Annotated in this window: 325 protein-coding genes, 1 tRNA gene and 1 riboswitch; of the genes, 180 read left to right on the top strand and 146 right to left on the bottom strand. The window is 40.0% G+C overall.

Going from position 1 to position 392,781, the window contains the following annotated elements:
* Window positions 1-251: 251 nt before the first annotated feature.
* The 5 genes from NXS00_RS16350 to NXS00_RS16330 all read left to right on the top strand — a co-directional run bounded on the left by NXS00_RS16350 (window position 252) and on the right by NXS00_RS16330 (window position 2,853).
* Window positions 252-326 (top strand) — tRNA-Val (locus NXS00_RS16350).
* Window positions 327-516: 190 nt separating this feature from the next.
* On the top strand, window positions 517-1,101 hold the full coding sequence (locus tag NXS00_RS16345; RefSeq protein WP_258100317.1) for a FecR family protein: 585 nt from the start codon (window positions 517-519) through the stop codon (window positions 1,099-1,101).
* Between the two features lie 69 nt (window positions 1,102-1,170).
* Window positions 1,171-1,899, top strand: a complete 729-nt coding sequence (locus tag NXS00_RS16340; RefSeq protein WP_258100316.1) for a hypothetical protein — start codon at window positions 1,171-1,173, stop codon at window positions 1,897-1,899.
* A 14-nt stretch (window positions 1,900-1,913) separates the two neighbouring features.
* Window positions 1,914-2,327, top strand: coding sequence for a hypothetical protein (locus NXS00_RS16335; protein ID WP_258100315.1), 414 nt, complete (start codon window positions 1,914-1,916; stop codon window positions 2,325-2,327).
* Window positions 2,328-2,430: 103 nt separating this feature from the next.
* The gene (locus tag NXS00_RS16330; RefSeq protein ID WP_258100314.1) at window positions 2,431-2,853 is read left to right on the top strand and encodes a DoxX family protein; all 423 of its coding nucleotides are present in this window, start codon (window positions 2,431-2,433) and stop codon (window positions 2,851-2,853) included.
* Between the two features lie 348 nt (window positions 2,854-3,201).
* On the opposite strand, the gene NXS00_RS16325 is transcribed toward NXS00_RS16330, so the two are convergent.
* Window positions 3,202-3,663, bottom strand: coding sequence for a MaoC family dehydratase (locus NXS00_RS16325; protein WP_258100313.1), 462 nt, complete (start codon window positions 3,661-3,663; stop codon window positions 3,202-3,204).
* Window positions 3,664-3,852: 189 nt separating this feature from the next.
* Between NXS00_RS16325 and NXS00_RS16320 the strand changes: the two genes are divergently transcribed.
* Genes NXS00_RS16320 through NXS00_RS16310 form a run of 3 tightly spaced genes read left to right on the top strand, consistent with a single transcriptional unit; the run spans window position 3,853 to window position 7,962 of the window.
* Complete coding sequence (locus tag NXS00_RS16320) at window positions 3,853-4,686, top strand: universal stress protein (RefSeq protein WP_258100312.1); 834 nt, start codon at window positions 3,853-3,855, stop codon at window positions 4,684-4,686.
* A 6-nt stretch (window positions 4,687-4,692) separates the two neighbouring features.
* Complete coding sequence (locus NXS00_RS16315; protein WP_258100311.1) at window positions 4,693-5,541, top strand: GNAT family N-acetyltransferase; 849 nt, start codon at window positions 4,693-4,695, stop codon at window positions 5,539-5,541.
* A gap of 3 nt (window positions 5,542-5,544) precedes the next feature.
* Window positions 5,545-7,962, top strand: coding sequence for a bifunctional UDP-N-acetylmuramoyl-tripeptide:D-alanyl-D-alanine ligase/alanine racemase (locus tag NXS00_RS16310; RefSeq protein ID WP_258100310.1), 2,418 nt, complete (start codon window positions 5,545-5,547; stop codon window positions 7,960-7,962).
* A 52-nt stretch (window positions 7,963-8,014) separates the two neighbouring features.
* Here the strand turns inward: NXS00_RS16310 and NXS00_RS16305 are convergent, their stop codons facing one another.
* Window positions 8,015-8,869, bottom strand: coding sequence for a hypothetical protein (locus NXS00_RS16305; RefSeq protein ID WP_258100309.1), 855 nt, complete (start codon window positions 8,867-8,869; stop codon window positions 8,015-8,017).
* A 128-nt stretch (window positions 8,870-8,997) separates the two neighbouring features.
* Here NXS00_RS16305 and NXS00_RS16300 point away from each other — a divergent pair, with 128 nt between their 5' ends.
* Window positions 8,998-10,881, top strand: coding sequence for a tetratricopeptide repeat-containing sensor histidine kinase (locus NXS00_RS16300; RefSeq protein ID WP_258100308.1), 1,884 nt, complete (start codon window positions 8,998-9,000; stop codon window positions 10,879-10,881).
* Complete coding sequence (locus NXS00_RS16295) at window positions 10,878-11,570, top strand: LytR/AlgR family response regulator transcription factor (RefSeq protein ID WP_258100307.1); 693 nt, start codon at window positions 10,878-10,880, stop codon at window positions 11,568-11,570. Before NXS00_RS16300 ends, NXS00_RS16295 begins: the two co-directional genes overlap by 4 nt.
* Window positions 11,571-11,576: 6 nt before the next feature.
* Here NXS00_RS16295 and NXS00_RS16290 read toward each other — a convergent pair whose 3' ends face one another.
* Together NXS00_RS16290 and NXS00_RS16285 are read right to left on the bottom strand one after the other, a co-directional pair.
* Complete coding sequence (locus NXS00_RS16290) at window positions 11,577-12,350, bottom strand: hypothetical protein (protein ID WP_258100306.1); 774 nt, start codon at window positions 12,348-12,350, stop codon at window positions 11,577-11,579.
* Between the two features lie 104 nt (window positions 12,351-12,454).
* Entirely contained in the window at window positions 12,455-14,221 is a 1,767-nt protein-coding gene (locus tag NXS00_RS16285) for a hypothetical protein (RefSeq protein ID WP_258100305.1), read from the bottom strand.
* Window positions 14,222-14,350: 129 nt separating this feature from the next.
* Between NXS00_RS16285 and NXS00_RS16280 the strand changes: the two genes are divergently transcribed.
* From NXS00_RS16280 to NXS00_RS16265, 4 genes are all read left to right on the top strand, one after another.
* The gene (locus NXS00_RS16280) at window positions 14,351-16,216 is read left to right on the top strand and encodes a tetratricopeptide repeat-containing sensor histidine kinase (RefSeq protein WP_258100304.1); all 1,866 of its coding nucleotides are present in this window, start codon (window positions 14,351-14,353) and stop codon (window positions 16,214-16,216) included.
* Window positions 16,213-16,851 (top strand): response regulator, encoded by a 639-nt coding sequence (locus NXS00_RS16275; RefSeq protein ID WP_258100303.1) that lies wholly within the window; start codon window positions 16,213-16,215, stop codon window positions 16,849-16,851. The genes NXS00_RS16280 and NXS00_RS16275 overlap by 4 nt, the downstream gene beginning before the upstream one ends.
* Window positions 16,852-16,881: 30 nt before the next feature.
* Window positions 16,882-17,286, top strand: coding sequence for a hypothetical protein (locus NXS00_RS16270; protein WP_258100302.1), 405 nt, complete (start codon window positions 16,882-16,884; stop codon window positions 17,284-17,286).
* Window positions 17,287-17,407: 121 nt separating this feature from the next.
* On the top strand, window positions 17,408-18,655 hold the full coding sequence (locus NXS00_RS16265; protein WP_258100301.1) for a DEAD/DEAH box helicase: 1,248 nt from the start codon (window positions 17,408-17,410) through the stop codon (window positions 18,653-18,655).
* 12 nt (window positions 18,656-18,667) lie between these two features.
* Here the strand turns inward: NXS00_RS16265 and NXS00_RS16260 are convergent, their stop codons facing one another.
* Window positions 18,668-19,222 (bottom strand): hypothetical protein, encoded by a 555-nt coding sequence (locus NXS00_RS16260; protein WP_258100300.1) that lies wholly within the window; start codon window positions 19,220-19,222, stop codon window positions 18,668-18,670.
* 25 nt (window positions 19,223-19,247) lie between these two features.
* Complete coding sequence (locus NXS00_RS16255; RefSeq protein WP_258100299.1) at window positions 19,248-19,400, bottom strand: hypothetical protein; 153 nt, start codon at window positions 19,398-19,400, stop codon at window positions 19,248-19,250.
* A 121-nt stretch (window positions 19,401-19,521) separates the two neighbouring features.
* On the opposite strand from NXS00_RS16255, the gene corA (NXS00_RS16250) reads away from it, so the two are divergent.
* The 3 genes from corA (NXS00_RS16250) to purE all read left to right on the top strand — a co-directional run bounded on the left by corA (NXS00_RS16250) (window position 19,522) and on the right by purE (window position 22,275).
* Window positions 19,522-20,496, top strand: a complete 975-nt coding sequence (gene corA / locus NXS00_RS16250; protein WP_258100298.1) for a magnesium/cobalt transporter CorA — start codon at window positions 19,522-19,524, stop codon at window positions 20,494-20,496.
* A 115-nt stretch (window positions 20,497-20,611) separates the two neighbouring features.
* Window positions 20,612-21,751, top strand: a complete 1,140-nt coding sequence (locus NXS00_RS16245) for a 5-(carboxyamino)imidazole ribonucleotide synthase (RefSeq protein WP_258100297.1) — start codon at window positions 20,612-20,614, stop codon at window positions 21,749-21,751.
* On the top strand, window positions 21,748-22,275 hold the full coding sequence (purE, locus tag NXS00_RS16240) for a 5-(carboxyamino)imidazole ribonucleotide mutase (RefSeq protein WP_258100296.1): 528 nt from the start codon (window positions 21,748-21,750) through the stop codon (window positions 22,273-22,275). Before NXS00_RS16245 ends, purE begins: the two co-directional genes overlap by 4 nt.
* 74 nt (window positions 22,276-22,349) lie before the next feature.
* Here the strand turns inward: purE and NXS00_RS16235 are convergent, their stop codons facing one another.
* Window positions 22,350-23,360: a TerC/Alx family metal homeostasis membrane protein gene (locus tag NXS00_RS16235; RefSeq protein WP_258100295.1), complete on the bottom strand. Its 1,011-nt coding sequence runs from the start codon at window positions 23,358-23,360 to the stop codon at window positions 22,350-22,352.
* A 181-nt stretch (window positions 23,361-23,541) separates the two neighbouring features.
* Here NXS00_RS16235 and NXS00_RS16230 point away from each other — a divergent pair, with 181 nt between their 5' ends.
* The 3 genes from NXS00_RS16230 (at window position 23,542) to NXS00_RS16220 (ending at window position 26,889) form a co-directional block, all read left to right on the top strand.
* Window positions 23,542-23,763, top strand: a complete 222-nt coding sequence (locus NXS00_RS16230) for a hypothetical protein (RefSeq protein WP_258100294.1) — start codon at window positions 23,542-23,544, stop codon at window positions 23,761-23,763.
* The gene (gene corA, locus NXS00_RS16225; RefSeq protein ID WP_258100293.1) at window positions 23,760-24,887 is read left to right on the top strand and encodes a magnesium/cobalt transporter CorA; all 1,128 of its coding nucleotides are present in this window, start codon (window positions 23,760-23,762) and stop codon (window positions 24,885-24,887) included. The genes NXS00_RS16230 and corA (NXS00_RS16225) overlap by 4 nt, the downstream gene beginning before the upstream one ends.
* 136 nt (window positions 24,888-25,023) lie before the next feature.
* Window positions 25,024-26,889: an ATP-binding protein gene (locus tag NXS00_RS16220; RefSeq protein WP_258100292.1), complete on the top strand. Its 1,866-nt coding sequence runs from the start codon at window positions 25,024-25,026 to the stop codon at window positions 26,887-26,889.
* Here NXS00_RS16220 and NXS00_RS16215 read toward each other — a convergent pair whose 3' ends face one another.
* The 3 genes from NXS00_RS16215 to gpmI are packed head-to-tail and all read right to left on the bottom strand — an operon-like array spanning window position 26,890 to window position 30,736.
* Window positions 26,890-28,665 carry an ABC transporter ATP-binding protein gene (locus tag NXS00_RS16215; RefSeq protein ID WP_258100291.1) on the bottom strand — a complete coding sequence of 592 codons (1,776 nt, stop codon included), beginning with the start codon at window positions 28,663-28,665 and terminating at the stop codon, window positions 26,890-26,892.
* Entirely contained in the window at window positions 28,662-29,213 is a 552-nt protein-coding gene (locus NXS00_RS16210) for a hypothetical protein (RefSeq protein WP_258100290.1), read from the bottom strand. Before NXS00_RS16210 ends, NXS00_RS16215 begins: the two co-directional genes overlap by 4 nt.
* Before the next feature lie 2 nt (window positions 29,214-29,215).
* Window positions 29,216-30,736: a 2,3-bisphosphoglycerate-independent phosphoglycerate mutase gene (gene gpmI / locus NXS00_RS16205; RefSeq protein WP_258100289.1), complete on the bottom strand. Its 1,521-nt coding sequence runs from the start codon at window positions 30,734-30,736 to the stop codon at window positions 29,216-29,218.
* A gap of 163 nt (window positions 30,737-30,899) precedes the next feature.
* On the opposite strand from gpmI, the gene NXS00_RS16200 reads away from it, so the two are divergent.
* The 9 genes from NXS00_RS16200 (at window position 30,900) to NXS00_RS16160 (ending at window position 36,386) form a co-directional block, all read left to right on the top strand.
* Window positions 30,900-31,286 carry a DUF4783 domain-containing protein gene (locus NXS00_RS16200; RefSeq protein WP_258100288.1) on the top strand — a complete coding sequence of 129 codons (387 nt, stop codon included), beginning with the start codon at window positions 30,900-30,902 and terminating at the stop codon, window positions 31,284-31,286.
* A gap of 51 nt (window positions 31,287-31,337) precedes the next feature.
* Window positions 31,338-32,198, top strand: coding sequence for a carboxylating nicotinate-nucleotide diphosphorylase (nadC, locus tag NXS00_RS16195; protein ID WP_258100287.1), 861 nt, complete (start codon window positions 31,338-31,340; stop codon window positions 32,196-32,198).
* A gap of 1 nt (window position 32,199) precedes the next feature.
* Complete coding sequence (locus tag NXS00_RS16190) at window positions 32,200-32,676, top strand: YcxB family protein (protein ID WP_258100286.1); 477 nt, start codon at window positions 32,200-32,202, stop codon at window positions 32,674-32,676.
* Window positions 32,673-33,152: a regulatory protein RecX gene (locus tag NXS00_RS16185; protein ID WP_258100285.1), complete on the top strand. Its 480-nt coding sequence runs from the start codon at window positions 32,673-32,675 to the stop codon at window positions 33,150-33,152. Before NXS00_RS16190 ends, NXS00_RS16185 begins: the two co-directional genes overlap by 4 nt.
* 58 nt (window positions 33,153-33,210) lie before the next feature.
* Window positions 33,211-33,642 carry a YHS domain-containing (seleno)protein gene (locus NXS00_RS16180; protein WP_258100284.1) on the top strand — a complete coding sequence of 144 codons (432 nt, stop codon included), beginning with the start codon at window positions 33,211-33,213 and terminating at the stop codon, window positions 33,640-33,642.
* Window positions 33,643-33,660: 18 nt separating this feature from the next.
* Window positions 33,661-34,170 carry a DinB family protein gene (locus NXS00_RS16175; RefSeq protein WP_258100283.1) on the top strand — a complete coding sequence of 170 codons (510 nt, stop codon included), beginning with the start codon at window positions 33,661-33,663 and terminating at the stop codon, window positions 34,168-34,170.
* On the top strand, window positions 34,170-35,204 hold the full coding sequence (locus tag NXS00_RS16170) for an ATP-grasp domain-containing protein (protein WP_258100282.1): 1,035 nt from the start codon (window positions 34,170-34,172) through the stop codon (window positions 35,202-35,204). The genes NXS00_RS16175 and NXS00_RS16170 overlap by 1 nt, the downstream gene beginning before the upstream one ends.
* The gene (locus NXS00_RS16165; protein WP_258100281.1) at window positions 35,205-35,825 is read left to right on the top strand and encodes a LysE family translocator; all 621 of its coding nucleotides are present in this window, start codon (window positions 35,205-35,207) and stop codon (window positions 35,823-35,825) included. It begins immediately after the preceding gene.
* A 288-nt stretch (window positions 35,826-36,113) separates the two neighbouring features.
* Window positions 36,114-36,386, top strand: coding sequence for a hypothetical protein (locus tag NXS00_RS16160; RefSeq protein ID WP_258100280.1), 273 nt, complete (start codon window positions 36,114-36,116; stop codon window positions 36,384-36,386).
* 481 nt (window positions 36,387-36,867) lie between these two features.
* On the opposite strand, the gene NXS00_RS16155 is transcribed toward NXS00_RS16160, so the two are convergent.
* Window positions 36,868-38,085: a lipoprotein N-acyltransferase Lnb domain-containing protein gene (locus NXS00_RS16155; RefSeq protein WP_258100279.1), complete on the bottom strand. Its 1,218-nt coding sequence runs from the start codon at window positions 38,083-38,085 to the stop codon at window positions 36,868-36,870.
* 30 nt (window positions 38,086-38,115) lie between these two features.
* On the opposite strand from NXS00_RS16155, the gene NXS00_RS16150 reads away from it, so the two are divergent.
* Window positions 38,116-39,138, top strand: a complete 1,023-nt coding sequence (locus NXS00_RS16150; RefSeq protein ID WP_258100278.1) for a radical SAM/SPASM domain-containing protein — start codon at window positions 38,116-38,118, stop codon at window positions 39,136-39,138.
* On the opposite strand, the gene NXS00_RS16145 is transcribed toward NXS00_RS16150, so the two are convergent.
* The 10 genes from NXS00_RS16145 to NXS00_RS16100 all read right to left on the bottom strand — a co-directional run bounded on the left by NXS00_RS16145 (window position 39,135) and on the right by NXS00_RS16100 (window position 48,736).
* Window positions 39,135-39,926 carry an inositol monophosphatase family protein gene (locus NXS00_RS16145; RefSeq protein WP_258100277.1) on the bottom strand — a complete coding sequence of 264 codons (792 nt, stop codon included), beginning with the start codon at window positions 39,924-39,926 and terminating at the stop codon, window positions 39,135-39,137. The two genes, NXS00_RS16150 and NXS00_RS16145, sit on opposite strands and share 4 nt — an antisense overlap.
* On the bottom strand, window positions 39,919-40,599 hold the full coding sequence (gene rsmI / locus NXS00_RS16140) for a 16S rRNA (cytidine(1402)-2'-O)-methyltransferase (RefSeq protein ID WP_258100276.1): 681 nt from the start codon (window positions 40,597-40,599) through the stop codon (window positions 39,919-39,921). Before rsmI ends, NXS00_RS16145 begins: the two co-directional genes overlap by 8 nt.
* Window positions 40,599-40,832: a 4a-hydroxytetrahydrobiopterin dehydratase gene (locus tag NXS00_RS16135; RefSeq protein WP_258100275.1), complete on the bottom strand. Its 234-nt coding sequence runs from the start codon at window positions 40,830-40,832 to the stop codon at window positions 40,599-40,601. The genes rsmI and NXS00_RS16135 overlap by 1 nt, the downstream gene beginning before the upstream one ends.
* 12 nt (window positions 40,833-40,844) lie before the next feature.
* Entirely contained in the window at window positions 40,845-41,105 is a 261-nt protein-coding gene (locus NXS00_RS16130; protein ID WP_258100274.1) for a DUF493 family protein, read from the bottom strand.
* Between the two features lie 68 nt (window positions 41,106-41,173).
* Entirely contained in the window at window positions 41,174-43,327 is a 2,154-nt protein-coding gene (locus NXS00_RS16125; RefSeq protein WP_258100273.1) for a peptidylprolyl isomerase, read from the bottom strand.
* 81 nt (window positions 43,328-43,408) lie between these two features.
* Entirely contained in the window at window positions 43,409-44,683 is a 1,275-nt protein-coding gene (locus NXS00_RS16120; RefSeq protein WP_258100272.1) for a hemolysin family protein, read from the bottom strand.
* 182 nt (window positions 44,684-44,865) lie between these two features.
* Window positions 44,866-45,414 (bottom strand): LPS export ABC transporter periplasmic protein LptC, encoded by a 549-nt coding sequence (gene lptC / locus NXS00_RS16115; RefSeq protein WP_258100322.1) that lies wholly within the window; start codon window positions 45,412-45,414, stop codon window positions 44,866-44,868.
* A gap of 28 nt (window positions 45,415-45,442) precedes the next feature.
* Window positions 45,443-46,747 carry a tetratricopeptide repeat protein gene (locus NXS00_RS16110; RefSeq protein WP_258100271.1) on the bottom strand — a complete coding sequence of 435 codons (1,305 nt, stop codon included), beginning with the start codon at window positions 46,745-46,747 and terminating at the stop codon, window positions 45,443-45,445.
* A gap of 10 nt (window positions 46,748-46,757) precedes the next feature.
* Window positions 46,758-48,020 carry a BamG family beta-barrel-assembly machinery protein gene (gene bamG / locus NXS00_RS16105; protein WP_258100270.1) on the bottom strand — a complete coding sequence of 421 codons (1,263 nt, stop codon included), beginning with the start codon at window positions 48,018-48,020 and terminating at the stop codon, window positions 46,758-46,760.
* Window positions 48,017-48,736, bottom strand: a complete 720-nt coding sequence (locus NXS00_RS16100) for a type III pantothenate kinase (protein ID WP_258100269.1) — start codon at window positions 48,734-48,736, stop codon at window positions 48,017-48,019. The genes bamG and NXS00_RS16100 overlap by 4 nt, the downstream gene beginning before the upstream one ends.
* 44 nt (window positions 48,737-48,780) lie before the next feature.
* On the opposite strand from NXS00_RS16100, the gene NXS00_RS16095 reads away from it, so the two are divergent.
* The 3 genes from NXS00_RS16095 (at window position 48,781) to NXS00_RS16085 (ending at window position 52,713) form a co-directional block, all read left to right on the top strand.
* Window positions 48,781-49,842 carry an anhydro-N-acetylmuramic acid kinase gene (locus NXS00_RS16095; protein ID WP_258100268.1) on the top strand — a complete coding sequence of 354 codons (1,062 nt, stop codon included), beginning with the start codon at window positions 48,781-48,783 and terminating at the stop codon, window positions 49,840-49,842.
* A 65-nt stretch (window positions 49,843-49,907) separates the two neighbouring features.
* Window positions 49,908-51,140: a Glu/Leu/Phe/Val dehydrogenase dimerization domain-containing protein gene (locus NXS00_RS16090; RefSeq protein WP_258100267.1), complete on the top strand. Its 1,233-nt coding sequence runs from the start codon at window positions 49,908-49,910 to the stop codon at window positions 51,138-51,140.
* A gap of 64 nt (window positions 51,141-51,204) precedes the next feature.
* A complete protein-coding gene (locus NXS00_RS16085; protein WP_258100266.1) occupies window positions 51,205-52,713 on the top strand; it encodes a sodium:proton antiporter in 1,509 nt (502 codons plus the stop codon).
* Between the two features lie 44 nt (window positions 52,714-52,757).
* Here the strand turns inward: NXS00_RS16085 and NXS00_RS16080 are convergent, their stop codons facing one another.
* The 4 genes from NXS00_RS16080 to pdhA form a co-directional block, all read right to left on the bottom strand.
* Window positions 52,758-54,068: an aspartate kinase gene (locus NXS00_RS16080; protein ID WP_258100265.1), complete on the bottom strand. Its 1,311-nt coding sequence runs from the start codon at window positions 54,066-54,068 to the stop codon at window positions 52,758-52,760.
* 51 nt (window positions 54,069-54,119) lie between these two features.
* Window positions 54,120-54,599, bottom strand: a complete 480-nt coding sequence (gene ribH / locus NXS00_RS16075; RefSeq protein WP_258100264.1) for a 6,7-dimethyl-8-ribityllumazine synthase — start codon at window positions 54,597-54,599, stop codon at window positions 54,120-54,122.
* 67 nt (window positions 54,600-54,666) lie between these two features.
* Window positions 54,667-55,368, bottom strand: coding sequence for a tetratricopeptide repeat protein (locus NXS00_RS16070; protein ID WP_258100263.1), 702 nt, complete (start codon window positions 55,366-55,368; stop codon window positions 54,667-54,669).
* Window positions 55,369-55,412: 44 nt separating this feature from the next.
* Window positions 55,413-56,426, bottom strand: a complete 1,014-nt coding sequence (gene pdhA, locus NXS00_RS16065; RefSeq protein WP_258100262.1) for a pyruvate dehydrogenase (acetyl-transferring) E1 component subunit alpha — start codon at window positions 56,424-56,426, stop codon at window positions 55,413-55,415.
* Window positions 56,427-56,520: 94 nt separating this feature from the next.
* On the opposite strand from pdhA, the gene recF reads away from it, so the two are divergent.
* Window positions 56,521-57,618: a DNA replication/repair protein RecF gene (gene recF, locus NXS00_RS16060; protein ID WP_258100261.1), complete on the top strand. Its 1,098-nt coding sequence runs from the start codon at window positions 56,521-56,523 to the stop codon at window positions 57,616-57,618.
* A complete protein-coding gene (locus tag NXS00_RS16055; protein WP_258100260.1) occupies window positions 57,615-57,899 on the top strand; it encodes a DciA family protein in 285 nt (94 codons plus the stop codon). The genes recF and NXS00_RS16055 overlap by 4 nt, the downstream gene beginning before the upstream one ends.
* A 17-nt stretch (window positions 57,900-57,916) precedes the next feature.
* Here the strand turns inward: NXS00_RS16055 and NXS00_RS16050 are convergent, their stop codons facing one another.
* The 4 genes from NXS00_RS16050 to NXS00_RS16035 form a co-directional block, all read right to left on the bottom strand.
* On the bottom strand, window positions 57,917-58,399 hold the full coding sequence (locus tag NXS00_RS16050; protein ID WP_258100259.1) for a hypothetical protein: 483 nt from the start codon (window positions 58,397-58,399) through the stop codon (window positions 57,917-57,919).
* A 32-nt stretch (window positions 58,400-58,431) separates the two neighbouring features.
* Window positions 58,432-59,223: a hypothetical protein gene (locus tag NXS00_RS16045; protein WP_258100258.1), complete on the bottom strand. Its 792-nt coding sequence runs from the start codon at window positions 59,221-59,223 to the stop codon at window positions 58,432-58,434.
* Window positions 59,224-59,334: 111 nt separating this feature from the next.
* The gene (locus tag NXS00_RS16040; protein ID WP_258100257.1) at window positions 59,335-60,123 is read right to left on the bottom strand and encodes a DUF6048 family protein; all 789 of its coding nucleotides are present in this window, start codon (window positions 60,121-60,123) and stop codon (window positions 59,335-59,337) included.
* On the bottom strand, window positions 60,123-60,599 hold the full coding sequence (locus NXS00_RS16035) for a hypothetical protein (protein WP_258100256.1): 477 nt from the start codon (window positions 60,597-60,599) through the stop codon (window positions 60,123-60,125). Before NXS00_RS16035 ends, NXS00_RS16040 begins: the two co-directional genes overlap by 1 nt.
* Window positions 60,600-60,699: 100 nt before the next feature.
* On the opposite strand from NXS00_RS16035, the gene rimO reads away from it, so the two are divergent.
* The 5 genes from rimO (at window position 60,700) to NXS00_RS16010 (ending at window position 65,841) form a co-directional block, all read left to right on the top strand.
* Window positions 60,700-62,013 carry a 30S ribosomal protein S12 methylthiotransferase RimO gene (rimO, locus tag NXS00_RS16030; RefSeq protein WP_258100255.1) on the top strand — a complete coding sequence of 438 codons (1,314 nt, stop codon included), beginning with the start codon at window positions 60,700-60,702 and terminating at the stop codon, window positions 62,011-62,013.
* A gap of 32 nt (window positions 62,014-62,045) precedes the next feature.
* Window positions 62,046-63,605, top strand: coding sequence for a bacillithiol biosynthesis cysteine-adding enzyme BshC (bshC, locus tag NXS00_RS16025; protein WP_258100254.1), 1,560 nt, complete (start codon window positions 62,046-62,048; stop codon window positions 63,603-63,605).
* On the top strand, window positions 63,605-64,183 hold the full coding sequence (locus NXS00_RS16020) for a 5-formyltetrahydrofolate cyclo-ligase (RefSeq protein WP_258100253.1): 579 nt from the start codon (window positions 63,605-63,607) through the stop codon (window positions 64,181-64,183). The genes bshC and NXS00_RS16020 overlap by 1 nt, the downstream gene beginning before the upstream one ends.
* 238 nt (window positions 64,184-64,421) lie before the next feature.
* Window positions 64,422-64,799, top strand: a complete 378-nt coding sequence (locus NXS00_RS16015; protein WP_258100252.1) for an endonuclease domain-containing protein — start codon at window positions 64,422-64,424, stop codon at window positions 64,797-64,799.
* A 55-nt stretch (window positions 64,800-64,854) separates the two neighbouring features.
* On the top strand, window positions 64,855-65,841 hold the full coding sequence (locus NXS00_RS16010) for a YpdA family putative bacillithiol disulfide reductase (RefSeq protein WP_258100251.1): 987 nt from the start codon (window positions 64,855-64,857) through the stop codon (window positions 65,839-65,841).
* On the opposite strand, the gene NXS00_RS16005 is transcribed toward NXS00_RS16010, so the two are convergent.
* Window positions 65,838-66,035, bottom strand: coding sequence for a hypothetical protein (locus tag NXS00_RS16005; RefSeq protein WP_258100250.1), 198 nt, complete (start codon window positions 66,033-66,035; stop codon window positions 65,838-65,840). The two genes, NXS00_RS16010 and NXS00_RS16005, sit on opposite strands and share 4 nt — an antisense overlap.
* Window positions 66,036-66,264: 229 nt before the next feature.
* Here NXS00_RS16005 and NXS00_RS16000 point away from each other — a divergent pair, with 229 nt between their 5' ends.
* From NXS00_RS16000 to NXS00_RS15990, 3 genes are read left to right on the top strand one after another with little or no spacing between them, the layout of a single operon-like run.
* A complete protein-coding gene (locus NXS00_RS16000; RefSeq protein WP_258100249.1) occupies window positions 66,265-66,603 on the top strand; it encodes a PadR family transcriptional regulator in 339 nt (112 codons plus the stop codon).
* Complete coding sequence (locus NXS00_RS15995) at window positions 66,603-69,203, top strand: ABC transporter permease (protein ID WP_258100248.1); 2,601 nt, start codon at window positions 66,603-66,605, stop codon at window positions 69,201-69,203. The genes NXS00_RS16000 and NXS00_RS15995 overlap by 1 nt, the downstream gene beginning before the upstream one ends.
* 60 nt (window positions 69,204-69,263) lie before the next feature.
* The gene (locus NXS00_RS15990) at window positions 69,264-70,142 is read left to right on the top strand and encodes a pirin family protein (protein ID WP_258100247.1); all 879 of its coding nucleotides are present in this window, start codon (window positions 69,264-69,266) and stop codon (window positions 70,140-70,142) included.
* On the opposite strand, the gene NXS00_RS15985 is transcribed toward NXS00_RS15990, so the two are convergent.
* Window positions 70,137-71,105 carry an endonuclease/exonuclease/phosphatase family protein gene (locus NXS00_RS15985; protein ID WP_258100246.1) on the bottom strand — a complete coding sequence of 323 codons (969 nt, stop codon included), beginning with the start codon at window positions 71,103-71,105 and terminating at the stop codon, window positions 70,137-70,139. The genes NXS00_RS15990 and NXS00_RS15985 overlap by 6 nt on opposite strands.
* Window positions 71,106-71,396: 291 nt before the next feature.
* Between NXS00_RS15985 and NXS00_RS15980 the strand changes: the two genes are divergently transcribed.
* From NXS00_RS15980 to NXS00_RS15965, 4 genes are read left to right on the top strand one after another with little or no spacing between them, the layout of a single operon-like run.
* The gene (locus NXS00_RS15980; RefSeq protein ID WP_258100245.1) at window positions 71,397-73,769 is read left to right on the top strand and encodes a TonB-dependent receptor; all 2,373 of its coding nucleotides are present in this window, start codon (window positions 71,397-71,399) and stop codon (window positions 73,767-73,769) included.
* A gap of 6 nt (window positions 73,770-73,775) precedes the next feature.
* The gene (locus NXS00_RS15975) at window positions 73,776-74,891 is read left to right on the top strand and encodes a DUF4249 domain-containing protein (RefSeq protein ID WP_258100244.1); all 1,116 of its coding nucleotides are present in this window, start codon (window positions 73,776-73,778) and stop codon (window positions 74,889-74,891) included.
* Window positions 74,892-74,902: 11 nt separating this feature from the next.
* On the top strand, window positions 74,903-76,102 hold the full coding sequence (locus NXS00_RS15970; RefSeq protein ID WP_258100243.1) for an MFS transporter: 1,200 nt from the start codon (window positions 74,903-74,905) through the stop codon (window positions 76,100-76,102).
* Window positions 76,103-76,161: 59 nt separating this feature from the next.
* On the top strand, window positions 76,162-76,881 hold the full coding sequence (locus NXS00_RS15965) for a hypothetical protein (RefSeq protein WP_258100242.1): 720 nt from the start codon (window positions 76,162-76,164) through the stop codon (window positions 76,879-76,881).
* Here NXS00_RS15965 and pdxR read toward each other — a convergent pair.
* Window positions 76,875-78,317 carry a MocR-like pyridoxine biosynthesis transcription factor PdxR gene (gene pdxR / locus NXS00_RS15960; RefSeq protein ID WP_258100241.1) on the bottom strand — a complete coding sequence of 481 codons (1,443 nt, stop codon included), beginning with the start codon at window positions 78,315-78,317 and terminating at the stop codon, window positions 76,875-76,877. The two genes, NXS00_RS15965 and pdxR, sit on opposite strands and share 7 nt — an antisense overlap.
* 80 nt (window positions 78,318-78,397) lie before the next feature.
* Between pdxR and NXS00_RS15955 the strand changes: the two genes are divergently transcribed.
* Together NXS00_RS15955 and NXS00_RS15950 are read left to right on the top strand one after the other, a co-directional pair.
* Window positions 78,398-79,033, top strand: coding sequence for a pyridoxamine 5'-phosphate oxidase family protein (locus NXS00_RS15955; protein ID WP_258100240.1), 636 nt, complete (start codon window positions 78,398-78,400; stop codon window positions 79,031-79,033).
* A gap of 54 nt (window positions 79,034-79,087) precedes the next feature.
* Window positions 79,088-79,624, top strand: a complete 537-nt coding sequence (locus NXS00_RS15950) for a Uma2 family endonuclease (protein ID WP_258100239.1) — start codon at window positions 79,088-79,090, stop codon at window positions 79,622-79,624.
* A gap of 76 nt (window positions 79,625-79,700) precedes the next feature.
* Here NXS00_RS15950 and mnmC2 read toward each other — a convergent pair whose 3' ends face one another.
* The 7 genes from mnmC2 to NXS00_RS15915 form a co-directional block, all read right to left on the bottom strand.
* Window positions 79,701-80,375, bottom strand: a complete 675-nt coding sequence (gene mnmC2 / locus NXS00_RS15945; RefSeq protein WP_258100238.1) for a tRNA (5-methylaminomethyl-2-thiouridine)(34)-methyltransferase MnmC2 — start codon at window positions 80,373-80,375, stop codon at window positions 79,701-79,703.
* 78 nt (window positions 80,376-80,453) lie between these two features.
* A complete protein-coding gene (locus NXS00_RS15940) occupies window positions 80,454-83,597 on the bottom strand; it encodes an efflux RND transporter permease subunit (protein WP_258100237.1) in 3,144 nt (1,047 codons plus the stop codon).
* Window positions 83,598-83,635: 38 nt separating this feature from the next.
* The gene (locus tag NXS00_RS15935) at window positions 83,636-84,736 is read right to left on the bottom strand and encodes an efflux RND transporter periplasmic adaptor subunit (RefSeq protein ID WP_258100236.1); all 1,101 of its coding nucleotides are present in this window, start codon (window positions 84,734-84,736) and stop codon (window positions 83,636-83,638) included.
* A 24-nt stretch (window positions 84,737-84,760) separates the two neighbouring features.
* Complete coding sequence (locus NXS00_RS15930) at window positions 84,761-86,089, bottom strand: TolC family protein (RefSeq protein ID WP_258100235.1); 1,329 nt, start codon at window positions 86,087-86,089, stop codon at window positions 84,761-84,763.
* A gap of 28 nt (window positions 86,090-86,117) precedes the next feature.
* Complete coding sequence (locus NXS00_RS15925; protein WP_258100234.1) at window positions 86,118-86,750, bottom strand: TetR/AcrR family transcriptional regulator; 633 nt, start codon at window positions 86,748-86,750, stop codon at window positions 86,118-86,120.
* Window positions 86,751-86,888: 138 nt separating this feature from the next.
* Window positions 86,889-87,374, bottom strand: a complete 486-nt coding sequence (gene ispF, locus NXS00_RS15920; RefSeq protein ID WP_258100233.1) for a 2-C-methyl-D-erythritol 2,4-cyclodiphosphate synthase — start codon at window positions 87,372-87,374, stop codon at window positions 86,889-86,891.
* The gene (locus NXS00_RS15915; protein WP_258100232.1) at window positions 87,358-88,602 is read right to left on the bottom strand and encodes a M16 family metallopeptidase; all 1,245 of its coding nucleotides are present in this window, start codon (window positions 88,600-88,602) and stop codon (window positions 87,358-87,360) included. The genes ispF and NXS00_RS15915 overlap by 17 nt, the downstream gene beginning before the upstream one ends.
* A 178-nt stretch (window positions 88,603-88,780) precedes the next feature.
* Here NXS00_RS15915 and NXS00_RS15910 point away from each other — a divergent pair, with 178 nt between their 5' ends.
* The 5 genes from NXS00_RS15910 (at window position 88,781) to lipA (ending at window position 94,319) form a co-directional block, all read left to right on the top strand.
* Window positions 88,781-90,754, top strand: a complete 1,974-nt coding sequence (locus tag NXS00_RS15910; RefSeq protein ID WP_258100231.1) for an alpha-ketoacid dehydrogenase subunit alpha/beta — start codon at window positions 88,781-88,783, stop codon at window positions 90,752-90,754.
* Between the two features lie 71 nt (window positions 90,755-90,825).
* Window positions 90,826-92,289: a hypothetical protein gene (locus tag NXS00_RS15905; RefSeq protein WP_258100230.1), complete on the top strand. Its 1,464-nt coding sequence runs from the start codon at window positions 90,826-90,828 to the stop codon at window positions 92,287-92,289.
* Window position 92,290: 1 nt separating this feature from the next.
* Window positions 92,291-92,641 carry a bacillithiol system redox-active protein YtxJ gene (gene ytxJ / locus NXS00_RS15900; RefSeq protein ID WP_258100229.1) on the top strand — a complete coding sequence of 117 codons (351 nt, stop codon included), beginning with the start codon at window positions 92,291-92,293 and terminating at the stop codon, window positions 92,639-92,641.
* A 33-nt stretch (window positions 92,642-92,674) separates the two neighbouring features.
* Window positions 92,675-93,373 carry a hypothetical protein gene (locus NXS00_RS15895; protein WP_258100228.1) on the top strand — a complete coding sequence of 233 codons (699 nt, stop codon included), beginning with the start codon at window positions 92,675-92,677 and terminating at the stop codon, window positions 93,371-93,373.
* Between the two features lie 58 nt (window positions 93,374-93,431).
* A complete protein-coding gene (gene lipA, locus NXS00_RS15890) occupies window positions 93,432-94,319 on the top strand; it encodes a lipoyl synthase (RefSeq protein ID WP_258100227.1) in 888 nt (295 codons plus the stop codon).
* A 16-nt stretch (window positions 94,320-94,335) separates the two neighbouring features.
* Here lipA and NXS00_RS15885 read toward each other — a convergent pair whose 3' ends face one another.
* The 3 genes from NXS00_RS15885 to NXS00_RS15875 form a co-directional block, all read right to left on the bottom strand.
* On the bottom strand, window positions 94,336-94,722 hold the full coding sequence (locus NXS00_RS15885; protein WP_258100226.1) for a SpoIIAA family protein: 387 nt from the start codon (window positions 94,720-94,722) through the stop codon (window positions 94,336-94,338).
* A 102-nt stretch (window positions 94,723-94,824) separates the two neighbouring features.
* Complete coding sequence (locus NXS00_RS15880; protein ID WP_258100225.1) at window positions 94,825-95,214, bottom strand: hypothetical protein; 390 nt, start codon at window positions 95,212-95,214, stop codon at window positions 94,825-94,827.
* A 91-nt stretch (window positions 95,215-95,305) separates the two neighbouring features.
* Window positions 95,306-95,689 (bottom strand): SpoIIAA family protein, encoded by a 384-nt coding sequence (locus NXS00_RS15875; protein ID WP_258100224.1) that lies wholly within the window; start codon window positions 95,687-95,689, stop codon window positions 95,306-95,308.
* A gap of 208 nt (window positions 95,690-95,897) precedes the next feature.
* Here NXS00_RS15875 and NXS00_RS15870 point away from each other — a divergent pair, with 208 nt between their 5' ends.
* Both NXS00_RS15870 and NXS00_RS15865 read left to right on the top strand, forming a co-directional pair.
* A complete protein-coding gene (locus NXS00_RS15870; RefSeq protein WP_258100223.1) occupies window positions 95,898-98,327 on the top strand; it encodes an ABC transporter permease in 2,430 nt (809 codons plus the stop codon).
* Window positions 98,328-98,423: 96 nt separating this feature from the next.
* The gene (locus NXS00_RS15865) at window positions 98,424-98,825 is read left to right on the top strand and encodes a group III truncated hemoglobin (RefSeq protein ID WP_258100222.1); all 402 of its coding nucleotides are present in this window, start codon (window positions 98,424-98,426) and stop codon (window positions 98,823-98,825) included.
* Here the strand turns inward: NXS00_RS15865 and NXS00_RS15860 are convergent.
* From NXS00_RS15860 to NXS00_RS15845, 4 genes are read right to left on the bottom strand one after another with little or no spacing between them, the layout of a single operon-like run.
* On the bottom strand, window positions 98,814-99,686 hold the full coding sequence (locus NXS00_RS15860; protein ID WP_258100221.1) for a bestrophin family protein: 873 nt from the start codon (window positions 99,684-99,686) through the stop codon (window positions 98,814-98,816). The two genes, NXS00_RS15865 and NXS00_RS15860, sit on opposite strands and share 12 nt — an antisense overlap.
* Window positions 99,687-99,711: 25 nt before the next feature.
* Window positions 99,712-100,827 carry a glycoside hydrolase family 3 protein gene (locus NXS00_RS15855; RefSeq protein WP_258100220.1) on the bottom strand — a complete coding sequence of 372 codons (1,116 nt, stop codon included), beginning with the start codon at window positions 100,825-100,827 and terminating at the stop codon, window positions 99,712-99,714.
* On the bottom strand, window positions 100,824-101,909 hold the full coding sequence (locus NXS00_RS15850) for an alanine racemase (protein ID WP_258100219.1): 1,086 nt from the start codon (window positions 101,907-101,909) through the stop codon (window positions 100,824-100,826). Before NXS00_RS15850 ends, NXS00_RS15855 begins: the two co-directional genes overlap by 4 nt.
* Window positions 101,875-103,302 carry a neutral/alkaline non-lysosomal ceramidase N-terminal domain-containing protein gene (locus NXS00_RS15845; RefSeq protein ID WP_258100218.1) on the bottom strand — a complete coding sequence of 476 codons (1,428 nt, stop codon included), beginning with the start codon at window positions 103,300-103,302 and terminating at the stop codon, window positions 101,875-101,877. The genes NXS00_RS15850 and NXS00_RS15845 overlap by 35 nt, the downstream gene beginning before the upstream one ends.
* Window positions 103,303-103,320: 18 nt before the next feature.
* Between NXS00_RS15845 and NXS00_RS15840 the strand changes: the two genes are divergently transcribed.
* Window positions 103,321-103,986: a DUF6962 family protein gene (locus tag NXS00_RS15840; RefSeq protein ID WP_258100217.1), complete on the top strand. Its 666-nt coding sequence runs from the start codon at window positions 103,321-103,323 to the stop codon at window positions 103,984-103,986.
* 33 nt (window positions 103,987-104,019) lie between these two features.
* Window positions 104,020-104,685 carry a thioredoxin family protein gene (locus NXS00_RS15835; RefSeq protein ID WP_258100216.1) on the top strand — a complete coding sequence of 222 codons (666 nt, stop codon included), beginning with the start codon at window positions 104,020-104,022 and terminating at the stop codon, window positions 104,683-104,685.
* 19 nt (window positions 104,686-104,704) lie between these two features.
* Here NXS00_RS15835 and NXS00_RS15830 read toward each other — a convergent pair whose 3' ends face one another.
* Window positions 104,705-105,034, bottom strand: a complete 330-nt coding sequence (locus NXS00_RS15830) for a YciI family protein (RefSeq protein ID WP_258100215.1) — start codon at window positions 105,032-105,034, stop codon at window positions 104,705-104,707.
* Window positions 105,035-105,235: 201 nt separating this feature from the next.
* On the opposite strand from NXS00_RS15830, the gene NXS00_RS15825 reads away from it, so the two are divergent.
* Window positions 105,236-106,156, top strand: a complete 921-nt coding sequence (locus tag NXS00_RS15825) for a mechanosensitive ion channel family protein (protein ID WP_258100214.1) — start codon at window positions 105,236-105,238, stop codon at window positions 106,154-106,156.
* An 89-nt stretch (window positions 106,157-106,245) separates the two neighbouring features.
* The gene (locus NXS00_RS15820; protein WP_258100213.1) at window positions 106,246-106,443 is read left to right on the top strand and encodes a hypothetical protein; all 198 of its coding nucleotides are present in this window, start codon (window positions 106,246-106,248) and stop codon (window positions 106,441-106,443) included.
* 4 nt (window positions 106,444-106,447) lie between these two features.
* Here NXS00_RS15820 and NXS00_RS15815 read toward each other — a convergent pair whose 3' ends face one another.
* The 4 genes from NXS00_RS15815 to NXS00_RS15800 form a co-directional block, all read right to left on the bottom strand.
* Window positions 106,448-107,986, bottom strand: a complete 1,539-nt coding sequence (locus NXS00_RS15815) for a YifB family Mg chelatase-like AAA ATPase (protein ID WP_258100212.1) — start codon at window positions 107,984-107,986, stop codon at window positions 106,448-106,450.
* A 291-nt stretch (window positions 107,987-108,277) separates the two neighbouring features.
* The gene (locus tag NXS00_RS15810) at window positions 108,278-108,673 is read right to left on the bottom strand and encodes a hypothetical protein (protein WP_258100211.1); all 396 of its coding nucleotides are present in this window, start codon (window positions 108,671-108,673) and stop codon (window positions 108,278-108,280) included.
* A 71-nt stretch (window positions 108,674-108,744) separates the two neighbouring features.
* Window positions 108,745-110,541 carry an ABC transporter ATP-binding protein gene (locus tag NXS00_RS15805; RefSeq protein ID WP_258100210.1) on the bottom strand — a complete coding sequence of 599 codons (1,797 nt, stop codon included), beginning with the start codon at window positions 110,539-110,541 and terminating at the stop codon, window positions 108,745-108,747.
* A complete protein-coding gene (locus NXS00_RS15800) occupies window positions 110,541-112,199 on the bottom strand; it encodes a capsule assembly Wzi family protein (RefSeq protein WP_258100209.1) in 1,659 nt (552 codons plus the stop codon). Before NXS00_RS15800 ends, NXS00_RS15805 begins: the two co-directional genes overlap by 1 nt.
* Window positions 112,200-112,288: 89 nt before the next feature.
* Between NXS00_RS15800 and NXS00_RS15795 the strand changes: the two genes are divergently transcribed.
* The 13 genes from NXS00_RS15795 to NXS00_RS15735 all read left to right on the top strand — a co-directional run bounded on the left by NXS00_RS15795 (window position 112,289) and on the right by NXS00_RS15735 (window position 123,833).
* Window positions 112,289-112,537 carry a type B 50S ribosomal protein L31 gene (locus NXS00_RS15795; RefSeq protein WP_258100208.1) on the top strand — a complete coding sequence of 83 codons (249 nt, stop codon included), beginning with the start codon at window positions 112,289-112,291 and terminating at the stop codon, window positions 112,535-112,537.
* 99 nt (window positions 112,538-112,636) lie between these two features.
* Entirely contained in the window at window positions 112,637-113,833 is a 1,197-nt protein-coding gene (locus NXS00_RS15790; protein ID WP_258100207.1) for a GlmU family protein, read from the top strand.
* A gap of 2 nt (window positions 113,834-113,835) precedes the next feature.
* Window positions 113,836-114,960: a DNA polymerase III subunit gene (locus NXS00_RS15785; protein WP_258100206.1), complete on the top strand. Its 1,125-nt coding sequence runs from the start codon at window positions 113,836-113,838 to the stop codon at window positions 114,958-114,960.
* Window positions 114,957-115,391 (top strand): ATP-dependent zinc protease family protein, encoded by a 435-nt coding sequence (locus NXS00_RS15780; protein ID WP_258100205.1) that lies wholly within the window; start codon window positions 114,957-114,959, stop codon window positions 115,389-115,391. Before NXS00_RS15785 ends, NXS00_RS15780 begins: the two co-directional genes overlap by 4 nt.
* 72 nt (window positions 115,392-115,463) lie before the next feature.
* Complete coding sequence (gene rimK, locus NXS00_RS15775; protein WP_258100204.1) at window positions 115,464-116,366, top strand: 30S ribosomal protein S6--L-glutamate ligase; 903 nt, start codon at window positions 115,464-115,466, stop codon at window positions 116,364-116,366.
* On the top strand, window positions 116,366-117,280 hold the full coding sequence (hemC, locus tag NXS00_RS15770) for a hydroxymethylbilane synthase (protein WP_258100203.1): 915 nt from the start codon (window positions 116,366-116,368) through the stop codon (window positions 117,278-117,280). The genes rimK and hemC overlap by 1 nt, the downstream gene beginning before the upstream one ends.
* A gap of 58 nt (window positions 117,281-117,338) precedes the next feature.
* The gene (locus NXS00_RS15765; RefSeq protein ID WP_258100202.1) at window positions 117,339-118,181 is read left to right on the top strand and encodes a peptidylprolyl isomerase; all 843 of its coding nucleotides are present in this window, start codon (window positions 117,339-117,341) and stop codon (window positions 118,179-118,181) included.
* 10 nt (window positions 118,182-118,191) lie between these two features.
* Entirely contained in the window at window positions 118,192-119,085 is an 894-nt protein-coding gene (locus tag NXS00_RS15760; protein ID WP_258100201.1) for an SDR family oxidoreductase, read from the top strand.
* Between the two features lie 78 nt (window positions 119,086-119,163).
* A complete protein-coding gene (locus NXS00_RS15755; protein WP_258100200.1) occupies window positions 119,164-119,610 on the top strand; it encodes a DUF6265 family protein in 447 nt (148 codons plus the stop codon).
* Window positions 119,611-119,702: 92 nt separating this feature from the next.
* Window positions 119,703-120,653 (top strand): aldo/keto reductase, encoded by a 951-nt coding sequence (locus tag NXS00_RS15750; protein ID WP_258100199.1) that lies wholly within the window; start codon window positions 119,703-119,705, stop codon window positions 120,651-120,653.
* A 15-nt stretch (window positions 120,654-120,668) separates the two neighbouring features.
* Entirely contained in the window at window positions 120,669-121,226 is a 558-nt protein-coding gene (locus tag NXS00_RS15745; RefSeq protein WP_258100198.1) for an RNA polymerase sigma-70 factor, read from the top strand.
* A gap of 19 nt (window positions 121,227-121,245) precedes the next feature.
* The gene (locus NXS00_RS15740) at window positions 121,246-122,226 is read left to right on the top strand and encodes a FecR family protein (RefSeq protein ID WP_258100197.1); all 981 of its coding nucleotides are present in this window, start codon (window positions 121,246-121,248) and stop codon (window positions 122,224-122,226) included.
* Complete coding sequence (locus tag NXS00_RS15735) at window positions 122,214-123,833, top strand: hypothetical protein (protein ID WP_258100196.1); 1,620 nt, start codon at window positions 122,214-122,216, stop codon at window positions 123,831-123,833. The genes NXS00_RS15740 and NXS00_RS15735 overlap by 13 nt, the downstream gene beginning before the upstream one ends.
* Before the next feature lie 4 nt (window positions 123,834-123,837).
* On the opposite strand, the gene NXS00_RS15730 is transcribed toward NXS00_RS15735, so the two are convergent.
* Together NXS00_RS15730 and NXS00_RS15725 are read right to left on the bottom strand one after the other, a co-directional pair.
* Window positions 123,838-124,251 (bottom strand): hypothetical protein, encoded by a 414-nt coding sequence (locus NXS00_RS15730; RefSeq protein WP_258100195.1) that lies wholly within the window; start codon window positions 124,249-124,251, stop codon window positions 123,838-123,840.
* A complete protein-coding gene (locus NXS00_RS15725) occupies window positions 124,244-124,633 on the bottom strand; it encodes a hypothetical protein (RefSeq protein WP_258100194.1) in 390 nt (129 codons plus the stop codon). The genes NXS00_RS15730 and NXS00_RS15725 overlap by 8 nt, the downstream gene beginning before the upstream one ends.
* A 122-nt stretch (window positions 124,634-124,755) precedes the next feature.
* Here NXS00_RS15725 and NXS00_RS15720 point away from each other — a divergent pair, with 122 nt between their 5' ends.
* Window positions 124,756-127,089, top strand: coding sequence for a TonB-dependent receptor (locus NXS00_RS15720; RefSeq protein WP_258100193.1), 2,334 nt, complete (start codon window positions 124,756-124,758; stop codon window positions 127,087-127,089).
* A 97-nt stretch (window positions 127,090-127,186) separates the two neighbouring features.
* On the opposite strand, the gene NXS00_RS15715 is transcribed toward NXS00_RS15720, so the two are convergent.
* Window positions 127,187-127,729: a RidA family protein gene (locus tag NXS00_RS15715; protein WP_258100192.1), complete on the bottom strand. Its 543-nt coding sequence runs from the start codon at window positions 127,727-127,729 to the stop codon at window positions 127,187-127,189.
* A 143-nt stretch (window positions 127,730-127,872) separates the two neighbouring features.
* Entirely contained in the window at window positions 127,873-130,524 is a 2,652-nt protein-coding gene (locus NXS00_RS15710; RefSeq protein ID WP_258100191.1) for an AsmA family protein, read from the bottom strand.
* A gap of 332 nt (window positions 130,525-130,856) precedes the next feature.
* On the opposite strand from NXS00_RS15710, the gene NXS00_RS15705 reads away from it, so the two are divergent.
* The 3 genes from NXS00_RS15705 (at window position 130,857) to NXS00_RS15695 (ending at window position 134,486) form a co-directional block, all read left to right on the top strand.
* Entirely contained in the window at window positions 130,857-132,491 is a 1,635-nt protein-coding gene (locus NXS00_RS15705; RefSeq protein WP_258100190.1) for a P-loop ATPase, Sll1717 family, read from the top strand.
* A gap of 110 nt (window positions 132,492-132,601) precedes the next feature.
* A complete protein-coding gene (locus NXS00_RS15700) occupies window positions 132,602-133,357 on the top strand; it encodes a site-2 protease family protein (protein WP_258100189.1) in 756 nt (251 codons plus the stop codon).
* A gap of 37 nt (window positions 133,358-133,394) precedes the next feature.
* A complete protein-coding gene (locus NXS00_RS15695) occupies window positions 133,395-134,486 on the top strand; it encodes an ARMT1-like domain-containing protein (protein ID WP_258100188.1) in 1,092 nt (363 codons plus the stop codon).
* A gap of 9 nt (window positions 134,487-134,495) precedes the next feature.
* On the opposite strand, the gene NXS00_RS15690 is transcribed toward NXS00_RS15695, so the two are convergent.
* Entirely contained in the window at window positions 134,496-135,191 is a 696-nt protein-coding gene (locus NXS00_RS15690; protein ID WP_258100187.1) for a phosphatase PAP2 family protein, read from the bottom strand.
* A 123-nt stretch (window positions 135,192-135,314) separates the two neighbouring features.
* Between NXS00_RS15690 and NXS00_RS15685 the strand changes: the two genes are divergently transcribed.
* Window positions 135,315-135,503: a hypothetical protein gene (locus NXS00_RS15685; protein ID WP_258100186.1), complete on the top strand. Its 189-nt coding sequence runs from the start codon at window positions 135,315-135,317 to the stop codon at window positions 135,501-135,503.
* A 29-nt stretch (window positions 135,504-135,532) separates the two neighbouring features.
* Window positions 135,533-136,006 (top strand): flotillin-like FloA family protein, encoded by a 474-nt coding sequence (locus NXS00_RS15680; RefSeq protein ID WP_258100185.1) that lies wholly within the window; start codon window positions 135,533-135,535, stop codon window positions 136,004-136,006.
* A 2-nt stretch (window positions 136,007-136,008) separates the two neighbouring features.
* Here NXS00_RS15680 and NXS00_RS15675 read toward each other — a convergent pair whose 3' ends face one another.
* Window positions 136,009-136,722, bottom strand: a complete 714-nt coding sequence (locus NXS00_RS15675; RefSeq protein WP_258100184.1) for a DUF3667 domain-containing protein — start codon at window positions 136,720-136,722, stop codon at window positions 136,009-136,011.
* A 93-nt stretch (window positions 136,723-136,815) separates the two neighbouring features.
* Complete coding sequence (locus NXS00_RS15670; RefSeq protein ID WP_258100183.1) at window positions 136,816-137,196, bottom strand: hypothetical protein; 381 nt, start codon at window positions 137,194-137,196, stop codon at window positions 136,816-136,818.
* A gap of 268 nt (window positions 137,197-137,464) precedes the next feature.
* Here NXS00_RS15670 and NXS00_RS15665 point away from each other — a divergent pair, with 268 nt between their 5' ends.
* From NXS00_RS15665 to NXS00_RS15655, 3 genes are read left to right on the top strand one after another with little or no spacing between them, the layout of a single operon-like run.
* Window positions 137,465-137,968, top strand: coding sequence for a GFO_1088 family ECF-type sigma factor (locus NXS00_RS15665; protein WP_258100182.1), 504 nt, complete (start codon window positions 137,465-137,467; stop codon window positions 137,966-137,968).
* Window positions 137,961-138,365 (top strand): hypothetical protein, encoded by a 405-nt coding sequence (locus tag NXS00_RS15660; protein WP_258100181.1) that lies wholly within the window; start codon window positions 137,961-137,963, stop codon window positions 138,363-138,365. The genes NXS00_RS15665 and NXS00_RS15660 overlap by 8 nt, the downstream gene beginning before the upstream one ends.
* Window positions 138,366-138,398: 33 nt before the next feature.
* Window positions 138,399-138,935, top strand: a complete 537-nt coding sequence (locus NXS00_RS15655; protein WP_258100180.1) for a hypothetical protein — start codon at window positions 138,399-138,401, stop codon at window positions 138,933-138,935.
* 76 nt (window positions 138,936-139,011) lie between these two features.
* Here NXS00_RS15655 and NXS00_RS15650 read toward each other — a convergent pair whose 3' ends face one another.
* Window positions 139,012-140,124, bottom strand: a complete 1,113-nt coding sequence (locus NXS00_RS15650; protein ID WP_258100179.1) for an alkene reductase — start codon at window positions 140,122-140,124, stop codon at window positions 139,012-139,014.
* Window positions 140,125-140,264: 140 nt separating this feature from the next.
* Window positions 140,265-140,358: riboswitch (TPP riboswitch) on the top strand.
* Between the two features lie 55 nt (window positions 140,359-140,413).
* On the opposite strand from NXS00_RS15650, the gene NXS00_RS15645 reads away from it, so the two are divergent.
* Genes NXS00_RS15645 through NXS00_RS15630 form a run of 4 tightly spaced genes read left to right on the top strand, consistent with a single transcriptional unit; the run spans window position 140,414 to window position 143,107 of the window.
* Window positions 140,414-141,139, top strand: coding sequence for a class I SAM-dependent methyltransferase (locus NXS00_RS15645; RefSeq protein ID WP_258100178.1), 726 nt, complete (start codon window positions 140,414-140,416; stop codon window positions 141,137-141,139).
* On the top strand, window positions 141,139-142,194 hold the full coding sequence (locus NXS00_RS15640; protein ID WP_258100177.1) for an AIR synthase family protein: 1,056 nt from the start codon (window positions 141,139-141,141) through the stop codon (window positions 142,192-142,194). The genes NXS00_RS15645 and NXS00_RS15640 overlap by 1 nt, the downstream gene beginning before the upstream one ends.
* The gene (locus NXS00_RS15635; RefSeq protein WP_258100176.1) at window positions 142,191-142,826 is read left to right on the top strand and encodes a thiamine phosphate synthase; all 636 of its coding nucleotides are present in this window, start codon (window positions 142,191-142,193) and stop codon (window positions 142,824-142,826) included. The genes NXS00_RS15640 and NXS00_RS15635 overlap by 4 nt, the downstream gene beginning before the upstream one ends.
* Window positions 142,823-143,107, top strand: coding sequence for a Trm112 family protein (locus NXS00_RS15630; protein ID WP_258100175.1), 285 nt, complete (start codon window positions 142,823-142,825; stop codon window positions 143,105-143,107). Before NXS00_RS15635 ends, NXS00_RS15630 begins: the two co-directional genes overlap by 4 nt.
* A gap of 4 nt (window positions 143,108-143,111) precedes the next feature.
* Here NXS00_RS15630 and NXS00_RS15625 read toward each other — a convergent pair whose 3' ends face one another.
* The gene (locus NXS00_RS15625; RefSeq protein WP_258100174.1) at window positions 143,112-144,272 is read right to left on the bottom strand and encodes a class I SAM-dependent rRNA methyltransferase; all 1,161 of its coding nucleotides are present in this window, start codon (window positions 144,270-144,272) and stop codon (window positions 143,112-143,114) included.
* Window positions 144,273-144,341: 69 nt separating this feature from the next.
* Here NXS00_RS15625 and NXS00_RS15620 point away from each other — a divergent pair, with 69 nt between their 5' ends.
* Window positions 144,342-144,728 (top strand): endonuclease domain-containing protein, encoded by a 387-nt coding sequence (locus NXS00_RS15620; protein ID WP_258100173.1) that lies wholly within the window; start codon window positions 144,342-144,344, stop codon window positions 144,726-144,728.
* 30 nt (window positions 144,729-144,758) lie between these two features.
* Window positions 144,759-146,291 (top strand): cryptochrome/photolyase family protein, encoded by a 1,533-nt coding sequence (locus NXS00_RS15615; RefSeq protein ID WP_258100172.1) that lies wholly within the window; start codon window positions 144,759-144,761, stop codon window positions 146,289-146,291.
* Window position 146,292: 1 nt separating this feature from the next.
* Here the strand turns inward: NXS00_RS15615 and NXS00_RS15610 are convergent, their stop codons facing one another.
* Window positions 146,293-146,667, bottom strand: coding sequence for a hypothetical protein (locus NXS00_RS15610; RefSeq protein ID WP_258100171.1), 375 nt, complete (start codon window positions 146,665-146,667; stop codon window positions 146,293-146,295).
* Window positions 146,668-146,687: 20 nt separating this feature from the next.
* Window positions 146,688-148,097: an aldehyde dehydrogenase family protein gene (locus NXS00_RS15605; protein WP_258100170.1), complete on the bottom strand. Its 1,410-nt coding sequence runs from the start codon at window positions 148,095-148,097 to the stop codon at window positions 146,688-146,690.
* Window positions 148,098-148,182: 85 nt separating this feature from the next.
* Between NXS00_RS15605 and NXS00_RS15600 the strand changes: the two genes are divergently transcribed.
* Window positions 148,183-148,950, top strand: coding sequence for a hypothetical protein (locus tag NXS00_RS15600; protein ID WP_258100169.1), 768 nt, complete (start codon window positions 148,183-148,185; stop codon window positions 148,948-148,950).
* On the opposite strand, the gene NXS00_RS15595 is transcribed toward NXS00_RS15600, so the two are convergent.
* From NXS00_RS15595 to tpiA, 8 genes are all read right to left on the bottom strand, one after another.
* Complete coding sequence (locus NXS00_RS15595) at window positions 148,951-151,008, bottom strand: OmpA family protein (protein ID WP_258100168.1); 2,058 nt, start codon at window positions 151,006-151,008, stop codon at window positions 148,951-148,953. It abuts the gene before it with no gap.
* A 6-nt stretch (window positions 151,009-151,014) separates the two neighbouring features.
* Entirely contained in the window at window positions 151,015-151,707 is a 693-nt protein-coding gene (locus NXS00_RS15590) for an OmpA family protein (protein WP_258100167.1), read from the bottom strand.
* A gap of 72 nt (window positions 151,708-151,779) precedes the next feature.
* Window positions 151,780-153,081: a peptidoglycan DD-metalloendopeptidase family protein gene (locus NXS00_RS15585; protein WP_258100166.1), complete on the bottom strand. Its 1,302-nt coding sequence runs from the start codon at window positions 153,079-153,081 to the stop codon at window positions 151,780-151,782.
* 13 nt (window positions 153,082-153,094) lie between these two features.
* Window positions 153,095-155,077, bottom strand: a complete 1,983-nt coding sequence (locus tag NXS00_RS15580) for a protein-disulfide reductase DsbD family protein (RefSeq protein WP_258100165.1) — start codon at window positions 155,075-155,077, stop codon at window positions 153,095-153,097.
* 37 nt (window positions 155,078-155,114) lie between these two features.
* Window positions 155,115-156,479 (bottom strand): dipeptidase, encoded by a 1,365-nt coding sequence (locus NXS00_RS15575; RefSeq protein ID WP_258100164.1) that lies wholly within the window; start codon window positions 156,477-156,479, stop codon window positions 155,115-155,117.
* 33 nt (window positions 156,480-156,512) lie between these two features.
* On the bottom strand, window positions 156,513-161,393 hold the full coding sequence (locus tag NXS00_RS15570; RefSeq protein WP_258100163.1) for a hypothetical protein: 4,881 nt from the start codon (window positions 161,391-161,393) through the stop codon (window positions 156,513-156,515).
* Window positions 161,394-161,421: 28 nt separating this feature from the next.
* Window positions 161,422-162,240: a 50S ribosomal protein L11 methyltransferase gene (gene prmA / locus NXS00_RS15565; RefSeq protein ID WP_258100162.1), complete on the bottom strand. Its 819-nt coding sequence runs from the start codon at window positions 162,238-162,240 to the stop codon at window positions 161,422-161,424.
* A complete protein-coding gene (tpiA, locus tag NXS00_RS15560) occupies window positions 162,240-163,001 on the bottom strand; it encodes a triose-phosphate isomerase (RefSeq protein ID WP_258100161.1) in 762 nt (253 codons plus the stop codon). Before tpiA ends, prmA begins: the two co-directional genes overlap by 1 nt.
* A gap of 269 nt (window positions 163,002-163,270) precedes the next feature.
* On the opposite strand from tpiA, the gene NXS00_RS15555 reads away from it, so the two are divergent.
* Window positions 163,271-164,395 carry an aminotransferase class V-fold PLP-dependent enzyme gene (locus NXS00_RS15555; protein WP_258100160.1) on the top strand — a complete coding sequence of 375 codons (1,125 nt, stop codon included), beginning with the start codon at window positions 163,271-163,273 and terminating at the stop codon, window positions 164,393-164,395.
* Here NXS00_RS15555 and uvrA read toward each other — a convergent pair.
* Together uvrA and NXS00_RS15545 are read right to left on the bottom strand one after the other, a co-directional pair.
* A complete protein-coding gene (gene uvrA / locus NXS00_RS15550; RefSeq protein ID WP_258100159.1) occupies window positions 164,392-167,193 on the bottom strand; it encodes an excinuclease ABC subunit UvrA in 2,802 nt (933 codons plus the stop codon). The genes NXS00_RS15555 and uvrA overlap by 4 nt on opposite strands.
* A gap of 298 nt (window positions 167,194-167,491) precedes the next feature.
* Window positions 167,492-169,936 (bottom strand): alpha-L-arabinofuranosidase family protein, encoded by a 2,445-nt coding sequence (locus NXS00_RS15545; protein WP_258100158.1) that lies wholly within the window; start codon window positions 169,934-169,936, stop codon window positions 167,492-167,494.
* 388 nt (window positions 169,937-170,324) lie between these two features.
* On the opposite strand from NXS00_RS15545, the gene NXS00_RS15540 reads away from it, so the two are divergent.
* The 5 genes from NXS00_RS15540 to NXS00_RS15520 all read left to right on the top strand — a co-directional run bounded on the left by NXS00_RS15540 (window position 170,325) and on the right by NXS00_RS15520 (window position 172,867).
* Window positions 170,325-170,924 carry an RNA polymerase sigma factor gene (locus NXS00_RS15540; RefSeq protein ID WP_258100157.1) on the top strand — a complete coding sequence of 200 codons (600 nt, stop codon included), beginning with the start codon at window positions 170,325-170,327 and terminating at the stop codon, window positions 170,922-170,924.
* Complete coding sequence (locus NXS00_RS15535) at window positions 170,899-171,132, top strand: anti-sigma factor family protein (protein ID WP_258100156.1); 234 nt, start codon at window positions 170,899-170,901, stop codon at window positions 171,130-171,132. The genes NXS00_RS15540 and NXS00_RS15535 overlap by 26 nt, the downstream gene beginning before the upstream one ends.
* Window positions 171,133-171,260: 128 nt before the next feature.
* Window positions 171,261-171,908 (top strand): endonuclease III, encoded by a 648-nt coding sequence (gene nth / locus NXS00_RS15530; RefSeq protein ID WP_258100321.1) that lies wholly within the window; start codon window positions 171,261-171,263, stop codon window positions 171,906-171,908.
* On the top strand, window positions 171,857-172,357 hold the full coding sequence (locus tag NXS00_RS15525) for an endonuclease domain-containing protein (RefSeq protein WP_258100154.1): 501 nt from the start codon (window positions 171,857-171,859) through the stop codon (window positions 172,355-172,357). The genes nth and NXS00_RS15525 overlap by 52 nt, the downstream gene beginning before the upstream one ends.
* 102 nt (window positions 172,358-172,459) lie before the next feature.
* Window positions 172,460-172,867, top strand: a complete 408-nt coding sequence (locus NXS00_RS15520; RefSeq protein WP_258100153.1) for a cupin domain-containing protein — start codon at window positions 172,460-172,462, stop codon at window positions 172,865-172,867.
* 52 nt (window positions 172,868-172,919) lie between these two features.
* Here NXS00_RS15520 and NXS00_RS15515 read toward each other — a convergent pair whose 3' ends face one another.
* Together NXS00_RS15515 and NXS00_RS15510 are read right to left on the bottom strand one after the other, a co-directional pair.
* Complete coding sequence (locus NXS00_RS15515; protein ID WP_258100152.1) at window positions 172,920-173,495, bottom strand: DUF2911 domain-containing protein; 576 nt, start codon at window positions 173,493-173,495, stop codon at window positions 172,920-172,922.
* A gap of 90 nt (window positions 173,496-173,585) precedes the next feature.
* Window positions 173,586-174,389, bottom strand: a complete 804-nt coding sequence (locus NXS00_RS15510; RefSeq protein ID WP_258100151.1) for a DUF4197 domain-containing protein — start codon at window positions 174,387-174,389, stop codon at window positions 173,586-173,588.
* A gap of 198 nt (window positions 174,390-174,587) precedes the next feature.
* On the opposite strand from NXS00_RS15510, the gene NXS00_RS15505 reads away from it, so the two are divergent.
* Window positions 174,588-175,079, top strand: coding sequence for a hypothetical protein (locus tag NXS00_RS15505; protein WP_258100150.1), 492 nt, complete (start codon window positions 174,588-174,590; stop codon window positions 175,077-175,079).
* Here NXS00_RS15505 and NXS00_RS15500 read toward each other — a convergent pair.
* Window positions 175,076-176,638: a hypothetical protein gene (locus NXS00_RS15500; RefSeq protein ID WP_258100148.1), complete on the bottom strand. Its 1,563-nt coding sequence runs from the start codon at window positions 176,636-176,638 to the stop codon at window positions 175,076-175,078. The two genes, NXS00_RS15505 and NXS00_RS15500, sit on opposite strands and share 4 nt — an antisense overlap.
* Before the next feature lie 99 nt (window positions 176,639-176,737).
* On the opposite strand from NXS00_RS15500, the gene NXS00_RS15495 reads away from it, so the two are divergent.
* Window positions 176,738-177,943: a glycosyltransferase family 4 protein gene (locus NXS00_RS15495; RefSeq protein ID WP_258100147.1), complete on the top strand. Its 1,206-nt coding sequence runs from the start codon at window positions 176,738-176,740 to the stop codon at window positions 177,941-177,943.
* Here the strand turns inward: NXS00_RS15495 and gldB are convergent.
* Window positions 177,909-178,895 carry a gliding motility lipoprotein GldB gene (gldB, locus tag NXS00_RS15490; RefSeq protein WP_258100146.1) on the bottom strand — a complete coding sequence of 329 codons (987 nt, stop codon included), beginning with the start codon at window positions 178,893-178,895 and terminating at the stop codon, window positions 177,909-177,911. The genes NXS00_RS15495 and gldB overlap by 35 nt on opposite strands.
* Before the next feature lie 124 nt (window positions 178,896-179,019).
* Between gldB and NXS00_RS15485 the strand changes: the two genes are divergently transcribed.
* Window positions 179,020-179,679, top strand: a complete 660-nt coding sequence (locus tag NXS00_RS15485) for an outer membrane beta-barrel protein (protein ID WP_258100145.1) — start codon at window positions 179,020-179,022, stop codon at window positions 179,677-179,679.
* 71 nt (window positions 179,680-179,750) lie between these two features.
* Here NXS00_RS15485 and NXS00_RS15480 read toward each other — a convergent pair whose 3' ends face one another.
* From NXS00_RS15480 to NXS00_RS15470, 3 genes are all read right to left on the bottom strand, one after another.
* Window positions 179,751-181,298: an Rne/Rng family ribonuclease gene (locus NXS00_RS15480; protein WP_258100143.1), complete on the bottom strand. Its 1,548-nt coding sequence runs from the start codon at window positions 181,296-181,298 to the stop codon at window positions 179,751-179,753.
* Between the two features lie 139 nt (window positions 181,299-181,437).
* Window positions 181,438-182,229 carry a tetratricopeptide repeat protein gene (locus NXS00_RS15475; protein WP_258100142.1) on the bottom strand — a complete coding sequence of 264 codons (792 nt, stop codon included), beginning with the start codon at window positions 182,227-182,229 and terminating at the stop codon, window positions 181,438-181,440.
* A gap of 8 nt (window positions 182,230-182,237) precedes the next feature.
* Window positions 182,238-182,543, bottom strand: a complete 306-nt coding sequence (locus NXS00_RS15470) for an HU family DNA-binding protein (RefSeq protein WP_258100320.1) — start codon at window positions 182,541-182,543, stop codon at window positions 182,238-182,240.
* A 74-nt stretch (window positions 182,544-182,617) separates the two neighbouring features.
* Here NXS00_RS15470 and mutY point away from each other — a divergent pair, with 74 nt between their 5' ends.
* Genes mutY through recG form a run of 5 tightly spaced genes read left to right on the top strand, consistent with a single transcriptional unit; the run spans window position 182,618 to window position 188,274 of the window.
* Entirely contained in the window at window positions 182,618-183,694 is a 1,077-nt protein-coding gene (mutY, locus tag NXS00_RS15465) for an A/G-specific adenine glycosylase (RefSeq protein ID WP_308709296.1), read from the top strand.
* 14 nt (window positions 183,695-183,708) lie between these two features.
* Window positions 183,709-184,176 (top strand): single-stranded DNA-binding protein, encoded by a 468-nt coding sequence (ssb, locus tag NXS00_RS15460; RefSeq protein ID WP_258100141.1) that lies wholly within the window; start codon window positions 183,709-183,711, stop codon window positions 184,174-184,176.
* Window positions 184,177-184,198: 22 nt separating this feature from the next.
* Window positions 184,199-185,560: a gliding motility-associated protein GldE gene (gene gldE, locus NXS00_RS15455; RefSeq protein WP_258100140.1), complete on the top strand. Its 1,362-nt coding sequence runs from the start codon at window positions 184,199-184,201 to the stop codon at window positions 185,558-185,560.
* On the top strand, window positions 185,560-186,132 hold the full coding sequence (gene gldD, locus NXS00_RS15450) for a gliding motility lipoprotein GldD (RefSeq protein ID WP_258100139.1): 573 nt from the start codon (window positions 185,560-185,562) through the stop codon (window positions 186,130-186,132). Before gldE ends, gldD begins: the two co-directional genes overlap by 1 nt.
* A 48-nt stretch (window positions 186,133-186,180) precedes the next feature.
* Window positions 186,181-188,274: an ATP-dependent DNA helicase RecG gene (recG, locus tag NXS00_RS15445; protein WP_258100138.1), complete on the top strand. Its 2,094-nt coding sequence runs from the start codon at window positions 186,181-186,183 to the stop codon at window positions 188,272-188,274.
* Between the two features lie 80 nt (window positions 188,275-188,354).
* Here recG and NXS00_RS15440 read toward each other — a convergent pair whose 3' ends face one another.
* Window positions 188,355-189,188 (bottom strand): hypothetical protein, encoded by an 834-nt coding sequence (locus NXS00_RS15440; protein ID WP_258100137.1) that lies wholly within the window; start codon window positions 189,186-189,188, stop codon window positions 188,355-188,357.
* 39 nt (window positions 189,189-189,227) lie between these two features.
* On the opposite strand from NXS00_RS15440, the gene NXS00_RS15435 reads away from it, so the two are divergent.
* Entirely contained in the window at window positions 189,228-189,662 is a 435-nt protein-coding gene (locus tag NXS00_RS15435) for a hypothetical protein (protein WP_258100136.1), read from the top strand.
* A 28-nt stretch (window positions 189,663-189,690) separates the two neighbouring features.
* Here the strand turns inward: NXS00_RS15435 and NXS00_RS15430 are convergent, their stop codons facing one another.
* Window positions 189,691-190,077 (bottom strand): Hsp20/alpha crystallin family protein, encoded by a 387-nt coding sequence (locus NXS00_RS15430; protein ID WP_258100135.1) that lies wholly within the window; start codon window positions 190,075-190,077, stop codon window positions 189,691-189,693.
* 212 nt (window positions 190,078-190,289) lie between these two features.
* On the opposite strand from NXS00_RS15430, the gene NXS00_RS15425 reads away from it, so the two are divergent.
* Complete coding sequence (locus tag NXS00_RS15425; protein WP_258100134.1) at window positions 190,290-190,943, top strand: LiaF transmembrane domain-containing protein; 654 nt, start codon at window positions 190,290-190,292, stop codon at window positions 190,941-190,943.
* 75 nt (window positions 190,944-191,018) lie between these two features.
* On the opposite strand, the gene NXS00_RS15420 is transcribed toward NXS00_RS15425, so the two are convergent.
* Together NXS00_RS15420 and NXS00_RS15415 are read right to left on the bottom strand one after the other, a co-directional pair.
* Window positions 191,019-191,300, bottom strand: a complete 282-nt coding sequence (locus tag NXS00_RS15420) for a DUF427 domain-containing protein (RefSeq protein ID WP_258100133.1) — start codon at window positions 191,298-191,300, stop codon at window positions 191,019-191,021.
* A gap of 80 nt (window positions 191,301-191,380) precedes the next feature.
* Window positions 191,381-192,082 carry a hypothetical protein gene (locus NXS00_RS15415; RefSeq protein WP_258100132.1) on the bottom strand — a complete coding sequence of 234 codons (702 nt, stop codon included), beginning with the start codon at window positions 192,080-192,082 and terminating at the stop codon, window positions 191,381-191,383.
* A 113-nt stretch (window positions 192,083-192,195) separates the two neighbouring features.
* Between NXS00_RS15415 and NXS00_RS15410 the strand changes: the two genes are divergently transcribed.
* Window positions 192,196-193,203, top strand: a complete 1,008-nt coding sequence (locus tag NXS00_RS15410; RefSeq protein WP_258100131.1) for a potassium channel family protein — start codon at window positions 192,196-192,198, stop codon at window positions 193,201-193,203.
* Here the strand turns inward: NXS00_RS15410 and NXS00_RS15405 are convergent.
* The 3 genes from NXS00_RS15405 to NXS00_RS15395 all read right to left on the bottom strand — a co-directional run bounded on the left by NXS00_RS15405 (window position 193,200) and on the right by NXS00_RS15395 (window position 196,895).
* Window positions 193,200-194,024, bottom strand: coding sequence for a hypothetical protein (locus NXS00_RS15405; protein WP_258100130.1), 825 nt, complete (start codon window positions 194,022-194,024; stop codon window positions 193,200-193,202). The genes NXS00_RS15410 and NXS00_RS15405 overlap by 4 nt on opposite strands.
* A 63-nt stretch (window positions 194,025-194,087) precedes the next feature.
* A complete protein-coding gene (locus tag NXS00_RS15400) occupies window positions 194,088-196,301 on the bottom strand; it encodes a M1 family metallopeptidase (protein ID WP_258100129.1) in 2,214 nt (737 codons plus the stop codon).
* A 15-nt stretch (window positions 196,302-196,316) separates the two neighbouring features.
* Window positions 196,317-196,895: a HupE/UreJ family protein gene (locus NXS00_RS15395; RefSeq protein WP_258100127.1), complete on the bottom strand. Its 579-nt coding sequence runs from the start codon at window positions 196,893-196,895 to the stop codon at window positions 196,317-196,319.
* 531 nt (window positions 196,896-197,426) lie between these two features.
* On the opposite strand from NXS00_RS15395, the gene NXS00_RS15390 reads away from it, so the two are divergent.
* Window positions 197,427-197,888, top strand: coding sequence for a DUF6702 family protein (locus NXS00_RS15390; protein ID WP_258100126.1), 462 nt, complete (start codon window positions 197,427-197,429; stop codon window positions 197,886-197,888).
* Window positions 197,889-197,911: 23 nt separating this feature from the next.
* Window positions 197,912-198,643, top strand: coding sequence for a hypothetical protein (locus NXS00_RS15385; protein WP_258100124.1), 732 nt, complete (start codon window positions 197,912-197,914; stop codon window positions 198,641-198,643).
* Between the two features lie 80 nt (window positions 198,644-198,723).
* Here the strand turns inward: NXS00_RS15385 and NXS00_RS15380 are convergent, their stop codons facing one another.
* From NXS00_RS15380 to NXS00_RS15350, 7 genes are all read right to left on the bottom strand, one after another.
* Window positions 198,724-199,155, bottom strand: a complete 432-nt coding sequence (locus tag NXS00_RS15380) for a DUF1493 family protein (RefSeq protein WP_258100123.1) — start codon at window positions 199,153-199,155, stop codon at window positions 198,724-198,726.
* 457 nt (window positions 199,156-199,612) lie between these two features.
* The gene (ybiA, locus tag NXS00_RS15375) at window positions 199,613-200,188 is read right to left on the bottom strand and encodes a riboflavin biosynthesis intermediates N-glycosidase (RefSeq protein ID WP_258100122.1); all 576 of its coding nucleotides are present in this window, start codon (window positions 200,186-200,188) and stop codon (window positions 199,613-199,615) included.
* Between the two features lie 7 nt (window positions 200,189-200,195).
* Window positions 200,196-201,623: a S41 family peptidase gene (locus tag NXS00_RS15370; RefSeq protein WP_258100121.1), complete on the bottom strand. Its 1,428-nt coding sequence runs from the start codon at window positions 201,621-201,623 to the stop codon at window positions 200,196-200,198.
* Window positions 201,624-202,071: 448 nt separating this feature from the next.
* On the bottom strand, window positions 202,072-202,476 hold the full coding sequence (locus tag NXS00_RS15365) for a DUF4304 domain-containing protein (protein ID WP_258100119.1): 405 nt from the start codon (window positions 202,474-202,476) through the stop codon (window positions 202,072-202,074).
* A 197-nt stretch (window positions 202,477-202,673) separates the two neighbouring features.
* On the bottom strand, window positions 202,674-203,087 hold the full coding sequence (locus NXS00_RS15360; RefSeq protein ID WP_258100118.1) for a hypothetical protein: 414 nt from the start codon (window positions 203,085-203,087) through the stop codon (window positions 202,674-202,676).
* Between the two features lie 141 nt (window positions 203,088-203,228).
* The gene (locus NXS00_RS15355; RefSeq protein ID WP_258100117.1) at window positions 203,229-204,224 is read right to left on the bottom strand and encodes a hypothetical protein; all 996 of its coding nucleotides are present in this window, start codon (window positions 204,222-204,224) and stop codon (window positions 203,229-203,231) included.
* A 158-nt stretch (window positions 204,225-204,382) separates the two neighbouring features.
* A complete protein-coding gene (locus NXS00_RS15350) occupies window positions 204,383-204,934 on the bottom strand; it encodes a 2'-5' RNA ligase family protein (RefSeq protein WP_258100116.1) in 552 nt (183 codons plus the stop codon).
* A 204-nt stretch (window positions 204,935-205,138) separates the two neighbouring features.
* Here NXS00_RS15350 and NXS00_RS15345 point away from each other — a divergent pair, with 204 nt between their 5' ends.
* Window positions 205,139-207,577, top strand: coding sequence for a zinc-dependent metalloprotease (locus NXS00_RS15345; protein ID WP_258100115.1), 2,439 nt, complete (start codon window positions 205,139-205,141; stop codon window positions 207,575-207,577).
* Window positions 207,578-207,818: 241 nt separating this feature from the next.
* Window positions 207,819-210,773, top strand: coding sequence for a WD40/YVTN/BNR-like repeat-containing protein (locus NXS00_RS15340; protein ID WP_258100114.1), 2,955 nt, complete (start codon window positions 207,819-207,821; stop codon window positions 210,771-210,773).
* Between the two features lie 65 nt (window positions 210,774-210,838).
* On the opposite strand, the gene NXS00_RS15335 is transcribed toward NXS00_RS15340, so the two are convergent.
* Window positions 210,839-211,660 (bottom strand): hypothetical protein, encoded by an 822-nt coding sequence (locus NXS00_RS15335; RefSeq protein WP_258100113.1) that lies wholly within the window; start codon window positions 211,658-211,660, stop codon window positions 210,839-210,841.
* A gap of 166 nt (window positions 211,661-211,826) precedes the next feature.
* Here NXS00_RS15335 and NXS00_RS15330 point away from each other — a divergent pair, with 166 nt between their 5' ends.
* Window positions 211,827-214,469, top strand: coding sequence for a DEAD/DEAH box helicase family protein (locus NXS00_RS15330; protein WP_258100112.1), 2,643 nt, complete (start codon window positions 211,827-211,829; stop codon window positions 214,467-214,469).
* On the opposite strand, the gene NXS00_RS15325 is transcribed toward NXS00_RS15330, so the two are convergent.
* Entirely contained in the window at window positions 214,470-215,447 is a 978-nt protein-coding gene (locus NXS00_RS15325; protein WP_258100111.1) for a DNA topoisomerase IB, read from the bottom strand.
* On the bottom strand, window positions 215,447-215,659 hold the full coding sequence (locus NXS00_RS15320) for a hypervirulence associated TUDOR domain-containing protein (protein ID WP_258100110.1): 213 nt from the start codon (window positions 215,657-215,659) through the stop codon (window positions 215,447-215,449). The genes NXS00_RS15325 and NXS00_RS15320 overlap by 1 nt, the downstream gene beginning before the upstream one ends.
* Before the next feature lie 183 nt (window positions 215,660-215,842).
* On the opposite strand from NXS00_RS15320, the gene NXS00_RS15315 reads away from it, so the two are divergent.
* From NXS00_RS15315 to NXS00_RS15300, 4 genes are all read left to right on the top strand, one after another.
* Window positions 215,843-217,039, top strand: a complete 1,197-nt coding sequence (locus tag NXS00_RS15315) for a sensor histidine kinase (protein WP_258100109.1) — start codon at window positions 215,843-215,845, stop codon at window positions 217,037-217,039.
* Window positions 217,040-217,048: 9 nt separating this feature from the next.
* Window positions 217,049-218,875 carry a histidine kinase gene (locus tag NXS00_RS15310; RefSeq protein ID WP_258100108.1) on the top strand — a complete coding sequence of 609 codons (1,827 nt, stop codon included), beginning with the start codon at window positions 217,049-217,051 and terminating at the stop codon, window positions 218,873-218,875.
* Between the two features lie 17 nt (window positions 218,876-218,892).
* Window positions 218,893-219,636: a LytR/AlgR family response regulator transcription factor gene (locus NXS00_RS15305; RefSeq protein WP_258100107.1), complete on the top strand. Its 744-nt coding sequence runs from the start codon at window positions 218,893-218,895 to the stop codon at window positions 219,634-219,636.
* 162 nt (window positions 219,637-219,798) lie between these two features.
* Window positions 219,799-224,583 carry an MBG domain-containing protein gene (locus NXS00_RS15300; protein ID WP_258100106.1) on the top strand — a complete coding sequence of 1,595 codons (4,785 nt, stop codon included), beginning with the start codon at window positions 219,799-219,801 and terminating at the stop codon, window positions 224,581-224,583.
* Window positions 224,584-224,654: 71 nt separating this feature from the next.
* Here NXS00_RS15300 and NXS00_RS15295 read toward each other — a convergent pair whose 3' ends face one another.
* Window positions 224,655-225,266 (bottom strand): HAD family hydrolase, encoded by a 612-nt coding sequence (locus tag NXS00_RS15295; protein ID WP_258100105.1) that lies wholly within the window; start codon window positions 225,264-225,266, stop codon window positions 224,655-224,657.
* A complete protein-coding gene (locus NXS00_RS15290; RefSeq protein WP_258100104.1) occupies window positions 225,263-226,807 on the bottom strand; it encodes a DUF4301 family protein in 1,545 nt (514 codons plus the stop codon). Before NXS00_RS15290 ends, NXS00_RS15295 begins: the two co-directional genes overlap by 4 nt.
* Window positions 226,808-227,005: 198 nt before the next feature.
* Here NXS00_RS15290 and NXS00_RS15285 point away from each other — a divergent pair, with 198 nt between their 5' ends.
* Window positions 227,006-227,464 carry a tellurite resistance TerB family protein gene (locus tag NXS00_RS15285; protein ID WP_258100103.1) on the top strand — a complete coding sequence of 153 codons (459 nt, stop codon included), beginning with the start codon at window positions 227,006-227,008 and terminating at the stop codon, window positions 227,462-227,464.
* A 59-nt stretch (window positions 227,465-227,523) separates the two neighbouring features.
* Here NXS00_RS15285 and NXS00_RS15280 read toward each other — a convergent pair whose 3' ends face one another.
* Window positions 227,524-228,288: a S1/P1 nuclease gene (locus tag NXS00_RS15280; protein WP_258100101.1), complete on the bottom strand. Its 765-nt coding sequence runs from the start codon at window positions 228,286-228,288 to the stop codon at window positions 227,524-227,526.
* Between the two features lie 360 nt (window positions 228,289-228,648).
* Between NXS00_RS15280 and mfd the strand changes: the two genes are divergently transcribed.
* A complete protein-coding gene (gene mfd, locus NXS00_RS15275) occupies window positions 228,649-232,008 on the top strand; it encodes a transcription-repair coupling factor (protein WP_373418669.1) in 3,360 nt (1,119 codons plus the stop codon).
* Between the two features lie 145 nt (window positions 232,009-232,153).
* The gene (gldJ, locus tag NXS00_RS15270; protein ID WP_258100100.1) at window positions 232,154-233,479 is read left to right on the top strand and encodes a gliding motility lipoprotein GldJ; all 1,326 of its coding nucleotides are present in this window, start codon (window positions 232,154-232,156) and stop codon (window positions 233,477-233,479) included.
* A 63-nt stretch (window positions 233,480-233,542) separates the two neighbouring features.
* Here gldJ and NXS00_RS15265 read toward each other — a convergent pair whose 3' ends face one another.
* Window positions 233,543-234,244, bottom strand: a complete 702-nt coding sequence (locus NXS00_RS15265; protein ID WP_258100099.1) for a ComF family protein — start codon at window positions 234,242-234,244, stop codon at window positions 233,543-233,545.
* A 28-nt stretch (window positions 234,245-234,272) separates the two neighbouring features.
* On the opposite strand from NXS00_RS15265, the gene NXS00_RS15260 reads away from it, so the two are divergent.
* From NXS00_RS15260 to NXS00_RS15225, 8 genes are all read left to right on the top strand, one after another.
* Complete coding sequence (locus NXS00_RS15260; protein ID WP_258100098.1) at window positions 234,273-234,632, top strand: hypothetical protein; 360 nt, start codon at window positions 234,273-234,275, stop codon at window positions 234,630-234,632.
* Window positions 234,633-234,665: 33 nt separating this feature from the next.
* Complete coding sequence (locus NXS00_RS15255) at window positions 234,666-238,058, top strand: DUF4175 family protein (protein WP_258100097.1); 3,393 nt, start codon at window positions 234,666-234,668, stop codon at window positions 238,056-238,058.
* Entirely contained in the window at window positions 238,058-238,459 is a 402-nt protein-coding gene (locus NXS00_RS15250; RefSeq protein ID WP_258100096.1) for an ATP-binding protein, read from the top strand. Before NXS00_RS15255 ends, NXS00_RS15250 begins: the two co-directional genes overlap by 1 nt.
* Complete coding sequence (gene ybeY / locus NXS00_RS15245; protein ID WP_258100095.1) at window positions 238,460-238,885, top strand: rRNA maturation RNase YbeY; 426 nt, start codon at window positions 238,460-238,462, stop codon at window positions 238,883-238,885. It abuts the gene before it with no gap.
* Window positions 238,886-238,958: 73 nt separating this feature from the next.
* Window positions 238,959-240,824 carry a tRNA uridine-5-carboxymethylaminomethyl(34) synthesis enzyme MnmG gene (gene mnmG, locus NXS00_RS15240; protein WP_258100094.1) on the top strand — a complete coding sequence of 622 codons (1,866 nt, stop codon included), beginning with the start codon at window positions 238,959-238,961 and terminating at the stop codon, window positions 240,822-240,824.
* Between the two features lies 1 nt (window position 240,825).
* A complete protein-coding gene (locus NXS00_RS15235) occupies window positions 240,826-241,701 on the top strand; it encodes a class I SAM-dependent methyltransferase (protein WP_258100093.1) in 876 nt (291 codons plus the stop codon).
* On the top strand, window positions 241,698-243,404 hold the full coding sequence (locus tag NXS00_RS15230; RefSeq protein ID WP_258100092.1) for an Ig-like domain-containing protein: 1,707 nt from the start codon (window positions 241,698-241,700) through the stop codon (window positions 243,402-243,404). Before NXS00_RS15235 ends, NXS00_RS15230 begins: the two co-directional genes overlap by 4 nt.
* 398 nt (window positions 243,405-243,802) lie before the next feature.
* The gene (locus NXS00_RS15225; protein WP_258100091.1) at window positions 243,803-245,617 is read left to right on the top strand and encodes a tetratricopeptide repeat protein; all 1,815 of its coding nucleotides are present in this window, start codon (window positions 243,803-243,805) and stop codon (window positions 245,615-245,617) included.
* Window positions 245,618-245,672: 55 nt separating this feature from the next.
* On the opposite strand, the gene NXS00_RS15220 is transcribed toward NXS00_RS15225, so the two are convergent.
* Together NXS00_RS15220 and NXS00_RS15215 are read right to left on the bottom strand one after the other, a co-directional pair.
* Window positions 245,673-246,035: a hypothetical protein gene (locus NXS00_RS15220; protein ID WP_258100090.1), complete on the bottom strand. Its 363-nt coding sequence runs from the start codon at window positions 246,033-246,035 to the stop codon at window positions 245,673-245,675.
* 113 nt (window positions 246,036-246,148) lie between these two features.
* Window positions 246,149-246,568: a hypothetical protein gene (locus NXS00_RS15215; RefSeq protein WP_258100089.1), complete on the bottom strand. Its 420-nt coding sequence runs from the start codon at window positions 246,566-246,568 to the stop codon at window positions 246,149-246,151.
* Between the two features lie 180 nt (window positions 246,569-246,748).
* Here NXS00_RS15215 and NXS00_RS15210 point away from each other — a divergent pair, with 180 nt between their 5' ends.
* Window positions 246,749-247,549, top strand: a complete 801-nt coding sequence (locus NXS00_RS15210; RefSeq protein ID WP_258100088.1) for a DUF481 domain-containing protein — start codon at window positions 246,749-246,751, stop codon at window positions 247,547-247,549.
* On the opposite strand, the gene NXS00_RS15205 is transcribed toward NXS00_RS15210, so the two are convergent.
* The 3 genes from NXS00_RS15205 to NXS00_RS15195 form a co-directional block, all read right to left on the bottom strand.
* Entirely contained in the window at window positions 247,533-248,132 is a 600-nt protein-coding gene (locus NXS00_RS15205) for a YdeI/OmpD-associated family protein (RefSeq protein WP_258100087.1), read from the bottom strand. The two genes, NXS00_RS15210 and NXS00_RS15205, sit on opposite strands and share 17 nt — an antisense overlap.
* 63 nt (window positions 248,133-248,195) lie before the next feature.
* The gene (locus NXS00_RS15200; protein ID WP_258100086.1) at window positions 248,196-248,783 is read right to left on the bottom strand and encodes a DUF5025 domain-containing protein; all 588 of its coding nucleotides are present in this window, start codon (window positions 248,781-248,783) and stop codon (window positions 248,196-248,198) included.
* Window positions 248,784-248,843: 60 nt separating this feature from the next.
* Window positions 248,844-249,419 carry a hypothetical protein gene (locus tag NXS00_RS15195; RefSeq protein ID WP_258100085.1) on the bottom strand — a complete coding sequence of 192 codons (576 nt, stop codon included), beginning with the start codon at window positions 249,417-249,419 and terminating at the stop codon, window positions 248,844-248,846.
* Window positions 249,420-249,588: 169 nt separating this feature from the next.
* Between NXS00_RS15195 and NXS00_RS15190 the strand changes: the two genes are divergently transcribed.
* Genes NXS00_RS15190 through NXS00_RS15175 form a run of 4 tightly spaced genes read left to right on the top strand, consistent with a single transcriptional unit; the run spans window position 249,589 to window position 254,052 of the window.
* A complete protein-coding gene (locus tag NXS00_RS15190) occupies window positions 249,589-250,062 on the top strand; it encodes a MarR family winged helix-turn-helix transcriptional regulator (protein WP_258100084.1) in 474 nt (157 codons plus the stop codon).
* Entirely contained in the window at window positions 250,046-252,448 is a 2,403-nt protein-coding gene (locus NXS00_RS15185) for a 3-hydroxyacyl-CoA dehydrogenase/enoyl-CoA hydratase family protein (protein ID WP_258100083.1), read from the top strand. Before NXS00_RS15190 ends, NXS00_RS15185 begins: the two co-directional genes overlap by 17 nt.
* A 41-nt stretch (window positions 252,449-252,489) precedes the next feature.
* A complete protein-coding gene (locus tag NXS00_RS15180) occupies window positions 252,490-252,852 on the top strand; it encodes a four helix bundle protein (protein ID WP_258100082.1) in 363 nt (120 codons plus the stop codon).
* 27 nt (window positions 252,853-252,879) lie between these two features.
* A complete protein-coding gene (locus NXS00_RS15175; RefSeq protein WP_258100081.1) occupies window positions 252,880-254,052 on the top strand; it encodes a thiolase family protein in 1,173 nt (390 codons plus the stop codon).
* A 34-nt stretch (window positions 254,053-254,086) separates the two neighbouring features.
* Here the strand turns inward: NXS00_RS15175 and NXS00_RS15170 are convergent, their stop codons facing one another.
* The gene (locus tag NXS00_RS15170) at window positions 254,087-254,470 is read right to left on the bottom strand and encodes a tellurite resistance TerB family protein (protein ID WP_258100080.1); all 384 of its coding nucleotides are present in this window, start codon (window positions 254,468-254,470) and stop codon (window positions 254,087-254,089) included.
* 491 nt (window positions 254,471-254,961) lie between these two features.
* Window positions 254,962-255,621: a response regulator transcription factor gene (locus NXS00_RS15165; RefSeq protein ID WP_258100078.1), complete on the bottom strand. Its 660-nt coding sequence runs from the start codon at window positions 255,619-255,621 to the stop codon at window positions 254,962-254,964.
* A gap of 82 nt (window positions 255,622-255,703) precedes the next feature.
* On the opposite strand from NXS00_RS15165, the gene NXS00_RS15160 reads away from it, so the two are divergent.
* Together NXS00_RS15160 and NXS00_RS15155 are read left to right on the top strand one after the other, a co-directional pair.
* Entirely contained in the window at window positions 255,704-256,210 is a 507-nt protein-coding gene (locus NXS00_RS15160) for a hypothetical protein (RefSeq protein WP_258100077.1), read from the top strand.
* Between the two features lie 155 nt (window positions 256,211-256,365).
* Complete coding sequence (locus NXS00_RS15155; RefSeq protein ID WP_258100076.1) at window positions 256,366-258,267, top strand: CASTOR/POLLUX-related putative ion channel; 1,902 nt, start codon at window positions 256,366-256,368, stop codon at window positions 258,265-258,267.
* 8 nt (window positions 258,268-258,275) lie between these two features.
* Here NXS00_RS15155 and NXS00_RS15150 read toward each other — a convergent pair whose 3' ends face one another.
* Complete coding sequence (locus NXS00_RS15150) at window positions 258,276-258,449, bottom strand: hypothetical protein (RefSeq protein WP_258100075.1); 174 nt, start codon at window positions 258,447-258,449, stop codon at window positions 258,276-258,278.
* 187 nt (window positions 258,450-258,636) lie between these two features.
* On the opposite strand from NXS00_RS15150, the gene gdhA reads away from it, so the two are divergent.
* Window positions 258,637-259,989, top strand: a complete 1,353-nt coding sequence (gene gdhA, locus NXS00_RS15145; RefSeq protein WP_258100074.1) for an NADP-specific glutamate dehydrogenase — start codon at window positions 258,637-258,639, stop codon at window positions 259,987-259,989.
* A gap of 175 nt (window positions 259,990-260,164) precedes the next feature.
* On the opposite strand, the gene NXS00_RS15140 is transcribed toward gdhA, so the two are convergent.
* Complete coding sequence (locus NXS00_RS15140; RefSeq protein ID WP_258100073.1) at window positions 260,165-260,860, bottom strand: metallophosphoesterase; 696 nt, start codon at window positions 260,858-260,860, stop codon at window positions 260,165-260,167.
* A 4-nt stretch (window positions 260,861-260,864) separates the two neighbouring features.
* Window positions 260,865-260,999 (bottom strand): hypothetical protein, encoded by a 135-nt coding sequence (locus tag NXS00_RS15135; protein WP_258100072.1) that lies wholly within the window; start codon window positions 260,997-260,999, stop codon window positions 260,865-260,867.
* 76 nt (window positions 261,000-261,075) lie between these two features.
* Between NXS00_RS15135 and NXS00_RS15130 the strand changes: the two genes are divergently transcribed.
* Window positions 261,076-261,399, top strand: coding sequence for a Rieske (2Fe-2S) protein (locus NXS00_RS15130; protein WP_258100071.1), 324 nt, complete (start codon window positions 261,076-261,078; stop codon window positions 261,397-261,399).
* On the opposite strand, the gene NXS00_RS15125 is transcribed toward NXS00_RS15130, so the two are convergent.
* On the bottom strand, window positions 261,396-262,592 hold the full coding sequence (locus NXS00_RS15125; protein WP_258100070.1) for a sodium:calcium antiporter: 1,197 nt from the start codon (window positions 262,590-262,592) through the stop codon (window positions 261,396-261,398). The two genes, NXS00_RS15130 and NXS00_RS15125, sit on opposite strands and share 4 nt — an antisense overlap.
* 222 nt (window positions 262,593-262,814) lie before the next feature.
* On the opposite strand from NXS00_RS15125, the gene NXS00_RS15120 reads away from it, so the two are divergent.
* From NXS00_RS15120 to NXS00_RS15105, 4 genes are all read left to right on the top strand, one after another.
* A complete protein-coding gene (locus NXS00_RS15120; RefSeq protein ID WP_258100069.1) occupies window positions 262,815-263,576 on the top strand; it encodes an SDR family NAD(P)-dependent oxidoreductase in 762 nt (253 codons plus the stop codon).
* Window positions 263,577-263,620: 44 nt separating this feature from the next.
* Window positions 263,621-264,034: a TerB family tellurite resistance protein gene (locus tag NXS00_RS15115; protein WP_258100068.1), complete on the top strand. Its 414-nt coding sequence runs from the start codon at window positions 263,621-263,623 to the stop codon at window positions 264,032-264,034.
* A gap of 66 nt (window positions 264,035-264,100) precedes the next feature.
* Window positions 264,101-264,499 carry a tellurite resistance TerB family protein gene (locus NXS00_RS15110; RefSeq protein ID WP_258100067.1) on the top strand — a complete coding sequence of 133 codons (399 nt, stop codon included), beginning with the start codon at window positions 264,101-264,103 and terminating at the stop codon, window positions 264,497-264,499.
* Window positions 264,500-264,539: 40 nt separating this feature from the next.
* The gene (locus tag NXS00_RS15105) at window positions 264,540-265,391 is read left to right on the top strand and encodes a hypothetical protein (protein ID WP_258100066.1); all 852 of its coding nucleotides are present in this window, start codon (window positions 264,540-264,542) and stop codon (window positions 265,389-265,391) included.
* Here the strand turns inward: NXS00_RS15105 and NXS00_RS15100 are convergent.
* Window positions 265,368-266,183, bottom strand: coding sequence for an arylamine N-acetyltransferase family protein (locus NXS00_RS15100; RefSeq protein ID WP_258100065.1), 816 nt, complete (start codon window positions 266,181-266,183; stop codon window positions 265,368-265,370). The two genes, NXS00_RS15105 and NXS00_RS15100, sit on opposite strands and share 24 nt — an antisense overlap.
* Window positions 266,184-266,187: 4 nt before the next feature.
* Entirely contained in the window at window positions 266,188-267,303 is a 1,116-nt protein-coding gene (locus NXS00_RS15095; protein WP_258100064.1) for a hypothetical protein, read from the bottom strand.
* A gap of 54 nt (window positions 267,304-267,357) precedes the next feature.
* Here NXS00_RS15095 and NXS00_RS15090 point away from each other — a divergent pair, with 54 nt between their 5' ends.
* The 3 genes from NXS00_RS15090 to NXS00_RS15080 are packed head-to-tail and all read left to right on the top strand — an operon-like array spanning window position 267,358 to window position 268,399.
* Window positions 267,358-267,933: a DNA-3-methyladenine glycosylase I gene (locus tag NXS00_RS15090; protein ID WP_258100063.1), complete on the top strand. Its 576-nt coding sequence runs from the start codon at window positions 267,358-267,360 to the stop codon at window positions 267,931-267,933.
* Between the two features lie 37 nt (window positions 267,934-267,970).
* Entirely contained in the window at window positions 267,971-268,186 is a 216-nt protein-coding gene (locus NXS00_RS15085; RefSeq protein ID WP_258100062.1) for a Kazal-type serine protease inhibitor domain-containing protein, read from the top strand.
* A 3-nt stretch (window positions 268,187-268,189) separates the two neighbouring features.
* The gene (locus NXS00_RS15080; RefSeq protein ID WP_258100061.1) at window positions 268,190-268,399 is read left to right on the top strand and encodes a Kazal-type serine protease inhibitor family protein; all 210 of its coding nucleotides are present in this window, start codon (window positions 268,190-268,192) and stop codon (window positions 268,397-268,399) included.
* Here the strand turns inward: NXS00_RS15080 and NXS00_RS15075 are convergent, their stop codons facing one another.
* From NXS00_RS15075 to NXS00_RS15060, 4 genes are all read right to left on the bottom strand, one after another.
* Window positions 268,400-269,392, bottom strand: coding sequence for a transglutaminase domain-containing protein (locus NXS00_RS15075; RefSeq protein WP_258100060.1), 993 nt, complete (start codon window positions 269,390-269,392; stop codon window positions 268,400-268,402). It lies immediately after the preceding gene.
* Entirely contained in the window at window positions 269,389-270,111 is a 723-nt protein-coding gene (locus NXS00_RS15070; protein ID WP_258100059.1) for a carboxypeptidase-like regulatory domain-containing protein, read from the bottom strand. Before NXS00_RS15070 ends, NXS00_RS15075 begins: the two co-directional genes overlap by 4 nt.
* Before the next feature lie 72 nt (window positions 270,112-270,183).
* Window positions 270,184-271,707: a M61 family metallopeptidase gene (locus NXS00_RS15065; RefSeq protein ID WP_258100058.1), complete on the bottom strand. Its 1,524-nt coding sequence runs from the start codon at window positions 271,705-271,707 to the stop codon at window positions 270,184-270,186.
* Window positions 271,708-271,814: 107 nt separating this feature from the next.
* Window positions 271,815-272,471: a Tll0287-like domain-containing protein gene (locus tag NXS00_RS15060; RefSeq protein WP_258100057.1), complete on the bottom strand. Its 657-nt coding sequence runs from the start codon at window positions 272,469-272,471 to the stop codon at window positions 271,815-271,817.
* Between the two features lie 50 nt (window positions 272,472-272,521).
* On the opposite strand from NXS00_RS15060, the gene prfA reads away from it, so the two are divergent.
* The 4 genes from prfA to NXS00_RS15040 are packed head-to-tail and all read left to right on the top strand — an operon-like array spanning window position 272,522 to window position 276,792.
* Window positions 272,522-273,595, top strand: coding sequence for a peptide chain release factor 1 (gene prfA / locus NXS00_RS15055; protein WP_258100056.1), 1,074 nt, complete (start codon window positions 272,522-272,524; stop codon window positions 273,593-273,595).
* A gap of 27 nt (window positions 273,596-273,622) precedes the next feature.
* Window positions 273,623-275,002 carry a right-handed parallel beta-helix repeat-containing protein gene (locus NXS00_RS15050; protein WP_258100055.1) on the top strand — a complete coding sequence of 460 codons (1,380 nt, stop codon included), beginning with the start codon at window positions 273,623-273,625 and terminating at the stop codon, window positions 275,000-275,002.
* Entirely contained in the window at window positions 274,999-275,421 is a 423-nt protein-coding gene (locus NXS00_RS15045; protein WP_258100054.1) for a secondary thiamine-phosphate synthase enzyme YjbQ, read from the top strand. The genes NXS00_RS15050 and NXS00_RS15045 overlap by 4 nt, the downstream gene beginning before the upstream one ends.
* Window positions 275,422-275,472: 51 nt before the next feature.
* Window positions 275,473-276,792: a DASH family cryptochrome gene (locus tag NXS00_RS15040; RefSeq protein WP_258100053.1), complete on the top strand. Its 1,320-nt coding sequence runs from the start codon at window positions 275,473-275,475 to the stop codon at window positions 276,790-276,792.
* Here the strand turns inward: NXS00_RS15040 and NXS00_RS15035 are convergent, their stop codons facing one another.
* A complete protein-coding gene (locus NXS00_RS15035; protein WP_258100052.1) occupies window positions 276,793-278,589 on the bottom strand; it encodes a hypothetical protein in 1,797 nt (598 codons plus the stop codon). It abuts the gene before it with no gap.
* 195 nt (window positions 278,590-278,784) lie between these two features.
* Here NXS00_RS15035 and NXS00_RS15030 point away from each other — a divergent pair, with 195 nt between their 5' ends.
* The 4 genes from NXS00_RS15030 to NXS00_RS15015 are packed head-to-tail and all read left to right on the top strand — an operon-like array spanning window position 278,785 to window position 283,167.
* Entirely contained in the window at window positions 278,785-280,326 is a 1,542-nt protein-coding gene (locus NXS00_RS15030; protein ID WP_258100051.1) for a hypothetical protein, read from the top strand.
* Between the two features lie 41 nt (window positions 280,327-280,367).
* Entirely contained in the window at window positions 280,368-281,393 is a 1,026-nt protein-coding gene (locus NXS00_RS15025) for a sensor histidine kinase (protein WP_258100050.1), read from the top strand.
* Window positions 281,390-282,409 (top strand): histidine kinase, encoded by a 1,020-nt coding sequence (locus NXS00_RS15020; protein ID WP_258100049.1) that lies wholly within the window; start codon window positions 281,390-281,392, stop codon window positions 282,407-282,409. Before NXS00_RS15025 ends, NXS00_RS15020 begins: the two co-directional genes overlap by 4 nt.
* Window positions 282,409-283,167: a LytR/AlgR family response regulator transcription factor gene (locus NXS00_RS15015; RefSeq protein ID WP_258100047.1), complete on the top strand. Its 759-nt coding sequence runs from the start codon at window positions 282,409-282,411 to the stop codon at window positions 283,165-283,167. Before NXS00_RS15020 ends, NXS00_RS15015 begins: the two co-directional genes overlap by 1 nt.
* Here the strand turns inward: NXS00_RS15015 and NXS00_RS15010 are convergent.
* The 3 genes from NXS00_RS15010 to NXS00_RS15000 form a co-directional block, all read right to left on the bottom strand.
* A complete protein-coding gene (locus NXS00_RS15010; RefSeq protein ID WP_258100046.1) occupies window positions 283,161-284,141 on the bottom strand; it encodes a glycoside hydrolase family 5 protein in 981 nt (326 codons plus the stop codon). The genes NXS00_RS15015 and NXS00_RS15010 overlap by 7 nt on opposite strands.
* A 67-nt stretch (window positions 284,142-284,208) precedes the next feature.
* A complete protein-coding gene (locus NXS00_RS15005; protein ID WP_258100045.1) occupies window positions 284,209-285,102 on the bottom strand; it encodes a YitT family protein in 894 nt (297 codons plus the stop codon).
* Between the two features lie 73 nt (window positions 285,103-285,175).
* Window positions 285,176-286,855, bottom strand: coding sequence for an ATP-binding protein (locus NXS00_RS15000; protein ID WP_258100044.1), 1,680 nt, complete (start codon window positions 286,853-286,855; stop codon window positions 285,176-285,178).
* 256 nt (window positions 286,856-287,111) lie between these two features.
* Between NXS00_RS15000 and NXS00_RS14995 the strand changes: the two genes are divergently transcribed.
* On the top strand, window positions 287,112-288,065 hold the full coding sequence (locus NXS00_RS14995; protein WP_258100043.1) for an ion channel: 954 nt from the start codon (window positions 287,112-287,114) through the stop codon (window positions 288,063-288,065).
* On the opposite strand, the gene NXS00_RS14990 is transcribed toward NXS00_RS14995, so the two are convergent.
* Complete coding sequence (locus NXS00_RS14990; protein WP_258100042.1) at window positions 288,062-288,376, bottom strand: hypothetical protein; 315 nt, start codon at window positions 288,374-288,376, stop codon at window positions 288,062-288,064. The two genes, NXS00_RS14995 and NXS00_RS14990, sit on opposite strands and share 4 nt — an antisense overlap.
* Window positions 288,377-288,381: 5 nt before the next feature.
* On the opposite strand from NXS00_RS14990, the gene NXS00_RS14985 reads away from it, so the two are divergent.
* From NXS00_RS14985 to NXS00_RS26950, 6 genes are all read left to right on the top strand, one after another.
* Entirely contained in the window at window positions 288,382-289,167 is a 786-nt protein-coding gene (locus NXS00_RS14985; RefSeq protein WP_258100041.1) for a DUF3667 domain-containing protein, read from the top strand.
* 51 nt (window positions 289,168-289,218) lie between these two features.
* A complete protein-coding gene (locus tag NXS00_RS14980) occupies window positions 289,219-289,725 on the top strand; it encodes a hypothetical protein (RefSeq protein WP_258100040.1) in 507 nt (168 codons plus the stop codon).
* A complete protein-coding gene (locus NXS00_RS14975; protein WP_258100039.1) occupies window positions 289,722-290,507 on the top strand; it encodes a YARHG domain-containing protein in 786 nt (261 codons plus the stop codon). The genes NXS00_RS14980 and NXS00_RS14975 overlap by 4 nt, the downstream gene beginning before the upstream one ends.
* 106 nt (window positions 290,508-290,613) lie before the next feature.
* Window positions 290,614-291,540, top strand: a complete 927-nt coding sequence (locus tag NXS00_RS14970) for a DUF6624 domain-containing protein (protein ID WP_258100038.1) — start codon at window positions 290,614-290,616, stop codon at window positions 291,538-291,540.
* Window positions 291,541-291,622: 82 nt separating this feature from the next.
* Window positions 291,623-291,835, top strand: coding sequence for a hypothetical protein (locus NXS00_RS14965; protein WP_258100037.1), 213 nt, complete (start codon window positions 291,623-291,625; stop codon window positions 291,833-291,835).
* Window positions 291,822-292,046: a DUF3828 domain-containing protein gene (locus NXS00_RS26950; RefSeq protein ID WP_373418668.1), complete on the top strand. Its 225-nt coding sequence runs from the start codon at window positions 291,822-291,824 to the stop codon at window positions 292,044-292,046. The genes NXS00_RS14965 and NXS00_RS26950 overlap by 14 nt, the downstream gene beginning before the upstream one ends.
* 112 nt (window positions 292,047-292,158) lie before the next feature.
* Here the strand turns inward: NXS00_RS26950 and NXS00_RS14960 are convergent, their stop codons facing one another.
* The 3 genes from NXS00_RS14960 to NXS00_RS14950 form a co-directional block, all read right to left on the bottom strand.
* The gene (locus NXS00_RS14960) at window positions 292,159-292,776 is read right to left on the bottom strand and encodes a hypothetical protein (RefSeq protein WP_258100036.1); all 618 of its coding nucleotides are present in this window, start codon (window positions 292,774-292,776) and stop codon (window positions 292,159-292,161) included.
* Window positions 292,777-292,960: 184 nt separating this feature from the next.
* Window positions 292,961-293,707: a hypothetical protein gene (locus tag NXS00_RS14955; protein WP_258100035.1), complete on the bottom strand. Its 747-nt coding sequence runs from the start codon at window positions 293,705-293,707 to the stop codon at window positions 292,961-292,963.
* 194 nt (window positions 293,708-293,901) lie between these two features.
* Entirely contained in the window at window positions 293,902-294,642 is a 741-nt protein-coding gene (locus tag NXS00_RS14950) for an imm11 family protein (RefSeq protein ID WP_258100034.1), read from the bottom strand.
* Between the two features lie 321 nt (window positions 294,643-294,963).
* Between NXS00_RS14950 and NXS00_RS14945 the strand changes: the two genes are divergently transcribed.
* The 4 genes from NXS00_RS14945 to NXS00_RS14930 all read left to right on the top strand — a co-directional run bounded on the left by NXS00_RS14945 (window position 294,964) and on the right by NXS00_RS14930 (window position 298,055).
* On the top strand, window positions 294,964-295,512 hold the full coding sequence (locus NXS00_RS14945; RefSeq protein ID WP_258100033.1) for an RNA polymerase sigma factor: 549 nt from the start codon (window positions 294,964-294,966) through the stop codon (window positions 295,510-295,512).
* A 7-nt stretch (window positions 295,513-295,519) separates the two neighbouring features.
* Window positions 295,520-296,266: a HEAT repeat domain-containing protein gene (locus NXS00_RS14940; protein ID WP_258100032.1), complete on the top strand. Its 747-nt coding sequence runs from the start codon at window positions 295,520-295,522 to the stop codon at window positions 296,264-296,266.
* Window positions 296,267-296,492: 226 nt separating this feature from the next.
* Complete coding sequence (locus NXS00_RS14935) at window positions 296,493-297,326, top strand: DUF4097 family beta strand repeat-containing protein (RefSeq protein ID WP_258100031.1); 834 nt, start codon at window positions 296,493-296,495, stop codon at window positions 297,324-297,326.
* An 84-nt stretch (window positions 297,327-297,410) separates the two neighbouring features.
* A complete protein-coding gene (locus tag NXS00_RS14930; RefSeq protein ID WP_258100030.1) occupies window positions 297,411-298,055 on the top strand; it encodes a DUF4097 family beta strand repeat-containing protein in 645 nt (214 codons plus the stop codon).
* Between the two features lie 54 nt (window positions 298,056-298,109).
* Here the strand turns inward: NXS00_RS14930 and NXS00_RS14925 are convergent, their stop codons facing one another.
* Entirely contained in the window at window positions 298,110-299,156 is a 1,047-nt protein-coding gene (locus NXS00_RS14925) for an SMP-30/gluconolactonase/LRE family protein (protein ID WP_258100029.1), read from the bottom strand.
* Window positions 299,157-299,158: 2 nt separating this feature from the next.
* On the bottom strand, window positions 299,159-302,035 hold the full coding sequence (locus tag NXS00_RS14920; RefSeq protein WP_258100028.1) for a M16 family metallopeptidase: 2,877 nt from the start codon (window positions 302,033-302,035) through the stop codon (window positions 299,159-299,161).
* Window positions 302,036-302,056: 21 nt separating this feature from the next.
* Between NXS00_RS14920 and NXS00_RS14915 the strand changes: the two genes are divergently transcribed.
* Window positions 302,057-302,644, top strand: a complete 588-nt coding sequence (locus NXS00_RS14915; protein WP_258100027.1) for a DinB family protein — start codon at window positions 302,057-302,059, stop codon at window positions 302,642-302,644.
* A gap of 98 nt (window positions 302,645-302,742) precedes the next feature.
* On the opposite strand, the gene NXS00_RS14910 is transcribed toward NXS00_RS14915, so the two are convergent.
* A complete protein-coding gene (locus NXS00_RS14910) occupies window positions 302,743-303,354 on the bottom strand; it encodes a hypothetical protein (RefSeq protein ID WP_258100026.1) in 612 nt (203 codons plus the stop codon).
* A 249-nt stretch (window positions 303,355-303,603) separates the two neighbouring features.
* A complete protein-coding gene (locus NXS00_RS14905; protein ID WP_258100025.1) occupies window positions 303,604-303,963 on the bottom strand; it encodes a DUF6249 domain-containing protein in 360 nt (119 codons plus the stop codon).
* Window positions 303,964-304,080: 117 nt separating this feature from the next.
* Between NXS00_RS14905 and NXS00_RS14900 the strand changes: the two genes are divergently transcribed.
* From NXS00_RS14900 to NXS00_RS14890, 3 genes are all read left to right on the top strand, one after another.
* Window positions 304,081-304,638 carry an RNA polymerase sigma factor gene (locus NXS00_RS14900; RefSeq protein WP_258100024.1) on the top strand — a complete coding sequence of 186 codons (558 nt, stop codon included), beginning with the start codon at window positions 304,081-304,083 and terminating at the stop codon, window positions 304,636-304,638.
* Window positions 304,635-305,069, top strand: coding sequence for a hypothetical protein (locus tag NXS00_RS14895; RefSeq protein ID WP_258100023.1), 435 nt, complete (start codon window positions 304,635-304,637; stop codon window positions 305,067-305,069). Before NXS00_RS14900 ends, NXS00_RS14895 begins: the two co-directional genes overlap by 4 nt.
* 93 nt (window positions 305,070-305,162) lie before the next feature.
* Window positions 305,163-306,050 carry a thioredoxin family protein gene (locus tag NXS00_RS14890; RefSeq protein WP_258100022.1) on the top strand — a complete coding sequence of 296 codons (888 nt, stop codon included), beginning with the start codon at window positions 305,163-305,165 and terminating at the stop codon, window positions 306,048-306,050.
* Between the two features lie 23 nt (window positions 306,051-306,073).
* Here the strand turns inward: NXS00_RS14890 and NXS00_RS14885 are convergent, their stop codons facing one another.
* From NXS00_RS14885 to NXS00_RS14875, 3 genes are all read right to left on the bottom strand, one after another.
* Window positions 306,074-306,751, bottom strand: a complete 678-nt coding sequence (locus tag NXS00_RS14885) for a TlpA family protein disulfide reductase (RefSeq protein ID WP_258100021.1) — start codon at window positions 306,749-306,751, stop codon at window positions 306,074-306,076.
* 81 nt (window positions 306,752-306,832) lie between these two features.
* On the bottom strand, window positions 306,833-308,908 hold the full coding sequence (locus NXS00_RS14880; RefSeq protein ID WP_258100020.1) for a glycoside hydrolase family 97 protein: 2,076 nt from the start codon (window positions 308,906-308,908) through the stop codon (window positions 306,833-306,835).
* A gap of 175 nt (window positions 308,909-309,083) precedes the next feature.
* On the bottom strand, window positions 309,084-309,911 hold the full coding sequence (locus NXS00_RS14875; protein ID WP_258100019.1) for a universal stress protein: 828 nt from the start codon (window positions 309,909-309,911) through the stop codon (window positions 309,084-309,086).
* 210 nt (window positions 309,912-310,121) lie between these two features.
* Between NXS00_RS14875 and NXS00_RS14870 the strand changes: the two genes are divergently transcribed.
* A complete protein-coding gene (locus tag NXS00_RS14870) occupies window positions 310,122-310,757 on the top strand; it encodes a response regulator (protein ID WP_258100018.1) in 636 nt (211 codons plus the stop codon).
* On the opposite strand, the gene NXS00_RS14865 is transcribed toward NXS00_RS14870, so the two are convergent.
* Window positions 310,754-312,940: a DUF2339 domain-containing protein gene (locus NXS00_RS14865; RefSeq protein ID WP_258100017.1), complete on the bottom strand. Its 2,187-nt coding sequence runs from the start codon at window positions 312,938-312,940 to the stop codon at window positions 310,754-310,756. The genes NXS00_RS14870 and NXS00_RS14865 overlap by 4 nt on opposite strands.
* Window positions 312,941-313,022: 82 nt before the next feature.
* A complete protein-coding gene (locus NXS00_RS14860) occupies window positions 313,023-313,907 on the bottom strand; it encodes an MBL fold metallo-hydrolase (protein WP_258100016.1) in 885 nt (294 codons plus the stop codon).
* Window positions 313,908-314,047: 140 nt separating this feature from the next.
* Between NXS00_RS14860 and NXS00_RS14855 the strand changes: the two genes are divergently transcribed.
* Together NXS00_RS14855 and lgt are read left to right on the top strand one after the other, a co-directional pair.
* On the top strand, window positions 314,048-314,530 hold the full coding sequence (locus NXS00_RS14855; protein ID WP_258100015.1) for a PaaI family thioesterase: 483 nt from the start codon (window positions 314,048-314,050) through the stop codon (window positions 314,528-314,530).
* A 177-nt stretch (window positions 314,531-314,707) separates the two neighbouring features.
* Entirely contained in the window at window positions 314,708-315,484 is a 777-nt protein-coding gene (gene lgt, locus NXS00_RS14850) for a prolipoprotein diacylglyceryl transferase (RefSeq protein ID WP_258100014.1), read from the top strand.
* On the opposite strand, the gene NXS00_RS14845 is transcribed toward lgt, so the two are convergent.
* From NXS00_RS14845 to polA, 6 genes are all read right to left on the bottom strand, one after another.
* Window positions 315,481-316,359 (bottom strand): diacylglycerol/lipid kinase family protein, encoded by an 879-nt coding sequence (locus NXS00_RS14845; RefSeq protein ID WP_258100013.1) that lies wholly within the window; start codon window positions 316,357-316,359, stop codon window positions 315,481-315,483. The genes lgt and NXS00_RS14845 overlap by 4 nt on opposite strands.
* 102 nt (window positions 316,360-316,461) lie before the next feature.
* A complete protein-coding gene (locus tag NXS00_RS14840; RefSeq protein WP_258100012.1) occupies window positions 316,462-318,615 on the bottom strand; it encodes a S9 family peptidase in 2,154 nt (717 codons plus the stop codon).
* A 132-nt stretch (window positions 318,616-318,747) separates the two neighbouring features.
* Entirely contained in the window at window positions 318,748-319,695 is a 948-nt protein-coding gene (locus tag NXS00_RS14835) for a threonine ammonia-lyase (RefSeq protein WP_258100011.1), read from the bottom strand.
* 353 nt (window positions 319,696-320,048) lie between these two features.
* Window positions 320,049-320,579, bottom strand: a complete 531-nt coding sequence (locus tag NXS00_RS14830) for an REP-associated tyrosine transposase (RefSeq protein WP_258100010.1) — start codon at window positions 320,577-320,579, stop codon at window positions 320,049-320,051.
* A gap of 201 nt (window positions 320,580-320,780) precedes the next feature.
* Complete coding sequence (locus NXS00_RS14825) at window positions 320,781-323,333, bottom strand: M1 family metallopeptidase (RefSeq protein ID WP_258100009.1); 2,553 nt, start codon at window positions 323,331-323,333, stop codon at window positions 320,781-320,783.
* Between the two features lie 15 nt (window positions 323,334-323,348).
* Window positions 323,349-326,117, bottom strand: coding sequence for a DNA polymerase I (gene polA, locus NXS00_RS14820; protein ID WP_258100008.1), 2,769 nt, complete (start codon window positions 326,115-326,117; stop codon window positions 323,349-323,351).
* Window positions 326,118-326,303: 186 nt separating this feature from the next.
* Between polA and NXS00_RS14815 the strand changes: the two genes are divergently transcribed.
* Window positions 326,304-326,657: a hypothetical protein gene (locus NXS00_RS14815; RefSeq protein WP_258100007.1), complete on the top strand. Its 354-nt coding sequence runs from the start codon at window positions 326,304-326,306 to the stop codon at window positions 326,655-326,657.
* Window positions 326,658-326,722: 65 nt separating this feature from the next.
* On the opposite strand, the gene NXS00_RS14810 is transcribed toward NXS00_RS14815, so the two are convergent.
* The 4 genes from NXS00_RS14810 to NXS00_RS14795 all read right to left on the bottom strand — a co-directional run bounded on the left by NXS00_RS14810 (window position 326,723) and on the right by NXS00_RS14795 (window position 333,586).
* The gene (locus NXS00_RS14810) at window positions 326,723-327,598 is read right to left on the bottom strand and encodes a dienelactone hydrolase family protein (RefSeq protein WP_258100006.1); all 876 of its coding nucleotides are present in this window, start codon (window positions 327,596-327,598) and stop codon (window positions 326,723-326,725) included.
* A 52-nt stretch (window positions 327,599-327,650) separates the two neighbouring features.
* On the bottom strand, window positions 327,651-328,952 hold the full coding sequence (locus tag NXS00_RS14805; protein WP_258100005.1) for a sensor histidine kinase: 1,302 nt from the start codon (window positions 328,950-328,952) through the stop codon (window positions 327,651-327,653).
* Between the two features lie 201 nt (window positions 328,953-329,153).
* Entirely contained in the window at window positions 329,154-330,368 is a 1,215-nt protein-coding gene (locus NXS00_RS14800) for a M43 family zinc metalloprotease (protein WP_258100004.1), read from the bottom strand.
* Between the two features lie 41 nt (window positions 330,369-330,409).
* Window positions 330,410-333,586: a CHAT domain-containing protein gene (locus tag NXS00_RS14795; protein ID WP_258100003.1), complete on the bottom strand. Its 3,177-nt coding sequence runs from the start codon at window positions 333,584-333,586 to the stop codon at window positions 330,410-330,412.
* A 292-nt stretch (window positions 333,587-333,878) separates the two neighbouring features.
* Between NXS00_RS14795 and NXS00_RS14790 the strand changes: the two genes are divergently transcribed.
* From NXS00_RS14790 to NXS00_RS14745, 10 genes are all read left to right on the top strand, one after another.
* Window positions 333,879-347,753 (top strand): LamG-like jellyroll fold domain-containing protein, encoded by a 13,875-nt coding sequence (locus NXS00_RS14790; protein WP_258100002.1) that lies wholly within the window; start codon window positions 333,879-333,881, stop codon window positions 347,751-347,753.
* A 185-nt stretch (window positions 347,754-347,938) separates the two neighbouring features.
* Window positions 347,939-350,575: a beta strand repeat-containing protein gene (locus tag NXS00_RS14785; protein WP_258100001.1), complete on the top strand. Its 2,637-nt coding sequence runs from the start codon at window positions 347,939-347,941 to the stop codon at window positions 350,573-350,575.
* Between the two features lie 8 nt (window positions 350,576-350,583).
* Entirely contained in the window at window positions 350,584-353,625 is a 3,042-nt protein-coding gene (locus NXS00_RS14780) for a T9SS type A sorting domain-containing protein (protein ID WP_258100000.1), read from the top strand.
* Between the two features lie 166 nt (window positions 353,626-353,791).
* Window positions 353,792-371,146, top strand: coding sequence for a LamG-like jellyroll fold domain-containing protein (locus NXS00_RS14775; RefSeq protein WP_258099999.1), 17,355 nt, complete (start codon window positions 353,792-353,794; stop codon window positions 371,144-371,146).
* 100 nt (window positions 371,147-371,246) lie between these two features.
* Window positions 371,247-373,121 carry a histidine kinase dimerization/phosphoacceptor domain -containing protein gene (locus tag NXS00_RS14770; protein WP_258099998.1) on the top strand — a complete coding sequence of 625 codons (1,875 nt, stop codon included), beginning with the start codon at window positions 371,247-371,249 and terminating at the stop codon, window positions 373,119-373,121.
* The gene (locus NXS00_RS14765) at window positions 373,122-373,814 is read left to right on the top strand and encodes a LytR/AlgR family response regulator transcription factor (RefSeq protein WP_258099997.1); all 693 of its coding nucleotides are present in this window, start codon (window positions 373,122-373,124) and stop codon (window positions 373,812-373,814) included. It begins immediately after the preceding gene.
* A 253-nt stretch (window positions 373,815-374,067) separates the two neighbouring features.
* On the top strand, window positions 374,068-375,702 hold the full coding sequence (locus NXS00_RS14760; RefSeq protein ID WP_258099996.1) for a phage tail-like protein: 1,635 nt from the start codon (window positions 374,068-374,070) through the stop codon (window positions 375,700-375,702).
* An 8-nt stretch (window positions 375,703-375,710) separates the two neighbouring features.
* On the top strand, window positions 375,711-378,761 hold the full coding sequence (locus tag NXS00_RS14755; protein ID WP_258099995.1) for a T9SS type A sorting domain-containing protein: 3,051 nt from the start codon (window positions 375,711-375,713) through the stop codon (window positions 378,759-378,761).
* Between the two features lie 65 nt (window positions 378,762-378,826).
* A complete protein-coding gene (locus tag NXS00_RS14750) occupies window positions 378,827-380,473 on the top strand; it encodes a 7TM diverse intracellular signaling domain-containing protein (protein WP_258099994.1) in 1,647 nt (548 codons plus the stop codon).
* Window positions 380,474-380,653: 180 nt separating this feature from the next.
* Window positions 380,654-386,923, top strand: coding sequence for an Ig-like domain-containing protein (locus tag NXS00_RS14745; RefSeq protein WP_258099993.1), 6,270 nt, complete (start codon window positions 380,654-380,656; stop codon window positions 386,921-386,923).
* 46 nt (window positions 386,924-386,969) lie between these two features.
* Here the strand turns inward: NXS00_RS14745 and NXS00_RS14740 are convergent, their stop codons facing one another.
* Window positions 386,970-388,478 carry a RagB/SusD family nutrient uptake outer membrane protein gene (locus NXS00_RS14740; protein WP_258099992.1) on the bottom strand — a complete coding sequence of 503 codons (1,509 nt, stop codon included), beginning with the start codon at window positions 388,476-388,478 and terminating at the stop codon, window positions 386,970-386,972.
* Window positions 388,478-391,495 carry a SusC/RagA family TonB-linked outer membrane protein gene (locus tag NXS00_RS14735; protein WP_258099991.1) on the bottom strand — a complete coding sequence of 1,006 codons (3,018 nt, stop codon included), beginning with the start codon at window positions 391,493-391,495 and terminating at the stop codon, window positions 388,478-388,480. Before NXS00_RS14735 ends, NXS00_RS14740 begins: the two co-directional genes overlap by 1 nt.
* 226 nt (window positions 391,496-391,721) lie before the next feature.
* Between NXS00_RS14735 and NXS00_RS14730 the strand changes: the two genes are divergently transcribed.
* A partial coding sequence (locus tag NXS00_RS14730) for a hypothetical protein (RefSeq protein ID WP_258099990.1) occupies window positions 391,722-392,781 on the top strand: 1,060 nt, incomplete at its 3' end.

Below are 392,781 nucleotides of genomic sequence, written 5' to 3'. Positions count from 1 at the left end.
CCAAGCCTGTATACTTCAATCAGGATTAAAGTAATCTCTGTAAAGTGCAAATAGGACTTTGTAGTATCATTGTAAACTACATCTAGTATTAAGTAATAATCTGTCAACTTATTTTAGGATGGGTCCGAAGTAGTTCTTTAACACTAAAAATTGGACCAGGTCGTCTGGCTGGTAATAGCCGGACGACTTCCCTTAATTCTATTTTTTATTGTGCAGACTTCTTCTATTTTTGTCCTCCAATCATCATGAATGGAGTGTTAGCTCAGTTGGTTTAGAGCACTGTCTTGACAGGGCAGGGGTCGTTGGTTCGAATCCAATACACTCCACATTTTTGAGTGACTTTATCGTTAAATCATAAACAATGAAGTCACTGGCCTAAACGGCCCTATTCGAATCCAGTATATCCCACTTCCAAAACTCATCTTAGGATTTAAAAAATCATTACCCTATGTTTCCAAGGAGGCAATCCACTCCAATCGAATTCAGTATATTCGAAAACCATTTTAGACTATACCCATGATTAGAATATCTACATTAACAGTGAGTCTTCTTTTTGTAGCTTTAATTTTCTCATCTTGTTCAAGCTCCGAGAATGTAAAGACCAATGATAGTTTTCAAGCAGTGAAACTCCCTGATAATTCCATTGCTCTACTGAACCAAAATAGTTCAATTGAATACAACAAGGATTTCAAAAGTCGTATAGTTAAGCAAACTGGAGAGGTATTTTATATGGTGGAAGAAGGTATTTCGCCGTTCATAGTCGAAACAAACAAAGATCAAGTATTGGTTGTCGGAACGGAGTTCAATGTAAAAGCCGACAATGAAGAATTAGAGGTAGAAGTAGAATCCGGCACTGTAAAATTAACAGCTGATAAAGTAGAAAAAGATATCCGACGAGGTGAAAGGGCTGTAGTTAGTGAGGCAGAGAAAGGCATTCAAGTTGCCAAAGCAGAATTTGACTACAAGGGCTGGACTAAGAATCTAAATAGCGATTTGGAAAAGCTCGGCCGAGAAATCAACAGAGGGGCCAAGCAACTTGAAAAAGAAACCAAGAGACTCGGCAAAGACATCAACAAAGAGCTAAAGAAACTGGGGAACTGATCTGAAAGAAGCTATTGTCTCTTGCCATTCATAAGCGATTCCGTTATTTTGGAGGAAATAATGATTGCTATGAAATTATTTTCTCCTGCTTTTTTAATTGCGTTAACTATCTTTTGCTCATGTCGCCATGAACCCAAACCCACCTTAGTTTATCCCGCTGACTCTACCTCGCAAGTGCAGGAACAAGTGTTGATAAAAGACACAACATTAATTCTTACCGGCGAGCTTCCTATTTATTTCGATAGCACTGATCATTTACTTTTCCCTATCGGTTCAATTAAATTATCTCAGAGAAGCAGCAAAATTTATTTCGGATCTGGAAGTTCAGGAAACAGTTCTTTTTCAATTGGATATTTAAGCGGAAACACATTTTCTGGGGATTTGGATAATGTAATGATTCAACACTTAGACTCCTCAATCTTTAGGCCTCTTTTTGAAAATGAAATCAAAATCAGAAGTCTTCAGTTTCTTAAATCAATTAGTAAGCTTACTAAACAAAACTGGATTGTGCTTTCTATCACTGATAGAGACACTAACAATGATGGCAAATTGGATGATGAAGATATTGAAAGCCTCTATGCATCATTTATAGATGGCAAGAACATGGTAAAACTCACTCCAGAACTTCATGAACTATTGGATTGGAAAATTTTAGAGGTGAACAAAAGATTGTATTTCAGAACTATTGAGGATTCGGATCGAAATGGAAATTTTGATAAGCAAGACATTATTCATCATTTCTATTATCAGCTCGACAAATTGGATCAAGAGGTAAAAGAGTATTTTCCACTACAATAGAATTCAATCTCCCCATGACCTTCACTCGCCATAATCAACTAATTAAACTCACTCCCGCACTTATCGCTAGCTTGTTTGACATGACCGTCACAGCAATTGGACAATCTCCAGAATACTGGTCAGGCAACTTACAACAAGCAAATGAAGCGAATCCAGTTGGTGGATTTTTTATGTCCAATCACATCTCGGGACTGTTTGCGGCCTCTGGTGTTGAGATTCTATTGATCATTGTCTTAGGACTTTATTTACCTGAGAAAATCACCAAATATCTCCTTCTGTTTGTTCTTATAGCCCACACTTGTGCTGCAGGTAGTTGGCTTCATGGCTTCTGGCCAGTGATGGGACTAGCGCTTTTTAATTCAATAATCTATATTCTTGCTCAGGACCTGGCAAAGAAAAGAGCGTCAAGTATGTCAGTTAAAACCTGAATAATCCATTCATCAAAATCATGCTTCAAATGCTCCTTTGGAAATGGATATCGCTTTTGGTCTGACTAATTTTACGTCAGCAACCAAAATCAAATAGTAAGCTATGTTAAGAGACTTTCTTTCTCCGTATATCAAATCGGATAAGATCAATTGGGCATCATTAGTCCTACGTGTAGGTTTAGGCGTATTAATGATTCCTCACGGTTATGGCAAATACACTCGTTTTGATAATCTGAGTGATAAGTTCATGGATTTCATCGGACTGGGTAGTACTGTATCCCTGAGCCTGGCCATTTTCGCAGAACTAATCTGTTCAGCGTTGTTGATCCTGGGTTTAGGCACAAGAGCCATTTTAATTCCTTTGATCATCACCATGATTACAGCAGCTTTCATAGCGCATGCAGGCGACCCACTGGGTGACAAAGAACATTCCCTGATGTACTTGATCGGATATGTATCCATCTTCATCATGGGAGCAGGTAAGTACTCCCTTGATGCAATGGTCTTTAAGCAGAGAGCTTTTTAATTAACGTCACTGAATTTCAAATTGAACAAAGGACGAGCCTTATTCATTTTAGGACAATAAGGGTCAAAATCAGATTAGAAATAAAAACTGTTTGAGTCGAGATAGAACTCAAATCCTATAAAGAATTAAACAAGACGAGTTTTTTTATTTCCTGATTTTGATCTTTAGTGGACGTTAAGAAATGAATTCAGCTCTAGATTTTTGCCTACTTTTCATCGATGGAAAAGTAGGTTCACAATTTCAAAATGTTTGAAGAATAAGATAAGTCTCTGTGCTTCTAAATCTAGTATCTAGATAAAATCAGAAGACACATAAAAACAAACTTTCTTATCTAATAATCTTAACGAATTAAGAATCGAAGTGATAAAGCAAAATCATGGTAGCTGTGAAGGCGGGTTTTTTCTCGCCTACCACTTCCATTCTCGCACCAATTTCTGCTTTACAGATTCCACGAAGGTTCGTTACGTTTTCCAGATGAGCTGAAAGCAATAGCTTACTTCCCACTGGTACCGGCTGACCAAATTTCAGATTGTTCATGCCGTAGTTCACCATCATCTTTAGATTTTTTGCTACCAAGATCTGCTCCCACATGTTAGGAACGAGCGATAAAGTAAGGTAACCATGAGCGATTGGCTGACCGAAAGGCCCCGCTTTTGCTCTTTCAATATCGACGTGAATCCACTGGTGATCTAATGTTGCATCAGCAAACTTATTGATCTGTTCTTGTGTGATTTCTAGTGGTTCAGAAGTACCCAAATCTTTTCCTACATAGGTGGAAAACTCTTCGAAACTACTTATCTCAATTGGCATGACAATTAATTTTTTTCTGATTTAGGGGGTGAAGATAATGTGTTTCTACAGAATAAGAAACTCAAAAATCAGGAACGATATTTCCTACCGCTATGGCGAATGAAAAAAGTCATGTGGATGAACGACCTATTTCGTTGGGAAATTCATAGGAGGAGGTTACTTTTAATTTATAACAAGAAAGCCTGAGAAATGAATATTAAAAATATACTGGTTCCTATAGATTTTTCCGCATGTTCTAAAAATGCGCTGAAAGTAGCGATACAGGTGGCCAAGCCGCTGAATGCAAAAATACACATGGTCAATGCAGTCCATGTGCACCATCCTCATCCAGATTTTGTTGGTGGCAGTTTGATTGACTCCATCATGATGGATTATGAAACACAAGTAAAGCAAAGCTTTGCTGAGCTGGAATCTGAAGTGATCGAACTGAAAGACGTACCTCATGAAGCTGACCGCTTTGTGTCTTATCTGACAGATGCTATTTACTCAGAGTCCGAGCAAAAAGACATTGACTTGATCATCATGGGTACGAGAGCGGAGCATGACTCAATCGAGCACCTGATAGGTACCAGAGCAACCGACATCATAGAGACTTCTAAGGTACCAGTGATTGTCATCCCGGAAAACATTCATGAGTTTGCTCCAAAAAAGATTGGGTTTGCCTCTGATCTTTCTGAAATCAAAAACACTAAACGATTGGACTTGATCGGGGTGTTTGCCAAGATGTTTGATGCGAAAGTATATGTCTTCTCTATTGTGGATGACCCAGACAAGTTGACTGCACAAGACCAGAAATTATTAAAGGAAATTTCAGAGCGTTTCAAAGATTACAATTGTTCAGCACGTACCGTCCAGGGCAACTCTACCACCAAGGGGATTGTTGAATTTACAAAGACTCATGAATTAGACTTGCTAGCGATGATTCCGAGAGAGTATTCTTTTTTTGCTAAACTCTTTAGAAAATCAGTGACGAAAAATATCGCTATTGATATAGATATTCCGCTACTCAGCTTCCATGAGTAATCATTCATGAGCGTTCATTTTACTGAGTACCGCACCGAATACTTCGAGGAACTCCTTGATGCTTTTCTGGATGCCTTCTCGAAGTATTTCGTTTCATTTCGTCCAGGCAAAGAGCAGTTTCATAGGCGTATTTACTCCAAGTTCAATATTTCAACAGAACTGAGTGGAGTGGCCATGTCTGGAAATAAGATTGAATCATTCATTCTACATACAATCAATACCTACCAGAAAAAGAAGACGATTTATAATGGTGGGACTGGCACCCGGATCAATAGACAGGGTGAAAAAATGGCTAATCGACTCTATGAATACCTATTTCCGAAACTAAAGGCAACTGGCGCCGAGCGTGTGTTATTGGAAGTAGTAGACAAAAACATGCGAGCCCAGAAGCTTTACGAAAACCTGGGATTCAAATTCACCAGAGTACTGAAATGCTACAAACTCACAGATCAAATTAAAGTATCAAATAACACTAATTTAACTATTGAACCTGGTGAATGGAACGACTCATTGATTAACAACTTGAGTTTTGAACCATGTTTTATGGACAGCACCAATCAACTACACTACAACCTGAAACACGAAAAAGTATTGATCGCCAGAATGGACAATCAACCTGTAGGACATTTGGTTTTTCAACCAGATTTAGGCCGTATTTCACAATTAGCAGTGCACTCCGATCATCGCAAAAAAGGGATAGGGAAGCAATTGGTATCAGCGTGTCATCAATATACTCATTCAGCAGAATTGACCATTCTCAATATTCCAGAATCTGAATTAGAAACCACAGATGCTTTAGAAAAAATGGGGTTCATGAATGAAATTGATCAATTTGAACTCGAATTGATAATTTAGCCTATGCTAATCAGCGAAATAGCGTCAATACTTCAAGCAACATTTCTGGCTCAATCTGAAGATCTGGCAATCAATACTATTGTCTATGACTCCAGAAAAGCCACAGGATCGGCCAATGAACTATTCATTGCATTGCCAGGGAGCAATCATGATGGACATGAATATATTTCCGCATTGATTCAACGTGGATGCAAGAATTTCCTGGTCGCTAAAAAGATTCAACATTCATCTTCGGATATCAATATCCTTCAGGTAAAAGATGTGATGGCAAGTTTTCAGCTACTTGCTCAAACTCATAGATCCAAGTTTCAAATCCCCGTGGTGGGTATTACTGGCAGCAACGGAAAGACCATTGTGAAGGAATGGCTCTCTACGCTATTGAGTCATCAATTCGAAGTAGCAAAAAGTCCCAAAAGCTTCAATTCTCAGCTTGGAGTACCCCTATCCCTTTGGCCACTGAATGAATCCCATGAAATCGGTGTGTTTGAAGCAGGGGTTTCTAAAAAAGGCGAGATGCAAAGGCTGGCCAACATGATTCAGCCTTCTATTGGAATATTTACCAACATTGGTGAAGCACACTCTGAAGGATTTGAAAGCCTGGAGGAAAAGCTGGAAGAGAAAGCACTGCTGTTTGACAACTGCCAGCAAGTGATTTGTCGCTATGGGCATTCGATCATTAGATCCTATTTAGTCAAACACAGTCCTAAATTGATTACCTGGGGCATTGACGAACCAAAAGCTCATATCAACTTTCATAAAACGGACATTCACCACTACCACACCAAGGTGAATAATGTCCCGCACAACTTTCATATACCCTGGAGCAATGACCTGGATCTTGAAAATTTATTTCATGTGATCTCTGCTGCCCTTTTACTGGGTGAAAAAGAAGAATATATTCAAAAAGGTATTGACGAGCTGAAACCTGTACCCATGCGCCTGGAGTTGAAGCGTGGACAAAATAACTGCTACATTCTCGACGATACCTACAACAATGATTTGTTGGGACTTCAAGTGGCATTGGATTATCTCAAGCAACAGCCACATAAGTCAAAAACGACTGTCATCCTTTCTGATATTCTACAGTCTGGTAAGACAGCTCAGGAACTCTATCAGGCAGTCAACCTGCTCATGAAAAACCATGGAGTAAGTCAGCTGGTCGGAATCGGCCAGGAAATCTCAAACCATCAGAATCAGTTTGACTTACCTTTTCAAGGATTTAACAGTGTTAATGACTTTCTAAAGGCTGCACCTTTATTTGCTGATGAAACCATCCTGGTTAAGGGTGCGAGGAAATATGGCTTGGAAAAAATAGTCGGTTATCTGGAGGAGAAAAGCCATGGTACAGTGATGGAGGTCAATTTTGAAGCCATCACTTACAACCTCAACCTTTACCGCTCCAAACTGAATCCATCTACCAAACTTATGGTGATGGTCAAGGCTTTTGCTTATGGAGTTGGTGTAGAAGAAATCGCTCATTTACTACAATATCACCAGGTGGATTATCTGGGAGTGGCTTATCTGGACGAAGCCATTAACCTTCGCCGGAAAGGCATTGATGTTCCTATCATGATCATGAATGTCAATCCTGATAGCCTGGGCATTTTGGAACCGTTCAATCTGGAACCTGAGATTTACAGCATAGGCATGCTCAATAAATTGCTGGAAGAAACAGATACACCTCCTCCTATTCACTTGAAAATCGAGAGTGGTATGAACCGCCTCGGATTCACTGATGATCAATTGGAAGAATTAATTGGAATACTAAAGCAAAATACGCAAGTGAGAGTAGCTGGTATCTTTACGCACTTCTCCAGCGCTGATAGTTCTTCAGAAGATGAATACACTGATCAACAGGCCAAAGCGTTTAATCAGGCTTATGATTTACTCTCTGAAGCATTAGGATATCAACCGATTAAACATGCAGTGAATTCAGCAGGCATTGTCCGTAAGCCAGAGTATCAGTTTGACATGGTAAGATTGGGCATAGGCTTGTATGGATTCGATAGCTCGAATGAGCTTCCAGGTTTGAAAACCATCAGTACTTTGAAAACTAAAATCTCTCAAATCAAACGTGTCAAAGCTGGAGAGTCCATCGGGTATTCCAGAAAAGGGAAACCAACAACGGATTCAGAAATAGCAACCATCGCAATAGGTTATGCCGACGGCTATACCCGTCTTTTTGGCAATGGGAAAGCCTATGTATTGGTAAATGGTCAGCAAGCACCTACTATTGGGAACATTTGCATGGACATGACCATGATCGATGTGACCGGAGTGATGGCCAAAGAAGGAGATGAAGTAATCATCTTTGGTGAAAAACCAAACATCACAGAACTAGCACACTGGAGCGGTACTATTCCCTACGAGATCCTGACGAATGTGAGCCAGCGGGTGAAGCGTGTGTTTGTGAGTGAATGAAAAAGGCCAGCATCTCTGCTGACCTCAATCCCGACCAAGGTCTTAATGTTAGCTATCTATTTCTAACTTGCTCAGCTACATCACAGCTTACCTTTTTCTCCACATTCATACTGTTGAAAAAAGTAATGGAATACCTATCTCCTGATGTTGAACCTCTACCGTAGCAACTGTTGTATTTACAAATACCATCTTTCGTAAGCATGTAATATGCCTCAAACTTGAATTCCGTATTAGATCCGGCCTTGTAAGCAAAGTATCTTAGATTAACAGTAGTTACATCATTTGCAGGCCATTTGGTCTCCATATAAGATTCAATAGCATCTGCTAATCCTGGGTTGTTTATGGCATTAGAAGCATTTCCCGTTTTGTAAAATTCAAGGATTTCTTCATTGTCTTTAGCCATATAACCAGCCCGCAATGAAAGAGGAATGTTAATTGTTGCCTCTGAAAGTGTAATATCATTTCCATTTAGATCTGCATCAGTTGATAGCCAAACTTTGATTTCAAAATCACGATCTGGCCAATCTTTTTCCGCTAATCGTCTCATTACATCATTTACTCGATCTCCATCAATTGTTTGAGTTACTATATCTCCAGCTTTTGCTACTTTTTTCCAGTTCTTGTAGCCTTCCTTCGATCCGCTGGAATAATATACTTCATCAAGATAAAATTCTTCTTCACCTCCTCCTACATACAAGGAGTAATTAACAGCTCCAGTAATGTTTAATGGGGCAGCAAATGCCTTGTTGGCTTCAGCTTCATTGATGGGAAACTCAACAGTGTACTCTTTAGTGCCAGGTACAATCTGGTTGGTCTCCTGTCCATCTGCATAAACAGTTGCAGTACTTTGGGCAATTGATTGATTGGCACAAACTAATGCCAACATTAAATAGGTGATTCTTTTCATGGTCTTACGATTTTATATGACCAATCTAAGATCAAGTTTGACTAGCCTCAGAATCTTTTGAGTAAACGACACATTCTTTGAGCCAACAACACTTCTCCTGTTTTCAAAGATCCTTTTATCTTAACGGTGTGAAGTTCCATTACACATGCCTATTTATTCTCCATTTTATACCCATAATTTCCTATGGGCAATCAGCAAGCGAAATAGATTCGCTCAATTCTCAATCTTCCAATTTACTTTTTATTCAAACAGACTCTGCGCAGAGATTGGCTCAAAAAGCACTTGAATTAGCGAAAACCATTGATGATACCCTGAGAATGGCTAATGCTAATCATAATTTAGGCCTTACCTTCCATGTCCAGGGGATGTTTGAAGAGGCATCCAGTCACTATCAAAGAGCAATAGAACTAAGGCGAGGTACAAAAGATGAAGATAAAATTGCCGGCTTGATGAATAATTTGGCTTCTATTCAGGTAGCTCTCGGAGATTACACAAGGGCACTTGCCCTGTATCAGGAGTCTTTGTCTCTTAAACTAGCAGCCGGAGACAAAGCAGGTGCGGCAAACACACTCAATAACATTGGTATCATTCACTATGAAAACCAGAATTTTGAAGAGGCTCTTTCCTATTATCAGCAAGGTTTGGCTTTAAGACAAGAATTAAATATCACTGAGCGTATTGCCGCATCTCTTGGCAATATAGGATTGGCATACTATGACATGGGATTGTATGAGGAAGCGTTGGATTATTACATGAAAGGCTATCTACTAGTCAAAGAATCGGACGAAGTATGTAGCATGGTCTATCTGGCCAATGGATTGGGATTTGCCTATTATGGGTTGGATAGCCTGAACAAGTCCAAGTATTACAGTCAGCTGGCATATGATGCCGCCAAAGAGTGTAATGACCCTACGGTAATTGCAACCGCGGTGAATAATCTCGGTAAAATCAACTTCAAACAGGGCAGAAAAACGCTTGCAGAAAAACAATATCTTGAAGCTTATAATGTGGCACAAACCAATCAGCTGTATTCAGAACTAAAAGAGCTGTGCTTTTCACTTTACGAATACTATAAACAGTCTTCAGAACCAGATAAAGCCCTACACTACTATGAAAAGTTTGTAAATGTTCGAGATAGTCTAGAAAGCAAAGAGGTAACCAAAAAAATCACCACCCTTGAACTAAACTATGAATTTGAAAAGAAAAAAGACTCCTTAAGCTTCGCACAGCAACGTGAGCTCATGGTGTATTCCGCAGAATCCAATAGACAGAAAGTCATCAAGAACTACACACTTATCATCCTGGCGATGACCCTCATCATCATAATCATTCTGTTTATCAACTATTCCAATAAGCAAAAATCCAACAAAGAACTCTCTTCCAAAAACAACATCATATCTTCCGCATTGCGGGAGAAAGAGCTGCTGATTAGAGAAATTCATCACCGGGTAAAAAATAACCTGCAAGTCATCTCCAGCATGTTGAATATTCAACATAAAACAGTTCAGGATACCTCTACCAAAATAGCGCTTCAAGAAACCCAAAACAGGGTTTTGGCTATGTCTATGGTTCATAATAGTTTGTACAATGGTGAACAGATCAATTTGATTGAGAGTGACCAATACGTTCATGAACTCTTGGACATTTTGGAAGATGCCATAGTGGATGACCGAATAGAAATCATCAGAAAAATTGACTCATTTACCATAAAGTCTGACTTAGCTATTAATCTAGGGCTACTGATCAACGAGATTTTCACCAATGCTGTAAAACATGCCTTTACAAGCGAAATTTCAAACCCACAGATTTGCATTACTTTAAATAAACAAAGCAATTATTTCGTGTTGGATATTGCTGATAATGGCATTGGATCATCTAACCAATCAAATACTTCCAAAATCTCGTTTGGAACCAACCTGATTGAATCTGTGGTACAGACCATACGTGCAGAGATGATCCAGTCAGCAGAAGGAGGCACTACCATACGAATTACAGTACCATTGGACGCATGAAAAAGATCCTAATAGTAGAAGATGAACCAATGATTGCTCAAGACCTGATGCTAACTGTGAAAGAGGCAGGATACTCTGTGGTGGGCCCATGTGACCGAGCAGAGCGGGCACTGGAACTGTATCAGTCCGAAAAACCTAGCCTGGCTTTATTAGACATTAACATTCATGGATCAAAAGATGGGATTGAATTGGCTGAGTTAATTTCAGGGCAAATTCCGTTCATTTTTATCACATCCTACTACGATGAAGCTACCCTCAAGCGTGTAGAAAAAGTCAATGCTCAGGCTTATATCTTAAAACCCTTTCGAGATGAGGAGGTACTGATGAACATTCGGCTGGCCTTTGCCAAACAACAAACTCAACCAGCTAATCCTAATCAGGTTAACCTGCTTATTAGATCTGGCGCCAATTCTGTAGCCATATGCCCAAGTGACGTAGTTTATGCCCGAGGAGAAGACAACTACACCAGAGTCGTTCTCCGCAACAAGGAACAGCATGTGATCAGTCAAACTTTAAAGGCTTTTCAAGAAAAATTAGATGACCAGTTTTGCAGAGTGCATAAATCCTATGTCATCAACTCCGCATTGATAGAAGGGATTAGTTCCAGAAAAGTGTTGGTTCAGGGTAATGAAATTCCACTTGGCCGGAGCTACAAAGCGGCATTCATGGATAGCTTGAATTTGAGCTAATTTTCATCACTTAAAGTGCCAACCCAGATCAAATAAAAACCCGAAAATATAGTAAGCAGGTCCTTTGGGATACACACACAATTCGGCATACCAATTCCAATTCTGGCCTGTAGACAGCACCCCCAATTTAGCTCCATACTCCAATGAATCGTTCATATATTCTTCTACATTAGACACTGGAGCAATCATAACATCTGAATAAACTTGCCAATTAAAATTGGACTCATAATAATATCCCTGATCTTGATTGATCCTAACCTTCGCATGCTTAATCATGCGAAAAGCAACACCACCAGAAAACCCAGTGGTACTAAGTCCTTTTGATGAAATCAAATGAAAGAGACCGGCTCTTGCCAGCAAATCTGCTTTCTTTTGACCATCTACATAAAAATAGGATTCACTGATAGAAGATGAAGAATAACTGTAGTCCGTGATCACTTTCACACGATCATCCTTTCTTCGTCCGGGAATGATTGGAAACATACCGCCTACATCTAAAACACCTGTATTACCCATATCAGACTTACCTACTCCAATAAGCTCCCATCGCATGTTACCTCTAAGGGTAATAGGCAAAACAGGCAGTCTATATTGTGCCACAGCTCCAACGTCGATAGCAGCCCCAGTTCCACCTCCCAAATGAATTGCAAAATCAGGCATAATATACCCTCGGTATTTGTCTACATTGGCTTCTTCCACTCGGTAAGTGATATTTTGTGCATTGATACAAAAAGAAAGAGCCAAAAAAGCAGTCATTAAGATTGGTTGAATTAATTTCATCGTACGATCATTAAGGTTGGTGAAAAACACCCCCATGAATCATGAGGGTGCGGCTCCAAAGAAGTTCTCAAAGCCACATCGGAGCAACTGTGGCTTTGATATGCTTATTTTATTTTAGCTGTGGTCATTTGATATTTTTTACCATCATAACCATGCAAAAATGCAGTACCATCTTCAGCCAGATACATGCCTTCAGCACCAACTAGAATCTCATCATCAATGACCAAAGGCTCTACCATAGCTTCTGTCTTCTTGTTGATCATAATCAGTTTAGCGAAGGCAAAAACTTCATCTATGGTCACCTTGGTGGTCACATAAGTAGTGATATACCCATTGCCGGTAGCGGTCGTTGATTTGACTGAGCTCCCAGGTGTCATTCCATCATTCATTTTTCTATAGAGAATGTAGTACCAATCTCCATTTTCTTTGACAGTGACAGGGTAGTCTATAAATCCTTCACTATTTCGGGATGACTTGGTTTTGCTCCAGCCTCTGACACCAAGAGGAATATTCACTGCTTGCTTAGGTATCCAATGTTCACTAGCAACCAGCTGCTTTAAATCGCCAGAATCGCTATCTAGTCTGATCACGAAGTTGCCAACCTCTTTTATACTGCCCAGGAATAGTATTTCATCTTGAGAGGCTATTATTTCATCAATTACAGGAACCTCCCTTTTCTTAATCAAATACTTAACCTTTTCTCCATCAGGTGAGTCATAGTCATTTAGATCATCCGCCATAAACTTCTTACTGAATGCTATGCTGCCGTTTGCTATTTTGTACAGATTCAGTGATTCGAACTGCGTACCCTTACCGAAGCTCACTGCTGAAACGTAATAAAAGTCACCTACCTTTTTAATGTCAAACTTTGGAGCAACCGTGTTGCTAAGTGACGTACCGATTGGAGGAAAATTAAAATCTTCTAAGTCAAATTCTAGTTTAGATTTTAGGTGGCCCTTGTTATCAAACTCCAGCATCACGACTCCTCTATATTCTGAGTCATTGAATCGAACACGATTGTTTTCAATAGTACCTTTAGTATCTTTTCTTAGTAAAACCACAACTCCATCACTGGTCTTAAGAGATGTAAGGGCATGCATGGTATAATCAAACTCAATGAAGTTCTGCTCCTCCCATTGCATAGACCCAGTATTATAGGTTCCGACCAAATAGCGAGTATTCAGCCAGTCTGGACTTGCATCCATTCCAATTTTAACTCTTCCACTCATAAGGCCACCAAGAACCACCTTCTCTCCTTTTGGCACAAAACCGAAGGAGGCAAATGAAGAAAGTCCCATAAAGCCTTGATCCAGCACTTTAGAGCTATATTTTTCTACTATCGGTCCCTCAGCTAATACAAAGTCCAACATGAGACTCTGATTTTCTTCGCCCATTAATAAAGTCTTTTTGGATTCCTTATCGAACTTATATCCAACAAAGCCAAAAGCGTCGGAAATGGCTTCAAAATGACCATCAAATGCTACCGCATTCCAACCTAGATCCACTCTTTTAATCCAGACCATTTCTTGATTGAAATTTTCGAATTCCTCTTCTTCGGATATCGTTTCATCAATTTCCAGATCGAGTTTCGCTAAGGTGTTGAGGTTGAATAAATCCGTTTCCGGTCCGGATATTTTTCCTGACAAGCTTGTCTTGACCAGGTCATAGCTTCGAGGACTTTTTTTAGTTTCCCGATAGGTATAAATGGTCTGCAGGTTTTCTTTATTGGCATCCCAGTAGGAACCGCCATATTGGCCAAACTTGCGGGCTTTCTTACTAATGGGTAACGCTTCTGTGTTAACATCCAGCTTCTGAGCTGAAGCATACGTGAAAGATGCAATTAGCATCACTAAAATGAATACTTTTTTCATGGCTTTGAGATTTAAATTTTGATATCCCAAAGCTCTTTTCTTATTTTCAGGCTTTCTCTCGTGGTTTCTTCGCAGATGCCTCGTGGTTTTTTGGTATTTTGAACCATATTAACTCTTCACTGCCCGCAAATGATTCGTATTGCCATTCTAGTTCTTCTAATTACTAGTATCAGATATACTAGCTTATGTCAGAGCAAACTAGACTCAACCTTTCAGCAAGTAGTAAAACTCAAAAACTCGGATGTAGATTCTGCTGAGAGTATTTTAAAAACAATAATACCGACCAATAGAAAGGACTCACTTGCCTACAATCGGATTTATGCCTCCATTTTAGATGATAAGGGAGACCTTAATCAAGCTAAAATCATCTTGTCGAAAAACCTTCAGAAGTGTACACCATCAGACACTCTAGAATTAGCTGAGAGCACCAATAACCTGGGATTGATTTATAACCAACTAGGCACGAATGATTCGGCCGCCTATTATCTTCATGAGTCATTATTCTATAGAAAATTACTGGGTGACTCACTAGAAATAGCGTCTTCTCTTGGGAATATAGGCTTGATGTTTAGTAATAACAATGACTTTGAAAAAGCAGAAGAGTACCTTCAGAAAGGGTTAGCAATCAAACTAAAAATAGATGCTCCTAAAGAAAGTCTCGCTCTTTCCTTTCTCAATTTAGGTCTTGCAATCGGAAATCAAAATAGAAACATAGAGGAAACAAACCTTTACAGGAAAGCCCTAAAACTGTTTCTGGAAATCAATGATCTCAAAGGTGCAAGTATGGTTTACAACAATATGGCTTGGAATTATCAACACGTCTTCAATATTCCCGATTCAGCTATAATTCTTTATCGCCAGGCTATCGAGTTAAGAAAAAACTTAAAAAACATTCTAGGCACAGCCCAAAGCACCACCAACTTGGCTGAGCTCTATATACAGCTAGGTAAAAAGGAAGAAGCTATTGCCCTTCTAAAAGAGTCTGAAAAGCTGGCTTTAGAATCCGGTTCAAAAAGGGAATTATATCTTGTAGAGCTAAATTACTCTCGGTTTATGGAGAGTATCGGAGACCATCAGGAAGCATTATCCAAACACCAATTAGCAACCTCCTATAAGGATTCTATGATCAACATGGAAACCCAATCAAAAATTTACAATCTGCAAACCAAATACGAAACAGCAGAAAAAGAGCAAGAAATAGCCAATCAGCAACTAGAACTAACTGAAAAGGAATCTGAAATTCAAGCCAAACGCATTCAAATTGGTGGACTGATTGGAGGTTTGGTAATTCTAATCTTATTTGGATTTATATTCTATAACCAGTACCAAGCCAAACAAAACCAGAAACTTCAATTAGCTATTCTTAATGAAAAAGAACGCGGCTTTGAAAGTGTGATTCAGGCGACAGAAGAAGAAAGAAAGCGAATCAGCAAAGACCTGCACGATGGTATTGGTCAGCAACTGAGTGCATTGAAAATGGCTCTAACAAATATTGCCAGCAATACTTCTGATGAAGACCAACAAGAGGATCTGGAAATGATCATTGATCAATTTTCAAAATCCGCAGAAGAGGTACGGCAAGTCTCGCACCAAATGATGCCACGAACTCTGATGGATTATGGGTTAGTTAATGCGATTGAAGACCTGTTACAAAACAGCTTCAAGTTCTCAGATATCAAGTATGATTTTGAACATCGACTGATTAATGAACGATTTGATGAACGCATAGAGATCAGTCTTTACCGGGTCTTACAGGAACTTATCAACAACATCATCAAGCATTCACAAGCATCTGAAATTTCAGTGCAACTCATCCAGAATAAGGGCAAACTTTTACTTTTTGTGGAGGACAATGGGAAAGGAATGAACAATGACGCTTCTAACGGACATGGTTTACTAAATATCAAAAGTCGATTGGACATGGTAAAAGGCACCGTCAATTATGAACCGAGTCCATCAAGTGGAACATCTGCAACCATCAGCATCCCGGTATGAAAAAACAAATCATCATAGTAGACGATCACGAACTTGTAGCCAAAGGGGTAAGTAAGTTCTTTGATAATCATGAGATATTTGAAGTTGCCAGCATTATCAATGACCCGAAAGAAGCCTTACAGAAGTTACCCATTCTAAAGCCAGAAATTGTCTTAATGGATTTGGACATGCCAGGAATGAGTGGTTTAGAGCTTATTGGACGATTGAAAAAAGAGATGACAGTTACTTCTTTCGTTATTCTTTCGATGCACCTGGATAAGAATACTGTTTCGAAAGCTCTGGAAATTGGAGCAGCGGGCTATGTGTCCAAAAATTCCAAAGAAGGTGAATTTGTTGTCTGCGTAGAAACGGTGGCCAAAGGACAGAATTACTATTCTCAGGAAGCATTGACCGCATTAAGTCAAAACAGTACCTCTCTATCGAAAACGTCTTTTTCCAAAATCTCCAGTTTGACTCCACGCGAAATAGAAGTGCTTAAATTGGTGGCAGATGGACTCTCTAACAAAGAAATCGCTGAAGAACTACACATTGCGGTGCGCACAGTGGAGACACATCGCAAGACCATCATGGAGAAACTAGAAGTAAACAAAGTAGCAGGGTTAGTGAAAATAGCTGTACAAGAAGGCCTGGTATAGTTTTTGTTACAAACAACGCAAACTAAGCCTATGAAAAAGCCACTACTACTCTTACTCTTCGTCTTATGTTCATTTGCGGGTTTCAGCCAGCTGGGTATCTCCTATCATCAGTCTCAACTAAGCTTCTTTGGAGTTAATTACCAGGCAGGAGAACGATTCCTGACGGAGTTTAGGGTAAACACTAATACACTTATAGAAGACCTTTCTCCCGAGCTAGTGCTTCATTACCAATTCATCAAAAAAGAAAGCCATGAAGTCTACGCAGGTATCGGTGGACGATTCCAAATTGATGAAGGCATGGTTGTCCCTTTGGGATTCAACCTATATCCATTTGACAAAAAACAATTCGGCTTTCATACAGAAGTTGCTGCTATAATTGGAGAAAACAATGTCTTTAGAGGCAGCTGGGGGATTCGATACATTTTCAAAAAATAAAGGAAGACGACAATTGCGAAATAGGATTTCACTATGCTGATGTGTTACACAACATAATCAGCTACCTTTGCAGTAAATAGAAATGACATTTGATCTGAATTGTCATCTCAAATCGATTAATATGTCATTTAAAGAACTTGGATTAAAAGAATCCATCCTTACAGCCATTCGCAAAAAAGGCTACGAAAAACCATCCATCATTCAAGAAAAAGCAATCCCCCAGATTTTAGCTGGAAGAGATTTGCTTGCTTCTTCACAAACAGGCAGTGGCAAGACTGCAGGCTTTACTCTACCGATACTTCAATTGTTATCCAATAATCAGGCAAGTAAAAAAAGAGGCATTCGTGCATTAATACTGACTCCTACAAGAGAATTAGCAGCACAAGTGAGCAGTAATGTGGAAACTTATGGAGCCAACCTTCATCTAAAATCCACAGTGATTTTTGGGGGAGTCAATCAAAACCCACAAGTCAGAGCTATCCGAAATGGTGTAGATCTGCTAGTGGCTACACCTGGACGACTACTAGACCTGCACAATCAACGACTATTGTCTTTGGCCAACGTAGAGATCCTGGTTCTGGATGAGGCGGATCGAATGCTGGATATGGGCTTTGTAAGAGACATCAGAAAAATAATGAGCTTGCTTCCTGCGAAAAGGCAGACGTTATTGTTCTCAGCAACATTTTCTGACGAGATCAAAAAACTAACGAAGGAGTTCTTACGAAATCCAGTATCTGTAGAGGCTACACCAGAAAACTCTACTGTTGATAAAATCAATCAAACGGCTTACAGAGTAGATAAAAAACATAAATCGGATGCCATCATCGATCTGATTGCTGGTGGTAAATGGCAGCAAGTACTGGTGTTTACCAGAACCAAACATGCAGCCAATCGCCTCACTGAAAAGATGAACAAATGTGACGTGTCAGCTCTGGCTATTCATGGCAATAAAACACAGTCTGCACGTGTCAAAGCATTGTCCGGTCTGCACAATAAAACGATTCGCGTACTCGTAGCAACAGATATCGCAGCTCGAGGACTGGATATTCCCTTACTTCCACATGTAATCAATTACGAACTACCTAACGTAGCAGAGGATTATGTGCATAGAATTGGGCGTACGGGAAGAGCTGGAGCCAAAGGTGAAGCCATTTCACTAGTGAGTGTGGATGAAATAGATTATTTGAAAAACATCGAAAAACTCATTGGACAAGAACTTCCATTGCAAGTGATTGAAGGTTACGAACCTTCAGACAAGCCAGGAGATGTCAGTAAACCTGCTGCTCAGAAAAAATCGAATTTCAACAGAAGAAGAAATAACAAGAATCGAAATTTTAAGCGTAAGCCTAAAAAAAACAATTCGAAGTAATACTTCCTTGGATTAATGATTCTCCATATAGTCTTTATTAAACTCTTCACTGAGGACTTTGATCGTTCGCTCATAATTCATGATATCACTGAGTAATAAAGCCAACCTTCGTTTGTCATTAGGAGAGCTACTGTAAAGATCTCCATATAGTCCTGTGGTTACCTGATTTAGAGCCAGGTCAAAATTTTCAATGGCTTCATTGATCTTGGCAAGCTTCATTAACAAATCCACCTCAATAACCGTTTGATTGCCTTTTAAGAGAAAATCGGCTCCATTGTTAATGATATCTGGAGTGGACAGGCCATTTACTTTTCGGATCACGTCTACAATGGTGATATTGGTACTATCCGTGTAATAAGTCAGAGTATCGAGTGTACGATATTGCTTTTGAAGGAGACTGTCAATCTGAGCAATGTTGGCCTTGTTCTCCTCTACGATCGTTTGGATTACCTGATCAGTAAACTTTTTCTGTTTCCAGCTTTGCTGAGTATTGCTGATAAACAGTGCCAGTAAAACTCCTGCTGTTACTGGCAGTAGGTCATAGCCAAACTTTTTGTATCCACTCATTCCTTAAAAATAGTGGATTCTTTATTTAACCACCACAACCAAGATTCTTCCGAAAAGCGTCACGTGGGATTTCTGGTTTTTCTTCTTGTTGATTCTTTTCCTTTTCTGCTTCCTGCTCTACTTTTTTCTTCATTTCTTCAAAGCGTTTCTTGGCAGCTTGTTCTTTTTCTTTATCCATATTGAATAAACTGATTTAAGCCAATTCAAGTTTTGATTAACTTTCAAAAACCAATATTGCATATACTACCTTATGTAGGGTTTACATTTGCCTGCTCGTTATGTATAGGTAAATAAATACCATGTTCACACTCACTCAATATAGCTCGACAGATTATCTGGTTGCTGAAGAACTAACTCCTTCAGAAGCTTTCAAACTGGTTGATAAGTCCAAGATCAACTGGCTCGATATTGAAGACACTGAAAAAGTATCTATCGATGAAATTTCTGATCTATTTGATATCCATCACCTGATTGTGGAAGACATCATGAATATTGAGCAGCTACCAAAATTTGAGCGATTTGATGATCATATGTTCTTCACCACGAAAATGCTAAGCTTCAATGAAGACGAAGACCTGATTGTCAAAGAGCACTTGAGTATTCTAATTGTTGAAAACCTTGTGATCACCTTTCAGGAAGGACTACCTGGAGATGCTTTTGACGATCTAAGAAATCGTATCAAGGTGGGAAAAGGAATGGTAAGGAAATATGGTGATGATTACCTGTTCTACAGAATCCTAGAAGCAGTTGTTAATCACTATCATAAAATCATGGAAAAGCTCCGTGGTAAAATTGATTACCTGGAAGCTAAAGCTTTGGAGAACACCTCCATTGACATGATGCAGCAAGTGATTGACATTCAAAAGGATGTCAACCTGCTTCGTAAGTACACTATACCTATGCGTGAAGCATTGGGAAAGATGCGAGTAGAAGCGAATGAGTTTATCGAGCAGACTTCTGTAAACTATTTCCAGGATGTACAAGATAAATTGGACTACCTGGCTGCTTCTTTCGACACTTCACGTGAAATGCTACGTGATTTGATGGACTTGCACCATTCCAATCAAAACAATGAAATGAACCGGGTGATGAAAACCTTGACGGTTGTATCGGCTATTTTCATTCCATTGACGTTCTTAGCCGGTCTGTATGGTATGAATTTCCGGTACATGCCCGAGTTAAATTCCGAATGGGGATATCCTGTAGTAGTCACCGTAATGCTAATGATGGCTGGCGTAATGGCCGTGTACATGCGTGTGAAGAAATGGTTCTAATAACCCACAATAAGGAATGAGCTTTTAGAGGCGCTGATTCGGGCATTTCTTCACATCTTTGCCATGAATTTAGGAGACCGTGTCATCCCTGACATGTAAGATTACTGGTTTAGCTATGAATAAAGATATTACCGACCTTAAAATAGGCGTATTAGGAGGAGGACAGCTTGGACGCATGATGTTGCAATCTTCAACAGATTTCAATTTGGACATTCACATGATCGATCCAGATCCAAATGCTCCATGTAGCAAAATGGCTAATTCCTTTACACAAGGTGCCTTGACGGATTATGACACCATAATGGCTTTTGGTGCAGATAAAGATGTATTAACGATCGAAATAGAAGCAGTTAATACCGACGCACTAAAAGAACTGGAAAAACAAGGCAAGAAGGTTTTCCCGCAGCCAGCTATCGTAGAAATGATACAGGATAAGCGCAAGCAGAAGACTTTTTATAAAGCCAATAGAATCCCAACTGCAGATTTCATCTTGACAGAAAATGCAGAGGAAGTAAAAAGCAATGCTTCTTTTCTACCAGCAGTTAATAAACTGGGAAAAGGTGGGTATGATGGACAAGGTGTACAAATCATCAAAACGGAAGCAGACCTTGAGAAAGCCTTTGATGCTCCATCATTGTTAGAGAAGTTGGTTGATTTTAAAAAGGAGCTAAGCGTTATTGTGGCAAGAAATGAAGCCGGTGAAGTGAAGTGTTTCCCATTAGTGGAAATGGCATTTCACCCTACTGCAAACCTTGTCGAGTTCCTATTTGCTCCAGCAGAAGTTGCCAAAGAAGTAGAAGAAAAAGCCTATGCTCTGGCTGAGGATGTCATTAGCAAATTAGACATGGTAGGTCTGTTGGCTGTAGAAATGTTCTTGACTCAGGATGATCAGATTTTGGTTAATGAGATAGCACCACGTACGCATAACTCTGGTCACCAAACCATAGAGGCGAATATCACTTCTCAGTTTGAGCAGCACTTGAGAGCTATCTTAAATCTTCCTCTTGGCTCAACAGAATTAATCAAACCAGCAGCCATGGTCAATGTACTTGGTGAAGACGGATACACTGGTAATGCTAAATATGAAGGTTTGAATGAATTACTTTCCATTCCTGGAGTACATCTTCATTTGTATGGAAAGAAACTAACTAAACCATTCCGTAAAATGGGACATATCACCATTACGGATGAAAGCACAGAAACATTAAAGACCAAAGCACTGAAGGTCAAAGAAATATTAAAAGTAAAAGCATGAGTAAGCCACAAGTAGGAATCATTATGGGAAGCCAGTCAGATCTTCCTGTCATGTCTGAAGCCGCAGAAATCCTGGAAGAACTAGGTGTTGAAATCGAAGTAACTGTAGTATCTGCACACAGAACTCCTGAGCGCATGGTAGAATATGCCAATGAAGCTGCAGATAGAGGACTGAAAGTAATTATCGCTGGTGCAGGTGGTGCCGCTCACCTTCCGGGAATGGTAGCATCCATGACGACACTTCCTGTTATTGGTGTTCCCGTAAAGTCTAGAAATTCGATTGATGGATGGGACTCTGTACTATCCATTCTTCAAATGCCTGGTGGTATCCCTGTGGCTACAGTAGCTCTGGACGGAGCAAAGAACGCAGGTATTCTTGCAGCTGAAATCATTGGAGCATTTGACAAGAAAATCTCTGCCAACTTGAAGGGATATAAAGAATCTCTGAAAGAAAAGGTTCTCGAATCAGCTAAATCGCTGGAAGAGAATGGCTGGAAAGCTAAGAAAATAGGGTTTACCAAATAAGATCAAAGCCCATAGAAATACAAAAGCCTGAAAGAATCAGGCTTTTTTTATGTCTTATATATAATGTTCGATTATTAAGCTTCTGCCTCTGCTTCCACCATTTCTGGTTTCTTAGGGAAGATTAGAGAGAAGATGATTGATCCTGCTAATACCAGCATAATCACAGCGAAGGATAAGAAGATTGGAATGTGAATGTGATCCGTTCCAAATAAATATCCTAAACCCTTTTGAATGATTTCCATTTCCAACATCATCTTCGCACCAATGAAGATCAATACGATCGATAATCCTTTCTGAAGTAAGTAGAACTTATCAAGAACGTTCGCCAACAAGAAGAACATTGCTCTAAGACCCATTACTGCAAAAATGTTGGATGTATAAATCACAAACTCATTTTGAGAGATCGCAAATGCCGCAGGGATTGAATCAACCGCAAAGATCAAGTCAGTAGATTCGATCAGGATGATGACAAGGAACAAAGAAGTAAATAACCTTTTACCATTCTCCTTTATCCAAAACTTGCCGTCAGCTGGCTTATCTGTGAAAGGAAATATCTTCTTCGCCCACTTAAGGATAGGATTCTTTTCTGGCTCCAAGTCTGGCTCATCTTCTTCACCAAAGATTTTAATTCCTGAATAAATAAGGAATGCACCAAAGATGTAAAGGATCCAGTGGAACTGAGCAATCAAGAACGCACCAACAAAAATGAAGATGGCCCTAAATACAATAGCTCCTAAAATCCCCCAGAAGAGTATATTGTGGTAGTAATCTTCTTTGACATTGAAATACCTCAAGATCAATAAGATCACAAATATGTTGTCAATAGAAAGTGCTTTTTCCGTTACGTAAGCAGAGAAAAACTCAATAGATGCTTGTGGGCCTTCTCCATAAAAATAGATCAAGAAACCATATACAACTGATACAGCTACCCAGAAAAGAGTTTGTAAAAGTGCCTCTCGCTGAGAGACTTTGTGATGCGCCTTATGGAACACGCCCAAATCAACGAGGAGAAAGGCGATAATCACCACTCCAAAGACTCCAAAGAGAAGTCCTTCATTTTCACCAGAGAACAAGGTCAACAACATACGTAACGAATAATTTTAGGGCGTCCCAAAGCTGGCATTTTTTGGAAGCACAAAGTAAGTAAATATATATGAATAAGAAAACTAGGGGGTAAAATCAGTTGATTTCTATCTAACAAAGCGCCGAAATGGACGTTTTTTAATTAACTTTTATCGAAATCTCTAGTTTATTGTACTGACCATTATGATTTGGGACATCATTCTTTGTGGTATTCTCTACACGATTCTCATTGTGTTTGTATTCATTCGCACCAATAAAAACAGGCGAAACAACGATACAGATAGTGATGATGAAGGAGGGTTACCAGTATCTTTGCCACCCGATATTGACTTGCCACCAGGCATATGTCTACCAGATGATGCTCCAAGAAAAACTATTCCAGAAACAGAAGAGGTCCTTGCATGATAAACAGCACATTAAACGAACTCAAGAAGCTTAATAAGCTCAACCCAATTAAATATGTACCCGTTTCCGTAAGCCGTAAGAGACCCAAGACTGGTCTGGCCCCAGGAAGTTTGATTTATACAGGTCAGGTTTACACCGATGAAATCAAAATTCAGGTGATTGACTACACGGATGATCACATTGAAGAAATAGAAATAACTGAAGTAGCTGAACTTGAACGGTTCAACAATCCAGATACTGTCACCTGGATCAATATTCAGGGATTGCATGATGTAGAAGTAATTTCTTCTATTGGCAAGCTGATGGGCCTTCACCCATTAACTATGGAAGATATCCTGGATACAAATCAGAGACCGAAGGTTGAAGAGTTTGAAGACCACCTGTATATCTCTATGAAAATGATCAACCATCTGGAAGATCATAACAAAATAGATATTGAGCAGGTGAGTATAATCGCTCACAACAACTTCGTCATCTGCTTTCAGGAGAAACCAGGGGATGTTTTTAATGATATTAGGACACGTTTAAGAAATGGGAAAGGTAGAGCTCGTAAAAGAGGTGCTGACTATCTATCCTACATGTTAATAGATGTCATCATTGATTTCTATTATGAAACGTTAGATCAGGTTTGGAACAAAATCGAGCGATTGGATGACCTGGTGGTAAGACGTCCAGACAGAATTGAGCTCAATGACATCCAGGTAATCCGAAGAGATTTAATTCAGCTAAGAAGATACATGTACCCAGTTAGAGATGTGGTGCATTCGATTTCCAATTCACAAGGACAGTTCTTCTCTGATCAAACATTAATGTTCGTTCGTGACTCGTACGATCATGCTGTACAGGTAGTAGAAAATCTAGATACCTATCGAGAAATCCTTAATAGTGTCATGGATCTTTACTTATCACAGCTGAGCAATAAAATGAATGAAGTCATGAAAGTCTTGACAGTGATGTCGTCTATTTTCATTCCGCTTACATTCATTGCTGGTATTTATGGAATGAACTTCGAGCACATGCCAGAACTAGGTTGGGCCATTAGTTATCCAGTAGGATTCTGGAGCCTGATTGGTGTGGTAGCAGTGATCATGGTGATCTTCATGAAGAGCAGAAAGTGGCTCTAAATCCAACTATTCACTAGATTCTCAATGAGTTAAGGTTGAAAACTAGTTAGATAATGCACATCTTGCATGTAGTACAAGGTAGTTGTGTACAAATCGACCAGTTTTCAACCACAAATAGATCAGCACATTGAATTTCTTGAAACTTTTATGCTTTCTGACTCTTCAGGTAAGCATTCAAATCACTCCGATTGGGTCAAGTCTACCGGACAAAATTGATTCTCTTCAGATGTATTCTGACTTGACCAATCAACAGCGAATGGACAGTGCGCTAGTTCTTTTAAGGTCAACTTCAAAAGATGATGTGGTCAGCAGAAGAAAACTCTTCAACATTATTGCATTAGGATATTATCGTACTACAGAGTTTGATTCCTCTATACTCTACTTTCAAAAAGCTATCGCTTTAGACTCTTCTCGCTTTGACAATGATCTCTTTATCAGTGAAAGAGGCCTGGCCAAGACCTATAATCAGATTGGAAACTTAGAGACTTCCTGGAAACACATAGAAAAAGCCTTGTTTATTGCTCAGGAACTTGATTCTGCAGATAATCAAGCTTCTGCCTACATCAATATGGGCAACATCCTCCTCGACAATTCATCCGAAGATCAGGTGCCACAGGCTATACAATATTATGAGCAGGCGCTCAATCTCACCACTAAACCTTTGACAAAGGCGAGTGTCTACACTAGTTTGGCAAACTGTCACTTTGCCCTGGACAGTATTGACTTGGCATTGTCACTTTATGAAAAAAGCAGAGATCAGTACATCGCTTTGGACAAGCCAGATTATGCCATTATTCCCATGTTTAACATCGCGTTGATCCACTACGATCAGGCCGATTACAACAAAGCCCTTGGGAGTTGTCGTGAGTTAGAAAAACTGAATAATGGTAGCTGGAATCGTATTGACTCATTGGAACTGTACAACCTAACAGCTATTACTCTTCGTCAATTGCAACGCTATCCGGAAGCCATTAACTATCATTTAAAAAGCCTGAAGATCGTTGACCACCTTCAATACATCGATACCGAAAATGTCTACCTGGACATTGCAGAGACTTACACCAAAGTGAATAATTACGAAAAGGCTTATACCTATTTGAAGCTCTACAAAGAACTGCATGACAGCTTAAACAATGTGTCTCAACGTCAGATAGTTTCTGAGCTAGCTACCAAATACGAAACTCAGGAGAAGCAGTCCAAAATAGAGCAGCTTGAAATAGAGCAGGAAAACCTAAAACTAAAAGCGGATCAGGAAGAGCTCATTCGATATGCCATCATTTTTGGGTCACTTCTGTTGCTAATCTCTGCTTCCATTATCATTTATGTGATTCGTCAAAAACTATTCGCAGAACGTGCCGAGCAAATGATTCGCGAACAAGAACAGGCCAAGACACAAGAGCTTTTGATGATCAAAACTCAAATAGAAGCTCAGGAAAAAGAAAAGCAACGAATAGCACAGCATTTACACGATGGAGTAGCGGGCACTTTAGCGGGTATTAAACACACATTGAGCGCCCAATCTGGAAAGGATTCTGCTGTGCTTTCACAAATAGACACCGCATACCACGAGATCCGAACATTATCTCACCATTTGGCCAATCCTCAAGTGTTTGGTGATAACCTCATCTATATGATTCAGAAATATCTGGATGAGATTCAATCATTGCACTCAATAGAAGTAGATTTTCAATCTCCTTCTTTGGATCAAGTAAATGCGATCAACAACATCCTGGTAGAATTTCACAGGATCATACAGGAGTCCGTCACCAACATCCTTAAACATGCTGAAGCCACTTTTATTGAAGTGATTCTTACCATTAGAGAAGATGAAATCAACCTGATGATCGAAGATGATGGCAAAGGTTTTGATCCAGAAAAAACCAGCTACGGACTAGGAATCAGTAGTATAGAGTCAAGAGTACGTGTTTTGAATGGAAACATGCACATTGACTCGAGACCAGGTAGAGGTACAGCAATTGACATCACTGTACCCAATGTCTAATTAATCCTGAAGCTGAAGCTCGATGAAGTTCTTGTAAGAACCTTGATTCTTGGCCAGAAGCTCTTCATGAGTACCAGACTCAACAATCTCTCCTTTATCCAAAACATAGATACAGTCCACCGAGCGGATCGTTGCTAGTCTGTGAGCAATGATAATCGTGGTACGGCCTTCCATCAACTGATTCAATGCCTGCTGTACCAGGTGCTCAGACTCAGCATCGAGTGAGCTGGTTGCTTCATCCAAAATCAAAATATCCGGATCTTTCAATACCGCTCTGGCAATCGCGATACGCTGACGTTGACCTCCACTCAATTTAATTCCACGCTCTCCAACGGTTGTATCGAACTGATCAGGGAATTTCTGAATGAAGTCCAAAGCATTCGCTTTTTTAGCTGCCTCTACCACTTCTTCATGAGTAGCATCTGGTTTACCGTATTTGATATTTTCTTCGATAGACCCACCAAACAGAATCACTTCCTGTGGAACAATACCGATATGAGATCTTAAAGATTGCACATCCAACTGAGAGATGTCCTGACCACCAATGGTGATGGCTCCTCCATCTACTGGATAGAATTTCATCAACAGCTGAACAATGGTAGACTTACCTGCTCCACTATGTCCAACCAGGGCGATTTTCTGCCCTTTAGGAATGGTAAGATCAATGTTATTGAGAACCTGTACTTCCGGACGAGTTGGATAACTAAACTGAATACCCGAGAAACTAATATCTCCTTCCAGGCCAGCCGTTTTAGCAGCTTTTGATTCTTCCCACTCTGGTAGTTCTTCTTGAATTTCCAATATACGCTCTGCGGCTCCTACTGCTTTGGCTACTTGTCCAAACAAATCACCAAGCCCCGCGATGGATGCCCCAATGAATGTGGTGTACAATATGAATTGGATCAAATCCCCTACGGTCATTTCTCCAGACTGAACCAACTTAGCTCCATACCAAAGGATGGCTACAATCCCACCGAAAATCATGAAGATAATGAAGGAAATGAATGCGCCTCTCCAGTTAGCTACTTTCAAAGCTGTCTTCACCACTGATCTCATTTTGGTGCCATAACGCAGCATTTCAAATGCCTCAGAAGTATAAGACTTCACCGCATGAATGCTTTGCATGGTTTCCTCTACAATGACATTTGCATCTGCTAATTCTTCCTGAGTCTGCTTAGACAGCTTACGGATAAATTTCCCGAAGAAGAATGCTGATACAATGATCACTGGGAATGTCGCTAGCATAAATACACTCAACGACGGTGTTAGGAAGAAAATCAAACCAATACCCGTAATCAGAATAATGAATTGGCGAATTAGCTCAGCTAAAGTTGTTGAGAAGGTGCTCTGCAGTGTAGAAACATCATTGGAGATTCTACTGATTAGATCTCCTGTTCTGTGTTTATCAAAAAAGGTGATTGGTAAAGCAATCATTCGCTCATACAGCTCAATACGAATATTGGCCATTGCATTTTCTGTCACTTTCGCGAACAACACCACTCTGAAGAACGAAACAACACTTTGGAAAAACAGCACTCCTAATAAAATCAGGGCTGCAGTACCAATATTATCGGCAAACCAGTTGCCATTACCTGAAGCAAGGTCTACCAGCTTTCCCGACACATACGGGAATACCATAAAAATGGAACTGGAGACTACTAATAGGATCAGACCAACAATAAAGGGCACTTTATAAGGCCACATGTATTGAAAGATGCCCATCAGGTTTTTGAACCCGTCTTTGCTTATTTTTTTCCGCTGCTCTTTACCGCTCATTGCACTCTAATTGACCCGGAGATTACATAATCTTCTTTGTCCTGAAGGATCATCTTCTGTTCTCCATCTATTTGATAGAAACTCAAAAGTCCATCTTTAAACTCAAGGGTCAGTTTTCTCTCGTTGGAATAAATATATTTTGATTCTTGTAGCAGTGATTCTACTCGAACCAGCTCTCCCTCCTTATAAAAGAGGTCAAACTTCTTTACAGCTACATCCTCATCAGACGATTGATAGCTGGTAATATTTTCTTTTTGTTGCTGATCAAACAAACCCACGTAAAATGGTCTGTTCAAATTGAAATCTCTAATAATCGAAAACTCCTTTTCCCAAACCGCAGTATCAGGCTCCAATGTCTGGCTTTCTTCTTCACCATTCATCTGAACAACCTTTACCACTTTAGCTCCACGATCAGTCAATGTGTATTTCTGCTCATCCAGAAGTGAGTCCAGATCAAAATACACATGGATCTCCCGTACAGATCGTTTGTTTTCTTTACAGGCACTGCCGAATACCAGCAGTGCCATGATTATAAGAGTATATTTCATATTTAGAATAACTCATTACCGGTCATTTCTTCCGGCTTAGGTACTCCCATTAGTTTCAAAATAGTTGGAGCAAGATCTCCTAGCTTACCAGACTTCCACTCTCCTTTGTATTCATCATCTACTAGAATACATGGAACAAGGTTTGTTGTGTGAGCTGTGTTTGGAGAACCATCAGGATTCACCATGATGTCAGAGTTACCATGATCTGCAATGATGATACTGCTGTATCCATGAGCCAAAGCAGTTTCTACCACAGCTTTTGCACAACCATCTACGGTTTCACAAGCTTTCACAGCTGCTTCGAATACTCCAGTGTGACCTACCATGTCTGGGTTAGCAAAGTTGAGACATACGAAATCAACTTCTTCTTTCTCTAACTCAGGAATGATTTTGTCTTTGATATCATTGGCACTCATCTCTGGCTGTAAATCGTAAGTAGCCACTTTAGGAGATGGACACATTAGACGAGTTTCGCCTTCAAATTCAGTCTCTCTTCCACCAGAGAAGAAGAACGTAACGTGTGGATATTTTTCTGTTTCAGCGATACGGATTTGCTTCTTGCCATTGTTCGCCAATACTTCACCCAAAGTCATTTTCAAGTTGTCCTTATCGAACACCACTTTCACATCTTTGAAGGTATCATCGTAGTTGGTCATAGTCAGGTAGTACAGATCCAATTTCTTCATATCGTGATCTGGAAAATCCTCTTGTGTCAACACTTGAGTGATTTCTCTACCTCTATCCGTTCGGAAGTTGAAGCACATTACCACATCGCCTTCTTCGATCTTCGCTACCGGCTCGCCACCTTTTGTATGGATGATTGGCTTGATGAACTCATCCGTTACGTTTTCATCATATGATGATTGTACCGCCGCAACAAGATCTTCTGTTTCTACTTCACCTGTAGCATTGACCATCGCATCATAAGCAAGCTTCACTCGCTCCCAACGCTTATCGCGATCCATTGCATAGTATCTACCTGTGATAGATGCAATCTGACCTGTAGTTTCTGCCATGTGGTCTTCTACTTCTTTGATGAAGCCTTTACCACTTTTCGGATCACAATCTCTACCATCTGTGAATGCATGAACAAATACATTGTCCACCTCATTAGCCTTAGCTGCAGATAATAATCCTTTTAAATGCTTTACGTGTGAGTGAACACCACCATCAGACACCAATCCGATGAAGTGAACATTCTTATTGTTCTTTTTTGCGTAATCGAATGCAGAAACCAACTCTTGCTCTTTTGCCAATGAACCATCAGCAGCAGCATTGTTGATTTTTACCAGATCCTGATAGACTACTCTACCAGCACCAATGTTCATGTGACCAACTTCGGAGTTACCCATCTGACCTTCTGGCAGACCTACTGCCAATCCTGATGCTTCAAGGGTGCTATTTGGGTATTTTCCATAAAGACTGTCTACGAATGGAGTGTTGGCTTTATCAATTGCAGAAACGTTCTTGTCTGTAGCAATTCCCCATCCATCCAATATGATGAGTATGACTTTCTTATTCATGTCTATTGTAGTTTAAAACCTGTTCAACGAGTAAAATGTGATGATTAGGGTTTTATGCTGTTTCTTGCGGCAAATATAGCATCCTCTAGTAAGGGAATTATAAGAAAATCTGGTTTATCAATAGAGGAAACTATTTTGGCATAATTTTCGATAACTTTATAGCATGATCAAAGTATCGCTCATTTCGATTACACTACTTTTTAATATCTGGAACAGTCAGCAGGATGCTGTATTGGTGAATATCAGTACTGCTATGAAAGCTGGTAGTTCTAAAGAGTTAATCAAATACTGCAATTCCAATCTGGAAATCAAAATGGACGGCCAAACTTCCAATTACAGCATTGCGCAAGCGGAAGTAGTATTGAAAGACTTTTTCCTTAAAAACCCACCGAAAGGATTTTCCTACATTCATCAAGGAACGTCACCTGAGGGCATGAAATACACCATTGGGTCCTACACCATCGATGGTGGTAAATACCGTGTGGTTATGCTGATCAAAAAGGTAAAAGAGGATTTCAAAATCGATACGATCAACTTCACTAAAGAATAGTACGGTGTATATAGGCCCAGAAATGGGATTCTTTTCTAATTTTGCGGTCTTATGACCAAACCGTATCTCACCGAGCAGAATATTCGCTACTTTATCAAGACAGCATTAGCTGAAGATATAGGCGATGGCGATCATAGTTCGCTTGGCAGCATTCCTGCTGATCAGGTAAGTGAGGCACGACTCATCATCAAAGATCAAGGCATCATCGCAGGTCTTACACTTGCAGAGCGCATCTTCCACTATGTTGATAAAAACATCCAGATTGAGTTTTACAAGAAGGATGGTGATTTTGTCAATAATGGGGATATCGGGTTTATCGTAAAAGGTAATGCACAAGCTATATTAAGTTCTGAGCGATTAGTACTGAACTGCTTACAGCGTATGAGTGCAATTGCTACTTACACCAACAGCATCACCAGACTGATCAAAGGATCGAAAGCAAGACTACTAGACACGAGAAAGACCACTCCAAATTTCAGACTACCTGAAAAATGGGCTGTGGCAATTGGTGGTGGAGTGAATCACCGTTTCGGATTGTATGATATGGTCATGCTGAAGGACAACCACGTGGACTATGCTGGAGGTATTGAAAATGCCATTCTATCCACAGTGGAGTATCTCAAAAAGAATAATCTCGATCTGAAGATTGAAGTGGAGGTTCGCAACCTTAGAGAACTGCAGCAAGTAATAGATACGGGTCATGTACACCGTGTGCTGTTAGACAACATGTTGCCATCCGATTTGAGAGAATCCGTAAAAATGGTGGCTGGTCGAATGCAGACAGAAGCTAGCGGCGGCATTACAGAATTGAATATTGGGGAGATTGCGGAGACTGGAGTGGATTTCATTTCTGTTGGAGCCTTAACCCATTCCTATAAAAGTTTAGACATTAGCTTAAAAGCAATTAGATAAGATGATTGTAAGAACTAAAAAGTATCAACTACCTACGAATACGTATATCAAAACCGCTCTTGGCGCTGTACTAAAGCAACAATGGTGGGTTGGATTAATCTACCTGGCGATTTGTGCAGGGTATTTTATCATTCCGAACTGGTGGTGGATCATTGGTGCAACCATAGCACTTGTATTGTACATTTTGTTTTGGGTAATCCAGTTTGCAGGTGTGACTCAGTTGGAGCAAGGTAAGTTCATGTTCCAGAAAATGTCCTACGAAATCAGTAGTCAGCAAATCTTGTTGAAACTGAATGCCAAGCAAGGCATGCCAATGAAATGGGATCAAATCAAGCGAGCTACCAAAGGCAAAGATCACTTTGTGCTATATGCAAGTAAGGCTCAGCTTTTGTACTTCCCATTCAAAATCTTCAACAACGAGAACGAAATTCGTTTCATCGAGACTGTCCTTAAAAGAAAAGGCTTTATCAAAGAATGAGCAATGAGCGGTTGTTAAAACAGGCTAAGGCCAAAGCAGCCAAATATTGCGCAGGAAGAGAACGAGCTCCTTATCAGGTCATGCAAAAATTGCTTGGTTGGGAGCTTGATGAAGATGACGCTCAGTCGATATTGGCTGAGCTGATACAGGAAAACTATGTCAATGAAGCTCGATTTGTTCACGCATATTGTCATGACAAGTTTGAATTCAACAAATGGGGCAAAAACCGCATCAAACAAGAGCTGAATCAACTCAGAATTGCTGGAGAATCCATTAATGAAGGGTTAAACAGTATCGACCCACAGCGATACGAAGACATTTTACAGTCCCTTGCCAGTCAAAAGTTCCGCTCATTAAGTAACGAGTCTGACAATTGGAAAAGAAAGCAGAAAACCACTGCGTACTTAATCCGTAAAGGTTTTGAGATGAACCTGAGCATTGAAATTGTTAACGATTTGTCAGATCGTGAACATTAATTCAAATAGCTTTAGGTGAATATTTTTTAAATTAAGCAGTTAATCAACACTTATAGCTATGCTCAAATTAATCTGGATATTGGCGGTGATGTTCGTGCAAGACTCGAACTGGAATGTGAACAAGAAAGGTGTAGTCGCTGATGGCTATGATGTAGTGAGCTATTTTTCAGGCGAACCAAAAGAAGGAAATGAGCTATTTGCTTCCACATACGATGGAGCAACGTTCTACTTCCACAGCATGGCCAATAAGAAGACGTTTGATGAGAATCCATCCAAATACACTCCTGAATTTGGTGGATGGTGTGCCTACGCCATTGCTGACACAGGGGAGAAAGTAGAGGTTAACCCTGAAACATATACCATTACTGATGGAAAGCTCTACTTGTTTTACAATCGATTTGGCACTAACACGCTGAAATATTGGCAAAAGGATGAAGCCAACTTCATCAAAAAATCTCAAATAACATGGCAAACTAAGTATCAGCACTAAGTCAGATACCTCTGAATTATGTCAATCAACCAATCTGCAATCAACTTATTAAATCAGCTGCATAGTGTAGTTGATCAGTTTACAAGGGAAAGTTTTTCCAAACCCATCGATACACTGAGCAACAGCAGCATCGGTCAGCATGTACGCCATACACTGGAGTTTTTTATCTGCTTGATGGATTCTGCAACTGATCAGGTCATCAACTATGATAACCGCAAGCATGATCCATACCTGGAGAAAGACCCGCAATTAGCCAAAGACATTATCGAGTCTGCGCAAAACTTTCTGGATGAAACACGCGAAGACTATCCTTTGACCATGGTAGCCAATTACGAAATCGATTCAGATCAGGAGTCCTCCATACCTTCTAGCTACTTACGTGAACTAGCTTATAATATTGAGCACACCATTCACCATATGGCGCTGATCAAAGTGGGCATTAAGACGGATTTTCCAGAGGTCGTTCTTCCAGAACATTTCGGAGTTGCCAGCTCAACAGTTCGCTTTCAAAAATCACAAAATGCCTGATGCTCTCGGGCGTTGGTAAATTTTGGCACAAAGTAACCCACTGGGAGTACTGGCCATTTGGTGTTTTATATTTTCCAGTCTATTTCTATTATACCTGGCTGGTGATCAGATGTAGATCGTTTTTCTTTTTTACGGCGGCTAACCCAACAATCGACTTTGGAGGAATGCTGGGTGAAAGCAAATCAGAAATTTTTAAGTTGATCCCTGAACGGTTCATTCCAAGGTATCAGCTCATTGAAAAAGGTGACACTAAATCCGCATTAGGTTTTGCTCAAGAACTAGGTTTCCCCCTTGTTTGCAAGCCAGATATTGGCGAGCGTGGTAATTTGGTAGAAGTGATCAAGACTAAATCAGACCTTGAGAATTACATCAGCAAGTGCCCGGTTAACTTTTTGATGCAGGAGTTTGCTAATTACCCTATCGAGCTGGGGGTTTTCTTCATAAAACTACCTGGTGAGTCAACAGGAAAAGTGACTTCCATCGTTCAAAAGGACTTTCTGCACGTGATTGGTGATGGACGGCACTCTGTAAATCAACTGCTAGAAAAAAGTCCTCGGGCCATGCTGCAATTGGATTTTGATCATCCACGATTTGCTGAGGTAATGAGTAGGATTCCGGCTAAAAGTGAAAAGGTCGTGGTAGAATCCATTGGCAATCACTGCCGTGGAACCACCTTCTTAAATATGACGCCAAAAGCAACAGAAAAACTTCATCAGGCATTCAGCGAGTTGGCCAATCAAATAGATGGATTTCATTTTGGACGTTTTGACCTTCGTTGCAACAGTTTTGAAGAGCTGGAAGAGTTGAAAAACTTTAAGATATTGGAATTGAATGGCACAGGAGCAGAACCAGGCCACATTTACCAACCAGGATTTCCACTTTGGAAAGGATATCAGGCCATTCTGTGGCACCTCAGTCAGCTAGCAAAAGTTAGCAGGGCCAATCACAAAAGTGGTGTGAAGTACTGGACATTGAAACAAGGATTGGCTAAAATGCGTGCGATTAAAGCATACAACAAAATTGCCCAAAACTAAATGGCTCTTCAGGTATTCATCGTTGCTTTCGTGGTAAGCTACCTCGGATCGATCCCTCCAGGAACGATCAATATCACCACCATGCAGCTGTCTGTACAAGGGCTAAAGCGACCTGCCTTTTTCTTTGCTCTGGCAGCCTCACTTACCGAGTTTGTCTATGCAGGAGTCACTGTGAAATTTCAGATCTTCCTAAGTGAACGCCCTGGCTTCACAGAAAACTTCACTTTGATCACGGCCATCGCCATGATCGTGCTGGGTGTCATCAACTTATTTGCTAAAACCGATACCGAGAAACTCATCAATAGAACCGCGGAAATCAAAGGCCGAAACGGCTTCAAAAAAGGCGTATTACTCGGGATCTTAAATCCGTTGACGATTCCTTTTTGGCTTACAGTGACTGCCTATTTGCAAGCCAACAAATGGATATCTCTGAAGGAATACCATTTTTGGATCTATCTGACAGGATTAACTATTGGCACCTTTTTGCTCTTACTAACTGTCAACCGATTAGGAAGAAAATTCACCAATATCGCCAGCAATCAATTCCTTGTTCACAAAGTACCCGGAATTGCCTTTCTAGGATTGGGGCTGTACAATATGTATCAGTGGTTTAGTTCTTAGGAGTCATTTCAATTTCTGCTAATCATCCTTTACATTTGAGTATGGATTTTTTATCAGATGTTTTATCCAATATTACTTCGGAAGTGGTAATGGAGCTCCCTGAAATCTTCCTCTTTTTATGGGTGATATATAAAAATTCATAAAAGTTAAATTATCCTTACTTAAGGTAAATTTTTCTTACCCTTCTTGCCTAGGACTTCACTTCCGCGAATATCACTGTAGGAAACAAAATGGTTTATTAAAATAACTCTTTCATTATTGATCTAGAATACGTTTCTTGAGTATTAAATGAAAAAAGAATCAAAAAAAGATTCAACTACAAAAAGCGTTGAGAAGCTGTTAATAATTGCTTTAGTAATAGCTATTATAAGTCCATGGGTTTTAACCCGAGAGGCAATTTTTAAAGTTCTAGATTTATCCGGAAAAGGAGAAATTGGAGATGTTATAGGAGGCCTCACAGCTCCTGTAATAAATATCGTTGCTGCTTATTTGGTCTATTTAGCATTCAAAGAACAAAAGAAAGCCAACGACACACAACTAGAAGCAATAGATCAAGAGTGAAATGATCGAAAGAAAGATAATATCAAAAAGGATCAAGAATTTGCATATAACTCCTTAATTAATGAATTAAACTGGACACACGAACAATTGTATTCCCTTTTCAATTATAACGGAATTACTGGTTCTGCAGGATTAAGAGACTTCTTTGTTCATATCGATAATCATTTCACAGCGGATTCGGTGGTAAGGGAGAAATGGCTAATGCAACTCATTCATTTTGACTCTCAGTTTTTATCTCTAAATAGATACTTTATTAACCTGACTTCAGCGATTGATGAAAATCTGAGTACTACTCATAAAAAGATTATCGGATATAAACTTGAAAAAATTATTGAATCAATAAAACAATACGAAGCATTAATAACTAGCTTCCATTCATTAACCCACCAAGTGGATACATCATCAGAAAAATTTGAATTCGATTTAGACAATTACATAGTTCCTGAAAGTGTCCAAACTCTGGCTTCGAATCTTACACGTTCTAGTTCTTAGGCAGCGCATCAGCCTTCGCTCTTTTTTCCTGCTGCTTTTTCAAGTCAAAGTAGATGTAATATCCTCTCAGTACCATCGTCAGCACCAATGGAATCATCGCTTGATTGAGCGGTTGAGGGAAAGCAGTCCAAAGCATTAGCAACAACAAGAACCACGTGCTGATTATCAGGAAGAAGGCACCTAAAAATTTCTGCAGCTTCTCCACTCCTAGCATGTAGGCAAATGGAATAAAGACCGGAATAGCCCAAAGCACATTCATGTTTTCTTTAGACAAGTGCTCCGTTCCCGCCCAAAGGAAAACCAACCACCAACCGATAATTCCAGGCAGTGTAAACACCAATGGGTCTACCCACTTGGTACGCTTCATGCGCTTAAAATCTCTGTTGGTGAAGAACCCTACTACAAAGAAGAAGATCACAAAAAAATTAAACGGAGTGAACACTCCATTGCTCATTTCTTCTGATTCAGGTTTATACGCTTCGATGGTTTCAGCTATTAATGGAACAGTGACTGAATCTCTTTGGAAAGTAGCATTTTCAAATCCACGAGCTACATAGTCCGGCAAAAACATGTACTCTTCTGCAGAAGCCACTTTATCTATTTGCATACCAAGCCCAATGTCGATGATCCACTCACCCCAAGGCTGGTAATGCAAATAATCATGCATTAAATCACGAATCGTTTTATCCTCTGCTACATAGGTCGTATCAAACTGAATCCTTCCGGGAAAATTATCCGTAATGACATCTCTGATTTTCGTAGCACAGTTATCATAGACGTAATTGTAATAGTAATCTCTATTTTCCGGCTTGTAGTTCTCTGCCAGGTAATCAATTAGTTGCTGTTTCTCTGCCAGTGTTAGGTTAAGCTTCTGCTCAATGATGTAGCGATTGTCTTCTTTGTACGCTTCGAAAAACCCTTTGTAGCGAGACATCCCAAGTTTGTAGAGCATTTTACCTCGCGCAAAATTCCAGTAGAAATTCTCCTGATCGAAATCAAAGACCCCGTAGTTGTATACCCAATCAACTCCTTTGATAGGATCTTTTAGGTGAATGGCGCTATGACCAAAAGCAGAATACAGTTCGCCTTGATAAGGCCCTAAAGTCATGATATAGATCTCCGCTTCTTTGGATAAAGTGACTCCTTGCGAAAACGAAGGAACACTTATGAATAGAATTATAGAAAAAAGCAGTGCTTGGAACTTCATATTCGGGTAATGGTTTATAAGTTTAACCTTATGTATATCAATCTGAGTGATAGCTACCGATTGGCCTCAAAGCTAACCCTTAAACGCCTAAATAACGCATGGCAGGTATACAGCTCGTTCCAAAAATCCAGAAAAACGAAAAATCCCGAGATCAAAGGATTGCCCATTAGCATCTCGATAGAACCCACAACGGCGTGTAATCTTCGATGCCCGGAATGTCCTAGCGGTTTACGTTCTTTCACTCGACCTACAGGTAATCTCGATCCGGATCATTTCTATAACCTCATCGATGAAATTGGCGACACACTCTCCTACTTGATTTTCTATTTTCAGGGAGAACCGTATTTGCACAAGCATTTGCATGAAATGATCAAATATGCGTCTGATAGAGGTATCTATACAGCTACTTCTACTAATGCTCATTTCCTAAACGAGGAAACGGCTTATAAAACCATCGAATCCGGTTTGGATCGATTGATCATCTCCATAGATGGCGCCACGCAGGAGACTTATGAGTCTTATCGAAAAGAAGGCAAGCTGGACAAAGTACTGGAAGGAACCAAAAATATGGTTACTGCTAAAAAAGCACTCGGTAAGAAGCATCCACACATCCTGTGGCAGTTTCTGGTGGTGAGACCTAACGAACACGAGATTCCTCAGATCAAAGAAATGGCCAAACAGTATGGTGTGGACCAGTTAGGGTTTAAAACTGCTCAAATCTATGACTATGAGTTTGGCAATGACTTGATCCCTACCATTGAAAAATACGCACGCTACCGTCAGCTTGACAATGGCCAATACGGCATTAAGAATGCGATGGAAAACGAATGCTGGCGTATGTGGCATTCTTGTGTAATTACCTGGGATGGCAGAGTAGTTCCATGCTGTTTTGACAAAAACGCGCAGCATGTTTTTGGCAATACCACAAAGGAGTCTTTTAAAGATATCTGGACATCAGGTGCCTATACCTCCTTTAGAAACACCTTATTGCACTCTAGAGAAGACATTGAGATGTGCAAAAACTGCACGGAAGGAACTAAGGTTTGGGCTTAATACCAATGCTTCTTGATCACCTCAAGCAATTTTGGATGAACCGGACCAGCAGCAACCATTTCTCGTCCAAATAAGAAATCTGAGCCACCTTTAAAGTCGGAGATAAATCCACCTGCTTCTTTTACCAGGATTACTCCAGCAGCTACGTCCCATGGATTGAGGTTGTATTCGAAAAATGCTTCGTATCTACCACATGCTACATAAGCCATATCAGTAGCCGCACTCCCTACTCTTCTAAGTCCGTGTGCATCTTTCATGAGCTCATTCAGGATAGCCAGGTAGTCATCAAGTTTTTCAAAATTATAGATTGGGAATCCAGTAGCAAACAAACTCTCATCTATGGAAGCAGCATCGGTCACATGAATTGGTGCACCATTCATAAAAGCACCGCCATCTTTCCACGCATAGAAGGTTTCACTTCGAGTAACTTCATGAATTACCCCAGCCACCACATCATCTCCATGCATCAATCCGATGCTTATGGCATAAGCAGGCAAACCATGTACAAAGTTGGTGGTTCCATCCAATGGGTCAATCACCCAAGTGTAAGCTTTCTTATCTTGAGAGATCGTGTTTTCCTCTGTAATGAAACCCGCTTCCGGCAAAATTTCCGTTAGACCCGCTACCAATTTCCTTTCTGTTTCCTTATCAACATAAGAAACCAGGTCGCTCTTTCCTTTGAGCTCTACTTTATCTTTGGAGAAATTAGCCGCTTCTTCAGCGATGAACTGAGCAGTAGTTTTCGCAAGTTCTGCGGTAGCTAATGTGATATCTTGGAGGTTAGTCATTTCGTCCTTCTAAGATAACTACAAACTCGCCTTTTACAGTGTGATTTTTAAAATGATCTATCACTTCTGGTAATGGTCCTGTTACAGTTTCTTCGAATTTCTTAGTCAGCTCTCGGGAAACTGAAACACTTCGTTCTGGCCCAATGAACTCTACAAATTGCTCCAAAGTCTTCATCAGACGATGTGGAGATTCGTAAAAAACAATTGTTCTGGTCTCCTCGGATAATATTTTCAGACGAGTTTGCCTTCCTTTTTTGTGTGGCAGGAATCCTTCAAATACAAATTTGTCTGATGGCAATCCTGATTTGACCAAAGCCGGAACAAAGGCGGTCGCTCCCGGAAGGCACTCCACTTTTATATCGGCTTCAGCCGCTGCACGTGCAAGCATAAAGCCTGGATCGGAAATACCTGGAGTACCAGCATCGGTAATCAACGCCAGCCTTTCGCCGCTCTGGAGACGCTCTATGATGCCTTCAGTACGTTTGTGCTCATTGAATGCGTGAAAGCTCTCTGTGGGCGTATTAATGCCGTAATGTTTTAACAAGACACCTGAGGTACGTGTGTCCTCAGCCAGTATTTTATCAACAGATTTTAATACTTCTACCGCACGGTAAGTAATGTCCGCCAAATTGCCAATAGGAGTTGGCACCAGGTAAAGCCTTGTTTCTTCCATTACTTAACTAAATCATCAATAGCAGCTGCCAGTTTGTGATCCTTTTCGGTAACCACATCACCAGCATCATGTGTATTCAATTCAAAAGACACGGTATTGTAGACATTGCTCCAGTTTGGATGGTGGTTCATTTTCTCAGCGATAATAGCCACCTGACTCATAAAGCCAAACGCCTCTACAAAGTCTTTAAACTCAAATGTCTTCTTTAATCGGTTATCTTCTTCTTTCCACATAGTGTTTTCGGTTTATAAAGCGATACAGCCTTCTATCTTGTTGGCTTCTATATAAACATCCAATACCGCCTGACTTGTTTCCATTTCGGCCTCTGCAGTCACACTTACGTATTTTTTGTTGGAACTATCTCGGTATTTGATATCTCCTAAAGGAAGTACCTCAACAATTTCATCACGCTTTTCATGAGGAACAATGAATTTGAACTTATAAGTGCCTGGAAACTCATGCTGATCTTCCAGCTTTTGTCGAAATGATTCTATATCCCAACTCATAATCTCAAGGTAAAAAAAAGCCAGTGAAAATCACTGGCTTTAGGTTTTGTATATTTCTTATCTTCTTATCAGAAGAATTTGTATCTCTTATCCTCAATGTCAGCAAACTCTTTTACTGCATTGTCAAGTGCTTGTGGCACAAACAATGGAGAGAAGCTTAATGGGAAGTTAGCGATTACCGTTTGTCTTGACTTACGCTCATTCGCAACAGTAGTTTTGTACGAGTCGTAGTTCTCCTGGTCAGAAGCTAATGTTTTAGAAGTGGCAGAAAGTACCAATACACCGTTTGTGATTTCAAAAGCTGCAGTTTTTTCACCTTCTTCTAAAGAGAATGCTACACCTACTGCCTCAGGAGCGAAACCTACATTCGGAAATGAGTTACTGTTCAATGTAAGATCTGCAGAACCAGTTCTAGCTTCAGTACCGTAAGCTTCTTTCATCGCATCAAAATCACCAGCACTTAGACCAGCAATTTTATCCTTGATGAATTTCGCCTTCTTCTCATTCAATACTTTGCTTTCGATTTCATTTCTAACCTGGCTCAACTTAGCAGTACCTTCCATTTGACGACCTGTCATCACAGCCACTACATATGTGTTGTCCAATTCAAATACGTCAGAAACTTTGTCTACTTCAGCATCATTGTACAACCAAAGTGTGATTGCTCTTGCATCAGTGATTACTCCAACTCTAGAATCATTTTTAGCAATGTTGCTTGCGTTTCTTACTTGAAGACCTGCTTCTTCTGCTTTAGCAATGAATGACTCAGTATCATCACTATTAGAAGCTAAAAGATCAGCTTGTCTGTAAGTTTCGTTCAAAGTAGCATCGCTTTCGAAAAGTTCTTTTTCGATTACAGCAACTTTATATGCTGTGTATGTTTTAGGCTCATCAATTCTGATGATATGGAAACCAAATGAAGTCTCAACTGGCTCAGCCAACAATCCTGTTCCTTTGTGAGCAAATACTGCATCTTTGAAAGACTGAACGAAGCTTCCTTCTTCACCAAACCAACCAAGGTCTCCACCATTGTTTGCGTTTGACTGGTCAGCACTGTTCTCAGCAGCAAGTTCTGCGAAATCAGCACCTCTCTTCAATTGCCTCAAGATATCGTTCGCTTTAGCTCTAGCCTCATCCTTTGCAGAAGCAGATGTTCCATCAGACTCAATCAAGATATGACGTGCTTTCACGAATGCTTCGTCACCTTCTGTGATGTCAGACAATTTTTGAACCGTATATACTCCGTTGGTCAAAACTGGTGCTGAAACAGTACCTACTTCAGCACCAACCAAACCAACTGGGATCAACCCTGGATCGTTGATAGTTCTGAAGTAATTAGTACCATCTGAATTTCTCATTGCATAGATGGAGTCATTATCAGCTGTAGCGAAACCTTCAGCCAAAGCTCTGATCTCATCTCTTACAAACGCACTATCATCAGCAGATGGCTCAATGTTGAATGAAACATAGCTAATGCTTCTTGACTCTTCTCTTTGATATTGCTCGCTATGGCTAGACAAGTAAGACTCCATCTCAGAATCTGAGATATTGAACATGCTGTCTTTAACACTGAAGAAAGGAACATAGAAGTAATCAACAGACATGTTACTGTTTTGAGCAACATATTTCGCTTTTGCTTCTTCTTTTGTTACAAAATCAGAGTTCTCCATCAAGCTGGCATATTTGCTTACTAGTCTGTTTTGAAGAAGACTTTGCTCAAAAGAAACCCAAGACGCTCTTTGTGCAGCAGCCTGAGGGTTGCTCAATGAGCTTAAAAATTGTGTAACGTTCGCTTTGCTAAACTCTCCTGTATTAGGGTCAGTAAAGAATTGCTTGATTTGAGGGTGAATGTTATTTCCCTGAACCATGTCCAGCTGCTCGTCTTCAGTTACTTGAATTCCAAGTTCTGAAAATTGAGGGTAATATGCGTTTTCAAGGATTAATGCGTTCCATGCTTGATCTCTAATTTGTTTTTGCTCGTTTGCCAATGGCTCTCTACCATTGTTTACTGCGAAAACATAAGAAAGCTCCTGAACCTTAGCCTGGAACTGCTCATATGAGATATCAGTGCCAGCTATTTCAGCTACATTTCTGTCATTACTACCAAAAAGCGTAGAGTTGGATTGGAAAAGATCCGTCAGAATGAATGCAAACATCGAGAATGCTACAAAAGCAACAACGATCTTGCCCATTCTCTTCCGTAAAGTGTTAATCAGCGCCATAATTTATTATGCGTAGTTTTTTTGAAGACGGCAAAAATAACCACATGTGCACTAATTAAAAAATGATTCTAAACCTTTGATTTACAACGCTTCTTCTCTGTCCAAAATGGTCAATTTAACCTTGTCAATGCGGTTTTCTTCCATTGTGAAGATGGTAAAATGGAATGGCGGGATCAAAATTGCCTCGTTTACAGTCGGAATATCTTCATGAAATGCCAAAATAAGACCACCTAAAGTGTCATATTCACCGACAGGAAGCTCCCAATCGTACTTGTCATTGAGATAATCTACTTCATGACGCGCGCTTAGTATGAAGTTGCTTTCGTCAATTTGCTCCTCTTCCAGGTATTCATCATCATGCTCATCTCTGATTTCACCAAATATCTCTTCGATGACATCCTCCATAGTGACAATCCCGGAAGTACCTCCATATTCATCAACGACCAAGGCAATGCTCTTACGCTCGGTGATAAATTGGATTAAGAGTTCGTTGGCCAACATCGTTTCTGGAACGATCAAAATTGGTGTAAGAATATCCTTGATCTTCTCTGGCTTCTTGAATAGTTCCAACGAATGGCAATAGCCAATCACTTCGTCAATTGATTCCTTGTACACCAGAATTTTAGAATGGCCACTCTCGATAAACTCTTCCTTTAGTTCAGCGATATCATCATTCACATCCACCGCAATAATTTCCGTACGCGGGATCATGCACTCACGAACTCGAATGGTCTTGAATTCAATGGCATTATTAAAAATCTTCGCATCAATCTCAGGCTCTTCCTCCTGCTCGATGTTGAGAATGTTTTTCTTGATATAATTATTCAGGTCTGTGAGTCCATAAACGGGCTTATCCTCCGAATAAGCAAAGCGAAGACCCTTAACAATCATAAACCTGGAAACTCCGGTAATTACCCATACCGCTGGATACAGTAAGTAATAAATAGCTGCCATTGGTAATGCAAAAACCGTCAACATGGTATCGGGATTGAGCATGAACAAGCTCTTCGGTAGAAACTCCGCCGTAATTAATACGATGATTGTTGACAATAATGACTGTAAAACAAGCACAGCAATATCCGAAGTAAAATAACCATATAACCATGGCTCAAGTAGTTTAGCCATGAGGATACCGTAAAGCACGATGCTCATATTGTTACCAACCAGCATCGTTGCCAGAAAATGGGATTTCTTGGTGACGAATTCAGAAAGGATTTTACCCGTAAAGGTTCCTTTCTTACTCATTACCTCAATATGCAGTTTATCTGCAGAGATAAAGGCTATCTCAATTCCCGAGAAGAAGGCTGAAAAAAGTAGGCAAACAAATATGCCCATGTAGAGCGAGGGATCTTCCATTGCTTAATAAAAATACTATTTCTTTTGCTCTCGTTGTGACTTTCGATACCAAAATACAAAAAGTAATATAACCGATATCATTAATGGGCTATAAGCCTGGCCGATTCCTACCGCCATCACCTCATAAATACCGATTACTAAAAAAGCCGCAGTTAGCGAAAATAGAATATAGTCTAAGAGTTTCATAGGTCATCAAGGAACATGGTCCCTTGAGGTTTGTGTATTTTGTAATTGGAAAAATCCTGATCTGCAGTAAGGCCTTCTCCGGTGTGAATATTATCACCTTCCTGGATGGTAACAAATCGCTCAGTGAAAAACTCTTCTTTGGAGGGATCCCAAAATAGTTCCTCAGTATTCAATTCATCTCCAGTATCGGAATTGGTCACTACCACGTTGCCTTCGGCTTTGTAAAGATCATCCTGAGAAGTGTAGTAGACGTAATCAGCTTTGAATGTGGAGAGAATGGTTCCGTCTTTATCCAAATACTCCAAATAGAGACCTTTTGTCCACTCACGGTCTCCGGTTTCAAAGTTGTTTTGCTTAGGCGCTTTTAAGATAACGCGCACTCTAGCTGAGTCGCTCATCTTGGTGAAGATGCTATCCATGGATATGGTAGGACCTTCATAAACTTCCTGGTTCAGGATGTCTTTTTTGTCTTCACATGATATACCCATACAGGCTAGTAAGCACACTATAGCCCAAACAAAAAAACGGTCATGAACGAACGTCATGACCGTTTGAAAATATGTTTTAACCTTATTAATTAGCAGGTCTTCTTTCAAGTTTTACAGTTTCGTTGATCCAACATCCTACAGTCAGGCTTTCTCCTTCTTTCATGTTTTCATTGAAGATTTCTTCAATAGAAGGGAACTGAGCTTTCGCAGATGCCATTCTTTGAGAATCACCAGCTTTCTGATACATCTCATAAGCAGCAAGGAATACACCTCTATCTTTCACACGGCTCACTCCTTCTTTACAGTCATCATAACTGTTCATGTAAAGGTCACCGATGAAGACATACGCTTCTTTGTTAGATGGATCAAATGCCAAAGCTCTTCTTGCACTTGATCTCGCACCAGACTTAGTTGATCCAGCCTGAGTTCTAGCTAAGCTCAAGTAAACTTCTGATTTCTTAGAATTGTCATCTGTCAATTCAACGGCCTTTTCGAAATATTCTTGTGCTCTTGCTTTATCTCCTTCAGCAGCTGCCTTCTGAGCAATGAATTTTGCGATACCATAGTCAGGAGAAGTTTCGTTCACCACCATAGCAGCTTCCATTGCCAACGGATCATCCGTACACTTTTGCTGAATCATCAATGCGAAAATGGTTTTTGCCAATTTCACATCTTTCGTTTCATGGAATTTTGGTCCCAATTTCTGAACTACGAATTCACAATCCACTTTCACAGTAGCCGTCAACATTTTATCAACGATATCCATGTATCTGTCAATCTTGTCAGCGTTACCACCGTTTGCTTTTATTTTTTCGAAGGTATCAGAAATTTGAGTGTATTTTTCAAATACTTCCTCATCAGACACATCACCACCAGTCAACTTATATCTTCTGATTACATCCATATAGGCTGTAAGGTTCGCAGTATAAAAGTCTACGCCATTCACCTCAAACGCTCTATTGAATAGCGCATAAAGCTCAGGGTACTTAGACTGGGTACCTTTATAGTATTTATAAGCAGTGTTAGCTTTTCTATTAAGTACATCCGCTTCGTCATCGAAATATTTGATTCTCAAATCATACATTTCAAGTGCCTTCTCCTGGTACTCCAAAGTTTTAGCCTTGTCTTCTGTAGATTCTGCCAATCCTTCGTAGATTTTTGCTCCATTGATATAGATAGAAGCATTCAAATCAGGAGTGTTTTTTAACAACCACGAATGTGGTCCTATCGCTGCGTTCCAGTTTTCCGCTTTTACAAAGTCTGCATAAAGTGCGTTCTTCTCTTTTGCTTTGTCCACTGAATCTCCCCAATTCCATCCTGGTTGTGCAACCGCTGCTGCTGCTGAGATCACGAACACAAGACTGAAAATGTGCTTAGTAATTGAATTCATAAGCTTTTGTTTAATCGTATCTTCTTTTAATAAACCACCTATCGTTTATCGTGGCACCTATAACCACTTGGAAATACCTCTCCTGTATTAAGTTGTTATCGGTTGTCCCTCTAAAACCATATTTGAAAGCAGCATCCAAACTGGAATAACCACTCACAGGAAAGGAAACTCCAAAATTAATACCAAAATCATTAATTTCTGTATTATTCTCTAGATAAGGTAGCTGACGCATGCTTAATCCCATTCTGTACGATGTTCTTTTCAGGTAGCTATTAATGCTAGAATAATCGGGGATAAACTCTATTCCTGTGCCAATAGAAACGGTATTTCTAGTGGCAGAAACTTCATTTGATTCGGTATCTTCCCAGTTGTGATATGAGAAATCGAACCCTGCTCTAAATTTATTTAATAATTCATAAGACACTCCGAATTCAAAGTATTGAGGAAGGTCAAATTCAATAGGAACTCCGATTGCAATGGTGTCTTTATCAAGGACAGTTCGAGAAGCAGAAATTCGATCAACAATTGTTTTTTGAGTGCCTGTTATCTTTTTAGATAGGCCATGAACAGCTCCGACTGTAATAATATTTTTCGTATCTATACGATACTGATAGGAAACTCCCAGATTTAATATGATATCAGAGTAACGAGCATCTTCATTGTATGACACTGCATAATTAGACACAGTTTCAGTGGAACTAACGAAAACACTTGACTCCTTATGCAAGGTTCCAAAGACATAAGATGCCTTGGCTCCTATTGTAAGCCGATCAAACAAACGAACTCCATTGGCCCACTGAACCTGTGTTAAACCACCCTCGCCTTTATAATCGATAGTTTTCAAAATGCTGTCTTGCAAATCAATGTAAGCCCTGCTCTGCGTATTATAATTCATTGTGGTAAGTGGAAGCACAGCAAAAGCAGTAGTCCATCTATCATTTACCACAGGAAAACTTACGGCCAATGCTCTTAAACTTCCTGATTGCGCTTTAGAATTGTCCAAATCTGCGGTATAGGTTCTAAAATCTGCTTGAAGACCTACCTGAAATGAACTAAACTTATTGTAAGTGAGTAAAGCAGGGTTTTGCAGGTTAATATGCCATGGAGTAGGCGTACCTGTTCCCACTTGCCCCATGGAAAAGTTATGGGGAAGACCTTGGAATAAGAACTCTCCTAATTGATGATTGGAATAAGGAGAGTTAATTGACTGAGCCGCCAATACACCTGATAAACACAGAGTAAGTCCCAGTAAGCCAAGTTTTATGATCTTCATTGATTCTTTATCAAAATTCTATTTAAGCCTGTCAGCACCAAATCAAAGTCCGCAAAGATGTGTGCTTTTAATTTGGATTCAAAGTGGATCGTATCTCCACCGGTCATCATAACGACCAAATCCTCATATTCTTTCAGAAAATGATCTATAAAGCCGTTCACTTCATGAATAGTTGCTGATAATGAGCCTGCTAACAAACACTCACGGGTAGACTTTCCCAAATTTTTTAACATTATTTCAGAGAATTCAGAACTTATATCAGGCAAAGCATCCGTATAGTGAGACATTGCCTTCATGCGCATCTTTAAACCAGGGGCAATTACGCCTCCTTGAAAGACACCATTTTTATCTATAACATCATAGGTAATACATGTCCCTGCATCTATGATCAAAATATTTTTATCTGGAAATGAAGTAAAAGCTCCAACTGCAGAAGCTAATCGATCTACTCCAAGCGTTTCAGGAGTATCATAATTAACCTCTATCGGAAGAGGCGTCCTATTATTTAGGAGGTGATACTTTTCATCATAAAATATCTTCTTGATCTGTTCGTCATAGTGTTTAACTGATCCAAAAATCCAGTGATGGGCGGATTTTGCATAAAATGAATGTAGGGCTTCGAGGTTTTCATGAATAGCCGTACTGATCAAATGTTCTCCTTCAAAAAGAGCAGATTTGATTCTGGTGTTTCCAATATCTACAGCTACATTCGGCATAATAATTTTTTGGTTCAGCTAGTCTATACAAAAATAAGAATCGTGTGAGTGAATACAATGTAATTGGTGTAATGTCAGGATCATCACTGGATGGTCTGGACGTTTGTGTGTCTGAATTCCGGCTATCTGGTCAGCGCTGGACTTACACTATTACTCACTGCGAGACAGTTACCATTCCAGAAGAAATCATCTCCCAATTACGTGGCGCTGATCAATTATCAGCTGCTGATCTCCAAGAGTTAGATAATTCATACGGTGAATGGATTGGGTACCAGCTAGTAGAAATTATAAAAACCAAAGAACTAAATGTCCAACTAATAGGGGTACACGGGCATACGGTTTTACATGATCCGCTTGTAAAGAAAATTTCACTGCAAATTGGAAATGGAGCGATCATTCACCAAATAACCGGAATTGAAGTAGTTGATAATTTTCGGATGAAGGACATTTCACTAGGTGGGCAAGGAGCCCCTTTAGTACCAGCAGGTGAGCATTATCTTTTCTCCGATCACAAAGCTTTTCTCAACTTGGGTGGGATATGTAATCTCTCCATACATGACAACCAAAAGATTCTGGCGTGGGATATTGCTCCTTGTAATCAAGTCTTGAACCATTTCGCCAAGCAACTTGGTCATTCCTATGACGATGGTGGCCAGTTATCACTGAAAGGACATAGAGATAACAATTGGCTGACATATTTAGGCTCTCTGGACTACTTCCATAAAACCCCTCCAAAATCTCTTGCCAATCAATGGACATCAGTTGTATTAAAGGGAGCTCCACAAAACCCCTCTGATGGATTGGCGTCGTATGTCTACTTTCTATCTAAAGAGATTTCGAAATCCATTAGGTCAGGTATTGAGGTAGAATCAGTCATGCTAACAGGTGGGGGAGCTTACAATCAAGTGCTAGTTGATCAATTGAACCAAGAGCTGAATGGGACGGTTAACTTGCATATTCCTTCTACTGACATTATAGAATATAAAGAAGCCTTGATTTTTGGTTTTTTGTCCTTATTACGAAAACTTAACATAGCTAATGTATTTGCATCAGCTACTGGTGCTCAGCAAGATAGTGTGTCTGGAGATCTTCATTCAGTTGTCTGAAGTGTTTCAAGATCAATATTTCATTAAATTTGCCGCCAATTTCATGTATAAACATTAATCCCTGAATGAAAGAATTACTGAAAAAATTTGAAGACAAAACCCCCGAAATTGTTTTCGAATGGTCTGATTCAGAAACCGAAGCTGAAGGCTGGGCTGTGATCAACTCGCTCAGAAATGGCGCAGCTGGTGGTGGTACGAGAATGCGAAAAGGCCTTGACAGACGAGAAGTAGAATCGCTTGCCAAGACGATGGAAATCAAATTCACGGTATCTGGCCCTCAAATAGGAGGTGCTAAGTCAGGGATCAATTTCGACCCGAAAGATCCAAGGAAAAAAGATGTTCTTAAAAGATGGTACCAGGCAGTGTACCCACTTCTAAAAGCATACTACGGTACTGGTGGAGATTTGAATGTGGACGAAATCCATGAAGTTATTCCTATTACAGAAAGTTTTGGTCTATGGCATCCACAGGAGGGTGTGGTGAATGGACACTATCATCCACCCAAGCCTCAGAAAATACATATGATAGGGCGCCTTCGTCAAGGTGTTTCCAAAATACTGGAAGATCAAAACTACGTGCCGACTTCAGATACAAAGTACACCGTTTCAGATATGATTACCGGGTATGGAGTGGCTGAATCAGTCAGACATTATTACAATATATGGGGTGGTGACATCACTCAAAAAAGAGCCATCATTCAGGGTTGGGGAAATGTGGGAGCAACAGCTGCCCTATATCTGGCCAAGTACGGGGTGAAGATAGTTGGCATAATTGACAGAGATGGAGGCATAATTGATGCCAACGGACTCGATCTGGATGGAGTGAAGAAATTATTCTTTGAAAGAAATGGTAATCAATTGGTGGCAGATAACACCATTCCATTTGATGAATGCAATCAAAAAGTTTGGTCTACTGGTGCGGAGATTTTCATACCTGCTGCCGCATCCCGTTTAGTATCCAAGGAACAGGCTGAACAACTGATTGCAAATAATTTGGAAGTTGTGGCCTGTGGCGCAAATGTACCTTTCAAAGACAAAGAAATTTTCTACGGACCAATAGCTGAATACGTAGATGATAATGTAGCCTTAATCACAGATTTCATTTCTAATTGTGGAATGGCACGTACATTTGCCTATTTGATGGATCCGAAAAACGATCGAAAAGTTACTGATGATGAAATTTTCAGTGACACTTCGCAAACGATTGAAAATGCAATGCAAAAAGTTTATGATGAAAACCCATCAAAAACTGGACTCGCAGAAGCCGCTTTTAGGATTGCATTATCCCAACTAATTTAAATAAGGCCTTGTTTTTCAGCCTGCAAATGATAATTTTAGTGAAATAGATGACCCATAAGCCTTGATGAATAGAGTTATTTTTACATTCCTTTTTGCCTTTTCTTTAATTGGTAACACTACAGGGTTTGAGGCTTTTGCGTCCGATCATGAAGATGATGGTGTAGAGCAAGTTTCAGAGCATCAAGTCGAAGAATCCCATGCAGATCAGTCAGAAGAACATGGCGCTGAAGAAGCTCACCATAGTCCTGCACCTTGGAGTGTGATACCTTTTGTGGTTCTGTTACTTATGATTGCCACAGGCCCACTTTTCTATGAGCATTTTTGGCATAAAAACTATCCAAAAGTGGCCATCGCTCTGGCAGTACTTGTAGTAAGTTATTACCTGTTTGTATTGCACAATTCGCACGGTCCTGTTCATGCTTTCTTTGAGTATTTCCAGTTCATTGCCTTATTAACTGGATTGTTCGTGGCCTCTGGAGGTATCATGATTATTGTTGACAAAAAAGCTGCTCCAGGCATTAACGTGGGCTTATTGGCACTTGGTGCAGTAATTGCCAACATCATCGGAACCACTGGTGCATCGATGCTACTCATCAGACCATTCATCCGTTTAAATAAAAACCGAATTAAGTCTTACCACATCATCTTTTTCATTTTTGTGGTGAGTAATATAGGTGGCTCTTTAACACCAATTGGCGACCCTCCTTTGTTCCTTGGTTTCTTGAAGGGAATTCCATTCTTCTGGACACTTACCAATAATCTACTTCCATGGCTTTTCGCTATATCCATCCTGCTGGTAGTCTTCTACTTTATGGATAAAGGAAACAAGGCGGACTATTCTTTTGGAGAAGACACTGCTACTCCGTCAGGTAAAATTGGGCTTCGAGGAACCAGAAATTTCGTCTGGTTAGGCATTGTGGTGGCAGCGGTTTTCCTGGACCCGAATGTATTTCCATGGGTTCCAGGCATCTATTATGATGGTCAAAAGTTTAGTTTTCTAAGAGAATTAATCATGTTGGGAGCTGCGTACTCATCATATAGATTTGCAGACAAGCAGGCTCTCAACGGAAACGACTTTAGTTTCGAGCCAATTCGAGAAGTCGCCTTTATCTTCATAGGAATTTTTGGGACAATGATGCCTGCATTGGAACTCGTAGGCAACTTTGCAAAATCCCCTGAAGGAGCTGAACTCATTACGCACAACACCCTATATTGGGGAACAGGAATGTTGTCAGGCTTCCTTGATAACGCACCAACTTATGTGAACTTCCTTACGGCAGGGATGGCAGCTGATGGTGCCAGTATTAATAGTGTAAGTGATGTTATAGGCTATGCAGGAGGCAAGTTTGTGGATTCAGTCATTGAACTCAAAGCGATTTCAGTTGCAGCCGTATTCTTTGGAGCAATGACATACATTGGTAATGGTCCTAACTTCATGGTTAAGTCGATTGCTGAGCAAGTAGGTATTAAGATGCCGTCATTCTTTGGCTACATCATCCGCTTCAGTATTCCATTCCTGGTTCCATTGTTGATCCTGGTATGGTTCGTATTCTTCTATCTGGAAATATTATAAAGAGTTATATAAAAAGAGCCGCAAGTTGCGGCTCTTTCTTTATATTAAAACAATGCTTTGTGAAGCTTGATGAGTGAATCCTTCATGTAATCATGTGGCACCAACAACGAAATGTTGTTTCTACTACCACCATAGGAGATCATTCTTATCGGAATTTCCTCCATCGCTTCGAAAATTGCCGTTCCAACTCCTTTTCTAGAAGCAATGTGATCACCTACAATACAGATAATCGCTTGTTCTCTGTCTACTTCAACAGTCGCGTATTTACCAATCTCTTCAATGATCTCTTTTAGATGATCAGAATTATCAATAGTCAATGAAACAGCAATCTCTGAGGTAGTAATCATATCAATAGGTGTACGATACTTCTCAAATACTTCAAAGACTCTTTTCAAGAAACCGTAAGCCATTACCATTCGGTTGGATTTGATCTTGATAGCTGTAATATGATCTTTAGCAGCTAGTGCCTTTACTTTTTCAGGCTCGGTCTCATTCGAAATCAATGTACCGTGTGCCTCTGGATCCATAGTGTTCTTGATCCTTACTGGCACTTCATTCATCTGTGCAGGTACGATACAGCTTGGATGCAATACTTTCGCTCCAAAATAGGCTAACTCACTCGCTTCTTCAAAACTCAAGTGAGCCAATGGACGTGTATTGTCTACCAAACGTGGATCGTTGTTGTGCATACCGTCAATATCTGTCCAGATCTGCACTTCTTCTACTTTTAATACCGCACCTACAATGGTTGCTGTATAATCACTTCCTCCTCTTCTTAGATTGTCAGTTCCTCCAGCAGCATTTCTAGCAATATAGCCTTGAGTGACAATGACATTTTCATCTAGCGAAGACAAAAGGTTCTCAAGTTTTACTTTGGTGGTTTTAAGATCTGGCTCAGCATATTCATCCAAAGCCATGAAATCCAAAGCAGGAAGTAAAACCGCCGATTTACCTATAGAGCTTAAGTACTCCGTAAATAAATGTGTGGAAATCAACTCTCCCTGGGCCACAAACATTTTAGCCACTTGCTCGGTGAAACGTTCCTCAATCAGGTTGTTGATGTCAGAAAATTTCTGATCTATGAATTCAATGTTGCTTTTGACGTAAGCCTCGTCTTTATAAAGGTTCTTTACAAACTCGTGGTACTTGCTGTGCAGTTCTTCAGCTACTTTCTTCGCCTCATCCTTCTGCTCATTTTCACAGTAGTCTGACATGCTTACCAATGTGTTGGTCGTACCAGAGACAGCACTTAACACCACTATTTTCTTACCCTGCACTCCTGCGATAATGTCTGCAACCTGCATCATTCGCTCCGGTGAACCTACTGACGTTCCACCAAACTTTAAAACCTTCATTTTCTAGATTTGTGATTAATTATTAACAATTGAGGGTTATGTTGTTGGTTGTTATTTTACGTTGAGCATCTTCACCGCTGTTGCTGCAGCTTCGTCACCCTTATTGCCGTGTTTTCCACCAGCTCTATCCATGGCCTGCTTTTGGTTATTGGTTGTCAACACACCAAAGATTACTGGCTTGTCGTATTTCAATCCGACGTTGGTAATGCCATCCGCACATGCCTGGCAGATAAAATCAAAATGTCTGGTTTCGCCCTGAATCACACATCCCAAAGTGATCACCGCATCAATGTCCTCTCTCTTAGCCATCCACTGAGCACCAAGGCTCAGCTCGAAGCTACCAGGTACATTCATTCTCTCGATGTTTTCTCTAGAAGCGCCTAGTTCCAATAACGTTGTAACTGCTCCAGAGTAGAGTGCTTCGGTTACTTCTTCGTTCCACTCGGAAACGACGATACCAAATTTGAATCCAGACATGTCCTTGATGCCGGATGTCTTGTTGTCACTTAAGCTTTTTAATGATGTTGCCATAAAAACAAAAAAAGGGGTGATCCTTGCTGGCCCACCCCTTTAGATTTTTTTCAGAAAATTCTAAATATTATTCGGCAGCCAGTCCTTGCAGTCTGGCCTTGTGTTTCTTCGCTTCTTGTACCAAAGATGAATTTGGATACTCGTCTACAATCTGTGCATATGCATCAGCCGCAGCTGAGAACTTACCGTTTGCCTCTTGAGCAACCGCTAACTTCTGAAGATAGATTGGAGTATATTCTTTATTTGGCTTGTGGCTTGCAGCTTTGTCATAAGCAGACACAGCAGCAGAGTAATCACCTAGTTCCATGTTTGCATCACCTACCAAAGCATACGCTCTAGCTTGCACTACATAGTCAGAACTGCTGAATGACTCCAGGTAACTAATTGCGCTTTCAGCATTTCCCATTTTTAGGAACGCAGTACCCGCATAGAAGTTAGCTATGTTGCCAGCATCTGTACCACCGTAGTTATCGATGATATCAAGGAAACCATAGTTGATACCGTCACCGTTCAATGCTTTTCCAAGGCTATCAGCCTCGAAATAATGCACAGCCTGGAACATTTCCTTCTGAGCCTCAGCATTTTGACCAGTGATATAGTACTTGTAACCAAGGAAAGCCAAAATCGCGATAGCAATTACGCCTCCTATTCCGAAAACCAAATTCTTGTTCTTCGAACTATTGAAAAACTCTTCAGCTTTACCAGCAAGCACTTCCGGATCTTCGAGTATCTCGATCCCCTCTTCCTTCTTGGTTTTTGTATTAGCCATTTGTCAAATAAAAATTTTAAGGACGCAAAGATATACTTTTTGCATTAATCCGTCACGTAAGGATAATTTTCTTCTGCGTAAACGTCTGTGTACGCGTCAGATGCAGGTGGCCAGTCTGATTTTTCAGCAAAATCAACACATTCCATCACATCCTCCTTCAATTTCTTATCCAAAGCTTTCAGGTCTTCTTCTGTAGACCACTTCTTTTTAAGGATCACATCTTTTACCTGCTCGATAGGATCTTTTTTCTTGTATTCTTCAAGCTCCTCTTTGGTTCTGTATTTAGCAGGGTCAGACATTGAGTGTCCTTTGTATCGGTAAGTTCTGAACTCCAACAAAGTAGGGCCGTCACCTTTTCTTGCTCTTTCTGCAGCCTCAGCTACCGCATGGTGAACTGCTTCTACAGACATTGCATCTACTGCTGATGAAGGCATGTCATACGCCTCACCTAGTACATACAGGTCTGTAACGTTAGAAGTTCTTTTTACAGAGGTACCCATCGCATAACCATTGTTTTCTATACAGAAAATCACTGGAAGCTTCATGGTCATCGCAAGGTTCAATGCTTCGTGGAAAGCCCCCTGACGAACTGCACCATCACCCATGTAACACATACATAGGTTATCTGTACCACTATATTTTTCAGCAAAACCAATACCTGTACCCAAAGGAATCTGTCCTCCTACGATACCATGTCCACCAAAGAAACCATTCTCTTTGTCAAACATGTGCATAGAACCACCTTTACCTTTAGAGATACCGGTTACTTTACCATAAAGCTCTGCCATAATTGCTTTTGGATCAGATCCTAGTGCAATTGGGTGAGCATGGTCTCTATATGCTGTAATGTATTTATCTCCTTTTTTCAATGCCGATACTGCACCAGAGACACAAGCCTCTTGTCCAATATATAAATGGCAGAATCCACGGATCTTTTGCTGTCCATAAAGTTGACCAGCTTTTTCCTCAAATCTCCTCATGAACAACATGGACTCGTACCATTCCATGTACTGCTCTTTGCTGAATTCTTCTTTTTTTGTCTTTGATTTGGCTGCCATGTGCAAATAAGCTTACTGTCTAATGTTAGTTTTGCGCTTTCAGTGTCCTTCAAGCCTTGCGAAATTAACCGAAAAAGGCCTTGCTGCAAAATCTATGAAGCTCTTAAGTCTTAAACTCACACATTTTAAAAATTATCTGGCGCTGAGCGTCGAGTTTTCGGCTGGAATTAATTGTATCGTTGGGAAAAATGGAATGGGCAAAACCAACCTCCTGGACGCCCTACACTACATTTCGATGACTCGCAGCGCGCTGAACACGGTAGATCAGCAAAACATTACCCACGAGCAACCTTTTTTTGCCATCAACAGCAAATTGGAAATTATTGACAAGGAACACGCCGTGAATTGCTACCTGGAGCAGGGTAAAAAAAAGATTGTGAAGGTAGATGGTAAGGAACTAGAAAAACTAAGTGACCATATTGGTATGGTGCCTTCTGTTTTGATCACACCAGACGATACCGAAATCATCAAGGAAGGAAGTGAAGTTCGAAGAAAGTTTTTTGACAGTGTGATTTCACAGCATGACAGAAGCTATCTGGAAGATTTGATGGCCATGCAGCGCCTACTCAAGCAGCGCAACAGCTTCTTGAAACAAAATGCAGGAAGAAGAAGTCTCAACAAGCAATTGCTGGCGGTCTATGACGAATCTTTATTGCCTCTTTTTAAATCCGTTGCTGTTAAACGGGCTGAGTTCATCAAACAATTTATTCCATACTTCCAGAAAAACTATGAATTGATTTTTGATGGTGCCGAGAGTCCGATAATATCCTACAGATCCAATGTGGTCAAAGACGATTTTGAGCATCTTTTTAAAGAAGCTCTTGAAAAAGATATTATTCTGGAACGTACCACCATGGGTGCTCAGAAAGACGATTATGTTTTTAAACTCAATGATCGTCCAATCAAAAAATTTGGTTCGCAAGGTCAGCAAAAATCTTTCATCCTCGCTTTGAAACTAGCGGAGTATGATTACTTGAAATCACTCAAAGGATTTAATCCACTTTTACTGCTGGATGATATTTTTGACAAATTGGATGACCAACGAATCGAAAGCCTTGTAAATTTGCTAACTGATAAGGAGCGCTTCTCACAGATTTTCATCACAGATGCAAGAATCGAGCGTTCCAAAGCCTTTTTTGAGGGCAAAGAGCAGGTAAGCTTTTTTGAAATAGAAAACGGAGAATTGATATGAGCGAGCAGTCTAATTCATTTACCAACGCATTCAGGAAATTTTTAGTCAACGAAAAATTGGATACCAAGTATCGTGAAAAGCTCTTAGCTGAATCATGGGGAGATCTAGTAGGTACTCCAATCGCTTCAAGAACCTCTTCTGTCTATGTAGCCAACAAAATTCTTTTTGTGAAATTGACTTCAGCACCACTGAAACAAGAGCTAACCAACAACAAAGAGAAAGTGAAGGGCTTACTCCAAAAGGACTTTGGAGATCTATTTAATGATATCAGGTTTATTTAACCTCATAGATTCAATAATCAATTAATAATGACCCGTTCGTGATTAGAAAGAATAAACTGTCCTTGATCACTATTAAGCTGAAACTCAAATCGATGCCATTCAATATTCATCAATAAATTGATATTATTTTGATTAGCCTCAACTAAATGGAGCACTTTTTCTTGCTCGTGAGGCAGCAATGTTTGGATCAATGCATCAAAATTTGACTTATTAGAATTCAAGCTCAGTAAGACATTGATTTTTAGTTGTAACGTCTCCTCTAAAACATCGATTGGTTCAATTTCAAATATCCTCGAGAAGCCATTTATGAAGTGTAAATCGTCTGGCTTACCTGAGTCCTTCAAAAATTTTACTTTGAAACCCGATATTGACCTTGGCGGCATGAAATTTAGTCCATCATATTTATAGCTGATTAATAATTCTTTCTTTGGACTTGACTTCAAATCATTTTCAACCAAGTACTCCAATGCCTGAAAATAAATTGATTTATTGGTTGCCATAAATTCCTACTATTAAAATATTATCGTATTTCTTAATCTACTTCACGACCAACCTTACCCAATGAATTAAATTCATGACACAGTTGGTAAAGGAAATAGTTAAGTTCCCGCAGTTGAATTGGATTTAGTGGAGTTGAGAAATTCACTGTCTTATCTTCCAATTCAACCTCATAATATTTTATACTTCTACTGTTGATTTGAAGGGCATTGAAAGGATTATATTCCACTTGAAAATCATAACGATGTAAACCCGTTAATCTTAATAAGTATTTTAATTTTAGCAATGAGGCACTATCTAGTTGACCAGACAAATAATTTCGGTCGGATGATTCTTCTTTTAAGTTCCATCGCTCATCTGCTTTAATGACTCGAATTTCACCTTCATTATTTATTTCCACATTGCACAAAGTGCATGGTTTGTAATGTCCTCGACAAGAATCTCTATAAATAAGCTGTTTCAAGCTGAATGGACTTTCAAAAGAATAATCCCTGTAAAAAACCACCGATTTCTCGTTAAAGGCAACTTTTGATTGACTTGAGATTGGCATTAAAGACATAAAACCAGGTTTTTGCTCTTCAATCACGAAGCCATAATGTTGATTTTCTTTCCAAAATTCCAATGTGTCATTGCTTAAATTCACTTTCATCGCAGTGATATGACCATTGATGTCAATCAAACTCTCATTTAGTGAGGTGAAAGCAGTATCGTATATGATCATCAAATCATCTGCACTATTAAACCAAGCACCATAATATTGTTGAATTTGAGCTTTTAGTACACTCGAAAAACCTAAGAGGAATATGAGGATGGAAATTTTTTTCACGCTTAACTAATCTAGACAGAAGATAATTAAGCAGTATCAGCTATCCTCGACATTTACAGAGATTTATTCCAAAACTCGAAGGTTCTCTCTTATAATTTTATTTCGGCAGGTTTATTTAACAGCTGGCAAACCCGGAATTAGCTGTTGCTTTTCACGCCATCTAATGGCCCAGCCAACGTAGTAATTGAAGCGTACCGCAGTATTATCTTCATAAAGGCCAAACCCTGCCACGTCATAAGGAGCAAATTCTCCGACTCCTTTGACTTGTCTTAGGACTTTGTAACGAACCGTATAACCCATGTACAAATCTTTCCAAACTTTGGCGGTAAGTCCAAGTGTAAACTCCATCCAGTTGGCTTTTAAATCAGGATTTTCAGCAGTTACTAATCTTTCCTGATTGCCATCTCCCCAGGCATCACCAGTTCTGGTATATCGTAGCTGATCACTGTAATTAGCATGCGCATATCTTAGTCCAAAGACAATGCCGTGACCTTCTTTATTTTGTCTTAGAAAGTTTACCTCCGGACCGAAGCTGAAATAAGTCCCGTCGCTACTATAATCGAAGATCTCGCCTCGATTGGTAGATTCTTGCCCATATTCGGCAGTGAAAAAGAATTGATCAAAATCGATACTGGCTTGAAAACCTTGTCCTGTTCGCTCTGCACCAAAGACCGTAGAAAACGCAGGCACCATATCATAATTGATCTTGACCATAGAAGGCGCCCAATCACGAGGAATCTTTTTGCGATTTTTACGCATTTCAGACACAGACATCTGTTTTCCTCCAGAAGATCTCGCAGCTCCAGTTGCCTGATTGACTCGATTTTGCAAGCCCTGGCCAATTGACAATTGGGTTAAACCAAGTGAGAAGAACGCGATTATGACTAGTTTTCTGATCATTAGAAATACACCTCCACGTTAGTTCCCACTGCAATATCAACATTCCTATTTACCAGCACCACAGAATCAAAATCTGGACTATATACAGAATCTAGCTTGAAACTATATACCGGTTCACATTCATCATAATAAATTCTGAGATGTGGCTCGTACAGCATAGTTAATTCATATTGGATGGAATCGGTATCGAATAGGTATTTCACTTCATGTGTTTCACCATTTAGCAAAAGCGGCATGTACGTAGTGGTATCGTATGCTACAGTGTCGTCATCTAGTGTGCTAAATAAATAATATTCACTAGACTCCTCTTGTACTAAAGAAAAAGCCACTGTTTTCTCATACTGCTCCACAGAATCAGCTTCATAAAAGTACACCCAGGCATACTCCGTGCTGGATTCCAGCTCACAATCCTTGATTTCCTGGCAGCTGGCAATCGCCAACCAAACCCCTATAACTATGAATAGTCCTTTTCTCATACTTTCAGAATGGCCGTAAAGTTATAATAACCAATAACTATTGAACTTATTATAGGCCTCATTTTGTATTAGCTTTGCAGATTATTGAAAAGCATACGGCGTGAAGACTAAAAAGATCAAGAAGGATAAGGTAAACATTGTGACTCTGGGCTGCTCCAAAAACCTGGTAGACTCGGAAGTAATGTTAACTCAACTGAGGGGAAACGATATCGATGTGACGCACGAGTCTGTAAAAGATGACTCCAATATCATCATTATCAATACGTGCGGATTTATCGACAATGCAAAGCAAGAATCTATCGATACCATCCTGCGATATGTAGATGCGAAAGAAGAAGGCTTGGTTGATAAGGTATACGTAACCGGATGTCTTTCTCAGCGATACAGAGAAGATCTGCAAAACGAGATACCACAGGTTGATTCCTGGTTTGGAACGATGGAGCTTCCGCTTTTGCTCAAAAAATTTAAAGCAGATTATAAGCACGAGTTGTTAGGTGAGCGTATCACCACTACTGATCAACATTACGCTTATTTGAAAATATCAGAAGGTTGTGACAGACCATGTAGCTTCTGTGCAATACCACTAATGCGAGGTAAACACGTCTCGAAACCAATGGAACAGATCGTGCAGGAAGCTCAGTCATTGGTTAAAAATGGCACCAAAGAAATTCTTTTGATCGCACAGGACTCCACTTATTACGGGTTGGACCTGTACAAAAAGAGAAATCTGGCTGAATTGATGGATCGTCTGGCTGATGTAGATGGACTGGATTGGATCAGACTACACTACGCATTCCCAACAGGATTCCCAGAAGACGTGTTGGACGTGATGGCTAACCGAAGTAATATCTGCAACTATCTGGATATTCCGCTACAGCATGGTAGCACTGAAATGCTCAAAATCATGCGTAGAGGAACTACAAGAGAAAAAACCGAACGTTTATTAAATACCATTCGCGATAGAGTGCCGGATATTGCTATCCGCACGACATTAATCACAGGTCACCCTGGTGAAACGGAAAAAGAATTTGAGGATATGCTAGATTTCGTCGAGAAATCACGATTCGAGCGACTCGGAGTTTTTCCTTATTCACACGAGGACAATACCCATGCATTCAGTATGGAGGATAATGTCCCGGAAGAAATTAAACTTCAGAGGGCTGAACGCGTTATGGAAGTACAGGAAAGTATTTCTGAAGAGATCAACAACCAAAAAGTAGGCAAAACATTCAAAGTCTTAATCGACCGAAAAGAGGCTGGACAATTTATTGGACGAACTGAACACGACTCACCAGAGGTGGATAATGAGGTATTAATTGATGCCAACGAACATTATCTACGTCTAGGAGATTTCGCTAATATTAAAATCACCAGCGCAAGCCCGTTTGATCTTTACGGAGTACCAGTAAAATAAAAACTGAAAATCGCACAACGGATTTATAGCCGATGAAACTAGAAACGGTACCCTTTGACGAAACGGAGTGTTTTGCTCCAATCTTTTTAGATTATATCAACAAAAAAGAGTCTTTGACTCCTTTTTACAATGCATTCCCGGATCTGGAAAATTTCCAGCAACTTATCAGCAAACGAACGCTGAGTGAAGACCATCGTGCGATATTGGTTCATGTGCTAAATAGGCAATATGGTCCGCTAGATAAGCATGAGGCGGTGGATTTCAATATCCATAGCCTGGGAAATGACAAGACTTTTACCGTTACTACAGGTCATCAACTAAATATTTTCACTGGTCCTCTTTATTTCATTTACAAGATTGTGACAGTGATCAATGCCTGCAAAGCACTGAAAGCAAAGTATCCGGAATATCACTTCGTACCAGTTTACTGGATGGCAAGTGAAGATCACGATTTGGATGAAATCAGCTATTTCAATCTTTTTGGTAAGAAATACGAGTGGAAGACAGATCAAAAAGGCCCTGTTGGTCGGATGAAACCGCATTCGCTAAACAGCGTAATTGACCAGCTTCCAGAATCAGTTCCATTGTTTGAGCAAGCATATTTGGATCACGATACATTGGCAGATGCCGTGAGATACTATGTCAATGAGCTCTTCGGGGATCAGGGACTAGTTGTAGTAGATGCGGACAACCCTAAACTGAAGCGATTATTTGCTCCGGTTATTGAGAAAGAAGTTTTTGAAAATCACTCCAATCGATTAGTAGAAGCGAAATCTCAGGAGCTAGATGCTGCTGGGTATAAAAACCAGGCATTTTCCAGAGAAATCAACTTCTTCTATATGCAAAACGGTCTTCGTGAGCGGATAGTGAAAGAAGGAGAGTTATTCAAAGTGCTCAACACTGAAAAGGTTTTCTCTGCTGCAGAAATGGAAGCAGAGATTAAGACACATCCGGAGAATTTTAGTCCAAATGTGATCATGCGCCCACTATATCAGGAGACCATTCTTCCTAACCTGGCTTACTGTGGTGGACCTGCAGAAATCGCTTACTGGCTACAGCTGAAGGGTGTATTTGATCATTACGAAACGTTCTTCCCTGCTTTGATGCCACGCGTATTCAATATGGTAGTGAACAAAGCTGTTCAGAAGAAAATAGATAAGCTCAACCTCACTAAAAAAGATCTATTTAAAAGTGCAAATAAGCTCAAAGAAGACTATCTGGATCAGCATGGACAAGGTGATTTTGACTTGAAAGAAGAACGTGCAGAGCTAGGAAAGTTATTTGAGCAAATCAAGACCAAGGCAGAGACGATTGATGGATCTTTGACTGGTTTCATTGGTGCTGAAGGGGCAAAAGGGTTTAAAATTCTAGACTCCATTTCTAAACGCCTTAAGAAAGCTGAAGAGCAGAATAACGAAACCGCACTTTCACAAATTGACAATATCAAAGACAAGCTATTTCCTAATGGAAGCTTGCAGGAGCGACATGATAATTTCTTAAATTTCCAATTGAACCACGAAGGCTTTATTCCTGAGTTGTTAGATAAATTTAACGCGTTTGATTATCGCTTTCATATACTGCATGATGCTTAATGTCTGATGCTAAAGCCAAGGTAAGAAAAGGGGTATTGTTTAATCGTAGACTTCTAGATTCAGAAGTTTTTGAGTCTAGAAATGCTGCATTAACCAATCGCTTGTTTGATTTCTTGGAACAGCAATCTGTAACCAGCGTACATGTTTTCTTACCCATTGCTAAGAATAATGAACCCAATACCTGGCCTGTTATTGAGCTGTTAGTAGAAGCGGGAGTGACAGTTGTGGTCTCCGCTACTGATTTTGAGAGGAAAATCATGACGCACTACACCTATAATGAGTCGCTTATTTTCGAAAACGATCGTTTTGGCATTCCTACTCCTGTCAATGGTGAGCAAGCCGATATGTCCACTATTGATGCTGTGATTATTCCACTATTAGCTGCGGATAAAAAAGGGAACCGAATAGGCTATGGCAAAGGTTATTATGATCGATTGCTAACAGAAATGCAGTCAAACTTGTTGAAAGTAGGAGTAAACTTGGGGCCAACCTTTGATCATTTTACTTTTGCTGAGCCCCACGATATTAGCCTGGATTATTTAGTTACCCCATTTGAGGTGGTAGAGTGTGATAGATAAACCTGAGTATGGTTCTGATTTTTTGAAAAATCATATTTGAATTAATGTTGAACAATTTAGAACCTCCCCAACCCCTCCTTTAAAAGGATGGGCTTATGGATTGTTGTTGAAAATTAGGTGTGTCATCTGGAACGATGATTTTTTAAATAAGAGTACCATAAAAGAATTGATAACATACTGAATTAAAGCACTTCTGACCCCTCCTTGAGTAGAAGGGGCTACGGGGTGGTAGAGATAAATGGATCATCAACAGCTAAATAATAAACCTGAACTTAAAGAGATTAGAAAGTCTTTAAGGAATAATGCCACTGAAGAAGAGGTGATTCTATGGCAATATCTGAAGGGTAAGCAGCTAGAAGGTCGTAAATTCAGACGTCAACACAGTTTTGGTGAGTATATACTCGACTTTTATTGCCCTACGGAATCTCTTGCGATTGAGCTAGATGGGTATCACCACTTTACTGAAGAAGGTAAACAATTGGATCAAGAACGAGATTTATTCTTGAAAGAACATGGCATTAACGTTCTAAGATTTAGCAACAATCAGGTTGTTAAGGATATTCAGAATGTTCTTCAGAAGATTAAGTCAAATTTCAAAAGCGATAATGATATGTAATCCAATCTCTCGATTGTGAGAGGATACAAATGGAAAACTGAAAGAAATAATACACATGAAAGAAAATACAGATATATTGATCATTGGGGCTGGTCCTATTGGGCTGGCATGTGGAATAGAAGCTTCTAAAGCTGGCTTGAGTCATGTGATCATTGATAAAGGCTGTCTGGTAAATTCTTTATACAACTACCCGAAGAACATGACCTTCTTTAGTACTTCTGATAAATTGGAAGTGGGTGGAGTTCCTTTCATATCACATAATCCAAAGCCAACTCGCTCTGAGGCTTTAGAATATTTCCGAAGGGTAGCCTCCTCATGGAACCTCAATACCAGGCTGTATGAATCAGTTAATGAAGTTAACAAGTTGGGAGACTTGTATGAAATAAACACAACAAAAGGATCGTATCAAGCCAAAGCCATTGTCATCGCTACTGGATTTTATGATTTGCCGTATCTGCTAAATGTTCCTGGTGAAGATTTACCGAAAGTAAAACACTATTATGATGAGCCACATCCATACTATGACATGGATGTACTGGTGGTGGGTGCTGCGAACTCATCAGTTGATGTTGCACTCGAAACCTGGAGAAAAGGTGCCAAATCCGTGACTATGGTCATTCGCGAAGAAGAAATTAATCCCCGAGTGAAGTATTGGGTGCGTCCAGATATTGAAAACCGAATCAAGGAAGGATCCATCAAAGCTTATTTCAAATCAAATATCACAGAGATTCATGAACGGTCAGTGGATATTATGACTCCAGAAGGTCCAAAATCCATCCCTAATGATTTTGTGCTGGCTATGACTGGGTATCAGCCAGACTTTTCTTTCCTCAAAAGTGTTGGAGTAACTATTGGTTCTGATGATTTCATGACTCCTTTTTACAATGCAGAAACCATGGAAACTAATGTCGAGAATATTTATCTCGCTGGAGTAATCTGTGGTGGCCTCAAAACCAATATCTGGTTTATAGAAAACTCCCGTGTACATGCCGAAATGATCGTGGAGGATCTAAAGAAAAAATGGGCAGAGCTCGAAGCTTAAGCTACAGCCAGTTTACTGGAGATTTCCGTAGACGCACGATTTAGATTTTTGAGAATCTTTTCTGCACATTTTACTTCAGAATGATCAAATTCATAAACAACTGTAATTTCACTGCTTGCCTCTTTAATGGTCTTTTCAGTAAAATCTCCCATTTCGTACATTCCAATGTTGCTATTGTGCCATAAGTAAATCATGTCGTATATCGTTTAGGTGTTATTGACTATTCAACGGTAGTTACGACAAATACCCTACCAAACGGATTTCAAAAATTTTAAAAGTAGGTATTCTCATCATTAAAATAGGTAAATGACTGATTCACAGCCCATAAGAAAACACATTATGCATTCATTAACTTAATTACTTATACAAAAATAGAACTAATGCATTATATTCACGTTTGTATAACAAATATAATCGTTGAATATGAGCAAAGGAGAGCATTTAGGAGAGTTAGAAGAGCTGATATTACTCACTGTTGGTTCACTAAATAATGAAGCCTACGGGGTATCTATTATGGATGAAATAAAAAAATTATCCGGTAGAGATCTCAATGTAAGTGCCGTACATGCGGTCTTAAAGCGACTAGAAACCAAAGGCTATCTCAATAGCTGGATGGGTGGTGCTACTCAAGAACGAGGCGGCAGACGCAAGCGATATTTTTCTTTAACCGCATCGGGAAAAAGTGTACTCGACTACTCGATGAGTTACAGAATGAAGCTTTATAATAACATTCCGGACATTTCATTCAAATTCTCCTTCTGATGATTAATCCTCCGCAATGGGCTCAGCGATTTTTAAAGTGGTATTGTAATCCTCAACTACTGGAAGAAATAGAGGGTGACATCTACGAACTATTCGACAGGCGAATTGATGAAAAAGGACCATCATTCGCCAGGAAGCGGTTCGCTTGGGATGTGATCCGATTCTGTAGGTGGTCCAATATCAAAAGGTCAAAAACGTACAATCAAAGATCAAACTCAATAATTATGATTAGCAATTACCTACAAGTCGGGTTTCGGAACATAACCCGAAACTGGCTAACCTCCAGTATCAACATACTCGGACTCGCACTAGCATTAGGCTGTCTCATTACGCTATTCATCTTCATAGACATGCAGCAAAACATGGACCGCTACCACAGCAATGCTGCTAACATTTACCAGATTGTCAATAAGGTTCGAAACGATGATGGTAACCTAAGCACCTGGGGAGATTCTCCAATCGAATTAGGGCCTACAATCCTCGCAAACCATCCTCAGGCCGTAGACATCTTTCGCATCGAACATCAAACTGCCAATGTCAAATATGAAGACAAAGTGTTCCAGGAAAACCTAAACTTTGTTGATCCAGGATATCTTGACAATCTTGATTATGGCTTTTTAAGCGGAGATCATAAGACTCTAGAGAATAGGGATCATGTAGTGATCTCCTATTATATGGCGGAAAAATACTTTGCCGATGAAGATCCTATAGGCAAGCAGATCACCATGAAGTTTTACAACTCAAAGGTGAAAACCTTTACGATAGGAGCTGTATTAGACAAGTATCGATACAATACCAGCATTCGGTTAGACTTTATGATCCCCATGGCCAATTTCGAGGAAATAGGTATGGCCAAAAAGCTTGACTGGGCTTACCTTACCGACGCAACGTTTGTGGTATTGCAGGATGGCACGGATCCCAACGAGTTCAAATCAGAACTCTTACAATACATAGAAGTCCAAAACTCTTTTGACCCAGAATGGATTATAGAAGATTTTGAATTGATATCGCTCAATGAGCTCTCACAGCGAAACTTTGAAATCAACAGTCCGGTGGCTGGTAGCTCCCACCCTTCTGGTAGAATTGCTCTTGGTGTCATTGCCGTTTTGTTGACTCTTTTAGCATGTTTCAACTACATGAACATTTCTGTTGCCTCATCTACCAAACGTCTCAAAGAAATTGCCTTGAGAAAAGTAATGGGAAGTAACCGAAGCGGAATTGCGATACAGTTTCTATTCGAAAACCTCCTGCAAGTGATTATCGCCATCCTTTTGGGCTGTATCATTTCTTATTTTCTTTTTATGCCAGGGTTTAATAGCGTCCTTCCTTTCACAATTCCATTCAAGTTTGCTTCCATCTATACAATGATTGCTTTCTTTTTAGGCATCTTCCTTTTTGTGGGAATTATTTCTAGCCTTTACCCATCGTTGTACGTTTCCAAATTTCAACCGGTCAGCATATTTAAAGGAAAGACACGCTTTGGGAGCAAAAACCTGTTCAGCAAAATACTTCTGGGCTTCCAGCTGACCGTGGCGTTTATCACAGTGGTCTCAGGTTTCTTGTTTGCTTACAATGCCATGCATCTCAAAAATACTGCGTGGGGCTATAATGCGGAAGATATTTTAAGCGTAAGGGTAAATGATCAATCACAATTCTCTGCTTTAAGAGAATTTGCCGATCACCATCCTGATGTAGCACAAATGATCGGAGCCAGTGACAATTTCACTCAAGATTATGGAGCATACTCCGTCAAATATCTTGAAAATGACATACGCTCTATAGTTCTTGGAGCTGCTCCTGAATATGCTCAATTAATGCAATTAAAACTCATAGAAGGACGGTTTGCTAATCGTGATTTGGAAGATGAGTCCAATATGGAGGTAATCATCAACGAACAAATGGTATCCAAACTCAATCTTTCTGATCCACTTGGAAAGCGTATTTCCATCGATAGCGACATATACACGATTGTTGGAGTTGTAGAAGACTTCCAGTATCATCTTTGGATCGCTTATGAGCCATTATTGCCAGCTATGATCTGTGTTAATCCTAAAGAGGAATATCATTATGCCATTTTTAAATCCACTCCAGGAACTATTAATCGATTAGATGCCTCTGTAAAGGAATATTGGTCAAATATAGCACCAAATGATCCGTATGATCGAGTGATTCAAATGGATGCCTATGATGAATACCTAAGAGAAATGGATAGCAATATTATGATCATCGGCTTTATTTCTTTGATCGCTGTGGTGCTCGCGAGTTTAGGTCTCTTTGGACTACTCTCATTTAATATCCAAAGCAGACTCAAAGAATTCAGCGTGAGAAAAATCCTTGGTGCTGAGCTGTTGCAAATCATTACAGTAGCTTCCCGACAATATTTTTGGATAGTGATTATTGCTTTCTTTCTTGGTGCCCCTCTAGGTTATTTCTTAATTAACCAAATGATAGTAAGCATCTATCCAGACCCTGCTCCTGCCAGTGCTACTCCTTTTATTGTAGCCATTTTAATCATGGTGCTCACGCTATCATTAAGCATTATCGGGCAATTGCTAAAAGCTGGAAAAGTGAATCCAGTAGAAAATCTACGTCATGAATAATCACGGGAACATTGCTTTGACTGATTGGGTTATTTAACTTAATCAGTCAAAGTATTCCTTATGTCCAATTCAGATTTAATCATTGAAGAAAGAAGCCGAGATATTGGCGACTTTATGGTAGGCCGTCTCATTCCATTCCGCAAAAAGCGTATGGTGGGACCATTCATATTCATTGATCACATGGGGCCAAGCAAAATTGGACCTGGGAGCTATCTGGATGTTGATGTTCATCCACACATTGGTCTGTCCACATTGACGTTTTTACTGGATGGAGAAATCGTACATCAGGATAGTCTGGGCACCAATAAGAAGATTGTTCCCGGCTCGGTTAACTGGATGGTAGCAGGAAAAGGGGTTACGCATACAGAACGAACCCCAGAAAGCATGCGAGATGGTCAAACTTATGGACTGCATGGCTATCAAATCTGGGTAGCACTTCCTAAGGAGCTGGAGTTTATGGAGCCAGAGTTTCACCATCTGGATAAATCGGAACTTCCTTCCTGGACAGATGGAACCGCAGAATTTGTGCTAGTTGCTGGTAAAGGGTTTGGCAAAGAATCTCCTCTTCCTGTTCATTCGGAGCTCTTCATGGTAGAGATCAAAACAACTGAAGACTACACGTTGGAAATCAATAGCCAACTGGAAGGAGAAATCGGTATTTGTATAGTAGAAGGATCCATCCAAGCATGTGAGCATTCACTGGATGCGGGCAATATGTTGGTTTCTAAAACGGATAATGCTTGTAACCTGACCATGAAAGCTGGAACTCACATTTTCTTGTTTGGAGGAAAACCATTTCCTGAGGAACGATACATTTCCTGGAACTGGGTAGCTACCGAAAAAGAAACATTGGCTCAGGCTAAACAGGACTGGATCGATAAAAAATACCCGAAAGTCCCAGGAGATGATAGCTATGTGCCATTTCCTGGAAAATCATGATTCTACAGCCAAATCCACATAAATAGGCAGGTGATCAGAACCAGAATTTCGCAAGCATCGCATTCGGTTGAGTTTAAAATGGCTGGAACAAAAGACATGATCCAATGGCCATCTCAAGAGTGGGTAATTCGCATGGAATGTACTATACATGCCTCTACCTCTTCTTGGATCGAATAAGCCAGATTGCTCTACAAAATTTTCGGTGGTATAACTCCAGGCTACATCATTAAGGTCACCTGCCACCACTACAGGGCAATCCAATTCTCGCACTTCTTCAGCTACTTTTGCCAGCTCTTTATCTCTGGCTGTAGAGCGTGGATTCTCATTGGGAACTGGAGGTTCCGGGTGTACCGCGTAAAAAGTAATATCACAGCACTCGTGCTCCAAGACGCATCTTATTGACGGTATTCCATCCTTTATCAAATACCTTAAGTCATAAGACTTGATTGGTAGTTTTGTGAACAACAACATGCCATAAGTATTATCAATTGGGCAAAGTATTTGATTTGGAAACTTCTCGTCCAGCGCTTCCTTCAATCGATCTTTCCACCAATCGTCAGTCTCCACAAACACCATCACATCTGAATCAAATCGAGTCACCTCGCCAATCAACTTGTGGTGTTTACGATTGTATTGATAAACATTGCTGACAACAAATCGGATATTAGGTTTTTCAGGGTCTTTATTGCCTTTCAGGTGTCGTGGAGCAAATGGCGTAAAAGGAAATATCTGATAGCTCAAATAGACGAAGATGCCCATTTGCCCAGCAAACACTCTTGTCATCCAAACATCATTGGTATAAAACAAGTAAACGATTGTCGCTACCATCAATATACCTGTGATCCACCACTTCTGATATCGTGGAAACTCAAAAATTCTAAACACCCAATAATCATTTCTAATCAATGGTAGAATGATAGCAATCAGCAATAGGCCGGAAAAAATGTATAAAACGGTATCCAATAGAGTTGATGTTAAAAAATATACCAACTACCTAACTAGAAAACCTCGTAGGTTGTTTGAAACAAGCCATTTTTATCCAAATGACGAGAATAAAAGAAAAAACTTCTGACGATTGTGGGGGTATTGGCCGATTTAGTTTCCCTACACATGGTGCTATGCGAAGAATGTTGGTGAATTTGGATTATTATTTCAATGGAAAAGAAATGATAACACGAATTTTATCTCAAATTATAAAACCTCTTTGCATTCAGCCCGTTTTTTACGGAGATCAATCAAAAACCTCAAACTAAATTGAAAAAAATTCATCTCGCCGGCCTGTTCATTGGGTTTATCACATTTTTTGCCCAGGCACAGGAAAAAATCACGCTAAGTGGATACGTCAAGGACGCAGAAAATGGTGAAACGCTAATTGGAGCCACAGTGCTCATCAAAGAACTCAACAGTGGTAATATCACCAACGTGTATGGGTTCTATTCCATAACAGTACCTCCAGGTCAATATACCGTGGACTTTCGTTATGTGGGGTATGAAACCATCACCAAGTCTATCAATTTAACTTCTAACCAACGTGTAGATGTGGAGTTGGGAGCAGGTAGTCAACAACTACAAGAAGTAGTGGTAAGCGCAAAAGCTGAAGATGCCAATGTTTCTGAAGTAGCCATGAGCACACAGGAAATGGACATCAAGACGATTGAAAAAATACCTGCTTTCCTGGGAGAAGTTGATGTAATCAAGAGTATTCAATTGCTACCCGGCGTTTCCTCAGTTGGTGAAGGAGCTTCAGGATTCAATGTCCGCGGGGGAAGCGTTGGTCAAAACTTAATTCTTTTGGACGAGGCCCCGGTTTATAATTCTTCTCACTTATTGGGATTCTTTTCGGTATTCAATCCTGATGCAGTGAAGGACGTCAAGTTGTATAAAGGAGGCATTCCAGCGCAATATGGAGGTCGAATATCATCAGTACTTGATGTACGAATGAAGGAAGGAAATAGCAAACGCTATGCTGTATCTGGTGGTGTCGGCACCATTTTTAGCCGACTTGCAGTAGAGGGACCACTGGTAAAAGACAAGGCATCATTCATCATTGCCGGAAGAAGATCTTATGCCGACCTTTTGTTCAAACCATTTGTTGAAGAGCTTCGAGACGGTGCTCAGCTTTACTTCTATGATCTAACGCTTAAAACCAACTACACCTTCAATGAAAAGAACAGATTATTCTTGTCAGGATATTTGGGTAGAGACGTCTTTCTTTTTGATGGAACACAAGGGTTCACCTGGGGAAACAAAACAGCAACTCTCCGTTGGAACCATCTTTTCAATGATCAGCTATTTTCCAATGTGACCTTATTGGTGAGTGACTATGATTACACACTTAAGTTTGGAGAGGATGAAGAAGACCTGTTTGAGTGGAATTCCAATATCATCTCTTACCAGTTTAAACCAGAGTTCAGTTACTTTCTTAATACCAACAGTGAGTTGAAGTTTGGTGCTGATGCGATACTTTATCGATTTGTTCCAGCAGATGCAAGAGGAGTTAGTGTTGGAGAGGAGATAGATATTAGCCTTCAGGAACAACGTGCTTTAGAAGCTTCTACCTACTTAGGTCTGGAGCAAAAAATGGGCAACTTAACAATTCAGCCAGGTCTGCGTCTTTCCAACTTCAATTACCTTGGCGGACCAGATATTTACACCTATGGTGACACCATTCCTGGTCGCAAAAAACCTGTTGAATCAATAGAATCATCAAGCCGTGGAGAAATCATTGAAAGCTACTACAATCTAGAACCACGACTTGGCTTAAAATACCAGCTTAGCCCAGTGTCTTCTGTAAAAGCGAGCTACAACAGAATGTCACAGTATCTACATCTCATTTCCAATACTACAGCTTCTAATCCACTGGATCTTTGGACGTCAACAACAAACAATATCCAGCCACAAATTGGCCATCAGATTGCTTTTGGTTATTTCCGCAACTTCAAAAATAATGCTTATGAAGCATCGATTGAGGTTTATGGGAAACACAATAAAAACCAAATTGACTACATCGATGGAGCCCAGTTGTTCTTCAATCCTGAATTGGAAGGGGAGCTGTTATCTGGTAATGGAAGGGCTTATGGCGTAGAACTTTATGTGAAAAAGAACAAAGGGAAGTTTACTGGTTGGGTAAGTTACACCTTAGGTCGTTCAGAACTCAAAATAGACGGTATCGGAGATGATGACTGGTATCCTACACGATTCGATCAATTGCATAATCTGACATTCGCTGCATTCTACGACCTCAATGAGCAATGGACACTTTCCAGTAATCTAAGTGCAATTAGTGGAACACCGTTTACTTCACCTAATGGTAGATATGAGATCCAAGGTTACGTAGCGCCAACGGTTGACACGAGAAACGCAGGACGTGTACCAGTTACTCACCGTTTGGACTTGTCTGCTACCTGGACATTCAAAAAAATAAAACCAAATGGCAAAGAGCGAAAGGGTGAACCATCATTGGTATTTACCGCATACAATTCTTACATGCGCAAAAACCCATTCACGATTTATTTCAGGCAACAGCAAGAGCGACCAGAAAACGATGAGCCAATTACTACAGAAGCGGTTCAGGTCTCCATATTTGCCACCCTTATCCCAGGTATCTCTTACAACTTTAAGTTTTAATCAGCCATGAAATTCAAGTACTTAATTCTAATAATCGTTATAGCTGGCTTAGCATCTTGTGAGAGAATAGTAGATGTAAAAGTCAACGAAGTGGACGCCTACTTAGTGGTAGACGCCTGGTTAAGTCGTACACCAGAAGATCAGGTGATCAGACTGACTACTACCCAGCCGTATTTTGACAATTCCTTCACTCCTGGCGTATCTGGAGCTGAAGTTCGATTAACAGATAATTCAGGCAACGAATTTATCTTCCAGGATCAAGGTGATGGAAACTATGCATACGCTTCAACTGATACTTTCGGTGTAGTGGGTGAAACGTATAATTTGGAAATCCTTTGGGAAGGGAATACTTATTCATCATCCACTATGCTACCGCGAAAAGTTTTGATAGACAGTTTGGTGTACAATACTCTGGATGAAGATGAGCCTGAGGAAGATTACTATGCAGAGTTTTTCGGAAGAGATCCTGACGGAATAGGTGATGCCTATTGGCTAAAAGCCTATAAAAACGGGAAGTATCTGAATAAACCTAGTGAGATCTATACGTTCGATGATGAGTCTTTCTCAAATGATTCTGGAGAAGGTATACCATTCATTTTCCCGATTAGAATATTACCAAACTCTTCTGAACAAGACATCAATAGAAAATACTTGCCATTGTATCGATTTGAAGAGCGATTTAACCTAGATGGAAATGAAATAGCTGATTTTTATGGATCCAAAGCAGTTATCGAGGGCGATCAATTAAGAATTGTGTTTGACGATAGTAAGGGTATGGATCCGCTTGCTGGTGGAATAGAATATATTCCGCTGGATGGAGCACCTTATTACGTTCGTTATTCTGAAATCAATGGGGAAGCCGTGGAAGTAATTAAAAAACCTGATTCACTGTATTTAGAATTGCATTCTATATCAACAGATGCATACTTTTTCTTAAGCAGGTTGCAGCAAGAAACCGATAGACCGTCGGGATTTGGAGCACTGTTCTCCACACCTCCATCAGATCTACCAACCAATATTGTTTGTTCAGATCCTGATGTTCCAGTTGTAGGCTTTTTTAACATTTCAAGTGTTAGTACATTCGGGCAAACACTCACTCCAGAGGTTGCAAGAATTGACTAGAAAATAATGATATGAAGTCCGTCATTCGGCTGTATAAAAATGCGTTTGGCGGACTTTCACCTGCTGCCTGGATGCTCGCTTTGGTTATTTTCATTAACCGAAGCGGCACTATGGTTATTCCTTTTCTTAGTGTTTATCTCACCTCATCGCTCGGATTTACTTTAGTAGAGACTGGCTGGGTAATGGGAGCTTTTGGTCTGGGAGCTATTGTTGGTTCTTTTCTCGGAGGTACGCTTACGGACAAGATTGGCAACTTCAAGATTCAGACTTTTAGCTTAATCGGCGGAGGAATCATGTTCTTTGCCTTATCTCAAGTTAAGGACTTTTATCCCCTCACCATTTTCATTTTCTGTGTAAGTGTGATTACAGAAATGATGCGTCCAGCAAACCAGATTTCGGTGGCATCTTATGCCAAACCTGAGAACGTAACCAGAGCTTTCAGTCTCAATAGAATGGCCATTAACTTGGGGTTCTCTTTTGGGCCTGCACTTGGCGGGTTGCTGGCAGCTATCTCTTACGACTCCTTGTTCATTGCCGATGGTGTGACCTGTATCAGTGCTGGATTGGTGTTTTTCTTTTATTTCCGAAAAAAGCAGCCCAATAAAAACACACCAAAACCGGTAGAAGAAGAAACTCCGGACAAAAGCGTTTGGAAAGACTATTCCTTTTTGGGTTTCATAGTCCTCGTCATGTGCTTTGCCATGATGTTTTTCCAATTATTTACTACCTGGCCGATTTATCATCGCGAGCATTTTATGCTCTCCGAACAAGAAATTGGGCTTTTACTAGGCCTCAATGGATTCATTGTCTTCTTCGTTGAGATGATTCTGGTTTATAAGATTGGAGACAAAATTCCGATTCATAAACTCATTGTTTTTGGAACCCTCCTCAATGGTCTGGCTTTTATCTGTCTCTACACAATCGATGCAAAAATAGGACTTTACATTGCCTGTGTGATCATCAGTTTTGCAGAGATTTTTGCGATGCCTTTCATGGTGACTCACACGGTCAACAGGAGCGGCAAGAAAAACAAAGGAGCTTACATGGGCCTTTATTCTGTAGGTTTCGCCAGTGCGTTTATGTTTGCTCCATTGGTCGGAACAAATCTCATTTCAAGTTTTGGATTTCACCAAACCTGGTTATTTACTGGATTCTTTGGCGTTTTTGTGGCTCTTGGGTTCTATCTGTTACTGAAAAATTCTAAGCGATAAGTCAAGAGTGGCGCAGTTATTGTGCCTGAATAGGCATGAAGCCTTCTATTTACACCTTGATGATAGCAGTCTTAACAAGCTGCACCGCCCAGTATGTGCCACTAGACTATGACACCAGTCTCAACAACAATCAAACTTTTATAGAGGTAGATGGAGTTGCCTACACTATGGAGTTTGTCTCATCAAATGATGATCTGGTGACCTTTTGGCTTCATATTGATAACCAAAGTGAGGACACGGTTTATCTTGGTGATAAGGCTACAATGGCTTACAGCAGTCCAGACTTTGAAGCGGAAAACACCAATATAGTAGCAGAAGGAGCTCTTGGGCCAGATGACGTAGAGTTCTTCTACAGAGAGAAAGTACGCAATGCCAACACCATGGCTGTAGCGGCAGTCATTTTCGGTGCGGCCTTAATAGTCGCGGATGCTGCAGCAGATAATCGTGATTCGAAAAAAGAATACTGGTCAAAAAAAGATGAAAGACGCTATCAAAGCAGAAATGCATTAACTGATTTCGGCGTATTTACTGCGGACATGCTAGTTTCCTCCGCAGGAGAACAGAAATACACTGCGAAAGAAGAGCTTCGATACTTACCAGGTGAGTTATTCCGTAAGAAATCTATTTCCCCTGGCTTCTCGCATGATGGTAAACTAGTCTTTAAGAACAATGTCTTATACAAATATTATCGAGTCAAGCTTCTTGCCAATGACTACACCTTAAACTTCGATTTTCGAAAGGCAAAAAGTGAAGAGAAACAAGTCCTACGAGGTTATTGATGGATAAGATCTTTTAAAATACCGACACTAATTTCCAATTCTTCTTCTGTGCTGGAGGCATATCCCAACCTGGTCGCGTTGATTGACTTTCCTTGTATTTGTTCACCACTGGTAATAAATAGATTCCGCTTTAACGCTCGTTCATAAAGCTTCTTCAGATCAATGTCATGATTGAACTGCGTCCATACGGACATCCCTCCTTTCGGAACATCAAACTTCATGTAATTAGTTAGTTCATCTTGAAGTAAGTGGGTAAACACATCTCTTCGCTCCTGATAGATACGTCTGCTTTTTTTCAAGTGTCTCTGAATAATTCCCAGCTTCAATAACTCAGCAATTGCCAATTCTAATATGGCATCTCCTTGTCGATCAATCATTCGTCTTATTCTGGACAAATAATCTATTTGATTGGCATTGGCTACCAAATAGCCTACTCGAAACACCGGTGAAATGGCTTTGGTAAAAGAGCCTGCATACAGGACAAAATCCCCATGATCAGCAGATGCCAATGGCATTACCGGATGTGCTGAATAAAAGAAATCATAGTCATAATCATCTTCGAATACATAAAACTGATGTGTTCTAGCCAGCTGTATCAACTTCAACCGTCGTGAAGCGGGCATGATGACTGTTGTCGGGTACTGATGATGCGGAGTAGTATAGACCATTTTGATGTCATGTTCGGAGCAGAGCTGCTCCAGGTGATCAATATCTAAACCCTCCTCATCCACTTTTACTTTGATCAGCTCCATGCCGTGATAAAGAAAATTTGCATTCGCTGACTCCCAGTTCAGCTCACCTACCGCCACTTTATCTCCAGGTTTTAAAAACCCATTGATACACAGATACATTGCTTGAGTTACTCCACGTGTGATGATAATTTGATCAGCTGTTACCTGAATGCCTCTTGTTTCATTTAAATAGGTACTTAGCTCCTGGCGCAGCAATAATTGGCCTTTGGTATCTCCATAAGTAAAGCGAGGGTAGAGATTGCCAGTAGTAACGCAAGACTTATACGCACGCATCAGCTCAGCAGTTGGTGCGAGTCTTGGATCAGGCAAACCATCATCCAAATGATATTTCTGGGTTGTTAAGTGAAGGTTTCTTTGAAGTACTTGTGGAATGGGCATCTCAGGTGCCCGAGGCAATTCCATGGATTCCTGGGTAAAGGACTGAGGAACGCTGGAAAGATTCTCTGCAACATACGTTCCTTTTCCAGGCTGTGTTTCCAGCCATCCTTCGATCACCAATTGATCAATCGCTGCAACTACTGTTTGCCGATGAATGCCTAATTCATCAGCTAAAGATCTTGACCCTGGCAGCTTGTATCCTGATTGAATAATCTGTCGCTGTATCAACTCTGTAATCTGGCTTGTCAGTTGCCTGTACAAGGGAACATCGCTTTTCGCATTCAATGCTAACAACTCTATCAACATACTGGACTAATCAATATTACAATACCGGACCAACTAATTAGTCCGTCAAGCTAGTACATTTGAATCAAATACAAAAAATCATGTCCAGACAAACTAAACGTAATACGCCAAGCCGAATGGCAAATCAGCGTGCTAAGTATGATGACGATACAATCTTCTCCATTCTGGATGAGGCCTTATTTTGTACCATTAGTTATGCTGAAAACAATGTGCCGGTCAGTATTCCACAGTCTTTTGTGCGAATAGGCAATCATGTGTATTTGCATGGATCGGTAGGATCACATTTCATGAGAACCATTACCGATGGACGCACAGTCTGCATCAGTGTGATGCTAGCTGACGAACTGGTCATCGCAAAAACAGCTTTTCATCATTCTGTGAATTATCGATCGGTAGTGATTTACGCGAAAGGAGAAGTGATTGAAGACGATGAATTGAAATATGAAGCCTTCAAGGAACTCACTGAAAAGATGGTACCGAATAGCTGGGATTATCTGAAGCCTATGAATAAGAAAGAAATGGCAAAAACCACTGGCATTCGATTTAGCCTGGAAGAAGCAGGAGCCAAAGTTCGTCAGGGCCCACCAAGCCATGAAGAAGATGAGATGGATTTACCGATATGGACGGGTTTAATTCCTATAAAGCCAGTGAGACACGCGCCTATTCCAGATGAACATGGAGTTAAGGTTGAGCTTCCAATTCACCTTAAGTTTTGAGTTCTTCGAAACAAATTCATTTATAAATGTGTATTTTTATATAAAACAAGAGCCATGCAAAAAGCTATTGATCATCCACCAAGAACAATCATGGAAGTTTTCCAGGGTTTACCTGAGGGTACACTAGCTGAGTTGATTGATAATCAAATTTATATGTCCCCCTCTCCGATATTCAAGCATCAAAAAATATTGCAAATACTTTTCAGAAAGTTGAGTAATGTGATTATCGACCAAAATAATGGAGAAGTATTAATGGCGCCATTTGATGTTTATTTGGATGAAACCAGCAATGCTGTTCAACCAGATATCGTTGTTGTGTTGGAAAAAAACTTATCGATTATTAATGAAAATGGTCATATCCATGGTGTTCCTGATTTGTTAGTTGAGGTGCTTTCACCTGGCAACAAAGACCATGACCTGATCAGAAAAAAAGATCTATACGAAAGATTTGGAGTAAAGGAATACTGGATTGCAGATCCGGATACGAATTTGGTTCTCGGTTATCAGCTAGTGAACAAATCATATGAAAAGATTCATGAAGAAATTGGCACATTTCAATCTCCTCTTCTTGATTTGTCTTTTTCATTTTAGATCTACAACCATAGACTAAACCAAAGTCAATGCGCCATAACTATTGAAGAGCAGTTGCAATAAATCTATTGTCTATTTACTTAAGTCCCCTCACCATTTCCTTTTTGCCCATGGCGCCTTTTAGGGTTTCTACTTCATAGCCAGCAGCAGCAAGGTTTCGCTTAAACTGTCCCTGAGCACAGTAGGTGGTGAGTCCTCCTCCTGGCTTGGTGAGATTAAAGCACTTTTGAATGTTATCCAAGCTCCAGACCTCCGCTTGTTTGCTTGGCGCAAAGGCATCGAAGAAGATTACATCAAATTCCTTTTTCAAATCAAAAGACTCGAGTGTCGTTTCATGTTTGCAAATGGTGAAGTATTCCGAAATATCCACTTCCTTGCCCCAATCACTATCATGCAAATGCAGCAACAAAGCATTGCCTTCTATGGTATCTCCATAGTTAAACTGACTGTACAGATCCTGAGGAACAGGAATTGGCTCGACTGTATGGAAACAAACAGGAATTCTATTTTTATTGGCAAATAAAGCCGCCAGGTAAGCATTTAATCCAGTCCCAAAACCAACCTCAAATACATCAATCTGCTCAATATCTGGTTGGTTAAGCTTCCAATCAAGTCCCATCTCGATAAAGACATATTTCGATTCCCCAAGTGCGCCATGGAATGAATGGTAGGTTTCATTCATGTCCTCACGCATTAAACTATGGGAGCCATCCTGGGTAGTTATGAGCTTGAGTTTCGGTTGCTTTTCCATCCTCACAAAGTTACATGAAGATAAATAAGGGAAGGAAATAAAAAAGGGCCCGTAAAAGGCCCTTCTTGATATTTAAAATTACGCTTCTGACGTCTCCACTTTTGGTTTATTTCTTGTCGCTATATTAGTGATGAGCACATAGAGTACCGGCACCACGAAGATGGCTAATGAACTAGCTGCCAACATACCACCAGCTACTGTCCAGCCTATGGTCTTTCTAGCTTCTGCACCTGCTCCAACAGAGAATGCCAACGGCAATACTCCCATGATGAAGGCAAGTGACGTCATGATAATTGGTCTAAGTCTCAAGCGAACCGCTTCAAGAGTTGCAGCAACGATTTCCATACCGCTATCCACACGTTCCTTGGCAAACTCCACAATCAAAATCGCATTCTTTGCTGAAAGCCCAATCAACGTGATCAATCCAATCTGCGCATAAATGTTATTGGTCAAATTTGGTAAGAACATCAAGGTAAGAATGGACCCAAATGCTCCAACCGGTACCGCAAACAATACAGAGAATGGTACTGACCAGCTCTCATAAAGAGCCACCAAAAACAGGAATACAAACACGATAGATACTGCAAAGATCATCACGGTACTGCTTCCGGCTTTGATTTCTTCCGCACTCATACCACTAAACTCATAGTCATATCCATTTGGCAGAACTTCAGCAGCCACTTCTCTGAGTGCTTCAATCGCCTGACCACTACTGTAACCTGGAGCAGCAGCACCAAGAATTTCAGCTGATCTATAAATGTTGTAGTGAGAGATAACCGCAGGAGTTTCGATCAAACGCGTGGTGATCAAAGCACTCAATGGCACCATTTCACCCATGCTATTTCTAACTCTATATTTACCAATGTCCTTGATATCACTTCTATAGGTCGTGTCCGCTTGAGTTACCACTCGGAAGTTTCTACCATAAATGTTGAAATCATTGACATAGCTACTAGCAAGCAATGTGGACATGGCACTGTATGCCTCCGCAACATTTACACCTAGTTTCTTCGCTTTCTCTTTATCCAAATCCACCTGGTAACTTGGTGTTTTGGTGGAGAAGAATGAATAAGCCATCGCAATTTCTGGACGTTGGTTTGCGGCAGCAAGAAACTGATACATGGTTCCTTCGAAAGCCTTGATGTCATCAGCACTTGTTGTTTGAAGTAACTCAAAAGTGAAACCAGATGACCTACCCAAACCTGGAATGGCCGGTGGAGCTACCACCAAAATCCTGGCTTCTTTGATATCAGCTGTTATTTGCTGAATCTGAGCCATGATTTGTGGTACACTCTCTGTTTCCAAATCCCGATCATTCCAATGCTTCAAATTCACGAAAAGTGTACCCGCATTAGACTTGTTGGAGAAGGTAAGAATGTTCAACCCAGCTAAACCTCCGACTACATTAACGGCAGGAATTGCCATGATTCGCTTCTGAAGTTCCAACTGCAATTCGATGTTTCTCTTCGTAGAGGTACCTTCCGGCATTTCGTAGGCCACATACATTCGCTTTTCATCCTCTGTTGGTACGAAACCCGTTGGTTTGGTTTGGAACATGTATACCAATCCTACTACCAAAACCACCATCATTACCAACACATATGGAGTCTTGCGTATCCAGGCATTCACTCCTTTGGTATAGGAATTAGAAACTTTATCAAACCACTTGTTGAATGCACCGAAGAATCGATCCAGGAAGTTTTTCTTACCAGAACCAGATGGCTTCAACAACATCATGCTCAAGGCAGGAGTCAAAGAAAGTGCAACGAATGCCGAGATAACTACAGAAATAGCAATGGTAATCGCAAACTGCTGATACAATCTGCCCACAATACCAGGAACAAATCCTACCGGTACGAATACCGCCGCAAGAATCAATGCAATCGCAATTACAGGGCCTGAAATTTCTTTCATTGCCTTTTTGGTTGCCTCCTTAGCCGACATCTTGTACGAATCGATGTTGTGCTGAATCGCCTCCACCACTACAATGGCATCATCCACCACAATACCAATGGCCAAAACGAAAGCAAACAATGTCAAGGTATTGATGGTAAATCCGAATGGAACGAAAAATATGAAAGTACCAATCAATGATACAGGGATCGCCAATACTGGAATCAAGGTTGCTCTCCAGTTCTGAAGGAACAAGAACACCACCAGAATCACCAATATCAAAGCTTCTACCAATGTATGAATCACCTCATCAATTGAAACTTCAACTACGGAAGTGGTTTCCAAAGGCACCAAATAATCCACGTCTTTCGGGAAACTAGCCTTTAACTGCTCCAATGCTTTTTCTACTCCCTGACTCGTTTCCAATGCATTGGCACTTGGCTCCAGGTAAAGCAACATAAAAGCAGATTCGTGCCCCATTACATATGGGTGATTTCCATAGTTGAACTTAGCCAACTCTACTCGAGCTAGGTCCTTCAGGTAAACCAGGTTACCAGTTTGTGGATTGCTTCGAACAATGATGTTCTCAAAGTCTTCCACAGAATTGATTCGGCTATTGCTAATGACATTGTATTCAAATACCTGATTATTTGGCTGTGGAGTACCACCAACTGTACCCGCTGACATTTGTAAGTTTTGCTCAGCCAACGCTGCATTTACTTCTGCAGGTGTCATTTTAAGAGCAGCTAACTTATCAGGGTTGAGCCATATCCTCATACCAAAATCATCACCAACAGAAGTAATGTCCCCTACTCCCTTTACACGGAGTAAGGCATCCTTCATGTAGATATTGGCATAGTTGCCCAGAAATGTCGCATCATGCGTACCATTTGGTGAGTAAAGCGCCAACGCCATGAAAATACTTGGATTACGCTTTCTTACTGTCAAACCAAGCCTTTTTACAATCTCAGGAAGAGATGGCTCAGCCACACTTACCCGGTTTTGTACGTCAAGCGTCGCAATATCAATATCAGTGCCCACATCAAAGGTCACCGTAACACTACTGGCTCCACTAGCGGTACTGTTACTAGACATGTAAGTCATGCCAGGAGTACCGTTAACCTGTGTTTCAATAGCTGTAGTGGTGGTTTGCTCAACTGTCTGAGCATCTGCACCTATATAATTTCCGGTAATCGCCACTGTAGGTGGAGTAATATCAGGGTATTGTGAGATCGGCAAAGTTGACATTGCAATCAACCCAACCAACACAATAACTACCGATATTACGATTGCCGTTTTAGGTCTTTTAATAAAAACGTCTGCAATCATTTATTTCTTGATTAAGAGTGTTTTAGTCTGTTCTTAAATTATTGGATAGTAATCTTTGCTCCTTCTCTTAGCTTCTGTACCCCTTCTACTACCACTGTTTGACCAGCTGATACGCCTGATTCAATGATCACATCTGTACCAATTTGTCTTCCTCTGATGACTTTTTGCTGTGATACTGTGTTATCGTCTTTTACCACATAAACAAAAAACTCACCTAGTTGCTCTGTTAAAGCTTTGAATGGAACTGTCAATGCACCGGAAATTTCATTGCTCACCTGAAGTGAGACTGACATTCCTGGACGCAAGGCTCCATCCGCATTGGAGAATTCTACTCGCGCTTTTATAGTGCCTGTTTGCTGATCAACAGCTCGGTCTATTAAGATTAATTTGCCAGTATAAGGATACTTCTCGCTTCCTATGGCTAGATGAAAAGCCGATTCTGCTTGCTTGTCTTTGTTTTTCAGCATCGACGTAAAAGCCATAATTTCACTTTGATCTAGTACAAACTCAACAGCCATTGGATCATCAGATGAAATCGTATTTAACAATGTCTGTCCTGGTGTCACAGCAGCTCCCAATCGAACCTGAGAAATACCAATGGTTCCATCAAATGGAGCTACAATTGTTGAATAGCGAACATTTGTTTGTGAACTACTTACTGCGGCCTTTGCAGCATCTACTTGCTTTACTGCTGCTTCATATGTCGCTTCTGCATAATCTACCTGTTGCTTGGCAATCGCATCCTTTTCATCCAATTGGCGATAGCGCTCTACGTCTTTTTTAGCTTTCTCAAGGTTTGCTTGCTGTACGCTTAAATTGGCCAAAGCCTGTTGATACGCCGCCTGTGTTTGTTGCTGGTCAATAGAGTAAAGTTTCTGACCTTTCTTTACCTCACCACCTTCTGTAAAATGAATACCTGTGATGTAACCACTCACCTGTGATCTAAGCTCCACTTCTTGCAACGCTTTTACTACAGCAGGATATTCATTGAAAAATTGCTTTGTTTGAGGTTGTACTTTTACAGCCGTAACCGCTATCGGTCCCGGAGCTGGACGACCACCTTGACCTGCACTGCCACAAGATGCCAAAATCACTGCTCCTATGATGATTAAGATATATTGTAATCGTTTAGATAACATTTGTTTCTGATTTTCTAATTAATGTTAGTTGATGGTTCCTAGTGCTCTCTCCACATCTATTTTACTTGCAAGTACCTGGTACAATGCATTGAAATAATTGATGCGGGTGGTTCTAAGATCTGTTTCCGCAATCGTCACATCCAGATAGGTTTTCACACCAGATTTATATTGCAGATTGATCAAGTCATAAACTTCTTGAGCTAGTTCTACATTCTCCTTTTGTGCTTGATAGTTGAAGAGATTGCTTTTGTAAACGGCAAGTGTTCGCTCGTATTCAGTATTCAATCGCTTGGTCAAGTCTTCCATTTGAACATCTAGCTGGGTTCTGGTCCATTTCTGCTCCTGAACCTTTGCAACACGCTTTCCGCCCTGAAATATTGGAAGACCCACTGACACTCCTACATAGGAATATGGATATCGAGTACTGTATAACTCACTCAATTGATCATTCTGATAATTGAAAGTGTAAGTACCAAACAGATTGACTGTAGGAACAAAAGCCCATTGACTATATTTCACATTGGCATCCTGGAGATGCTGTTGCGTCTTCAAGATTTTGTAATCAATGTGATTATCAGGACTTACTCCGGAAGCTGTATCCAATACTATGCGCTGCTCCATTTCACTTACTTCATAGACTAAAGGAAGATCCTGCTCCAATGGATAACCCATTAGCGTTTTCAGGTTTTTCTTTTTGTACTCCAGAAGTTCCTCATTGGATTTCAGCGCAGTTTTAGCGTTACTTAAAGCAATAGTTGCTCGTTGAAAATCGGTTTTATCCGACACTCCGCTTTCGTATCTGCTACGAGCATCCTTTAAACTTCTTTCCAGCCGTACTACTGATTCCTGACTTACCTCAATCTGCTGTTGGGTAGCCAGTACATCATAGTATGCCTTCGTTACATCAACTACAGTCGCGATTTTGGTCTTGGTAGTACTTTGCTCAGCCTGCATACGAACTGTTGAAGCAGTATTACTTGCTAGCAGCACGTCTCGGTTGAACAAATTCTGAGTAGCATTCAACTGGGCTGACGATGTATTGTCCACGCCAAATCGAATGACCTGACCACCGATTACACTGCTCTGTAGCTCAATGAATCGCTGATAATTGTATGTAAAATTGATCTGTGGATACCAATCCGCCAGTCTTCCTTTGATCGTCTTTTCAACGATCGTCTGGTTAACTTCAGCTTGTCTAAGAGCTGGTTGGTTTTCCAAAGCATAGGCAACTACCTTCTCCAAAGTAGCCTCCTGTATCGGATCTGTTTTGATCTGTGCACCACCGTAAAGTGGTATCACTGCCGTCCAAACACACCAAAAGGCGGTTTGGAGCCAGGTTGACTTCAAATTCATAAATTGTTGGTTGAAAGAATTTTCCTAGTTAGTTCACGGATGTAAAGACAGATTGGGGAGGTTCTTCTCCAAACACCGTGATGAAAATGGTTCGTTTTCGTTCTCTTAAGAAATCGTAATAGGCTTCATCTGTCATACCATGAATGGTTTTTAGAATCGGCTTTGCGAGCAATGGATAGTTGCACAATGAAACCAAATTGACCATGAAATCTTCAGCGGGGATGGGTGCAAGCTTCCCATTTTTTATTTCCGCTTCTAATTGGTCCCTAATTAAATCAACTGTCTTCGCCTTATGTTTCGAGCAAAACAGTTTTTCCTTATCCGGATGTCTGTTGATCTCGCTAATCACAAAGTTGGTAAAATAGGGATAGGTCAATCCAAGGTTAACTACAACGTCTATGTAGTTAGCAATTTTCTCTCGAAAAGGCTTATTTCCAGAAAGAGATTCAGTCACCTTCATCTTCTTTTCATTAAGCGCCTCTTCCAAAAGGATTTCCATCATTTGCTCGCGAGACCTGAAATAATAGTGAATGAGGGCACGGTTTACACCTGCCTCATCTGCGATCTCCTGGGTAGTAGCGTTTAAATAACCCTTTTGAAAGATTAAGACTTTCGCCTTTTCCTTGATCAATTCCTCGGTTTGTGCTGATGCACTGCTCATTTACAATTTTGTTTAACAATTTTGTTAACGCCACAAAGTAAGTTGGAGTTCCATTGATTTCTGATTTTTTTCAATCAACCAGAAATTATGAATACTGAATGGTTAAAAGTGCCTGGTAAATGGTAATCTGCAGCTCGCCTATTTCTTATAAATCAAAGCTACTGCATGAGCTGCTACTCCCTCTTCTTTACCTACAAAACCTAATTTCTCTGTTGTTGTAGCTTTAACAGAAACATCCTCAACAGGAAGATCCATTGTAGCCGCGAGCGTTTTTTTCATGTCCTCAATATGCGGACTGAGCTTAGGCAGTTGCAGACAAACAGTTGCATCGATATTGACAATGCCATATCCTTCTTCATCAAGTAATGCTACCACTCTTTTGAGTAAAATTTTACTGTCTATGCCTTTGTACTGAGGATCTTTATCTGAGAAATGAAATCCAATATCTCTCATATTGGCAGCACCGAGCAATGCATCACAGATCACATGGATCAATACATCCGCATCACTATGACCAAAAGCACCGTGTGTATGTGGTACTTTGATACCACCAATCCAAAAATCAACACCTTCTGCCAATGCATGGACATCATATCCATAGCCAACTCTAATGTTCGGTTTCATCTGCTAGATAATATAAAGTAGTACTGTTTTCTTCTTTTAATATGTTTTTGGCCGACTCCAGGATATCATCCGCGGTAACAGATTTGATTAGATCCAGCTCTGTATTAATCAAATCAATATCTCCAAGGAATGATGCATAAGCCAATCCCATAGCTCTATTCAGTAGATCAACCTCTGCGAATACAGTTGTTGACTCTGCCTGATTTTTTATTTTCTCAACTTCTTTCTCATCAACACCTTCAAAAATCGAGCTGAGAACCGCTTTAACCGCGGTATCTCCTTCTTCAATGGAAACACCAGGAAGTAGTTTCCCAGAAATGACAAAAAGCCCTGGATCCAAACTACCCGTTACATAGGCTGAGAGACTGGAAAACATTGGTTTTTTCTTCACCAATTCCTGATGCAAAATGGATGACTTTCCTCGGCCCAAAAGATCGCTTAGCAAATCTGCAGAGTGATAGGGTTTTCCTATACGGCCGGGCATGTGATACACTTTGTACAACGCATCTGCAGGTACATTCGCTCTAATTTCTAGATGCTTGGCCGCTGTTTGCACAGGCTCTTGCTCCACTTCTTCTACTGGCTGATCTTTCCCAGGAATCGGACCAAACCATTTATTGGTCAATTCGAGCGCCTTTTCTTCAGTGATATCTCCAGCAATAACCAATATCGCATTGCCTGGGTGATAATGTGCATTAAAGAAGCTTCTTACATCTTCCATGGTCGCATCCTCGATATGACTGATTTCTTTACCAATAGTAGGCCAACGATATGGATGCTTTTCGAATGCTAGTGGACGAAGCTTCAACCAAATATCTCCATAAGGTTGATTCAAATAACGCTGCTTAAACTCCTCAATAACGACCTTGCGCTGTACTTCCAATACCTCCGGATCGAAAGACAAGCTCAACATTCTATCTGATTCCAGCCAAAATGCTGTTTCTACATTCGCAGAAGGAATCGTGATATAATAATTGGTTATATCGGTGTTGGTAAAAGCATTGTTGTCTCCACCAACTGCTTGAAGTGGCTCATCAAAGTTTGGAACGTTCTTAGAACCACCAAACATCAAATGCTCAAACAAATGAGCAAATCCCGTTTTGTGAGGTAACTCGTTGCGAGAACCTACCTTATACAACACGTTCAAGCAAACAATAGGAGAATCATGGTCTTCATGCACAATCAGCTGAAGCCCATTTGGAAGTTTATGTTCTTTGTAATCAACCATGAAGGGCCAAAAGTAACCAATGTCTCGGCAATGTGAATTGATCAGACACTATTGCACCCTATTTTGTTTTTATGAGCATGAAAAATCTCTGGTGAGATTAGAGAATCCTTATACCTTTGGGCAAATTTTTTTAACCCCAGATCCAAAAAATCTTACACCCCTAAGACATCAATTAGATATGGACTTTGTTCGTAAAAATAGAACCGATAAACAACTACTAGACATCTACACTGAGCTGGTTACTCCTCGTTTGATCGAAGAAAAAATGTTGATTCTTCTTCGTCAGGGAAAAATCAGTAAATGGTTTTCAGGAATTGGTCAGGAAGCAATCTCTGTTGGAGCTGCATTGGCTCTCACTAACGATGAATACATCCTACCAATGCACCGAAACCTGGGGGTGTTCACTTCTAGAGGAGTAGAATTCACTCAGTTATTCGAACAGTTTCAAGGTAAGATTAATGGATTCACGAAAGGAAGAGATCGCTCGTTCCATTTTGGATCCAAAGCACACAACATCGTAGGGATGATTTCTCACCTGGGTCCACAACTCGGAATTGCGGATGGTATCGCTCTATCACGATTACTCAGAAAAGAACCTAAAGCAACTATCGTATTTAGTGGAGATGGTGGTACTAGTGAAGGAGATTTCCACGAAGCAGTGAACGTGGCTTCTGTGTGGAACCTACCCGTGATTTTCATTATTGAAAACAATGGCTATGGACTATCCACTCCAAGTCATGAGCAGTTCAATTTTGAGTCGTTTACGGTAAAAGGTCCTGCATATGGTATTGAAGCTATCAGCGTAGAAGGAAACAATATACTGGAAGTGCTGAATGAATTGGAACCTTTGGTTGCAGACATTCGCGAGAATCCAAGACCAGTGATTTTTGAAGCTCGAACTTTCCGTATGAGAGGCCATGAAGAAGCTTCTGGCACGAAGTACGTTCCCAATGAACTCATGGAATATTGGGGGCAAAAAGACCCAATAGTAAATTATGAAAAGTGGTTGCTTGATGAGGGCGTTGCCAAAGAATCAGAGCTAACCAAGATCAAGGATAAGATCAAAAAAGAAATAAGTGCATCAGTCAAGAAAGCATTTGATCAACCAGATGTAGTAGCAGATACCGCTACAGAGGTTGAAGACTTATTTGCTCCATTTGAGCAAGAAGTGATAGCTCCAAACGGTAATTCAACAAACAAGCGTTTTGTAGATGCTATTTCCGATGGTCTAAAACAAAGCCTTGAAAAGTACCCTGAATTAGTTGTGATGGGTCAGGATGTAGCTGATTATGGTGGAGTATTCAAAATCACTGAAGGTTTTGTAGAGCAATTTGGCAAAGAGCGAATCCGAAATACTCCATTATGCGAATCCGCGATAGTTGGGACAGGTTTGGGTTTATCAATTCGTGGTATGAAATCCGTAGTAGAAATGCAATTTGCAGACTTTGTTACGTGTGGTTTCAACCAAATTGTCAATAACCTGGCGAAAATCCACTATCGATGGGGTCAAAATGCAGATGTGGTAGTGCGAATGCCTACAGGTGCTGGAGTTGGTGCTGGACCATTCCATAGTCAGTCGAACGAAGCCTGGTTTTTCCATACACCAGGATTGAAAATTGTCTATCCGTCCAATCCGGTGGATGCCAAAGGATTGCTCAACGCTGCCATTGAAGATCCGAATCCTTATATGTACTTTGAGCACAAGGCTCTTTATCGTTCATTGAGTGCAGAGGTACCTGATAGCTATTACACCACTGAAGTAGGAAAAGCAGCATTAGCCTCAGAAGGGTCAGAACTGTCCATCATCACTTATGGGATGGGTGTTCATTGGGCATTAGATGCTATTCAGGAACACGAAATATCTGCAGATGTTCTGGACTTACGAACCTTACTTCCCTGGGACAAACTGGCTGTACAGCAAACTGTCAAGAAAACAGGTCGCGTAATAGTGCTTCATGAAGATTGTATGACTGGAGGAATTGGTGCTGAGATTGCCGCGTGGATCAGTGAGCACTGTTTTGAATACCTGGATGCACCGGTCATGCGAGAAGCAAGTTTGGACACTCCCGTGCCATTTGCTAAGGCTCTGGAAGAGAATTTCTTACCAAAACAACGAATTAAAGATAAAATTGACCTACTGATGCGCTATTAATGGTGATATACCGTTAATTGATTGGGATTCCGAAGTAAATTTGAAATCTTTGGTATGAATGTAAGTTTGTGTTGAAAAGATTTCTTGTCATATCTTCTTTTTTCCTGATTCTTCTAGCGTATTCTGGAACGGAAGCTTATGGTCAGTTGATTACTGATTCTGATAAGCGACTAAAAACCCAGAAGACTAAGCAGAAAGGTGGAGGATTTTCACTTTTCAAAAAGAAAAAGGGAAGATCAAGTAGTGCTGGACCACTCCAGCAAGGTGGACGAGGTGGGTCTCCTCGATATTCCTCTGGATCACCTTTTGCTTCCTTTAACAAGCGAAAAAGTCAAAGCAGACAACCTTCTGCATCTGAAAACAGAGGAATCTTCAAAAAGCAACGATACACCACTCCGAGATACTCCAGTTCGGGATTAGCAGGCATGATGTCTGGCAAACGTAAACCCGTTCGCTACGGTGCATCAAGACCACCGTTTACTAAAAAGGATAAAAATGTCACTCCTAGATATTCTGGCGGCAGTCCCTTCAAGCAATCTTTCTTTGCCAAAATATTTAATCCAACAGCATCTCCTAGATACTCCGCTGGATCACCGTTTACACGAAAGCAGAAATCTGTTACTCCAAGGTATTCGGCACGTTCACCATTTGAGAAGAACTTCTTCCAGTTGGTTTTCAGCAGCAAGTCTGGTCCACGATACAGTGCAGCTATGCCATTTAGTAAAAAACAAAAAACTGTCACACCGAGATATTCTGCTGGATCGCCTTACAGTAAATCATTCCTGGAAAAATTGTTTAACCCAACGCCTGCGGTGAAATATTCTGCAGGATCACCATTCACTAAAAAACAACAGACAGTCACTCCTAGATATTCCGCTGGATCGCCGTTCACTAAAAAGCAAATGTCGATTACTCCGAGATATTCTCAGGGTAGTCCATATCAACGAGGAACTTTGGAACAACTATTCAATCCTAAGGGTGTAACTCCGCGTTACTCTGGAGGAATGCCTTTCACAAAAAAGGATAAAAGTGTCACTCCTCGATACTCTGCTGGATCTCCTTTTGCTAATGTTAATTGGAGATGGATCAAACCGAGATATTCTACCAACAAGCATAAGTTTGATGGAGACCCACGGGTACAATATCAAATGCGTCCTTTTAACGAAGGCGCTGCAAAGTATAAGGGTGAAGGCAAAGACAAGAATAAATTTGGTGCACTGGTCGCCAATTTATGGACGACTAGCAAACAAGCCAAGTATGATGGAGATGTAGTACCAATGTACGCACCAATGGGGGATTACAAATCCAGTACATTCTCTGGCAACTTCAAGCGTAAATGGATGAATGAAAAAGACATGCATCCAAGCTTCCATCACAACAAAGTCAACAACGATAGTGAAATGATTCGCAAAGGGTTTAGAAAGTGGAATGTGTTCTGGACTCGAATGAACAGGAACAAAGTGCAGCCAGATGCTGTTACTGATAAAATTTCGAAACCGAAATTCGACCGTAAAGAAGCCGAAATCTGGAACTGATATGAATTGGAAGGAATTAACTGACGTTTCCCAACTAGCAGAAATTAAAGAGTTATCTAAAAAACAACCCGTACTCATTTTCAAACATAGTACCCGGTGTTCCATTAGCGCAGCATCATTGAACCGTATGGAAAGAAAATGGGATGATAGTAAAGCGCAGAACCTGGAAGCTTATTATTTAGATCTCATTGCAAATCGTGATATTTCTAATGCTATAGAACAACAGTTTGGTATTTATCACCAAAGTCCTCAGGTCTTGTTGATTCAAAATGGCAAATGTGTATATGACAACTCGCATTTTGGCATCTCTTTTGACGAAGTAATTGAAAATATAAAACCGGTAGCAGTCTAGGAACAACTGCTCCTTAAGTGTTAACTTGATACTATGAAAAAAATCTCTGTGATCGTTTTACTCCTCCTGTTTTGCGGTACACTGGCGTACAGTCAGCAAAATGAGGACGATTATAATACAGAGATCGTATGGGGATTAACCAAAAATACGAATAGTGGCCTCATTGGTGGTGGAGTTTTCAAATTGGCCAGGCGTCAAAAAAACAATGTCTTTTCGACTATAGGCATTGAAATACTGAATGTAAAACATCCCTATGAAGTAAGGTATCCATCTGCATCTGGGACTTATTTCACCTATGGAAAGCAAAATTTTCTTTATTCCTTACGTGGCAACTACGGTCGTGAAAAACTATTCTTCAGAAAAGCACCTCAGCAAGGAGTACAGATAAGTGGAATAATCGCAGCAGGACCTAGTATCGGGATAGTGGCACCATACTATGTGCTCACTGGACAAGGTTATGAACAGTATGACCCAAACAGACACCCAAGAAGTACTATTCAGGGCTCTGGAAAGCTTTTTCAGGGATTAGGTGATTCACAGATTAAGTTTGGGCTAAATGCAAAAGCTGGCTTATCATTCGAGTTTGGCACGTTCAAAAACAACATGGCTGGAGTAGAAATAGGTGTCTCGTTGGAAGCATTCCCTCAAAAAATCATCATTGTGCCTACTCAGGATAACAAAGCATTATTTTCCGCATTCTATTTTACCATGTATTGGGGAACAAGGAAGTAAATCTCCTTGTTTGGAACTTTAACTTAGCAAAGCTTTCTTTGCACAACATTTTAGAGACATGATAGAATTACCAACTATATCGCAGGACAAGGCGCAAAAAATTAAAAAACCAAACTGGCTAAGGGTAAAACTTCCAGTTGGTAAAGAATATGCGCAAGTACGCAAGATTGTAGATGAGAATAAGCTCCATACAATCTGTGAAAGTGGTAATTGCCCGAATATGGGTGAATGTTGGGGAGCAGGAACTGCTACATTCATGATTCTAGGAAATGTATGTACTCGTAGCTGTACCTTCTGTGCTGTGGCCACAGGTAGACCACCAGAGTATGATGAGCAAGAGCCTCAACGTGTAGCGGAAGCAATTGCTACCATGAAGGTTAAGCACGCGGTACTTACTTCTGTAAACCGAGATGAGTTAAAAGATCGCGGAGCAGAAATCTGGTACCAAACAGTGGTGAAAGTAAAAGAGTTGAGCCCTTCTACAACGATCGAAACGTTGATTCCTGATGTGAAAAGCAACTGGGATGCCCTTTACAGAATGATTGAAGGTGGACAAGAAGTTGTTTCACACAATATGGAAACGGTAGAGCGCCTGTACAGAAGAGTACGTCCTCAAGCTAAATATGCTCGAAGCCTTGAACAAACCAGGTTGACCAAAGAAGCCGGAATGCGTACCAAGTCTGGTATCATGTTAGGGCTAGGTGAAACTCAGGATGAAGTGCATAAAGCAATGGACGATTTAGCTGCAAACGGCCTTGACATCCTAACTCTTGGCCAATATCTGCAACCAACTAAACGCCACATAGAAGTTGCTGAATTTATTCATCCAGATCAATTTGATGCATACCGAGAAGAGGGATTAAAAAGAGGTCTTAAATATGTGGAATCAGGACCCCTCGTAAGATCATCTTATCATGCAGAACGTCACGTAAACGTGCCAATTTAAGGTTACAAAAAGAGTGTTAAACAAATGCAGAATATTTCGACCAGACGTCATGATATGAGTCGAATACTTCTGATTTGAACCCAAACAGTTTCAGCATTAAGCGAGCTGAACCTCGTATCATTACAGAATCAGAGATAACAATCACTCGATCTATTTGATTATGGAGTAAATGCAGATGTTTTAGCCATTGCCTTCTGGCGGACATTTCGAAACCTGTCATTTCCATGCAATCCCAAATCATGATGAATTTGGAGTCTTGCTGTTTATCAAAAACTACCTTCCAAATGGTGGTGGATTGTTGACTAGCGGCTTCAGTGAATTTCCCTTTAAACTTGATGTAAAGACAAGGCAGGTCAAATCGATCGTCAAATCGAATCTCGACGTTCTCTGATCTTAGTAACATGTGTAGATCGGTTGTATGGCTGTATTCAATTGAAATGACTCAAATATAAGAGAAATACCTAGGTATTTTTCTTATAAACCTAACAACTAATCCAACAGAATGTTATGATGCCATTAATTGTGCTCGAATAACACTTAACTGATTCTCAGACTTATGAATAATCACTGGACTACTTACCGATCTGAGTAGTAGCCTTAAATACAATCGATGCAATAAGCTATCGCTGATAATCACCACAGCTTTAACCCTTCTCGAAGTACTCGCAATCGTATTGGCCAGTAATTGACGTGAAGAAGACTCATGTCCTACCATCTTTGTTAAGTCCAAAACCAAAAGATGTTTTTCATGATTTTCGGAAGCTTTATCCTTCCAGGCTTTTGCAGCTATTCCACAAGAATAGGTACTTAGATAACCCTTGATTTTAAAAAAGATCGATGAGGTTCCGTAGTAATGATCTGACCTTACATCAATATTTTCGGAGGTAATATTCATTCAATATATGTGACGGTAAAGCTTAAAAGAACAAAGAAATTACATTCAATGCAAAGTTATATACCAAAATATAGGTGAATTACCTATATAATCAGGTATAAACTCCTGCTAATTCGTTGCTTATTGCCGAGATAGAGCTATAGACTTCTGATTTGAAATGGAATAGTTTCAGAATCAAACGCGCAGCTCCTCTGATGACAATGTTGTCAGCAACGACAATGACCTTTTCTATTTGATCTGACAAGCCTTTCATCCACTTGACCCACTCTCGTTGGGCTTCTATATCGAACCCACTCATCTGACTACAATCCCAAATGATTGAAATTTTTCCTCCATTCAATCTGTCGAATTCGTTTTGCCAAATGTTAACAGCTTCTGTACAAGTTGCTAAATCAAACTTTCCTTTGAAATCAAATCGCAAAGTCTGCTCCCCGCTCAGCATGTAACGATAAATACTAATATTCTTGTTGTTCATAAGCATGGCACAAAATTGTAATGAAGAGACATTTTGGTGGGCTCAAACTCGATGACTCATGTTATATGCTCGTTAACTTATGATCATATGCGGACAGTTCATGTTCATTGAAGTACACTCAAAAGCACCAAAACTGTACTGATTAACCACAATTCATGTTGGCACACCTATTGAGTACTACATTCATAAGTTTAGATAATTTCATTCCATGCTAAGAAACTACTTCATCACAGCACTAAGAAACCTGAAGAGAAATAAGGTTTATACCTTCCTAAATATATTCGGTTTAGCTCTGGGAATAGGGTGTGCCCTTGTCGTATACAAAGTGATTTCCTATGAATTCAGTTATGACACGCAACATGAAAACTATGATAACATCTATCGTGTGGTTACTCATAACATCTATCCTGATGAAGTAGACAAAGGAATGGGAACGCCTCACCCGGTTGGTCCGGCAATGCGGGAAGATTTTGCCAACATGAAAGTGGTGGCGAGAACCAACTACATGTACGAAAATCAATTGAATGTAAAGGATGGCACTGGCACCATTCATAAATTCATGATTGATGAGGGAATTGCCTTTACAGAACACAGTTTCTTTGACATCTTCACCACAAAATGGATTGCTGGAAATCCTGAGACAGCCCTTCTAGAACCACAAACGGTGGTGATCGCTGCTTCACAGGCTCAAAAACTCTTCAACCTGCCAGAAGGAATGGAGCAGGAAGCGCTTGGGCGATTAATCAACTACAACAACATAAAAGACTTCAAGATCATCGGGATAATCGAAGATCCGATTGAACCTACTTCACTACCATTTACCTATCTTTTTGACTACCAAAGCCAGAATGGCGGTGTTGACCCATATTTCCGAGAAGGAACCGAATGGCATAGCACAAGCTCCAATACCAATACCTATTTTATTCCAGAAGGTAATTTTGATGAAGTAGCATTTAACCAGGCAATGATTGCCTTTGTGGATAAACATTACAAAGAAGGTGAATCAGAAGACCGTCGATTTGTTGCTCAAAAGTTTAGTGAAATCCATTTCGATCAAGAGTATGGCTCTTATACTGGAGCTACTTCATTACAATTCATGTATGCACTAGGCCTGATCGGAATTTTTCTGGTACTTACTGCCTGTATTAACTTTATCAATTTAGCCACTGCTCAGGCATCTAACCGTGCCAAAGAAATCGGAATTCGAAAAGCTATCGGAAGTATGACTTCTCAGTTGCTAGTTCAGTTCCTTTCAGAAATCGCGCTTATCACCTTCTTTGCGTTGATTATTTCATTAGCCATCGCGGAGTTAATGTTCAATGTGCTATCTGATATCATTGGCTATCAGTTATCCATAGATCTTCTGGGAAGTCCAGAGACAGCCATTTTCCTTCTTGTACTGTTCCTCATCGTGAGTTTGTTCTCAGGATTCTATCCTGCCGTGCTACTTTCAAGAATGAACACCGTACTAGCACTGAAAAAGAAAATAACGGCTACTTCACATTCGGGTGGGTTATCACTTCGAAAAGGATTGGTGATTGTTCAGTTCGCCATTTCTCAGTTCCTGATCATTGGTACTTTGATCGTTTCTTCTCAAACGGACTTTTTCATGAACAAAGATTTGGGATTTGAAACTGAGGCCATTTTGAGTTCCTATTTACCGGAGCGTGATGTGTTGAAAATGGAACGTTTTCGACAAGCAATGTTGACTTCACCGGCTATCGAGGGAGTAACATTTGCCCTGAGTGAGCCAACTGGAAACTCGGATTCACACAGTAATTTCAACTATGCACCACTCAAATCAGAAAAGAACTATCATGCTAACTTCAAACCAGTAGATCCATTCTACACAGATTTCTTTGACATTAAAATTTTGGCAGGAAGAACCATCAAAGAAGGCGATTCGACCAATATTGTCATCAATGAGAAAATTGCTCGGTTGATGGGTTTTGATGGCAGATACGATGAAGTAATTGGTGAGACGCTAATGACCGGCTGGGGTGGTGGAAAAACCATCGTTGGTGTGATGGAAGATTTCCATACATACTCATTGGAAGAAGAATTGGACTTTGTTTTATTGATTCATTACCCGAAAATATTCTACAACGTTTCGTTCAAAACGCCTTCTTTAGCGAGTGTTCAGGAAGCTAAAAAGCACTTCGAAGCTACCTGGAATGACGTTTATCCAGAGTATGTATTGGACTATGATTTCTATGACAAGACACTGGCTGAACTCTACGAAGATGTACAGAATATCACGGCTTTGATGAAAGTGTTCTCGATCATTTCCATTCTAATTGGCTGTCTTGGACTCTATGGCTTGGTCTCTTTCATTGCCATGAATCGCACCAAAGAGATTGGTGTGAGAAAAGTGCTAGGTGCTAGTGCGATGAACATTTTGGGGATCTTCTCTAAAGAAGTCATTCTACTGATGATTGTCTCATTCGTGGTAACAGCGCCATTAGCCTTCTATTTCCTGAACCTGTGGCTTGATAATTTCTCCTTCAGAATCGCGATAGGGCCATGGTTCTTCATTATTGGCTTGCTATCAACGCTGTTTGTAGCACTGGTCACTATCAGTCACAAAACCATCTCAGCTGCTTTGGTTAACCCGGCACAAACATTGAAAGATGACTAATAGTGATAAAGATCACTTGAATTACTGATGCTTGCAGGATAGTAGGTTCCGTTGCGAAACTATCTTCGCAACCCTCTATAAATAGAGAACCTACCAATGAAGGCAAGAATAGAATCAGAATTTGAGATTGAAATGCTCATCGACACCTTTTACGAGAAGGTATTAGAGCATGAAGAACTATCCTATTTCTTCTCTGAAGCAGTGATGAATTGGGAGTTTCACAAGCAGATGTTTATTAAGTATTGGTCTAAGCAGATCTTATTCACAGACAGCTATGAAGGCAGTCCTTTGCATAGACACATAGAGGTTGATCATCGATTTGGACGAAGTTTTACCAAATACCATTTTGAGGAATGGGCCCGACTGTGGGTGGAAACCATCGACATTTTATTTGAAGGAGATAAAGCAGAACTAGCCAAGGAGTCTGGTGTCAACATGGCGAAAAACATCCATCTAAAGATGTACGTCAACAGGAAGCCAGAACCTTTATATGGCTAAAATCTCCGATACGTTTCTTTTGATTTTGAGGGCTAGATCATTCAAAGGAAGGTCATTGATGTCATTCCCAAATGGATCTTCGATCTCCTCGGCAATCAACTCGACACTCACCAGGAAATAGAAAGCAAGCATCACTACTGGCACTGTCCAGTAGTGAAGTTCCCACATGAAACTCACCGGAAGTGTCAGTGAATAAATAAAAAGGAACTTCTTGATGAACATGCTATACGAGTAAGGAATAGGGGTAGACTTGATTCGCTCACATGCACCGATGATATCGGTAAAGCCTTTGATTTCTTTATCTAGTATGAATAGCTGCTGGTCATTGATCAGTCCTTCGGCATGACACATCATCACACGTTCATACAAAAGCTTGTTGATCATGTTTGGACGATGCTTACTAGTGATGACACGCTGCTTGGTTGCCTCATCAATCAGGTCCATTTCGCCAACCAGTATACTATCGCGCAGGTGTTCTTTCATAGAGAACGCCTCATTTGGGATCATTCTTCTAAAAAACTCGCGATGTTCGTTCTCCTCTTTTGGCAAAAAGGAATGAATCTTAATTGCCAACTGACGACTATCGTTCACCAGTTGCCCCCAAAGCTTACGGCCTTCCCACCATCTATCATACGCAGTGTTAGTCCTCAAAACCAGGAATAAACCTAAGATGACCCCAAGAATAGAGTGAAAAGCAATTGTTCCTGAAAAGTGATAATCGAATACAGTCAGTACAACGAAGCACATCCCCAAAGAAAATAACCCTACAAACAATAGTAGTGGAAATAATAACTTGATCACGTACCGGCTATACACATCAAAAATGAGTGAAAACCAGGTTTTAGGGTTGTACTGAATCATAGGTTAGGTCGGCAACTTGTACTTTCTACTTCAAAAGACCCATGTCTTTTTTCAAAGATAGGATTCGGTTATAAGATTGAATGATACGATCTCTACTAATATCTCCATTTTCAATGAGTTTTTTGATAATCGAATGAATTTGTTCTGCAGTAACTAACTCATAGTCTGGAACATTATTCGCGAAAAGCAAAATATCAACACCTGCAAGAACAGCCATTTTGATCGATTCTTCCAATGGGTACTGAGCACTGATGGCTTTCATTTGCATGTCATCAGAAACTACCACACCATCATAGCCCATAAAGTCTCTCAATACATCAGAAATCACTTTATCAGACAAGGTCGCTGGAAGTTTACTTTCATCCAACACCTCATTAACAATGTGAGCGGTCATGATTGCATGAACTTTACCAGAATCGAGTAAAGCTCTATAGGGCATCAACTCTTCAAATCTCCAGGTAGAAGAAACATCCGTTAATCCAAGATGCGAATCATTTTTAGAACTTCCATGGCCTGGGAAATGCTTCAAAACGGTAGCCACTCCGAACAAATCATGACCTTCTATCCATGCTTGTGCATGTTTAGCCACAATGAGTGGATCTTCAGAATAAGAACGTCCAATCTTACCAATCACAGGATTGTTGGGATTGACATTGACATCCACTGAAGGTGCAAAATTCATGTTCACACCAAGCTGGTAAAGGATACCCGCTGTTTGTTTCGCATAAAATGAGGTACTGTCTACATTATCGATTTTACCGAGATATTGAGCGGTCACTGTTTTTGGGAAACCGTATTTCGTTTTCAAACGATTCACTCTGCCTCCTTCTTCATCAATACTCACAAACAAAGGTGTCTCCGATTGTGATTGAGTGAAATCCAAAATCTTCTTAAGATTTGCTTCCGTGTTTTTATTAGCGAGGTTTTTCTCGAATAGAATCACTCCTCCCACTTTACCAGATCTAATGTCCTTGTAAACAGGGGCCTGTTGATCCATAGTATTGAAATCTCCCAACCCAACCATGATCATTTGACCAATCATTAGATCCAGAGAATCCTTTGGTGTTTTACTTTTTGAATCTTGCGCCTGAGCGGAAAAAAATAAAATCGCAACCGATGCTACGAATAACAGCTTTCTCATACGTCTGCTTTATTAAACTTGTTAAGCCTTTGACCCGCCAAAGATACATAGTAACCCTGAAGGTCAGCCGTCAGGCAACTGTGTACAGGCAAAATCCCTACCAAATCACCAATTTTTAAAGATTTAATCAACTCATCGGATGCTTTGATGATCCCATGTTCCTGCGAAAGACGATCTACATGAGCAATTGGTTCACTATCCCATCCTGTTTCCGATAGCTGAACTACGGTCCCAAAACTGCGATTCCCATCAGGTGCTATGAAGTCTTTCGAGAAATGAACAGCGCCTCCGAAAACTACCACTTCATTGCGATCAGCATGAATAGCCACGACAGGACATGCCATGCACACCGCGATTTCTTCCAGAGAGCAACTATTGAAATACTGCTGCATGATATCGTAAAAGACAAAATTTCCTGGACGCAGTTCGTTTACCCCAGCAAAGTCATCCAGTAAAGAACAAGATGGCGTATCTCCGTATGAAATGATCAAATCCTCTTTTCCAACTATCGATTTTACTTCATCAAATGCCTTTATGGATTCTGAAAACACTTTCTCGGCCTTCTCTTTTGTCATAGGCTGATAGGTATGACCTGCATGTGCGAGTAAACCGACCAATTTATGCTCCGAGTTCAGGGATTGAGCTATATGACCAATTTCATCTGTCAACTCAGGCAAAATACCTGTGCGGTGGGTACCTACATCTACTTTAATGAAATAATTAATCGGAGCCTTCACATGTTGATTGAGATGCACTAATGCCTCTTTAGAAACAATCGTGACATTCAAAGTGATTTGTTTGGCCAACTGCTCCACCTCCTCCGCTTCCAGAGGATTGTAAGGAAAAGCAATGGTAATATCATCCCAACCGGCTTTGGCAAAATACTTAGCCATGTCAACAGAAGATACAGTCGCTTTGGTAACCCCCTCCTCTCTGAGCCAGGCCGCAATATCCGCTGAGTGATGTGTTTTGAAATGTGGACGAAGTTCTGCTCCATTGCTTTTTGCTTTCTCAAGCATCATCCGCACATTCTTACGTACTTTTTGCTCATCTACGAGCAGGGTTGGTTTCGTTATTTTCATGAATAATTTGAATCAATCTTGAGATTACTTCTGACAAATAGGATCCGGCATCAGGGCCATACCAGCTCATTGTTCGTGCTTCATATTTTGATAAATCATACCACTCATCCTTGATGACATATCCGGCATATCCACCATTGAATGAAGTAATGAATAGTTGATAACCCAACGCCCTGGCCTGTTCATACAAAGGAACGGCCAGCTCTCCTGAAAAATCACAAGGCAATCCAATGAAAATGGCTTGTCCTAGTACCGCAACGCTGATATCATTGGAGTATTCCCCAAAAGACATATTAAAAATGTAAGGTCTCAAGGCAAGAGAATTGGTCAATTTGACTTGCGGATCACGCATGGGTAAGTTCAGGCGAAAAGAAGTTAACTGCTGAATCGGCAATTGATCAAGTCCAATCAATGACAACAACTGCACTTGTTCATTCAAGCCGCTTGCCACTTCTTCAATTTTTTCCTTAGGAGAATCGCCGTTAGTGTTCACCGCCATGCTTCCAACTGCACCTGCAGCATAAGCACCAAAATCAAATGGTTCATTTAACATCCGGACCAACTCTCCTGGGTAATCACTTGCCAGAAGATGGTTGTCAGCTCCAAAGCATGTAGCGTGTGCACTAAATACAGCAATGTGCCCTACCAGCGTGTCACTTTGTAATCTTGCTACTTTGAGCCATGGATCGGTAATACCCTTTTCTTTAACCAGCCGGTTTCTCACCAGATTGTCCACTGATAGTTCACCAAACTGAACAGCTCCTGGCTTCAAATTGGCAGTCGCCTTATTGATTGCTTCTAAAGTTTTATCACTCAAAATTACCACTTGTTGTGGGTCATATGCACCGGCAAACAAATCCCCAACCACTCCCGGAGCCCAGGCTCCCTGACCAGAATGGGTATGAGTTGCAGTAAAATATATTTCATGTCGCTGCCAGCCACTCGGCAATGATTCGAAAACGGCATTACGCAACTCCGGATGAATGACCAATAAATCCGAAAAGATCATGGCCAGTTTTCTAGCATCAAGTTGATAGACTACCGCTCGGATGAATGAGCTATCGAGAACACCTTCCATGGTTTTAGGGTCTCTAGCTCCATATCCCGCAAGAGGCAAATTAGTCGATGGAGTGATATTAACTTCTGACCAACCCACCTGGAGAGTTACAGTATCAATTGGAACGGAAAAATGACTGTTCAAGGAGTCCAACCGCTGATCCATCTCCTGATAAAATGCTTGTTCCTCATATGGAGATCTGTCTACCAACTTCACCACACTGATCACTAGAACGAGTAAAATCAGAAAGAGTCCAAGGAGTATTTTCGATAAATAGCGAAGCATTTTGAGCAAGTTAGCAAATATCTTTAGTCTGACTTCTTTAGTTTCGCTCATTCAAAAAATCTCGGCATTTTGGAAAAAGTAGCATTCGAATTGTTTGGCTTACAGTTGTTAGAGCCACTAAGTACCTTGATGAATTGGGTCCTTGCCACACAAGCATTCATTTTTTATAAAAGATTAGAAAGTGCGCAGACTACTTTTCAGAAATATTGGAGATGGTTTTTCCTTGGCTATACTTTCGCATTCATTTTCGGAGGTCTGAGTCATCTCTTATTCAACTATACTGGCCAGTATTTCAAGATTACTAACTGGTCCATTGCTATTATATCAGTGGTGATCGCTGAGCTGGCTATGATACTCGACATTACTGACTCTAAGAAAAAACAGATGCTCCTTACGGTAATTCGTGCAAAGGTATTTGCCACATTTACTATGCTCGTATTTGATTTTTCATTTAAATGGGTAATGGTTCATACAGCGGGATTCTTTGTGCTCGCAGGAGTTTTATCCTACAATCGACAAAAAAGTGGTCAGTCGAATTACCGTTATTTCCTTTACGGAATTGCCTGCCTTTTCGCAATTGGTGCAGCTAAAATCGGCCAGGTAGATATTCATCCGGCATGGTTTAATAGAGATGATGTGGCACACTTTATCATGCTGGCCATGTACTGGATGTTCTACAAAGGAGTAAACCAATACGAGGAACCTGCTCTGGAAAGTGTTCCAGCCGACAATTAATCACTGAATTCCCCTTTTCGGAAACTATTCAACATGCATTTCGATTTACTGATCAGAAGCTATTACGAAATGGAAAAATCAGCATTGAAGAATATCATCAACACAGCCATTGATCACTCAATGAGCTATGAAGAATATGTAAACCTTGTTCAAACTCTGACTGACACAGGTGATTCTTCTGGCCCAAATAAATCAGAAAGCTACGTCAACTATACCAAGTTGGGTAATCAGCGAATGAAACGATTGGCCAAAACCATCAATCTTCCTGAGAACCATGAGGCCAAGATGCAGAGCATCGACTATTCGCAAACGTGGTTAATTATTACAGAAAGCTGGTGTGGTGATGCAGCGCAAATCATTCCATTGTTGCAAAAAATGGCTGACGCAAATGACCAAATTGATACTCGGTTTGTCTTAAGAGATGAAAACCTTGAGTTGATGGATCAGTTCCTGACTCGTGGTGGCAGATCTATTCCAAAACTGATCATGCTCGATAATAAATTTGATGTGCTTGGGTCATGGGGACCAAGACCACAAGAGGCACAAATGCTGTACGACGCCTGGAAGCAAGAAGAAAACCCAAGACCTTACAGTGATTTTTCTGTTGAATTGCAGAAATGGTACTTGCAAGACAAAGGAGAATCAACTTTTTCTGAAGTACTGGACATCTTAGAAAATACAGTAGCTCAACCTCAATAAGTCGAGCTACTGATACATTTTACATGGCAATTGCCTCATGTACTTCGATTTCACAGGCACCACTTGCCAGGTGTGGGTGACCATTTAGTAGTTCGATGGCATGATCGTAACTATTCGCTTGAATTAGCGAATACCCTGAAACTTCTTTTTGGCTCTCAACTGGTGTGCCTTTTGGTGTCAGTTTCTTTCCTCCCATTAGCGGATTTCCAAAATCCAATAGATGATCGCCCATTGCTTCTTTCCAGGCAAACCATGGCATCATAGCGGCCATTTTCTCCTCCTCTGAAGGAAAATTCATGCCTTTTACTTCTGCTTTCGGTGCGTGATAGATGACTAAATACTTGTTCATTTCATTAGTGTTTTATGATTATCATTTTCCTAATGACGAACGAGGTTCGGGAGAATGGACACAAGTATTAAAAATTTCACAATCAATAAAGTTTGAACAGGTCCAAAAATATTGATCAGGAAACTTGATCAAACAAAAGACGGTATCAGTAAATTTAATGATTAGGAAGTGTGATTGATCATCGACCTAAAACCACGCACAATGGAAGTAATAGAATGGATTGAAAAAACCTGGAGAATCTCCGAAACCAGTCAACTCAAAATTCTTTATTCGTTAATCACGTTTCTCATCTTGTGGACGCTCCGCAAGCTGCTGGTAAAATTGGTCAACAACAAAATTGAGAACGTACGAGAGCAGTACCACTGGCGCAATGGTGTCAACAATGCCTATTACATTTTTCTAATCATCATTATCGGGTCCATTTGGGTAGACAAAATGGGCTCTTTGGCTACTTTTTTCGGATTGGTAACAGCTGGTTTGGCCATTGCCTTGCAAGACCCTATCGTGAATGTAGCAGGTTGGTTGTTTATCCTCATTCGCAAACCTTTTGAGGTAGGAGATCGGATTCAAATCGGAGACCATGCTGGTGATGTTATTGACATCCGCTTTTTTCAATTTACTCTAAATGAAATCAACAATTGGGTTGATGCCGACCAGAGCACAGGACGAATCATTCACGTTCCCAATGGACAAATTTTTAAACTGCCACAAGCCAACTATAATCAGGGTTTTTCTCATATATGGAATGAAATAGGGATTTTGATCACTTTTGAAAGCAACTGGCAGAAGGCAAAGGACATCCTGAGTGCGATTGTAAAAAAGCATACCGAGCATTTAACCAAAGAAGCCCAGGAAAGACTGATAGAAGCCTCCAAAAAGTACATGATATTTTATGGCACTTTAACACCCATCGTTTATACCGCGGTAAAGGATAGCGGAGTGATGCTCACCATGCGTTACCTGGTAGATCCAAGAAAGAGACGGCTAACCGAACACAACATCTGGGAAGAAGTGCTCGAACGATTTGCAGAAAGCAATGACATAGATTTTGCCTACCCTACTCAGCGCATCTATCTCAATCCACAAGAAGGGAAACCAGGAACGAAGCCTAAGAATTTGTAAACACCTTGTTTCTAATTCCCATGCAATCGACTGACAATATTAAATAAGTAAGATTGACTAATTTTAAAACGTTTCTCTAGTCAAAATTTATGTCCAGGAAAATAGAATGGAATCCTGACCATACAAGTAGCGATGATCAACAAAATGTTTTTATTGATGATTATCTGACCTGGTCTGGACAGAAGAAATGGAACTACCTTATGGAAATCATTTCGCAAGGATTAAAGACATCTCCATCACTTAAGGGCAAAAGGAGAATTGAATGGAACCCAGATAATCTCCATTAATTAACTACCCCGCCCAGCCCTCTCTATCCAAACTGCGGTATTGAATGGCTTCTGCCAGATGTTCAATGCGGATATCATCACTTCCAGCCAGATCAGCAATGGTTCTGGACACTTTCAAGATCCGGTCATATGCCCTAGCTGAAAGCCCTAATCTTTCCATGGCTGTTTTCAGCAATGCTTTCCCAGCTTCATTTATCTTACAAAGCTCCTTTGTGGCTTGAGAACCCATCATGGCGTTGTTAAAGATCTCGGGTGTTTCTTTAAATCGTTCTTTCTGTATTTCACGTGCTTTGATCACCCGATCTCTGATTTCCAGACTAGATTCCGCTTTTCTATTGGCAGTCATCTCATCAAAAGACACAGGAGTTACTTCCACATGCAGATCTATTCGATCTAGAAGCGGCCCACTTACTTTATTCAAATATCTCTGTACGACACCAGGCCCGCAAACACATTCTTTCTCCGGGTGATTGTAGTATCCACAAGGGCAAGGGTTCATACTAGCCACCAACATGAAGTTGGCCGGATAATCAATGCTCACTTTTGCTCTGGAAATCGTTACTCGTCGTTCCTCTAGCGGTTGACGCATCACTTCCAGCACCGTGCGCTTAAATTCTGGCAGTTCATCCAAAAACAAGACACCATTGTTGGCAAGAGAAATTTCTCCTGGCTGTGGAATGCCTCCTCCTCCAACCAGAGCAACGTCCGAAATAGTGTGGTGTGGGCTCCTATAGGGCCTTTGTGCTATCAGTTTTCCATTTTGACCTAGCTTTCCGGCCACGGAGTGAATTTTAGTGGTTTCTAATGCCTCATGGAGACTTAGCGGTGGTAAGATGGAGCTTAATCTTTTCGCCAACATCGTTTTACCAGCTCCGGGAGGGCCAATCATGATCACGTTATGACCACCAGCGGCAGCAATTTCCATGGCTCGCTTGATATTTTCCTGACCTTGTACATCCGCAAAGTCAGATTCAAATTGATCGATATCGTGGAAGAAGTTATCACGTGTATCAAAGGTTACTTTCTCTAATGGGTTGGTACCATCCAGATGCTCAATGGCCTCTTTAATGTTTTCCACTCCGTAGATTTCCAAATTATCTACGATCGCCGCTTCTATGGCGTTCTCCTTAGGAAGAATGAAGCCTTTAAATCCTTGCTTTCGTGCCTCAATGGCTATTGGCAAAGCCCCTTTTATGGGACGAAGAATTCCATCAAGCGACAACTCACCCATAATTATGTACTTATCCAGCTCCGGAAAATCTGCTTGCTCGGATGCGTGTAGAATGCTTAAGGCAATTGGAAGGTCGTATGCAGACCCTTCCTTTTTGATATCTGCAGGCGCAAGATTGATGACCACCTTTTGTCGTGGCATACGGTACTCGTAAAACTTGAGGGCAGACTCCACACGCTGCTCACTTTCTTTAACAGCCGAGTCTGGTAGACCAACCATAAAGAACTTCGTTCCTTGTCCAACATTTACCTCAATGGTGATGGTGTAGGCGTTGACACCATAAACCGCACTTCCAAAACTCTTTGCCAGCATGGTTTCTAAATTACCATTTTCTCAAATAACTGTGCAAATAAAATGTGCAGGTTCCTGCAGGAATACTCGATTCCAGCAAGATTATCTGGTAGAATGTCTCCACTTGGCGGCTGACCGCAGCAGGAAGATTATGTTACATACGATTAATACAGAGAAGAAAAACGACATATTTCGTTACTTTTTATAAGATAAAAGTGATCAAAAAATGTCATTCAATTGTTGACGAATCGTTGACTGGAATAAAAAGTAAGATATTTAGTTAACCGTAAAAGATGAGCTCAAATTTGACAATTACTTGTCATCCTCGTCATCATCATCTCCAAGATCGAATTGAGGCAACTGAGGTCTTTCATCATCCTCTTCTTCGTCATCGTCCTCCTCATCATCTTCTCCTTGAGACTTGTCGTAGAGTTTGGCCTTATATTTTAATACTTCTTCTTCGGCCTTTTTTACTCGACGTTTCAGAGAAATAATTTGGAAGTTTTCTGCTGCCAGCTCCACAATCATCAACACGCTCAATATGATGAAAGCGCTCATCGTATATACTGGAAGCTTGCGGAGCGCAAAAGTCATATCTATCTTCTCTTTATAGCTTTCCATATTACTCATTATGTCCACACTATAGTAGAGAACTAAAAATGCTGCAATCAAATAGATTGGGTAGAAGAATAGCTTGAACTTTCTCATCTTTTATTTTGAATCTTGGCGAAAAGTTAGGTAAAACTCCCCGAGGCAACCAATCTTATCGACTGAATGCGTCAAAAAGCCTGCAACTGGGTCAGTTCGGCATATAAACCGTTCTTGCGAACCAGCTCTTCATGATTTCCAGACTCCTCGATTTGCCCATGGTTAATAACTAAAATACGGTCAGCATGTTGGATCGATCTGTGGCGATGTGCAATTATCAATGTGGTCCTATCTTTCATCAATTGAGCCAATGCTTTCTGTACCATGTGTTCAGATTGAGCATCCAACGCCGATGTAGCTTCATCGAGAATTAATAATTCTGGATTTCTCAACATCGCTCTGGCAATAGCAATCCGCTGCTTTTGACCACCAGACAGTCTGGCTCCATTTGATCCGACAGCAGTTTCTAAACCAGCTGGCAGTTGATTCACAAACTCTGCCACGTAGGATTGATCAATTACTTCCTGCAACTTCTCCTCACTCACACCCTCCATTCCAAACAAAATGTTGTTACGAATGGAGTCGTCGAACATGACCGATTCCTGAGATACAAACGCGATGTGTGACCTCCATAGATGTTGATCTAATTCATTTAATGCAACCCCATCTAACAGAATTGCACCTGATTTAGGTTGATAGAAACCACAAAGCAGATCTGCTATGGTTGATTTTCCCGATCCAGAAGTCCCAACCAAAGCGATCACTTCTCCATGATTTATCTGAAAACTCATTTGATCCAATACCAAATGGTCTCCAAAGGAGAAACTACACTCATTAAACTGGATGCTTTGTTGATAAACAGGAGTCAAATGACCCACTGGTGTTTCTTGTTGCTGATCCAACAGTTCGAAGATTCTACTTGCAGAGGCGAGGCCTTTATTGATCTGTGAACTGGCTACGGAAATGGCTTTGGCTGGATTAAGCAGTTGAGAAAAGATTACCAGAAATCCGATAAACGTGGCAGCATCCATGGATTGATCAATCAAAACCATCTTTCCTCCAAGGATCAGTGTAATCACTAAAACGATTACACCTACAACTTCACTGATCGGAGATGATAAATTCGACTTGGAGGCAATTTGATAGGTTTCTCTCGCGTAGGCTTTCAGGTTTTTTTCAAATCGACCCTTTACCCAGTCCTGCGCATTCATGGCTTTGATGGCGCGAATACCTGTAAAGGCCTCCTCCAGTAATCCACCCAACTTACCAACAGATTCCTGAGATCTACGAGACCATTTTCTGATTTTCCTGGCCACAATGGACACTCCAAAGCCTGCGGCTGGAATAAGTACAAGGGTGTATAAAGTTAACTCTGCGGATATCACGAAAAGAGCCACTAAATACCCAATCAATAAAAAGGGCTCTTTGATAAGCGCTTTCATCGCACTGACAATTGACTGTTCTACATCCTGTACGTCTACTGTGAGTCTGGAAACAAAATCACCTTTGTGCTGCTCATGGAAATAATCAATATCAAATCGAAGAACTTGCTCGAAAGCTTCCTGACGTAAGTTTTTAATGGTTCGGACACGGACTTTCGCCAAAATCAACTGAGACGCGTAGCGAAAGACATTGGCCATCAGTACGGAAACAGCTACCAATACACAGATGAAATAGAGTGCGGCAACTTTTCCTTCCTCGCTTATATAAGTATGGAGTTGCTGATAAAATTGATTTTTAATAGAAGCAATTATTCCCTCCTGCTGTGCAGGCTCTTGAACCTGATCAAACAATACTTGCAGTAAAGGAATAAGAGCAGACAGGTTAATAACACTGAAAATAGTCGCCCCGAGTATCAAAACGAGATACAGCGGTAGAATTTTATCAACCGGTCGGGCATACTTTGCTATGCGCCAAAGTAAGTTCATTAAAACAAGTAGCTTCTAACTGGGAAATTCCAATAAACTCCAAAGGTCAACATCTGCGTAGCTTTTGATAATCCGGTAACTGAAGATTCATCTCGATAAATCATGGTCCCGTTCAGAATCAAATTATGATACAGCATGTACTGCGCATTGAGCTGAACCATCGTCAAATCAATCGTTTCTCCCTGGAACATGTCATTGCCATAGTCTCCAGGACGATTATCTGGTAAATATGGTTCCATGATATCACGTCCATAACTCAAGCCATTGATGTCATTGCCGTATTTGGCCAACAACAAGTCTGCTTTCAACTTCAGTCTAGGAATAGGTTGATAACTCACGCTGGAAAGAATTTCTCTAAAGTTTGCGCCAAGAGGATGCGCCAGCGCCATATTGTAATGACTGTAATTGGTGTAATAACTTTCATGCGCATACAAATACGGTCTCACACGGTTGAGCTCTAATTGTAAGTCCAGGTTTTTTAAGCCAAACGCATCAAAATATTTACCACCTAGTTGGAAACCCTGCTTATTACCCCACCAGCCAGTATTGTCCAGCAACTCCCCAACAACTAACTCATCAATTGCGAGCTGACCATAAAGAGAAACTCGTTTCCATAGATTCCATTTGAAATCCAGGCCGACAATCGTGTTACCTCCACTTCCATCTTGCTGCTCAATGGCTTTGAAAAATATGAGCGGATTGAGCATTCCTAGATTGGTATTGTTTGTACTATCCCCTTGAATAAAGGACTCAAACAATCCAATAGTTAGGTTATTTGAAACCTGTACGGACAAATGGTGATTGGCCATATACTTTTTAGGAAATGCTCCTGTTCCTAAAAGACCAAAATCTCCACCATAAGTTTGAGCGATGAGTTGCGCAAAAATATTGGTGTATTGAATCTTCCAAACTTTGGTGTTCAATCGCAGGTAAGGGTAATTATTACCTATATCAGAAAGTATCAATGAGCGTTTGCCGTCACCTATAAAATGTTTCCCATAGCCCAATTGCACTCCGATGTGTTTGGTTGCATTGATGTCTACATAGCCTTGAGCACGCAAAAAGTCGACGCCTGTTCCTCCGTACTGTTTCCAAAACCCTTCATATGGCACGGCAAGAGTAGAGTCGGTCATATCCTTTATATAATCTGCGTATCTTGCCTGGTTTTCTGATATGAGTGTATAAAAACTGACTCTATTGTCAACAGTTCCTCTCAACTCCAGGCCTCGATAGTTCTGATATAAGGTTTCATCGAGCCTTCCTTCAGTGTCTTTTCCAGCCTCAATGAGCCAAACAGGGTTTACATGAAGGTCAATTTCATCATTTGAATAAGCGAAAAAATCAGACTCATATTTATAAAGAGCATTAAATAATCCCTTTTGTGCTGCAGGTACAGAATCCTGATGTTCTCTTGTTTCCAGAACAATAAACTGGAGATCCGCTTGATCAGACTTGCTCAATTTCCAATCAACTCCGTTGGATATTTCCGAAAAATAGGCCCTACTAACTGGCTTTACGGTAGAAAAAACGTTGTTTTCTCCTTTTACATCCCATTCATCCAGAACTGGATATGCCCAGCTATTTAGCGGAATATCAGTCGATTGTGCTGCTAACTTACTGATCGTCAGAGCGAGTATTATTATTAAAGTAAATCTCACGAAGTAAAAATATTAAAAAAGGTGCTTTTGATTATCACATAATTTACTCTATCTTTGTATTCCTTTTTAAGAAAAGCATCGAGGAAATTATGAAAAAGGACATTCATCCGGAATACAAAGACGTTATATTTTTCGACACTACAGGCGACTTTAAATTCAAGACTCGCTCAACAATGTCTAGTGACGAAACTATCAAGTGGGAAGATGGTAACGAATATCCATTGATCAAGATAGAGGTTAGCTCTGCTTCTCACCCATTCTACACTGGTAAGAATATCTTCTTGGATACTGCTGGTAGAGTGGAGAAATTCAACAAGAAGTACAAAAAGAACAAGTAATTGTTTTCAAATACATGAGTTTACAAGTCTTCAGGCATTGCTTGAAGACTTTTTTTGTTTGTACTTACTAGTCCAGTCGAAAGCGATTAATTTTACCCTATGAACATCCTTTTTGCTGAATCTTCAGACGCCCATTTACAACTCCTACCTCTCACCTACACGCGTCCTGTCGCCAATTTGCGTGTTGGAATCCTTACGATAGATGAGAAATGGGCTAAGCATTTAGCGATCAAATCCTTCGGATACGCTACTCAGGGGTATCTCCAAGGAAAGTTTCCATTTACAGAAGCTAATCAAGAGACCTTGTGGATTGTAGATGGAATCCTACCCAACCCACAGCTAATTGACAAGATTCATAAACTGTCATCAGGTGATGCGATCACCAAAGAGAACAAAATACTCGTTGCCAAAGGATCCAAAAACCCATTAGAAAGCCCGGAAGCATATTCGTCAACTGAGTTTTCTGAAGAAATTTCCGAAATCTCATTCACCTGGGACCTATTCCGATTAAATGGTCAGGAAATTCGAAACGACTATAAGTTAATCACCACCGGACGAAAATCTGCTGCGATTGAAGATCCGCACACTATAGTTTACGGTGCTGAAAATATCTTTTTAGAAGAAGGAGTCTCCATCAAAGCTGCAGTATTGAATGCCGAAAATGGCCCTATATACATTGGTAAAGATTGTGAGATTCAGGAAGGTGCATTGATCAGAGGACCGTTTGCGATGGGCGAACACTCTATTGTGGCCATGGGTACCAAACTGCGAGGAGATACATCTACCGGCCCGTACTGTAAAGTAGGTGGTGAAATATCCAACAGTATTTTCTGGGGCTATAGCAACAAAGGTCATGATGGATTCCTTGGCAACTCCGTGTTAGGAGAATGGTGTAACCTTGGTGCAGCTACCAACAATTCTAACCTGAAGAACAATTACGACCCTGTAAGAATGTGGGACTTCAAGTCTGGGAGTTTTGCGCACACTGGATTACAATTCTGTGGGTTAATTATGGGAGATCACAGCAAAACAGCCATAGGCACCATTTTCAATACTGGAACAACTGTGGGCGTAGCTTCGAATATCTATGGCAATGGCTTTCCAAGAACCATCATACCATCATTTGCGTGGGGAGGTTCAGAAGGATTTGCAACACACCATCCGCGAAAGGCCTTTATCACGGCGGATATTGTGATGAAAAGAAGAAATTTAGACCTCAGCCAGGAAGATAAAGACATCCTAAATCATATCTTTGAAGCTTCTTCCCAATACAGAGTCTGGGAAAATAAAGATTAAGTATGCAGTTTGCCGAAATTCCGGGATTAGATGATTTAAAAAAGTCTCTTGTAGCTTCTTACAAGAACAACCACATTGCTCACGCACAGCTTTTCAATAGTGCTTTGGGCGGCGGTGGATTGCCCGTAGCTATTTCTTTTGCTACCTATCTGCTTTGTGAAAACAAACAAGATCAGGACTCCTGCGGAGAATGTGCCAATTGTCAAAAAATGGCCAAGCTGATTCATCCAGATGTGCACTTCATCTATCCGAAACCATCAGCTAGCAAGAGCTCAGACTATGACAAGCTGCAAACAGAAACGCTAAAAAAATGGCGAACATTTGCTGCAGAAAAGCCTTACAGTGACATCAATGACTGGGTCGCTTACAATGGCTATGAAAACAAGAATGTATTAATCTCCAGAGAAGATAGCCGTAACATTATCCGCACGGTGAGTATGAAGTCTTTCGAAGGGGATTTTAAAATATTGATTATCTGGTATCCAGAGTTCATGCACCCGGCAGCTGCCAATGGTATTCTGAAAGTACTGGAAGAACCACCAACACAAACTATCTATTTGCTGGTGAGTTATGCTTATGATAATCTACTGGCTACTATCAAATCCAGAACGCAAATATTCAACGTGACTCCATTCAAGGAGGAAGTAATTAAAGATTACCTTGTTGAAAATAAAGGTATCGATCAAACCACAGCGGAGAAAGTAGCACGATTGTCCAACGGCAGTATGGGTAAAGCCATCTACGAATTGGAGCATGCCGATAAAATGGCTTACGAAGCATTTCGAAACTGGATGCAGATGTGCCTGAAAGGCGATTATTCTGGTTTGCTCAATGTGACAGAAGATTTCGTGAGAAGTTCCAAGCCACAGCAACGAAACCAGTTGGAGTTTTCTATTGCCTTAATTAGAGATGCCATCCTTAGTAAGGCAGACAACAATGAATTGGTCAACAGAGAAGGAGCTGAAGGTGAATTCATTCAAAAATTTGGTGGATTTGCCAGTTTGCCTGCCCTGGAAAAAATCTACATGAGCATTAGTGAATGCCTGGGCCATTTGGCGAGAAATGCCAGTCCTAGAATCACATTTATGAACCTTTCACTGCAATGCAGTAAATTTCTTCGGTCATGAAAACCAAGAAAACAATTGGCAGAACAGATAAAGTAGACCTTCCCGACCTGGGCATTTTAGAAACCAATGCCAAAATAGATACCGGAGCTTATACTTCATCCATCCATTGTAAAAAGATAATGGTTACTGATGGAGTGCTAAGTTTTCAGTTGCCTACGAAAGTTGATGGCAAGTCGTTGGTGAAGAAATTTCAAACTCGTGAGTATTACCAAAAGTCTATCAAGAGTTCGAATGGCGAAGCCCAAAAGCGGTACATTATCAAAACGCATATTGTCTTATTCGGCAAGTCATACCTTGCGGAGTTTTCACTTTCAGATCGATCACAAATGAAAAATCCCATTTTACTGGGTAGAAAATTGTTGAAAGATCGGTTTCTGGTTGATGTATCCAAGAAAAACCTGTCACACGATTTGAAAAAGACATCATCATAAGTTCACTTAGTAACAACCAGTGGACAAGCGTATTTTACATATATTGAACATCCCCAAACGAAAATATAAGAAATGAAATTAGCCATACTGTCTCGTAGATCAGATTTGTATTCCACAAGACGACTTGTAGAAGCGGCCCAGTTCCGTGGACACGAGGTGTATGTAATAGATCATCTTCAGTGTGATATTATGATTGAGCAAAATGCCTTAACCATGTATTACAAAGGAGAAAAACTCGAAGGATTTGACGCGGTGATTCCTCGTATTGGTGCTTCCGTTACCTTTTATGGAACTGCTGTATTGCGCCAATTTGAGATGATGGACGTATTCAGCGCCAACCGCTCTATCGCCATCACCAGGTCCCGAGACAAACTAAGAAGCATGCAGATGCTTGCTGCCGCTGGATTAGGCTTGCCAAAAACAGCATTTACCAACTACTCCAAGGAGGAAAAGCAGATTGTCCAAAACATGGGTGGTGCACCTTTGATTATCAAATTACTTGAAGGAACCCAAGGACTAGGAGTTGTATTGGCTGAAACCATCAAAGCTGCTAAATCAGTAATAGAAGCCTTCCATGGTCTGAAAGCCAGAATCCTTGTTCAGGAATTCATCAAAGAAGCCAAAGCTTCCGACATTCGTGCCTTTGTAGTAAACGGAGAAGTAGTTGGTGCCATGAAACGAACTGGAAAAGAAGGAGAATTTAGATCTAACCTTCACAGAGGTGGCACTGCAGAGCTGATCAAATTGAAAAGATCAGAAAAAGCTGCTGCCGTAAAGGCTGCAGAAACAATGGGACTTAGTGTCGCTGGTGTTGACATGCTGCAATCTGACAGAGGGCCGTTGATTTTGGAAGTAAACAGCTCACCAGGACTTGAAGGCATCGAAAAAGCAACCGAAAGTGACATTGCTGGCAAGATCATCGAATATGTGGAGCTGAATTATCAAAAAAGAAGAGGGGCTAAGAGAAACGCATAGTGGATAAGATTAGAATAGGAACTCGCCAGAGCAAATTGGCTCTATGGCAAGCAGAATATGTAGCTGAAAAGCTGCAAAATGCTGGATACGAAACAGAATTGGTTTTGAAGGAAACCAAAGGTGACAAAGTACTGGATGTATCGATTGCCAAGATTGGAAGTAAGGGCGTTTTCACTGAAGAACTGGAAGAGCAATTAGCCTCTGGAGCTGTAGATATTGCGGTCCACAGTGCCAAAGACATGCAATCAAGACTTCCTGAAGGTTTTGAAATCATTGCATTCACTGAGCGTGAAAAAATCAATGACGTGATTGTCTCAGATCAATCAATTGATATGAATGATCCCAACCTTGTTTTGGGAACCTCTTCTACTCGCCGCGTGGCACTGTTCAAGCATTTCTATCCAAACATCAAAACCGTAGATGTTCGAGGCAACTTACAAACCAGAATTGCAAAAATGCGGGATGGTTTGTGTCACGGATTGGTTTTGGCATATGCAGGCGTTCATCGTATGGGGTATGATGAGATGATCAAGCATGAGCTTACTACGGAAGAATTTATACCTGCAGTTGGTCAAGGAAGCGTGGCGATCGAATCTCATGTGAACATCAGTCAAGAAAAAAGAGATGCCATTCGCCAGGTAATCAATGATCCAGAGACGGAAAAGCGATTGTTAGCAGAGCGTGCGTATTTAGCTGAATTAGAAGGCGGATGTAGCATCCCGGTTTTCGCATTAGCAACAAATACAGGCAATCAGGTTAGCATCGAAGGTGGAATTGTGAGTTTGGACGGTTCTACTCGAATTGTGAAAACATTATCTGACGCGGACCCTGTAAAATTAGGAAAGCAGTTGGCAAAAGAAATATTGGAAGCTGGTGGAGATAAGGTACTGGCAGATATTCGAAAAGAGCTTTAACTGAGCGTTTTTTTAATATTTTGATCTTGTATATTTGAGCCCAAATTAAAGCGAACCAATGAAGAGATTATTTCTTTTAGCGATAGTTTTCACAGTAGTTTTATCAGCCTGTGACAAAAACAAAGATTATTTAGTGATCATCCACACAGAGTTTGGCGATATGAAAGCCATCTTGTATGATGAGACACCATTACACAAAAAGAACTTCATCGCTCTGGCGAAAGAAGGCAAATACGATAGTACACAGTGGCACCGAATCATCAAGGACTTTATGGTACAAGGTGGTGACATTTATGCCAAGGATGATACTCGCGAACCAGAAGGAGCAAGAATTCCTGCTGAAATCAACGAAAAATTCCAACATACTAAAGGTGCTTTGGCAGCGGCTCGTCAGGGAGATCAGGTTAACCCTGAGAAAATGTCTTCTAGCTCACAATTCTATATTGTTGACGGAAGAGTATTCTCAGAAGCAGAATTGACCACTGACCAAATGAAGTTGAATCAGTCAATTAGCATGATGTTGCAAAATCCTGAATACGATAGCTTGAAGCAACTATTCATGGATCTACAGCAACAAGGCAACTATGCCGGCATGAACGAGCTAGCGCTTGAGTGCAAAGGCTACGTAGAGCAAGAATTGAGTGTCAACCTTAACAAAGAAGTGGATCCTAGAATGGTAGAAACTTATACCAAAATCGCGGGAGCACCACATTTGGATAAAGAATACACCGTTTTCGGAAGAGTGGTTGAAGGTTTAGACATTATTGATAAATTAGCAGATGTCAAAGTTGGTCCTGGTGATCGTCCAGTAAAACCTACTTACATGTCAGTGGAACTAGAAATGGTTCCGAAAAAAGAAATCACTAAAAATTACGGATACGAGTATCCAGCAGAAGATTAATACTACGTAAATGAAGATACTTGTAACTGGCGCCAACGGACTTTTAGGTCAAAAACTAGTTGCAATTCTTCGTGACGAAAAAGGAATAGAACTTATAGCCACTGCCAGGGGAGTCAATCGCAACCCTGAGGGTGGCTATACTTATTTATCGGCCGATCTTAGAAATATGGACGGGATCAAGGTTTTCATAGAAATCTGCGATCCAGATGTAATCATACACTGTGCGGCTATGACTCAAGTGGATGAATGCGAGCAAAATCAGGAATTGTGTTGGGAAAACAATGTTGACACTACTCAAAACCTGATCGAAATTGCCAAGTCATGCAATGCGCACTTTGTGTACGTTTCTACTGACTTTGTTTTTGATGGAAAAGAAGGTCCCTACACTGAGCGCGATATGCCTAAGCCAATCAGTGTTTATGGCGAATCTAAACTGGCCGCTGAAAAATTATTGCACCAAAGTGGCATCAGCTACGCAATCGTAAGAACTGTACTCGTTTATGGTACCTCATTGAACGCTAGTAGATCTAATCTGGTCCTTTGGGTGAAAAAATCCCTGGAGGCAGGAGAGCCAATCAAAGTGGTGAACGATCAGTGGCGTACTCCAACCCTCGCTGAGGATTTGGCCAAAGGCTGCTATTTGGTTGCAAAAGGAAAACATGAGGGTATCTTCCATATTTCAGGAGAAGGGATGATGACTCCTTACGAGATGGCACTTAAAGTGGCAGAATCCTATGGGCTAAATGCTTCCTTGATCACTGAAGTAGACGCAAGCACTTTCTCTCAACCAGGCAAACGACCACCAAAAACAGGATTTGTGATTGAGAAGGCTAAAGAAAAACTAGGCTTCCAACCAACTTCCTTTGAAGAAGGTCTAAAAATCGTAGCACAACAGCTTCAATAAGCTCAGAAAATAGTTTATTTTCATTGTCCACTTTCCAGACTTCCACACGTCATGAGAGTGTACTAAACACTTTTTACGATGAAAAAACTATTACTACCTCTCCTCCTGCTAGTATCATTTGCTACTACCGCACAAGAACATGACTTCAGCTGGATCACAGGTCGATGGACTGGACCAGGATTTGGTGGCACTTTTGAAGAAATATGGTCAGAACCAGATAGTAATGGCGATATGATTGGAATGTTTCGCTATTTCGACGCAACGGGCAAGGTGCAATTTTATGAATTCTGGATACTCAATGAAACAGGTCTAAAACTCCGTCATTTCAGTGGTGATTTTACAGCCTGGGAAGATAAAGAGGAGTTTGTCGACTTTAGCATGATTGAGTCTACGGCAAATAAATTTACACTTAAAGGCCTCACTTATGAGCTAGTTAATGACGATGAGTTGGAAATTCACCTGGATATGAAGGATGAAGGCACGGTGACTACCGAAATATTCCACTTAAAACGCGTGAAAGACTAGCTAATCGATTTTTCAAGCAATCCCGTAGATGAATACTATCATCTGATAAATTCTTGATTAAATTTGGTTAAACGCAACTAGACAAGAATAATTTGAAATTTCTGAAATTCAGCAACGGAGATGAAATGCCAATGATCGGTTTGGGAACATCAGGGATCCCAGCAAGTAAGGCATATTATGTTGTTAGAGAAGCCATCAAAATCGGTTATCGACATATTGATTGTTCTCCTATTTATAAAAATGAAGCTGAAGTGGGTCAAGCAATCAATGACGCCATCGACGATGGTGATGTAACCCGTGAAGAGCTTTGGATAACCTCCAAACTATGGAACTCTGATCATCGCTACAACGATGTGGAACCAGCATGTGAAAGGTCATTGGCAAACATGGGTCTCGACTACTTTGACTTATATTTAATTCATTGGCCAGTAGCTGTTGAGCGCGGAATTGATTGGGCTCAGAATGAGGAAGAATACCTCGCAGAAGAAGAGGCTCCCATTGAAGATACCTGGACAGGGATGGAGGATTGCATGGCAGCAGAATTGACTAAACATATTGGTGTTAGCAATTTCAATATCAGCAAACTTCAATTGCTGCTGGAAGAATGCATGGATCCTCCAGAAGTCAATCAGTGTGAGTGGCATCCTTATTTGCCTCAGCAGACACTATACGATTTCTGTAAGCTCAATAAAATCAAAATGATTGGCTATGCACCTCTTGGTTCGCCTGGCCGATCGGAAGATTACCGAAAAGCAAACGATCCTGAACTGCTCACAGAGCCTGCTATTTCAGCTATTGCGATGAAGCACGGAATAACTGATGCCCAGGCTTGTCTGGCTTATGGTTTGACAAGAAAGATGGCTGTTATCCCTAGATCGACCAAATCAGACCGTTTAAAAGAGAATTTTGAGGCTGCAGATTTAAAACTAGACCGTGAAGATCTCAGAAGTTTGATAATATTGCCAAAATTCCGTTATTTCAAAGGAGAAGAACATACTTCGCATGGATCTCCTTACAAACTGACAGATATCTGGGAGTATTAACATTTTTTCAATCCGGTGACCACAAGCCTAATCCGCTCAATACCTTCTGACGAAAAAGAGTTTGAAGCATTTTTCAACTTACACTATCCGGTGATGGTTGGCTTTGCTATGAACTATCTGAAAGATAAAGATCAGGCAGAGGAGTTGGTTCAGGATGTTTTCACCAATGTGTGGATTAAGGCAGAAACGATTACCATCTCCACTTCCGCCAAATCCTACTTATTCACAGCGACACGTAATGCTTGCCTCAATTTCTTGAAGCATCAGAAAATTGAAATGGCTTATGCCAATCAATACGAAAGTCCATTGTCCCAAACAGCAAATGAGCTGGAATATGATGAACTGGTTGGTAGACTGGAAAAAGCGTTGGATAAAATTCCGGAAAAATGCCGTGAGATATTTGAGTTGAATCGGTTTGAGGGAAAGCGCTACAAAGAAATAGCGGAAGAGCTGAACCTGTCCCTGAAGACTGTAGAAAACCAGATGGGAAAAGCCCTTAAAATTCTAAGAAATGAGCTGGGAGATTACCTTCCATTGATTTTATGGTTGTGGCTGTATGGGGGTAAATTTTGAATTAGTTGTCAGATAATAAATGGAGTCAAACAACACATATAAACCATCTTCAGAAGCTTTTTCACGATACTTCGCCGGAGAGAGTACACAGGATGAATTGACTCAAATCAATAATTGGGCAAATGAAAGTGCTGAAAATCAGGAAGAACTTGAGTTGCTTCGAGCGATCTGGCAAGATGTAGGTTCCGTTCGAATAGAACCTGCTGAAGTAGATACCAACAAAGCATTTGCCAACGTCTTAGCCAAGAAAAAAGCACACGAGCAAACAGTACCAAGTAGATCGTTCTGGAATGCATGGAAAGTTGCTGCCGTTGTACTATTGGCAGTAAGTGCAGTTCTGATGATGATTCAGGAAGATAATGATGTCCAGCTGGTAGCCGAATCCATCACCAAAGTTTCATTATCTGACAGTACTAAAGTGACGGTCAATGAAGGAAGTACATTGGTCTATCAAAAGAACTTCAATACTGCTGCTAGAAAAGTAAGCTTATCTGGAGAAGCATTTTTTGATGTAGCGAGAAATGAAGAAAAACCCTTCGTAGTACAAGTTGGTGAGGTTACAGTCACCGTATTAGGAACCAGCTTTAACATCAAGGAATCGGAAAAATCTGTGAATGTAGCAGTCTCCACTGGCCGTGTAGAAGTGAAATCTGCTTTTGGCACCGAGATATTATCAGCAGGTGAGCAGGTAACGGTCAATCTTGATGAAAAGGAACTGACCACTGCCAACAACTCCACTTCTGGCACTGAGCAATATTGGTTCTCTAAAAAATTGATTTTCGCCGGATCGGATATGTCCAATGTTCTGGAAGACCTGGAGTCTACCTATCAGGTAAGGATCAATGTAAAGAATGAAGCTATTCTTAATTGCAAACTTCAAGCGACTTTTGAAGATCAATCAATTGATGAAATCTTAGAAATTATCAGCCTTTCACAAGGATTAACCGTAGAACAAACCAATGAAGGTTATATACTTTCAGGAGAGGGATGCGACGACTAATTATCATTTTTTTCTGTCTTAGTTCTATTGGTCTTCATGCCCAGGTCAGTTTGGAGCTGGAGAATGTACCTGTTGCTGAAGCAATCCATCAGTTCTCGGAAGCATCAGGTTATCGTTTTGCCTATAATCCGGATATTCTACAACCAGAAAAACTAACTGCATCTATACAAGATCAACCTCTTGAAAAAGCTGTAAATCAAGTCTTTGCTTCCAACTACGATTACAAAATCCGTGGAAGCTACGTCATATTGCTACCTAAAAAAGCAACAGCCAAACCAGCTCCATCAAAGGACTTTATCACCATAAAAGGTGAAATACTGGAAGAAGGGACCAACATGAAACTAGAAGATGTTTCGGTTTATGAAATCCACACCTTGAAACCGGTATTAACCAATGCTTCTGGAGATTACTCCATAGATGTTTCGCTCCCTGATGACATTGCCTTTATTGCTATCAGTAAAGCCAACTACGCAGACACCATCATACAGGTAAAACGAAATGCGAACTGGACAATCAAATTGAAGAAGAAAGCGTCTGAAGCCGAGAGCATGGTTAAGGAAAAAGTCTTTAATGTCTTTAACGGATCCGCTGTGCAGACTCACACCAAAAACGTGAACCTTACAGAACGCAAGTGGATGCACTTTGCATTGACCCCAGGAGCAAGTACCAATGGCTTTCTTTCGGGTAAGTTTACCAACAAGTTTTCCATCAATCTGATTGCGGGTTACAGCCATGCACTTGAGGGAGTAGAAATAGGTGGTTTCTTGAATATGGAACGCTCGTATGTAGAAGGTGTGCAAATGTCCGGTGCGTTAAATATTAACGGTGACTACACAGATGGAGTACAAATGGCTGGTTTGTCCAATGTGACTATCGGATGGGTGAAAGGATTACAAATGGGCGGATTTTCCAATCATAGTGGAGATTTGATTGGTTGGCAACTGGCTGGAGCCATTAACTCTTCCATCAATGCTAAAGGAAACCAACTAGCAGGAGCCATCAATTGGAACTCTGGGACTCTTGAAGGTGTACAAGCTAGTGGCTTACTGAATTACACGAAGAAGCTGAAAGGCGTACAAATTGGTGTACTGAATATTGCTGATTCTGTAGAATTAGGAGCAATGATTGGTGTCGTTAATTTATCTAGAAACGGAATTCATCATTTTGAAGTGAGTGCCAATGATGTGACTCCATACAATCTCAGTTTCAGATCAGGTGTTTACGGATTTTATACGATCCTTCAAGCAGGTATCAATCCGCACTCTGGCAACCTATGGGATTATGGAATGGGCCTTGGGTCTAGTCATAAAATTAAATCCAAAGGAAGCTGGGATATAGAAGCAACTTCTCACACGCTTCAATCAATCGACCACTTCATTGATGGACTGAATCAAGACATCCGATTAAAAGTTCGTTTTGGATATCAATTTGCCAATCATTTGCATGTTATTGGAGGACCTGTGGTCCACTATTACCTATTCAATCCTAGCGCGACAGAAGACGTAGGCTTTGCGGATCGATTTGGTACACATGCTTTCCATACTGCTACATCAGGAGGAGTGCTGACCAAAGCATGGCTAGGCTATGAGTTGACGGTGAGGTTCTGATTTGCTAAAACTCAGCCTCTCCAAAATTGCTAAACTTTTCAACCCAGAGTAAATATTCACCGAATAGTGATCCAGATAAAAGATCTAACTCCGTCACTTTTTGTCCCTCAATTCTTAAATCTATTTTCTCTGTACCATCACACTCATCCAATGCTTCTTGAAATTCACGCAAAGTAGAAAATGCTGCGTTATCGACAATCACTTTAATTAGCCGATCAAGTTGTTCTAATTGTGTCACATTCAGTGATTGAACTAATGAATCAAGATCGTTTGCCCGTTGAACAAGATCTGGATGAAGAAATTTATTTGCTTTTCCGTTAAGAGCATTTTTTTTGATGCTCTCATACATCTCTAAAGGCTCCTCTCTCATCCCTTTAATAAGAAATTTTCCAAATCTGTCTTCTAAATTTCTATCCATCAATTTGAGATTTTATTAGTCCGATTACTCCTCTTAGCGTCATAAAACCTCCTACTGCAATTGGCACTATATTGAAAATAAAAATGACTCCTGAACTCGTTGTTATGCGATAAAGAACAACTCCAAAAATGAAGATGGCTATACCAATAATCAAGCTCATTATTGATCCAGTTAAGTGGTTAGTACGTTCCTTTTTGTCTTTTATTTCTATTTGCTTTTTGTCAAGAGTATCTAAACTCCTAATAACAAACCTGCGGTATTCAGGATCAATATTGTGCTGCTCGAACATCGCTGAGAGTTCACGAAAACTGGATCCATTAATTTTCAATTTTGCACAATAGGTCAAAAGCTCCTCTTTTGACATCTCACTTACACTTTGCATAGTTAATATTTATGGTATCAAAGCTTGAAAATAGCGGAAAACTGAATAAAAAATAAAATCAAGTGGGGGTAAATCCCGAGTTGGTTTTCCTAAAGGCGAAAACGTCTTAAAAACTAACTCTAATGAAACGACTAACCATTTTTTTACTGAACACATTATTGGTTTCAATGGCCTTTGCACAAACTCAGGTAATCCGAGGAACCATTCTAGACACGGACTCGAAAAGTCCATTGATTGGAGCTACCATTCAGGTCATCAATCATGATCCTTTGATTGGCTCCTCCACCGATTTGGAAGGAAGCTTCCGACTCGCAGATGTTCCATATGGTCGTGTGGACCTTCTGGTGCAGTCTGTAGGCTATGAGCAAAAAGTCATTCCGAACGTACTTGTAACAGCTGCTAAAGAGGTCATTCTCTCTGTAGAAATGTCCGAATCCATTGAAAAACTACAAGAAGTAGTAGTTACTGCCCAGAAAGACAAGTCTGAAGTGATTAACGAAATGGCTTTAGTAAGTGCCAGAACATTTTCGGTTGAAGAAACCCAGCGATATGCCGGCTCCTTCAATGACCCAGCTCGATTGGTCGCATCCTTTGCTGGTGTGAACAGCAACGCCGAAGGCAACAACGACATTGTAGTGCGAGGAAACTCACCAAAAGGCATTCTTTGGAGATTGGAAGGAGTTGAAATTCCAAACCCAAATCACTTTGCCAACGAAGGATCCACTGGTGGACCTATCAATGCGCTGAACAGTAACATGCTTGCCAACTCCGACTTTATGACGGGTGCTTTTGCTCCGGAGTATGGAAACGCTCTGTCTGGAGTATTTGATATGAAGTACAAAAAAGGAAACAACCAAACCAGGGAATATACCGCATCAGCAAGTACGCTGGGGATAGATTTCACAGCGGAAGGCCCTTTCAAAAAAGGATACAACGGATCCTACATTGTCAATTATCGCTATAGTTCCTTGCAGCTAATTTCAGATTTGGGAATCATAGATTTTGGTGGAATTCCAAAATATCAGGATGCTGCCCTCAATATCAATTTGCCTCTGAACAAAGACAATCATCTGAATATTTTTGGTCTAGGTGGCATAAGTAGTATTTCTGGTGAGGAAGATCATGAAAATGGCGATCCGGCTTATCGTGGAGTATTTGGTAGTAAGCTTGGTGTCATTGGAGCTTCACATGTTCGATTCTTCAATGAAAAAGCTTTCCTAAAAACCACACTTTCCTACAGTGGGACTCAATTGGAATCCATTGATGAATATGTGAATGACAATGATGAATTCTATGAAGAAGAAAACATCGCTATTTCTAAAAATACTATTCGCTTACAGTCAACTTACAACTACAAGTTCAATGCGCAGCATAAAATGGAAACTGGTGTGATCTTATCCAGACTCGGATATGATGCTCAAGGTAAAATCTTCAATTATGATACGGATCAATTGGAAGAGGTGCTGAAAGATAAAGGTAGCACAGAGACGGTTCAGGGATTTGTATCCTGGAAATACCGCATGAATGACAATTGGACATTAACCTCCGGCTTGCATTCCTTGTATTTCAACCTAAACGAATCCATCTCCATAGAGCCAAGAGCAGCCATCAGATGGAAGGCTACTCCGAGAAGTTCCTTCAACGCTGGAGTTGGTATTCATAGCAAACTCAGCACGGTCTCTACTTATCTGGCGAGAATTCCACAAGACAATGGAACCATTTGGCAACCCAACAAAAATCTGAAACCAGCAAAAGCAGCTCATTTTATATTGGGATATGATTATCAATTAAGTCCACAATCACACATCAAGGTGGAAGCATACTATCAGCATTTGTACCAACTGTTAGTAGAAAATGACCCGAATAGTAGCTTTGCCTTACTCAACGAGTCTGATGCCTATGGAGCTATGCCTTTAGTGAATGATGGAAAAGGAAAAAACTATGGCTTGGAACTGACCTATGAGCGGTTTTTCCACAATGGTTTATACTACATGAGTACTGTTTCACTTTATGAATCACTTTACACGGCTAAAGATGGTATCGAGCGATCAACGGCATTCAATGGCAACTACATTGTCAATTTCATTGGTGGTAAAGAATTTGCTATTGGCCAACCTGACAAGAATCGCGTGATGTTTGTGAATGCTAAATTAGCGCTACTCGGTGGCGGCCGCTATACTCCGATTGATTTGGTCGCTAGCCAGGAAGCAGGAACCGAGATATATGATGAAACTAACATGCTGGGAAGACAAGGTGAAGATGTGTTTTTCCTGAATCTGTCAGTTGGTATTCGAAGAAACAAAGGTAATACTACTAGAGAATTGAAGTTGGATGCCAATAACGTCACTGGTAATCAGGCATTGGTCAGAGAATATTACTTACAACCAACTGAAGAAATCGAGAAGAGCTACCAGCTCCCAATGATTCCGAACATTGTGTATACGTTTAAGTTCTAAGATCACCAACTCTCCCCAAAGCTTATACAGAACAAAATATTTTAATCACTTACTCCCCCTCTCTTAATAAGAGAGGGGCTGGGGGTGAGTTCTATTCCTATTTCGGTGCAACTTCCACTACCATCTCTATCTCAACAGCAATGTCACGAGGAAGTGAAGCCATCCCAACGGCAGCACGGGCGTGCTTACCTCTATCGCCGAAAACTTCGACCATCAGATCAGAATAGCCATTGATTACTTCTGGATGACTAGTAAAGTCAGCTGTGGCATTGACCATCCCGGTTACTTTTACGATTCTTACCACATTGTTCAAGTCGCCAATCTCAGCTTTGAGTGCTGCTAATTGAGCAATTCCTGAAAGACGCGCTGCTTCATAGCCTTGTTCTATTGATAGGCTATCTCCTACTTTCCCAGTGACGTTGCCGCCTTCTGGAAGTCTAGGACCTTTTCCAGCCATAAACACTAGGTTTCCAGTTCTGACAGCATTGACATAATTAGCCAAAGGAGCCCCTGGCACTTGCAATTCAATTCCGAGCTCAGTCAAACGCTGCTCTACATCATAATCATACAAAGGCGCTTGATCTGTTTTAGGAGATGCACACGCTATCAGAAACAAAAGGAGTATGGATAGATATTTCATTCTATTATTCGATCCGTCATTCCCCCGAATTCGGAGAGACTAAAGATATATTGGACAAGTCTTTCGAATCATCGAGGCATCTAATTGTCAATATTCAACCAACCAGCCCCTCCATATGAAGGAGGGGTAAGGTTAGTTATTAATTATTTTCCACCGCCTTTTTTCTTGAAGACACTCTTAAGTTTGTCTTTAGCTTCATCTTTCAGCTCTTCTTTGGCTTCTTCCTTAGCCTCTTCTACTTTTTCCTTCACTTCCGCTTTTGCAGAATCTACTTTTTGAGTCACCACGGCCGTTGCTGAGTCCTTAGCAGCTTCAACCTTTTTCGTAACCTCTTCTTTCTTTTCGTTGATTTTAGCTTTTGCTTGTTGCTCCAGAGCAGCCTTTACGCCTCCTCCTTCTCCACCTGGAGATGCACTCAACAATTTCACTTTAGGCTCATCATACGTACCTGCTATGCCCAGGTTAAGCGTAATATCTTTACCAACTACATTACTCATTCCAGCAAAAGAAGAAATTGCACTATTCAACGCTTCACCAACCTGACCTGAAGGTACATCCATGGCCATGGCATAATCCAAAGTTCCATCCACTCCAGTACTTCCTCCCACAGTGGCTTTTTTACCAGCCAGTTTGATATCAAATGGCTCTACCCAAATTCTACCATCTCTGATCTCAGTTTGTAGTAACACATCTTTCAAAGTCACCTCGCCATCATCTTGATTCAGCTTACTTACGTTAGAGATTGCAGTAAGTAACTTCACATCTTGAAGTGCCGCATTCGCTATGGCAACCAGACCAGCTCCCTGCATGTCTTCATAGACAGGCATCATACCTTCTCCAATAGAACCGCCAAGTTTGAAATCTGTAGAGAATTTACCAGTCATTTTCTCAGCAACTGGTACCAACTCCTGAATGGTAGTAAAAGACTTGAATGCAGAAGCTATCGACATTCCTTTGATACTGAAGTCAAAATCATAAAGTGGTTTTGCCAACGAAAGTGCCGATTCATATGCTCCGTTCATTTCAAACTGACCATCTAGCAAGTTGAATCCAACTTTTTCCATAGTAATGGCACCATCACGAATAATCAATTTACCATTGAAATTTTTCAACTCCAGATCGTCATAAATGATTGTTTCGATATTAGAAGCTAATACAAAGTCAATATTTTCTGGAATACGAATGATCTCCAATGCCGAAGTATCTTCAGGAGTTTCCTCCTCTGTTTCTTCAGTCATCCATTCGTTTACATCTACCAATGACGAACTGAAATTCAAGTTTCCATACAACATGGCACTGTCATTTAGCGCATACGCCAGGTAGTTGGAAATTTTTCCATCCATGTAAAGATCTGTTCTACCAGCATTTCCTTTGAAGTTAGCCAGGGTGATATCCTTAGGATCTAAAGTCATTTTGGTATTTGATATTCCAAAACCCTGCGGTAAATCAACTCCCTGATAATACAAGTCTGTAATCTCCATGCTACCTGTAGTTGGCAACTCCATATATCGTTCAGCTTCCAGGTCAGACATGCGACCTTTGGTTTCTAACTGCGCATTGATGTGTCCTCTAAGTGTCGTTTCCTCTAGTTTAACAATTTGGGTAATTTTCTCTAGATCAAGATTCCCGTTCATACGGAAATCCCAGTAGTAATCTTCTAAATCTTTAAAATCTAAATAAGCTGTTACTTCTTCTCCATCCAACAGCATGTGGAATTTGTCCATTAAAAAGGAAGTTTCTGTCAAGTCAGCAGAAGGCATATTGAAAGTAGCCTTCACATCTATCTGCTCCATTGGAATTGGGTAATCAGCATAAACGATATTTCCGCCATCAATTGAGAAGTTAGCCAACACAGCAGGCAATTCCGTTTCTGTTACTGATCCTCTCACATAGCCATCAAATCCAACAGTTCCTGAAGCGGTAACACCATCCAAATATTCCTGGTACGTGCCCGGTATTAATGATAGAATACTGATCAGGTTAATTTCTTTACCAGCATAAGTGATATCCATGTCGATATCCTCACCTGGCATACTCACATAGCCATCAAAGCCAAAACCGAAATTGCTCAAGCTTACTTGGTTCTCCTTGAATGTGAATTTCATATTGGCCAAATCCATGGCCATAGTAATGTCAGCATTTAAAGACTTTTTGTAGATATAGTCTACTCCGTCGTAGCTAAAAGTCATCGCATCAACGGTAGTTTTTGTTACCATATCAAATACATCCTGAGAAAAGTCTCCAGAACCGGAATGGTTAAGTCCTCCAATTGCAGCCAGCATCGGTGTAGCAGCATCCATGTAAATCACATTTGCATCTACAATTTCCCAACCTTGTATTTTGATAGAAAGTGGAGCACTTTCTCCTGTTTCTTCCTCTTCTGTTTCTTCAGATGGTTTCGCAATATCATAATTGGCAGTACCATCCTCTAGGACAATGACATTGATCGATGGTTCGATCAAGGATACATCCACAATTTCAATTTGCTCTCCGTTGATTACCGACATGATGTCAAGTGTTAAACTAAACTCTGTCACGTCCACCAAGGTATCCGCCTCAAATGGCTCAACCCCTACAATTCCAAAGTCACCAACGGTAACAGAAATGTCTGGAAAACTCTTGAATAATGACACGCTGAATGCGTCTGTATCATAGTATACTTTGGCATTAAGTGCTTTGTCCAGCTCTTTATCTATAGCTGCCTGGATATCGTCTTTAAAAATAATTGGCACCAGAACGGCTGCCAATAAGATCAACCCAATGAGTGATGCGAGAATGATGAGTACTTTTTTCATGGCTTTGTGGTATGTATCGTTGTACGAATTGTATGCTAAAAAATGATTCTACTCTACGAAGTTAATTAACGGATGGAGTACTATTAGAACTGTAATAAAATTTAACATTAGCACTCCACAGCTAACTTCTTACAAATTAATCATTAAACTACTGGATCGCGAGACTGTTTGGGAGAAATAGTGAAATTGACCCCACTGATAAGTATTGTGAAATTCTACTTTTTTCTCTTAATTCCGCCGTTTTGTCTGATTTTGAAAGAGGTTCATCCATTAAGTGTAAGGTTAATTGTTTGATATTGTTATATTAGAACTACCACTTTACCGCCCAATTAATGAGTAAGAAATATCGGATAAGAAAAAACTTAAATATCGGATCACCTGACGCAGAAACTGATGAAATTCTGTTTGATGTTTATGTTGAGCATGAAGTTCTAGAGGAAATAATAGACACAAAATCACAGAAATCTATCCTTCTAGGTCGAACTGGATCAGGTAAAAGTGCAGTTATAAGATACATAGAAGAAAAATGTAGTAATGTTACCAGAATTGAGCCAGGGTCTTTGTCATTAAGATATCTAAGTAACTCTACAGTATTAAGATATTTTAGAGATCTTGATGTCAACCTAAGCTTATTTTTCAAGGTGCTTTGGAAACATGTTTTTGTAGTTGAACTTCTGAAACTTTACTTTCCTGATGATTACAATAAAGAGAAAAAATCTATTTGGATTCAGAATATTAGAGAAGCCATATTAAAAATTGGAAAATCCGATCCCAGAAAAGAAAAAGCTTTAAAATACCTGGATAATTGGACCGACAAGTTTTGGTTAGATGCGGAGTATCAAATTAAAGAACTAGAAAAGTCTCTTGTTGATGGTATTAGTTCCAAAACAGGATTATCAATAAATGAGCTGGGAGTTAGTTTAAATTCTTCATCGCAAACAAGTAGTACTTCCAGAACAGAAATCAAGCATAAAGCCGAATCAGTAATACATGAGGTTCAATCCAAAGAACTTATTGAGATCTTTAATATTATGAAGTCCGATCTCTTCACTGATCATCAAAAGAAGTTTTATATAGTAATAGATGACTTAGATAAAGAGTGGATAGAAACTGAATTCAAATACAACCTTATTGATGCAATGGTTGAGGTAATTAAGGAAATTCGGCAATTCAAAGGAGTAAAAATTATTGTCTCCTTAAGAGAAAACCTGAATGATTTATTGAAACTTGGAAGTATGCATGAAGGAGGCCAACGAGAAAAACTCAGACCTTTATATGCTGATATGACCTGGGAAGAAAAAGAACTAAAAATACTGGTTGACAATAGATTGATAAATATCACTAACCATGAATTGAATGTTGCAGAAGCCTTCTATGATGTTCGAAGAACTGGTGAAACTGGATTCAAATATGTTCTTGATCGAACATATATGAGGCCCCGAGACATTATAAGTTTTGTAAACTATGCTTTTCAAAAAGCAAACAGCAAAACATCATTCACTAAAGATGTTATTTATAAAGCTGAAGTTCCATATTCAACAGATCGTTTTCATGCCTTGGAGGACGAGTGGAGAGAAAATTATGGTGAAATTGGCCTTGTAACCTCGTTCTTAAATGGAATCAATAATGGATTTAGGTTAAAATCATTACATGAGGATCAATTTGAAGAACTTTATCTAGAAGTTGATACTTCAAAACATTTTAAGGGAGGCTTGGAAGCAGCAATTAATGATTGGAAAAGTGATAAAATCAAATTTATAGTATTTGCAAAACGGTTGATTTATATACTGTACCATATTGGAATAATTGGTGTTAAAAAAGGGCCAACTTTTTCTACTGCGTTCTTTTATGATGAATTAGAAATTACTCGAATGGATATTTCCAATAACAATAAATTTTATGTGCACCCTTCATTGTATTCGCACTTTAAAGTAAATACTATGGAACAATTGCCAGAAGATATTTAGGTTACATATTTAATCATTTCTTTCTGTGGGTTTTCATGAAGAAAATGAGTCTAAATCATGTCAACGCTCAACTCATGGTAATTTAATAGATTTGTGAATGCCTTAAATCAATGAATCCAACTTTCTCTACCATAGTAGCTTACCTGTTCATTTACCTGGTGTATTTGCTGGGAAAGCTAGTGCTATGTCTTAGGTATGGAATTTATGACCGACATATCTTTCTTGGAATGGGAGAAAAACCTGCATTTACTTTTTCTCTGAGTTTGGTGACGATTTCGGTTGGTTTGTTCATTCCGCTGCCCTACTTCGCACGATTTTATAGCTATCAGCCAGATGGATCCAAAGAACGCATGAAAATGGCATGGGAATATGCTGATAGGCCTATTCTTCACCGGTTGTTGATCAACTTTGGAGGAGCCTTTTCCATGATGATTATGGCTATCTTCATTTTCTTATTTATTGGCTTTGTTCAAGAGGAAAGTGTACTACGAGCAATCAGATATGGATTTCTGGAACCATTTCGTTTGATTTGGATCAACATCAAAGCGCTCTACATTTTGATTTTTGGAGGAATAGCCGATGCTGATACGCTTTCTGGTCCAGTTCGCATGGCACAGCTCTTTGGTGAGTGGTCCTATTTGAGGTTTCTCCGAATCACGGGAGTGATACTAGGGGGTTTTGTTTTTTACGAGTTTTTGCCGTTCCCTAAAACAGCCATGACGAGAACGATTCCACTAATTACAGAAGCTTTTTTCAACAAACCTTTTAGCTACAAACTCTACAACCGCATCGATCAGATATTTTGGGGATTGATCATTGTGCTATTCACCTGGACCATAATCAAAGACATCAGTCAGCTCATGTAAGGTTAGATTCTTCTTTTCCACAGTTATCTTCGCCACTATGAAGTTGTCAGATTATCCTTACATTGACCCCACTAAAGGCACATTTGCAGGATTTACGCTCGAAACACGATTTCCCAAAATCCTGAAGGATGTTTTGGACACCCCAGAGTTAAACCCGGCAAGTAAAACACAACTTACTTCACTTCTAAACAATCTGGATAATCAGAGAATAGAACCAATTGAGTTAACTTCTGAAGAATCCGTCTTTTGGCAACCATTTTTTGAGGAGTATTCCGGTAAACGATTTGAAGAAGTCCCTTTCTTCTTCCTAGAAATCTACTTTTATCGACTGATCAACCAGATCATTGCAAGCAACCAAGACTTTATCGACCCATTTGGGCACATCAAACGACAAGATCTGAAGAAGAACACTGCCTTCTTCAAGCGACTGGCTAGTGATCGATTCGAGCTTTCTGTTGATCAATATATTCATCTAGCAGTTGAAGGAAATCAAGCAGACCTTAGCCAACTAGCAGGTAGCACGAAAGGCAACCCTCTCACCTATCTTATTGACGATAGTAATCAATTGATCCACCATATCCCGGAAACTGGTATTCACCTGATAGCTGACAATTCTGGTGTAGAGCTGTTTACAGATTTATTGCTGATTACCAAGTTATCAGAGACTTGTAAGCAGGTAACATTGCACTTAAAACACATGCCATTATTAGTTTCGGATGCGACTCCCAATGATTTGGAGATTCTTCTTAAACACCTTGAAGTAATTGGCCTTCTGGATTTTGTCTCTGAAATCAAACAGCTTCTAGATTCCAGCAAGTTGCAAGTGACAAGCCATCCATTCTGGAATTCTCCCACTTTTTATAACAAATTACCCTTTATTGAGGGGGAGACCAATTTATTATTAACTAAAGGGGATGCTAATTACCGAAGGTTTTTCCATGACAAAGCATTTCCTCCTCATTTGTCATTTGAACTTGAGACCATTGGTTTCGATAAGGTTTTCACCTTACGAACCTTGAAATCTGACATTCAAACAGGCCTTAAGAAAGAGCAAGTAGTAGATCTTCATAAACATGATCCGGAATGGATGCACAATGGAAAGTATGCCGTTATTCAGCAATTGAAATAATCACTGAATTTAATCCAGAACCATCTGGCCTTCCTTTTTCCTGGTCAGACGAATAATCAAATAGATTAACAGTGAAGTAGATAGCCATCCAACACCAGCCACTATGCCTGCTAGTACATCACTAGCGAAATGAGCTCCTAGATAAATACGACTCCAGCATATTAGAACAATCAAGACTATGAAGAAAGCAGTACTTGAAATTTGAAAAAGCCGACTATTGCTGACAGTCCATATATAGAAGATGACAAAGCCATAAAAAACAACGGACAGCATCGAGTGGCCAGATGGAAAACTAGACAGACTGGCTTCTACAAGCGTATCTAATGTAGGCCGCTCTCGCCCAAAACCTTCTTTCAGGAAATACATCACCACACTTGCGCCTGTAATAATCGCTACAGATATCAACGGACTCTTTAAGTGGTTTCGCTGTTGGTAAATGATAATGGACAGAATAATGAATATGCCTAAAAATGCGTACCAGTTACCAAAATTGGTTACGATGTGCATTACAGTGGTGAACGTATCATTTCGCATGGCCAAGGCCAATGAAGCAGCCTCTTGATCCAGTTGATCAAATTCATTGGCCAACATATCTCTGCTGATGTCTACAAATTGAAAAACCATAAAAACACTCAACCAACCAAGTAAAAAAATAACAGTGAGTGTAATCCAGTGCTTTCGCAAGTAGTCCAAGGTGAATTGCATATCAGTCTAACGCTTGTTACTGAGTATGGTTTGGCTATTAATAGCTCATTAGTCAACCAATTGACAACAAATAGTGAATTTGTGACTGAATTTTATATTTTTGATATACAACCGAATGTCATTATGAAGCAACTAATTATTCTCTCACTTGTCCTCACCAGTATTAGCTTATCAGCACAGGACAAAGATCAAGACGCAACAGACAAAGCACATATACTAATAGATGTGACTCCAGAATTTCCAAAAAGTCAAGAAGCTCTTCAGGTAAGTGAGAGCTTAGCAGTGAAGTACAGCTTATCAATTGACCATTAGATTTTATTCGGGACTTTCCGCAAACCAGCATGCATCTAATTCCCTACCTCTTTATAGCATTCATTGTAATTGCTTTCCTCTATTTTGTACCCTTGAATATATGGGTCACGGCGACATTTAGTGGTGTAAAAGTAAGCCTGATGGAGCTGATCTTTTTAAGAATTCGTAGAAGCCCGGTTGACGAGATCGTCAATGCATTAATTATCTGTCATAAATCGAGCATTCCGATAGAATTACAGCACCTAGAAGTACATGCCATCGCCGGTGGTAATGTGGAATCAGTAGTGAAAACCTGCATCAAAGCAAAACAAAAAGGAGTTCATGCCAATTTCCGAGAAATATGCGCCTGGGATCTGGCGGGTTGGAACATGGATGACATGTTAAGAAACAAAGCCAATTCTGAGGAAAGTCAAAATCTAAAAATTGACATTTTAAATAAGGTAGATAGCCTATCTGAACGGGAGTTAGTAGAACTCCAATCTTTTATGAGTCAGTTTAGATGAAGTTAGGTCAAAAAGACCATTGCCACCGCTATACCAACCCCTAATATATAAACGATATTAGCAAGTACGTATCCTATTAAATTCTTCAGAATAAATCCAAAAGATCGTTTTTCAAACCAGCTAATCAACATCCAGAAATAGTATGCTACTGCTACCAACAGCAGAATAAGAATCATCCATTCTTGTGAGGTAAGAGCTGTGATGATTACAAAAACCAATGAGATGATATTGAGAGCGCTGATATGAAAAGATTGCATAACCATATGCTCAGCGTAGTTGTATCCAGCCTTACGATTAAACAAATAAGAAAACAGTGCATAAATTGGAATGGCGGTCCAAAGGATGAGATTATACCAGTCCATAATCCAGTCTTCATAGGCTTTCATATCTACTTGGGAAGAACCATCCACGCTGTTATAACCCTCACCAAAAGCCAATAAGAAATCTTCAGGAGCTATGGTATACATAGCCAAAACACTAGCAGCGGTGGTTAAAATCAACAACCTGAAATTGTTGAAAACACGATATCTTCCTTCATAAAAGTAATACCTGAGTAAATATCCTGGTCTGGAAAAAAGAAGCTTAATTGTAAAAATCAAGCCACGCTCAATGTTGAAACCACTTATCACATCTGAAAAAACACCTGCCAGAGTAATGCGTTTGATAACACGTTCTTCTGTTATCTTGATGGGAAATTTTTTGGTTGATTCAGGCATGGAATAAAGATAAAAGATTACACCTAAACCGGTAGAGATAAAAATAAAATGCCGCTAAAATTAGGCGTTTTGACTGCATTTATTAATCTATTATTATCGTCTTTTCATTGCGAAAGCGGAGATCACTGCCAGGATAATTGAACCAAATAATACGCTGGAACCTGAAGTGCTTCCCCAGAACCAACCAATAGTTACTCTGTCCCAGATTACTCCCCAAATTGCCTCAAGCAATGGGAAACTAAAGCCCATAAACAGCAGAATTAAATCTGCAATCAATGCAGGCAATGACATGGCCAGACCTAGTAACAACATGAGTGCGACTAGCAAGATCTTGAATACGGCCGTTATCGTACCTACCAATGAAATGTAGGTAAAGCTTTCGACTGATATTTTACCGGTTACAAATCCAATGATGATGAACAGGACCGAAGCCAAAAATGTAAATTGAAGGTACCTCTTTAAGTTGAGTGCCATAGTGTGAGTTGTTTTTGATTAATACAATAAGACCGGAACAATCAGTGCTTGTCAGCAATCTGTTTATCATTAGAAAACAGTTGCTTAAGCATCGTTTTGCCCAACAAGATGGTGTACAGTATTAGAAAGGGTAGGCTGGCGAGTGCTCTGAATTTTTTCATAATTGTTCAGTTTAGTTACTCGCTCTTGGTGGTAGTTAAACTAGTTTTAGCAGAAATTGTTTCGACTCGCTGTTATGCCGAAGCGCCATTGTCGTTATTGATAGTACATGAACAGTACAACGTTTAGAGAGACCATTCTTCCATTGAGTCAGAAGATATATCCTGTAGCAGCCCGGATGTTGGGCAACCGAGATGATGCCAGTGACGCAGTGCAAGAAGTGATGCTGAAACTATGGAAACAACGTAAAAAACTTTCCAAACATCCAAATATCACTGGTTTCGTTGTGTTGACTGCTCGTAATCATTGTTTGGACTTATTGAAGAAACGTCAAATCAAATTGGTACCAGATGCTATTGACATCAATACTTCCAGCAACCTGAGCTCTCATTCAGAAATTGAATGGAAGGAGCTGAATGGAATTATTGGAGAACTCATTCAAGAACTTCCGGAACAACAAGGTGAAGTTTTGGCCATGAGAGACCTTGACGGATTGGAGTTTGCAGAAATAGCAGCAGCAACCGGATTGAAAATAGAACATATACGAGTATTACTTTCAAGAGCACGCAAACATCTAAGTACACAACTCAAAAAGATCTACAGCTATGAATAAAGATGAGATCATGAAGAAATACCTGAATGGAGAAACTTCCCTTCAGGAAGAAAAAGAGCTTTTTGAAAACTCTGGAAAAGAGTCCGACCCATGGGTGGAGTTTGTAAGTAGAAATAATCAAACGCCACCAGAAGGACTAGAAGATATCATTTGGAACAAAATCCAATCTGAAAAAAAGCAAAAACAGCATTTCCTTTATGGATTAACTGCAGCGGCAGCATCTGTTGTGCTGGTTTTGGGATTCATCTTTTACCCCATTGGAAATGATACAGAAATGACGTTGAGTCAAAAAGAACAAATGCTTCAGGAAGCACTATCTATGTTTCCTGCAGAAGAAAACGATAAAGAAATTCTCTACAGCGATGAGCTGATTGAAATATACGTAGCTACAAACTAAATCCAATTGTTAAATCAAAACCTTTAGAATACAATGAAATCAAAATATATCATATTAGGACTTACTGCCTGGTGTCTGACTGCTGGAAGTGTGATGGCACAGGACAAAAAAGTCAAAAAAGATGTCAAAATAAGTTTAAAAGATGGGGCGGAGCCAGATGTTTACATTGACGGTATCAAATACGATCACCAAATCATTTCACTACTAGATCCTGCAAAAATCAAGTCAATGAATGTGCTGAAAAGTGACAAAGCGCTGGAAGAATACAATGCACCGAATGGAGTGATTTTGATTACTTCTACAAATTCTGATGAAGAAGTAAAACCTTTGGATACGGAATTTAAGATTAGAAAAACTAGCGACGCGGATCCTAATGCATCGACTACCATCAAAATAAGAGGTGGAGAAGGAGATCCAATGGTTATCATTGATGGAAAAGTGGCTTCCAAAGAAGAGTTGAGCAAACTGTCTCCTGAGAGTATTGAAAAAATTAATGTGATCAAAGATGAGAAGGCAAAAAAAGAATACAATTCTGAAACAGGAGTGATCATCATCACTACCAAGAAGTAATCATTTAATTGATACAAAGTAAAAGGCCACCAGACGATTTCGTCTGGTGGCCTTAATTTTATTGTGCAAACTAATTTTAAGCTTTTACAGCCGTTTTAGCCTCATAGTCTGTATACCCTTTATGCCCAGGAGTGTAGAAGGTATCCTGATCCCAGTCGGTTAACTCCACACCCTGCTCAAATCGCTCTACCAAATCAGGATTGGAAATGTATGGCTTACCAAAAGCAACTAGGTCCGCATCACCATCCTCAATCACTTGGTTTCCTTTTTCCTGATCAAAATTCGAATTGATCATCAAAGTTCCTTTGTATATCGGTCGATATCTTTTCGCTATTTGCGTTTCAGCATACGGAATTTCTGAAACATCTGTAAAGGGCTCCGACAGGTGCAAATACGCCAGATCATAGTCATTCAACTTCTCAATGATGTAATCAAACGTTGGGATGGTGTCTTCATCCATGGTCATTCCAAAAATGCCATGCAGTGACGGATTCAAGCGTAATCCCACTTTTTGAATGGGAATTTGTTGCTTTACTGCGTCCAATACTTCAAACAAGAAACGCGCTCTGTTTTCTTTACTCCCTCCATACTCATCTGTTCTATGGTTGGAAGTAGCGTTGAAAAACTGATGGAATAAATACCCATTAGAGGAGTGAATCTCCACACCATCAAACCCCGCTTCAATCGCGTTTTTCGCAGCATTTGCAAAATCCTTTATAGTCTGCTCGATATCTTCTTTCGTCATCTCTTTCGGAGCGACGGTATCTTTAAATCCTTCAGGAGTATATGATTTGGAGTTTGGATTAATCGCACTCGCTGAGTGTGGCAAGTCACCATTGTGAAAATCTGGATGGGACATTCTACCTACATGCCACAGCTGAAGGAAAATAGTTCCTCCGGCAGCATGCACTTTCTCGGTTACTTCCTTCCACCCAGCTACTTGAGCCGCAGAATGTATGCCTGGTGTATTGATATACCCTACAGCTTTTTCTGAAACCTGAGATCCTTCGGTAATGATCAATCCTGCACTCGCTCGTTGTTCATAATAAGTTCCTTGAAGGTCCCCTGTTGCTGCTTTTTCAGCATTATTCGCTCTGCTTCTTGTCATTGGAGCCATCACTACCCGATTTCTAAGTTTCAGGTTTTTGGACTCGTATGGCTGCAATAGTGGTTGTTTATCTGTACTCATTTGTATTTTCATTTTCTATGTAGGTACTTATAATGAAGTATATCACCAAATGGTTCTGACAAATCAGCATTTTTTTGACTTATTATCGACTCTTCCATTTTCTTCTTCCATGCTTTCTTTCTTACATTTGTCCCGATCAATATTTTACAAGGGGGTGCTCCAAATTGAGAGCTGAGATTATACCCGTAACCTGATCTGGATAATGCCAGCGTAGGAATTGTAATCATCATCCAATGATTTAATCTTCTATTTTCAGGGCATTACTCAGGTTGTCAAAAAAGAATGACCTATGAGTAATATCACAACTAAACAAAAATTTGACGTTGCGACCGGTGAGCTCCGCAATTGGCAAGGTAGAAAAGAGTGGTTCTTTAACCGAGACGATACAGACCACTATGAAGACTACTACGAAGGGCCATACAAAAGACAAGAAGTATGGCAAAAAAAGACGCTAGAGCAACTCATCAAGAAAGACACCAGAGTCAAAACATTACTTGAATTTGGCTGTGGAACTACCCGGTTTACCAGGTGGTGGCATGAAATCGGCATTGAAGCTACTGGCGGAGACATATCACCGTTTATGCTTGCTCAAGGAGTTCATCTCTTTGATGGTGACCTGGTTTTAGCAGATTCTCATCACATGCCTTTCAAAGATCACAGCTTTGATGCTCTGGCATTCGTGACCACCTTCGAATACTACAAAGATCCTGTGGCTGTCATTAGAGAAGCGGTGCGAGTGGGGAAATATGGAATCATTATGGGCATGATGAATCGCAATACGCCCAAACTAATCCGTAGAAGAGTGCAACAGGCATTTAGTAGAAACAATTACTACGTCACAGCCAATTTCTATACGCCTAAAACTCTCAAAGAACTAGTCTCCAAAGCTCTTCCAGACAGAGACTATACGATTAGATGGAATGCTACAGGCCTGCCTAAGTGGTTTCCAACACAGCAATGGCAAGTACCTTATGGAGACTTCTTTGGATTTCATATCCAACTAAATGATGTATAATGGGTGCTTTCGAAACGAATAGTGGAAAAGTAGGCGAGCAACACTTTAAAGACCTTTTGTGGAATTCTCTCGGTCACAATAGACCAGACGTGACTCAAGGTCCTCAATTTGGAGTAGATACAGCCGTGCTCGATTTAGGAGGTGGGCAAGGTCTGGCCATATCCAGCGACCCGCTTTCGCTGATACCTTCTCTCGGTATGGAAGTGTCTGCTTGGCTGTCCATACACTTGTTAATCAACGATATGGCCACTACGGGCTTCAGCCCGCAGTATGCACAGTTTGTGCTGAACTTGCCAAGTACGCTTTCCAAAGACGACTTTAAGTCTTATTGGAATCACATTCATTTATTGTGTGATCAACATGAAATTGCGATCACCGGAGGCCACACAGGACAAATACCCGGTCAAGAATCTACGATTTCCGGAGGTGGCACCATGTTCTTACATGCGCCTCTAGATCAAATTCTCACGAGCAAAATGGCAAAAGCAGGAGACATCATCATCATGACTAAAAGCGCTGCATTGTCATCAACCTCTTTGCTGGCTATGGCATTTCCAGAAACAGTCGCAAACAATTGTGGAGTAGAAATTCAGCAATCCGCTTCAGAAAACTTTTGGAAATTGTCTTCACTTAAAGAGGCTTTAATTGCCAAAGAAACGCTAATAGCAGGCAAAGAACTGCACGCTATGCATGATGTCACAGAAGGTGGCATCGTCGGAGCTGTATACGAAATGAGTAAGGCTTCAGGGTGCGGTTTTCGAATTAATAAAGAAAGCATTGTAGTAACTCCTGAATGTCAATCCATCGCTCAACTATTCGAAATTGACCCGTTACAATCAATAGGTGCTGGCTCAATGCTGATGGCCGTAGATTCATCTGCAGGGGAGAAACTCATACATGCACTTACAAGCAATGGCATTTCTGCACAAGTCATTGGGGAATTGACAAAAGATGAAAGCTGCCATCAAATCGACGATAGCAATAGCTATCAATACTCTGGTGAGGATCCCTATTGGGCTGCTTTTTTCAATGCGATAAAAAAAGGATGGAAATGAAGCTATCAGGTATTTATTTAGTCATCGATCCATCTAGTGAAGATGCTATACTGGAAAGACTATCTCAGGCACTATCTGGCGGAGTTAGCATTGTCCAAATTTGGAATCATTGGCCTAAAGGTTTTAGCTCGAGACAAAAGCGAACTACAATTGATCAAATTAAAGAGGTCGCATTCAGCTATAAAGTCCCTGTGTTGATGCACGAAGATTGGCAACTGGCCCAGGAATGTGGACTAAGCGGAGTGCACTTTGATGAAGTACCCAAAAACTGGGAACAGGTAAAAAGCAATCTTCACAATAAGGTTATTGGGTTAACAGTAGGTAACGATTTGCAAAAAATCAAATGGGCAGATCAGCAACAGATTTCCTATCTAAGTTTTTGTGCCATGTTTCCGTCACCTTCCGTTACTAGTTGTGAGATTGTATCTCCAGCGGTTGTACTACAAACCAGAACCATCACAGATCTACCATTATTCCTTTCTGGCGGTATCAGGCCAGACAACTTGGATCAACTTAAAAACCTGGACTTTCAAGGAATCGCGGTTATCTCTGGCATCATGAGTGCTGATAATCCTACAGAAGCTGCTAAGACCTATTGCGCAAAACTAAAAACACTAAAACCATCGATATGAGAAAAGCATTATTAGAAAAAATGTGTTGCCCTTTTGACAAGGGAGATTTGGAAGTGACTATACTCACAGAAGAAAATGATGAAATCATCGAAGGGCTGATGACCTGCCCTAGTTGCCAAAGATATTATCCCATCATTTACAGCATTCCAATCATGACGCCTGACGAGTACAGACAGAAAAGTCTTGAAGCTCCGGTATTGGAAAAATGGGGCTTATCAATAGATCCTCATAACCCGGACCGGTTTATGCTTGAAAACGCTAAGACTTTATTGGAAGAGTAAATGTTTACCAAACCTCCAAAATCAACCCTTTCAGGTACTCTCCTTCAGGATGGAAAATACTGACAGGATGATCTCCTGGTTGTGATAAACGCTCCAAGACCTTGACGGTTCGCCCAGCTTGAATGGCCGCCGCAACGATCGCATTGTAAAACAAGGTCTTGTCTACAACTTGCGAGCAACTAAAGGTGAAAAGTATCCCACCAGGTTTGATCTGGCGAAGTGCCATAGCATTCAATCGTGTGTAGCCCTTTAGTGCGTTGTGTCTGGCACTCATGTGCTTGGCAAAAGCCGGCGGATCCAATACGATTACATCAAAATCCTGCTCGTTTTGCTGCATGTAATCAAACGTATCCATGGCAATGCACTCATGTGTTTCTGGATCATAGCCATTGATTTTCAGGTTCTCTTTTGTCTGCTCAATAGCTGATTTGGACACATCGATAGACACCACTTTCTCCGCTCCTGCATTCAAGGCGCACAGACTAAAACCACCGTTGTAACAGAATGTATTAAGCACTTTTTTGCCCTTACTATATTCACCGAGTCGTTTTCGGTTTTCTCGCTGATCCACAAAAAAGCCCGTTTTCTGACCATATAGTAGATCCAACTGGAAAGTTACTCCCCATTCTTTGGCTAGATAGATCTCTTTGGATTCACCGAAAAGTACTTCGGCAGAATCGTCCTTTACATGACTGGGGTGTTTCAAAATGCAGGTTTTCAAAGATTCATCCAGCACTTCTTTCAGTGCCGAGCAAATATCCTTCGCTTGCAAATACATACCTTGACTGTGTGGCTGGATCACTGCTGTGTCACCATAAACATCGATGATCAGTCCTGTTAACTGATCTCCTTCGCCATGAACCAATCGATAAATGTCCGTTGACTCATTGGGCAAACTCAACCGTGAACGTGTTTCCCTTGCATCAGAAATGGCATCCACCCAAAACTGGTGATCTATTGCGCGATCTTCAAATGAGATGATTCGAACCGCAATGGAAGCATTTTGAAAATGGCCAATTCCAAGGAACCGACCTTTCTTATTGGTTACTCGAACCAACTCTCCATCCGCAATATTTTCCTGTAAGTTCAATGCCCCACTAAACACCCATGGGTGTCTGCGCTCCAATGATCTTTCCTTTCCTGGTTTGAGTGCAATAGTTTTCACGGTGCAATTTTAAGTATTTACTCACTGACCTGAAATAGCTTTCGAGATAAGTTAACTTGCAGAAAAAACGTGAAACGCATCATCATACCCTACAACCCCGAGCTGGTAGAAATTGCCAGAAAACGAAGAAACAAGAGCAGCAAAACAGAAATTAAGCTGTGGTATTTTCTGAAAGACAAGCGGATGAAAGGCTATGAGTTTCATCGTCAGAAACCTTTGTTAAACTACATCGCGGACTTTTTCTGCCATGAATTGCTCCTGGTGATTGAGCTGGAAGGAAACAGTCATTTTCCTAATAAAGACATTTCGCAAGAGAAGGATTTCGAAAACATCGGCTTAACTGTACTTCGGTTTTCAAGAGAAGCAATTTTCAAAGAAACCAACAAGGTTCTTGAGATCATTGAAAACACAATTCTGGAAATAGAAAACAAGAACAACCCAAAGAAGAAGAAATAACCAAAGCCTTCCACAAGAGTTATGGCTTCAATGAAAACGCTTCGCCTAATTCTTGGAGACCAACTCAATCATCAGCATAGCTGGTTTGAAAAGACCAATTCTGACATTACCTATGTGCTGATGGAGGTTCGTCAGGAAACTGACTATGTTCCTCATCACATTCAAAAAGTAGCCGGGTTCTTTGCTTCCATGCGAGCTTTCGCGAATGAGATGCAAGAAAAAGGCCATGAAGTGATCTACTGGAAACTGGATGACCCCAAAAACAAACAGTCCATTCCTGAGAACATTGATTCACTTATTGAAAAAGGTAATTATAAGAAGTTCGAATACCAACTTCCTGACGAATATCGCCTGGATGAACAATTAAGTGAGTACTGCCAAACCCTCAAAATTGAATGGCAGGCAGTAGACTCTGAGCATTTCTATACAAGCCGTGAGGAATTGGCTTCTTTTTTTGAAAGAAAGAAAACTTACCTGATGGAGTCCTTCTATCGGCATATGCGCAAAAAGCATAATGTGATGATGGATGGAAAAGACCCTGTCACAGGCCAATGGAATTATGATAAAGACAACCGAAAGAAACTTCCAGAGTCTGTGAAAATTCCTTATAGAAACAGCAGAACAAATGACGTTTCCGGCATAGTAGAAATGATCGAATCAGCTGGAGTTAAAACTATTGGCTCAATTGATGCTCAAAATTACAGATGGCCAATTACACGTCGCGAGGCATTTGCTGATCTTGATATCTTCTGTAAGCGCTTTTTGAAAAACTTTGGTAACTATCAAGATGCCATGACCACTCGTACAGCATTCAGCTTTCATTCACTGGTGTCATTTGCCATGAATGTGAAGTTGATTTCACCTCAGGAAGTGGTCAATACGGTCGTTAACTATTGGCATGAACACTCTGATGAAGTTGACATCTCTTCTGTAGAGGGATTTGTGCGTCAAATCATCGGCTGGAGAGAGTACATGCGCGGTATCTACTGGGCTAAAATGCCTGAGTACGCAACACTCAATCATTTGAATCACTCTCGCAAACTCCCTTCCTGGTTTTGGAATGGTGAAACCAAGATGAATTGCCTGCATCACACCATTAAGCAATCACTGGATCATGCGTATGCACACCACATTCAACGATTAATGATTACTGGGAACTTCGCCTTGCTTGCAGGAATAGATCCTGGCGAGGTAGACGAATGGTATCTAGGAATATACATTGATGCCATTGAATGGGTAGAGATTACCAATACCCGGGGCATGAGTCAATTTGCAGATGGAGGCATCGTAGGAACGAAACCGTATGTTTCGTCGGCTAACTACATTGACAAAATGAGTGATTACTGCAAAGCGTGTCACTATAGTAAAAGCAAAAAAACCGGTGATAAAGCCTGTCCTTTCAATTCACTTTATTGGAATTTTTACGACCAACATCGAGACACTTTTGATAAGAACCCGCGCATTGGCATGATGTATCGTACCTGGGACAAAATGGATAGAGATAAAAAAGCAGAGCTACTTCAGCAAGCAGATTACTATCTCAAGAACATTGATAAACTTTAGGTTACTTTTCCAGTGTAAGGAAAATGTCCTCCATTAACTGCAAGTGAATCAGGTTATCCGTGGTATCCATAATGGTGTATACCATACCTGGAGTATCTTCATCATTGTAAGTAATCAATGAGTCATTACTGATTTTCCATTTCAAGGTATGATCCAATGTGTCCTTGCTGAATACACAGCCATCAAACCCATATGCTTGGATATTCACCTCATCTCCATCAAAAATGAACTTACCGTTCATGGTAAAATCAGAGACATCTTTTACACCTGCGAATGAAGCCGGACTTGTTTCCCAAACTGCTCCATACTCTTCCTTAGAAGAAGTACAACTTGCGAATGCGACAAGAACAATAACTGGTAGTAGTAAATTTTTCATAGCAATGCTAAAATAATGCACTATAAGTACTTTAGCATGAACTGGATAAGCTTCTTTTTAAGCTTAGAATATGGCGGCCTGACTGTACTGGCCACAGTTAAACCAATTTGTTGGGAAAGGACCGACTTCTCATGACTAAACGCAAGAAAGCCAGCATGTCCGTGAGCTTTGCCAATACCGCTATTATTCACACCTCCGGCTGGTAAATGCGGATGTCCAAAATGAAGTACGCTATCGTTATAAACCAAAGCTCCTGAACTAGTCTCCTGCAGAACCTTCCTTTTGTTTTTTCTATTTTTGGAATACAGATACAAAGCAAGAGGTTTAGGCCTTGCATTGATATAATCAATGACCTCATCAAGATTCTGATAGGTCATTATTGGAAACACAGGTCCGAATATTTCCTCCTTCATCACTCGCATATCATCAGTTACATTATCTATTACAACTGGCTGTATGTCTAATTCTTCTGGTGAATTATTTCCACTAATGATGACATTGGCTCCTTTGTTCAAAGCATCTTGCAGTGTTTCTTCAATTCTGTGATAATGCTTGACATTGATGATAGAAGTATAACTTTTCTTATCCCCATACATCTTCAAAGTGGCATCTTTGTAGGCATTTATGAAATCCTCTTTCTTGCTTTCATGAATGAAAAGGTAATCAGGCGCTACACAGGTCTGACCAGCATTTGTCCACTTAGCCCAACTTAGCTTGGCAGCGGCATCTCTAATATTAGCTGTTTCATCAATGATAGTTGGAGATTTTCCACCTAATTCAAGAGTTACAGAAGTCAAATGCTTGGCAGCGGCTGTCATCACTATTTTTCCTACCTGGGGACTACCCGTAAAGAAGATATGATCAAATGGCAGTTCAAGCAAACTTGCTGAGACTTCCGCTTCACCTTCAATAACCTGTATTTCATTATGATCAAAAAGGTCATGAGCCATCTTTAAGATCACTTTATTGGTAGCAGGAGTAAACTCCGAAGGCTTAAGAATGACCGTATTGCCAGCGGCTATTGCTGAAATCATTGGGCCGAGTGCTAACAGTAACGGATAATTCCATGGAGAGATGATCAATGCAGTGCCTTTAGGTTCATAATGCACAAAAGCACGCGTACCAAAAAATGTCATACTCGATCTGATAGGCTGTGGAGTAGTCCACTCATCCAAATGCGAGATAGCATGACGAGCTTCGGCTATTAGAGGATACAATTCCGTAACATTAACTTCATCTTCCGGCTTCTTCAAATCAAGGTATTCCGATTGATGTAACTCGTGCTGATGATCCAGCAACCAATCCTTCAAACCGATCAATTTGCCCTTTCTTTCAGTAATTGTTCCCTTTTTCAACATCATAGCCGTCTTTTGATGTGATTGAAACAAAGAAGAAAACTCGTTTTTCGTCGAAACCTGGGGTGCTTCCATAAAGTGTTAATGTTATAAATTAGTTAACATGTTAACAATTTGTTAACTTTAGCGTAATATTAGAAACCTTCTCTCGGATTTTAGTATGAAAAAGATTCTTTACATATGGCTTACTTCCTTTGCTCTGAGTGCATCTGCTCAGTCTGAGCTAAGCCCATATCTTTTTCACTCTTCCTTCGAACAAACATCTTTTTCAAGTGCCAATCCTATTCAAATCATGCTGGCAGCTAATCCAAATGTAGATTCAATTAAATATAGTCAGTATATGGCTGATTTTCAGATTCACCTGGCGAAGCTGAAAAAAAAGACCGGTGAAAGAACAACAGTTCAAACCCTGGAAAAGGTTTTTTACTTCAACCACAGAAGGAAATTAAGCTGGTATAATAACGATGTTATTCTATCAGATCTATTCGAATCTGGAAAATACGATTGCCTTACAGGTACTGCTTTTTACGCGGCCACTTTGGAAGAACTAGGAATACCATATCAAATCTATGAGTTCAATTATCACGTCTTCCTGGTAGCATCCTGTGATGATGGTCAGGTAATGATTGAGCCAACAGATCCTTTAGAAGGATTTGTAACAGATAGAGAGGAAATAAAGGCAAGAATTCACAAATACAGTCAAGATGAAGCCATGACGCCAGGAATGCAGACGGTCTCTAACATTATTAGTTTAAATGATCTCGCCGGACTGCAGTATTACAATATGAGCGTGGATTCTTATAACCACAGAAAGTATGCAGATGCTTTTAATTACATCCAAAAAGCAAATTTCCTTTACCCTAGTACAAGGATAAAGGAAATTCAAAGGGTTTTTAAAAATCAGGTTAGGTTGGTGTCCAGTAACTAATTACTCAACTACCTTAAACTCTACACGTCTGTTTTTCGCACGATTTTCTTTAGTATCATTCGGAGCTACTGGCTTTTCTTCACCGTATCCCACCGAAACTAATCGATCTTTTTCTATACCATTCTCACGGAAGAAGTTGTAAACCGCTTTCGCTCTACGATCAGACAATGATTTGTTATACGCTTCTTCACCAGTCGCATCTGTGTGACCGCTTATTTCTATTTTCTTGATATCTCCATCATTCAGATATTTCAATAATCTGTTCAACTCTGGATATGAAGCAGTTTTCAATTCTGACTTATCGAAATCAAAGAAGATGTTGTTCAATGTAATCGTTACACCCGTCTCGATTTTAGCAAGATTCAAATCCAGCTCTCTAGTCTCGTTCTCTTCTATATCATTAAGGTCAAAGTTTTCTTCAGTGGATAAAAAGCCCTCTTTCTTAGCTAAAACGCCATATCTAGCTCCACCACGAACTGAAAACTTATATTCCCCATCTTTTCCAGAAGTAACACTTCCCATTTCAACACCATCAGGCAATCTTTCTAATATTACCGGAACTCCACCCATCGGCTCACCAGTTTTATCGTCAGTAACTACCCCCTTAACCGTTACGATATAATCGTCCGGCTCAAGATCAGTCAAGTGACCAACAGAGGTCATCAATGGACTATCTGGATCAATGAACAAGTCATTTGCTTTAAATCTAAAAATATCGGTATCGTCATCGATGGTTCCTCTAGAAAAGTAGATATGTCTTCCTGAAGAAGGAATACTGAAATATTGATCATCACCCTCAGAGTTTACACTGGAACCTAGGTTTTCAGGTGTTGACCAACGTTCCCAGCTATTGTCTAATCTGATAGAAACGTAAATGTCTGCGCCACCATAGCCGCTATATCCAGAGCTTGTGAAATACAATGTCTTTCCATCCATGCCTAGAAACGGAGAAAAATCGTCCGCTGCCGTATTGATATCATTACCCAGGTTTTTCGGCTCTGACCACTCATTTCCATTTTTAAATGAAACATATAAGTCTCGACCTCCATACGAATCGTCACGCTCTGATGAAATGATCATCGCATTGCCTGTTGTTCCAAGGAAGTAATCAACCTTTGGAGAATAGTTGTAATCATTAGTTACTTCAACTGCAACAGGGTCTTTGAAAGTGTCCCCATCTCTTGTCGTCATTGAAACACCAGAGTACATTCGGCCTTTTTTACCGTATCTGTTTCCAAGGATCAGGGTTTCCTTACCATCAACTATTGTAATTGAACTGATAAAGTTTGGACCAGCAGTATTCAATGGTGCTCCAAGGTTTTTGGCAGGCAACCATTCGCCAGTAGCCTCATCCAATTCTGATACCCAGATATCTTCTACATCATCCACACCACCTACATTATCAGGGTGATATCTTCTACTGAAATAAAGCCTTTTACCATCAGGAGAAATAATCGGACTATGCTCAATGTACTGGCTATTCACATTGGCTCCCAGCTTATCAGCTTCTACGTTCTGAGCAATTCCGGGAACCAGATTGATCAAAACGGTAATAGGCAAATTCGAAGCAGAAACCCCGATGGCATCTATAGCATTATATCCTGGAACTGCTCCCCCATCAATTTCTACTCGAATAGCATAAATTTCGTAAGGAGTTTCATCGAAGAATAGGTTCAATAATCTACTTTCAAGTGGAATCGCTCTTGGGGTCAACTCAAAAAGTAAATACTCATTGTATTCGTTATCGTAAGCAAACACTTTAGTAACAGCTCCTGGATTTTCTGATTCACCGATAGCCACCTGTTTTGCCTTAATCGGCTTATCAAATGAGACCATGATAAAATCCTGACGATCTTCTGTCTTAGGTCTCCAGGCATTTGGATTATCTCCTCCACCAGGAATTACATTTGGTTTATGTAATGCTTGAATCGCCGAATACTCCAGTGGAGAGTATTCACTCGATACATCAACCACATCGGTACCCCAGACGATGGTTTCTTGAGCCTTCGCAAAAACAAACGATAGGCTTAATAATGTTAGTAGTAATAGTCGTTTCATATTGAATTATCTTCTCAGTACTCGAACCTCAACACGCCTGTTTCTTGTTTTTGCTTCATCTGTGCGTTCTTGTGTCAAAGGTTGAGTTCCCCCAAATGCTTTAGTGTACAGCCTGTTTTTCTTTATTCCTTTGCCTACCATGTAGTCTTTCACAGCTTCTACCCTGGCTTGTGATAGTGCCATGTTCGCATCTGCATTACCGGCAAAATCGGTATGTCCTTCCAGCTGGATGACCATACCAGGTCGTTCATTGAGATATGCTACTAGCTCATCCAAACTAGCATAAGAAGTTTCTGATATTTGGTCGCTTCCTCTAGCAAAGATTAGATTTTCTAGTGTCATCAACTCCGGCTCCTCCTCAGGAGTAACATAGAAGTTGACATTCTTCTCACCACCTTCTTCGTTATCGCTCGTCACAGTAAACTTTTCTGTGAGCGGTTCAAATCCAGACTGAGCAAATTTAAAATCATATTCTGCTCCTTTAACAAGAAACATCTCAAATTGTCCTTCCGAATTACTCTTTATCATGCCCATATCGTCATAATAAGGAAGCTTTTCGTATAAAAGAGAAACAGAAACGGCCGATGAGTCTTTTGCGCTGAGTGTTTGGCCATAAACACGAACATATTCATCCGAGCCCTGCCCGTATGAAAAAGTACATAATACTACAAGGCATAGCGCGATAGCAATCTTAGGCATGCTTATTTTTTTGGTGACAAGTCTAAATTAACGGAAAATATGCTAATTATTAAAATTCAGCTACGGCGAATCTTAATGATTTAGCGGAATTTGCGCTAATACTGCTTTCTTCTCTTCGTTTTTAGAATGGATATGACGCAATTTGTTGACTACTACGTTCTTAGTGTGCAAATAGTCATTTAGTTTTTTAGGGTCAATTGGCTCTGAAGGCGGTAATTCCACACGCTGGGAATCGACTTGTCTACCGTTTTTCCAGAACCTGAAACAAAGGTGAGGTCCTGTAGCTAAACCAGTACTTCCCACATAACCAATTTCTTGCCCTTGTTTCACTACTGTACCAGGCTTAATACCTCTCTTAATGCTTTGCATATGAAGATATTGAGTGGTGTAATTACTATTGTGTTTGATCTTCACATAGTTGCCATTATACTTTCCATAGGTGGCTTCCACAACAACACCATCTCCTACTGACCAAATTGGCGTACCAGGATTAGCCGCATAATCCGTTCCTAAATGAGCTTTGTATCTTTTCTGAACTGGATGAAAACGTCTAGGACTGTAGCTAGAGCTTATTCTTTTATAAGAAACAGGATCTTTTAAGAATGTTTTTCTCAAGCTATTTCCATTCTCATCGAAGTAATCGGAATCACCACCTTGTTCATAATGAACCGCATAGTACTCTCGACCCCAGTGCTCAAAATATGCGCCAGTCACTTCACCAATTCCAACAACCTGATCACCAACTCTTTGTTCTTCGTAGATAACTTTAAACATATCGCCAGCCTGAATACGTATGAAACTTACTTGCCAAGCGAAAATTTCAACTATTTTATTCTCTAACAGAATACTTCCCCCAGCATCTGATATTGCTTGACTAACATTGGATCCTTCCTCGATTGTTGCGACGAAAGTTTTTTCTTCAGTGATGATTTCTCGTTCTACTTTATGAGCATAAATAGAATCTGCCAGGTTAAATACCACATATTGAGTTGGGTCTGGCTCAAAAATCATTTGACGAGCTCTCTTGCTCGAATCCCTTTCGTGAATAATAGTAAAAGGATAGTTTGCTTTTAAGAGTCTAACATCAAACACGTCTTTGGTTTTATTAGCTAACTCGTAGATCTGCTCATTGCTAATACTAAACTCTGAAAGTATATTGGAAAGACTCTGCCCCCATTTGATCTTACCTTCATAGATGTCAAATGAATCAACAGCTATTCCATATAGTAAAGTAGGTTCAGGCGGCGGGATAAGCGAGGCACTATCAATAGCAGCGACAGCATCTTTCTGTGCCTGTTGGTATTTTTGAGTGAAGAAGTACGTAGCAGCTATAGCCGCTCCAAGTAAGACAATTAAAATTCCCTTTTTCAACATATTCAATAAAACCCTATCTCTTCCGTAAAGCTTGTTTGCCTTTTTCTAAAAACGCTACAAAGTTATCAACATTTAAGTCATAAGCAGTAGGTTCTGTTAAAAGCTCTCCTTCTGGCGACAAAATCACGTAAAATGGCTGTGCGTTGTTATTAAATCTAGTGATTTGATAATCGGCGTTCTGTTTGCCGATTGTTTTCTTCACTTTATTATCATACGAAGAAGTATACCATTTATTCTCTGGTAGCTCCGTTTTATCATCCACATAAAGCGCTAGCAAAATAAAGTCCTGTTGCAAACGACTCAACACTGGCTGTTCGGACCAAACTCTTGCTTCCATTTCTCGACAATTCACACAACCATGACCTGTAAAATCCACGAAAATTGGTTTGTTAGTTGCCTTGGCACACTCTAGCGCCTGCTCATAATCAAAGTAACCTTTTAGTCCATGTGGAAAATGGAGAAAATCATCATAGAGTGGATCTTCGCACTGTTCATTAACCGATGTTACAGGAGCCGTTCCTCCAGAACTTCTGATAGTCTCTACCAGATTGAAATCATGAGTGGACATGGGAGGTAAATAACCAGCCATTGCTTTTAATGGTGCACCAAACAGACCAGGAATCATGTACACCACAAATGTGAATGTGATCATTGATAAAATTAACCTTCCTACTGAAACATTGGAAGCATCACTATCTCCAGGCAATTTGATTTTACCCAATAAGTAGAGACCCAGGAAACTGAAAATGACTATCCAAATGCCCAGGTATATTTCTCTATCTAATAACCCCCAGTGATAAGCCTGGTCAGCTATACTTAGAAACTTGAAAGCAAGAGCTAATTCAACAAATCCTAGAACTACTTTGACTGAATTGAGCCAGCCTCCAGACTTTGGCAAAGAATTTAACCAGTTCGGAAACAAAGCAAATAGCGTAAAAGGAATGGCAAATGCCGCAGAGAAAGCCACCATACCAAGAACCGGTTTTAGAGCCAAACCTCCTGCAGATTCCACAAGAATGCTACCAACAATTGGTCCTGTACAAGAAAAGGAAACTAGCACAAGAGTCATTGCCATGAAAAACACTCCTATCAAACCTCCTTTGTCACCCATCGCATCCACACTATTCACCCATTTGTGGGGCAGTGTGATCTCGAAAAGCCCGAAAAAAGATAGGGCAAAAACGACAAATACGGTAAAGAAGATTAGGTTAGGAATCCAACCTGTTGCTAAATCGTTGGCAGTTTCTGGTCCCATAAATGGAGCCAAGACCAACCCAATTAAAGAGTAAATTAAGATAATCGAAAAGCCATAGAACAAGCTATTGACATATCTCCCTTTCTTGTGATTATCCTTTCCTGTGAAAAAAGTCACGGTCATAGGAATCATTGGAAAAACACATGGTGTCAACAATGCAGCAAGACCGGCCAAAAAGGCCACTAACATAAAAGAAGCTAATGAATAAGCATCCGTTGAGCTTCTTTGCTCTAATAGTCCCTTAGATTCGTCAGTGCTTTTTTTTTCTGATTTTGACCCTCCCTTTGACTGAAAAGTGAAGGTATCGTCAAACAAGATACACTTGCCGTCAATATCTGAACAAACCTGGTAGCTGTACCCGCCTTTGATCACGTAACTCGGGTCCAGAATCTTTACTTTTTGAACAAACTGTGCCTTTTCATAGAAAATACTTACTTCTCCTTCCCAAAGAGAGTCGTATTTCCTTTTGGGGTTGATCGGCTGTGGATCACCAATCAATTCATAGCTTTCATGCGGCTCAAAAGAAAACTCCGTTACTGTCGGTCCAAGATCAGGATCGAAATCATTGGAATAGAGATACCATTTTTGATCAATCTTTACATCATAGATAATAGATATCTCCTGACCTTTCTCTGGTTTTGTTTCCGATAAACTTACTTTCCAGGTTGCCGGCTTAATTATTTGCGCATTGGACGCACCTGCAATAAAAAGTACTAGTAGTAATCCGAGAATTTTTCGCATGAAAGCTATTGATAATGTATAGTCTAAATCTAACGGTTTATCGCTCTAACTCAGAGAAGAACCTATAAAAATGACAAATCGTTTCAATCCCTTTGTAAAAGTTAAACAAACCGTAACTCTCATTTGGAGAGTGGATTGCATCCGAATCTAAACCAAATCCCATCAAAATAGGATCAAGCTCTAATTCCTGTTGGAATAATGCCACAATTGGAATACTTCCTCCTTCACGAGTTGGAATCGGTGTTTTTCCCCAGGATTCTTCAAATGCTTTACTCGCTGCCTGATAGGCTGCTGACTCTGTAGAAATCACTGCAGGCTCACCACCGTGATGCGGAGTAACTTTTACTTTTACTGAATCAGGGGCAATTGCTTTGAAATGCTTTTCGAAAAGCTCCGTGATCTCATCACTTACCTGATGTGGAACCAATCGCATTGAAATTTTTGCGTATGCTTTAGATGGCAATACGGTTTTCGCTCCTTCTCCAATGTATCCTCCCCAGATACCATTTACATCTAATGTCGGACGAATACCTGTTCTCTCAATTGTAGAAAAGCCCGCCTCACCTTTGATATCATCAATTTTTAAATCCTTTTTATACTCATCCAGGTCAAATGGTGCTTTGGCCATTTCAGCACGTTGCTCTTGAGACAACTCCTCCACTTTATCATAAAATCCTGGAATGGTAATCTTGCCGTCAGCATCCTGTAGACTACTGATCATCTGACAAAGCGTATTAATAGGATTGGCAACAGCTCCACCATATACTCCAGAGTGAAGGTCTCTGTTTGGACCTGTTACTTCCACTTCCAAATAGCTCAACCCTCTTAAGCCAACGGTAATGGATGGAGTATCATTGCTAATGATCGATGTATCTGAAATTAAGATAACATCAGCTTTTAATTTCTCCTTATTGCTTTTTACAAAATCCTCCAGATGAGACGAACCAACTTCCTCCTCTCCTTCGATCATGAACTTCGCGTTACATTTCAATGAATCGGTTTCCATCAACGATTGGAATGCCTTAATGTGCATGTACATCTGACCTTTGTCGTCACAAGCACCACGCGCATAAATACGCTCGTCTTTAATTACTGGCTCAAATGGAGGGCTATCCCATAGTTCGTATGGATCTGCAGGCTGTACGTCATAGTGACCATACACCAATACGGTTGGTAATGAAGGGTCAATGATTTTCTCTCCATAGACAATCGGGTGTCCAGGAGTTTCTACAAGTTCAGCATTGGCTCCTGCTGCTTCCAATTTTGACTTTACAAATTCAGCAGCTTGTCGTACATCTCCTTTGAATTTGGAATCTGCACTAACAGATGGTATTCTAAGAAGATCAAGAAGTTCGTTTAAGTAGTTTTCTTTATTTGCTTCGAAATGTTGTATTGGGTCCATGGAGTAATTTTTTCCGCAAATATACAGGACGTATTAGAACCCAAACCCATCGTCCTTATCTTCTTGTATGGTTTCAAAGTTCTCATCCTCTAAATTGACATCCTGAGGAGAGATCAAATCGTAAGGCTCTGTGATTCCGAAATAGGTCTCTCTGAAATTGTTGATAAACGTAAGTGTTTCTGTATCATCACCCAGTACTAAGACCAACTCATCTGCTTTCGCCTTTCCGTAATTAGATTCTGCAGTAATTTCATCATTGAACGCGCTATTGGAGGAGTACATCATCAGGTTATTATTGGAATAGCTTATGAAGTACCAGGTTCCTGGAGCTGGCGTAATGAAGATGTTCAGAATATCATTGTTAGACAGGTCTTTCTTGATTTCAATGAACCCATCCAGCTTGGCATTGATATCTGTACCGTAGATATTGGAAATGGCCAACTTAGTAGTATTGTACCATGCCTGATTCGATTGAGACCACTTCATTTTCACACCGGAGACTACTAGCGATTTGACCAAATTATCTGCTACTTCAAGAAGCGGGCGATAATCTTTCAAACTCCCAGTTTCATATTCTCTTGCCAGCTTATCAGAAGTAAGATTCGCTAATTTGTACAGAAGTGGAAGTGATATGTCATTCGCCAATGGAGGACCCAATCGCTCAACGATATCTGTAAGGTCCTGAGCCATAATCTTCATGTAATCTCCAGAGTTTTTAAACTCAAAGCCAAGGAATGCATCCAATTCATATTCGTTTGATTCTACATTTCCAGTCCCCATGACGGAGGACATTACAGTCACATCTTTTGCAAACTGACCAAAGAAACTCACAGGCCCTTCAAATATCAGGTTCTTGGAGTTGTCATCATAAATCAATGTGTGTCCATCGTAACTCTCACCTAAGGTCTTGGATGGCTTTTCAATGCGATAAGTGAGTGAGGCAGTATCATATTCCAATTGGCCCTTTGCAATAAAAAATGCCTCATCCGTTCCACTTTTCTTTGGTCGTACGAAACTACTGTAAAGACCGCCACGAAGATCATAAAACAATCCTGCTACCGCTTTCTCCTCATTATCAAAATAAGCATTCGTGAAATCGATACTTACAAAAGGATTTCCATCCGTACGCTCATACAATACCCACGAGTCATAAGATGGATCTTGCAAAATCAATTTAACTGACCCATTCAGGTCCAGAGATTTTTTATTGGCATACATTTTAGTTTCACCCTTGTAATAAAACCCTGGCGCTATTTTCAAATTTTCTTTAGCTAAAACCTGGCCACCTGACACGGTCATTATTACCGGCTTTTCATCAACAAAGACATCTTCCAAAACAAATCGATCAAACTTGATGGCGAACGTGTCTATTCCAGTAACTAACTGATATTTCGCAGTACCTATGAAAGCGTTTCGTGAAAGTATCTTAATATCACCATCATAGAGATAATGGTATTCATTCAACGTATCGATAATTACTTCAGCATTCTGGAATTGTTGTAGCTCTGAATTTTCCAAAATGGTTGTTTTATTTCCTTTTGGGATAATTTTCGCATCTGCTACGATGATGTAAGGGATCCCTGTAATTTCTAATTCTTTCGTATTCAGGTCATAGGTCGCCTGTCGAGCGTTAAACGCCAAGGAGTCTAGTTCTTTTCTAGTCGTGTAGAAGTAAGAATTCCTTAAAGGAACATTATCCGGCTTGGTCATTGTTACGGTAGAATCTTCCAAATCCCAAACAGCTCGTGTAATGGAAGTTTTCATTTGGGCGTATGGGAAAGAAATCGCTGCAACCCCTTGCTTCTCAGGTTGCACCACCGCAGTATTAGTAGTTAGGTCAAAGTTCAAACTAATATCATCCCCGGCCATCGCGGGCTTATTCGGGTTATCTGTTAAAACTTCAAAGTCTGCATGGCGTGCACTGTATGAGTACTGCTTAAAGTTCAGATCTTTGGATATTGACTTGGAACCTCTGGTAAGCATGGTACCAATACCATATACACCTCTTGAAGTGATGTTTACGGCACCATCCAAAGTTGCGGTTGCATTGTAGAATTTGAACGGTGAACGTAGGTTTTGCAAGTGCATACTATCGATTCTAGGTTCCCAGTGCATTCGATAAGGTCCCAAAACTGCCTCTGGATAACTCGCTCCATTTATTTCTCCCGGCTTGATTGTACCCCCTCTACCATATGCGGCCACAGAATCTGGATAATAAACAAAGTCATCAGAATAGATCGTAGAGGTAATAAAGTCAATTTTACCTCCTCCTCTCATACCTTGGTTACTCAATCGTATTTTCTCGTAGGTTCGGGCTTCTGTACCGTATAAATTGTAACCTGATGGTGGAATCTGGTGAATAAAACCTAGTGATTGATCCGGTTGCAAACTCAGTGTTTCCTGGAAGGTCGGGAAAATACCACCGGAGTTGAAAGTACCATCAAAGGATATAGTTGCTTCACTATCCAAACTGTCTGAATCGAACGGAGGAATGATGAATTTCACAGATTTGTCATAAGCACCATTTAGTACCTCCACACCATCAAAGTAAACAATAGCCTCAGATTCGGATACAAAGTCTGGATACTGTGATGACGATCTTTTTCCTGACTTATTATCTGGATAATTTAAATACAGTGTTCCAGATGTACCATTTAAGTGGTTCGGTAAGGCGGTTTGTTTTGAAGCACCTTCGGCAATTAATGAATCCGGAGTTTTAAGAGATATTCTGATGGAGTCAATTACAGGCATATTGATTAAAAAGCCCTCATAATCAAATTCATAACTTTTCCCTTTGTATTCAAACTCACCAGCATGGACCATCCCATCCATGAAGATATTGCGGTCCTGTTTCAAAAATATTACTCCGCTATCTGGTTCGGCATACACCTTGAAGTCAGAAGTATAATAGAATCGTTCTACTCCATTGACCATAATATCTGAGGAATCAAGTCTCCAGGTCGCATTCGGTTTTTCAGGCTCGATAGATGGAATCATAATGTTGTCATAATCCACTTTTTCACCAGATGCATCGTGGTATAGGTAGGCTTTGTCTTTTAACTTGACCAAACCAGTTTCATGATTGTATGAAGCAAAACCATATTGCTCCAAAGTCCGCATGCCGCTTTTGACTTGTTTGATATCAACTTTGAAGTAATCTGCGATTTCCTGGTCTACGAAATCACGCGTTCCGAATTTATTGGCGTAGAAAACACTCGTAATTACTGGATGGAAGTTATGACCTACTGCTAGCTTGCTGAAACGGGCATAATTGAAATAATCTTTGGATTCAAATGTTACTGCAATCAAATCTTTACCCTGCATGATGTTGAAATCAATTTCTCCATCATCTAATCGCCAGGTGAAACCCTGAGCATTGATATTGAACTTGAAATAGGTACTATAAAAAGGAGTAACGTTATATTTCTTGGTTCTAATGGCAGTCAATTTTCCTTTAGACCCGTCATAGTACATCTCTACTGACGGATGATAAGTTGAGTCGTTACCGTTGATGATACTCACAGAAGCATTGTCTGCATAAATCATACTGTCTACACGGAATTCAAATTCAACCGCTCTGAAAACAGCTCTTGTTCCCTTTCCATCTAACACCGTCAAAGTACCTTTGTGACGAGAAACTGCAGCTCCGTATAAATCATTTCCTCTTAGCTCTACTCCACCTTTGTATTTAACTCGATTCCCTGGAAGCGTTAATTCGACATTGGCCTCGTTGGACCTAAAAATAGGATACTGACTTAATGTTCCCGGGCGTCTTCTGACACTTTTGAATTCAAAATATCCTTCTACTTGTCCATTAAATAAGGAAGGACTGGTAAGCGTAGCATATGGTGTCCAAAAACCATAATGATCGGCACGTATGTAAAACTGTTTTAAGTTAACGACTGCACCAGGAAAGCTTTTGTTTTGTTGAGGCCAGTTAATCACTGCATTTTCTCCGGCATATACGCGGGTTTTGAGCAAGAACTTGCCATCGGTTTCCTTTATGTTGAAGGAGTCATATTTTGTGGCGATCAACATGCTATTGTTTTGCAAGTCTATGACAGGACCTTCCAGTAATGGGTGTCTATATTTTGCCCTTAGATTGGCCACATAATCCTGGGCTATGGCCGATACAAAATTTCTTTGTTCAACCTCAGGTTCCTGTTCGATTACCTCTCCCGATACATCATAACCCCAGGTATCCTGATCGTCAACCCAATTATCGTCATTGGAACCCCAATCGTCATTGCCCCAATCGTCTCCCCAGTCATCATCATTGCCCCAATCATCGTTACTCCATCCGTCATCAGCAGCAAGAGTCTCGGTTTCCTGAACAATAACTTCTGGTTCTGGCTCAGGCTCAAAGTTTTGTTCTAAATATTGTTGTAGTGGCTCCTCTTCTTCAATCTGAACATAATCATCAAGCAGATTAAAGCTATACGTTCCATTATCCGTTCTAATGATAAGGTTTTTGGTAAGAGTCAAATACCTGCGAGCCATGAATATGTTCATACTCAGCAAATATTTACCATACTCCTCTCCTGTCATGGTTTCTAAAACCTGCTCATTGATCTTCAGCACCTGAGTAACTTGGTCTCTGGTCAGGTGAGCTTGAGCATCGGCGAATGCCAGGTAACTAAAATAATGTCGGAAAGCAGGGTCAAACGGAATGCCTTTGCGATCCATACGCAAAGCAATCTTATGAATCAGGTCCTGATGTTCTGAAGTGAATTTACTGTTCCAGGCAGCATTGAAGTCATAAGCTACTTTTCTAGCTGATTCTGTTCCGAAACTATTCAGTTTGGACATCACCTGACGGTAAAATTCTGCCTTATCTTCAGAAAAAGACCTTTGCGCACTGAGTTGATATCCCAGGCATAAAATCATAGTTGCTAGTAGGCAGAATCGCTTCATCTTATAAATTTAGAGAATTGCTCGCTAATTATTTCTTCTCGAAGACTAACATCGCCCACCTATTTCTTTCTGATTCAGTAGAATAAGTTAATCCTAATGGTTCAGCAGAGGCTCTTAAGTCGGCAATATCTTCCTGATAAAATCCACTAAGAACGAGTATGCCATTTGGTGCCAGACGTTTTTCATAATCCGCCATTTGATCCAATAACACGTTCTTATTGATATTTACCAGCATCACATCAAATTGCTCCGTTTCAGGAATCACTTCTATTCCGCCAAGCTGCAACTTGATATGCTCGCATCCATTTAACGCAAAATTCTCTTCGCTATTTTCTATGCACCAATCATCTATATCTACGGCAGAAATATCTGTGGCGCCTCTAAGGTGTGACATGATTGCCAAAGCCCCCGTACCACAGCCCACGTCAATCACTTTTTTGCCAGTAAAATCAAATCCCAATTCATATTTCAGCACTTGCCAGGTGGTGGCATGATGACCCGTACCAAAAGACATTTTTGGCGTGATGATGATCTCGTAAGGAAATTCAGGTTTTGGTTCATGGAAAGTAGCTCGAACGATACATTGATCACCAACAATCACCGGATCGTAGTTTTTCTCCCATTCGATGTTCCAGTTCACCTTTTCCACTTCGTCTACCTGATATTCCACCTGATAGCGATCTAGCACTTCTTTTACTTCTTCGGCATCATAGCCTTCCTTTTCGCATGATGCGAGAAGACCCGATTCTGTTTCTTCGAATGCATCAAAAGGCAAAAGAGAGAGCTCCGCAATCAGGAACTCTCTCTTTTCTTCGTCACAATTAATTGTGAGTGTAATGAAACTCATTAGAATGATTTAATAATGTCTACAAAATCACGGCTCTTCAAGCTAGCACCACCTACTAGACCTCCATCTACGTCTGGCTGTGCGAACAATTCCTGCGCATTGTCAGGTTTCACACTACCTCCATATAGAATAGAAATGCTATCTGCGGTTTCCTGATCGTATTGCTCAGCGATCAAACCTCTGATATATGCGTGCATCTCTTGCGCTTGATCAGATGAAGCCGTTACTCCAGTACCTATAGCCCAAACTGGCTCATAAGCAATCACTACTTTCAAAATTTCTTCTTTGGATAAACCGAAAAGACCTTTTTCGATTTGCTCCTTATTAACAGCAAAATGCTGCTCAGCCTCTCTAGATTCTAATTTTTCTCCGCAGCAGAAAATTGGCTTCAAGCCACCTTCCAATACTGCTTTCGTTTTAGAAGCAAGCAAAGCATCATCTTCACCATAGATTTCTCTTCTTTCGCTGTGTCCTACCACGATGTAGTCAACACCTGCTGATTTCAACATCTCTACAGAGATCTCACCAGTGAACGCTCCGCTAGCTTTATCGCTACAGTTCTGAGCTCCAACAAATACGTTCTTTGCAGAACCTGCTAGTTGTTTTACGCTTGTGATGTGTACAAATGGAGGAATCAAGATTACCTCTGCATCATTGCTCACCTCATCAGCAGTCATATTGATTACCTCAGACGCTAATATTTTTCCAGCGTCAAGGTCAAGATTCATTTTCCAGTTTCCAGCCGCAATGTTCTTTCTCATTTCTATGCTATTTGTGTTTTAAAATCGTTGTGAAATCCCTGGGTTAGCGATTTATCCGAATCAAAAACGTTGTTTTTCTAAATTCAAAGTCTAATGGGAAAACCAATATTTATTCTAATCAAAATGATTCACCTAAAGTATTCCCCGAAGACACTACAAGATTACTGAAAGTATCTCCATGAAGGAAACAGAAGATTGTTTTTTTGAGAAATGAAAAAGACTGGCAGCTATCTGATTTATATTAGTTGTTGAATCAGTCTCCATAGATTATGCTGAAATGTAAACGCAATAAATTCTCACTTTCCAGAAAAGTCACCTATATCAACTGTGCCTACATGTCGCCGATGTTAAAAAAGGTGGAAAAAGCGGGTAAAAAGGGGATTGCCGTAAAAAGAAGACCTTATCAAATCAGCATCGAAGACTTTTTTGGAGAAACCGAACTACTTAGAACGGAATTTGCGCAACTCATTGATTCTGATCAAACCAATCGCAATGTGTTGATTCCGTCTGTGTCTTACGGTATGGCCAACGTGGCACAAAATCTGCCCAAAAAGAAAGGGAAAATCCTAATTGCTAAGGATCAGTTTCCGAGCAATAAATATCCATGGGATCAGTACAAAGTGGTAGCAATTGACAAACCTACTGATGAGGGAAAATCATGGACTGAAGCGATTCTCGATCAAATCGACGAAGAGGTTGCTGCAGTTTGCTTACCACATACTCACTGGGTGGATGGCTCATTATTTGACCTGGTGGCGATTAGAGAAAAAACCCGAACTACTTCATCTGCTCTGGTTATTGATGGTACCCAATCCGTTGGGGCTCTACCATTTAGTGTCCAAACAATTGACCCGGATGCATTAATTGTTGCTGGTTATAAATGGATGTTTGGGCCTTACGGACTTGGTGTGGCTTATTATGGCGAAATGTTTGATAATGGTAAACCCATCGAACAGAACTGGATCAATCGAAAAAACTCGGAGGACTTTGGGAATCTGGCCGACTACAGAAGTGATTATCAGTCTGGTGCCTTGAGATATGAAGTAGGCGAACATAGCAACTTCATTTTGGTGCCTATGTTGCTCACAGCCATTCAACAATTGAATAAATGGAAGCCTGAAAACATTCAAGAATACCTTCAGAACCTAACCGAGGGACCAGTTGAAGAACTTACCAACCTGGGATATCAAATTGATTCGCTGGATCATAGAGCAGCTCACCTTTTCGGATTCAGATTTCCAGAATCCATTGATCCGGTAAGGGTAAAAGAAGCGTTAGATCAAAATCGTATCAATGTATCCTTCCGAGGTGATGCAATTCGCGTAGCACCCAATGTGTACAATGATGAGCGTGACATGAAAAAATTGGTAAAGGCTTTGAGGTCGGCTGTTTAAACCTTCTCTTTCAAATAAACAGCCGTGTGATTGTTTTCCAGCTTAGCCATATCTTCAGGCAAACCTGCAAAACACAAGGTTCCGCCATTGTCGCCACCTTCTGGACCCAAATCAATGATCCAATCTGCATTCTTGATGATCTCCATGTTGTGCTCAATGATCAACACCGAGTTTCCTTCATTGACCAGCGCATTCATCGCATCAAGTAATTTCTTGATGTCATGGAAATGAAGACCTGTTGTTGGCTCATCGAAGATGAACAACACATGATCTTTCTTAGCACTTCCTCCTTTTCCAAGGAAAGAAGCCAGTTTTACTCGTTGCGCCTCACCACCAGAGAGTGAATTGGAAGACTGGCCTAGCTTGATATAGCCTAAGCCTACATCAAATAGAGGTTTGATTTTATTGACAATTCCTGCTTTATCAGAGAAGAACTCAATAGCCTCCTCAACCGTCAAATCCAGGATTTCAGAAATGTTTTTCTCTTTGTAGCTAACTTCAAGGATTTCTTTCTTGAAGCGCTGACCATGACAACTCTCACACTCGAGGTGTAAATCCGCCATGAACTGCATTTCTACAGTTACCGTTCCTTCACCTTCACACACTTCGCATCGTCCGCCATCTACGTTGAACGAGAAATGTGCTGGTTTGAATCCGTTGTTTTTAGATAGAGGTTGCTCACTATATAGCTGACGAATGCCATCATATGCTTTCACATAAGTCACAGGATTGGATCTGGAGCTTTTCCCAATTGGGTTTTGGTCTACAAATTCGATCTGAGTGATCTTCTTATAGTCTCCAGAGATCTTTTCGTGTTTTCCGGTTGCATCTCCAGTCAACCCAAGCATCTTACCGATGGCTGGATACAATATTTTCTTCACCAAAGTTGATTTCCCAGAACCACTAACACCCGTAATGGCTGTCATGACTCCAAGAGGAATTTCTACATTGATGTTTTTCAGGTTATTCTCTCGTGCTCCTTCGATTGTGAGCGATTGATTCCATTTCCTTCTACGTGTAGGAAGCGCTATTTCTTCTGTTCCCTTCAGGTATTTCGCTGTGAAGGATTTCGAATTGCCGTTTAGGTCCGCTACCGTTCCCTGATAAACCAACTCACCTCCATGAACTCCAGCTGCAGGACCAATATCAATGATTTCATCGGCAGCTTCCATCACTTTTTCTTCGTGTTCTACCACGATTACAGAGTTGCCCAGATCTCTTAAATGAATCAACACATCAATCAACCGATCGGTATCACGTGGGTGAAGTCCAATACTTGGTTCATCCAAAATGTACATGGATCCAACCAGCGCACTGCCCAGAGAAGTTGCTAGTTTAATTCGCTGGAATTCTCCACCAGAAAGCGTATTCGTCAGTCGATTTAGAGTCAAATAACCCAAACCAACTTGCTCTAGATAAGAAAGTCTATTCTGGATTTCATTGAGGATACGCTTGGCAACAGATTGCTGATGTTCGGTCAACTGAATGGTATCGATAAACTCACTCAATCGATCTACCGGCATTAACACCAAATCGGAAATCGACTTACCGTCAATTTTCACATAGCCAGCGTCTTTTCTCAATCGAGTACCTCTACAATCAGGACAAGTCGTTCTTCCACGGTATCTGGAAAGCATTACCCGATACTGAATCTTATGTGTCTTGGACTCTAAGAATTTGAAAAACTCATCCAGACCATCAAAATATTCATTTCCAGTCCAAAGCAATTTGATTTCTTCTTCTGTTAGTTCATTCACTGGTCGGTGAATTGGGAAGTCGAATCGAATACCGTTTTTTAGCAATGGATCTAACCATTTTTGCATGGTTTCGCTTCTCCATGGAGCAATGGCTCCTTCATAAACCGATAAGTTCGGATCAGGTATCACCATTTCAGGATCAATTCCCAGAATTCTTCCAAAACCTTCACATCTTCTACATGCTCCATAAGGATTGTTGAAAGAGAAGAAGTTAACTGACGGCTCTTCAAATTTGATTCCATCCAATTCGAAGATGTCCGAGAATTCTCGAACCTCCTTGCCAACCATGTTCACTTTGCATCGGCCTTCTCCTTCGAAAAAGGCTGTCTGCACGGAATCTGATAGTCGGAACTGGTTCTCTTCATCGTTTTTGACCACTGAGCGGTCAATCATGATTTCGAATTGATGTTTCTTGTTGATTTCCTTTTCCAGCAAATCCTCAATGAAGCTCATCTCATCGTCCACGAGTATTCGGGTATACCCTTTACTCATCAATATTTTCAACTCATCCTCAACCGTTCTGCCTTGTTTAATCGCTAAAGGAGCTGAGATGATCAGTTTGGCGCCTTCCTCGTGTGACATAATATAATCTACCACATCGGTAACGCTATCTTTTTTAACTGCTTCGCCACTCACTGGTGAATAGGTCACACCCACTCTTGCAAAGAGTAATTTCATGTAATCGTAAATCTCGGTGCTTGTCCCAACTGTAGAGCGAGGATTTCTGGTGGAAACTTTTTGCTCAATGGCAATCGCTGGAGCAACTCCTTTGATGTAATCCACCTCTGGTTTTTCCATTCTACCCAGGAACTGACGTGCATAAGAGCTCAAACTTTCCACGTATTTACGCTGGCCTTCGGCAAACAGCGTATCAAATGCCAGGGATGACTTACCCGAACCGGACAGACCTGTGATGACAATTAACTTGTCCCTTGGGATCGCGACATCCAGGTTTTTCAGGTTATTTACCCGAGCACCTTTAATGATGATGTAATCTTTTGCGTCGTACTGATCTATCGTTTTTGGCATCTGTCCTGTCATTCCTTTTCCGAGGTTCTAACAATAAACTAAACTTATTGATTAGAGTTGCGAATTTACTTAGCTAAGTGCTAAACAATTAGTCTCTCCAAAATAAATAGATCGAGTAAATGATCATAACAAACTAAGGCTGTCTTAAAAGCCTCCTCAAATTGTCATTTCGAGTCTTCCTGTCTGTGGACAGGGAGTCGAGAAATCCATCTCTTAAAAATACAATGAATATAAATACTGAGAGAGATTTCTCCAGAGTCGAAATGACAGCTTTTAAGACAACCTTTTTCTAATTAAAAATCTTTCAATTTTATCGTTTGATACTGATCACCTGGAAGGAATTCGCAGGTAGTGAGTAGTTTTTTAAATCTTTGACTTGAATCGTTGAAGAAACAGGCTTAACATTTTCTGGTTCCTCCAGTTTATTTCTTAATCTCGTTGAAGCTCCGGTCAATGTTATTACGTCTGCAGAAAGTTGTTCATCCAATCCTTCAATCATCACATCTGCCGTAATCGCTTCGTCACTTGAGTTCACCAATTTTACAATCAGCTCATTTTCATCCAGATCTTTTACCACTGACGCTGCGATTGGAGGAGCTTGTTCCGGGATCTCAAATAATAATTCGTCATCCAGGTAGCATTTCACCTTTTCTCCTACTTCAACCTTGATGGTGTACCATTTATTAGATTCAATCGATCCTCCCTTCGAAATCAATTCAGCTTTAGCACCTCCATTAGCCACTTCTACTGCATGACGAGAATTGTTCCAACCACCAATGTTTAACCAATAAAACTTATCCGAACCTTGATATGCAAATGGAATCAAAAAACCTTCTCTTCCTCCGGTTTTCATCGCTTTTAGGGTCAACGTGTACCTGGTTTCATTGATTGGCAAATTGAAAATACTCATAGCTGGCTCTTCATCTGAAGTCTGGGCATATGAGCCTTCTTCAAGAACAAATGTTCCTTTACTTGAAGTCCATTCTGAAGTATTTTCATCAAAAGTCTGATCCATCAACACTTTATCCCCTGAGACCACCTTAATATCATCATACTTGGCTTGAGTATGCCACGTTCCAACACCTACTTTTCCGAAATATGTTTTAGCATTCGGTTGATACGTTTTTGAATAGGTGATTTCACTTGGAATGTACTCATCACCAGTATATTGGCTATAAAGTTGCTGCACATAATAGCTCGGTGTTTTCACCACATTGTTATTATCAAAACGAATCATATCCGGATGCCATTGCTGATGATTGACATTCGTTAATAGTGGAGCATAACAGGTAAACTGAATGACGTCAGCATTTTTCTCCACACCAGTTAAATAGGCTGCTTCGGCAATGGCATTTTGCAAACGGTCATCACGAGAAGCGTATTCTCCAATGAAAACCTTCGGGCCATTTCTATCAAAATCATCGTATCGATTCAGGTTATTAAGCATCCAAATCGGACTTACATAATAGTGTTCGTCAACCGCATCAAGTTTTTCCTTTTCGCTATAATCCCATAATTCATCATAGTGATAGCCAGAAGCAGCTACTCCTGAAGTCCCAATCACCTTTATTTCGGGATAATATTTGCGCAGCGAGTCGGTGATCATTTTCATGCGAACCTCAAATTCTGGAATAAAGTCCTCCTCGTTTCCTAAACAGATATATTCCATGTTGAATGATTCGGGATGACCCATTTCAGCTCTGAGTTTTCCCCATTCAGTATCCACAGATCCGTTGGCAAACTCTACCAAGTCCAGGGCGTCATCTACCCAAAGTTGCATGTCCTCAATCGGTGCAATCTGACGATTTCTAAACTGACAAGAAATACCCACAGGAACAACTGGCAGTGGAATTGCTCCAATATCTTCGCAAAATTGAAAGTATTCAAAAAAGCCTAACCCGTAGGTTTGATGATATCCCCACGCATTAAAATTTGGTGTTCTTTCTTCTACGGCACCTACTGTTTCTTTCCATCGGTAAGCATTGTCTAAACTTGCTCCATGTGAAATACATCCACCGGGAAATCTCACAAACTGCGGACTTAGATCAGCAATGCTCTGGGCAAGATCCATTCGCAAGCCGTTAGCTCTTCCATTGAAAGTTTTCTCAGGGAATAACGAGATCATGTCGAAGTAATAGTCTCCACTTCCATTTATTTGAATAACCAATTCAGAATTCTCATCTGTTTCGGAGGGCTTCAAAACTCCTTCAACTTTGGTCCATTCTGACGTTGGTGCCTCCAATTCTAGCTCAGCAATAGAGTTGCCCTTTGCATTCACCAGACTCACTTCAATTCCTTGAGATGTAGAACTTGATGTGCGAACAAACATCGAAAACGAATAGGATTCATCCGATTTCACTGATATTCCATCAAATCCTGCGTTTTTAAAAGAACCTCCTTGGGCATCTTTTACATCAAAGTGCAAATAGTTCGAATTATTCGCGTTGAGCGGCTTAGTCTTTTCTACAGAAAGATTGCCTGAAGCCCCAATTTGTTCCCATGCAAATAGAGGCTTAGTAGTCGTATAACCCTCCTCTTCATAGTATTCGAATGAGCGATTTTGCACCAACTCTGCATACAATCCACCATCCGCGGCGTAGTTGATATCTTCAAAAAATGCCCCGATTAAATGTGGACTAATCGAGGTGCCTGGGTCATTTGGATTCACTTTCACAGTGACTTGCGCAGGCTGCTCACAAGCAGCAAAAAATAGACCTCCTGTAAGTGCAAATAATGCGGTTCGTATACTTTTCATGATAAGGTTTTGATTCAAGAATTCAGTCAGGTTTTACCTGTATAAATGAAAAAGAGAAAAAAATAATGAGTAATACCAAATACCTATTTTTTACTTTCTTTTCCACAACGAACTTAACGGAATTAGCTGAGATTTGAATCAATCAAAAAGGTTATCGGTGCTATAAAAAAATGGTTTTTTGAGCTGTTTGTATGTTTTCGGCATGCTCTTTGCAATTCTACAAGCCGAATCGAAATGATCTATGGCAAAAATTGATTTTTGAAAAATGAATTTGTTTGTAAAATATTATTCCTATAGATTTGGTTCTACACGAGTGAAAATTTTTATTGTTCCAACCAAACCCTACAATATGCAATAAACCTCTACGTTAACTAAACAGGTGATTTTAATGCACAAGACTAAATTGACCGACGGCCAATTGCTGTCTCAGTACAAAAACGGTAGCGAAGAGGCGTTTGCAGTATTACTCGAACGACACAAGGATAGGGTGTTTACCACGATATATGTGATTGTAAAAGACCGCTATCAGGCAGAAGACCTGATGCAGGATGCTTTTATCAAAGCGATTAAAACAATCAAGTCTGGTAAGTACAACGAAGAGGGCAAATTCTTGCCATGGATTTTACGTATTGCACACAATTTAGCTATTGATCACTTCAGGAAAGCGAAGCGTTATCCGGAGATTGTGATGGAGGATGGTAGCAGTGTTTTTAATACGCTGGAGTTTTCTGAGGCACCTATTGAAAGTGAACATATCAAGCAGGATACTCATAATCTGCTGAAACGATATATACAGGAGCTCCCTGATGCTCAAAAAGAAGTACTGGTCATGCGCCATTACATGCAGATGAGCTTTCAGGAAATAGCTGATGCTACAGGAGTCAGTATAAATACCGCTTTAGGCAGAATGAGATATGCTTTGATTAACTTAAGAAAGAAGTTAGATCATTCAAATATTGCCTATGACCAAAACTTTTACAGAAAATGACCTTGTAAGGTTTCTTTACGACGAATTAACCAAAAATGAAAAGCAAGCACTAGAGCAAGCTCTCCTCACTGATAACGACTTGCAAAACCAACTCGAGAACCTTCGAGCAGTGGTGGGAGACTTGAACAAAATGCAGTATTCGCCTTCAAAACGCAGCGTGAATAAAATCCTGGAATTTTCCAAGGGTTATCACAAGCAGTCTGTCTAGTTTTGTCTGGTGACGAAAAGTTGGCTTTTAAGTAATTAAATCTAATTTTTTGTCTGGATCTGAAATCTCAGATTCGTTCAGACAAGACTACTATTGACATGACTAAACCGTCCGTGACTCGAGCGACGCTGACTAAGAAGGAGCGATATCAAGCTTTTGTAACGTATTTCTCGGAAGCCTTTCCCGAACCTCAAACGGAGCTGAACTATAGCAATCCATTCGAATTGGTTGTTGCTGTGGTATTGAGTGCTCAGTGTACTGATGTCCGGATCAATAAAGTTACGCCCGCGCTATTCGAAGCTTTTCCAACACCTGAAGCTATGTCCCAGGCGACTTTTGACGAAATCTTCGCGTTGATCAGAAGTGTTTCTTATCCTAACAACAAGAGCAAGCACCTGATTGGGCTCAGCAAAATGATCATGGAAGAGTATGGTGGTGAGGTGCCAGAAGCGCATGCCGATCTCAATCGTCTGCCAGGGGTTGGACGAAAAACAGCCAATGTCGTAGTATCCGTACTATACAATCAGCCAGCAATGGCTGTGGATACGCACGTCTTTAGAGTTTCTAAGCGTCTTGGGCTAGTCACACAAACGGCAAAAACTCCTCTCGAAGTAGAAAAACAACTCGTTAAACACATTCCTGACGAATACATTCACAAAGCACATCATTGGTTGATCCTCCATGGACGCTATGTATGCCTTGCACGTAAGCCAAAATGTACCGAATGCAAAATCACCCATTTCTGCCGGTACTGGGACAAGTTGGAAGTGAAGTAACAACAATCCCCCTTTACAGGGGGAAGACCAAAGGTCGGGGGGATTTAAAACCTACTATGTATTTCTTGCCATATAATTCAAACCTTAAACAATTCTCTAGAGACCTGCGCAATAATAGTACTCTAGGTGAAGTGTTATTATGGCAAGAGCTACGCGCAGGGTCAATCAGAGGTTACAAATTCAACAGGCAGAAGCCTCTAGACAATTATATCGTAGATTTCTATTGTAAAAAATTGAATCTGGTAATTGAGGTTGACGGTAGTTCACATTATCATGAATCAGCAATAGTTAATGACAAAATCCGTCAATCAGTCCTTGAGGAAATGGGATTGAGATTTCTTCGGTTTGATGACTTAGATATAAAAAAGAATATGGTTCATGTAATTGATTCAATAAATCAATTTATTGATGAATATGAGACGTCCAATCCCCCTAACCCCCTTTATTAAAGGGGGATTTCCAAAAGAAAGGTCTTGATGAAATCAAACAGACTAAAATTCCAGCTATTATTATTTTGTGACCATCATTCCTACAGTAAACATAAAATATCAATGAAACCTAAATTCAAAGCTCATATCATATTCTCACCTATTTTTCTGATGTTCTCTATTCTTTCTAGCTGCAGTACAGATAACTCTAAAACACTAGTACAGAATCTACCCGATCCACTACAAGCTGGCTGGAATGGCGAGCGTGTTTGTGAGGTCTTGAAAGAAAACGATGAATTAAGAATTCTCAAGTGTATATTTCCTGCTGGAGTAGGTCACGAAAAGCACTTTCATCCGCCACATGTCGGCTATACGCTAGTTGGAGGCAAGTTTAGAATGATCGATTCTCGTGGAACTCGGGAAGTGAACGTACCAGAAGGATATGTCTTTGGGAGTGATTCGGTCACTGTTCATGAAGTACTCAACATCGGAGATAATACCGCAGAGTTTTTAATCATTGAGTATAAATAAAAAAGCCTCTCCAAAACTGGAAAGGCTCACCCTCTTCATGTGTAATAATTTCTTAAAACATGATTGGAACACTCACCATAGTATTTTCCCAACCTATGATCATGTTGGCTCCACCTTCTGCTTTTTCGAAAACAATCGCTAGTGCTTCTAGTGTCTCTGGAGTCTTTTTTGTCGGCACGGTGATTTTGGCTACTGTGCTTTCTTCTGGTTTGAAAGCATATTGACCCCAACCATCTTTATCTGTACTGAACATTACTTCCCACTCATTTTCTTGAGCAGTAGCATACATGGTATATCTACCTGCTTTTACTTTGGTTCCTCCAATCGTCACATCCTGGTAAAACAATACTTCGGTTGACTCATTGGCGCCAATTCTCCATACTTCTCCGTACTTTACCAAATTGCCAAATACTTCTCTCTCCTTAGCTTGTGGACGAGAATAAAGGACTCTGATTTTTGGCTCTCCGGCTTTCTTTTCTTCTTCTGTTTTAGCGAATGCTCTAAATGCAGCTCTATTTGGGTAGTAAGCAGCATCCATCGGGCTCGCATCCATTTTAGGGAATTCCTGTGCCGATACAGTGCTCACTAACATGATCTTTACAGCAATTAGTAGTAGGTTTTTCTTCATCAGTGTTATTGTTTTTGAACAGTGAAGATACAAACTGCTGTTTATTTCAATTGTTTTCAGGATGACAAAGACAAAAGATTAACTTCAGTATTAGTCATCAAGACTACCGAATACCTTCTCTAAGATGTCGGTAACACGTGCCCAAGGATCTTTTCTTATAGATTTCTCCTCTTCAGAAACTTTCAAGAATAGGCCATCAAGTGCCTTTCCGGTAGCGTGATCAGCAAGAGTTCCAGTTTGGACTTGATCCAGCTGATTGGCTGGATTTAATAATTGCGTCAAATTATAAACCTCCACTCCTGTATTATAAGTAGACACTAGTTTGCTGTACAATTCCTCAGTACTCAAATCAATTCCTGAAATAATCGGCTTATTCAACACCGGAGAAATGATCGCACTGAAATTGCTCAATAATCTAGTATACGTTTTGTCCTTTAAATAAGTAGTGGCGGACGTATCTGCACCATTCAAAATCGCCCAACCATCAGCAATGGTCATGTCTGTGATGGCATCTTTAAAAATCACTTTGGTAGAATCAAGCGCTGCTGACTCTTCAGCTGCTCGGTTCATGCTTTCTACCGTCTGGTCAATCAAAGGCTGAATGATACTCGTCAAACCCAACTTCTCCATATTGTCAAAAATTGGTTGGGCTTCTTCTGGTAGTAAGATTTTAACCGCCTCATCTTGCAAATAGCCATTGACAGATCCCAAAACGTTCGTGGAGGTATCAGTACCTACCACTAAAGCCTCCTTTAACCCTTCAATTACCTCAGCTTCCGTCAATTCATCTACATCCAGATCTTCCAGAGAGCTATTGAGCACATCACAAGAAAAAAGAGTGAGAAACAGAGTGAGAATTAAAAGTCTTGAGGTCAAAGAATTAAAAACAGTCATAGCATTTACATTTATTGGTTCGCGGTTTACAAACTTAGTGAAGTAAGCCTTGTCAGGTTATTCATCCTTCTTTCATTTCGATGAATGACATAGCGAACATTCACAATTCATGCCAACATTTCAAGTTTCCTTCATTTCCTTGCATCTGTCACAACATAACGATATGTTTATAATGAATTTATCAACAACCAGTTTTCTATGAATACCTTCAATAAAGTATCCTTCCTCTTGATATTGCTCTCATTTGTACTGATTACGTCTTGTGGTGACGATGAAGACAGTGGACCAAAATATGAATTCAAAAACCAAGCCTTACAAGGCCAGATAGAAGGTGAAGCCTGGGTATTTAGCAGTGGAATAGCTGAGGTATCATTCTTTGATGAAACGGATCTTTCATTCGAATTGAGTTCTGAAACATTTGAAGATCCATGTGCAGAGTTTATTCTCGGTGGACAAAAGTTACTTTTTGATGTCCCTGCAATAGTTGGCGTTTATGAATTGTCATTTACAGAAAATGGTCACACGGTTACACTGTATAATCCAGACACCAACTTAAACAGCATTGCTGTTTCCGGTGCGGTAGAAATTTTAACGATCACAGAAACGGAAGTTACCGGCCGAATTGATGCTAGAGCAGATAACGAGACATTTGCCAACGGCAACTTTACCGTGACTTTCTGTGCTGATTAATTCTTCAAGAAATACTTACCGTTAACAAACTGATAGGTTTTACCTTCTATCGTCAATTGATTGGAGTTGAAGTCGACAATGTCTGATTTAAAACTATGCAGGGTAAAGCCATATTTCCTGGCAAGATTCAAGTAATCTGTATTGATTCCTTTTTCTGTATGGCATAGTAAGATCTTTAACCTGCCTTCAAATCGAGCCAGCATGACTTCATCTCTTGGAAACGAGTAATTATCCGCTATCATAATAATGTCTCCTTTGGGTTTAATCTGAAGGTATCCGGCCATCAATGCTTCAAAATTATTTTCAGGGAGATCTCCTCCACCGCCATTGCGCATCGCTTCAAACATTTTGGACTTCACTTCCTCAAAATCATTTGTTCTGATGGAATACAGACCTCCTGTTTGTCCAATCGCTTTTTGATTCGTTGGTTTGTCATTGCCGTCATTGAAAAAGATGTAATTGTTCGGAATAGTGTCATACTTTAGTTTAATCCATTTCAATAAATCCGAAGTAAAAGGATACATACTACCTGTAACATCCACCACAAATAGCTCAGGTTTCCATTTATTCCGTTCCAATACTTTTGAAACAACCCGTTGTTCCATTTTAGGAATCAGTTCTGCATAACTCGTATCCATGTTGTATGCTACACACTGAGAATACTGCTGCAGCATTTGGTATTTCTTTTTCAAATGATCCGCTATCTGATAGCTTGAAATTTGAACACTCTCTCCCTTCAGTGGAAAACTCACATAGCCAACGGCAGTCAGTGGATATTGTAGATTGCCAATTGTTAATCCGCGTTTCCATTGCAGGATATATTTGAGTCGTTTGGCCAATTCATCTTTACAAGGAAAGAGATTACCTTTTACACGAACTTCCGTTGGTCGTCCATTATAGTCAAAATCTGCTTCGAAAAACACTCGTGCCTTATAGTCTTCATAACAACGATACAGCTGATCCAATTTATCAGTTAAGTATTCACTTGAGTAGATTGGCTCTGGATATTCACATGGGATTCGCTGATAATTGATTTTTAGTTTTTCCTGATTCTGAACAATGAAGCGGTTCAACTCTCGCAATTCTGATTTAATGCTATCTATCTCTTGCTTGGCAGTCTCCTTGGTGAAATAGTCTTCATAATAAATCACGAAACCATGGAAATAGTCCAAACACTCTTTACTAGAACGACAGCCGGTTTGGCCTATAATGTTCCAATCGAAAAACTGATTTTCCACTATTCGTGGATTGATGGCAATGAGTGCCTGCAATCTTGAAACATCCAGCTGCTTTTGATCAAACTGGGCACTTTCACTAAATGTGCTGTAGACCAAATCAATTTTGACAATCCGTCTATCCGAAAAAGGAATTTGCTTGATAGTCTCTTTGGAGAAATTAGAGGCTAAAACCAGGTATTCATAGTTGGAATCCGGTTGATAGCGATCTACTGTCACATGTTTTGCAGACTCATAGACTTTTCTCGCATCTTCCAGCTGTGCAAAAGCGGCAATGCTTGCAAAAAATAGGATTATCCATAGGGTAAGTCGGGTCAAATACATGAATATAGGTGTACTATGTCGAAAACTACTAACGAAATTATCAAAGCTAAAATTCTGTTAGCATCTTTATAAGCTTAAAAATCGCAACAAGCCACCTTCATGAAAATATTATACGTTCATCAATACTTCAATACCCCAACTGAAGGAGGATGTATTCGTTCGTACAATCTTGCGAAGGGACTGGTTGATGCTGGCCATGAAGTCACCATGATTACGGGTCACAATCATAATTCAGGGCTTGAAGTGATCGATGGAATCAATGTTCACTATTTAAAGATTCCATACAAAAACCAATTCGGGTTCGCGCGACGCATGTGGGCATTCTACCAGTTCGTGAAGCGATCCAAAAAAGCCATCAAAAAGCTCAATCAAAAATTTGATCTGGGATACGTGATGACCACACCTCTGACTACAGGTTTCATAGCGTTATTCATCAAGTCCCATTTACACATCCCTTACTACTTTGAAGTTGGCGATTTATGGCCAGAAGCTCCAATCAAAATGGGTGCAGTAAAAAATGAGCTATTGAAAAAGTGGTTGTATCAGTTTGAACGAAAGTGTTATACAGAAGCTCAAAAAGTCATTGCCCTTTCTCCAGCGATCAGAAACTACATAGAGGCTACATGCCCACAAACCAAAGTGCATGTGGTCACCAATTTTGCAGATATTGATTTCTTCGAAAAAAGCAGAAAGCTTCAAAAGATCAATCACCAAAACCCGATTAAGGTGGGTTACTTCGGAACATTCGGCCCTGCCAATCAATTGAGTTCACTCATTGCTGCAGCCAAGGCATGTGAAGAACATGAAGTACCTGTTCACTTCACGTTGATGGGTACAGGTAAAGAAGCAGCGTTGATTCAGAACCTATCCAGTGAATTATCAAATGTCTCGATTTTGCCTTTTGGCAATTCGAATGAAGTGAAAGAAGTACTTGAAGAACAAGATGCCGTCTATGTCTCATTCAAAAACCTGGAGATTTTAAACACTGGCAGCCCTAACAAGTTTTTTGACGGACTTGCGGCAGGTAAATTGATCATCATCAACTTCGGAGGTTGGATCAGATCCATCGTTGACAAACACAAATGTGGATTTCACCACTATCCGAACGAACCGATGGATTTTGTTCGTAAAATAGAAGCCTTCATCAAAGAACCTGCTCTGCTGGATACTTATCAGAAAAACAGTAGAGACCTTGCTGAATCCTATTACAGCAAGGATCTACAAATCAAAAAGCTGTTGAAGATTTTAGAAAACGAGAAGCACTTGAGCGTTAGCGACTCTGAGGTTTATATCCTGACTGCATAAAGATCTTATCATTGTCAGCATCGGAAATCAACGTCTTGATATCCACATCATTTCGCTCCATGTAGCTATTCACGATCTGCCAGCCAACCCAAGCACCTACTCTTCCAGGACATTTTTGATCTATTTCATAAATATTAGGTCGCTCCCCTAAGAACTTTCTTTTTGTGATGTGACTGGTTTCATACAGCACCTCATTTTCTAAAAAGGTCGCCCAGATCACGGCTTCATTGCTATTAATCAACTCCATATCCTGTGGGGTATAGCCTAGCAAAATAGAATCCGGAGTACATGGCATCAATCTCTTGGTCAGATAATACGTCTTACCAAAATCAATCATTTCAGACAGCAATGTTGGCTTTTTGCCTGCAGCTACGACCTGACCAGCCAGATATTTTACAATGATACTGGCCAAATGCTTTTTGTTGTATCTACTTAGGATATAATAAGGTACTTGCTGTGGCTTGTAGGTAGCTTCATTACCAATGAAGAAGTCCAGACCGACGATGATTAAAGTATCTGTAATAAAGATATCCTTATACATACCAGTAACAATAGTTTGAAACTTTGGAGTAGCCGTTTCTGGAATCAACGTCTTTAGTTTTCCAAAAGCTACTTCTAGCTTATCCTCAATCTCACTCATGTTGGCATAGGTATTTACAGCCTCATCGTAGAGCGTATCCATTCCAGGATTTTTGATCAAAGTGAAGATTTTTTCGGCTAAAATCGTATCAGAAGGATATTCTTGCGCATCTAGGAAGATGTTGGCCATGTTTGGATTAGACTTCACAAATGCAATGACATCAGCTTTGGACTGAGCGGCAAACAACTTTTCTTCCAGCCTGTCTATTTGAATATCTACCGGTTGTGTGGCAATTTCATCTTCAAACTGACAATCACCTCCACCACAGCCAATGAATAAAAGGCTAAAAATCATTATGATTACTGCTCTCATACGTTATAATTTTAAGCTTTCAAATTTAGCACTATTATCAAGTCCGTGTGGACTAAGTAATGACTAGATTTAATTAACTAATAAAAACCACCTGATTGAATTCGTTAGGTATTTATTAAACCGCATGAGAAAGATTTTATTACTCCTTGTACTAGTTGTTTTTGCACTGAACTTTTCCAACGCTCAATCGAAGCTGGGACTTAAGTTTTCTCCTGCAATTTCTTCCAACAGGACTTCTTTGGTAGACTCATTGTATGACGTAGAGCCATACAATAGTCCAGTGAAGTTTTCGGTTGGACTTATTTACGATCATGAGATTACCGACACTTATTATTTCAGTACTGGAATCATCTTCGTTCCAAAATATGTGGGTTTCCAGGTAAGTGAGGAAGCTGATCAGCCAACAGCTAATTACACGAAAAACAATATCGAAGAATACCGATTGAATTATCTACAGATCCCTGTTTCACTAAAACTATTCACTAATGAGTTTCAGCCGGATGCCCGAATCTTTTTCCAGGTAGGTATGGCTCCAGAAATCAAGGTATTCAGCGAACCATCTGAAGAAGATTACGATTTGATCGAAGAGTTTAAAAACGTCGATGCGACTATCATCTTCGGAACCGGAGTAGAATATAGAGCTGGAGTAAACACCACATTGTTTGCTGGTTTTACCTATCAGAGAGGTTTGGCCAATGTTATCAAAACAGAAACTTTCGGATTCCAGGAAGAGCTTTATATCAGAAATACGTTGGTTTCACTAGATGTGGGGATCAAGTTCTAAAAAATACTACAGACTAAGACATAAAAAAGCCCTGGCGATAATCGTCAGGGCTTTTCTTTTATCAAAAGTTCTTAGGTTTCGATCAGTTCTCCTCTGCTATTCAACACACTGTACTCTGTGAGTCCTAGAGATGAATCTTCAATGATGTTCACCCATTTCATGTATTTCAAATACCATTTTACACGCTTGGAAATAATTCCTTTTGTGAAGTAGGCTTCCAAATACGGGTGCATTGAAACCGTTATTTTCTTTTCGTTTTGAGAAGTAAGGATGTAATCCAATGTCTTCTCTACTTGATCCGCAATAGATATCGCAGCTGTAATCTGACCAGTACCTCCACATGTAGGACAAACCTCTCTTGTAGTGATATTCAATTCTGGTCTTACTCTCTGTCTAGTGATCTGTAGCAAACCAAATTTGGACAATGGAAGAACTGTATGCTTCGAGCGATCGCTCTTCATTTCTTCCTTGATCCTTTCGTAAACCTTTCTTCTGTTATCTGATTTACGCATATCAATGAAATCAACAACGATGATTCCACCCATATCACGCAACCTCAACTGACGAGCAACTTCCGCTGCTGCCTCCAGGTTTACTTTTAATGCTGTAGTTTCCTGATCATCTTCCTGGTTTGATTTGTTACCACTGTTCACATCGATCACGTGAAGTGCTTCGGTGTGTTCAATGATCAGGTATCCACCATTGGCGATACTTACTGACTTACCAAAAGATGTTTTTAGCTGCTTCTCAACACTGAAAGATTCAAAAATTTTGACTTTGCTTTGATACAGCTTCAGCAACTTCTCCTTATCTGGAGCAATTTTTTGAATGTACTGCTTGATCTCATCGTGTAGCGCTTTATCATCTACTACGATACTGTCAAATGACTCATTCAATACATCTCTGAGAATGGAATTGGCGCGATTCATTTCGCCGATTACCTTATCTCTAGGTTTTGCTGATTTCAGTGCTTTAACACCATCTTCCCAAATCTGTAGAAGATTACGAAGATCTTTGTCAAGCTCTTTAACGTCCTTTCCTTCAGCTACAGTACGGATGATTACTCCAAAGTTTTCCGGCTTAATTGAGCTTATGAGACGGCTCAGCCTTTTGCGTTCGTTGGAGTCACTTATACGTTTAGATACATTTACCGCTTTTGAAAACGGTACCAATACCAGGTATCTCCCGGCAATTGACAACTCGCATGAAAGTCGAGGCCCTTTTGTGGAAATTGGCTCTTTGACTACCTGAACCAGAATTTTCTGGTTTTTGGTTAGAACCTGGTTGATTTTACCAAGCTTGTTAATATCCTGCTCATGCTTGAATCCAGTAAGCTTGTGACTTACATTCTTGCTGAGCCCGAGTTTGGTAAACTTATTTAGAGATTGGACCTGTGGGCCCAAATCCAAATAGTGTAAAAAAGCGTCTTTTTCGTACCCAATGTCAATAAATGCTGCATTGAGTCCTTGCACGACCTTTTTTACACTACCAAGATATATATCTCCAACATTGAATTGGTTTCCATCTTCTTCATGATGGAACTCAACCAGTTGTTTATTCTTAAGAAGGGCAATTCGACATCCGTTTTGAGTTGAGTTGATGATTAATTCATTACTCACTTGCACTCAAATTTTAGATGTCAAATAGATTACTTCTTCTTGTGTCTGTTCTTTCTTAGTCTTTTCTTTCTCTTGTGAGTAGCAATCTTATGTCTTTTTCTTTTCTTACCGCAAGGCATAATCTTAATGTTTTAGTTACTTAAATGTTTTCTAATTCTTTTATCAAACTTGATGCTGTAGCCTTCAATGCAGGATCAGCATCCGATGTACTTACCAGTTTTTCGAAAACAGCTTTGGCTTCTTCTGTCTTTCCTCCTTCAGATAGTGACACTCCATAATAGAATTGTGCCTCATAGTCTGTAGAGTCTAGCTCCAAAAGGTTGATGAATCGTTCTTCAGCTCGATCAAACTGTCTAGATCTGATCGCTAGTAAACCAAGATTGAGAATCGCTTCTCTGTTCTCCGGGTCACTTGCCAAAACCTCTCTCAACACCTGCACACCCGCCATTGGGGCTTCGGTAGTCATGAGCGTCATCGCCAATTTGTTTTTCAAAAAGTTGTTTTGCGGGTCTTCTACCAGCAATGCCTCAAAACCATCACGTGCTTTTGAAGCCAACTCTTTAGATTGTTCTGCATCAGTAGTTGCTTGAAATGCCTGATAATAAATCATCGAAGCTTTCGCTACTGCTTCTCGAGAGCCATCAAGTGACAAAATCAGGCGTGCATAAGATGCCGCACTGTCTATCAGCTGATACTTCAGCGAGAGTTTTGCTAAAGAGTCCGCAAAGTTAATACTTTTTTTTATATCTGACGACTCCTTAAGTTGCTGTCTTAGAGAGGTAAAGGTAGTCTCATCTTCATTGCTAATGGAAAAGTCATGAGTTTCTACTTCTACCGTGGTTTCATTCTCCACCACTACACGAGGTAATTGGTAAATGAGAACGACTGCTAATAACGCCCCTACACTCAGAATAATCTGTTGGCGATTCATGGTCTAGCTTATTTAAGCTTCGCGCTGTTTTTGATTTTCTCGGTAAAGATTTTTGATGGTTTGAAACTTGGCACAAAGTGCTCGTCGATAACGATGGCCGTGTTTTTAGAAATGTTTCGAGCGATTTTCTTTGCTCTCTTCTTGTTTACAAAACTTCCAAATCCTCTCACGTAGATGTTGTCCCCATCTGCCATTGCATTTTTCACTGTGGTAAAAAACGCCTCCACTGTTACTTGTACATCTGCTTTGTCGATACCGGTCTTATCCGATATCTCATTGATCACGTCCGCTTTAGTCACTTCTTTCTCTTTTATTAAAAATTGATCGCTTTCTTTTTCCGGCGCCCAAATTTAATTTTGGTCAGGGTAAATAAAAAACTAAAGTTCATATTTCAGATAAATACTTCAATCCTATCGACAATCCATTCAATAATTCGCTAATTACTTGGTATTCAAGCGCTAAGAGAGATTTGCCTTGGAGAAACACCAAAGACCCTTATAAAATTTGGCTTTCGGAGATAATCCTTCAACAAACACGAATTGAACAGGGCATGCCCTACTATAATCGTTTTGTGGAGCACTATCCCACTGTCCATGATTTGGCCAATGCCAATCAACAAGAGGTTCTCAAACTCTGGGAAGGGCTCGGATATTATTCCAGAGCCAGAAATCTACATGCTACTGCACAATATGTTTCTCAAGAGCTCGACGGTCAGTTCCCCAATTCCTATGCTGGGTTGGTGAAACTCAAGGGGATAGGTCCATATACCGCAGCTGCCATCGCCTCTTTTTCTTTCGACGAGCCTGTTCCGGTGATAGACGGTAATGTCTTCCGGTTTGTATCAAGATATTTTGGCATTAAAGAAGATATAGCTGATGCCAAAAACAGGAAACACTTCGAAAAAGTATTGAATGAAGTTATCTCTAAAGAGAACCCATCAGATTTCAATCAAGGCATTATGGAGTTTGGTGCCACCGTATGTACTCCTGCAAATCCTTCTTGTAATGAATGCGTCTTTCAATCAACTTGTTATGCTTTCGCCAAAAACGAGCAGTCCAACCTTCCGGTTAAAAGCAAAAAAGTGAAGGTGAAAGACCAGTCTATATACTATACAGTATACGAGCATGCTGGAAACACAATCATGAAGCAACGTACAGAAAGCATCTGGAATGGATTATTTGAGTTTCACTCGGTGGTTAATGATAAACCTATAGATCACGAAACACTCTTGCCACAAGTTCCGTTGTCCAATACTGGTGAAATAAAAGAAATAGTTGGCCCAGTCAAACACTTGCTCAGTCACCGGAGACTTTGGGTACACTTTATCCACATTGAGCTAGAAAAACCGGAAGATCTGAAGCAATTGTCCAAAGAATTGGGATTAACTATTTATAGCTGGGAAGAAGTATTAACTTTGCCCCGACCAAAAGTCATTGTAAACCATTTGCAACGAGCAGTATTTTAATTTATTTTTAGTTCATGGCAGGAGTTAATAAAGTAATCTTGGTAGGAAATTTAGGACGCGATCCTGAAGTAAGACATTTGGAAAATGGCGCAGTGGTAACCAGTTTCCCGATAGCTACTTCTGAGACTTACAAAGACCGTAACACTGGCGAACGTCGTGAGCAAACTGAATGGCACAACATCGTTCTTTGGAGAGGTCTGGCAGAAATTGCTGAAAAGTATCTTAGAAAAGGCGACCAGGTTTACATAGAAGGAAAACTCAGAACCCGCTCTTGGGAAAAAGACGGGATCACACGATACACCACAGAAGTGGTTGGTGACAACATGACCATGTTAGGCAGCAGAACTGCTGGAGGAAACTCAGGCGGCATGGGACTGGAACCTCAAGCTCAACCGGCAAGTACAGCAAGTAGTACTCAAGGTGGCGGCTCATCTACGACTGCTCCAGTGGAGCAAGACGTAACGGACGATCTGCCTTTTTGATGTTTAACTAAACTACACCTATTTGGAGACCGCACTAGACGATCCTTATCCCTCGATAATTTTACTGGCAATTACTCAGCTACCCATTTCCTTTTATTTGGTAAATGGTTTAGGGATACTATTTCTACTATTGATTTCTGGTTTGGTATCAGGATCAGAAGTGGCATTTTTCTCGCTTACTCATGATCAGATACAAGAGGCGAAGAACTCTTCCAACAAGAGTGATCAGCATATAACGCGTCTGGTTTTGGATCCGAAGCGTTTGCTGGCGACTATTTTGATCCTCAATAACCTGGTCAATATCTTCATCGTAACGATATCCACCTTTGCTACCTGGAAAATGGTGGGCAGTAAAGATGCTGGTGGAATAGTCATTGTGGCCTTAACTGTTGGGATCACTATACTTATCATCTTCTTTGGTGAGATTGTTCCAAAAGTTTATGCCAATCACAACAGCATGAGCTTTGCTCGTTTCACTGCTCCAATGTTGTCCTTGACAGATAAAGTATTACGTCCTATTTCATGGATGTTGATGTCATTGAGTAATGTGATCGAAAAAAACATTGAGAAAAAAGGCTACAATCTTTCAGTAGATGAAATTAGCCATGCATTAGAAATTACTACAGACAAAGAAGCTACCGAAGAGGAAAAGGATATGCTGAAAGGCATAGTGAACTTCAGCACACTTTCTGTGAAGCAGGTCATGAAGTCAAGAATCGATATCACGGCAATTGATATTGAAACAGATTTCCATGACTTGATGGACAAAGTGAATAAGACAGGATATTCTAGAATTCCGATCTACACGGAGACCATTGATAAAATTGACGGGATTCTATACATCAAAGATCTATTGCCTCACTTAGATAAAACGGAGGAATTCCAATGGCAAACTCTTCTTCGTCCGGCATTCTTCGTTCCTGAGAGTAAGAAAATTGATGACTTATTCAAAGATTTTCAGGAGAAGCAGGTTCACATGGCCATCGTAGTAGATGAATATGGCGGGATTTCAGGTTTGACGACTTTGGAAGATGTGATCGAGGAAATTGTAGGAGAAATCAACGATGAGTTTGATGAAGACAATGACATAGCCTACAATAAACTGGATGCCAACACTTATATATTTGAAGGAAAGACTTCTCTAAATGACTTCTGTAAAATAACTGGAGAGGATGCTGGCCTTTTTGAAACGGTAAAAGGTGATAGCGAATCTCTCGGTGGTCTTTTGTTGGAATTGAACACCAAACTTCCACATGCAGGAGAAAAAATTGAGTTCCAACACTTCTTATTTACTGTGGTTGCTGTAGACCAAAAGAGAATCAAGCGCGTTAGGGTATTTATATCGTCAGAGAAAATTGGCGCTATGAAAGAATTTGAAGATTGATGAAAAACTGGATAATCATTGTAGCAGCACTGGCTGTAGTGGGATGTGGATCGAATGATTTTATGCCAAAACCGAAAGGTTTTAACCGAATAGACCTTCCTGAACACGCCTACCAAGTACTTCCAGATTCATTTCCCTATCAGTTTGAGTTTTCTCAGTATGCCAAAATCCTGAAAGATTCTTCCTGGATTGCTGAGCGCTACTGGATAGATGTATATTATCCAGAACTTGACGCTACGCTTCAATTGACTTACAAGCCGATCAATAATAAGGAGCAGCTTATGCAGGAATACTACAGCGATTCTTACAAACTAACTTCACAGCACAACGTGAAGGCCTATGCCATTGACGAAAAAGTGTTGCATTTACCAAACGGCGATTATGCATCCTTTACAGAATTGGAAGGTGAAGTTCCTACACAGCTTCAATTCCACGTGTCCGATAGCAGTTTACACTTCTTGAGAGGAGCTCTTTATTTTAAAACAGCCACTCAAAATGATTCACTGGCTCCGGTAATCCGATATGTAAAGGAAGATGCACTCCACATGTTGGAGACATTGAAGTGGGACTAATTTCTCCCGACTATTCTCTAAACCTATTGTGCTGGTTATCTTAGCGGCATGCAATCTTTTTTTGAGCGAAGTATAGAATTCCTAAAGGGAGTTGGTCCGCAAAGGGCTGTTCTGCTCAATAAAGAGTTGAACATTTTTAAATATGGAGACCTCCTCCAGCATTATCCGTTTCGATACGAAGACCGCACCAAATTCTATAAAGTCAACCAGATTCGTGAAGAACAACCCTTCATTCAGATTGTAGGGAAATTCATTTCATTTCAAAAAATTGGCGATGGAAGAAAGCAGCGCCTTGTTGGAATCTTTGGTGATGAAACTGGGACAATCGAGCTTGTTTGGTTTCAGGGAATCAAATGGGTGTTGGAAAGAGTGCGAACAGGAGTTCCATATGTTGTTTTTGGTAAACCAACACGATTTGGGAGCAAATACAACATTGCGCATCCCGAAGTAGAACCTGTATCTGAGCGATCCAAGCAAGGAGCTTATTTACATCCGGTGTATCATACGTCAGAAAAGCTGAAGCGTAAGTTTATTGATAGCAAGACCATCAGTAAAATGATGAAAATGCTACTGGTAGATGCAGTTAATCACATACATGAAACACTGCCTCCCCACATTCTTCAGCAATATCATCTGATGGATAAGAAATCTGCCGTGGTGCAGATCCACTTTCCGAAAACCAGTCAGGATTTACAGAAAGCACGCTATCGACTGAAATTTGAAGAACTGTTTTACATTCAGCTTCGCCTCCTCAAGCTAAAAATCACTCGAATCGATTCGTTTCCAGGAATTCGATTTGACAACAGTGAGTTGCTCAACACGTATTACAAAGAGCATTTGCCGTTTGAGCTTACCGATGCTCAAAAGCGAGTGGTAAAAGAAATTTACCAGGATTTCCGTTCAGGAAAGCAAATGAATCGCCTGGTACAAGGTGATGTGGGAAGTGGAAAAACCATGGTTGCATTCCTAAGTATGCTGATCGCAATTAGTAATGGTACCCAATGTGCCTTTATGGCACCGACTGAGATTTTGGCCGAGCAGCATTACAAAGGACTCAAAGAATATGCCGACCTCCTCGGTATTCATATTGCCCGACTGACAGGTTCCAGTAAAAAGTCTGAGCGAAAAGTCATTGATCAGATGCTGCAAAGTGGGGATTTGCCTATTGTGGTAGGTACGCATGCATTGTTGGAAGACAAGGTGAAATTCAACAATCTTGGGTTAGCAGTTATCGATGAGCAACACCGATTTGGTGTCGCGCAACGAGCAAGACTATGGAAAAAAGGCAATAATGCCTATCCTCATGTCTTGGTCATGACTGCCACGCCAATTCCTAGAACCCTGGCCATGACACTTTATGGAGATCTGGACATTTCTGTGATCGATCAGCTGCCAGCTGGACGGAAACCGATCAAAACCTACCATATGCGTGACAGTCATCGTTTGAAGATGTTCGGGTTTATTGAAAAAGAAATCGCCAAAGGCCGCCAGGTCTATATTGTCTATCCGCTCATTGAAGAGTCTTCGACACTCGACCTCAAAGACCTGATGGATGGTTATGAGAGTATTAGTCGGCGATTTCCAGACCTGCAACTGTCTATTGTCCATGGAAAAATGAAGCCGGAAGACAAAGAATGGGAAATGCAGCGCTTTGTGAAACACGAAACTAAAATCATGGTGGCTACAACGGTAATAGAAGTAGGTGTGAACGTGCCGAATGCGTCGATCATGGTGATAGAAAACGCGGAGCGCTTTGGTTTGTCACAGCTTCACCAGCTGAGAGGGCGTGTTGGTAGAGGAGCGGAACAGTCTTTTTGTATCCTAATGACTGGAAACAAACTCACTACCGAAGCCAAAACAAGAATTCAAACCATGGTTGACACGACGGATGGTTTCAAAATAGCCGAAGTAGATCTGAAACTACGTGGACCAGGTGACTTGATGGGCACCCAACAAAGTGGGTTGATGGATTTAATGATTTCTGATCTGGGCAAGGACACCGAGATTTTAAAACTGGCGAGATCTGTCGCTTCCAATGTGCTCAATGCTGATCCGGAGCTGAAATCTCCAGAAAATAACCTGATCCGCAGACAAGTAGACGCTCAAAGAAAAGGTACAGTGAATTGGAGTAGGATTAGTTAATATTTCACTTTAGTCTTGGCATAAGGATTAGACATTAGATACTAAGAATTTCCAATATAAAATGACCTTTTAATCTACGTTTATTGGTTACAAAACACTACTGATGTAATGACCGGATGCTCATAGATTATACCAGATTCAAATGTGGTAGTGTTTTTATAGAAAACATCCTCAGTCTGTGTAGATACTATTGAAGTTAAATCTGATTGAAATCCTTCGTCCCATGTCAATCCCATTGCGATACTGTCAGGAAGAAACTTTGAATTAACAGAAAGAGGATTGAAATAAATATCTACTCCATATGCATGCCCAAGTAGGTGATTACTCATGTTTAGCTCATAAAGAGGGTTCTCAACATTATTTTTATAAAAAAACAGAGTCCGAGAGAATGGAATATTATTTTCCTTAAATCCAGGGTAACTCAAATAGGTCGTTGTACTTATTAGCAAATCACCATCCCATTCATAGGTCGTCCTTGAATTTAAAAATTCTGCACTTACATTTTCCCTTGAATAATATTCAACATAAACTGGCAAGTCATTATCTAAAGAAACTTCTATACGCCCACGATCAGAACTTCCCTGAACAATTTGAATAGATAAAGAATCCTCAAAATATGTATAGTAAAATGTTCTTTCAAGCCAGTGCTTATTAATTGTAAATAACTGCCCATTCACATCATAAGAGATCGTGACTTGCGTTTCACCAGAATCATCAATCATTTCAATTAGCTGGTTATCACTATTGTACTTAAAACCCACTTTTTGGATCACTCTACCCCCATGTAATGTTGTCATTTGATATTGAATTGAATCAAGTATATTACAGTAAGGTATTTCAGGCTCTGTCTGGGCAGGTTCATTACATGAGCTTAGAAAGGCTATAAGAATTCCTAAAACAAAAATATTTTTCATTGAGTCAACATTTGGCTTTCGGTTGACAATATAACCATTATGCCCAAAAAACTAATTTCCCTCCTCCTAAAGCAAATAGAAAAACTGGAGCAACCGGACTTTGATCTGGAAGCCTGGAAAAGTGCAACTGTAGCGCTGCTGTCCAGAGTTTTTGGTGAAAGTGATGGCAAGGTGAAGCAAATCAACGAGTTGAAAATTGATTACTCTTCGTGGGCTTTGCGAGATTCTAATGCGAAGTATAAGCCCGTTGAAACCTGTAAGAAAAAAGGCCAAGCCATACTGGAAGCGGCAATTGATGAAATAGAATCATTTGGATTACCTGCCACAGGACACTCTGACATACTTGCCGAATACTTTGACGAAGAGGAACAAAAAATCCTTCTCACTGAGTCGGGAGACAAAACATCAGTCATCTCGAAACTCAAAAAGAAGGATTTAGAAAATTTAGTTTTAAAGCTAATTCAGCACCGATAACTGGAACATCCAGAGATCCTGCACTGATTTATCGTTTGAAAATATCTATTTCTCTTTCATACCCACTAGCCTCTTCATCGAGTGGCATCGTGATGTATAACTCCTTGTCCTCGTACTCCGCGATAATCGCATCAAAGTCTACACGCTTATCCAAAGTCACAGCTGCAAGTAAAAAAGGCAATTCAATGTCAGCAGCATTTTCGTCTGCCATCACATGGAAAATAAATAACTGACTGTTGCGAACTTCTACTCGCATGCGCTCAGGACTAACTCCCGGAACACGAACAGCCACCGTCCATTCCTCCTCACCTTTCTCTAAAATCATATTCGCCTGAGACATTCCGCCATTGATTGTATTCACAATCTCCGCCGTTTGAGCCAGGTTCTTTATTAGTATTCTGTCTTCCGCTCTCATAGCATTCTCCTTTCATTTAGATGTACGCTTACAAATGCCGTACCAATTACATACGAATAGATAACCATGTCAGATTGACTATGTTTGAATAACCTGCAAGCCATTTTGACGTATTTACAGTTCAGAAACAATTATCAACACTTCATCCCCTTATTTTTTAGAAACAGCTCTACTCTATTTTTTATTGTATCGAAACTCAAACAATCAATCTAATGGAAACTAAACGTCGTACCCTTTTAGGAATCATCCTGGTTCTAGTTGGTCTTGTTTTACTACTGGACAATTTGAACTTAATCCCTGGTTTACCGAGATATGTATTTCACTGGGCGAACATCTTCCTGGTGATCGCAGTAATCAACTTGTTCTCTGGTAACCGAAAACCGGCATTCATATTCCTGGTTATCTGGGCCTTCTTCACTCTGGACAGGTATTATTACATCAATTTTGAAGACTACTGGCCGCTTATCATCGTAGCTGTAGGTCTATCTTTCATTATCAAAAACCGCGCTTCAGGAGGTATTTCGTCAGGAGCCAATTACTTTGATGATATCAATATTTTTGGAGCGAGTCACCCAAAAATCAATAGCCAGACATTTGAAGGTGGCAAGTCAACCAATATTTTTGGGGGTTCTGACATAGATCTGCGAGAAGCTAAACCTGTGAACGGTGCGACTATTCAAGTATTCACCATGTTTGGCGGCTGTGACATTATAGCTCCTGCAGAATGGGATATCCAAATTGCCACTACATCCATATTTGGAGGGTTTGATGACAAACGCGAAAAAAGCACTACCACATCAGAAGATACTGTCTACATCAAAGGCTTCACCATGTTTGGTGGTGGTACTGTGAAGAGTTCTAAGTAATTAAGAAACAACTCTCCCCCTAGCCCCCTCTCACTGGTCGTGCACCTTCAAAGAGAGGGGTGACTATTTGAGCTTTTATTCTTTTACCTCCACACCTTTCCAAAAGGCCACATAGCCTTCAATGTTTTTGGCTAAGTCTTTGGCTTCTGGATAGTACCAGGCCGCATCTTTGTTTTCTTTGCCTTCAACCTGCAGCGTGTAATAGCTCGCAGTTCCTTTCCAAGGGCAAACGGTGTGGGTATCATTCTCCGAGAAGAATTCCTTCTTGATAGCCGATGGCGGAAAGTAGTGATTGCCTTCTATGACAATTGTGTCATCACTCTCGGCAATTAGTTGATTGTTCCAAAATGCTTTCATAAAATCAAAGTGTTCATGTTGTTGTTATCTCAACACCATTTGATCAGGTAAAGGTTTTGGGAACGTGCTCAGGTGTCGGGTTACTGACCTTCTGGATATTCGAAAATAGAGTCTTTGGCTCCTGTGCCAAGATAAATTTCATCAAAAACGAACTCTCGGTTCATTTCAAGCCCTTCAAAGATCACTGAAGTAGGAACCAACATAGGTCCGTAGTTTTTGTAGTTGTCAATCACTTTGAGAATGGATACTTTCTCTTTACCAAATTGATTTTCAATCAACTCGTAATACAATAGATGTGTATCACGGTCCAAATAAAAGACTCGTTTGAAACTCCCTTCTGATAACGTGAATGTGTTGTATAAAACACCTTCCATATCCATTAACCCAGTAAATTCAAGATGTTCGCGAGCTTCATAGAGTGGACTACCAGCTGTAAAAACATTCCTGACCACAATTTCCTCCGCATCAGTCATACGCTGTACCTCGTAAGCGTCTCTCCAGGGAGCAATGGTCCATGCCACCACTCCATTATATGCCTCCGCGTACGGTTTACCTTCATATTTTCCTTCTATTCGAACTTTATCCGGACGCTTCCAGGTCAGCTTCATGTCAAATGCATGATAGTCATCATCTACCCATTTTCCATCGATAGTTATTGTTCGAACCTGATTCCATTCTTCCTGTCCACACGACTCAAAATGCTTTTCGAGAATGCTCATTCCAGTCTGGGCCTGAATGCCAAAAGGAATTATGATCAGAGTCAGTAGGTAAATTCTCAACATAGTTTCTGAATTGCTCTAAATTTAACTTTTACCCGAAAGCATTCGGGGTTTAGGAACTAACTTCATCTTGATTCTGAAGATCAGTCTCAAGCAAGTTCATTTATAACGAGTATATGTGGCTTATTGATGTATTAGGTAGAATCAAATTAGCAGGGCTTTTGTTCCTGGGCATTTTGCTGGTCGGAACGGTCGGTTTTGCCTATTTCAGTAATTGGCAATGGTTTGACGCCTTTTACATGACCACATTGACTTTGACCACCATTGGTTTTTATGAGGTGATCGACCTGAGTGAATCTCCAGCAGGTAGAATTTTCACCGTTTTTATCGCGTTTGGTGGGGTGGGCGTATTTACGTATTTCGTATCCAATGTGGCAGCATTGTTTATAGAAGGTGATGTTCGTAGAAGTTTTTACAGAAGAAAAATGGAAAAGAAGATTAGCAAAATGACCGATCACTACATCGTTTGTGGTTTGGGAAGAGTTGGCAAAACCATCGCCGATGAATTAGCGATTACGAAAAGAGAAGTGGTTCTCGCGGACATCAATGAAGAAAGTTTTGAGTTTCTGAGTGAAGAACTCATGACCTTACCAAAACTTGCTGGTGATTGTACGGATGAAGATTTTCTGGAAAGGTTGAGTATCCAGCACGCAAAAGGTATTTTCATCTGTACACGTGAAGACAACACTAACCTCGTTATTTGCTTGACGGCTCGCCAAATGAGTTCGAACATCAAAATAGTGGTTCGCTCAAAAGACATTCACCTGACGAATAAACTCAAGCGCGCTGGCGCTGATAACATCATTTCTCCAAACCATATTGGTGGAATCCGAATGATGTCAGAAATGATGCACCCATCAGTGACCTCCTTTCTCGATGATATGACTAGAAACATGTCCATCAGTATGCGAATAGAAGAGATCACCGTTGGGGATAAATACTCAGGAAAATGTATCAGCGATTTGAATCTTGAAAAATATCAAAACACACTATTGCTTGCTGTGAGAGAAGATGGAGCCTATGACTATATCCCCGTTGCGGATAGGGAATTAAAAAAGGGTAGCCAACTTATCGTAATGACTACCCCGGATAATCGTCAATCTATCGAAGAACGAATCGGCTAGAGCTTCAGTGGCTCTGGTGATTCAAATGCTTCTTTTGGAGCTTTCTTCATTACTTTGATGTCTGTTAGGTCTCTTTCGCCTCTTTCTCCAGACAACATAATATTTCCATATTTCTTATAGTCGGTCCAAGGCAAAACGAAGTTTGGTTCATCGTTTTGAGCATCACTAAAATATGCCCATTGCTGAATCAACTTATCGTCATAATCAACCCAGACTTCATACGCGTTTTGTGGTGTAACGCCTACATTTTCAAATGTCAATCTCATAACATCAGCCTTTACTCCTGTTTGAGTGGTATCCTCACCAATATAAGTCAAGGTAACTCCTGAGTCTTTTAATTTGAATGGCATCACCAACCAGTAAGAATCATTGATCCAGATTCTTTTTCCTTGCTCAAGATATTTACTTAACGAATCAGCCTGACTCATTTCCTCACCTGACTTCCATACCTTTCCACTCATGTCATTCATATCCAGAGCAATCACCATTTCCTTACCAGGAATGTCGATTCTGACTTTATTGTTCTCTTTGTCCCAAAGCAATGTCCTTGCTCCAAAGAAATTCCAATACAGAACATTCGTAGCGTCCCATGCATTGCGTCCACCCATCGCATGCATGACCTGATCAGCCAACATTACGGCAAATGGTGAAGACTCTTCTAGGTTGAACCCCTCAGCCGGTGGATTCAGATCATAGGTAACAACTTTGGTTTTTACTTTATCGCCAAAATCATCACCAGCAAATTCGCTGTTATTGTTGCTTGACTTACAAGAAGCCAGTGCTACTCCGATAATTAAAGAAAGTATGGTTAGTCTTTTCATAAGAATAAATTTAGGCAATAAACAAACATGCCTGCGTGAAGCAGGCATGTAATCAATTGTTTTTTATTTCTTTCCTTTGAATTTTTCGAACCTCGATGGCTCATCTACTCTTGGGAAAACGTTGTCCTCTTCGTTGACATCCGCTGTTTCTTTAAATGGATCATAAGAAACGCTAACTACCTTTTTGTCCTTAATGAACATCTTGGTAACCTCTTGCTCATTCTTTCTCCAGATTTCTGCAGGAAGTTTTTCAAATTCCTTAGAACCATCATCATAAGTCCACTCAATCAACAATGGAGTAACCAAGCCACCTTCGTTTTTGAAAGTCACTTTGTAGAAGTTCTTATCCGACATTTCTGCCTTTAGAGACTCTTCATCCAATGTATTCTTGAACTCTCCTCTGTATTTCACATCCTCGAAACCAAGAGGCTTAGGTGTTTGATTGATTTGAGAAGTGCTGTTAGACAAATCTTTGCTGTTTTTGATTTTGCTCTCCAACTGATTGTCTTCAGATGCCATTCTGTACCACTCTACATTCGCCACATTTACGTCTACTGCATCTGTGCTGTAGAACCAGCCTCTCCAGAACCAGTCAAGGTCTACTGCTGAAGCATCTTCCATTGTTCTGAAGAAATCTGCAGGGCTTGGGTTTTTGAATGCCCATCTTTCCGCATATTTCTTGAATGCATAATCAAACAATTCAGGACCCATTACTACTTCTCTTAATACATTAAGTGCCGTAGCAGGTTTTGCGTAAGCGTTGTTTCCAAACTGAAGAATTTGCTCAGAGTTAGTCATGATAGGTCTGAATAAACCTCTCTCACCACTCATGTAAGGAACAATTTTATCAGCAGGTCCTCTTCTAGATGGGAATGGCTCATTGAAAGTAACTTCAAAGTCTTTTTCTGTCAGGTACTGAACGAATGTGTTCAATCCTTCATCCATCCATGTCCACTGACGCTCATCAGAGTTGATGATCATTGGGAAAAAGTTGTGACCAACTTCGTGGATGATTACACCGATCATTCCATACTTGGTACGATCACTATAAGTACCATCCTCGTTCGGACGACCATAGTTGAAACAGATCATTGGATATTCCATACCGATAGATGCTGTGTGTACAGAAATCGCTTTGCTGTATGGATAATCGATCGTGTATTTTGAATACGTCTCCAAAGTTTGAGCAACTACTCTGGTAGAATATTCTTCCCAAAGTGGATTACCTTCTTTAGGGTAGTAAGACATTGCCAATGGTGTTTTACCATTTATATCTACCGCCATGGCATCCCAAATGAATTTTCTAGACGCTGCAAATGCAAAGTCTCTGATACTATCTGCCTGGAAAACCCATGTTTTAGTTCCTGAATCTTTTGTTTTCTCATTGGCAATAGCCTCCTCTTCTGTTACGATGAATACTGGCTTATCAAATGATTTTTTAGCTTGAGCCAAACGCTTCTGCTGCTCTTTTGTCAAAACATCTTTCGGGTTTTGAAGTGTACCTGTAGATCCGATCACGAAATCAGAAGGAACTGTGATGGCTACTTCGTAAGAGCCAAAGCTCAAAGCAAACTCACCAGAACCAAGGAATTGCTTGTTTTGCCATCCTTCATTGTCAGAGTAAACGGCCATTCTTGGGAAGAACTGAGCAATTGTATACAAGTAGTTGTCTTCTTCCGGGAAATATTCCAATCCTGAACGACCACCATCAGTCATACGATCGTTAATGAAATAGTCCCACTCGATATCAAATGACACTTTTTCACCTGGCTGTAAGGTTTTTGTAAGATCAACACGCATCATGGTCTTGTTGATCTTGTACTTAAGATCAGCACCAGCAGATTTTACATAATGAACATTGAAACCTCCTTCAAAACCCGGAGAGTTTGCCAAACCGTAGTAATCTTTTACGTTGAGCGTGTCTCTATATTTTCTGGCATTAGCCAATGGAGTATCAGAATCATCCGCTCTCATGTTTTGATCCAACTGTACCCATAGGTAATCCAAAGGATCTGGCGAATTATTATAATAAGTGATGGTTTCTTTACCAGTGATTTGCTGCTTGGAATCATCCAAAGTCACAGCCATTTTATAATCTGCCTGCATCTGCCAGTAGTCTTTTCCTGGAGCACCAGATGCGGTACGGTACGTATTTGGAGTTGGCAACATCGGTCCGAGCTGCTCAAACTTTTGTTTCCACTCGGTATCTGCCTGAGCTGAAGCATTCCAGCCGATAGCAAGAGCGAGGGTCGCAATTAGAAATAGTTGTTTCAACATGGTTAACATTTATAGTTACAAGTAATTTGATTCAATAATTAAAACCAGCGCTATACCGGCCACTGCTGACGAAATCGTCATCTTCCAGTCTCTTTGACTGACGTTCAATAACCCAACCACTAAAAAAGTGATTGCCAAAAACACGGCTACAATAAGAATCTGGCCCACTTCCAAACCAATATTGAAAGCGAAAAGTTGAGTAACAATTGATTCATCCTTTCCCAACAAACTTTTCAAATAGTTCGAAAAGCCCAACCCATGAATTAAACCGAAACATCCAGCAAAAACATAGTTGCGAATGGATACTCGATTGCCATAAGGTTTGGTAAAAAGATTGGCGAAAGCCGTAATGAAAATGGTAATAGGGATTAGAAACTCAACCAGATCAGAACTTACATTGACAATTGACAAAGTAGATAGAGCCAGCGTGATGGAATGACCAAATGTGAATGAGGTCACCAAAACCAGCACTTGTTTCCAGTCCTCTGGTTGATACAACGCACATAGAGCTATTACGAAAATGATGTGATCATATCCGTTTTTGTCCAAAATGTGTTCTAACCCAAGATGATAAAAAGTTTGAAATTCTGTCATATGCTATTTGCGAAATTATTCAATCAGAATAGCATACTCGAAATTCGCCTTCCCTTTTTTGATAGACGGTAAGATCTTGGGTTATTGACCTATTTGTGATAAATGATTAGCCGGTTGGCAGGCATTCTAATTCATGACCTTCGAACGTTGTGTTGATTAGTTTTCCTGAATTGCATACAAAAATACAGACGTACTTTTCTTCAGGGATCATGAGTACTTCTCTCACAAGCATCACGATTGTTTTGTTTTGCTTAGAAACTACTGGCATCCCCAGTGTGAATCTAGGTGTTAAATGATCAGACATAAGGTGGTTGCGTCAAAAACTTACAATAAACATCCAGTATGGCGGTGGATGGGATGTAAGTATCTATTAAACAGTAAGATAAAACAAACGAGTTAAAAACACCTAATGCTTCTTAACGGATGTTTTCTTTCTGAATCAAAACAATTGGGCTTGATGGCATGGAACTTGAAATGCTTTTTTGTGCTTAAAAGACAATCCATCTATAATTGCTATTAAATACATTCAGCATGCTATTATTCCTATTGCTCTTGCTTCACCCCTATCATGTTAGCGTTACAGAAATCCGCTATGATGAAGAAGTCAAATCCATTCAAATTACTGAAAGAATCTTCCTGGATGACCTGGAAGAAGGATTGCGTGCCGCAAACAATGATGAGAAGTTTGTGATCATGGAAGATTCTCTTCAAACGCATGAATATTTAGCTGCTTACTTCCAAGAGAACTTTAATGTTGGTATCAATGGAGCTAAATCATCTTTCACTTATCTGGGAGGTGAAGTGGAAGATGATGTAATCTGGTGCTATATAGAGGTGACCAATGTGGATCAATTAGAATCGATCCAACTGACCAATAAAGTGCTAACGGAAGTCTATGATGACCAGAAAAATCTGGTACACTTCAAAATAGGTGGAGAAAAGAAAAGTTTTATTCTATCTCAAAAAGAGTTTAAGGCGGAGTATCAAAAGTGATTTCTACTCTAACAATTTAATCCATGAAACTGGATGCTTTCCTCAATCGCAAGGCCTTTATTGCGTTTATCATTTTCCTGCTAGCAGCCATTACGGCTTTTTGGCCTGGGTATTTCGGTAGGATTCTAGGTCCGATGGACAGTCACCTTCACCGACATGGTTTAGCCATGATTACCTGGTGCATGATGTTGGTCGGTCAAGCCTTTCTGATCAAAAACAAAGCTTTCACTATCCACCGATGGATTGGATATGTGTCCTTTGTGTTGGTACCGATTATGGCATTTACGGCTTTTGATTTGGTGAACCACCTTTTTCATGGAGCACAAAGGCTTGGTGCCGGACATTTCTATTTCATTGCCCTTAGTGTCAATTCCATATTCGCTTTTCTGATCATTTATGGATTGGCAATTTACTTCCGTAAACAACCGATGCTTCATGCACGATTTATGGTCAGCACCATGTTTGCGATCATCACTCCTATAACCGATCGATTGATTTTCCGCTTCTTCCGATTTCTGGTGCCGTATGCACCTAAAATTGGCGGTAGCCCGATTGTTCCTTTTTTTGGATTTGTGCTAGCAGATGTCCTCTTGATCGGGTTGAGTATTTGGGATTGGCGCAGCAATAAACGCTTAACTGCTTTTCCAGTGGCGTTGGCAATTGTGCTGGTTTACCAATATTCAGTGATGAATTTCTATCAGTATGAGTTCTGGCAAAAGCTCTGCTACTGGTTTGTTGGACTTCCGCTGGATTAGGAATAGGCAGTAAGCAAAGAGTAATAGGCATAAAATCGTTCTGAACTACTTTTTATGCGAATAAAGGCGAAAGTGTATGGTTAAATCCATAAGTTGTAAAGCAATATGATTGCGAGAATAACAAAAAAGGCAATTCCCGACAATGTATTTATTAACAGATCATATCTTTTTTTTAGAGGTTCATGATCAGGGTACTTCAGTTCCCAAACGCCTGAATTGGCAAACTTGAGAAGAAGTTGTGGTGTAACTGGAATTCGCTTAACTCGGTCATATGGAGGTTTTGAAAATATTGCTCCTGGAAAATTTATTCCTTCCTCATCAGAATGAAAATACCATAGATACGAGTCCATATCAACCTCAAATTCCTTTTGATACTTTTCAATCAGTTCGTGGAAATCATCTCCAACTACTCCTTGCTGATAAATATCGATATCTGGTCTTAGTGTGACCATCCCTGTTTCACCATGAATTAGTTTGTAAATATTTTCAATACTATAATTTGACGCTCTCATAATTATGGGCATAAATCACATTTCAACTCCCCAAATTCAATAATAGTCAATGCTGAATTAACACATACAAAAGTGAGAAACATCAGCAATCCTACTAATGGAATCGTCACTAGAATTCTAAGCTTGATTTGTGCTTTGAAAATTAGAATCACAATTGTGATTATGAAAACAATAGGCTGGAGAATTAGAAACGGTATAGTAATGAAGTTCAGTTCTGGTCTGTAAATACCTAAATAAATGAAACTTCCAGTGACAACAAAACCAATAAGAAATTCAATTACTGCAATTATAGCAAAATCAGAATATGAAGCTTTTAGTATCTCATTCCGCATGTTTTCATCAGTTACACTTCTAAGATAGCTCCTAAAAAGTAAATTAATCACTCAAAAACGGCAATAAGCAAATCTGATTTGTGAGGACTCGAATAAGCCCGGAAGAACATTCATTTTTTAACGTCTCATCCATTAGAAAATCCATGCTCTATTAGAAAATCTCTCGTTTCCATGAGTGCAAAGCCTAAAAGGTTAAGTCCTCTCCAGGCGAAAACATTAGTAGCGTGCTCACTATCCTTGGTTAGCCCAATACCCCAAATAGTATCAACTGGACTTGACTCTACCAATATTCGGTCTTTGGTATTAAGGAGAAACTGACCCATTTCTCGATTTTGACTGAACTTGTGAATGTTTCCGGTTTTCACAATTGAGTAGCGATTAGAACCCCACAGCTGCTCATCAAACCCAGAGACTTGTCTACCAAGATCTTTTGCTTCACCAGGCTTCTCACACGCTATGATCTTTTGGTGAATTTCATGATCATCAAACAATAGTGCTTTCTGAGACATCATCCAATGCTCCGTTGTTTTGTAGGTGATACCATTTACTTCGAATGGACTAACAAACCATTGACTGAAACACCAGGAACCATAATCTTGATTCGGCTTAGGAGTATGCCCCCAAAAAAACAAATATTTCATGGAATCTCCTTTTTCAAATTTCCCTTTCAGCCATTCAAGATTGTATTTCTCTTTGTTCATGAAAATTCTACTTTAATTTTTGATTTATTAGTCCGAGGGTAAACTGTTTTTCTTCATCTATCCCGTTATCAACTGTTGGTTTGATCTCGTAATCTGGAATAACTCCTCTGTTACTATCGCCTCCACTAGTGTTGAGTTTCATGCTCCAGGCTGGATAACTCACAAAAATATTTGAATAGGGTAAAGTGAAACTAATACGCTGACGGCCATCTACATCTTCAAAAGCACCACCAGATTCTTGTCCGACAATTAGACCAACTCTGTGCGTCTTGACTAATGACAGAAAAGTGTTGCAAGCAGAAGCACAGACGCCATTGGAAATTATGTACACGCTACCTCCAAAGTGGAGTTTGGTTTGCGGAGTGAATGATTTCAAGAAATCTGCTTTTTTCATGAAATACTCCTCACCATCATTCTGGTAATTTCCTTTTGACAGAGAGACCTTTTTTGAATTAGGCAGTGAGTTGGTAAAATCGAAATCCAACATTTTTGTCCTACAATACTTGTATATGCTGAATTCATGATCAATTAGATATGTCAGGAATTCTGCAGCTAACATTTCTTCGCCTCCTCTATTTCCTCTCACATCGATAATCAGGTTTTTTATTTTTTGGGATTGTAGAGTAGCGAATGTCTCTTTAAAGAACCTGGAGTAATCTTTTATCTTTTTGTCAGCCATCCAGTAGGCAAAAGTTGAAATTCGTATCGTGGCCAGAGAGTTTTGTTGATCTATCTGTAAAGTGAATGGTGGTTTCGGTTCGGGTGGCAATTTAGGATAAACTGTACCTGACAGATCTGTATTCGTACCTTCGATCTTCAGAGAAATCGGTTTTGCTGTTGACTCAGTACGATAATTAATATGAAAACTAGCTGTAGTGTCTATGAAATAATAAAAGGCCAAAGCAAAATTGTCATACAGAGATAACCTACTTTTTAAGCCTGAAGTATTAAAGGCTGAAACAGTACAGGTGGACTCACTTAACAACTTCAAAATAGATGGAACGCTTTGTCCATTAATCGAGTCAATTTTTGCTCCTTCCAGATATGCTAATTCTTTTGAACGACTGTTTTTGATGGTCAGAAAGCTATCCTCAACTAGAACCTGAAAAGGAAAAAGGTTTTTATCGTTGATAGTTGAACTGATACTTTCAGTAGGACGAACAAAGCTGTGTCCTTCTCTAACCAACGACATGATTTTAGCAATACTGCGAAAAAAGTCGAGTTCTGTAGTTTCTGGACTGAGATTTGACGCTGTTAAATCGAAAAGCGAATCGAATTTTTCTTTGCTGGTAAAGCGGTATAAACTTGGGTGTGTTTCTTCAAGGGCTTTACGGAATATTGCTAAATCATTTTTATAAGAAATGGAGTCAATGGATAGCTGAGCAAAACCATTCAGGCCATTTATTAACAAGAATGTTATCGCGATGAATCTCATTATCCGATTTTGTAATTAGATAGTTTTTCAAAATAACGGAATTAATTGCCAATTCAATACACAGTAAGCAAACGGTTATAGGCCAATCGGATTTGGGAGGATACGAATCATGGCGTAGACATTAGCAGAGCCTATGAAAAAATCACAATTCAACGATGGTAGTCCATTTATCCCACCTTTCAATCACCAAATCCCACTAAAAAATGACATCTCCGAGGTTACGTGTCGGAAATCCCAGAAAAAAATCATATATCCGGGGTTGTGAACGATATCTCCAGCTTTAGGAGTCATATATCCCTCGAAAAAATGATATCTCCCATGTTATGGGTCATATCTCCCAAGATTTAGCGGCATATCCGGGGTTAGGAGTCGCATATCCCTGGAAATAATGACATCTATAGTTATCTTTGTATCATATTATTCCCATTAGCCCCTGAAGCAATTCACGCTAGTGGGTTTTTGCTTTTATAGGGTTTTGTTCCCACCATTGCTCACCTTCTTGCCAGTTGCTTATTAGCTCATTCGCTTTTTTCTTGTAGATATTTCCAAAAAGAAGTGATCGCTCAAAATCATACCAGTAGTCTATATTGTGCTTCTTACTTCCTATTCTATGACGATTTTTCATGTAGTTCACTCTGCACTCTGAAGGTTTAAGCAATTTTCCCCAACTTGTTACATATCCTGCAGAAGGACAATTAGCAATCTCTACAACAAATTTTGGTGCATACATGCTAAACTGAAATGCCAGCAAATTAAGTTGGCCATTATTCTCCCTTCTAAAGTTGGGATAGGAACCCTTAAAGTTCAGATTCCGCAAAAAAGGAATTACTATTTCCTTGATTGCTTCATCCATTTTTTGTCTTTTCTCTTTATGCGTCATTCCTATTTCCACATCATGCACATAGGTGCTACAGTGGCCACTTATTTCGTTTATTTCAACCCCTCCAAAATAACGGAATTAATCAATTTAATAAGCAGTAAGCAAACAGCAATAGGTAAATTGGGTTTTGGAGGATAGGAATTAGAGTGGAAGAGTATTATTTCCCTAAGTTATTCATTGGTGAACCGCTTAAAACTAGCCCTATGATCTGTCAGAAAATTTGAAGGAAAGTATCGCCAAGGATTTCCGTTTACAGATATGTATTCACATTCAATGTTGACAAATGCTTCTTCAATTACAATCTTGTCTCTTAAAAGTCTCAATTTATAGCCATATCCACAAGAAGTTGGAGGAACAGTGTATTCGAAAACCCATTGATCTTTAATTTTCTGCAATGTTGGCAAGTCATCGATATAAAAATTTCTGAAATCGTCCACCCATCCACCTTCTAGACCGATCCCTTCTAACCTGTAGATACCTACTGTCAGATCAGTTCCTTCAAAAAATTCCTCTTTTTGTTCTAGTTTTTGACGACAGGAAATCAAAAGAAATAAGCAAAAGGTAACAAGTGTCAACTTTGACATATTGAGCCCACTTAATTGTTGCAGTTTTAACACTCCAAAATAACAGAATTAATCAATTCAATAAGCAGTAAGCAAAGAGTAATAGGCAAATCGGATACGTGAGGATAGGAATCGGGGCAGAAGCATTCTTGCTAGCGCCTTTTAAATGCTTTTAATCTTTCTTTCCAGATCGGATACTAGATGTTTGTCGTTAACCTGAGAAAATAAAAAGTTGATTGCTTCAGGTGGGTGTTCAGTTCGTGGATATCTTTCCGAATAAATGCCAAATCCACGTTCATGAGAAAGATCTTCAAGCTCTTTCAATTTGAGCCTGATTATCTCAGATATCTTCTCATAATCAATCGCAAGTTCAATAATTTGCCTAGTTCGAAAGTCAGAAATAATGTACCTGTGAACCACTTTGTTTCTCAGCTTGTAAAGTAGTTCCAATTCATCGAATTCCTCAGTGCTTAGTATTCCAGCTTCTTTTGATCGCTTGTAAATCTTTCTCTCAGCTATTGGCGGATCAGATTCACCCTGATAAAGAAGTTCTATTTTTAAATCGTTTGTTTGTTCTTCTACCTGATATTTGATGAGCAAACTCAAACGAAGATAAGCATCTATTTGGCTGGCTACTATTATTATAAATTCAATGAATGAACTATTTTCTATGGCCTTGTATTTTAGGTCGAAGGAGGCTGCCAGAGAAGCCATAAATTTTTCGTACTTGTCTAGCTCGAATGCTGTCGTCCGGTTTTCTGGACATAAAAGTTGAACGGTAGCAAGGGCTTTCTTTACGCGATCTAATTCATAAAGAATATCTTTCTCCTTCTCCTTAGTTGTTCCATAAATATACTTGGCTATAATTGTGTGGTCTTCAACCACAGCTCCCCAAATGTGCATATTAAATCCTCCGCCATCCCTTCTGAATTCATTGAATTCTAAATTAGGAGTGTCAAATTTTTGTGGCTTCACATTTTTGTTCAAAGGCTTTTCTTCAGCAGAATAGCAACTGATTTGGAAAGCCCAGTTCTTGTTAGAATAAGATTCAAAGCTAAAAGGAGACACTTCTTCATGCCCTGCAGCAACGTTGGCGTAACGCCAGTCTGTTGGTATTTTTATTACAAATTTTCCCGAAGGTTCGGTAAACCATTTCACGATGCGACTATTTCATTTAACATTCATAATTCTACAACTAGTTGCACATAATCTATTTCAACCGTATCATATCCGCATATATTAACGGATAAATAGGAAAGGCTGAAATTCATACCTCCAAAATAACGGAATTAACCCAAAACATTAATCCCAACAACCTAAAACCCTATCTCCTCCAACACATCCCAACCAGCACCATTGTGTTTGAGCAAGCAAACAGAGCCACATTCCCAGTTGGCTTTGTATTCTCGATTTTCATAGGCCGGCCATGCTTCCTCGAATACGGGTTTTTTCATGTCTCGGAAGGCAATCGTCATGTGCGGATGAAAAGGCAAGTTTTTGTAATCCGCGTTTTGGAGCTTTAGGTCCAGCCGCATTTGCTTCACTACATCTGCTTTGAGGTTTTCTAGCGGTTCGGTCTTATCCACATTCACATAAATCACTCGTGGTTCGAAGCATCCAAACCCATCATGAGTAATCTCAAATGGTTTTTTGTCGGTGATTGCTGTTTTCAGACAATCTATGATTCGGTCTTCCCGATCTACGCGAAAAGTGAATGGCATGTGCAACGTGACATGCGCAGGAGATTTGAGTGCCGCTTTGGATCCATAATTAGCCAAAACCTCCTCTTTCATTTGCCAAACTTGTGACTTGATAGGTTCTGGAGGCACTAACGCCACAAAATAGAGTCTTTGGATTTTACTGTTCATCGCTCACCATTCACCGGTTCATTTATCCGAAAATATAAATCTTCACATTAATCCGGCAATTTGATGATTCCTTTTGAATGAAACTGGTCAAACACTAGTAAATTATCATTGGAACTATTCTCTCCAGATTAAAATCTGCTTTGAGTTGATATAGATTTCTCAGTACTCAGTCCTCGACTGATCATCCGAAATGACAAATAACAAATGAAACACCTTTACTTCGCATTGGTTCTGGCATTGGCATTTGCCTGTTCACCAAAAACGACACCTACCTCCTCTTCCACTAGCACTTCCTACTCGAGCACAGTTGCCAAATACAAGAAGTATGAAGGCTTCTTCGATTTTTACTGGGATGAGAAAACCGGGAAAATCTACCTGGAAATAGATAATCTAGGAGAAGAGTTTCTTTATGTGAATTCACTCGCCGCTGGCGTAGGTTCCAATGACATTGGACTGGATAGAGGCCAGCTCGGCGATACGCGTGTCGTGAAATTTGAGCGAAGCGGTCCAAAAATTTTCTTAGTTCAGCCCAATCAGGACTATAGAGCGCTTAGCGACAATCAAAACGAAGTGCTGTCGGTAGAAGAAGCGTTCGCGAAAAGCATTGTCGCTGGATTCAAAGTAGAGAAAGAAGAAAAAGGCAAAATCCTGATTGACATTACTGACCTGCTGCTTTCAGATGCACATGGTGTGGCACAAAGAATAAAACGTTCCAACCAGGGAAGCTATTCGTTGGACGCATCCCGATCTGCGGTGTATCTGGAGCGGACTAAGAATTTTAAAGACAATTCGGAATTTGAAGCAACGATCACTTTCAAGGGAACACCTTCTGGATATTACCTGCGATCTGTGACTCCAAGTGCGGAAGCAGTGACCGTAAGAATGCACCATTCTTTCGTGAGACTTCCAGATGATGGTTATCAAAAAAGAACATATGACCCAAGAGCTGGATATTATGGCATTACGTACCAGGATTATGCTACGCCAATCGAGGAGTCATTGGTAAAACGATTCATCGTTCGTCACCGATTGGAAAAGAAAGATCCGAATGCTGCAGTGAGTGAAGCAGTAGAGCCAATCATTTACTATGTGGATAAAGGTGCTCCAGAGCCCGTTCGCTCGGCACTAATCGAAGGAGCTAGTTGGTGGAACCAGGCATTTGAAAAAGCGGGTTACAAAAATGCCTTCCAGGTAAAAGTATTGCCCGATTCTGCAGACCCATTGGATATAAACTACAACGTGATTCAGTGGGTTCACCGATCTACCCGCGGTTGGTCTTACGGCGCTTCGGTGGTTGATCCGCGAACAGGAGAAATCTTAAAAGGTCACGTATCGCTAGGTTCTTTAAGAATCCGTCAGGATTTCTTGATTGCAACAGGCTTGTTGCAGCCATACGAAGAAGGCAAAGAACCTTCGGGCGAAATGTTGGAAATGGCTTTGGCTAGATTGCGTCAGCTTTCTGCACACGAAGTGGGTCACACATTGGGCTTGTACCACAATTTTGCTGCGAGTGTGAACGATCGTGCATCGGTGATGGATTATCCACATCCATACATTCAGTTGGATGAAAACGGAGAAATCGATCTTTCTGAAGCATATGACGTGAATATTGGCGAATGGGATCAATACGCTATCCGTTATGGATACACTCAGTTTGCTGAAAATGAGGATGAGCAACTAAACGATATCATCAGCGAGTGGATTGACGCTGGATACCAATACATCATGGATAGTGATGCCCGTCCACAAAGTGGGGCACATGCGCAGGCACACCTTTGGGATGGTGGAACCAATGCCGCAGCAGAGCTAAACAGATTGACAGATATCCGTTCCAAAGTATTGAGCAATTTCTCAGAAAGTGCTATTCAGACAGGTGAGCCTATTTCTTCCATTGAAGAAGTACTGGTGCCGATGTATTTCATTCATCGCTATCAGATAGAAGGTGCCAGCAAAATGTTGGGCGGATTGAATTATGCCTACAAAGTGAAAGGCGACAAATTGCCTTTACCTTCATTCGTTTCTTCAGCAGATCAAAAATTGGCTTTGAGTGCATTGAGCAATACATTGACTCCTGAGTTTTTAAGCATCCCTAACAATTTGTTGGTAATGCTAAGTCCGAAAACGCCAAGCTATGGCAGAACTCGTGAAAGTTTCAAATCCAATACCGGAGTAGCTTTCGACCCAATTGCAGCCGCAGAAACTTCAGCAGAAATGACCGTATCGTTCATTTTCACGCCTGAGCGCATCGAGCGAGTGATTCAACAAAACCTCAGAGACAGCAATTTACCAGGATGGGATGAAGTAATGGCGAGTTTGTATAAAGTGGTTTGGAATGGCAAATACAAACAAGGTCTGGAAAAAGAAATCAAAATGGTTGTTGAGAAACGTGTGGTGTATCACTTGATGAATTTGGCAGCTGGTAAAGGTTCTACAGAAATGACGAAAGCGGTTGCCCTGCAGGAATTAGCCAATATTGTGGGTCAAATCAAAGGCATGCGCACCAACGACTTGTTAGTGAAAGCCCATTACAATCACGTGTTGAGTCTATATGATCAGTTCGTTGACGAGCCTGGTGATTTCACGATTCCTAGTCCACAGTCCCCACCGGACGGTAGTCCGATCGGTAGTGATTGCGGTAATTAAAATCATTTTGCCTCCTACTTAGTTATCAATTCTATTAAGTTAAGAAGCTTTTTGGTCTGGCCTCATCCTAAATCCTTCTCCTAAAAGAGAAGGACTTTTAATGGACTTAACTAAATAGAATTAGACTATTACTTGATAGGAGGCAATCGAATTGTAAGCCGCCGTACCTTTTAGGGTCAGGGCAATGGCGGCATTTTTAATTTGACTCTTTTCTATCAATAACCCCTAGAAAGTATAAGAAATGAATAAATATCGAATACTTCTTTTTGCCACCATGCTAATGGTAGTGCATACTGGCTTTAGCCAGTTCGAGTTTAAATTTCGAAATGTCGGTCCGCTACGTGGTGGACGAGTAACTGCTGTTGCTGGAACTCGAGTAGAACCCGGTACTTTTTACCTCGGCGCTACAGGCGGTGGCGTTTGGAAAACGACTGATTATGGTACCTCGTGGAACAATGTTTCCGATGGATTTTTCGAAACTCCTTCTATCGGAGCGTTGGCCGTAGATCAGGTAGATCCGAATATTGTCTATGCCGCGACTGGTTCTGATGGGTTGCGCAGTAATGTCATTGCCGGAAAAGGTGTTTACAAATCCATTGACGGTGGTGAAACCTGGGAACACATCGGTTTGAAAAATGTCGGTCAGATTGGCGCGATCATCATTCATCCAGATAATCACAACATTGTGTACGTAGCTGCTGTTGGGCAAGCATTCAATGCCAATCCTGAGCGAGGCATTTTCAAAACCACCAATGGTGGCAAGAGCTGGGAAAAAGTGCTTTTCATTTCAGACAAAGTTGGTTTTTCAGATGTAGAGTTCCTTCCTAATAACCCGAGCACCCTTTACGCAGCAGCGTGGAAAGCCGAAAGAAAACCCTGGAACATCATCTCCGGAGGAGATGCGGCGACCGAAGGCGGGATTTACAAATCGGTGGATGACGGCAAATCGTGGGAAAAACTCTCTGAAGGTCTTCCTTCCAATCTGATTGGGAAAATAGATGTAGCAGTAACTCCTGCCGATTCTCGAATTGTCTATGCTTTAGTAGAAGCTCCTGAAAAAGAAGGCGGATTGTACAAATCCGTGGATCAGGGGAAAACGTTCAAACAAGTTTCTGATTACAGTGGCATTCGCACTCGTCCTTTCTATTACACAAACCTGCGTGTAGATCCGAAAAACCCGGATTTGCTCTATGCTTTGGCTACAGGAAATTACAAATCTGAAGATGGAGGAAAAAACTGGAAATACCTTTCTCCTCCTCACGGTGACAACCACGATTTGTGGATTAACCCTGACAATCCGCAATTGTACATTCAGTCCAATGATGGAGGAGCCAACGTAACTTTTAATGGCGGTGAAAGCTGGTCTACGCAATTCAATCAGCCAACATCAGAAATCTATCAGGTAGAAGTGGACAACCAATATCCGTATTGGCTCTATGGTGGGCAGCAGGATAATTACTCCACGATTGCGGTTCCGAGTAACGAACCATACAGTCTGCAAAACGAATCTGGATACATCATCAACACTGGAGGATGTGAAACAGGGCCGGCGGTACCGAATCCAGAGAATCCAAATATTGTGTATTCCAACTGTAAAGGTCGATTTGGAGTATTTGACAAAACGACTGGAGAAGAAAAGGGCTATTATGTGGGCGCGTCTTACATGTATGGTCATAATCCGAAGGATTTGAAATTGCGTTTCCAGCGTGTTTCGCCAATTCACGTTTCTCCTCACGATGCGGGAGTCGTTTACCACACTTCGCAATATGTACACCGCACCAAAGATGAAGGTGTCACCTGGGAAACCATCAGTCCGGACTTAACCGCTTTTGAAGAAGACAAGCAAGTGATTTCCGGAACACCAATTACTCGGGACATTACCGGAGAGGAATATTACAGTACGATTTATGCGATAAGAGAATCTACTGCGAAAAAAGGAGTGATCTGGACAGGAGCCAATGACGGTCCGATTTACGTGACACAGAATGATGGCGCAACCTGGCAAAATGTGACGCCACCGAAAGTGCCAAAAGGTGGACGCGTGGATGCCGTAGAACCATCTCCACACGATCCGGCCAAAGCATACGCGTGTATTTTGCGCTATCAATTAGGTGACTGGAAGCCATACATCGTGAAAACGACGAACTATGGAAAAAGCTGGGAATTGATTACCAACGGCATTCCGTCCGATTATCCAGTTCGCGTGGTTCGTGAGGATCCAAAAAGAGAAGGATTGTTGTTCGCAGGAACGGAATACGGTTTGTTCGTTTCGTATGATGATGGAGCCAACTGGGAATCTTTCCAGAACAACTTACCTGTGACTCCTATCACGGATATCAAGCTTCATCGCAATGATTTGGTGTTGTCCACCATGGGTCGTGGATTCTGGATTTTGGACAATGTATCTGTTTTGCAACAATACGATCCTGCTGAAAAGCTGGCCATTTACTCTCCTGAGCAAACCATTCGCTACCGAATGAGAAGTTACGGAGACGCTGTTCCTGATTTTGAAAGTGGCAGTGTGTTGATTGACTTCTTCTTGCCTGAAAAAACCAAACAGGTAAAACTCGAAATTTTAGATGAAGCCGGAACGGTTGTCAACACGTTTTTCAGTGATACCACTGGCTTTAGCAAAGACAGTTTGATGCGCGATATGTCAACCAATGATTTCATTTTGCTGGTAGATAAAAGTCTATCTGGCAAAAAAGGCCATAACCGATACGCCTGGGACATGCAGCATTATGGTCCCTGGAGTGCTAGCGAACGCAGAAGATATAGTTCCGGATCAATGGTGGCTCCTGGAAAATATACGGCTAGAATCACCGCTGGTGAAGAAACCGCAGAAACATCCTTTGAATTGGTGTTGGATCCACGAGCTGAAAAAGGAGGAATGACCCAAGCGATCATCGAAGAGCAAATCGCCTTCTCACAGAAAGTACGTGACTTGCTGAGCGAAGCTCGACAGCTGGAAGCAGATTTGGAGAAAAAGGTAAAAGACAAAGCTGAAGATGCTGATCACGCCAAAGAAACCTTGAAACAACTACAGGCTGAAGACATCACCTACCCGATGCCTAAACTGATTGATCAAATCAATTACCTGTATCGAATGACGGTGAGCACCGATCAGATCATGGGAAAAGATGCAATTGACCGATACGAAGAGCTGAAAAAGCAATTTGAGGAATTGAAACAATGAATTGAACACCCGACAGGTTTTCGAAACCTGTTTGGTTTTTATTTACACTTAGCTTCTCTGCCAACTTAATTCACCACCTCAAGTTTGAAAGGACTAATCTCTTTCAATTTTTCAACATATTTTGGCAGTGTTTTTATCACAAACATTCTTTCAGATGGATAATGTGCATTTTTCTGGACATTGACTCCTTGGTTCGTAAAAAACATAGAAACTTTGTCCATCGTGTTCAGAGAGTCATCATAAATATTCTCAGGAATATATAATGCAAACTTCTTTACTTCAACGCCATTCTCAGACAACGGAAAACAACCTAATAACCCATCATTTTGATAATTGACTACATCATTTTCAACATATTTATAAAATATACTTGATATATCTAGCTTAATTTCTTTTAATGATATTAATGCTGCTTGTTGTCCACGTAATACCAATTCTATCTGCGGTTTAACCCATGGCATCGCCTCATCCCAGTCAACTACTGAGTCAAGTATTTTCTCATAATGGATTTTTGCTGAATCCAGATTTTCTTGAGATTCAAGATACCAACCGGTAAAAAGCCTTGCATAAAAGGCGTGCATGTCTTGAAGACTGTCATAGCAGAGAACCTTTCTCCCATAAATCATAGATTCTTCAAACTCCTGTTTTTCATTGTGCATGAAAAACTTTGAAACTATTGCCTGGTAATCTGTTGAATCAAGATCATACAGGCTATCAATCAAAGCATATTCGAGTTGCTTCGCAAGCATACAGTCTGGTTCACCACATGATTGAATTTGCATCAATGAATCAAGCTTTGTTATGATCGATTCTTTAATTAAATCCTGTTTTCGCTGACAAGAGCTAATTGTCAAAATAATGGCTGCTATTATGAGTATTGGCTTCATTTTAAAATATTCCAAAATGAAATTACTTCTTTTCGCACAGAGGACTGCTCATATTTATTTTAATGTTCTGTCATTCTAGTCAAAGACCCAATTTTTCTATTTGTCTTCTCCCCAAAATCCTTTTTCTTAGAATGGCGAAACCTAATCAGACTTAACAACCAGCAACTTGAACCATTTCCCCAAAGACATTCAATTCAAATATCCCTGGAGAACGTACCAGCAGCGTGTTTTAGATGAACTCAACACACATCTGGAAGACAATCATTTACATCTAATCGCTCCTCCCGGTTCTGGGAAAACCGTTCTCGGTCTGGAAGTAATGTTGCGTCTGAATAAACCAACTTTAATTTTAGCTCCGAGTCTGGCAATTCGAAATCAGTGGATTATTCGTTTTCGGGAGTTGTTTCTGCAAACCGAATCCGTTCCTGAGTGGATCTCCACAGACATTCGAAAACCGGCGTTTGTTACTGTTTCCACTTATCAAGGTCTGGATGCGGCATCTGATTCCGAATCAGATCAAACCGAAATCCTGGAGAAATATCGCGCGATGAATCTCGGAACGATTGTCGTGGATGAAGCGCATCACCTGAAAAATGAATGGTGGAAAAGTTTGATTCGTTTGAAAAACGAACTCAAACCGACCATTGTTGGATTGACCGCCACTCCGCCTTATGACGTTTCTTATTCAGAATGGACTCGATACATTGAGTTGAATGGTCCGGTGGACACGGAAATTTCGGTTCCCGAACTAGTCAAAGAGGGGGATTTATGTCCGCATCAGGATTACGTGCTGATTTCTGATCCTTCACTCGAAGAATATGGGAAGCTTCTGGATTTTCACGAAAAAGTGGAAAAGCTCTTCAAAGAATTGAGCAGAGATCAGGTTCTGATTGATTTTCTGATGCAATTGGAAATAATCAAGTTTCCCAACACACAGCTGGAATGGATTTACAGTAACATGGAAGTCTACTCGGCCATGTTGGTGTATCTCCATCATAATGATGCCGAGTTATCCAAACATCACTTTGAACTGACGGGAAACAGGAAAAACCAACTTCCGAAACTGACTTATGATTGGCTGGATATCCTGCTTGACTATTTTTTATTCCAATATGAAGCCGATAGTAAGGAGACGAAAGCACATCAAAAGCAAGTGATTGCTACTTTGTCAAAAGCTGGTTTGATAGAACGAAACAAAGTCAATTTTTACAACGATGACAAGATTGAAAAGTACCTGACCAGCAGCATGAGCAAATTGGAAGGTATTCATGAGATCACACTGCATGAACACTCAAGTCTGAAGAATGAACTTCGTCAAGTAATTCTCTGCGATTTCATTCGAGACGAATTTCTTTCGCCGCATCTCCCGATAACCAAAATGGGCGTAGCCCCGGTTTTTGAAAGTTTGCGAAGAAAATTGGACGTCAATATTCGCGTTGGAGTTTTGACAGGATCATTGGTGATCATTCCTGCTGAAGCCAAAGAGCTTTTATTGGCTGAAGCCAAAAGATTGGGTATCTCGAAAGTTACTTTAAAACCTCTAGGTTACGATGAGCAGTATCTCATCCTTACTTTGGATTCAGAAATTAGAGCTGTTTTCGTTCAATTAATCACCTCCGTATTCGAAAAAGGAGGAATTCAGGTATTGATCGGCACCAAATCACTTTTGGGTGAGGGTTGGGATGCTCCAAGCATCAATGTTTTAGTACTGGCCACATTTGTAGGATCTTTTGTTCTATCCAACCAAATGCGTGGGCGAGCTATTCGCACGGTTCGCGGGGATGAACACAAAACGAGCAACATCTGGCATTTGGTCTGTCGAGATCCGCTCAATCCCGAAGGCGGAAAGGACATTGATCTATTAAAAAGACGGTTCAAAGCATTTGTCGGAATATCCGAACGTGAAAACCGAACCATAGAAAATGGAATTCAACGTCTGCTCATTCCAGGAAAACTGGATAAAGAAAATTTCCAGGAATTCAATCAAAAGATGCTGCAATCCGCTAGTGAGCGTGAACACCTGAAACAGCAATGGCATGATGGTGTCCAAAACGGAACTCACCTGGTGGAAGAAATCAAAGTCCCTTTCTCCGGAAACCGACCATACCAAAAACAAAAAAAGCTGTACGTTCGGAAAACCATTGGTTATCTACTCGCAGAACTGTTTATCGGCCTATCAGCATTCAGTTCGGATTTTTTACAACTCCTTTTTAGAACGAATTTACGGAGATTGTTTTTTGATGATGAGGGTCAGCGAACCATACTTGGTTTATTCCTTATCGGTCTGTTTGTCTTTTTCGGGAGGAAATTGTTTAAGTCCATTTATCTCTTTTTCAAATATCGAGATATCAGTGATGACCTTCATGGAATCGGTCAGGCATTGTTAGAAAGTCTTCAAAAAATTGGTTTGTTGAATCCAAACACAGCTTATCGGGTTGTCACCAGCAAAAACGAGTTTGGTGAAGTGTTTGCCCATTTAGAAGGAGGAACTTCTTTTGACAAATCACTATTTGTGTCTTCTCTCCAGGAAATCATTGCTCCTGTTTCTAGTCCGAGATATCTCATCATTCGAAAAAGTCGATTGTGGAGAACCTTCAATCAGGAGGATTTCCACAGTGTGCCAGATCTGTTAGGTAAAAAGAAAGACGAAGCTGCAGTATTCGAAAGCTTTTGGAAAAAGCATGTGGGTAAGTGCGAATTGGTTTACACCAAACATCTGGAAGGCAGAAAATGGCTACTCAAAGCCCGTTTCAATTCATTGGCCTCTCATTTTGAAGAAAAACCGAATTTGAGTAATCGCTGGAAGTAATCAAGCACTGTTCTTCAGCATGCAAAGCACCAATCGTTCTTTCTCCATCAAGTGATTGCCATCATTTAGCAATTTCTTAGCCTGCTTGGCAAAATACCTTACTGTTTGGCCATTCATGTAATGCTCTATCACTCGCGGGTCTACATAAGAACTCCTCGCCACAGCTGGCGTGTTCCCCAGAGTTTCGGCCACCAGATTGATGGCTTCCTTTATATTGGAATCGAGTTGCTTCTGGTCCTCGGTTCCCACGGCATCAAATTGATCCAGCGCAATGGCTGCCACCATCGTTCCAGCCCATGTACGGAAATCTTTTGCCGTAAAATCCTCTCCCATCACCTCATGTATATACTCATTGAGGTCATGACATTCTATTTCATGCTTCTCGCCATTAGTGTCCAGATATTTAAAAATCCGATAACCCGGCATTTCGTCCAATTCCTGCACAATGCCCGCCAATCGATCATCTTCTATTTCTTTGGTTTGCTCTTGACCACTCTTACCGATGTAGTTGAAAGTAAGCACGCCTTCTTCTATCTCCAGATGCTTGCTTCTTAGAGTGGTTAGTCCATGAGTTCCGTTCCTTTTAGTGTATTGAGGATTTCCTGGACGGAAAAAGGCCTGATCCATCAGTCGCAACATGGTCGCGCAAACTTTATTTCTGGTCATTTCGGAAGCTCGCATGTGCTGACCAGTGACTCGACGCATTCTTTCCAGGCTTTCTGCAAAGCGTACAATTCGATTGTATTTTTTGGATCGCTGTTTTTCCAGATAATCGGGGTTGTAGATGTATTGCTTTCTTCCCTTCTCATCTCTGCCGGTTACCAGCACTTTTTCTTTGGGTTCATAAATGTGAACATCACTCCACGCAGGAGGAATCACCAAAGATTCAAACCATTTTCTGAGTTCTTTATCCTGAATCGTTTTCCCAGCATCATCCTGATACGTAAAACCTTTGCCGTGACGTTTGCGCTTATACATCAGCTTATTTTGGATACTTCCTGCTCCAGTTTCAATGCTTCAGAACCATCGGATTGTTGGATGAGTAGCGCTTTATTTCCTGATTCACCATTTCTGGTAACCTCATTTCCTGCTATCGTTTTGGTGATAGACTTTGCATAGGTTGCTACCACTTTGCCTTGAGCTTTTCCATTACCCCAGGCCCATTCTACTTCGGTACCTTTTTGTATCATTGATCTATTATTGCGTCAGGTATAAAACTTGAGACGTGTGAATTTGTTGGAAAATTGCAATGAAAGTAGTTCCCTTTATAAGCCAGTAAGCGGTATAAACAACATTAAGATTGGAGATGAATCATTAACCTGATAAGTTGATTTGCTTAATTTTGTAGCGCATTTAGCAAACCAGCATCACTTTTGAGTAAATCCAGCATACGCCGTTTCTTTCTGATTGGAACGCAACACACTACTGACCAGAATGAAATCAAAAAGATTCGTCTAATCAATCTTTTTGCGCTCATCGGAATTGGTCTTTCCGTACTGTTTTTGATTTTAAACCTAATCCAATTTCCAGATGACCTGGTAAAGCATCTTTCGCTTATTGGCAATCTGGTTTTCATGCTGTGTATTGTTGGTTTGAACTATAAAGGATTCTTCACTCTTTCCAGAGTTCTTCTGTTTGCGTTTGTGTCCTTCCTGTTCTTTTACAATGCCAATTTTGCTTACAAAGGGTTTTACTCCGAGTATTTCTATCTGCTGTTGCCAATATTAGGATTGCTCTTTTTTGAGCATTTGGCCATTCATTTGATCAGTTTGTTTCTGGCGGTTGCTTTGTTTTATGTTCCTAATCTGTATTTCCACGTTTATGCCGAAAATTCATTTGGGTACGCCAATGTTGCGTTTCTATTTGCCGGAATTTTTGCGTTGGTACGCTATTTCAAAAGGTTGAATCAAAAAAACGAAAAGTTGCTTGCGGAGCAGAAAGACAAAGAATTGGCCCTGATCCAAAGTAGATCCTTGCGAGAGCAGATTGATTCGCACTTCATTTCCAATGCCATGGTGACTATTCAGAATTTCATCATGAACAATGATCAAGAGTCTGCTAATCAATACCTAACGACCTTTTCAAGACTGATGCGCTCTCTCTTAGAAACTTCACGTAAAGAAATGATCTCCATATCTGATGAAGCGGAGCTTCTCGAAGATTTTTTGAAACTGAGCAAAGCGCGATACGAGAACACATTTGATTATCGCATTGAAATTGATGAGGAAATAGATCCCGAATTGGACGAAATCCCAGCCATGTTCATTCAGCCTTTTGTGGAAAATGCTGTGGAGCATGGTAAATATGGAGCATCTAACAAAGGGTTAATAGAAATTCGGTTTTCACGTAAAGATGATACCATCGAAATATTGGTACAGGACAATGGTGGCGGATTCATTAAATCAGATAACTCACGAAAAAACTCACTCTCCACTACTATTTTGAAGGAGCGATTGGAACTATTGAACAAATTCTCTAAAAAGGAACATCATTTCCATGTTGTCAATCTGGAAAATGAAATGAATCAGCCGATAGGTACAATGATTACCATTATCTTCCAAAGTCATTAGTACAAATACATGGAATCAAGGTTCTCTATTTTAAGTAAGAAGCATATTCGAAAGGCGATGCTTCATCTGAGTTTTTGTCTTGCGGTGCTTAGTTTGGTAGCGTCCAATTTTGTTACCGCACAAACAAGCAATGATGAAAACAGGCAGCTCAAAGCGCATTGTGATAGTCTTTTGCTTTGGAGCGGTGATCTACTGGATTATGATCTCGATTCTGCAAAAATCATTGCCAACCAGTTACTCGATTTTTCAATTGAAAAGCAATATCCCAGAGGACAGCTTCAGGCTTATAGCCAATTGGGCCATATCTACAGCTATCAGGCCATGAGAGGATCGGCGCTGGATAATTATCAAAAAGCATTGGCCATAGCGAAACAGGAATCGAACCAACTCTTCGAGGCGATGCTCGACGAAAGTATTGGTTTCTTGCTCTATGAAGACGGAAAATATGAGGAAGCCCTCGAGTATTTGAATTCTTCGATGCCTTATTTCATAGAAAAAAATCGATTGGCAAGCTTGGGAAACGTAAAACTAGCACAAGCATTGATTTACTTGAAGACAGATTTGACCTATGAAAAAGTTATCAATACACTCGATGAGGTGGAAGAAATAGCTAGAAATGAGGACATGATCTATTTGCTGATAGAAACCCTAAATACCCAATCTCTGGCCTATTTGACTTTCGAGAAAAATCTGAATAAGGTTTTAACTAACTCCAAAGAAGCACTCAAAATGATCCAGTTAAATGATCCGCTCGATTATTTTGATCAAGGGATCACACATGCTAACCTATCTCAGTATTATCAAAAGACCAATCAATCATCTGTTGCTTTGGACTACACAGATTCTGCGATTTTCTATCTGGATCAAACACAAAGCATCGCTGATCTGACGGGAGTATACCAAACTCGAATTGATATCTACAACCAGCAGCAAAACTATCAAAAGGCGAATGAAGCCTATGCTAAGTTGTTGGATTTGAAAAGCCGATTGTTTGATCAGCAGCAGGCAGACAAAATCAATGACTTGCAAACTCAGTACGAAACGGAGAAAAAAGAAGCGGAAATTGCTCGTTTGTCGCAACAAACCGCGATTCAGGATTTGGAAATCAACCGGAGAAATCAAACAATAGTCATCGGTATTATCAGCTTTGTATTCTTATTGGGCCTATCCTACTTCTGGTATTTTAGGCAATCCACTTTGAGAAAACGCCAGCAGGTAGAAATAGAACAGCGATTCTTAAGATCACAGCTAAACCCGCACTTTATTTCCAATGCTTTGGTGGCCATTCAAAACTCGCTGCTCACCAACGATGCCGAAAGTACCTCTTCCTATTTGAGCACTTTTGCCCGATTGATGCGAGAAATCCTGGAAAATTCGCGCGAAGAGTACATTGCACTAGAAGACGAATTGAATATGCTGAGAGATTATCTAGAGCTAAATCGAAAAAGATTGGAAGACAGTTTTAGCTATCACATTGAGGTAAGCGATGATTTGGATCTGGAAATCGACAGGATTCCGCCCATGTTTGTCCAGCCGTTTGTAGAGAATGCATTGGAATATGGTTTAGGAAATGATCAACAGCAAGGAAAAATTAACGTGCTGTTTTCACGTGAAGGAGACTACTTAAAAGTAGTGGTTTCAGATAATGGGCCTGGATTGCAGGAAACCAAATCCAGTTTTTCACAAAAAAGATCTCTGTCCTCAAGTATCATCAGAGAACGGATAAATTTGCTCAACCATTCTATGAAAAAGAGCATTAAACTCTCATTAGAAGATAGAAAAGACCATCTTAGCGATATAGTTGGTGCACAGGTCACCATCTACATTCCATTGTAAACCTAAAGTAGCAGACATTGAACATCCTACTCATTGATGACGAAGCGCCAATTCGCAACAACATGAAGGCACTGTTGGAAAAATATGTACCTGAAAGTGTTGTGCTGGGAGAAGCCGATGGTGTACAAACAGGTCTGGAGTTACTTCAGCAGCATCAACCTGATGTGCTTTTTCTGGATGTGGAAATGAAAGATGGGACTGGTTTTGATCTGTTGGCACAATATGGCACGCCTACATTTAAAGTCATTTTTGTGACCGGTCATGATCGCTATGCCCTGAAAGCATTCAAATACAGCGCTGTGGATTATCTGATCAAACCCGTAGATCCGCAGGAGTTGGTACAGTCATTCAAGAGAATAGAAACGACGAGTTCACCAGCACTGAACCAACAAATGGAAAACCTGATGGCCAATCGGAAACGCGAATCCGATGACCAAAAAATAGTGCTGAAAGATCTGGAAACGATCTATTTGGTCAGTATCCGAGACATCATCCGCTGCGAAGCTCAAAACAACTATACCATTTTTTACCTCGCAGATGGACGGAAGATCACCATATCGGTGACGCTGAAAGAATACGACAAACTCTTTGCTGAACATTCATTTTTCAGATCCCACCAATCGCACCTGATCAACTTGTCACATTTTGATAGATATGACAAAAAAAATGGCGGTATCATTTACATGAAAGATGGCTCCACTGTGCCACTAGCCAATAGAAGAAAGGACCTCCTGATCAGCAAACTGCAAGAGCTCCACTAAATCCGATCTTCTGATTAGTCAAAAATATCGTCATTTATTACAATTCAAATACTAAAGAGATTTGATCGAATAATAAACGGTTCTTCCTGAATACTCAAGTGTAAAATAGCTAGAAGGCTCTTCTAGTTTCCTTTGATCCGCCTTACAAAAATCGAAAAGGAAATGAGAAAAATTTTACCGTTATTATTATGCTTAGCGCTGTGCTACCAGGGAGCCAGAGCTCAAAATTGCAATCAAACCTTCTGGAGCTTTTCCGAAAGCTTTGACCTTCCAGACGATAATACTGTTTGGGATGGAACAGCCCTTCCAGATTGTTGGAATAGAGTATTTCCTAGCGGAACAGCTAGTGGAGATGAATCCTCACGCATCTATAGAGAACAAGACAATGGCAATGCATACCTACGGATCATGTCAGGAAATGGAGGTGGCGGAGCCAATGGTATTGCTGTTACTCCAATACCAACTAATTATACTGGTACGCTTACTTTCAGAGCCAGAGTAGCACCAAGTACCGCTGTATCAGTTCCTCTAGAAATAATCACATATTATGAGGGAGTTGTCATCACTACGATAAACTTGACTAGCAACTGGCAAACATATAATGTTGACATGTCAGGGTATTTCCTTAGAGGGTTGGAAAGAGGTATTGGTTTTAAACATACCTATGCGAACCGAAATAATGTTTATGGTCTGGAAATAGACGATGTAGCTTACACCAGTGGATGTCCAGATTCCCCTTGGATTGATAGTGTGGCTACTACGGATATTGTCGTAGCGTTGGATGAAAATGGTAATGCTACCATCTCTCCGGAAGATGTGGATAATGGATCGGCTGATATTTGCGGCGATACACCCACCTTGTCTTTAAGCCAAACACAGTTTACATGTGCTGATTTTGGCGACAATACTGTCACACTTACGGCAAATGTCGGATTTGATTCTCAAACAGAGACTGCTAATGTTAGAATTATTCCTTACATGCCAGAAGAGGGAGAATATATTAGTGTTTATCTTGATGATAACGGGGATGCTTCTATTGCTCCTTCTTATTTCGATGCGCTAAATGGGTGTACAGGTGTTACCTATACATTTGATGCTGGCGCTCAGATTTCCTACACTTGTAGTGATGAGAGATCGAATTTTCCTGTAGAAGTTACGGCCAGTTTTGGAAGTGGTGATACGGAAGTAAGAAATTTCAGAGTAGTACCACATGATACAATTGCACCAGTGGTTCTTACAAACAACATTACTGTGCAACTGGATAATACAGGAAACGCACATGTGAATGTGGATGATTACGACAATGGCACTCATGACAATTGTTCGTCCAACTTTTCATATACCTATTCAAAAACTGATTTTACTTTCGAAGACCTGGGAGTCAATCAGATTGATTTTGAAGTGACTGATGAGAATGGAAACAGCACTTCACAAACAGTGCAGGTAACCATAGAAACCGGATTTGTAGAATATACTGCTACTACTGCTACCACAAGCCAATGTATAGATGGCTCTACAGCATACGACATAGTATTGGACGGATCCGAATCTGGTGTAGCATACTATTTAATTGATACTTTGAACAATAGTATTGTGGATGGACCGGTTACAGGTACAGGAAGCTCGATCACTTTTAGTTCTGGTACTTTGAATGAAACGACCACTTTTAAAGTAGCAACCATTGCCAACTTCACAGATCCAAGTGCTGGTTCTGCTATCAGTTTTCATGACAATGGATCCTATGCCGAAGCTTCCGGACCTTGGAATTTTGATTATGGACTGGGTTATACTTTTGAAGCAACGATAAATGGAAATGTTCTTCCTTCAGGGCATCAAAATGTGATCTTTTCCATTGGTACAGAATCTCAAAGTGATATTGAAGTCTATTTTCAGCAAAACACTGGGTATTTAGTAGTGGTACATGAGCGTCAGTCAGGCGCAGCAATTGAACGATACAATGTTCCGTCTGGCTATACTGATACTCATTTGGCAATCACTTTTGATCCACAAAGCATCCAACCAATTAAGGTTTATTACGATGGTGTACTGCGCTATAAAGTAGACGGAGGAATATATAGCCTTGGAAAAAATGCTAATCACACGTTTAAGCTAGGAGAAGTAAGCAATTCAGCTTTTTTAAACACTAGTAGTTCTCAGGTGATCATAGACGAAGTAAGAGTTTGGGGAACTGCTCTCTCTCAATCATCCATCCAAAGCAACATGAACAATTGTGTAGATCCATCTACTTCAGGTTTGATCCATTATTACCGAATAGATGAAGGTACTGGTACAGTTTTGGAAGATTTGGCCATAGGAGATATGGACCTAAATCTGGTAAATACTAACCCTTCTGTTTCCAACTGGAGATCAAGAGGATATGGATTAGTTACATGTCCGAGCGATATGATCATTCCTATTTCTAATCACGTCACTCTGGGAGATACCGAATCACCTACAGCTACATTAACCAACTTCACCGCTTCATTGGATGAAAATGGTGCTGTTACATTAGATGCTGCTGACGCAGATAATGGATCTACTGACAATTGTACAGATGCAGCGAATCTTTCATTTACTGCAGATATCACCGATTTTGATTGTGATGATCTTGGAGACCACACGGTTACTATTACTGTTGCCGATGAGTCTGGCAATGAATCGTCACAGGCTGTGACCGTAACCATTGTTGATAATTCTGGTCCGGTTATCAGTCCAAATAATAGAGATGGTTTGGGCAGTTTACTACCACCATTATCTTTCGCGCTAGATAGTGCTGGTTCTGTCACTATCACAATAGATGATCTTCGATCTACCGTAGCAGACAATTGTGATGGAAACCCAATAGTTACTTTAAGTCAATCTACATTTGACTGTGATGATGTGGCTGCTGCAGGAACCATTGGTACCAATCAATCTGTAACGATCACTGCTACAGATAGCAATGGAAATACTACAACTGCAACAGAGTCATTCACTATTGTGGACAACATTGGACCTGTAGCTCGTGGCAATGATGTTACGCTTCAGTTAGATGCAAACGGATCTGTTACTCTGGCTACAAGCGATGTGGAAAACGGAAGTACTGATAACTGTACTGCCAATGCAGATCTCACTTTTTCGCTTTCGCAAACAGCTTTTGATTGTGATGATCTGGGTGTCAATAATGTGAACTTTACTGTGGAAGATGCTCGTGGAAATACGAATACCATTGCAGTGTCTGTAACAGTAGCAGATACTATCAACCCTGTCGCAGTAGCACAAGATATTTCCATAGACCTTGACCAAAATGGAACAGCTACCATTACTCCAAGTCAAATTGATAATGGAAGCTCAGACAATTGTTCATTTACACTAAGTCTGGATGTAACTAATTTCACCACTGCAGATCTTGGTGAAAACGCTGTGACACTTACAGTAACTGATGCATCTGGAAATACAGGAACCGCTACGGCAACTGTTACTGTGTTTGAATCTTTATTAGCACAGGATATTACGTTCAGTTTAGCAACAAGTGCAACTTATGGAGATACGGCCATTGCTTTGACAGCTTCTGCAAGCTCTGGGTTGGATGTGATTTATGCGGTTTCTGGTCCTGCAACTATCAACTCAGACAATTATTTGGAAATTCAGGGAGCGGGTGTAGTTACTGTCACCGCGTCTCAAGGTGGTAATGATACCTATGCCACAGCAACAGATGTATCCAATTCTTTGACGGTGAGCAAAGCAACGCTTACGGCAACTGCAGAAGATTTAACTATCACCTACGGTGATATCATTTCTTCAATTGGAATTACTTACTCGGGTTTTGTCAATGATGATTCTAGTGAAGACCTGGATGTTGCTCCATCTACCACGCTACCTGGTAGCTCAAACGCCGGTACTTATTTAATACCAATAAGCGGTGGAAGTGATAATGACTATGATTTCGTTTACGAATCCGGTGAGTTGATTATAGAAAAAGCAGATCAAACCATCACTTTCGCAGCTATTGCTGATGTCGACATATCGAATGCCACTACTGTAAACTTATCAGCAACTGCCGAATCAACCCTAGATGTTAGTTTCAGGATAACCGAAGGTACGGATATAGCGAGTTTGTCAAATGGTGTAATCACTGTGAGCAATACTGGAATAGTTACTGTGGAAGCCACTCAAGCCGGAAATGAAAACTACAACGCTGCTGAAGCGGTGACACAAACTTTCCTGGTTACTGATTCTAGAAAGCAAAATCAGACAATTACTTTCAATGAAATTGATGATCAGGTTTACGGAGATCAAGTTTCACTGGGAGGAAGCACTTCCAGTAATTTGGATATTCAATACACGTTAGCATCTGGTGCTGGTACTATTTCCAATGGAGTACTCACCATCGAAGGAGTTGGAGATTATGAAGTGTTGGCTTCTCAATCAGGAAATGATACTTTCAATCCGGCAACACAGGTAGCACAAATGTTTACAGTTACCAAGGCTTTACTCACAGTAAGTGCCGATGATCAGCAAATCAATCATGGAGATCCTATTCCTGTATTTACTTTTTCATATACTGGATTTAAACTAAGCGATAATGAGGCTGTACTTGATTCTTTACCACAGGTAAGTTCTACCGCAAATTCAAATAGTATACCGGGACATTATCCTATAGAAGTCAGTGGAGGGCTAGATGATCACTACGCATTTGACTATGTCAATGGTACCCTCATCATTGCTGAGATTTTAGGTGTAGATCATATAGAAACGATGATTTATCCAAATCCTGCTACTGACGAAATACGAATCAATACGTCAGAGGAAGTAACAATCAACATCTTAAGTCTGGATGGTAAGGTCATAAAATCAGAAAAAGCACTTTCAGCAATCAACGTATCTGATTTACAAACCGGACGATATGTACTTCAGATAATTCAACCAAATGGTGATGTGCACACAGAATTCATCATCAAAAAGTAACTAAGGCGGCATAGACAAGGTCTGTGCATAGGCGGCTCATCTCTGATGAGTCGCTTTTTTTATGTTTTTTCTTAAAAATGAGTTTTGATCAATTCTCCAAAATCAGAAAACGCTTCTGGATAATTTCCAGATCGATTGATCAATGCTGTTGTAATGCCTAATTCCTTTGCTGCTTTAATCTCGGACTCAGGATTATCGCCAATTACCAAAACTTCCGAAGGGTCTAAAAGATGATTCTGAAGAATTTCTCGAAATGCTTCGATCTTTCCTCCACTTGAATGCATCGGATCATCAATGATAATCTGAACAAAAAGATGCCGAATCTTTAGCGAATCAATCTTAGGCTCTTGCAACTGAACCGGTCCGGTTGTCACCAGATACATTGGTAATTCCAAATTGATGATTTCCAAGAAATCCTCAAAAGGCTGAATCTCAAATCGGAAATCAGGCTGATGGAAGAATTCCATTGATTTTTCATACATCCGTTCACTGAACCCAAATTCTTCGGCCACTACATGAATGGGTTTTACCCACATCATATGTTTAGCTCTATTCAAATCATCTTCTGAAACTGAATCATTGTATCGACTCAACAAATCAAAAAATCCCTCGAAATTTTCAGCTCCGAGGGATTTTGTTGGATATATCGTATCATCAAGATCCAGGATCAATGCCTTGATCATAGTGCTCCTTGATGTTCTAGTTTCAACAAATCATTCACTGATTTTACAGGATTGAAGGTAATTGGAGGCACTTCCACAAAAATCGTATTCCAGTCCGCCATCGCCCCATTCCAAAGACCCGGCAACTCCTGTGCTTTCAGATCTTTTCCGTCTTTTGACTTTTGCGTGATGAATCCAGTATCAGGATCTCTGTATTTCAGCAAATCGAATTTCTTACCCGACTTATCCTTCAGCATACACACCACGTCCACAGGATTAAAGTGCGTTGCCTGATTGAAAACCTTCTTTTGATCTGCATCTGTCAAATCTATTTGGGCAGTTTCTACTACCTGTAGTGATTTAGATCCGTCTTTTGCTCTTACCCAGAATGGTCCCCCACCAGGATCGCCATCACTCTTCACCATACCACACACACGGAACGGACGATTGAGTTTTTCTTTCAGATAGGTAACTTTCTCTCCATCACTCTTATCCAAAAATGCTTTTCCAGGTTCCAGACCCAGTTCTGCCAATAGACCAGACGCTTCTGAAATACCCGTTCCTGACTGTAGCGACTCCAAAGCATTCTTGATTTTAGCCGAATACTTCAAAAGAATTCCCGCAATCACTTTCTTGTAAAGAATCGTTTCATCCTTCAAATGATCCGGTACTACATTATCAATATTTTTAAGGAAAACGACATCTGCATCTATATCATTGAGATTTTCCAACAATGCCCCATGACCTGCAGGTCTGAATAATAAAGATCCATCTTCATTTCTAAACGGCTCATTATTCAAATCCACGGCTATCGTATCCGTTGATGGTTTTTGTACGGAGTAGGAAACGGATATTTTCACACCATACTCCTGCTCATATTTGGATTGCACCTCTGCAACGTGTTTTTCAAACTTGGCTTTATGATCTGGAGAAACTGTAAAATGTATTTTCACATTTCCATTGGCATCCTTCGCATACTGAGCTCCTTCCACCATGTGCTCTTCAACTGGAGTTCTATCGGTGCCTTCGTAACTGTGAAATTTTAGCAATCCTTTTGGCAGACTACCGTAATCCAAACCTTTCTCCAACAGTAGAGCTTCTAGAATCTCAGTGAATTTATGTTTTAGATGAGCTTCTTCCAGTGGTTCTCCAGTTGCATTTTTATACGCTTCTTTCAAATCGTCATAAAAAGCAAATTCTTCCAATTTCTTGAAAAATGTGAAAACAGATCCAGAAGACTGATCTTCTTTCATTTTTTCATAATCGGCATCACTTCCGCTGTAGTCATTTAGGAAACCAAAAAGTGTCTTGAACATTCTGGTAGCTGCTCCAGAGGCAGGAACGAACTTTACCAAATTGATTTTGCCTAGATTATTCTCATAGTATTTCACATACTCTTTAGCAGAATCTTTAGTCAGCTCCATGATTCCCTTTTCAGGAGTAGCTGCCAAAGCCAATTGTGTGGGGGGAAAACCTGATTTGAATTTTTCTATTTGATATTTTACATCCTTGAGGTCTAGTGGGTGCTCCTCAATTTGTTTTAAGTCTATTTCCTTAAACATTATATATAGTCAGTTTTGAGATTCGTTTGTCTATTAAACCGTTTAATGGTTGTTTGGTTAAGTTAGAGAATTTTCTCCTGTCAATAATACGGATAAAATTGAAGGGATATGTAAATCATTTGATGAATTCTTCGGCTTTAAAAGTTACTTTAGATTATATTTTCACTGAATTCATCACCGTCTTAAAATTATCAACCTATGAGCACTGATCTAACTAATATATCCCCTACGTTTTACGGAATTAGTATGGTGCCAAAAAATAAATGGCGCGAATACGGATTTGCCTTGTTAACAATTGCTGGTTCTGATGGAATTGTCTCAGACCCGGAATTGGAATGGCTAACACTTGACATGGCGCGAGAAATGGGAGTCGATGAAGAAATTGTAGCTGACTGGGAAGAGTTTGATTTCGAATCTGCCGATTTGGATGACTTATTTAGCAGTTTCAATTCTTCTGCCTTGGCTGGTTTCAACAAATTGTTAATCTATGATGCCATCCGAATGAGTTCTGCTGATGGCGATTATGCACTGGAGGAAAAAGAACAAGTGCATGAGGCCGCAAGAATTTTGAAAGTCGCTCCAGAGGCTGTTATGGCTATTGAAGCATTGGTAGATTTAGAAAAAGCTGCCAACAAACTTCGACTGACTATTCTTTAAACTAAAAAGAGCCATCCTGATTGTCTCAGAATGGCTCCATTTCGAAGGACAATTTATTCTTATCCGTATATCTCGTTCAAAACTGCAGCAAGTCTGATTCCAGCTTGCAACAAGCGCTGATTCACTAAATCAAGGTTTTTATAGTCGTATTGATAGCTAATCTTCATGTTTTCAGGAAGATCGTAGCACTGCTCTCTGTATTCCTTAGATTCTTCAATCCAAACCATCAGTGCATCCGCTTGCCATTTCGCTTTTTCTTCCTCAGACGCGTGATTGATCCAATCAGTATATTCTGTGTAAGAATATTGCTGACCGTCAATGATTCCACTATCCCAAACTCGGTGCAAGTTGGATGACTCCCAGAAGTAATCAAGTTTTACATCGTTACCACCTTTGTCTTCTCCATTGCCTACATGAAGAGGTTGGTGAATATCTCCTATTAGATGAACAAGAAGTTTCAATGTGAATGCCTCATCACCTTCCGTAAATTTCTTAGTTTTCAATTCTTCAGTGAATCGCTGTATTGCAACTATGGCATCACCTTCTTCTGGAGTTCCAGCTTCTGCATAGGTTTTTCCATCTGGCAAAGTGCAGTAATGCCACGGATCCATGTGCTTGTACGTTTTATCCGAACGAATAAAATCCATGTAATTGGCTACTTCGGCCAATGTTTCGTCCTTCAATACTTTGTCTATTTGCTTCTTCGCTTTTTTCGAAAGATGTTTTTCTGCGATCAAACCGATCACGCGATGACCTGTCTTGCCCCATGGCAATGCCTGAATAGACATAATCATCAAAAGGGATAATGCAATAATTCTTTTCATGGTGTGAAGATAACTTGCCTGATTTTTAATCAGTAGCGTTTTCCAATTAAGAAAACATGAAAGATGATAGACGGTAAAAAAGAAAAGGCGCGGTACTGGGAGTACTCGCGCCTTAATCACCAACCTAACCTAAAAAGTAATGTACGTCTATAACGACGAATATCTTATTTATTATATAGTACTATACCGATTTAATATAAAAATGTTTCAAAAATATCTTTAAATAATTCTGTTATTGTATCGAAATCGGTTTCAGGAACATCTCTTAGTCCCTCTCTAGAACCTTAAACGTTAATTGATGTTTCTCTAGCGTGTATCCGCAAGAGTTTATTTTACTTTTGCACACTTTAATGACAATTCGTGGAAGCAAAGGAGATATTAAAGCATTTTGCCAAAAGTGACATGATCCAAACCATTTCTGGTTCGATCATGAAAAACAGTACGGTACGTTTAAAAGGAATGGCTGGAAGTTTTGATGCTGTATTTAGTGCAGTGCATGCTTCTATTCAGAAAAAGACCAACATTTTCATTTTGCATGACAAGGAAGAAGCGAATTACTTTCTCAATGACTTGAGAAACTTCCTTCCTGAAGAGCAATTATTACTTTTTCCAAGTTCGTACAAAAAGCCGTATCAGTTTGAGGCTACTGAAAATGCCAATATTCTTCAACGTGCTGAAGTTCTCAATCAGATTATTTCTCAGCCTGATGAACCACATCAAGTCATTACCTATCCAGATGCGCTTTATGAAAAAGTAATCAATAAACGCTCACTTCAGGACAACACCTTCGTGGCCACAGTTGGTGAAAAGCTGGATATTGAATTCCTAACTGAGTTATTAACCAGTTACGATTTTGAAAGAACTGACTTTGTTTACGAAGCTGGTCAGTTTGCCGTTCGAGGTGGAATCATCGACATTTATTCTTTTGCCCACGATTATCCGTATCGACTAGAATTGTTCGGTGACGAAATTGAGAGCATCCGTGAGTTTGATCCGGAAAGTCAGCTGTCTAGTAAGTCACTGAAAGTCGTGACATTGATTCCAAATGTTCAAACTCGATTGCTGAAAGAAGAGCGTCAATCTTTCTTCGAGTTTATCCCGAAAGACACGGTAATCTGGATGAAAGATTATCGGGAAACCTTGGACCTGATAGAAAAAGGATTCTTAAAAGCCGTTGATTCGTTTGATCAAATCATGCGAGTGAGCGGTTATACACAGGTAGTTTTCAAGCCAATAGATTTATTCGATTCCGAAAAATCGTTTGATGAATTGTTGAAACGATTCCATAAAGTGGAGTTTGGCAATCGCTTCTATTTAAAACCAGATGACGAATACAATTTGGGAATTCGTCCTCAACCACATTTTCATAAGAATTTCAATTTATTAGCGGAAGACTTATTCCAATATCAGGTTAAGAATTTCGAAAAGATCATAACTGCTGAATCGTTCAAACAGCTTGAACGACTTGAGAGCATTTTCAAAGAAATCAATCCTGAATTGCAGTTTAGTGGTGTAGATGCCTCACTTCGTGAAGGATTTATTGATGACCATCACGAATTGGTCTGCTATACAGATCACCAGATTTTTGATCGATTCCATCAATACAAGGCCAAAGAAAAGTTTTCAAAATCTAAGTCTCTGACGCTTAGAGAATTGAAGACCATGCAGCCCGGAGATTACGTTGTTCACATCGATTATGGTGTTGGAAGATTTGCTGGTTTAGATACGGTGGATGTCAACGGAAACAAACAGGAAGCACTACGACTGATCTACAGAGATGACGATTTGCTCTATGTGAGTATTCACTCATTGCATAAAGTTTCCAAGTATTCTAGTAAGGACAGTGAACCACCGTCTATCAGCAAACTGGGTACGCAAGATTGGGAAAACAAGAAGAAAAAGGTCAAAAAAAAGGTCAAGGACATTGCCAAAGACCTGATCAATTTATACGCCAAAAGAAAAGCAGCTCCTGGCTTTGCTTATCCAGATGACAGCTACTTGCAAGCGGAATTGGAATCTTCTTTCTTGTATCAAGATACACCAGACCAGGCATTGGCCACAGAAGATGTCAAAAAAGACATGCAGCAAGGTCACCCGATGGACCGACTAGTTTGTGGAGATGTTGGTTTTGGAAAAACTGAGATTGCCGTTCGGGCAGCATTCAAGGCTGTAGATGGTGGAAAACAGGTAGCCGTTTTAGTACCAACCACTATTTTGGCCATGCAGCATTATCGCACCTTTGCGAGCAGATTGGCAGATTTCCCTGTGGGTATTGATTACATCAATCGATTCAAAACCACAAAAGAGATCAATGATGTCAAGAAAAAAGTCAAAGACGGAAAAATCGATATTCTGATCGGAACACACCGAATAGTCAATAAAGACATAGAATTCAAAGATCTTGGGTTGATGATCATTGACGAAGAGCAGAAGTTCGGTGTAAAAGTGAAAGATCAGTTGAAAGAAATGCGTGTCAACGTGGACGCATTGACTTTGACGGCAACACCAATTCCTCGTACACTACATTTTTCCTTGATGGGCGCTCGAGATTTGTCTATCATTTCTACTCCACCACCTAACCGCCGGCCGGTTACTACAGAAATCCACGATTTCAATGAAGAAATTATTCGCGATGCAGTAAGTCATGAATTGCGTAGAGGTGGTCAGGTTTTCGTGGTTCACAATCGAGTTGGAGACATTGAGCAAATCGGAAATATCATTTTACGATTGGTTCCAGATGCGAAAATCGGAATTGCCCATGGACAAATGGATGGAAAGCAGTTGGAAAAAGTAATGCTGAAGTTCATTGAGGGAGAATATGATGTATTGGTTTCTACCAACATTATTGAATCTGGATTGGATATTCCGAATGCGAATACCATCATCATCAACAGAGCGCACATGTTTGGTTTGTCAGATTTGCACCAGATGCGAGGTAGAGTTGGTCGATCTAACACTAAAGCCTATTGTTATTTGTTGACTCCTCCATCAAGTGCATTATCTGCTGATTCTAGAAAACGATTAACCACTTTGGAAGAATTCTCAGATTTAGGAGATGGATTCAAAGTTGCGATGCGTGACCTGGATATTCGGGGAGCAGGAAATCTACTTGGTGCTGAGCAAAGTGGATTTGTCAATGACATGGGTTTTGAAGTATATCACAAAATCCTGGACGAAGCTGTTGCCGAATTGAAGGAAACGGAGTTCAAGGAATTGTTCCAGGATGAAATGGATCATCAGAAATTCCATGCAATCAAGGAAGAGTGCGTAATTGAAACGGATTTGGAAATCTTGATTCCGCAGGATTATGTGTCCAACATTTCAGAGCGTCTGAATCTCTATTCCAAAATGGACAGTCTGAAAACCGAAGCAGAATTAGAGAAATTCATTGCCGGCATGCAAGATCGATTCGGTCCATTGCCAGATGCAGCAGAAGATTTGATGGCATCTGTGCGATTACGCTGGGCAGCTATCAAACTTGGTTTCGAAAAAGTGTCTATCAAAAATGAGGTGATGCGCTGTTATCTTTCCGATTCCAGAGACGAAAAGTATTTCCAATCTGACATTTTCGGAGGTATTCTACAGTACGTTCAGAGCATGCCACGTCGATGTGCCATGAAAGATCAAAAGAAGAAATTGATCATATCTGTGAAAGAAATTAGTGGAATTGATGAGGCACTTGATGTACTAAATCAGATGGATTCGACGGTTAGTGTGTGATTTATAACGTCAGTTACACAATAATTATCTAATTTTCCTATTAAATGAGTACAATTATGTTCGGAAACTTGTCCAAAAGGGCTATTTTTGAAATAATTGTATTTATTACTATTTTGGAGCGTTTCAAATAAAAGTAAAACAGGTTATGAAAAATTTGGTTAATGCGCTTACTGGCTCTGCATCTGTGTTGGCAGTGGCAGTAATGCTCAGTTCTTGTGGGTCGGGAACACCTACAAGTTCTAATCCCGGTAAATACAGTACCACTACCGGATTAGAGTTTAATGAAGAAGGAGGATTTGTGGTGAATGACTTTAGTGGTCAGCCAGAAGGTCCAAACTTGATTTTTATCGAAGGTGGAAGAACCGTGCTAGGAACTTTCGAAGAAGATGTTCTTAATTCCAATGACAATGTTGAAAGAGCAGTAACTGTAGCTTCATTCTACATGGATGAAACAGAGGTGGCTAACATCAACTGGTTGGAATATGAATTTTACATCAGACAAGATTCAGACGAATACTACTGGAAAAACAATCTTCCAGATACAACAGTATGGGCTAAGGATCTTGCTTTCAACGATTCTTATGTAGATCACTACTATAGATATCCTGGTTTTAGATACTTCCCAGTTGTAGGTGTAAACTGGAGACAAGCTATCAACTACTGTAAGTGGAGAACCAGAGTGGTAAATATTAAACTAGCTGAAGATGCTGGTCTTTATGACGAGTATGCAGGAGCTGGTGATCAGGCATTCGCTGGAGCTGAAGGAGATCCTGGATCTTCAGGAACTGACTTCCCTAGAATTCCTTTGGAATCAGGTGTTGTGCTTCCAAATTATCGTCTCCCAACAGAAGCTGAGTGGGAATATGCTGCTCAAGCTTTGATCGGAACTCAGTGGTTGGATGAAAACCAAACACACAGAAGACTTTATCCTTGGGATGGTCACGCATTGAGAAATCCTTACGGAAAATCAATGGGTTACTTCCTTGCTAACTTCAAAAGAGGAAAAGGTGACTATGCTGGTATCGCTGGAAAGTTGAACGACGGAGCAATGATCCCTACTTATGTTTACGATTATCCTCCAAACGACTTTGGTCTTTATAACATGGCTGGTAACGTAAATGAGTGGGTACAAGATGTGTATCGTCCTCTTTCTCACCAGGTTGTAGAAGATATGAACCCAGTAAGAAGAGACGGAACATTGGATTCAGAAACTGGATATGATGCTATGTGGAACTTCATCGGTAATGAAGGACAATACACTGAAGAAGAGTGGGTTGCTAAAACTGGTCTTCAGAAATCATACGATACTGAAAATCCTCCAATGAAGAGATTAAGAGTTTATAAAGGTGGATCATGGGCTGATGTAGCTTACTGGTTATCACCTGGAACTAGAAGATATTTGTTCGAAGATTCCGCAACATCTACAATCGGATTTAGATGTGCTATGATCAGAGCGGGTACGAACTATTAAGATAACCTGTTTTAAATATCAAAGCCGTTGGGATAACTTATCCTGACGGCTTTTTTTATGCCATTATTTTCCAGCAGCCAAAGTTAGCACATAGATTTCCTTTACTCCCGATTGTGATAGCAAAGTAATCAACTCCCCAATCGTGGCCCCAGTAGTCAGCACATCATCTACCACAGCGACCGTTTTGCCTGATAACTCATTAGATCTAGTAAGTGTATAGACCGAATGGATGTTTTGCCAGCGCTCTACCTTTGACTTTTTAGTTTGTGAAGAAGTTCGTCTTCTTCTGATCACCAGATCGGTTGCAACTGGCCATCCAGTTTCACGTGAAATACCCTCAGCTATGGCATCACTCTGATTGAACCCTCTTCGTTTTAATTTAGATTTATGCAAGGGCACAGGTATGATCAAATCAACAGGCCAATTCATTTCTATAAGATCTCTTCCAAACAACTCACCCATCAAGACACCAAGTTCAGGTTCATTCCGATACTTGATTTGATGAATTAGTTTCTGTGCAATACCTCCTTTATTGAAGAATAAAAATGACGTGGCCTTTCGAACTTTTGGTTCATAGATAAACTTGTCATCTAAAGGGTTGTCAGGTACTCGATGATAATGGGTTTTTGGAAGAGAAAGTCTACATTTGACACAGAGGTAATTTTCCTGTTGGACGAGCGTTGTTTGGCAGTTAATGCACACTCTAGGAAAGAATAATCCGATAAAATCAGCAGTTAGTTTCGTTACTATTTTGGCAGTTTTCACACAACCAATATAATTATTTTTGTAATTAATGGTATATCAGAAAGATTTAACGTTAGAAAGGGACTGGAATAGCCTAATTAAAGGCCTTGAGAATCGCGTAGGCAAAAAGCCCAAGGACTTGAATGCGGTTATCTTCCTTATAGGCGTTCAGGAACTGGGTTTAGGAGCCAAAAATTTCGAGAAAGAGGAGAAACAGGACCTGATGCACATCGCAATCTGTAAAGTTTTGTCCTACTCCGGATATTATGAACTTGATGGACTTGATGAAAACGGCTGGCCGCACTGGAAATTGGTCAAGCCTCTTCCACATTTTGATTTATTGGAGCAAGAGAAATTACTTAAAATGCACATACTTGAGTATTTTGAGAAAGAGATAGGAATCATTTAACAATCCAAAAGACCTAGAATTCGTATTTAAAGTATGACTACTAACAATCTGAAAGACAACATCATCAGGTTCAAAAGAAAGTTTCACGTGAACCAACTCATTAGAGGATCACTGATTTCTATACTACTTTTCGGAGCTATTTGGTTGATATTCAGTTTGTTAGAAGGTTATTTTTGGTTTGATCAACCTGTGAGACTAGGGATTTTCGCTATTCTTGTCGGATTGCTTCTTTACTTCGTAATCTTCCGAATTCTCATACCAATTTCTAAAATTGTTCAAATCAATCGTGGTATTTCAGATCAGGAAGCAGCTAAACTTATTGGAAGACATTTTCCAGATATACAGGATAAACTACTGAACCTCTTACAGTTAAGTCAGAATTCGACAAGTCAATCTTCACTTCTTCTTGCAGCCATTGATCAAAAACAGAGTGAACTTAAAGTATTTGATTTTAAAGAAGCCGTTGATTTCAAAGTCAATAAAAAGTACTTGATATATGTAGGGAGTCTGCTAGTGGTGATCTTTCTAGTGTCCTTCATCAGTCCTGGATTGTTCAGTGAAAGCTCCAGTAGAATCGTGCAGTTCAACAAACCGTTTGAAAAACCTGCTCCTTTTTCGTTTGAATTAGAAAGTAAATTATTCGCATTCAAAGGAGATAGCTACGAAATAGATGTGATGTTAAATGGTGAGAGCATACCTGATCAAGTCTATTTGTTGGACAATAACCAAAAATTCAGACTGAATAAAGGTAAAAATGGACACTACGTATTCAACTATCCTTCAATAAACAGCAATAAGAGCATCCAGTTCTCAGCAGCTGGTTATGATTCTAAAAAATATGAGATTAAGGTCATCAACAGACCGGAGCTCAGAAATATGAGTGTCAAAATTGACTATCCAGAATATACAGGTCTTTCTGATGAGATGCGTGAGAATACGGGCAGTTTTGTAGTAGCTGAAGGCACTAAAATCACCTGGAACATTAATTCTTCTGACACTCAACAGGGATTTTTCATCGTTGGAGGTGATTCCAGTAGCATGTCATTGAAAAATGATCATTTTGAATTCGCTAGATCAGTCACCAACTCGCTAGAATATGAAATCGCTCTCGCAAACGAATACGCAACGAACAAAAGCAGAATCATCTACGACATTTCAGTAATCAAGGACGAATTGCCGGAAATTGATGCAAATTATCTGCCTGATACGATTAGCTACAAATCTTTACTCTTTACTGGAAATATTGAAGATGATTACGGGTTCACAAGTTTGTCTCTTCTCTACAAGAAAAATGACGATAAAAACTACCATCGCATCGCCATTCCATTCGAAAAATCACAAATCAACCAGCAATTCTACCTTCAATGGGATTTAGATTCAATGAATCTCACCAGTGAAGACTATTTAGAAGCATTTGTCCAGGTAACTGACAATGACCGCATTAACGGATATAAAGCGAGTCAATCTCAGAAGTTTTTCCTTAGAATGCCGAGTGATAAGGAAGTTGAATCGATGATTTCTGAAAAAAGTAATGAATCTGAGAGCAAACTAGATGATGCCGAGGCTAAAGCTGAAGAAATCAACGATCGTCTGAAAGATTTGGAAGATCGCCTAAGAAATAAGCGAGAATTGGATTGGCAAGACAAAAAATTGATTGAGGACATCATCAAAGACAAAGAAAAGCTAAGTAAGGAGATCGAAGAGCTTGCCGAACAGCACCAACAGCTTTTGGACAGCCAAAAGGAGTTTGGAAAGCAAAGTGAAAAACTTCAGGAGAAGGCCAAGCAACTTCAGGAGCTAATTGAGGAAGTTTTGGATGATGAGACCAAAAAACTCTACGATGAACTTCAAAAATTGCTCAAAGAACAAAATAATACAGATCAGGTTCTTGAAGAACTGTCAAAAATCAAGAACAATGAGAAGAATATGGAGAAGGAGCTGGAAAGAGCTTTGGAACTATTCAAAAGACTTAAACTTCAAACTGGTATTGAGCAATCTGCCGAGAAACTAGAAAAACTTGCTGAAAAACAAGAGGATTTGGCAAACGTAACCATGGCTGAGGCACTTTTGGATGAAGAAAGGCAATCTTCCAAATCTGCAGAAAATAAGGAGTCGCAACAGCAGAATGATGAGCAAAAAGCAGCTCAAACAGATACCGAAAAACAACAAGAGGAGATCAATAAGGAATTTGACGAAATTCAAGAGCAATTAGACAGTTTAGAGCAACTGAATCAAGATCTGAAAAATCCTCAACCTATGGAAGATTTCCAAAAAGAGGAGCAGCAGATCGAAGAAAAGCTTAATGAGATTCCACAAGATCTTCAAAACCAACAAAAGCAAAAAGCTGGTCAGAAAATGAAGAATGCTGGTCAACAAATGAAAAACATGGCCAGCAGCATGCAACAAATGCAAATGGGCATGGAAATGACCATGATGCAAGAAAACCTCGATCACTTGCGAGACATACTAGATAACCTAATCAAGCTCTCATTCGAACAGGAAAACATCATTGATGAAATCAAAGAAGTGCAGCAAATCGATCCTAGATTCATTGAATTATCACAAGATCAACTGCAGTTAATTAGTAATGCGCAGGTAATTGAAGACAGTTTATTATCTCTGGCAAGCCGAGTAGCTCAGATAAGCAACTTTGTGACAAGAGAAGTAGGGGAAATCAACAGCCAACTCGACAGAGCAATGAACGAACTGAGAGAGCGCAACAAAGGAAAAGCAGCTTCTCATCAACAGTTCGCAATGACTTCTATGAATAATCTGGCACTTCTTTTGGATGATGTCATGCAACAAATGCAAATGGCAATGTCAGAAGCTATGGGCAATCCTCAGAAAGGTCAAGGACAAAAGCAATCACTTCCAAGCATGCAGCAAATGCAGCAGCAATTGAGTGATCAGATCCAACAGCTTAAGAGCAGTGGTAAGTCTGGTAGAGAACTATCTGAGCAATTGGCCAAGTTGGCCGCAGAGCAAGCAGAACTCAGACGTCAGATGGAATCCATGCAGCAGCAGTTAGCAGGTCAGAAAGCTGGAAAAGAAGGTGAAAATGGTGAAGAAGGAGGCAATGGAAGTGAAGCTGGTGATAAACTTGGAGAAGCCATTAAGCAGATGGAAGAGAATGAAGTAGATCTAGTGAACAAGCGTCTGACACAGGAGTTGATAGATAGACAGCAAGAGATACTAACCAGAATGCTGGAGGCAGAAGAGTCAATGCGTGAGCAAAAGGAATCTCCTGAACGAGAAGGTGAAACCGCAACGCCTCAACAACGTAAACTCCCTCCTGCTATTGAAGAATACTTGAAAGCAAAAAAAGAGGAGATAGAGTTATTAAAAACTATACCTTTGGATTTAAATCCATTTTATAAAAAAGAAGTAAACGACTATTTTAGACGCTTAAGCGGAGAAGAGCAATAATGGACAGCATACAGATACAGATCCCTTCACTCTCAGAAAACATAAGGATTGTTGAGAGTTTCATTGACAATGCCAAAGAGCGATTTCATTTGAATGATGACATCTACGGTAACATTATGATTGCCGTAACTGAATCAGTCAACAATGCAATTGTACATGGCAATCAAAAAGCTTCTGATAAGTGTGTATCATTGAAACTACATGTAGATGATAGCACTTTGAAAATCGTGGTAAGTGATGAAGGACCAGGATTCAATTACAACACATTACCTGATCCTACAGCCCCAGAGAATATTGAAAAGCCAGGTGGTAGAGGTATTTTCCTTATGAAACATCTTTGTGACGAAGTACATTTCGAAGATGAAGGAAGAACAGTATCAATGGTTTTTTACTTGAACTAAATGGAATTGATTCAGTTCTTTGCAGAAGAGATTGATTTCGAATTGGCAAATCAATCTCAAATCTCCGAGTGGTTAGTCAACATAGCCACTACACACGATGCAGAAATAGAAACTATCAACTACATATTCTGCTCAGACGAGTACCTTCTATCCATTAATCAGCAGTATTTAGATCACGATTATTACACAGACATTATCACCTTTGATAATTCAGTAGAAGGTTCCCCTATCCTATCAGACATCTTCATTAGCATTGACAGAGTACAAGACAATGCAGATCAACAAGACAGCTCATTCGATAATGAATTGCATCGTGTCCTTGCTCATGGTCTTTTGCACTTACTAGGCTTCAAAGACAAGACAGAGGATGATCAAATCTTAATGAGGCAAAAAGAAGACGCCTGCTTATCTTTGTTAAAAAATTAGTTCCACGTGGAACACCTTGTGGTGTTTCGGTGTTGGTTGATGAACTGTTTCACGTGAAACCTTTTATAAATATATGTTTCCAGAATACGATGTAATTGTAGTGGGAGCTGGACATGCCGGTTGTGAAGCCGCTGCTGCAGCTGCTAATATGGGTTCTAAGGTATTGCTTGCCACCATGAACATGAACACTATTGCCCAAATGTCATGTAATCCTGCAATGGGAGGTGTGGCCAAAGGACAAATAGTTCGTGAAGTAGATGCACTTGGTGGATACTCGGGAATCATTTCTGATAAGTCGATGATCCAATTTCGTATGCTTAACCAAAGTAAAGGACCAGCTATGTGGAGTCCTAGAGTGCAATCAGATAGAATACGCTTTGCGGAAGAATGGAGATTGGCACTGGAAGCAACACCTAACGTAGACTTTTGGCAAGAAATGATCACTGGACTTGTAGTCAAAGACAAACGAGTAATAGGTGTCAGAACAAGTCTGGGTATAGAAATAAAAGGTAAAGCAGTTGTTCTTACCAATGGAACCTTCCTAAATGGATTGATTCATATAGGTGAAAAACAGTTCGGTGGTGGAAGAGCTGGAGAACGTAAAGCCACTGGAATTACAGAACAGCTCATAGAACTTGGCTTTGAAAGCGGTAGAATGAAGACTGGGACTCCACCTAGAATAGATGGTAGAAGTCTTGATTACACCAAAATGGAAGAACAAAAGGGTGATGAAAATCCACAGAAGTTCTCTTATCTAGACTCTACAGAACCATTGAAAGAACAAAGATCTTGCTGGATTACCTATACAAGTCCTGAAGTTCATGGAGTCTTACAAACGGGATTTGATAAATCTCCTATGTTTAATGGTAGAATTAAAGGACTAGGTCCACGCTATTGTCCATCTATAGAAGATAAAATCAATAGATTCGCAGAGCGTGATAGACATCAAATTTTCGTAGAACCAGAAGGATGGAATACTGTAGAGGTCTATGTAAACGGATTCTCTACCTCATTACCAGAAGATGTACAGTATAAAGCACTCATTAAAATACCAGGATTTGAGAATGCGAAGATGTTCAGACCAGGTTATGCTATTGAATACGACTTCTTCCCTCCTACACAATTGAGTCAAACACTGGAGACCAAACTAATAGCCAACCTATATTTTGCTGGTCAAATAAATGGAACAACAGGATATGAGGAAGCTGCTTGTCAAGGATTGATGGCTGGAATCAATGCGCATCTAAAAGTTCATGAGCAAGATCCATTAATACTTAATAGATCAGACGCATACATTGGAGTATTAATTGATGACCTAATAAATAAAGGTACCAATGAACCATATCGTATGTTCACTTCTAGAGCTGAGTATCGATTACTCCTCAGACAGGATAATGCGGATTTGAGATTAACTCCAAAAGCTTATGAGTTAGGCTTGGCTACAGAACATAGATATGAGCTAACCATGACTAAAATGCATGAGACCAAACGTCTCATTAATGATCTCAAACAAAAGAAACACAAGCCTGCAGATTTCAATCCTATGCTTGAATCCATAGATAGTGCTCCTGTGAAGGATACATCATCTATGTATCAAGTACTGAAAAGACCTGAAATCAACCTGCAAAATCTTTGTGATATAGATCCAGAATTGAAATCCTATATGGAGTCCTATAGTGCTGAAGTTAGGGAACAGGCAGAGATTCAAATTAAATACGAAACATACATAGCAAGAGAACAGGAGAACTCAGAGAAAATGATAGCTCTGGAGAATAAAAAGATCAATCCAGAATTTGACTACTCTCAAATAACATCACTATCATCTGAAGCAAGAGAGAAACTATTAAAAATAAAACCATCAACTTTAGGGCAGGCTTCCAGAATATCAGGAGTATCTGCATCAGACGTTTCAATTTTAATGGTGTACCTAAATAAATAACATGTACGAAAAGCTGGAGGAATGCCCGTCCTGTAAGCACACTAAGTTTTCTAATCACATCATATGCAAGGATCATACTGTATCAGGTGAGAGTTTTGCTTTGATGAAGTGTGACAAATGTGGTTTAATAATCACTAATCCTAGACCAGATCAAAACAACATTGGTAAGTACTATGCTGATAGTAATTACATATCGCATACCAACAAAGCCAATAATCCAATCAACCTTGTCTACAAGTTTGTACGCTCAATCACGCTCAAGCAAAAACTAAAGCTCATTAAGAAATATTCTAAGCAGCATACAATTCTAGACTTTGGGTGTGGATCTGGTGTATTCTTAGATTTTCTAAAGTCAAAGAACTACGAGGTAGAAGGATTAGAAACGCATCCTGAAACTGCAGACAATGCAAGAAAGCTTACTCAGGCTAACATTTACAATAGTCTTACTGATCTAGAAAAGAACAAGTACGATGTAATTACTGCCTGGCATGTAATAGAACATGTCCATGAATTGAAGCTTACATTAAACACTCTAAGAAAATCCTTAAAGAAAGATGGTGTTCTTTTCGTAGCTGTACCAAATCATCTATCCTTTGATGCACAGCATTACAAAGAGAATTGGGCAGCTTATGATGTACCTAAGCATCTATATCATTTCGATAAATCTTCTTTGAAAACAGTGGCAAAAAACTGTAAACTTAATTTGATAGATGTACATCCTATGAAATTTGACTCATTCTATGTTTCAATGCTCAGTGAGAAAAACAAGACAGGATCATCCAATTTATTATCTGCAATTCAAATCGGAAACCAATCAAATAAAAAGGCACAAGAGTCAGGAGAATATTCAAGCCTTATTTACGTATTAAAAGCATGAAGCTACTTTTTAAGTCAATCACCATTATTCTAGTTTTTGAACTTATAGCATTAAGTTGTGCTAATCCAATAACACCTACAGGAGGTCCAAAAGATACCATCCCTCCTACCTTGCTAGAATCAAATCCAGTTGACCAACAGCTAAACTTTAAAGGACAAACTATTACTTTGGAGTTTGATGAAGTTATCAATGCAGATAAGCTTCAACAGAATTTGGTGATTACTCCTACTACTGAAACCAAATACAAAACCATTCAGAAGAAGTACTCTGTAACTCTACAATTCGAAGAACCGTTCGAAGATAGTACTACCTACACTTTTAACTTCTTTGATGGGATAACTGACATTACAGAAAAGACACCAGCTGAAAATCTAATCATCGCATTTAGTACCGGCAGCTATATTGATTCATTGTACTTATCCGGTCAGGTACTTGATCTTTTAACTGGAGAACCCAAAGACAAAATAACTGTAGGTCTATACACCATTAGTGATACACTAGACTTTGAAGTAAACAAGCCAACCTACTTTAGCACAACTAATGAAGAAGGTCAATTCTTCCTCCAAAATATCAAAGCTTCCAAATTCAGAATGTTAGCATTTGGAGATGAGAACAGAAATTTAATTTTTGACGCAGCTACAGAATCTTATGCCATTAAATCAGATACGATTGACATGCGAACTCAGTCTGGAGATACGCTTTCATTGAATGCTATTCAAATAAACGCTGCAGCATTAGAGTATATCTCAGCAAGGCCATCTGGCAGATATTTCGAAATTAGATACTCTAAACCACTTGTAGAGTATTCTATTCAAAATACAGATTCACTCAATATAGCTAGTAAACTAGTAGATGAAAATAAGACCATACGAGTCTACGACAACAAATCATTTACAGATAGTTTGTTCAGTATACTCTATGTTAGGGATAGTCTTGGTAACACCTCTACGGACACTACCTACATACAGTTTAGAGAGTCTTCACGAAAGCCTGAAGCCTTCACCATGTCATTATTACCCGCTAAGAATTCTCAAGTAACGAGTACATCTAGATACAAACTGTCCTTTAATAAACCTACTGAGATATTAAATACTGACTTCCTCGATGTTGTTTATGATACATTAGTTAGACTCGATTATCAACCAAGAAATGTGGTTTACTCCAATCACAATCTTGACATCTCCTTTGATCTGGATATCACATTAAACAATTACAAAGACAGTCTTACCAGACTTAGTGATGCTATAGTTATTGACTCGACCAATATTGATACAGCACAGATGGAACTCAAGAAAAGACTTACATCAATTAATCAATCGAACTTCAGTGTTCAAATACTTCCTAAATCATTCCAATCAGTAGAACTGGACAGTTCAGCAGTTCTTAACCAAAACTACAAGTTCTTGAAGCAAGAGAGCCTTGGACTAATAGAAGTAACGCTCAATACTGATTCTACACATTTCATTGTTCAACTAATGAACAAGAAGGAAGTAGTAGCCAGTCAAACCAATACTAAACACTGTGTATTCAACAATCTTCCACCAGCAAATTATTGGGTTAGAATCCTTATAGACAGCAATCAAAATGGAAAATGGGATGTTGGAAACTATAGAGAAAACATTGCTCCAGAGCCTGTAATCTACTTCAAAGAAGAAACTACCCTGCGAGCAAACTTCGAAAATCAACTTGAATTTTCATTCTGAATAACTCAATAAACATGTGGACAAGTGTGGATACTATGGTGGAATAACTCATAGTTATACTTTGTCCACTTCCACATTTCATGTGAAGCAGTACAAACTTCAAATAACTTCACATTTATCAACCATCTATCCCAAATCTTTACTTCTCCACTAATTCACATTGAGCATATATCACTTATCTACATTTTAAAATAAAAGACAGATTTTCAATGACTTAACAGAGAGATAAACTGTGGAAAACATTTCAGATAGATATCACTTATAAACAAACCTAAAAAACAAATCTAATTTCAGTGATTTACCCACATATCCACAGCCTTAATAATAGAAATAGCTTTTAATTTAAAACTTATATATTCATTATAAGGTAGAAGAATAAAGTGGATAACTTCATGTATATGTATACCAGAAAATTTTTAATAATAATTACTCTCCTCGGCGCCGCGCTTTCTCTGTCAGCCCAAACAGATGATGCCAAACTAGCAAATGAGTATTTTCAGCAGGGCGAATTTGAAAAAGCCCGCGCGATGTTTGAAGATCTGGAAAAAAATCGTTCGGTTATACCATTAATACATGCGAACTATTTTCGCCTGCTTTTAGAAGAACAGGATATCAAGGGCGCCGAAAAATATCTTGATCGCGTAATCAAATCATTTCCTGGAAACATTAACTACCAGGTAGACTTGGCTTTTTTATATCACACTATTGGTGAATCCGATAAATTAGATAAGTACTTATCAACACTCAAAAAGCAGTTTATTGAAAATCAGTATCAGCTTAGTTCTATTGCCCAAAATCTGGTTTCTCACCAGATGTATGAAGAAGCTATTGATTTTTATCTCACTGCTAGAAAACTGAATGGTCGGGAATCTGCATTTGCTTTGGACATGGCTGCCCTTTATCGAATGAAAAACGATAAGCGCAAGATGACCGAAGAGTACATCAATTATGCTGAGGGAAATCCAGCTAATCTGGCTTATGTAAAAAACTTGTTTCAAAACATCTTGACCGAACCAGAGGATCAGGAATTTTTAGAGGAGACTTTAATTCAGAAAATCCAGAAGGATCCGAATAGTGCATTGTATTCGGATCTACTGATCTGGTTAGAACTTCAGCGCAAAAATTATTACGCTGCATTTATTCAAGCTCGGGCTTTGGATCGTAGAAATCAACAGCCTGGTGATCAGAGTATGCGAATCGCTAGAATCGCTTATGACAATGAGTCCTGGGATGATGCCATTGATATTTACACTTATGTGATCGATACCTACGGTGATGACTACAATTATCCACAAGCCAGAAGATTCCTTATTAAGTCAAAGGAGAACAAAGTGAAAACGGCATTTCCGGTAGACACCACGGCTATAAGAAACCTGGCAACTGAATATTCAGAATTGTACGATCAGATTGGTCCAAATTATACCACTTTAGAAGCACTCCGTAACAAAGCGCTGCTTCACGCCTTTTATCTAGACGAATTAGACACGGCCACTCGAATCCTGAATTTTGTAATCGAAAATCGACGCGCTCCGCGCGCTCTGGTATCAGAGTGTAAACTGGATCTCGGAGATATTTATATTTTGACTGGTGAACCGTGGGAATCTACCCTACTCTACTCTCAAGTTGAAAAAGATAATAAGGAAGCGCCGCTGGGATATGAAGCGAAATTGCGAAATGCCAGACTCAACTATTTTACGGGAAACTTCGCTTTGGCGAAAAGTCATCTTGACATTTTAAAACTGGCGACCACTCGCGAAATATCCAATGATGCCATTGCACTCAGTTTATTGATTACAGATAATACGGCTTTCGATACCACAGATTTTATCATGCAGGAATTTGCCAACGTAGAGTTGTTAATATTTCAAAATAAAACTGCCGAGGCAAAAGCCAAATTGGCTAAAATCCTGAAAGAGAATCCTGGACATAGCATTACCGATGAAGTGTACTGGCTACAGTCAAAGCTGGAACTTCAAGCCGGGAATTATCAACAAGCTGTGGATTACCTGGATAAAATTATTCAGGCATATTCCTATGACATCCTAAGTGACGATGCATTCTATAAAAAAGCGACTATTGTACAAGATTATCTTCATGATGAAGAGCAAGCCATGACACTTTACCAGGAATTTTTGAAAGCGCATCCTGGAAGCATGTATGTTGCAGAGGCCAGACAAAGAATCCGACAGATTCGAGGTGATTTGGTGAATTAAGAAAATAGGTGCCCGTATTCCCATGTCACACATGGGAATAAAAGCACCCTAAATATTATAGTAGTTCGCAAACCATTAATTCACGAGCCATTTCGGCCATATGAACTATTTGTCGCGCTAGATTCAGAGAAACATCAGTTTCACCATTTTGCCAAAGGAGCAATTCTTGAATGTTCAGATCAAAATAGTTTCCACTCAAATCTCGGCATTGATTCAGCAATACCTCAGGATCTTCGGTATAGATTTTTTCACCATAGTGATCCAAAAAACTGATCAAAAAATTAGCCAACGCATTTTTAGCATTGATACAAACCATATAAGCTGTGTCTTCCTGATCAGCATAATTTAGGGCATGATAGGCCACTGCTAAAAATTCCTCTCCTTTGTCGAATGTGGTGTTTACCTGTAAGGTTTCCATAGATGTGATGTTTAGAGGTTGATTAGGATTTCAATATGAAATTAGATCCTGAAATCATTTACTCCCATGAAGCACATCATATGATCAGGTGAGATTTGTCAATGAGCGTGTATTTACTCTTGTTTTTGATAAATCAAATTTCCGGCACTCACTCCTAGCGAAAACATATCCAGATAGTTTTCAGCAATTGAGTCAAAAGCGAAATGTTCTTGATAATTGAATTCTGGATAAGTTAAGTGCAGTAACGTATCTCCAATAATTTCATAACTTCCGGAAACTGTTTCAGGTTTTGATTCGTCAGCAACCCAGGCATAGAATTCCTTGCTTGATGATTCAAACTCCAGAAAATTGGAGACCGTGCCATCATTTCCTTCACTCTTCCATTTCCCATCCAAAATACCGACAAGACTTATCTCTTTTATAGATTCATCCTTTACTTCCAAAGGAGCTTCTGATTTAGAATTTTCTTTCGGTGAAGAATCACATGCGATTACTGTGATTAAAATGACAAAATAGATTGAATATTTTTTCATAGGAATGGAATCTGGTTCAATAAACCATAATTCAACAAGAATTACAATTCGATGAATCATTGAGGAATAAATCCAACCATTGTCCGTTACCAAAACACACCACCTGATTTTATGTGAACAAACATTACATAGTTTGACCTGTTAATTATTTTCGCAACCGAATTATTAAAATCAGCATAAGTGTCTATTCAGAAACTCACAATTCTAGCAGTACTAACCTTCAGTTCATTTACAGCATTCACCCAAATACTCAAAGTAGATAAAGGCAGTATCTCTTCTGATTCCTCAGGATATTTTATGGGAAGTATCAATTTAGATTTCAATCTGAATAACCGAAGTGCAACTGCTGAGCAAAATATTACCTACACAGGAATTGATGGCGATGCTGATCTGGTGTATGTTGGGAAAAATCACGCATACATTCTACTTAATCAATTGAATTATTTTAAAACAACGACTGGTCCACTATTCTCTACCGGTCAGGCTCATTTTAGAATCAACTTTTTGCGCAAGCGCAAAATCTCCTATGAGCTGTTTTCTCAGATTCAATATGATCAGGGACGTAAAATGCCTCTTCGATTATTGGAAGGTGGAAATGTACGTATCCGCCTGATGGAATCTTCCAAAGCCACAATGCATATTGGAATTGGCGCCATGTATGAAAGAGAAAATTGGAAAAGCCTTGAAGTTGAAGATATGATCATTGAAAAGGAGATGATCAAATCCACGAACTACATCAATTACAAGCAAAAAATAAATGAAAATGTCTCCTTCAATATGAGCGCCTATTATCAAGGCGGTTATGATCAGGAGGATGAAGTATTTCGGAATAGAATCAGTGGAGATGCTGTGATCAATGTGAAATTAACTGATCGCTTAGCATTCAACACGTCCTTTTCAGCACAGTATGAGGATAAACCTATTATCGCGATTAACAATTGGGTGTACTCACTGACCAATGGATTTAAGTTTTCCTTTTAGGAGGACGAATTGGTTTAGGTAGTAGTCCTTCAGCAGCACTTTCAGATATTTCGTGAATTCGTTTAGCTCTGGTTTCTGCACGCTTGGCTGAATGAATCCAATAGAGCGCAAGTTTTTTGGAGGATTTGCTAAATGAATGAAACGATTCTTCCGAGCCAGGATGATTTTGGAAGGCTGCAATCAGGTCCTCCGGAATAGTTAAATTTTCTACATCATCTAGGTAGGTCCAGGAGCCGTTTTGTTTGGAAATTTCGATGCTTTGCATACCAGCTGGAGACATTCTCCCCTGCTTGATCAGTATCTCAACTTTTTCCTTATTAATCTTGGACCAGTTTCCATTAGGTTTTCGCTTACAGAAATACTGTCTGAATTTTTCAGAATCGATCGGCTGTCGCCGACTATCTATCCAACCGAAGCAAAGAGCTTCTTCAACAGCTTCTTCCCATGAAATACTTGGCATGCCAGTATCTTTTTTGTAATAGACTAGCCAAACTGAGTTTTCAGATTCATGATTCTCCTGTAACCAATCTCGCCAGCTGGCTACAGAAGTAGGTATGAAAGTCGGTATTGATGGGTCAGTCATTTCGTTAATTTATCCAAACTTAAGACTGAAGAGTGACAACCTATTGTCACAGCATACTATGAATCATAAACACTGTTGATAATCGTGTCTATTGGTTTGTAGAAATTTTAAGGACTTACTTTTGATTTGAATAGAGTCATTTACGTTTTCTGTGTTGTATAGAGTTCCAATAAATTGGCCTTCAAAACCAATAAGCTGAGAATTTTCAATGGGAAACATTTTCAAAATTTCCAAAGTACTGTTGGAGCCTTCGCTAGTATAAATTTTCTTCTCATTGGATTCATAATCTATGTACATCGCATATGAAGAGAAATCTTCAACTGCATCACTAACACTGTATGTAGTTTCTTTATCAACGCCCCCTACTTGGAGTCTAAAGTCAGATTTTTTCAAATTCAAATGGTAATCTTCGAATTGTGTGGCTTTAACCCTGTAAAATGGTGTTTGTGTAGTTCCATTGCCAGCAAAAAACAATTCACAGTTGAAAGTTTGTTGACAGGAATCTCCATCAATGACTGATGGCGTCCAAGTGCTATTTTGAATGGTAAGACCCAAACTATTTACAACCAGATTTTCTGATGGTGCTGGATCTGTCTTCTCACAACTTATAAATAATATTATTAGAATAAATACGAGATAAAATCGCGTCATGGTACAAGTAGGTTATTTATTAAAATTACAACAATAACCGTACCTAACCATTATTTATCATTAAATCAATATCAACCTCGGATCCGGATTGAACATTCCGGGAGCAGGAGAAAAGTGTTTGTTGAAAAATCCGTTGAGCTCATCTCGGGTTTCATCGGAAAGTAGTTCGGAAATTTCATCAAGAATCGGACCTGACACCATGTATGGTGGCATTTGTAAATTCAATTTGTCCCCTCGACAAAAAGCGAAAACCTGATATTCCTCACAATTGGATTTGTCCTCGTCTGTAAACATACATTTTGAATACAAGCCATCAACATCCGTAAGATCACGGTTTTGTAATTCCCTCTGACCCTTTAGAAGTTGAACTTGCATGTACTCCTGGATTTTTTGCATCGATTCTTTGGACATGCGTTTTTGAATTTCTATCGCACAATCTATACAGATGGCATAATCGAAGATTACATCTTCGGCTTTGAATCCCTGATAATTACGAACGGCTTTTTCAATCACATAATCGCAATCTCCCTTGAGTAATTCTCGTTCACACTCTATACAGTGAGTAAATAAACCTTCGTTTTCAAAAGAGTGAAATGCTTTGGGTATTTCCTTATATTGTGAGTTATCCTGTTTCATCTTTCCCAAAGCTAATAAAACCACCAAATTTCCCCATTATTGACACTTTCAATAGAGACGGAGGGAAACCTAAAAATAGTATGCATGCATAACAAATTTTGATTATCTTTGGTTTGACTCTAAAATCCGCTTGCTGTCCAGACAGTCAGCGAAGCCCAAAAATGAAACGATGAAAAGAGAAGAAACCATCGATTACAACATCAAGGTGGCATGGCATGCTATCTCGCGAATGTATAATCAATACGGCGCTCAAGTAGATGTGACCGCATCCACCGGATTTGTACTTCTCAACATAGACGTAGAAGAAGGAACCCCTGCCACGAAAATCGCACCACTTATGGGATTGGAAGCTCGTTCGCTTACGCGAATGCTCAAAACCATGGAAGACAAAAAATGGATTTACCGTGAAAAAGATCCTACCGATGGCAGATCCGTTAGAATATTTTTAACAGAGACCGGTAAGGAGAAACGCGAATTTTCTAGACGAGCCGTTAAAGAATTTAATAAAAAGATGCACGATTTGATGCCTGATGAAGACATTAAGGCTTTCATACGTGTTACCAATCAAGTAACTCAATTAATAGAAGATAAATCTTTATTCGATAAACTAGCAGAAGCCTTTATTTATGAAACGAAGCATTAAGAAAGCAGTAGTACTAGGCTCCGGAATCATGGGATCTCGGATCGCCTGCCACTTTGCGAACATTGGCTTGGAAGTTCTGCTTTTGGACATCAGTCCGAAGGAACTCACCGACGATGAAAAAGCAAAGGGACTAACGCTTGATTCTCCACAAGTGAAAAACAAAATCGTGAACTCTTCACTAGAGGCCGCGGTAAAATCAAAACCTTCACCCCTTTACAGTAAAGACAAAGCTTCCCTGATCAAAACAGGGAACTTTGACGATGATCTTGCAAAGATTAAAGACTATGATTGGGTGATTGAGGCGGTTGTTGAAAACCTGGAAATCAAGAAGACATTATTTGAAAACGTAGAGAAGCATAGAAAACCAGGAACTTTAATTAGTTCCAACACCTCTGGTATTCCAATTAACTTTATGTTGGAAGGCAGAAGTGAAGATTTTCAAAAGCATTTCTGCGGAACGCACTTCTTCAATCCTCCGAGATATTTGAAGTTGTTGGAGATTATTCCAACCCAAAAGACAGATCCGGAAATCGTAGATTTCTTCTTGAAATACGGAGATCTGTATTTAGGTAAAGAAACGGTACTTTGTAAAGACACCCCGGCTTTCATCGCCAACCGAATCGGAATCTACGCCATCATGTCTGGAATGCACACCATTGAAAAAATGGGTCTTTCAGTTAATGAAGTGGATAAGTTGACAGGTCCAGTGATTGGTCGTCAGAAATCTGCAACGTTCAGAACGATGGACGTGGTTGGTTTGGATACTGCCGTGAAAGTAGCACAAGGTCTGTACCATGGATTGCCAAATGACGAATCACGTGATACTTTCCAACTACCAAAAATTGTACAGGAGCTGTATGATAAAAAATGGTGGGGAGATAAAACCAAACAAGGATACTACAAGAAAGTAGTTGACGAGAATGGAAAGAAAGATATTCTTGAGCTAGATCTTAAAACGTTTGAATACAAACAAAAAGATAAGATCAAACTCGACATTCTGGACAAAACGAAAAACGAAGAAGATCTGAAAAAGAGATTCCAGATCGTCATCAATGCGGATGGACGAGAAGGAGATTTCTACAGACAGTCCTTCTTTGATTTGTTCAGATACTGCACAAATCGTATTCCAGAAATCGCCGATGAATTGTATCGAATCGACCAGGCGGTAGCTTCCGGATTTGGTTGGGAAATGGGTCCATTTGCTACATGGGATGCCATGGGTGTAAAAGCCTGCGTGGATAAAATGAAAGAAATGGATCTTGCACCTGCAGCATGGGTCGATGAAATGCTTGCTGGTGGAAATGAGACGTTCTACAAATTCGAAAACGGCAATAAGCACTACTACGATATTCCGTCCAAGTCTTATAAAGTGGTTCCGGGAACAGAAGGATTTATCTTCCTGGACGCTTTCAAAGAAAACAAAATAGTTTGGAAAAACGACGGAGCTACCATCTACGATATTGGAGATGGTGTATTGAACGTAGAGTTCCACACGAAAATGAATGCTATCGGTGCGGAAGTAATCGAAGGAATCAATACAGCGATTACCATGGCGGAGAAAGACTACCGCGGAGTGGTGATTGGAAACGAATCTTCGAATTTCTCAGCTGGAGCGAACCTGGCAATGTTGTTCATGTTTGCCGTAGATCAGGAATATGATGAAATCGATCTGATGATTCGTCAATTCCAACAAACCATGACCAGAGCAAGGTTCTCCTCTGTGCCAGTTGTTGCTGCAGATGCTGGATTGGCACTGGGCGGAGGTTGTGAATTGTCACTTCATTGTGATGCGATTCAGGCACATGCCGAAACCTACATCGGTTTGGTAGAAGTGGGTGTTGGCTTGATCCCTGGTGGGGGTGGTACCAAAGAATTGACTTTGCGTGCTGCTGACAAATACATGCCGAACGATCCTGAATTGAATATCCTTCAGGAATATTTCATGAACATCGCTACAGCGAAAGTGGCAACTTCAGCAGAAGAGGCAAAAGCAATGGATATCATCAGACCATCTGATAGAATCACATTGAATAGATCACGACTAATTGCGGATGCAAAAGCAAGAGTTTTGGAAATAGCCGATGCTGGATATACACAGCCTGTAGAGAGAAAAGATATCAAAGTACATGGTAGAACCAGTATGGCGATGTTCGAAGCAGGAATTATCGGGATGAAATACGGATCTTATATTTCGGATCACGACGCGAAAATTGCAAGCAAGCTTGCTTACGTTATGAGTGGCGGTGACTTGAGTTCAGAAAGTTTAGTTTCTGAGCAGTATCTCCTTGACCTGGAAAGAGAAGCTTTCTTGAGTCTATGCGGCGAGCAGAAAACTTTGGAAAGAATCCAGAGCATTTTGTTCAAAGGAAGGCCGTTGAGAAACTAAGTTTCTCTAGACAAAAGATGTAAGACAAAAGATTTTAGATCATGCATAATTTCAAAGAACTAAAAGTCTGGCAAAAAGGAATTCAATTGGCTGTAGATATGTACAAGCAAACGGAGAATTTTCCGAATGACGACAAATTCGGATTGACTTCTCAAATGCGTAGAGCTGCAGTTTCTATTCCTTCAAACATTGCAGAGGGCTGTGGAAGAAAAACAGATAAAGACTTATCTAATTTTCTTTCTCATTCTTTGGGATCGCAATATGAATTGGAAACTCAATTGATTATCTCAAAGGAGGTCCAATTAATGGCTGATATAGAATATGACAAGCTTACATCAGAACTTAACGAAATACAGAAAATGACAAAGACATTAATAGATAAGTTCTCAAAGTCTAATGTCTAGAGTCTAAATACTTAAAATCTTAAAAAAATGGATGCATATATAGTAGCCGGATATAGATCAGCAGTAGGAAAAGCCAAAAAAGGCGGATTCAGATTTTACCGTCCTGATGATCTGGCAGCAGACGTAATAAAACATTTAGTGGGATCGATCGACGGATTTGATGCCAAAAGAGTTGATGACCTGATTGTAGGTAATGCGATTCCTGAAGCAGAGCAAGGAATGCAAATGGGAAGAATGATTTCTCTTCTTTCATTACCTATTGAAGTCCCAGGTATGATTATCAACAGATATTGTGGATCAGGATTGGAAGCAATCCACCTCGCTTGTGCACGAGTACACTCGGGTACTGCAGATTGTATCATTGCAGGTGGAACAGAATCCATGTCATTGGTACCGATGCTTGGATACAAAACTGCACTGAACTGGAAAATAGCTAAGGACAATCCTGAGTATTACCTCAGCATGGGTCTTACTGCAGAAGAAGTAGCGAAAGACTTCAACATTTCAGCTGATGACGCGAATGAATTTGCTGTGGCTTCTCATCAGAAAGCAGCTAAGGCGATTGTCGATGGCAAATTCAAAGATGAGATCGTTCCAGTGGAAGTGGAAGAAGTGTACATGGAAGGTGGTAAGCGCAAAAATCGAAAGTATGTAGTAGATACTGACGAATGTGTGCGACCAGAAACCAACATGGCTTCACTTGCTGGTCTTCGACCAGCATTCAAAGCTGGTGGACAAGTTACTGCGGGTAACTCTTCCCCTACCTCAGATGGAGCTGCTTTTGTGATGGTGATGTCTGAAAAAATGGTGAAAGAATACAACCTGCAGCCGATTGCCAGAATGGTAAGCTATACAGCGGCAGGTGTAAATCCTCGAATCATGGGTATTGGTCCAGTGGAAGCTGTGCCGAAAGCATTGAAGCAAGCTGGTTTGAAACAAAATGATATAGATCTGATCGAACTGAACGAAGCATTTGCTGCACAGTCGTTGGCTGTAGTTCGTGGGTTGGGTTTGAACACAGATATATTGAACGTAAATGGTGGAGCAATTGCTCTTGGTCACCCACTAGGATGTACAGGTGCAAAACTTTCCATTACCATGTTCAATGAAATGAAGAGACGTAAATCCAAATATGGAATGGTGACTGCCTGTGTAGGTGGTGGCCAGGGTGTAGCTGGTATTTATGAATATTTAGGTTAGATTTCCACAAAAAAGGGAGCTGAGGCTCCCTTTTTTATTTATCATACTTTCGTTTGATCTTATTGATCTCAGATGTCAATTTCACATTGGCGTGAACAAAACCATAAAGGTCCATGACTGCTTCCAGAGGATAACTCAACTTTCTCGCCATATTTAGGCAGTACATTATTTCCTCATCGAATATTTCCCCGTCCACTTTCATCAAATGTACCAGATTATAGAGTGTATCAAACCGATCTTCGTTGGTTAGTTTACTCAGATCTACTTTGTCTACAGGATTTTGAATCATGTAGTCGATATCCTCAGGACTCATCCCATGAGCTCGTCCTATTTTGATAATTAAACTTTTTTCAGAATCATCGATTTGGCCGTCGGAATTGGCCAGGTTAATCAGTACGGAGAGTTGTGTCTTGCTCATACAGCAGTTGTTCTTCTCTCAAATTAAAAAAGTCTCCCATAATGTGCATTACAAATGAGAGACTTTTAATTCGATAACCTCTTCAGATTACCTTTTTGACTTGCAAAAAAAGAAACTGTTTCAAAAAGTTTCCTTACGACTTATTACTAAGGCACGCTAAAAAGCCAAAAGGTTGTAAAGGAGATAAAATATTTTTTGGGGAGTGAATGGTTGGAGATAAAAAGAGAAAGAGCCGAAGCGAATATAGAAGAGATTTTATACCAAAAGATTAAGCGAAATTTCCATAATACTTCAGGCTCTTTCTGCAACCATCAACCTAGCAGCTAGACAAACTGCTATTCAAATATACGAATACACTTGAATAATGATGCATGTAAAAAATCACTAAAATGCGATTCCTGCACGTATGGGCACTTTTTGCTAAAAAATTAGGGAATATACCTAGTAAATTAGGTAAATAAGGAAATCGAAAACTACCATAAAAAGGGTAGTTAAAAACTGACTATATGGTTTTGAATAGCAAATTTCACTAAACCTACTGCGTTCTTGGCTTCTGTCTTTTTCATCAGATTCTTTCTATGTGTATGAATCGTCTGTTCACTAATGTAAAGTTTCTCACCAATCTCCTTCATCGTCAGCTCCTGGCAGATCAACTCCAGAATTTCGATCTCACGTTTTGTCAATTGGTTTTTGTCATCTTCCAAAAGCTTGTCTGCATTTCCAGATCTTACTTTTTGATGAAGTGCTTTAGCCACTAATTGATTGTAGTAGAAATCATTATTGATGACGGAAATCATCGCCTTCTGAACTTCTTCAGGTTCAGCACTTTTAAGAAGATAAGAGTGAACACCTATTTCAATAAGGTCAGAAATAAGTTTTAAAGAATCATGCATGGAGATCATGATAATGTAGGTATTTGGAAAATTGTTCACCACTTTTCTGGAAGTCTCCCATCCATCTAGAACAGGCATTTCCAAATCAAGTAATAAAATGTCTACCGGATTTTCGTTTAAATAATCCAGAGCTTTTTGACCATTCTCCACATCATGTACAGATACCACTCCAGGAAAAGTCTTGACCATCATGGACATTCCTTTTCTAAACAATGTGTGATCATCTGCAATTAATACCCTTATCGCTTTATCATCCATATCTATGCACCGTGGGTTAAATTTAATTAATAAATGATGATATAACGTTTATATTTTACCGAATCCTTAATAATCTGATCTTATGAAATGGCAAATTCAATTGGTTATGATGATCATGCTGGTATCATGCCACCCCGATAAAAACAAAACAATCAGCCGTGATGAACTCAGCTTCAAGACCTCTGATGCGTCTGAACTATATTTTAAAAATGTTCGACAGTCAGATTATCATATCGAGGAAAGACCCGAGGCTGGGATGAACATCTTTCGTTTGGAGGAATTTACATTAGCGGGCAAACTGCAACCAGCTATCATTATCAATTGGAGAAATGATATGGCGTTTTTCTATTTTGAGCAAGAATCAGATACACAAGAATCCGACTTTGAAATAGACTTTCAGGGAGAAAAGGCTTCCTTTGACTTGTCCAATCAAAAGAATCATGCAGAATTGGCCCGTCAACTATATAATGCAGTACTAGAAAATAAAGACATGAAAGTATTGGATGAAGTCGTGTTTGGATCGGCAGAAGAGCGCGAGACTTTCCGACGCATGTACTTCGATTATCTCCGATTGGTAGACATTCGATAAACTCAACTTCATCCAACTTATATAACTTATTGAGGATTAAGTACTAGTTAGAATGCGATTAAAGTTTTCTTATTGTACTTTGTGGAGCGCAATAATTTATAATTTGAATTACTTTTGCGTATCTTTTCAAGACATAAATAAGAAGCAAGCTTCGAATGAGCAATATCCCGCTTAAGACTCGACTCAATTATAAGTTTGACAGCTTTATCTCAAAAGGTACCGTAGCAATGATTTACGGACTGGGATTACTGTCCTTCATTTTAATTATATTCTTTGGTACGTTACTGTTAGTATTTGGACTTCATCCAGATTCAGATAAAGACTTTAGCTTCTTTGAATCTTTATGGGTGAACCTGACACACATTTTAGATCCAGGAGTTTTAGGTAATCATGATGATAATTGGCCTTTCCGATTGTTCATGATGATAACAACAGGTTTAGGTCTGGTGATTATCTCTACATTGATAGGTTTGGTATCTAATGGTATCTTGACCAAAATGGACGACCTTAGAAAAGGTAGATCGTTCGTAATCGAAAAAGACCATGTGTTGATTTTAGGCTGGTCTTCAAAAATATTTACCATCATTTCAGAAATCTGTATTGCTAACGAGAACCAAAAAAGAGGTGTTATCGTGATTTTGGCAGATATGGATAAGGTGTTGATGGAAGATGAGATACGCGATAAAGTCGGAAGCACAGGAAATACAAAAGTAATTTGTAGAACTGGTAATCCGATTGATGTACATGATTTGTATATCGCTAATCCATTTGATACAAAATCGATTATCATTCTGGATAAAGACAATGAGAATTCAGATTCTCAAATTATCAAAACGATCGTTGCGATCGTAACAAACCCTGAAAGAAGACCTGATCCTTATCACATCACCGCGGAGATGGAAGATAAGCGAAACTTTGAAGTGGCGAAGATGGTTGGTAAAGATGAAGTGGAACTGATTCTTTCTGATGAGATCATTTCGCGGATCATGGTTCAAACTTCCAGACAGTCCGGATTGTCTGTGGTTTATATAGAGCTAATGGATTTTGGTGGTGATGAAATTTACTTCATGCCAGAACCAACTTTGATAGGTAAGACATTCAGAGACATTTTATTCTCTTATGAAGATTCTGCCATCATGGGTATTCAGTTTGCAGATGGCCATGTGGAGATCAACCCTCCTATGGACACCATTTTCAAAGAAGGAGATCGAGTAATTGGAATCACAGAAGACGATGACACGCTAGTTCCAAATGCTCCTGTTCATCAAGATACTGAAGAAAACAAAATTGTCTACACTGAGCCGTTAGTTCAGGAAGAAGAAAAGATTCTTATTCTTGGATGGAACAATAGAGCTAAATACATTATCAAAGAATTGGACAACTATGTGCCACCAGGATCTGAAGTGCGCGTAATCAGTAAATTTGATGATGCAGCTAAAGCGGTGAATAAACTTCAAAACAATGTTGATAACATCAAATTGGCTTTTGAAGTAATGGATACTACTGATCGTGAAACATTGGAATCAATGAATCTTGGTCAGTACGACTATATCATGTTGCTGTGTTATCAAAACTACTTCCCTATTCAGGAAGCGGATGCACAAACATTGATCACACTTCTCCACTTAAGAAACTTCACTGAGAAGAATGGTGAGAAGTACAAGATTGTATCAGAGATGTTGGATATCCGTAATAGACAATTGGCTGATATTACTAGTGCAGATGACTTCATTGTAAGTGATAAATTGATTTCACTTTTGATGAGCCAGGTTTCTGAAAACAAATACCTGATGCGTGTATTCGAAGATTTGTTTGATGCGGACGGTTCTGAAATTTATATCAAGCCAGCTAGTGAATATGTAAAAGTTGGCGAGCCAATAAACTTCTATACCATTCTGGAATCAGCTGCTAGAAAGAACGAAGTGGCAATAGGATACCGTGTGATCAAGGAATCAAAAGACATGAGTAGAGGTTATGGAGTATATGTAAATCCTCCAAAATCTAATGCCTTTACCCTGACCAAAGATGACATGGTCATTGTACTATCAGAAGACTAAAAAAGGGTTTAGTTTCCCTTCAGCGCTTCTCTAATTTGCTTCATAGCTTTTCTTCTATAAAGTCTTGTACTGTGACTTACTTTAGGAATTGTTTCTAAATAGTCAAGTACTTCATTTTTTTGTTCCTTATTGAGTCTTTGCACTTTAGTAAAGATCTCAGAGTCAAGATTTGTAGTGTACATAACATTGGTGGTTTAAGTTCACTTACCAATTTAACGTACGAAGGTTACTCTCTGTTTAGATTAGAATGACCATTGGGTTAAGTAATACGACCAATATTAATTCTAATTCGACGAAATGTTCCTTTATGTTTTTGAATAAAAAACGCCTAACTTGATAACAATAATCCAAAAAAGAAGTAGAGTAGTTATGTCGAACTTATCTAAAGATGTTTCGGATTTCGTAGGAAAAATATCTAAGAGAAATCCACACGAGCCTGAGTTTATGCAGGCCGTTACCGAAGTGGCTGAGACCATCATTCCATTCATAGAAGATCACAAAAAATATAAGGATGCTAATGTGCTCGAGCGCATGTGCGAACCGGAGCGTGTTATGATGTTTCGAGTACCCTGGGTAGATGACCAAAATAACGTTCAAGTCAACCGAGGATTCCGAGTGCAAATGAATTCAGCAATTGGTCCTTACAAAGGAGGATTACGTTTTCACCCTACCGTAAACCTGTCAGTACTGAAGTTCCTGGCATTCGAACAAGTATTTAAAAATAGTTTGACGACTCTTCCACTTGGTGGTGGAAAAGGAGGGAGTGATTTTGACCCAAAAGGAAAATCTGACGCTGAGGTAATGCGATTCTGTCAGAGTTTCATGACCGAGTTATCCAAGCACATAGGCGGATATACGGACGTGCCTGCCGGCGATATCGGTGTAGGTGCACGTGAGATCGGTTTTCTATTTGGTCAATATAAAAGACTAAATAATGAATTTACCGGAGTTCTTACAGGAAAGGGATTGTCCTACGGAGGATCGTTGATCCGAACTGAAGCTACCGGTTATGGACTAGTTTACTTTGCCAAAGAGGTGATGGACGCTAACGATGACTCTCTGGAAGGTAAAGTCTGTGCGGTATCCGGCAGTGGCAACGTTGCACAATATGCCATAGAAAAACTCATCGAATTTGGAGCAAAGCCCGTGACAGTTTCTGATTCTGGTGGATGTATTTACGATCCAGATGGAATAGACACGGAAAAACTAGAATTCATTAAAGAACTCAAAAACGAGAAACGCGGTAGAATCAGTGAATATGCTGATAAATACAAAGCCGCTGAATTCCACAAGGATATTACACCTTGGAACATTAAAGTGGATTTTGCTTTCCCATGTGCTACACAGAATGAGTTGCCTCTGGAAGATGCGAAGACTTTGGTGAAAAATGGATGTAAAGGCGTTTTTGAAGGAGCTAATATGCCAACAACTGAAGAGGCGCTCTCCTATTTCAGAGAGCAGAAGATTTTCTTCAGTCCGGGTAAAGCATCTAATGCAGGTGGCGTAGCTACTTCTGGATTAGAAATGTCACAAAACGCACAGCGTATCTCATGGACTAGAGACGAAGTAGATTATCGTCTGAAAATGATCATGAGAAGTATTCACAAGAATTGTGTGGATTATGGAACAGGTTCTGATGGATATGTGGACTATGTAAAAGGAGCCAATATCGCGGGATTTGTGAAAGTAGCTGATGCAATGATCGCACAAGGGGTTGTTTAAAACCCCTTTTTCTTGGTGGTTTACCGAGGACTCAATTATATTTGCTCCTCATTATAAAGATAGAAATATGGCAATGTTAGTTCTTATCGGTGTATTGTTCGTTTTCGCAATGGTATGCCCTATGATCCTTCCAAATAACAAAGTAAGCAATCACAAAAGAGATCACGTTTAAGGTTTAATCGATCTTAACTTGACTGTGGAGTTTCATAGTGTCTAATTCCAGACATAGCAACTCTCCCATATTTTCTCTATTTCCAAGATATACACAGCCATTGTCTAAAGGGATGATTTTATCCTGGCTAGCAATGGCTTTTTCTATTTTATCCCTCTCGTGGGGAAAGTGACCATGAATGATGGTTTTATTTCCTGCCTTCTCTGAGTTGTAGGCAAATTGTCGAATATTCAACATGGCGAGTTTCGACTCGAATGGATTGATTAAATTAAAATCGAATCCTGCATGGACCAACAGAAATGGACCAATGTCAAAAAAGCAATATAGCTTGGATAGCTCACCCTTGTAATAAGCGACATCATTATCAGAAAACGCCAGGAGTTCTGAGTTGCCAAGTTCTATAAGTTTTTGCTTGATAGATTCTGAGCCTGTTTTTAAGTATTCCAAAAACAGATCATCATGATTACCCAATAAGGCGAAGTAGTTTGGGAGAGTATTGAGATGTAATATCAGGTCTAGTGTCTTTTTGCACTCGGAACCTTTGCTGATATAGTCTCCCAAAAAGAAGACTTGATCGGACTGTTGAATTTCTAATCGATCAAGAAGAGTAGTTAGCGTAGCATAGCATCCGTGTATATCCGAAATGACTAACCTACGCCCTGTGGATGGACCAATTGATTTGCCTAATGACTTAGGCATTTAATTAGTCTTCGCTTTTTTGTTGTGTTTTTCTGAAATCAACTAAAGAAATAGCTGCTCCAAATGCAATAAGAATCACAACGATGTTAACAAATAAATCTACTCCGCTAGTTACTGCTGGATTTGTAAGTTGTTCCATAATTAAATGATATTTTGTGCGAATATAACGCATTTCAAATCAACGAACCGAACAGAAATACATAACTTATTCGCCAATGAGCGAAGTGATTTTATTTAATACCAAAGAAGAGTTGACGAACATCGTTGGAAATTACGCCATTGTGACTGTTATTGTGAATCAGGAACAAATGAGTGTAACTCGAATAAACGATGATGTATACGTTTTCGAATCAAAATGTCCACATTTTGATCACCCGATGAAAGATGCTAAAGTGAGTCCGGCAGGCAAAGTGACTTGCACTTGGCATAACTATCAATTTGATCTGAATTCTGGAAAAGAGTCAGAAACAAGGTGTAGATCTATGAAAACCAAAAAAGCCTACTATAATGAGAATGGTCAACTTTTGGTTCAGCTTTAAGAGATACTGAACCAGCGAACGACGGATACTAACCAATCGGCAATCAACTGAGCAAATTCATTTCCAGATCCTCGGCCGATCACATAGAGTACGAATACTAGATACAAGGCTAGCAAAATGGTGGCTTTGAGTCTTCCAATGTATCCTCCTACAATGAAGATGATCAGTACCAGAGCGGTAAGCAACCAAAGTAAAAATCGCAATTCACTACTTAAATCCACCATTTCCTGAGACATTGGAATAGGTCCGTAAGTAAGTGTGAATATGAAAAGTGGGAAACCTAATGCGAAACAAATGTCAAAGATGTTGCTTCCCAAAGCATTCGAAATGGCATCGTCGTATTGACCTTTTTGTGCGTCTTTGATAGAGATGATCGTGTCAGGAAATGATGACGCAGCTGAAGCGAGAATCAAAGCAACAAACATCACGGGAATACCTAAACCATGAAATGTACCTAAAAATGGTACTTCATAAGTTTCATGACCAATCCATTCACATGCCAAAACAAGCAAATAACAAACTGCTGCAATAGATAAAGTAGAAGCAATCAACAAAATCCATGCATTGCGATCATTGATTTTGTTTTTTCCAATAAATACACGCTCCAGGTCTAGAGTGATTAACCCGAGAAAGAAAGGTTTTTGTTCGCGATCTTCATCTTCAAAGTCTTCTTCAGAAACGTGAGACTCTTCCAGCATTTCATCACGCTGTGATTTATCCATCGACCAAAACATGTAGACGATGTATACCACATAGACTAGCATCAAAAGCAATCCATGGTACCAGTCCAACAAAGAGCCGCTAATAAGAACAATGAAAATTAACTCGGCAATTAAAAGACTCAGCCCGTCTCGGAGCATCACTTTTTTGGAGACTTTTACCCTCTTAGTCAGACCTATTCCAATTACGGCTAACACCGCCACAGCGGGAATTACCATACTATTGAAAATTGCGGATCCTGCTGTAGTCCCAATACCTCCGGAAAAACCCTCGGCATCTTTCATAATGAACAAGAAAAATAAAGAAGTGAACACTTCTGGCATTGAACTAGCCACAGCGTTGATGGTGGCACCTCGAACACCGTCGGAAAGATTTCTCCCAACATATTCGGAGGCGGTCATAAACCCGTCCCCTGCTCTCCAGATAACTAAACAGCATATGCTAATTAATATAAGTGGAATTACAATCCCCATATAAGTAAATTCAAGGTGGAAAAAATGCTATCGAGCTGTGGGATGACTAATATAGTCATTTTATTCATTGTACTTCAAGTAATTGTTTAATTACACGCAGTTAGGCAACAGTAAAGTCAATGTTTGAATGAAATCAGATCGATTTCGGCGCTGAACAAACTGCCCACTTACGTTATAACTTTTGACCTACTTTAGGTAATTTGCCCCAAACGACATTTAACTATGTATATCAACCTGTCTGGTCTCAATATTCTGGTTACTGGTGCAAGCAGAGGAATTGGAAAAGCAATTTCTACCAAACTGGCGGAAGCTGGAGCAACTATTGCTTTACACTACAATAAAAATGTGCGCGAAGCGGAAAATCTGGCGAGTATTCTTGGCAATGAATCCAAAGCTTTTCAAGCTGACTTGTCAAAGCCTGATGAAGCAGCCAAGTTATTTGAACGTGTCGTTTTAGAAATGGGAAGTGTGGAAATACTCATTAACAATGCAGGAATCGCATTGTCTTCACCCATCTCTGCTTCTGATGACGATTGGATAAAAGCCTGGGATGAGACCATGATGGTTAATCTGACTTCAGCGTCCATGCTGTGTAAAAAAGCAATACATCACTTTTTGCAACGAAAAGCATCTGGTAGAATCATCAATATCAGTTCTAGAGCGGCTTTTAGAGGTGATCAGGCAGAATACCTTGCTTATGCCGCATCCAAAGCTGGCCTGGTCTCGTTAACAAAATCCATAGCTAGAGCATATGGTAAAGAAGGCATTAAAGCTTTTGTAGTGGCACCTGGTTTTGTAAGAACTGACATGGCATTAGAATTTATGGAGCAATATGGTGAAGAACATGCAAAAGGTGATGTAGCTTTGGAGCGCCTTACCGAACCTAAAGATCTTGCTCCCTTGGTGACTTTTATAGCCAGTGGAATGGCAGATCACTCTACTGGATCAACTTTTGATGTTAATGCTGGCAGTTACATGCATTAAGTCGATTGAATTTTTTTTATATTTAATAAAAACATACTAACCGCATGGATAATTTTGAAACTCACCTAATGTCTTTAATCCAACTTGCTGTGTCAGATGAGAACTTTGACCCGGTAGAGAAAATGTTGATTTACAGCATTGGAAAGGCACATGGTGTGACAGAAGCAAGGATTAACGAACTGATTAAAGAACACCTGGAAACCAAGCCACCGAAAGATTTGGTGTTTTCATCTCTGTCTTTTGATGAGCGATTTGAATTTCTATACAACATCATTCAGTTGATGAAAATAGACAATGAAGTCTTTTTGAGTGAAATCAAATACTGCGAAGACATGGCTGAAAAACTTGGCTTCAAGAAAAAAGTGGTAAAAACCATGTCTGCAAGAATATTCTCTGATCCTGCAATAACGGCTAATAGAGAACTTCTGAAAAAAGAGGCCAAAAAACTGCTGGCATAAAATCATTTGTTTCTAAACAATGGTAAATCTATCTTTATCGCTGTTTATATATGACCTGACGTAATCATGAGTATTAAATCCCAACTAAGTACACTAATACAACTTGCCAAAATCGACGGAGAATTTGCCGGCGAAGAGCGCGAGTTGATTTTGATATTAGGCAAGGCCAATGGTCTTACAGAAGATGATGTTTTGCATCTTGTGGATAACCCTGAACCACTTCCAGCACTTTCAACAATGTCTGACGATGATCGTTTCGAATATCTATACAACATTGTGCAGCTGATGAAAATTGATAGCCAGGTGTATCTAAGTGAAATCAAATACTGTGAAGAGCTAGCAGAGAAAATAGGATTTAAGAAATCAGTGATTTCTAAACTAAGCTCTAAAGTATTTAGCGACCCTTCCATTACATCCAATCGTGAGGCTTTGAAAAGGGAAGTTAAGAAATTTCAAAACGCATAATCAAGTAGGCCTCTAAGAGGCCTTTTTTTATCACCAGACTATGGACACATTCAACTGGAATCCGCTCATAGTGGTGGATCCCGACGAGCTTCGTCACGCTAGAATTCAATTGCACCAGGCCATACAGAATGTAGCGGCCGTAGGCAGAAAATTTTTACCCCACTCTGTAGGTGATGAAAACGCAACTTTATCTTGGGTACCCGGTCTAAAGCGAATGGCTGGAAAATGGGTGAAGGGAGATATTTCGCTTCGTAGTAGCATCAGTCTGGAAGAGTTTAAGATTTATCTTGTAGATGAAAAAGTAGCTGTACTTTCCACGTTTGAATGTGAGGGAGCTACAGTAACTCAACTGATGCTTTGGCTTGAGGAGCAGATAGGCAAGTTTGGACTTGAAGCAGCGAACCTTACCCTCAATCTTCCATATGAACTTCCTGAAGATGTAAATGCAGCTGGAACTCCATTTGATTTACCATCACTTCGTGGTGCGAAGGAATTAACCAAGTACTATCACAATGCTTATGTAACTCTTCGTGAGTTTAAGCAAAATTTTGCGTCTACAGGCGAAATCAACATTTGGCCACATCATTTTGATATGGCAATGACTGTGTTGGTTCGTGATACTGGAGATCCAGAAACAAATACCCAAATTTCGTTAGGGATGTCTCCTGGCGACCATCAATTTGAAAGTCCATATTTCTATGTGAATTGTTGGCCGCATGTGGATACTCAGCAGTTGCCAAGATTATCAAACCATGCTATGTGGATAAGTGAAGAATGGACTGGTGCGGTATTACTGTCTAAGCATTTGCAGAATAGTAAGAATCAGGAGGAAATAGTCCGAACATTCTACGCTGAAGCTTCTTCAATTTTAATCAATGAATTGACGAAGTAAGTCAGACGACTTAATGTCAAAATGTTGCTCCAATTGAGACAGGAAAGCGTCTTCGTTGAAAATATCTATTTCTTTTTGCTCTCCCATTTGTTGAATAGTGAGCTTTCGATCAGTTAGAGTAATTCTTCCTTCTCTAAAAAGTTGGGTGATGAACTTATTTTCATGAAGCCATGACTGGACATTTTCTTGTAACCAATTACACCTCGGAATGAATTCAATCGGAGAATTGGCAATTAACCGAAATTGAAAATACGTGGAGAAATGAGAATTGTCGCTTGACACTTTCAAGTGCCAAAAACCATCCACATCTATTTCGAATCGATAGTATTTTGTGTAATCCAGCTGGCTTACATAGGTTTCCAAAAGCTTTGGATAATGGAAGGACTCACCAAAACCAACATCACACAAGTAATCTTTGCCTTCTAGACTTTGGACAATAATGACCACATGATCAAATTCTGGGGAGAGGTTTCCATGGCGGTAATGTCTGGCGGAAACAAGAATCGCTGAAAAGCCTAAGTCAATCAATAGGCGATGGAATAGAAGATTGAGCTCAAACGAAATTCCACCACGTTGTTTGTTGACAACTTTATCGAAAGATTCTTCGAGTCTTAATTCTATTTTCTTTCCATAATGAATGTCCAGATTTTCATAAGGAACGGAAGTCAAATGAGCATAGTGAAGCTCTTTCAAATATTTGAAAGAAAGTTCTTTTCTTTCCTTCCCGATTCGGTGCAAGTAAGCAGCTACATTGAATGATCCCTGTTGACGATTGGTTTTGGGTAAGGTCAATGACTTATTTGTTAAATGCTTTGCGAATACTCAAGATGAAATTATTCAAAGCTAAATCCCAGGAAACGTCTGCATCCCACACTTCTCCTACATGGATATCATTGACTACTGTTTGCTTGATGTAATACTTGGTAAGGTTGGCATCTGCAGGCATTTTTCTAAGTTCCGATTCTCCAGTCACTTTGTATACCGTGCTCATCTGATGAGTTTCTGAAGCAACAACCGGATACTTCAATATGCTTTTGATGGATCGACCCGTACTTTGTAGCGGAATGAGTACATATTGGAATCCATCCTTATACAATTTATCATTATCTGATGTGTTGACTAGTTCGTATTGAAACGGATATTTTTTAAGAAGCTCCGCCAAAAGAGCATTCTTTTGATCTACCTTCTTGTTGTAGTATTCGATTTGAGCAGAAGCATCGGCACTCATATTTCCAGAAGGAGTTAATTTTTGGAATGACACCACCGCAATCTTATAATTCTGGATTCTGCTTGGGAAGTTTTCATAGCGTGTACCATCTACTACAGCAAAATCATTTAGATATTCAGGGACTTCTGGAATTAGGAAATTAGATCGTTCCATTTCTTGTCGAAGAACTTGCCTTCCCAGGTTGATCATCACTCGCTCCAGTTCAGGGTTTTTCTGATACCAGGCATTTTGACCGCTAGCCAGATATCCTTTTTCAGCTTCAGAAAATGGAGTCACCATGATACTGAATTCTTCATTGGGTAACTCTCCGGTCTGTGAAACTAAAACAAGGTTTGTTACTTTCCGTGTTCTCATTAGGTTCAGAAAACTACTTTTTACTTCAGGACCAGCATTGAGATCATCTAAATAAACGTAACCTATAGGGTCTACACCAATTTGTCTGAGGAACTTATGGCTTTTCACGGCCAATTTTTGCCAATCACCACGGACTTTAAAGCCACCTTTCTCTTGTACTGGAATTGAAATGATAACCAAAGACCTTTGACTTGTTAAGTCTTCTGGCAATTCCTCCAATACATTTAAGAACTTAGGGCCTCCAATATCAAAAATCTCTGTTTGAGCTTCTGACTTTAGGCTGAATCCGATAAGAATAATTACAAATAAAAATTTATAGGTCAAATGCATATCACTCAAGTGTGAATTAAATTTATATATTAACCGGCAAAGCGCAAGACTAGTATGGCTGAACTAAAAAGATGTGGTTGGGTAACAAATACTTTTGAAGAATACATCAAATACCATGATGAAGAATGGGGTAAACCAATTCATGATGACCAGATTCATTTTGAGTTTCTGATTTTGGAGAGTGCTCAAGCAGGTTTAAGCTGGAGTACAGTCTTGCGAAAACGTGACGGATATCGAAAAGCATTTGCAGATTTTGACGTTGCTAAAGTGGCAAAATATGATGATGCCAAAATAGAAGAACTCGTTCAGAATCCTGAAATTGTTAGAAACCGAATGAAAATTGTTGCTGCTGTGAATAATGCAAAGCGATTCATTGAGGTTCAGAATGAGTTTGGTTCATTTGACAAATACATCTGGGGTTTTGTGAATCATCAGGTAATTGTCAATAAATGGACCAATTATAAGGATGCTCCAGCAACAACTTCCGAATCTGATGCTCTGGCTAAAGATTTAAAAAAACGCGGATTTAAATTTTTGGGCTCAACTACGATTTACGCACACATGCAAGCAGTTGGGATGATCAATGACCATACCGTGGATTGCTTTAGATATCAGGAAGTGATGCAATAACCACCAACCAATTAAGAAGATAATGGGTCTTTATGCCATGACCCGACTACTTAGTGCATTTTCTTTTTCAATCGTTTTTTGCCTCCTGGCATGTAAGAAAGAAAGTGATGACTGCATCACAGATGAAAGACCATTAATGTCTTGTTCCAGAGAATATGTTCCTGTTTGTGGCTGTGATGGCAAAACTTACAGTAATGCTTGTGTTGCAGAGAATGCCGGAGTTTCGAGTTATACTAGTGGTTCTTGTAAATAGCTTATGAAAACTTACGTCTTCCTTTTGTTATCTCTGGTCCTCTTTTCTTGTGTGGAAGAGGAAACAGATTGTGTCATTGTAGAAGTCACAGAGCCAACCGGATGTACCATGGACTATCGCCCTGTTTGCGGGTGTAATGGAGTCACTTATGGAAATGCTTGTGTTGCCGAAAATGAAGGGGTTATGACTTATACGGAGGGAGAGTGTGAGTAATTACTTCACAACTACTTGATAGGATAAGAGATTTTCATTGTTTGCCAAAATCTGCAGATCATAAATGCCGGACTTTTTGAATTCAAAAGTTAGATAGTATGTAGAATCCTCATTTGCTACTTGAGATGCATTTATCTTATTTGAATTCAAATTATAAGTGAAATGGGGTTTCAGTGTTGGGTCCAAGTGCTTTAATGCAATAACCACTGGCTCCTTGTTATCTACTTCTACTCTAAAACCAGGGGATGATAATAGTTCTAATTTGAATTTATAAAACGACCTGTAAATAATTGGCCCATTAATAAAATCCTCGAATTGTGGAGGATTATCAAATAAGATCCAATTCATATCTTCAGGAAAGTGTGTTCTCCAAAACTGCTGTGGATCAATAAGAAAGTAACTGTCATCCTTTACAGGTACAAAAGATTTGTTATCGGATCTGATATATCCGCTAGACCAAGTTGCATCTGATAAATACCAATCGTCTTCAATGAGTACAGCATTCCAGGAGTGATTTATTGGACTAGACTTTTTCACATTTGTAGTACTTGTTCTACCATATCCATTAATAATTTTAGATTTAATACCGGCATGAAGACAGAGCTCATGAATTAGAAAAGCATATCCCGTACACATAGATTGTTGGGTGTTATTAAGTCTTTTAAAAACTTTTGCGCTATAGTTTCTCTCCCATCTAGACAATTTTTCCGGATTGTTTTTCAATTTGTTTCTATTCCGAATGTTTTCTCGATATAAATAATAGTCATTGGAGATATTATGACTGACCCACATAAATATGGCTCTATATTTTTCAATGTCTGTATCTAGTGAATCCGTTAGTATATGAGCCAAATACGGAAGATTATCGGTTCCGTGATTGGGATAATGGGCAACAATGCTATCTGCTTTTTCAAAACGATTGTGAGTTTGAGCGTTGGTTAACTGAAAATGAAATAGTAAAAAAAGAATGATAACTAACCGGCTAAATATCATCTAAAGATAGATTTCATTTTGTACCATAAGCGATTGAATGGGTTGGTTTTATAAACACCTCCAACAATTACTTCTCCTGTTAGTGCATAGCTCATATCAAGCTCAAGTGATAAGGCAATATCAGAATCGGAAGACTTTACTTTGTACTCAAGTGTTTCTAAACCGATGAAGCTAGCAATAAGGACATCGCCTATATGTACATTTTCTAATGTAAAATTGCCGTCAATATCCGCAGTAGTTCCTCGGGAAGTCCCTTTGATAACAATATTGGCGCCGGGTATAGTATAACCTTCCTCATCAGTAACCCTACCTTTGATCGTGATTGGATCAGTTTGATCTTGTTCAGATGATTGGTCTTTCAAATTTGGATATTGCTGCTTTACAGTGAATGAATGAGGTGCTTTTAATTCAGACGCTTCATTTTCAGAACTCAATAACAACGAGAAACTCAAGGTCCCTGCTTTTATCCAGTTGAGAAATGAATTAGACTTTGAGACTCCTATCATATGGTAGTGTTTCAATTGGTCTTTATGAAATCTACCGCATGTATTATTATTTGTATTTTTAAAGTAATCAATGATCTGATGATCAGTCATAGTCGTAAAATCGATCACGTTTTTCTGACATGACTGACAAAACCCGCCATTCTCTGTTTTATCAAAATTATTCCAATCTTCATCACAAGGTTTTGGTATTCTTAAGTCAAACTTCTTACTCATAATTCTCTTGTTTTTATCTTATGATGCAGCTTCAAGAAAGATTCCAAAAATGAGGAAGAAAAAAGTTAAGAATTATTCACCAACTATCCCATTAAGAATTTCTTTCTGTCTATCAGAGGCATTATTATCAATCGTAAGTTGATAGATCGTTTTTTCACTAGATTCGGATTTTTCTAGCTTCAAGCCACCATAGGACAAGTATTTATCATAATTAAGAGCTTTGGTGGTATAGACATATTCGAAAATCTCGGTCAAAGCAGCACCGGCCACTTCTTCACAGAGAGAATTGAACTCTGAATCTGTAAAACCTCGGTTTTTGTCTTTATAGAACCTGAAGTAGGCCAAACGCATCACATCGTCAAGGCTTTTCTCGTTTTCTGTAGCATTTCGAATAGCTAAATCCAACAACAACCCAACCACTGGCCCTTTGATGTAATAAGAGATAGCCTTTTCAGGGTCCGAACCACTTGTTCCCATTGGCCCATCTCGCCAGGTGTAAAAGCTGGATTCGGCTAAAGACTGATAATTTTTACCGGGATTGTTTTCTAGTTCGGTGATATCGTGACTTAAATTAGATAAGAACATTTCGTCATTAGCAATCCCCGCTCTTTTGGTGATGATGTACTCATAGTAAACAGAAAGCCCTTCGCTTACCCAAAGCATATGGGTCCTGTTTCCATTTTCATAGTCAAATGGCCCTAGCTCGAATGGCCTGATCCGCTTGACATTGTAATGGTGGTAATATTCGTGTGCTAGAAAGTTCAGCACGCGATTGTAGTCTTTCTCTGTTTTCAGCTGATTGCCATCAAAACTGACGGTTGTGTTGTTAAGGTGCTCAATTCCACCTCGCCCAGCTCCAATTCCAATAAACGTATATTCCTCATAAGGTATATCACCAATCAAATCCGAAGCAGTCTGTACTACATCTTTTAGTCGACTATTAAAAAGCTCCTTATCAAACTCTCCGATATTGTATCCAATGAATTGGTGCTTCTTACCACCGACCTCAAAAGCTGGTAAACTTTCAAGATTCCCAAGTAGAATTGGACTATCGTATAAGATGTCATAGTCTTCCGCTTGATAAGTCTTGCTACTTGTTTTCTGAAGTCCGGTTGCAATGGAAGACCAAATTTCAGGAAGGTCGATTTCTACCGTAGGGCTAATGTTCAATTTGCCTGGAATATATAGGAAGGTGTTCTCGGGGATAATATAAGCTCGATTTTTATCCACATAACTATTGGCAACAAATTCTCGATGCGTTTGAATTTGATACTTAACCGTAATCTCTCCACTAGTTATTCCAAAAATATTCCATGTGTTGAAATTTGCTTGTTCTACTTGAGCAGTTGATTTTTTGCCAGTGACCAGGTTTAGGTTTTTTACATCTTTACCATAACTCATGATTTGGTAATAACCTGGGTGCCATTGAGGCATTTTCAGTGTGATAGTATCCGATTCAATTCCCTTGATGGCCATACTCACCTCGTATGAATTTGTTTTTGGACTGGGAACCGAGATGCTATAGTGAATGCTATTCTGACTAAACGCGTAAAGACTGTTAATCAGAATGGTAAATAAAAGAAAGAAGCGATTCATTGAATTTGGAAATGGTTGATCCATTAAATCTATAAGATCAATTGACAAATTCACGCAATAGAAGTGTTGATGCCACTTATTTGATGATAAATGGCAATCATATTTAATTAAAGCGCGTTGACCACTGTTTTCTTAGGAATGATCAATCGCCACATGCCTCGTAAGTCTCCCAGTTGATAGCCTGTTGCCTGATCATTTGGATATAGTGTTTTAATAAACTCATAGTTTTCGTTAGTCAATTCTGCCCCCACTCCGCCGTGGCAATTCAGACAAACACCAGATCCAATCATGATAGGTTGAGTAAAAATCAATTCGGTATCGCTGAACTCTTGAAGTTGAGCAGTTGCCTGACTTGGGTCATAGTTATAAGCTTCCCAAATTTCCTTTTCGATGCCTGTAAGTGAATCAGCAGGGTTTCTTGTTTTGTTGGTCACTCGCTTGATGGAGATATTCAAACTGTCTTCGAGTTTCTTCACAATCTCCATAGCATTGGTATTGCAATACTCAATTGCTCCAGGAACACCTTCTTCCTGAATGGCCGTCATCAAAGCAGATTGAAAAGTTTGTGCGGTTACTTTGAGAGCTGATTTAGCGATCTCCTCTCCTTTTGCCATGATTTCCCCTTCTGTTACTCGTTTGAATTCTCGCGCTTCCAGTTCTTTTTTCACCGCTTCTCTGTCAACGGGTTTATCAGGTTTACACCCAATTAGACACAAGAAGAAAGCACAGATTAGGGTTGGAATCAGGATGTTTTTAGGTCTCATCACAAAAGTCGGTTCGCTTTGTATAATTTTGCAGACTAAAGTTAAAGGAGATGATTGATAAACTTGAGGCAATCAAAAAAAGGTTTGAGGAGGTAAGTCAACTGATAGTTCAGCCGGATATAATCGCTGACATGGATAACTATGCCAAGTTGAACAAGGAGTACCGTGATTTGGAGAAGATTGTGAACAAATACAATGAGTATCTTTTAGTCACTGGTAATATCAAAAATGCTAAAGAAGTATTGGAAACAGAAAAGGATGAGGAGTTTCGCGAAATGGCGAAAATGGAATTATCCGATCTGGAGCCAAAAGAAGAAGAGCTTCATGAAGAGCTCAAGTTTATGCTGATCCCGAAAGATCCGAATGACAGTAAGAATGTTATTTTAGAGATCAGAGCTGGTACTGGTGGTGATGAAGCAGCGATTTTCGCTGGAGACTTGTTCAAAATGTATCAGAACTATGCATCATCTCAAGGTTGGACATTTTCAGTGATGAACGTGAATGAAGGTTCTTCTGGAGGATATAAGGAAATTGTAGCGAGTGTAGAAGGAGAAGATGTTTATGCCAAACTCAAGTTTGAGTCTGGCGTTCACCGAGTGCAAAGAGTACCGCAAACAGAATCTCAAGGCCGTGTGCACACTTCAGCTGCTACGGTAGCAGTTTTGCCAGAAGCGGAGGAAGTAGATGTGGAACTAAACATGGGCGATATCCGAAAAGATACGTTTAGAGCGTCCGGAGCTGGTGGACAGCACATTAACAAAACGGAATCTGCTGTAAGACTAACACACGCACCAAGTGGGTTGGTGGTAGAGTGTCAGGATGGACGATCTCAGCACGCCAACTATGACAAAGCGTTGAAAGTTCTTCGATCTAGGTTGTATGAGATTGAGTTGAAGAAACACAATGAAGCAATCAGTTCCCAACGTAAAACAATGGTGGGTTCGGGAGATCGATCAGATAAAATCAGAACCTATAATTATCCACAAGGACGTGTTACCGATCATCGAATCAATCATACAGTGTATAATTTGCCAACCATCGTAGCAGGTGATATAGAAGAATTTGTTGAAAAGCTTCGAATTGCTGAGAATACGGAACTCCTAAAGGCAGAGGGAACAGAATAAAGAACCCATTAGAGCGTTGCTCCTATCATGAATCGAATCTATTATTTCATTCTGTCATTAAGTGTTTTGGTTGTTCTTTCCTGTGAACCACAAGAAGAACAAATAAGCAGTGATTCCAATCTGTCACTAATTGTAAGTAGTGATACGGTGCTTTTTGATACGTTATTGACAGCCAAACAAAGCTTGACTAAGCGCTTTCGAATTTACAATCCGAATTCTAAGGCTGTTGAAATATCAGATATCCGATTGGGAAAAGGTGCTGATTCGGATTATTCTGTGATTATCAATGGAAAGTCCAGCACGAGCGTTCAGAATGAAGTCCTTTTTGGAGGAGATAGTTTGATGGTATTGGTAGATGTTACCATTGATCCACAAAATCAAAATATGCCTTATTTAGTCAAGGATTCAGTAATCATTGAGTGGAATGGCAATTCTGGTCATGTGAAATTGGTGGCTTGGGGACAAGATGCCAACTACATTAACAATGAAGCGATTTGTGATGAAGTTTGGACCAAGGACCGGCCTTATGTGATTTATAATCTGGCCCTGGTTGACTCCTTATGCACTTTGACAGTAGAGCCGGGTACTAAAATCTACATTGACAATGGAGCATCACTTTATGTTCAGGGGACTTTGAAGATCTTAGGTGATTCTGGAAACCATGTGACCATTCGAAATACACGTTTCGATGAAAACTTCTTAATTGCTCCGGGCCAATGGGGAGGCATTTTCTTTTTGGAAGGAAGCAAAAACAATGAAATACGATACGCAGATATCGAAAACGGCCAGGTTGGTTTGAGAATAGGTTCTCCAGATGATGATTCGGATTATGATGTCATTGTTTCTCATTCCACCATCCGAAACATGTCTGTTGCAGGAATTTTGGCTTACACTTCGGATGTCTATGCGTACAACACTCAGATTTACAATGTGAATCAGTACCTGGTGGCAAATCTGGCAGGCGGGAATTACAAATATGAACATTGCACATTCGCCAATAATACTAGCTATTTCATTAATGATGATCCATTGTTTGTGTTTACTGACAATGTGGAAGTTGGTGATGGAGAGTTATTAACTAATGATTTATATCTGGAAATGACTAACAGCATTATCTGGGGTCGTGGTGATGAGCAACTTTCCTTTAGCAATGCAGGAGGAGCAGCTTTCGATCTTTTCCTAACCAACAACATTATCAAATCTCAAGACGAGATAGATGGTAATTTCACTTCTCAGCAGAGTAATTTCCCTGGTTTTGTAGATCCTGTCAGCTTTGACTTTAGTTTGGATTCATTAGCATATGCACGGGATAAAGGTATCGATATCAAGATCATAGATGATATCAATGGCATGCCAAGGGATGAAATGCCAGATATCGGGGCTTTCGAAAGAATAGACAAACAATGAGTTTTGTACAAAAAGAAATAGCGCTTCCTTCTTATCGACGTGGTTTTCATTTGATTACTCGTGAAGTGCTGCATGCTATTCCTGAAATCTCGGAGTTTAAAGTTGGAATGCTGCAAGTATTCATCAAGCATACTTCTGCTTCTTTGACCATCAATGAAAACGCTGATCCAACAGTCAGAACCGACTTTGAATCACATTTCAATGTAATGGTTCCGGAAAATGCACCGTACTATGAACACACTTATGAAGGGTCAGATGATATGCCGGCTCACATCAAAGCATCTTTATTGGGTCCTTCAGTTCAAATTCCAATTACCAATGGTCGTCCAAACCTTGGAACCTGGCAAGGAATCTATCTGTGTGAGCACCGTGACTATGGTGGATCCAGAAAATTGGTGATTACTGCCTGGGGTGAGTAGCCCGTAATTACTGAAATAAAACCAAAGCCTTCTACAGGAGGTTGCGGCACCATGACTACATCTATTGTTTGGTTTCGCAATGACTTAAGGATTCGTGACAATGCGGTTTTAGCCACAGCTTTATCAGAATCTGATCAAATTGTCCCTGTTTACATTTTTAGTACTTCACGCTGGAGAGACCTTGATCATGGGTTCAAAAAGACTGGTCCTTTTTACACCCAGTTTTTGCTGGAATCAGTGGAAGACTTAAAAAAGAGTTTGCAAAACTTAGGCTCGGATTTAATAATCAAATCTGGCAATCCTGTAGACATTTTAGCTGACTTGGCACAGCAATATGGTGTCAGTAAAGTGTATGCTTCCAAAGAAGTGACCTGGGAAGAAGTAAATCAGGAACGATCAGTTCAGGAGGCACTCGAAATGCGAAACGCTTCCTTAGAACTTATCTGGCAGTCGACTTTGTACCATCTGGATGATCTCATACAGCCTATTGATCAACTTCCGGATGTGTTTACCTCTTTTAGAAAGAAACAAGAAAAGTATGCGAAGGTAAGGGAAGAAGTGGCAACTCCTGATCTTATCAAGTCTCCTCCTTTGCCACAGACTGTAATTCCTGGTTTAGATGAATTTGGATATTCAGTGTCAGACGCGGTGCAAGATGAGCGAACGGCTATACACCTTGTTGGTGGAGAAAAATTGGCGTGGGAGCGATTGGAACATTATTTCTGGGAAGCTGACGAACTAAAAAATTATAAATGGACCCGAAATGGGTTATTGGGAGAAGACTATTCATCTAAGTTCAGTCCGTGGCTGGCGCATGGCTGTATCTCACCAAGAAGTATATTCCATGAAGTGCAGCGCTATGAAAAAGAGCGTAAGAAGAATGTTTCAACCTATTGGCTGGTGTTTGAGTTGATTTGGCGTGATTATTTCCGGTTCGTTTGTCTGAAATATGGCCGAAAGGTATTCTTCAAAGGAGGAATAAAGGATCTGGTTCCAGACTATGAAAATGATCGGGCAGTTTTTCAACGCTGGATGAATAGCGAAACAGGTCAACCTTTTGTAGATGCCAACATGAAAGAATTAAAGCTAACAGGCTTTATGTCCAACCGAGGAAGACAGAATGTGGCTAGCTATCTCGTCAAAGATTTGAAAATTGATTGGCGCTGGGGAGCAGCCTGGTTTGAGCACATGCTTACGGACTATGATGTGTGCAGCAATTGGGGCAATTGGATGTATGTAGCAGGAGTAGGTAATGACCCAAGAGAAAACCGATACTTCAATGTACCGGGACAAGCAGAAAAATATGACCCAAAAGGAGAATATGTAAGGCACTGGCTAGGGCCAGATGCCTTACAATCTTCGCAACTGTGATTATTTGATTGGTTTAGAGAGATAGATTCCGGTATAGGTAGAAACGACTAACTCATCTTCATCAGACATGGACATGTAGTCTTCTATGGTGTATAAACTTTCTGGTTGGTCTATGTTGGTGAAGGTAACAGTGCGGCTACAATCACCAGCTGGGCTATCACATATGTTAAAAACCAATTCTCCAGTAGTTTCAAAATAAGCTGAAATCAGTCTGTCATCTGATGTTTTCAATGTTGGCAGAACAAAGTTCTCATGCACACTTCCATCCTCGATTTTTTCATAATTCAATCCATAATCATCACTCATGTATCCCGTTGTAACACTCTGATATGAAATATCTAAATAAGTGTCTTTGTAAAATACCAGCCCATCACCAGTCATTACATTTGGAGCAAGTCCGGGTTTATCTGTTCTTCTTGAACCTGACAGTTCTTCCCAGGCAAAGCCATCGGAGGAAGTATATCCAACCTGATCAAACAAATAAGTAACTGTGCCATCGCTTGGAGATCTGTAAGTGTGGCTGAATACATCCAAAGCATGATATAGTCCATTCGCATCCTTGGATACAAGTGCAGGAGCAAATAATTCGGAAGATCTTTCGGTCCAGTTTTCGCCATCCGTACTGCTATACATTCCTGTGGTGGTATAGGCATTGGTTTGATTCTCATCATGATAAATCCCAATGATTTCGCCTATTGGTGATTGGCTGTACGTTTTGGTGTTTTGATCATAAACTTTGTTCCCAATATAAACTTTGTCCCGTATCACCTGCACTTTTAGAAAATAGGCTTCTTGAAATGATAACGGCAGATATTCTTGTTTTCCATCTGTTTCCCTGATAATCCCAGACTCATATCGTTCTCCACCATCAATGAATCCAGACCCGATTAGACTGTTTCCAGTTCTAACTACTGGATAAGCCAAATCCAACTCTTTCAGTTCAGCATCTCCATGAGCTTCATAAGCTTTACCATTTAGATTAACATAGGCATATCCGCCAAATAACCGAAGATCGGTGGTATTCAGATAGCTGGCACCTGATTCTGGATATAGATAGTACTGGACTGAGTTATCTGGGGAAATAATAAGAACTCCCTGGCTTTTGGCAAATGCAAAATATCCTTCACTATAAGCGATTTTAATTTTTCCTTCGTATTGACCTCCTACTGGTCCAATTTTATGAAGATTTAAATCAGGGACTTCTCGCTCAGTGAAAGTGTTCGTGCTAGCGTCATACTCACCAATGATCAGGTTTTTATAATCAAAGAATCCAAGCTTTTCTCCAGACGCACCAGCGAAGTAGAAGGGATCAACGTGTATTTCTATACCTGTATCTTCGTATTGTCCATTAACCTCTTTTTCAAACCTGGAATAGTAATCTGAAAATCGGACTTTTACACCCGAATCGGTGATAGCATATCCATAACCATTGGCACTAGCTTGAGCGAAAAACTCCCCTGTATTGCTGATGTTGGTATTAATGAAGAGATTATCAGCATCTGGCTCAATTTCTTCCACTGATTCTCCTCCATCTGAAGAAAAAAAGTAACTGGTAGCTCCTATTGAGCCTTTGTAAGAAAACAATAAGTATTTACCATTGGGGCTGATGCTTATAGCTTCTGCTGCAGCGAATTTGGACAGGTCAACAATTTTCGTGAATTGTAAATTTTCAGCGTTAGTTTCTTCAGGACTGATATCATCTTGTTTACAACTTGTATTGCACAGAAGTACAATAAAACTAAGGTTGAGAATCAACTGACGAAGAACCTGTTGGGAATGTTTATAGGAAGTTTGCATTTGATTATTCTTTCTACAAATCTCATTTATTGCTCGTTTCCTTTTATTCCGCTGATTTTGGTAATTCTGACCTACCTAGTGCTAGGTATATTGAGATACTACAATTCAGTACATTTTCTCGACAGTTCAATACATTCCATTTTTAATGGTGTGAGTCTCATGACATCTTTGGATCATCAAAAACCTAAAGATCTAATGAACTCAAAGTACAAGAACCTTCTAATCGCAATCCTGACAGCCATTTCACTGGCAGCGATTGTATTTACTGCTGATGCTCAGCTTGCTTACAATCATTTGGAAAACAAAGGCAAGTCGACGTACCGCATCAATAACATCTCTGGCGAGTTTGATGTGGAGTACGAAGGCAAAATTCAGATTTCGGATGACGATAAAGACATTGTTTCCATTAGTCCTGGTGGATATTTCGAATTGGAAAAGTCTTCATTTGGTGCTTCACGAAAAATCAAGATCGAGTCTGATGGTGATGGACTAAGTAAGCGCTACTTCGTAGGCTGGTCAGAAAGAGACTATGAACCAGAAGGAAGAAAGTGGCTAGCGGAAGTACTTCCTGAATTGGTCAGAACCACCACTATTGCGGCTGAAGCCAGAGTTAACAGAATCTATCAAAAAGGTGGTGCATCTGCATTGATCAGAGAATTAACACTATTGAAAAGTGATTATGTCAGCGATAAATACTTTGAACTGACTTTTGAAAAACCGCTTTCCGATCAGGATCAGGCACAAGCACTAAAAGTGGCGGGTGAAACTGTTAATTCAGATCACTATCTGTCTCAGATTTTGAGCAATTATTTGAAGAAATACGGCGTTTCTTCAGCGACAGTCAACAATTTCATCATGGCGGCAGGTGAAATTTCATCTGATCACTACAAAACGAATGTGTTGCTGGATGTTATGAAATCAAGTCAAATCAAGGAAGCTCAGCTTACTCAACTGATTGCTGCCTCAAATGACATTGGTTCTGATCATTACAAGTCCAATTTGTTGATGGAAGTGTTGAAACGTAAAGATTTGACCAGTACTCAGCTGAACGAAGTGCTCAATCAAGGATCGGATATTGGATCTGATCACTATTTGAGCAATGTTTTGATGGAAGTAATCAGAACGCAGGAGCTCAGTACTGCCAATGTGACGAATATCATTCGAGCAACTAACGATATTGGCTCTGATCATTACAAAACCAATGTTTTTGATCAACTATTTAGTCATGCATCGTTGAGCACTTCGGATTTTAAACTGGTATTGAATTCTGTTTCAGACGTTAATTCTGATCATTATTTACAGCAGACATTAACCAAATTGTTGGACAAGCCTTTAAACGAAGAAGTGGTAGTGGAGATATTGCAAGTAGCCTCCAATTCTATGAATTCCGATCATTATCTAAGTACAGTGATCAGTAAAGTAATGAGCGATCAGAAACTTACTATAAGAGTGATGGACGAAGTTTCATCGGCGATCAGTTCATTGAATTCTGCCCATTATTCTACGGAAATCATCAAATCAGCTTCTAGAAAAGATTTAACCAAAAGTCAGGTTCTGGCTTTGTTGAGTGCAGTATCAGAAATTAACTCGGATCACTATTTCACAGAGTCTTTGGTATTCCTTTCAGATCATGTAAACAGAATGGATGATGAAGTAAAAGATGCTTACCGTGCTGCAGCGAAAAACATTTCTTCAGATACCTATTATGGTAGAGCCATGAAAGCTCTGGACTACTAAATACTTTCAGTCCACTGTGGTAACTTGTATCCCGGTGGACTATGAAAACTTTCCTCTTACATACTAACCAAACGTTGACCAAACACCTAACCTATTTTGTATCAGGCGGAGTGATAGGCATTATGCTCTTCACTTTCCTGTTTTACAACGAACCAGAATTGTGGAATGACTACAGTCATGTGATTCTTGGAGCTGGTTTCGTAGGGATTTGCATCGCCTATTTGCTCGGGTTTGCTTCGAATATGATTAGTAAGGTTATTTCTCTCGAACGTCAGAGTGGAATTGGGCTCTTGCTGACTATTCTTATCAACTGTATACTGGTTTATGGTATTTCGGCAGTCTATGTCTATTTATATGGTGTGACTTTGACTGGATTTATTTCCTGGGATATCTACTTCAAACTGGCGGTTGCAGTTTTTGTACTGGTTTTGGTCTATTCGGTAATTAGTCTGTTGATCAGAAGTGTGTATCAGTTGCAGCAAAGTACGTTGGATTCAGTGAAGTTGGAAACAAAACAAATAGACTTACAACTCACTGCGCTCAAGGCACAACTTACTCCGCATTTCTTATTCAATAGCCTCAACACGATATCGTCATTATTGCATCGGGATTTAGCAGTGGCTGAAAAGTACATTCGAAACCTGGCAAGTGTTTATCAATACACATTGCCTTCTTATGAGAAGAAGCTGGTGACTTTTGACGAAGAGTGGTCTTTTGTTAAAGCCAATCTGGAACTGTTACTTGTCCGGTTTGGTGGTTATTTGACTATCGATGTAGAGGAGGAATCTGGGATTCGTGATATCATGATGCCTCCATTGACGCTCCAATTATTGATTGAGAATGCGCTGAAGCATAATTTGATCAATGAACAGAATCCGCTATCAATCAAAATTACTCGAGATGGCAAATGGTGGATGGTAACTAATAACATCACTAGTAAACCCAATCAAGTAGAGTCATTTCGTGTTGGTCTGGACAATATTCGAGAGCGCTATCAACTTCTAGGAAATCGCTCGATTCAAGTGATTGAATCTGAAGAGTTCCGTGTAAAACTGCCGGTATTATGAATCAACTATTCGTTCATCGGCCCTTATTCAGAATTCTTAGCCCATTATTCAGTGGATCGATTGTATATCTGCTGATTTTACTGGTCAACAACAATGTGATGGCTTTGGAGCAGCAGTTTTTGGGACAAGAACTGTATTTCTGCATAGGATTGGCCTATTTGATTCAAGAATCTTCCCGGTTTTCCATTTTGATGATTTCTAAGTTGGGCCACTTATCTCCGACTTTCTGGGGCATTGTGATACCGGCTTTAATCTCATCAGTGACTACCATCGTGGTTATTTCAGGTTCCATGTATTTGTATTTCGAATGGGTGTTGGGTTTTAGTCCAATCATCACCGAAATGACTATTTTCAATGCCATCTTTTTGATGATTACCTGGATCTATTTGGTCTTATTTATCAGTCATGATTTATTGAAAAAGACTCATGAATCCTATTTGAGTCAGGAGGAGGAATTGAAATCCAATGTGCAGCGTGATTTTGTAGAGTTCAAACAAGGGGTGAATCCAGAATTGCTTTTTGAAAGCCTGGAGCAACTTATCATTCTCGCGAAACAAGATCTGGATAAAGCTGAGGAGTTTCTCGATCAGTTGGCGGTGGTATACCGATACGTGTTGTCAAAGAAGCAAGAATTGGTTGCTATCAAAGCCGAATTAGATGCTTTGAAGCAGTTTGTCACACTGTTGAACAGTTTGCCGAATAGAGAATTGATTTTACAGCATGATATAAAGAGCAGTTTTGTTGTTGTTCCCGGTGTATTGGTCAAATCATTGGAGATGATTTTCCGAGCTGCGGTAATTCATCATTCCAATATCATTGATGTCCATATCAGCGATTTCGAGGAGGTTCTGGAAATTAAAGCAAGTATGATCGAACGCCTGGTGAAACCAGAAACAACCGATGCTATTTTTAATCAACTGTACTCGACTTATACATTATACACGGATAGTAAAATGAAGTTGAAACACACTTCGGAAGGTTTGATCATTTCTATCCCTAAACTCACCCTGGCCTAATGAAAGTATTGCTTATAGAAGATGAACAACCAGCTATTGAGAAATTGGAACGATACTTACTCAAGTATGATCCGGAGATTGAAATTATGGATCGTCTTAAAAGCGTATCCGAATCAGTGGCCTGGTTCCAATCCAATCAGGAGTGGCCAGACTTGCTTTTTCTGGATATTCAGCTGTCTGATGGGCTAAGTTTTGAAATTTTTAGTCAGGTGAATGTGCGCCTACCGATCATTTTCACCACCGCTTTTGATGAATATGCATTGGATGCTTTCAAACACCACAGTATTGATTATTTATTAAAGCCGGTCACCTTTACAGAGTTATCCCGATCGCTGAAGAAGTTTCAGGATATGAAACAGTGGTCCGATGCTCCGAATGTCAGTGGCGTTATTCAGCAGATTGCCAATCCTTCGTATAAAGATCGCTTCATGGTGAAGCAGGGCCAACACATCCAAACATTGGAAATCAATCAGATTCAATTGTTTTATGCGGATGGCCGAACGGTTTACCTAATGAACAATGAAGGCAAAAAGTACATTATCGATTACAAGCTAGAAGATCTGGAGCAATTGCTTGACCCCAAACAGTTTTTTCGAGTTAACCGAACCTTTCTTGTACGAATAGCCTCTGTAAAAGACGTTTTGGTGTATTCAAATAGCCGATTGAAAATTCAAACGGAAACAGATTTAGACAAAGAAATCATCGTCAGTCGCGAGAAAGTTGCTGATTTTAAGAAATGGCTTGAAGGAAATCATTGAGTCATAACCTGTTTAAAATAGGAGCCATGTCTTGTTGGCTCATAGTTCCAATTGCTAAATAAAGCGGGAGCCCATTCTGCATCAAAGACCCAAACGACATAGCTGATTTCTTTAGCGTTGCAATATTCAGTGATTGCCATTCCATACGACTCATCACTAATCACAGGAATATGTGCGCCTTTCTCTTCTTCGCCTGCAAATCCAATTTCAGTTAGGATAACAGGAGCTTTTTCTTTCATCTTGCCCCAATCTGCGGTCCACTGTTCTTCCCACGGTTGAGGACGTTTTTGCGGATAGGGATGGCTTACGTATGCTACATTTTCCAGTTTTATGGGGTTTGCATGGGCTTCAGAAAGATCATATGCCCAATTGTGTCCAGCAACCAGACTTATTCCTTGTCCACCTTTTGATTGAATGGTTTTAATAATCGACTCATTGAGTTCTTTCCAGTCATACCAGGAGGCGTCACCCAGTTCACCTTTCATGGTGGTTGGCTCATTGAAGATTTCATAAAAAGCCACCACGGGATTCTCCCCATATCTTTTAGCAATGGTTTCCCAAAATGCTAATGTTTCCTTATTGGTCGTATTGTATGATTCCTTGTAGAATTGTTCAGTCAATAAATTGCCAATGCTGTGCCAATCGATAATGACATACAGGTTTCTGTCTGTGGCCATTTGTATGCCTTCATCCAATAAACTTAAATAGGCCTTAGTACCTAGTTTTCTCCAGTTGGAAGGGTGAACGGGAAATCGAACAACATTTGCTCCCCATTTCTTGATCTCGTCAAAGTACGAATAATCCCAATGGCCTTGTTCATTCAGTTTTGCAGGATCACTCGTATTGTAACCTCGCAATATGATGGTTTCACCTTTGTCATTCACAAACTGATTGCCTTTTACTTTTAATCGGGGTAATTGCGCTGAAACTGTGAGAACCAATAGCGAGCAAATGAGGGTTATGCATGTTTTCATGCACTCAATTTATGCCATTTGTTGAGATCGGAATGGCCTCATTTGTGCATGATAGTAGCTCAAAACGCTATTTCTTCTTCAGCTTTTTTAAAGGAAGCTTTTTGATCATACCACCTCGGATGTCTTTTACTTTGGACATGACCAGGAAGGCACTTGGATCGATTTTATGAATTTCTGCTTCTAGACGAGCGAGCTCCAGACGAGTTATCACGGTATAAATGATATTGGTATTTGATTCGTTTTGCTGCATTTCACTGAATCCTTTACTCCCATGATAGATGGTCGCTCCTCTGCGTAGTGTGGTCAGGATCATCTCACGAATTTCCTTGTGTGAATCAGAAATGATGGTCACTCCGATGTATTCATCAAAACCCTCTAGCACGAAATCCACTGTTCTGGATGCGGCAAAGTAGGTGATAATGGAATACAGTGCGGTTTCTATTGATAATAGGTATGCCGCAACGGAGAATATGATAATGTTGAAAATCAAAATGAGCTCACCAACCGAAAAACCGGTCTTTTTGCCCAGATAAATGGCTAGAACCTCTGTACCATCGATAATCGCTCCACCTCTAATGGAAAAGCCGATTCCCAAGCCTAGGAAGAAACCTCCAAAAACCGCAACTAATAGCGAATCATCAGTAATTACTGGAAAATGAAAGTTGTAGATAACTATTGCCAAAAGTGAAATGGTCAGGAAACTCTTGATAGCAAAGGTTTTTCCAATCTGGAACCATCCTAAAATCAGAAAAGGAATATTGATTAAGAAAATAAATACCGATGGTCTTCCTTCTGTGACTAACGCAAGCAACAAGGAAATTCCTGTAACTCCTCCATCCAGTACGTCATTAGGTAACAGGAAACTTTCTAAACCGAAGGTCGCACAAAGCACACCTAAAATCATGAGAAATGTTTCTCTGGTAATTTGTCTTACGGAACCGATGGAGATTTTATTAGCCATATCGTAGATAGTCGCGCTAAAGATATCATGCAATTACTAAAAACGAATGAGGAATATTATCTGGCAGGAAATATTAGCCTGATAGTCGGCTCATTAATGCGGCCTGTAATTTCTCTTGCTGGATTGGTTTGGTAATGAACCCATCAAAATACTTGTTGAATTCCTGGTTGTTTTCGCCCATTACATCAGCAGTCAACGCAAAAATCGGTGCAAACTTATTGGGACCACTGTATTCTCTAATAGTTTTTGTCGCGGTAAATCCATCCATGACTGGCATGTGCAGGTCCATCAAGATCACATCAAACTTCTCGTTTTGACATGCCTCAACTGCAATCTGGCCATTAGCCGCTGTTTCAATAGTTAACCCCCAATTTTGAAGTAGCTTTTGGGCAACCATGGCATTAACCGCATTATCTTCTACAAGTAGTACTTTTTTATTGTTTGTAATCTTGAATTGCTTGTTTTCTGGGAGGTTAATCTTGGTACTGCATTTTAGGTTTAGTGAGAAGTAGAATTTGCTTCCTTTGCCCAACTCACTTTCTACCCCAATATCGCTACTATGCAATTGCAAAAGTCGCTTTACTATGGAAAGTCCCAACCCTGTGCCGCCTGTATTACGAGTCAATACAGATTTGATCTGTGTAAAACTTTCAAAAATATTATGAAGGTCTTCCGCTGAAATTCCACTTCCAGAGTCGATAACCTCAAAATACAACTCATCAAATAGTCCAGTGCTCTTAAATTTTTCTACATGAACACGGACTTCACCCGCAGTGGTATATTTGATGGCATTAGAAACCAGGTTACCAATGATCTGACCGAGCTTGACCTCATCAAATTTGTAGGTTTTTCCAACTTCATCATCTACATCAATGACTAGCTTAAGACCTTTCTCTTCAGCCAAGCTGGAATAGGTGTCCACTATTTTTCTCAAAGTATCTCGAATGTCCAGCGTACTGAACTCAAGTTTCATTTTATTGGCTTCCAGTTTACTGAAGTCCAAAATGTCATTGACAATGGATAGTAAATTGTGTGAGGAGTGCTTCAGTAATTTGAGAAAAGTGAGTTTGTCCTTATGCTCTGGATTTTCGTCTAGCAATGAGGTGATCGTTACCACAGCATTTAAAGGCGTGCGTAACTCATGACTCATAGTCGCCAAAAATTCTTGTTTGATTTGATGTGCCTTTTCTATTTCCAGGTTGGTTTGAATAAGGCGCTGTTCATTTTTGATGATGGTTTGGTAAAAAGCAAAGAACAGCACGAAGGCAAAAAAGATCACCATCGTAAACACAGTCACTTTTACTATGATGGAGAGAACACCAGTCAATACCAAAGGTTCTATAAATGGCAATGGAACAAAATGGTGTATGATGAGACAAGCACAATTGTACATGAAAAAGGTTAATGCTAATCCACGTTCTGTAGGCTTTAAGAAAATGAATGGAAAAGCATAAACTACAATGAAGAAATAACTTACGCCATATTCTTCACCGATTAATAAACTGTAATAAAGGATGAGTATAGGTGAGAAGAATACATAGAGTCGTCTCGCAAAATCATATCTTTTGGCGTAGTTCAGCCCAATCGGCATCAGGCAAACAAGCACTACGGAAAAAGTAATGATGCTCGCTGTGGTATTACCGATGTTGTAAAATACGGATGAATAAACCAGGCACACCAACACAATCACAAAGCCAAAAGAGTTGATCGCAAGTACTCTTGCTACTTCTTTTTCGGTAAAGTGTTGGGGCACATTGCCAGTTAAAATATGTCTAATCGTAGTTAAAATTGTATTATTCGAATTGATTAAGATAAAATTACCCTGACAGGTTCTTGTATTGCATGACCATTTCGACAAATTACGCTTGTCTATCGGCAGATATCTCTGTATAGCAGAGAAGAGAAATGTAGGCGGCGGAAATCAGAACACTGAACTTAATCGTTTGGTTGATCCTTTTGCTATGATACTTATGGATAAGATTAGCTATTTTCATCAATAAAAACCAGCCTTGGCAGTCAATAGAAAGACAAATAACTTCACAGAGAAATTCAGGGAATTGGGTCTGGGAACCAGACGATTATCCACTGACCGCTTTATCAGTAAGAATGGTCAATTCAATGTGGTAAAACGTGGAATTGGCTTGAAAGGCTTCTCTTTTTACAACTGGCTGATTAACATGTCCTGGGCCAGATTCTTTGCTTTTGTTACGCTGAGCTATATTTTGGTTAATTTATTTTTCGGCACAATTTATTTTCTGATTGGTGTAGAGTATTTAACAGAATACAATGACAACTCTTACAACGAGTTTACCCATTGTTTTTTCTTCTCGACTCAGACATTGACTACAGTCGGTTTCGGCCGGATAAGCCCGGTGGGGCCAGCATCAAGTTTTGTTGCCGCTTTTGAGTCCATGATAGGCGTGTTGGGTTTTGCATTTGCGACAGGGATAATGTACGGTAGGTTCTCGAAGGCCCGATCAAAGATTCTTTTTAGCAATAGAATTTTGGTTAGTCCTTATAAAGAGATCAAAGGTCTCAAGTTTCGAATTGCTAATATGCGAGACAGTCAATTGATCGATATGGAAGCCAGACTGATGTATTCATTTCTACAGAATGAAGGTCATGAGCAAAAACGCCGTTACATCTCTTTGGATCTGGAAATTAATTTCATCAATCTGTTTCCTCTGCCATGGACAATTGTTCATCCAATTGATGAGAAGAGTCCCATCTATCAAAAAGGCGTGTTGGAATTAGGTAAAGAGCGAGCGGAATTCTTGATCATTCTCAAAGGTTTTGATGACACGTTCAACACCTATGTGCATCAAATTCACGAGTACAATACGGATGAGATCGTCTTTGATGCGGACTTTGACCCGATGTTTGATCCTGCAGCACAGGGTGAAACACATGTTCATTTAAATAAGATCAGCGATTTTCATAAAGTGGAAAGCAAGAAAGCTTAACCACCATTGTTTCCTGACTGATCTTCGTCTTCCGGTTTTCCAGAGAATTTTTCTTTTTTCGCCTCCAGTCCTTCTTTGACTTCTTCCAAATTCAATCGGTATTTAAGTCGCTGCCAGATTCCTTCGCCTATTTTACCCACAAGATCCCCAAAGGATTCGGAATCTTCTTTTTCTACAGCAGGTTGAGAAAGAGTGGTGGTACTGGTTTTTTTATAGGCATTGGCAAAAGAGGAGTCTACCACGATCTTCTGAGCAGAAGCGTGGAAGCTAAAAGCAACAAAACAGATGCATATGATGCAAAAAGTTTTCATTTACGATGCAACCTCTTATTTTCGTTTCGAATCTTATCGTTGTGAACGACTCTAGTGCTAAAATATGCAAGAATTGTGGCTTTCACCTTGAAACCACACATCATTTCTGCCCAAATTGTGGACAGGAGCATAAAGAACGGGTCATTTATTTCAAGGAATTCTTCATTGATTTCCTGGGGGATTACTTCACGTTTGATTCTAAAATTATCCGAAGTGTTAAGCCATTGCTATTCAATCCGGGATTTTTAACGAGTGAATACCTAGATGGCAGGCGTGTGCGGTACATTCCGCCATTACGGATGTATATCTTCATCAGTATTTTCTTTTTTTTGATGCTGAGCAGTAGCAAGGAACCTATACAGCTGGATGGTGAAAATCTGGATGCTGCTTTCTTTGATGCCTATTTCGACATCTGGATGCCACGGCTCTTTTTCTTCCTATTGCCGCTTTTTGCCTTTTTTACTTATTTCCTTTTCCGACAAAAAGGACGGTATTATCTCTCCTCTTTCATTTTCTCGGTACACTTTCATGCATTTGTACTGCTGCTGTTTACAGTCTACATCTTTATTACTTCTTACTTTTCACAGGCCATGTATGGTGTCAACCAATGGATGTTGTTAGCGTGCGGATTAATTGTGGAAATTTATTTGCTAATGGCACTGAAGCGAGTGTTTGATAAAAAATGGTTCTCTACCTGGTTGCGATTGATTTTCCTAAATGTGCTTTACATCGTTTCCGTAGCGGTTATTTTCTTAGCGATTGCGGTATTGATTTATAAAACGCAGTATTAGATAGATGGAAGCTGGATGTTAGATGAGAGATGTTAGACTTCATGAATCAAGATGATAGTTGGAGATAAAAATTCTTTTGCCATAGATGTAGGCGTTAATTATCAAGGAAACCAACTTAGAAAAATAGATGTGGTAGTCAACAATCAATACGTAGGCGTTGATGATAATTTAGCTTTTGTTCCTCAGTTTATAACAAGTTTAGCCTTTGATATCGAGCGACTTAAAAAAGCGGACTTTAACAAATTCGATAATTACTTTGAAGGATTAACGGTACCTGAAATACACGAGTTTATTCTCAATACAAGAACCGAAGGAGCTGAAGAGTTTGATCTTGAGGATGATCAAATTTATCCGCTACATTGCTTTTTGGACTGGGGACCAACTACTGATAACCTTACTACTTTTCTAATTCCTAAAGACAAGGAGATGTATCTAACTCATCAATTCTGGAGAGAAGAGCATATTAACAAAATAGAAATTGGGGTTATTAATATAACTAAGGTTGAGATTGAAGAAATTATAGGGACTCTTGAAAAACCAATTTTGATACTGAAATGATCCCAAAAACTATCACATCTGTTTTAGTACTGTTCATAGCATTAGGTCTTTTTGCCCAGGATGATCGTTCGTTTTCTGATTTCTTGAAATTATTTCCTGGGAAAACCATAAGTCCGGAAGATCAAATGAAGTTTTTGGGAATAAAAGGACCATTTCCAGAAGAAAGATTGGAGTTTGAAAAGCGAACAGCCAAATCAGTTGTTCGTTCCAATAAGGATTTTACAATGGTTAGTGTTCAATATGAATGTATTGCTGGGGGAATTTGTGAAAGTATTCATTTGTATTCCTTCACCAATTCTGGAAAACTTATCTCTCTTATAGAAACACATAATCAGCTAGCGGATTGCGCGTTTCAGAAATCGACTGAAACACTTTTATTTAATGATACTATCATCGTTACAAAAGATTATGCGTGGGAAGGAGAATGTATTGATGAACCTTCAGGCAATGAGAGTATTCGAATAAATACATACCTGATAGAAGAAACAGGAAACTTCAACCTAATTAGAGAACAAGTTGTTGACATCTCACGATTATATTACAAAACCTCAACCCAAGTATTATCAAGAGAAGAGCTTCATCTTTTGTCAAAAGAAGAGTTAGCGACCATGAGAAACGAAATATTCGCCTGTTATGGTTATAGGTTCAAAACTCAGAAATGGTTTGATTACTTTCAGAAATATGAATGGTATGAAGCTACACATGATGAAATAAATGAAACAGACTTGACAGCTGTAGAACTCTTGAATTTGCAATTGATTAAAGAGTTGGAATTAGAATAGTATTTTCCACATGTCAAATCCACTTCAAAACCTGTAGTTGAACGACTTTTCTGATTTCGTGAGCTAATTGATTTTATACTTGTCCAGTATCAAAAATCGAAAACTCATGAAGCGATTATTCATTCTTACCTTAACCATTTGCTCAGTATTCATTGCCGTAGCTCAAAACAGTATAGCTGTTGGAGATAGCTTGAAAAAAGAAGGATTACTCATGCCTGCGTTGGCCCAGTATGGCATAGCCATGGCGCAAAATCCGACACCAGAAGTATCATATAAAATAGCTTCTACTACTGCATTGCTGTATTCATCCAGCATGCGTGATACTTCCTTTTACTTTTTGAACCTGGCATTAACCAATGACTCTACTTTATCGGCTTTGTATGACCCAGAGTTTTTGAGCCTCATTGATGATCCCAGATGGACCAAAATAGAAGATCAGCAAATCCGAAAATATGAAGCGAAAAACGGAGCAATCAAAAATGAGCCATTTGCACGTGAACTGTTTCGCATGATTATCAAAGATCAGGGATTCATGTATGCAGGTAACATAGAACGCAGAAAGTATATACGCAATGGCGGATATTTTTCCACACCTGCAATTTTCCCGATTCTCGCTATGGAAGAGCAAAATGTGAAGGAGAATGAAGCCAGGCTTCTGGTGTTACTGGACAAATATGGCTGGCCTACGACCACTCAGGTCACCGAAATTGCAGCAGCTGGAGCGGCATTGATTATCAATCATACCAACTATGAATTGCGAGCGAGATACTTCCCTATGTTGGAGGAGGCATTTATCAATGGAGAAGCTCAACCACTCAGATATGCGAAAATGAAGGATCGATTACTAGTGGAAGAAGGTAAAGAACAACTCTACGGAACCCAGATCCGGTTTGAAGACCTGCAAAAAACACCTTATGCCATTGCTGATCCTGCACATGTGGATAAGCGAAGAGACGAAATTGGTTTGGGTCCGTTAAAGCCCTACCTAAAAGAGCGGTTTGACATAGACTGGACAGTAGCTCAGAAGGACTAATAGTAGCTAAATCTGATCAGCCTGAGACACCTTTCGTTTTGGAAGGTGTTTTTTTGTGTTTTTCGATTAATTTGGGCTTATAATGAAGTTGACTGGAGCATTTTTTATATCACTTTTAGTAGTGTTCTTGATGAAGTCTGAAGTGACATCTCAGTCCAGTGTAACCGGAGAAGAATTCTTGAAAGCCTTCTATACAGAATACATCAGGATGTGTGACCAACCAGCCTCTGAGTATGAAAAATTCATAGAATTCAGAAACGCTCATTGCTCAAAAAACCTTTTTGCAGCATATTAATACTTCGATCCTCGATAATGATCCCTTCTTAAATGCACAAGACTGTAGTGAAAATTGGACAAACAGTTTGAAAGTTATTAAGGTATCTGAGAAGGATGCAACCTATCAGGTAACTTATAACACAGGGTTTAATGATGTGATAAACGTTGTTGAGTTAACGTTGATACCTAATGGGTCAACCTATCTAATAGATTCCATCAAAGGTTGGTAGAAACCGAGTTATCATTTTACTAGCCTTGGCTTGAGTCCTCACGAGCAAAAAACCATTATCTTAAACTCGCCTTTTTTCGTGATGTTATGTAAAGACTAAGAAGGGCGGGGTATTATTCCGAAACCTCCACTTCTTCGAAAACACAACCCTTGATATTAGCTGCTTCTAAAGCTTCTTTTGCCTCAAAGGAAATAAACAATGTAGATGGGGTCTCTGATATTCTAAATAAAGGGGGAAACCCATGGTCAGGCCGTTTTAAGACAATTTGCTTAATACGACCAATTTGACCTTCTAGTCGTCTTGACATTTTAAAATCCGACTTCTCGTAATCAAAAAAACCGTCATTGATTTCATTTAACCTAATTGTAAAGTAGGAATCAATTTGTAGGATACGATCGATTCCTTCTGGAATGAGATCTAGACAAGTATCATCAAGCATTATTACAGGTATTCTGTAATAATCGAATGGATTAACTGATTCCAATATTTCAAGCATTTTCAAGCTCATTATTGGAATTTCCATATCTGTCAATGGATAATCATAATCCGGAATTAAACTAAGATTAGCTTGACAATAAATTCTTGAAGGCAATACATTCAATGAATATGTCTTTACATCGATGAGGTAATATGGCAGTTTAGAACTTCCCTCGAATTCAATCACTTTAGCGTCAATTTCTGAATCTCCAGAATGATCATTATCGTGGCTTAATTTGTAGACATTATCCATCTTATTAAGTCAGTTTACTAAGTCTCCAATTCTCAATCAAATTAAACCCTTGACTCTACTAAGTGTTCCATTAGGTTTTGGCCCCTGTTGGTGAAAAACACCAACAGACATGATACCGCTAGCTAACGCTATCGATTTTTAATTACCCTTGAAATGCTCGAAGGGTCAATGAAGACCAATAAATTTAAATATTCCATCTAAGAGAACTATTAGTTTGTATTTTATTCAATCTCGAGACGACTGTTTCATACACATAAGGGATATTCTTAAAAAATGCATACTTTGGAATCTGTGATAATTCCCCATACTGGCTAAACGCTGATCTTTGATAATTACATATATCCTCGAACAAACTGTTTCCACTGATCTTTGCAAGAATGGTTCTTCTAAAAATAAGACCATCACTATTTAGTATGTATCTGGTTAAATCATCATCCAATGAAATTGATTCGTTAATTGACTTATCAAGATATTTTATATTCAAAGACTCTTTTATCAGAGGAATATATTGATTGTCTATCTTTTCTTTAATATGATTTTTGAAGTTGGCTAATCCTGATTCATGGTTATTAAATGGACTCAAAATATTGCTACTTGTGTCAATTCCCAACTGATCATTAGCCCTAAATATACCAGAGGAAACAGAGAAAGTATGAATTGGATTAATCAGACTATGATTGATAAAAGAAATATTGAGATCTGATGAGAAGTCTTCCCAAAATTCTTCAATCTGATTTATCCTGATAATACATGTTATTCCCGCATTAAAAGTATTATTAGCAGGATGAGATCCGCCATAAGCTAGACTCATCCTTACATATCCCCATTCTTTGATTAAATAATAGGATGAATCCACGAAAGCAAAATCTCTTGGCACACATTCAGCGAGAATGTTATTAAGTTTTTGAAGAAGTTCTTCTTTTTCTATCATTCTTTTATCTCCGACTTAAAGTAGTCTTTAACACTGTTGCTAGATAACATCAACAGACATTATACAGCTAGCCAGCATGATGCTCAAGAAAATTATTATCTCTTGACCAGTTAGCTATATAACGCTTGTTGGTCACACCTGTCATGACCGTAGCGTCATTGAACTTCAACACGTGCTAAAGGAAGCTCGTGCAATTAATCAAATCCCGTAATGATCTCCTTCTTGTCATATTTGGTGATCTCCACTCCCGATAGATCCATTTGCAACAGGGTGTTTCTAACCTTTTGGCTGACCACAAACCTGGCTTCATCATTGAGTAGAAGGTCAAAGTGCTCTTTGTAAACGAGCTTATCCGGTTTAAGAGATGATAATCGAAACCTCTCCCTCATAGCAGCCTGCTCTGCTAAGTAGTCTTTATAACTTCCTATTTCTCCTTTATCATAAGTTTTGATGATCTCTTTACGCTTCTCAAGTGTAAATGTAATTTCAGAATAAACCAGTCTTGAATAAATTTCATTGACCACTTGCAACCCATAGTAAATACGCTCCTCTTGATCATCTTCTTTAATAACATTGAACTGATGAAACTGATGACTTGGTATATCCAATTCCTGTAGATAATCCTTTACTCTTTCACTCAATATCACCATAAAAGAAATCGGTCTACCAATCAATGGTGGATCATGCATTATATCACCAGTCCATTCATGGATGTCCGCATATCCTAAGTTCTTAAGGTTGCTATTTTCGAAATCTTTAAACCAGAGCTTTAGATTTATAGGCCTCATCAATTGCCAAAACTCATTTACAGAATCACGACCTTCCATTGATTTAATTCTACCGAAATGTTCAATCGAATTATATTCCCCTTTCGTGATGCCTAAAGCCCATTGTCGAGATTCTCGTGTTGGCGCTATGATGTAAAAATCGCTCAAATCAATAAAAAAAATTCTCTCAAGTTCAATTCATTAAAATTGATGTGGCTAAGTAAACTGTTTTAACACTGTTGCTGGATAGCATCAACAGAAATAATATAGCACGCCCACATGATGCACAGGAAAGCTAAACTTACTGATTCCAATGTTATAATACCGAGCTGATGAAAAATTATAATTAACCAAATCAGTCTTTACTGGATTTTGATGAAGTATCCCCCCAATCAAAACCCCAACTAAAAATTTTTCAACCCGCCTGTAACCTTCCATCCACTTTGAGGTAACTTATCCGAATTCACGAAAACCTAAACCGATTACAACTTGAGTGAAGCAAGTGATGAACTGTTGATGATGACGGTGCAGCGAGGGCAGCTAGATGCACTTAATGGACTGGTCAGTCGCTATCAGCAGCGGGTGTACAATTACTTTCTAAAGTCAACACTAGATGGAGACGATAGCGCCGACCTGACGCAAACGACTTTCATACGTGTGTTGAAATATAGAAACTCCTACAAGCAGGGCAGCAGTTTTGAGACCTGGTTGTTTCAGATTGCTCGCAATCAAGTGAAGGACCATTTCAAGAAAATCAAAGTCTATAAAGATCGGTTTACTACGGCAGATATACTTCCAGATCAGGAAGATGACAAAGACGAACTGCAGCTGGAGCGTGAGCAAACGCTGATGCGAGCTATGAGTCAACTGCCGGAAGACAAACGTGAGCTCCTCGTTCTGAGCAAATTTCAAGGAATGAAATATGAGCAGATCGCCGAATTAAAGGACATGTCAGTCAGTGCGATAAAAGTGCAGGTTCACCGCACTATCAAGCAGCTGAAAGACATCTATTTTGAATTAGAAAATCATCTTAACTGATATGGAGATGAGACATATAACAGAAGAAGAAATTATCGAATTCCTGGAAACAGGGGCACTTTCAAGTGAACTGAAAGAACATTTAGCGGATTGCGAAAGCTGTCAAAAGCTTCAGCATGAATTTGAGGAGGTCATTTCCACCATGGATTCCATTGGAGAGAAGAAGGTTCCTGACATGGTTCAGCTGGATATTGCTCAGGCAGTAGCCAAAGAAATTTCAAAAGAGAGATCCAGAGGAGGCTTCCAAATCTGGCAGATTGCTGCTGCAGTAGCACTGTTAATAGTAGGATTCTATGCAGGCAAGTTGACCACTGATGATCGTTCGGATGAAATCATCGCTTTGCAATCTCAAGTGGATGTGTTGAAGGAAGTTTCGATGATGAATACGCTGCAACCATCTTCGGCAAGTGAAAGACTACAGGTGGTGAACATGATTGAGGCTGAAAAACCAGCTTATAGCGAAAAGCTTCTCAACTCTCTTTTTACGACATTGAATACCGACGAAAGTCCGAATGTGCGCTATGCCGCTGCACAAGCTTTGGTTCGATTTATGGATCAGCAAGATGTAGCAATGCGCATGGCAGAATCCCTGGAACAGCAGACTGATCCATTGATTCAAATCTCATTAATCAGTATCCTGATGGAAGCGCAGGAAAAGCACGCCATCAAGCCACTGAAGAAACTATTGGAACAAGATTCCATTAACACCGATGTGAAAAAGCAAGCAAAAATCGCTTTGGACATCATTGCATAACCCAAATTATGCTAAAGCATAATTTGCCCAAAGGGCTGACGATTCGCAGAAGGCGAATATCAGGGTTACCCTGACAAATAATTCTTTAGAATTATTTCGTCATTATTCAAGAGAGTTTTAAAGATATAAACTAATTATTCTCTTGAATAAGCCGGGTAAATCAAGATTCAAGAAGGCCAATTTGAATAAATCAATTTTCAAAAACTCTTACAAAACATTCAAAACAATGAAACGAATTATTCTTTTAACGATAACTGCACTGCTGGTCAATTTGTCTTTTGCCCAGGATATTGACCTTGATGTTAAGGCAGTAGGTTACGGACGACAAGGTGGTGTGGAGAAAACTTTTAAGTTGACACCAAAAGGCAATGCATCAGACATCACTCTGAGTATTGAAAACTTCTACGGAGATATTACAATTGCCGCAGTAAATACACCAGAATTGGTGATTTCTACCAAAAACTATGAGGGAGTACCGGAAAAAGCTCAAGGCTTAAAGCCTCTATCAGCAACTGGAAGTGACAATACCGATATAGGTCTGAGTGTAACTCAGAAAGGCAATGTGATCAAAGTGAGTGCAGCTAGTAGAAAAGCAGATGGTCATTACCTGCTAAAAGTACCTCAAAACATGAAGGTCAAAGCGGACTTGAATTCATGGCAGGCTGGTGATTTTGTGGTAAGTGGATTAACCAACGAAATCGATGTGAAGACACAAAATGGAGATGTCATCTTGAGAAATGTGAAAGGTCCGGTTGTTGCCAATACCTTAAGCGGTGACATCACGGTGATTTTCACAGGAATTAGTCAGACTACTCCAACCTCCATTACTTCTACCAGTGGAGACATAGATGTGACCCTTCCTACATCCACAAAAGGGGCATTCAAACTAAGCACCATTTCTGGGGAAGTATATACGGATGTCAATTTTGATGTGAAAAATGAAGAAGGCATGCGTAGAATGGCTGGCGGAATGTCTGTGGATGCTACTTTGAATGGCGGTGGAGTTAATATTCTCCTCAAAAGCATCAGTGGCGACGTATACATCCGAAAAGACAAATAAGAAATTCACAAAGTGCTGACTCAACGATTTCTCCAAAATCGAAATGACACTTTTTTCAACAGCCCCATTTAAACTGTAAACATCATGAAAAATCTATTGACGATGCTGCTTTGCGCAGCAACCTGGGTGAGCTATGCCCAAACCAAAGTAACCGAAACCGCTCCTGTAAATGGCCAGGACATGCTGGAATTGAAATTTGACTTTGCTGATGAGATCAAAATCGAAACCTGGGATAAAAACGAAGTGTATGTAGAAGTAAGCGTGTCCATAAACGATGGAGAATACGATCACATCTTTACTTTGGAAAAAGAAGTGTCCTCTAGATCAATCACCATAGCCATGGATAAAGACATGTGGGACAAAATAGAGCGAACAGGAACCAACTGCTCGTTCAATACCGACCTGTTTTACACAGTCAAAATGCCCAAAAACATGAAAGTGGATGCTTATACCATCAGTGGGGATTTTCTATTGAATAAATACCCCAAAGACATGAAGCTTAAAACCATCTCAGGGGATATTGACATTATGGTCGGTTCATTGGGTATAGATTTCAAAGCCAAAACAATTTCCGGAGAAGTCTACTCAGATCTCAACATTACTTATCCTGACGGCAAGGATGGTTTACATCAAATAGTGGGTATGAATGTGAAAGGTCAAGTCAACAATGGCGGTATCCCAATGGAACTGGAGACGATCAGCGGAAATATTTATTTGAGAAAAGGATAATACCAATCGCATGGATCCTTTGATCTGAAACCACGGCTTTTTGGTCGTGGTTTTTTAGTTAGATTCCCAGACAAGCAATTTGTCATCCATTACATTACCGATGTAGACTTTTCCATTGAACGGGATGGCAACAGTACTTGCGGAAATGTTTTCACCAGTATCTTCAAATACCGATTCAATCGAGTAGCTAGACTTACTTTGATAATCAATGATAATCACTTCCGAAGGGGACGTATCTGCTTTGCCCATCGCATAGCTTGTAAAATGCATCAAATTTGGATGCGAACCAATCCATAGTCTTCCTTGTGTATCAAACTCAATATTATCTACTCCTGTACCAGTATCGATATCTTCAATTAAGTCCAATTTCCCTGAATTAACGTCTGGTTCGAAAACTTTGACTAGAAACCCTCTCGGCGATGCGACAAATAGCCTATTCATTTTTGAGTGGTAATTGATGCCATTTGCATAGGCTATGCCATCAGCTACTTGCGTAAAGGTATCTCCGTCATAAAACAGCACGTCGGATAGTGCTAAACCAAGATAGTCTTCTGCCATTCGTTTAATTCCAGTTCGATATTGATGATCATTGGTAATGTAAAATCGGTTTTCATCTATGGCTACCAAATCATTTGGACTGATCAGGGCATCGTCTTTGATAGTTTCCAAATGGAAAAGCGAATCTCCTGAAAGCTTAAACACCTCAATGCTATGATATTCATGAGTATGATTGATAGCCCAGATTTTGTAGGATGATGAGTCTGTTTTCAACATCGAAATTCCATGAGGCAAGAAAGTAAAATCAAGGTTTGCTGTAAGTTTGACTGGTTTAGCTTTTGGGTCAGTCAAATCCAGTTTGTACAAAGCACCTTTTCGTTTTCTACCATGGAACCTTGCTGCGCGATCATCACTGCTAATGATTAAGAATGAATCCTCTCGTGAGATAGCCAGATCTTCGGCTCCATAAATGGCATAACTAGAAGTTTGACCATCTATTCTCGTAAGTACCTCTCGAAAAAAGCCTGTGGAATAGAAGGTGTTCAGAACAAAAATGGCCAGTAGCAACAATACAAGCCCAAAACCGATAAAGAACTTTTTCATGGTTATTTATTGATAAAGTCGTCGTACTTGAGTTCTACCACCTCACCAAGCTTTTTCAGCTCGTCCATGTTTATTCTTCTTCCATCTCCAAGAACGGTGATGGTGTATGGTTTGCCTTTAATTCGCTGTGCATAGAACTCATAAATATCTTCCATTGTCAATTCTGGATAGGTTTCATATGCTGTCCTATTAGGATCATCGTCAAAGCCACGTCGCTCCAGTGCAATTACTCGATCTGGAATACTTCTAAAGTCTGGATATTCGGTTACCGTTTCCAGTTGGAGGTTTTTGCGCAATGCGGCCATTCGCTCAGGTTTTTGAGGCATGTCTTCTATCAAACCTTTCATCACTGTAATGGCGTCTGTGGTTTTATCCGCCTGACAACCAATGTAGGTAATGAGTCGACTATCAGCATCTGTGATTGGTGCTGGCTGATACCAACCCGCCGCAGAATACGCCAGAGATCGATATTCTCTAATTTCCTGAAGAATTAAACCTGAGAATCCACCACCGAAGTATTGGTTGAAGGCTTGTACATATGGATACTCATCTTTTGCTATTGGTTCTCCTGGCATGTAGAAATACACCTGACTTTGAACGGCTTTTTTGTTATTCACAAACAAAATTTGAGGCTTGCTAACGGGCTGCATAGGCCTCACTCGTAGTTCGGTTGCTTTGCCAGAAGCTGATAAGTCTAAATTGTCAGCGACTAACTCTGAGAGTTCTTGCGCTGATTTTTTGCCTGTATAAACGATTTCTGCCTGATAGTTTTTAATGACGGTCAAAAAGTCTTTTTGCAGGTCTTCCGCTTCTAACGCTTTGATTTCTTTACTCTTGAGTCGCTGTAAGTAAAAGGATTGGTCACCATAGCTGGCGTAATTTACCAGGGCAATGCTCATGGACTGAGGCGTTCGTTTTTCAAGCTTTCGTTCGGTCTTTTCACCATTGTACAGCACTTTCATGGTGTTTTCATTCGGCTTGATGTCGGTCAGCAGCAGGTTAGTTAGCTTCAGGGTTTCGTCCAGTTTATCCTCTGGGCCTTCTAGCGTCACCACAAAGTAATTGAGGCTTCCATACACATCATAAGTACTTCCTAGAGCTGCATACGCATTTTTTAATTCACTCATTGAGTAAGTCCCAGCACCGGAAAGCGTCCCTATTCCTGCTACATAATCCAGTTTGGGGTTATCAATGGTGCCTGTTCTGAATTTGATTTCCAAATTAAAAATGTTGTTGAATGGATTTTTGGAAGTCATGATAGAATGACCACCAGGGAGTTCTACTCGATCCACATCGTTGGCCAAGTCCAGGAACTGAGGCTCGAATTCTTTCGCTTCAATCTTTTCAAATTCTTTCGCATATGCCGATTCCTTCTCTTGCTCAGCGGTAACTGGTTTATAAGGAGGCTTGTCAAGTTTTTCCTTTTTAGGGAAACCTGTGCGAGAGACCATTTTCACCCGATTTTTCCCTAGATATTTATTGGATACGCGAATGACATCCTCTTTGGTGATGTTTTGAATATTGGAAGGGTATTGCAACACATAGTCCCACGTCAATCCTGCGTTAAAAGAGCCGCCAATCAATGTCCCTCGTTCTTCCAGGTTTTCTAAACTTTCCTGATAGGTTCGGCTAATCTCATTTTTAGCAGCTTGAAGCAGTTCATCTGAAAATTCACCTGAATGCAGTTTATTGAGTGCATTTTCAATTTTCTTCTCAGCATTTCCAATACTCTGAATCAGGATTTTAGGAATGAAAAAGATCACATAAGCGCCCGCATCATTGTATATAGAACTGAACGACCCGGCATAGATCATTTCATTGTTCAATTCTATCTGATTGATGTATCCGGTTTCGCCTTCATTGTAGAGCAAATATTCCGCAACATCCATGGCGATTCGATCTGGGTGATTATAAGGCACTGTTTGAAATCCAAGAAAACCAGCTTTGATTGGAGTGATTCTTACTTTTTCAAGTTGTTCCCCTACGATTGGCTTGGGTTCTGGCAGCCTGGTAACAGGAACTTCTTTGGCCTCCCAGTCACCAAATTTTTCTTTTATCGATCGTTTAGCAGATTCTTTGTCGAAGTTTCCTGTCAGGATCAAGGCCATGTTGCCAGGAACGTACTGCTTGTCATAAAAATCATACATTTTGGTCAGTGAAGGATTTTTCAGGTGATCGGTTGTACCCAAAACCGACCACTGTCCATAAGGGAGGTTCGGAAAAATCAACTCCTGCATTTTTTCGTAGACACGTCGCTCAAAACTGTCTTCAGCACGGTTCTTTTCTTCATAGACCACTTCCAGTTCTGATTGAAATGATCTGAAAACCGGGTTTTCGAATCGCTCTGCATAAATATCCAGCCACTTGTCGATTTCGTGTGCCGGGAAGAAGTTGTGGTAAAAGGTCATTTCATACGTAGTGAACGCATTGACCTCTGTACTTCCTATGCTCTTGAGTAGTTTGTCAAATTCATTGGGTAATCCGTATTGAGATGCTTTTACTGCTTGCTCATTAATCGCTTGCTGAATGTTGGCTTTGGCAGATTCATCTTTTGCTACTGCCAGTTGTTCGTAGAGCAAGTTCACCGAGTCGAGATGTGGTTTTTCTGAAGCATAATTCCAGGTGCCCATTTCCTCAGTGCCTTTGAAGAGCATGTGTTCCAGATAGTGTGCCATTCCTGTGGCCGTGGGATCTTCATTTTTCGATCCGGCATTGACCATCACTGCTCCAAAGACCTTGGTGGCTGTAGTGTCTTCATTAAGAAACACGGTCAGGCCATTAGGTAGCTGGTAGGATTCTACTTGAAGTAGCGGATTGGTTTGAGAAAAGACCTGAATACTCAGGCAAATGGTAATCAGCAGCGGGAAAATACGAATCATTTTAGTTTGGAAGTATTGTGTATGAAAGATAAGCTGTTTCGTCATGAAATAAACGCTAACTTATGTGGACGAATCAAAAATCAGCTGGTTATGCAATTTGATCTTCAAAAATCACTTGAAATTCTTGAGCGAACTCCTTCAGTTTTGACAGCATTATTAACAGGCGTTTCTAATGATTGGACCCAAAACAATGAAGGTTCAGAAACCTGGAGTCCTTTTGATGTACTGGGTCATTTGATTGTGGGAGAAAAAACTGATTGGATTCCAAGAACGGAAATCATACTCTCAGGCTCGAAGGAGCCATTTCCTCCCTTTGACATGAAAGCGCAATTTGAGGCAAGCAAAGGCAAAACAATGGATGGTTTGTTAGAAGAGTTTTCCATTTTAAGAAATGAGAACATAGCTAAACTCAAATCTTTTGAATTGGACGAGCAAAAACTCAATCAGGTAGGAACCCACCCAGCTCTTGGTGAAGTAACCTTGAGGCAGATGTTAGCCACCTGGACGGCACATGACTTAGGTCATATTGCCCAGATTTCCCGAGTGATGGCCAAGCAATACAAATCGGAGGTTGGTCCTTGGATTCAGTATTTGGGGATATTGAAGTAACACTCTTCATGATTTCGTTTGAAAATGGCCATAAATGTAGATGTTAACTTATTCTTTCAATTTATAAAAGAGATTATTCGATTGAGGTAGATAGAAAATCAATAAAAAAGCGTGACTCTAGATTTAAAAACGCCATTTTTTAATTCAACAGTCTGATCTGAGCATTTTGGACCAAATTCAGCTTCAATTTTACCTGTTATGATAGCATCATGAGTATTGTTATCTAATTCTATGATAGAGGTATCGACAATCTCGATTTGATGTTGATTCTCGAAGGATGATAGTTGACAATCTTCGGAATAAAAAGATATAATACTTATGTTATTTCCAAGTTCAGATCCTGTAATAATAGGCTTGAGGGTTGAAGGCTCAAATTCACCATCATCATTAAGATAATCTTGCCCGACGATAGTTTCAGCCCAAATTTCCAAATATAGATTTTGACTTGTATTGGTTGCGAATTCAAAGTAAAATCTAAAACTGATAACAATCGAATCCGAAATACCACCTGATCTAATACTAAAGTAAGTATGCTCAGTATCAGTGCCATGAAACTTGTCGACATTGCCAGAGCCATTGATTCCAAGCAGCTCCATTTCCATAGTACCCACCGGAATATCAGGAACAACCTTGTTCTCCTTGCAACCAATATTTATGGAGGCTATTATTATACAGAGTACAATAGTTTTAAATTTTAATAATCGGATCATTAATAATGGACATTATTTATCTGCGAGTTTTTTCGAATTTACAAGTAAATTATTCTTAAGTCGAATATTGCCTACATATAAGTCTCAACTGTACAAATGATCAAAATAGATTCCCTTAGAATTTCATAGAATTAGTCAATGAAACGGAATCCTATAAGGAAATTCAGGGAATGACGATTGTGCTGAGTATAAATTAAAAAGCCCCAGACAATCATGTCCGAGGCTTGACCGAAAGACTTTATCTTAAGTTTATTTGGTATCTGCTCTCTCGATTTTTCTGGTAATGAAAAACCCGGTTACCAATCCAAGTCCACCAAAAATGAAGACACTTGACATAACATAGACTTCAATATGTTGATTATGTCTAGCACCTAAAGCATCTCCAATAGTCCAACCAAGGAATATGCCCAGGCCAATGCCCATAAACAACAAAGCAATATTCAAGATGAACTTGGCGATAGAGAATGGCGTTGATTTGCGCTCGAAAAGGCTGGCATCTGCACCTTTCTCAATCATGAGGAGGCGTTCTTTGTTTCTTGTAGTAAAAAATACATAGGCAATTCCGAAGACCATTGCGAAAAATACCAGGAATACGATCATTACTTCCATATCAGTCGATTTAAGTTTTTGTGATTTGCCCTTATTGACTACACAGTTTCAGTACTGGTTACAACTTTTTTTAAAAAAATGTAACCGGTCGTATCTTACTGTAGTCTAACCATACAAATGCACCAAACCGAAGATACCTATTTGATTGAGCAGATCCTGGCTGGGAATACCCGTGCCTTTGGAGATCTGGTGGATCAGTATCAGGTGCGGGTGTATAATTTTGTGCTAAACATCCTGCGCAACGAAGAAGATGCGCACGAAGTAGTTCAGGACACGTTTTTGAAGGTGTATAAATCGCTCAATACGTTCAGGGGCGAATCGAAATTGTCCACCTGGATGTTGAGGATCGCCTATTTTGCCTGTATGACTCGATTGAGAAAAGTGAAGCCCGTGTTGGTAGACATAGAAAATCACTCCTCGAGTTTCGAGGGCAACAATGTACATGATCAGGCCGAGTTGGGTGACATGCGTAGCGTCTTAGCACAAGCTCTTGAGGGTTTGACTGAAGACGAAAAGGGAATTGTTACGTTGTATTATTACAATGATCAGTCCATCAAGGAGATTTGTGAGATTATGGGATTGAAAGATTCCAATGTGAAAATCATCTTGCACCGGTCTCGTAAAAAAATGAGTGAAGTATTAAGAAAAGTAGGGATAACCGAATGGGTATCATGAAGAATAACGAAGACAATAAACTACAGGATGATTTGATTAAAGACTTGTTCCGAAAGTCTGAGTCTTTACCAAACAGGAGTTTGAAGGAACAAATTATGCTCAATATTGAAACATCAGAGTCTTCAGTCATGGAGTATGAGCCTGTAATCAGCAAAAAGGTATTGTGGATAATCGGAGCTGCTTTTACTTCATTGATCGCCTATCTACTCTTATGGTTTAAAGACTCGTCTGGCAAATCGTATTTAGATGTGCAGTGGCCTTCTATTGATATTACATTTTCTGGAGACTGGTTCTCTAAACTGAATACTGCGTTTGAAGGCATTCACTTAGAAATGCCAGAATTACCTTTTACCGCATTGGCGGCTATATTAGCGATTATGGTTATGGGATTCTCTTTTATCATCAGTTATCGGATGAGAGCATTTCAATAGTCGTTAACAATTCATTAGGCCTTTTTAACACTTCATTAACAGTGATTTTGTTTGGTTTCAGGTTTCTTAGCGGAAATCAAAAACCAAACTATAATGAAACCTATCCTATTTGCAGCAGCGCTTGTTGTTGCCATTTCTCTCAATGCCCAAAACGCCGAAACCTATGTGAATAAGCGTGAAGAAACTCATCTATGTGGTCCGGTGACGATTACCGATTTAATGAATCATGGTGATGGTTGGTACCAACAACACTATGATGATTTTGAGACACTACAAGAATCACACCCATGGAAAAAGGAATTGAAAGACACTCAAGTTGATATTTATTTAGGTTCCTGGTGTGGAGATAGCAAAAACTGGGTTCCACAGTTTGTTCATCTTTGGGATGAATTGGGTCTGGACAGAGATCAACTAAATATCATCGCACTTTATGATGGTGATGAGAAATACAAGCAAGGTCCTAATCATGAAGAAAAGGGATTAGATATTCACCGAGTTCCGACTTTCATTTTTAAAGAAGACGGGCAGGAAATTGGACGAATTGTCGAGTTTCCTTCCACCGATCTGGAAACAGACCTGGCTCAAATAGCTTTAGGTTATCCTTCTGCACCAAATTATCATGCGGCTACTTATTTTCAGGATCTGTTAGCTGAGAAATCCATTTCTGAAATATATGAGGATGCCAACGCACACTTTTACAAGGTGTACAAAAAGGTCAGTAAAAGCTCAGAATTGAATACACTAGGCTATGTTATGCTAAGAAGTGATCGAGTGGATGAAGCTTTATTGGTTTTCAATTTCAATACTTACTTGTTCAGGCATGAGCCAAATGTCTATGATAGCTATGGAGAGGCATTGACTATCAAAGGAGATACCGTCAATGCGATAAAATGCTATGAAAAAGTATTGGAACTGGACTCAGCGAATGAAAATGCAGTTCAGCAATTGGCATTGTTAAAGACAGAATCAGAAAATCAATAAGCTGGAGAAATGCGCTAGGTGAGTCAATCATTTAGCGCTTTTTTAACAGCTTCGTCCAAAAGATAAACAGCTCCTCTTCCGGTACCCTCCAGCGCTAAACGAACAGTACCATGGTCTACCACGAAGTTTGTCGGGAAAGTAGAGATACCAAATTTAGGAATGGTTTGATCCACTGCGGAGGCGATGTGAAAATCAAACTGCTTTCGCTCTAGAAATTTTTGAATTTTCTTCCCTTTGGAGTTGCATAGCGAAAGAAAGACAACTTCAGGGTTATTCTGGTATTTGGCCACTAGTTGATTGAGTTCGGCCATTTCTATTTCGCAAGGGCCACAGCCTACAAACCAAAAATTTACCACGACCACTTTGCTATCTAATTCTTCCTGAGTCCAGGTTTTGCCTGAAAGATCCGTCACTGATGGAAGCACAAACGGCCGATCTATTTTATTCAATAAGAGATTTTTTTGATAAGTGAGATGGGTTAGACTGTCATGTGCTTTTTTGCTGAGTCTCTTGAAGCGGATATAGCTGATTTTTGGATCTGATTCATCATAGTCCCATTCGTACCACGCCGTGTTGAGAATAGCAATATGCTCATATAAGTTACTTTCATTGCCTAGCGTATCGAGGTAAATCACTTGTTTCTTTTGAGCAATGGCTTGCGTCAGGAATAGTGAGCACAAGATGGAGAGTAGTAATTTCATTATGGCAGAGTTGTATATTAAATATAACAAAAAACCCTGACGTTTTAGCGCCAGGGTTTGATACGATTATATGAAAACTAATTACTTAGCTATTAGACTAACGGCAAAACCGCCAGCTTCTTTCATATTTACTGGAATTTCATCACTTTTTGTTACTTCCATCTCCACAATGTCGATAGCAGTAGGATTATCGAGATAATGCGTATCGTCTGCATCTCTGTAAACTTTAGCGGTATACGTCTTTCCAGCTTCTAAGAAATCTAGCTTTAGTGTGTAAGGGCGAGCATTTTCATCCGTCATACCACCCACAAACCAATCATCCGTACCTTTTTCTTGTCTTGCTGTTACGAGGAAGTCTCCAGGCTCACCATCTAGAACCTTGCTTTGCTCCCAGTCCACTCCTACATCCAGTATAAACTGAAAGGCAGGGTTTCCTTTGTAGTAATCGATGAGATCAGCTGCCATTTGGATAGGGCTGTAGATGTTCACATAAAGTCCCAACTGAAGGGCTAATGTTGATTTGATCGGATGATCCTCTTTGTAAGGCTTCAAGCTCAAATTGAAAATTCCCGGAGTATAATCAAATGGACCTGATAGCATTCTTGTGAAAGCAATAGTTGGCAAGTGAGATGGAGGACTTGCCCCTTCTCCAGCCCATGCATTATATTCCTGACCTCTAGCACCTTCACGAGAAATTGCATTCGGATAGGTTCTTCTTAATCCTGTTGCTTTGATAGGCTCGTGCATGTTGATAGCCACTTGATATTTAGCACCGGTATTCAGCGTGTTTTGATAATGGTTCACCATCCACTGTCCGTGGTGATATTCACCATCAGGAATGACAGTACCAACATATCCTGTTTTTACCGAATGGATTCCCAGTTTGTTCATCAGCTGATACGCTGGCTCCATGCGCTCCTCATATCTGGCAACAGCTCCTGAAGTTTCGTGATGCATGATGATTTGTACTCCTTTTCCAGCACCATAACCTGCCAGATATTCCAAATTGTAATCAGGATAAGATGTAGTGAAGTCAAAAATGGTATCACGCATGTTTGGATCGGTCCAGGTTTCCCAGCCTGTATTCCACCCTTCTACCAATACTCCACCCATATCATTTTTAGCAGCGAAATCTATCAGTTCTTTCGTGTATTCAGTAGTTGCTCCATGGTTGCCCGATGCATAGTCCCATGTTCTACGATTAAGGTGCATGTCCCACCAGATACCGATGTATTTCATTGGCTTGAACCAGGAAGTAATGTCTCCAAGTTCGTTCGGGTCATTCAGGTTAACAATCAATTTTGATTCAAGCAAATCTCCAGCCCGATCAGCGATCTGGATCGTTCTCCAAGGTGTTACGAATGGTGCTTTGGTTTTTACTTTGATACCCGCATCATTTCCCACCAGTTCACTAACCATGCTCAGGCTGGAAGTATCCACTTTCAGAGTCATTCCTGCATAATCCGTCAAATCAGCTTCATGGAAACTCAGGTAGATCCCGTCATCTGACTTCATCGTTACCGGAGTATTCACAGCGTTGCTGTTCAACTTTACCTGACCCAAGTGATCTCCTTCTATGAACATGTCATAGGCATTGATTTTGGAGAACTTACTTTCTGTATACAGATACTCGTAAATGTCCCAGTCTCCAGGAATCCACCATACCTTGTGATCTCCTGTCAGATTAAATTCTGACAATTCTTCTGTGATTACCACTTCTCCAGGGAAAGCTTCTTGCTCTGGAAACTCATAGCGGAAGCCAATTCCATCATTGTAGGCTTTGAAAACCAGGTCAAAAGTTCTGTTCGGAGCTTCTGATTCTTGTAAGGTCAGTCGCAGTTCGTTGTACTGATTGCGTACTTCGCGCTGTTCACCCCACTGCATTTCCCAGGTTTCATCTGCACTGCTCAGCTGGTTTTTGGTGACCGAAAGATTGCCGGCAAGAGGTTGCTGGTCTTTGAATTCGAACCCAAGATAAGAGGTGTCAATTTGAGTTTTTCCTTTGTATGACACAGAGTAAGCGGGTTTACCTCCGAGTGTCATGAAGGTTACTTCGATTTGGCTATCGGGTGATTGTACCTGATAGGCCATATCATCCGACTCTCCACAACTGGCTAGAATGAATCCTGCCAGGAAGAGGGCTAAAAAATTTTTCATACTTCTTTATACTTTATTTACAATGTTACCTGCCCTAAAACTAATACATAGTGGTCTGAAAGCATCGTTTTTCCAGGTTATGTCATAAGAATCTCTGGGACAAAAAAAGAATAGGACCTTAGAAAAGGCCCTATTCATAAACTTACTTCATAACAATTTAACTGATATTGAAACATTAAATCGGGAAACTTACAACTGGAATATCCATGTGATTGACTACCTCTTCAGTTAAGCTGCCCAGAAATGTTCTGGATAACCCTTTTCGATGGTGGGTTGCCATAGCAATCATACCTACATGGTTTTTCTCACAGTATTTTTCCATTCCTTCTTCGAGGAATAGACAATTGACGATTTCAGACTTGGCAAAATGCCCAGAAGCCAGTTTTTCGAAACTTTCCATACGTTCTTTAATGGTCCATGATCTTTGGAAATCAGATGGAGTGTTGAGATAAACCAAGTGTATTTTGGCACCTAGCATCGTTGCAAACATCACCACGTTTTCGAACGGTTTGGTCATTTCTTCCTGAAAGTCTGAAACAAATAAAATGTCGTTTACTTTTAGTGATTCCAACTTGGACTTGACGATCAAAACTGGAACTTCAGAGTATCTAACCACTTTTTGAGCATTGGATCCGAGGAAAAACTCTTGCACACCTTTAGCTCCATGAGATCCCATTACAATAAATGTGATGTCATTTTTCTTGGCATATTTTCCTACGGCACCGGTGCTGTTATCAAAGTCAACATAGGAATAGGCTGAAACCCCTTTTTTCTCCACATATTGAACCAATTTTTTCATTTCTTTCTGTACTCGATTGACTTCATCAGTTACATCGGGGTACATGGCATTTTGGGCAAAGTCTAAATGAACCCAATCAATGGGTACAGAGACAAAATGGTAGAAGTGCAACTGCGCTCCATAGTGTTTGGCTATGTCTATGGCTATGTCCGTAGCGTTGTTAGCGCATTCGGAGAAATCTGTGGGGACAAGTATTTTTTTCATGACTTCAAGACCTAAAAGGAACCCGTTGATTCAGAGAATTAAGGTACGTTCATTACCTTCAAATTTTCATGACGGCCATCAGGTGTTTTCGTGATAGATGTCAAACGACTGATACGGTAAAATAGCAGTGTGATCTTCGCAAATTGATGATTGATCGAAGACTATCTTGTATTCTGAATAACTCTGTCTATTTTCATCCATCACAGCGAAATGAGATTCTCCGTATTACATATTGAAGAAAACGGTAAGGACGCCAGATTGGTCGAGCGTGTCTTGATGATGCACTTCCCTGAGGTGGAAGTACATCATGTCAATAACCTTAAGGACTTTATACAGCTCATAGAAAACAACCCTCCCGATATTATTATCTCGGACTATGGTTTGGCTAATCACTCTGGTGAAATATTTTTAAAGACCTGTCGAATTGAGGTACCAGATGTACCTTTTATTTTCTTCACAAACACCTCCGTTGGAGCCATCCGTTCTAAACTAGTTTCTGATGGAGCAAAAGAAGTTCTGAATAAGATGGAAGCCGAGCGACTACCAGAAGTGGTAGAGAATGCTTTACTGCAAATTCATGTAAATGAGGAGGCGAACATTCTAAGCTCAATTCTTTCTCAGATATCTGACCCTATTATCATTCGAAACAATTACGGTTTCATTACCCATGTAAGTGATATCGCTTGCCTCCAACTGGGTAAAAGTCTGTCTGATCTGATGGGAACAAGAGACGTAAAAGTACCTGTGGATTTTCGCCCAATAAAAGACAAGAAAGGTAATACCATTGGTGAAATTGGACATCTTCGGGTGGGTAGTGCCCAAATGAAGAAGTTCGAGATGAACTAGTCTTCGGCCTTTTCCAGATTTTGTTTAAACCTGTTGTATAAGTAAGAAGCACCTAGCATCAACACTCCCAGTAAAATAAAAACGATGGTTTTAGAGAGCATGTTGAGGTGTGGGATGTCATAAAAGAACAATTTGAGTAGTGCAATTCCGAAAAGTGAAATAGCCGCTACTCGGATATGTTTTTTCAAATGCCTAAATCCGATGCCTACCCAAACTAAGGCTGATGCTCCCCAGAGAATACTCAAGGCCAGTTTATCACTTGATTTAAATCCACCAAGATCTAGCCAGTGAATCAATTCAATACTGGATATCCAAAGTATTGTGCACAACAAGAGCAGGTCAAAGGCAACTTTTAACTTATCCTTTATAAGTCCATTAGTAACAAATGGTTTTATACTTATGATTACTGCTGCGATTGATAAAAAGAGTACATAACGGTGAGATAATATCATCATAGAAGAGTCTCTTTCTAAATAATAAGTCCTGAGGTGATTTAGCGACAGAGTAGTATTAAGTAAATATGGAACAGTTAAAAAGATCAGTGCAAAAATGACATTCGCTAACTGCTCGTTTCTAATTTTATAATAACTGATAAAACCCAAAGTGCTAATAAAGCACAGCGAATAGGTCATTATCCAAATTTTCTTTAGTTCGTAATCCATTGGGTGTCCGGAATGGTCCCAAAAAGCATTAATCTCCAAGAGTAGACCGACGTATACTGATAGGATGAAAATTCCTGGAGTTACAAAATACATGACACGCTCATACCATTTGGCGTTAGATACATGTGACTTTTGGTTCAACCAATTAATGATTGCTAACCCAATAGATGATAGTATTGAAACCAAAAAGTACTTGTTGGCAATGATTGATGCGGTGGTTGAATGACTTCTGGACTCCCAAACTGTTAGTAAACTCAAGAACGTCAAAAGGATAAGAGCATAAGACATGCGCTTGTATGCAAGACCTTCTTTGTTTTGGCCTGCCCAAGTGAGCGCCACTGCCTCGCCTATCCACAGAACTGTGATCCACGTACCTTCGAACAAGACTGGTATGGTTAAGGTAATGTATACAATGGCCAGTCCAATAATCAAACGAAACAGAGGTTCATTGTCTTTATCCAGTCTTTTGACCAATAATGCCACTAATAAATGCACTAGAGAATTCATAAATGTAAATGCTCCTAAGGCATAATCTTCATCAAACCGCTTATTAAAGAGCGCAAACCCAAGTGCGTAGAATATCAGCGAGTTGCTTAATAGCAAAAAGATGTCTTCTCGAGAAAATGCTTTTTTGTATAGAATCTTATTGCCTAAAAATGCTGCGTAGAATAGTATGTAAAACAAGGAAGCGAACGTGATGCCTACTGCAAAATCATCATGACTATATTGATCGATAAACCAAACAGTGAAAATAATCCAGGTAAATATCAGTGCAGCATAATAGAGCGACTGCCAGTATTTCTTGATGCTCACAACCAAAATACCTGCATTGATAATGGCCATGTAGATAAGCAAATAAAGTACCTGTCCCGATCCATCGCTCAGTAAAAAAGGTATAGCATAGGAGCCAACTAAGCCCAGAAGTCCAATAATAGGTCTGTCATACTTCAGCGCAGCATAGACCGTGGCAATAGTGAGAAATACCATGATCCCAAATGATGGGCCTTTGCCTATGAAGTCATAAAAGCTATAGGCTGAAAAGGTGAGCAAGTACATGATGGCCAGAGATCCGCTAAGAAGTACCGCACTGAAGGAGGTATATTTCTTTTTTAAGAACAGTGCCGTGCCTAGCAAACCAAGTGAAACCACGTAACCTAGAATAATTCTGGTAAGTGGGTTGATCATGTTATTATCAAAAGCGAATTTAGAGCCAATACCAACACCGATTACGGTAATCAGGATTCCTAACTTACTAATTAGATTTTCTCCAATGAATTGCTCCAGATCACGTTTTACTTTAGGTTTTGAAGCCTTTGTTGATTCAGTGTTGAATTCTTTTTTGGGTACGGAAGAAGTTAATACAGGTGCCGAATTGTAACTGGTTTTCTCTTGCTTCTCAGGGCTATTTGAAAGTGAATCAATGGATACTTGTAGATCTCTGATTTCTTTGGACATTTGGTGCTGCTGGGTTACAAGCCTGTCCAGTTTTTCTTTTAGTTCTTCAATACGGCGATCTTCCATAGATTAGTAAAGGTGAAAAAATAAGAGAAGAATACCTCGATACTCTTCTCCTCTAGTCTTTAAAAACGAAGGGAATGAATAATTATTGACTCTTTTTCTTCCAATACCTGATTAACCCGGCCACACTCATCCAACTTGGGTTGGCAGCTTCGTATTGCTTAACGCCATGTTCGGATACACCCAGACCTCTGAGTTGATTGGCCGTGTATTCTGAAAACTGTGGAGTTATTTCGTCTGCAGTAAGTCCTGACTCCCATTTTTCTTTGATCCAGTTGGCCCAATCCGTCAACATATTTCGAAGCTCATTAACATGATCTCCGATTTCTGTTACTTCTCCATAATGTGTTAAGTACAATGAGGAGGCTTTTCGCTCCATCAGAATATCCAATGATTGGTTCCAATCTTCCAGATTGATATCTGGAGGAGGACAAGGTGGCACTACCGGTCCATCTGCTATCTTGACACCTGCTACATCTCCTGTAAAAATGATGTCATTAAGCTGCCAGGCAATGTGGTGCTTAGCATGTCCAGGGCTATGAATGGCTGTAAATTTCTTGTCACCAATCGTAATTTCTTCTAAATGCTCTGGGGTGAGAAGCTGATCTGCTGAGATTTTGTCCATGGCTCCCCAAAGTCGCTCCATGTCGTCTCCATAGATCATTTTGGCAGAGTTGTAGAGCTTGGTTGGGTCCTCCATGTGCGGTTTGCCAAATGGGTGCAAGTAGATTTTGGCACCGTGATCAGCAAATGCCCAGGCAGCTCCGGCGTGATCAAAATGTATGTGCGTGAGCAACACGTGCTTGACATCTCCAGGTTGATAGCCATGGTTGGCCAGTTGTGATTTCATCGATTCAAAAGTGGAGTGCGGGCCAGTTTCGATAAGAATAGGGCCAGCAGATGATTCGATAAGAAACGATGCAATGGCGTGATCAATGCCTAAAAAGTTGAGATCTAAAACGTGAATCATGCAATCGGTTTTGGGTTAAAAGTTGGGTTAAATATCGTCAATGCAACTAGAGAACTCAAGAAACCAATGCGGAGTTCTGTCAGTATCGGTCTTGATTTAAATTGCCTAAATTTAGAATTCAAAGAAACAACAACTGACTTATGAATAACGATTACTTTCAGTCCCACATGCCCGAAAATGTATGTTTTGGCTGTGGAGCTAGTAATGAAGAAGGTTTACAAATCCAAAGTTTTTGGGACGGTGATGAATCTGTTTGTCATTGGGACTCCCAGGAGAAGTATCATGGCTGGGCCAACTTGCTCAACGGTGGGATTCTAGCAACATTGATTGACTGTCACTGTATGGGAACTGCTATGGCAGATGCCTATAGAAGAGAAGATCGGTCACTAGATAGTGATCCAATCTATCGCTATGCTACCGGGACTATTACTGTCAAGTATGTGAAGCCAACCCCAAATGATCAGACGATAGAATTAAGAGCCAAGGTAACAGAGGTTAAAGGAAAGAAAACAGTCATGTCGTGTACCGCTTCTGTAAATGGAGAGGTAACTGCTGAAGCGGAGGTAATCGCCATCCGAGTTTTTGACAGTAGTACCCACAAAGGCGACAATCCATTTAAGTAGTTCCAAATTCAAAGTCCAAAGTTTTAGGTTCTGAGATTGGCATTTGTCCTTGCCTGAATAAGGTTGCCTTTTTTGCTACCTTTTCCAACTAAATGAGGCTTACTAGGCTCCAAATAATAGATTGTCCAATACTGGCGTTATCTTAGAACTCAGAACCTTAAACTTTCTAACCCAACCATGCACCCAGAACTCTTTTCGATTGGTGATTTTACTGTTCACACTTATGGCTTCATGATCATGATTGGGGCCACTTTGGGCTATTTTTACATGTCCATTACGGTAAAACGTGATCTTGGAATTACCTCAGATAAAATACAAAATCTCGCTATTCTGATCATTTTGGCAGCTTTTGTTGGCGGTAAAGTGTTTTTCTACTTTGAGGATCCTGGTTACTATTTTGGTACTCCTTCCAATATGTTCAAGGGTTTTAGAACGGGTTTTGTGTTTTATGGCTCTTTGTTATTTGCGATACCAACGGTCATATGGTATTTCAGAAAACAGAAGTGGCCGGTTTGGCCGATGCTAGACCGAATAGCCATTACTGGTTGCATCATTCACATGTTTGGTCGTATGGGATGCTTTTTCGCTGGATGTTGTCACGGTTTGCCTACGGAGAGTTTTCTAGGAGTAACCTACACAGATCCGGCGAGTCAGGCTGAACCATTAAACGTTGCTTTGCACCCCACCCAGCTTTATGAGGTTACGTGGATTGCCATTGTTTTAGTGGTATTGATCATGATGAAGCGTCACAAACGTTTTGACGGTCAGTTGTTCTTCGTTTATATCATTTTGTATTCTATTGGGAGAGGCGTCATTGAGATCTTCAGAGGAGATGTGCGTCGTGGCTTTATCATCGACGGTATTCTTTCTCACAGTCAGTTGATTTCATTAGTGGTGATCACGGTTGCCGTAATCTCCATGTTGATTCTAAGAAAGAAAAAGAGCGCCAATTAGGCTTTTACCCTGATTTTTAAGGCATTTGGCAAGATGCCAATTTCAAATGGAGGGTGACCAAGATATTCACCGTCTATATGTGCATGCAAATCAGGGTTTTCATCAATATGTAGATGTTTGCAACGTGAAAAATGCACTTCTGGCAATCTGTTATGGGTACCTTCCTTGAGTCGGTGAATATTGAAGAATCGCTTGATTCCACTTATTTTACCAATTTCACAAACATCTAAAATGCTATCGTTGATTTCTGCTTCTGGTGTGAGTTTAAAACTTCCTCCAAAAGTAGTACCATTACCAATGGTCATCAATATAAGCTCTTTTTGCTGCAAGTGCTTGTCTTGAGTAAATCGGAATGTTCGGGATTTGTAGGTCGCTAAAATTCTCAAAACGAAAGCATAGTACTTTGCCGGGCCTTTCAGTAAACTTTTCTTTTGTTGCATATCGGCAACTATTTGGCCATCGAACCCTACACCCACACCATTGATGAACTTTCGGCCATTGCAGATGCCCAGGTCTATTTGTTTTACTTTACCAGAACGAAGTACTTGGATCTGGTCTTCCAAGTCATGACCAATGTTGATGTTTTTGACGAAATCATTACCACTACCATTCGGAATTATCGAAACAGGAATATCATATTTCAATCCATTAATAGCTTCATTGAGCGTACCATCTCCTCCTATTACGACCAAATCAGTATAGGATTCGTCTAGATGTTTTTCAACTGTTTTCCATGCGTTTTGAGATGCAGCAGTAAGAAATATCTCAAACTCTAAGTCTCTGGCTACGCAGAAATCCATCAGCTCACGAAGGATGTACTCGAGATGTTTGGTACCAGTTGAGGGGTTGGCTACAATAAAAAGCCTTCTAGTCATACTTGTCTATCGTCCGTGGGTTGCAAAGTCAACCCGCAAAATAATAACTGGTCTCCATAAAAACTATCGTTTCCGTGAAGACCAGTTATGAAGGGTTCAATATTATAAGTTTTCCAGAAGGAAATCCGCCATCATGGTATACAAATGACCTCTTCTGCCACCCAGACCGTGTGCTTTGTCAGGATAATAGAAAGACTCAAATTGTTTGCCGGCTTTGATAAGACTATTTTGCAAAGTCACGGCATTTTGAAAATGCACATTGTCATCACCAGTTCCATGGATTAGCAAGAATTTACCTTTCAATTTGTCGGCAAACTGGATAGGACTATTATCATCATAGCCAGAAGCATTGTCTTGAGGTCTTTGGAGATATCTCTCCGTGTAGATAGAATCATAGAATCTCCAGGTAGTCACAGGAGCCACAGCTATAGCTGTGCTGAATACATCTGAACCTTTGAGGATAGCCAATGAAGACATATATCCACCATAACTCCAGCCCCACACACCTACTCTTTTGGCATCAATGAATGGAAGGTCTGCTAAATATTTACCAGTTGCGATCAAGTCTTCGGTTTCATATTTACCTAGTTGCTTGTAGGTCAATTTCTTGAATTCTTCACCTCTATATCCTGTACCTCTAGTGTCTACCACAGCTACAATGTACCCTTGTTGTACTAAATATTGGTGGAAAATGTGGTGACTTGCAGACCAACTATTGGCTACACTTTGAGAACCAGGGCCAGAATACTGGTAAACTAATACCGGGTATTCCTTACCGGCAGAGAATCCTTTTGGTTTTAGGAAGAATCCGTTGAGGCTTGTGCCATCTACTGTCTCAAATGTGAAGAACTCTTTGTCACTCAGACCATACTCTGCAGTAACTGTTGCCAAACCGGCATTATCTTCTAGAACTTTGATTAGTTGGTTGCCTGCAGTTTTGAATAATGATACCTTAAGTGGTTTATCAGCTGTGCTGTGATAGTTCATGTAATAGCTACAGTCACTACTCATGTTAACTCGGCTAGTACCACTTTCAGCCGTCAATTTTTTCTTACCTTTTCCTTTAAGATCTATACTATAAAGCTGTCTTTCGAGTGGTGAAACCTCTGTAGAAGTGTAATACAATATTGGTGTTTTTGTAGCTTGGTTCAAGCCAACCAATTCTACGGCTTCAAAATTTCCAGAAGTGATTTGACGAATCAATTCCCCTTTCATTGTGTACAGGTAAAAATGCTTGTAGCCACTTTTTTCACTACTAAATAAGAACTCTTTACCATTTTCCAAATAGGTCAGATCATCACAAAAAGTGAAGTCAATATAGGTATCACTTTCATCGGTTAAAACTACGGTAGATTCACCCGTGCTAGCATTTACATGTAAGATGTCTAGCTTGTTTTGTAGCCTGTTTAAACGCTGTACACTGATAAGATCAGCATCTTGTGTCCAGTATACTCTTGGGATGTAGATGTCAGTTTCTTCTCCAATGTCCACAGGTACTTTCTTTGATCCATCCAAGTGGTACACGAACAATTTGATTACTGAATTGTCTTCGCCTGCTTTTGGGTATTTGTACACATAGTCTTCAGGGTATAGTGCACCATCGTTCCATAGCTGCATGTTGTACTCACGTACGTTACTTTCGTCAAACTGATAGTAAACGATCTTCTTGCTGTCTACAGACCATTCAAACGCTTTGGTGATGTACAATTCTTCTTCGTATACCCAATCGCTGCTACCATTGATGATTTTATTGAATTCACCATCTGTAGTGATGGTCACTTCTTTACCAGTTGACAAATCTTTGTAAAACAGGTTATTGTCTCTTGTGAAGGCAATTTTAGATCCATCTGGAGAGAATGTAGCATAAGATTGTACCCCATCACTCAACTTTTGAGATTCTTTGGTTGAGCGGTTGTACACATAGTAAACAGCTGTAAAAGATCGTCTGTATATAGACTTTCGCTCAGTTAGCAGAAGAACTTGGGATTCATCTGCACTAAAATTATAATTGTTGATTCGGATGTCTAATTCGTCACCATCTACTAACACCTCTACTACTTCACCTGTAGTTACATCATATTTCTGCACCTTGTTGTCTGATAGTGCAGAATAATACTGCCCATCATTCATCCAGTTCACACTTCTTACAGATTTCTGTGAGAATGTAGCGTCGGTGATATTGTCAATGGTAATTTGTTTTTGAGCTTGTGCCATCATAACGAATACAAGCAAAAGACAGGATAAAACATATTTCATATGTGTCATGATTTTTTCTAATGTCACATGGAAATCGCATGATTCCATTCGCACCTGGGATATAATAATAGGTGTTCTGCAATTATGCTCATTTCATGTCCTAATTGTTTATTTGATATAATTCAAGAATACTTAGAAAGGCAGGTTTGCCAGGTCTACATTGCCACCTGTAAGGATGATACCAACGTGTTTGCCAGCAAAACGCTCTTTGTTTTTTAATAATGCTGCGAAAGGAACCGCACAAGAAGGCTCAATTATGATCTTCATGCGTTCCCAGATCATTTTCATCGCATCAATGATCTCTTCTTCTGTGACTGTGTACACTGCCGAAACATGATTTTTGATGATGTCGAAATTACGTTCACCTACTGTTGTTTTTAGACCATCAGCAATTGTGTCTGGATTTTTTACTGGCGTGATTTTTCCTTTTTGTACGGACTTATAGCAGTCATCAGCATTTTTCGGCTCACCTAAAATGACTTCTGTGTTTGGATCCAATAAATGAGCTGCAAGTGCTGTTCCTGCTGCTAATCCACCACCTCCGACAGGCGTCACCAATATGTCAATATCTGGAACTTCTTCCATTAACTCCTTAGCAGCGGTAGCCTGTCCTGCTATAATTCTATAATCGTCAAATGGATGCACAAATATGGCTCCGGTTCTTTCGATTACTTCATCACATGTTTTGATACGAGAAGCTTCGTTTGGTTCGCAAAGTATTACTTCAGCACCATAACCCTTAGTTGCTTCTATTTTAACTTGTGTACTGTTTTCAGGCATCACTACATAGGCTTTGGTACCAGATAATTTAGCCGCTAAAGCCACTGCTTGCGCGTGATTTCCTGAAGAGTGTGTGGCAAAGCCGTTTTCTCTTTCCTCTGGTCTGAAACCCAGAATCATGTTGGCTGCTCCACGCATTTTGAATGCGCCTACTTTCTGGAAGTTCTCGCATTTGAAATAAATGTCACATCCGGCTATTTCATTAATCGAATGTGAGGTCATCACAGGTGTTTCCAAAATGATTTTGGAGATACGTTGATGAGCTCTTTTGATGTCGCTAAGACTAGGAATTGAATCCATGGTTATTTACCGTTTGTGAAAGTTGTGTGGTTGCTTAATCTAACAATCGAAAGTAGCCAAAAAACAGATCAATTCGAATTGCCATCAGCTAAACGTGGTATTAACTGATTTAAACGGTATTTTACTTGTTGTAGCTGCATGGTTGTTCCGAACAGCAGATATCCCTGGTAGTTGCTTGGCTCTGCCGAGCAACTGTTATTTTCATTGCCTTTGGCGAACTATTTGAATATAGCTATAAGCTACAGAATAATCCTCACTCGGTGGAACCTAGCGAGAGCGATCAGCTAAGTAGTCGAAAATAGCTTCAAGGATATTACTCACTCAACGGAACCGAGCGAGAACTATCAAAATCATTAAGCTTGAATGACTTCAATTATGCTTTCGGGATTGGCACTGCTGTAAACATATGATTCAGGGCTTGTCACAATTTTTGCCATAACCGGATTCATTTCAACATAGTTGATTTTTTGATCGATTATATGATTGGAAAATAGTTCTGTTGGATGACTTGTCTTTTGCCATACCTGAAATTCTTTGTTTTGTTTTTTAAACTTCGCATGAAATCTGAACATGTGAAGTAGCCACTCACTTCGACTTTCTACATTGGAATTATGAACAATGGTAAGTAGCTGTTTAGCAGTATGACTTTTGAAATCTCGAATCAAATCACTCATCAAGCCTTCAGTTCGCCGGGCAACCATGTGAATATGGCTAGGCATGATCACATAGGCATATATTTCTAGGTTTTTGTTTTTCTGGCAATATTGTAAACTATCAATTACTATATCACAGCACTCCTTTCGAGTAAATAGGTCGATCCAGCCAACAATGGTGAATGTTAGAAAGTACGCATGATCAGTATTGGCTTTTCGTAGTTCAGACATATCCTAAAAATAATCAGATATTACAGGAGAAGCTGCTTGGTCGAGCAACTGATATTTGTTTGCCTATGGCGAAGTAGTTGAAGGTAGCTGAAAGCTACAAATGATGTTGTTCACTCGGTAGAACCTAGCAAAAGCTTACAGTAGACTTGTAGTTGTAAACGACAGAAATAATCCTCACTGGGTGGAACCGAGCTAGAATAATCAAAAGCCGAGCGAGTTGTACCGAATTAAATCATCAGAAGCCTGCAATAATTTCTTTTTCAGTACTTCATTGTAATTCGGGTTGTCGTTCAAGAATGCTGTTAATTCTTGATAAGCGTCTGGTGACTGGTACTGACCAATTGTAGAAACCAACCATCTCTTCGGAAAGAAAATATCTCCTGTTAATTGAATGTCTTGTAGCAAATCAAGGGATAAGCGAAGATGTTTCTTTGAGGACTCATGACGCAGTGGATGATGAATGTAATCACTTGCTGTCAGCACCCAGGATTCTTTTTCTCTGTTCTTTGCATCCTTTAGGGAGATGAAAAATGCGTCTCTTACCGATTCATCAGAAGAAAGAGCGGGTTCTATAAATTCAAATCTCTTGATTTTATCATTGTTGATGAGTTGTGATTTAGCGGTACTCAAGATCTGGATGGCCTCTGAATGTTCATACAATGCCAATATCATGGCTAATCCGGTAAAATCGTCCTGGTTTAATTTCAGATTTTCTACCTTTTCGGATTTACTCCAAATCTTGTAGAGCTTTTCTTTTCCCTTCCCAGAATAAGCAATGCTCTCATAAAGACCGAAAAGTACTTTTTTCTCATTGGCAAGACGATCTTTCTGCAGTTCAGAGAGGAGGATATCCTCTAAATTCGATTGAAATTCAGCTCTTTCTTCAGGTGATAAATAATGCCAGTATAGATGGCTGAGTTTTGATGTAATCAAGGAGAGCAACAATTCGTTCTCTTCCGTTTTTAGACTTTCCATGTAGACTTTGATGCCTAAAGAAGTCTCAATATTTCCTGAAAGTATGTTTTCGTATACATTCGTGTAAGCAGAAGCTCTTGCTACTTCATCTTTTAAGGTTGGGACTAACTCCAAGCTATTTTCTTCTACAGGAAATACACCATACCCCAATCCATTCGCATTGTAAATGATGAATTTTGGCTGTTCTAAACCAATTGCTTCTTTGATTTCCAAGATTTGATCATTGATGGAAACATCAAGTGTTGTCACTTCATCTTCATAGATAAAATCAACAGTGAAAACTTGAGGCCAGAGCAATTCCGATCCATTTTCTGCTTGTTGGCTAAGCTGAAAGTTGGATATTTTACCATTATCATAGCTGATAGTTGATTCAATAACAGGCCGACCTGATTGATTGACCCAAACTTCACTCCATTTCAGAAGGTCGGTTTCTGTTTTTCGATCCAGGATCGAAACCAAATCATTCCAGGTGGCATTGTCATAGGCGAAAGACTTCATGTACTCTTCAATACCCTGTCGAAATGGCTCTTCACCAACCAATGTCTCTAATTGACGCATCATGATTGGCGCTTTGTTGTAAATGATGCGGCCGTAAAGTGTACCTGCATTTTTCAGGTTGTCCAGAGGCTGTCGAATTGGGTTGCTGCCTTGAGTTCTGTCTTCAGAGTATGCCGACGCGTAATGTGTGGTGAAGAAATTCAGCGAATGATTAATCTCTGGGAAGGCTGGATTCACGATTTTGTCTGCCATGAAATTGGCAAAAACTTCTTTCATCCACACATCGCTAAACCAATCCATGGTCACCAGGTCACCAAACCACATATGTGCCGTTTCATGGGCAATGAGTTTTGCTCGGCCTAACTTTCTGGAGTCAGTAGCACTTTCATCTAAAAATAGGGATGACTCCCGATATTGAATAGCGCCGACATGCTCCATTCCACCATATTGAAATCCAGGAATAGCAGCAAAGTCTAACTTCTTAAATGGGAATGGATAGTTGGTATAATCTTCCAGAAAGCTTAGCGCTTCAGCATGATGATCCATCACTTTTGGAATACTCAGAGCTACTTTGGTAGAGTCAGTTTCCCGGTAAAGCATGAGCATTAAACGATTTGCTCGTTCATCTTCTGTTTTTTGGAACTTCCCAACGACGAATGAGAAGAGGTAAGTGCTCATCGGATCACTTTTTTCAAAAGCGTAAGATTTTCTTCCTTCTGAACTTGAAGAATTTTTTAACGGACCTCCTGCTAATGCTTCCCAGCCTTCGGGAGTAGTTATGGTTAGGTCATAAGTCGCCTTTAAGTTGGGTTGGTCAAAGCATGGGAACAGTGTGCTCGCCCTGTCTGGAACTAGAAGTGTATAGAGAAAATCTTCATTTCTATTCAAAGATTGTTCACCAGCGTTGAATTGAATGTTTATTTCATTTGCCCCGATTTTCAGGAGAGAAGGATCAATAATCAAATGCTCTTGTCGATGATCAATTACCTCATCTTTTCCATTGACTTTTAAGGAAAGCAACAAGGTTTTTGGAGCATTGAAATCCAGATAAAGCGGATGATCCAGGTTATGAACTTTCAGTGTGAGTACTAATGAAGAACTGACCGGATCAGTCAGTTCTTCAGGAATGTTGAATGATAACTGGTAGTTGATATTGGAGACCTGTTCCTTTCGATATTCTGCCATTTTGAGTGGTATGCCCACATCCAACAGATTTTCTTTTGGCTCAGAACAAGCCACCATCACTGATGCTATCAAAAGCATCCATACCAGTTTATTCATAGATCTTATTCTTAATTAGTGTGCTTCTAACCAGTTGCTTCCACTACCAATTCCGATCTCCATTGGTACATCCAACTCAATTGCGGTTTTCATGAACTCATCTACTTTTTTGATCAGAAGGTCTAGCTCATTCTTGTGAGCATCGAATACCAATTCATCATGTACTTGCATGATCATTTTGGACTTCAGGTTTTCTTGCTTCATCCAATCATGAATTTTGATCATGGCCATTTTAATCATGTCCGCAGCACTACCTTGAATCGGAGCGTTGATAGCATTTCGTTCTGCAAATCCTCTCTGCGTAAAGTTCTTGGTGTTGATATCACGGAGATATCTTCTTCTACCTAGAATAGTTTCCACATACTCATCCTCGTGCGCTTTTTCGATGGTTTTGTCCATGTAGGTCTTCACTTTTGGGAATTGCTCAAAATATGCAGAGATAATTTCAGAAGCCTCTGATCTCGGGATGTTCAGGTTTTGGCTTAATCCGAAAGCAGAAATACCATATATGATACCAAAGTTGACTTCTTTAGCCTTGCGACGCATATTAGAATCTACTTCTTCCAAAGGCACTTTGAATACCTTACTTGCTGTATTGCTATGAATATCTACTCCGCTTTTGAAGGCTTCCACCATACTTTCGTCACCAGAGAAAGCTGCCATGATGCGTAGCTCAATCTGCGAATAATCGGCAGACATAATCACATACTCGTCATTTCTAGGAATAAACGCCTTTCTGATTTCACGACCTTTTGCCGTTCTGATCGGAATATTCTGGAGGTTTGGATTATTTGAGCTCAATCTACCAGTAGCAGCAATGGTCTGACGATAATCCGTATGTACTTTTCCATCTGCAACGCTCACCATTTTTGGGAGCGCATCCACATAGGTTGATTTTAGCTTATTGTATTCTCTGAATTCCAGGATTTTAGCAGCAATAGCATGCTCATCAGCTAGTTTGGATAAAATCTCTTCGCCAGTGGCATACTGCCCGGTCTTGGTCTTCTTCGGTTTATCAACCAGTTTCAGTTTATCAAATAGGATTTCTCCCAATTGCTTAGGTGAACCGATATTAAACTCCTGACCAGCTATTTCAAAAATTTCAGTTTGAACTCTCAAGCTTTCAGTCTCGAGTTCCTTAGACATACTAGCTAATGCTTCTTCATCAATCTTTACGCCTTCGTATTCCATATCGGCCAATACAAAAGAAAGTGGGGCTTCTACATCATGTAGTAAGCTTTCCAGTTTTCGATCGGCAATTTCTGGCTCGAGTTTTTCTTTCAGCTGAAGGGTGATGTCGGCATCTTCACAGGCATAATTTTTCAAGTCCTGCTCATCTACCTCGCGAATTGATTTTTGCTTCTTACCAGTTCCTACTAGATCAGTGAATTTTACAGGTTTGTAATCCAGATAGTTTTCAGCCATGATATCCATACCATGTTGCGTTTCTGGATCTATCAAGTAATGAGCCAGCATGGTATCAAAGATTTTACCTTTGACATGGATGTCATAATTGCGAAGGACCTGGATGTCGTATTTCAGGTTTTGACCGATTTTGATCGTTTGATCATTCTCCAATAGCTCTTTAAACTCTGTGATAATGCTTTTAGCTTCAGCATCATCTTCCGGAATTAACACGAAATATCCTTCATCCTTTTTAATGGAGAAAGCCACCCCAACTAGTTTGGCTTCACGAGTTTCCAAACTATCTGTCTCTGTGTCAAAACAGATTTCTTTCGCTGCTTCCAGTTTTTTAATGAGATCAGCACGTTCTTCCTTGGTTTTCACTAGGTGATACTTGCTTTTATCCGCATCAAACGTTGATTTGGTAGTTTCTAGCTCTGTTGCTGCTCCACCGCCAAATAGACCAAGTTGTGATTCGTCTTTGGCAGGTTTTCCAGTTACCTGGTCTACGAAAATTCTCTTGGCGATAGTGCGAAGTTCCAATTCCTCAAACAAAGGAACCAGATGGTCCTTGCTAGGCTCTTTTCTAGTTAATAGCTCTTCATCAAAATCAATTGGTGAGTTGATTTCAATAGTGGCTAATTTTTTAGAGAAGATCCCCTGTTCTCCAAACTCAATGATTTTCTTTTGGAGTGCGCCTTTCAGCTGATCGGCATTGGCTACAATATTTTCAACGGTGCCGTATTCTTTGAGCAGTTTGGAAGCAGTTTTGTCACCTACTCCTGGTACACCAGGAATATTATCTACAGCGTCACCCTTCAGTCCCAATACATCTCTAACTTGATCTACATGGTCAATATCGAATTTTGCACAGACTTCAGGAATACCTAAAATGTCCACAGCGTTCCCCATATACGCAGGCTTATACAGGTAAATATTCTCTTCAACTAACTGTGCATAATCCTTATCAGGTGTCATCATGTACACCTCAAAGTTTTCTCTAGCAGCTTTTTTAGCCAATGTTCCGATCAAGTCATCAGCCTCATAGCCATCCAATTCCAGAATAGGAATGTTCATCCCTTGCAAAATCTTTTTACAATACGGAATAGCCACTGCGATTTCTTCAGGCTGCGCCTCTCGATTGGCTTTGTACTCCGTGTATTCTATATGTCTAAATGTCGGTGCATGCGTATCGAATGCTACACCTATATGAGTTGGATTTCTCTTGGTCAATATCTCCAATACGGAATTGGTGAAGCCCATAATGGCTCCGGTATTAATTCCGGTAGAAGTAATTCTTGGGTTTTTGCTCAGGGCGAAATGGGCACGATAGATCAGTGCCAAGGCATCTAATAGGTACAGGGTCTTCTTTTCACTCATAGAGTAAAGGTAAGAAGACGGTCAGTATTTTGCTCTAGTTTTTGGATCGAAGGAAAATAGTTGACTTAAATCCTTCGGAATATCAGAGGTTTAAAAACTTAATAGACAAGAATTTGATGCTAATCGCATCTTTTTTGCAAATCGTCAACTTTCAAATTATACTTATAAGGTCAAAATATAACTAATATGGCCGGACATAGTATTATTAACCATAAGGGCAAAGAAATTCTTTATGTGGATTATCAGGGAATGAAAGAAAATGAAATCCTGGAAGAAATGGATAAAGCCACAGATTTTGCTTTGAAAGAAAACAGGCCAATGTTACGACTTTCCAATATGACTGATGTCTTTGCGGTCTCCGCAGTGGTGGATAAGGCCAAGGAGAGTGGCAAAAGAACCAAGCATTTAACAATAAAACGAGCTGCCGTTGGAATCACGGGTGCTAAAAAAGTGCTTTTTAATGCTTTCAACAGAGTATCCGGAAATAATGCTCGCGCTTTTGATGATGTGGAAGCGGCTAAAGACTGGTTGGTTTCCTAATCAAGTAATTACAAAAGCCCTGAGTTTTAGGATTAAGACCTAAAACCCAGAACATTGATCGTTAATTATCTTCTCGCACTTACAAACTCAAACATGTTGTCGTAAGCATCACTTGCTGCTTCTTCGTTGAATTTCGGATTGCTAGGATTCGCAAAACCATGATCTGCGTCATAAGACTTTAAAACCAATTTATTGTCGATTTTGGACATGGCTGTTTCGAACTCAGCAGCTACTGCTGGACTGATCCATTTATCTTGTTCAGCGAAAATGGCCAATACATCACATTTTAGTGTTTTTAATCGATCCATATCTTTTTCTGGCATTCCGTAGAACATTACCGCTGCTTTTGCCTGATCGCCCATTTCAATGGCAGTTTGAAGCGACCAACCGCCTCCAAAGCACCAACCCACGGTGTAGATATTTGCTTTTTTACCAACGAAATCTTGTGCGGCATTGATGATAGCCAATGCTCTTTCCGTTTTTACAGATTGCATGTATTTACCAGCATCTTCACTATTGTCAGCAACCTTGCCATCATATAGATCAAGCGCGATTACATTCATCTGCGGAAATCGCTCTGCAAACTTTGCTGATTCATTTTTGACATAGGCATTCAGGCCATACCACTCATGGACTACAAATAGATAGTCTTTGGAAGGTTTTGCAGATTTGATCATGAAAGCGTTGGCTTTTTGTCCACCTGGAACATCATAAGTAATCATTTCTCCAGGGCCTTGATATGTAAACGGAACGGGTTTTTCATGTTCAGATAGGAAGGTCTCGTCATCTCCCAATGCTGCAAATGCCTGGGTAGTAATGTGGCACTGAGTTATCCCGGCATCTAATTTATCAGTGTTTGATTTGGTCGTTTTTGGATTTAATCCAATACCCCCTAGTAACAATAATGCAAAGAGAGGAACTGTGTAAATGTTGAGTTTCATGGTAATCGTGTAGGTTTATTTACCACTATAATCAAAATTCAATCGAGTTTGTTCACACTTCTAGAACCGCGGGTAAAGAAATTCTAAAACACGATCCCCTTTCCAATGCATGATATGTGATTTCTCCATCATGTTTTTTGATGATTCCATAAGAGATGTAGAGCCCTAGTCCTGTACCCTTTCCTTCCTCTTTAGTTGTAAAAAAAGGTTCAAAAATCTGAGAACGGAATTGTACAGGAATTCCCCTGCCATTATCACAAATCTCAATGATGGCGATAGAGTTTTCCATAAATAACTTGATACTTATTCGTGCTCGTTTGGGTGGAAGTGAGTCTACAGCATTTTTCAGAATATTGAGCAACACCTGGTTGATTTCAATAGAATTGGCACTTACATACACCGTATCCTCAAAACTAGTAGTGAAAACGACATCTGGATGAGCGTTTTTGATCAGAAGGCATGTCCTGTTTAATAAGTCATTCAGCAATACCGTAGAAATATTGTCATCTTGTCCTCTTGGAGATATTTTCAACAGATTACTGATCACATCTGTTGCTCTTTTTGAACCGGAGAGAACATTATCTAATAGTTGTTCTATTTCGTCAAAGGTATCTTTGTTTTTGGCTCTCATTTCCTCTGACATTGATTCTTTAATGTCTTCAAGGTCATTGAGGATAGGCTGAACATTACCTCCTATGAAGTTTAGCGGGTTATTGAGTTCATGTGCTAAGCCTGCTGTAAGTCTCCCAACAGAGGCCATTTTTTCTGAGTCAATGAGTTTAGACTGAGTATTTTGAAGAGTCAAAATGGTTTCCTGTTTGTCTCTATTTGCTTCTTCCAGACTCTTATTTAAAAAATCAAGTTCTTTATTCTGCTGGATAACAACTTTTCGTTCTTTATCATATTCGGTTTTCAGGTAATTGACAATGATAAGCACAGCGAAAAGTATGACCAGATAGTCATAGGGAAGCGTTTCATAATCACCTATCTGAGTTTGAACCCAGTCTGTTTGGTCCTGAAGAATAACCAGCAAAATGAGCAATGCGAAATTGATCACTAAAAAAGTTGCTCTGAATCTGGAGGGAAGTAAAATGATGGAAATAATGCCAATTCCAACAGCGCCTATTCCTGTAGGGCCGATATAACCGGAGAGCCAAAACCAGAAAAAAATAAGACAGATGTTGGTGAAAATAACCAGTGGTACCCGAAGCTGCTCAAATTTATTTTTGAATCGGGATAGGTAAAAAAAGCAAGCCGAAATTACGGCCACTATAAACTCTGCAACCGACAAGGTATTTCCATTAAATAAAATAAGTCCCTGAATCATTCCGTGGAGCATAACCATGATGATCATGAGACAGATGATTTCAAAAAGAATTTTTTCTAAATGATTTTTTCCCTTCGTGTTCGCCGGCATGAAAGTATGAAAATAAAAAAAGGGGCAGTAAATCTGGTTGTTTTCAACTGAAAAATATTGTCCTTAACTTTCTTTCAAGTGAATTAACAAATGAATAAAATATTTGTTAGATAATGGTTTATAGATTTCAACTCACTGTTATTTTGATAAAAGAAGCTTACCAGTTTGAAAAGTATTCCCTCCAGTTATTTGGTATAGATAAGTGCCAAATTTCAGTGATGTGATATCAACATTATTTTCTCCTTTTTTTAAACTTTGGTCAAGAACTATGTTTCCAGAAAAGCTGTAAATCTTCAGTTTGGATGGTGTTTCACAAGTGATTTTAACATTTTCATATGCAGGGTTCGGATAGATTATTGGTTTTGAGGAAGCGATATTTAGTGGTTCTATCCAGTAGTCACCAAGTCCTGTTGCTACCAGGTTTTCTTCTTGCCAAATAGGATGTCTTGCAGGTCCTTGCAATGCATCAAGCATGCGCCGAACCTGACCTTTAGTAAACATCTTTTTACAGCGATGATTATAATCCATGAAATTCTCACCATTGACCTTTACTCCACAGCTAAAGTCATTGTTTTCGCAGCCTTCCAATTCAATAGATCCTCCTAAGGTTGGTGGGGTGTCATCTACCAGGTCACCATCATCACAACCGCCAGTAAAAGTATGTCTTAAGTTGAGCCAATGCCCTGCTTCATGCGTATTGATGGAGGCCCAGTCATCTCCTATTTCCAGATCAGATTGATCTCCAAAACCCCATCTCACGGAACTCAAGACTATACCATCTTCGCCTATTGTACTGACGTATTCACTTGGATAAGAAGTATATCCTGAAAAGTTGGAGCCCGGTTCGTAAACATACTTAGGAAGATAAATATTGAAGTATTTAAAATTGTCCCAGGCGTATTCAAACGGTCGTTTTTCGCTAATAACTAAATCAGGATCTTCGTGATAAACTATTCCGGTTGTGAATTCTCCATTGGGATCAACTTTTGCTAAAACGAAACGGATATTTAAGGTTGACTTTATGCTATCAAACTCTGGGCTGATAGTCTCCCAACCATCATTTAAGCCGGCAAAATCATTATTGAGAATTTCTAATCCAGATAAAACCTGTGCTTCTGATAGTTTGCCAGCAGTTGAATCATGGAACACGTGGATGACTGTAGGTATGATGTATTGAAATTTTTCAGAAAAGTAGCCAACGTTTCGTTGGTTAGAATCAGTCAATTCCTGCTCTGATAATTGATATCTATTGAGGAAATTTTCATACCCACAATAAACATTTTGGCCGTTTCCCTGCAAGCAGGATGAAACGGCCAAAACGATAGCGAAGACATATCTTCTACTTAATTTCATGTAGCGTTTGCATTATGCAAAACTTATAATTCGTCTAACTATTAGTTACCGATCATGACGAATGCTCCCCAGTAATACGGAGATTTCCATTTGTCTTTCAGTCTTTTCTGAGCAGTAATGAATGCATCTTGCTTGTTTTTTCCACTCAACCACTCCTCGTAGAAGATGGTCATCAATTCTTGCGTGGCGTCATCATCTACCGTCCACATGGACATGATGATTGCGTCAGCTCCTGCTACCTGGAAGGCTCTTTGAAGACCATAAACACCTTCACCATTTTTTACTTCACCAAGGCCAGTTTCACAAGCTGATAGTACAACCAATTCAGTACCATCCAATTTCAAGTTCATTGCTTCATAAGCAGTAAGGATTCCATCCTCGTCATGTCTGATCTGGTTAGAAATTTGTCCTTCACTGATAAAACTATTCGCTCCTGCAAGGATCAAGCCTGATCTGAGCAACGGATTTTGAACATACTCATCTGTTTGCTCATCATCATGGTCGTTCTCCAGGAAGAAACCGTGAGTAGCAATGTGTAGTGTTCTAGGGTTATCAAGCTTCTTGATACTATCTTCCAATGCATCGTTACTCAAATAAGTTGTCGCAGGAAGTGCCTTGTGATTATAAAGACTATCAATCAAGTTCACTTCTCTTTTGGTACCAGGTAGAAGGGCTAGCATTTGGTTGGATCTCATGTACCTCAATAAGTTTCCTCTCAAACCTCTTGGAATAGCACCACCTCTACTTAATGATTCAATATTATCGTCGCCACCTCGAGATCCTCTAACGCCACGACTTGCACCTCTTACACTTCTGTCTTCTTTAGCAGCCTGAGTGATTTTTGAGGCATCTGTTGATCCACCATCTTCTCTTTTTTGATCTATAGCACCCATGTTGTAGTTAGGGTAACCGAAGAGATATGACTTATTTCCAGGATTTGAAGAACCATTAAAGGCCACCAAATCTTTAGTATTGGTCATTACATGGATTTCTAATTCATCCAATGTGAAATTGCCTGTAGCTGAATTTCTTAGCGTGTAAATACTAATCTGATTGAAAACCCCATCTGGAGAGAAGTATACTTTCTTAACTCCTTCTAATCTGTTGGCAATAGGCTTCCAGAATAACTTATATGAAAAATCTTCATCAATTTTGTATTTGATAGCATTTCGGTAGTTTGATAGATATCTGGTTTCCATCATTTTACCATTTCTCATGAGCACCAAATCAGGATAGTCTTTCGTTTCAGAAGTAACGATCAATGCAGCATAATACACCTCATCCGTAAAAACGCCCGCTGAATCAGGAGTGAAATCTCTAAATCTTACAACCTCAACAGCTGCTTCTCCCGGCTTAAGTTTGGCCTGAATGTCTTGCCACTTCAGATCACGATTTGCGAATGTTTGCTTGAAATCGGCAGATTCTTTACTTAATGCTCTTTCCAGGTCATCTGCCAGTTTAGTCAATGAATCTATTTTGACGTTTCTGATCTCTACAGGCATATCTGAAGTACTGAAGAGTTTTGCTAGTTTCTCTTTTTGCTCTACCCACTCTTCATATTGCACGATCAATTGCTCATTGCCGCTACTCATGATTGATTCACGGACTTTGTTGGTAGCAGATAGGATAAGTCCTTTAGTTGCCAGTTGGTAATTGTACATTTCACCAATTAGCTCTTTTTCTTCTATACTAGTTTCAACAATGAAAGAATTGTATTGCTCAAAAGTTGGGCGAAGTTTGTTGTAATAGAACTTTGCTTTCTCTTCTTCGCTTAGGATAGGGAAAATGGTGTTGATCTGAGCGAAGTAATTGTCAAAAGTTTCTTGATAGAGTTTTTTTGCATCATCCAACAATTTCTTATTCCAGTTAAGGATGGCCATTTTGTTGGTACTCTGCGCATAATCGCTGTGACTCTTTCCTAATCCCTTCTCTCTTATTTCTAATGCTTTCTTATGGTATGAGGCTGCTTCTTCTATTTCACCTTCCGCAAAATAGGCATCTCCTAAATAGTAATAGGCGATGGCAATTTGTTGTGGGTCAGTTGAAACTTTTTCAATGATTGCAATTGCTTTTTTACCAGATTCTATGGCTTTGTCCAGTTGTCTTGTTTTGGTATATAGTTCTGTTAAATGCTCTAGAACACGAGCTGAATAGATGCTTTCTTCACCAAGAATGTCCTTAAAAATAGCAGCAGCCTCTGTAAATTTTTGCTCAGCTTCTTTGTATTTGCCAGCTTCCACATAATTAACTGCCAAACTGTAAGCGTCACTTCCATAATAGAATGATTCTTCACCAAAAAGCTCTGCATCCTGCTTTAGGTTCTCCACATAGATCTCTTCCGCGGCATCGTAATTTCCTAGAATGTATAATACTGAAGCCAGGTTACCCCTAACAGCCAATTTATAATCTGAATAGTCACTAGGTAATCTATCTAAAATGCTCAAAGCTTCTCTGTAAGCTTCTTCAGCAACTGGAATTTTTCCCATGCTACTGTATAGTCCACCAACACTACTTAAAACACCCACATACTCAACTGAGGCGTACATTCCATTCTCATCCAAAATTTCAAGGGACTTCTGCAATGCCTTCTCACTCTTTTTATAGGAACCTGACATTTCAAGGTAATCGCCCTCGTATTTAAGAAGCATAGCTTCATTGATCGTGTTTTTATCAACAACCTTTTTCAGATCTTTTACCAACTCCAGCCCTTTGGTGTAGTCATTCGTGTACATGTAATGCTCCATCAGAGAGGATGCTGTTACATAATAGTCCTGACTTTTCTTTCCTTTACTAGCTTCTTCTATTTCAAGTAATTCAAGATAGATGTCTTCAGTTTCCTTGTAATAGCCCATTTCGTCCAGAATGTACCCAAGGTTGAATGCCGATTGAGTAAAGGCTTCATCTTTGTATCCAGCGAGCTTTCGCAACTCATATTCCTTTCTAAAGAATTTGGAACTAGTTTCCAGATCATTGTAGATCATAAGATAAGAATCGCCGAGAAAAAAATTCATTACCGCAGCGACAGTATCTTGCCTACCGTCTACATAGGTTATGATGGCCTCTTCATTATCTAGAATTTTTTCGTAATCACCATTATTATAGAGCTTATCGATCTTGTCGTAAAACTTTTTATCCTTTTTGTCTTTGAATGGGGTTTGTGCCATCAGCATGCCCAGACATAAAATGGTAAGGAGGGATGAAAATGCTATTCGAACCATGGCGGAATTAAATTTTTTTAATAGAAAATATAAAATAACTAATATTTTTTGATGCAACCAAATTCCTTGACGGAGATTCGATAAGCTAAAAGTAATAAGTCTATAGGGAATAACTATTTAATTGTTAATCCCCTCACAATAATATTTGGTCGAAACTTATTCGTGCTAAAGCACTCAGCAAAAGTAGTTTAGTGATGGGTAAGTCCGACTACCCGAAATATGGTATTTATTAAATGAAAGGGAAGCGGTAAATTTCCAGCCGCAAAAATTTAACCGTACAGATATCACTGCGATGACCAATTCAAGACTTGATACACCACGAGGGACAAAAGTTCTTAAATCAATCCTATTTCTTAGTTCATTTTTATTCTTTTCCTGGACCGGTCTAGGACAAAACACATCCTTACAGTTTGATGGTGCTGCTCTGAATGAACAAGATTATGTAGACCTCCCCTCTTTAGTTGCTTCATCAACAGGCACACCGTTCACATATGAGGCTTGGATTAAAATAGATGCGTCTGCTCCAACTGGATGGAGAACTATTTTAGAATTTGGGAATGACGCCCCTTACTTCGGTTTAAACAATGGGATTAACCTTCAAATAGCTGCAACCAGTCCAACATATGAAATAACACCAGATGTATGGACACATGTTGCCGCAGCATTTGATGGATCTTCCTTACATCTAGTGGTGGATGGAGTAGAACAAGCAAGTGAAACGGCTCTTCCCGCAGGAAATGGTAATAGCGCTGGGATTGGATATCATGATGGTGATAATGGTTTTATGGGCTGGATTGATGAAGTTCGGGTATGGGATGTTTATCGTGATCCATCTATGATTTCTTCTCAGATGAATGAAGAATTATCAGGAACAGAGCCTAACCTGGTTGCCTATTATAACTTCAATGATGGTACAGGATCAACATTGACAGATTTAACTCCTAACAATCATCTTGGAACATTATTGAATGGAGATAACAGTACGCCTGCTGATGGAGAATTGAATGGTCCTATTTGGTCTAGTGATGTTCCTCCGGTATCATCTTTTAATACAGCCTTAGATTTTGATGGGATTAATAACTATGTGGTAAGTGGAAGCAATTTGGGCATTACAGGAGGAAATCCAATTACTCTGGAATTTTGGTATAAAAATGGAACCAATTCAGGAATTACTCACCCAGTAACTCTAGGGGCTCAGTCGCCTTCAAGTGGATTTGGCTTTTTTCTTACTGACAATGATCTGTATTTCTACGGTGAGTCTGATGATTACAACACGGGCTATTCATTTGCCGACAATGACTGGCACCATTTGGCTGTTACATATGATGCTACTGTGGTAAGAACCTATGTAGATGGATTGGAAACACCCACCTCTGGCATAGCTAAAACTTTAACAATCGGTGACGGACCTATTTATATAGGATCAAAAATGGATCTGTCCTCTTTTATTCAAGGGTCTATAGATGAGGTGAGAATTTGGAACAAAGCTCATACTCAATCACAAATCGATGCATTAAAGGAACAACAGCTTAGAGGCGATGAATATGGCTTAATAACCTATTATGCATTTGAAGATGGTATAGGATCGTCAGTTCTTACAGATTTGTCAACCAATGCAAATGACGGAACACTTAACAATATGGAGCCATCTTCTGATTGGGTAGATGGACCAGGTATTGTTGCAGCTGAAACCTGTGGTGTCTTAACTATAATCCCAGTATCAACAGATAATACTTTATGTGTAGGCGGTAATGGACTGCTTGACTTTACTTCCACAACATCTACAGGTGAGCCAGGTAGTTATACGTACAAATTCTACGAAGGAGCAGTTCCAGATCCGGGAATGCTCTTACAAGAAGACCAAATTTTGGATGGTTCGATCGGTTTTTCTTATTCTGGACTTAGCGCTGGCATTTATACCCTGGAGGTTATCAATGATGATAATTTCTGTCATGACGTTGTATCTGCTGTCATAAGCGACAATTCAGCTTTTCCAGAAGCCACAGTCACGATTACTGATAATTCTTATTGTATAGGCGGAAATGGAGAACTATTTATTCAGGCTGCTACTTCTGGAACAGGTTCCGGGAACTACAAAGGAGTGGTTTATGAAGGTATAGGTACAGGGGGAACAATCATTCAGGATAGTACTTCATTTATTGGCGATACTGGATATAGTGTTACTGGTCTTGTAGCCAATGATTATACAATAGTTATTAAAGAGGATGCCACTGGCTGTATCGATGTATTTAACTATACGATTTCTGATAATCCAGATGCCCCTGCCATAACACCAGGTTCTGTGACCATTACCGATGATTCTGGTTCAGGGGGATCTATAGATGCCACTGGAGCGATAAGTGGCGGATCTGGTGATTACTCCTATTCGTGGCATGAAGGCATTTCAACTGCAGGAACTGTGGTTGGTACCGGTATTTCTGTAACAGGATTATCTGCTGGTGATTATACTTTAGAGGTTGCTGATAATATTTCAGGATGTGTTTCCATTGCTCATACATTTAATATTCAGGATCTGACGGCACCTCCTCCAGCTGCCCCAATAAATCTAGTAGGATACTACAGAGATGCTACTAGCATTGAGCTGGCCTGGACAGATGTGGCTGCAGACAATACAGATTATCTGGTAGAGTGGTCAACGAGCTATGAAAGTTTCGACGCCAATATCGTGAGTAGTAGTGTAGTTGGGACCGGTGATGCAGTGGGTGCTGTAGTTGGTGTTGGGCCTGATCAGGGCTATTTCTTCAGAGTGACTGCTACCAACGGATTCGAAGATGCTTCAAGCCAATCAGTTATTGAATTTGCAACTACAGAAGATTTCCCTGGATATGCATTGAGTTTTGATGGAGATGATTATACCAATGCTCCTGAGTCTCTAGGTAATTTGTCAACCCTTACTATTTCGGCGTGGGTATATCCCAGATCATTCGGAGCATCCAATTCGTGGGCCTACTGGAGAGGAAATACCACAGTAGATCAAACTGGTGGAGAAATTTATTTCACTCCAGCTGGATTAGTCGGATATGGTGAAAGTGATGTTACTTATCAAGGAATCACTTCTTCTACAGCTCTACCTCTGAATGAGTGGAGTCATGTGGCAGTGGTGAAAACAGGAGGAGCAGCACAGTTGTATATCAATGGATTGGCAGATGGTGATGCAGGTGTAATTAATGGTACTCCTCCGAATGGTGAAATATCTTTAGGAGCACGAGTGCGTACTTCTACTGATGGATATTTTGATGGTTTAATTGATGAAGTCAGAGTATGGGCTGATTCAGTTAAAACCGACTTCTCAGACAGGTTTACATCGTTGATGGGTAATGAACCGAAGCTGGCAGTTTACTATACGATGGATGAGAATGGTGGGTCGAAACTTGTTGACCGATCTGTCAACAGCATTGATGCTGATATAATTGGAGCTTCATTTGTTTCTTCGGATGCAGGATTGCCAATCATTTATAATGCCACCAATGTCACTATTTCTGGATTTACTCCAAATGTTGAGGTGCCAGCCGGAGCTGTTGATATGATTGTAGATGTTTCGACTGATCCGAACTTTGGTTCATTCTTGCCATCAGGTCAGGATATAAGTATCGGTACTTCTGGTGGTGTGGATGTAAGTGTTTCGTTAAATACTTCTTCACAATATTATTATCGAGTAAAAGCTGACTTTGGCGGTACGCAAAGTGGGTATGCGGTCTCAAACTCCTTCATGGTTGGTCCGGGTAATGCCTTCGACTTCCCTGGTACTAGTAAATATGTCACTGTTACCGATAGCGACGAACTGGATTTGAATGGTGATGCCACCATTGAATTCTGGGCTTATTGGAACGGGTTCGATGAAAGCCCTCACGCTATTATTTCCAAGTTTGTGGATAGCAATTCTCGTAACTACCGCATCTATATTAATCCTGAAGGCGCACTAGTTATCCATGGAGTCAATGAAAATGTTACTGGTTTTGGACTAGCTGAGTTGGCCTGGACACACATTGCCATTGTTCAATCTGGTACTGACTTCCTACTATACGTGAATGGTGAATTAAAAGAAACGATTTCTGACACCTGGGGTACATTAAACAGTTCAGAACTGTGGATTGGAGCTGATTATGTTAACAATGAATGGGATGGTCAATTAGACGAAATAAGGGTTTGGAACTACGCTCGATCAGAAGCAGAGATCATTGAATTTGCAGAAAAGACTGTATCTGGTAGTGACCCTGGTTTAGTAGCTTACTATAGGTTTGATGAAGTATCTGGTACAGCTCTTCCAGATTTAAGTATGTATGGAAATGATGGAGTCTTTCAAAATTCTGCTGGAACAGAATGGGTAGCTTCAAGTGCTATGGCAATTCCATTCAATGTAGAGCTTTCCTACAATAGTTTCTTGAGTGACCCATCAAGTGAGTCAACTTTAAGTATAAATGTAGTATTCAATAGAGAAGTTGCGTCATTAACTGAAGGTGATTTTACTGTTACCAATGCGACTCTTACTAATCTATCTACTTCAGACAATATAAGTTTTACGGCTGATATCTCCCCGACCTCTACTGGTGTGGTACAAGTATCTTTGGCCTCAGACGTAGTTCAAGATTTGAACTCAAATTTCAATGGGGCCTCAAATGTCCTGGAATATAACTATTCCGAAACAACCTCTTATACCATTTCTACATCGAGTTATGGCTATGAAACGTTAAGTTCTCCTACCACATTATCAGAAGTTTTGAATGATGATGCCACCTCTACTGCTCAGACTATTGGTTTTGACTTTGAGTTCTTTGGGCAGACCTACAGTTCAGTCTATGTAAACTCCAATGGGTGGGTTAGTTTTATAGAAACAAATGACGCTTCTGCATATTCTGGAGAGAAATTTCCTGATCCTGAAGGGTCCACGGTAGATTCGGAAGGATCAGCCAATGGGTTAATAGCAGGATATTGGTCTGATCTTGATGGTTCGTCAGCTCCAGCTGATGGATATCAGGTGGAGTTAATTGGTACGGCTCCTAATAGAATATATGTGATTCAATATAAAGATGTGCCACACCTTAATAATGCCTCCAACCTGGTTAATTTCCAAATCAAATTATTTGAGACAACCAATGAAGTAGAGATTCACTGTGAGTCTTGTTACACATCGGAGGAAGCCTTCACGCAAGGATTGGAAAATCAAGATGGCACAGATTACATAACAGTTCTTGGACGAAATCAGTCAGTATTTAGTATCTATAATGATGCTGTGAGATTCACTCCAGTTCCACCTCCATCTATAGCCAATGTGGAGAAGAGTCTTGCAGTTTGGCTTAAAGCTGATGCAGGTGTTGTTGGATCAACTAATGCTTCAGCTTGGACTGATCAGTCTGGAAACACCAATGATGCTTCCCAGGTCACCACACTAAATCAACCGGCAATTGAATCGTCTGCTATCAACTACAATCAGGCGTTAAGTTTTAATGGTGTAGATCAATACATGGAAGTTCCATTTGACATTAGTCCGTCAATTAATCCAGATATTACCGGATTTGTGGTCTTCAACTCCAACGATGAAGGGACTACTCACCGAAAGCTGTTTGGTCATGATCCATTAGCAGGTGGTTCTTACCAGCGATCTATTGGTTTGGACAGTAGGTCTGGTACCAACCTTTCTTATTTCGCTGCAGGAGGAACTCCTGTAGGGTCAATAATAGAAATTGGAGCTGATACGACGTATTTACTCAATTTTGAATACACCGCGGGATCATTTGCTAGTTATGTAAATGGTAGTGTGACAGGATCGACTATCGTATCCAACCCAGACGGAGATTCTTTCTTTACAATTGGTGCACTCAATGCGAATGGTGAATATTGGGATGGAAACATAGCTGAGGTTATCTTCTATGATGAACTGTTGGGTTCAGTTGAACGAGAAAAAATTCAATCCTATTTAGCAATTAAATATGGAATTCCTCTTGTAACAAACTATTTGGATTCTGATGGAAATGTCATTTTCAATAATTCAGGAAGCTATACTAACGGAATTACAGCAATTGGGAGGGATAATGTCTCCTTACTGGATCAGAAACAGTCTATTAGCTCTACAGAAAAGATATTAACAGTAGCAGTAGATGCTATTGCGTTAGACAATACTTCCAATTCAGGAACACTAATTGACAAAAACTTCTTGTTCCTTGGTCATGACTCAGGACCTATGGACTATGGTTCAGTGATCACTACAGGTAATCCTGCAGGAGTTGATGAGCGGATGGCAACAGTGTGGCAAGCCGTAGAAACGGGCCAAACAGGGACACTATCATTGAGCCTGGACCTTAACGGACTTGGATATCCTGGTGTTGACGCCTCCAATTATATCTTGATGGTAGACAATGATGGTGTTTGGTCTGATGCAGTAACTTTCGGCGGTGCTTCTTACAATAGTGGAGTTGTCACATTTGATGGAGTGACTATAGATAATGGGCAATTAGTTACCTTAGGTTATTCCAGTCAGACTGCTGTAACTGAAGATTTCGAAACGGCATCTGGAGGTCAATCACTTTATACTTTGCCAACAGGTGACTATCATGCAGCAAATGTGGTTTCTGATGGTATTGCGAATTCTGGATCTATCGGTCTGAGACTATCTTATGGTTATGGAACAATAACCACTCCACTGATAGACGGGAATTCGGATTTTTCATTCTTTGTGGCTGCAACTGGAGATGGTGAATCCCATTATACTGTTGAAAAATCAGTTAATGGAGGAGCATACATTGTCGTATCTACTCCAACAGCAACATCTGCTACGTTTACCGAACAAACGGTGAGTCTTGCTGAAGGTGCTGGAAGTGCTGTAAGAATCCGTATTACATTCAATGATCAAATCAGTGATCAAGAGTTAGTCGTAGATGATTTCACATTTAAAGAATATACAGGAGGATCAACATTCCCTCCACAGGTTACACAATTGAATCATTATGGAAATGTAACCGACGTTACTGTAGATCTTACCGTGGATATAGGTACGGATTTCTATTATGTTATTTCTACATCGGCGACAACCCCAACACCTACTCAAATTAAAAGTGAGCTTGATGGAGATGGTGTTGGAGCGGTTGTGGCAGGTAATTATGGCCAATTGACTGGTACATCTAACTTAAGTATTGGAGGACTTAGTTCTGGAGTTACTTACCATATCTACTGGTATGGAGAGGAAGCACTAAATGTAACTAATGTTACTTCTGTATACAGTGATAGCTTTAGCACAATTATTCCATCTCAGGTCACCATTTCATCAGAATCTGTTACTGGTGGTGAGTTATCGGTTAACTCTACCGATAATTTACTTTACAAGTTAAGAATGGATATTGCAGACGGAGATGCAGACATGGTTGGATTTGTATTATTCCCAAATGACTCTACGGATAATTATTCACAGTCAGATTTTGCGCAGTTTGATATTTATGAATCAATCAATGCTGATGACTTTGGTGGAGCGACGCATATTACTTCCACCTTCTTCACTGATGGTCATCCTGAATTACCAGATGGAGCCATAGGGCACCTATGGAATACTACGTACTTGGCAGGAGATGTTGTGTACTTGTATGTAACTGCAGATATGGCAGGTGTAGTAAGTGAAGGTGCATCATTCAACTTTGAACTTCCTGATACGGAAAACAATTTTGGTTTTGAAGGTGAGGTGACGAAAATTGATGGTGGCTTAACCACCGGTTCTACATTCACCTTGACTAATACAGAGAGTAATGAACTAACAATAGAGTTCTACGAAGACGGTACTACACAGAATAATAACACCATCATTACTGGATTTGTGTCTGATGCTGATGCCACTGTAGAAATTTCATTGGATTATGGAACCACATTTACCGCAATAGCTGTAGATGGAGGAAGTTGGTCTTACGATTTGAGCTCTGACCCAAGTTATTATGGTGATGCCTATTATGACATTCAAATAGTTGCTACTGACTTGTCATTAAACGAAGCATACTACTATGGAGGGATCATGCTTACAAGCGTTGAGGTGGTTTTGGAAGATTTCGAAACGATGGATGCCACAACGTATAGTGGTACTACAACACTTCCTTCCGGAGATTGGGAATTGGTTGGAGCAATAGGTTCTAATAACCATCCATATAATGGTGCTGTTTCACTAGGCTTGTTAGATGAAAACACAGCTTCGGCAATTTCACCTTTAATTGATGCCGAATATTCATTCTCCTTCCAATACTATTCTAATGGTGCTGAGTTTACGATTCTGCAATCAATTGATGAAGGAGTCTTTGAAACGGTAGAGACAATCAATGAGTCATCAGGGACGTATCAATACTACGAGTATAATCCATATTATTCAGGGTCCTCTGTGCGCTATATGATTCAAATGAACGATTTGAATTCTTCGGACACGCTATTCATCGATGATTTCTCTTTTGTAGCTTATGACACTAGTCCTGGCATAACAATTTATAGCCCGTATGGAGGGGAAGAAGTTCCGTTAGACTATGAATATTATATCTACTGGAATGAGCAAAACATTGATGCAGCGGATGTCGTGACCGTTGAGCTTTCTATAGATGGTGGTAGCTCTTTCCCTTACACCTTGATATCAGACCTTTCTGAAAACTTGATGGGTCAATTTTACTGGACTCCTACAGGCTCAGAGTTTATCACAGAAAGTGCTGTCATTAAAATTTCAGCGGCCGGAACAGAGACATTCTCTGATCAGTTTTTCATTGTTGATGGTTTTGGAGGGCTTAACTCACTTTACGAATCATTTGATTTTGGCTTACTCGATACCGAGGAATCTAGCGTTGAGTTATATTCTGGTACCTGGAATACACAAGGCATTATTTCCGCATTTTCAGTTAATGCTTCCTACCCATTGAATGGAGAAGGAGATGCAGCTCTCATGAATGTGGCTGAAGGAAATTACCTGGAGACTCCATATGTGTACGGTGCTACTGAGTTTGCATTCCAGCATCGAGCTGTCAATGGAGGAACCACCGGATTCCTTTTTGACATTTATTTATCCGATGATGAAGGGGCTACTTTTAGTATCCTAGAAACTTCTGGTGGAGGTACGTCACTAACCTATGAAGAATTCTATCATAGTTTTAGCGAACCATATACAGGCCCAATTAGAATCGTTTACAATTCTTCAGCTGATGACTCGGGATTGATTGATGAGTTTTCGACTGATGGCATACTTGGTGCAGAAATGGATTTTACAGTGGAGGATTTTGAATCAGTCTCCTTACAAGCTTACGATGGTCCAACTATTTTGCCTTCCGGAGAATGGGACTTCACCAACGCCTATGGAAATGACGGACCTAATAATAGTGGTTCATTCTCAATGGGAGTGACTGTAGGAACGGGTGAAATCATAACTCCGTATCTTATTGGTGGAACGGAAATGTATTTCCAATACTATGGAACGGATGTGGACTTCTCAGTTTATGAGCAGCAAAATGAAGGGACTTTTGAATTAGTAACTTCTTTAAGTGCTACTTCTGGATTCTATGAAGAGTTCTATTACTATACCTCAGAAACTGATTCTGTAAGACTAAAAATTGTACCAGAAAGTGGAACAAGTAATTTGATTGTTGATGACTTTCAGTTTGCTCCAGTTCCGAAGTTTGTTAGTAACCAAACTGTAGTAGAGTCAAGTGTATTCTTTGATAATAACAAAGTAACGATCACTTTCTCTGATAATGTATATGCAACAAATGCAGGGTCAGGACTTCTTGAGATTTCTGACTTCATTATTACTAGTAATCCTTCTGACCTGAATGCCCAGATTACTTCGGTTACTCAAACTGGTGCAGGAGATCCATTGGTGACACTGTTATTGGATCAAGATTATTTTCCTACAGGTGCAGAGACTATTGGAATATCATTTGCTGCCAATTCGATATTCGATACAAATGGTGAGCCGGTAGCTGACTCTACTGTGACATTTACTTTAAAAGATGTAGTAGCACCGGACGTTACTGTAAATACAAATGATGGCTATGTTAATAGCACTATACTTACAGGTACCATAGAAGCAGATGCTGTTCTGGATATTGAGCTTACCGCATCAAGGTTAACAGGTGTAGGTGTAGTAGTTGGTACAGATTGGTCATTTGACTTAACAACTCACCCAGATTGGGATGTTAATGGAGGAAACTATCCTTTATTCAAAATTACGGCTACAGATACTGCAGGTAATTCTACAGACTTATCAGAGGCGTTAGTTGTTGATACTACTCCTCCAGCGGCACCGACGGTGAATACTCTGTCAAGTACAACAAGCTTCTTTACCTTGACAGGAACTTATGACGAGGTTGGTACAAACTATCTAAGAGTTTCTTTAGATGGAATAGTTTGGGACACATTAGTTGTAGATGGTGGATCATGGAGTAATGACTATACAGGTGTTGCTAATGGCACTTATGATGTCCAGGTAGAAGCGAGTGATTATGCAGGAAATGTCGCAACGGATGCTTCTACAAATGAATTGGTAGTTTCAGTGAATTATCCGGTTATTACAGGTCTTTCAGAAATTACCATTGTGGAAAATACGACTGAGGTCACCGCCTATTCAGCTGATCAGACTGTATCCTGGACGCTGGGAGGTGATGATGCTGCGTTATTCACGTTGGGTGTAGATGGCACACTCTCATTTACGAATGCACCTGATTTTGAATCAGCAGGTGATTTAAATGCTGATAACGTTCATAACCTTCAAGTCATTGCAACCAATTTGGAAGGGAATAATGATACCATTTTTGCAGTGGTGAATGTTGCCGATGCCAATGACAATGCACCTGTGATTCTAGACCCTGGAGCAATAAGTATTGATGAAAGAAGCTTAGTAGGATCACTAGTGGTTGACTGTGAGTTTACCGATATTGACACCGTTACTTCCATAAATACATGGTCCATCATTTCTGGAAATTTAGATATCAATAGTAATACTGAGCTTCCATTTGGAATCAATTCTACTGGACAAATAGTTGTCGTAGATTCTACAGATCTTGATTTTGAATTAGCGCCTTCATTTACCTTAGAAGTAGTTTTAAATGATGGTTTGTTCAACGATACCTTGTTGTTGAATATCAATTTGAATCAAGTAATTGCAGATGTTACAGCACCAATAATTACAGCAGACGATTTGTTGACCAACGATATCAGTCCAGAACTGATAGGAACAATAGATGATACCGATGCCAGTGTTTCAATCACCGTGGATGGAGCTGCTTATGATGCAGTGAACAATGCAGATGGTACATGGACATTGGCTCAAGCTACTATTGGAGATTTAGCAGAAGGAGTGTATTCATTTAATGTGGTGGCAACTGATTCTGTTGGAAATGCAAGTACAGTCACAGCGACTTTGGAAATAGACTTGACGGCTCCTTTTGTTACTATAAATACTGTGGTGACAGAAGATGATTCTCCTGAGTTGAGCGGTTCAATCGATGATGTTAATGCCGACGTTTCAGTTTCCGTAAATTCTCAGAGTTATACAGCCACAAATAACGAAGATGGGACATGGACTCTTGCATCAGGTATCATCGAGGGATTACCTGTCAATGTTTATGATGTGATAGTTCAGGCATTGGATAGTGCCGGTAATACGGGTACAGACGGGACTTCTTCAGAGTTAGAAATTTTGCCTGGTGCACCTATCGCTTATGATGCGGAGGAAGTTGACTTCCTTAGTTTTAGAGCTTACTGGTCTAGTCGAGGAGGAGTTGCTAATTATGAATTTGATGTAGCGACTGACATTACTTTCGTTAATAGAGCAACTGGCTTTAATAACCTGTCATTGACAGATACCACTGTGCAAGTTACAGGTCTGGATTATAATACCACTTATTATTATCGAGCGAGAGCCGTATATGAAGGCGGGGCAGTTTCGCCATATAGTAATGTGATTACCGTCTCTACATTGAGTGATGCAAACACAACGGCGGATTCACTGGCACTTCTAGAAATTTATGAAGCATTGTCGGGTTCTGAATGGACAACCAATAATTGGACACAGACATTGCCATTATCTGATTGGACCGGAGTATCAATGACTGGAACAAGAGTGACGGGTCTGGATTTATCAGGAAATAATTTGAAAGGAGATTTCCCTGCAATAACTTCCGGTTTAGAGGCCTTAACTGCGCTCAATATTTCTAACAACGAGATAACAAGTATTGGAGACATTAGTCACTTTGCTGCTTTAGAGACAATTGATATTTCTGACAACCGAATGGCATTCGGCTCGATTGAGAATGTTTTCTTCGCGGGTATTGCTGCCACTGTTTCTCCACAGAAAGCTCTGTTGACAAGGCTTAGAACATTGGAGGAAATTGGGACAACCTACACTGTAGACAGAACCGTATCAGGTTCGGACAACGTTTATAGTTGGACTAAAAATGGTGTAGCTATCGCACAGACAACTGGTAGTTTTGATATATCTATTGCTAATTTCAGTGCGGATGGAACTTACGTAGCCAAAGTAACAAGTAATGTCATACCATTAGTAGAATTAACTACAGCGCCAGTGGTATTAAGAGTGTCTAGCTTAGAGCGTGATTCTACTTCTTTGATGACTATATATGAATCATTGGATGGGGCGAATTCTAGTTTGAGTGATTGGACGACATTATCTATCCGCGATTGGCCAGAAGTAGAAGTTACTAATAATAGAGTTACAGCCTTGAATGCACCAGAAGCTGGTTTAACAGGTTCTATTCCTGAGGACATAACTGATATTAGAGGTTTAGTTTCTGTTGACTTGGCAGGAAATGCTATCGATGGTTTACCTAACCTGGAAGGGTATTTGCCAAACCTGACCAGTTTTAATGTGTCTGGCAATAAGTTAACATTTGAGGATTTAGAGGAAAATACTGGAGTTACGGGAATTGATTATTCTGATCAGCAGGCTTTTGGTGAGGTGGTTTCGGAAGTAATTCCAAAAGGATCAGAATACACCATTTCTATGCCTGTCGGAGGAACTTCCAATGCTTATGAGTGGATGCTTATGAGTCCTGTAGACACTGCAGTAGTTGAAGGTGAGGTTTCTTCAGAATTACAGATACCTTCTATAGATTATGAGTCCATGGGTACTTATACACTGCAAGTGACAAATGATTTAGTTCCGGGCTTGGTGCTCAAAGGAGAGCCTCAACAAATATTGGCCAGTGCCAATCTGAACTTTACAGCTTTAGATCAGGGTGGAGATCCATTTGATACTGGTGAGGCTTATGCATTGCAGATCAGTGACAATCCTGAAGGTTATGATACTCTTCAAACAGTCCGTGGTACTAATAACGCTTTTGCTTTTGAAAGCCTTATACTCGGTGATTACCTGATCGCTGTAGCTCCAGATTTTGATAATGAGTTTTTAACTACCTATTACGAAAGTACGGATCTTTGGACAGAAGCAGACGTGATGATGTTAAGGTCTGATACTACAGAGGAGTTGGCAATGGTGGTTACTCCAGGATCTGCAGGAAAGGGAGGTCCAGATGGTGGTAAAGTTAACGGAAATGTAGAGTCTAACTTTGGTGCAACAACATCAGGAAGAATTGAAGCTAGGAGAAAAGTGAAGCGAGCAGCTTGTTCCGTGCGTCGTTTCGTGCCTAAAGGAAGAACAGATCAAGAAGACGGAGAATTTGTTTTATACGCTTATATAGAGTCTGATGATGAAGGTCAGTTTGAGTTTACCGAATTGGAAGATGGCCGATACAGATTCAATATTGAATATCCTGGTATCCCAATGGACGAAGACTCGTATGTAGAGTTTGTCATTGGCGAAGGTGGTATTGAAGATGAAGTGCTCGTTTTACAAGCTACGGTAACTGAAGATGGAATTGTTGTTGAGAAGATTGAGCGATTAGGATTCTACAGAAAGTACTTTAAGGATCTCAGCGTTTATCCAAACCCTGCTGACAATTATTTACACATCAGTTATGGAAAATTGATGAGTTCAAATGTTACAGTTAGACTAATTGACCTTAATGGCAATGTGATCAAAGAACAACAAATTGAGAAGGGTTACGACAAGGAATTAGACTTTGATGTGAGTGAAATTACCAATGGAATCTATCTGATCAATTTTGTGGATACGAGCCTCGGATCTGAAAGAATTACTTCCTTCAAGGTATTCGTCAAACACTAAACCAACTATAACTTAATTAAGCAAAAGGCCTCGAAAGGGGCCTTTTCTTTTTTACACACTAAAAATTTGGTCGGGTTCACTAAAGGTGAGAGGTCGTTTACTAAAAATGACTTGATTTTCAGATAAGAAATAGGGAGTTTGCCTTAAGCTCTACTATTAGAGTCCCAACTTATACTGTAGCCCTTATGAAATTTTATTACTCTCCGCTGATCGGACTGTTCAGGTCCTCTATTTCCAAAATATTATCGAACACATTTGAATCCAATTTAGCTGGTTGGGGGTTCAAAGGAAAATCGGTGACCCATTCGGGCACTATAGGGCTACAGCCTGATGGGTCGCCATTTTCTCGTTCAAAACGACTTAGTCCTGTTTTAGTCAAAGGGACGATGCTTTTATTTTTCACCGCACTAGGGTTTATCGCGCAAGCGCAAAACTCTATGGGAGTAGGTACTGAAACTCCAAATCCAAACGCCGTGCTGCAACTTGTTTCGCCAACAGGGGCACAGGGGTTTTTAGTACCTACTTATACCACAGCACAACGTACAGCAGCTTCGTTTACGGATAATCTTTCATCTGCTGACAATGGATTGTTGGTTTTTGATTCAGATGAAGGGTTGTTCTATTTCTGGATGGATCCAGATTGGGCACCTGTAGGAAGTGCATCCGGTGATATGCTACTTAGCGTATTCGATACAGACCTTAATAGCTATGTGGATACTGCAGATGTTGCCAATACGCTGAATGGTTTCACCGTAGAAACATCGGTGCCTGTTGGTGCCATCTTTACCGATAACCAAACTGCCACAGATGTTGTAGTGACTCCTTCTGGTAACTTGATTTCAGAAGATGTACAATCTGCATTGTTAGAATTACAAGCAGATATTGATGCTGGGTCCGCTGGAGGTGATATGCTTCAAAGTGCTTACGATACTGATGCAAACAGTTTGGTCGATAGAGCAGAATCTGCGGATAGTTTATCTACCTCATTCGTGGATGGTGTGACTATAGCGTATAGTGTTGGAGCGAGTGCTCTTGAAGTAAGAGATAATGGTATTTCGAATGCCAAAATCAGTGACGTTGATTGGAGTAAACTGACTAGTGTTCCTGTTGGAATTTCCGATGGGGATAATCAAACAGCTGTGGAGGTGCCAGTAACACCTTCTGGAAACCTGACCTCTACTGATGTTCAAGCTGGTTTGGATGAATTGCAGGGAGATATTGATGCAAATGTTACAGCTATCAGCACAAATGCATCGGATATTTCGTCTATCAATACTTCGGTGAGTAGCAACTCTACAGCGATCAGTACGAACACCTCTGACATTGCTTCCAACGCTACTGATATTAGTACCAATACATCAGATATCTCGTCTCTGAACACTTCAGTGAGTAGTAATTCCACAGCGATCAGTACGAACACTTCTGATATTGCATCAAACGCTACTGCCATTAGTACCAATACATCGGATATCTCGTCTCTGAACACTTCAGTGAGTAGCAACTCCACATCGATTAGTACGAACACCTCAGACATTGCTTCAAACGCCACTGCTATTAGTACCAATACATCGGATATCTCATCGCTGAACACTTCAGTGAGTAGTAACTCCACATCGATTAGTACGAACACTTCTGACATTGCTTCGAATGCAACCGCCATTAGTACCAATACATCGGATATCTCATCTTTGAACACTTCAGTGAGTAGCAACTCTACAGCCATCAGTACGAACACCTCGGACATTGCTTCAAACGCTACCGCCATTAGTACCAATACAACAGATATTTCGTCTCTGAACACTTCAGTGAGTAGCAACTCAACAGCAATCAGTACAAACACTTCTGATATTGCTTCGAATGCAACCGCCATTAGTACGAATACCTCTGACATATCTTCGATTAACGCAACTCTTTCTGGGGCTTTACAGGCGAGTAATAATTTGAGTGAATTGACGGGAAGTGCTGCAACAGCTAGAGCAAATTTGGGTTTGGGTACACTTGCAACACAAAGCTCCATTGCAACAGCTGATTTATTGAACAGTTCTGTTACTTCTGCTAAGATTTTAGATGGTACTATCGCTGGTGCAGACCTTGATAAAGCAAACATTGCATTAAGTGGATTTGGAGCAGCTTTGGTAGACGTTTCCGTTGGCGGAAATAAGATTACCAATCTAGCAGCACCTACGTTAGCTGGTGATGCAGCTAGTAAAAGTTATGTAGACACGCAGGTTGGAGCTATCGTATCATCGCAGTGGATTACGAGTGGATCTGACATATATTATAGTGCCGGTCTAGTTGGTATCAACAATAACTCACCTGTTGAAGCTTTAGATGTAATAGGAAATGTAAGAGTAACAGGTGATGTGGTATATGCTACTCCAAAAGCCAAACTATATGCAATTTCTCCAGTTGATTTTATCGTATTGAAACAAATCGGAAATGAAGATTATAGTGCTACATATAATGGAGGTATCGAAGTGGGTGCTTATTCCGTAGCTGCAGGAACTGATGTTACCATAGCAGCACCGGTTCATCTTCCAGATGGGGCAGTTATCACACAAATCGATTTTATGGGTAGAAATACAGGAACCAATCCGGCAAACTTTAACCTGGTAGAAAAATCTTATAGTACTGCGTCTACTCCTACTTTAATCAATAGTATTCCACCAGGTGCTTCTGGAGTCACTACTTATAATGCCACGGGTCTTTCAATCACCATAAATAATAACCTTAATAATTATTTCGTAACATTTCAGGCCTGGACATCTCAAGCCACTCTTACTGGTGTGAAAATCTATTACCAAGTGGGCAGCCCTGATTGATGATGAATATGAGAATCATACTATTCATACAGATACTGGCAATTGCTTCTAGCCTGACTGCTCAGGTCAAGGTAGAATCCAGTTTGCCAGTGGCAATAGGAAGTGGATTGACGGTGAGCTTTGACAATAAACTTTCAGTAAGTTCATCGGTGCTCAATGATGGGGTAATGGTATTACGAGATACCATTGATTTTGCTACGTACACAGGTTCCGGTCACGTAATAGCTGAGGGAGTGGATCAGCAGTTATTCCTAAATGGTGCTACAATTAGTAGTTTAATGGCTACAGGAGGTCAAAAAAAGTTACATCAATCCGTAACTGTTGCGGATCTAGAATTGGATCAAAGCATAATTGATGTGGATACGAACAGTCTTGAAGTAACTGGTTCATTTATAGGAGAAGGTGCTTCTTCCTACGTCATCGGTAAGTTGATTCGTACCGGATCAGACTCATTGTTTTATCCGGTTGGTGATGGTGTGAACTATACTCCGGTTGTGCTTACACAGATTAGTGGCGCTTCACCGGTTGTTGGAGTATTACTTGTTTCTTCAGATGTAGCAGGAACTGCAGGTTATGGCTTGCTGGATGTCTCAGATCAACGCTATTGGCAAATCAGCGAAGAATCTGGCACTATTGGAGATGCAAACTTGCAGCTTCCGTTAATTGACGAATCAGGAATGCCTTTTATCGATCAAACGACTATTGCTCATGGAAGCACTGTGGGTGGAACATTTACTGGAGCGACAGCTTCAAGTCGTTCTGGAAACTTAGTGTCTGGAACAGTCACAGCTCCTGTTACTTCCGGAGCCGGTTTGTATGCTATTGGATATTACTTTAATGAACAACTAAGAGTCCAGGATTCATTGGCTTTGGTTAGCATTTACGAAAGTACTGGAGGTGATGAATGGCTTGGTGCAAGTGGTTGGATGACTAATAATCTTGATTTGTGGGATAAAATCATCTTGACAGACAAACGTGTTTCGACATTGAATCTGTCTTCCAATAACCTGACAGGTACTTTTCCTACAATCTCGGAGGGTTTAGAATTAGTGTCAGATTTGAATCTGAGTAGTAATGAATTGGAAGAAGTTGGGGATATTTCAAGAATGGCTGCTTTACAAACAGTAGATGTTTCCAATAATCGCTTACAGTTTGGGAGCCTGGAAGGTGTTCTCTCTGTTAGTGCGGGAGCTGTCTACGCTCCTCAGAAAACTATTTTGGATAAGGTTAGATCAATAGAAGAAATTGGGACAACCTATACCATAGACCGAACAATTTCGGGTTCGAGCAATTCTTACACATGGGTTAAAAATGGATCAAATATTGCTGAAACTTCAGGAGCTTTTGATGTTGATATTACAGGGTTCGAACAAGATGGAACGTATATCGCCAGAGTGACCAATAGCCTGGTTGATGGACTTACATTGACGACAGAGCCAGTAATTCTTCGAGTTTCCAGCTTGGAGCGTGATTCTGTTTCATTAATGGCTGTATATGAGGCATTGGATGGACCAAATTCTACTTTGAGTGATTGGCCAAACCTTCCAATTGCCGATTGGCAGGAAATCACACTAACCAACTCAAGAGTCACGGGCTTGAATGTTTCAGAAGCTAATTTGAATGGGGAGCTTCCTGAGGATATTGTGGACATTGAGGGGATGACATTCGCCGATTTTTCTCAAAACGACATCACTGGAATCCCTGATTTAAACGGATATTTTCCAAATATGACTGTGTTGGATCTGAGCGGTAACCGTTTAATGTTTGATGACTTAGAGCCAAATGCTGCTGTTGCCATTTTGGATTATTCAAATCAGCAACGATTTGGCGTGGCCGTTAATGATACGATTCATGTCGGATCATTAGTCGATTTGTCCCAGGATGTAGCAGGTAACTTCAATCAATACCAATGGTTCTATTCAAACGAGCAGGTTACTGACCAAGCCATGGGAGGATTGGTTTCATCTACATTGATTCTTGATTCGATCAATTATTCCAATATGGGGCAATATGAATTGCGGGTCATAAACACAGCTGTCCCAAATCTGATTCTTAGGAGTGAATATCAGACCGTCCTGGCAAGTGCTGATGTTGAGATTTCTGCGTTAGATTTTGGAAATCAGCTGTTCAGTAACGGTGAAGCCTATGCTTTAAAAGTAACCGAACCAGGTCAGCCATTTGATACCATTCAGACAGCACAGCCATCAAATGGCAAGTTTACTTTCTCTGAATTGTTGTTGGATGACTATGTCTTAGCAGTTGCACCGAATAATCTCATAGAATTCATGCCAACCTATTATTCAAGTACTGATCTATGGACTGAAGCCGACACCTTGCAACTACGTCAGGATGAAGCCGATACCATATCTATGGCTCCTGTTCCTGGTATCATCGATGGAGAAGCATCCATTTCTGGAAATATAGAATCAGATTTTACAGAATCGGGAGGCAGAATCAATGCTAGAAGAAAAGTTAAACGAGCTGGATGTTCTGTACGTCGCTTTGTACCAAAGGGTCGAACTGATCAAGAGGATGGTGAATTTGTATTGTATGCTTATGTACAGTCTAATGATGATGGTCAGTTTGAGTTCAACGGACTGGAAGATGGCCTTTATCGATTCAATGTAGAATATCCTGGTATACCTATGGATGAAGACTCTTATGTAGAATTTACAATAGGTGAAGGAGGAATTGAAGATGAAGTTTTGACCCTTCAGGTTACGGTATTGGATGATGCAATTGTCGTGGAGAAAATTGAGCGTCTGGGCTTTTATAGGAATTACTTTAAGGATCTGACGGTTTACCCTAATCCTGCGAATAGTTTTGTGACTATTGGCTATGGGAAATTATTGAGCGAATCTGTAAAGGTTCGCTTGGTAGATTTAGATGGCAACATTGTAACGGAGGAGGTTATTGAAAAAGGAAACAATAAAGAGTTAAAACTTGATGTCAGCCAGATTAGTGGAGGGATTTACATTCTTAATTTTGTTGATTCAAGCTTAGGAGCTGAAAAAATTACCTCTTTCAAAGTAGTGGTCCATCACAACTGATTGGACAGGAAGTTATATGTAATTAGTAAAGGTCTCGATTGAGGCCTTTTTTCATTAATCCATGTAATGAGACTATTCATCTAATTATCAGTCATTTAACATAGGTATTCTGTCTGATTCTTAACTATAGAAATTATCTTACAAATTCGAGCACACTGACCAAACTATGAAATTCACCGCCAAGAAAATTCTAGTTAGCAGTTTTCTGCTAATTGTATCGTCGATGCTATGGGCACAAGTACCAAATGCTGCATCAAACCTTATTGTATATAAAACCGGAACTACTGAGCTATCTCTCTCCTGGACGGATAATTCTGTTGATGAGTTAGGGTTTATTGTGCAGCGATCCGATGACGACTTGTTCCTTTCTCCCTTTACCATTGATACTGTTACAGCGGATGATACTTCTTATGTATTTGCTCCCGCATCGACCTATTATTTTCGAATAGTAGCCTACAATGCCTCTGGCAATGCTCCTGCTTCTAATGTAGAATTTGGGTCTGTGGATAGCTATCCGGGAAATGCCATAGATTTTGATGGATTAGACGATTTTGTTTCTGTCGCAGATAATGACATTTTTAGTTTCGGAGATGGAGTATCTGATAGTCCTTTTAGCATTGAGTTTTGGGTCAGTTTCGATGCGTTAGGTCAGGGTCAGTCATTAATTGAAAGAAGAGGTTCTGTTGCTGCTGATCGAGAATATGTCATTCAATTACTAGGCACTAATAAAATCCAATTTACGCTATTTGATGGTTCAACGAGTGGGTTCTTAAATGCGGAAACCAGCAGTTTTATCCCTACAACGAATCAATGGTATCATGTTGGATGTACCTATGACGGATCAGGAGTTCAGTCTGGTCTTTCTATTTACATTGATGGAGTGAGCGTATCAGTTGATCAAACTAGCTCTGCTTATACAGCCATGGAAAATTTAACTCTGCCCTTAGAGTTTGGTGCCAATTTGAGTTCCAATTTCTTCAACGGTCTAATGGATGAGGTAAAAATCTACAATTATGCAAAAACCGACTTCTCAGATCGATATACTCCACTTATTGGTAATGAACCGGGACTTCTAGCTTATTATTCTTTTGATGAAAACGCAGGAACTACACTATATGATCGATCGGTAAATTCTAATGATGGTACTATTGCGGGTACACCAGCATGGGTATCTTCTTTCACACAAACTTTTGAGGTGACCAATATCAATGACTCAGGAGCTGGGTCACTTAGACAAGCCATTATTGATGCGAATGCTAGTACTGAACCTTATGTTGAGATTGGTTTTTCTGGTTTAAATGCCGGTGACGTCATTACCCTGTCAAGCGTATTACCATTTATCACCAGACCGATGGTCATAGATGCCACCACTGCAACTGGCTGGGATATCAATACTGGTCAAATGGTTGTTCTGGATGGATCTAGTACACCAAATGCCACCAATGGAGGAGGAATTCGAATTAATGCTGACAGTGTAGAAGTTTATGGGTTACATATTGATGGGTTTAGCCAAACCATCAATCTTGGCTTATATTCTACGGGTTCTTATAACGTAATCGGTGCGCCTGGAAAGGGAAACGTGATTACGAACAATACACAAGGGATTTCATTTGTAGGAGGAGATTTTAACAGTGTTCAAGGAAATTATATTGGGACAGACTTTTCGCTGACAGATCTGGGAAATAATAAATCTGGGATAGTCCTTACTCAGGGAGCAAGTTTCAACATCATTGGAGGGGATGACCCTTCGGAGGCTAATTACATCTACCACAATGGAGCTTCTTCTGTAGCTCCCGGCGTAGATGTTTTGTACAATACCTCAGTAGGTAACCGAATTGTTGGCAACTCCATGTCTTGCAATAGTGAGGCTAGTATCAGTTTTGACCCTGCATATGGAGGAGTTCCTCAGAACGGAATTGAAGCACCTTATTTTACCTCCATTTCGCCAACCGAAATTACAGGCTATGTCAATGATACCATCCCTATAGGTTCCGAAGTGCATCTCTACCAATCCACAGATACTTGTAGCAACGATCAGGGTAAGTTATACCTTGGAAAAGCGACGATTTTTGATGATGGCGGGAGCAAAAAATTCTCTTATTCTGGCTCTTTTGGAAACCATGCATACTCAGCAACCCTGACCACTCTTAACGATGGTACTTCTGTCATGAGAACAGCTGGTTATTATTCAGTAGACAATACTGCTGACTCTGGAGCGGGTACGCTGCGCGATGCCTTCACTTTCTCCAATGCGCTTGATGCACAAAACACCTGGATAGATTTCAATTATGCGGGAGGTGGACCTTGGACAGCAACGATTAGTTCTGCACTCCCGACAATGAACTCATCTTTCACATTAGATGGATCTACTCAAGAAGGGTTCGACTTTGCAGCGGATAACATGATTACCATTAATGGAAGTGTGACCAACTTTTTGACGATTCAGTCCGGAACTGGAACGGATGATGTTACAATAGAAAAACTCAAATTTACTGGATTTACAGGCTCTACAATCATTTCCAATAACACGGGTACAGGTCAATTAAGAAATTTGAGAATAGACAGCTGTGTGTTTGGTGGTGTGGGAAGCAGTTCTACACATGAAGTATTAGGCCTTGTAGATGCCACATTGGCTTCAATTACAAACAACTATTTTGGTTATCAGCAAGACAGTGTTACTTCAACAGGGATGACAATCAATGGAGGCGCCATAGTGTTAGACTCTTTTGTAGACAGTGCTTATGTGTTTAATAACCTAATTGGCAATGTAAGTCATGTGGCCATTTCCTTAAATAGTGTCAATAATGGAGCGCTCATAAAAGGCAATACGATAGGCCTGGATGGTAAAAAGGAAGGTGCTAATGCCACTTCTGGAACCAAAGGCATTTATCTCACTTCCAACAATACAGTCATTGAAGACAACTACATTGCGAATTATTCCACAACCGCAATTGAGCTATTTTTCGGAGTGCAAAATACGACAGCTCTCCGTAATGTCATTGGAGAAAACATCAATGGTGTACCAATGCCTAATGGCAAAGGATTCCAGATAGATGACCGGTCAGACTTATTGAACACACATATTGGAGGAGGTTTTCCAGATAGCAATATCATTTCTAACAGTACCGGAGCTGCTATTTCAGTAGACGGACCACTCACTGATCAATTGTTTATAGAAGCGAATAGTATTTATAACAATGGTCAGGGAATCGTTCTTAATGAAGCTAATAGCGGAATCACAGCTCCTTCCATCGATTTTATGGCGTATGACTCCATTGGGGGTACAGTGGCAAGTGATGGCTTGATTCATATCTACTCTGGAGATGGAAATGGACAGGGGCAAACTTTGATAGATTCTGTTTCTTCTTTTGGAGGCTCATGGAGCTATTTGGGAATGTTGGGCTCTCCAGGTGACCAGATAGTGGTTACACTAACCGATGCCAATGGTACCTCTGAGTTTGCTTCGGCTTTCATACCGTTTACGGACAATGCATTGAATTTTGATGGTGCTGGAGATTATGTGGCCATGGGATCACCTGCAGCTTTGCAGATTACTGGTGCTTTGACTTATGAAGTGTGGATAAGGAAAGATCCATCTGTTCAGAGTTTTGTAATGGGTAGACGAAATAGCGATGCTGCAGCAGGAATTGCTTCCAATTTGGAAATGGGTGGTACAGGTTTAATACAATTGACGGTAAACAATGGAGCCACAACATCACAAACTGTTTCGAGTATCACGGCTATTGATGATGGTCAGTGGCATCATGTAGCTGCAGTTTATGAACCATCAACAGCTCTCCGAATATACATTGATGGACAGCTGGACAATGAAAACACGTCAGCAATATTTGCCAGTCTCAATGCAGCCACTCTCCCATTTCATTTAGGCTACCGCCATGCCTCCACTCCGTCCTATTTCACTGGCTCAATGGATGAAGTAAGAGTATGGAGTGAAGCCCGACCTTTAGATAGTTTGAGAAAATATATTCAGACTCCACTAACTGGAAATGAGCCTAATCTTGTGGCTTATTACAATTTTGATCAGGGACTTCCGGAAGGTGATAACACCGGGCTGGATTCTCTAATTGATATGACAACCAATGCACTTGATGGAACATTAAATGGATTTGCCTATACAGGTAATACATCCAATTGGGTCAACTCTTATGCATTCAGTGCCAATGTGCCAGATTATAATTTACTAGTACTAAACAGTGCTGCTAGCGGAGCAGGTTCACTTCAAGCGGCCATAGATTTTGCCAATACCAACCCTGGAACGGATACCATAAAATTTGCGCTACCTGGAGGTGGACCCTGGAATATACCATTATCCTCAAGTTTGATCATCACAGGTGATAGCACCGTAATTGATGGCACCACGCAGCCAGGCTATGATTTTGGAACTGGAAACATGGTTTCGCTAACCGGTCCGGGTGGTTCTGTTATGGGGTTGGATGTGAATGCTTATGCTGCGGATATCAGCGGTCTGCGAATGGATAACTGGTTGGATGCAATTAATATATCTGATGCATCGGATGGTGTGGTTGACCATGCACGGATAAGTCAGTGTATTTTTGTTGGGAGTTCGTCCAATGCTATTTATCTAAGCAAGTCACATTTTACCGAGATTTATAACAATTTGGTTGGTGTCGAATCAGATACTGTCACACTGGATGGGCAATATGGCCATCAAATCGAGACAAACGCTTCCAATAAAGTGAAAATCTATAACAATGTCATAGTTGGAGGACTCACATCAGATTACGGTATTCGTCTGGTAACAGGAGACTCAATTACTATTCGAGGAAACTATATTGGAACAAATACCAATGGAGATCCTGGTCTGGGAAATGCTGGAGGAGGTATTGAAATAGAAGCTACTGTGACCAATGCTATTATAGGTGGCCCATCTCAGTTGGATAGAAATGTCATTTCGGGAAATACTGGAGATGGTATTGCACAATACGGAGAAGCCTGGATAGAAAATAACTTCCTGGGTGTTAGTCCTGATGGATTATCCATATTGGCCAACTCTAGTAATGGCATTGAAAGCCTTGGAGCTGGGGTTATTCTCCACAATGTAATTGCAGGTAATTCTTCTTCAGAGATAGTAATTAGAGACAATACCGATGCCCTGCTGGTGGATGGAAATTTGATCGGAACAGATAGTACAGGTTTAGTTTTGCTTAGCTCAAATGGTGAAGGGATTTACATGAGAGCTGGAAGCAACAAGACCATTATCAATAACACCATAGTAGGCTCTTCAAATGATTGGGGAATTGAGACGATATGGGATTCAGATTACAATGTGTATCAAGGGAATTTCATTGGAACCAATTCAGTAAATGCCTTAATGGGCAATTCGCTAGGTGGTATTTTCATATCGGATTATGGAGATCATAACATCATTGGCGGCAACTTGCCGGGACAGGAAAATGTGATTGCAATCAATGGAGGTCCAGCCATCCAGATTGAGGTTTCGGGATCTACGAACAAAGCCAATTACAATCAGATTCTCAACAATTCCATCTTCTCCAATGTGGAAGGAATTAGTTTTTTAAATAACAGCTCTGGCTCAGAATTGGTCAATGACGGGATTCAACCTCCTATCATTACATCAGTAACCTCAGGGTCAATTTCTGGAACTGTGCAGGGAAATCTGGCTGGAAAAAATGCTGATTTACAGATTCATCTGTATTATAAGCACAATGGTTCTGATCAGGGAGTAACATTGGTTGATAGTTTGAATACTACCGGTGATGACTGGAGTTTCTCCGGAGCTTTTGTGGTAGATACGAGCTACATCGCCACGGTGACAGTTGATACTTTGGGTACATCGGAATACTCTCTACCCGTTTCTGGAAGCATCACTCCTACTTTTGGTCCTGATTCATTGCTTGCTACTTTAGTTCCAGCAACTCAGGTCGACCTCTCCTGGTATGACAATGATACCGATGAGGCTGGGTACATCATTGAGCGATCCAAAGACAAACTCAACTGGATAATCGTTGCAGATGAACCGGCTGATGTTACTTCCTTCAGTGATTTTGGTGCTTTTGATCCTGATTATTATTTCTACAGAGTTTCGGCATTTAATGGCGGAGGCGCTGCTCCGGACACGACTTATGCTGCAGTGTCATCAAACGTAGCTCCGGGATTGGCTCTGGACTTTGATGGTGTCGATGATGAAGTGAATGTTGGTGACATTTCTGAGCTGAATAGTACTTCAGCATTTACTATTGAAGGATGGTTCAATCAGGATGCATTAGATGTAACTGGAGGGATGTTTGGAAAAATTGCCAGTACCACGAGCATGATTCGCGCACGTACCTGGAGTGACGGAAACTTGTTTAGCTATGTTCATAATGGAACAACTAATTGTTACGGGTACTTTGATTATTCTCAAGTAGTAACCGCGGGTGAGTGGTTCCACTACGCCATGGTATTTGACGGCACACAATCAACCAATGCGGAGAGATTGAAAATCTATATAAATGGACAACAGCAAGCGCTAACGTTTGTTGGCACGATTCCAGCATCTACTTCCGACTTAACAGGTATTGATTTTGTGATTTCCGAGGACAATACCATTGCTGCCAAAGGTGAAAACTGGAGTGGTCAAATGGATGAGATCCGCATCTGGGGCAAGGCCTTGAGTGAGGATACGCTGTTCAATTATATCTACCAAAGTATTGACAATTCACATCCTGATTACCCAGAACTGATTGCTCATTACCCGTTTGATAAAGGTACTGGCAGCTCGACCTTATATGACCTCAAGAGCACTTATGACGGTGCGCTGACAAATATGGATGCTGCTACAGATTGGGTGGTTTCGGGTGCAATGACTACTGCTTCTTCCACTACTGTAGTCAATACTTTGGATGATGGAGCCGGATCTTTGCGAGCAGCAATAGAATATGCGAACATCAATCCTGGTCCTGACACGATCCAATTTGACATCTTGTCATCAGGTCCATGGACCATCACTCCGGTTGATTTATTACCTACAATAACCGATGATTCATTGGTGATCGATGGATCAACACAGCTTGGATGGGATCCCTCCACCGGAATGATGATTACTTTGGATGGCTCTAATTGGTCTAGTAACAACACCTTATATGATGGACTAGAAGTGAATGCTGAAAATGTTGAAATCTATGGGTTAAGATTTAAAGGCTGGGGAAATCAAGCCATAGAAGCAAACTCTGCCCATCACTTAATTATAGGCGACCTATCTCGAGGCAACATTTTTCTGAATTCTGCCAATTCGGTCTCTGCTTCTAATGCTGATTACATGGTATTCCAGGGCAATTTAGTTGGAGTGGATTATGACACCCTCACTGCTGGAGGAATGACAAATTATGCAGTAACTGGTACAAATTCAGATTCGGTTTTGGTTTTAAATAACATTATTGGATTTAATGGCGCTTCTACCACATTCACGGCAATTCGATTTACTTCGGGCAACTATGGTCACATACGAGGAAACTATATTGGCGTAAGCCCTTCTGGAGCAGATATTGGAAATACTGGAGGCGGGATTGCTCCAGATATTAGCAATGTAGTGATTGGTGGACCAAATGAAGGAGACAGAAACTATATCGCTGGCAATGGCAGTAACGGAGTTTCTAGTTTGGGCCATTATGGTATAGTACAAAACAATTACATCGGAATTACACCACAGGGCACAGTGCTTGGAAACTCAGGAACCGGTGTTGCCATAAGTAATCGGGATTATGGACAAGTGTTGCATAATGTGATTACAGGAAATACATCTCATGGTATCTCTTTCAACAGTACACCAGATAGTGTAGTGATAATGGGCAATTTAATTGGTCTCACGCCGGATACCCTCTCTGCACCGGGTAATGGCTCCAGCACTGATGGGATACATATTAATTTCGGATCGAAGGCTCAAATCTTAAATAACTACATCGGCAATGCTGGTCAGTGGGGAATACGCATCTACTTTGATTCTGATGAAACCAGAATCCAGGGCAATGTTATTGGGACGGGAGTTTCTGGCACAGAAGATTTTGGTTGTGGATATGGAGGGATCACTTTAGTTTACAGGCCAAGCTTCTCAGTGATTGGAGGTAATCTGCCTGGTCAGGAAAACATCATTGCATATAATAATGGACCTGCAATTGATTTTGATTTACCTACATCTGGTACCAGTGCCACTGAAAGTTTCTTTGTGCTGAACAATAGCATTTACGAGAACACTGAAGGAATTATTGCCAACTCTCCCAGTACCTCTGGCGCTGTTTTGAATAAAGGCATCCTTCCGCCAGTAATCCAAACGTTTAACGCTTCTATTATTGCTGGGACACTACAAGGAAACTTAGGAGGATATACAGGTCAGGTACAGTTGCATCTGTATGAAAGTGATGGCTCCTTGTCTCCTCAGGGTAAGACTTTGATTGACAGTGCAAATGTGATCGGAGATACCTGGTCTTTCAGTGGGTCTTTCGACGAAAATAAAGTGTATTTGGCAACAGTATCCGTTGATACCATGGGGACTTCATTGTACGCACAGGCAATCAGCAATTTTGCTGTTGCTTTAGATGGTACCAATGATTATGTAGATCTGGGATCTGGTTTTGCAACTGCCATGGCCGGTGAGCAATCGAGCTTCACGGCTGAGTGGTGGATCAAAATGGAAACAGATGCCACCAATTCACAGGACGGAATGTTGGCTGTCAATGCATCTACCGGTACTAATTCATTGTTGATCCTTTACAAGAATAATGCAGGATCTAGAATATTCACCATTTATGACGGTGTTAGTGGTGCTGACGAGATCATCTATAATGGAGTCATTCTCGGAGAATGGTACCATGTGGCCTATTCCACAGATGGAACTACAGGATCCATGTATGTGAATGGGGAACTGATTGGTACGCATACACCTGATTATTCATTCACTGCCACAGACCTTTGGTCAATTGGAATGGAATATGATTCGGGTCCGACTCCTGGAGATTATGCCGATGCCACCTTTGATGAGTTCAGAATATGGAATGTTGCCAGATCGGCTTTTGAAATTAAGTCAGCATATCGCCATAAGGTAGCTTTTGATACTCCAGGTTTGTTTACCTATTATCCGATGTCTGAGGGACCAGGATACAGTGTTTTAGGTGATTCTACTGGAAATGGTTATGATGGGAACTTAATCAATGTGGATAACACGAGCATCTGGATTCAAGGAGTAGCACTTGACAATCCTCAACCCTATATCGAGGCAGTTTATCCTACCAATGATGGAACAGATATCGCACTGGATTCCATTTTTTCAATAGTTTTCAACACTACTGTTCAGGCTGGTTCAGGCTTTGTACATGCAATTGATCAGGCAGATAGTTCTGTGGTGGAGTCAATCAATGTTGCGTTGATGGATGGTATGCCATCAGATAGTGTTTGGTTGTCATTTAGCAATCTTCAGACGGGAGGAACTTATTCAATTACTATTGATAGTGGAGCTTTTGTTTTGGGAGATGTGGCGTATCCTGGACTGGTTGATACCACTTTCTGGAGTTTTGCCATGGTGGACAATCCGCCTTTGGCTCCCTCTGATCTTACAGTCTTGGATCATGGAGATGGAGCATTTACACTCAATTGGGTCGATAATGCCAGTGATGAAACAGATTACAAGATTCAAAAATCCTATGATAAAATAACCTGGACAGATGAAGCAGTTGGTTTGGGAATAGACCAGACATCATTTATCACAGCAATACAACCACTGGATACTGGTTATTGGTGGCGAGCTGTTGTGGTAGGTCCACAAGGAGATGGCCCTTCCAATGAGGTCTTTTCTGATACCTACACATATGAGCATACTGCCCTGGCGCTCGATGGTACTGATGATTACCTCTCAGTTGGAAATATTCACGACTTTACAACAGGGGATTTTACATTAGAAGCGTGGGTAAGACGAGATGCCATCAATGAAACGGGTTGGGTTATGTCCGTTGGGGACACTCCTTCATCCAACAGTTACTTGCATTTTGGGTTTGGCGCTGGCAACATCTTACAAGTGGATCTATACTCTGGTGATAATGTGGCAGCAACTTCTGGAGTGTCTGACAATTATTGGCATCACATTGCGGTTACATTTAAGAATGCTACGGGTGCCACCAGATTGTATCTCGATGGAGAAGATGTAACTCCAGCGGATTCACTGATGACCAATTTTGTGGGAGCTAACGATTTCAAAATTGGTCAAGCTTTCGATACAGAGTTTTTCCAGGGAGCTGTGGATGAGGTCAAAGTGTGGAATGTGGTCAAATCGGATTTCTCGGATATTTATGGACCGGTTCCAGGTGACACCTCTGGGCTGGTGCTTTATTATAAGATGAACGAAGGTCTGGGGTTAGAAACGTTTGATCAGACCGGCGGGTCGACTGGAATTTTGAATGGAACGATGGATGATACAGACTGGATTTCCTCTGGAGCGTTTGATAAAGCACCTGTTATTGTGTCAAGACTACCCAATATAGGGGACATAGAGGTGCCTTTGAATACCACAATTCAGGCAACTTTCGATCAAAATATTGTAATTGGGACGGGGAATATTGAAATTTGGGATCGGCTAGATTCAACTTTGGTGGAAACCTTTGATGTGACAACTGACGTAACAGTAGTTGGTAATGTCTTAGAATTTTCACCAGGTCTATTACAGATCGCTACCGAATATTCCGTCTTAATCCCTGAAAACGCTGTTATGAGCTTAACTGGAAAAACCGCTGCGGCAATAGTCGCACTCTCCGCCTGGACTTTCACCACCCAAGCACAATCATCCATATCAATCACCAACCCGGTCAATTTTGATTTTGTTGATCCATCTATACTACAAGATGTTGAATTTTCAGCGACCGGTTATGCGGGTACTGATAATCTTGAAATAAGTGCTAGTTATGATGGTGGCGATACTTATTCATTATTGGCCACAGGAACTATCGATGATTTGACTATAGCCAACTATCAATGGGATGCATCCACAGCGGAAGAAGCGTATGTATATCTCAAAATTGAAAACATTGATGATCAAGCTGGGGGATACAAGGACTCTATAGAAGTCTATGTAGATTTTCCTATATACATCGAAGCTCCGTATATCGGAGATGAATTTTTTGTAGGCGAAAATTTTACGATTATATGGAATTTAGGGCAAACTGAGAATTCAGCTGACCTTTCACAAATCAGTATCAGCTATGATGGAGGTGCCACTTATACTATTTTGAAGACTGGCGATCCGTTTGATGATTATTTGATAGAGAGCTACGAGTTTGATACAGTGGCTCAACAATCTTCAGCTAATACTGTAATTAAAGTAGAAAACCTTACCAATCCTTATGAATGGGTTTCTCAACCATTCACTGTTGTAGATCCTTACATTACATTTTATGAGCCTAGTGCTGAAGGCAATTTAACAGTAGGAGAAAGTATTTATTTTGACTTTGAGGTTTTTGGTATTAATGACACTGATATAGTTGAGTTTAGTTATAGTGATGATGGTGGCACTACTTATTCGGTAGTAGAGACTGGCAACCCATTTAACTTCTATGGAAGTACTTATTTCTATTACTCATTTACACTTGAAGATACCGCAATTGTCGAGAGTGCTCGCGTCAAGGTTACTAATGTAACTACAGGCTATGAATACGAAAGTGATATTTTTCAAATAGGTCCGCCAAACCTAACTTATTTGTATCCTTATGATGCTTATAACTGTGGTGAATATTCAGGTTCAATGGATATTGGTGGATTAGCTTATGGCCTTGATTATAACTTGACCTTTACCCACAATGGTAATGTGATAGATACCATGTCCGTATATGTAAGTGAAGGGGCTAGTATTTATGGCTTACCAGCGGGTGAGTATACTGATATTTCAGCGGAAATTGGAGGTGTTAGTTCTAATATCATCTCGGGACCTATATATATTGATGATGGTTCACCTAGAATCTATTTGACGGGCTTAGATAATACTGCTTGTTCTACTGGTAATGGCAGTATATATGTCTATGATTCAGTAGCACTGTCTTTAACTGATTTTAGATTATACGCAGGTACAGATACATCTGCTGTTCCATTGCAGTCGACTTCTGATATGGGTTCATGGACATTCTCAGATCTCGAAGGAGGTCTTTACACGGTGGTCACAGAATTAAATGGTTCACCTACATGTGTTGATGTCGAGTCTATCACCATATCCGATGTGCCAGACCTCCCAATTATTGACTCAAATTTTGCTAATCTAGTAAATCCATCAACAGTTGGTGGTTCGAATGGGTTTATTGATGTAGATGCAGCAGTATCAGGAGGTTCAGGAGAGTTTAGTTATCAATGGTATTATGGAGTAGGCACATCAACAATCATGACAGACTCAACTGCTAGTAGCATAGGTAACTTGCCTGCTGGTAGTTATACAGTAGTTGCTACAGACGGTGGAGGATCTGGCTGTGAGTCTGAGGCTACTACTTTCACTATAGTTGACCCTACCACATTAGGTGGGGTGGTTAGAAATTATGTAGCATCTACTTCCGCAGAAGTCCAATTGACCAATTCTGAGGTGGCTGATATCTCATATGTCATAACTACATCTAGTACTGCTCCTTCTGCAACCAGAATTAGCAATGGTCAGGATGAGAATGGTAATCCGGCATATGGTGCTTATACGTACCTTGAAAGCCCGGCTGGAACTTTAACTTTCGAGGTAGGTAGAGGTTTTGAGACTGATCGTCCATTAGCACCTGAGTCAACCTATTATATCTACTTTGTGGGAGACAATGGTAATTTCTCGAATATTGTTTCGACAGTATTGAACACAGGAGTATCACCACAGATTGCAAGCATTACACCTGCTGTTGGTGATGTTGGTTCTACAGTTTCTGTATCAGGTACGGACTTTTTAAGCACGGGAAATAGAGTGTTTGTTGGGAATAAAGAAGTTGCAGTCGACACTGAGACAAGTACCAGTATCTCTTTTACCGTACCAGAAAATTCAACTTCCTATGCACCAGTTAACGTACTAGCGGGAAGAGCCTATGCAACTCCTGGAGCCGGAGTGAATAACCAACTCAACACGACGCACCTTGGAGGTTTCATTAATAGTACTTCTTATACATCTAGCCAGTTTGATACCAATTATTCGTGGGATGTAGCCATGGGTGATGTAAATGGAGACGGTTTGATGGATCGAGTGCGCTTGGCATTGAATGCAGGAGATGTGGTGGTGGAACATAGAAACTCCTCAAATGATGGCTATGAAACGGGATTATTTTTTGTAATTCCCACTGGAACCAGTTTTGTAGAAGTGGCGGATATGAATGCTGATGGCTACCCAGACATCATCACGTCTAGAACAAATTCTTCGGGAGTTTTTCCTGTTCGAGTAAACTATAACGATGGGACTGGCATGTTCAATGAGTCATATGAAGCATTGGGAGATGTGAACGGTACTGCAGTGACTAGTCTTAGTGTAGGTGATTTGAATGGCGATGGGCTCAATGATGTATTAGTAACAACCAATACTACTAGTCCGGCAAGTGTTATTTATAAACGCGCCGACAGTGCATCATTCGAAGCGCCTCAGGCTTTGCCAGTAGCTGGAGAAACAGGAAGAAAAGCCACCATTGGTGATTTTAATAATGATGGGTTGAATGACGTAGCAGTAACCATATTAAACAGTGATCAGGTTGCAGTCTATTTAAGAAATGTTAACAATACAGGTTTTGATAATCCAATCATGATAACCTTAGCAACGGGAGCAGAACCACAAGCTATCTCTTCCGGTGATTTTAATAAAGATGGAAACCTGGATATTGTCGCTGGAGCTAGCAACACCTCTACCTCAACATCGGTGTTCTATGTGGCTGGTAATGGAGACGGTACATTCCAGGCTACTCTTGCACTGGAGGCTGGTGACAAAGACTTAAGGTCCATGGTAACCGGCGATCTTAATGGAGATGGCAATCTGGACATCATTACAGGGAGTTATTTTAATGATGATCTACGAATATTTACAGGTATAGGTGATGGTACATTCAATGATTTGGTACAAGTAATTCTTAATGGAGTTCAAAGCATTGCTTTAGCGGATATCAATGGCGACGGTGCTGATGATATTCATGTGGGAACGGGCAACAACTCTGGGTTTGAGTTGATTTTTGCGGCTCAAATTCCTGATGTTGAATTTAGTGCTGTAAATGTTCCTTCATCTGATTTGTATCAAGGATCTTCGGATAACTTAGTGTTTGCTACTTCATTTACAGTGACAGGTACTCCAGCATCTTTTGAGGGTATTTATTTCAATGTGGATGGAGATTACAATGTTACAGACTTCCAGACAGACGGTTTTGAACTATGGTATAATGTGGGTACGAATGACTTCTCAACAGCTACTTCTGCTGGAACGACCTCATTAGGCGTTTTGAGTGATACTACTGTTGGGTGGAGTTTTACCGAAACATTCGCAGCGGGTAGTACAGTGTATCTGTACACAAGTGCATCCCTTGCCTCAAATGCTGTGGTCTCGGGTTCATTCAATATCGGTTTAGATGTAAATGATCCAGTAGAAAGCTTTGGTGTTGCAGATCCTAAAAATAAGTTTACTTCAGATCTGGTAGACGGAAATCTCTTCTCTATCATTTCAGCGGATACGATACCTCCTTCCATAGTTGGAGATACTTTAGTTTCAATAGATGAAAATACTACGCTTGTTAATACCTATTCTTCTGGAGAAATCGTAACATGGTCTTTAAGTGGATCAGATGCAGCAAGTTTTGAGATCACGACTGACGGCCAATTGTCATTATTAACAGCTGCTGATTTTGAAGTGCCAACCGATGCCAACACAGACAATGTATATGAATTGGTATTAGAAGCTGCCGATAGTTTATCAAATAGTGTCTCACACATTTTGGAGATTACCATACTAGATGTGAATGATAATACTCCGGTCATAACTGATCCTGGAGCCGTGAGTCTATTTGAAAATAGCACAGCAGGTTCAGAGGTGGTAGCTCTGGAGTTCACAGATACAGATACGACAAGTGCCACATACACCTGGAGTATAGAAAGCGGAAATACGGATGTCAACCTGGACTCCAACTTGCCATTTGCTATTGGAGATACGGACGGAATTATTACAGTTAGTGATTCTGCAGATATTGATTTTGAGTTGGTAACACAGTTTGATCTTTCCATAGGGTTAACTGATGGAATTAATTCAACAACATTTGCATTGACCATTACCATTAATGATATACCTGAAGGTCAGGATCCAGAAACAGAAGCAGATTCTTTAGCTCTTCTTTCGATATATGATGCCCTATCAGGTGCTGATTGGACAGCCGTAAATTGGAAAGAGAGTGTTCCATTGACTGAATGGACAGGAGTAACTATGACGGATACAAGAGTAACAGCTCTTGATTTGTCATCGAATAATTTGAAAGGCGATTTCCCTGCGATTACAGCTGGTCTTGAAGCATTAACTTCTTTAAATCTAAAGGACAATCAAATAACCAGTATTTTGGATTTAAGTAATCTGATAGCTTTATCGACTGCCGATGTTTCAGAAAATAAATTGGGATTTGCATCGCTTGAAGTATTGTTCTTTGGAGACGCAGAAATTACAGTTTCTCCGCAAAAGACGGTATTGAGTAAGGTTAGAACATTAGAGGAAATTGGCACAACTTATACAGTAGATCGTGCGGTATCTGGGTCGGCTAACATATATACCTGGACGAAAAACGGTGTAGCAATTGCCCAGACAACTGCCAGTTTCGATGTTGCCATTGAAAACTTTACTGCTGATGGTACCTATGTAGCTAAAGTAACCAGTGGGGTAATTCCGCTTATAGAGCTTACTACTGAGCCGGTTGTGTTGAGAGTGTCTAGTATTGAACGAGACTCTGCAGCATTAAGAGCGGTTTACGATGCAATGGATGGCGCCAACTCTAGTCTAAGTGATTGGCCTTCATTAGCCGTACAGGATTGGCCAGAGCTTACTATCACCGGAAACCGTGTTGTTGGTCTTTCTGCTCCTGAAGTGGGACTAACAGGAAGTTTACCAGAGGATATCACGGATGTTAAAGGATTGATTAATGTTGATCTTTCTGGAAATGATATTGATGGATTGCCTAATCTGGAAGGCTACTTGCCTAGTCTTACAAGCTTTGACGTTTCTGGAAATAAATTGACTTTTGAAGATTTAGAAGAAAATACCGCTGTAGTAGGAATCGATTACTCCGATCAGCAACTTGTTGGATCTCCACTGACTGAGGTGATTCCTGAAGGTTCAGATTATACTATTGATGTTCCAGTAGGTGGTACCTCAAATGCTTATGAGTGGACCCTTATGAGTCCGGTAGATACTGCCGTGGTGGCTTCAGCATCCACATCTTCGTTAGGAATATCTGGTATTGATTATGAGACAATGGGTGTTTACACACTTTCAGTGACAAACGAGTTGGTTCCAGATTTGGTGTTGAAGAGTGAGTCACAGCAGGTGCTGGCAAGTGCGACCCTCGGCATTACTGCACTGGATCAAGGTGATGATCCATTTACGACTGCAGAGGCTTTAGTATTGAAAATTAGACCTGTGGGGCAAAAGTATGATACTATTCAACGTACTAGTGAGACCGTTTCAGGAGCGTTTGTTTTTGAAGGTTTGATATTAGATAATTACAAGGTCGCAGTTGCTCCGAATAACAATAATGAATTTTTAGCCACCTACTTTGAGAGCAATGATCGATGGAGATTTGCTGATACATTGAGATTACGCCGAGATTCAGCGGAGACTTTATCCATGATCGTAAACCCAGGCGCCAAAGGTGGTGGAGGTACAACGGGTGCTTCAGTTTCTGGAACTGTAGAGTCGGATTTTCCAGAAGGTGAAGGAGGCAGAATAGAAGCGAGAAGAAAAGTGAAAAGGGCGGCATGTTCCGTACGTAGGTTTGTTCCTAAGGGTAGAACAGATCAAGAGGAGGAAGATGGTGAGTTCGTACTTTACGCATATGTGGAGTCGGACGATGAAGGGCAGTTCGAGTTTACTGAATTAGAAAGCGGCCGTTACCGCTTCAATATAGAGTATCCTGGTATACCGATGGACGAAGACTCCTTTGTTGAGTTCACTATAGGTGAAGGAGGAATTGAAGAAGAGTCATTGATACTTCAGGCTACCGTTACGGAAGATGGTATTGTCGTTGAAAAAATTGAAAGACTCGGGTTTTACAGAAAATACTTCAAAGACCTCAATGTTTATCCAAACCCGGCAGATAACTATCTAACTATTGGCTATGGTAAACTTCTCAGTTCAAATGTTACAGTGCGTTTGATTGACCTGGATGGTAAAGTTGTGAAAGAGCAGCGTATTGAGAAAGGTAACGACTTAGAATTTGATTTTGATGTTAGTGAGATTACCAACGGTATCTACTTGTTAAATTTTGTAGACACTAGTTTAGGAGCAGAGAAAATCACAACATTTAAGGTCTTTGTGAAGCATTAAAATACGGATTACCAAGAAGTATAAGAAGGCCTCAATTGAGGCCTTTTTAATTGTCAATATGAAAAAATAGGTAAATTGAGACAATCGTAGCCTAATTCATATGAATCACAAATTTACCTTACCGCTATTTTTTCTATGTCTTTGTTTCCTTGGTCATGCCCAAGATTTGTCTGTTAAGCTTCATTCCGCAGATACAATAGATAATCCACTGGAGAAAATAGAAATTCTTAATAGTTACAAGCAAGAGTTTGCTCACTCTTCTGACACATTGAAGAGTGAATATTACTTACAATATGCGATCGCATATGGAACTATGGGCTTAGTAGATTCAGCGATAAGTTATTTTCAACGTGTGATTTTTCTAAATAAGGAGGGTGGTGATCATTATCAATTAGCTCGAGGGTATAGTGGAATAGGCAATGTACTGCGAAGAACAGGTAGAAACGAGGAGTCACTTGATCATTTTCAGAAGGCACTGACTGTGGTTGAAAATAAGCAGGATAGCGCTAGCATAAGATTTTATGCATCTATTATTTACAATCTTTCGGGAATATACTTTGATATGAGGCAGTTAGATAGAGCTCGTGAATTCACCGAACAGAGTATTGAGTTATCAACTAAGCTTAATGATGGAGATCAATTAGCATATTGTTATGTAGGTCTGGCTTTTATTGCACTTAATGAAGGAAATTACCAGGAAGCGGAGGAGGCAAGTAAAAAGGCGGCAAAATACATTGAAGAGTATGATAATGATTATTTGAGGGGCTTCAATACCATTAATTTGGCTGAAATCTATGAAGAACAAGGTAAGCTTGGTAATGCCGAAAAGCTGTATCGGCAAATGATTCAAGATGAAACTGGAAACATAGAAGTATCACTTTCCGGTTATTCTAATCTTGCCCGACTTAAAATACTTCAGAAACAACCAGATGAAGCAATTTCACTAGCTAAGGCTATGGTGTCCAGGGCAATCGAAAGAGAGGTGTTGCCTTATATACGCGATGCCCATGAACTGCTTTATCAAGCGTATGAACTTAAGGGAGATTACAAGGCATCTCTTGCAGAACATAAAGAATACTTGTTATTTAAGGATTCACTTCTCAACATTGAAGCCATCAATTCACTGAATGAAATGGAGAAGAAGTATGAGGGAGAATTGAAACAAAAGCAAATTGAAGCTCTTGCTTTTGAAAATGAGCAGAATGTCCTGTTGTTAGATAAACAAGAGTCGGAAAAGCTCATGTATATTTTTGCCATCGTAGCATTGCTCGTAGTTATTGGGCTCGGATCTTGGCAGGTAATTCAGAAAAGTAAGTTCAATAAAACTTTAAGTGATAAAAATGCAACAATCTCCAATGCTCTAAAAGAGCGAGAGATTCTACTGAAAGAAATTCATCATCGGGTTAAGAACAACCTTCAGATTATTTCTAGTTTATTAAACCTTCAAGCGCGATTCATCAAAGACCAAACGGCAGTAGATGCCGTACAGGAAGGTCGTAATCGAGTAAAGTCAATGGCGCTTATTCATCAAAAATTATATCAGCAAGATAATATTGAAGGAATTGACATGCCGGAGTATATTGATAACCTAATGTCATCGCTGGTATCTTCCTATAAAATTACCAATGATCGTTTAACTATAAGCAAAGAAGTGTCTCCGATTCTTTTGGATATTGACACGGCTATTCCATTGGGATTAATTATCAATGAGCTCTTGACGAATTCATTAAAGTACGCTTTTACTGAAGATCAAACCGGTGAATTGAAAATTAAATTATTTGAGGAGGAGAATTCATTGAATCTGGAAGTATCAGACAATGGAGTGGGGTTTGAAACAAAGAGCTCATCAGGAAAAAATTCATTTGGTTTAACTTTGATAGACTCTTTGGCTGAGAAATTAGATGCTTCGGTACAATCATTCAATGATCAAGGAACTCGTTATCTAATAAAAGTCTCAAATTACAAACTTGCATAAATGGCCCGCATTTACATTGTAGAAGACGAACCAATCATTAGACAGGATTTGGTGTTCTGTGTGGAAGATATGGGTCATGAAGTTATTGGTCAGTCTGGCAAATTTGAGAAAGCACATGATGAGATTCTTTCAAAAAAGCCTGACCTAACCCTGTTGGATGTTAATCTTGATAGCGATAAGGATGGCATTGACCTGGGAGAAATATTGCATCAGGCCAAAATTTCATTTATCTACATCACCTCATATTATGACAAAGCCACAGTAGATAGAGCAAAACACACCTTTCCAGCAGCGTATGTTATCAAGCCATTTGATGAGCAAGATTTGAAAATCAACATTGATTTGGCGTTGATGAAATTGAAGAAAGCAGGAGGCTTTTCCAGCAATAAGTTATTTGTCAAAAACAATCAGGATTTAGTAGCGGTGGCACCACGTGAAATTATTTATGTGGAGGCAGATGATAATTATTGCAAGGTGCATACCGACAAAGGGAAATTTATGCTGGCTCATACATTAAAGAAGACAGAGGAGAAACTCATGGATAAAGGGTTCATACGAATTCATAAGTCTTATTTGATCAATTTTGAACGCATAGATATCATTACAGAAGGAATGGTGCATTTAGATGAAGTTCATCTGCCCATCGGTAAAGCTTACAAGACCCAGCTTCAAGAGTTTCTGTTCACAATTTAAGATCTACTGGGTGCTGAATATCAGACTTTTAGAGATGAATATCCTAAAAATTTATTAGATTGTACTTAATAATGATTTAATTATAATATTCAGATAACGCTCAAATTAATTTGTCAAAGTAGTTTGTATTTCTGAATCTCACATGTTCCGGCCGCCAAATTCATTAGGGAACTATATTCTTCATAAATTTGAATCCTGTTATTGAACATGGCCATTTGATTCTTCATAACCACTGCCAACACATTAAACTATTATGAAAAAGGGTAAATTATTCATCGCTATTATGCTTGCTGCAATTGGAGTAAGCGCTCAAAACTCAATGGGTATTGGTACAGATACTCCTAGTCCTAACGCTGTTGTGGAAATTGTTTCACCATCTGGTAATCAAGGTTTTTTAATACCGCGTTATACTACAACGCAAAGAACTGCGGCAACTTTTACAGATAATCTGACGAATGCTGACAATGGGTTGATGGTGTTTGATGTTACAGAAGGAATACTTTATTTCTGGTATACTGGTGAATGGGTACCAGCGGCAACTGAAGCGTATGTAGATACAAATAGTTCGCCTTGGATACCTTCTGCATCCAATATTTCTTATGAACTGGGTAATGTAGGTGTAGGCACGGCTAACCCGGTCAGTGCGTTTCAGGTAGGTGAAAACTTTCATATGTTTCACTTCTTGGTGACATCTCCGAACACTATTGAGGGCAATGTAATAGGTAGCAATATATATTTTGATGGTACAACACTTCGAAATACTGTCGATGGACCAGTTAGCTTCATTTATATGGCTCCTGATGGAGAAATTCAGTTTTTATACGCGGACGCAAACACAGCAGAGTCAGATCTACTTGCTACAGAAAATATCAACAGTAGTTTGACATTGAAAGCTAATAATCATGCGGAATTTAGAGGTGCAGTGGAGATTGGATCCGTTAGAGATAGCTCAGATATTCAATCTGGTATGTTGGCATATGAGTCATCTGACTTATATCTCTATGATGGGGTGGAGTGGACGAATATTTCAAGTGGATTGTCCCTTCCATATCAATCAACCGTAAATGCTGCTACAAATTTGTTTGATTTGGAAAATATTGGTGACGGAAGTGTCGCCTATTTCAATTTGAATAACAGTGCTGCTACGGCAAACGCGGTTAATATTGTTACGAATTCTAACAATACTGGCTCTTCTGCACTGTATGTGAATAATGATGGAAATGGTACGGCGGCAGAGTTTAATATTACCGGTGCAGGCAATAATGAAAATGCAATGGCAGCGAGAACTGCTGGAACAGGTACAGCTGGTTACTTCGAGATAACCAATCCATCAAATTCAAACCCTACCTTAATTATAAATTCGAATGGCCTTGGATCTGCGGCAACATTTGTAAACACCAATGCGGGCTCAACCAATAATATCATTGAAATCTTAAATAGTGGAAGCGGGGCAGGACTATCGATTAATAACAACGGGTCTGTAACGTCATTTGGCGAATTAAATAGTACCATTTCTAGTTCTTTGTCCATTACAGGTAATCATTCAACTGACGGTGCAGTTTTTTCAAATGTTGTACAAGAAGCTGGGACTACCCGTAATATTCAGGACTCTGATCATATCATTGTTTTGACGGCTCCAGCAGGAGGGCAGAATATTACTTTGCCGGTATCTTCAGCGAATCTTGGGAGAGAAATCATTATTTCAATTGGGGATTATGGAAATATCACGAATCATACGATTCTAACGCAGGGTGAAAACATTAACGTGGAAGGTGACGCCAGTCCTTCTTTTGCGATGAGTTCTACGGGCCTCATATCTGTAACATTGAGATCTTATGGTAGTTTTTGGATGGCAGTAGAGACTGTTTATAACACAGCTGCGCAGTAATTAATATCATGAAGATTTCTAGATATTTTTTATCAATGACACTGCTGTGGTCTCTTAACCTCTCTGCTCAGCAGATCGTAGTAGGCCCTGGTCTATCGATAGGCATAGACAGTGGCTTAGAGGTTAATGTTTCTGGCAAGCTACAGATAGCCTCTGCTTTGCGCAATGATGGTATGCTGACCTTTATGGATACACTGATGGTATCTACTTACCATGGTGATGGATCCTTGATAGCAGGCGGAGCGGACCAACATATTTATCTGAATGGCGACACGGTAGCCCTATTGGATGCTTCAGGAGGCTTTAAGACTTTACATGGCAATTTAACAGTAGATAGTTTGTTTTTGAGTAGCGCGTCCATTGTGACCGATACCAACAGACTATTAGTGAGGGGCCATATTGAAGGCTTCGGAGCAGGTAGCTATGTCATGGGTCCATTGGCCAGATCAGGTAGCGATTCCTTGGTTTACCCAATTGGTGATGCGACAACTTATACACCAGTTGTGCTTTCGTCGATAAGCGGGACTACTCCTGTTATCGCAGTTGGATATGTCACAGGTGACCCGACAGGAACGGCAGGCTATGGTTTGCTTGACGTATCAACAGATCAATATTGGCAGGTAAGTGAGGTCAGTGGCACGTTTACCAGTGCGGTTATTCAACTTCCGTCGATCAATGAAACGGTAGTAACGGATATTGCTGAAGCTAGTGTTGCCTATGGTTCAGCAACAGGCGAGCGATTTACAGGATTAGGTAAGGCTGTGAATACAGGAACCATAGCAGATGGCTCAGTGCTTTCAGAGACTCCAGGCGGCGCAGGTATATATGCGATTGGAAGATATTTTGATGAGACCTTGCGAGTACAGGACTCCCTGGCATTGATAAGCATTTATGAAAATGCCGGTGGAGCCAACTGGACAACCTCTACAGGGTGGACAACAGCTAACCTGGATGAGTGGGCAAGAATCAGCTTGTTTGAAAAGCGTGTTACAGAAGTAAATCTCTCATTGAACAATCTGGTAGGAGTAGTTCCAGATATGCCAATAGGATTGGAACAGGTAACGAACCTGAACTTGAGCAACAATGAGCTGACAGACATTGGAGATTTATCTAATCTATCATCATTGGCTACTTTGGGGATCTCAGATAACCGTTTACAATTTGGAACCTTAGAACCTATCGTCTTCTCAGGCCCAGATGTAACGTATGCTCCACAGAAAGAACTACTAGAACGCATTAGAACCTTACAGGCCATAGATGCTACTTATACTTTGGATAGAACCATCACAGGAACAGATAATGTATACAGTTGGACTCAAAATGGTAATACTCTAACAGAGACCACAGGAAGTTTTGATGTCACTATCGAAGATTTTACCGCTGATGGCCGGTATGTGGCGAAGGTGACAAATCCGAATGTGCCATTGTTGGAACTGACAACTGCACCAATATTGCTGAGAGTATCTAGTATTGAGCGAGACTCTGTAGCACTTATTGCAGTGTATGATTCATTGAATGGAGCTAACTCTACCTTAACCAATTGGAAAACACAACCAATGAGTGCATGGACAGAGGTGACCACTACCAATAACAGAGTTTCCGCTATTGATTTATCCTCATCAGGATTGTCAGGGACACTTCCAGAAGACATCACCGATATCCAGAGCTTAGTGACTGCTAACCTATCGGATAATGATATAGAAGGACTTCCTGAATTGGTTGGGTACCTACCCAATATGACAGGAATGAATGTATCAGGTAACAAACTCACCTTTGAAGACCTGGAGCCTAATGCAGAGCTAACTACGCTAAACTATGCGGATCAACAGCTATTTGGTACAGCAGTAAGAGATACCATGGATGTGGGATCTATTATAACCATTGACCTTCCAGTTGGAGGAGTTAACAACACCTACCAGTGGTACTATACCACACAGGTGATCGAAGATCAATTGATCGATACACTGACAGCTTCATCCTTCACTATAGACTCGTTGAACTTTGATAACATGGGTAAATATGAGCTGCGAGTGATGAACAGCCTGGTGCCAGACCTTACCTTGACAAGCGAGCCACAGACACACCTTGCGTGGGCAGACCTTGGCTTCAATGCACTGGACTTAGGAGGCGAAGAGTTTATAGCTGGAGAGAGCTATGCACTGATGGTTAAGCCAAAAGGCCAGCCTTATGATACTGTTCAGGCGATACGAGGAGTAGCTGGAGAAGGATTCTTGTTTGAGAACCTGATACTGGGCAATTACCTGATTGCAGTGGCACCGGATAACCTGGAAGAGTTCTTACCGACTTATTATAGAAATACTGACCTGTGGACTGAAGCAGATACACTATTGTTAAGAGAAGACAGGTTTGGTACACTCAACATGGCACAAATCCCGGGCGAAGGCCAGGGTACAGCAGAAGTATCCGGAACAGTAGAGTCAGACTTTGCAGAAGAAGGAGGCAGAATAGAAGCAAGAAGAAAAGTGAAGCGAGCAGGATGTTCAGTTAGACGCTTTGTACCTAAAGGTAGAACAGATCAGGAAGACGGAGAGTTTGTGCTGTATGCCTATGTCCAATCCAATGATGAAGGGCTATTTGAGTTCACAGATTTGGAAGAAGGATTGTATCGATTCAACATCGAGTACCCAGGTATCCCGATGGATGAAGACTCTTATGTAGAGTTCACGATTGGCGAAGGCGGTATTGAAGAAGAAGAGTTGATCTTACAGGCTACGGTAACAGAAGATGGGATTGTGGTAGAGAAGATCGAACGTTTAGGCTTCTACAGAAAATACTTCCAGGACCTGAGTGTATACCCTAACCCAGCAGACAGCTATGTAAGAATCAGCTATGGCAAACTGATGAGTGCAGATGTTACGGTTCGTTTGATAGACTTACAAGGCAATGTGATCAGAGAGCAACAGATTGCTAAAGGCAATAATCAGGAACTGGACATGGACGTGAGTGGCATCAGCGGCGGTATCTACATCCTCAACTTTGTAGACTCGAGCAAAGGCTCAGAGAACATCACCACCTTCAAAGTGATTGTCAATCATTGAAATAACTTAACGAAGAGACCCTAATCATTAAGGGTCTCTTCTTCTATATTTGAAGTAACTCCTAAATGATGCTTCAAATTTTAAGACTGATTTTCATTATATTAATTTTGCTTTTTGCGCAGGTATGCCATTCGCAACAGCTACACCTGAGTAATAGAGAATATTCTTCAGAGCAGCTTAATGGTGAGTTTCAATGGTATTTAGACTCAACAGAAAATCTGACCATAGATGAATTTTTGAACTTGAAAGTTCAAAAATCACCAATGCCTAATCTTAATTTTTTTGATGGTGCCGTTTGGTTGAGATTAGATATTGTGAATGAATCCCATCCATCAGATTGGTACTTCGAAATCGCTCATCCTCCATTGGATAGTGTTGAATGTTTTGTATTTGTTGCAGATTCACTTATTTATCATGAGTTAACCGGTGATGATTTCAAGTTTTCAAAAAGATTGATTCAAACAGCGGAGTTTACATTTCCAGTACACCTTAAAACTTCAAAGGAATACAGCATAATCTTTAGAATTCAGGGTGAGCGAAATATTTTCGTTATCCCGCTTAATGCATATGCAGAGTCAAACTGGATTGCTCACATACAAAGTCAAAGAATTTTTCAAGGGTTGTCCTACGGGGTCTTATTAATAGCTGTGATTTTGGGGATGGTTTCATATATCGTGACTCGCGTCAATACCCATTTATACTATGGGATTTATGTTTTTGCAGTCCTGATATTTTTCATGACTCAAACAGGACATTGGTTTCAGTATGTCCTACCTAACCTATCGTCGGTTTATAATATGATGCCAATCACCATGGCATCTATGGGTGGAATATTTAGTATTTTATTTGCTCGAGAGATTTTAAGTATTAAGCATGGTAAGCTATCTATATTTCTTCTTTTGCTCGCAATTCTCATGTTAATTGCACCTTTTATTCAGCTTGTCAACTTTCGTTTAGCATTATTTACATCTGGTACTGCAAGCTTTATTAAAGTGATAAGCTTTTGTATTATAACAATTGTGTATGCATTAAAAGGAAATAATACTGCTAAATATTTGTTTCCGGCATGGTTTATTTATGCATTAGGAATTGTCATGTTCATGCTCAGAAATTTCGGTGTAGTACCACCAGGTTTTTGGTCTAGTAATGGCTTATTTTTAGCAACAATAGCCGAAGTATTAATATTATCAATTGCAGTGGCGGTCAGTTATCGACAGCTGGTTAAGGATCATGTTATAGCAAGTGAATCGGCGAAGAGAAGAGAGTTGGAGTTAGCTCACGCTGCAAATAGAGAAAATCGATTAAGGCAAGAGAAAGAAGAAAAAGATCGAAAACTTGCAACGTCGTTATTGAAAGATAAAAGACGCATTGAGAAACTCACTTCACTTACCCAAGAAACTTCAGATTCTTTGCTACGACAAAAAATAGAAAAACTCATTCATTCTGATAGATCGAGCACTAACTATTGGGAGAATTTCAGATTGATTTTTGAAGATGTTCATCCTAGGTTTTTTGAGAGTTTACAACGTCAATATCCACAACTAAGTATTAATGACCTGAGACATCTGGCATATGTTAAAATGAATTTGCAGGTTAAAGAAATATCGGAATTGACAGGAGTCAGTGTACAAGCTGTTAAGATGGCAAGAAATCGATTGAGGAAAAAGTTAGATCAAGATAAGACCTTGTCTGAAATAGTTCTGCAATTCTAGTATTAACGGATTTGTAAACCATTTGTAAACCCCTATCTAGGAACTTAAAGCCCCGTTACTCTTTACATTTGTGTAGATACTCCTGTCACTTGGATAGTAGTGTTATCATCTCTCAGCAATATCCTTATTGAAAAATTATTAATGGAATAGTAAAACCAAAAACTATACCCTAGCAGCACTATGTCATTTTTGAAACTCAAAAACACATTGTCATTTTTAATACTTTGTGTTTCAGCAAGTCTTTTATTCGCTACTCCAAAATCGGAAGGAATCCAGGCAACTATTTTGGTAACTAATCTAAATGATAGCGGAGTAGGCTCATTAAGAGCCGCGATCAATACAGCCAATGGTGACCCTGGTAGTATTATTCAATTCAATATAGGTACATCCGCTCCATGGCAGATTGATTTGATTACAGCATTACCGCAAATAACCGCAGCAGGTACAGTCATTGATGCAACTACTCAGGCTGGCTGGTCTTCCACTGACAAAATCATTTTGAATAATGGGGCATCAATACCAACAGGAATTAATATAGGCGCTGGAGCTGTAGAAATTTATGGATTGGAAATTAGAGGATTCAATACGTATGGAATTTTGGTTGGTGCTGAGAATGCTACAATTGGTGCTTCCGCTAAAGGCAATACCATTAGTGGCAATGGAGTAGGCATTCGTCATAGCGCTGGCAATAACTTGACAATTAAAGGTAATATCATTGGTTTGGAGTCAGATGGAACTACTCCCCTAGCTAATGGAGATCACGGCATTGGTATTTATGGCATTGGTTCTACAGGTCATAACATTGGTGGAACGGCACCTGGCGAGCGAAATATTATTAGTTCCAATTCTGGACATGGTATTTACACAAGAGGTCAAATAACCGTGCTTAACAATTATATTGGAACTGACCTTTCAGGTTCAGTAGGTAGAGCAAATACCGACGGGGGAATATTTATTTCTATGGGTACTGGAAATGCAGTAGGTAATGGGTCAAGTGACGGACGCAATGTCATCATTGGTGGTGTGACAACAGATGTTACCGCCACGATTAACCATAATTACTTGGGCACTGATTTTACAGGAACCCAAAAGCTTTCCACAAGTGGAAGCGGTGTGTTTGTCAGAAGTGGCGCAGGTACAACTATTTCAAATAATGTGATAGTAAGTGACGGCTCAATTATCTTATTAGATGACCGGGCAATTATTACAAATAACAAGTGTGGAACGGATGTAACTGGTACTTCAGGATTAGGAACTCCATATGTCGGCATTTATGTGAGAGGTGGAGGAAACAACACGATTTCGGGTAATACATTCGCATATATTGATGGTGCGGCATTAGACCTGGCCAGTGGTACCGGTACGGACCTGTCTCAGAATTCCTTTTTCTGTAATAATCAGGGAATGACTAGAGACGGAGGTATAAACGGCAACCAACCGGCACCAATTATTAACCTTGCATCGACACTTGGAAAAGTAGCAGGAACCTGCTCAGGATGTGCTGAAGGAGATGTAATAGAAGTGTATCGAGACAATAGTGGCTGCTTACCATATCAGGCTCAGGAATACCTTGGTTCTACAACTGTTTCAGGTGGCAATTGGTCAATGAATGAGCTAAGCCTATCCGAAGGAGATGTATTGCTCGTCAACAGTACAAACACCTCTAATGGAAGCTCAATCTTTAGTAATCATTCATTAGTGCAGGTGCCAGACCCATTCATAACCACATGGATAACTTCAGATGGGTCCATCACTATACCAATTAATCCAGGCGATTACACCTATAATTATAATATTATCTGGACCAATTTGACCAATACAGGAGTTGGTGATGGTGCTTTGGAAAATGTATCTTCTAGCCAAGTTATCTCAGGGTTAGAAAATGGAAGTACTTATCAAGTAGAAATTGTTGGTGATTTTCCAGCTATTTATTTTAACAGTAGCGCGATAGACGGTCCAAAGTTGAGAACAGTTGAACAGTGGGGAGATATTTCATGGAATACATTTTCCAATGCATTCATGGGTTGTACAAACATGAACGTTACAGCGGCAGATGTACCAAACCTTACAGCTACCACTAGTTTGAGCCGTGCATTTGGAAACTGTACAGTATTCAATCAATCTCTAAATAATTGGGATGTTTCATCGGTAGTTGATTTTGAAGGGATGTTTGCTGGAGCTGAAGCGTTCAATCAAAACTTATCTAGCTGGGACATGTCATCAGCTGTTTCGATAAATTCAATGTTTAGTGGAGCCATTAATTTTAATCAGAATTTGTCAACATGGGATGTTTCCGGGGTTTCAGATATGTCTAATGCCTTTTATCAGGCTAATACTTTTGATCAGGATTTAGGAGACTGGGACATGAGCAGCGTGACTGATGCAACAGACATGTTGAGTTACAGCGGCCTAAATACATTAAACTATAACCGCACCCTAGTCGGATGGTCTAATCAGACACTTATAGATCAAGTGGCATTCGGAGCTACTGATCTCACATACTCACCTGGTGCTACTTTTGCGAGAGATAGTCTCACGATAAAATTTTTGTGGTCAATTAATGGAGACATTTTAGGAACGGATGATTTTGCACTAGAATTCGCAAGTGGTAATACGGTAAACTTTGATAATGGACTTCAAAACTCATGGGCTGATTATACTATTGAATTTTGGCTCAAATCAACCCATACGTCAGGTCAGTTTAACATTTTCACACAATCAGATACGAATGGTGGTGGTCAACCTCAAACAATTATTGTTGCCCTATTAAATGGTAGACCCTATTACTTTACACGAGTTACCAACTCTGGAGCAACACCATTTTTAACAGGCAATACACCTGTATCAGATGGTAATTGGCACCACATGGCGTACATACGATCTGGCGATACAATGCAAATTTTTGTAGACGGGATTTTGGACGTCTCAGGAACAGCTGCTATCCAGTCGATTGAATTTCCTGTTTCAGGTTTACAGACACTAATGGCTGGTGGTAGTACGGTGGATAATTTCAGGTTATGGTCCTACGCTAAAACGGACTTTACTGATCGTGCAGATCGCTTAAATGGTGATGAACAGAACCTAATAGCATATTATGATATGGATGATGGTGCTGGTTCCATATTAACAGATAAGACAATTAATGAAAATCATGGAAACTTAAGTGGCTTTACCTTCACATCAGGTTCTAATTGGATAGAATCAGGTCCTTTTCCCCCAGTAATAACTGTTAACAAGGATAGCACCTCTATTAGAAGGCCAGAAATAACAGGTACCATCAATCAAAACAACGCCACGATTTTGGTAACAATAGACGCGGTAGAATATGTAGCCAGTAATAATGGAGACGGTACATGGGCTGTTCCATCAGGTACCATTTCAAATTTGGCTGATGGGTTTCATGATGTTATTGTACAGGCAACCAATCCGGAAACCTCACTGACAGCAACGGATTTGAGTACTGATGAAATCTACATTGATGCAACTGCTCCTACCGTAACAGTGAATACACTTTTTACCACTAACCTCAGCCCTGCACTTAATGGTACAGTAAATGATATTGAAGCAATACTGTCTGTGACTCTAAATGGTGAGACCTTTGCAGCTACCAATAATGGAGATAGTACATGGACAATAGCTGGGAATATCTTTTCGACATTGGCTGAGGGATCGTATGATGTTGAGATTACTGCCACTGATCCTTTAGGAAACGTGGGCAATGACTCCACTACTGATGAACTAACCATAGATCTTCATGCTCCTCAAGTGACCATTGATCATTCTCTTGCGAATTCCTCCTCCCCGGAAATAACGGGTACAACTGACGATCCATTTGCAACAATTACGGTGTCCATTGATGGACAAACCTTTTTGGCGATAAACAATGAAAACAATACCTGGCGGCTTCCGGCGGGCACACTCAATGATTTATCAGATGGAGTTTATGACATAGCCGTCACTGCAACAGATAGAGCAGGTAATGAAGGCATGGATAATTCATCAGATGAATTAGTAATTGACAGTACGGTTCCAATAGTAGCTATTGATTTTCTGAGCACTACGAATTTGTCACCAACATTGTCTGGTACTATTGATGATACAGGCGCTATTTTGCAAATAACACTAAATGATCAAACGTTCTCAGCAATTATTAATGATGATGGAACTTGGCTAGTCGAAGCTGGCACATTTTCAGATTTATCTGAGGGGGTGTATGATATAGTAACAACAGCAACAGATTCTGCTGGAAATGTAGCTACAGATGAAACCACGAATGAATTAATTATTGATTTAACGGGTCCTATAATTACAATTGATTCTTTAGTAATCAATTCCCCTTCCCCTCGTTTATCAGGAACCATTGAAGAAACTACAGCTACTATTTCTGTTGACTTAAATGGACAATCATACTCAGCGGTAAATAATGGGGACGGTACCTGGTCATTGGATAGTGGAACAGTTGAAACCCTACCTGATGGTGTATTTGATGTAGTGGCAACAGGTACAGATTTATTAGGGAATACGTTGCAGGATACTACAATCAATGAATTGATAATCGATTTAACTGCTCCTGACGTTACATTGGACCCTTTAGTAACTGCAAGTATCAGTCCGACCTTAACTGGTACTATTGATGATATCCATGCGACTTTAACTGTCACAATTGAGGGGATAGCTTATGATGCGACAGTTTCGTTGGATAGTTCCTGGTCAATTTCCGAGGGGACTATTGCATCACTTGAGCCTATGACGTATAGTGCTATTCTCAGAGCGGAAGATACTTTAGGTAATACAAATACACTAACCGTTCAGGAAGCGATAATTATACTTTCACCAGCAGCGCCTATTGTTCAGGATTCACTTGCACTTATCACTATATATGATTCTTTAGCTGGAGACAGTTGGACTGAAGTGACCAATTGGAAAAGCGGATTAAGTATTTCCAACTGGGACGGTGTGACATTGAATTTGGTAAATGATGAAATAAGGGTGACCAAAGTGAATCTATCATCCAATAATGTGATTGGCAATTTCCCAATAATAAGTAGAGGACTGGAAGCACTTGACAGTCTCGATTTGAGTGGTAATGGCTTGCAAGGTTTGCCAGATCTTGGAGGTTTTTCTTCGCTTTTATTTCTCAATGTCGCCGAAAATTCATTGGAGTTTGATGATTTAGAGCCGAACATTTTTGTTTCAAATTTCCTGTATTCTGGTCAGAGTATAGTTGGTACCAGCACGGAACAATTTCTATCTGTAGGATCAACTTATGAGATGAGCTTTGATATTGGTGGGGAGTTAAATAATTATCAATGGATGTTTGTTGAATCTGGAGATACTGTTGCTGTAGGTGGTCAAACTAGCTCTTCTTTGACATTGGAGAACCTTACTATTGACCAGAACGGACATTATTTTTTAATTGCTAGTAATCCAATATTACCAGAATTGAACATAATGTCGGCAAGTCAACGGATCACGGTGACAGGGAATATTACAATTTCCGTAATTAACTCAAAGAATGAACCAACGGAATCTGGAAATGCTAGAGCATTGAAGATCCGTGAAAAGGGTGCTCCTTATGATACTTTAAGTACGATTGAAGTACAATCTGGCTTATTTGTTTTTGAGAACCTCCCATTAGGAGATTACCTTATTGTAGTAGATCCCGAATCTGGTGAATATTTACCAACCTATTTCGGTAACACAGACAGTTGGAGTGAAGCTGATACATTACAGTTTCGCTTAAACCTGGAGACAAGTATTCGATTAATTGACGTGCCTGAAGGACCTCAACCAACACCAGGTAGTACCACTGTGATGGGGATTGTGGAGTCTGATTTTATAAGTGAATCAAACAATGGACGTGTAAAAGCAAGAAGAAAAGTTAAAAGAGCAGGCTGTAGTGTGAGAAGGTTTGTTCCTAAAGGTCGCACGGATCAAGAAGAAGGAGAGTTTGTGCTATATGCCTATGTTCAATCCGATGATGATGGAAGGTTTGAATTTACTAATCTGGAGAATGGCACCTATAGATTCAATATTGATTATCCGGGTATACCGATGGATCCTGACTCATTTATCGAATTTACTTTGGGGCCAGGTGGAATTGAAGATGATGTATTGCTACTTCAAGCCCTGATAACAGAGAATGGCATATTTGTGGAACGCATAGAGCAATTGTCTTCAGGTGAAATGAAAGATGAATTTGAGGTATTTCCAAACCCAACAAGTGATTGGTTGAATATAGATTTTAGCAAGTCTAACTTGAAGGATGTAACTATACAATTAATGGATCTTGTCGGCAATGTGCTGGATCAAATACAAATAGATGTCATGAAGTCAAAAGACTTTAAGATTCCAGTTGATGATCTGACTGAAGGTGTTTATTTATTAAAAGTAAACTCGAAAAAGGACACTAACTATCGAGCAACATATAAAATCATTGTGTCTCACTAGTCTAGGTTAAGCGAAAAAAAAAGGCCTTATTAGAGGCCTTTTTGTGTTAATCACAAAGTCCTGGTGACGCTTCACACTCCGATTCAGGAATAGGAAGAATAAATCGGGAATCTCTTGCATCAGAAGTTCCAATCAGACCATTTTGACGTTTTAAATCATGAAATAATTGGCCCTCATATAGAAGTTCTCGATTTCTTTCTAGTAAAATCGAATCATACAACGCATCTGGTCCATCACTACCTAAAAAATCGGTAGTTTCAAGGGCATCCAACCCGGCTCTGGTCCTAACCGTATTTAAATTATCAATTGCTTCCGGGTCAACTGAAAATATATCAGAGTCGGATATTGCTTCAGCTCTTGTTAAATAAATTTCTGCAAGACGAATTACAGGAATAACATGGCTATTCGTAAGATATTTAGCAGGGGAAAGAAATATCGGTCTTTGTATATTGTTCGTATACAGCGCATTTACATCATCAGCACTTGTGGATTCCGTTATTTCGTCGTTTACAATATATCTCAGATCTTGATCAGAAAATTGCGGCCCATTATCAAAAAAATCACTTTCTAGAAACTGTGAACTTTCAGATATTCCGAATGCTCCGACACCTTCTCCGTTTATAGAAGAGAAGAAATATGTTATACCAGTACCGCTGTTTACTCCTCCGGCGTTTGCATTGGAAGTTTGCATAATGCCAAATATATCTTCAGGAGAAAAGTTGTTATTGTTAAAACAATCGAGTGGAGTCCTGTTTAACTCGTATGGACCAGACAATACCTCATCGGCATACACTATTGCATCTTCAGGTCTGTTCAATTGCATGCTGACTCTCATTAAAAATGCTTGGGCTGCATAATAATTTAAATTGCCAGGATTTTGATTTAAGCCTTTTAACAACTGACTTCCACTCTCCAAATCGTTAATTACTTGTGTGTAGATACTGTTCAAAGTGCTTTTCACAGGAGTTTCTATATCAGTAACTGAAGTAATTGGATCTAAAATTAGTGGAATTGCCAGGGTATTTCCATTGGACTCATCAGGCTGAGGTGCCCAAAGCCTAACTAGTTCGAAATAAAGAAGTCCACGCATGACTTTGGCTTCACCTTCAATTCTGTTTTTGTTTTCTGTTGAATTGATCACATTAATATTCGCAATGATGTTGTTTAACAGATTGATAGTTTCATAAGCTCTTCTCCAATTTGCTGATATTCTGGAGTTTGTTGCATCTAACCCTCCAGAAGCGTTTGATCTTGCTTCTAAAAAATTAGAGTAATTTGTTTCCTGAAAGTCCCACTGCGCTTCTAAAGAACTTTCAACCGCTAATAATGAAGGAATAATAATAAAATCCCCACCAAAAAGTTCTCCACCATCGAAACCGTCATAGGTACCTGCGAGGTTACTGTATGCACCTAGAAGCGCTTCTTCAATTCCGGTTTCTGTTGTAAACGGCTCTCCTCCTATTACATCGTCAACATCTTTGTCTAAGAGGCTTTCGCACGCTGCAAATGTGAATAAAATGACAATTGCAATTAAGTTTTGAATTATATGCTTCATTATAGCGAGATATTTAATCCGATGATAAATGTACGAGGTTGAGGAGCATTAAATAGATCTACACCTCTAGTTATATTTTGACCAATTACTCCTCCTTGTGGGTCTATGTAGTTTACATCAGGATCGTAACCTATATAATCAGTGAAGGTTAATAGGTTTTGACCCCCTATATAAACGTTCATTTCTGTCAGACCCATTTTATTAATTAATTCAACAGGTAGATTATAAGACAGGGTTATGTTTTTAAGTCTAAGATAGTCTCCAGGGTATATATGACGAGATGAAGCATTTTCATTTGCGTTAGAGTTATGCACTGGATATAAAGCATCACCAGTATTATACCATCTGTCTGTAGCCTGTGACATTAATTGAGGGTAATTACCAATGCCACTATTAGCCAATAATTCGCCAGTTGCAAAATAAATATCTACGTCATATACGAATTGAAATAGAAAATTGAGTGTTAGGTTTTTATATTGAAGGTTATTACTAACACCTCCAAAGTATTTTGGGTTCGGATTACCGACAACCTGATTTACAGCTTCATCATATTCTTGTGTTGGAATCCCATTTGCGTTGGTATACAATGCACGACCTGTAGTAGTGCTAACACCTTCATATTTTGGAAGATAGAATACTCCCGCGGGTTGGCCTTCAATAAATGCATTAGAACCAACAATCAATTCTAACCCACCTAAGTCGGTCACTACATTATCGTTTGAAGATATGTTAATGTCAGTAGACCATTGAAAATTCGGTTTGATAATGTTCTGAGAAGTAACTGTAATTTCAATACCAGTATTGGTAAGTGTTCCATAGTTTCTATATACAGAACCGAAGCCACTAGTTTGAGTGACAGGAACAGGGAATAATAAATCAGTTGTTTTCTTATTATAATATTCTACAGAGCCACTCAATCTTTCGAGAAACTCAAATTCAATTCCAGCGGCAAACTGGGCAGTTGTTTCCCATTTTAGGTCAGGATTTTCATAGTTTAATATACGTAACCCCGTGTAATCAATGTAGTTGGAATTAAAATAGTTTGATCGATATAAAAAGTCATCAACAGGGACATTTCCTATTATACCGTAGCTGCTTTTTAGTTTTAGGAAGCTTAAAAAAGTTAAATTATTTAAGAAATTTTCTTCGCTTATAACCCACCCAAGAGATCCTGCTGGGAATATTCCATATCTATTATTCTTACCGAATTTTGAAGATCCGTCTAACCGTGCACTTACTTGAAAAAGGTACTTGGATGCTATGTTATAATCAAGTCTTCCAAAACTAGATATTAGTGCATTTGAACCATCTGGTATATAGAAATCTTGATATAATGGATCACCTTCTCTAAGTTCTTTCAACAAATTTATTCCAACTAGACGGGCAGCAATTTGGGATGAAGTATAGCTTTCTTGCTGATATGAGCCTCCTAGAATTAATGATAAATTCTGGTTATCTGAAATTTCTGATGAATAAGTAAAGAAGCTGTTCAATACTGAGTTTGAGACTTTATTCTCTGTTAAAACAGAGTATCCAGTTCCACTACCTTCATCCGTTTCTGGGCCTTCTATGCGTTCGCCAATTATGCTTGAATATTCATAACCTCCATTAATATCAAATGATATCTTGTTGGTTAGATTAATTGAGGCCCCTAAGCTAGTAATTAAACTATTAGTAAATTCAATATTGCTACTAAAAGCTATTTCTGTAAATGGGTTATATAAGTCTGGTTCTAGTTTTAACCTAAAATCATCTTCAGGATCGAGTTCATCAGTAGGAGGAATTAATATAGCTTGAATTGGGTAACCTAAATCTAGGTTTTCATTTAGTTTATTATTCTTAGTGTAGATATAGTTCAAATTACCAGTTAAGGTGACAATTGAAGAAGGTTGCGCGTTTAGCGAAAGGGATGAATTAAAACGTTCAAATTTGTTTCCAATAAGAATACCTTCTTGGTTTGTATAAGACCCTGAGCCGAAATATCCAAATTTTTTACCACCACCTTGTAAGCTTAAATTTGCTTGTTGAGTTTTTCCAGTTCTAAAAATTTCATCTTGCCAATCAGTTTCATATTGTGTTAAGCGTTCATAACCAAAATTAGAAAGATCTACAGCGATTACAGGAGGATTTAAACCTGTGATTACAGTTTGTTCACTGTCAACCCATTCTTCTAATTTATTTCTTGTAATTTCATCGTCTATATTAAAAATTCCGCGTAAAATACCCTCAATTGTTTGAATTCGCTGTTCTCTTGCATCATATAAATCTAACTTCTTAGGAGTCTGACTAATTCCAAATTGATAGCCGGCATTGATTTTCAATTTCCCAGAATTTCCGGATTTAGTAGTTATTATAATAACACCATTTGCTGCTCTAGACCCATATATGGCAGAAGCGGATGCATCTTTCAGGATTTCGATTGATTCAATATTGTTAGGATCTATATTTGATTGCGCATTAGATGCGAGAGGAACTCCATCTACAACATATAAAGGTTGATTTGAGTTGGATAAAGATGACCCTCCACGAACTCTTACAGTTGCAGCTTCTCCAAGGTTTCCTCCATTACTTTGAACAAATAATCCGGTCGATTTACCTTGATTTGCCTGTTCTAAATTTAATACAGGTTGTGAAGTACCTTCATCTCCTTTAATGGATGACACACTACCAGTTATGGATTTTTTATCGGATTTACCAAAACCAACATTTAATGGATCATTGGAAAAACTATTTGATGATAACGACACATCCACCTTTGTTTTGCCACCAAGGAATATGGTTTGGGTACCAAATCCTTCTGCAGAAACGGTAATGTTTTGATAGGTATCCTCAACGGTCAGTTCAAATTCACCATTGGCATTTGTCAAGGTAGAATTGTCAGGTCCCGTGGAAACCGTAGCACCAGCAACAGGCTCATTGGTGCTTTGATCAATGATTTTGCCTTTTATGACAGTCCCTTGTGCCATAGCAAAGCTAGCACTCATGAGGATCGTTAGGCAGGCGATAAATATTCTCATTCGATTAGATTATTTGTAGGAGCTTTAAAAATAGCTAGAATAAACACCCCAAAATAAAATTTTAAGAACCTTATTCCTAATTAGATAGATGAATCTAGCGGATCGTTAGTTGAATCACTGATTCCATATGCCTATTTGGGTGCCCTGAGGCTCAATATACCGTGAATACGGTATTACAATGGCTGACTTGCCAGTCTAATTTTACTAGACTCAAAAAACCGTAACAATGAAACCGCTACAACACATTCTACTGGCACTTTTTTTAGTGCTAATCGGTCAAGCTGTAATTGCCCAGGCTTCAGTAACTATTGGTAAACCTGTAGGTACAGAAGAAGTCAAATTTGGTGAGACGCTTACCATCAAATGGAAAAATGGTGATCTGGGAGCTAATGACTATTTCCAGTTTCTCTATAGTACGAATGGTGGAACCAGCTTTAATCAAATTGCCTATCAATATTACAACAATTTGATCCAGGATGGAGATTCATCTTCTTATGTATGGACAGTACCAGATTTTGGTTCTTCAATTGATCAGAATGTAAAGATATTGGTCAGAAATACCACACAAAGTGCCGCAGATACAAGTGTTGCCTTTCGGATTTATTTCGAGCCGGAAGTATCTGTTGGGAACCCAAAAGTTACAGATGAGTATAAGTTTGGAGATCCGATCACTATCAAGTGGAAGAATGGAGATTTGGGTAACAATGACTATTTCCAGTTTCTCTATAGTACAAATGGCGGTTCTAGCTACACTCACATAACCTATCAATATTATAGCAATTTGTTGCAGGATGGAGATTCTTCAGCCTATAGCTGGACGGTACCAGATTTTGGTTCATTGATTGATCAGAATGTGGACATTTTAGTAAGAAACACTACACGTAACAAGGCGGACACAAGCGAAACCTTTCGAATTTATTTTGAGCCGGAAGTGTCTGTTGGGAACCCAAAAGTTACAGATGAGTATAAGTTTGGAGATCCGATCACCATCAAGTGGAAGAATGGAGATTTGGGCAACAATGACTATTTCCAGTTTCTCTATAGTACAAATGGCGGTTCTAGCTACACTCACATAACGTATCAATATTATAGCAATTTAGTCCATGATGGAGATTCTTCAACCTATACCTGGACGGTACCAGATTTTGGTTCATTGATCGATCAGAATGTGGACATCATAGTTAGGAATACAACTCGTAGCAAAGCAGACACAAGCGAAACTTTTCGAATTTATTTTGAGCCGGAAGTGTCCGTTGGGAACCCAAAAGTTACAGATGAGTATAAGT

Source organism: Marinoscillum pacificum (assembly GCF_024714495.1).
Taxonomy (GTDB): Bacteria; Bacteroidota; Bacteroidia; order Cytophagales; family Cyclobacteriaceae; genus Marinoscillum; species Marinoscillum pacificum.
Note: the sequence above shows the minus strand (reverse complement) of the source record. Positions and strands in the feature narration are given on the sequence as shown.

What these genes read in the sequence shown, in the direction of transcription:
- NXS00_RS16345 (WP_258100317.1), top strand. Translation starts at nt 517, where the DNA reads ATGATTAGAATATCTACATTAACAGTGAGTCTTCTTTTTGTAGCTTTA.
- NXS00_RS16340 (WP_258100316.1), top strand. Translation starts at nt 1,171, where the DNA reads ATGAAATTATTTTCTCCTGCTTTTTTAATTGCGTTAACTATCTTTTGC.
- NXS00_RS16335 (WP_258100315.1), top strand. Translation starts at nt 1,914, where the DNA reads ATGACCTTCACTCGCCATAATCAACTAATTAAACTCACTCCCGCACTT.
- NXS00_RS16330 (WP_258100314.1), top strand. Translation starts at nt 2,431, where the DNA reads ATGTTAAGAGACTTTCTTTCTCCGTATATCAAATCGGATAAGATCAAT.
- NXS00_RS16325 (WP_258100313.1), bottom strand. Translation starts at nt 3,663, where the DNA reads ATGCCAATTGAGATAAGTAGTTTCGAAGAGTTTTCCACCTATGTAGGA.
- NXS00_RS16320 (WP_258100312.1), top strand. Translation starts at nt 3,853, where the DNA reads ATGAATATTAAAAATATACTGGTTCCTATAGATTTTTCCGCATGTTCT.
- NXS00_RS16315 (WP_258100311.1), top strand. Translation starts at nt 4,693, where the DNA reads ATGAGCGTTCATTTTACTGAGTACCGCACCGAATACTTCGAGGAACTC.
- NXS00_RS16310 (WP_258100310.1), top strand. Translation starts at nt 5,545, where the DNA reads ATGCTAATCAGCGAAATAGCGTCAATACTTCAAGCAACATTTCTGGCT.
- NXS00_RS16305 (WP_258100309.1), bottom strand. Translation starts at nt 8,869, where the DNA reads ATGAAAAGAATCACCTATTTAATGTTGGCATTAGTTTGTGCCAATCAA.
- NXS00_RS16295 (WP_258100307.1), top strand. Translation starts at nt 10,878, where the DNA reads ATGAAAAAGATCCTAATAGTAGAAGATGAACCAATGATTGCTCAAGAC.
- NXS00_RS16290 (WP_258100306.1), bottom strand. Translation starts at nt 12,350, where the DNA reads ATGAAATTAATTCAACCAATCTTAATGACTGCTTTTTTGGCTCTTTCT.
- NXS00_RS16285 (WP_258100305.1), bottom strand. Translation starts at nt 14,221, where the DNA reads ATGAAAAAAGTATTCATTTTAGTGATGCTAATTGCATCTTTCACGTAT.
- NXS00_RS16280 (WP_258100304.1), top strand. Translation starts at nt 14,351, where the DNA reads ATGATTCGTATTGCCATTCTAGTTCTTCTAATTACTAGTATCAGATAT.
- NXS00_RS16275 (WP_258100303.1), top strand. Translation starts at nt 16,213, where the DNA reads ATGAAAAAACAAATCATCATAGTAGACGATCACGAACTTGTAGCCAAA.
- NXS00_RS16270 (WP_258100302.1), top strand. Translation starts at nt 16,882, where the DNA reads ATGAAAAAGCCACTACTACTCTTACTCTTCGTCTTATGTTCATTTGCG.
- NXS00_RS16265 (WP_258100301.1), top strand. Translation starts at nt 17,408, where the DNA reads ATGTCATTTAAAGAACTTGGATTAAAAGAATCCATCCTTACAGCCATT.
- NXS00_RS16260 (WP_258100300.1), bottom strand. Translation starts at nt 19,222, where the DNA reads ATGAGTGGATACAAAAAGTTTGGCTATGACCTACTGCCAGTAACAGCA.
- NXS00_RS16255 (WP_258100299.1), bottom strand. Translation starts at nt 19,400, where the DNA reads ATGGATAAAGAAAAAGAACAAGCTGCCAAGAAACGCTTTGAAGAAATG.
- corA (WP_258100298.1), top strand. Translation starts at nt 19,522, where the DNA reads ATGTTCACACTCACTCAATATAGCTCGACAGATTATCTGGTTGCTGAA.
- NXS00_RS16245 (WP_258100297.1), top strand. Translation starts at nt 20,612, where the DNA reads ATGAATAAAGATATTACCGACCTTAAAATAGGCGTATTAGGAGGAGGA.
- purE (WP_258100296.1), top strand. Translation starts at nt 21,748, where the DNA reads ATGAGTAAGCCACAAGTAGGAATCATTATGGGAAGCCAGTCAGATCTT.
- NXS00_RS16235 (WP_258100295.1), bottom strand. Translation starts at nt 23,360, where the DNA reads ATGTTGTTGACCTTGTTCTCTGGTGAAAATGAAGGACTTCTCTTTGGA.
- NXS00_RS16230 (WP_258100294.1), top strand. Translation starts at nt 23,542, where the DNA reads ATGATTTGGGACATCATTCTTTGTGGTATTCTCTACACGATTCTCATT.
- corA (WP_258100293.1), top strand. Translation starts at nt 23,760, where the DNA reads ATGATAAACAGCACATTAAACGAACTCAAGAAGCTTAATAAGCTCAAC.
- NXS00_RS16215 (WP_258100291.1), bottom strand. Translation starts at nt 28,665, where the DNA reads ATGAGCGGTAAAGAGCAGCGGAAAAAAATAAGCAAAGACGGGTTCAAA.
- NXS00_RS16210 (WP_258100290.1), bottom strand. Translation starts at nt 29,213, where the DNA reads ATGAAATATACTCTTATAATCATGGCACTGCTGGTATTCGGCAGTGCC.
- gpmI (WP_258100289.1), bottom strand. Translation starts at nt 30,736, where the DNA reads ATGAATAAGAAAGTCATACTCATCATATTGGATGGATGGGGAATTGCT.
- NXS00_RS16200 (WP_258100288.1), top strand. Translation starts at nt 30,900, where the DNA reads ATGATCAAAGTATCGCTCATTTCGATTACACTACTTTTTAATATCTGG.
- nadC (WP_258100287.1), top strand. Translation starts at nt 31,338, where the DNA reads ATGACCAAACCGTATCTCACCGAGCAGAATATTCGCTACTTTATCAAG.
- NXS00_RS16190 (WP_258100286.1), top strand. Translation starts at nt 32,200, where the DNA reads ATGATTGTAAGAACTAAAAAGTATCAACTACCTACGAATACGTATATC.
- NXS00_RS16185 (WP_258100285.1), top strand. Translation starts at nt 32,673, where the DNA reads ATGAGCAATGAGCGGTTGTTAAAACAGGCTAAGGCCAAAGCAGCCAAA.
- NXS00_RS16180 (WP_258100284.1), top strand. Translation starts at nt 33,211, where the DNA reads ATGCTCAAATTAATCTGGATATTGGCGGTGATGTTCGTGCAAGACTCG.
- NXS00_RS16175 (WP_258100283.1), top strand. Translation starts at nt 33,661, where the DNA reads ATGTCAATCAACCAATCTGCAATCAACTTATTAAATCAGCTGCATAGT.
- NXS00_RS16170 (WP_258100282.1), top strand. Translation starts at nt 34,170, where the DNA reads ATGCTCTCGGGCGTTGGTAAATTTTGGCACAAAGTAACCCACTGGGAG.
- NXS00_RS16165 (WP_258100281.1), top strand. Translation starts at nt 35,205, where the DNA reads ATGGCTCTTCAGGTATTCATCGTTGCTTTCGTGGTAAGCTACCTCGGA.
- NXS00_RS16160 (WP_258100280.1), top strand. Translation starts at nt 36,114, where the DNA reads ATGAAAAAAGAATCAAAAAAAGATTCAACTACAAAAAGCGTTGAGAAG.
- NXS00_RS16155 (WP_258100279.1), bottom strand. Translation starts at nt 38,085, where the DNA reads ATGAAGTTCCAAGCACTGCTTTTTTCTATAATTCTATTCATAAGTGTT.
- NXS00_RS16150 (WP_258100278.1), top strand. Translation starts at nt 38,116, where the DNA reads ATGTATATCAATCTGAGTGATAGCTACCGATTGGCCTCAAAGCTAACC.
- NXS00_RS16145 (WP_258100277.1), bottom strand. Translation starts at nt 39,926, where the DNA reads ATGACTAACCTCCAAGATATCACATTAGCTACCGCAGAACTTGCGAAA.
- rsmI (WP_258100276.1), bottom strand. Translation starts at nt 40,599, where the DNA reads ATGGAAGAAACAAGGCTTTACCTGGTGCCAACTCCTATTGGCAATTTG.
- NXS00_RS16135 (WP_258100275.1), bottom strand. Translation starts at nt 40,832, where the DNA reads ATGTGGAAAGAAGAAGATAACCGATTAAAGAAGACATTTGAGTTTAAA.
- NXS00_RS16130 (WP_258100274.1), bottom strand. Translation starts at nt 41,105, where the DNA reads ATGAGTTGGGATATAGAATCATTTCGACAAAAGCTGGAAGATCAGCAT.
- NXS00_RS16125 (WP_258100273.1), bottom strand. Translation starts at nt 43,327, where the DNA reads ATGGCGCTGATTAACACTTTACGGAAGAGAATGGGCAAGATCGTTGTT.
- NXS00_RS16120 (WP_258100272.1), bottom strand. Translation starts at nt 44,683, where the DNA reads ATGGAAGATCCCTCGCTCTACATGGGCATATTTGTTTGCCTACTTTTT.
- lptC (WP_258100322.1), bottom strand. Translation starts at nt 45,414, where the DNA reads ATGACGTTCGTTCATGACCGTTTTTTTGTTTGGGCTATAGTGTGCTTA.
- NXS00_RS16110 (WP_258100271.1), bottom strand. Translation starts at nt 46,747, where the DNA reads ATGAATTCAATTACTAAGCACATTTTCAGTCTTGTGTTCGTGATCTCA.
- bamG (WP_258100270.1), bottom strand. Translation starts at nt 48,020, where the DNA reads ATGAAGATCATAAAACTTGGCTTACTGGGACTTACTCTGTGTTTATCA.
- NXS00_RS16100 (WP_258100269.1), bottom strand. Translation starts at nt 48,736, where the DNA reads ATGCCGAATGTAGCTGTAGATATTGGAAACACCAGAATCAAATCTGCT.
- NXS00_RS16090 (WP_258100267.1), top strand. Translation starts at nt 49,908, where the DNA reads ATGAAAGAATTACTGAAAAAATTTGAAGACAAAACCCCCGAAATTGTT.
- NXS00_RS16085 (WP_258100266.1), top strand. Translation starts at nt 51,205, where the DNA reads ATGAATAGAGTTATTTTTACATTCCTTTTTGCCTTTTCTTTAATTGGT.
- NXS00_RS16080 (WP_258100265.1), bottom strand. Translation starts at nt 54,068, where the DNA reads ATGAAGGTTTTAAAGTTTGGTGGAACGTCAGTAGGTTCACCGGAGCGA.
- ribH (WP_258100264.1), bottom strand. Translation starts at nt 54,599, where the DNA reads ATGGCAACATCATTAAAAAGCTTAAGTGACAACAAGACATCCGGCATC.
- NXS00_RS16070 (WP_258100263.1), bottom strand. Translation starts at nt 55,368, where the DNA reads ATGGCTAATACAAAAACCAAGAAGGAAGAGGGGATCGAGATACTCGAA.
- pdhA (WP_258100262.1), bottom strand. Translation starts at nt 56,426, where the DNA reads ATGGCAGCCAAATCAAAGACAAAAAAAGAAGAATTCAGCAAAGAGCAG.
- recF (WP_258100261.1), top strand. Translation starts at nt 56,521, where the DNA reads ATGAAGCTCTTAAGTCTTAAACTCACACATTTTAAAAATTATCTGGCG.
- NXS00_RS16055 (WP_258100260.1), top strand. Translation starts at nt 57,615, where the DNA reads ATGAGCGAGCAGTCTAATTCATTTACCAACGCATTCAGGAAATTTTTA.
- NXS00_RS16050 (WP_258100259.1), bottom strand. Translation starts at nt 58,399, where the DNA reads ATGGCAACCAATAAATCAATTTATTTTCAGGCATTGGAGTACTTGGTT.
- NXS00_RS16040 (WP_258100257.1), bottom strand. Translation starts at nt 60,123, where the DNA reads ATGATCAGAAAACTAGTCATAATCGCGTTCTTCTCACTTGGTTTAACC.
- NXS00_RS16035 (WP_258100256.1), bottom strand. Translation starts at nt 60,599, where the DNA reads ATGAGAAAAGGACTATTCATAGTTATAGGGGTTTGGTTGGCGATTGCC.
- bshC (WP_258100254.1), top strand. Translation starts at nt 62,046, where the DNA reads ATGAAACTAGAAACGGTACCCTTTGACGAAACGGAGTGTTTTGCTCCA.
- NXS00_RS16020 (WP_258100253.1), top strand. Translation starts at nt 63,605, where the DNA reads ATGTCTGATGCTAAAGCCAAGGTAAGAAAAGGGGTATTGTTTAATCGT.
- NXS00_RS16015 (WP_258100252.1), top strand. Translation starts at nt 64,422, where the DNA reads ATGGATCATCAACAGCTAAATAATAAACCTGAACTTAAAGAGATTAGA.
- NXS00_RS16010 (WP_258100251.1), top strand. Translation starts at nt 64,855, where the DNA reads ATGAAAGAAAATACAGATATATTGATCATTGGGGCTGGTCCTATTGGG.
- NXS00_RS16005 (WP_258100250.1), bottom strand. Translation starts at nt 66,035, where the DNA reads ATGATTTACTTATGGCACAATAGCAACATTGGAATGTACGAAATGGGA.
- NXS00_RS16000 (WP_258100249.1), top strand. Translation starts at nt 66,265, where the DNA reads ATGAGCAAAGGAGAGCATTTAGGAGAGTTAGAAGAGCTGATATTACTC.
- NXS00_RS15995 (WP_258100248.1), top strand. Translation starts at nt 66,603, where the DNA reads ATGATTAATCCTCCGCAATGGGCTCAGCGATTTTTAAAGTGGTATTGT.
- NXS00_RS15990 (WP_258100247.1), top strand. Translation starts at nt 69,264, where the DNA reads ATGTCCAATTCAGATTTAATCATTGAAGAAAGAAGCCGAGATATTGGC.
- NXS00_RS15975 (WP_258100244.1), top strand. Translation starts at nt 73,776, where the DNA reads ATGAAATTCAAGTACTTAATTCTAATAATCGTTATAGCTGGCTTAGCA.
- NXS00_RS15970 (WP_258100243.1), top strand. Translation starts at nt 74,903, where the DNA reads ATGAAGTCCGTCATTCGGCTGTATAAAAATGCGTTTGGCGGACTTTCA.
- NXS00_RS15965 (WP_258100242.1), top strand. Translation starts at nt 76,162, where the DNA reads ATGATAGCAGTCTTAACAAGCTGCACCGCCCAGTATGTGCCACTAGAC.
- pdxR (WP_258100241.1), bottom strand. Translation starts at nt 78,317, where the DNA reads ATGTTGATAGAGTTGTTAGCATTGAATGCGAAAAGCGATGTTCCCTTG.
- NXS00_RS15955 (WP_258100240.1), top strand. Translation starts at nt 78,398, where the DNA reads ATGTCCAGACAAACTAAACGTAATACGCCAAGCCGAATGGCAAATCAG.
- NXS00_RS15950 (WP_258100239.1), top strand. Translation starts at nt 79,088, where the DNA reads ATGCAAAAAGCTATTGATCATCCACCAAGAACAATCATGGAAGTTTTC.
- mnmC2 (WP_258100238.1), bottom strand. Translation starts at nt 80,375, where the DNA reads ATGGAAAAGCAACCGAAACTCAAGCTCATAACTACCCAGGATGGCTCC.
- NXS00_RS15940 (WP_258100237.1), bottom strand. Translation starts at nt 83,597, where the DNA reads ATGATTGCAGACGTTTTTATTAAAAGACCTAAAACGGCAATCGTAATA.
- NXS00_RS15935 (WP_258100236.1), bottom strand. Translation starts at nt 84,736, where the DNA reads ATGTTATCTAAACGATTACAATATATCTTAATCATCATAGGAGCAGTG.
- NXS00_RS15930 (WP_258100235.1), bottom strand. Translation starts at nt 86,089, where the DNA reads ATGAATTTGAAGTCAACCTGGCTCCAAACCGCCTTTTGGTGTGTTTGG.
- NXS00_RS15925 (WP_258100234.1), bottom strand. Translation starts at nt 86,750, where the DNA reads ATGAGCAGTGCATCAGCACAAACCGAGGAATTGATCAAGGAAAAGGCG.
- ispF (WP_258100233.1), bottom strand. Translation starts at nt 87,374, where the DNA reads ATGAAACCGAACATTAGAGTTGGCTATGGATATGATGTCCATGCATTG.
- NXS00_RS15915 (WP_258100232.1), bottom strand. Translation starts at nt 88,602, where the DNA reads ATGGTTGATTACAAAGAACATAAACTTCCAAATGGGCTTCAGCTGATT.
- NXS00_RS15910 (WP_258100231.1), top strand. Translation starts at nt 88,781, where the DNA reads ATGGACTTTGTTCGTAAAAATAGAACCGATAAACAACTACTAGACATC.
- ytxJ (WP_258100229.1), top strand. Translation starts at nt 92,291, where the DNA reads ATGAATTGGAAGGAATTAACTGACGTTTCCCAACTAGCAGAAATTAAA.
- NXS00_RS15895 (WP_258100228.1), top strand. Translation starts at nt 92,675, where the DNA reads ATGAAAAAAATCTCTGTGATCGTTTTACTCCTCCTGTTTTGCGGTACA.
- lipA (WP_258100227.1), top strand. Translation starts at nt 93,432, where the DNA reads ATGATAGAATTACCAACTATATCGCAGGACAAGGCGCAAAAAATTAAA.
- NXS00_RS15885 (WP_258100226.1), bottom strand. Translation starts at nt 94,722, where the DNA reads ATGTTACTAAGATCAGAGAACGTCGAGATTCGATTTGACGATCGATTT.
- NXS00_RS15880 (WP_258100225.1), bottom strand. Translation starts at nt 95,214, where the DNA reads ATGAATATTACCTCCGAAAATATTGATGTAAGGTCAGATCATTACTAC.
- NXS00_RS15875 (WP_258100224.1), bottom strand. Translation starts at nt 95,689, where the DNA reads ATGAACAACAAGAATATTAGTATTTATCGTTACATGCTGAGCGGGGAG.
- NXS00_RS15870 (WP_258100223.1), top strand. Translation starts at nt 95,898, where the DNA reads ATGCTAAGAAACTACTTCATCACAGCACTAAGAAACCTGAAGAGAAAT.
- NXS00_RS15865 (WP_258100222.1), top strand. Translation starts at nt 98,424, where the DNA reads ATGAAGGCAAGAATAGAATCAGAATTTGAGATTGAAATGCTCATCGAC.
- NXS00_RS15860 (WP_258100221.1), bottom strand. Translation starts at nt 99,686, where the DNA reads ATGATTCAGTACAACCCTAAAACCTGGTTTTCACTCATTTTTGATGTG.
- NXS00_RS15855 (WP_258100220.1), bottom strand. Translation starts at nt 100,827, where the DNA reads ATGAGAAAGCTGTTATTCGTAGCATCGGTTGCGATTTTATTTTTTTCC.
- NXS00_RS15850 (WP_258100219.1), bottom strand. Translation starts at nt 101,909, where the DNA reads ATGAAAATAACGAAACCAACCCTGCTCGTAGATGAGCAAAAAGTACGT.
- NXS00_RS15845 (WP_258100218.1), bottom strand. Translation starts at nt 103,302, where the DNA reads ATGAGCGAAACTAAAGAAGTCAGACTAAAGATATTTGCTAACTTGCTC.
- NXS00_RS15835 (WP_258100216.1), top strand. Translation starts at nt 104,020, where the DNA reads ATGCATTTCGATTTACTGATCAGAAGCTATTACGAAATGGAAAAATCA.
- NXS00_RS15830 (WP_258100215.1), bottom strand. Translation starts at nt 105,034, where the DNA reads ATGAACAAGTATTTAGTCATCTATCACGCACCGAAAGCAGAAGTAAAA.
- NXS00_RS15825 (WP_258100214.1), top strand. Translation starts at nt 105,236, where the DNA reads ATGGAAGTAATAGAATGGATTGAAAAAACCTGGAGAATCTCCGAAACC.
- NXS00_RS15820 (WP_258100213.1), top strand. Translation starts at nt 106,246, where the DNA reads ATGTCCAGGAAAATAGAATGGAATCCTGACCATACAAGTAGCGATGAT.
- NXS00_RS15815 (WP_258100212.1), bottom strand. Translation starts at nt 107,986, where the DNA reads ATGCTGGCAAAGAGTTTTGGAAGTGCGGTTTATGGTGTCAACGCCTAC.
- NXS00_RS15810 (WP_258100211.1), bottom strand. Translation starts at nt 108,673, where the DNA reads ATGAGAAAGTTCAAGCTATTCTTCTACCCAATCTATTTGATTGCAGCA.
- NXS00_RS15805 (WP_258100210.1), bottom strand. Translation starts at nt 110,541, where the DNA reads ATGAACTTACTTTGGCGCATAGCAAAGTATGCCCGACCGGTTGATAAA.
- NXS00_RS15795 (WP_258100208.1), top strand. Translation starts at nt 112,289, where the DNA reads ATGAAAAAGGACATTCATCCGGAATACAAAGACGTTATATTTTTCGAC.
- NXS00_RS15790 (WP_258100207.1), top strand. Translation starts at nt 112,637, where the DNA reads ATGAACATCCTTTTTGCTGAATCTTCAGACGCCCATTTACAACTCCTA.
- NXS00_RS15785 (WP_258100206.1), top strand. Translation starts at nt 113,836, where the DNA reads ATGCAGTTTGCCGAAATTCCGGGATTAGATGATTTAAAAAAGTCTCTT.
- NXS00_RS15780 (WP_258100205.1), top strand. Translation starts at nt 114,957, where the DNA reads ATGAAAACCAAGAAAACAATTGGCAGAACAGATAAAGTAGACCTTCCC.
- rimK (WP_258100204.1), top strand. Translation starts at nt 115,464, where the DNA reads ATGAAATTAGCCATACTGTCTCGTAGATCAGATTTGTATTCCACAAGA.
- NXS00_RS15765 (WP_258100202.1), top strand. Translation starts at nt 117,339, where the DNA reads ATGAAGAGATTATTTCTTTTAGCGATAGTTTTCACAGTAGTTTTATCA.
- NXS00_RS15760 (WP_258100201.1), top strand. Translation starts at nt 118,192, where the DNA reads ATGAAGATACTTGTAACTGGCGCCAACGGACTTTTAGGTCAAAAACTA.
- NXS00_RS15755 (WP_258100200.1), top strand. Translation starts at nt 119,164, where the DNA reads ATGAAAAAACTATTACTACCTCTCCTCCTGCTAGTATCATTTGCTACT.
- NXS00_RS15740 (WP_258100197.1), top strand. Translation starts at nt 121,246, where the DNA reads ATGGAGTCAAACAACACATATAAACCATCTTCAGAAGCTTTTTCACGA.
- NXS00_RS15735 (WP_258100196.1), top strand. Translation starts at nt 122,214, where the DNA reads ATGCGACGACTAATTATCATTTTTTTCTGTCTTAGTTCTATTGGTCTT.
- NXS00_RS15730 (WP_258100195.1), bottom strand. Translation starts at nt 124,251, where the DNA reads ATGGATAGAAATTTAGAAGACAGATTTGGAAAATTTCTTATTAAAGGG.
- NXS00_RS15725 (WP_258100194.1), bottom strand. Translation starts at nt 124,633, where the DNA reads ATGCAAAGTGTAAGTGAGATGTCAAAAGAGGAGCTTTTGACCTATTGT.
- NXS00_RS15720 (WP_258100193.1), top strand. Translation starts at nt 124,756, where the DNA reads ATGAAACGACTAACCATTTTTTTACTGAACACATTATTGGTTTCAATG.
- NXS00_RS15715 (WP_258100192.1), bottom strand. Translation starts at nt 127,729, where the DNA reads ATGAAATATCTATCCATACTCCTTTTGTTTCTGATAGCGTGTGCATCT.
- NXS00_RS15710 (WP_258100191.1), bottom strand. Translation starts at nt 130,524, where the DNA reads ATGAAAAAAGTACTCATCATTCTCGCATCACTCATTGGGTTGATCTTA.
- NXS00_RS15705 (WP_258100190.1), top strand. Translation starts at nt 130,857, where the DNA reads ATGAGTAAGAAATATCGGATAAGAAAAAACTTAAATATCGGATCACCT.
- NXS00_RS15700 (WP_258100189.1), top strand. Translation starts at nt 132,602, where the DNA reads ATGAATCCAACTTTCTCTACCATAGTAGCTTACCTGTTCATTTACCTG.
- NXS00_RS15695 (WP_258100188.1), top strand. Translation starts at nt 133,395, where the DNA reads ATGAAGTTGTCAGATTATCCTTACATTGACCCCACTAAAGGCACATTT.
- NXS00_RS15690 (WP_258100187.1), bottom strand. Translation starts at nt 135,191, where the DNA reads ATGCAATTCACCTTGGACTACTTGCGAAAGCACTGGATTACACTCACT.
- NXS00_RS15685 (WP_258100186.1), top strand. Translation starts at nt 135,315, where the DNA reads ATGAAGCAACTAATTATTCTCTCACTTGTCCTCACCAGTATTAGCTTA.
- NXS00_RS15680 (WP_258100185.1), top strand. Translation starts at nt 135,533, where the DNA reads ATGCATCTAATTCCCTACCTCTTTATAGCATTCATTGTAATTGCTTTC.
- NXS00_RS15675 (WP_258100184.1), bottom strand. Translation starts at nt 136,722, where the DNA reads ATGCCTGAATCAACCAAAAAATTTCCCATCAAGATAACAGAAGAACGT.
- NXS00_RS15670 (WP_258100183.1), bottom strand. Translation starts at nt 137,196, where the DNA reads ATGGCACTCAACTTAAAGAGGTACCTTCAATTTACATTTTTGGCTTCG.
- NXS00_RS15665 (WP_258100182.1), top strand. Translation starts at nt 137,465, where the DNA reads ATGAACAGTACAACGTTTAGAGAGACCATTCTTCCATTGAGTCAGAAG.
- NXS00_RS15660 (WP_258100181.1), top strand. Translation starts at nt 137,961, where the DNA reads ATGAATAAAGATGAGATCATGAAGAAATACCTGAATGGAGAAACTTCC.
- NXS00_RS15655 (WP_258100180.1), top strand. Translation starts at nt 138,399, where the DNA reads ATGAAATCAAAATATATCATATTAGGACTTACTGCCTGGTGTCTGACT.
- NXS00_RS15650 (WP_258100179.1), bottom strand. Translation starts at nt 140,124, where the DNA reads ATGAGTACAGATAAACAACCACTATTGCAGCCATACGAGTCCAAAAAC.
- NXS00_RS15645 (WP_258100178.1), top strand. Translation starts at nt 140,414, where the DNA reads ATGAGTAATATCACAACTAAACAAAAATTTGACGTTGCGACCGGTGAG.
- NXS00_RS15640 (WP_258100177.1), top strand. Translation starts at nt 141,139, where the DNA reads ATGGGTGCTTTCGAAACGAATAGTGGAAAAGTAGGCGAGCAACACTTT.
- NXS00_RS15635 (WP_258100176.1), top strand. Translation starts at nt 142,191, where the DNA reads ATGAAGCTATCAGGTATTTATTTAGTCATCGATCCATCTAGTGAAGAT.
- NXS00_RS15630 (WP_258100175.1), top strand. Translation starts at nt 142,823, where the DNA reads ATGAGAAAAGCATTATTAGAAAAAATGTGTTGCCCTTTTGACAAGGGA.
- NXS00_RS15615 (WP_258100172.1), top strand. Translation starts at nt 144,759, where the DNA reads ATGAAAACGCTTCGCCTAATTCTTGGAGACCAACTCAATCATCAGCAT.
- NXS00_RS15610 (WP_258100171.1), bottom strand. Translation starts at nt 146,667, where the DNA reads ATGAAAAATTTACTACTACCAGTTATTGTTCTTGTCGCATTCGCAAGT.
- NXS00_RS15605 (WP_258100170.1), bottom strand. Translation starts at nt 148,097, where the DNA reads ATGGAAGCACCCCAGGTTTCGACGAAAAACGAGTTTTCTTCTTTGTTT.
- NXS00_RS15600 (WP_258100169.1), top strand. Translation starts at nt 148,183, where the DNA reads ATGAAAAAGATTCTTTACATATGGCTTACTTCCTTTGCTCTGAGTGCA.
- NXS00_RS15595 (WP_258100168.1), bottom strand. Translation starts at nt 151,008, where the DNA reads ATGAAACGACTATTACTACTAACATTATTAAGCCTATCGTTTGTTTTT.
- NXS00_RS15590 (WP_258100167.1), bottom strand. Translation starts at nt 151,707, where the DNA reads ATGCCTAAGATTGCTATCGCGCTATGCCTTGTAGTATTATGTACTTTT.
- NXS00_RS15585 (WP_258100166.1), bottom strand. Translation starts at nt 153,081, where the DNA reads ATGTTGAAAAAGGGAATTTTAATTGTCTTACTTGGAGCGGCTATAGCT.
- NXS00_RS15580 (WP_258100165.1), bottom strand. Translation starts at nt 155,077, where the DNA reads ATGCGAAAAATTCTCGGATTACTACTAGTACTTTTTATTGCAGGTGCG.
- NXS00_RS15575 (WP_258100164.1), bottom strand. Translation starts at nt 156,479, where the DNA reads ATGGACCCAATACAACATTTCGAAGCAAATAAAGAAAACTACTTAAAC.
- NXS00_RS15570 (WP_258100163.1), bottom strand. Translation starts at nt 161,393, where the DNA reads ATGAAGCGATTCTGCCTACTAGCAACTATGATTTTATGCCTGGGATAT.
- prmA (WP_258100162.1), bottom strand. Translation starts at nt 162,240, where the DNA reads ATGAGTTTCATTACACTCACAATTAATTGTGACGAAGAAAAGAGAGAG.
- tpiA (WP_258100161.1), bottom strand. Translation starts at nt 163,001, where the DNA reads ATGAGAAAGAACATTGCGGCTGGAAACTGGAAAATGAATCTTGACCTT.
- NXS00_RS15555 (WP_258100160.1), top strand. Translation starts at nt 163,271, where the DNA reads ATGCTGAAATGTAAACGCAATAAATTCTCACTTTCCAGAAAAGTCACC.
- uvrA (WP_258100159.1), bottom strand. Translation starts at nt 167,193, where the DNA reads ATGACAGGACAGATGCCAAAAACGATAGATCAGTACGACGCAAAAGAT.
- NXS00_RS15545 (WP_258100158.1), bottom strand. Translation starts at nt 169,936, where the DNA reads ATGAAAAGTATACGAACCGCATTATTTGCACTTACAGGAGGTCTATTT.
- NXS00_RS15540 (WP_258100157.1), top strand. Translation starts at nt 170,325, where the DNA reads ATGCACAAGACTAAATTGACCGACGGCCAATTGCTGTCTCAGTACAAA.
- NXS00_RS15535 (WP_258100156.1), top strand. Translation starts at nt 170,899, where the DNA reads ATGACCAAAACTTTTACAGAAAATGACCTTGTAAGGTTTCTTTACGAC.
- NXS00_RS15525 (WP_258100154.1), top strand. Translation starts at nt 171,857, where the DNA reads ATGCAAAATCACCCATTTCTGCCGGTACTGGGACAAGTTGGAAGTGAA.
- NXS00_RS15520 (WP_258100153.1), top strand. Translation starts at nt 172,460, where the DNA reads ATGAAACCTAAATTCAAAGCTCATATCATATTCTCACCTATTTTTCTG.
- NXS00_RS15515 (WP_258100152.1), bottom strand. Translation starts at nt 173,495, where the DNA reads ATGAAGAAAAACCTACTACTAATTGCTGTAAAGATCATGTTAGTGAGC.
- NXS00_RS15510 (WP_258100151.1), bottom strand. Translation starts at nt 174,389, where the DNA reads ATGACTGTTTTTAATTCTTTGACCTCAAGACTTTTAATTCTCACTCTG.
- NXS00_RS15505 (WP_258100150.1), top strand. Translation starts at nt 174,588, where the DNA reads ATGAATACCTTCAATAAAGTATCCTTCCTCTTGATATTGCTCTCATTT.
- NXS00_RS15500 (WP_258100148.1), bottom strand. Translation starts at nt 176,638, where the DNA reads ATGTATTTGACCCGACTTACCCTATGGATAATCCTATTTTTTGCAAGC.
- NXS00_RS15495 (WP_258100147.1), top strand. Translation starts at nt 176,738, where the DNA reads ATGAAAATATTATACGTTCATCAATACTTCAATACCCCAACTGAAGGA.
- gldB (WP_258100146.1), bottom strand. Translation starts at nt 178,895, where the DNA reads ATGAGAGCAGTAATCATAATGATTTTTAGCCTTTTATTCATTGGCTGT.
- NXS00_RS15485 (WP_258100145.1), top strand. Translation starts at nt 179,020, where the DNA reads ATGAGAAAGATTTTATTACTCCTTGTACTAGTTGTTTTTGCACTGAAC.
- NXS00_RS15475 (WP_258100142.1), bottom strand. Translation starts at nt 182,229, where the DNA reads ATGAATCGCCAACAGATTATTCTGAGTGTAGGGGCGTTATTAGCAGTC.
- ssb (WP_258100141.1), top strand. Translation starts at nt 183,709, where the DNA reads ATGGCAGGAGTTAATAAAGTAATCTTGGTAGGAAATTTAGGACGCGAT.
- gldD (WP_258100139.1), top strand. Translation starts at nt 185,560, where the DNA reads ATGAAAAACTGGATAATCATTGTAGCAGCACTGGCTGTAGTGGGATGT.
- recG (WP_258100138.1), top strand. Translation starts at nt 186,181, where the DNA reads ATGCAATCTTTTTTTGAGCGAAGTATAGAATTCCTAAAGGGAGTTGGT.
- NXS00_RS15440 (WP_258100137.1), bottom strand. Translation starts at nt 189,188, where the DNA reads ATGAAAAATATTTTTGTTTTAGGAATTCTTATAGCCTTTCTAAGCTCA.
- NXS00_RS15435 (WP_258100136.1), top strand. Translation starts at nt 189,228, where the DNA reads ATGCCCAAAAAACTAATTTCCCTCCTCCTAAAGCAAATAGAAAAACTG.
- NXS00_RS15430 (WP_258100135.1), bottom strand. Translation starts at nt 190,077, where the DNA reads ATGAGAGCGGAAGACAGAATACTAATAAAGAACCTGGCTCAAACGGCG.
- NXS00_RS15425 (WP_258100134.1), top strand. Translation starts at nt 190,290, where the DNA reads ATGGAAACTAAACGTCGTACCCTTTTAGGAATCATCCTGGTTCTAGTT.
- NXS00_RS15420 (WP_258100133.1), bottom strand. Translation starts at nt 191,300, where the DNA reads ATGAAAGCATTTTGGAACAATCAACTAATTGCCGAGAGTGATGACACA.
- NXS00_RS15415 (WP_258100132.1), bottom strand. Translation starts at nt 192,082, where the DNA reads ATGTTGAGAATTTACCTACTGACTCTGATCATAATTCCTTTTGGCATT.
- NXS00_RS15410 (WP_258100131.1), top strand. Translation starts at nt 192,196, where the DNA reads ATGTGGCTTATTGATGTATTAGGTAGAATCAAATTAGCAGGGCTTTTG.
- NXS00_RS15405 (WP_258100130.1), bottom strand. Translation starts at nt 194,024, where the DNA reads ATGAAAAGACTAACCATACTTTCTTTAATTATCGGAGTAGCACTGGCT.
- NXS00_RS15400 (WP_258100129.1), bottom strand. Translation starts at nt 196,301, where the DNA reads ATGTTGAAACAACTATTTCTAATTGCGACCCTCGCTCTTGCTATCGGC.
- NXS00_RS15395 (WP_258100127.1), bottom strand. Translation starts at nt 196,895, where the DNA reads ATGACAGAATTTCAAACTTTTTATCATCTTGGGTTAGAACACATTTTG.
- NXS00_RS15390 (WP_258100126.1), top strand. Translation starts at nt 197,427, where the DNA reads ATGCTATTATTCCTATTGCTCTTGCTTCACCCCTATCATGTTAGCGTT.
- NXS00_RS15385 (WP_258100124.1), top strand. Translation starts at nt 197,912, where the DNA reads ATGAAACTGGATGCTTTCCTCAATCGCAAGGCCTTTATTGCGTTTATC.
- NXS00_RS15380 (WP_258100123.1), bottom strand. Translation starts at nt 199,155, where the DNA reads ATGAGAGCGTCAAATTATAGTATTGAAAATATTTACAAACTAATTCAT.
- ybiA (WP_258100122.1), bottom strand. Translation starts at nt 200,188, where the DNA reads ATGAACAAAGAGAAATACAATCTTGAATGGCTGAAAGGGAAATTTGAA.
- NXS00_RS15370 (WP_258100121.1), bottom strand. Translation starts at nt 201,623, where the DNA reads ATGAGATTCATCGCGATAACATTCTTGTTAATAAATGGCCTGAATGGT.
- NXS00_RS15365 (WP_258100119.1), bottom strand. Translation starts at nt 202,476, where the DNA reads ATGGATGAAGCAATCAAGGAAATAGTAATTCCTTTTTTGCGGAATCTG.
- NXS00_RS15360 (WP_258100118.1), bottom strand. Translation starts at nt 203,087, where the DNA reads ATGTCAAAGTTGACACTTGTTACCTTTTGCTTATTTCTTTTGATTTCC.
- NXS00_RS15350 (WP_258100116.1), bottom strand. Translation starts at nt 204,934, where the DNA reads ATGAACAGTAAAATCCAAAGACTCTATTTTGTGGCGTTAGTGCCTCCA.
- NXS00_RS15345 (WP_258100115.1), top strand. Translation starts at nt 205,139, where the DNA reads ATGAAACACCTTTACTTCGCATTGGTTCTGGCATTGGCATTTGCCTGT.
- NXS00_RS15340 (WP_258100114.1), top strand. Translation starts at nt 207,819, where the DNA reads ATGAATAAATATCGAATACTTCTTTTTGCCACCATGCTAATGGTAGTG.
- NXS00_RS15335 (WP_258100113.1), bottom strand. Translation starts at nt 211,660, where the DNA reads ATGAAGCCAATACTCATAATAGCAGCCATTATTTTGACAATTAGCTCT.
- NXS00_RS15325 (WP_258100111.1), bottom strand. Translation starts at nt 215,447, where the DNA reads ATGTATAAGCGCAAACGTCACGGCAAAGGTTTTACGTATCAGGATGAT.
- NXS00_RS15320 (WP_258100110.1), bottom strand. Translation starts at nt 215,659, where the DNA reads ATGATACAAAAAGGTACCGAAGTAGAATGGGCCTGGGGTAATGGAAAA.
- NXS00_RS15310 (WP_258100108.1), top strand. Translation starts at nt 217,049, where the DNA reads ATGGAATCAAGGTTCTCTATTTTAAGTAAGAAGCATATTCGAAAGGCG.
- NXS00_RS15300 (WP_258100106.1), top strand. Translation starts at nt 219,799, where the DNA reads ATGAGAAAAATTTTACCGTTATTATTATGCTTAGCGCTGTGCTACCAG.
- NXS00_RS15295 (WP_258100105.1), bottom strand. Translation starts at nt 225,266, where the DNA reads ATGATCAAGGCATTGATCCTGGATCTTGATGATACGATATATCCAACA.
- NXS00_RS15290 (WP_258100104.1), bottom strand. Translation starts at nt 226,807, where the DNA reads ATGTTTAAGGAAATAGACTTAAAACAAATTGAGGAGCACCCACTAGAC.
- NXS00_RS15285 (WP_258100103.1), top strand. Translation starts at nt 227,006, where the DNA reads ATGAGCACTGATCTAACTAATATATCCCCTACGTTTTACGGAATTAGT.
- NXS00_RS15280 (WP_258100101.1), bottom strand. Translation starts at nt 228,288, where the DNA reads ATGAAAAGAATTATTGCATTATCCCTTTTGATGATTATGTCTATTCAG.
- gldJ (WP_258100100.1), top strand. Translation starts at nt 232,154, where the DNA reads ATGAAAAATTTGGTTAATGCGCTTACTGGCTCTGCATCTGTGTTGGCA.
- NXS00_RS15260 (WP_258100098.1), top strand. Translation starts at nt 234,273, where the DNA reads ATGGTATATCAGAAAGATTTAACGTTAGAAAGGGACTGGAATAGCCTA.
- NXS00_RS15255 (WP_258100097.1), top strand. Translation starts at nt 234,666, where the DNA reads ATGACTACTAACAATCTGAAAGACAACATCATCAGGTTCAAAAGAAAG.
- NXS00_RS15250 (WP_258100096.1), top strand. Translation starts at nt 238,058, where the DNA reads ATGGACAGCATACAGATACAGATCCCTTCACTCTCAGAAAACATAAGG.
- ybeY (WP_258100095.1), top strand. Translation starts at nt 238,460, where the DNA reads ATGGAATTGATTCAGTTCTTTGCAGAAGAGATTGATTTCGAATTGGCA.
- mnmG (WP_258100094.1), top strand. Translation starts at nt 238,959, where the DNA reads ATGTTTCCAGAATACGATGTAATTGTAGTGGGAGCTGGACATGCCGGT.
- NXS00_RS15235 (WP_258100093.1), top strand. Translation starts at nt 240,826, where the DNA reads ATGTACGAAAAGCTGGAGGAATGCCCGTCCTGTAAGCACACTAAGTTT.
- NXS00_RS15230 (WP_258100092.1), top strand. Translation starts at nt 241,698, where the DNA reads ATGAAGCTACTTTTTAAGTCAATCACCATTATTCTAGTTTTTGAACTT.
- NXS00_RS15225 (WP_258100091.1), top strand. Translation starts at nt 243,803, where the DNA reads ATGTATACCAGAAAATTTTTAATAATAATTACTCTCCTCGGCGCCGCG.
- NXS00_RS15220 (WP_258100090.1), bottom strand. Translation starts at nt 246,035, where the DNA reads ATGGAAACCTTACAGGTAAACACCACATTCGACAAAGGAGAGGAATTT.
- NXS00_RS15215 (WP_258100089.1), bottom strand. Translation starts at nt 246,568, where the DNA reads ATGAAAAAATATTCAATCTATTTTGTCATTTTAATCACAGTAATCGCA.
- NXS00_RS15205 (WP_258100087.1), bottom strand. Translation starts at nt 248,132, where the DNA reads ATGACTGACCCATCAATACCGACTTTCATACCTACTTCTGTAGCCAGC.
- NXS00_RS15200 (WP_258100086.1), bottom strand. Translation starts at nt 248,783, where the DNA reads ATGACGCGATTTTATCTCGTATTTATTCTAATAATATTATTTATAAGT.
- NXS00_RS15195 (WP_258100085.1), bottom strand. Translation starts at nt 249,419, where the DNA reads ATGAAACAGGATAACTCACAATATAAGGAAATACCCAAAGCATTTCAC.
- NXS00_RS15190 (WP_258100084.1), top strand. Translation starts at nt 249,589, where the DNA reads ATGAAAAGAGAAGAAACCATCGATTACAACATCAAGGTGGCATGGCAT.
- NXS00_RS15185 (WP_258100083.1), top strand. Translation starts at nt 250,046, where the DNA reads ATGAAACGAAGCATTAAGAAAGCAGTAGTACTAGGCTCCGGAATCATG.
- NXS00_RS15180 (WP_258100082.1), top strand. Translation starts at nt 252,490, where the DNA reads ATGCATAATTTCAAAGAACTAAAAGTCTGGCAAAAAGGAATTCAATTG.
- NXS00_RS15175 (WP_258100081.1), top strand. Translation starts at nt 252,880, where the DNA reads ATGGATGCATATATAGTAGCCGGATATAGATCAGCAGTAGGAAAAGCC.
- NXS00_RS15170 (WP_258100080.1), bottom strand. Translation starts at nt 254,470, where the DNA reads ATGAGCAAGACACAACTCTCCGTACTGATTAACCTGGCCAATTCCGAC.
- NXS00_RS15165 (WP_258100078.1), bottom strand. Translation starts at nt 255,621, where the DNA reads ATGGATGATAAAGCGATAAGGGTATTAATTGCAGATGATCACACATTG.
- NXS00_RS15160 (WP_258100077.1), top strand. Translation starts at nt 255,704, where the DNA reads ATGAAATGGCAAATTCAATTGGTTATGATGATCATGCTGGTATCATGC.
- NXS00_RS15155 (WP_258100076.1), top strand. Translation starts at nt 256,366, where the DNA reads ATGAGCAATATCCCGCTTAAGACTCGACTCAATTATAAGTTTGACAGC.
- NXS00_RS15150 (WP_258100075.1), bottom strand. Translation starts at nt 258,449, where the DNA reads ATGTACACTACAAATCTTGACTCTGAGATCTTTACTAAAGTGCAAAGA.
- gdhA (WP_258100074.1), top strand. Translation starts at nt 258,637, where the DNA reads ATGTCGAACTTATCTAAAGATGTTTCGGATTTCGTAGGAAAAATATCT.
- NXS00_RS15140 (WP_258100073.1), bottom strand. Translation starts at nt 260,860, where the DNA reads ATGCCTAAGTCATTAGGCAAATCAATTGGTCCATCCACAGGGCGTAGG.
- NXS00_RS15135 (WP_258100072.1), bottom strand. Translation starts at nt 260,999, where the DNA reads ATGGAACAACTTACAAATCCAGCAGTAACTAGCGGAGTAGATTTATTT.
- NXS00_RS15130 (WP_258100071.1), top strand. Translation starts at nt 261,076, where the DNA reads ATGAGCGAAGTGATTTTATTTAATACCAAAGAAGAGTTGACGAACATC.
- NXS00_RS15125 (WP_258100070.1), bottom strand. Translation starts at nt 262,592, where the DNA reads ATGGGGATTGTAATTCCACTTATATTAATTAGCATATGCTGTTTAGTT.
- NXS00_RS15120 (WP_258100069.1), top strand. Translation starts at nt 262,815, where the DNA reads ATGTATATCAACCTGTCTGGTCTCAATATTCTGGTTACTGGTGCAAGC.
- NXS00_RS15115 (WP_258100068.1), top strand. Translation starts at nt 263,621, where the DNA reads ATGGATAATTTTGAAACTCACCTAATGTCTTTAATCCAACTTGCTGTG.
- NXS00_RS15110 (WP_258100067.1), top strand. Translation starts at nt 264,101, where the DNA reads ATGAGTATTAAATCCCAACTAAGTACACTAATACAACTTGCCAAAATC.
- NXS00_RS15105 (WP_258100066.1), top strand. Translation starts at nt 264,540, where the DNA reads ATGGACACATTCAACTGGAATCCGCTCATAGTGGTGGATCCCGACGAG.
- NXS00_RS15095 (WP_258100064.1), bottom strand. Translation starts at nt 267,303, where the DNA reads ATGCATTTGACCTATAAATTTTTATTTGTAATTATTCTTATCGGATTC.
- NXS00_RS15090 (WP_258100063.1), top strand. Translation starts at nt 267,358, where the DNA reads ATGGCTGAACTAAAAAGATGTGGTTGGGTAACAAATACTTTTGAAGAA.
- NXS00_RS15085 (WP_258100062.1), top strand. Translation starts at nt 267,971, where the DNA reads ATGACCCGACTACTTAGTGCATTTTCTTTTTCAATCGTTTTTTGCCTC.
- NXS00_RS15080 (WP_258100061.1), top strand. Translation starts at nt 268,190, where the DNA reads ATGAAAACTTACGTCTTCCTTTTGTTATCTCTGGTCCTCTTTTCTTGT.
- NXS00_RS15075 (WP_258100060.1), bottom strand. Translation starts at nt 269,392, where the DNA reads ATGATATTTAGCCGGTTAGTTATCATTCTTTTTTTACTATTTCATTTT.
- NXS00_RS15070 (WP_258100059.1), bottom strand. Translation starts at nt 270,111, where the DNA reads ATGAGTAAGAAGTTTGACTTAAGAATACCAAAACCTTGTGATGAAGAT.
- NXS00_RS15065 (WP_258100058.1), bottom strand. Translation starts at nt 271,707, where the DNA reads ATGAATCGCTTCTTTCTTTTATTTACCATTCTGATTAACAGTCTTTAC.
- NXS00_RS15060 (WP_258100057.1), bottom strand. Translation starts at nt 272,471, where the DNA reads ATGAGACCTAAAAACATCCTGATTCCAACCCTAATCTGTGCTTTCTTC.
- prfA (WP_258100056.1), top strand. Translation starts at nt 272,522, where the DNA reads ATGATTGATAAACTTGAGGCAATCAAAAAAAGGTTTGAGGAGGTAAGT.
- NXS00_RS15050 (WP_258100055.1), top strand. Translation starts at nt 273,623, where the DNA reads ATGAATCGAATCTATTATTTCATTCTGTCATTAAGTGTTTTGGTTGTT.
- NXS00_RS15045 (WP_258100054.1), top strand. Translation starts at nt 274,999, where the DNA reads ATGAGTTTTGTACAAAAAGAAATAGCGCTTCCTTCTTATCGACGTGGT.
- NXS00_RS15040 (WP_258100053.1), top strand. Translation starts at nt 275,473, where the DNA reads ATGACTACATCTATTGTTTGGTTTCGCAATGACTTAAGGATTCGTGAC.
- NXS00_RS15035 (WP_258100052.1), bottom strand. Translation starts at nt 278,589, where the DNA reads ATGCAAACTTCCTATAAACATTCCCAACAGGTTCTTCGTCAGTTGATT.
- NXS00_RS15030 (WP_258100051.1), top strand. Translation starts at nt 278,785, where the DNA reads ATGAACTCAAAGTACAAGAACCTTCTAATCGCAATCCTGACAGCCATT.
- NXS00_RS15025 (WP_258100050.1), top strand. Translation starts at nt 280,368, where the DNA reads ATGAAAACTTTCCTCTTACATACTAACCAAACGTTGACCAAACACCTA.
- NXS00_RS15020 (WP_258100049.1), top strand. Translation starts at nt 281,390, where the DNA reads ATGAATCAACTATTCGTTCATCGGCCCTTATTCAGAATTCTTAGCCCA.
- NXS00_RS15015 (WP_258100047.1), top strand. Translation starts at nt 282,409, where the DNA reads ATGAAAGTATTGCTTATAGAAGATGAACAACCAGCTATTGAGAAATTG.
- NXS00_RS15010 (WP_258100046.1), bottom strand. Translation starts at nt 284,141, where the DNA reads ATGAAAACATGCATAACCCTCATTTGCTCGCTATTGGTTCTCACAGTT.
- NXS00_RS15005 (WP_258100045.1), bottom strand. Translation starts at nt 285,102, where the DNA reads ATGGCTAATAAAATCTCCATCGGTTCCGTAAGACAAATTACCAGAGAA.
- NXS00_RS14990 (WP_258100042.1), bottom strand. Translation starts at nt 288,376, where the DNA reads ATGAAAACTTTTTGCATCATATGCATCTGTTTTGTTGCTTTTAGCTTC.
- NXS00_RS14985 (WP_258100041.1), top strand. Translation starts at nt 288,382, where the DNA reads ATGCAACCTCTTATTTTCGTTTCGAATCTTATCGTTGTGAACGACTCT.
- NXS00_RS14980 (WP_258100040.1), top strand. Translation starts at nt 289,219, where the DNA reads ATGATAGTTGGAGATAAAAATTCTTTTGCCATAGATGTAGGCGTTAAT.
- NXS00_RS14975 (WP_258100039.1), top strand. Translation starts at nt 289,722, where the DNA reads ATGATCCCAAAAACTATCACATCTGTTTTAGTACTGTTCATAGCATTA.
- NXS00_RS14970 (WP_258100038.1), top strand. Translation starts at nt 290,614, where the DNA reads ATGAAGCGATTATTCATTCTTACCTTAACCATTTGCTCAGTATTCATT.
- NXS00_RS14965 (WP_258100037.1), top strand. Translation starts at nt 291,623, where the DNA reads ATGAAGTTGACTGGAGCATTTTTTATATCACTTTTAGTAGTGTTCTTG.
- NXS00_RS14960 (WP_258100036.1), bottom strand. Translation starts at nt 292,776, where the DNA reads ATGGATAATGTCTACAAATTAAGCCACGATAATGATCATTCTGGAGAT.
- NXS00_RS14955 (WP_258100035.1), bottom strand. Translation starts at nt 293,707, where the DNA reads ATGATAGAAAAAGAAGAACTTCTTCAAAAACTTAATAACATTCTCGCT.
- NXS00_RS14940 (WP_258100032.1), top strand. Translation starts at nt 295,520, where the DNA reads ATGAGACATATAACAGAAGAAGAAATTATCGAATTCCTGGAAACAGGG.
- NXS00_RS14935 (WP_258100031.1), top strand. Translation starts at nt 296,493, where the DNA reads ATGAAACGAATTATTCTTTTAACGATAACTGCACTGCTGGTCAATTTG.
- NXS00_RS14930 (WP_258100030.1), top strand. Translation starts at nt 297,411, where the DNA reads ATGAAAAATCTATTGACGATGCTGCTTTGCGCAGCAACCTGGGTGAGC.
- NXS00_RS14925 (WP_258100029.1), bottom strand. Translation starts at nt 299,156, where the DNA reads ATGAAAAAGTTCTTTATCGGTTTTGGGCTTGTATTGTTGCTACTGGCC.
- NXS00_RS14920 (WP_258100028.1), bottom strand. Translation starts at nt 302,035, where the DNA reads ATGATTCGTATTTTCCCGCTGCTGATTACCATTTGCCTGAGTATTCAG.
- NXS00_RS14915 (WP_258100027.1), top strand. Translation starts at nt 302,057, where the DNA reads ATGAAAGATAAGCTGTTTCGTCATGAAATAAACGCTAACTTATGTGGA.
- NXS00_RS14910 (WP_258100026.1), bottom strand. Translation starts at nt 303,354, where the DNA reads ATGATCCGATTATTAAAATTTAAAACTATTGTACTCTGTATAATAATA.
- NXS00_RS14905 (WP_258100025.1), bottom strand. Translation starts at nt 303,963, where the DNA reads ATGGAAGTAATGATCGTATTCCTGGTATTTTTCGCAATGGTCTTCGGA.
- NXS00_RS14900 (WP_258100024.1), top strand. Translation starts at nt 304,081, where the DNA reads ATGCACCAAACCGAAGATACCTATTTGATTGAGCAGATCCTGGCTGGG.
- NXS00_RS14895 (WP_258100023.1), top strand. Translation starts at nt 304,635, where the DNA reads ATGAAGAATAACGAAGACAATAAACTACAGGATGATTTGATTAAAGAC.
- NXS00_RS14890 (WP_258100022.1), top strand. Translation starts at nt 305,163, where the DNA reads ATGAAACCTATCCTATTTGCAGCAGCGCTTGTTGTTGCCATTTCTCTC.
- NXS00_RS14885 (WP_258100021.1), bottom strand. Translation starts at nt 306,751, where the DNA reads ATGAAATTACTACTCTCCATCTTGTGCTCACTATTCCTGACGCAAGCC.
- NXS00_RS14880 (WP_258100020.1), bottom strand. Translation starts at nt 308,908, where the DNA reads ATGAAAAATTTTTTAGCCCTCTTCCTGGCAGGATTCATTCTAGCCAGT.
- NXS00_RS14875 (WP_258100019.1), bottom strand. Translation starts at nt 309,911, where the DNA reads ATGAAAAAAATACTTGTCCCCACAGATTTCTCCGAATGCGCTAACAAC.
- NXS00_RS14870 (WP_258100018.1), top strand. Translation starts at nt 310,122, where the DNA reads ATGAGATTCTCCGTATTACATATTGAAGAAAACGGTAAGGACGCCAGA.
- NXS00_RS14865 (WP_258100017.1), bottom strand. Translation starts at nt 312,940, where the DNA reads ATGGAAGATCGCCGTATTGAAGAACTAAAAGAAAAACTGGACAGGCTT.
- NXS00_RS14860 (WP_258100016.1), bottom strand. Translation starts at nt 313,907, where the DNA reads ATGATTCACGTTTTAGATCTCAACTTTTTAGGCATTGATCACGCCATT.
- NXS00_RS14855 (WP_258100015.1), top strand. Translation starts at nt 314,048, where the DNA reads ATGAATAACGATTACTTTCAGTCCCACATGCCCGAAAATGTATGTTTT.
- lgt (WP_258100014.1), top strand. Translation starts at nt 314,708, where the DNA reads ATGCACCCAGAACTCTTTTCGATTGGTGATTTTACTGTTCACACTTAT.
- NXS00_RS14845 (WP_258100013.1), bottom strand. Translation starts at nt 316,359, where the DNA reads ATGACTAGAAGGCTTTTTATTGTAGCCAACCCCTCAACTGGTACCAAA.
- NXS00_RS14840 (WP_258100012.1), bottom strand. Translation starts at nt 318,615, where the DNA reads ATGAAATATGTTTTATCCTGTCTTTTGCTTGTATTCGTTATGATGGCA.
- NXS00_RS14835 (WP_258100011.1), bottom strand. Translation starts at nt 319,695, where the DNA reads ATGGATTCAATTCCTAGTCTTAGCGACATCAAAAGAGCTCATCAACGT.
- NXS00_RS14830 (WP_258100010.1), bottom strand. Translation starts at nt 320,579, where the DNA reads ATGTCTGAACTACGAAAAGCCAATACTGATCATGCGTACTTTCTAACA.
- NXS00_RS14825 (WP_258100009.1), bottom strand. Translation starts at nt 323,333, where the DNA reads ATGAATAAACTGGTATGGATGCTTTTGATAGCATCAGTGATGGTGGCT.
- polA (WP_258100008.1), bottom strand. Translation starts at nt 326,117, where the DNA reads ATGAGTGAAAAGAAGACCCTGTACCTATTAGATGCCTTGGCACTGATC.
- NXS00_RS14815 (WP_258100007.1), top strand. Translation starts at nt 326,304, where the DNA reads ATGGCCGGACATAGTATTATTAACCATAAGGGCAAAGAAATTCTTTAT.
- NXS00_RS14810 (WP_258100006.1), bottom strand. Translation starts at nt 327,598, where the DNA reads ATGAAACTCAACATTTACACAGTTCCTCTCTTTGCATTATTGTTACTA.
- NXS00_RS14805 (WP_258100005.1), bottom strand. Translation starts at nt 328,952, where the DNA reads ATGATCATCATGGTTATGCTCCACGGAATGATTCAGGGACTTATTTTA.
- NXS00_RS14800 (WP_258100004.1), bottom strand. Translation starts at nt 330,368, where the DNA reads ATGAAATTAAGTAGAAGATATGTCTTCGCTATCGTTTTGGCCGTTTCA.
- NXS00_RS14795 (WP_258100003.1), bottom strand. Translation starts at nt 333,586, where the DNA reads ATGGTTCGAATAGCATTTTCATCCCTCCTTACCATTTTATGTCTGGGC.
- NXS00_RS14790 (WP_258100002.1), top strand. Translation starts at nt 333,879, where the DNA reads ATGACCAATTCAAGACTTGATACACCACGAGGGACAAAAGTTCTTAAA.
- NXS00_RS14785 (WP_258100001.1), top strand. Translation starts at nt 347,939, where the DNA reads ATGAAATTTTATTACTCTCCGCTGATCGGACTGTTCAGGTCCTCTATT.
- NXS00_RS14780 (WP_258100000.1), top strand. Translation starts at nt 350,584, where the DNA reads ATGAGAATCATACTATTCATACAGATACTGGCAATTGCTTCTAGCCTG.
- NXS00_RS14775 (WP_258099999.1), top strand. Translation starts at nt 353,792, where the DNA reads ATGAAATTCACCGCCAAGAAAATTCTAGTTAGCAGTTTTCTGCTAATT.
- NXS00_RS14770 (WP_258099998.1), top strand. Translation starts at nt 371,247, where the DNA reads ATGAATCACAAATTTACCTTACCGCTATTTTTTCTATGTCTTTGTTTC.
- NXS00_RS14765 (WP_258099997.1), top strand. Translation starts at nt 373,122, where the DNA reads ATGGCCCGCATTTACATTGTAGAAGACGAACCAATCATTAGACAGGAT.
- NXS00_RS14760 (WP_258099996.1), top strand. Translation starts at nt 374,068, where the DNA reads ATGAAAAAGGGTAAATTATTCATCGCTATTATGCTTGCTGCAATTGGA.
- NXS00_RS14755 (WP_258099995.1), top strand. Translation starts at nt 375,711, where the DNA reads ATGAAGATTTCTAGATATTTTTTATCAATGACACTGCTGTGGTCTCTT.
- NXS00_RS14750 (WP_258099994.1), top strand. Translation starts at nt 378,827, where the DNA reads ATGATGCTTCAAATTTTAAGACTGATTTTCATTATATTAATTTTGCTT.
- NXS00_RS14745 (WP_258099993.1), top strand. Translation starts at nt 380,654, where the DNA reads ATGTCATTTTTGAAACTCAAAAACACATTGTCATTTTTAATACTTTGT.
- NXS00_RS14740 (WP_258099992.1), bottom strand. Translation starts at nt 388,478, where the DNA reads ATGAAGCATATAATTCAAAACTTAATTGCAATTGTCATTTTATTCACA.
- NXS00_RS14735 (WP_258099991.1), bottom strand. Translation starts at nt 391,495, where the DNA reads ATGAGAATATTTATCGCCTGCCTAACGATCCTCATGAGTGCTAGCTTT.